Origin of the sequence: Pseudomonas furukawaii, assembly GCF_002355475.1 — a bacterium.
Classification (GTDB): domain Bacteria; phylum Pseudomonadota; class Gammaproteobacteria; order Pseudomonadales; family Pseudomonadaceae; genus Metapseudomonas; species Metapseudomonas furukawaii.
Genome location: NZ_AP014862.1, coordinates 2491582 through 2944101, shown reverse-complemented (window position 1 = coordinate 2944101; position 452520 = coordinate 2491582). Strand labels below are relative to the sequence as shown.

At 65.8% G+C, this 452520-nt stretch carries 422 protein-coding genes, 6 tRNA genes and 2 pseudogenes (2 of these 430 cut by a window edge); 231 read left to right on the top strand and 199 right to left on the bottom strand.

The window, feature by feature from the left end; translation table 11 throughout:
• A protein-coding gene (locus KF707C_RS13765) for a terminase ATPase subunit family protein (RefSeq protein WP_004421772.1) crosses the window boundary here: on the bottom strand, positions 1-478 show its start. Its footprint begins 1283 nt before the window's first position; 478 of the gene's 1761 nt are visible here — the first part of the coding sequence; its start codon is at positions 476-478; its stop codon lies beyond the left edge, outside the window.
• Between the two features lie 143 nt (positions 479-621).
• Here KF707C_RS13765 and KF707C_RS13760 point away from each other — a divergent pair, with 143 nt between their 5' ends.
• The 29 genes from KF707C_RS13760 to KF707C_RS13630 all read left to right on the top strand — a co-directional run bounded on the left by KF707C_RS13760 (position 622) and on the right by KF707C_RS13630 (position 21248).
• Complete coding sequence (locus KF707C_RS13760; RefSeq protein WP_004421774.1) at positions 622-1461, top strand: GPO family capsid scaffolding protein; 840 nt, start codon at positions 622-624, stop codon at positions 1459-1461.
• Between the two features lie 24 nt (positions 1462-1485).
• Positions 1486-2496 (top strand): phage major capsid protein, P2 family, encoded by a 1011-nt coding sequence (locus KF707C_RS13755; RefSeq protein WP_004421775.1) that lies wholly within the window; start codon positions 1486-1488, stop codon positions 2494-2496.
• Positions 2497-2498: 2 nt separating this feature from the next.
• Complete coding sequence (locus tag KF707C_RS13750) at positions 2499-3197, top strand: phage terminase small subunit (protein WP_004421777.1); 699 nt, start codon at positions 2499-2501, stop codon at positions 3195-3197.
• A gap of 100 nt (positions 3198-3297) precedes the next feature.
• Positions 3298-3759 (top strand): head completion/stabilization protein, encoded by a 462-nt coding sequence (locus KF707C_RS13745; RefSeq protein WP_004421779.1) that lies wholly within the window; start codon positions 3298-3300, stop codon positions 3757-3759.
• The gene (locus tag KF707C_RS13740; RefSeq protein ID WP_004421781.1) at positions 3759-3965 is read left to right on the top strand and encodes a tail protein X; all 207 of its coding nucleotides are present in this window, start codon (positions 3759-3761) and stop codon (positions 3963-3965) included. The genes KF707C_RS13745 and KF707C_RS13740 overlap by 1 nt, the downstream gene beginning before the upstream one ends.
• 16 nt (positions 3966-3981) lie before the next feature.
• Complete coding sequence (locus KF707C_RS13735) at positions 3982-4296, top strand: phage holin, lambda family (RefSeq protein WP_004421783.1); 315 nt, start codon at positions 3982-3984, stop codon at positions 4294-4296.
• The gene (locus tag KF707C_RS13730) at positions 4293-5096 is read left to right on the top strand and encodes an N-acetylmuramidase domain-containing protein (protein ID WP_004421785.1); all 804 of its coding nucleotides are present in this window, start codon (positions 4293-4295) and stop codon (positions 5094-5096) included. The genes KF707C_RS13735 and KF707C_RS13730 overlap by 4 nt, the downstream gene beginning before the upstream one ends.
• A complete protein-coding gene (locus KF707C_RS13725) occupies positions 5093-5299 on the top strand; it encodes a hypothetical protein (protein ID WP_004421787.1) in 207 nt (68 codons plus the stop codon). Before KF707C_RS13730 ends, KF707C_RS13725 begins: the two co-directional genes overlap by 4 nt.
• Positions 5296-5826 carry a phage tail protein gene (locus KF707C_RS13720; protein WP_004421788.1) on the top strand — a complete coding sequence of 177 codons (531 nt, stop codon included), beginning with the start codon at positions 5296-5298 and terminating at the stop codon, positions 5824-5826. The genes KF707C_RS13725 and KF707C_RS13720 overlap by 4 nt, the downstream gene beginning before the upstream one ends.
• Entirely contained in the window at positions 5816-6271 is a 456-nt protein-coding gene (locus tag KF707C_RS13715) for a phage virion morphogenesis protein (protein ID WP_004421790.1), read from the top strand. The genes KF707C_RS13720 and KF707C_RS13715 overlap by 11 nt, the downstream gene beginning before the upstream one ends.
• 387 nt (positions 6272-6658) lie before the next feature.
• Positions 6659-6976, top strand: a complete 318-nt coding sequence (locus KF707C_RS13710) for a DUF1484 family protein (RefSeq protein ID WP_004421792.1) — start codon at positions 6659-6661, stop codon at positions 6974-6976.
• A 71-nt stretch (positions 6977-7047) separates the two neighbouring features.
• Positions 7048-7869 (top strand): phage antirepressor N-terminal domain-containing protein, encoded by an 822-nt coding sequence (locus KF707C_RS13705; protein WP_004421794.1) that lies wholly within the window; start codon positions 7048-7050, stop codon positions 7867-7869.
• Positions 7870-8285: 416 nt separating this feature from the next.
• A complete protein-coding gene (locus tag KF707C_RS29080; protein WP_131679680.1) occupies positions 8286-8804 on the top strand; it encodes a hypothetical protein in 519 nt (172 codons plus the stop codon).
• Positions 8805-8986: 182 nt separating this feature from the next.
• The gene (locus KF707C_RS13700) at positions 8987-9553 is read left to right on the top strand and encodes a phage baseplate assembly protein V (protein WP_004421795.1); all 567 of its coding nucleotides are present in this window, start codon (positions 8987-8989) and stop codon (positions 9551-9553) included.
• Entirely contained in the window at positions 9550-9894 is a 345-nt protein-coding gene (locus tag KF707C_RS13695) for a GPW/gp25 family protein (protein ID WP_004421798.1), read from the top strand. The genes KF707C_RS13700 and KF707C_RS13695 overlap by 4 nt, the downstream gene beginning before the upstream one ends.
• On the top strand, positions 9891-10811 hold the full coding sequence (locus tag KF707C_RS13690) for a baseplate assembly protein (RefSeq protein WP_004421799.1): 921 nt from the start codon (positions 9891-9893) through the stop codon (positions 10809-10811). The genes KF707C_RS13695 and KF707C_RS13690 overlap by 4 nt, the downstream gene beginning before the upstream one ends.
• Positions 10804-11367, top strand: coding sequence for a phage tail protein I (locus KF707C_RS13685; protein ID WP_004421800.1), 564 nt, complete (start codon positions 10804-10806; stop codon positions 11365-11367). The genes KF707C_RS13690 and KF707C_RS13685 overlap by 8 nt, the downstream gene beginning before the upstream one ends.
• Positions 11367-12947, top strand: a complete 1581-nt coding sequence (locus KF707C_RS29600; RefSeq protein WP_004421802.1) for a phage tail protein — start codon at positions 11367-11369, stop codon at positions 12945-12947. The genes KF707C_RS13685 and KF707C_RS29600 overlap by 1 nt, the downstream gene beginning before the upstream one ends.
• A 7-nt stretch (positions 12948-12954) precedes the next feature.
• On the top strand, positions 12955-13686 hold the full coding sequence (locus KF707C_RS13675) for a hypothetical protein (RefSeq protein WP_004421804.1): 732 nt from the start codon (positions 12955-12957) through the stop codon (positions 13684-13686).
• An 87-nt stretch (positions 13687-13773) separates the two neighbouring features.
• On the top strand, positions 13774-14943 hold the full coding sequence (locus tag KF707C_RS13670; RefSeq protein ID WP_004421806.1) for a phage tail sheath protein: 1170 nt from the start codon (positions 13774-13776) through the stop codon (positions 14941-14943).
• Between the two features lie 87 nt (positions 14944-15030).
• Positions 15031-15546 carry a phage major tail tube protein gene (locus KF707C_RS13665; protein WP_004421808.1) on the top strand — a complete coding sequence of 172 codons (516 nt, stop codon included), beginning with the start codon at positions 15031-15033 and terminating at the stop codon, positions 15544-15546.
• Positions 15547-15615: 69 nt separating this feature from the next.
• The gene (locus tag KF707C_RS29470; RefSeq protein WP_004421809.1) at positions 15616-15771 is read left to right on the top strand and encodes a hypothetical protein; all 156 of its coding nucleotides are present in this window, start codon (positions 15616-15618) and stop codon (positions 15769-15771) included.
• Positions 15772-15858: 87 nt separating this feature from the next.
• Positions 15859-16167, top strand: a complete 309-nt coding sequence (locus tag KF707C_RS13660; protein WP_004421811.1) for a phage tail assembly protein — start codon at positions 15859-15861, stop codon at positions 16165-16167.
• 8 nt (positions 16168-16175) lie between these two features.
• Positions 16176-16295: a GpE family phage tail protein gene (locus KF707C_RS13655; protein ID WP_004421814.1), complete on the top strand. Its 120-nt coding sequence runs from the start codon at positions 16176-16178 to the stop codon at positions 16293-16295.
• Complete coding sequence (locus KF707C_RS13650) at positions 16285-18966, top strand: phage tail tape measure protein (protein ID WP_004421815.1); 2682 nt, start codon at positions 16285-16287, stop codon at positions 18964-18966. Before KF707C_RS13655 ends, KF707C_RS13650 begins: the two co-directional genes overlap by 11 nt.
• Positions 18967-18971: 5 nt before the next feature.
• Entirely contained in the window at positions 18972-19403 is a 432-nt protein-coding gene (locus tag KF707C_RS13645) for a phage tail protein (protein ID WP_004421818.1), read from the top strand.
• Positions 19400-20398 carry a phage late control D family protein gene (locus KF707C_RS13640; protein WP_004421820.1) on the top strand — a complete coding sequence of 333 codons (999 nt, stop codon included), beginning with the start codon at positions 19400-19402 and terminating at the stop codon, positions 20396-20398. Before KF707C_RS13645 ends, KF707C_RS13640 begins: the two co-directional genes overlap by 4 nt.
• Positions 20399-20448: 50 nt before the next feature.
• A complete protein-coding gene (locus KF707C_RS13635) occupies positions 20449-20775 on the top strand; it encodes a type II toxin-antitoxin system HigB family toxin (protein WP_004421822.1) in 327 nt (108 codons plus the stop codon).
• The gene (locus tag KF707C_RS13630; RefSeq protein ID WP_004421826.1) at positions 20772-21248 is read left to right on the top strand and encodes a helix-turn-helix domain-containing protein; all 477 of its coding nucleotides are present in this window, start codon (positions 20772-20774) and stop codon (positions 21246-21248) included. Before KF707C_RS13635 ends, KF707C_RS13630 begins: the two co-directional genes overlap by 4 nt.
• Before the next feature lie 114 nt (positions 21249-21362).
• Here KF707C_RS13630 and KF707C_RS13625 read toward each other — a convergent pair whose 3' ends face one another.
• The gene (locus KF707C_RS13625; RefSeq protein WP_004421828.1) at positions 21363-22592 is read right to left on the bottom strand and encodes a hypothetical protein; all 1230 of its coding nucleotides are present in this window, start codon (positions 22590-22592) and stop codon (positions 21363-21365) included.
• Positions 22593-22796: 204 nt separating this feature from the next.
• On the opposite strand from KF707C_RS13625, the gene KF707C_RS13620 reads away from it, so the two are divergent.
• Entirely contained in the window at positions 22797-23948 is a 1152-nt protein-coding gene (locus tag KF707C_RS13620; protein ID WP_004421831.1) for a PDDEXK-like family protein, read from the top strand.
• A gap of 96 nt (positions 23949-24044) precedes the next feature.
• Here the strand turns inward: KF707C_RS13620 and KF707C_RS13615 are convergent, their stop codons facing one another.
• Both KF707C_RS13615 and KF707C_RS13610 read right to left on the bottom strand, forming a co-directional pair.
• Entirely contained in the window at positions 24045-24566 is a 522-nt protein-coding gene (locus KF707C_RS13615; RefSeq protein WP_036992983.1) for a hypothetical protein, read from the bottom strand.
• Positions 24567-24765: 199 nt separating this feature from the next.
• Positions 24766-25131: a helix-turn-helix domain-containing protein gene (locus tag KF707C_RS13610; protein WP_036992993.1), complete on the bottom strand. Its 366-nt coding sequence runs from the start codon at positions 25129-25131 to the stop codon at positions 24766-24768.
• Between the two features lie 64 nt (positions 25132-25195).
• On the opposite strand from KF707C_RS13610, the gene KF707C_RS13605 reads away from it, so the two are divergent.
• The 10 genes from KF707C_RS13605 (at position 25196) to KF707C_RS13560 (ending at position 31421) form a co-directional block, all read left to right on the top strand.
• A complete protein-coding gene (locus tag KF707C_RS13605) occupies positions 25196-25423 on the top strand; it encodes a DNA-binding protein (protein WP_004421833.1) in 228 nt (75 codons plus the stop codon).
• A 12-nt stretch (positions 25424-25435) separates the two neighbouring features.
• Positions 25436-25624, top strand: coding sequence for a hypothetical protein (locus KF707C_RS13600; protein WP_036992998.1), 189 nt, complete (start codon positions 25436-25438; stop codon positions 25622-25624).
• 28 nt (positions 25625-25652) lie between these two features.
• Entirely contained in the window at positions 25653-25835 is a 183-nt protein-coding gene (locus tag KF707C_RS13595; protein ID WP_004421837.1) for a hypothetical protein, read from the top strand.
• 33 nt (positions 25836-25868) lie between these two features.
• Positions 25869-26141, top strand: a complete 273-nt coding sequence (locus KF707C_RS13590; RefSeq protein WP_004421839.1) for a hypothetical protein — start codon at positions 25869-25871, stop codon at positions 26139-26141.
• 4 nt (positions 26142-26145) lie between these two features.
• Positions 26146-26433 carry an ogr/Delta-like zinc finger family protein gene (locus KF707C_RS13585; protein WP_004421841.1) on the top strand — a complete coding sequence of 96 codons (288 nt, stop codon included), beginning with the start codon at positions 26146-26148 and terminating at the stop codon, positions 26431-26433.
• A 2-nt stretch (positions 26434-26435) separates the two neighbouring features.
• On the top strand, positions 26436-26798 hold the full coding sequence (locus KF707C_RS13580; RefSeq protein ID WP_004421843.1) for a hypothetical protein: 363 nt from the start codon (positions 26436-26438) through the stop codon (positions 26796-26798).
• Positions 26799-26861: 63 nt separating this feature from the next.
• A complete protein-coding gene (locus KF707C_RS13575) occupies positions 26862-27101 on the top strand; it encodes a hypothetical protein (RefSeq protein WP_004421844.1) in 240 nt (79 codons plus the stop codon).
• Positions 27101-29911, top strand: coding sequence for a toprim domain-containing protein (locus KF707C_RS13570; RefSeq protein WP_004421845.1), 2811 nt, complete (start codon positions 27101-27103; stop codon positions 29909-29911). The genes KF707C_RS13575 and KF707C_RS13570 overlap by 1 nt, the downstream gene beginning before the upstream one ends.
• A gap of 19 nt (positions 29912-29930) precedes the next feature.
• Complete coding sequence (locus KF707C_RS13565) at positions 29931-30182, top strand: hypothetical protein (protein ID WP_036993001.1); 252 nt, start codon at positions 29931-29933, stop codon at positions 30180-30182.
• A 72-nt stretch (positions 30183-30254) separates the two neighbouring features.
• The gene (locus KF707C_RS13560) at positions 30255-31421 is read left to right on the top strand and encodes an Arm DNA-binding domain-containing protein (protein ID WP_004421846.1); all 1167 of its coding nucleotides are present in this window, start codon (positions 30255-30257) and stop codon (positions 31419-31421) included.
• Positions 31422-31543: 122 nt separating this feature from the next.
• Here the strand turns inward: KF707C_RS13560 and KF707C_RS13555 are convergent.
• Positions 31544-31631: transfer RNA gene (locus tag KF707C_RS13555), tRNA-Ser, on the bottom strand.
• Between the two features lie 164 nt (positions 31632-31795).
• Between KF707C_RS13555 and KF707C_RS13550 the strand changes: the two genes are divergently transcribed.
• The 6 genes from KF707C_RS13550 (at position 31796) to KF707C_RS13525 (ending at position 34946) form a co-directional block, all read left to right on the top strand.
• A complete protein-coding gene (locus tag KF707C_RS13550; protein WP_004421847.1) occupies positions 31796-32464 on the top strand; it encodes a Bax inhibitor-1/YccA family protein in 669 nt (222 codons plus the stop codon).
• A gap of 117 nt (positions 32465-32581) precedes the next feature.
• Entirely contained in the window at positions 32582-32974 is a 393-nt protein-coding gene (gene tusD, locus KF707C_RS13545) for a sulfurtransferase complex subunit TusD (protein ID WP_004421848.1), read from the top strand.
• Position 32975: 1 nt separating this feature from the next.
• Positions 32976-33332, top strand: coding sequence for a sulfurtransferase complex subunit TusC (gene tusC, locus KF707C_RS13540; RefSeq protein ID WP_004421849.1), 357 nt, complete (start codon positions 32976-32978; stop codon positions 33330-33332).
• Positions 33332-33634 carry a sulfurtransferase complex subunit TusB gene (gene tusB / locus KF707C_RS13535; RefSeq protein WP_004421850.1) on the top strand — a complete coding sequence of 101 codons (303 nt, stop codon included), beginning with the start codon at positions 33332-33334 and terminating at the stop codon, positions 33632-33634. Before tusC ends, tusB begins: the two co-directional genes overlap by 1 nt.
• Positions 33631-33966: a TusE/DsrC/DsvC family sulfur relay protein gene (locus KF707C_RS13530; protein WP_004421851.1), complete on the top strand. Its 336-nt coding sequence runs from the start codon at positions 33631-33633 to the stop codon at positions 33964-33966. The genes tusB and KF707C_RS13530 overlap by 4 nt, the downstream gene beginning before the upstream one ends.
• Positions 33963-34946, top strand: a complete 984-nt coding sequence (locus tag KF707C_RS13525) for a glycosyl transferase family protein (RefSeq protein ID WP_036993004.1) — start codon at positions 33963-33965, stop codon at positions 34944-34946. The genes KF707C_RS13530 and KF707C_RS13525 overlap by 4 nt, the downstream gene beginning before the upstream one ends.
• A gap of 79 nt (positions 34947-35025) precedes the next feature.
• On the opposite strand, the gene cysG is transcribed toward KF707C_RS13525, so the two are convergent.
• The 6 genes from cysG to ftsK all read right to left on the bottom strand — a co-directional run bounded on the left by cysG (position 35026) and on the right by ftsK (position 42619).
• Positions 35026-36420 (bottom strand): siroheme synthase CysG, encoded by a 1395-nt coding sequence (gene cysG, locus KF707C_RS13520; RefSeq protein WP_004421853.1) that lies wholly within the window; start codon positions 36418-36420, stop codon positions 35026-35028.
• 125 nt (positions 36421-36545) lie between these two features.
• On the bottom strand, positions 36546-37826 hold the full coding sequence (gene serS / locus KF707C_RS13515) for a serine--tRNA ligase (RefSeq protein WP_004421854.1): 1281 nt from the start codon (positions 37824-37826) through the stop codon (positions 36546-36548).
• A 16-nt stretch (positions 37827-37842) separates the two neighbouring features.
• Positions 37843-38217, bottom strand: a complete 375-nt coding sequence (crcB, locus tag KF707C_RS13510) for a fluoride efflux transporter CrcB (RefSeq protein WP_004421855.1) — start codon at positions 38215-38217, stop codon at positions 37843-37845.
• Complete coding sequence (locus KF707C_RS13505) at positions 38214-39539, bottom strand: replication-associated recombination protein A (protein WP_004421856.1); 1326 nt, start codon at positions 39537-39539, stop codon at positions 38214-38216. The genes crcB and KF707C_RS13505 overlap by 4 nt, the downstream gene beginning before the upstream one ends.
• Positions 39540-39550: 11 nt before the next feature.
• The gene (gene lolA, locus KF707C_RS13500) at positions 39551-40177 is read right to left on the bottom strand and encodes an outer membrane lipoprotein chaperone LolA (protein ID WP_004421857.1); all 627 of its coding nucleotides are present in this window, start codon (positions 40175-40177) and stop codon (positions 39551-39553) included.
• 33 nt (positions 40178-40210) lie between these two features.
• Positions 40211-42619, bottom strand: a complete 2409-nt coding sequence (gene ftsK / locus KF707C_RS13495; RefSeq protein ID WP_004421858.1) for a DNA translocase FtsK — start codon at positions 42617-42619, stop codon at positions 40211-40213.
• A 265-nt stretch (positions 42620-42884) separates the two neighbouring features.
• On the opposite strand from ftsK, the gene trxB reads away from it, so the two are divergent.
• From trxB to infA, 4 genes are all read left to right on the top strand, one after another.
• Complete coding sequence (gene trxB, locus KF707C_RS13490; RefSeq protein ID WP_004421860.1) at positions 42885-43835, top strand: thioredoxin-disulfide reductase; 951 nt, start codon at positions 42885-42887, stop codon at positions 43833-43835.
• Between the two features lie 39 nt (positions 43836-43874).
• A complete protein-coding gene (aat, locus tag KF707C_RS13485; protein ID WP_004421861.1) occupies positions 43875-44555 on the top strand; it encodes a leucyl/phenylalanyl-tRNA--protein transferase in 681 nt (226 codons plus the stop codon).
• Between the two features lie 54 nt (positions 44556-44609).
• Positions 44610-45317, top strand: coding sequence for an arginyltransferase (locus KF707C_RS13480; RefSeq protein WP_036993006.1), 708 nt, complete (start codon positions 44610-44612; stop codon positions 45315-45317).
• Between the two features lie 102 nt (positions 45318-45419).
• On the top strand, positions 45420-45638 hold the full coding sequence (gene infA / locus KF707C_RS13475; protein ID WP_002553999.1) for a translation initiation factor IF-1: 219 nt from the start codon (positions 45420-45422) through the stop codon (positions 45636-45638).
• A 54-nt stretch (positions 45639-45692) separates the two neighbouring features.
• Here infA and clpA read toward each other — a convergent pair whose 3' ends face one another.
• Both clpA and clpS read right to left on the bottom strand, forming a co-directional pair.
• Positions 45693-47963 (bottom strand): ATP-dependent Clp protease ATP-binding subunit ClpA, encoded by a 2271-nt coding sequence (clpA, locus tag KF707C_RS13470; protein ID WP_004421863.1) that lies wholly within the window; start codon positions 47961-47963, stop codon positions 45693-45695.
• A gap of 28 nt (positions 47964-47991) precedes the next feature.
• Entirely contained in the window at positions 47992-48354 is a 363-nt protein-coding gene (clpS, locus tag KF707C_RS13465) for an ATP-dependent Clp protease adapter ClpS (RefSeq protein ID WP_036993043.1), read from the bottom strand.
• 230 nt (positions 48355-48584) lie between these two features.
• Between clpS and cspD the strand changes: the two genes are divergently transcribed.
• A complete protein-coding gene (gene cspD, locus KF707C_RS13460; RefSeq protein ID WP_004421865.1) occupies positions 48585-48848 on the top strand; it encodes a cold shock domain-containing protein CspD in 264 nt (87 codons plus the stop codon).
• Between the two features lie 66 nt (positions 48849-48914).
• On the opposite strand, the gene icd is transcribed toward cspD, so the two are convergent.
• Positions 48915-50171, bottom strand: a complete 1257-nt coding sequence (gene icd, locus KF707C_RS13455; RefSeq protein WP_004421866.1) for an NADP-dependent isocitrate dehydrogenase — start codon at positions 50169-50171, stop codon at positions 48915-48917.
• 357 nt (positions 50172-50528) lie between these two features.
• On the opposite strand from icd, the gene KF707C_RS13450 reads away from it, so the two are divergent.
• The 25 genes from KF707C_RS13450 to nuoN all read left to right on the top strand — a co-directional run bounded on the left by KF707C_RS13450 (position 50529) and on the right by nuoN (position 79949).
• On the top strand, positions 50529-52757 hold the full coding sequence (locus tag KF707C_RS13450) for an NADP-dependent isocitrate dehydrogenase (protein WP_004421869.1): 2229 nt from the start codon (positions 50529-50531) through the stop codon (positions 52755-52757).
• 94 nt (positions 52758-52851) lie between these two features.
• On the top strand, positions 52852-53295 hold the full coding sequence (locus KF707C_RS13445; RefSeq protein ID WP_004421871.1) for an NUDIX hydrolase: 444 nt from the start codon (positions 52852-52854) through the stop codon (positions 53293-53295).
• Between the two features lie 70 nt (positions 53296-53365).
• Positions 53366-54484, top strand: coding sequence for a tRNA 2-thiouridine(34) synthase MnmA (mnmA, locus tag KF707C_RS13440; RefSeq protein ID WP_004421874.1), 1119 nt, complete (start codon positions 53366-53368; stop codon positions 54482-54484).
• Positions 54481-55101 (top strand): high frequency lysogenization protein HflD, encoded by a 621-nt coding sequence (hflD, locus tag KF707C_RS13435; protein WP_004421876.1) that lies wholly within the window; start codon positions 54481-54483, stop codon positions 55099-55101. The genes mnmA and hflD overlap by 4 nt, the downstream gene beginning before the upstream one ends.
• Positions 55102-55210: 109 nt before the next feature.
• Positions 55211-56581, top strand: coding sequence for an adenylosuccinate lyase (gene purB, locus KF707C_RS13430; RefSeq protein WP_004421877.1), 1371 nt, complete (start codon positions 55211-55213; stop codon positions 56579-56581).
• Between the two features lie 60 nt (positions 56582-56641).
• A complete protein-coding gene (locus tag KF707C_RS13425; protein WP_004421879.1) occupies positions 56642-57808 on the top strand; it encodes a ribosomal protein uL16 3-hydroxylase in 1167 nt (388 codons plus the stop codon).
• The gene (locus KF707C_RS13420; RefSeq protein ID WP_004421881.1) at positions 57801-58226 is read left to right on the top strand and encodes a GNAT family N-acetyltransferase; all 426 of its coding nucleotides are present in this window, start codon (positions 57801-57803) and stop codon (positions 58224-58226) included. The genes KF707C_RS13425 and KF707C_RS13420 overlap by 8 nt, the downstream gene beginning before the upstream one ends.
• Positions 58227-58234: 8 nt before the next feature.
• Positions 58235-58864, top strand: a complete 630-nt coding sequence (locus tag KF707C_RS13415; protein ID WP_004421882.1) for a DUF7931 domain-containing protein — start codon at positions 58235-58237, stop codon at positions 58862-58864.
• Complete coding sequence (locus tag KF707C_RS13410; RefSeq protein ID WP_004421884.1) at positions 58861-59670, top strand: secretin N-terminal domain-containing protein; 810 nt, start codon at positions 58861-58863, stop codon at positions 59668-59670. Before KF707C_RS13415 ends, KF707C_RS13410 begins: the two co-directional genes overlap by 4 nt.
• A gap of 506 nt (positions 59671-60176) precedes the next feature.
• Positions 60177-61772, top strand: coding sequence for an isocitrate lyase (locus tag KF707C_RS13405; protein WP_004421886.1), 1596 nt, complete (start codon positions 60177-60179; stop codon positions 61770-61772).
• 155 nt (positions 61773-61927) lie between these two features.
• Positions 61928-62527 carry a murein L,D-transpeptidase catalytic domain family protein gene (locus KF707C_RS13400; protein ID WP_004421887.1) on the top strand — a complete coding sequence of 200 codons (600 nt, stop codon included), beginning with the start codon at positions 61928-61930 and terminating at the stop codon, positions 62525-62527.
• Between the two features lie 109 nt (positions 62528-62636).
• The gene (locus tag KF707C_RS13395; protein ID WP_004421889.1) at positions 62637-64631 is read left to right on the top strand and encodes a PhoX family protein; all 1995 of its coding nucleotides are present in this window, start codon (positions 62637-62639) and stop codon (positions 64629-64631) included.
• Positions 64632-65115: 484 nt separating this feature from the next.
• Positions 65116-65529, top strand: coding sequence for an NADH-quinone oxidoreductase subunit A (locus KF707C_RS13390; RefSeq protein ID WP_004421890.1), 414 nt, complete (start codon positions 65116-65118; stop codon positions 65527-65529).
• A gap of 10 nt (positions 65530-65539) precedes the next feature.
• Positions 65540-66217, top strand: a complete 678-nt coding sequence (locus tag KF707C_RS13385) for a NuoB/complex I 20 kDa subunit family protein (RefSeq protein WP_004421892.1) — start codon at positions 65540-65542, stop codon at positions 66215-66217.
• A gap of 62 nt (positions 66218-66279) precedes the next feature.
• Positions 66280-68061, top strand: coding sequence for an NADH-quinone oxidoreductase subunit C/D (gene nuoC, locus KF707C_RS13380; protein WP_004421895.1), 1782 nt, complete (start codon positions 66280-66282; stop codon positions 68059-68061).
• A gap of 1 nt (position 68062) precedes the next feature.
• Complete coding sequence (gene nuoE, locus KF707C_RS13375) at positions 68063-68557, top strand: NADH-quinone oxidoreductase subunit NuoE (protein WP_004421898.1); 495 nt, start codon at positions 68063-68065, stop codon at positions 68555-68557.
• Positions 68554-69900: an NADH-quinone oxidoreductase subunit NuoF gene (gene nuoF / locus KF707C_RS13370; protein ID WP_004421900.1), complete on the top strand. Its 1347-nt coding sequence runs from the start codon at positions 68554-68556 to the stop codon at positions 69898-69900. The genes nuoE and nuoF overlap by 4 nt, the downstream gene beginning before the upstream one ends.
• A 99-nt stretch (positions 69901-69999) precedes the next feature.
• Positions 70000-72708, top strand: a complete 2709-nt coding sequence (nuoG, locus tag KF707C_RS13365; RefSeq protein ID WP_004421902.1) for an NADH-quinone oxidoreductase subunit NuoG — start codon at positions 70000-70002, stop codon at positions 72706-72708.
• Positions 72705-73697 (top strand): NADH-quinone oxidoreductase subunit NuoH, encoded by a 993-nt coding sequence (nuoH, locus tag KF707C_RS13360; RefSeq protein WP_004421903.1) that lies wholly within the window; start codon positions 72705-72707, stop codon positions 73695-73697. The genes nuoG and nuoH overlap by 4 nt, the downstream gene beginning before the upstream one ends.
• An 11-nt stretch (positions 73698-73708) precedes the next feature.
• A complete protein-coding gene (gene nuoI, locus KF707C_RS13355) occupies positions 73709-74257 on the top strand; it encodes an NADH-quinone oxidoreductase subunit NuoI (protein ID WP_004421904.1) in 549 nt (182 codons plus the stop codon).
• Between the two features lie 11 nt (positions 74258-74268).
• A complete protein-coding gene (gene nuoJ, locus KF707C_RS13350) occupies positions 74269-74769 on the top strand; it encodes an NADH-quinone oxidoreductase subunit J (RefSeq protein ID WP_004421906.1) in 501 nt (166 codons plus the stop codon).
• Between the two features lie 4 nt (positions 74770-74773).
• Positions 74774-75082 carry an NADH-quinone oxidoreductase subunit NuoK gene (nuoK, locus tag KF707C_RS13345; protein ID WP_004421908.1) on the top strand — a complete coding sequence of 103 codons (309 nt, stop codon included), beginning with the start codon at positions 74774-74776 and terminating at the stop codon, positions 75080-75082.
• Positions 75079-76926: an NADH-quinone oxidoreductase subunit L gene (gene nuoL / locus KF707C_RS13340; RefSeq protein WP_004421910.1), complete on the top strand. Its 1848-nt coding sequence runs from the start codon at positions 75079-75081 to the stop codon at positions 76924-76926. The genes nuoK and nuoL overlap by 4 nt, the downstream gene beginning before the upstream one ends.
• A 25-nt stretch (positions 76927-76951) precedes the next feature.
• Entirely contained in the window at positions 76952-78478 is a 1527-nt protein-coding gene (gene nuoM / locus KF707C_RS13335) for an NADH-quinone oxidoreductase subunit M (protein WP_004421911.1), read from the top strand.
• A gap of 7 nt (positions 78479-78485) precedes the next feature.
• Positions 78486-79949, top strand: coding sequence for an NADH-quinone oxidoreductase subunit NuoN (gene nuoN, locus KF707C_RS13330; protein ID WP_004421912.1), 1464 nt, complete (start codon positions 78486-78488; stop codon positions 79947-79949).
• A gap of 90 nt (positions 79950-80039) precedes the next feature.
• Here nuoN and KF707C_RS13325 read toward each other — a convergent pair whose 3' ends face one another.
• Complete coding sequence (locus KF707C_RS13325) at positions 80040-81722, bottom strand: methyl-accepting chemotaxis protein (RefSeq protein ID WP_004421914.1); 1683 nt, start codon at positions 81720-81722, stop codon at positions 80040-80042.
• Positions 81723-81847: 125 nt separating this feature from the next.
• The gene (locus tag KF707C_RS13320) at positions 81848-83167 is read right to left on the bottom strand and encodes a Na+/H+ antiporter family protein (protein ID WP_036993010.1); all 1320 of its coding nucleotides are present in this window, start codon (positions 83165-83167) and stop codon (positions 81848-81850) included.
• Between the two features lie 242 nt (positions 83168-83409).
• Here KF707C_RS13320 and KF707C_RS13315 point away from each other — a divergent pair, with 242 nt between their 5' ends.
• Both KF707C_RS13315 and KF707C_RS13310 read left to right on the top strand, forming a co-directional pair.
• A complete protein-coding gene (locus tag KF707C_RS13315; RefSeq protein ID WP_096368030.1) occupies positions 83410-85554 on the top strand; it encodes a methyl-accepting chemotaxis protein in 2145 nt (714 codons plus the stop codon).
• A gap of 272 nt (positions 85555-85826) precedes the next feature.
• Positions 85827-86423 carry an NADPH-dependent FMN reductase gene (locus tag KF707C_RS13310; RefSeq protein ID WP_003448619.1) on the top strand — a complete coding sequence of 199 codons (597 nt, stop codon included), beginning with the start codon at positions 85827-85829 and terminating at the stop codon, positions 86421-86423.
• A gap of 22 nt (positions 86424-86445) precedes the next feature.
• Here KF707C_RS13310 and KF707C_RS13305 read toward each other — a convergent pair whose 3' ends face one another.
• Positions 86446-87729, bottom strand: coding sequence for a sigma-54-dependent transcriptional regulator (locus KF707C_RS13305; RefSeq protein WP_003448620.1), 1284 nt, complete (start codon positions 87727-87729; stop codon positions 86446-86448).
• A 367-nt stretch (positions 87730-88096) separates the two neighbouring features.
• Between KF707C_RS13305 and KF707C_RS13300 the strand changes: the two genes are divergently transcribed.
• The 6 genes from KF707C_RS13300 to ald all read left to right on the top strand — a co-directional run bounded on the left by KF707C_RS13300 (position 88097) and on the right by ald (position 95867).
• A complete protein-coding gene (locus KF707C_RS13300; protein WP_003448622.1) occupies positions 88097-89971 on the top strand; it encodes a di-heme-cytochrome C peroxidase in 1875 nt (624 codons plus the stop codon).
• A gap of 40 nt (positions 89972-90011) precedes the next feature.
• A complete protein-coding gene (locus KF707C_RS13295; RefSeq protein ID WP_003448624.1) occupies positions 90012-91163 on the top strand; it encodes a catalase family protein in 1152 nt (383 codons plus the stop codon).
• Positions 91164-91403: 240 nt separating this feature from the next.
• Complete coding sequence (locus tag KF707C_RS13290) at positions 91404-92363, top strand: homocysteine S-methyltransferase family protein (protein ID WP_003448626.1); 960 nt, start codon at positions 91404-91406, stop codon at positions 92361-92363.
• A gap of 111 nt (positions 92364-92474) precedes the next feature.
• Positions 92475-93839 (top strand): NfeD family protein, encoded by a 1365-nt coding sequence (locus KF707C_RS13285; RefSeq protein WP_003448627.1) that lies wholly within the window; start codon positions 92475-92477, stop codon positions 93837-93839.
• 2 nt (positions 93840-93841) lie between these two features.
• The gene (locus tag KF707C_RS13280) at positions 93842-94609 is read left to right on the top strand and encodes a slipin family protein (protein ID WP_003448629.1); all 768 of its coding nucleotides are present in this window, start codon (positions 93842-93844) and stop codon (positions 94607-94609) included.
• A 136-nt stretch (positions 94610-94745) separates the two neighbouring features.
• Positions 94746-95867: an alanine dehydrogenase gene (gene ald / locus KF707C_RS13275; protein ID WP_003448630.1), complete on the top strand. Its 1122-nt coding sequence runs from the start codon at positions 94746-94748 to the stop codon at positions 95865-95867.
• 98 nt (positions 95868-95965) lie between these two features.
• On the opposite strand, the gene KF707C_RS13270 is transcribed toward ald, so the two are convergent.
• Complete coding sequence (locus KF707C_RS13270) at positions 95966-96313, bottom strand: I78 family peptidase inhibitor (protein ID WP_003448631.1); 348 nt, start codon at positions 96311-96313, stop codon at positions 95966-95968.
• Positions 96314-96484: 171 nt separating this feature from the next.
• On the opposite strand from KF707C_RS13270, the gene KF707C_RS13265 reads away from it, so the two are divergent.
• Positions 96485-97366, top strand: coding sequence for a pseudouridine synthase (locus tag KF707C_RS13265; protein ID WP_003448632.1), 882 nt, complete (start codon positions 96485-96487; stop codon positions 97364-97366).
• Between the two features lie 6 nt (positions 97367-97372).
• Here the strand turns inward: KF707C_RS13265 and KF707C_RS13260 are convergent, their stop codons facing one another.
• Both KF707C_RS13260 and KF707C_RS13255 read right to left on the bottom strand, forming a co-directional pair.
• Positions 97373-98116, bottom strand: coding sequence for an anti-sigma factor family protein (locus KF707C_RS13260; RefSeq protein ID WP_003448633.1), 744 nt, complete (start codon positions 98114-98116; stop codon positions 97373-97375).
• Positions 98113-98619: a sigma-70 family RNA polymerase sigma factor gene (locus tag KF707C_RS13255; protein WP_003448634.1), complete on the bottom strand. Its 507-nt coding sequence runs from the start codon at positions 98617-98619 to the stop codon at positions 98113-98115. Before KF707C_RS13255 ends, KF707C_RS13260 begins: the two co-directional genes overlap by 4 nt.
• A gap of 138 nt (positions 98620-98757) precedes the next feature.
• Here KF707C_RS13255 and KF707C_RS13250 point away from each other — a divergent pair, with 138 nt between their 5' ends.
• The 6 genes from KF707C_RS13250 to KF707C_RS13225 all read left to right on the top strand — a co-directional run bounded on the left by KF707C_RS13250 (position 98758) and on the right by KF707C_RS13225 (position 102934).
• Positions 98758-99819: a catalase family peroxidase gene (locus KF707C_RS13250; RefSeq protein ID WP_003448637.1), complete on the top strand. Its 1062-nt coding sequence runs from the start codon at positions 98758-98760 to the stop codon at positions 99817-99819.
• Entirely contained in the window at positions 99812-100372 is a 561-nt protein-coding gene (locus KF707C_RS13245) for a cytochrome b (RefSeq protein ID WP_003448641.1), read from the top strand. Before KF707C_RS13250 ends, KF707C_RS13245 begins: the two co-directional genes overlap by 8 nt.
• 46 nt (positions 100373-100418) lie before the next feature.
• Entirely contained in the window at positions 100419-100676 is a 258-nt protein-coding gene (locus KF707C_RS13240) for a DUF2790 domain-containing protein (protein WP_003448642.1), read from the top strand.
• 165 nt (positions 100677-100841) lie between these two features.
• Entirely contained in the window at positions 100842-101942 is a 1101-nt protein-coding gene (locus tag KF707C_RS13235; RefSeq protein WP_003448643.1) for a 2OG-Fe(II) oxygenase, read from the top strand.
• 52 nt (positions 101943-101994) lie between these two features.
• Complete coding sequence (locus KF707C_RS13230) at positions 101995-102333, top strand: DUF5629 family protein (RefSeq protein WP_003448644.1); 339 nt, start codon at positions 101995-101997, stop codon at positions 102331-102333.
• A 142-nt stretch (positions 102334-102475) separates the two neighbouring features.
• Entirely contained in the window at positions 102476-102934 is a 459-nt protein-coding gene (locus KF707C_RS13225; protein ID WP_003448645.1) for a hypothetical protein, read from the top strand.
• A gap of 3 nt (positions 102935-102937) precedes the next feature.
• Here KF707C_RS13225 and KF707C_RS13220 read toward each other — a convergent pair whose 3' ends face one another.
• Entirely contained in the window at positions 102938-103510 is a 573-nt protein-coding gene (locus KF707C_RS13220) for an XRE family transcriptional regulator (protein WP_100244167.1), read from the bottom strand.
• 77 nt (positions 103511-103587) lie between these two features.
• Between KF707C_RS13220 and rhtA the strand changes: the two genes are divergently transcribed.
• The gene (gene rhtA, locus KF707C_RS13215; RefSeq protein ID WP_003448647.1) at positions 103588-104481 is read left to right on the top strand and encodes a threonine/homoserine exporter RhtA; all 894 of its coding nucleotides are present in this window, start codon (positions 103588-103590) and stop codon (positions 104479-104481) included.
• A 72-nt stretch (positions 104482-104553) separates the two neighbouring features.
• Positions 104554-105495 (top strand): serine O-acetyltransferase EpsC, encoded by a 942-nt coding sequence (gene epsC / locus KF707C_RS13210; RefSeq protein WP_003448649.1) that lies wholly within the window; start codon positions 104554-104556, stop codon positions 105493-105495.
• A 47-nt stretch (positions 105496-105542) separates the two neighbouring features.
• On the opposite strand, the gene KF707C_RS13205 is transcribed toward epsC, so the two are convergent.
• The 10 genes from KF707C_RS13205 to KF707C_RS13160 form a co-directional block, all read right to left on the bottom strand.
• Positions 105543-106673, bottom strand: a complete 1131-nt coding sequence (locus KF707C_RS13205) for a M14 family metallopeptidase (protein WP_003448651.1) — start codon at positions 106671-106673, stop codon at positions 105543-105545.
• 107 nt (positions 106674-106780) lie between these two features.
• A complete protein-coding gene (locus KF707C_RS13200; RefSeq protein WP_003448653.1) occupies positions 106781-107440 on the bottom strand; it encodes a YceH family protein in 660 nt (219 codons plus the stop codon).
• Positions 107441-107514: 74 nt separating this feature from the next.
• On the bottom strand, positions 107515-108399 hold the full coding sequence (locus tag KF707C_RS13195; RefSeq protein WP_003448656.1) for a LysR family transcriptional regulator: 885 nt from the start codon (positions 108397-108399) through the stop codon (positions 107515-107517).
• A gap of 114 nt (positions 108400-108513) precedes the next feature.
• Positions 108514-108840, bottom strand: coding sequence for a Rieske (2Fe-2S) protein (locus KF707C_RS13190; protein ID WP_003448659.1), 327 nt, complete (start codon positions 108838-108840; stop codon positions 108514-108516).
• Positions 108837-109148, bottom strand: coding sequence for a YciI family protein (locus KF707C_RS13185; RefSeq protein WP_003448661.1), 312 nt, complete (start codon positions 109146-109148; stop codon positions 108837-108839). Before KF707C_RS13185 ends, KF707C_RS13190 begins: the two co-directional genes overlap by 4 nt.
• The gene (locus tag KF707C_RS13180; protein ID WP_036991061.1) at positions 109145-110014 is read right to left on the bottom strand and encodes an intradiol ring-cleavage dioxygenase; all 870 of its coding nucleotides are present in this window, start codon (positions 110012-110014) and stop codon (positions 109145-109147) included. Before KF707C_RS13180 ends, KF707C_RS13185 begins: the two co-directional genes overlap by 4 nt.
• 65 nt (positions 110015-110079) lie before the next feature.
• Positions 110080-111147 (bottom strand): maleylacetate reductase, encoded by a 1068-nt coding sequence (locus KF707C_RS13175; RefSeq protein WP_003448666.1) that lies wholly within the window; start codon positions 111145-111147, stop codon positions 110080-110082.
• A gap of 8 nt (positions 111148-111155) precedes the next feature.
• Positions 111156-112619, bottom strand: coding sequence for an aldehyde dehydrogenase family protein (locus KF707C_RS13170; protein WP_003448668.1), 1464 nt, complete (start codon positions 112617-112619; stop codon positions 111156-111158).
• A gap of 81 nt (positions 112620-112700) precedes the next feature.
• Positions 112701-113720, bottom strand: a complete 1020-nt coding sequence (locus KF707C_RS13165) for a hypothetical protein (protein ID WP_003448669.1) — start codon at positions 113718-113720, stop codon at positions 112701-112703.
• 38 nt (positions 113721-113758) lie between these two features.
• Positions 113759-114253: a cupin domain-containing protein gene (locus tag KF707C_RS13160; RefSeq protein WP_036991063.1), complete on the bottom strand. Its 495-nt coding sequence runs from the start codon at positions 114251-114253 to the stop codon at positions 113759-113761.
• A gap of 429 nt (positions 114254-114682) precedes the next feature.
• Between KF707C_RS13160 and KF707C_RS13155 the strand changes: the two genes are divergently transcribed.
• Complete coding sequence (locus KF707C_RS13155) at positions 114683-115234, top strand: hypothetical protein (RefSeq protein ID WP_096368029.1); 552 nt, start codon at positions 114683-114685, stop codon at positions 115232-115234.
• Positions 115235-115479: 245 nt separating this feature from the next.
• Here the strand turns inward: KF707C_RS13155 and KF707C_RS13150 are convergent, their stop codons facing one another.
• Together KF707C_RS13150 and KF707C_RS29330 are read right to left on the bottom strand one after the other, a co-directional pair.
• Positions 115480-115770, bottom strand: coding sequence for a hypothetical protein (locus KF707C_RS13150; RefSeq protein ID WP_003449337.1), 291 nt, complete (start codon positions 115768-115770; stop codon positions 115480-115482).
• A gap of 85 nt (positions 115771-115855) precedes the next feature.
• Positions 115856-116017 carry a hypothetical protein gene (locus KF707C_RS29330; protein WP_158526756.1) on the bottom strand — a complete coding sequence of 54 codons (162 nt, stop codon included), beginning with the start codon at positions 116015-116017 and terminating at the stop codon, positions 115856-115858.
• Positions 116018-116175: 158 nt separating this feature from the next.
• Between KF707C_RS29330 and KF707C_RS13145 the strand changes: the two genes are divergently transcribed.
• Both KF707C_RS13145 and ptrC read left to right on the top strand, forming a co-directional pair.
• Complete coding sequence (locus tag KF707C_RS13145) at positions 116176-116406, top strand: DUF2789 domain-containing protein (protein WP_003449340.1); 231 nt, start codon at positions 116176-116178, stop codon at positions 116404-116406.
• Positions 116407-116533: 127 nt separating this feature from the next.
• Positions 116534-116728 carry a type III secretion system co-regulatory protein PtrC gene (ptrC, locus tag KF707C_RS13140; protein WP_003449342.1) on the top strand — a complete coding sequence of 65 codons (195 nt, stop codon included), beginning with the start codon at positions 116534-116536 and terminating at the stop codon, positions 116726-116728.
• Between the two features lies 1 nt (position 116729).
• On the opposite strand, the gene KF707C_RS13135 is transcribed toward ptrC, so the two are convergent.
• The 4 genes from KF707C_RS13135 to KF707C_RS13120 form a co-directional block, all read right to left on the bottom strand.
• Complete coding sequence (locus KF707C_RS13135) at positions 116730-118973, bottom strand: xanthine dehydrogenase family protein molybdopterin-binding subunit (RefSeq protein WP_003449346.1); 2244 nt, start codon at positions 118971-118973, stop codon at positions 116730-116732.
• Positions 118974-118984: 11 nt separating this feature from the next.
• Positions 118985-119443: a (2Fe-2S)-binding protein gene (locus KF707C_RS13130; RefSeq protein ID WP_003449349.1), complete on the bottom strand. Its 459-nt coding sequence runs from the start codon at positions 119441-119443 to the stop codon at positions 118985-118987.
• Positions 119444-119556: 113 nt separating this feature from the next.
• Complete coding sequence (locus KF707C_RS13125) at positions 119557-120486, bottom strand: AraC family transcriptional regulator (RefSeq protein ID WP_003449351.1); 930 nt, start codon at positions 120484-120486, stop codon at positions 119557-119559.
• A gap of 194 nt (positions 120487-120680) precedes the next feature.
• Positions 120681-121703: a zinc-dependent alcohol dehydrogenase family protein gene (locus KF707C_RS13120; protein ID WP_003449352.1), complete on the bottom strand. Its 1023-nt coding sequence runs from the start codon at positions 121701-121703 to the stop codon at positions 120681-120683.
• Positions 121704-121865: 162 nt separating this feature from the next.
• Between KF707C_RS13120 and KF707C_RS13115 the strand changes: the two genes are divergently transcribed.
• The 4 genes from KF707C_RS13115 to KF707C_RS13100 all read left to right on the top strand — a co-directional run bounded on the left by KF707C_RS13115 (position 121866) and on the right by KF707C_RS13100 (position 128970).
• Positions 121866-122783 (top strand): LysR family transcriptional regulator, encoded by a 918-nt coding sequence (locus KF707C_RS13115; RefSeq protein WP_088193237.1) that lies wholly within the window; start codon positions 121866-121868, stop codon positions 122781-122783.
• Between the two features lie 210 nt (positions 122784-122993).
• Entirely contained in the window at positions 122994-124232 is a 1239-nt protein-coding gene (gene mexE, locus KF707C_RS13110) for a multidrug efflux RND transporter periplasmic adaptor subunit MexE (RefSeq protein WP_003449356.1), read from the top strand.
• A gap of 77 nt (positions 124233-124309) precedes the next feature.
• Positions 124310-127492, top strand: coding sequence for an efflux RND transporter permease subunit (locus tag KF707C_RS13105; RefSeq protein ID WP_003449357.1), 3183 nt, complete (start codon positions 124310-124312; stop codon positions 127490-127492).
• Complete coding sequence (locus KF707C_RS13100; protein WP_231992317.1) at positions 127489-128970, top strand: efflux transporter outer membrane subunit; 1482 nt, start codon at positions 127489-127491, stop codon at positions 128968-128970. Before KF707C_RS13105 ends, KF707C_RS13100 begins: the two co-directional genes overlap by 4 nt.
• Before the next feature lie 410 nt (positions 128971-129380).
• On the opposite strand, the gene KF707C_RS13095 is transcribed toward KF707C_RS13100, so the two are convergent.
• The gene (locus tag KF707C_RS13095; RefSeq protein ID WP_003452178.1) at positions 129381-129737 is read right to left on the bottom strand and encodes a DUF3509 domain-containing protein; all 357 of its coding nucleotides are present in this window, start codon (positions 129735-129737) and stop codon (positions 129381-129383) included.
• Between the two features lie 268 nt (positions 129738-130005).
• Between KF707C_RS13095 and KF707C_RS13090 the strand changes: the two genes are divergently transcribed.
• The 14 genes from KF707C_RS13090 (at position 130006) to KF707C_RS13025 (ending at position 145555) form a co-directional block, all read left to right on the top strand.
• On the top strand, positions 130006-130347 hold the full coding sequence (locus KF707C_RS13090; protein WP_003452176.1) for an FKBP-type peptidyl-prolyl cis-trans isomerase: 342 nt from the start codon (positions 130006-130008) through the stop codon (positions 130345-130347).
• 273 nt (positions 130348-130620) lie between these two features.
• A complete protein-coding gene (locus KF707C_RS13085) occupies positions 130621-131280 on the top strand; it encodes a glutathione S-transferase family protein (protein ID WP_003452174.1) in 660 nt (219 codons plus the stop codon).
• 137 nt (positions 131281-131417) lie between these two features.
• Entirely contained in the window at positions 131418-132047 is a 630-nt protein-coding gene (locus tag KF707C_RS13080) for a hypothetical protein (protein WP_003452173.1), read from the top strand.
• A 22-nt stretch (positions 132048-132069) separates the two neighbouring features.
• Positions 132070-132684, top strand: coding sequence for a helix-turn-helix transcriptional regulator (locus tag KF707C_RS13075; RefSeq protein ID WP_003452171.1), 615 nt, complete (start codon positions 132070-132072; stop codon positions 132682-132684).
• Positions 132685-132858: 174 nt separating this feature from the next.
• Positions 132859-134436 carry a malate:quinone oxidoreductase gene (locus KF707C_RS13070; RefSeq protein ID WP_003452169.1) on the top strand — a complete coding sequence of 526 codons (1578 nt, stop codon included), beginning with the start codon at positions 132859-132861 and terminating at the stop codon, positions 134434-134436.
• Between the two features lie 284 nt (positions 134437-134720).
• Positions 134721-136364, top strand: a complete 1644-nt coding sequence (locus KF707C_RS13065; protein WP_003452168.1) for a phosphoethanolamine transferase — start codon at positions 134721-134723, stop codon at positions 136362-136364.
• Between the two features lie 9 nt (positions 136365-136373).
• Entirely contained in the window at positions 136374-137648 is a 1275-nt protein-coding gene (locus tag KF707C_RS13060; RefSeq protein ID WP_003452166.1) for a sensor histidine kinase, read from the top strand.
• 184 nt (positions 137649-137832) lie between these two features.
• A complete protein-coding gene (locus KF707C_RS13055; RefSeq protein ID WP_003452164.1) occupies positions 137833-138777 on the top strand; it encodes an NHL repeat-containing protein in 945 nt (314 codons plus the stop codon).
• A 188-nt stretch (positions 138778-138965) separates the two neighbouring features.
• Positions 138966-140309, top strand: coding sequence for a UDP-glucose dehydrogenase family protein (locus KF707C_RS13050; protein ID WP_003452163.1), 1344 nt, complete (start codon positions 138966-138968; stop codon positions 140307-140309).
• A complete protein-coding gene (locus KF707C_RS13045) occupies positions 140306-141298 on the top strand; it encodes an NAD-dependent epimerase (protein WP_003452161.1) in 993 nt (330 codons plus the stop codon). The genes KF707C_RS13050 and KF707C_RS13045 overlap by 4 nt, the downstream gene beginning before the upstream one ends.
• Positions 141295-142086: a TVP38/TMEM64 family protein gene (locus KF707C_RS13040; protein ID WP_197704981.1), complete on the top strand. Its 792-nt coding sequence runs from the start codon at positions 141295-141297 to the stop codon at positions 142084-142086. The genes KF707C_RS13045 and KF707C_RS13040 overlap by 4 nt, the downstream gene beginning before the upstream one ends.
• Before the next feature lie 124 nt (positions 142087-142210).
• Positions 142211-142951, top strand: a complete 741-nt coding sequence (locus tag KF707C_RS13035; protein ID WP_003452158.1) for a glycosyltransferase family 2 protein — start codon at positions 142211-142213, stop codon at positions 142949-142951.
• Positions 142952-142953: 2 nt separating this feature from the next.
• Positions 142954-144522 carry an ArnT family glycosyltransferase gene (locus KF707C_RS13030; RefSeq protein WP_003452157.1) on the top strand — a complete coding sequence of 523 codons (1569 nt, stop codon included), beginning with the start codon at positions 142954-142956 and terminating at the stop codon, positions 144520-144522.
• 73 nt (positions 144523-144595) lie between these two features.
• Entirely contained in the window at positions 144596-145555 is a 960-nt protein-coding gene (locus tag KF707C_RS13025) for an SdiA-regulated domain-containing protein (protein ID WP_069776287.1), read from the top strand.
• Here KF707C_RS13025 and KF707C_RS13020 read toward each other — a convergent pair.
• Entirely contained in the window at positions 145542-146273 is a 732-nt protein-coding gene (locus KF707C_RS13020) for a phosphatase PAP2 family protein (RefSeq protein ID WP_003452155.1), read from the bottom strand. The genes KF707C_RS13025 and KF707C_RS13020 overlap by 14 nt on opposite strands.
• Before the next feature lie 317 nt (positions 146274-146590).
• Between KF707C_RS13020 and KF707C_RS13015 the strand changes: the two genes are divergently transcribed.
• Entirely contained in the window at positions 146591-147769 is a 1179-nt protein-coding gene (locus KF707C_RS13015) for an MFS transporter (protein ID WP_003452153.1), read from the top strand.
• Positions 147770-147906: 137 nt separating this feature from the next.
• Here KF707C_RS13015 and KF707C_RS13010 read toward each other — a convergent pair whose 3' ends face one another.
• The 12 genes from KF707C_RS13010 to KF707C_RS29750 form a co-directional block, all read right to left on the bottom strand.
• Complete coding sequence (locus KF707C_RS13010) at positions 147907-148836, bottom strand: LysR family transcriptional regulator (protein WP_003452152.1); 930 nt, start codon at positions 148834-148836, stop codon at positions 147907-147909.
• 117 nt (positions 148837-148953) lie between these two features.
• Positions 148954-149970, bottom strand: coding sequence for a branched-chain amino acid ABC transporter permease (locus tag KF707C_RS13005; protein ID WP_003452151.1), 1017 nt, complete (start codon positions 149968-149970; stop codon positions 148954-148956).
• A complete protein-coding gene (locus tag KF707C_RS13000; RefSeq protein ID WP_036992836.1) occupies positions 149970-150833 on the bottom strand; it encodes a branched-chain amino acid ABC transporter permease in 864 nt (287 codons plus the stop codon). The genes KF707C_RS13005 and KF707C_RS13000 overlap by 1 nt, the downstream gene beginning before the upstream one ends.
• A gap of 2 nt (positions 150834-150835) precedes the next feature.
• Entirely contained in the window at positions 150836-151537 is a 702-nt protein-coding gene (locus KF707C_RS12995) for an ABC transporter ATP-binding protein (protein ID WP_003452149.1), read from the bottom strand.
• Between the two features lie 4 nt (positions 151538-151541).
• Positions 151542-152264 carry an ABC transporter ATP-binding protein gene (locus KF707C_RS12990; protein ID WP_003452148.1) on the bottom strand — a complete coding sequence of 241 codons (723 nt, stop codon included), beginning with the start codon at positions 152262-152264 and terminating at the stop codon, positions 151542-151544.
• 89 nt (positions 152265-152353) lie between these two features.
• Positions 152354-153667: an ABC transporter substrate-binding protein gene (locus KF707C_RS12985; RefSeq protein WP_003452147.1), complete on the bottom strand. Its 1314-nt coding sequence runs from the start codon at positions 153665-153667 to the stop codon at positions 152354-152356.
• A 66-nt stretch (positions 153668-153733) separates the two neighbouring features.
• Positions 153734-155083, bottom strand: coding sequence for an outer membrane beta-barrel protein (locus KF707C_RS12980; RefSeq protein ID WP_003452146.1), 1350 nt, complete (start codon positions 155081-155083; stop codon positions 153734-153736).
• Positions 155084-155391: 308 nt separating this feature from the next.
• On the bottom strand, positions 155392-155607 hold the full coding sequence (locus KF707C_RS12975; RefSeq protein WP_003452144.1) for a DUF3820 family protein: 216 nt from the start codon (positions 155605-155607) through the stop codon (positions 155392-155394).
• Positions 155608-155658: 51 nt separating this feature from the next.
• Positions 155659-155985 (bottom strand): DUF190 domain-containing protein, encoded by a 327-nt coding sequence (locus KF707C_RS12970; RefSeq protein ID WP_003452143.1) that lies wholly within the window; start codon positions 155983-155985, stop codon positions 155659-155661.
• Positions 155986-156022: 37 nt separating this feature from the next.
• Positions 156023-156766: an SDR family oxidoreductase gene (locus tag KF707C_RS12965; protein WP_003452140.1), complete on the bottom strand. Its 744-nt coding sequence runs from the start codon at positions 156764-156766 to the stop codon at positions 156023-156025.
• Positions 156767-156925: 159 nt separating this feature from the next.
• Complete coding sequence (locus tag KF707C_RS12960; protein ID WP_096368019.1) at positions 156926-157870, bottom strand: IS110 family RNA-guided transposase; 945 nt, start codon at positions 157868-157870, stop codon at positions 156926-156928.
• A 935-nt stretch (positions 157871-158805) separates the two neighbouring features.
• Entirely contained in the window at positions 158806-159705 is a 900-nt protein-coding gene (locus KF707C_RS29750; RefSeq protein ID WP_158526755.1) for a helix-turn-helix transcriptional regulator, read from the bottom strand.
• Positions 159706-160108: 403 nt separating this feature from the next.
• Between KF707C_RS29750 and KF707C_RS12945 the strand changes: the two genes are divergently transcribed.
• The 7 genes and pseudogenes from KF707C_RS12945 to tnpC all read left to right on the top strand — a co-directional run bounded on the left by KF707C_RS12945 (position 160109) and on the right by tnpC (position 166742).
• Complete coding sequence (locus KF707C_RS12945) at positions 160109-160960, top strand: McbB family protein (RefSeq protein ID WP_158526754.1); 852 nt, start codon at positions 160109-160111, stop codon at positions 160958-160960.
• Complete coding sequence (locus tag KF707C_RS12940; protein WP_051050690.1) at positions 160960-161754, top strand: SagB/ThcOx family dehydrogenase; 795 nt, start codon at positions 160960-160962, stop codon at positions 161752-161754. The genes KF707C_RS12945 and KF707C_RS12940 overlap by 1 nt, the downstream gene beginning before the upstream one ends.
• Entirely contained in the window at positions 161751-162944 is a 1194-nt protein-coding gene (locus tag KF707C_RS12935) for a YcaO-like family protein (RefSeq protein ID WP_069776281.1), read from the top strand. The genes KF707C_RS12940 and KF707C_RS12935 overlap by 4 nt, the downstream gene beginning before the upstream one ends.
• A gap of 742 nt (positions 162945-163686) precedes the next feature.
• On the top strand, positions 163687-164409 hold the full coding sequence (locus KF707C_RS12925; protein WP_051050688.1) for an ATP-binding cassette domain-containing protein: 723 nt from the start codon (positions 163687-163689) through the stop codon (positions 164407-164409).
• Positions 164410-164471: 62 nt separating this feature from the next.
• Positions 164472-164706, top strand: a pseudogene (locus KF707C_RS29745) (transposase); the annotation flags it as partial.
• 133 nt (positions 164707-164839) lie between these two features.
• Positions 164840-165196 (top strand): IS66 family insertion sequence element accessory protein TnpB, encoded by a 357-nt coding sequence (gene tnpB, locus KF707C_RS12920; RefSeq protein WP_003449170.1) that lies wholly within the window; start codon positions 164840-164842, stop codon positions 165194-165196.
• 19 nt (positions 165197-165215) lie between these two features.
• The gene (gene tnpC, locus KF707C_RS12915; RefSeq protein ID WP_003449169.1) at positions 165216-166742 is read left to right on the top strand and encodes an IS66 family transposase; all 1527 of its coding nucleotides are present in this window, start codon (positions 165216-165218) and stop codon (positions 166740-166742) included.
• Positions 166743-166866: 124 nt separating this feature from the next.
• Here tnpC and KF707C_RS12910 read toward each other — a convergent pair whose 3' ends face one another.
• The 4 genes from KF707C_RS12910 to KF707C_RS12895 all read right to left on the bottom strand — a co-directional run bounded on the left by KF707C_RS12910 (position 166867) and on the right by KF707C_RS12895 (position 175958).
• On the bottom strand, positions 166867-168366 hold the full coding sequence (locus KF707C_RS12910) for an efflux transporter outer membrane subunit (protein WP_003449184.1): 1500 nt from the start codon (positions 168364-168366) through the stop codon (positions 166867-166869).
• Positions 168363-171470 (bottom strand): efflux RND transporter permease subunit, encoded by a 3108-nt coding sequence (locus tag KF707C_RS12905; RefSeq protein WP_003449185.1) that lies wholly within the window; start codon positions 171468-171470, stop codon positions 168363-168365. The genes KF707C_RS12910 and KF707C_RS12905 overlap by 4 nt, the downstream gene beginning before the upstream one ends.
• A 115-nt stretch (positions 171471-171585) precedes the next feature.
• Entirely contained in the window at positions 171586-174678 is a 3093-nt protein-coding gene (locus tag KF707C_RS12900) for an MdtB/MuxB family multidrug efflux RND transporter permease subunit (protein WP_003449189.1), read from the bottom strand.
• Positions 174675-175958: an MdtA/MuxA family multidrug efflux RND transporter periplasmic adaptor subunit gene (locus KF707C_RS12895; protein ID WP_003449192.1), complete on the bottom strand. Its 1284-nt coding sequence runs from the start codon at positions 175956-175958 to the stop codon at positions 174675-174677. Before KF707C_RS12895 ends, KF707C_RS12900 begins: the two co-directional genes overlap by 4 nt.
• A gap of 168 nt (positions 175959-176126) precedes the next feature.
• Between KF707C_RS12895 and KF707C_RS12890 the strand changes: the two genes are divergently transcribed.
• Positions 176127-177560: a TldD/PmbA family protein gene (locus KF707C_RS12890; protein WP_003449193.1), complete on the top strand. Its 1434-nt coding sequence runs from the start codon at positions 176127-176129 to the stop codon at positions 177558-177560.
• Positions 177560-178888: a TldD/PmbA family protein gene (locus tag KF707C_RS12885; protein WP_003449196.1), complete on the top strand. Its 1329-nt coding sequence runs from the start codon at positions 177560-177562 to the stop codon at positions 178886-178888. The genes KF707C_RS12890 and KF707C_RS12885 overlap by 1 nt, the downstream gene beginning before the upstream one ends.
• A gap of 173 nt (positions 178889-179061) precedes the next feature.
• On the opposite strand, the gene tpx is transcribed toward KF707C_RS12885, so the two are convergent.
• The 5 genes from tpx to KF707C_RS12860 form a co-directional block, all read right to left on the bottom strand.
• Positions 179062-179559, bottom strand: coding sequence for a thiol peroxidase (gene tpx, locus KF707C_RS12880; protein ID WP_003449197.1), 498 nt, complete (start codon positions 179557-179559; stop codon positions 179062-179064).
• A gap of 81 nt (positions 179560-179640) precedes the next feature.
• Positions 179641-181005 carry an alanine/glycine:cation symporter family protein gene (locus KF707C_RS12875; protein ID WP_003449200.1) on the bottom strand — a complete coding sequence of 455 codons (1365 nt, stop codon included), beginning with the start codon at positions 181003-181005 and terminating at the stop codon, positions 179641-179643.
• A gap of 234 nt (positions 181006-181239) precedes the next feature.
• Positions 181240-184884, bottom strand: a complete 3645-nt coding sequence (locus KF707C_RS12870; protein ID WP_003449201.1) for a translocation/assembly module TamB domain-containing protein — start codon at positions 184882-184884, stop codon at positions 181240-181242.
• The gene (locus tag KF707C_RS12865; protein ID WP_036991610.1) at positions 184881-186611 is read right to left on the bottom strand and encodes an autotransporter assembly complex protein TamA; all 1731 of its coding nucleotides are present in this window, start codon (positions 186609-186611) and stop codon (positions 184881-184883) included. Before KF707C_RS12865 ends, KF707C_RS12870 begins: the two co-directional genes overlap by 4 nt.
• A 36-nt stretch (positions 186612-186647) precedes the next feature.
• Complete coding sequence (locus tag KF707C_RS12860) at positions 186648-187301, bottom strand: GNAT family N-acetyltransferase (protein ID WP_003449203.1); 654 nt, start codon at positions 187299-187301, stop codon at positions 186648-186650.
• A 153-nt stretch (positions 187302-187454) separates the two neighbouring features.
• On the opposite strand from KF707C_RS12860, the gene xthA reads away from it, so the two are divergent.
• Entirely contained in the window at positions 187455-188267 is an 813-nt protein-coding gene (gene xthA, locus KF707C_RS12855; protein WP_003449205.1) for an exodeoxyribonuclease III, read from the top strand.
• Positions 188268-188891: 624 nt separating this feature from the next.
• On the opposite strand, the gene KF707C_RS12850 is transcribed toward xthA, so the two are convergent.
• Complete coding sequence (locus KF707C_RS12850; protein ID WP_003449086.1) at positions 188892-189221, bottom strand: YegP family protein; 330 nt, start codon at positions 189219-189221, stop codon at positions 188892-188894.
• A gap of 277 nt (positions 189222-189498) precedes the next feature.
• On the opposite strand from KF707C_RS12850, the gene KF707C_RS12845 reads away from it, so the two are divergent.
• Complete coding sequence (locus KF707C_RS12845) at positions 189499-190866, top strand: substrate-binding domain-containing protein (RefSeq protein ID WP_003449083.1); 1368 nt, start codon at positions 189499-189501, stop codon at positions 190864-190866.
• A gap of 123 nt (positions 190867-190989) precedes the next feature.
• Here KF707C_RS12845 and KF707C_RS12840 read toward each other — a convergent pair whose 3' ends face one another.
• Entirely contained in the window at positions 190990-193164 is a 2175-nt protein-coding gene (locus tag KF707C_RS12840; protein WP_003449080.1) for a TonB-dependent siderophore receptor, read from the bottom strand.
• Between the two features lie 389 nt (positions 193165-193553).
• Here KF707C_RS12840 and KF707C_RS12835 point away from each other — a divergent pair, with 389 nt between their 5' ends.
• Together KF707C_RS12835 and KF707C_RS12830 are read left to right on the top strand one after the other, a co-directional pair.
• Positions 193554-194564 (top strand): TerC family protein, encoded by a 1011-nt coding sequence (locus KF707C_RS12835; protein WP_003449076.1) that lies wholly within the window; start codon positions 193554-193556, stop codon positions 194562-194564.
• The gene (locus tag KF707C_RS12830; protein WP_003449074.1) at positions 194557-194736 is read left to right on the top strand and encodes a hypothetical protein; all 180 of its coding nucleotides are present in this window, start codon (positions 194557-194559) and stop codon (positions 194734-194736) included. Before KF707C_RS12835 ends, KF707C_RS12830 begins: the two co-directional genes overlap by 8 nt.
• Before the next feature lie 331 nt (positions 194737-195067).
• On the opposite strand, the gene KF707C_RS12825 is transcribed toward KF707C_RS12830, so the two are convergent.
• A complete protein-coding gene (locus KF707C_RS12825) occupies positions 195068-196297 on the bottom strand; it encodes an acyl-CoA dehydrogenase (protein WP_003449072.1) in 1230 nt (409 codons plus the stop codon).
• Between the two features lie 149 nt (positions 196298-196446).
• Between KF707C_RS12825 and KF707C_RS12820 the strand changes: the two genes are divergently transcribed.
• Positions 196447-197397, top strand: coding sequence for a LysR family transcriptional regulator (locus tag KF707C_RS12820; RefSeq protein ID WP_003449070.1), 951 nt, complete (start codon positions 196447-196449; stop codon positions 197395-197397).
• A gap of 47 nt (positions 197398-197444) precedes the next feature.
• Here the strand turns inward: KF707C_RS12820 and KF707C_RS12815 are convergent, their stop codons facing one another.
• The 12 genes from KF707C_RS12815 to peaA all read right to left on the bottom strand — a co-directional run bounded on the left by KF707C_RS12815 (position 197445) and on the right by peaA (position 213362).
• On the bottom strand, positions 197445-198215 hold the full coding sequence (locus KF707C_RS12815; RefSeq protein ID WP_003449068.1) for an enoyl-CoA hydratase-related protein: 771 nt from the start codon (positions 198213-198215) through the stop codon (positions 197445-197447).
• A 129-nt stretch (positions 198216-198344) separates the two neighbouring features.
• Entirely contained in the window at positions 198345-199472 is a 1128-nt protein-coding gene (locus KF707C_RS12810; protein ID WP_003449067.1) for an acyl-CoA dehydrogenase family protein, read from the bottom strand.
• 11 nt (positions 199473-199483) lie between these two features.
• A complete protein-coding gene (locus KF707C_RS12805) occupies positions 199484-200674 on the bottom strand; it encodes an acetyl-CoA C-acyltransferase (RefSeq protein ID WP_003449066.1) in 1191 nt (396 codons plus the stop codon).
• Positions 200675-200749: 75 nt separating this feature from the next.
• Complete coding sequence (locus KF707C_RS12800) at positions 200750-201517, bottom strand: 3-hydroxyacyl-CoA dehydrogenase (protein ID WP_003449064.1); 768 nt, start codon at positions 201515-201517, stop codon at positions 200750-200752.
• A gap of 18 nt (positions 201518-201535) precedes the next feature.
• Positions 201536-203155, bottom strand: coding sequence for an acyl-CoA synthetase (locus KF707C_RS12795; RefSeq protein WP_003449063.1), 1620 nt, complete (start codon positions 203153-203155; stop codon positions 201536-201538).
• 362 nt (positions 203156-203517) lie between these two features.
• Entirely contained in the window at positions 203518-205659 is a 2142-nt protein-coding gene (locus KF707C_RS12790) for a methyl-accepting chemotaxis protein (protein WP_096368028.1), read from the bottom strand.
• 77 nt (positions 205660-205736) lie between these two features.
• Positions 205737-206765, bottom strand: coding sequence for an AraC family transcriptional regulator (locus KF707C_RS12785; protein ID WP_003448224.1), 1029 nt, complete (start codon positions 206763-206765; stop codon positions 205737-205739).
• Positions 206766-206888: 123 nt separating this feature from the next.
• A complete protein-coding gene (locus KF707C_RS12780; RefSeq protein ID WP_003448222.1) occupies positions 206889-208589 on the bottom strand; it encodes an AMP-binding protein in 1701 nt (566 codons plus the stop codon).
• Positions 208590-208813: 224 nt separating this feature from the next.
• The gene (gene peaD / locus KF707C_RS12775) at positions 208814-209938 is read right to left on the bottom strand and encodes a quinohemoprotein amine dehydrogenase subunit beta (RefSeq protein WP_036990854.1); all 1125 of its coding nucleotides are present in this window, start codon (positions 209936-209938) and stop codon (positions 208814-208816) included.
• A gap of 29 nt (positions 209939-209967) precedes the next feature.
• Positions 209968-210291 carry a quinohemoprotein amine dehydrogenase subunit gamma gene (gene qhpC, locus KF707C_RS12770; RefSeq protein WP_003448219.1) on the bottom strand — a complete coding sequence of 108 codons (324 nt, stop codon included), beginning with the start codon at positions 210289-210291 and terminating at the stop codon, positions 209968-209970.
• Position 210292: 1 nt separating this feature from the next.
• Entirely contained in the window at positions 210293-211723 is a 1431-nt protein-coding gene (gene peaB, locus KF707C_RS12765) for a quinohemoprotein amine dehydrogenase maturation protein (RefSeq protein ID WP_003448218.1), read from the bottom strand.
• 73 nt (positions 211724-211796) lie between these two features.
• Entirely contained in the window at positions 211797-213362 is a 1566-nt protein-coding gene (peaA, locus tag KF707C_RS12760) for a quinohemoprotein amine dehydrogenase subunit alpha (RefSeq protein WP_036990849.1), read from the bottom strand.
• Between the two features lie 409 nt (positions 213363-213771).
• On the opposite strand from peaA, the gene KF707C_RS12755 reads away from it, so the two are divergent.
• The gene (locus tag KF707C_RS12755; protein WP_003448216.1) at positions 213772-215265 is read left to right on the top strand and encodes an aldehyde dehydrogenase family protein; all 1494 of its coding nucleotides are present in this window, start codon (positions 213772-213774) and stop codon (positions 215263-215265) included.
• A gap of 112 nt (positions 215266-215377) precedes the next feature.
• Positions 215378-216508 (top strand): IS110 family RNA-guided transposase, encoded by a 1131-nt coding sequence (locus tag KF707C_RS12750; protein ID WP_096368012.1) that lies wholly within the window; start codon positions 215378-215380, stop codon positions 216506-216508.
• A 733-nt stretch (positions 216509-217241) separates the two neighbouring features.
• Here KF707C_RS12750 and KF707C_RS12745 read toward each other — a convergent pair.
• From KF707C_RS12745 to KF707C_RS12735, 3 genes are all read right to left on the bottom strand, one after another.
• Positions 217242-218102, bottom strand: coding sequence for a LysR family transcriptional regulator (locus KF707C_RS12745; protein WP_003447997.1), 861 nt, complete (start codon positions 218100-218102; stop codon positions 217242-217244).
• Between the two features lie 70 nt (positions 218103-218172).
• The gene (locus KF707C_RS12740; RefSeq protein WP_003447986.1) at positions 218173-219309 is read right to left on the bottom strand and encodes an HPP family protein; all 1137 of its coding nucleotides are present in this window, start codon (positions 219307-219309) and stop codon (positions 218173-218175) included.
• 444 nt (positions 219310-219753) lie between these two features.
• Positions 219754-221214 carry a GGDEF domain-containing protein gene (locus KF707C_RS12735; protein WP_003447985.1) on the bottom strand — a complete coding sequence of 487 codons (1461 nt, stop codon included), beginning with the start codon at positions 221212-221214 and terminating at the stop codon, positions 219754-219756.
• A gap of 298 nt (positions 221215-221512) precedes the next feature.
• Here KF707C_RS12735 and KF707C_RS12730 point away from each other — a divergent pair, with 298 nt between their 5' ends.
• From KF707C_RS12730 to KF707C_RS12720, 3 genes are all read left to right on the top strand, one after another.
• Positions 221513-223060, top strand: a complete 1548-nt coding sequence (locus tag KF707C_RS12730) for an AMP-binding protein (RefSeq protein WP_003447984.1) — start codon at positions 221513-221515, stop codon at positions 223058-223060.
• A 13-nt stretch (positions 223061-223073) separates the two neighbouring features.
• Complete coding sequence (locus tag KF707C_RS12725; RefSeq protein WP_003447983.1) at positions 223074-224237, top strand: acyl-CoA dehydrogenase family protein; 1164 nt, start codon at positions 223074-223076, stop codon at positions 224235-224237.
• A 77-nt stretch (positions 224238-224314) separates the two neighbouring features.
• A complete protein-coding gene (locus tag KF707C_RS12720) occupies positions 224315-225613 on the top strand; it encodes an MFS transporter (protein ID WP_003447982.1) in 1299 nt (432 codons plus the stop codon).
• Here the strand turns inward: KF707C_RS12720 and KF707C_RS12715 are convergent.
• Positions 225577-226548 carry a LysR family transcriptional regulator gene (locus KF707C_RS12715; RefSeq protein ID WP_003447981.1) on the bottom strand — a complete coding sequence of 324 codons (972 nt, stop codon included), beginning with the start codon at positions 226546-226548 and terminating at the stop codon, positions 225577-225579. The genes KF707C_RS12720 and KF707C_RS12715 overlap by 37 nt on opposite strands.
• Before the next feature lie 307 nt (positions 226549-226855).
• Between KF707C_RS12715 and KF707C_RS12710 the strand changes: the two genes are divergently transcribed.
• From KF707C_RS12710 to KF707C_RS12695, 4 genes are read left to right on the top strand one after another with little or no spacing between them, the layout of a single operon-like run.
• The gene (locus KF707C_RS12710) at positions 226856-228706 is read left to right on the top strand and encodes a DUF1302 domain-containing protein (protein ID WP_003447979.1); all 1851 of its coding nucleotides are present in this window, start codon (positions 226856-226858) and stop codon (positions 228704-228706) included.
• Between the two features lie 12 nt (positions 228707-228718).
• Entirely contained in the window at positions 228719-230089 is a 1371-nt protein-coding gene (locus KF707C_RS12705; RefSeq protein WP_003447977.1) for a DUF1329 domain-containing protein, read from the top strand.
• Positions 230090-230146: 57 nt separating this feature from the next.
• Positions 230147-230521 carry a YidH family protein gene (locus KF707C_RS12700; protein ID WP_003447976.1) on the top strand — a complete coding sequence of 125 codons (375 nt, stop codon included), beginning with the start codon at positions 230147-230149 and terminating at the stop codon, positions 230519-230521.
• Between the two features lies 1 nt (position 230522).
• Complete coding sequence (locus tag KF707C_RS12695) at positions 230523-230828, top strand: DUF202 domain-containing protein (protein WP_003447975.1); 306 nt, start codon at positions 230523-230525, stop codon at positions 230826-230828.
• A gap of 124 nt (positions 230829-230952) precedes the next feature.
• On the opposite strand, the gene KF707C_RS12690 is transcribed toward KF707C_RS12695, so the two are convergent.
• From KF707C_RS12690 to KF707C_RS12635, 12 genes and pseudogenes are all read right to left on the bottom strand, one after another.
• Positions 230953-233274: a T6SS phospholipase effector Tle1-like catalytic domain-containing protein gene (locus tag KF707C_RS12690; protein ID WP_096368027.1), complete on the bottom strand. Its 2322-nt coding sequence runs from the start codon at positions 233272-233274 to the stop codon at positions 230953-230955.
• Positions 233262-233783: a DUF3304 domain-containing protein gene (locus KF707C_RS12685; protein ID WP_096368026.1), complete on the bottom strand. Its 522-nt coding sequence runs from the start codon at positions 233781-233783 to the stop codon at positions 233262-233264. Before KF707C_RS12685 ends, KF707C_RS12690 begins: the two co-directional genes overlap by 13 nt.
• Before the next feature lie 94 nt (positions 233784-233877).
• Positions 233878-234396, bottom strand: a complete 519-nt coding sequence (locus tag KF707C_RS12680; protein WP_096368025.1) for a DUF3304 domain-containing protein — start codon at positions 234394-234396, stop codon at positions 233878-233880.
• Positions 234393-234914, bottom strand: a pseudogene (locus KF707C_RS12675) (contractile injection system protein, VgrG/Pvc8 family); the annotation flags it as partial. The gene KF707C_RS12680 and the pseudogene KF707C_RS12675, both read right to left, overlap by 4 nt.
• Positions 234915-235417: 503 nt before the next feature.
• Positions 235418-237385 carry an alkyl/aryl-sulfatase gene (locus KF707C_RS12670; RefSeq protein ID WP_003452080.1) on the bottom strand — a complete coding sequence of 656 codons (1968 nt, stop codon included), beginning with the start codon at positions 237383-237385 and terminating at the stop codon, positions 235418-235420.
• A 275-nt stretch (positions 237386-237660) separates the two neighbouring features.
• Positions 237661-238629, bottom strand: coding sequence for a fimbrial protein (locus KF707C_RS12665; RefSeq protein WP_003452084.1), 969 nt, complete (start codon positions 238627-238629; stop codon positions 237661-237663).
• 232 nt (positions 238630-238861) lie between these two features.
• Positions 238862-240133: an NAD(P)/FAD-dependent oxidoreductase gene (locus KF707C_RS12660; protein ID WP_003452086.1), complete on the bottom strand. Its 1272-nt coding sequence runs from the start codon at positions 240131-240133 to the stop codon at positions 238862-238864.
• A gap of 3 nt (positions 240134-240136) precedes the next feature.
• Positions 240137-241714 (bottom strand): aldehyde dehydrogenase (NADP(+)), encoded by a 1578-nt coding sequence (locus KF707C_RS12655; RefSeq protein WP_003452088.1) that lies wholly within the window; start codon positions 241712-241714, stop codon positions 240137-240139.
• 69 nt (positions 241715-241783) lie between these two features.
• Positions 241784-242731 carry a dihydrodipicolinate synthase family protein gene (locus tag KF707C_RS12650; protein ID WP_003452091.1) on the bottom strand — a complete coding sequence of 316 codons (948 nt, stop codon included), beginning with the start codon at positions 242729-242731 and terminating at the stop codon, positions 241784-241786.
• A gap of 45 nt (positions 242732-242776) precedes the next feature.
• Complete coding sequence (locus KF707C_RS12645; RefSeq protein WP_003452093.1) at positions 242777-243703, bottom strand: 4-hydroxyproline epimerase; 927 nt, start codon at positions 243701-243703, stop codon at positions 242777-242779.
• Positions 243704-243715: 12 nt separating this feature from the next.
• Positions 243716-244747: an Ldh family oxidoreductase gene (locus tag KF707C_RS12640; RefSeq protein ID WP_003452095.1), complete on the bottom strand. Its 1032-nt coding sequence runs from the start codon at positions 244745-244747 to the stop codon at positions 243716-243718.
• 27 nt (positions 244748-244774) lie between these two features.
• Positions 244775-246397: an APC family permease gene (locus KF707C_RS12635; RefSeq protein WP_003452097.1), complete on the bottom strand. Its 1623-nt coding sequence runs from the start codon at positions 246395-246397 to the stop codon at positions 244775-244777.
• 279 nt (positions 246398-246676) lie between these two features.
• Between KF707C_RS12635 and KF707C_RS12630 the strand changes: the two genes are divergently transcribed.
• Entirely contained in the window at positions 246677-247450 is a 774-nt protein-coding gene (locus tag KF707C_RS12630; RefSeq protein WP_051050735.1) for an AraC family transcriptional regulator, read from the top strand.
• A gap of 75 nt (positions 247451-247525) precedes the next feature.
• Here the strand turns inward: KF707C_RS12630 and KF707C_RS12625 are convergent, their stop codons facing one another.
• Together KF707C_RS12625 and KF707C_RS12620 are read right to left on the bottom strand one after the other, a co-directional pair.
• Positions 247526-247831, bottom strand: coding sequence for a DUF6482 family protein (locus KF707C_RS12625; protein WP_003452101.1), 306 nt, complete (start codon positions 247829-247831; stop codon positions 247526-247528).
• Between the two features lie 62 nt (positions 247832-247893).
• On the bottom strand, positions 247894-248424 hold the full coding sequence (locus KF707C_RS12620) for a DUF3833 domain-containing protein (protein ID WP_003452103.1): 531 nt from the start codon (positions 248422-248424) through the stop codon (positions 247894-247896).
• Between the two features lie 239 nt (positions 248425-248663).
• Between KF707C_RS12620 and KF707C_RS12615 the strand changes: the two genes are divergently transcribed.
• Positions 248664-249353 (top strand): GNAT family N-acetyltransferase, encoded by a 690-nt coding sequence (locus tag KF707C_RS12615; RefSeq protein WP_003452105.1) that lies wholly within the window; start codon positions 248664-248666, stop codon positions 249351-249353.
• Between the two features lie 192 nt (positions 249354-249545).
• Here the strand turns inward: KF707C_RS12615 and KF707C_RS12610 are convergent, their stop codons facing one another.
• Positions 249546-250028 (bottom strand): hypothetical protein, encoded by a 483-nt coding sequence (locus KF707C_RS12610; RefSeq protein WP_003452108.1) that lies wholly within the window; start codon positions 250026-250028, stop codon positions 249546-249548.
• A gap of 314 nt (positions 250029-250342) precedes the next feature.
• On the opposite strand from KF707C_RS12610, the gene KF707C_RS12605 reads away from it, so the two are divergent.
• Positions 250343-250843, top strand: a complete 501-nt coding sequence (locus KF707C_RS12605) for a ProQ/FinO family protein (RefSeq protein WP_036992811.1) — start codon at positions 250343-250345, stop codon at positions 250841-250843.
• Positions 250844-251044: 201 nt separating this feature from the next.
• Here the strand turns inward: KF707C_RS12605 and KF707C_RS12600 are convergent, their stop codons facing one another.
• From KF707C_RS12600 to KF707C_RS12590, 3 genes are all read right to left on the bottom strand, one after another.
• Positions 251045-252847, bottom strand: a complete 1803-nt coding sequence (locus tag KF707C_RS12600; RefSeq protein ID WP_003452111.1) for a hypothetical protein — start codon at positions 252845-252847, stop codon at positions 251045-251047.
• Between the two features lie 222 nt (positions 252848-253069).
• A complete protein-coding gene (locus tag KF707C_RS12595; protein WP_036992813.1) occupies positions 253070-253540 on the bottom strand; it encodes a hypothetical protein in 471 nt (156 codons plus the stop codon).
• A gap of 355 nt (positions 253541-253895) precedes the next feature.
• Positions 253896-254387 carry a winged helix-turn-helix transcriptional regulator gene (locus KF707C_RS12590; protein WP_003452113.1) on the bottom strand — a complete coding sequence of 164 codons (492 nt, stop codon included), beginning with the start codon at positions 254385-254387 and terminating at the stop codon, positions 253896-253898.
• Between the two features lie 109 nt (positions 254388-254496).
• Here KF707C_RS12590 and fabF point away from each other — a divergent pair, with 109 nt between their 5' ends.
• Together fabF and KF707C_RS12580 are read left to right on the top strand one after the other, a co-directional pair.
• Positions 254497-255765, top strand: coding sequence for a beta-ketoacyl-ACP synthase II (gene fabF, locus KF707C_RS12585; RefSeq protein WP_003452115.1), 1269 nt, complete (start codon positions 254497-254499; stop codon positions 255763-255765).
• Positions 255766-256245: 480 nt separating this feature from the next.
• Entirely contained in the window at positions 256246-256713 is a 468-nt protein-coding gene (locus tag KF707C_RS12580; RefSeq protein WP_096368024.1) for a BRO-N domain-containing protein, read from the top strand.
• A 136-nt stretch (positions 256714-256849) separates the two neighbouring features.
• Here the strand turns inward: KF707C_RS12580 and KF707C_RS12575 are convergent, their stop codons facing one another.
• Positions 256850-258241, bottom strand: coding sequence for an FAD-dependent oxidoreductase (locus tag KF707C_RS12575; RefSeq protein ID WP_003454976.1), 1392 nt, complete (start codon positions 258239-258241; stop codon positions 256850-256852).
• A gap of 53 nt (positions 258242-258294) precedes the next feature.
• Entirely contained in the window at positions 258295-259617 is a 1323-nt protein-coding gene (locus tag KF707C_RS12570; protein WP_003454979.1) for an MFS transporter, read from the bottom strand.
• Positions 259618-259822: 205 nt separating this feature from the next.
• Between KF707C_RS12570 and KF707C_RS12565 the strand changes: the two genes are divergently transcribed.
• Entirely contained in the window at positions 259823-260689 is an 867-nt protein-coding gene (locus KF707C_RS12565; RefSeq protein ID WP_003454981.1) for a LysR substrate-binding domain-containing protein, read from the top strand.
• A 221-nt stretch (positions 260690-260910) separates the two neighbouring features.
• Here KF707C_RS12565 and KF707C_RS12560 read toward each other — a convergent pair whose 3' ends face one another.
• The 4 genes from KF707C_RS12560 to KF707C_RS12545 form a co-directional block, all read right to left on the bottom strand.
• Positions 260911-262437 carry a P-loop ATPase, Sll1717 family gene (locus tag KF707C_RS12560; RefSeq protein ID WP_003454983.1) on the bottom strand — a complete coding sequence of 509 codons (1527 nt, stop codon included), beginning with the start codon at positions 262435-262437 and terminating at the stop codon, positions 260911-260913.
• 229 nt (positions 262438-262666) lie between these two features.
• Positions 262667-265093, bottom strand: a complete 2427-nt coding sequence (locus tag KF707C_RS12555) for a TonB-dependent siderophore receptor (RefSeq protein WP_003454984.1) — start codon at positions 265091-265093, stop codon at positions 262667-262669.
• Positions 265094-265172: 79 nt separating this feature from the next.
• Positions 265173-265994, bottom strand: a complete 822-nt coding sequence (locus tag KF707C_RS12550; RefSeq protein ID WP_036993639.1) for a FecR family protein — start codon at positions 265992-265994, stop codon at positions 265173-265175.
• Positions 265991-266515: an RNA polymerase sigma factor gene (locus tag KF707C_RS12545; protein ID WP_036993641.1), complete on the bottom strand. Its 525-nt coding sequence runs from the start codon at positions 266513-266515 to the stop codon at positions 265991-265993. Before KF707C_RS12545 ends, KF707C_RS12550 begins: the two co-directional genes overlap by 4 nt.
• A 347-nt stretch (positions 266516-266862) precedes the next feature.
• Here KF707C_RS12545 and KF707C_RS12540 point away from each other — a divergent pair, with 347 nt between their 5' ends.
• The 4 genes from KF707C_RS12540 to KF707C_RS12525 all read left to right on the top strand — a co-directional run bounded on the left by KF707C_RS12540 (position 266863) and on the right by KF707C_RS12525 (position 270114).
• On the top strand, positions 266863-268191 hold the full coding sequence (locus KF707C_RS12540) for a TrkH family potassium uptake protein (RefSeq protein WP_036993643.1): 1329 nt from the start codon (positions 266863-266865) through the stop codon (positions 268189-268191).
• Positions 268181-268873 (top strand): potassium channel family protein, encoded by a 693-nt coding sequence (locus tag KF707C_RS12535; RefSeq protein ID WP_003454992.1) that lies wholly within the window; start codon positions 268181-268183, stop codon positions 268871-268873. Before KF707C_RS12540 ends, KF707C_RS12535 begins: the two co-directional genes overlap by 11 nt.
• Before the next feature lie 516 nt (positions 268874-269389).
• Positions 269390-269857, top strand: coding sequence for a BRO-N domain-containing protein (locus KF707C_RS12530; protein ID WP_096368023.1), 468 nt, complete (start codon positions 269390-269392; stop codon positions 269855-269857).
• The gene (locus KF707C_RS12525; protein WP_096368022.1) at positions 269854-270114 is read left to right on the top strand and encodes a hypothetical protein; all 261 of its coding nucleotides are present in this window, start codon (positions 269854-269856) and stop codon (positions 270112-270114) included. The genes KF707C_RS12530 and KF707C_RS12525 overlap by 4 nt, the downstream gene beginning before the upstream one ends.
• Positions 270115-270255: 141 nt before the next feature.
• On the opposite strand, the gene KF707C_RS12520 is transcribed toward KF707C_RS12525, so the two are convergent.
• Complete coding sequence (locus KF707C_RS12520) at positions 270256-271119, bottom strand: LysR family transcriptional regulator (protein ID WP_003452126.1); 864 nt, start codon at positions 271117-271119, stop codon at positions 270256-270258.
• Between the two features lie 120 nt (positions 271120-271239).
• On the opposite strand from KF707C_RS12520, the gene KF707C_RS12515 reads away from it, so the two are divergent.
• The 3 genes from KF707C_RS12515 to KF707C_RS12505 all read left to right on the top strand — a co-directional run bounded on the left by KF707C_RS12515 (position 271240) and on the right by KF707C_RS12505 (position 272975).
• Positions 271240-271848 carry a LysE family translocator gene (locus tag KF707C_RS12515; protein WP_003452124.1) on the top strand — a complete coding sequence of 203 codons (609 nt, stop codon included), beginning with the start codon at positions 271240-271242 and terminating at the stop codon, positions 271846-271848.
• 402 nt (positions 271849-272250) lie between these two features.
• Complete coding sequence (locus tag KF707C_RS12510; protein ID WP_096368021.1) at positions 272251-272718, top strand: BRO-N domain-containing protein; 468 nt, start codon at positions 272251-272253, stop codon at positions 272716-272718.
• A complete protein-coding gene (locus KF707C_RS12505; RefSeq protein ID WP_003453962.1) occupies positions 272715-272975 on the top strand; it encodes a hypothetical protein in 261 nt (86 codons plus the stop codon). Before KF707C_RS12510 ends, KF707C_RS12505 begins: the two co-directional genes overlap by 4 nt.
• Positions 272976-273181: 206 nt before the next feature.
• Here the strand turns inward: KF707C_RS12505 and KF707C_RS12500 are convergent, their stop codons facing one another.
• The 4 genes from KF707C_RS12500 to KF707C_RS12485 form a co-directional block, all read right to left on the bottom strand.
• Positions 273182-273610 (bottom strand): nuclear transport factor 2 family protein, encoded by a 429-nt coding sequence (locus KF707C_RS12500; RefSeq protein WP_003453966.1) that lies wholly within the window; start codon positions 273608-273610, stop codon positions 273182-273184.
• A gap of 137 nt (positions 273611-273747) precedes the next feature.
• Positions 273748-274251 (bottom strand): GNAT family N-acetyltransferase, encoded by a 504-nt coding sequence (locus KF707C_RS12495; protein ID WP_003453968.1) that lies wholly within the window; start codon positions 274249-274251, stop codon positions 273748-273750.
• 70 nt (positions 274252-274321) lie between these two features.
• Positions 274322-274825, bottom strand: a complete 504-nt coding sequence (locus tag KF707C_RS12490) for an anthrone oxygenase family protein (RefSeq protein WP_003453970.1) — start codon at positions 274823-274825, stop codon at positions 274322-274324.
• Between the two features lie 5 nt (positions 274826-274830).
• On the bottom strand, positions 274831-275964 hold the full coding sequence (locus KF707C_RS12485; RefSeq protein ID WP_003453971.1) for an AI-2E family transporter: 1134 nt from the start codon (positions 275962-275964) through the stop codon (positions 274831-274833).
• A gap of 85 nt (positions 275965-276049) precedes the next feature.
• Here KF707C_RS12485 and KF707C_RS12480 point away from each other — a divergent pair, with 85 nt between their 5' ends.
• The 4 genes from KF707C_RS12480 (at position 276050) to KF707C_RS12465 (ending at position 279380) form a co-directional block, all read left to right on the top strand.
• Entirely contained in the window at positions 276050-276283 is a 234-nt protein-coding gene (locus KF707C_RS12480) for a hypothetical protein (RefSeq protein WP_003453977.1), read from the top strand.
• Between the two features lie 131 nt (positions 276284-276414).
• A complete protein-coding gene (locus KF707C_RS12475) occupies positions 276415-277278 on the top strand; it encodes an MBL fold metallo-hydrolase (RefSeq protein ID WP_003453987.1) in 864 nt (287 codons plus the stop codon).
• 90 nt (positions 277279-277368) lie between these two features.
• Complete coding sequence (locus tag KF707C_RS12470; protein WP_003453989.1) at positions 277369-279174, top strand: SulP family inorganic anion transporter; 1806 nt, start codon at positions 277369-277371, stop codon at positions 279172-279174.
• A 14-nt stretch (positions 279175-279188) separates the two neighbouring features.
• Positions 279189-279380, top strand: coding sequence for a YgaP family membrane protein (locus tag KF707C_RS12465; RefSeq protein ID WP_003453993.1), 192 nt, complete (start codon positions 279189-279191; stop codon positions 279378-279380).
• A gap of 39 nt (positions 279381-279419) precedes the next feature.
• Here the strand turns inward: KF707C_RS12465 and KF707C_RS12460 are convergent, their stop codons facing one another.
• A complete protein-coding gene (locus KF707C_RS12460; RefSeq protein WP_003453995.1) occupies positions 279420-279689 on the bottom strand; it encodes a metal-sensing transcriptional repressor in 270 nt (89 codons plus the stop codon).
• Positions 279690-279869: 180 nt separating this feature from the next.
• Positions 279870-280451, bottom strand: a complete 582-nt coding sequence (locus KF707C_RS12455) for an MliC family protein (RefSeq protein ID WP_003453996.1) — start codon at positions 280449-280451, stop codon at positions 279870-279872.
• A 181-nt stretch (positions 280452-280632) separates the two neighbouring features.
• Here KF707C_RS12455 and KF707C_RS12450 point away from each other — a divergent pair, with 181 nt between their 5' ends.
• Both KF707C_RS12450 and KF707C_RS12445 read left to right on the top strand, forming a co-directional pair.
• Positions 280633-281151: a chalcone isomerase family protein gene (locus KF707C_RS12450; protein ID WP_003453999.1), complete on the top strand. Its 519-nt coding sequence runs from the start codon at positions 280633-280635 to the stop codon at positions 281149-281151.
• Positions 281152-281233: 82 nt separating this feature from the next.
• On the top strand, positions 281234-281944 hold the full coding sequence (locus tag KF707C_RS12445; RefSeq protein WP_003454001.1) for an rRNA pseudouridine synthase: 711 nt from the start codon (positions 281234-281236) through the stop codon (positions 281942-281944).
• A 50-nt stretch (positions 281945-281994) separates the two neighbouring features.
• Here KF707C_RS12445 and KF707C_RS12440 read toward each other — a convergent pair whose 3' ends face one another.
• From KF707C_RS12440 to KF707C_RS12375, 14 genes are all read right to left on the bottom strand, one after another.
• Complete coding sequence (locus tag KF707C_RS12440; RefSeq protein ID WP_003454003.1) at positions 281995-282996, bottom strand: SUMF1/EgtB/PvdO family nonheme iron enzyme; 1002 nt, start codon at positions 282994-282996, stop codon at positions 281995-281997.
• Complete coding sequence (locus tag KF707C_RS12435) at positions 282993-284633, bottom strand: arylsulfatase (RefSeq protein ID WP_003454004.1); 1641 nt, start codon at positions 284631-284633, stop codon at positions 282993-282995. Before KF707C_RS12435 ends, KF707C_RS12440 begins: the two co-directional genes overlap by 4 nt.
• Before the next feature lie 15 nt (positions 284634-284648).
• Positions 284649-285431 carry a cyclase family protein gene (locus KF707C_RS12430; protein WP_003454006.1) on the bottom strand — a complete coding sequence of 261 codons (783 nt, stop codon included), beginning with the start codon at positions 285429-285431 and terminating at the stop codon, positions 284649-284651.
• Between the two features lie 10 nt (positions 285432-285441).
• Positions 285442-286422, bottom strand: coding sequence for an NAD-dependent epimerase/dehydratase family protein (locus KF707C_RS12425; protein WP_003454008.1), 981 nt, complete (start codon positions 286420-286422; stop codon positions 285442-285444).
• Complete coding sequence (locus tag KF707C_RS12420) at positions 286413-287405, bottom strand: fumarylacetoacetate hydrolase family protein (protein WP_003454011.1); 993 nt, start codon at positions 287403-287405, stop codon at positions 286413-286415. The genes KF707C_RS12425 and KF707C_RS12420 overlap by 10 nt, the downstream gene beginning before the upstream one ends.
• Positions 287402-287974, bottom strand: coding sequence for a cupin domain-containing protein (locus KF707C_RS12415; RefSeq protein ID WP_003454012.1), 573 nt, complete (start codon positions 287972-287974; stop codon positions 287402-287404). The genes KF707C_RS12420 and KF707C_RS12415 overlap by 4 nt, the downstream gene beginning before the upstream one ends.
• A gap of 76 nt (positions 287975-288050) precedes the next feature.
• The gene (locus tag KF707C_RS12410; RefSeq protein WP_003454014.1) at positions 288051-289250 is read right to left on the bottom strand and encodes an MFS transporter; all 1200 of its coding nucleotides are present in this window, start codon (positions 289248-289250) and stop codon (positions 288051-288053) included.
• A gap of 103 nt (positions 289251-289353) precedes the next feature.
• Positions 289354-291804, bottom strand: a complete 2451-nt coding sequence (locus KF707C_RS12405; protein ID WP_003454017.1) for an efflux RND transporter permease subunit — start codon at positions 291802-291804, stop codon at positions 289354-289356.
• A gap of 4 nt (positions 291805-291808) precedes the next feature.
• The gene (locus KF707C_RS12400) at positions 291809-292897 is read right to left on the bottom strand and encodes a WD40/YVTN/BNR-like repeat-containing protein (protein ID WP_003454018.1); all 1089 of its coding nucleotides are present in this window, start codon (positions 292895-292897) and stop codon (positions 291809-291811) included.
• Between the two features lie 57 nt (positions 292898-292954).
• Positions 292955-294319: a DUF1329 domain-containing protein gene (locus tag KF707C_RS12395; RefSeq protein WP_003454019.1), complete on the bottom strand. Its 1365-nt coding sequence runs from the start codon at positions 294317-294319 to the stop codon at positions 292955-292957.
• 11 nt (positions 294320-294330) lie between these two features.
• Positions 294331-296010 (bottom strand): DUF1302 domain-containing protein, encoded by a 1680-nt coding sequence (locus KF707C_RS12390; RefSeq protein ID WP_036993368.1) that lies wholly within the window; start codon positions 296008-296010, stop codon positions 294331-294333.
• A gap of 275 nt (positions 296011-296285) precedes the next feature.
• On the bottom strand, positions 296286-297266 hold the full coding sequence (locus KF707C_RS12385; protein ID WP_003454021.1) for an SCO family protein: 981 nt from the start codon (positions 297264-297266) through the stop codon (positions 296286-296288).
• 18 nt (positions 297267-297284) lie between these two features.
• Positions 297285-300116 (bottom strand): multicopper oxidase domain-containing protein, encoded by a 2832-nt coding sequence (locus KF707C_RS12380; protein WP_036993356.1) that lies wholly within the window; start codon positions 300114-300116, stop codon positions 297285-297287.
• A 423-nt stretch (positions 300117-300539) separates the two neighbouring features.
• The gene (locus KF707C_RS12375; RefSeq protein WP_003454024.1) at positions 300540-301577 is read right to left on the bottom strand and encodes a GlxA family transcriptional regulator; all 1038 of its coding nucleotides are present in this window, start codon (positions 301575-301577) and stop codon (positions 300540-300542) included.
• 219 nt (positions 301578-301796) lie between these two features.
• Here KF707C_RS12375 and KF707C_RS12370 point away from each other — a divergent pair, with 219 nt between their 5' ends.
• From KF707C_RS12370 to KF707C_RS12355, 4 genes are all read left to right on the top strand, one after another.
• Positions 301797-302594 carry an alpha/beta fold hydrolase gene (locus KF707C_RS12370; RefSeq protein WP_003454034.1) on the top strand — a complete coding sequence of 266 codons (798 nt, stop codon included), beginning with the start codon at positions 301797-301799 and terminating at the stop codon, positions 302592-302594.
• 34 nt (positions 302595-302628) lie between these two features.
• Positions 302629-303027, top strand: coding sequence for a hypothetical protein (locus KF707C_RS12365; RefSeq protein ID WP_003454036.1), 399 nt, complete (start codon positions 302629-302631; stop codon positions 303025-303027).
• Between the two features lie 75 nt (positions 303028-303102).
• Positions 303103-303960, top strand: coding sequence for a GNAT family N-acetyltransferase (locus KF707C_RS12360; protein ID WP_003454038.1), 858 nt, complete (start codon positions 303103-303105; stop codon positions 303958-303960).
• A complete protein-coding gene (locus KF707C_RS12355) occupies positions 303960-304856 on the top strand; it encodes a polysaccharide deacetylase family protein (RefSeq protein ID WP_003454039.1) in 897 nt (298 codons plus the stop codon). Before KF707C_RS12360 ends, KF707C_RS12355 begins: the two co-directional genes overlap by 1 nt.
• 7 nt (positions 304857-304863) lie before the next feature.
• Here KF707C_RS12355 and KF707C_RS12350 read toward each other — a convergent pair whose 3' ends face one another.
• From KF707C_RS12350 to KF707C_RS12320, 7 genes are all read right to left on the bottom strand, one after another.
• A complete protein-coding gene (locus KF707C_RS12350) occupies positions 304864-305823 on the bottom strand; it encodes an HlyD family secretion protein (RefSeq protein WP_003454041.1) in 960 nt (319 codons plus the stop codon).
• 3 nt (positions 305824-305826) lie between these two features.
• Positions 305827-306180, bottom strand: a complete 354-nt coding sequence (locus KF707C_RS12345) for a DUF3302 domain-containing protein (RefSeq protein ID WP_003454043.1) — start codon at positions 306178-306180, stop codon at positions 305827-305829.
• 146 nt (positions 306181-306326) lie between these two features.
• Entirely contained in the window at positions 306327-308774 is a 2448-nt protein-coding gene (locus KF707C_RS12340; RefSeq protein ID WP_003454045.1) for an efflux RND transporter permease subunit, read from the bottom strand.
• A gap of 17 nt (positions 308775-308791) precedes the next feature.
• Positions 308792-309844, bottom strand: coding sequence for a WD40/YVTN/BNR-like repeat-containing protein (locus KF707C_RS12335; RefSeq protein ID WP_003454046.1), 1053 nt, complete (start codon positions 309842-309844; stop codon positions 308792-308794).
• A 66-nt stretch (positions 309845-309910) separates the two neighbouring features.
• Positions 309911-311269, bottom strand: a complete 1359-nt coding sequence (locus KF707C_RS12330; protein ID WP_088191634.1) for a DUF1329 domain-containing protein — start codon at positions 311267-311269, stop codon at positions 309911-309913.
• 40 nt (positions 311270-311309) lie between these two features.
• Positions 311310-313226 (bottom strand): DUF1302 domain-containing protein, encoded by a 1917-nt coding sequence (locus tag KF707C_RS12325; RefSeq protein WP_003454048.1) that lies wholly within the window; start codon positions 313224-313226, stop codon positions 311310-311312.
• Positions 313227-313353: 127 nt separating this feature from the next.
• Positions 313354-313914, bottom strand: a complete 561-nt coding sequence (locus tag KF707C_RS12320; protein WP_003454050.1) for an RBBP9/YdeN family alpha/beta hydrolase — start codon at positions 313912-313914, stop codon at positions 313354-313356.
• Between the two features lie 375 nt (positions 313915-314289).
• On the opposite strand from KF707C_RS12320, the gene KF707C_RS12315 reads away from it, so the two are divergent.
• On the top strand, positions 314290-315294 hold the full coding sequence (locus KF707C_RS12315; protein ID WP_003454053.1) for an AraC family transcriptional regulator: 1005 nt from the start codon (positions 314290-314292) through the stop codon (positions 315292-315294).
• Positions 315295-315499: 205 nt separating this feature from the next.
• Here the strand turns inward: KF707C_RS12315 and KF707C_RS12310 are convergent, their stop codons facing one another.
• The 8 genes from KF707C_RS12310 to KF707C_RS12275 form a co-directional block, all read right to left on the bottom strand.
• The gene (locus tag KF707C_RS12310) at positions 315500-316510 is read right to left on the bottom strand and encodes a YeiH family protein (RefSeq protein ID WP_003454055.1); all 1011 of its coding nucleotides are present in this window, start codon (positions 316508-316510) and stop codon (positions 315500-315502) included.
• Positions 316507-316842 (bottom strand): Rieske (2Fe-2S) protein, encoded by a 336-nt coding sequence (locus KF707C_RS12305; protein ID WP_003454056.1) that lies wholly within the window; start codon positions 316840-316842, stop codon positions 316507-316509. The genes KF707C_RS12310 and KF707C_RS12305 overlap by 4 nt, the downstream gene beginning before the upstream one ends.
• Entirely contained in the window at positions 316839-317507 is a 669-nt protein-coding gene (locus KF707C_RS12300) for a DsbA family oxidoreductase (RefSeq protein WP_003454057.1), read from the bottom strand. The genes KF707C_RS12305 and KF707C_RS12300 overlap by 4 nt, the downstream gene beginning before the upstream one ends.
• Positions 317504-318805, bottom strand: a complete 1302-nt coding sequence (locus KF707C_RS12295) for an MFS transporter (RefSeq protein WP_003454058.1) — start codon at positions 318803-318805, stop codon at positions 317504-317506. Before KF707C_RS12295 ends, KF707C_RS12300 begins: the two co-directional genes overlap by 4 nt.
• A gap of 122 nt (positions 318806-318927) precedes the next feature.
• A complete protein-coding gene (locus tag KF707C_RS12290) occupies positions 318928-319980 on the bottom strand; it encodes a BKACE family enzyme (protein WP_003454059.1) in 1053 nt (350 codons plus the stop codon).
• Between the two features lie 68 nt (positions 319981-320048).
• Positions 320049-320897, bottom strand: a complete 849-nt coding sequence (locus KF707C_RS12285) for a TauD/TfdA dioxygenase family protein (protein WP_003454060.1) — start codon at positions 320895-320897, stop codon at positions 320049-320051.
• A gap of 10 nt (positions 320898-320907) precedes the next feature.
• The gene (locus tag KF707C_RS12280) at positions 320908-321888 is read right to left on the bottom strand and encodes a quinone oxidoreductase family protein (protein WP_003454071.1); all 981 of its coding nucleotides are present in this window, start codon (positions 321886-321888) and stop codon (positions 320908-320910) included.
• Positions 321889-322016: 128 nt separating this feature from the next.
• Positions 322017-323075 carry a hypothetical protein gene (locus KF707C_RS12275; RefSeq protein ID WP_003454074.1) on the bottom strand — a complete coding sequence of 353 codons (1059 nt, stop codon included), beginning with the start codon at positions 323073-323075 and terminating at the stop codon, positions 322017-322019.
• A 169-nt stretch (positions 323076-323244) separates the two neighbouring features.
• On the opposite strand from KF707C_RS12275, the gene KF707C_RS12270 reads away from it, so the two are divergent.
• Complete coding sequence (locus tag KF707C_RS12270; protein WP_036993360.1) at positions 323245-323571, top strand: hypothetical protein; 327 nt, start codon at positions 323245-323247, stop codon at positions 323569-323571.
• Positions 323572-323612: 41 nt separating this feature from the next.
• On the opposite strand, the gene prpD is transcribed toward KF707C_RS12270, so the two are convergent.
• On the bottom strand, positions 323613-325097 hold the full coding sequence (gene prpD / locus KF707C_RS12265) for a 2-methylcitrate dehydratase (protein ID WP_003454078.1): 1485 nt from the start codon (positions 325095-325097) through the stop codon (positions 323613-323615).
• Between the two features lie 145 nt (positions 325098-325242).
• Between prpD and KF707C_RS29465 the strand changes: the two genes are divergently transcribed.
• Together KF707C_RS29465 and KF707C_RS12260 are read left to right on the top strand one after the other, a co-directional pair.
• Positions 325243-325386, top strand: a complete 144-nt coding sequence (locus KF707C_RS29465) for a hypothetical protein (RefSeq protein ID WP_003454081.1) — start codon at positions 325243-325245, stop codon at positions 325384-325386.
• A 157-nt stretch (positions 325387-325543) separates the two neighbouring features.
• The gene (locus KF707C_RS12260; protein ID WP_003454083.1) at positions 325544-326110 is read left to right on the top strand and encodes a COG3904 family protein; all 567 of its coding nucleotides are present in this window, start codon (positions 325544-325546) and stop codon (positions 326108-326110) included.
• A 9-nt stretch (positions 326111-326119) separates the two neighbouring features.
• Here the strand turns inward: KF707C_RS12260 and KF707C_RS12255 are convergent, their stop codons facing one another.
• The 3 genes from KF707C_RS12255 to KF707C_RS12245 are packed head-to-tail and all read right to left on the bottom strand — an operon-like array spanning position 326120 to position 327461.
• Complete coding sequence (locus tag KF707C_RS12255) at positions 326120-326347, bottom strand: DUF2798 domain-containing protein (RefSeq protein ID WP_003454085.1); 228 nt, start codon at positions 326345-326347, stop codon at positions 326120-326122.
• A gap of 15 nt (positions 326348-326362) precedes the next feature.
• Positions 326363-326929 (bottom strand): flavodoxin family protein, encoded by a 567-nt coding sequence (locus KF707C_RS12250; protein ID WP_003454087.1) that lies wholly within the window; start codon positions 326927-326929, stop codon positions 326363-326365.
• A 43-nt stretch (positions 326930-326972) separates the two neighbouring features.
• Entirely contained in the window at positions 326973-327461 is a 489-nt protein-coding gene (locus KF707C_RS12245; RefSeq protein WP_003454089.1) for a DUF2938 domain-containing protein, read from the bottom strand.
• Between the two features lie 81 nt (positions 327462-327542).
• On the opposite strand from KF707C_RS12245, the gene KF707C_RS12240 reads away from it, so the two are divergent.
• Positions 327543-328016 (top strand): helix-turn-helix domain-containing protein, encoded by a 474-nt coding sequence (locus tag KF707C_RS12240; RefSeq protein WP_003454091.1) that lies wholly within the window; start codon positions 327543-327545, stop codon positions 328014-328016.
• Between the two features lie 66 nt (positions 328017-328082).
• Here the strand turns inward: KF707C_RS12240 and KF707C_RS12235 are convergent, their stop codons facing one another.
• Complete coding sequence (locus tag KF707C_RS12235) at positions 328083-328835, bottom strand: SDR family NAD(P)-dependent oxidoreductase (protein WP_003454093.1); 753 nt, start codon at positions 328833-328835, stop codon at positions 328083-328085.
• Positions 328836-328846: 11 nt separating this feature from the next.
• Positions 328847-329614 (bottom strand): SDR family NAD(P)-dependent oxidoreductase, encoded by a 768-nt coding sequence (locus KF707C_RS12230; protein ID WP_003454096.1) that lies wholly within the window; start codon positions 329612-329614, stop codon positions 328847-328849.
• 212 nt (positions 329615-329826) lie between these two features.
• On the opposite strand from KF707C_RS12230, the gene KF707C_RS12225 reads away from it, so the two are divergent.
• Complete coding sequence (locus KF707C_RS12225; RefSeq protein ID WP_003454098.1) at positions 329827-330780, top strand: LysR substrate-binding domain-containing protein; 954 nt, start codon at positions 329827-329829, stop codon at positions 330778-330780.
• Between the two features lie 53 nt (positions 330781-330833).
• Here the strand turns inward: KF707C_RS12225 and KF707C_RS12220 are convergent, their stop codons facing one another.
• The 7 genes from KF707C_RS12220 to KF707C_RS12190 all read right to left on the bottom strand — a co-directional run bounded on the left by KF707C_RS12220 (position 330834) and on the right by KF707C_RS12190 (position 339130).
• Positions 330834-331940: a GlxA family transcriptional regulator gene (locus tag KF707C_RS12220; protein ID WP_003454101.1), complete on the bottom strand. Its 1107-nt coding sequence runs from the start codon at positions 331938-331940 to the stop codon at positions 330834-330836.
• A gap of 25 nt (positions 331941-331965) precedes the next feature.
• On the bottom strand, positions 331966-333315 hold the full coding sequence (locus tag KF707C_RS12215; RefSeq protein ID WP_003454103.1) for an MmgE/PrpD family protein: 1350 nt from the start codon (positions 333313-333315) through the stop codon (positions 331966-331968).
• A gap of 68 nt (positions 333316-333383) precedes the next feature.
• Positions 333384-334415 carry a glycine betaine/L-proline ABC transporter substrate-binding protein ProX gene (gene proX / locus KF707C_RS12210; protein WP_003454104.1) on the bottom strand — a complete coding sequence of 344 codons (1032 nt, stop codon included), beginning with the start codon at positions 334413-334415 and terminating at the stop codon, positions 333384-333386.
• Positions 334416-334471: 56 nt separating this feature from the next.
• On the bottom strand, positions 334472-335425 hold the full coding sequence (gene proW / locus KF707C_RS12205; protein WP_003454105.1) for a glycine betaine/L-proline ABC transporter permease ProW: 954 nt from the start codon (positions 335423-335425) through the stop codon (positions 334472-334474).
• A 52-nt stretch (positions 335426-335477) separates the two neighbouring features.
• Positions 335478-336650, bottom strand: coding sequence for a quaternary amine ABC transporter ATP-binding protein (locus KF707C_RS12200; protein WP_003454106.1), 1173 nt, complete (start codon positions 336648-336650; stop codon positions 335478-335480).
• A 249-nt stretch (positions 336651-336899) separates the two neighbouring features.
• On the bottom strand, positions 336900-337820 hold the full coding sequence (locus tag KF707C_RS12195; RefSeq protein WP_100244203.1) for a DMT family transporter: 921 nt from the start codon (positions 337818-337820) through the stop codon (positions 336900-336902).
• A gap of 98 nt (positions 337821-337918) precedes the next feature.
• Positions 337919-339130: an aromatic ring-hydroxylating oxygenase subunit alpha gene (locus KF707C_RS12190; RefSeq protein ID WP_003454108.1), complete on the bottom strand. Its 1212-nt coding sequence runs from the start codon at positions 339128-339130 to the stop codon at positions 337919-337921.
• Positions 339131-339375: 245 nt separating this feature from the next.
• Between KF707C_RS12190 and KF707C_RS12185 the strand changes: the two genes are divergently transcribed.
• From KF707C_RS12185 to KF707C_RS12160, 6 genes are all read left to right on the top strand, one after another.
• Positions 339376-340326 carry a LysR family transcriptional regulator gene (locus KF707C_RS12185; protein WP_003454109.1) on the top strand — a complete coding sequence of 317 codons (951 nt, stop codon included), beginning with the start codon at positions 339376-339378 and terminating at the stop codon, positions 340324-340326.
• A 388-nt stretch (positions 340327-340714) separates the two neighbouring features.
• Complete coding sequence (locus KF707C_RS12180) at positions 340715-342034, top strand: NAD(P)/FAD-dependent oxidoreductase (protein WP_003454110.1); 1320 nt, start codon at positions 340715-340717, stop codon at positions 342032-342034.
• A 132-nt stretch (positions 342035-342166) separates the two neighbouring features.
• Positions 342167-343495 carry an MFS transporter gene (locus tag KF707C_RS12175; RefSeq protein WP_003454111.1) on the top strand — a complete coding sequence of 443 codons (1329 nt, stop codon included), beginning with the start codon at positions 342167-342169 and terminating at the stop codon, positions 343493-343495.
• Positions 343496-343567: 72 nt separating this feature from the next.
• The gene (locus tag KF707C_RS12170; protein WP_003454112.1) at positions 343568-344479 is read left to right on the top strand and encodes a dihydrodipicolinate synthase family protein; all 912 of its coding nucleotides are present in this window, start codon (positions 343568-343570) and stop codon (positions 344477-344479) included.
• Entirely contained in the window at positions 344472-345965 is a 1494-nt protein-coding gene (locus KF707C_RS12165) for an aldehyde dehydrogenase (protein ID WP_003454113.1), read from the top strand. Before KF707C_RS12170 ends, KF707C_RS12165 begins: the two co-directional genes overlap by 8 nt.
• A gap of 245 nt (positions 345966-346210) precedes the next feature.
• A complete protein-coding gene (locus KF707C_RS12160) occupies positions 346211-347656 on the top strand; it encodes a SulP family inorganic anion transporter (protein ID WP_003454114.1) in 1446 nt (481 codons plus the stop codon).
• A gap of 22 nt (positions 347657-347678) precedes the next feature.
• On the opposite strand, the gene KF707C_RS12155 is transcribed toward KF707C_RS12160, so the two are convergent.
• Positions 347679-347987 carry a hypothetical protein gene (locus tag KF707C_RS12155; protein WP_003454115.1) on the bottom strand — a complete coding sequence of 103 codons (309 nt, stop codon included), beginning with the start codon at positions 347985-347987 and terminating at the stop codon, positions 347679-347681.
• Between the two features lie 197 nt (positions 347988-348184).
• On the opposite strand from KF707C_RS12155, the gene thpR reads away from it, so the two are divergent.
• The 3 genes from thpR to KF707C_RS12140 all read left to right on the top strand — a co-directional run bounded on the left by thpR (position 348185) and on the right by KF707C_RS12140 (position 350965).
• Complete coding sequence (thpR, locus tag KF707C_RS12150) at positions 348185-348715, top strand: RNA 2',3'-cyclic phosphodiesterase (protein ID WP_003454116.1); 531 nt, start codon at positions 348185-348187, stop codon at positions 348713-348715.
• A 212-nt stretch (positions 348716-348927) separates the two neighbouring features.
• Positions 348928-349872, top strand: a complete 945-nt coding sequence (locus KF707C_RS12145; protein ID WP_003454117.1) for a triacylglycerol lipase — start codon at positions 348928-348930, stop codon at positions 349870-349872.
• A gap of 55 nt (positions 349873-349927) precedes the next feature.
• Entirely contained in the window at positions 349928-350965 is a 1038-nt protein-coding gene (locus KF707C_RS12140) for a lipase secretion chaperone (protein ID WP_003454118.1), read from the top strand.
• Between the two features lie 49 nt (positions 350966-351014).
• On the opposite strand, the gene KF707C_RS12135 is transcribed toward KF707C_RS12140, so the two are convergent.
• Both KF707C_RS12135 and KF707C_RS12130 read right to left on the bottom strand, forming a co-directional pair.
• Positions 351015-351449 carry a DoxX family protein gene (locus KF707C_RS12135; protein ID WP_003454119.1) on the bottom strand — a complete coding sequence of 145 codons (435 nt, stop codon included), beginning with the start codon at positions 351447-351449 and terminating at the stop codon, positions 351015-351017.
• A gap of 101 nt (positions 351450-351550) precedes the next feature.
• The gene (locus KF707C_RS12130; RefSeq protein WP_003454120.1) at positions 351551-352969 is read right to left on the bottom strand and encodes an MltF family protein; all 1419 of its coding nucleotides are present in this window, start codon (positions 352967-352969) and stop codon (positions 351551-351553) included.
• Between the two features lie 214 nt (positions 352970-353183).
• On the opposite strand from KF707C_RS12130, the gene KF707C_RS12125 reads away from it, so the two are divergent.
• The 3 genes from KF707C_RS12125 (at position 353184) to KF707C_RS12115 (ending at position 356043) form a co-directional block, all read left to right on the top strand.
• Positions 353184-353990, top strand: coding sequence for a TatD family hydrolase (locus KF707C_RS12125; RefSeq protein ID WP_003454121.1), 807 nt, complete (start codon positions 353184-353186; stop codon positions 353988-353990).
• 106 nt (positions 353991-354096) lie between these two features.
• Positions 354097-355578: a methyl-accepting chemotaxis protein gene (locus tag KF707C_RS12120; protein WP_003454123.1), complete on the top strand. Its 1482-nt coding sequence runs from the start codon at positions 354097-354099 to the stop codon at positions 355576-355578.
• A 108-nt stretch (positions 355579-355686) separates the two neighbouring features.
• Entirely contained in the window at positions 355687-356043 is a 357-nt protein-coding gene (locus KF707C_RS12115) for an Mpo1-like protein (protein ID WP_003454125.1), read from the top strand.
• 22 nt (positions 356044-356065) lie between these two features.
• Here the strand turns inward: KF707C_RS12115 and KF707C_RS12110 are convergent, their stop codons facing one another.
• From KF707C_RS12110 to KF707C_RS29325, 6 genes are all read right to left on the bottom strand, one after another.
• A complete protein-coding gene (locus tag KF707C_RS12110) occupies positions 356066-356863 on the bottom strand; it encodes an acyl-CoA thioesterase (RefSeq protein ID WP_003454127.1) in 798 nt (265 codons plus the stop codon).
• A gap of 118 nt (positions 356864-356981) precedes the next feature.
• On the bottom strand, positions 356982-357743 hold the full coding sequence (locus KF707C_RS12105; protein WP_003454129.1) for a CHAD domain-containing protein: 762 nt from the start codon (positions 357741-357743) through the stop codon (positions 356982-356984).
• A 56-nt stretch (positions 357744-357799) separates the two neighbouring features.
• On the bottom strand, positions 357800-359785 hold the full coding sequence (locus KF707C_RS12100) for a transglutaminase TgpA family protein (protein WP_003454131.1): 1986 nt from the start codon (positions 359783-359785) through the stop codon (positions 357800-357802).
• On the bottom strand, positions 359782-360729 hold the full coding sequence (locus tag KF707C_RS12095) for a DUF58 domain-containing protein (RefSeq protein WP_003454133.1): 948 nt from the start codon (positions 360727-360729) through the stop codon (positions 359782-359784). The genes KF707C_RS12100 and KF707C_RS12095 overlap by 4 nt, the downstream gene beginning before the upstream one ends.
• The gene (locus tag KF707C_RS12090; protein WP_003454135.1) at positions 360729-361646 is read right to left on the bottom strand and encodes an AAA family ATPase; all 918 of its coding nucleotides are present in this window, start codon (positions 361644-361646) and stop codon (positions 360729-360731) included. Before KF707C_RS12090 ends, KF707C_RS12095 begins: the two co-directional genes overlap by 1 nt.
• Positions 361647-361733: 87 nt before the next feature.
• Complete coding sequence (locus tag KF707C_RS29325; protein ID WP_003454137.1) at positions 361734-361904, bottom strand: hypothetical protein; 171 nt, start codon at positions 361902-361904, stop codon at positions 361734-361736.
• A gap of 102 nt (positions 361905-362006) precedes the next feature.
• Between KF707C_RS29325 and KF707C_RS12085 the strand changes: the two genes are divergently transcribed.
• The 7 genes from KF707C_RS12085 (at position 362007) to KF707C_RS29460 (ending at position 370536) form a co-directional block, all read left to right on the top strand.
• A complete protein-coding gene (locus KF707C_RS12085) occupies positions 362007-364454 on the top strand; it encodes an acyl-CoA dehydrogenase (protein ID WP_003454139.1) in 2448 nt (815 codons plus the stop codon).
• Positions 364455-364525: 71 nt separating this feature from the next.
• Positions 364526-364936 (top strand): PA2817 family protein, encoded by a 411-nt coding sequence (locus tag KF707C_RS12080; RefSeq protein WP_003454140.1) that lies wholly within the window; start codon positions 364526-364528, stop codon positions 364934-364936.
• A gap of 149 nt (positions 364937-365085) precedes the next feature.
• Positions 365086-365604 carry an RNA polymerase sigma factor gene (locus tag KF707C_RS12075; RefSeq protein ID WP_003454141.1) on the top strand — a complete coding sequence of 173 codons (519 nt, stop codon included), beginning with the start codon at positions 365086-365088 and terminating at the stop codon, positions 365602-365604.
• Complete coding sequence (locus KF707C_RS12070) at positions 365601-366560, top strand: FecR domain-containing protein (RefSeq protein WP_003454142.1); 960 nt, start codon at positions 365601-365603, stop codon at positions 366558-366560. Before KF707C_RS12075 ends, KF707C_RS12070 begins: the two co-directional genes overlap by 4 nt.
• A gap of 190 nt (positions 366561-366750) precedes the next feature.
• Positions 366751-369165 (top strand): TonB-dependent siderophore receptor, encoded by a 2415-nt coding sequence (locus KF707C_RS12065; protein ID WP_003454143.1) that lies wholly within the window; start codon positions 366751-366753, stop codon positions 369163-369165.
• Between the two features lie 67 nt (positions 369166-369232).
• A complete protein-coding gene (locus tag KF707C_RS12060; protein ID WP_003454144.1) occupies positions 369233-370363 on the top strand; it encodes a PepSY-associated TM helix domain-containing protein in 1131 nt (376 codons plus the stop codon).
• The gene (locus tag KF707C_RS29460; protein WP_003454145.1) at positions 370360-370536 is read left to right on the top strand and encodes a hypothetical protein; all 177 of its coding nucleotides are present in this window, start codon (positions 370360-370362) and stop codon (positions 370534-370536) included. Before KF707C_RS12060 ends, KF707C_RS29460 begins: the two co-directional genes overlap by 4 nt.
• Here the strand turns inward: KF707C_RS29460 and KF707C_RS12055 are convergent.
• From KF707C_RS12055 to KF707C_RS12045, 3 genes are read right to left on the bottom strand one after another with little or no spacing between them, the layout of a single operon-like run.
• Positions 370533-372866, bottom strand: a complete 2334-nt coding sequence (locus KF707C_RS12055; RefSeq protein ID WP_003454146.1) for a beta-glucosidase — start codon at positions 372864-372866, stop codon at positions 370533-370535. The two genes, KF707C_RS29460 and KF707C_RS12055, sit on opposite strands and share 4 nt — an antisense overlap.
• A 6-nt stretch (positions 372867-372872) precedes the next feature.
• Complete coding sequence (locus KF707C_RS12050; RefSeq protein ID WP_036993362.1) at positions 372873-374222, bottom strand: MFS transporter; 1350 nt, start codon at positions 374220-374222, stop codon at positions 372873-372875.
• Between the two features lie 37 nt (positions 374223-374259).
• Positions 374260-375939, bottom strand: a complete 1680-nt coding sequence (locus KF707C_RS12045) for a methyl-accepting chemotaxis protein (protein WP_003454148.1) — start codon at positions 375937-375939, stop codon at positions 374260-374262.
• A gap of 366 nt (positions 375940-376305) precedes the next feature.
• Here KF707C_RS12045 and KF707C_RS12040 point away from each other — a divergent pair, with 366 nt between their 5' ends.
• Entirely contained in the window at positions 376306-377445 is a 1140-nt protein-coding gene (locus tag KF707C_RS12040) for a sterol desaturase/SRPBCC family protein (protein WP_003454149.1), read from the top strand.
• A gap of 53 nt (positions 377446-377498) precedes the next feature.
• On the opposite strand, the gene KF707C_RS12035 is transcribed toward KF707C_RS12040, so the two are convergent.
• The 5 genes from KF707C_RS12035 to KF707C_RS12015 form a co-directional block, all read right to left on the bottom strand.
• Positions 377499-377574: transfer RNA gene (locus KF707C_RS12035), tRNA-Gly, on the bottom strand.
• Positions 377575-377589: 15 nt separating this feature from the next.
• Positions 377590-377665: transfer RNA gene (locus KF707C_RS12030), tRNA-Glu, on the bottom strand.
• 6 nt (positions 377666-377671) lie between these two features.
• Positions 377672-377747, bottom strand: a tRNA-Gly gene (locus tag KF707C_RS12025).
• Positions 377748-377836: 89 nt separating this feature from the next.
• Positions 377837-377912, bottom strand: a tRNA-Gly gene (locus KF707C_RS12020).
• Positions 377913-377923: 11 nt separating this feature from the next.
• Positions 377924-377999 (bottom strand) — tRNA-Glu (locus tag KF707C_RS12015).
• 230 nt (positions 378000-378229) lie between these two features.
• Between KF707C_RS12015 and KF707C_RS12010 the strand changes: the two genes are divergently transcribed.
• Both KF707C_RS12010 and KF707C_RS12005 read left to right on the top strand, forming a co-directional pair.
• Positions 378230-379000 (top strand): hypothetical protein, encoded by a 771-nt coding sequence (locus KF707C_RS12010; RefSeq protein WP_003447999.1) that lies wholly within the window; start codon positions 378230-378232, stop codon positions 378998-379000.
• Between the two features lie 23 nt (positions 379001-379023).
• The gene (locus KF707C_RS12005) at positions 379024-379686 is read left to right on the top strand and encodes a glutathione S-transferase family protein (RefSeq protein ID WP_003448000.1); all 663 of its coding nucleotides are present in this window, start codon (positions 379024-379026) and stop codon (positions 379684-379686) included.
• Positions 379687-379762: 76 nt separating this feature from the next.
• On the opposite strand, the gene KF707C_RS12000 is transcribed toward KF707C_RS12005, so the two are convergent.
• Together KF707C_RS12000 and KF707C_RS11995 are read right to left on the bottom strand one after the other, a co-directional pair.
• On the bottom strand, positions 379763-380245 hold the full coding sequence (locus KF707C_RS12000) for a GAF domain-containing protein (RefSeq protein ID WP_003448003.1): 483 nt from the start codon (positions 380243-380245) through the stop codon (positions 379763-379765).
• Positions 380242-381132: an ATP-binding protein gene (locus KF707C_RS11995; protein WP_003448005.1), complete on the bottom strand. Its 891-nt coding sequence runs from the start codon at positions 381130-381132 to the stop codon at positions 380242-380244. Before KF707C_RS11995 ends, KF707C_RS12000 begins: the two co-directional genes overlap by 4 nt.
• A 55-nt stretch (positions 381133-381187) precedes the next feature.
• Here KF707C_RS11995 and KF707C_RS11990 point away from each other — a divergent pair, with 55 nt between their 5' ends.
• Positions 381188-383557 carry a response regulator gene (locus tag KF707C_RS11990; RefSeq protein ID WP_231992316.1) on the top strand — a complete coding sequence of 790 codons (2370 nt, stop codon included), beginning with the start codon at positions 381188-381190 and terminating at the stop codon, positions 383555-383557.
• On the opposite strand, the gene KF707C_RS11985 is transcribed toward KF707C_RS11990, so the two are convergent.
• The 3 genes from KF707C_RS11985 to msrB all read right to left on the bottom strand — a co-directional run bounded on the left by KF707C_RS11985 (position 383538) and on the right by msrB (position 384991).
• The gene (locus tag KF707C_RS11985; protein WP_003448016.1) at positions 383538-384005 is read right to left on the bottom strand and encodes a MarR family winged helix-turn-helix transcriptional regulator; all 468 of its coding nucleotides are present in this window, start codon (positions 384003-384005) and stop codon (positions 383538-383540) included. The two genes, KF707C_RS11990 and KF707C_RS11985, sit on opposite strands and share 20 nt — an antisense overlap.
• Entirely contained in the window at positions 384002-384487 is a 486-nt protein-coding gene (locus KF707C_RS11980) for a glutathione peroxidase (RefSeq protein WP_003448017.1), read from the bottom strand. Before KF707C_RS11980 ends, KF707C_RS11985 begins: the two co-directional genes overlap by 4 nt.
• A 111-nt stretch (positions 384488-384598) precedes the next feature.
• Complete coding sequence (gene msrB, locus KF707C_RS11975; protein ID WP_003448018.1) at positions 384599-384991, bottom strand: peptide-methionine (R)-S-oxide reductase MsrB; 393 nt, start codon at positions 384989-384991, stop codon at positions 384599-384601.
• A gap of 173 nt (positions 384992-385164) precedes the next feature.
• On the opposite strand from msrB, the gene KF707C_RS11970 reads away from it, so the two are divergent.
• From KF707C_RS11970 to htpX, 3 genes are all read left to right on the top strand, one after another.
• A complete protein-coding gene (locus tag KF707C_RS11970) occupies positions 385165-386376 on the top strand; it encodes a pyridoxal phosphate-dependent aminotransferase (RefSeq protein ID WP_003448020.1) in 1212 nt (403 codons plus the stop codon).
• A gap of 7 nt (positions 386377-386383) precedes the next feature.
• The gene (locus tag KF707C_RS11965) at positions 386384-386836 is read left to right on the top strand and encodes a hypothetical protein (RefSeq protein ID WP_003448021.1); all 453 of its coding nucleotides are present in this window, start codon (positions 386384-386386) and stop codon (positions 386834-386836) included.
• A gap of 87 nt (positions 386837-386923) precedes the next feature.
• Positions 386924-387796 (top strand): protease HtpX, encoded by an 873-nt coding sequence (gene htpX, locus KF707C_RS11960; RefSeq protein WP_003448022.1) that lies wholly within the window; start codon positions 386924-386926, stop codon positions 387794-387796.
• Positions 387797-388428: 632 nt separating this feature from the next.
• Here the strand turns inward: htpX and KF707C_RS11955 are convergent.
• A complete protein-coding gene (locus KF707C_RS11955; protein ID WP_003454362.1) occupies positions 388429-389085 on the bottom strand; it encodes a thiopurine S-methyltransferase in 657 nt (218 codons plus the stop codon).
• A gap of 99 nt (positions 389086-389184) precedes the next feature.
• Here KF707C_RS11955 and KF707C_RS11950 point away from each other — a divergent pair, with 99 nt between their 5' ends.
• Positions 389185-389952, top strand: coding sequence for a DODA-type extradiol aromatic ring-opening family dioxygenase (locus KF707C_RS11950; RefSeq protein ID WP_003454361.1), 768 nt, complete (start codon positions 389185-389187; stop codon positions 389950-389952).
• 71 nt (positions 389953-390023) lie between these two features.
• On the opposite strand, the gene KF707C_RS11945 is transcribed toward KF707C_RS11950, so the two are convergent.
• Entirely contained in the window at positions 390024-391700 is a 1677-nt protein-coding gene (locus KF707C_RS11945) for a DEAD/DEAH box helicase (RefSeq protein WP_003454360.1), read from the bottom strand.
• 514 nt (positions 391701-392214) lie between these two features.
• On the opposite strand from KF707C_RS11945, the gene KF707C_RS11940 reads away from it, so the two are divergent.
• Positions 392215-393006 (top strand): crotonase/enoyl-CoA hydratase family protein, encoded by a 792-nt coding sequence (locus tag KF707C_RS11940; protein WP_003454357.1) that lies wholly within the window; start codon positions 392215-392217, stop codon positions 393004-393006.
• A gap of 42 nt (positions 393007-393048) precedes the next feature.
• Here the strand turns inward: KF707C_RS11940 and KF707C_RS11935 are convergent, their stop codons facing one another.
• Positions 393049-393795 carry a spermidine synthase gene (locus tag KF707C_RS11935; protein WP_003454356.1) on the bottom strand — a complete coding sequence of 249 codons (747 nt, stop codon included), beginning with the start codon at positions 393793-393795 and terminating at the stop codon, positions 393049-393051.
• Between the two features lie 270 nt (positions 393796-394065).
• Between KF707C_RS11935 and KF707C_RS11930 the strand changes: the two genes are divergently transcribed.
• Complete coding sequence (locus KF707C_RS11930) at positions 394066-395415, top strand: class II 3-deoxy-7-phosphoheptulonate synthase (RefSeq protein WP_003454355.1); 1350 nt, start codon at positions 394066-394068, stop codon at positions 395413-395415.
• Between the two features lie 93 nt (positions 395416-395508).
• Here the strand turns inward: KF707C_RS11930 and KF707C_RS11925 are convergent, their stop codons facing one another.
• From KF707C_RS11925 to KF707C_RS11915, 3 genes are all read right to left on the bottom strand, one after another.
• Entirely contained in the window at positions 395509-396720 is a 1212-nt protein-coding gene (locus KF707C_RS11925; RefSeq protein WP_003454354.1) for a winged helix-turn-helix domain-containing protein, read from the bottom strand.
• A gap of 42 nt (positions 396721-396762) precedes the next feature.
• A complete protein-coding gene (locus KF707C_RS11920; protein ID WP_003454353.1) occupies positions 396763-397254 on the bottom strand; it encodes a DUF3291 domain-containing protein in 492 nt (163 codons plus the stop codon).
• A 73-nt stretch (positions 397255-397327) separates the two neighbouring features.
• Entirely contained in the window at positions 397328-397567 is a 240-nt protein-coding gene (locus KF707C_RS11915) for a DUF1127 domain-containing protein (RefSeq protein ID WP_036993448.1), read from the bottom strand.
• Positions 397568-397664: 97 nt separating this feature from the next.
• Here KF707C_RS11915 and KF707C_RS11910 point away from each other — a divergent pair, with 97 nt between their 5' ends.
• Entirely contained in the window at positions 397665-398516 is an 852-nt protein-coding gene (locus tag KF707C_RS11910) for a LysR substrate-binding domain-containing protein (RefSeq protein ID WP_003454351.1), read from the top strand.
• A gap of 62 nt (positions 398517-398578) precedes the next feature.
• On the opposite strand, the gene KF707C_RS11905 is transcribed toward KF707C_RS11910, so the two are convergent.
• Positions 398579-399331 (bottom strand): sulfite exporter TauE/SafE family protein, encoded by a 753-nt coding sequence (locus KF707C_RS11905; protein ID WP_003454350.1) that lies wholly within the window; start codon positions 399329-399331, stop codon positions 398579-398581.
• A 100-nt stretch (positions 399332-399431) separates the two neighbouring features.
• On the opposite strand from KF707C_RS11905, the gene KF707C_RS11900 reads away from it, so the two are divergent.
• From KF707C_RS11900 to KF707C_RS11890, 3 genes are all read left to right on the top strand, one after another.
• Positions 399432-400385, top strand: a complete 954-nt coding sequence (locus KF707C_RS11900) for a LysR family transcriptional regulator (RefSeq protein WP_003454349.1) — start codon at positions 399432-399434, stop codon at positions 400383-400385.
• A gap of 96 nt (positions 400386-400481) precedes the next feature.
• Positions 400482-400928, top strand: coding sequence for a MarR family winged helix-turn-helix transcriptional regulator (locus KF707C_RS11895; RefSeq protein ID WP_003454347.1), 447 nt, complete (start codon positions 400482-400484; stop codon positions 400926-400928).
• 146 nt (positions 400929-401074) lie between these two features.
• On the top strand, positions 401075-402094 hold the full coding sequence (locus KF707C_RS11890; protein ID WP_003454345.1) for an alpha/beta hydrolase: 1020 nt from the start codon (positions 401075-401077) through the stop codon (positions 402092-402094).
• A gap of 63 nt (positions 402095-402157) precedes the next feature.
• Here KF707C_RS11890 and efp read toward each other — a convergent pair whose 3' ends face one another.
• From efp to KF707C_RS11865, 5 genes are all read right to left on the bottom strand, one after another.
• Complete coding sequence (efp, locus tag KF707C_RS11885; RefSeq protein ID WP_003454343.1) at positions 402158-402724, bottom strand: elongation factor P; 567 nt, start codon at positions 402722-402724, stop codon at positions 402158-402160.
• 43 nt (positions 402725-402767) lie between these two features.
• The gene (gene earP, locus KF707C_RS11880) at positions 402768-403895 is read right to left on the bottom strand and encodes an elongation factor P maturation arginine rhamnosyltransferase EarP (RefSeq protein ID WP_003454340.1); all 1128 of its coding nucleotides are present in this window, start codon (positions 403893-403895) and stop codon (positions 402768-402770) included.
• Between the two features lie 111 nt (positions 403896-404006).
• Positions 404007-405131 (bottom strand): ABC transporter permease, encoded by a 1125-nt coding sequence (locus KF707C_RS11875; protein WP_003454339.1) that lies wholly within the window; start codon positions 405129-405131, stop codon positions 404007-404009.
• Between the two features lie 3 nt (positions 405132-405134).
• Positions 405135-407876, bottom strand: a complete 2742-nt coding sequence (gene rbbA / locus KF707C_RS11870; protein ID WP_003454335.1) for a ribosome-associated ATPase/putative transporter RbbA — start codon at positions 407874-407876, stop codon at positions 405135-405137.
• Positions 407873-408940 (bottom strand): HlyD family secretion protein, encoded by a 1068-nt coding sequence (locus KF707C_RS11865; protein ID WP_003454333.1) that lies wholly within the window; start codon positions 408938-408940, stop codon positions 407873-407875. Before KF707C_RS11865 ends, rbbA begins: the two co-directional genes overlap by 4 nt.
• 260 nt (positions 408941-409200) lie before the next feature.
• Between KF707C_RS11865 and KF707C_RS11860 the strand changes: the two genes are divergently transcribed.
• The 8 genes from KF707C_RS11860 to KF707C_RS11825 all read left to right on the top strand — a co-directional run bounded on the left by KF707C_RS11860 (position 409201) and on the right by KF707C_RS11825 (position 414329).
• The gene (locus KF707C_RS11860) at positions 409201-410355 is read left to right on the top strand and encodes an amine dehydrogenase large subunit (protein WP_003454329.1); all 1155 of its coding nucleotides are present in this window, start codon (positions 409201-409203) and stop codon (positions 410353-410355) included.
• Positions 410356-410367: 12 nt separating this feature from the next.
• Entirely contained in the window at positions 410368-410907 is a 540-nt protein-coding gene (locus KF707C_RS11855) for a MauE/DoxX family redox-associated membrane protein (RefSeq protein WP_003454324.1), read from the top strand.
• 3 nt (positions 410908-410910) lie between these two features.
• Positions 410911-411522, top strand: a complete 612-nt coding sequence (mauD, locus tag KF707C_RS11850) for a methylamine dehydrogenase accessory protein MauD (protein WP_003454322.1) — start codon at positions 410911-410913, stop codon at positions 411520-411522.
• 15 nt (positions 411523-411537) lie between these two features.
• Positions 411538-412059 carry a methylamine dehydrogenase light chain gene (locus KF707C_RS11845; RefSeq protein WP_088190820.1) on the top strand — a complete coding sequence of 174 codons (522 nt, stop codon included), beginning with the start codon at positions 411538-411540 and terminating at the stop codon, positions 412057-412059.
• Positions 412060-412074: 15 nt separating this feature from the next.
• Entirely contained in the window at positions 412075-412602 is a 528-nt protein-coding gene (locus tag KF707C_RS11840) for a hypothetical protein (protein WP_003451340.1), read from the top strand.
• Positions 412603-412849: 247 nt separating this feature from the next.
• Positions 412850-413230, top strand: coding sequence for a hypothetical protein (locus KF707C_RS11835; RefSeq protein ID WP_100244191.1), 381 nt, complete (start codon positions 412850-412852; stop codon positions 413228-413230).
• Between the two features lie 11 nt (positions 413231-413241).
• Positions 413242-413466: a YMGG-like glycine zipper-containing protein gene (locus tag KF707C_RS11830; protein ID WP_003451349.1), complete on the top strand. Its 225-nt coding sequence runs from the start codon at positions 413242-413244 to the stop codon at positions 413464-413466.
• 242 nt (positions 413467-413708) lie between these two features.
• Complete coding sequence (locus tag KF707C_RS11825) at positions 413709-414329, top strand: HAD hydrolase-like protein (protein ID WP_003451351.1); 621 nt, start codon at positions 413709-413711, stop codon at positions 414327-414329.
• A gap of 97 nt (positions 414330-414426) precedes the next feature.
• Here the strand turns inward: KF707C_RS11825 and KF707C_RS11820 are convergent, their stop codons facing one another.
• Positions 414427-415347 (bottom strand): LysR substrate-binding domain-containing protein, encoded by a 921-nt coding sequence (locus KF707C_RS11820; RefSeq protein WP_003451352.1) that lies wholly within the window; start codon positions 415345-415347, stop codon positions 414427-414429.
• A 196-nt stretch (positions 415348-415543) separates the two neighbouring features.
• On the opposite strand from KF707C_RS11820, the gene KF707C_RS11815 reads away from it, so the two are divergent.
• From KF707C_RS11815 to KF707C_RS11770, 10 genes are all read left to right on the top strand, one after another.
• Positions 415544-416293, top strand: a complete 750-nt coding sequence (locus tag KF707C_RS11815) for an SDR family NAD(P)-dependent oxidoreductase (protein WP_003451354.1) — start codon at positions 415544-415546, stop codon at positions 416291-416293.
• Between the two features lie 95 nt (positions 416294-416388).
• A complete protein-coding gene (locus KF707C_RS11810) occupies positions 416389-417687 on the top strand; it encodes an MFS transporter (protein WP_003451358.1) in 1299 nt (432 codons plus the stop codon).
• Positions 417688-417706: 19 nt separating this feature from the next.
• Positions 417707-418555 carry a transketolase gene (locus KF707C_RS11805; protein WP_003451361.1) on the top strand — a complete coding sequence of 283 codons (849 nt, stop codon included), beginning with the start codon at positions 417707-417709 and terminating at the stop codon, positions 418553-418555.
• A complete protein-coding gene (locus KF707C_RS11800; protein WP_003451364.1) occupies positions 418552-419550 on the top strand; it encodes a transketolase family protein in 999 nt (332 codons plus the stop codon). Before KF707C_RS11805 ends, KF707C_RS11800 begins: the two co-directional genes overlap by 4 nt.
• 491 nt (positions 419551-420041) lie before the next feature.
• Complete coding sequence (locus KF707C_RS11795; RefSeq protein ID WP_096368020.1) at positions 420042-420539, top strand: BRO-N domain-containing protein; 498 nt, start codon at positions 420042-420044, stop codon at positions 420537-420539.
• Positions 420540-420808: 269 nt separating this feature from the next.
• Positions 420809-421753 carry an IS110 family RNA-guided transposase gene (locus tag KF707C_RS11790; protein ID WP_096368019.1) on the top strand — a complete coding sequence of 315 codons (945 nt, stop codon included), beginning with the start codon at positions 420809-420811 and terminating at the stop codon, positions 421751-421753.
• Positions 421754-422138: 385 nt separating this feature from the next.
• Complete coding sequence (locus KF707C_RS11785) at positions 422139-422702, top strand: hypothetical protein (protein WP_036990957.1); 564 nt, start codon at positions 422139-422141, stop codon at positions 422700-422702.
• Positions 422703-423125: 423 nt separating this feature from the next.
• Positions 423126-423410, top strand: coding sequence for a hypothetical protein (locus KF707C_RS11780; protein ID WP_131679660.1), 285 nt, complete (start codon positions 423126-423128; stop codon positions 423408-423410).
• A 414-nt stretch (positions 423411-423824) separates the two neighbouring features.
• Positions 423825-424322, top strand: coding sequence for a BRO-N domain-containing protein (locus tag KF707C_RS11775; protein WP_096368018.1), 498 nt, complete (start codon positions 423825-423827; stop codon positions 424320-424322).
• A gap of 130 nt (positions 424323-424452) precedes the next feature.
• Entirely contained in the window at positions 424453-424971 is a 519-nt protein-coding gene (locus KF707C_RS11770; protein ID WP_003450004.1) for a GNAT family N-acetyltransferase, read from the top strand.
• A 263-nt stretch (positions 424972-425234) separates the two neighbouring features.
• Here the strand turns inward: KF707C_RS11770 and KF707C_RS11765 are convergent, their stop codons facing one another.
• The 5 genes from KF707C_RS11765 to KF707C_RS11745 all read right to left on the bottom strand — a co-directional run bounded on the left by KF707C_RS11765 (position 425235) and on the right by KF707C_RS11745 (position 431760).
• Positions 425235-426053: a protein phosphatase 2C domain-containing protein gene (locus KF707C_RS11765; RefSeq protein ID WP_003450003.1), complete on the bottom strand. Its 819-nt coding sequence runs from the start codon at positions 426051-426053 to the stop codon at positions 425235-425237.
• 79 nt (positions 426054-426132) lie between these two features.
• A complete protein-coding gene (gene qhpG / locus KF707C_RS11760; protein ID WP_003450002.1) occupies positions 426133-427428 on the bottom strand; it encodes a flavin-dependent monooxygenase QhpG in 1296 nt (431 codons plus the stop codon).
• The gene (gene qhpE / locus KF707C_RS11755; RefSeq protein ID WP_003450001.1) at positions 427421-428095 is read right to left on the bottom strand and encodes a subtilisin-like serine protease QhpE; all 675 of its coding nucleotides are present in this window, start codon (positions 428093-428095) and stop codon (positions 427421-427423) included. Before qhpE ends, qhpG begins: the two co-directional genes overlap by 8 nt.
• Complete coding sequence (locus tag KF707C_RS11750) at positions 428085-429818, bottom strand: ABC transporter ATP-binding protein (protein ID WP_003450000.1); 1734 nt, start codon at positions 429816-429818, stop codon at positions 428085-428087. Before KF707C_RS11750 ends, qhpE begins: the two co-directional genes overlap by 11 nt.
• A 40-nt stretch (positions 429819-429858) precedes the next feature.
• Positions 429859-431760, bottom strand: coding sequence for a sigma-54-dependent Fis family transcriptional regulator (locus KF707C_RS11745; protein WP_003449999.1), 1902 nt, complete (start codon positions 431758-431760; stop codon positions 429859-429861).
• Positions 431761-431981: 221 nt separating this feature from the next.
• On the opposite strand from KF707C_RS11745, the gene KF707C_RS11740 reads away from it, so the two are divergent.
• From KF707C_RS11740 to KF707C_RS29940, 8 genes are all read left to right on the top strand, one after another.
• Positions 431982-432380, top strand: coding sequence for a MerR family transcriptional regulator (locus KF707C_RS11740; protein WP_003449988.1), 399 nt, complete (start codon positions 431982-431984; stop codon positions 432378-432380).
• 37 nt (positions 432381-432417) lie between these two features.
• The gene (locus tag KF707C_RS11735; protein ID WP_003449985.1) at positions 432418-433581 is read left to right on the top strand and encodes an isovaleryl-CoA dehydrogenase; all 1164 of its coding nucleotides are present in this window, start codon (positions 432418-432420) and stop codon (positions 433579-433581) included.
• Between the two features lie 104 nt (positions 433582-433685).
• Entirely contained in the window at positions 433686-435293 is a 1608-nt protein-coding gene (locus tag KF707C_RS11730) for a carboxyl transferase domain-containing protein (RefSeq protein ID WP_003449982.1), read from the top strand.
• Between the two features lie 111 nt (positions 435294-435404).
• Positions 435405-436199, top strand: a complete 795-nt coding sequence (locus KF707C_RS11725) for a gamma-carboxygeranoyl-CoA hydratase (protein WP_003449980.1) — start codon at positions 435405-435407, stop codon at positions 436197-436199.
• The gene (locus tag KF707C_RS11720; RefSeq protein ID WP_231992315.1) at positions 436196-438145 is read left to right on the top strand and encodes an acetyl-CoA carboxylase biotin carboxylase subunit; all 1950 of its coding nucleotides are present in this window, start codon (positions 436196-436198) and stop codon (positions 438143-438145) included. The genes KF707C_RS11725 and KF707C_RS11720 overlap by 4 nt, the downstream gene beginning before the upstream one ends.
• A gap of 211 nt (positions 438146-438356) precedes the next feature.
• Positions 438357-439262 carry a hydroxymethylglutaryl-CoA lyase gene (locus tag KF707C_RS11715; protein WP_036992079.1) on the top strand — a complete coding sequence of 302 codons (906 nt, stop codon included), beginning with the start codon at positions 438357-438359 and terminating at the stop codon, positions 439260-439262.
• A gap of 342 nt (positions 439263-439604) precedes the next feature.
• Entirely contained in the window at positions 439605-440903 is a 1299-nt protein-coding gene (locus tag KF707C_RS11710; protein WP_003449975.1) for an ABC transporter transmembrane domain-containing protein, read from the top strand.
• Positions 440815-441246: an ATP-binding cassette domain-containing protein gene (locus KF707C_RS29940; RefSeq protein ID WP_036992077.1), complete on the top strand. Its 432-nt coding sequence runs from the start codon at positions 440815-440817 to the stop codon at positions 441244-441246. Before KF707C_RS11710 ends, KF707C_RS29940 begins: the two co-directional genes overlap by 89 nt.
• A gap of 105 nt (positions 441247-441351) precedes the next feature.
• Here the strand turns inward: KF707C_RS29940 and KF707C_RS11700 are convergent, their stop codons facing one another.
• From KF707C_RS11700 to KF707C_RS11690, 3 genes are all read right to left on the bottom strand, one after another.
• A complete protein-coding gene (locus KF707C_RS11700; RefSeq protein WP_096368017.1) occupies positions 441352-442530 on the bottom strand; it encodes an acetyl-CoA C-acetyltransferase in 1179 nt (392 codons plus the stop codon).
• A gap of 179 nt (positions 442531-442709) precedes the next feature.
• Positions 442710-443366, bottom strand: a complete 657-nt coding sequence (locus KF707C_RS11695; RefSeq protein ID WP_003449762.1) for a CoA transferase subunit B — start codon at positions 443364-443366, stop codon at positions 442710-442712.
• Positions 443367-443396: 30 nt separating this feature from the next.
• Positions 443397-444095, bottom strand: coding sequence for a CoA transferase subunit A (locus KF707C_RS11690; protein ID WP_003449763.1), 699 nt, complete (start codon positions 444093-444095; stop codon positions 443397-443399).
• Positions 444096-444219: 124 nt separating this feature from the next.
• On the opposite strand from KF707C_RS11690, the gene KF707C_RS11685 reads away from it, so the two are divergent.
• Both KF707C_RS11685 and KF707C_RS11680 read left to right on the top strand, forming a co-directional pair.
• Positions 444220-445137, top strand: coding sequence for a LysR family transcriptional regulator (locus KF707C_RS11685; protein ID WP_003449765.1), 918 nt, complete (start codon positions 444220-444222; stop codon positions 445135-445137).
• Positions 445138-445175: 38 nt separating this feature from the next.
• Positions 445176-447131, top strand: coding sequence for an acetoacetate--CoA ligase (locus tag KF707C_RS11680; protein WP_003449767.1), 1956 nt, complete (start codon positions 445176-445178; stop codon positions 447129-447131).
• A gap of 29 nt (positions 447132-447160) precedes the next feature.
• On the opposite strand, the gene KF707C_RS11675 is transcribed toward KF707C_RS11680, so the two are convergent.
• Positions 447161-447757, bottom strand: a complete 597-nt coding sequence (locus KF707C_RS11675; protein ID WP_003449768.1) for a DJ-1/PfpI family protein — start codon at positions 447755-447757, stop codon at positions 447161-447163.
• A gap of 216 nt (positions 447758-447973) precedes the next feature.
• Between KF707C_RS11675 and KF707C_RS11670 the strand changes: the two genes are divergently transcribed.
• Entirely contained in the window at positions 447974-449506 is a 1533-nt protein-coding gene (locus tag KF707C_RS11670) for a nucleobase:cation symporter-2 family protein (RefSeq protein ID WP_003449769.1), read from the top strand.
• Between the two features lie 53 nt (positions 449507-449559).
• On the opposite strand, the gene KF707C_RS11665 is transcribed toward KF707C_RS11670, so the two are convergent.
• Complete coding sequence (locus KF707C_RS11665; RefSeq protein ID WP_003449770.1) at positions 449560-450771, bottom strand: PilT/PilU family type 4a pilus ATPase; 1212 nt, start codon at positions 450769-450771, stop codon at positions 449560-449562.
• Positions 450772-450890: 119 nt separating this feature from the next.
• Here KF707C_RS11665 and KF707C_RS11660 point away from each other — a divergent pair, with 119 nt between their 5' ends.
• Positions 450891-451169 (top strand): peptidylprolyl isomerase, encoded by a 279-nt coding sequence (locus tag KF707C_RS11660; protein ID WP_003449771.1) that lies wholly within the window; start codon positions 450891-450893, stop codon positions 451167-451169.
• A gap of 66 nt (positions 451170-451235) precedes the next feature.
• Here the strand turns inward: KF707C_RS11660 and KF707C_RS11655 are convergent, their stop codons facing one another.
• Positions 451236-451535: a hypothetical protein gene (locus tag KF707C_RS11655; RefSeq protein ID WP_003449772.1), complete on the bottom strand. Its 300-nt coding sequence runs from the start codon at positions 451533-451535 to the stop codon at positions 451236-451238.
• 92 nt (positions 451536-451627) lie between these two features.
• The gene (locus tag KF707C_RS11650) at positions 451628-451819 is read right to left on the bottom strand and encodes a hypothetical protein (RefSeq protein WP_003449773.1); all 192 of its coding nucleotides are present in this window, start codon (positions 451817-451819) and stop codon (positions 451628-451630) included.
• 334 nt (positions 451820-452153) lie between these two features.
• Here KF707C_RS11650 and KF707C_RS11645 point away from each other — a divergent pair, with 334 nt between their 5' ends.
• Positions 452154-452520, top strand: partial view of an ABC-F family ATPase gene (locus KF707C_RS11645; RefSeq protein ID WP_003449774.1) — the 5' end (the start) only. The gene runs 1223 nt beyond the window's last position; only the first 367 of its 1590 coding nucleotides appear in the window; the start codon lies at positions 452154-452156; its stop codon lies off the right edge, out of view.

Sequence of the window (452520 nt, the reverse complement as noted above, 5' to 3'; positions counted from 1 at the left end):
GGGTTCTCTGGTCGCTGGCCCGGTACCAGTCGCGCTGGTAGTCGAAACAGCCATCGAGGAAGGCCTCGACCAGCTTCTCGGTCAGCGACTCGTCGATGTCATTGCGCTTGGGCTTGCGCTTCGGCGCCTCGTTGCGCGCCGCCAGCTTCGGGTTCAGCTCCGTTTCGGTGCCGCCATCCTGGAAGCGCTGGATGCGCGCCTGCCGCTCCAACTGGCGGTGCAGCAGATCGATCTCCTTGAAGTCGCCGCCGCTCTTGCCGTCCTTCAGGATCAGCTGCACCAGCCGCGCCTCCAGGGCGCCACCAATGCGCTCCACATTGTCGGCGCGGTCCCAGCCATCGCGAGTCTTCCAGGCGTGCAGCGTCTTCTCGTTCAGCACCAGGTGCTGGGCGATCTCGCACACCCGCCAGCCCATCCAGTACAGGAACTTGGCCTGGCGGCGATCATCTCGGGGCGGGATATCAACGGCGGCATTCATGGCCCGGATGCTGCCGCCGCGCGCGCGACCTTCAGTAGTCGGCCGGCCTGTAACCTCGCCCGCTACAAGTCCGCCTCGTTGCCGCTCCCCGCACCAGTTCCCACCATGCCCCCACGCCAACCGCGCCGTGAGGGCACCCCAGCATGAAGAAATACCGCTCCAAATGGTTCCGAGTCGCCGTGGAAGGCGCCACCACCGACAAGCGCACCATCAAGCGCAACTGGCTGGAGCAAGCCGCCCGCAACTTCAACCGCAGCACCTACGGCGCCCGCGTCTGGCTGGAACACCTGCGCAGCCTGCTGCCGGACGGCCCCTTCCGCGCCTACGGCGACGTCCTGGCCGTCAAGGCCGAAGAGGTCGAAGTCAACGGCGAACGCAAGCTCGCCCTCTTCGCCCAGATCGAGCCCACCGCCGACCTCATCGCCCTCAACAAGGCCAGGCAGAAGATCTACGCCTCCATCGAACTGGACGAGAACTTCGCCGACACCGGCGAGGCCTACCTGGTCGGCATGGCCGTCACCGACTCCCCGGCCAGCCTCGGCACCGACGTGCTCGCCTTCTCCGCCGAAAAGCCCGAAGCCAGCCCCTTCCGCGACCGGCACTACTCCGCCACCGCCATGTTCAGCGAAGCCATCGAGGCCGAACTGGAGTTCGAGGAAGTCAGCGAAGCCCCCGGTCGCTTCAAGGAACTGCTCGACCTGGTCAACGGCCTGGTCGGCCGCAACAAAGCCAAGGCCAGCCAGGACGACACCCAGTTCGCCGAACTGGGCGAGGCCCTCACCGGCCTGCTCAGCTTCGCCGACGAACAGAGCCAGGCCGCCGCCGGCACCGCCCAGGAAGTCAGCGTGCTCAAGCAGCAGCTGACCCAGCTCGCCCAGGACTTCGCCGCCCTCAAACAGCAACTCGGCGAAAGCGACGACCCCGGCCAGCCCAAGCGACCGCCGGCCACAGGCGAGAACGGCCAGATCCTCACCGACTGCTGACCCGGAGCCCCATCGGAGAACCCCATGCGCAACGAAACCCGCGTCCTCTACAACGCCTTCACCCAGCAACTGGGCCAGCTCAACGGCGTGCCCGACGTCAGCAAGAAATTCAACGTCGAGCCCACCATCGAGCAGAAGCTCGAAACCCGCATCCAGGAATCCAGCTCCTTCCTCTCGCGGATCAACGTCTACGGCGTGCGCGAGCAGGAAGGCGAGAAGGTCGGCCTGGACATCGACAGCCCCACCGCCAGCACCACCGACACCGAAAAACAGGCGCGCCAGACCCACGACCCGACCGGCCTGGACCAGCGTCGCTACCGTTGCGAACAGACCAACTTCGACACCCACATCCGCTACCAGAAGCTCGACGCCTGGGCCAAGTTCCCCGACTTCCAGACGCGCATCCGCAACCTCATCGTCCACAACCAGGCCCTGGCGCGGATCATGATCGGCTGGAACGGCGTCAGCCGCGCCGCCACCTCCAACAAGGCCAAGAACCCCCTCCTGCAGGACGTGAACATCGGCTGGCTGCAGAAAATGCGCGTCGAGAACGCCGCGCGCGTGATGACGGAAGGAAAGAAAGGCAGCGGCAAGATCGTCATCGGCGCCGACGGCGACTACAAGAACCTCGACGCCCTGGTGTTCGACATGGTCGAGGAGTTCATCCACCCCGTCTTCCAGGAAGACACCCGCCTGGTCGCCATCTGCGGCCGCAAGCTGCTGGCCGACAAATACTTCCCCATCATCAACCAGCAACACGCGCCCAGCGAAATGCTCGCCTCCGACATCGTCACCAGCCAGAAACGCCTGGGCAACCTGCCCGCCGTGCGCGTGCCCTACTTCCCTGCCGACGGGCTGATGATCACCCCGCTGGAAAACCTCTCCATCTACTGGCAACTGGAGACTCGCCGCCGCACCCTGGTCGATCACGCCGCCCGCGACCGCATCGAGAACTACGAGTCAGTCAACGAGAGCTACGTGATCGAAGAACTGGCCGCAGCCAGCCTGGCGGAAAACATCCTGGTCGGGCCCTGACCATGAGCAGCCCTGCCCGCCAGCACTTCCAGCGCGTCACCGCCGCCCTCGAGGCGGCCCAGGCCGGCCGCGACGACAGCATGGAAGGCGCCAACGCCTACGAGCTGCAGCTCGCCCAGCTCCTGCAGCACCGCCTGCGCCTGCGGCAGATCCAGTCCAACCAGGGCAAGGCCGAGCTCAAGCGCCAGCTGTTGCCCGAATACGCCCCCTACCTCCAGGGCGTACTCGCGGAAGGCCGCGGCGCCCAGGACGAAGTGCTCACCACCCTCATGGTCTGGCACATCGACGCCGGCGACTACAAAGGCGCCCTGGACATCGCCGCCTACGTGCTGGAGCACCAACTGGTCATGCCCGACCGCTTCCAGCGCACCACCGGCTGCCTGGTGGCCGAGGAGATCGCCGAAGCCGCACTCAAGGCGCAGAAGACCGGCGAGCACTTCGACCTCGCCACCCTGCACCGCACCGCCCTGCTCACCGTCGACCAGGACATGCCCGACGAAGTGCGCGCCAAACTCCACCTCGCCATGGGCCGGGCCACCCTCGCCGGCCTCACCGAGGAAGAGCCCGGCCGCCCCGGGCAAGTCGCCGCCGGCATCGAGCTGCTCAAGCGCGCCATCGAACTGCACAGCGCCTGCGGCGGCAAAAAGGACCTGGAGCAGGCCGAACGCCTGCAAAAACGAATCGCTGCCACCGGCAGCTGACCGAGCGGACCCCCGCAACCCCGGCGGCTCGGGGCCCAACCGACTTGCGTTAGCGAAGTGAGACGGAACGGCCCCGACCACCGCCGACCCAGGAGCAGCCATGAGCGGATTCATCGCCGGCGGCCACAGCGCCCCCCTCACCCTCGCCAACGACGGATGGTGGCCCGACATCCAGGCGGAGTCCCTGCGCGCCGAACTGCGCCTCGACGCCTCCATCACCAACGCCCGGCTCAAGGCCGCCGCCCTCAGCGCCATGCTTCACACCAACCGTGAACTGGCCCCCTACAAAGCCCATCACCAGGCCGCCGGCCACCCCCACCTGGACGCCGTCCCGACCCAACGCCTGGGCGACCGGAGCCCGCTCGTCCTGCTCTACCTGCGCGCCATCGCCTGCGGTACCGGAGCCGAACTCGCCGAACGCTACCGCAGCCTCGACAGCAGCGGCGAAGGCCAGGCCAACGCCGATGCCCTCACCCCCAGCATCGACGAACTGCGCCGCGACCAGCGCTGGGCCATCCGCGACCTGCTCGGCCGCCCACGCACCACCGTGGAACTCATCTGATGGACATCGCCATCGCCCACCAGGACGAAACCCTCGATGCCCTCTGCTGGCGAATCTACGGACGCACCGCCGGCATCACCGAGGCCGTGCTCCAGGCCAACCCCGGCCTCGCCGAACAGGGCCCCGTCCTGCACCAGGGCACCGCCGTCCGCCTGCCCCCACAACCACCCGAGCCCGAGCGGACGCCCATCCGACTCTGGGACTGACCCAAAGGAGCCCCCCATGCCCGAAAAGCCCGAACACTGGGCCTGGTTCGCCACCTGGCTGGAAGAACACTGGCCCGCCGTCTACGCCGCCCTGCTCGGCACCGTCATCGCCGGCCTGCGGGTTCTCTACGGCGGCGGAGGCCTGCGCCAGGTCGGTCTCGAAGCCCCCCTGTGCGGCGCCATCACCCTCTCCGCCAGCGCCGGCCTCCAGCTCATCGCCATCCCGGCCAGCGCCGCCCCCTTCTTCGGCGGCGTCATCGGCCTGCTCGGCGTCGAGGGTGTCCGTGCCATCGCCCGGCGCCACCTCCACCAGAACGGAGGCCCGCAATGACCCTCCTTCGCCACGGGCAACGCGGCCAGGCTGTCCGTCAACTGCAACAACAACTCAACCTGGCCGGCGCAGAGCTCTATGTCGACGGCCACTTCGGCGATGCCACCGAAGCCGCCGTGCGCACCTACCAGCGCCAGACCGGCCTCGTCCCCGACGGCATCGCCGGGCCCAAGACCCAGGCCGCCCTCGCCAACCAGGACGACCCGCGCCTGCTCCGCAACCGCACCCTCACCGCCATCGCCGAGCGGCTCCGGGTCGAACCCGCCGCCCTCTACGCCATCAACGAAGTGGAAAGCCGCGGCCAGGGCTTCCTGCCCAACGGCAAGCCCGTCATCCTCTTCGAGCGCCACATCATGTACCGGCAACTCAGCGCCACCCGCCCGCAGCAGGCCGACCCGCTCGCAGCCCTTCACCCCAACCTCATCAACCCCCGCCCGGGTGGCTACGTCGGCGGCACGGCCGAACACCAGCGCCTGGCCAACGCCCGTCTTCTGGACGACAGCTGCGCCCTCCAGTCCACCAGTTGGGGAGCGTTCCAGATCATGGGCTTCCACTGGCAACGCCTCGGCTACCCCAGCGTCCAGGCATTCGCCACCGCCATGGAAGAAAGCGAAGACCAGCAGTTCGAAGCCTTCGCCCGCTTCATCGAAACCGACCCCCAGCTCCTGAGCGCCCTCCAGGGCAAACGCTGGGCCGCCTTCGCCAGGCTCTACAACGGCCCCGCCTACGCCCGGAACCTCTACGACGTGAAGCTGGCCCGCGCCTACAAGCGCCACGCCAACGCGGAGAACGCGGCATGATCACCCTCAAGCAGATTCGTCAGCTCAGCCCCCAGAACGGCGACATCTTCGCCCTGCCGGAAGGCACCCCCAGCGAAGCGGTCCGCCGGTTCGTCGCCCACCTCGCCCGCATCCACCCCCACATCCGCTGCGCCGTGGTCATCGGCGACCTGCGCAAACTGGAAGTCAGTGAAATGAACGCCCTCGGCTGGTACCGCGCATGAACAAGCCCGACTCCCTGCGCCGCCACCTCCTCGCCAGCATCCCCGAGCTCAGCCACAACCCCGAGCGCCTGCTGCTGTTCATCGACAACGGCAGGATCCGCAGCACCGCCGCGGCCGGCCTCTCCTTCGAGTACAGCTACAGCCTCAACCTCATCTTCACCGACTACGCCGGCCACGCCGACGCCATCGCCGTGCCCCTCCTCGCCTGGCTGCGCGAACACCAGCCGGAACTGCTGGCCAACCACGACAGGGGCAAGGACGCCATCACCTTCGAAGCCGACCGCCTCGACAACAGCAAGGTCGACCTCGCCATCACCCTTCCCCTCACCGAGCGCGTCATCGTCCAGCGCCACCGCGAGGGCCGCCTGGAACTGCAACACCCGGACGAACCCCCACTCACCCCACACCAGCCCGCCGCGCGCTACGCCCTCTATTCGGGCAATACCCTGCTCGCCGCCTGGGACAGCGCGCCGCCCAGGGGCGTGGACCTCGAAACCCCGCATCCGGGCCCCACCCGTGTCGAATGACCTGCGCGCCCTGGAGGACTGGGCCGGCGCGCTCCTGGTCAAACTCGGCCCCACCGAGCGCCGGCGCCTCACCCAATCCATCGCCCGCGACCTGCGCCGCAGCCAGCAGCAACGCATCGCCAGCCAGCGCAACCCGGACGGCAGCGCCTACGCCCCGCGCAAACCCCGCAAGCTGCGCAGCAAGGCCGGGCGCATCCGCCGCAAAATGTTCGCCAAGCTGCGCACCGCCCGGCACCTCAAGCTGCAGAGCAGCGCCGAGCGCATCGCCATCGGCTTCCTCGGCCGCACCGCGCGCCTGGCCCGCATCCACCAGTACGGTCTGAGAGACCGGGCAGGACGGAATGCGCCGCAGGTGCAGTACAGCCAGCGGGAGTTGTTGGGGTTCAGTGATGCGGAGCTACAGCACATTCGGGATCAGTTGTTGGCGCACCTGGTGGGGCCTTGAAGCGAAGGCGTTGTGATGATCGCAACCCCTTGTAGTTGAGGTTGGACTTCGGCTTGAAGTAGCAGTGTCCTACACGCGGCTCAGCTTCTCGGAAATTTCAACAAGGAACTCAGGTTGCTAGCCTTCGCGTGCCGCTCGTAGGGTGCTGCCGATGCTGCATCGGCAGCAGTAAGGGCTTGGCGGCCCTTAGCATCTCTGGCGGACACAACCGCCGCTTCGGCGGTTTTTTGTGCTCGCTGCATTGCTTTGTCCCAAATGGACGAGCCGTGCGTGGGGGGCTTCACCGCCCCGCCAGCCCAGAGACTGGTCCGCCAACCCGCACGGCTCCGTCCACCACTCGTGGCAGAGGTGGTGGACGGTGAAGGACAAACTCTCTGGAGAACCACCATGGCAGTGAACGCCCTAGACGAACTCCGCGACCTTCACACTCACTTCAACCTGCTCCGTGGTGCCGACAGCGCCCTGCTCAAAGCCAACAACTTCGACACCAAGCTCAACCACCTCGGGCACCTGGTGGATGAGCTGGAGCGGCAGCGGGAAACTTACTTCAACCTGACCAGCATTGATGGCGCCCTGGAGATGCTCCTGGAGCTTCTACACGCGGCCCACGCCGAAAAACTCTACAGCGACCACCTGCACTGCTTGATGGAACCGCTGCGCGGGAAGCTGTACCGGGCGCTGAATGAGATGGAAGCGATTATCTAGTTCTCGGCCGCCAACCCAACCGTCACCATTTTGGTGACGGTTGGGACAAGTCCTCTGCAAGGAGTGCTGCAATGAACACCGCACAACAGCTGATCGCCGTCCCCTTCTATGAAGACACTGTTGTCCTGGTCGGTCAGGACAACGAACCGTTCGTAGCGATGAGACCCATCGTTAACAACATGGGCCTGGTTTGGGCGGCTCAGTACGTGAAGATCATGGAGCGGTTCAGTTCAACCGTTTCGGAAATCGAAACGGTTGCCGATGATGGCAAGATGCGCAGCATGACGTGCATGCCCTTGCGCAAACTCCCGGCCTGGCTCTACTCCATCAGCCCTAACAAGGTGAAACCCGAGCTCCGGGACAAGGTCATCCGCTACCAGGAAGAATGCGACGACGCACTCTGGGCCTACTGGACCCAAGGCAGCGCCCAACGCCCCGGCTCCACCGGCATCACCCAGCGCATCGCCCTCTCCCGTCACCGCCTCGCCCTGGCCAAGGAACTCCACCGCACCCGCGATCACGACTTGCGCGTGGTCATCCACCAGCAGCTCGACGAAGTCTCCCGCGCCATGGGCCTGCCAACGCCAGAACTGGACAGCCTTGGCCGCGCCGCCCCCGAAGCGCCCGACCTGCTCACCCGCTTCTGGGAACAGCTCGCCTTCCTGGACGGAAAGGGAGTCGACTACAACCACGCGATCGATCCCGGTCTGTTGGCAATCAACCTCGTCCACCTCGCCGAGCTACTAAAGGAACACGGACAGCCGTTCCGACCCACCCGGCCTTTGCATGAAGCGCTGCGGCAGAGCCATTCGCCACAGTTCCTGGAGCACAAACCAGTGTTCAGCCGGCTTATCCGCAAGAGTGTCAGGTGCTGGGTATTCAAACGCGCTTGAGGTCTTCCACCAGAGTTTCCCTCAGTAGTGGTGAACATCACCACAACTGCCAACAGTGCCTGATCCCTCGCCTGGGCTCTTGTCAGCTATACCTCCCCAACCGTGGTGATGATCACCATGGTTGTCGGCACTGAGGTAATTCCGCGTTCCGCAACCGTTGTGGAAATCACCACAGCGCACCAACCAGCCATCAGGATTTCCCTGACGATTGAGTAGTGGCATATTGCATTCGCTGCCCAAGGAGTAACACCACATGGAGAGACAATGATCAAGCGCACCCTGTCCATTTCCCTCGTTCGCGTGTCCGCCTTCGATAGGCGGGGCGGCCAGGACTGACTTCTTCTGGCTTCATCCTTTATAACGCTGAATGTCGGCGCAATATTTTTTAGGAACTGATTATCAAACAAGGACAGGAAATGAGAAAATCTTTAATAAAACCAACACTCTCAATCATGGCGGCATCAATATTTTTCAACTCAGCAATGGCCGACAATGAAAAAGAACAAACCCATGAGTATTGGGAGGACAAAGTCCTCCTTTGCAGTCATGACTTGCTAAGTGCAAAACTGATAATCGTCAACGAAAGCGAGCAAGAATACAGGCTCGCCAATCTTTTGCTTTCCAGGGCGTCTGAGTGCGAGACTAACGGCGAGGTAGAATTTTACTCAGCACTTTTAGGGGTTAGGCGAAATGAGATCGTCTATGGCTCGATGCAGTTTATAAGCCTCCTTGACAACTCCGCTGAGCAAGGCAATCCATTTGCGTTAGCACAGCTATATAGAATCAGCACTGAAGAGCCAAGCAAGACAAATCAAAAGCCGGGCCATTATAAAGAAAAATTTGAACAGGAAAGATCAAGAAGAGCTGATGGGGAATATCCAGACTTTGCAACTACGCTAGAGATAACAAGAAAGATGTTTGGCTTGGCTGAATAACAACTAAAATTTTTGTTTTTGGCTGAGTTGCAGTTCGCCAATATCAATGCGCGCCGAGTGTTGCCAGCATTCGAACGACTGCTGCCGGTGGTGATAATTGAAGGCCCAAGCCTACCTTGTAGTCGCCTCCTCTACAAAGCCACCGCCATGCACCCCACACGCCCCTCCCCCACCATCGGCGCATGGACAGCCTTGCCGAACTCGCCCGCCGCCTCGATAACCTGATCCGCCTTGGCACCATCGCCGAGGTGGACCACGCCGCCGCCCGCTGCCGGGTCAAAAGCGGCCGCCTGCTCACCACCTGGTTGCCCTGGATCGCCCTGCGCGCGGGCGGCACCCTTGACTGGAACCCGCCCACGGTCGGCGAGCAGTGCCTGCTGTTCAGTCCCAGCGGGGAGACCGCCCAGGCCCTGGTGCTGACCGGGCTGTACAGCGACGCACACCGCGCTCCCGAGAAGAGCCCCGACCTTCACCGCCGCCAATACCCGGACGGCGCCATCATCGACTACGACCACGCCACCCATGCGCTCGACGCCACCCTGCCCGGAGGTGCCACCGTCATGCTGCAGGCCACCGGCGGCGTCACCATCGAGGGCGACGTCACGGTGGACGGCAAACTCAAGGTCACCGGCGACGCCGAGATCGAAGGCACGGCCCGCGCGGCCATCGATGTGCTCGGGGCCGACAAGAGCCTGGTCAAGCACCTCCACCTGGGAAACCTGGGCGTGCCCACGAGTCCGCCGCAATGAACCGCCACACCGGCTTCCGCCTGGATGACGTGGCGCACCTGCGCCAGTCCATTGCCGACATCCTCACCACGCCCCTGGGCTCACGCCTGATGCGCCGGGACTATGGCAGCCGCCTGTTCCAACTCCTGGACCACCCCCTCAACCCGCAAACCCGCCTGCGCGCCTACGCCGCCACCGCCCTGGCGCTCATGCGCTGGGAACCCCGGCTGCACATTGGCCGCATTCAACTGGAAGCCGGCAGCGAGCCGGGCCGGGTAGTCCTGACCCTGGAAGGCGCCCGCGTGGACAGCAACGAGCGCCTCAACCTGCAGGTGCCGCTGCGCTTCGGGGGCAGCCCATGAGCGGCACCTTCAACCCCATCGACCTTTCGCGCCTGCCGGCCCCCGACGTCATCGAGGCCCTGGACTACGAAATCCTCCTCGCGGAGCGCAAGGCACACCTGCTCAGCCTCTGGCCCGAGCCGGAACGGGCCGCCATAGGCGAGCGCCTGGCCCTGGAGTCCGACCCGCTGCACAAGCTCCTCCAGGAGAACACCTACCGCGAACTGCTGCTGCGCCAGCGCATCAACGATGCCTGTCGCGCGGTGATGCTCGCCTTTGCCACCGGCCACGACCTCGAGCACCTGGGCGCCCTGTTCGACGTCAGCCGGCAACTCGTCAGCCCCGGCAACCCTGACGCCCTGCCACCGCAACCACCCCAGTACGAAACCGATGAGCGCCTGCGCCAGCGCATCCAGCTCTCCCTCGAAGGCTTCAGCACCGCCGGTCCCAAGGCCGCCTACAGCTACCACGCCCTCAGCGCCTCCCCCCGGGTCAAGGACGTGGCCATCCTCACCCCCGAGCCCGGTGTCGTGCGCGTCGTGCTGCTGGAAACACGGGGCAAGGGCGTGCCCGACGCCGAATTGCGGGCCCAGGTCTACGCCGCGCTGTCCGACGAAGACGTGCGCCCCCTGTGCGACACCGTGGAAGTAAGGCCCGCCGACGTCCTGGAGTACCAGGTCATCGCCCGCCTCAGCTTCTACCGCGGGCCGGACCAGGCCCTGGCCATGGCCGCCGCCGAAGCCGCCACCCGTGCCTACGTGGATGAACACCATCGCCTCGGCCACGACATCACCCGCTCCGGGCTGTTCGCCGCCCTGCATCAACCCGGTGTCCACAACGTCACCCTGCTGGCCCCTGCCGCTGATATCCCCGTCGCGGACCACCAGGCGGCCTATTGCACCGGCATCCAGCTGGAATCAGGAGGTCTCGATGCCTGAGCTGCTCCCCCCCAACAGCACCCCGCTGGAGCGCCGCCTGGCCCGGACGGCGTCCGGGCTTTCCGAGTTGCCAGTGGCCATCCGACACCTGCGCGACCCCGACCGGTGCCCGGCGGGCTTGCTCCCCTACCTCGCCTGGGAGCTGTCGGTGGACGAGTGGAACCCCCACTGGGGCGACGACCGCAAGCGCCGCAGCGTGGCCGAAAGCGTTGCGGTTCACCGCCGCAAGGGCACTCGCGGCGCCGTACGCCGCGCCCTGGAAACCCTCTTCGGCACCGATGGCTTCACCCTGGTGGAAGGCGCCGTCGCCGGTCTCTACGACGGCCGCGCGCACTACAACGGCCTGCACTTCCATGGCCGCGAGGGCAACTGGGCCCGCTACAGCGTCCTCATCCGCCAGCCCATCACCTTCCAGCAGGCGGCCGAGGCCCGTCGCGTGCTCGCCGCCGTCGCACCGGCCCGCTGCCAGCTGCTGGTCCTGGACTACACCCGCGCCGCCCATGCCCATGACGGCGCCATCCGACATGACAACCGCTACCCCCATGGAGTCGCGTAATGGCAAACCTGCCCGAACGGCCCGAATACGCAGAGGGCATCTACCAGATCGAACTCACCGACCCAGTGGTGGGCGGCGTCGAGGGCATCTCCAATCGCCAGGCCCGTCAACTGGCGGGCCGCACCGGCTGGCTCAGACAGGCCATCGAGCGCATCCTCAGCGGCGCCCAGGTCGTCGCCAGGGCATCGCAACTGGAAAGCGCCCGTCGCTTCATCTTCAGGGGCGCCGCCACTGGCGAAGCCAGCTTCGATGGCAGCAGCAACGCCGTGGTGGAACTCACCCTGGCCAACAGCGGCGCCAAGGCCGGCACCTACCCGGTGGTCAGCATCGATGCCAAGGGCCTGGTCACCGCCGGCCGGGCGCTGCGCCCCGACGACATTCCAGCGCTACCCTGGAGCCGCATCACCAGCGGCAAACCCACCTCGCTGGCCGGCTATGGCATCACCGATGCCCTGCCCGCGAGCGCCTTCAACTGGCTCAACCTGCCTGGCAAGCCCACCACCTTCCTCCCCGAACGCCACGGCCATGCCTGGAGTGAAATCGCTGCCACGCCCACCACACTGGCCGGCTACGGCATCACCGACGCGCTGCGCGCCAACGCCCTCACCTGGGCGAACCTCACCGGCAAACCCGGCGCATTCCCACCCTCCAGCCACACTCACCCCTGGAGCGCCATCAGCGGCACCCCCGGCACCTTGGCGGGCTATGGCATTACCGAGGTTCCTGAACTGGTGCGTACCCTGGGCTGGAGAACTCGCTCGGCGGCCACCGCCAACGAGGCCGGCGGCGACTTCAACCTCATCACCCGCCCCGGCTGCCACGACATCCTCATGCACGGCGCCAACCGCAACGGGCCGGGAGGCGGGTACTACTACGTCCTGGTATTCGAGTACGCCGGCACCAACCTGACCCAGCTCCTGGTGCCGTACAGCACCGGTGGCCTGATCTACCGGCACCGCTACAACAACGTCTGGGGCAACTACAGCTACCTCCTCGACAGCAACAACCAGCACCTGCACGCCGGCGCACCGGGCCAGGTGGCCGCCTTCGCCGGAGCGGCACCGCCCCCCGGCTGGCTCAAGGCCAATGGCGCGGCGGTCAGCCGTACCCACTACGCCCGCCTGTTCGCGGCCATTGGCACCCGCTATGGCGCGGGCGACGGTAAAACCACCTTCAACCTGCCGGACCTGCGCGGCGAGTTCATCCGGGGTTGGGACGATGCACGGGGACTGGATGCAAGCCGTACCCTGGGCAGCGTCCAGGGCCACCTGCTGGGCACACATAGCCACGCGGCCACCTCCGCAGCAGCCGGACAACACAACCACGTGGCGACCGCCGGAGCGGCAGGGGCGCACAGCCACACCCTCAGCCGCGCGGCCAACGGTGGAACCTTCACCAACGTCCCATTCCCCGGACACAACCCCAGCGGCACATTCACCACCTCCACCGACGGCACCCACGTCCACCCCATCAACGTCGCCGCCAATGGCTCCCACAACCACGCCATCAGCGTCACCGCGACCGGCGGCCACGAAACCCGCCCGCGAAATCTCGCCCTGCTCTACTGCATCAAGTACTGAGGTGCCCATGGTCAATCTGCTCGTGATCCACCACGCCCACCCGCTTACCGGGGAGTACCTCGGCCCGGGCCAGGCCGACCCTGACCCCATGGCCGAAGGCGCTTGGCTGATCCCCGCCCACGCCTACATCGACGCCCCTCCGCCAGCCGGACGAGGCGAAGCCATAGTCCGCACCGAACAGGGCTGGCAGGCCGTGCCCGACCTACGCGGCACCGTCTACGAAACCGCCACGGGCGCGCCGGTGCAGCACCACGAATTGGGACCGTTGCCCGAGCACCTTACCCATCGTCCACGTACCAGCCCCGACCACCGCTGGGCCGGCAGCCGCTGGCAACTCGACCGTGCGCTCCAGGAAGAGAACCGGCGCCAGCTCACCCGCCAACTCTGGGAGCACCTGGACACCGCCTTGGCGGAGGCCCTGTCAGCCCTCGATGACGACAGCCTCGCGCTGCAAACGCGGCAGCTCGCCATACTGGCCGCCAGCAGCTACCGCGCGGCCGGCTACCCGGAGGACGACATCCCCGCCCCACTCAGCACACTGGGGGCCCCCGGCGAGACTGCCCAGGCCACGGCCGAGCGCATACTTCAGGAAGACGAAGCCCGGCATGACCGGCAAGCTCACCTGCACGCCCTCGTGGTGAACGCCAAGGAAGCACTGCGCGACGCCGTGGCCGAAGGCAACACCGTCAAGGCTGAACAGATCCTCAGCACCACCCTCAAACAACTCCCCAGCCTGTAGGCACACCGCCTACAGGATCCGCCCCTCGCACTCGCCGCACGCGCGGGGCAGCCTGCTGCTGTCACCCAACAGCGCCGCAGGCATGCCATGTCCGACTACCACCACGGCCTCCGTGTCGTCGAAATCAACGACGGCATCCGCCCCATCCGCACCGTCTCCACCGCCGTCGTCGGCCTGGCCTGCACCAGTGCCGATGCCGACGACCAACTCTTCCCCTTCAACACGCCCGTCCTGCTCACCGACGTCCTCTCAGCCAGTGGCAAGGCCGGCGACAAGGGCACCCTGGCGCCGAGCCTTTCCGCCATCGCCGACAACGCCAGCCCCATCACCGTCGTAGTCCGGGTGCCGGAAGGCGAGTCCCCGGAAGAAACCACCAGCAACCTCATCGGCCAGGTCACCCCCTCCGGCCAGTTCACCGGCCTCAAGGCCCTGCTGGCCGCCAGGGGCCGCCTGGGCGTCACCCCGCGCATTCTCGGCTGCCCGGGGCTGGACGACCTGCAGGTCACCACCGAGCTGGCCGCCATCGCCGCCAAGCTTCGCGCCTTCGCCTACGCCAGCGCATGGGGCTGCGAAACCCGCGAAGACGCCGTCGCCTACCGGCAGAACTTCGGCGCCCGGGAGCTCATGCTCATCTGGCCCGACTTCCTCACCTGGAACAGCGCCACCCGCACCCCCGACAGGGCGGCGGCCAGCGCCCGGGCCCTGGGCCTGCGCGCCCGCCTCGACCAGGAAACCGGCTGGCACAAGACCCTCTCCAACATCCCCGTGCGCGGCGTCAGCGGCATCAGCCAGGACCTCTACTGGGACCTGCAGAACCCCGCCAGCGATGCCGGCTACCTCAACGCCAACGAAGTCACCACCCTCATCCGCCAGGAAGGCTTCCGCTTCTGGGGCTCGCGCACCTGCAGCTCAGACCCCCTCTTCGCCTTCGAGAACTACACCCGCACCGCCCAGGTGCTGGCCGACACCATGGCCGAAGCCCACTTCTGGGCCATCGACAAACCCATGCACCCGAGCCTGGTGCGCGACATCGTCGAAGGCATCAACGCCAAGCTGCGCGACCTCACCGGCCAGGGCTACCTGATCGACGGCCAGTGCTGGTACGACCCCGCCCTCAACCAGGCCGACAGCCTAAAGGCCGGGCGCCTCTTCCTGGACTACGACTACACCCCGGTGCCACCGCTGGAAGACCTCAGCCTGCGCCAGCGCATCACCGACCGCTACCTGCTCGACTTCGCCACCCGCGTAACCGCCTGAACCCACTCTCCCCGCTTTGCTCCCTTCTCCCTCCGGGAGAGGGGCTGGGGGTGAGGGAGCCCCAACACCGAACCCAGGAGTCTCCCCATGGCCCTGCCCCGCAAGCTCAAGCACATGAACCTCTTCAACGACGGCAACAGCTACATCGGCGTGGCCAAGACCGTCACCCTGCCCAAACTCGCCCGCAAGCTCGAAGCCTGGCGCGGCGCCGGCATGGACGGCCCGGTCAAGGCCGACCTCGGCATGAGCGACGACGGCATCCAGATCGAATGGAGCCTCGGCGGCTGGGACCTCCTGCCCCTGCGCCAGTTCGGCATGGTCGGCGCCAGCGGCGTGCAACTGCGCTGGGCCGGCTCCGTGCAACGGGACGACACCGGCCAGGTCAGCGCCGTGGAAATCGTCGTGCGCGGCCGCCACGAAGAAATCGACCTCGGTGATGCCGAACCCGGGGAAGACACCGAACACAAGATCACCACCACCTGCAGCTACTACAAACTGCTGGTGGACGGCCGCGTCGAAATCGAAATCGACCTGCTCAACTTCATCCTCATCGTCGACGGCCGCGACCTGCTCGCCGAGCACCGTCGGGCCATTGGCCTGTAGGCCCTCCCGCCCCTTGCCGCGCCCAGGGTGTACACTGGGCGCGACTTACTTGCACCCTCCGAGGTCTGCATGTCCCGTGAACCCCTCAACCTGCCGGATGACTATCGTCGCGAGAGCTGGCAGATCGCCGAAACGCATCGCGCCATCGCCGAAGCCGATGAAGGCGACTTCGCCACTGCCGAAGAAGTGAATGCCACCTTGGATAGGTGGACCGACAGCTTGTAACCGCACGAGCTACACACCTCGCTGCTAGGCCGCACCAGGCACCTCCGCCATCTTGCTCGGGACCAACCAATCCCGCCGAGGTGCCCCATGGCCAAAAAAACCGACGCCGACAACACCATCACCCTCGACCAGCCGATCAAACGCGGCGACAGCGAGATCCGCGAACTCACCCTGCGCAAGCCCAGCGCCGGCGAACTACGCGGCCTGCACCTGGCCGAGCTGCTGCAGCTCGATGTCGGCGCGCTGATCAAGGTGCTGCCACGCATCAGCAGCCCCACCCTCACCGAACCGGAAGCCGCGACCATGGACCCGGCCGACCTGCTCGCCTGCGGCACCAGGATCGCCGGTTTTTTGCTGCAGAAGCAGGACCGGGCGGCCGCCTCCCTGCTCGCGTAGAAGACGCCATGGCGGATCTCGCCGTGGTCTTCCACTGGGCGCCCGCCCACATGGACGACCTCGGCCTCGGCGAACTGATGGACTGGCGCGAGCGCGCGCGGGTGAGAGTGGAAAGCGATGGCAAATAATGTGCTGCAGCTCCGCGTGCTGCTCTCGGCGCTCGACAAGGTCAGCGGCCCCCTGAAGAAGATCCGCGACGGCAGCGGCAATACTGCGAAGGCGCTCAAGGCCACCTATGACCAGCTGAAAGCCCTGAATAATCAGCAGTCAGACATCGCCGCCTATCGCAAACACCAGGCCGCCATCAGCGCAACAGCCACCAAGTTGGAAGCGGCCCACGGCAAGGTGCGCCAACTGAAGGCTGAATTGAAGAAAGGCCCCGTACCCGCAACATTCAGGACGGACATGCGAAAGGCCTTGGATGCTGTCAAAGGCCTCACCGACAAGATCCAGGAGCAGCGCAAGGGGCTTGGCCCCTACGCCACAAGCCTGCGGGAAGCAGGCATCTCGGCGAACAAGTTCCGCGAACACGAAACTCGCCTGAAGAGCGAGATTGACGCCACCAACCGCTCCCTCAAGACCCAGAAGGACCGCCTCGCGGCCGTCAGCAAAATCCAAGCCGGGATTCGCACTGCCCGCCGCACCTATGACCAGCGCCGGGCCTTCGGTCGCAGTGCCGCCATGTCCGGCGCCGGCAGCATGGCCGCAGCCTACGGCATCGGACGTGGCCTGTACGCCCCGATCCGGGAAGGTAAGCACTTCGCCCTGGAAGAAAACCGCATCGCCGCCTTCGGCCTGGGAGACGCGGCCAGCGCAGACGCGATCAAGTTCGCCAAGGCCATGAAAACCTACGGCACCAGCGCCACCGACAACATCGCCTTGGTGCGCGATGCCATGGCGGTGTTCGCCGACGTCCACCATGCCGAGTTGGTCGCCCCGACTCTTGCCCGAATGAAGTTCGCCAACGAGGCGATGTTCGGCGAGGAGCAAGGCGCCGACTACGAACGCAAGTTCATGGACATGCTCAAGGTCATCGAGCTGCGCGGTGGTCTTGCCAGCGCCGACGCGTTCAAGCGCCAGGCCAACATCGTGCAGCAGGTGCTCACCGCCACCGGCGGGCGCGTCGGCCCGGAGGAATGGCTGAACGTCATCAAGACCGGAGGTATCGCCGCCAAGGGCCTCAAAGACGAAGCCTTCTACTACCAGATGGAGCCGCTGGTGCAGGAAATGGGTGGCTTCCGCGTCGGTACCGCGATGATGAGTGCCTACTCCAACCTCTACCAGGGCCGCACCACCAAACGCGCTGCTCGGAACCTGGAACGGCTCGGCCTCATCGACCCGGCCAAGATCAAGCATGACAAGGCAGGCCAGATCTCCTTCCTCGATGTCGGCGCGATCAAGGGCAGCGAGCTGTTCCGCAGCAACCAATTCGAGTGGCTGGAGAAGGTTCTGCTGCCCCAACTTGCGGCCCAGGGCATCACCGAGAAGAACCAGGTGCTGGACACCCTCGGCAGCATCTTCTCGAACCGCACCGCCTCCAACCTGTTCGCGCAGATGTACCTGCAACGCGAGCAGATCCACAAGAACGCCGGCCTCAACGCCGGCGCCGATGGCATCGACCAGCTCTATGGCAAGGGGCTGCAGACCGCCCAGGGCAAAGAGCTGGAAATGCTCGCCAAGCGCGCCAATGCCTACAAGCAAATGAGCGACACCCTGCTGCCCGCCTACCTGGAGCTGCTAGAGACGATCACCGAGGCCATCGATGGCATCACTGGTTGGATGAAGGAGAACCCCAGGGCCACGGCCTTGATGCTCAAAGGTCTTTTGGTCGTCGGCGCACTAGCCGCCGCCTTCGGCGCACTGGCACTCACCCTCGCCTCTCTGATCGCGCCATTCGCCGTGGTCAGCTACGGCATGGCCCTGTTCAGGTTCAGGGGGCTCGGTCTTCTGCAATTGCTTGGTGCCCTCTTCCCCAGCCTCGCCGGCTTGGCCACTGCCCTCGCCGGTCCGCTGATAACTGCACTGCGCACCGTCAGCATTGCCCTCTGGGGGCTGGCAGCGAATCCCGTGGTCCTGGTCATCGCCGCAATCGTGGCCTTGCTGGTTGGCGCCGCCTACCTCATCTACCGCAACTGGGACCGCCTCGCGCCTTACTTCCAAGGCCTGTGGGCCGAGGTGAAGGCAGGGTTCCAGGATGGCATTGGCGGCATCCTCAACGTTCTGGGCAACTTCAACCCCTTGGGCCTGCTTTATCGCGCCATGGCCGAAGCGGTGAACTACCTGGGCGCCAACCTGCCGGTGCAGTTCGCCGAGTTGGGCAACATGATCGTGCGCGGATTGGTGAGCGGCCTGCTCAATGGCCTGAGCCAGATCAAATCCGCGATCGGCACGCTGGGCGAAACCACCATCAACTGGTTCAAGACCAAGCTCGGCATCCACAGCCCCTCCCGCGTCTTCGCCGCCCTGGGCAGCGACACCATGGCCGGCCTTGCCCAGGGCCTGGCCGCTGGCGAGCAAGGCCCCCTCGCTCAACTCGGCGACCTGGCCAAGCGCATGACCGGCATCGGCGCCCTCACCCTCGGCATGGCCGGCAGCGCCGTGGCCATCGACAACCGGCCACCGCTCGCCCACAGCCTGCGACCGGTCCAGATCGACAGCCACGACAGCATCCAGATCATCATCCAGCCCCACCAGGGCATGGATGCCCAGGCCATCGCCCGCGCCGTGGCCCAGGAGCTGGACAAGCGCGAGCGCGCCAGGCTCATCCGCGCCCGCAGCGCGCTCTTCGACAGGGAGTAACCGCCATGATGATGGCCCTGGGAATGTTCATCTTCGGCCTGCCCACCCTCGCCTATCAGGAACTCCAGCGGCAAACCGACTGGCGCCACCCCGGCACCTCCCGCGTGGGCGCCCCGCCGGCGCGGCAGTTCCTCGGCCGGGGCGACGACCAGATCACCCTGCCCGGCGTGCTGGTACCGGAACTCTGCGGCAGCCTGCTCAGCCTCGACACCCTGCGCGCCATGGCCGACACCGGCCACGCCTGGCCCCTGGTGGAAGGCACCGGGCGCATCCACGGCCTCTGGGTGATCGAACACCTGTCGGAAACCCGCACCCTCTTCTTCCAGGACGGCGCCGCCCGCCGCATCGAATTCAGCCTGCGCCTGCAGCGCGTGGACGACAGCCGCATCGACCTCCTCGGCAGCGTGCTGGAACCCCTCGGGAACCTCCAGCCATGAACAACCGATACCCCGCGCCCCGCTACCGCCTCACCGTCAATGGCCGCGACATCACCCTCGAGGTCAGCCCCCGCCTTATCAGCCTCACCCTCACCGACCACCGCGGCCCCGAGGCCGACACCCTCGACATCGAACTCAGCGACCACGACGGCCTGCTCGCCATCCCCCCGCGCGGCGCCACCCTGCAGCTGTGGCTCGGCTGGAGCGACACCGGCCTCATCGACAAAGGCACCTTCACCGTCGACGAAACCGAACACAGCGGCCCACCCGACATCCTCAGCATCCGCGCCCGCAGCGCCGACCTTCGCGGTCCCCTCGTCAAAAAGCGCGAACGCAGCTGGCACGACACCACCCTCGGCGACATCCTCCGCACCCTCGGCCAGGAGCACGACCTCGAGCCCGCCATCAGCCCCCAGTTCGACCAGGTGGAAATTCCCCACCTGGACCAGACCGACGAAAGCGACCTCAACCTCATCACCCGCCTCGGCCAGGACTTTGATGCCGTGGCCACCATCAAGCATGGCCGCCTGCTCTTCATGCCCATCGGCCAGGGCGAAACTGCCAGCGGAAAGGATCTACCCGTCGTCACCCTCACCCGCGCCGACGGCGACCAGCACCGCTTTCTGCAGGCGGATCGAGACGCCTACAGCGGCGTGAAGGCGCACTACTACGACCTGGATGGCTCGGAGCGGTTGGAGGCCATTGTGGGCGATGAGGACAACGCCAAGACGTTGCGGCACACCTATGCGGACAGATCGAGTGCGTTGCGCGCGGCGAAGGCGGAGTGGAAGAAGATCCAACGCGGCAGCGCAACGCTCAGCTTCACCCTGGCGCGCGGACGACCAGACCTGAGCCCGGAGTGGCGTTATCGGGTGGAGGGGATCAAGACCGGGATTGGCGCCATCGAGTGGCTTGGGGAGCGGGTGACGCACGAGCTGGCAGATGGGGGAATGACGACGGGTTTGGAGCTCGAACAGCGCACGGGCCAAAGTTGACAATTTAGCAACCACCCCCTAAGGTTGCTAAAACATCAACAAGGACGGACATGCACGTTTTCAAGAAGAAGGCCTTCACTGATGCATGTGCTCAGTACCCCGTGAAGGCCTCCAGCATCATGGAAATCTACAAGGTCCTGGACAAGTCCACCGCTCAGACCCCGCTGGAGCTGAAGGAGACCTTGTCATCGCTGGACAACTTCACCCACCGCCACGGCTGGTGGGTAATCGACATAGGCGGCAATGAACTGCGCCTGATCGCCGCGATCGATTTCGAGAAGCAGCGGATTTTCGTCAAACACATCTTCAACCACGCCGAGTACGACAAGGCAAACAAGTGGTACCGAAGCCCCAAGAACACAGGAGTCATGCCATGAGCGCCGTAGCCATCGATTACGCCCCGACTGCCGGCATCCATGAACTGGCAGAACGCCTGAAGAAAATCCAGCACACCCTTGAGCGCGCCGGCGGCACCATCATCCAGACCATCACCAGCGAAGCCGAGTACGACCGCGCCTTGGCCCTCCTGGACGAACTCACCGAGCAGGCCGAGCAATCCCCACAAACCGAGCGCCTGGTGGACCAGCTCTGCGTCGCCATCAAACGCTACGAAGACAGCGCGCCCCAGTTCGCCGAGTTCAACGCCGGCGTAGCGGCCATCACCGGCGTGCAAATGCTCAGGTTCCTGATGGAACAGAACCACCTCACCGGCTCCGACCTGCCCGAGATCGGCGACAAGTCCGTGGTCTCACGCACCCTCAACGGCAAGCGCACACTGAGCAGTGCGGACATCCAGGCGCTGTCGAAGCGCTTTCATGTGGAGCCGAGCGTGTTCTTCCCAGTGGCCTGAGCCGCCGTCTTTGGCACCGGCCCCACGGGACCGGCGCCAGAGATTCAATGCAAGCAGGCCACGCAATCTCCGCCTGCGCAGGGCGGACTCAGCAAAGTACCCGGCCCACAGGTATCACCCTCGGCACTGGTACTCGCGACCGCCCCTCCAGGACGTCCCACCGGGGCCGACCGGCGAGCCCGGGTACTCACAGGCAACGAAATTCACCGGCGGCCTGACTGGCGTTATCGTCACACTCATACCCGGACGCACCGAGTCACCGCAGACATCCCTGCAATAACCAGGATCTGCCCAGCGCGCGAATATCTCGAAGTTGCAGAGGTTCACAATCCGGTCGTACCTGCCATCTCCACGGGTGCTGTCAAAGCGCACACATTCATGGGCGGCCCGATAGTTGCCGCCACTGCTGACGGGCGTGGCAGCCTGAACCGGCGCCGGAGCGTCACTGATTGTGTTCTGCCCCATCCCCTGGACCTGCGGCATCCCCATGGCGGTACCGGTAGACATCGTGCTCTGGGCAGTGGCTACAACCGGCATCGCAGACACTGCCGTGCCGCCACCCACCGAGCCTGAGTTCTGGGCGGCCTGAATAGCCTGCAGCGCCACCAAGGTGGCCATCGTGTTATCCATCATCTGCTGATTCCCCTTGGAGGTATCAGTGAAGGCCGAAGTGCTGCTACGCGCGCTATTGATGGATGCGAGAAACACGGCCTGTTCAGCCTCGTTGCGCGGGGCAAGTTGCCCCTGGGCAGGAAGCTGGGCACCGGCAAGCTTCTCCACCAGCCTGGCCATGCCGAAAGCGATCGACCGGTTGGCCGCCCCCGTCGCCGTCACGGTCGCATCATGGCAGCCCTGGTGCCAGCGATCGAGCGACGAACTCCCCATGATGTAGGCGCTGTCGGTGGCGGTTTTACCGCCGCTGACTGCAGTCCACTGCACCTCCACGGCTGCAGCATTGGTAGTCGGGCCCGCAGAGCTCCACTTGAAACTCTGGACGCTGGGCACCAGCACCACCGAATAGCCGGGAACGAGCTTGTCAGGCGTGGTCAGATCCACCCGGGCAAACACACGCTCCAGAAACTGCTGTGCCTGCGCATACACCTCCGGGTACGGCCTGAACGCAACGATGCAGGCACTGCCCATGAAGCCTTCAGCGCCCTTCGGCATCGTCAGTTGCAACAGGTTGGGGTCTACCACCAGCTGAACGGCAGCGGGATTCTTCGAACTGACCTGGACGGCGGGATCGGACGGCGGCTCAGCCTCAGCACCGCTGGGCCTCCAGCCCGCGCATCCCGCCAGGCTTGCTCCAAGAACGATCGCCAATGTCATCCTGCTCCAGCTCATCATGCCTCCAAGGCCAACTTTTTGAGCGGAGAATATGGCAAAAAGCCATAGCCCGCGTCATCCAACTGAATGACGTCCAATCACTCCGGTACGAATCACGCGCTTTGCAGCCAGGTGGGCAATGCATCATCAGAAAATCGTTACCTGGCTGAATCTTATGCACGATACTGCGAAGCCCGTTCCACACCACAAGGACGTTCCCGCATGGACGACTTTCTGCAAACCGTGGCCCTGCTGCGCGCAAAGCACCACCGCCCGCCAGGCTTCAATCTCTTCTCCGTGCTCCGCAGTTCAAGCGACGAGGTGCGTCTCCACTCACGCTTCCTGGCATTCCTGCTAGATCCCAAGGCATCCCACAATCAGGGCACCGCGCTGCTCAGGCGCCTGCTGGATCGGCTGGACATCAAGCAGTTCGATGTGGAAAACGCCAGCGTGCTGACTGAATACCAGAACATCGACATCCTCATCCGCAACCCTTCCGGGCAGGCCGTGATCATTGAGAACAAGATTTACGCTGGCGACCAAAAGGATCAACTCTGGAACTATCACCAGCGAATGCAGGCGGAAGGCTACCGCGAGATTTGGACCACCTACCTCACCTTGGATGGCGCCGAGCCCAGCGAGCAGAGCCGCAAGTCCCTGCCTGTGATGCTACTCAGCTACGAAGCCGAGATTATCGCCTGGCTGAAGGATTGCATCCCACTCGTAGCCCGCGAGCCGGGTGTACGGGAAAGCGTTTTCCAATACATCGAGCTACTCCAAAAACTGACATCCAGTGAACAGGGCGAGATCTACATGAGCAAACTCAAAGAGCAGATCCTGCAGGGCGAGAATCTCTTCTTGATCGCCGACATCAATCATGCTTTCAAGGCTGTCCTGGCCGACCTACAGTTCGACATTTGGGAGCGCATGGAGGCCTACCAAGCAAGCCACTACGAGCAGTTGGGTAACCCCGAAATCACAGCCACCAAGGACGCGGTTTCTGCCTATTACAAGAAGGCCAAGAACAGCAAATTCTTCGGCATGACGTTCCCCTTTGGCTTCATGAAAGGCGGGGTGTACATCGAGCTCGACCATCGGCTCTACAGCGGCTACTACTGCGATGGCGAGCAGTTCCCCGAAGACCGAGAGCGCCTAATGGAGCTCAGCCGGGAAATCGCGTCCACGACTCGGAGTACCGGCAACCTGCACTGGCAGTACCCGAAAGTGAATGTGAACTTCCACGCCCCTTCCAATGACGACCTGGCCCTGCTTCGCGATCCAGAAGTACGACAGTCGATCGCCGTAGGCCTGGTCGATGATGCGTACCACTTGTGGGAACGCGCCAAGAAGCACGTAGAGTCAACGACCAAATAGCTTTCAAAGGAGTGGAATGGCTAGTGCTGCACTGAACAAAATGCTAAGGGGACAAGAGAATAAATCTGCCCCCTTTTCCGGCCAAATAGCGGGACGTCACAGCTGACCTGGACGCGCCCGGACGGAAAGTACCTGATCGCCCGCAGGGTTGAAGTCGCATTCGTAGATATGCTTCTGGTATGCACCGAAGCCGTTTTGAAATTCGATCTTGTCACCAATGAAAGTAAGCGTGCCTTGCGCTTGATTCAACCAGCGGAAATGACTGAACTTCGTGTCGAGGACGCCGTCAGTCCAGCGGGCACTGTAATTGGCGAGTTTCACTACCGGGTCTTTGCAGGATGCCCCAGCTCTGATGCTGTACTTGTCCCCCCAGCACTGTAGGTCCTTACGGCATGTTGCATCATCGACCTGCGCTTTCGCTTGCTCCGCCTCAGCCTTTTCGTCGTCCTTACCGCCGGTACACATCGAAATGCCCACACCGATCACCACTATCAGAAACACGAGCCCAATCAACGTTTGACCGGTGGTGATGCCTGGCTCGGCAACGCCGCAGTTGGGGCAGGTTTTCGCGGAGGTATCAACCTGATGCTTGCAGGACTTGCAAGGTTTCAACGCCATTCGTACTACTCCCTTCGCTTCCTTAGAAGAAGCCAGTCATTGTGGCCGACGCATGCCAGTTCGACGCCGAGCTAGCTGATCCTTCTACTCTTCTCATACCACCCGACCGCCTCAGCCCGCATGGCAGCAGTGCGTCCAGCACGCCCTTGTTGGCCTCACGTATGGATCCACTCATCGGCCGTGAGGCTGATCAGCAGGTTCAGCCTGCTCGTTCCTCGATCCGACTCACCGATTGCGCAAGCGCATCAGTAAGCCGCCGCACCGAAGCTTTGTCCTCTTCTGGCAATGATCGGTAGTTCGCCAGGACAGTTGATTCGGCCGGGGTAAGTCCGTCTGCCGTGCTGATATTCCGGCTGCCTGTGAGCACATACATGATGTCCACGCCGATTGCGGCAACTGCCATCAGGTACACAGCGTCCGGGCTCCGTTCCCCCTTCTCATAGTTACGCTGTGTATTGCGGTTTACCCCACCGATTTTCGCCAGTTCTTCCTGCGTCAATGTAAGACGAGTCCTCTCTTCGAATAGCCGATTTCCCAAAGCGCTCGTTTGCAAGCAACCACCCATTCAATTGCGCACTTTTTTATGCGTTCATTCGGCTGGTGAACACGAATAAACACGGTTTCTGACTATGCCCACGCTGCTTTCACCCGAGCAAGCCCGAGCGGTCCTGGACCGCAAGGGCATGAGCCTTGCCCAGTTCTCCCGCCTGCACGGCCTGAACAAGAACCTGGTCAGCGACCTGCTGAACGGCCGCAAGAAAGGTCACCGCGGCGAATCCCACCGCGCCGCCGTGCTGCTGGGCATCAAGGAAGGCGAAGCCGCCTCCCCCTCCGCCACTCCACCGGCCAACCAGTAAGGGACAACCGCCATGTACCCAGACCCTCGCCGCGTTCGTGACAACCGCGTTGTGCTGCGCTTCGACGACTACGAGCACGACCTGATCAAGGCGCTGGCCAACTACAAGGGCGAGCAGCTCGCCACCCTGCTGCGCGAGATGGTGATGCGCGAAGCGACAGCGGTGCTGGGCAGCGCCAGCATCCCCCAGGCCCGCGCCTGAGTGCAGGCCCACACGAGCAGCCGAACAGATGCCAGACCAAACCCTCACCTTCACGCCCGAGCAACTGGAACTGCTGGAGCAGGTCCGCCGGCAGCAGGGGCTGGAGAGCATTCAGCAGGTGGCCGAGTGGCTGGCCAAGCAGGCGTTGCGCAAGCACGCCGACCGGGTCCCCGGGCGAAGCCGGGCCCTGGTGTTGGTGAAGCGGGAATAGCCCTTTCAGCAACCGACCCCAAGGGGGTGTCTCATGAACCTCGATCACCCATCGCCGCAAACCCGCCAGGGCGGCGGCCTCCGAATCCAGATCAGCGGCGGCAGGGGCATGGAGCAGGACGCGGCGCTGCTGCTCATCGCCCACTGCCTGAATCAGGCCGGGTTTCGCACCCACTGCCTGGAAGACGGCCTTCCGATGGACCTGCCGCCCGAGTTCGTCAAACGCTGGGGGGAAGACCTGCTGGCCCGGAGCGCCACCAACACGCTGGTGACCTTGTCCATCCACGACAACGGCGCCGCCCGCTAGCTCCATGAGCACCTACAAGCTCGTCTGCCCCCACTGCCACAGTCGCATGCGTATCCGCACCAGCGAGGGCACGCACATTTTCCTGCGCATCGCCTACCTGCAGTGCTGCAACGAAGCCTGCGGCTGGAGCGTGCGCGCCGAGTTCGAGATGACCCACGAACTCAGCCCCAGCGGCATGGCCAACCCGGCCGTGCAGCTGCCCCTGGCGGACAGGGCCCTGCGACGGGCCGCGATGATGTCCGCCACCCCCACCTCTCAACTGGATCTGCTGGATTCACTGATGGAGGCCTGACCATGACCCCGGAATCCCTCGACTACCGCAGCAGCATGCAGCACGCCGCCCTGGCGTACCTGCGTCGCCACCGCGAGCAGTACCTGGGCGACGCCGATCTGCTGTTCGACAACTGTGTGCGCCACCTCACCACCGGGCTGGAGGTGCCGCTGTTTCTGGCGCAGCGCGTCAGCCAGCTGGCCTGGAACGAGCTTCACGGCCGGCCGGAGCCCCTGTGGCTGGGCATCGACTGGTGTGCGGACCCGCACGCCACCATCGCCTACCTGGTGGATGCCCGCGCCAACCTGCGCTTCCCCATACCGCTCCGCCTGTTGCCCCAGCGCCTGCTGGACCAGCGCCCGGCCACCCCCGCCGGCCACTCCTGAACCCGTCCCGCCCTCACCCACGCCGTGGGTTTGGGCGAGCTACGCCCGCACGAGGACCTTGGCATGTCTCACACCATCAAGCTGGACCTGGAGCTGACACCGCGGCAGGTAAGGGCCTATCACCGCTTCCTGGTGGCGCAGTACGAGCACTCGATGCAACTGCAGTGGTTCGACGATCGCTACCGCTATGTGCCGGCGCCCCTGCGCACCCGGCGCATCCTCGATGACCACCCGGCACTGCTGGCCCTGTTCCGCACCCTGCAGGCGGCACGCCACGCGGTCAGGGAACTGGAGCTGCACTGATGAGAGAGGTTCTGCGCGAGGAGTTGCTGCGCCGGCTGCAGGCGGACTACGGCCTGCAGCCGGTGAAAGGCACGCTGTACATGCGCAAGGGTGCCTGTCCGGCCTGTGGCCATCGGGAACTGTACAGCCGCATGGACTCGCCCTGGACGGTTCACTGCGGGCGCGAGAGCAAGTGCGGCCAGCAGTGGCACGTCAAGGAGCTCTATGAAGACCTGTTCGACGACTGGAGCGCCCGCGCTCCGGCAACCGAGCAGCAGCCCAGCGCCACCGCACGGGCCTATCTGGAGTTTGCCCGGGGTTTTCGGCTGGAGCTGATCGAGGGCTGGTTCAGCCAGGAGAACTACTGGTCACGGGAGCTGGGTGAAGGGTCGGCCACGGTGCGCTTCGCCCTGGAGAAAGGCGGCTACTGGGAACGGCTGATCGACCGCCCTCACCGTTTCGGCAAGCAGAAAGCGCGCTTCAAGCCCGGGGACAGCTACAAGGGCGCGTGGTGGTGTCCGCCCTGCGTGGACCTGTTCGAGGTCCAGGAGCTGTGGATCGTCGAAGGCATCTTCGATGCCATCGCCCTGGTGCATCACGGCATTTCGGCGGTGGCAGCGCTTTCGTCCAACGCCTTTCCCGAGGAATCCCTCAAGGCCCTGGCGCGCAACCGGGGCGGCAAGCTGCCCAGGCTCGTCTGGGCCCTGGACAACGAACCCGGCGCGCACCGCTACACCCGCCGCTGGGTGAAGCAGGCGCGGGAGCTGGGATACAGCTGCGAGGCGGCGCAGATACCCCAGCCCGACAGCCGCAAGCTGGACTGGAACGACCTGCACCAGCGCTGGTGCTTCGAGGGAGACGAGAGCAGGCGCGCCGAGCTGCGGGAGCGCGCCATCAGGGAGGCTCGCCATCACGGGGCGTTGCTGCTGGCTGAAAGCGCCTCGGAGAAGGCGCTGCTGATGTACGAATGGCGGGAGCGCCAGGAGTTCCACTTCGGCTTCGAGCGGCGCCTGTACTGGTTCAAGCTGGACCTGGACAAGTACAACAAGGCCGTTCAGGCGCTGGAGAACAGCGACCACCAGGACGACCAGTTGCTGAATGATCGACAGGTGCGCGAGAAGGCCCTGCGCCAATCCGGCTGCGTGACGGAAATCGCCAACTGCTACCCGCAGGCCCTGTACTTCCAGCGCAACGAGATCACGGACGAGTCCTGGTACTACTTCCGCGTGGACTTTCCCCACGACGGGCCAAGCGTGAAGAACACCTTCACCGGTGCCCAGGTGGCAGCAGCCAGCGAGTTCAAGAAGCGCCTGCTGAGCATGGCCGCCGGCGCGGTGTTCACCGGCAGCGGCCAGCAGCTCGACAAGATCATGAAAGACCAGCTCTACAGCCTGAAAACCGTAGAGACCATCGACTACGTGGGCTACAGCAAGGAGCACGGCTGCTACCTGTTCGGCGACGTGGCCGTGCGCAATGGCGTGGTGAACCAGGTGAACGCGGAGGACTTCTTCGAGTTCGGAAAGCTGCGCCTGAAATCCCTGCAGAAATCCATCGTCATCCGCCCGCAGCGGGATTCGAAACGCTACGACGAGGCGTGGCTGCCCCTGCTCTGGACCTGCTTCGGCGCCCAGGGGCTGGTCGGGCTGACCTTCTTCTTCACCTCGCTGTTCGCCGAGCAGATCCGCGCCCGCTGGCAGTCCTTCCCCTTCCTGGAAATGACGGGCGAGGCCGGCGCGGGGAAATCCACCTTGCTCATGTTCCTCTGGAAGCTGCTCGGCCGACCCGGTTACGAGGGCTTCGACCCGTCGAAATCCTCTGTCGCGGGCCGCTCCCGCCTGATGGGTCAGGTCGCCGGCATGCCGGTGGTACTGATCGAGGCCGACCGCAGCGAGCCGGACCGGCTGCACCTGAAGTCGTTCGACTGGGACGAACTGAAGGACTTCTACGGGGGTGGCACGCTGCGTACCCGGGGCATGAAGACGGCTGGCAACGAAACCTACGAGCCGCCCTTTCGCGGCACCATCGTCATCAGCCAGAACGCTCCGGTAAGCGCCTCGGAGGCGATCCTCACGCGTATCTGCAAACTGCACTTCGTTCGCCCCAGGGTGACCGACGAGAGCAAGACGGCAGCGGAAAACCTCAGCGCACTGGACGGCGAGAAGCTCAGCCACTTCCTGCTGCGTGCCGTGAAGCACGAGGCGCAGGTGCTGGAACGCTTCGCCGAGTGCCTGCAGGCGCACGACGCGCGCCTGCGGCGCATGCACAGCCATTGCTTCGCCTGCGGGCAGGCGTTCGACCCCCGCGACGAGAAGGCCGCCTGCAGCCACTGCGGCAACCGGGTGCGGGGGCAGATCCGCGTAGAGCGCATCATCAAGAACCACGCTCAGCTCCTGGCCGGACTGGATTGCCTGCGGCTGGTGGTGAAACTCAGCGAGCACCAGGTCAACGAAACCCGCCTCTACCTCGCCGCCATGGCCCTGGAGCGCCAGTCCGCCATCAGCGCCGATCACCCGGCCGTAGCGGAGTTCTGGGAGGTGTTCGAGTACCTGGAGAGCCTGGACGACGGCCCGGTGGTGAACCACAGCAAGAACCCGGAACTCATCGCCATCAACCTCAACGAGTTCATCCAGCGCGCCAGCGAGCACCGCCAGCAACTGGCCGACGTGGCCACCCTGCGCGAGGTGCTGCGCAACAGCCGCTCCCGCAAGTTCCTGACCCCCAGCAAGGCCGTGGACAGCGCCGTGCGCAGCTATCAGGCGCAGCGCAACCCGATGCTGGGCAGGCCGGGGACGGTGAAGTGCTGGATGTTCCGCAACTCGGGAGTTGCCTAGCCCTCAAGGAGGGAGAACCATGAGCGAACTGGCGCATCTCTGCGGTCGCCGCTGCGGCAAGGCGTTGCAGCAACTGGCGCAATACGCCAACCGGGAGCACTGGAGCATTTCCCGGACTCGAGGGGGTCACCTGTGTTTCAGGAAGCCCGGCCGGCCACCGGTGTTCAGTAGCAGCACGCCCAGTGATTGGCGATCATCACGCAATGCTCTGGCGCAACTCATCCGCGCCGACAAGCACGCGCAACCGCAGCGAAGCCGACCAGGCCACTAGCGCCGGGCACAATCTCGGACGCGCATTCCCCCGGTGCTACGGGCACTTCCACGGAAGAGGATTGAGAAGGCCATGCCAGAAGGCGTCGAGGTTCGCGGCAACAGCGTCCGAATCTACTTCCGGTACCAGGGCGAGCTGTGCCGGGAGGCTATCCCCGGCCCCGCGACACCGGAGAACATCGCCAACGCCGAACGCATAGTCGGCGTCATCAACTACGAGATCGAGGCCGGCACCTTCAGCTATGCCCGGCACTTCCCCAACTCCCCGAAGATCCAGACCAACACCTTCGGCCACTACATCGACCTCTGGCTGGGCATCAAGCGCAACCAGATGTCGGCCTCCGGCATTCGCAGCCACGAGAGCCGCATCGAGCACCACATCCGTCCGCGCTGGGGGCCTGTGCATGCCGACCAGATCGACCACCTGGACCTGCAGGAATGGCTGCAAGGCACCCTGATGCCAAAGCTCCATAACAAGACCGTGCGGGAGATTCTGAGCATCGTGCGGCAGATCTTTCGCCTGTACCGCACACGCAACCGATCCGCCCATGATCCAACCGACGGCATCGTCGTGACCCTGCCGGACTCGGACGACCCCGACCCGTTTACGCGGGAAGAAATCGACCTGATCCTGGGCACCGAGACCCATAGGCCCCAGGAACTGAACCTGATCCAGTTCATGATCTGGAGCGGCCCCCGGGTTTCGGAGGCGATTTCCCTGGCCTGGGAAGACGTCGACCTCAAGGCCGGCACGGTGCTGTTCCGCAGGGCGAGAGTACGCAGCCGCTACAAGGTCACCAAAACCCGTCGCTCGACCCGCGAAGTGAAGCTGCTGGCACCGGCCCTGCGCGCCCTCGAGGCCCAAGCCATGCTGACCAGGGACCTGGCACCGGTGCAGATTGAAGTGACCGACCGCGACAACCGCACTGTCCGCCGCCAAAGCGTACGATTCGTGTTCCACAACGGCGGGACCGGCCAGCCCTATTCGACCTCGGACAACCTGCGTAACGGCTGGTGGAAGACTCACCTGAACAAGGCCAAGGTCCGCTACCGCGGCCCCAACCAGTGCCGCCACACCTTCGCCAGCCAGATCCTCAGCAGCGGCGTCGCCTCGCCTGAGTGGATCGCCGACCAGCTGGGCCACACGTCCACGGCCATGGTGTTCAGGCACTACGCAAAATTCATCAGCCAGGACGGCCCCGACATCGTGGGCATGCTGAACCGCGCACTGGACCTCTAAAACGACACTGGGGGCCCCTCTTTCGAGAAGGCCCCCAGCACCCGCTTGTTCCCAAAATGTTCCCAAATCGCTCCCATTTGGCGATTTTTGAGAACTTTTTCCTTTAAAAACAAGCACTTATATGGCGGAAGCGGTGAGATTCGAACTCACGGAACCTTTCGATTCGGCGGTTTTCAAGACCGCTGCCTTAAACCACTCGGCCACACTTCCGAATGCAATGCGCGAGGACACTCAAAGAAGTACCAGCGCTTGCGCGGGGCGCCATAGTACCGGAACGCAACACGCTGTCAAACTCTTGCAATTGGCCGCCAGGAAGCCTCTGTTAATATCCATCACTGACCAAGGTCACGGAGACCATTCTCGGGAGTGTCGCGATGAACGAACAGAACTACGCCATCAATACAACGCAGGCCGAACAGCTGGAAGTCAGCCGGGTCCTGCGCAACACCTATGGACTGCTGGCGCTGACCCTCGCCTTCAGCGGGCTGGTTGCCTATTTCGCACAGCAGTTGCGCGTACCCTATCCCAGCATCTTCGTGGTACTGATCGGCTTTTACGGACTGTTCTTCCTCACCGTCAAATTGCGTGATTCAGGCTGGGGCCTGGTCTCCACCTTTGCCTTGACCGGCTTCATGGGTTACACGCTCGGCCCGATCCTCAACCGTTATCTCGACCTTCCAAACGGTGGCGAGGTTGTGAGTTCAGCCTTTGCCATGACCGCGCTGGTGTTCTTTGGCCTCTCCGCCTACGTACTGACCACGCGCAAGGACATGAGCTTTCTGGGTGGATTCATCACCGCCGGATTCTTCGTCCTGATTGGCGCCATGCTGGCCAGTTTCTTTTTCAACATCAGCGGTCTGCAATTGGCCATCAGCGCCGGCTTCGTGGTGTTCTCCTCGGTCTGCATTCTCTATCAGACCAGTGCGATCATCCACGGCGGTGAGCGCAACTACATCATGGCCACGATCAGCCTGTACGTGTCGATCTACAACCTGTTCATCAGCCTGCTGCAACTGATTGGCGTTATGGGCAGCGACGATTGATCAACCGCCAATCACGCCTCGAATGAGCCCGCTTCGGCGGGCTTTTTTCTGCCTGGACGGACAAACCGGAGCTTCTGGCCTTATCATTCCCGGTGTTTTCCATTCGCCCGAGCGACCATGAAATTCGCCATCGCCCTCTTCGCTCCGCCCCACGCCCCTGCGTCCCGGCGCGCCCTCCGCTTTGCCGAGGCGTGCCTTGCCGGTGGGCATGAAATCGTCAGGCTGTTCTTCTACCAGGACGGCGTATACAGCGCCTCGGCCAATGTCGTCCCGCCCCAGGACGAACCGAATATCTCCGCCGAGTGGAGTAACTTCGTCCGCCAGCACCAGCTCGACGGGGTCGTCTGCATCGCCGCCGCCTTGCGGCGTGGTGTCCTGAACCAGGAAGAAGCCCAGCGCTATGGTCGGCCGTCCGCCAATCTGGCGCTGGATTGGGAGCTATCCGGCCTTGGCCAATTGCACGAAGCGGCTCAAATGGCCGATCGCCTGGTCAGTTTTGGAGGCAACTGACATGAAATCCATGCTGATCATCAGCCGCCAGGCTCCCTGGTCCGGCCCTGCCGCCCGTGAAGCTCTGGATATCGCCCTGGCCGGCGGGGCTTTCGACCTGCCATTGGCCATGCTTTTTCTCGACGACGGCGTCTTCCAATTGCTTCCTACGCAGCGACCGGGGTCGCTCCAGCAGAAGGACCTCACCGCTAACCTCCAGGCCCTGCCGCTCTTTGGCGTCGAATCGCTCTATGCGTCCTCGCGCAGCTTGCAGGAACGCGGCCTGGACTCCAGCACACTCAACCTACCCGTAGATGTGCTGGACGACAGCGCCCTTACAGCCCTTATCGACCGCTATGACCAAGTGATCACCCTCTGATGGCCACCCTGCATATCCTTTCCCACTCGCCCTTCGCCGACAGCCGCCTGAGCAGTTGTCTGCGCCTGCTCGGCCCTCAGGATGGACTGCTGCTTACCGGCGACGCGACCTATGCGTTGCAAGCGGGTAACGTCGCGCGCCAGGCCCTGGAGCTCACACCAGACACTGTCGTCATGTTCGCGCTGACAGAGGATGTCGATGCTCGCAACCTGACGGACATACCGCAGCGCGTCCAGCCGCTGGACTACCCCGCCTTCGTTGAGCTCTGCTGCCACTTCGACAAGGTGAACAGCTGGCTATGAGCGAGATTCTGATCGAAGGCCGCAGCATCCCCTTGGACGAGGACGGTTACCTGCAACAACTGACTGACTGGAGTCCTGTCGTGGCCGAGGCGCTGGCCGCCCGCGAACAATTGGAGCTGCTGCCCGAACACTGGGAAATCCTCGAATTGCTCCGAGATTTCTACACCGAATTCCAGCTGTCGCCGGCAAACCGTCCGCTGGTGAAGTACGTCGCACAGAAACTGGGCCCGGACAAGGGCAACAGCCTGCATCTCAATCGCCTGTTCAAGGGCGCGCCGGCAAAGCTGGCCGCCAAGCTGGCGGGCCTGCCGAAGCCGACCAATTGCCTATGAACCTCGTGACTCCCTCGGAACACCCCTTCGCCCAATTCGTCCGAATTCTCGGCAAGGGCAAGCGTGGCGCACGCAACCTGACCCGCGAGGAGGCACGCCAAGCCATGGGCATGCTTCTCGATGGGCAGGTCGAAGAGACCCAGCTCGGGGCGTTCCTCATGCTGCTACGGCACAAGGAGGAAAACGCCGAAGAACTGGCCGGATTCACGGAGGCGTTCCGCGAACGCAATCAGGCCCCCGCGATCACCGTCGATCTGGACTGGCCGACTTATGCAGGCAAGAAACGCCATCTACCCTGGTACCTGCTGGCCGCGAAGGCCCTGGCAAACAGCGGCGTGCGCATCCTGCTTCACGGAGGCGGCGCCCACACTGCGGGCCGCCTCTACACTGAGCAGATGCTGGACCTGTTGGATATCCCACTCTGCCAGGACTGGGAGCGGGTTGCCGCTTCGCTCGACGCTCGCCAGCTGGCGTTCATTCCACTCGGTGCCTGGGCGCCCCAACTACAGCGCATGATCGACCTGCGCAATACCTTGGGTCTGCGCTCGCCCATTCACTCGCTGGCCCGCATCCTCAATCCCCTGGGCGCCCGCTGCGGGCTTCAGAGCATCTTTCACCCGGGTTACCAGTCGGTGCATCGGGAAGCCAGTCAGTTGCTGGGGGACCACACCATCGTCATCAAGGGAGAAGGCGGCGAAATCGAGGTGAACCCCGATGCCACGAGCCACCTCTATGGCACCACAGCGGGCGAAGCCTGGGATGAAGAGTGGCCGGCCCTTTCGGCACTCCGGCACGTTAAGCCGGAAAGCCTCGACGCGGGCCAGCTGGTCAGGGTCTGGCGCGGCGAGGCTCAGGACGACTATGGCCAACTTGCCATCGTCGCCACCATGGCCCTTGCCTTGCGTGGGCTCGGGATCGAGCGCGAGGAGGCCTTCGCTGAGGCTCGTCGGCGCTGGGACGCGCGCCAGGCATCGAACTGATCGGCAGCGGCTACCACGTGCATGCACAGCGCCATCGATCAGCGGGCCGAGACTGGCCGACAACGCCAACTAAAGCGACTCAAACGCTCGCTTGAGCCCCTTCGAACCAGGCCAGTTTGTCACGCAGAGTCACCACCTCGCCCACTATCACCAGGGTGGGCGCATGGACCTCATGCTCCGCCACCATTTGCGACAGGTTGGCCAGGGTCCCGGTGAATACCCGCTGGCTGCTGGTGGTGCCCTGCTGAACCAGTGCCGCAGGCGTATCGGCCGCACGTCCATGCCGGATCAGTTGCTCGCATATGAACGGGAGCCCTACCAATCCCATGTAGAACACGAGTGTCTGTCCGGGGGCGGTCAGGTCCCCCCAGGGCAGCTCACAGCTGCCATCCTTCAGATGTCCGGTGACGAAGCGCACCGACTGGGCATAGTCCCGATGCGTCAATGGAATACCGGCATAGGCGGAGCAGCCGGATGCGGCCGTGATGCCTGGGACCACCTGGAAGGGAATGCCATGGGCGGCCAGCTCTTCGATCTCCTCGCCACCGCGACCGAAGATGAAGGGGTCCCCGCCCTTCAGGCGCAGAACCCGCTTGCCGCCCTTGGCCAGCTCGATGAGCAGGCGATTGATCTCGTGCTGCGGCAAGGCATGATCCGCCCGGCGCTTACCCACATAGATGCGCTCAGCATCCCGGCGGCACAGTTCGATGATGGCGGGAGCCACCAGGCGGTCATAGAGCACCACATCGGCCTGCTGCATCAGGCGCAGGGCCCTGAAGGTCAGGAGATCGGGGTCGCCGGGCCCCGCTCCCACGAGGTACACCTCGCCCAGGGCCTTGGGGGCGCCACCCGCCACCCGCTCAGCCAGCAGCCGTTCGGCTTCACCCGCCTGCCCAGCAAGCATTCGCTCCGCGACCGGCCCCTGAAAGACCTCCTCCCAGAACACCCGGCGCTGTTGAACGTCCGGCAGCAGCGCCTTTACCTGGTGGCGGAACTTCTTCGCCAAACCGGCCAACTGGCCATAGGCCGCGGGTATCCAGGTCTCGATCTTGGCGCGGATCAGCCGTGCCAGCACGGGAGCCTCACCCGCGCTGGACACCGCGACGATCAACGGCGAGCGGTCGACGATGGCAGGGAAAATCACACTACAAAGCTTCGGCGCATCGACAACATTGACAGGAAGCCCCCTGGCTTGGGCATCGACCGATACTTGAGCATTCACAACTTCGTCATCACAGGCCGCGATCACCAGTTGGCAACCTTGCAGATCCTCCCCAGCATACCCACGCAGATGGGACTCTCCCCCGCTACGCTTGACCATCTCGAGCAACTGGGCATCGATCTCGGGCGCCACCACCCGTAGCCGGGCACCGGCGTCAGCCAGCAACCGAGACTTGCGCAACGCCACCTCGCCTCCGCCCACCACAAGCACCAGGCGCCCTTGAAGATTGTGGAACAGCGGGAGGAAATCCATAGCAGCGCCTTCTAGCAATTACGAAGTGAGATTGACAGCGTCAACGGCCACCGCCCGCGTGCAGCTGAACTGCGTCGCGGGCGGTGGACCTTCCCGAGCCCGGTCTGTGCGGGGCTCCAGCTCAATCAGCCGATGACGTCGAGGCCGCCCATATAGGGCTTCAGCACCTCGGGCACACGGATGCTGCCATCGGCCTGCTGGTAGTTTTCCAGCACCGCCACCAGGGTACGGCCCACGGCCAGACCGGAGCCGTTCAGGGTGTGAACCAGCTCGGGCTTGCCGGTTTCCGGATTACGGTAGCGAGCCTGCATGCGACGGGCCTGGAAATCGCCGCAGTTGGAGCAGGAGGAAATCTCGCGGAACTTGTCCTGGCTGGGCACCCAGACCTCGAGGTCGTAGGTCTTGGTAGCGGAAAAACCCATGTCGCCAGTGCACAGCGCCAGGACGCGATACGGCAGCTCCAGCAACTGGAGGACACGCTCAGCGTTGCCGGTCATGGCTTCGAGGGCCTCGAAGGATTTGGATGGCTCGACAATCTGCACCATCTCCACCTTGTCGAACTGGTGCTGGCGAATCATGCCGCGGGTATCGCGGCCGGATGCCCCGGCTTCGCTGCGGAAGCAGGGCGTGTGGGCGACGAACTTGATGGGCAGCTGCTTGGCGTCGACGATCTCGCCCGCCACGATGTTGGTCAGCGACACCTCGGCGGTGGGGATCAGGTAGAAATCCGCCTCGTTCTCACGGGAGATCTTGAACAGGTCTTCCTCGAACTTGGGTAGCTGGCCGGTGCCCTGCAGGGCCGGCGCCTGGACCAGATAGGGCGTGTAGGCCTCTTCGTAGCCGTGGTCGGTCACATGCAGGTTGATCATGAACTGGGCCAGTGCTCGGTGTAGCCTGGCGATGGGGCCGCGCAGCAGCGCGAAGCGCGCGCCGGAAAGCTTGGCGGCGGTCTCGAAGTCCAGCCAGCCGTGCTGTTCACCCAGCGCCACATGATCCTTGACCTCGAAGTCGAAGCGACGCGGAGTGCCCCAGCGGCGAACTTCCACATTGCCCTCTTCGTCCGCGCCCACCGGAACGGACTCGTGTGGCAGGTTCGGGATATTGAGCAGCAGGTTGTCCAACTCGGCCTGGATGCTTTCCAGTTCGCGCTTGCCCTCTTCCAGTTCAGTGCCCATGCGGTCGACGTCGGCCAGCAGCGGTGAAATGTCCTCACCACGCTGCTTGGCCTGGCCGATGGACTTGGAACGGGCGTTGCGTTCGGCCTGCAACTGTTCGGTGCGGGTCTGCACGGACTTGCGCTGGTTTTCCAGCGACTCCAGGCGCGCCACGTCCAATTCGAAGCCACGAGTGGCAAGGCGTTCCGCTATTTCCCGAGGTTGGGTGCGGACCAGTTTGGCGTCGAGCATGTCAGGTTCTCGTCTCTCAGATTTTCGTCAGTATCAGTCCTGCCCAGGTGGCGAGCAGGCCACCCAGCACGCTCAGCGACGCATAGCCAAGAGCCAGTGGCAATTGACCGCTTTCCAGCAGGCGCAGCGTGTCGAGGGAAAAGGATGAAAAGGTCGTCAGCCCGCCAAGGAAACCTACCACCAGGCCTGATCGCACCTCCACCGGAATATCGGGCCGAAGCAGGAACAAGCCATAGAGGTAGCCAATCAACAGGCAGCCAACGATGTTCACTGCAAGGGTACCGGCGTAGAAATGGCGTGGCCAGTAGGTGGCCACCAGATTGCCGGTGCCGAATCGCAACAGGGTTCCTGCTGCGCCTCCGATGGAAACGGAGAGAATCAATCCGATCATGACTTTCTCCGCTGCCAAGCGCTGTTGCGGTCCAGGTTGTCCAGGTGCTGCAACTTGTCACGGATCTTCAGTTCGAGACCGCGAGGTACGGGATCGTAGTAGCGTCGCGGCTCCATACCTTCGGGGAAGTAGTCCTCCCCAGCCGCATAGGCATCCGGCTCGTCGTGGGCATAGCGATACTCCTCGCCATAGCCCAGTTGCTTCATCAGTTTGGTCGGAGCATTGCGCAAGTGCAGTGGCACCTCGAGGGAGCCATTGGCGGCGGCATCGGCCATGGCCGCTTTGAAGGCCATGTATACGGCGTTGCTCTTGGGCGCACAGGCCAGATAAGTGATCGCCTGGGCCACGGCCAACTCACCCTCAGGACTACCCAGGCGCTCCTGCACATCCCAGGCTGCCAGGCACAAGCTCAACGCCCGGGGATCCGCGTTGCCGATATCCTCGCTGGCCATGCGCACCACACGGCGCGCCAGGTAGAGCGGGTCGCAGCCACCGTCCAGCATTCGCGCGAACCAGTAGAGCGCGGCGTCGGGGTCCGAGCCGCGCACCGATTTGTGCAAGGCGGAGATCTGGTCGTAGAAGGCCTCCCCCCCTTTATCGAATCGACGACGGCTGTCCCCCAGGAGGTTCTGCAGCAGGCCGGCACTGAGTTCGCCACCGTCTTCGGCGAGGTCCGCAGCGTTCTCCAGCAGGTTCAGCAGCCGTCGGCCGTCGCCATCGGCCGCCGACATCAGGATCGAGAAGCTCTCTTCCGGAAGGCTCAGGTTGCGTCTCCCCAACCCCTTGTCTTCGGTAAGCGCACGGTTTACCAACTTGCGCAGTGCGGACTCGTCCAGGCTTTTCAGAACGTAGACCCGAGCCCGGGAGAGCAGTGCGTTGTTCAGCTCGAACGACGGATTCTCGGTAGTAGCACCGATGAAGATCAGGGTCCCGTCCTCCACATAGGGGAGGAAGGCATCCTGCTGGGACTTGTTGAAGCGATGAACCTCATCGACGAAGAGGATGGTGCGCCGACCGTACTGCCCTGCCTGCTGCTTGGCCACTTCCACCGACTGGCGGATTTCCTTCACCCCGGACAACACGGCGGAAATGGTCTCGAAATGGGCGTCGGTCACCTGGGCCAGCAGCTTGGCCAGGGTGGTCTTGCCCACTCCCGGGGGCCCCCAGAAGATCATGGAGTGCAGTGCGCCCTGCTCCAGGGCTTCTCGCAGCGGCTTGCCAGGCGCCAGCAGGTGATCCTGCCCGACGTACTCATCGAGGCTGGCGGCACGAAGGCGCGCCGCCAGGGGCTGGGCGATGGGCTCGGAGCGGAAGAGGTCCATGGAAAGCGGGTTTATTCCTGGATGACGTCGGCGCCTTCAGGGATCTTGAAGCTGAACTGGGCGGCATCGATGGCCTGGTTCATCTTCACCCCGAGGAACAGGATATTAGTGCGCTGGCCAACACTGTCGATCAGCTGCATGTCATTGATCACGCCATTGCGGAAGGACAGGCGCAGCGTGTCGAACAGCGTGTCCTTGGCCTTCGGCTTGAGGATGAAGTCCACGACGTCCCCACCCTCCTTGTGAGTGATCTCGAAGTTCTCGGCGATCTTCGACACATCACCCGACAACAGGAGCGCAGGGGTATGGGTGAGGCGCTGATCCAAGGTTTGGATAGTGACCTGCTCCAGGTCCGGGTCATACAGCCAGACTTTCTGGCCATCGGACACCAGCAACTGCTCCATGGGGGCGTCAGTGTGCCAGCGGAAAAGTCCGGGACGCTTCAGGGAAAGCTCACCTGAAGTCTCCTGCAATTGAGTGCCGGATCCATCCAGGGTCAGCTGGGAGAAGCGTCCCGTGATGGTTTGGGCCTTGTTCAGCATTTCAGTCAGGCGGCCGACTGCCGCCTTGTCATCAGCCTGGGCCTGCAGGGCGGAGATGCCGAGCACCGCCACCAGAAGCATGCGGATCAGTCGCATGGAAATCCTCTTCAAGAATCCGTTTGGGATCAGTCAATCGCGTATCGGCGCGGGCGCGATCACCTCGCGCGAACCGTTACCGTTCATAGGGCTTACCACGCCGGCTATCTCCATCGCCTCGATCATGCGCGCGGCGCGGTTATAACCGATCTTCAGCTTGCGCTGCACCGCGGAGATAGAAGCACGACGACTCTCGGTGACAAAGCGGACAGCCTCGTCGTAAAGCGGATCGTCCTCGCTGCCTTCACTGCCACCCTCGCCACCGTCGAAACTGCCAGCCCCGCCTCCACCTTCTTCGACACCCGCGAGGATGTCTTCGATGTAATCCGGAGCGCCCCGCAGCTTCCAGGCTTCCACCACGCGATGCACCTCGTCGTCGGAGACGAAGGCGCCATGCACACGAATCGGCAGACCGGTGCCCGGAGGCAGGTAAAGCATGTCGCCGTGGCCCAACAGCTGCTCGGCGCCACCTTGATCGAGAATGGTACGCGAGTCGATCTTGCTGGAGACCTGGAAGGCCATTCGCGTCGGGATGTTGGCCTTGATCAGGCCGGTGATGACGTCCACCGAGGGCCGCTGGGTGGCCAGGATCAGGTGGATGCCGGCGGCCCGGGCCTTCTGGGCGATACGGGCGATCAGTTCTTCCACCTTCTTGCCGACGATCATCATCATGTCGGCGAACTCGTCCACCACCACCACGATCGTTGGCAGGCTCTTCAGCAAGGGTGCCTCGTCCTCCATGCTTTCGCGCCGGTAGAGCGGGTCGGTCAGCGGCGTACCAGCCTCCTCGGCATCCTTCACCTTGCGATTGAATCCCGCCAGGTTGCGCACACCCATGGCCGCCATCAGCTTGTAGCGTCGCTCCATCTCGGCAACGCTCCAGCGGAGGGCGTTGGCCGCCTCCTTCATATCGGTGACCACAGGGCAAAGTAGGTGCGGAATACCCTCGTAGATCGAAAGTTCCAGCATCTTCGGGTCGATCATGATCATCCGCGCCTGTTCCGGCGTGGACTTGAAGAGAATCGACAGGATCATCGCGTTCACGCCCACCGACTTACCAGAGCCCGTGGTACCCGCCACCAGCAGGTGGGGCATCTTCGCCAGGTCGGCGATGACGGGCCGTCCGCCGATGTCGTGGCCGAGCGCCAGAGTCACCGGAGACTTCGCATCGTCGTACTCGGAGGACGACAGCACCTCGGAGAAGCGCACGATCTGCCGGTCTTCGTTGGGAATCTCGATGCCCACGGTAGTCTTGCCGGGAATCACCTCGACCACACGCACACTGATTACCGCCAGGGAACGCGCCAAGTCCTTCGCCAGGTTGGAAATGCGACTAACCTTCACGCCTGCCGCAGGCTGAATCTCGAAGCGCGTGATGACGGGACCCGGGTGCACGGACTCCACCAGGACTTCGACGCCAAACTCTTTCAGTTTGATCTCAAGGAGGCGGGACATCGCCTCAAGCGACTCGGGAGAGAAGCTCTTCTGCTTCTTTTCGGCGGCATCCAGCAGGGAGATCGGCGGCAGCGTGCCTTCCACCGCGGTATCGATAAACAGAGGGGCCTGCTTCTCCTTCTGAACCCGTTTGCTCGGTTCGGCGGGCTTGGGCGGAGGCGGCGGCGCGATGGTGGGGGCCTGGCGCTTCTCGCGCTCGGTCATGTGCCGAGCCAGGGACTCTTCGCGTTCGATCAGGCGCTCCTTGGCCTTGGCCTGCTCGCGACGATCGGCCACGGCAGGCGCCACCACCTCGCTGACCCGGTCATCAACCTCGCGAAGCTTGGCGACCAGTTGCTTGCGTTCGACGCGGGCGGACCACCAACGATTGACGAGGCTTTGGATCAGCTCGAACAGGTCCAGCGTGATCTTGCCGGTCAGGTCCATGACCTTGAACCAGGACAGGTCGGTGAACACGGTGAGACCGAACAGGAACAGCGCGAAAAACAGCAGTGTGCTGCCTTGTACGTTCAGAGCGTTGACCGCCAGGTGGCTGAGGCTTTCCCCCAGGGCGCCACCGGCGGAGGCAGGCAATCCGGAGTGATCCTGAAAATGGATATCCGCGAGCGCGGCACCGGAGAGCACCAGGAAGACCAGGCCGATCAGGCGCCAGGAAAACAGCCAGCCGCTCCAGTCGATAGGCTCATGGCGATGACGAAAGACCTGCAAGGTCTTGATCGCCAGCAGCAAGGGGAAGACATAGGCGAAGTAACCCAGCGCCATGAACAGTATGTCGGCGAACCAGGCGCCCAGCCGACCCGCCGCGTTCTGCACCTGCTCGACGTCGCTATTGTGGGTCCAGCCGGGGTCCGAGGAGTCATAGGTGAGCAGCGCCATCCACAGATAGAGACAGACGGCGCCCAGCGCGATCAACGCACCTTCCTTGAGGCGATAATGCAATTGCTGGCGCCAGACAGGTGTCTGGGCTCTGGTCGTGGAATTCTTCAAAACGCGTCTATTCCTGCGCCCCGGGGCGCGTTCAAGAGTCGGTCACGGGTCAATCGCCGCAAGGCGTTGTGCCATCACGGCTACAGCCCATTCTGAACGCTGCCATTGTACGGATTTGGCTGCGCGATGCACGCGGGAACAGTTTGTCACCGCAGCGTTTTGGCGACGTCTTGCGCTTCGTGTAGCATAGCCGCCAATCAATTTGCGTCATGCTCAATTGGAGCATGCATTTTCTTTTGTGACAAAGACTTATGGAGCCTTTTTTATGAACGAAGTCAAGCATTCCCAATTGATCGTCCTGGGCTCCGGCCCAGCGGGTTACACCGCCGCCGTCTATGCCGCACGCGCCAACCTCAAACCTGTGGTCATCACTGGTATCCAGCCCGGCGGCCAGCTCACGACCACCACCGAAGTCGACAACTGGCCTGGCGACGTCGAGGGCCTCACCGGCCCCGCCTTGATGGAGCGCATGCAGAAACACGCCGAGCGTTTCGACACCGAGATCGTCTACGACCACATCCACACTGCGGAACTGAACCAGCGCCCCTTCATCCTGAAGGGTGACAGCGGCACCTACAGCTGCGACGCCCTGATCATCGCCACCGGCGCATCGGCCCAATACCTGGGCCTGCCCTCCGAGGAAGCCTTCGCCGGCAAGGGCGTCTCAGCCTGCGCCACCTGCGATGGCTTCTTCTATCGCAACCAGGTGGTTTGCGTGGTGGGCGGCGGCAACACTGCCGTGGAAGAGGCGCTCTACCTGGCCAACATCGCCAAGGAAGTGCACCTGATCCACCGCCGCGACAAGCTGCGCTCCGAGAAGATCCTGCAGGACAAGCTGTTCGACAAGGCCGAGAACGGCAATATTCGCCTGCACTGGAATCACACCCTGGACGAGGTCCTGGGCGACAATACCGGCGTGACAGGCGTACGCCTGAAGAACACCCAGGACGGCAGTACCCGTGAACTGCCACTGGCGGGCGTCTTCATCGCCATCGGCCACAAGCCCAACACCGACCTGTTCCAGGGGCAACTGGAAATGCGCGACGGTTACCTGATCGTGAAAGGCGGCCTCGACGGCAACGCCACCGCCACCAGCATTCCGGGGGTATTTGCCGCCGGCGACGTGGCCGACCACGTCTATCGGCAGGCCATCACGTCGGCCGGCTCCGGCTGCATGGCCGCGCTGGACGCCGAAAAATTCCTCGACGACAACTGACAGGTCCGGGCGGCCCCGCGGGTCCGCCCTCCCCTCCCCATGCTCAGCTGGCTGCAACGCGACTCCCTGGATTTTCCGCCTCTCGGGCGCGCCCTTCGCGAGCCCAACGGATTGCTAGCCGCTGGAGGCGACCTTTCCCCTGAGCGGCTTATCCGGGCCTATCGTCACGGCTGCTTTCCCTGGTACCAGGATGGCCAGCCGATCCTGTGGTGGTCACCTGACCCCCGCACCGTACTCCCGCCCCAGGAAATCCACATTTCCCGCAGCCTCGCCAAACTCCTGCGTCAGGCACGCTTCCGCGTGACCTTCGACCAAGCGTTCGCGGACGTGATTCAAGGCTGCGCCGGCCCGCGCAACTACACCGATGGCACTTGGATCACCTCACCGATGCAGGCCGCGTACATCGAGTTGCACGAGCGCGGCGTCGCTCACTCCGTGGAAGTCTGGAAAGATGACGAACTGGTCGGCGGCCTCTATGGCCTGGCCATCGGCCGGATATTCTTCGGCGAGTCCATGTTCAGTCGTGCAGACAATGCGTCCAAGGTAGGCTTCGCCACGCTGGTCAGGCACCTGCATGACTGGGGCTTCGTCCTGATCGACTGCCAGATGCCCACCCAGCACCTGCAGAGTTTTGGGGCCCGCCCCATCAGCCGGGAAAAATTCGCCCGCTACCTGCAGCTTTATCTCGACCAGCCGACTGTCGCTGACTGGATCGCCTAGGCGAGTCTCGCAGCCTGACATACACTTGCCGAAGGGTTGTCCCGGGGGTTGATCATGACCGAGCTGGCTCGTCTCAAGTTTTATGCCACTCAGCCGCATCCATGCAGCTACCTGCCCGAGGAGCAGGCCACCACCCTGTTCCTCGACCCCAGCCAGCCCATGGACGTGGATGTCTATGCCGAACTGTCGGAGATGGGCTTTCGGCGCAGCGGAGACCATCTCTATCGACCCCATTGCCAACGTTGCAACGCCTGCGTTCCAGCACGAATCCCTGCCGACCAGTTCATCCCGAACCGCCAGCAGAAACGCATCCTGAAGCGCAACGCAGACTTGACGGTATTCCCTGTTCGCCCCGCATTCACCGAAGAGTACTACGCACTCTATGTACGCTACATCGAGCAACGGCACTCAGACGGCGATATGTACCCACCCAGCCGAGACCAGTTCTCGACCTTCCTGGTGCGCGACCTGCCGTTCTCCCGCTTCTACGAGTTCCGCCTCCATGGCGCACTCAAGGCAGTGGCCGTGACCGACCTCCTCCCCAACGGCCTGTCGGCCGTCTACACCTTCTACGACCCGGACGAGGAGCGGCGCAGCCTGGGTCGCTATGCGATTCTCTGGCAGATAGGCGAAACGGCGCGCCTCGGCCTCGGCGCCGTCTACCTCGGTTACTGGATCAAGAACTGCAGAAAGATGAACTACAAGACCCAGTACCGCCCGATCGAGCTGTTCGTCAACCAGCGCTGGGTGACGCTCAGTTGACAGCCCCTTGGCGAGAAGGGCTGTTTTCGGGCACAATGCACGCCGTTTTTGCCCGCCGCGCACTGCGGCAGGCCCACCTTTGAATACCGAGGGCTTTACTGCATGTCGAAAGAAGACAGCTTCGAAATGGAAGGCACTGTCGTCGACACCCTGCCCAACACCATGTTCCGTGTGGAGTTGGAAAATGGGCACGTCGTCACCGCGCACATTTCCGGCAAGATGCGCAAGAACTACATCCGCATCCTCACCGGCGACAAGGTACGCGTTGAGCTGACCCCCTACGATCTGAGCAAGGGCCGCATCACCTACCGCGCCCGCTGATCGAAAAGGTCATTAAAAAGCCCGGCATTTGCCGGGCTTTTTCGTGGGCGATCGTCAAGCCATTTCCGCAGTGGTCTCGAAGTCGAACACCAGTTCTCCATCCCTGACATCCACGTGCACCACCCCCCCATGCTCGGCCAATTCGCCGAAGAGAATCTCTTCCGCCAGGGGACGCTTGATCTTGTCCTGGATCAGGCGTGCCATCGGGCGAGCCCCCATCTGCATGTCGTAACCACGCTCCGCCAACCAGCCACGCGCCTCGTCACCAACCACCAACTGCACACGCTTGTCTTCCAGCTGCGCCTGCAACTCGGTGAGGAACTTGTCCACGACATTCTTGATGACCTCGTGGGACAGCCGACCGAACTGGATGATGGTATCCAGCCGGTTACGGAATTCCGGCGTGAAGCTCTTGCGAATCACCTCCATGGCATCCGAAGAGTGGTCCTGCTGGGTGAAGCCGATGGAAGCCCGCGCAGCCGTCTCGGCACCCGCGTTGGTGGTCATGATGAGGATGACATTGCGGAAGTCCGCCTTGCGGCCGTTGTTGTCGGTCAAGGTCCCGTGGTCCATTACCTGCAAAAGCAGGTTGAATACCTCCGGATGCGCTTTCTCGATCTCGTCCAGCAGGAGCACACAGTGCGGCATCTTGGTGATCGCCTCGGTGAGCAGACCACCCTGGTCGAATCCAACGTAGCCGGGCGGTGCACCGATCAGGCGCGACACGGTGTGACGCTCCATGTACTCGGACATGTCGAAACGTACCAACTCGATACCCAGCGCCTTGGCCAACTGGCGCGCCACCTCGGTCTTGCCTACGCCCGTAGGGCCGGCAAAGAGGAAGGAGCCCACAGGCTTGTCCGGCGCCTTCAGACCGGCACGGGACAGCTTGATGGCAGTGGACAGTGAATCGATGGCTGCATCCTGGCCGAACACGGTCAACTTGAGATCGCGCTCCAGATTGCGCAGCAACTCCTTGTCGGAGCTGGAGACATGCTTGGGAGGAATGCGGGCGATCTTGGCAACGATATCCTCGACCTGGGCCACCTCGATGCGCTTGGCGCGCTTCTCCTCGGGCTGCAGGCGCTGATAGGCACCAGCCTCATCGATCACGTCGATCGCCTTGTCAGGCATGTGCCGGTCATTGATGTAGCGCGCCGCCAACTCGGCTGCCGCCCGAAGGGCCTCATCACTGTATTCGATGTGATGGTGCTGCTCGAAGCGCGCCTTGAGGCCCTTGAGGATGCCCACGGTATCCTCCACGGAAGGCTCCGTGACATCCACCTTCTGGAATCGACGAGCCAGTGCCCGATCCTTCTCGAAGATGCCACGGAACTCCTGGAAGGTCGTGGAGCCGATGCAGCGGATCTCGCCAGACGACAACAGCGGCTTGAGCAGGTTCGAGGCATCCATCACGCCGCCGGATGCAGCACCTGCACCGATGATGGTGTGGATCTCATCGATGAAGAGGATGGCATGGGGACGCTTGCGCAATTCATTGAGCAGCGCCTTGAAGCGCTTCTCGAAGTCGCCCCGGTACTTGGTGCCCGCCAGTAACGCACCCAGATCCAGGGAGTACACGACGCTGTCAGCCAGCAAGTCCGGCACCTGATTATCGACGATACGCTTTGCCAGACCCTCGGCGATGGCGGTCTTGCCGACGCCGGCCTCACCGACCAGCAAGGGGTTGTTCTTGCGTCGACGGGCCAGGATCTGGGCAACGCGCTCCACCTCACCCTCACGTCCTACCAGCGGATCGATACGACCCAGGCGCGCCAGTTCATTGAGGTTGCTGGCGTAGGCATCCAGCGGATGGCCCGAGGCAGCCGCCTCGCCCCCCTCCTCGTCCTGCATCTCCTGCTCGTGGTCAGGCTGCTCGCCATGACCCGGCACCTTGGAAATGCCATGGGCGATGTAGTTGACGACATCGATGCGGGCGACGCTCTGCTGCTTGAGCAGGAACACCGCCTGACTTTCCTGCTCGCTGAAGATGGCCACCAGCACATTGGCGCCGGTGACCTCGCGCTTGCCGGAACTCTGCACATGGAAAACCGCACGCTGCAACACGCGCTGAAAACCGAGCGTGGGCTGGGTCTCGCGATCTTCGTCATGCTGAGGAATCAGCGGCGTGGTGGAGTCGATGAACTCCTGCAGATCATGCCGCAGCTTGTCCATGTTGGCGCCGCAGGCGCGCAGGACGGTAGCCGCGGCTTCGTTGTCCAGAAGGGCGAGCAGCAGATGCTCGACCGTCATGAATTCGTGGCGCTTGGCACGGGCCTCCTTGAAGGCAAGATTGAGGGTGACTTCGAGCTCGCGGTTCAACATGGCTTCACCTCATACCCAAGCGGCGGCGTTAACCGTCCTTCTCGATCTCACAGAGCAGCGGATGCTGGCTCTCTCTCGCATATTGATTGACCTGCATGGACTTGGTTTCGGCGATGTCACGCGTAAACACGCCACATACCGCACGGCCCTCCGTATGCACGGTCAGCATGATCTTGGTGGCCAGTTCCCGGTTCATGCCGAAGAACGTTTCGAGCACCTCGACCACAAAATCCATAGGGGTGTAGTCATCGTTAAACATCACCACCTTATACATGGGTGGCGCCTGCAAGGCCGGCTTGGCCTCCTGAACAGCCAGGCCAGTGGAGTCGTCCTCATGATGCTGCGGACCGTCCTGATTGAATGTTAGTCGAATCTGGCTGCTTGCATGCATGCTGGAAATAAAGGTCATGGATATTCGAAGAGCGCCCGTAGGAAAGACTTTGATCCGCTTCTCAGGCGATGCGGGCAGCGCCTTGACTAACGGCGAATCAGTGTTACAACCAAAAGATACCCGTCTTCGGGTATCAGGGGTTCCACGTGCGTGGCCATGGTGGCCTGAAGGGCGTGGAGTCGAGGTGGATGATACTCCAGTGATGGAGTCCTTTGCAGAGGGATATCAGCATGCTTAGCGGTAAGGTCAAGTGGTTCAACAACGCCAAAGGCTATGGATTCATCCTTGCCGAAGGCCGAGATGAGGACCTGTTCGCCCACTACTCCGCCATCCAGATGGATGGTTACAAGACGCTAAAGGCTGGACAGCCGGTAAGCTTCGATATCATCCAGGGCCCGAAAGGGCTGCATGCCGTGAATATCCGTCCGGTCACGGCGACCAGCGAAGCACCCGCCCCCATCAGCCAACATCAGGGCAGCACGGTTGAAGTTTGAGCCCTGAAACATTTGGGCATGAAAAGGCCGGTCAGATGACCGGCCTTTTTGTATCCACTTCCAGCATTACATGTGGGCGATGATCGCGTCGCCGAACTCCGAGCAGGACAACAGCCTCGCACCTTCCATCAGGCGTTCGAAGTCGTAGGTCACGGTCTTCGCGGCGATGGCCCCATTGGTGCCCTTGATGATCAGGTCGGCCGCTTCGCCCCAACCCATGTGGCGCAGCATCATCTCGGCGGAGAGGATGACCGACCCCGGGTTCACCTTGTCCTGCCCCGCATACTTGGGCGCCGTACCATGGGTGGCTTCGAACATGGCAACCGTATCGGAGAGGTTGGCACCGGGCGCGATACCGATACCGCCCACCTCGGCCGCCAGCGCGTCGGACAGGTAGTCACCGTTGAGGTTCAGGGTTGCGATCACATCGTACTCGGCCGGTCGCAGCAGGATTTGCTGCAGCATGGCGTCGGCGATCACATCCTTCACCACGATGTCCTTGCCGGTGCGGGGGTTCTTGAACCGCATCCAGGGACCACCGTCCAGCAGTTCGGCACCGAACTCGTCACGCGCCACCTCGTAGCCCCATTCCTTGAAGGCACCTTCGGTGAACTTCATGATGTTGCCCTTGTGCACCAGGGTCACGGAGCCGCGATCATTGTCCACGGCATATTGCAGAGCCTTTCGCACCAGGCGCTTGGTGCCTTCCTGGGAAACCGGCTTGATGCCGATGCCGCAATTTTCAGTGAAGCGAATCTTCTTGACACCCATTTCCTCGGTGAGGAACTTGATGACCTTTTCAGCTTCCGGGCTGCCGGCCTTCCATTCGACGCCCGCGTAGATGTCCTCGGAGTTCTCGCGAAAGATCACCATGTCCACGTCGCCGGGCTTCTTCACCGGACTCGGGACACCCTCGAACCAGCGCACCGGGCGCAGGCAGACGTACAGGTCCAGTTCCTGGCGCAGGGCGACGTTGAGAGAGCGGATGCCACCACCGACCGGAGTGGTCAGGGGGCCTTTGATGGAGACGACGTAATCACGTACCGCCTCCAGGGTTTCCTTCGGCAGCCAGGTATCCTGGTCATAGACCTGGGTGGCTTTCTCGCCCGCGTAGACCTCCATCCAGGAAATCTTGCGATCGCCGCCATAGGCCTTGGCAACGGCGGCATCCACGACTTTGATCATGACCGGGCTGATATCGACGCCAATACCATCGCCCTCGATAAAGGGAATGATGGGGTTGTTCGGTACATTCAGGGACATGTCCGCATTGACGGTGATTTTGTCACCGACCGCCGGGACCTGGATCTTTTGGTATCCCATGCTGAGCTCCGTGTTGTGGTTGAGAACGCTCTTGCAACGCCTGAGCCTACTCCAGTTGGCCGGTCATCGACCATATCTTCCTTAGTCGAAACAAAGCGCCCGCATCAGCCCGGCAAAAGGAGTGATATAATGCGCGCCGTGACTTCACAGTCATCGAGGTCGAGCAGTCTGGAACCAGGCTCACTGCCCTCGCAACGGCTTGGCCACCACCATGGCGGGGCCGTACAACGCTCTACTGGCGCTCCATTACCCCCGCGGCAATTCTCGGCCGAGCTCAACGTCGACATTGAGCGAATGCGTCTACCAATGCGCTTCGAGAGTCTGTGCGCGCCCAGAAAAGAAGAGAGTTAAACGTTGATGTCCAACCGTCCGAAGATCACCTACACCTTCACCGACGAAGCCCCCGCGCTCGCCACCTACTCCCTCCTCCCCATCGTCAAGGCCTTCTCCGCCTCCGCCGGCATCGATGTCGAAACCCGCGACATCTCCCTCTCCGGCCGTATCCTCGCCGCCTTCGCTGACAAGCTCGACGCCGACAAGCGCATCGAAGACGACCTGGCCTACCTGGCGACGCTGGCCACTTCCCCCGAAGCCAACATCATCAAGCTGCCGAACATCTCCGCATCGGTGCCGCAGCTGAAGGGTGCGATCGCCGAGCTGCAGGCCCTGGGCTACAGCGTCCCGAACTTCCCGGAAGACCCCCAGAGCGACGAAGAGAACGAGATCCGCGCGCGCTACGCCAAGGTCCTGGGCAGTGCCGTGAACCCGGTACTGCGTGAAGGCAACTCCGACCGTCGCGCACCGGCCGCCGTTAAGGCCTATGCCCGCAAGCATCCGCACTCCATGGGCAAGTGGAGCATGGCCTCCCGCTCCCACGCCGACTACATGCGCGGTGGCGACTTCTTCTCCAGCGAACAGTCCATCACCATGGACAAGGCTGGCGAAGTACGCATTGAATTCGTTGGCAAGGACGGCCAGGTCGAGCTCAAGAAGAAACTCGCACTCCAGGAAGGTGAAGTCCTGGACAGCATGTTCATGAGCTGCAACAAGCTTCGTGCCTTCTTCGAGCAAACCCTGCAGGACTGCAAGGAAACCGGCGTGATGTGGTCCCTGCACGTCAAGGCCACCATGATGAAGGTCTCCCACCCCATCGTCTTCGGCCATGCGGTGAGCGTTTACTACAAGGACGTCTTCGACAAGTACGGCGAGCTGTTCAAGGAACTGGGCGTCAACCCGAACAACGGCATCAGCAGCGTCTACGACAAGATCAAGACCCTGCCCGCCTCCCAGCAGGAAGAAATCCTGCACGACATCCACGAGGTCTACAGCCACCGCCCCGAGATGGCGATGGTCGACTCCGTGAAGGGCATCACCAACCTGCACATCCCCAGCGACGTGATCGTTGACGCCTCCATGCCGGCGATGATCCGCAATTCCGGCCAGATGTGGGGCAAGGACGGCAAGCAGAAAGACACCAAGGCCGTGATGCCGGAGAGCACCTACGCCCGCATCTACCAGGAAATGATCAACTTCTGCAAAACCAACGGCGCGTTCGACCCCACCACCATGGGCACCGTACCGAACGTCGGCCTGATGGCGCAGAAAGCCGAGGAATACGGCTCCCACGACAAGACCTTCGAGATGACCGCTGACGGCACCATGCGCGTCGTGGCCGCCGACGGCACCGTGCTGATGCAGCACGAAGTGGAAGCCGGCGACATCTGGCGCGCCTGCCAGACCAAGGACGCCCCGATCCGCGACTGGGTCAAGCTGGCCGTCACCCGTGCCCGCCTGTCCAACACCCCGGCCATCTTCTGGCTGGACCCCGAGCGCGCCCATGATCGCGAACTGCGCAAGAAGGTCGAGCTGTACCTGCAGGACCACGACCTGACCGGCCTGGACATCAGCATCAAGGGCTACAACGAAGCCATCCGCACCAGCATGGAGCGCCAGATGCGCGGCCTGGACACCATCTCGGTGACCGGCAACGTCCTGCGCGACTACCTGACCGACCTCTTCCCCATCATGGAACTGGGCACCTCCGCCAAGATGCTGTCCATCGTTCCGCTGATGGCTGGCGGCGGCATGTACGAAACCGGCGCCGGCGGCTCGGCTCCCAAGCACGTGCAGCAGCTGGTGGAAGAGAACTACCTGCGCTGGGATTCCCTGGGCGAATTCCTAGCCCTGGCCGTCTCCCTGGAAGAGACCGGAATCAAGACCGGCAACGCCAAGGCCAAGCTGCTGGGCAAGACCCTCGACGAAGCCACCGGCAAACTGCTGGACAACAACAAGTCCCCGTCCCGCAAGGTCGGCGAGATCGACAACCGCGGCAGCCACTTCTACCTGGCGCTCTACTGGGCCCAGGCCCTTGCCGCCCAGGACGAAGACGCCGAGCTGAAGGCACACTTCGCACCGGTGGCCAAGGCACTGACAGAGCGGGAAGCGACCATCGTCGCCGAACTGAACAGTGTTCAGGGCAAGCCGGCGGAAATCGGCGGCTACTACCGTTCCAATCCGGAGCTGACCAGCAAGGTGATGCGCCCCAGCGCCACCTTCAACGCCGTGATCGACGGCCTGGTCGCCTAAGCGCCCGATGCGAACGAGAAACCCCGGGCTTGCCCGGGGTTTCTTCTTTTCGACTGCGCCAACCTGTGATGCCCCTTTTCCCGGAGACCTGCCGATGACCTGGCAACCCCATATCACCGTCGCCACCGTGGTCGAGGACCAGGGCCGCTTCCTTCTGGTGGAGGAAGAAGCCGGCGGCCGCGCCGTGCTCAACCAGCCCGCCGGCCATCTGGAAGCCAACGAGACACTGCTCCAGGCCGCCCTTCGCGAAACCCTTGAGGAAACCGGCTGGGAGGTCGAACTGACCGCAGTGACCGGCCTCTACCTCTACACCGCGCCCAGCAACGGCGTGACCTACCAGCGCGTCTGCTTCGCCGCCCGACCCGTTCGCCACCACGTGGAGCGTCCCCTGGATGACGGCATCATCGGTCCTCGCTGGCTCACCCGCGACGAACTGCTGGCCGAGAAGGACCGCTGGCGCAGCCACCTGGTGCTGCGTTGCATCGACGACTACCTGACAGGCGAGCGCTTCCCCCTCAGCCTGATCCGCCCCGCCTGATCCGCGTCGCCCGATTACCGCCGAGCCTGATAGAATTCCGCTTTTGCCTAACGACCAGTGCAGATTTCCCATGCGTGATCCAGCCAATACCCGCGTCATAGTCGGCATGTCCGGCGGCGTCGACTCCTCGGTTTCCGCCCTCCTCCTGCTCGAACAGGGCTATCAGGTGGAAGGCCTGTTCATGAAGAACTGGGACGAGGACGACGGCACCGAATACTGCACCGCCAAGGTGGACCTGGCCGATGCCCAGGCCGTCTGCGACCGCATCGGCATCAAGCTGCACACCGCCAATTTCGCTGCCGAGTACTGGGACCACGTGTTCGAGCATTTCCTGGCCGAGTACAAGGCCGGCCGCACGCCGAACCCGGACATCCTCTGCAACCGCGAGATCAAGTTCAAAGCCTTCCTCGACTATGCCCTGTCGCTGGGCGCCGACCTCATCGCCACCGGCCACTATGTGCGCCGCCGCGATATCGACGACCGCACAGAACTGCTCAAGGGCCTGGACCCGAACAAGGACCAGAGCTACTTCCTCCACGCCGTAGGCGGCAAGGAGATCGCCCGCACCCTGTTCCCTGTGGGTGAACTGGAGAAGCCCGAAGTCCGCGCCATCGCCGAGAAACATGGCCTGGCCACTGCCCGCAAGAAGGACTCCACCGGCATCTGCTTCATCGGCGAGCGCCGCTTCACCGACTTTCTCAAGCAGTATCTGCCGGCCCAGCCGGGCGATATCGAAACCACCGAAGGCGAAGTCATCGGCCGCCACCACGGCCTCATGTACCACACCATCGGCCAACGCCAAGGCCTGGGCATCGGCGGCATGAAGGACGCGTCCGACGAACCCTGGTACGTCCTGGCCAAGGACCTTGCGCGCAACGTGCTGATCGTCGGCCAGGGCAACGAAAACCCCTGGCTCTACTCCCGCACCCTCAAGGCCTCCGAGATCTACTGGGTCAACCCCATCGAACTGGCCCAGCCACGACGCATCAAGGCCAAGGTGCGTTATCGCCAGAGCGATCAGGCTTGCACCCTGGAAAGAACCGCCGATGGCTACCTCGCGACCTTCGACGAGCCCCAGCGTGCCGTCACCCCGGGACAGTCCGTGGTGTTCTACGACGGTGAAATCTGCCTCGGTGGCGGCGTGATCGAAAGCGCCCAACCCTGGGACGCCGGAGTACAACGCCCATGAACCAGACCCGCGAACAACTGATCGCCCTGGGCGCCGTCTTCGAAGCCGCCGCCCTGGTGGACCGCATCGCCAAGACTGGCCAGATCAGCGAGCCACCACTGGGCTGCATGCTCGGCAGCCTCCTGGTGCGCGACCCCAAGGACACCCTGGACGTCTATGGGGGCGACGACCTCAATCTGCGCGAAGGCTACAAGGCCCTCGTCAGCGCATTGGAGCGCGAGCCCACCAGCCTGCAGCGCGAACCGCTGCGCTATGCCCTGGCCCTGCTTACCCTGGAGCGGCAGTTGGCCAAGCGCGGCGACATGCTCGACCTGATCGGCACCCGCCTCGACCAGATCCAGCAGCAGGTGCAGCATTTCGGCCTGGTCCACGACAACGTCATCGCCGCCTGCGCCAGCCTCTACCAGGACACGTTGAGCACCTTCCGCCAACGCATCCAGGTCCATGGCGACATGCGCCACCTGCAGCAATCCAGCAATGCCGCGAAGATCCGCGCCCTGCTCCTCTGCGGCATCCGCGCCGCACGCCTGTGGCGCCAGCTCGGCGGCAACCGCTGGCAACTGCTGTTCAGCCGCCGCAAGCTGCTGGGCGAGCTCTACCCACTGCTGCGCGGCTGAGCCCGACGCGCCACGCGTCGAGCGACCGTGGCGCGAAAGCGGCGAGCGGCTCGAAAACCATGTATGATGTGCGCCCCTTTTCGTTGACCGACTGTCCGAGAACGCCCTCATGCAGCTCTCCTCGCTCACCGCGGTTTCCCCCGTCGATGGCCGCTACGCCGGCAAAACCAGCGCCCTGCGCCCGATCTTCAGCGAATACGGCCTGATCCGTTTCCGCGTCCAGGTAGAAGTCCGCTGGCTGCAGCGCCTCGCCGCCCACGCCGGCATTCCGGAAGTCGCGCCCTTCTCCGCCGAAGCCAATGCCCTGCTCGACAAGCTGGCCGAAGACTTCCAGCTGGAGCACGCCGAGCGCATCAAGGAAATCGAACGCACCACCAACCACGACGTGAAGGCCGTGGAATACCTGCTCAAGGAACAGGCCGCCCAACTGCCCGAGCTGGCCAAGGTCAGCGAATTCATACATTTCGCCTGCACCAGCGAGGACATCAACAACCTGTCCCACGCCCTCATGCTGCGTGAAGGCCGCGACCAGGTCATCCTGCCCCTGATGCGCCAACTGGCCGACGCCATTCGCGATCTGGCCGTGCGCTTCGCCGACGTCCCCATGCTGTCCCGCACCCACGGCCAGCCGGCTTCGCCCACCACCCTGGGCAAGGAAATGGCCAACGTCGTCTACCGCCTGGAGCGCCAGATCGCCCAGGTGGCCGCCGTGCCGCTGCTGGGCAAGATCAACGGCGCCGTGGGCAACTACAACGCCCACCTGTCCGCCTACCCGGACGTGGACTGGGAAGCCAACGCCCGCGAATTCATCGAAGGCGATCTGGGCCTGGCCTGGAACCCCTACACGACCCAGATCGAGCCCCACGACTACATCGCGGAGCTGTTCGACGCCGTCGCGCGCTTCAACACCATCCTCATCGACTTCGACCGCGACGTCTGGGGCTACATCTCCCTCGGCTACTTCAAGCAGAAGACCGTCGCCGGCGAGATCGGCTCGTCCACCATGCCGCACAAGGTCAACCCCATCGACTTCGAGAACTCCGAAGGCAACCTGGGGATCGCCAACGCGCTGATGCAGCACCTGGCCAGCAAGCTGCCGATCTCCCGCTGGCAGCGCGACCTGACCGACTCCACCGTCCTGCGCAACCTGGGCGTGGGCTTCGCCCACAGCGTCATCGCCTACGAGGCCAGCCTCAAGGGCATCGGCAAGCTGGAGCTGAACGCCCAGCGCATCGCCGAAGACCTGGACGCCTGCTGGGAAGTCCTGGCCGAGCCTATCCAGACCGTGATGCGCCGCTACGCCATCGAAAACCCCTACGAAAAGCTCAAGGAACTGACCCGCGGCAAGGGCATCAGCCCTGAAGCGCTGCAAGCTTTCATCGACGGCCTGGATATCCCGGCCGAGGCCAAGGCCGAACTGCGCAAGCTGACTCCCGCCACCTACATCGGCAATGCCGTGGCCCAGGCCAAGCGCATCTGATCGGTTTGCATTCTGCACACGCCCGGCTGTGCCGGGCGTTTTTATTTCAAAGGCTTAGACATGAATCCTGATACTCCTCTTCAACTGCTGGGCGGCCTCACCGCACGCGAATTCCTCCGCGACTACTGGCAACGCAAGCCCCTGTTGATCCGCCAGGCCATGCCCGGATTCGAGAGCCCGATCTCCCCGGACGAGCTGGCCGGCCTGTCCCTGGAGGAGGACGTCGAGTCACGTATTGTGCTGGAACACGGCGAGCGCCCCTGGGAGCTGCGCCGCGGCCCCTTCGCCGACGACACCTACCAGAACCTCCCCGAGCGCGACTGGACCCTGCTGGTCCAGGCCGTCGACCAGTTCGTACCCGACGTGGCCGAACTGCTCGAGCAGTTCCGCTTCCTGCCCAGCTGGCGCATCGATGACGTCATGATCAGCTACGCCGCACCCGGCGGCGGCGTGGGACCGCACTTCGACAACTACGACGTGTTCCTCCTGCAGGGCCACGGCCGCCGTCGCTGGAAGATCGGCCAGATGTGCGACGCCGAGAGCGGGCTCCTGCCCCACGCCGACCTGCGCATCCTGGCGGACTTCGAGCAGGTCGACGAGTGGGTCCTGGAGCCGGGCGACATGCTCTACCTGCCGCCGCGCCTGGCCCACTTCGGCATCGCCGAAGACGAGTGCATGACCTACTCCGTGGGCTTCCGCGCTCCGAGCGCAGCCGAGGTGCTCACCCACTTCACCGACTTCCTCGCCCAGTTCCTCCCGGACGAGGAGCGCTACAGCGATGCCGGCACCGCGCCCGTCAGCGACCCACACCAGATCCAGCAGGACGCCCTGGATCGCCTCAAGGCCCTGCTGGCCGAGCACATGAGCGACGAGCGCCTGCTGCTCACCTGGTTCGGCCAGTTCATGACCGAGCCGCGCTATCCCGAACTGGTGGCCGGTGCCGAGGTCGAGGAGGACGAGTTCCTCGCGGCCCTCGAAGACGGCGCCATCCTGGTGCGCAACCTCAGCGCCCGCATGGCCTGGTCCGAGGTGGACATCGGCCTGATGCTCTTCGCCAGCGGCCAGAGCAGGCTGCTGCCCGCACACCTGCGCGATCTGCTGAAGCTCATCTGCGCCGCCGACGCGCTACATCTGGAAAACCTCGGCCAATGGCTGGCCGACGAGGAGGCGCGTAAGCTTCTCCACGAACTGGTCAAGCAAGGAAGTCTGGAGTTTGCCGATGAGTGAGATACATGTCCGAGTTGCCGACTGGCAGAAGGACAATGCCGACCTGCGCCGCATCCGTGAAGCCGTCTTCATCGCCGAGCAGAACGTGGCCCCGGAACTGGAGTGGGATACCGAGGATGCGGACGCCGTGCATTTCCTCGCCTTCGAGCGGGACTATGCTATCGGCACGGCCCGACTGCTTCCCGATGGCCATATCGGACGCGTCTCGGTCCTCAAGGACTGGCGCGGACTGAAGGTCGGCGATCGCCTGCTGCAGGCGGCCATCACCGAGGCCGAACGCCAGGGCCTGCGGCGCCAGATGCTCTCCGCCCAGGTTCACGCCACGGCGTTCTACGAGCGTCACGGCTTCAAGGTTGTCAGCGACGAGTTCCTCGAAGCGGGCATTCCCCACGTGGACATGGTGCGCGAAAGCCAATAGAGGCAGAAATGAACGAGAACACCCCGGAACCCGCTGAGAACGACGCCGAACTGCCGGACATCGAATTCCAGTCGCCGGGGCGTTTCAGCGTTCACAACCCGGCTCCCGCCCAGGCCCAGTCACCGGGCTGGGAGCCCGCACCCTTCAGGCTCGGCGAGCATGAGCGCATGGAACGGTTCAGCGCGCCGGACGGCGCCCGCGCCCATGCCCTCGCACTGATGCAGCAGGCGCGACGCCTGCTCTGCATCTACAGCCCCGACCTGGAACCCTGGCTCTACCACAACAGCGCTATCCAGGAAGCCTGCACCCGCCTGCTCATCAGCGACCCGAAGTGCCAGATGCGCATTCTCGTGCGCGACCTCAGCCGCGCCGTGAAGGATGGCCACCGTCTGCTCGCCCTGAGTCGGCGTCTCTCCAGCAACTTCCAGATTCGCCGGATCAACCCCGACCATCCCTCGGAAGACCTGGCCTACCTGATCGCCGACGATCGCGGCTTGCTGGTTCGCCCTGAAACCGGACAGTTCGCCGGATACACGCTGTACAACGACCCCGGAAGGACCCGGCTGCAGCAGACCCGCTTCGACCAGGCCTGGGACCTGAGCATCACCGACCCCGACCTGCGGAGCTTCCTGCTATGACCGTGCGTGCGCTCTTCGCCGCCCTCCTGCTGCTGACCTGCCTGCCGCTGCGGGCCGCCACCGAACTGATCCAGCTGCAGTACCGCACGGCCGAGGAACTGCTGCCCATGGCCCAGTCGGTGATCGGCAACGAGGGGCGGGTCAACGCCTATGGCAACCAACTGATCGTCAATGCGGAGCCGGCGAAGATCGCCGAGCTGCGCAACCTGCTGAACCAACTGGATACCCGTCCCCGGCGGCTGCTGATCAGCGTCGACACCCACGACAGCAACTTTCAGGAAGACCACGGCTACCGCGTCGACGGCAGTGCCAGCGTTGGAAGCGTCGATGTCCAGGCCGGACGCGGTGAAGTCCATGGCCGCGACCAGGTGCGCATCATCCGCCGCAGCACCGACAGCCGAGGGGCCGGCGTCCAGCAGGTGCAGACCACCGAGGGCTACCCCGCCCTGATCCAGATTGGCCAGAGCGTCCCCATCACCACCACCAGCACCGGTCCCTACGGGCAGGTCTACAGCAACACCGAGTACCGCAATGTCACCCGCGGCTTCTATGTCACCGCCACCCTCAGCGGCGAGCTCGTGCACGTCAGCATCAGCACCAACCGCGATCGCCTGAACCAGACCCAGCCCGGCGTCATCGACGTCCAGAGCACCGACACCCGTGTCAGCGGGCACCTGGGCGAATGGATCACCATCGGCGCCATCAACGAAGACAACCAGTCCGACCAGAGCGGCTTCCTTCGTCGCCGCACCACCCAGGGCCGGGACGACATGACCCTCCGCCTGAAGGTCGACGCGGTCGACTGAACGCACATTTTTCGACCACCCGGTCTCAGCCGAAAGTCGTATGTAGTAGTCCTAAAAAAACACTACAAAACGATTGACGAACACTTGTTTGAAAGAGCATGATGGCCTCGCTCCCGCTAGCCAGGGGCTCTGAAAAGGGCCTCCGGACTGCGCTCCCAACCAGCCGAGCCGGTCCGTGTTGTAACAGCCCACAAGGCAGTGCGACGAGGTTGCGACTGGAACGAAGTTGTCCTGAGGGACGGGGAAGCGCCGCAATAACCGCAAGATCGGAGGCAGTGCCCGACGAGTCGCCCATCGGTTACCACGAACCAGCAAGCGATCCGAGAGCGCAAAACCATCCGACGATCCTGTGGGACGTGCAAATCGTCACCCCTCCTCCCTGACTCCAACTTCTTCCGGTCCATCTTTCGACGCGCTGCGGTGAGCAACCCGCAATAACCTTCAGAACGCAGGTTGTTGAGTGGGAAAGTCGGTGCTCAACCAATACATACTTTGAAGGATTGACCATGTCCGCATATCAAAACGACATCAAGGCAGTTGCCGCTCTGAAAGAGAAGTACGGCACCAGCTGGAGCGCTATCAACCCGGAATCCGTCGCTCGTATGCGCGCCCAGAACCGCTTCAAGACCGGCCTGGATATCGCCAAGTACACCGCGGCCATCATGCGCAAGGACATGGCCGAGTACGACGCCGACGCCTCCCTCTACACCCAGTCCCTGGGCTGCTGGCACGGCTTCATCGGTCAGCAGAAGCTGATTTCCATCAAGAAGCACCTGAAGACCACCAACAAGCGCTACCTCTACCTGTCCGGCTGGATGGTCGCTGCCCTGCGCTCCGACTTCGGCCCGCTGCCCGACCAGTCGATGCACGAGAAGACAGCCGTTTCCAGCCTGATCGAAGAGCTCTACACCTTCCTGCGCCAGGCTGACGCCCGCGAACTGGACCTGCTCTTCACCGCCCTGGACGCCGCCCGCGCTGCCGGCGACAAGACCAAGCAGGACGAGATCCAGGCCCAGATCGACGGCTACGAAACCCACGTGGTACCGATCATCGCCGACATCGACGCTGGTTTCGGCAACCCGGAAGCCACCTACCTGCTGGCCAAGAAAATGATCGAAGCCGGTGCCTGCTGCATCCAGATCGAGAACCAGGTGTCCGACGAGAAGCAGTGCGGCCACCAGGACGGCAAGGTGACCGTTCCCCACGAAGACTTCCTCGCCAAGATCAACGCCGTTCGCTACGCCTTCCTCGAACTGGGTGTTGATGACGGCGTGATCGTCGCGCGTACCGACTCCCTGGGCGCCGGCCTGACCAAGCAGATCGCCGTGACCAAGCAACCGGGCGACCTGGGCGACCAGTACAACTCCTTCCTGGACTGCGACGAAATCAGCGCGGCCGACCTGCAGAACGGCGACGTGGTGATCAACCGCGGCGGCAAGCTGCTGCGTCCGAAGCGCCTGCCGTCCAACCTGTTCCAGTTCCGCAAGGGCACCGGCGAAGACCGCTGCGTCCTGGACTGCATCACCAGCCTGCAGAACGGCGCCGACCTGCTGTGGATCGAAACCGAGAAGCCGCACGTTGGCCAGATCAAGGGCATGGTTGACCGCATCCGCCAGGTCATTCCGAACGCCAAGCTGGTGTACAACAACAGCCCGTCCTTCAACTGGACCCTGAACTTCCGCCAGCAGGTGTTCGACGCCTGGGTTGCCGAAGGCAAGGACGTTTCCGCCTACGACCGCGCCAAGCTGATGAGCGTCGATTACGACGAAACCGAACTGGCCCAGGTTGCAGACGAGAAGATCCGCACCTTCCAGCGTGACGGTTCCGCCCACGCCGGCATCTTCCACCACCTGATCACCCTGCCGACCTACCACACCGCGGCCCTGTCCACCGACAACCTGGCCAAGGGCTACTTCGCCGACCAGGGCATGCTGGCCTACGTGAAGGGCGTTCAGCGTCAGGAACTGCGCCAGGGCATCGCCTGCGTCAAGCACCAGAACATGGCTGGCTCCGACATCGGCGACAACCACAAGGAGTACTTCGCTGGCGAAGCGGCTCTGAAGGCAAGCGGTAAAGACAACACCATGAACCAGTTCCACTGACAGGAACCGCTCCGGCCGACCACGCATCGGCCGGATCATGGCGAGTCTGAAGAACCCCGGTGTCCGCACCGGGGTTTTTCTTTTCCGATCGTCCCCTGCGACTTGCCAGTCCGTCCTGCCTTCCTAGAATCAGCGGGAAACCCCGGAGTCCGGCCATGCCGAGAGCCTTGCTGCTGATCCTTTTGCTGATCGCCCCCACCCTGCGCGCGAGCGACCTCGAACTGCTGGTCCAGCCGCCACAACTGGGCGACATACTCGCCAGGTTGCCGGACAGCCAGCACCCCCGCTTTGCCGTCGTGGACTATGGCCGGCCCTCCACCCTGCCCCGCCTCTACCTCTTCGACCGCCGCAGCCACGCCCTGTTGGGCAGCTACCGCGTCGCCCACGGCAAGGGTTCGGACATCGACCACGACGGCATCGCCGAACGATTCTCCAACGCCCCCGGCAGCCGAGCCTCATCCCTCGGCCTGTTCCGCACCGCCGAGGTGTTCGACAGCGAGGAGCCCGGCCACGGTCGCTCCATGCGCCTCATGGGCCTGAGCCCGGGCAACAGCAATGCCGAAGCGCGCGCCATCGTCATCCACGCCAACTCCTACATGGAGGATGACTTCATCCTTCGCCATGGCGTGCCCGGCCGCAGCCACGGCTGCCTGGTGCTGTCGCGCAGAGATCGCGACCAGGTGATACCACAGCTCGCGGGAGGCGCCCTGATCTTCGCCATCCAGCAACCGGAGCAGCTCGCGACCCACCCGTGAAATGCGCGCCCTGTCCCGCGCAACAGCATCTCCACGACACTGTCACCGTCCCGTCGCATTCAGGCTTTAGCGTCAGGTCTCCGTCGATTCGCCCTTAGGGAGACCCGCCTTGAACGATCACAACGACAACGCCGTGCTCTTCGGCAACGGCGATGAACGCCCCAGCAACACCAGCGACAATCCCCACATCAACGACCTGATTGGCGGCCTCAACCGCCGCCAGGTGCTGGTCGGCGGCGCCGCCGCCAGCGCCCTGGCCTTCCTGGGAGCCACGCTGCCCGGCGAAGCCATGGCCGCCGACGCCCAGGCCAAGGGTTTTTCCTTCAAGCCTCGTTCACGCCTGCCCTTCGACGCCGTCGCCACCACCCGTGCCGACACCATCACAGTACCCGCCGGCTACCAGGCGACGCCGTTCATCCCCTGGGGCACCCCGATCACCGGTCGCTACCCGGCGTTTCTCGACGACGCCAGCAACAGCGCCCAGGACCAGGCCGAGCAGGTCGGCATGCACCATGACGGGATGCATTTCTTCCCCATCGACGCTCGACATGGCGCCGGCAAACGCTCCGATCACGGACTGCTGGTACTGAACCATGAGTACATCGACGCGCCGCTGCTGCACCCCAACGGCCCGACCCTGGTGGACGGCAAGCGTGCCAGCGCCGAGGAAGTGCGAAAGGAAATAAACGCCCATGGCGTGTCCGTGGTGGAGATCCGCCGCAATGTGCGCGGCGAATGGGAGGTCGTCCCCAGCCGTCGCAACCGGCGCATCACCGCCGCCACGCCAATGCGGATCGAAGGCCCCGCCCGAGGCCATGCACTGCTGCAGACCCGCTACAGCCCCAATGGAACCGCGACCCGAGGCACCCAGAACAACTGCGCCAATGGCTTCACGCCCTGGGGCACCTACCTGACGTGCGAGGAAAACTGGGCCGGCTACTTCGCCACCCGCGACACCGGCCTGCCCCGGGAGCTCCAGCGCTACGGCCTGCGCAGCACCAGCCGCTTCGGCTGGGACACGCTGCCCGGCGACGAATTCGAACGATTCGACGCGACCCGAAAAGCCGCCGACGCCCGAGGCGACTACCGCAACGAGCCGAACCACTTCGGCTGGATCGTCGAGATCGACCCCTTCGATCCCGATTCCGTGCCGATCAAGCGCACCGCCCTGGGTCGCTTCGCCCACGAAGGCCTGATCTTCGCCCCCGTGAAACCCGGCCGGCCGGTGGTCTGCTACTCCGGCGACGACTCGCAGAACGAATACATCTACAAGTACGTCAGCCGCGACAAATACCGCCCCGGCCAAGCCAATGGCCGCCTGCTGGACGAAGGCACCCTCTATGTCGCCCGCTTCAACGCCGACGGCAGCGGTGACTGGCTGGCCCTGGACATCAACGATCGACACTTCCTCAAGGCCTGCCTCGCCGCCGGCGTCACCTTCGCCGACCAGGGAGAGGTACTGATCAACACCCGACTGGCCGCAGATATCGTCGGCGCGACCCGCATGGACCGCCCGGAGTGGGGCGCCGTGAATCCGGACAATGGCGAGGTCTACTTCACCCTCACCAACAACACCGCGCGCACCAGCGCCGACGCCGCCAACCCCCGTACCGCGAACGCCTACGGCCACATCATTCGCTGGCGCGAGAACAGCCGCGACCACGCAGGGCGCCGCTTCGACTGGAACATTTTCCTGTTGGCAGGCCCCGAGGGCGACAGTCGCGATCCCAAGGGGCGCCCCCTGGGCGCCCAGAACATCCTGGCCAGCCCGGACGGGCTCTGGTTCGATGAGGAAGGCCGCCTGTGGATCCAGACCGACATGAGCGGCAGTCAGCTCAGCGCCGGTCCCTTCGGCAACAACCAGATGCTGGTGGCCGACCCGCGAAGCGGCGAGCTCAAGCGCTTCCTGGTAGGCCCACTGGGCGCCGAGGTCACCGGCATCGCGGCGACGCCCGATTTCCGTACCCTGTTCATCAACATCCAGCATCCGGGCGAAGGCTCCACCCCGACCAACCTGACCAGCACCTGGCCCGACGGCCCGGGCAAGAGGCCCCGTTCCTCGACCGTGATCATCACCCGAGAGGACGGCCGTCGCCTGCTCTGAATTTAAAGCCAGACCACCCCGAAAAGGGGTGGTCATTTTTCCCAACTAGCTGAAGGACAATGAACAAAAACAAAGGGATTTGTCGCAATTATGAAAGGCCTCGAACAGCAACTTTCCAACGACCAAAAGATAGTTAGCTACAGACTTTCCAAGTTGCCGGGATATTTTTCTCTGTAGTGACCGATTAATCACCAATCAAACGCTAATGCTTCGCATTCCACGCACTGCAACACCCCGCCCTGCGTCATAAGGACGCAATCCGACCAAGGCCTAAGAAAATCACCAAAGCCCCGCCGCTTCTGATCTACAGCCTATTCGCCGGCTCAAAACCCGGCTGCTCGGGCAAATTTTTGGCCTGAAAAATTTACTTGCACACCCGCTCAGGCATAAAATTGTCGGAATCGATTGCCGGGGCATCATCGATACCCGGCACTAAACCTTTTCAACGCAAGTGAACGCCGTTCCTTGACTAAGGAGTTCCGGCATGTCGGAAGCTACTGCCCTCATCTCCCACAACTGGGGTTTCGCTGTTTTTCTTCTGGGTGTCGTCGGCCTCTGCGCCTTCATGATCGGTGTCTCGAGCCTGCTGGGCAGCAAGTCCATTGGCCGCAGCAAGAACGACCCCTTCGAATCCGGCATGCTCCCCACCGGCAGTGCCCGCCTCCGTCTCTCCGCCAAGTTCTATCTGGTCGCGATGCTCTTCGTGATCTTCGACGTCGAAGCCCTCTTTCTCTTTGCCTGGTCCGTATCCGTCCGCGAAAGCGGCTGGGCCGGATTCATCGAAGCAACCATTTTCATAGCAATTCTGTTGGCAGGTCTTGTCTACCTATGGCGCATCGGGGCCCTTGACTGGGCTCCCGAAGGTCGTCGCAAGCGGCAGGCGAAGCTAAAACAATGAGGCTTTGGCGATGCAATACAAACTTACTCGGATCGATCCGGATGCGACTTACGAGCAGTATCCGATCGGCGAGCGGGAGACCGTTTCCGACCCGCTGCTAGAAGATCAGGTCCACAAGAACATCTTCCTCGGCAAGCTCGAGGACGTGCTGAGCAATGCGGTGAACTGGGGACGCAAGAATTCCCTTTGGCCGTATAACTTCGGCCTGTCCTGCTGCTACGTGGAAATGACCACCGCCTTCACCGCGCCGCACGATATCGCGCGATTCGGTGCGGAGGTGATCCGCGCGTCACCGCGCCAGGCGGACTTCATGGTCATCGCCGGCACCTGCTTCGTGAAGATGGCCCCGGTCATCCAGCGCCTCTACGAGCAGATGCTCGAACCCAAGTGGGTGATTTCCATGGGTTCGTGCGCGAACTCCGGTGGCATGTACGACATTTACTCGGTCGTCCAGGGCGTGGACAAGTTCCTGCCTGTAGACGTCTACATTCCCGGCTGCCCGCCCCGACCCGAGGCGTTCCTGCAAGGCCTGATGCTGCTGCAGGAATCCATCGGCAAGGAGCGTCGCCCGCTATCCTGGGTCGTGGGGGACCAAGGCATCTACCGTGCCGACATGCCCTCGCAGCGGGAAGAGCGCCGCGAACAGCGTATTCAGGTCACCAACCTGCGCAGCCCCGACGAAGTCTGATCCTGTCCTTCCCCGGAAGACCCCAGGCTCATTCTTTACGTTGACGAATAGCGACCGAGACCATGACTGCAGACACCGTTCTGTCCATCCCGCCGTACAAGGCAGACGACCAAGACGTCGTCGTAGAACTGAATTCCCGCTTCGGCGCCGAAAGCTTCACCCTCCAGTCGACCCGCACCGGCATGCCGGTGATCTGGGTCGGCCGTGACAAGCTGATCGACGTCCTGAAGTTCCTCCGCAACGTCCCGCGCCCCTACGCCATGCTCTATGACCTGCATGGTGTCGACGAACGCCTGCGGACCCAGCGCCGTGGCCTGCCGAACGCCGAATTCACGGTGTTCTACCACCTCATGTCGCTGGAACGTAATAGTGACGTGATGATCAAGGTCGCCTTGTCCGAGAGCGACCTCAACCTGCCCACCGCGACCGGGATCTGGCCCAACGCCAACTGGTACGAGCGCGAGGTCTGGGACCTCTACGGCATCACCTTCAACGGCCATCCGCACCTGTCGCGGATCATGATGCCCAACACCTGGGAAGGTCACCCGCTGCGCAAGGACTATCCGGCGCGCGCCACCGAATTCGACCCCTACAGCCTCACCCTGGCCAAGCACCAGCTTGAAGAAGAAGCCGCGCGCTTCCGCCCGGAAGACTGGGGCATGAAACGCCACGGCGAGAACGAGGACTACATGTTCCTCAACCTCGGTCCGAACCACCCGTCCGCCCACGGCGCCTTCCGCATCATCCTGCAACTGGATGGCGAAGAGATCGTCGACTGCGTACCGGAGATCGGCTACCACCACCGTGGTGCCGAGAAAATGGCCGAACGCCAATCCTGGCACAGCTTCATCCCCTACACCGACCGCATCGACTACCTCGGCGGCGTGATGAACAACCTGCCCTACGTCCTCGCGGTGGAGAAGCTCGCCGGCATCAAGGTGCCGCAGAAGGTCGACACCATCCGCGTGATGCTGGCCGAGTTCTTCCGCATCACCAGCCACCTGCTGTTCCTGGGCACCTACATCCAGGACGTGGGCGCCATGACCCCGGTGTTCTTCACCTTCACGGACCGCCAGCGCGCCTACAAGGTCATCGAGGCCATCACCGGCTTCCGCCTGCACCCGGCCTGGTACCGCATCGGTGGCGTCGCCCATGACCTGCCGCGCGGCTGGGATGGCCTGGTCAAGGAGTTCGTCGAGTGGCTGCCCAAGCGCCTCGACGAATACGAGAAGGCCGCCCTGAAGAACAGCATCCTGCGGGGCCGAACCATCGGCGTCGCCCAGTACAACACCAAGGAAGCCCTCGAGTGGGGCGTGACCGGCGCCGGCCTGCGTTCCACCGGCTGCGACTTCGACCTGCGCAAGGCCCGTCCCTACTCCGGTTACGAGAACTTCGAGTTCGAAGTTCCGCTGGCCCACAACGGCGACGCCTACGACCGCTGCATGGTCCGCGTGGAAGAAATGCGCCAGAGCATCCGCATCATCGACCAGTGCCTGAAGAACATGCCGGAAGGCCCGTACAAGGCCGACCACCCGCTGACCACGCCGCCACCGAAAGAGCGCACGCTGCAGCACATCGAAACCCTGATTACCCACTTCCTGCAGGTTTCCTGGGGCCCTGTCATGCCGGCCAACGAAGCCTTCCAGATGATCGAGGCGACCAAGGGCATCAACAGCTACTACCTCACCAGCGACGGCAGCACCATGAGCTACCGCACCCGGATCCGGACGCCCAGCTTCGCCCACCTGCAGCAGATCCCCTCGGTGATCCGCGGCAGCATGGTGGCCGACCTGATCGCCTACCTGGGCAGTATCGACTTCGTTATGGCTGACGTGGACCGCTGACATGAGCACCCTTATCAAGACCGACCGTTTCGTCCTGAGCGAAACCGAGCGCTCGGCCATCGAGCACGAGATGCACCACTACGAGGACCCCCGCGCGGCGTCCATCGAAGCCCTGAAGATCGTCCAGAAGGAGCGTGGCTGGGTGCCTGACGGCGCCGCCGACGCCATTGGCGAGATACTCGGCATCCCCGCCTCCGACGTCGAAGGCGTCGCCACCTTCTACAGCCAGATCTTCCGGCAGCCCGTGGGCCGCCACGTGATCCGCGTGTGCGACAGCATGACCTGCTACATCGGCGGGCACGAATCCGTCGTCGCCGAAATGCAGAAGCAGCTGGGCATCGGCCTCGGCCAGACCACGGCCGACAACCGCTTCACCCTGCTCCCGGTCTGCTGCCTGGGCAACTGCGACAAGGCCCCGGCCGTGATGATCGACGATGACACCTTCGGCGACGTGCAAGCCGAGGGCGTCGCCCAGTTGCTGGAGGCCTATCAATGAAGACCCTTACCTCCATCGGCCCGGCCAACCGCATCGCCCGCAGCGAAGAAACCCATCCGCTGACCTGGCGCCTGCGCGACGACGCGCAACCCGTCTGGCTCGAGGAATACCAGCAGAAGAACGGCTACGCGGCCGCGCGCAAGGCCCTGGGCGAGATGGCCCAGGCCGACATCGTGCAGACCGTCAAGGACTCCGGCCTCAAGGGCCGCGGCGGTGCTGGCTTCCCCACCGGCGTGAAGTGGGGCCTGATGCCCGCCGACGAATCCATGAACATCCGCTACCTGCTGTGCAACGCGGACGAAATGGAACCCAACACCTGGAAGGACCGCATGCTGATGGAACAGCTGCCCCACCTGCTGGTGGAAGGCATGCTGATCTCCGCGCGTGCGCTCAAGGCCTACCGCGGCTACATCTTCCTGCGCGGCGAATACGTCGACGCGGCGCGCAATCTCAACCGCGCCATCGACGAAGCCAAGGCCGCCGGCCTGCTGGGCAAGAACATCCTGGGCTCGGGCTTCGACTTCGAGCTCTTCGTGCACACCGGTGCCGGCCGCTACATCTGCGGTGAAGAGACCGCCCTGATCAACTCCCTGGAAGGCCGCCGCGCCAACCCGCGCTCCAAGCCGCCCTTCCCCGCCGCCGTCGGCGTCTGGGGCAAGCCCACCTGCGTCAACAACGTCGAGACCCTGTGCAACGTTCCGGCGATCGTGGCCAACGGCGTGGACTGGTACAAGACCCTCGCCCGCCCGGGCAGCGAAGACATGGGCACCAAGCTCATGGGCTTCTCCGGCAAGGTGAAGAACCCCGGCCTCTGGGAGCTGCCCTTCGGCGTTCCGGCCCGCGAGCTGTTCGAGGATTACGCCGGCGGCATGCGCGACGGCTTCAAGCTGAAATGCTGGCAGCCCGGCGGGGCCGGCACCGGCTTCCTGCTCCCCGAGCACCTGGATGCCCCCATGTACGCCGCAGGCATCGCCAAGGTAGGCACCCGCATGGGTACCGGCCTGGCGCTGGCCGTGGACGACAGCATCAACATGGTCTCCCTGCTGCGCAACATGGAAGAGTTCTTCGCCCGCGAATCCTGCGGCTGGTGCACTCCCTGCCGTGATGGCCTGCCCTGGAGCGTCAAGCTCCTGCGCGCCCTGGAGCGCGGCGAAGGCCGCCCCGGCGACCTGGAGACCCTGGAACAGCTCGTCAACTTCCTCGGCCCAGGCAAGACCTTCTGCGCCCACGCACCGGGTGCCGTCGAGCCGCTGGGCAGTGCGATGAAGTATTTCCGTCCGGAATTCGAGGCCGGCATCACCAGCCAGATTCCGCAAGCGCGTCCGATCCCCATCGGCGCCTGAGAAGAAGCATTCGTGGCGCGGCGGCCGCTCACCCGGCCCCGCGCACAGACTGATTCCATTAGCCAAAGCCCGGTCACACGGGCAGATGAAGACTGAACCATGGCCACTATCCACGTAGACGGCAAGACGCTCGAAGTCGATGGTGCAGACAACCTCCTGCAGGCCTGTCTGTCCCTCGGACTCGACATCCCCTACTTCTGTTGGCACCCGGCGCTCGGTAGCGTCGGCGCCTGCCGCCAGTGCGCGGTCAAGCAATACACCGACGAGAACGACAAGCGTGGTCGCCTCGTCATGTCCTGCATGACCCCCGCCACCGACAACACCTGGATTTCCATCGACGACGAAGAGGCCAAGCAGTTCCGTGCCAGCGTCGTCGAATGGCTGATGACCAACCACCCGCACGACTGCCCGGTCTGCGAGGAAGGCGGTCACTGCCACCTGCAGGACATGACGGTGATGACCGGCCACAACGCCCGTCGCTACCGTTTCACCAAGCGCACCCACCAGAACCAGGAGCTCGGCCCGTTCATCGCCCACGAGATGAACCGCTGCATCGCCTGCTACCGCTGCGTGCGCTACTACAAGGACTACGCGGGCGGCACCGACCTCGGCGTCTACGGTGCCCACGACAACGTCTACTTCGGACGTGTCGAGGACGGGGTGCTGGAGAGCGAGTTCTCCGGCAACCTGGTGGAGGTCTGCCCCACCGGCGTATTCACCGACAAGACCCACTCCGAGCGCTACAACCGCAAGTGGGACATGCAGTTCGCCCCGAGCATCTGCCATGGCTGCTCCAGCGGCTGCAACATCAGCCCCGGCGAGCGCTACGGCGAGATCCGCCGCATCGAGAACCGTTTCAACGGCTCGGTGAACCAGTATTTCCTCTGCGACCGCGGCCGCTTCGGCTACGGCTACGTCAACCGCGAGGACCGTCCGCGCCAGCCCCTGCTGGGCAACCAGCACCTGGGCCTGGACGCCGCCCTGGACAAGGCCGCCGAGCTGCTCAAGGGCAAGCGCGTGATCGGCATCGGCTCGCCGCGCGCCAGCCTCGAAAGCAACTTCGCACTTCGCGAACTGGTGGGTGAGGCGAACTACTACTCCGGCATCGCCGCCGGTGAGCTGGAAAATATCCGCCTGATCCGCGACATCCTGCAGAACGGCCCGCTACCGGTGCCCACCCTGCGCGACGTGGAGAACCACGACGCCATCTTCGTCCTCGGCGAAGACCTGACCCAGACCGCCGCCCGCATGGCCCTCGCCCTGCGCCAGGCCGTCAAGGGCAAGGCCACCGAAATCGCCGCCTCGATGAAGATCCAGGACTGGCACATGGCGGCCGTGCAGAACGTCGCCCAGCACGCCCTGAACCCGCTGTTCATCGCCAGCGTCACCGAGACCCGTCTGGATGACGTCGCCGCCGAAAGCGTCCACGCCGCCCCGGCCGACCTCGCCCGCATCGGCTTCGCCGTGGCCCATGCCATCGATCCGAGCGCACCGGCCGTCGAGGGTCTGGAAACCGAGGCCCGTGAGCTGGTGCAACGCATCGCCGACGCCCTGCTGGCCGCCAAGCGCCCGCTGGTGATCTCCGGCGCCTCCCTGGGCGAAAAGGCCCTGATCGAGGCCGCCGCCAACATCGCCAGCGCCCTGAAGAACCGCGAGAAGAGCGGCTCCATCAGCCTGGTGGTACCGGAAGCCAACAGCCTGGGCCTGGCCCTGTTCGGCGGCGAGTCCGTCGATGCCGCCCTGGAGGCCCTGACCACCGGCCGCGCCGACGCCGTCGTGGTGCTGGAGAACGACCTGTACCGCCGCGCCGACGCCGCCAAGGTGGATGCCGCCCTGGCCGCAGCCAAGGTGGTCATAGTCGCCGACCACCAGCGGACCGCCACCCTGGAGCGCGCGCACCTCGTGCTGCCGGCGGCCTCCTTCGCCGAAGGCGACGGTACCCTGGTGAGCCTGGAAGGCCGCGCCCAGCGCTTCTTCCAGGTCTTCGACCCGACCTACTACGACGCCAACATCCTGGTCCGTGAAGGCTGGCGCTGGCTGCACGCGCTGCACAGCACCCTGCTGGGCAAGGCCGTCGACTGGACCCAGCTGGACCAGGTCACCGCCGCCTGCGCCGAGAGCAACCCGCTGCTCGCCGGCATCCGCGACGCCGCACCCACCGCCTCCTTCCGCATCAAGGGCCTGAAGCTCGCCCGCGAGCCGCACCGTTACAGCGGCCGGACCGCCATGCGCGCCAACATCAGCGTGCACGAGCCGCGCCAGCCCCAGGACAAGGACTCCGCCTTCGCCTTCTCCATGGAAGGCTATGCCGGCAGCGCCGAGCCCCGTCAGCAGATCCCCTTCGCCTGGTCGCCGGGCTGGAACTCCCCGCAGGCCTGGAACAAGTTCCAGGACGAAGTGGGCGGTCACCTGCGCGCCGGCGACCCCGGTGTGCGCCTGATCGAGGCCTCCGGCCAGTCCCTGCCCTGGTTCGCGGTGAACGCCGCCTTCAATCCGGCCCAGGGCACCTGGCAGGCCGTGCCGCTGCACCACCTGTTCGGCAGCGAGGAGAACAGCGCCCGTGCCGCCCCGGTACAGGAACGCATCCCGCAGCCCTACGTGGCACTGGCCAAGGACGAAGCCGACCGCCTCGGCGTCAACGACGGCGCCCTGCTCGCCCTGACCCTCGGTGGCCAGACCCTGCATCTGCCGCTGACCATCAAGGAAGAACTGGGCGTCGGCCTGGTGGGCCTGCCCACCGGCCTGCCAGGCATCCCGGCCGCCTTCGCCGGCGCCGTCGTCACTGCCGTACAGGAGTCCGCGCAATGAGCTGGCTGACGCCCGAACTGATCGACATCGTCGTCACCGTCCTCAAGGCCATCGTCATTCTCCTGGCGGTGGTGGTGACCGGCGCCCTGCTCTCCTGGGTGGAGCGTCGCCTGCTGGGCCTCTGGCAGGACCGTTATGGTCCGAACCGCGTGGGCCCCTTCGGCGCCTTCCAGCTGGGCGCGGACATGATCAAGATGTTCTTCAAGGAAGACTGGACCCCGCCGTTCGCCGACAAGCTGATCTTCACCCTGGCGCCCATCATCGCCATGAGTGCCCTGCTGATCGCCTTCGCCGTGGTGCCGGTCACCCCCACCTGGGGCGTGGCCGACCTGAACATCGGCGTGCTGTTCTTCTTCGCCATGGCCGGCATCGCGGTGTACGCGGTGCTCTTCGCCGGCTGGTCGAGCAACAACAAGTTCGCCCTGCTGGGCAGCCTGCGCGCCTCGGCCCAGACCATCTCCTACGAGGTGTTCCTGGCGCTGTCGCTGATGGGTATCGTGGCCCAGGTCGGCTCCTTCAACATGCGCGACATCGTCGAGTACCAGGCCCAGAACCTGTGGTTCATCATTCCGCAGTTCTTCGGCTTCTGTACCTTCTTCATCGCCGGCGTCGCGGTGACCCACCGTCACCCCTTCGACCAGCCGGAAGCGGAGCAGGAACTGGCCGACGGCTATCACATCGAATACGCCGGCATGAAATGGGGCATGTTCTTCGTCGGCGAGTACATCGGCATCGTGCTGATCTCCGCCCTGCTGGTGACCCTGTTCTTCGGCGGCTGGCACGGCCCCTTCGGCATCCTGCCGCAGATCCCCTTCATCTGGTTCGCCCTGAAGACCGCCTTCTTCATCATGCTGTTCATCCTGCTGCGCGCGTCCATCCCACGCCCGCGCTATGACCAGGTGATGGCCTTCAGCTGGAAGGTGTGCCTGCCGCTGACCCTGATCAACCTGCTGGTGACCGGCGCCCTGGTGCTGGCCTCGGCCCAGTAAGGAGAAATGCCATGATCAAAGAAATCATCCATGTCGTGCATGGCACCTACACCCAGCTTCGCAGCCTGGTGATGGTGTTCAGCCATGCCTTCCGCAAGCGTGACACCCTGCAATACCCCGAAGAGCCCGTGTACCTGCCGCCGCGTTACCGCGGTCGTATCGTGCTCACCCGCGACCCCGACGGCGAGGAGCGCTGCGTTGCCTGCAACCTGTGCGCCGTGGCCTGCCCGGTCGGCTGCATCTCCCTGCAGAAGGCCGAGACCGAGGATGGACGCTGGTACCCCGAGTTCTTCCGCATCAACTTCTCCCGCTGCATCTTCTGCGGCCTGTGCGAGGAAGCCTGCCCCACCACCGCGATCCAGCTGACCCCGGATTTCGAGATGGGCGAGTTCAAGCGCCAGGACCTGGTGTACGAGAAGGAAGACCTGCTGATCTCCGGCCCCGGCAAGAACCCGGACTACAACTTCTACCGCGTTGCGGGCATGGCCATCGCCGGCAAGCCGAAAGGCGCCGCGCAGGACGAGGCCGAGCCGATCAACGTGAAGAGCCTGCTGCCCTAAGGAGACGTCGCGTGGAATTCGCTTTCTATTTCGCTTCCGGCGTCGCCGTGGTGTCCACCCTGCGGGTGATCACCAACACCAACCCGGTGCATGCCCTGCTCTACCTCATCGTCTCGCTGCTGGCGGTGTCGATGTGCTTCTTCGCCCTGGGCGCGCCCTTCGCCGGCGCCCTGGAAATCATCGTCTACGCCGGCGCCATCATGGTGCTGTTCGTCTTCGTGGTCATGATGCTGAACCTCGGACCGGCGATTGCCGAGCAGGAGAAGAAGTGGCTCAAACCCGGCATCTGGACCGGGCCCGCGCTGCTGTCCCTGATCCTGCTGGCGGAACTGCTGTACGTGCTGTTCGGCAATGCCAGCGGCGCCACCATCGGTCACACCACCGTGGATTCCAAGGCAGTGGGCATCGCCCTGTTCGGCCCCTACCTGCTCGCCGTGGAACTGGCCTCCATGCTGCTGCTGGCAGCCCTGGTCGCCGCCTTCCACCTCGGCCGCCACGAAGCCAAGGAGTAACGCCATGAATGCAATCCCACTGGAACATGGCCTTGCGGTCGCCGGCGTCCTTTTCTGCCTGGGCCTCGTCGGCCTGATGGTGCGCCGCAACATCCTGTTCGTGCTCATGAGCCTGGAAGTCATGATGAACGCCGCCGCCCTGGCCTTCGTGGTCGCCGGCGCCCGCTGGGCCCAGCCTGACGGCCAGATCATGTTCATTCTGGTGATCAGCCTCGCAGCCGCCGAAGCCTCCATCGGACTGGCGATCCTGCTGCAGCTGTACCGCCGCTTCCATACCCTCGATATCGACGCTGCCAGCGAGATGCGCGGATGAACCTTCTATTCCTCACTTGCCTGTTCCCGCTGCTCGGCTGGCTCATCCTGGCCTTCTCCCGCGGGCGTCTCTCCGAAAACGCCTCCGCCGTCATCGGCGTGGGCTCCGTCGGCCTGTCGGCCCTGGTGGCCGCCTCGATCATCTGGCAGTTCAACGTGGCCCCGCCGGAAGGCGGCGTCTACACCCAGGTGCTCTGGCAATGGATGAGCGTGGCGGGCTTCGCCCCCAGCTTCACCCTCTATCTGGACGGCCTGTCCCTGACCATGCTCGGCGTGGTCACCGGCGTCGGCTTCCTGATCCACCTGTTCGCGTCCTGGTACATGCGCGGCGAGGAGGGTTACTCCCGCTTCTTCGCCTACACCAACCTGTTCATCGCCAGCATGCTGTTCCTGGTGCTGGGCGATAACCTGCTCTTCCTCTACTTCGGCTGGGAAGGCGTGGGGCTGTGCTCGTACCTGCTGATCGGCTTCTACTTCAAGCACACCGCCAACGGCAACGCGGCGCTCAAGGCGTTCATCGTCACCCGCGTGGGCGACGTGTTCATGGCCATCGGCCTGTTCATCCTCTTCATGCACCTGGGCACCCTGAACATCCAGGAGCTGATGAAGCTGGCCCCCGAGAAGTACGTGGCCGGTGACGCCTGGCTCTGGGTCGCCACCCTGATGCTGCTGGGCGGCGCCGTGGGCAAGTCCGCCCAGCTGCCGCTGCAGACCTGGCTGGCCGACGCGATGGCGGGCCCGACCCCGGTGTCCGCGCTGATCCACGCGGCCACCATGGTGACCGCGGGCGTCTACCTCATCGCCCGTACCCACGGCCTGTTCCTTCTGACCCCCGAGATCCTCGAACTGGTGGGCATCGTCGGTGGCGTCACCCTGGTCCTGGCCGGCTTCGCCGCGCTGGTGCAGACGGACATCAAGCGGATCCTCGCCTACTCCACCATGAGCCAGATCGGCTACATGTTCCTGGCGCTCGGCGTCGGCGCCTGGGATGCGGCGATCTTCCACCTGATGACCCACGCCTTCTTCAAGGCCCTGCTGTTCCTCGCCTCCGGTGCGGTGATCAACGCCTGCCACCACGAGCAGAACATCTTCAAGATGGGCGGCCTGTGGAAGAAGCTGCCGCTGGCCTACGCCAGCTTCATCGTCGGCGGCGCGGCCCTGGCGGCATTGCCCCTGGTCACCGCCGGTTTCTACTCCAAGGACGAGATCCTCTGGGAAGCCTTCGCCAGTGGTCACTCCGGGCTGCTCTACGCGGGCCTGGCCGGTGCCTTCCTGACTTCGATCTACACCTTCCGCCTGATCTTCATCGCCTTCCACGGCGAAGCGAAGACCGAAGCCCACGCCGGCCATGGCATCGCCCACTGGTTGCCGCTCTGCGTGCTGATCGTGCTGTCTACCTTCGTCGGCGCGCTGATCACCCCGCCGCTGGCCGGCGTGCTGCCGGAGAGCGTCGGCCATGCCGGAGGCGAAGCCAAGCACAGCCTGGAGATCGCCTCGGGCGCCATCGCCCTGGCGGGCATCCTACTGGCGGCGCTGCTCTTCCTCGGCAAGCGCCGCTTCGTCAGCGCCCTCGCCCAGAGCGCGCCAGGCCGCTTCCTCGGGGCCTGGTGGTACGCCGCCTGGGGCTTCGACTGGCTCTACGACCTGCTCTTCGTCAAGCCGTACCTGCTGATCTGCCGCCTGCTCCGTCGCGACCCCATCGACGGCACCATCGGCCTGGTCCCGCGCCTGGTACGGGGTGGCAACTTTGCCCTGAGTCGTAGCCAGACGGGCCAGCTGCGCTGGTACGCCGTGTCCATCGTCGGCGGAGCCGTGCTCGTGCTCGGCGCCGTGCTGCTGACCTGAATCTTCTTAAGGAACTCCGCCCGTCATGATTCTGCCCTGGCTAATCCTGATTCCCTTCATCGGCGGCCTGCTCTGCTGGCAGGGTGAGCGCTTCAGCTCCACCCTGCCCCGCTGGATCGCACTGCTGACCATGTCCCTGCTGTTCGTCCTCGGCCTCTGGCTGTGGCTGACCGGCGACTTCACCCTGGCGCCGTCGCCAGGCACCGCCCCGGAGTGGGCCCACGAGTTCCAGGTGCAGTGGATCGAGCGCTTCGGCGTCACCATCCACCTGGCGATGGACGGCCTGTCGGTGCTGATGGTGGTCCTCACCGGCCTGCTCGGCGTCCTCTCCGTGCTCTGCTCCTGGCGCGAGATCCAGAACCGCGTCGGCTTCTTCCACCTCAACCTGATGTGGATCCTGGGCGGCGTCGTCGGCGTGTTCCTGGCCATCGACCTGTTCCTGTTCTTCTTCTTCTGGGAAATGATGCTGGTGCCGATGTACTTCCTCATCGCGCTCTGGGGTCACAGCGGCAGCAAGGGCAAGACCCGCATCACCGCCGCCACCAAGTTCTTCATCTACACCCAGGCCAGTGGCCTGGTGATGCTGGTGGCCATCCTCGGCCTGGTCCTGGTGAACTACAGCAACACCGGCGTGCTGACCTTCAACTACGCCGACCTGCTGAAGGCCCAACTGGCGCCCGGCACCGAATACCTGCTGATGCTGGGCTTCTTCATCGCCTTCGCGGTGAAGTTCCCGGTGGTGCCCTTCCACTCCTGGCTGCCCGACGCCCACGCCCAGGCCCCGACCGCTGGCTCCGTGGACCTGGCCGGCATCCTGCTGAAGACCGCCGCCTACGGCATGATCCGCTTCGCCCTGCCGCTGTTCCCCAACGCCTCGGCCGAGTTCGCGCCGATCGCCCAGTGGCTCGGCGTGTTCGCCATCGTCTACGGCGCCCTGCTGTCGTTCGCCCAGACCGACATCAAGCGCCTGGTGGCCTACTCCAGCGTGTCCCACATGGGCTTCGTGCTGATCGCCATCTACTCCGGCAGCCAGATCGCCCTGCAGGGCGCCGTGGTGCAGATGATCGCCCACGGCCTTTCCGCCGCGGCGCTCTTCATCCTCTGCGGCCAGCTGTACGAGCGCCTGCACACCCGTGACATGCGCGAGATGGGCGGAATCTGGAACCGCATGCCCTACCTGCCGGCCATCAGCCTGTTCTTCGCCGCCGCCGCCCTGGGCCTTCCGGGCACCGGCAACTTCGTCGGCGAGTTCCTGATCCTCGTGGGGGCCTTCCAGCAGGTGCCCTGGATCGCCGTCCTGGCATCCACCGGCCTGGTCTTCGGCTCCGTCTACTCGCTGATCATGATCCACCGCGCCTACTTCGGCCCGGGCAAGAACGAGAACGCCTACGAAGGCCTGCGCTCCCGCGAGCTCATCATGGTGCTCGGCCTCGCCGTGCTCCTGATCCTTCTCGGCGTCTACCCGCAACCGGTGCTGGATACTTCCGCTGCGAGCATGCATGGCGTGCACCAGTGGCTGGAATCCGCCGTCAACCAACTCGTAGCCCGGTAAGCAGACCATGGAATTCACGACACAACACTTCATCGCCCTGCTACCGCTGCTGGTCACCTGCGCCACCATAGTCGTGGTGATGCTGGCCATCGCCTGGAAGCGGCACCACTCCTGGACCTTCGGCCTCTCGGTCATCGGCCTGAACCTGGCCCTGCTGTCCCTCCTCCCCACCCTCAAGGTCGCGCCCCTGGAAGTGACGCCGCTGATGATGGTGGATCACTTCGGCGCCTTCTACATGGCGCTGGTGCTGGCCGGAACCCTGGCCTGCGTCACCCTGATCCACGCCTACCTGGGCGGCGAATCCGGCAAGGGTTACCCGGGCAACCGCGAGGAAATGTACCTGCTGATCCTCCTGTCCGCCGCCGGTGGCCTGGTGCTGGTCACGGCGCAGCACCTGGCCGGCCTGTTCATCGGCCTGGAACTGCTTTCGGTGCCGGTCTATGGCCTGGTGGCCTATGCCTTCTTCAACAAGCGCTCCCTGGAAGCCGGCATCAAGTACATGGTGCTGTCCGCCGCCGGTTCCGCCTTCCTGCTGTTCGGCATGGCCCTGCTCTACGCCGACGCCGGCAGCCTGAGCTTCAGCCAGTTGGCCGCCGCCGGCACGTCCAGTGTCCTGTCCCAGCTCGGCATCGGCATGATGCTCATCGGCCTGGCGTTCAAGCTGTCCCTGGTCCCCTTCCACCTCTGGACCCCGGACGTGTACGAAGGCGCCCCTGCACCGGTGGCCGCGTTCCTGGCCACCGCCAGCAAGGTGGCCGTGTTCGCCGTGCTGCTGCGCCTGTACCAGCTCTCCCCGGCCACCGCCGGCGGCTGGCTGAACGACCTGCTGACCCTGATCGCCATCGCCTCCATCCTCTTCGGCAACCTGCTGGCCCTGGTGCAGAACAACATCAAGCGCCTGCTCGGCTACTCCTCCATCGCCCACTTCGGCTACCTGCTGGTGGCGCTGATCGCCAGCAAGGGCCTGGCGGTGGAAGCCATCGGCGTCTACCTGGCCACCTACGTGCTCACCAGCCTCGGCGCCTTCGGTGTGGTCACCCTGATGTCGACGCCCTACAGCGGCCGTGACTGCGACGCCCTGTACGAGTACCGCGGCCTGTTCTGGCGCCGTCCGTACCTGACCGCGGTGCTCACCGTGATGATGCTGTCGCTGGCCGGTATCCCGCTGACCGCCGGCTTCATCGGCAAGTTCTTCGTGATCGCGGCCGGCGTGGAATCCGGCTTGTGGTGGCTGCTGGGCGCCATGGTGCTGGGTAGCGCCATCGGGGTCTTCTACTACCTGCGCGTCATGGTCACCCTGTTCCTGGTGGAGCCGAACCTGCGCCGCCACGACGCCGACATGCACTGGGCCCAGCGCGCCGGCGGCATCATGCTGCTGTTCGTGGCCATCCTCGCGTTCTTCCTCGGCGTCTACCCGCAGCCGCTGCTGGAGCTGGTCCAGCATTCCGGTCTGGTGGCCCTGGCCCAGTAAGACGTCACCCGCACAAAGAAAAACCCGGCCTGGTGCCGGGTTTTTCTTTGCCTGCCCGCTGTCGGCGCGCGAAGGCGCCGCAGCCTGGGTTCAGATCCTGAACTGCTTCACCAGTCCGCCCAGGCCGTCGCCCAGCCGGGCCAGGTTGCGCGCGGTATCGGCACCATGACGGGTTTCCTCGGCGACGCTGTCCACCGCCACGGCGATCTGGTGAACGCTGCGGTTGATCTCCTCGGCCACCGCCGTCTGTTCCTCGGCGGCGCTGGCGATCTGGGCGTTCATGGCGTTGATGGTGCCGATCAGGCCCGCGATGGCGTCGAGGGAGGCGCCAGCCTGGTTGGCCTGCTGGCTGGTGGTGTCCCCGGCATCGCTGGAGCGACGCATCGCGGTTACCGCATCCTGGGTGCCCTGCTGCAAGCGATCAATCATGCCCTGGATTTCCTGCGTGCTCTGCTGGGTGCGGCTGGCCAGGGCGCGCACTTCGTCCGCCACCACGGCAAACCCCCGTCCGGCCTCGCCCGCGCGCGCGGCCTCGATGGCGGCGTTAAGGGCCAGCAGGTTGGTCTGCTCGGCGATGGAGCGAATCACCCCCAACACGCTGACGATGGACTGCACGTCCTGCTGCAGGCTGTCGAGGGAAACGCCGCTGCTGCGAATATCGCCGACCAGGGCATGGATGCGACTGATGCTTCCGTCCACCACCTGCTTGGCGGCCTGGCCCTCGTGATCGGTCTTCTGCGCCGCCTCGGCGGCGCCCTGGGCACTGCGAGCCACCTCATGGGCGGCGGCGGACATCTCGTTGATGGCCGTGGCCACCTGATCGGTCTCCTGGCGCTGCCGCTCCATGGCCTGCTCGGAACGCTGGGCCTGGGCCGCCACTTCTCCCACCAGGCCAGTGAGCTGCTCGGTCATCTCGACGATCTGCCGCACCAGACCGTGGATCTTCTCGACGAAGCGGTTGAAGGAGCCGGCCAGTTCGCCCAGTTCGTCGCGGCTGTCCACCGTCAGCCGGCGGGTCAGATCGCCTTCGCCGGCGGCGATGTCATCGAGATTCGCCTTGATCCGCTGCAACGGGCGGACCAGGGCATTGGCCAGGCCCAGGCCCGCCAACCCGACCACCGCCAGCAACAGGGCGGCGATGACCACCACGCTGGTGACTATGGTGCTCACTCGTTCGTCGATCTCCGCCTCCACCTCGGCGACCTGGGCGGCGACGCCATCCAGGTTGACCGCGGTGCCCAGGGCCAGGTCCCACTTGGGCAGGTAGTAGCTGTAGGCCAACTTCGGCACCAGCACACTCTCGTTCCCCGGCAACGCCGAGCTGTACTCGACATAGTTGGACCCGTCCTTCGCCACCGCCACCAGGCGATCGTTCACCGCCACGCCGTTCGGGTCCTTGCGGCCGGCGAAGCTCTTGCCCACATCAACGGGGCTGTCCCCCCGGAACAGGCGGATCACCTGGGAGTCGTAGCCGAAGAAGTAACCGTCCTTGCCGTACTTGATCTTCGCCAGGATGGCGATGGCCTGGTCGCGGCTGGCCTGGTCCCCCTGCGCCGAGGCGTCGTACAGCGCCTGCACCGAGCCCAGGGCGATCTGCATGTAGTTGCGCAGCTCCTGGCGGCTCTCTTCCATCAGCCGCTCACGGGTGTTCTTCACTTCATCCGCAGCCAGGCTATGGATCACCTGGGTCACGGCACCGGACAACACCAGGGCGAACAGGATCACCGGCACCAGGGCCAGCAGCAGGACTTTGGTCTTCAGGGTCAATCGCATCGGGCGGTCCTCGGCAGGCAGGTCCGGAAATGGAACGGGGTCGCCGTTGTATCGGCAACCCCGTGACGTTCTAAAGTGACCGGTCGGTCGTATGGATCAAGCAGTTCCCCCCGGAGGGGAAAGGCTCAGAGCACCATCGCCGCCACCCAGCCAAAGGCCAGCAGCGGCAGGTTGTAGTGCAGAAAGGTGGGCACCACGGTGTCCCAGATATGATTGTGCTGGCCATCCACGTTCAGGCCCGAGGTGGGGCCCAGGGTGGAGTCGGAAGCCGGCGAACCGGCATCGCCCAGGGCACCGGCGGTACCGACGATGCTGACGATCGCCAGCGGGCTGAAGCCCAGTTGCACGCACAGCGGCACGAAGATCGCCGCGATGATCGGCACCGTCGAGAAGGACGAGCCGATGCCCATGGTCACCAGCAGCCCCACCAGCAGCATCAGCAATGCACCCACCGCCTTGCTGTTGCCGATCCAGGCCGCGGAAGCGTCCACCAGCGTCTGCACATGCCCGGTTTCCCGCAGCACCTCGGCGAAACCGGCTGCGGCGATCATGATGAAGCCGATCATCGCCATCATCTTCATGCCCTCGGTGAACAGGCTGTCCGCTTCCCGCCAACGAACCACGCCGGACAGCGAGAAGATCACGAACCCCAGCAGCGCGCCGATGATCATGGAGTCCAGCCAGAGCTGGACCACGAAGGCCACCAGGATGGCCACGCCCGCCACCACCAGGCTCATGGGGTTGTAGGAGACGCTCACCTGCTCCGCCTGGGCGATGCGATCCAGGTCATAGACCCGCTTGCGGCGGTAGCTGAAGAGCACCGCGACGAGCAACCCGGCCACCATGCCCAGCGCCGGTATCGACATGGCCTCGGTAACCTTCACACCGGTAACGTCGACGCCACTTTTCACCACATTCGCCAGCAGGATCTCGTTCAGGAAGATGTTGCCGAAGCCCACCGGCAGGAACATGTAGGGCGTGATGAGGCCGAAGGTGATCACGCAGGCGACCAGTCGGCGATCGATGGCCAGCCGCGTCATCACATAGAGCAGCGGCGGCACCAGCAGCGGAATGAAGGCGATGTGGATGGGCAGGACGTTCTGCGACGCGATCGCCACGCACAGCAGCAGGGCCAGCAGCAACCATTTCAGTGCACTCCCGCCACTCGCGTCCTGCCGTCCCACCAGGGTCAGCGCCTTGTCCGCCAGCGCATGGGCCAGGCCGGAACGGGCAATCGCCACGGCGAACGCGCCCAGCAGCGCGTAGGACAGGGCCACGGTTGCGCCACCCCCCAGGCCCTTGTTGAAGGCCGCCAGGGAGCCTTCGATCCCCAGTCCGCCCACCAGTCCGCCCGCCAGGGCCCCCACGATCAGGGCCACCACCACATGCACCCGGCACAGGCTGAGGACCAGCATTATCCCTACCGCCGCCACTACCGCATTCATCATTCCTCCTCGGGATATCCCGGCCACGCAAGACGCGGCTTCGCCGCGAAAAAAAGCGCGCACTCTGCCGAACGCGGCACCTCCTGTCAAAAGCGTTCGGAATATCGTTCGGAGTGTGCATAATTCTTGCCTGCAAATTGCGCCCTCGTGCATTTCGCACGGCTATTCGTCGTCCTGGCGTCAAGCAACCGGCACCGGCGCCGATAACGAATGCAGTTCCGACGAGACAGAAGGAAATCCCAATGCCGTTCAATCGACTGTCCATCCAGTGGAAGATCACCCTGCTCGCCGGCCTCTGCCTGCTGGCCATCGTGAGCCTGCTGGTCGGTTCGTCCCTGTACCAATCCCAACGCAGCGCCAGCCTGGTCCAGGCCGACAGCCGCCAGATGCTCGAGCAGAGCGCCCGCCTGCGCCTGCAGGCCCGCGCCGAGCTCCAGGCGATCCGCATCCAGCGCTACTTCATGGACAACTACCAGTACGGCAAGGGTTTCTCCCGGCAGGTGCTGTTCCTCAAGGAGCAGGCCGAGAAACGCTTCCTCGACGCCTTCGACCTGCGCGAGGACCTGACGCGCCAGGTGCGCACCAGCCTGGAAGCCAATCCCGAGATCCTCGGCCTCTACCTGGTGTTCGAGCCCAACGCCCTCGACGGCAAGGACGAACTCTTCGTCGACCAGCCGGAGCTGGGCAGCAACGACAAGGGCCGCTTCTCCCTCTACTGGGCACAGCCCACCCCCGGCACGCTGGAATCGGAATCCATGACCGAGGAACTGCTGGCCGACAGCAGCACCGGCCCCAGCGGCGCTCCCTATAACGCCTGGTACACCTGCCCGATGAAAACCGGACAGTCCTGCGTGCTGGACCCCTACTTCGATAACGTCGGGGACCGCCAGATCCTCATGACCAGCATCGCCTTCCCGCTGCAACTGGACGGCAAGACCGTCGGCGTCATGGGTCTCGACATCAGCCTGGAGCGGCTCCAGCAACTCAGCGTCGCCGGTAACCGCGAGCTGTACGAAGGCAACGGCCACGTCAGCATCCTCAGCCCGGCCGGCCTGCTCGCGGGACACAGCCGGGACGCCAGCCTGCTCAGCGCCAAGCTGGACAAGGCCTTCGGCGCCAACGCCGGGGAACTGGCCGGCAACCTCCAGGCCGGCAAGGCCTTGGAAATGCAGCACGACGGCCTGCTGCGGGTGATGGAACCCTTCAAGCCGATCCCCACCGCCGCGCCCTGGAGCGTCCTGCTGGAGGTTCCCGAACAGGTGCTGTTGGCGCCCGCACTGGAGCTCGACGCCAAGCTGAGTGCCCAGAACCAGGCCGCCAACCTCACCGGCCTGCTGATCGGCATCCTGGCCGCCATCGCCGGCCTGCTGCTGGTCTGGCTCACCGCGCGCGGCGTGACCCGGCCGATCCAGGGCGTCGCCGGCATGCTCAGGGATATCGCCAGCGGCGAAGGCGACCTCACCCGTCGCCTCGATTACGCCCGCCAGGACGAACTCGGCGAGCTGGCCGGCTGGTTCAACCGCTTCCTCGACAAGCTCCAGCCCACCATCGCCGACGTCAAACGCTCGGTGCAGGACGCCCGGGGCACCGCCGACCAGTCCGCCGCCATCGCCAGCCAGACCAGCGCCGGCATGCAGCAGCAGTTCCGCGAAGTGGACCAGGTCGCCACCGCCTCCCACGAAATGAGCGCCACCGCCCAGGACGTCGCCCGCAGCGCCGCCCAGGCCGCCGAAGCCGCACGGGGCGCCGACCAGGCCACCCGCGAAGGCCTCGGCGTGATCGGCCGCACCACCAGCGCCATCGAACAGCTGGCCAGCGAGATGAGCGCGGCCATGGAAGAAGTGCAGGCCCTGGCCAACAGCAGCGAGCAGATCGGCTCGGTGCTGGAGGTGATCCGCGCCATCGCCGAGCAGACCAACCTGCTGGCCCTCAACGCCGCCATCGAGGCCGCCCGCGCCGGCGAGGCGGGCCGGGGCTTCGCCGTGGTGGCCGACGAGGTGCGCAACCTGGCCAGGCGCACCCAGGACTCGGTGGAGGAAATCCGCCAGGTGATCGAAGGCCTGCAGCACGGTACCCGCGAAGTGGTGGGTTCGATGCACAGCAGCCACCGCCAGGCCCAGGGCAGCGTGGAGCAGGTGGAGCAGGCCGTGGCCGCCCTGCAACGGATCGGCAACGCGGTGACCGTGATCACCGACATGAACCTGCAGATCGCCAGCGCCGCCGAGGAACAGAGCGCCGTGGCCGAGGAGATCAACCGCAACGTGGCGGCCATCCGCGACGTGACCGAATCCCTCTCCGGCCAGGCCGAGGAATCCGCCCAGGTCAGCCAGGCCCTGAACCGCCTGGCCAACCACCAGCAGGGCCTGATGGACCAGTTCCGCGCCTGAGGCGGCCTGAAGCACGCGCAGCCGGTGTAGCCTGCTTCAAGGGTTGATTACGTAGCGAAGCGAAACCCATCAGCCGGCCTCGATGGGTTTCGCAGGCTCTACCCATCCTACCGGGCTTCGCCACACGCCTCCGCCCCGTAGCTGGGTAGAGCGAACACGAAGCGAAACCCATCAGCCCTGGCGTAATCCGCAGGCAGAACTGTCGTGCGCTCGCTTGCCGCGGGTCTTCGCCCCGGCTAGCCTGCGCCACGGTCTCAACAAGGAACCCCCAGATGCTCAACATCGTCCTGATCGCCGGCTCCAGCCGCGCCAACAGCCAGTCGGGCAAGGTCGCCCGCTTCCTCCGCCAGCGCCTGATCGACCTGGACAAGGCCAGTCCCGACGGCTGCTCCATCATCGACCTCGGCCAGGGCCCGCTGCCCCTCTGGCCCGCCGAGGACACCGGCCCCTGGAGCCAGTACCAGCAGCAGCTGCGCGCAGCGGATGCCGTGGTGGTGATCGCCCCCGAGTGGAACGGCATGGCCTGTCCGGCCATCAAGAACTTCTTCATCTATGCCAGCAAGGCCGAACTGGCCCACAAGCCGGGCCTGCTGGTAGGCGTCTCCTCGGGGATCGGCGGCAGCTACCCCATCAGCGAACTGCGGGCCTCCAGCTACAAGAACTGCCGCCTCTGCTACCTGCCGGAGCACCTGATCGTCCGTGGCGTCGAAAAAGTGCTGAACGAGACCGATGCGGCCAGCGAGGACGACCAGCGCATCCGCGACCGGATCGACTACGACCTGGATATCCTCGCCCGCTACGCCGTGGCCCTGAAACCGGTGCGCGCCGCCATCGACCTGGGCATCCCCGCTTTCGCCAACGGCATGTGAGCCGGAGCCGATCACCCGGCCCCTAGAGCAACTGGTGCTTGTGCAGCAACCGGTAGAAGGTCGGCCGCGACACCCCCAGCACCTTGGCCGCATGGCTGAGGTTGCTGCTGTAGTGCGCCAGGGCGTCGCACAGGGCCTGGTACTCCGCCCGGCGCTTGTAGTCCTCCAGCGTACCCAGCGGGACCGCGTCCGCCGGGGCGCTGTGCAATCCCAGGTCATCGGCCTCGATAGGCCCCCCTTCCGCCAGCGCGTAGCCCCGACGGACCCGGCTGGCCAACTCCCGCACATTGCCCGGCCAACGGTGGCGCACCATGGCCGCCAGGGCTTCCTCGCTGAAATGGGTGGAACGTCGCCCGGCCTCCAGGCTGTAGAGCTCGACGAAGTAGCTGGCCAGCAGGGCGATGTCGCCCTGGCGCTTGCGCAGCGGCGTGATGGTGAGCCGGTTCTGCTCCAGCCACTGACGCAGGCCGGGATGGAAGGTCCCCTGTTCCACCCGCTCCTCCAGGTCCTCGCGGCTGGAGGCCAGCACCCGCAGGTCCAGGGCCTGGGACTCACCATCGGCACGGCGCAGCACCTTGTTTCGAAGGCAGTTCAGCAACCGCTCGTGCTGCCCCTGCGGAAGGTCATGAATGGCGTCGAGAAACAAGGTCCCGCCGTTGGCCGCGACCAGCTTTCCCTGGTGGGAGAACAGCAGGTTGGCGGTCTCCGCTTCGGGCAGCATGCCGCAGTTGAAACTCACGAACGGCTGGCCCACGCGCCGCGACATCCGATGCAAGGTCCTCGCCACCAGCTCCTTGCCGCTGCCGCTTTCCCCGAGGATCAGCACCGGCCTGTCGCTGGGGCCCAGCCGCGCCAGCTGCTTGCGCAACTCCCGCAAGGGCCGGCTCTGGCCCAGGAGTTCATGCTGATCCCCCCGGCGGGTGCCGATGCCGCGCAAGCGGGCGATGCCGAAGGCCCGTCCCAGGAGGCCCTGCAGGCGAGGCAGGTCCACCGGCAGGGCGAGGGCGTCGAAGAACCACTCGCCAATGAACTCGTCCAGCCCCTGTACGTCCTCGGCCAACGGGTCAACCAGGGCGATCCACTCGGTGCCGCTGCGACTGATCAGGTGCTTGACCCCTTCGGGTCTAAGCAGGTGCTCCGTCCTCAAGCGCAGCAAGCCGATGTCGTAGCTGGCCGCCTGGGCCTGGTCCAGGCTCTGGCTTGACACCAGCCAGCCCGCCTCCTCCAGGTGCGGCTGCAGGCGCCGGCACTGGTCGCAGGGATCCACCAGAAGCAGACGTCGCGGTGCGAGGGAGAGGGCTTCCAAGGTGAATCCTCCTTGACGTCAAAAATTTGATTTGCCAATGAAAACAAGGCTTTGAGATACACAGCTGTAACGCTAGCAAGAACTTTGACGCGCTATGGAACGATTCACTATAGGGCTGATTCCGGGCGGGGATTAACTCGACAGAAGCGTCATGAATGTCTCGAAAATCTTCCAACTAGAGGGCCTTTGCGGGGGTCCATGAGGCCTTCCCCGCCTCTTGAGCCGAGTTGGCCGACAACGAACGCCGACTCGGTGAGCCCGTGAAGTACGTCGCGTCGACTAGGACAAATCTGTAATAGCACCTTGCCAATACCCAGGTTCGTTGGCATAAGCTGGGAAATTCCAACAATCAACAAGGAAGTGTCTGATGCGTGTCCTGCGCCGGATTCTCTGGGCCCTGCTCTTCCTCCTGCTGGCGGGCCTGGCGGTCGTCCTCTACTACATCGCCAACCCCAACCTGCCCGGCTACCAGCCTGCGAGCCAGCTCCACTACCTCGAACAGTGGAGCGAAGAGGACCGCCAGACCTACTACTACACGCCCCAGGGCACCACGGTTAAGGGGCTGCGCTATGCGTGGTTCACCGCCCTGGAACTGCCTTTCTCCCGGGAACGCTTCGCCCGCCCCGAGTACCTGGCCCGTTTCGGCTTCCTGGTGGACCCTAAGCAACAGGCCACCCCGCAGAATCCGGGCAACCTGCCCGTCGGCATGACCCGTCACGAGGACACCGACACCGGCGAGCACTACCTGGACATCAGCTGCGCCGCCTGCCACACCGGCGAGCTGCGCTTCAAGGGCCAGGCCGTGCGTATCGACGGGGGCGCCGCCCTGCATTCCCTGGCCTCCACCGTGCCCACCCTGAAAGGCGGTGCCTTTGGCCAGGCCCTGGGCATGAGCATGGCCTTCACCTACTACAACCCGCTGAAGTTCGATCGCTTTGCCGAAGCGGTGCTCGGCGAGCGCTATCCGGAAGGCAAGGATGCGTTGCGCCGCGACTTCAAGGCTGTCCTCGACCGCCTGATGGCCACCGCCTGGAACGACACCCACCGCGGGCTCTACCCCACCGAGGAAGGCTTCGGTCGCACCGACGCCTTCGGCCGCATCGCCAACAGCGTCTACGGCGACGCCATCGACCCGGCCAACTACCGCGTGGCGGACGCACCGGTGAGCTACCCGCACCTCTGGGACATCTGGAAGTTCGACTGGGTGCAATGGAACGCCTCCGCCATGCAGCCCATGGCCCGCAACATCGGGGAAGCCCTGGGTGTGGGTGCCACCCTGCACCTGTTCCAGGAGGACGGCAGCGCCGTAGCGGAAGACGAGCGTTACGCCTCCGGCGTCCGCGTGCGCGATCTGCACACCCTGGAAGAAACCCTGAAGAAGCTCGGCCCGCCACGCTGGCCGGAAGAGGTCTTCGGCAAGGTCGACCTGGCCCGCGCCAGCCAGGGACGCGCCCTGTTCACCGAGAACTGCGCCTACTGCCACGCCCCCAGGGTGGTGCCGCCGGAGCAACGCATGGCCCCGGCCCGTGATCCCGAATGGCACATGCGCGTGATCCCCATCGAGGAAATCGGCACGGACTCCACCACCGCTGACAACATCGCCGACCACCGTTTCGATATCAGCAAGCTGGGCTGGACCCGCGAACAACTGGCCCGGCTCGACGTGAAACTGTTCGAGGGCAGCCTGGACCGGATCGACTTCAAGAGCATTTCCAGCGCCCAGGGCCTGGCCTACATCACCGCCTTCGTCGAGAACCAGGCCTACCGCCAGGCGGGCATCACCGGCGAGGAGCGCGCCCGGATGGACGGCTTTGGCCTGCCCATCGGCGTCCAGGAAAAGCGCGGCTACAAGCCACGCCCCCTGGACGGCATCTGGGCCACGCCGCCCTTCCTGCATAACGGTTCCGTGCCGACCCTGTTCCAGCTGCTCTCGCCGGTCAACGAACGCGCCACCCAGTTCCACGTGGGCAGCTTCGAGTTCGATCCGACGTTCGTCGGCTTCCAGACCGCCGAATTCCCCGGCGCCTTCCTGCTGGATACCCGCATCAAGGGCAACGGCAACGGCGGCCACGAATTCCGCGACGGCTGTCGCCAGGACGGCGTGATCGGCCGCTTCCTCGAACCCGAGGAGCGGCTGGCACTGATCGAGTACCTCAAGGTGCTGGGCAACCCCGAACTCGAAGCCGGGCTTACCCCGGTCGAACCCCGCCCCTGGACCCCGGGACCCAAGTGCGAGGGCTGAGTCCTCGCCGTCCCTGAAGCAGACAAAGGACCCCAGCCCCATGCTCAAGCGCCTCTGGCTCTGGCTCGGCCGATTGCTAGGCAAGCTCCTTCTCATCCTTGTGGTCGTCGGCCTCGGCGGCTGGCTGATCGGCAAGGCCTACTACGGCTGGAAGTTCTCCGGCCCGGTGCCCAGCGAGGAGGTCATCCCCCCCGACGAGGCGGCCCACACCCGCGCCATCATCGAAGACGCGGTGCGCATCGTCGAACAGCACCGCGACAACACCCGCGTGCTGCGCGACGCTCACGCCAAGGCCCACGGCTGCGTGAAGGCGGAGGTCAGGGTCCTGCCGGACATCGCCAGCGACCTGCGTGCCGGCGTCTTCGCCGAACCGGGCCGGACCTGGCAAGCGGTGATGCGCCTGTCCAACGGCAACGCCTACCCGCAGTTCGACAGCGCCCGCGACGCCCGTGGCATGGCCATCAAGCTGCTGGACGTGCCCGGCGAGAAGCTGATGAAGAGTCCGGCGCACCAGTCCGAGCAGGACTTCGTGATGTTCAACCACCCGGTCTTCTTCGTCCGCGACGTGGCCCAGTACCGACAGAACTTCAACGCCCAGGCCAACGGCCAGAAGGTCGGCGCCTTCTTCCCCGGCTGGGACCCGCGCACCTGGGAGATCCGCCACCTGTTCATCGCCCTGCAGACCCTGGCTCCCGCGCCGGACAGCCCGGTGGACGCCACCTACAGCTCCATCTCCCCCTACAAGCTGGGCGAGGCCAACATCAAGTACAGGGTCATCCCCGATCCGCAGAGCTGCCCGCCCTACACCCTGCCGGAACAGAACACCGCGCTGCCCAACTTCCTCCGCGGCGCGCTCTACCAGCAGCTCTCCCTGGACCGTGTGCCGGCCTGCTTCGCCTTCCAGGTGCAGAAGCAGAATCCCCAGCACTACATGCCCATCGAGGACACCAGCGTCCAATGGGACGAGTCCGTCTCCCCCTTCGTGACCGTCGCGCGGATCACGCTGCCGCCCCAGGACTTCGACAGCCGGGAGCAGAACCTCGCCTGTGACAACCTGTCCTTCAACCCCTGGCACGCCCTCCCCGAGCACCGCCCCATCGGCGGCATCAACCGCCTGCGCAAGGCGGTGTACGAGGCCGTGAGCGCCTACCGTCACGAACGCAACGACGCCACCGACGCCACGCGGCCCTGACGGGCCGCCCGCAGGAGCGTGCGCACGGACTCCCACCCATCCGGCCACGCGATTCCCGCTCCGCGCGGGTGCTAGCCTTCCTTGATGAGCGTCGGGCCCGGGAACCGCCCGGCGCCCGGCCTGCGGGCCACGCCAGGGATCGAATAACCCGCCCGAGGCCGAACCGGCTGCCCGCCCCCTTTGCGCCAGAACCCGCCGGGGCGGGAATCGATCCCCCTACAGGTCCTGGAGTCCCCGGCCATGACCCACTTCCGCAACGCCCTGCCACAACTGGAGGGTGAACTGTTCCTCACCGACGGCGGCATCGAAACCACCCTGGTCTTCCACGAGGGCATCGCCCTTCCCGACTTCGCCGCCTTCGTCCTGCTCAACTATCCCGACGGGCAGGAAGCCCTGCGCCGGTACTTCCGTGCCTACTGCGCCATCGCCAGCCACCACGACACCGGGCTGATCCTGGAAAGCCCCACCTGGCGCGCCAATCCCGACTGGGCGAGGCAACTCGGCTTCACGCCCCAGGGCCTGGCGACGGCCAACCGCCAGGCCATCGCCCTGCTGCAGGGTCTGCGCGACGAACGGGCCGGCGGGCGCGCGCCCATGGTCATAAGCGGCTGTGTAGGCCCCCGGGGCGACGGCTATGTCGCCGATGAGGCGATGGACGAGGAGCAGGCCCGGCACTACCACAGCGAACAGGTGGAGCTCTTCGCCGAAACCTCCGCCGACCTGGTCAGCGCCCTCACCATGAACTACGTGGAAGAGGCCGTCGGCATCGCCCTGGCGGCCCGGGATGCGCGGATGCCCGTGGTCATCTCCTTCACCGTGGAGACCGATGGGCGCCTGCCCACCGGCCAGTCCCTGCAGGCGGCCATCGAACAGGTGGATGCGGCGACCGCCGGCTACCCGGCCTACTACATGATCAACTGCGCCCACCCGGACCACTTCGAATCCGTGCTCACGCCCGGCAGTGGCTGGGTCCAGCGCATCCGGGGCCTTCGCGCCAATGCCTCGCGGCGCAGCCACGCCGAACTCAACGAGGCCACGACCCTGGACAGCGGCGACCCCGAGGAACTGGGCGCCCTGTACGCGCGGTTGCGCCAGCGCCTGCCGCAGATCAACGTCATGGGCGGTTGCTGCGGTACCGACCCGCGCCATGTCGAGGAGATCGCCAGGGCCTGCAAGCCGCTGTTCCACGCAGCCTCTTAAGGGCGAACGAGCGGACGTGAAGATCCGCTCGCCCCCGGCGCCCGCCAGCCGAATACCCGACGAACGGCCTCAACTATGCTGTAACTGAACACGGCATGGCGGGAGGCCCCCATGGTCCGCTGGCTGATCTACCTGCTCCTGCTCTGGCCCGGCGCCCTGTTGGCGGCCGGTAGCGTCACCGTGCTGACGGTGGATGGCCCCATCGGCCCGGCCACCGCCGATTACCTGACCCGGGGCATCGCCCACGCCGAGACGGATGGCTCGCAATTGGTGGTGATCCGCATCGACACGCCCGGCGGCCTCGACACCTCCATGCGCAGCATCATCAAGGCGATCCTCGCCAGCCCGGTGCCCGTGGCCAGTTTCGTCGCGCCCAGCGGCGCCCGGGCCGCCAGTGCCGGCACCTACATCCTCTACGCGAGCCACATCGCCGCCATGGCCCCCGGCACCAACCTGGGCGCCGCCACCCCGGTGCAGATCGGCGGCATGCCGGGCCAGCCGGAGCGGGACAAGCCAACGGGCGACGGCAAGGAGAAGAAACCGCAGGAACAGGCACCGGACAACGCCGAAACCCTCACGCGCAAGCAGGTCAACGACGCGGCCGCCTACATTCGCGGATTGGCCCAGTTGCGCGGACGCAACGCCACCTGGGCCGAGCGGGCCGTGCGCGAGTCCGTGAGCCTGGCGGCCGAGGACGCGCAACGGCAGAAGGTGGTGGATCTCCTCGCCCATGATGTCCCGGACCTGCTCGCCAAGCTGGATGGCCGGGTGCTGGAAATGGGCGGGCGGAAGCTGACCCTGGCGACCCAGGGCGCGCCCCTGGTGGAACGCGCACCCGACTGGCGGGCGCAGATCCTCGCGGTGATCACCAACCCCAGCGTCGCCCTGATCCTGATGATGATCGGCGTCTACGGACTCATCTTCGAATTCTCGAACCCCGGCAGCGGAGTCGGCGGGGTGATCGGCGGCATCTGCCTGATCCTCGCCCTCTACGCCCTGCAACTGCTGCCCGTGAACTTCGCGGGGATCGCACTGATCCTCCTGGGCATCCTGTTCATGGCGGCCGAGGCCTTCATGCCCAGCTTCGGCATCATCGGCTTCGGTGGCATCGCCGCGTTCGTGGTGGGCGCCGTGATCCTCATCGACACCGACGTCCCCGGCCTTGGCATCCCCCTGGCGCTGATCGTCACCGTGGCGGTGTCCAGCGCCCTGTTCATCTTCGCCATCGTCGCCATGGCCCTGCGCGCCCGCCGACGCGTCCTCGTCAGCGGCGATGCCGGCCTGGTGGGCAGCGAAGCGACGTTGCTGGATCTGTCGCCAGGCGACGATCGCAGTGGCTGGGTGCAATTGCAGGGCGAGCGCTGGCAGGTACGCAGCGACACGCCCCTCACGCGAGGCCAGCGGATACGGGTGCGGGCCCGCAACGGTGTGCTGCTGGATGTGACCGCGGACGACGAGCCGCCCAAAGGAGTCTGACCATGGCCTTTCCCCTGAGCTTCGCCACCCTCATCTTCCTGCTGGTCCTCCTGGCGGCCTCGGCGATCCGCATCCTGCGCGAGTACGAACGGGGCGTAGTGTTCCAGCTGGGCCGGTTCTGGAAGGTCAAGGGGCCGGGGCTGGTGCTGATCATCCCCGCCATCCAGCAGATGGTGCGGGTCGACCTGAGGACCGTGGTGCTGGATGTGCCGCCCCAGGACGTGATCTCCCGGGACAACGTCTCGGTGAAGGTGAACGCGGTGCTCTACTTCCGCGTGCTGGACCCGCAGCGGGCCATCATCCAGGTCGAGAACTTCCTCACGGCCACCAGCCAGCTGGCCCAGACCACCCTGCGTGCCGTACTGGGCAAGCACGAGCTGGATGAAATGCTGGCCGAGCGCGAACGGCTCAACGTGGATATCCAGCAGGCCCTCGACGCCCAGACCGACGCCTGGGGCATCAAGGTGGCCAACGTGGAGATCAAGCACGTGGACATCAATGAATCCATGGTCCGCGCCATCGCCCGCCAGGCCGAAGCGGAACGGGAGCGGCGGGCCAAGGTGATCCACGCGGAGGGCGAGTTGCAGGCCTCGGAAAAACTCATGCAGGCGGCGGAAATGCTCAGCCGCCAGCCCGGCGCCATGCAACTGCGCTACATGCAGACCCTGGGCTCCATCGCCACCGACAAGAGCCACACCATCGTCTTCCCCCTGCCGGTGGACCTGCTGGGCGGCCTGGTGAAGAACACGCAAAAGGACCGCGACAGGTGACAGTCGCCGGGGGCATTCAGGTCCTGCGACGAATTTTCAGGGAATTTCCCTGAAATCCAGCCGCTATTCGGCGGGGGCGCCCCCGAGGGATTCCTACACTTGTTCAGGAAGGCAACGGGAACCCCTGGAGGTCGCCATGCGTATCGGAGTGCCGAAGGAGATCAAGAACCACGAGTACCGCGTCGGGCTCACCCCGCAGTCGGTGGCCGAGCTCACCCGCCTGGGGCATGACGTCTGGGTGGAGACCCGCGCCGGCGCCGCCATCGGCTTCAGCGACGAGGACTACCAGGCCGCCGGTGCCCGCCTGGCGGGCGATGCCGCGGAAGTGTTCGACCAGGCGCAACTGGTGGTCAAGGTCAAGGAACCGCTGAGCCAGGAACGCGCGCGGCTGCGCCCCGACCAGACACTCTTCACCTACCTGCATCTGGCGCCCGATCGCCCCCAGACCGACGAGCTCATGGCCTCGGGCGCCACCTGCATCGCCTACGAGACCGTGACCGACAGCCACGGCCGGCTGCCGCTGCTGGCCCCCATGTCGGAGGTGGCCGGCCGCATGTCCATCCAGGCGGGAGCCAGCTGCCTGGAGAAGGCCCGGGGCGGTCGCGGGGTGCTGCTGGGCGGCGTGCCGGGCGTTGCCCCCGGCAAGGTCGTGATCCTCGGTGGCGGCGTGGTGGGCACCCATGCCCTGGCGATGGCGGTCGGCCTGGGCGCCCAGGTCACGGTGCTGGACAAGAGCGTCGACGCCCTGCGCCGACTGGATGCGTTCTACGGCAATCGCATCACCACGCTCTATTCGACCCACGCGGCCGTTCGCGAGCAGGTCCTGGCGGCGGACCTGGTGATAGGCGGCGTGCTGATTCCCGGCGCTGCGGCGCCCAAGCTGGTCAGCGCCGAGATGGTGACGCGCATGCAGGAAGGCGCGGTGCTGGTGGATGTGGCCATCGACCAGGGCGGTTGCGCCGAGACCTCCCGGGCCACCACCCATGCCGACCCCACCTACGTGGTGGATGGCGTGGTGCATTACTGCGTCGCCAACATGCCCGGCGCCGTGGCGCGTACTTCGACCCTGGCACTGAACAACGCCACCCTGCCGTTCGTCATCACCCTGGCCCAGAAGGGAACGCGCAAGGCCCTCGAAGACGACCTGCACCTGCGTCATGGCCTCAACGTCGCCAAGGGCCGCCTGACCAACGCCGGCGTCGCGGCGGCGCATCAACTGGAGTTCGTGCATCTGGAGGACATGCTCAGGCAGCTCTGAGCCCCTTGCCTGTCCTCGCCCGAGGGCTGGGACTCCAATGGTGGACCGGCGACGCCGGGTCCACCCGAAGGCGGGCATCCCCTGATGCCCGGGGTTCACTAGCCGCAGCTGAGCTGCTTGACCACACCGGCGTCGTCGACATCGATGTTCAGGCGGCGGGAGTTGTATTCCATGGTGACCGGCTGGTGCGGGCGCAGGACACGGGCGGTTTCCGCGCCGGACTGGCGCTGGGCCTGTTCCACCAGCGCACCGTCGGCTTTCTTGCCGACGAAGGAGGCGACCGCGGAGGAATCGCAGCTGCCGGTGAACGACGGGGCGGCGGCGCTGGAGGACGACTCGGTGGCAGGCGCGGCGGCCTTGGGCTCAGTCGCCTTGTCGGTAGAGCTGCAACCGGCCAGGAGCAGGCCGGCCAGGGCGAGACTGAGGGAAACGGGCTTGAAATGCATACATCGGTCCTCTTCTGATCGAATATCCTGGCGCGCGCCTGCAACGACGCATTCGTCGTGGCGGGGCTCCTGCCCGCCCGGCGCGCGACGGTGCATTCTATCCTCTGCCTTTGACTCCGGTCAGGTCGCTGCGGCCTAATGCCCCGCCCGAGAAACGCGCCGAAACACTCCATGTCCCAGTCCCCCAGCATCCGCCCCAGCATCCTGCACCTTCCCCAGGGTCCGTGGCGCACCGTCCTCGACTGCCTGTGCGAGCGGTTCCCGGCCATCTCCCGCGAGACCTGGCTGGAGCGCATGGAGAACGGCAAGGTGACCGATGGCCAGGGCAACCGGCTGGGCCCCGGGCACCCTTACCAGGTGGCGCTGCGGGTCCACTATTACCGGGAAGTGAAGGGTGAGAAGGCGATTCCCTTCGTCGAGACGGTGCTCCATGCGGACGAACACCTGGTGGTGGCCGACAAGCCCCACTTCCTGCCGGTGATGCCCGCCGGCGAGTACGTGGAGGAGACGCTCCAGGCGCGCCTCACCCGTCGCCTGGGCAACCCCCACCTGGTGCCCCTGCACCGCATCGACCGCCACACCGCCGGGCTGGTGCTGTTCTCCGCCAATCCCGCCAGCCGCAACGCCTACCACGAACTGTTCCGCGACCGCCGCATCCACAAGCGCTACGAAGCCATCGCCCCGGCCCTGCCGGACCTGCGGTTCCCCCTGCTGCGGGAAACCCGGATCGCCAAGGGCGAACCCTTCTTCCGCATGCAGGAAGTGCCTGGCGAACCCAACTCCCGCACCCGCCTGGAGGTGCTGGAGCGGAACGGCGAGTTCTGGCGCTACGACCTCTACCCCATCACCGGCAAGCAGCATCAGCTCCGGGTCCATCTGGCAGCCCTGGGCGCGCCCATCTGCAATGACGGCTTCTACCCCGAACTGACCGACAAGGGCGGCGCCGACGACTATCGGCGCCCACTCAAGCTGCTGGCCCGCAGCCTCGCCTTCGACGACCCCCTCAGCGGCTTGCCCCGCGCCTTCGAAAGCGCGCTCAGGCTGGACTGGTAGCCCGGGCTAGAACGCCAGCGCCCGTCCCAGCTCGTCGGCGCGGGGATCGCCCTCGCGGCTGACCAGCGCGTAGTTGTAGCCGTCGCGGGACCAGTAGCGCGCCTCCAGCTCGCCCTCCCGGCGCTTGCCGTTGCGCATGTTCGGATAGAGCGAGCCCGGCGCCCGCAGGTAGAGGCTGACCCGCTGGCCCTGGCCATCCTCGAACAGCAACAGCGCGGCGGCACCCTGCTCCGTCACCAGCCAGCGCCCGCCCACCGGCACGAAGCCATAGGGGCTGAGATCGGGAATCCGTGCCGCATGGCTGAAGCGCTGGTCGAGCCAGGCCTGGAGCTCCGCCGGCTGGCGCGCCGCCACATCCACCACCGGATTCGACGCGAACAGGCGATGGGCCTGGAGGGCATCCTGCATGGGCGGATTGGCCGCCAGCAGGCTGATGTCACGGGCCTGCCAGCCCCCCAGGCCGCCCACGCCAAGGGCGATCACGAAGGACGCGGCCAGGGCCAGGCGCCGGTTCCTGCGCGCCCGAAGCGAGGCCCGGATCGCGGCCGGGTCCAGGCGCGGATTGGGCGCCAGGCCCGGGTTGGCCAGCGCCGCGCGCAGCGACTGGGCGTCGCGCCGCCAGGCTTCCACCTGGGCGGCCACCTCCGGATTGGCGGCCAGGTAGGCCTCCACCGCCTGGCACTGCTCGGCGCTCAACTGGCCATCGAGGTAGGCGTGCAGGTCGTCTTCGCTGGGATCGAATGCGTTCATTTCAGTACCCGTAAACGGGGGTTGGACATCTCGCCCTCGGCCAGCTCCCGCAGCGCCTTGCGCGCCCGGGAGAGCCTGGACATCACGGTGCCGATGGGAATGTCGAGGGCCTCGGCGGCCTCCTTGTAACTGAGCCCCTCCACGCTGACCAGCACCAGCAAGGCGCGCTGCTCCGCCGACAACCGGGAAAAGGCCTCGAGGGTCGACTGGTTCATCACCCGCTCCTCGGTCGAGGGGACTTCCTCCTCCCGCCCACCGAAGAACGCCAGAAAGCGCGCATGACGCCGCGCCTTGCGCTCCCCATCGAGGAATTGCCGATAGAGGATGGAAAACAGCCAGGCGCGCAGATCGCCCTCACGTTTCCCGCTCCAGCGACTCAGCGCGCGCTCCAGGGTCGACTGCACCAGGTCATCGGCGGTGGCGGAATTGCGGGTCAGCCAGAGCGCGAATCGTCGCAGCCGCTGTAACAAGGCGCGCAGTTCCGCGTCATCGATCATGTTCATGGTCCGTTCGTGTGTCTCGTCAGTCCGGGATGCAGAGGGAGACGCACCAGGAAGGATTTTATTCCCGGTCGGGAATAAATCCCCTCGGGCCCCGTCACACCGGCTCATGAACAAGGGCACGACGCCCGGGAGTATCCCATGAACGAGGCAACACCCAGGGGGCTGGATCGCGCGGTACGGCTCGCGATCATCGGCCTGACCATCGGCGGACTGGCCGCGGCCTTCGCCTATGCCGGCGGCTGGATCGGCCCGCAACGCCTGACGCCGCAGCACATCATCGATGCCTTCGAGGCCAATGCGGGCACCTTCCCCGGTTATCGCAAGAACCACGCCAAGGGCATCTGCATCGCCGGCTATTTCGAGAGCAACGGGCAGGCCCAGGGCTTGTCGCGTGCCGGCGTCTTCGCGCCGGGACGGACGGCCGTGATCGGCCGGCTGGCCATTGGCGGCAGCAATCCCCACGCGCCGGACGCCGCCGTCGCCACCCGCAGCATGGCCCTGCAGTTCCAGTTGCCGAACGGCGAACAGTGGCGGACGGCGATGAACACGCCGCCGGTACTGGCGGTGGCGACACCGGAGGCGTTCTACGAGCAGGTGCTGGCGGCCCGCCCCGACCCGGCCACCGGCAAGCCGGACCCGGCGAAGATGCAGGCCTTCTTCGCCGCCCACCCGGAAACCGCCGCCTTCCGCGCCTGGTCGGCCAAGGCCGTGCCCAGCGACAGCTTCGCCAACATTCCCTATCACGGCATCAACGCGTTCCGCCTGGTCAATGCGGCGGGCGAGCAGCGCTACGTGCGCTGGAGCATCCAACCTGAAGCGCCCTTCGCGCCGCTGGGCGAGGCGGGACAGGACCCGGATTTCCTCTCCCGGGACCTCCAGCGCCGGCTGGCCGAAGGCCCGCTTCGCTGGCACCTGATGCTGACCCTGGCCGAAGCCGGCGACCCCACCGACGACGCGACCCGCCAGTGGCCCGCCGAGCGCCGCCAGGTGGACGCCGGCACCCTCGTGGTGGAGCGCGCCGAGGCTCAGGACCAGGGCGCCTGCCGTGACATCAACTTCGACCCGCTGGTGCTGCCGGACGGCATCGAGGCCTCCGACGACCCGCTGCTGGCCGCCCGCTCCGCCGCCTATGCGGTTTCCTACAACCGGCGTACCCATGAGGGCGCCCCTGCTCCGGCCAAGGAGTCCCGCCATGAGTAAAGCGACCCACTTCTCCCCCTTGTTGCGGGCGATCCATTGGCTGATGGCGGCGGGCCTGCTGGCCATGCTGTTCATCGGCGTCAGCATGGTGACGGACCTGTCGCCCCGCCACAGCGTCCTGGTCGCCCTGCACAAGCCCCTGGGCCTGATCCTGCTGGCCCTGGCGGTGCTGCGGCTCATCGTTCGCCTGGCCCGCCCGGTGCCGGCGCTGCCGGCCAGCATGCCGCGCTGGCAACGCCGCCTCGCCGGCCTTTCCCACCTGCTGCTCTACGGCCTGATGATCGCCCTGCCCCTGGTGGGCTGGGCCATGCAGTCGGCGGCCGGCAACCCCGTGGTACTCAACGGCAGCCTGGTGATGCCGCCCATCGCCCCACGGGACGCCGACCTCCATGGGTGGCTGCGCCTGGCCCACACTGTACTGGCGTACCTGCTTTTCGCCGGCATCCTGGCGCACCTGGCGGCGGCCCTCCATCACGCACTCATCCTCCGGGATGGCGTGCTATCGAGCATGACCACCGGCCGGGGCATCCGCCCGGCACCGGACGGTCAGTAGGCGCGGGATGTCCCGCAACCTCACCTCTCCAGCAGGAGAAAGCACCATGAAGACCCTTGTCGTCGCCTTGAGCATGAGCCTCGCCTCCAGCGCCGCCCTGGCCGCCAGTACCGACCAGGCGACACAACCCGTCACCGAGTACCAGTACGGCGTCCACCTGGACATCGCCCGCGTGGTGCAGATGACCGACCTGTCCACCTTCTGTGGCGTCGGACCCGCGCGCATGACCTACGAGGACAGCCAGATGCAGGAGCGCACCATCGAGTACCTGGTCTGGGGCACCGGCTGCAAGAACGACTACTGAGGCATACCCCCGAAGCGCTCCGTCCCAAGGTGGGACGGGGCCGCTTCAGCGAAGGTCCCGGGCCTTCACGGGGACCGTTCGGACGCCCGAAAGCGGCATCCGGCGCCTGGCGAGGCAAGCTCCCGCCGCCTGGTCTAGGTTGAGACCAAGGCAAAGGAGGCAACCATGACCCAGCCCATCTCACCGCTGGAGCCGGGAGTGGCGGTGCCCTGGTTCACCAGCAGCACCCCCAGCCGCGACCGCTTCACCTTCGATACCGCAGCGGGGCGCTACATCGTCCTGACCTTCCTCGGCTCATCCTCCGACCCTTCCGCCGCGCGGGTCCTCGACGACCTGCTCGCCCGCCGCGATGCCTTCGACGACGACCGCGCCAGCTTCTTCGGCGTCAGCGTCGACCCGCGCGACCGGGAACGGCAACGGCTTGTGGACCTGCTACCGGGGCTGCGCTTCTTCTGGGACTTCGACCGCAGCATCTGCACCCTCTACGGCGCACAGCAGCCCAATGGCGCCATCCGGCAGATGAGCTACCTGCTGGACCTGCGGCTGCGGGTCATCTCGGTGGTGCCCATCGCGCCCGGCGGTGAGGGGCACGTGGCTCGCCTGATCGAGCTGCTGGATGCCCAGGAGCCCATGCCGCAGCCCAACTACGCCCAGCCCCAGGCTCCGGTGCTGGTGGTGCCACGCATCTTCGAGCCGGGCCTGTGCAAGGCCCTGATCGACTACTACGAGCGCCAGGGCGGCACCGAGTCGGGCTACATGGTCGAAAAGGACGGCAAGACGGTGCAGGTCATCCATCACGATCACAAGCAACGCCGCGACTGCGCCCTCGACGACCCCGAGCTGCGCCGGCATTGCATGCACCGCATCACCACGCGGCTGGTGCCGGAGTTGCGCAAGGCCTTCCAGTTCCAGGCCACGCGAATGGAACGCTACCTGGTGGCCTGCTACGACGCCGAGGAAGGTGGGCATTTCCGCCCCCATCGCGACAACACCACCAAGGGCACCGCCCACCGCCGCTTCGCCGTGTCGCTGTTCCTCAACAGTGGCGAGTACGAGGGCGGGTACCTGCGCTTCCCCGAGTTCGGCCGCAGCCACTACAGCGCGCCCACCGGCGGCGCGGTGGTGTTCTCCTGCTCGCTGCTGCACGAGGCCACGCCCGTCACCGGAGGGCGTCGCTACATGTTCCTGCCCTTCCTCTACGATGAGGAGGGCAAGCGCATCCGCGACGAGAACCAGCAGTACCTCGAAAGACCGGAAGAGCAATGAGGGGCAGCCCTCGCGTATCATGCCGCGCCCCACACCAACGGACGGAAAACCCATGACCCACGAATCCCTGCTGGACGCGCTCCAGGCCACCGACATGCTGGAAATCGACGACCTGCATGCCTGGCATTTCGGCCTGGACCTGCCGCTGGTCAAGGCCCTCGCCGCCGGCGAACCGGGTAACCCCGACGCCCTGCTGCTGCGGGTGGAATGCATGGACGGCCGGACCCGTCGCGAGTGGCGCTTCACCCAGGCGGCGGTACAGGGCGCGCGCTTCGACGCCGAGAGCGGCACCTGGACGCTGGCAGGCGCTGATGGCGAGCATCGCCTGCGCTGCCTGGATGCCTTTGGCGGCGATGCTGGCGAAGACGAGGACGAGCCTGCCAACGACTGAGTGCGCTGCCCCCTGCCGGGGATGCTCGGCAGGCCGACGAAGGGCTCAATCGGTTCAGCAAACTGACAGTCGCCGTTCAGGTTCCTAGGAGGAAAATCCTAAGCATCGTAGGAAACAGCCTACCTATCTGAGCGCCGGAACCATGAAAGTCGTCCTATCGCTGATCCTTGCCCTGGTCGCAGTGACGTCAACCCTCGCCCAGGCCGACGATGCCTGGTACCTGCAGACCAGCGTCTATACCCGCCACTTCCATCCGGACCCGATCCACAACAACAACCAGGACCTGCTCGGCCTCGAGTACCAGGCCGGGGATGGCCGGGTGGCGGGCGGAGCGACCTTCCGCAACTCGTTCCGCCAACGCAGCCAGTACGCCTATGTCGGCAAGCGCTACGACAGCGACTCAAACCCCTTCTACCTCAAGGTCACGGGTGGCCTGATCCAGGGCTACAGGGGGGAGTACCGGGACAAGATCCCGCTCAACCGCTTCGGCGTAGCGCCGGCCATCATTCCCTCGGCAGGCCTCCAGGTCGGCAGGCTGGGGGGTGAAATGGTGCTGCTGGGCAACTCCGCGATGATGGTGAACCTCGGCCTCCACCTCTGAGGCTCAGGTCAGGACATTGCGAACGAACCGCAGCAGCGCCTCGCCTTCATTGGCGTAGGTGTAGGGCTGGTCGCTGCCGAAAACGAGGAAATCCCCCGCCTCCACCGCCTGCATCAGGTCACCCCGGTAGACGCTGAGCCGCCCCTCGATCACGTAGATCATCTCCCGCCAGCCTTCGGCGTCCGGCTCGGCGGTGTAGCGCTCGCCCGGCGCCAGGGACCAGCTCCAGAGCTCCACTTCGTGACGGGTGGCCGAACTGGCCAGCAAGGTCGCGCGGCTGCCGGGCCGCTCGCCCACCCAGGCCACCACGTCGATCCGCGAGCGGTCGGGCCGATCGGGCCGCTGCACCAGGTCGGGGAAAAGCACCCCCAGGGCGGCGGCGATGCGGTCCAGGGTCGCCAGGCTGACGTTCACGTCGCCCCCCTCGATCCCCACCAGCATCCGCCGGCTCACGCCCGCCGCGCTGGCCAGGGCTTCCTGACTGAGCCCCGCCGCACGCCGCAACCGGCGGACGTTCTCCGAGACGTGTTCGAGGACATTGGGACGCTCATCCGACTTGGGCAACATATTGCTCATTTCCGGCCATTTGAGCATTATGTTGCACATAACCAGACCAACATTCCAGCCCCGCCCGACCTGCCGGAACCGCCCCGATGCCTGCCCTTTCGCAACGCCTTGCCTCCACCCTGCTGCCTGTTTCCGTCTTGATGGTGGCCATGGCCTCGATCCAGAGCGGTGCGTCCCTGGCCAAGAGCCTGTTCCCGGAAATCGGCGCACAGGGCACCACCACACTGCGCCTGGTGTTCGCGGCCATCATCCTGGCGCTGATCCTGAGGCCCTGGCGGGCCCGCCTCACCCGGTCATCCATAGTCCCGCTGATCCTCTACGGCGTGGCGCTGGGCGGCATGAACCTGCTGTTCTACATGTCCCTGCGCAGCATCCCCCTGGGCATCGCCGTGGCCCTGGAGTTCACCGGCCCCCTGGCGGTGGCGCTGTTCAATTCGCGCAAACCCATCGACTTCGTCTGGATCGCGCTCGCGGTGCTGGGACTCTGGCTGCTCCTGCCCCTGGGCAAGACCGACGCCCACCTCGACCTCGTCGGCATCGGCTACGCGCTGGGGGCCGGAGTCTGCTGGGCGCTCTACATCCTCTATGGCCAACGCACCGGCAGCGACCACGGCATGCAGGGGGCCGCCCTCGGGGTGCTGGTGGCGGCGCTGGTCATCGCGCCGGTGGGTATCGTCCATGCCGGCACCGACCTGCTCCGGCCGGAACTGTTGCCGGTCGCCCTCGGCGTGGCCCTGCTGTCCACGGCGATCCCCTACAGCCTGGAAATGATCGCCCTGACGCGCCTGCCCGCGCAGACATTCGGCACGCTGATGAGCATCGAACCGGCCTTCGGCGCCCTCTCGGGCCTGCTGTTCCTCGGCGAGCAACTGTCCCTGCTTCAATGGCTGGCGATCCTCTGCATCATCCTCGCGTCCGTGGGCTGCACGGCCACCGCGTCGCCACGCCAGCAGGGCCAGCCCTTGGTGCCGGCGGATTGAAAATCCGCTTGCGAAAATCCGCTGATTTTCCGCAGGCTATAGCGATTCGGACCGCGTATTACAGGTACCCCCATGAATCGACTCCCCTACGTCGCCACCGGCTGCCGGCCGGTCAACTGGCAGCTGGACCAGATCGTCAGCGAACTGCGTGACGCCCGCGCCCAATGGCGCAGCCAGCATGGCCGGCTGCAGGACAGAGGCGGCCGCGAGCTGCCTTCGCGCATCACCGTCGGGCACATCATCGAGGCCCTTTCCGGCGCCCTCTTCCCCATGCGCCTGGGCCCGGCGGACCTTCGGGAGGAAAGCGAGGACTTCTACGTCGGCCACACCCTGGACGTGGCGCTCAACGCCCTGGCCGGCGAAGTGCGCCGGGAGCTGTCATACGCCGCCCGGCACAATGGCGCCAGCGGCGATGACATCGCCTGCCAGGCCATCGAGATCGTCAAGGGTTTCGCCGCCACCCTCCCCAGGTTGCGGGTGCTGCTGGATACCGACGTTCTGGCCGCCTTCCAGGGCGACCCGGCGGCGCGCAGCGTCGATGAGGTGCTGATCTGCTACCCCGGCGTCCACGCGGTGATCCACCACCGCCTGGCCCACTACTTCTACCAGGCCGGCCTGCCGCTGCTGGCGCGGATGATCGCCGAGATCGCCCACTCCGCCACCGGCATCGACATCCACCCCGGCGCGCAGATCGGCAAGAGCTTCTTCATCGACCACGGCACCGGCGTGGTCATCGGCGAGACCGCCATCATCGGTGAGCGTGTGCGCATCTACCAGGCGGTGACCCTGGGCGCCAAGCGCTTCCCCGCCGACGAGGAGGGCAACCTGCAGAAGGGGCAGCCGCGCCACCCCATCGTCGAAGACGACGTGGTGATCTACGCCGGCGCCACCATCCTCGGCCGCATCACCATCGGCAAGGGCTCGACCATCGGTGGCAACGTCTGGCTGACCCGCAGCGTGCCGCCGCAAAGCAACGTCACCCAGGCCAACCTGCAGAACGAATGCGGGATCTGACGTGACGCCCTGCGGTGCGTCGCCCGAAGGGCAACGCACCGCCCCGGTCAGCGCAGCCGCTCGACCATCGCCGCGATCACCGACAGCACATCCTTGCCCAGGCGCTTGGAACGCTCGCCGTTCCAGGCCGTGCGCGGGTGCGGGTTGTCGTCGTGGTCCTTGAAGGGCATCTCGATCGTGAAAGACAGGCAGTCGAACGCCATGCCCACCGCGTTGCAGGCCAGGGTGGTATTGGCCTGGCCCGGCTCGTCGCGGGGATAGCCGAAGGTCGTCTGGAACTCCGCACCCATGTCCACCAGGCGCTGGCGAAACTCGTTTTCCAGGGACGCCAGGCGCGGCGTATAGCCCGGATTGCCCTCGCAGCCGGCGGTGAACACGTGGGGAATCTCCTCATCGCCATGGATGTCGAGGAACAGGTCCACCCCCACCTTGCGCATCTGTTGCTGGACGAAGAACACCTCGGGCGTTTCGCTGTCGTTGGCCGACTGCCACGCGCGGTTCAGGTCCTTGCCGGCGGCATTGGTGCGCAGGTGGCCGCGAAAGGCGCCGTCCGGGTTCATGTTCGGCACCAGGTAGAGGTCGGCCTTGTCCAGCAGCGCGGCCATTTCGGCATCGCCGGACTTCGACAGTCGCTCGATCACCCCCTCCATGTACCACTCGGCCATGTGCTCGCCGGGATGTTGCTGGGCGATGATCCAGACCTTGCGCTGGGCGGCGGGATTACGGCTGACCCTCAACAGCGGGATGTCCCGGCCCTCGACGCTTTTGCCCACGGCCAGCACTTCGGCCCCGGCGTTGTCCAGGGCTTCGCTGATGAGCCAGTCGTGGCGGGCGCGGCTGTAGGGCTCGAAATAGGCGAACCAGATCTGCTCGTGGGTGGGCTCCAGGGCGAAATGCAGGCCCTTGTCGTCGAACTGGCTGGGGACGCGGAACCAGTTCACCTGGTCGTAGGACGCCGCCGCGTTGTAGCCGGCCCAGGCGTGGCTGTAGGCGGACTGGCCGGCGTTGGTCAGGCTGAAGCCGTGACGCTGGCCGGGCACCATGTCCTCGACCTTGAAGTGGAACCACTGGAAGTGGTGGCTTTTCAGGTCCGGCCGGATGGCCAGCAACACCTGCTCGGGATTGCTGGCGTCCAGCACTTCGATATTGCCGCTGTCGAAGTCAGATCTGATTTTCATGAGTACCTCAAGGCGGTGTTGCACGGTGTCGACAGCATCTCAGGTCCACCGTGACGGGGAAATCAGCGGGGCGACATCGACGGACAGCCGGGGCGCCCCGCACGAAGTCAGGCGTCGCGATCCTCGAGACGCGCCAGGCGCGCCTCCAGGTCGGCGACGCGGGCTTCCAGCTCCTCGATGCGAGCGTCGGCCGCCGCGCGGGACTCGCCCCGCTCGGGCTGGCTGGCGCGGGCTTCCAGCAGCGCCTCCAGGTCGCCCGGATCACCCATCAGGTGCATGTAGCGGTCTTCCCGCTGGCCGCCCTGGCGCGGCATCAACACCGCCAACCCTCGCCCAATGAGGCGCTCCAGCTGGTGACGAACGTCTTCGGTGTCGTCGAAGTCGGTCATGCGGTTGCTCCGGGTCAACAACTCGCCCAGGGTCTGCGGCCCGCGCAGCAACAGCAGGCCGATCAGGATCAACTGCGGCTGGACGATCTCCAGCGCCTTGTCGGTCCGCTGCTCCCAACGATCCGCCCGGCTGCCCATCACCAGCTTCACCAGCCCGCGCGCCTCCAGGCTGCGCAGGGCCTGGCCGGCCTGGCCCGGCGTGACGTTCATCACCGGCTCGCGGCTGGTCTTCTGGTTGCAGGCCAGCACCAGGGCGTTGAGGGTGAGGGGATAGGACTCCGGCGTGGTGGCCTGCTTCTCGATCAGGCTGCCGAGCAGGCGGGCCTCGATGGCGTTCAGGGGCGCATCGGCGAACTGGGCGTGAATCTCGGTGGACATGGCACGATCCATCTGCTGAAAAGTGCCCTTATCCTAGCAGGCCGATGAAGCCGCCGACGCCTCCCGGCGGGCCCTCAGCTCGAAAATCGCACCACCAGGAAGTCGATGAAGGCCCGCACCTTCGCAGGCAATCGCCGCCCCGGCGGACAGACCGCATAGATCTGCGAGGCGGGCAGCGGATAGTCCGGCAACACCTCGATCAGCCGCCCCGCGGCCAGGTTTTCCTCCAGCAGGAAACGCGGCAGCGACACCAGCCCCAAGCCGTCCACCGCCGCCTGGACCAGCGCCTCGCCGTTGTTGACGATGAGCCGTGGGCGCACCACCACGGAGCGCCACTCGCCCTCCACCTTGAATTGCCACTGGCTGCCGCTGGCGCGGTTCTTGTACCCCAGGACCTGATGCTCCCGCAGGTCCTCAGGCACCCGGGGCGTGCCGTGGTCCGCGAGATACCCCGGACTGGCACAGACCGCGTGGGGACAGGGACCCAGCTCCCGCGCCACCAGGGTGGAGTCAGGCAGGCGACCGATGCGCAGGGTGAGGTCATAGCCTTCGTTCACCAGGTCCACGTAGCGGTCATTGAGGTCCAGCTCCACCTCGAGCCCCGGGTGCGCCTGCATGAACGCATTGAGGGCCGGGGTCAGGTACTTGAGGCCGAAGGACATGGGCGCCGCCAGCCGCAACCGGCCCCGCAGCTCGGTCTGCAGGCTGCGGGTGGCCTCCTCGGCCTCCGCCAGGTCGCCAAGAATGCGCTGGGCACGCTCGAAGTAGTCCAGCCCGGATTCGGTCAGGCTGAGGCGTCGGGTGGTGCGGTTGAACAGCCGGCACTCCAGGTGCCGCTCCAGGCCCCCCATGCGCCGGCTGACCACCGACTTGGCGATGTTGAGCCGCTGCGCCGCGGCGGAGAAGCCCCCGGCCTCCACCACCACTACGAACACCCGCATATCTTCGAACAGGTTCATCGGTTCCCGCCTCTGCACACTGATGCGCCCTTATCGCAGGTTAGGCGGGAACGGGCATTGGCATCCGTGAAGGCAGGGGTGCCGGGAGCACATGACACCTGCGGTCCCGGCGCGTCACAGCAGCATGACCCGCCCCTCCAGCACGCGCACCGGCACGGCCTCCAGCCGGCTCCCCTCGCAGGGGCCCTCGATGCACTGGCCATCCTCGAAGCGGAACAGTGCGCTGTGGTGGGCGCACATCAGTACCTGGCCCCGGTAGGTGCTGAACTCGCCCGGGCGATAGTCCAGGCCCACCGAGAAATGCGGGCAACGGTTGCGATAGGCCCAGACCTGATCCCCCCGGCGCACCAGCACCAGGGGTTCAGGCCGCCCCCCGACCTCGGCCTGGAGCGCCAGGGCGCCCCCGTCGGCGATGGCATGCAGGTCGCAGAGCCGGCTCATCCCCGCAACTCCGGATTGCCCAGGCCCCAGTTCCAGGGACGGATCTCGATTCGCTCGAACAAGCCCTCCCGTACATAGGGATCGTCCCCGAGGAACGCCTGCACATCCGCCAGGCTCATGGCCTCGACCACCAGCAGGGTGCCATTCATGCGGCCATCGCAGCCGTCCAGGGTGGGGCCGCCGAGGCGCACCACCACCCGATGGGGATAGGGATTGCGCAGGTGCTCGCGATGGGCTGGACGGATGCGATCGCGCAAGGCCAGCCGGTCGGGCTTATCGGTGGCGAACACCGCGAAGTACCGGCTCATGGATGCTCCAGCACGAAATCATAGGTGGCCAGGTGGAAGTCCCCTTCGAACCCGTAGCGCGTCGCCAGGGGATGATTCGCCCGGCACGGCTGGTAGACCACCTTGAGGGAATCCTTCACGCCGAACACCACATCCGACTCCAGGTAGGGATCGTCATGGTTGAACAGGTGGGTGACCAGGGTGCGATGCCCCTCGGCCGTGACCATGAAATGCAGGTGGGCCGGTCGCCACGGATGGCGGTCGCTGGCCTGCAGCAGGCGTCCCACCGGCCCATCGGTGGGAATCGGGTAGCTCACCGGGATGATGGTGCGGATGGCGAAGCGTCCCTCCCCATCGGTGCGGTAGCGCCCCCGCAGGTTCGCCAGGGGCTGTTCCGGGTCCTGGCCGGAATACATGCCGTTGTCGGCGGTCTGCCAGACATCCAGCACGGCACCGGCCACCGGCTCGCCCGCCGGGTCCAGCACCCGCCCCTGCACCAGGGCGGGCTGGCCCGGGGTGAAGGCCATGCTCTCCCCCGCCTGGCGCTCCGGCATCCCTGCGATGTAGAAGGGGCCGAACACCGTGGACTCGGTGGCGGTTTCGCCGGCGCGGTGGTTGATGGCATCCACCAGCATGGACAGGCCGAGCACATCCGACAGCAGGATGAACTCCTGGCGCACCACGCCATCGCAGAGCTTCCCGGTGTCGGTGAGGAAACGGACACCCTCCAGCCACTCGTCCTCGGTCAGTTCGACCTCGCTGGCAAACGCGTGCAGGTGACTCACCAGGCTCTGCAGCACCTGCCGCAGGCGGGGGTTGGGGGTGTTGCCGAAGGCCGCGACGGCCTGGGCGGAAATCTTCGCTTCGTTGGGCGGGATCCTGTGCATCTTCTGTTCCCGTTGAGGGTCATGGAGCGGTGTCCGCAGGGGCGCCATGCGCCTCCTGCGAGTCGTCAGCCGGGGGGCAGGCCCTGCCAGGCGCGGGTCAGCAGGGCCTCGATGGGTTGGCGCTCGAAGGGGCGCGGGTTGTAGTAGGGGCTGGCACAGGCGATCTCGGCGGTTTCCGCCGGCCCTTCCTCGGGCAGGCCGAGCTCCGCCAGGGACGCCGGAATACCCAGTCGCCGGTTCAGGGCGAACAACAGCGCCCCCACGTCCTCCGCCGATCGCCCACCCAGGGCTCGGGCGGCGCGGGCCAGCGGCCCTGCGGCGGCTTCGCGGTTGTAGTGGACCGCGTGGGGCAGCACCACCGAATGCGCCTGGGCATGGGGCAGGTTGAAGGTGCCGCCCAGGGTGTGGCAGAGCTTATGGTGGATGGCCATGCCCACCGAACCCAGGCAGATGCCCGCCAGCCAGGCGCCGTAGAGGGCGCGGCTGCGGGCCTCCAGATCCTGCGGATCGGCCACCACACCCGGCAGGGACTCCGCCAGGGCGCGGATGGATTCTTCCGCCATCAGGCTGACGATGGGGTTCGCATCCTGGGCGTAGAGGGCCTCGACCGCGTGGGCCATGGCGTTCATGCCGGAGCAGGCGGAGATCCCGGCCGGCAGGCTCAGGGTCAGCTCGGGGTCGTAGATCACCGTCCTCGGCAATACCCGGGCGTCACGCCCGGTCTTCTTCAGGCGGTTCTCGGTCATGCCGTAGATGGGCGTCATTTCCGAGCCGGCGTAGGTGGTGGGCACCGCCAGGATCGGCAGGCCCGACTCCAGGGCGATGGCCTTGCCCAGGCCGATGGTGGAACCACCGCCGATGGCCAGGCAGCAGTCGGCGGCGCGGCGCTCGGCTTCGACGCGGGCGGCCCGGGCCACTTCCACCGGCACATGCATCACCGCGTGGGGATAGAGGCCGGCGGCGCGGTCGCCGAGGATCGCCGCCACCCGCTCGCCCAGGTGGGCCTGCTCCGGCGTGGTGAGGACCAGCGCCCGACGGACGCCCAGCCGGTCCATTTCCTCGGCCAGGTGTTCCAGCTTGCCCGGCCCGAATACCACGCGGGATGCCAGGCCCTGATAGATGAAGGGAGTCATGGGCGACCTCAGCGCTTGAAGTGGGGGGGAATCTTCGCGTCCACGTTGACCCACACGGAGCGGGCCTCGGTGTAGTCGTGGATGGCCTCGAAGCCCATTTCACGACCATAGCCCGACTGGCCGACACCGCCGAAGGGGCTGCCCGGGCTCACCCGCTTGTAGCAGTTGATCCAGCACATGCCGGCCTGGATGCCAGCCGCCATGCGGTGGGCGCGCTGCAGGTCGCGGGTCCAGAGGCCGCTGCCAAGCCCGTACTGCGTGCCGTTGGCGATGGCCAGGGCCTCCTCGTCGCTGGAGAATCGCAGCACGGTGACAAAGGGTCCGAAGACCTCTTCCTGGGCCACCCTGTGGTGGGGCTGGGCCTCCACCACCGTGGGTTCGATGTAGCAGCCGCCGGCCAGGGCCGGGTCGCTGGGGGCCTTGCCACCGGTGAGGACGCGACCGCCCTGGGCCCGGGCGATGTCGACATAGGCCAGCACGCGGTCACGGTGCTGGGCGGAAGTCAGCGGCCCCATCTCGGTGTCCGGGTCCATGGGGTCCCCCAGGCGTATGGAACGCGCCAGGCCGACGAAGCGCTCGAGGAATTCATCGGCGATGCGCTCGTGCAGCATCAGGCGCGCACCGGCGATGCAGGCCTGGCCCTGGTTGTGGAAGATGGCCCAGGCGGCGCCGTTGACCGCAGCGTCCAGGTCGGCGTCCTCGAAGACGATATTGGCGCCCTTCCCGCCCAGTTCCAGCTGCACGCGCTTGAGGTTGCCCTGGGAGGCCTCGACGATGCGGCGGCCGGTGGCGGTGGACCCGGTGAAGGCGATCTTGCCCACGTCCTCGTGTTCCGCCAGGCGCTGGCCGGCGGTGTGACCATAGCCCGGCACCACGTTGACCACGCCGTCCGGGAACCCCACGTCCTTCATCAGCTCGGCGATGCGCAGGGTGGACAGCGGCGTGATCTCCGAAGGCTTGATCACCACGGTATTGCCCGCCGCCAGGGCCGGTCCCATCTTCCAGCTGGTGAACATCAGCGGGAAGTTCCAGGGCACGATCTGCCCCACCACGCCGATGGGCTTGCGCTGCACATAGTTGAGGAAGCCGGTTTCCACCGGGATCACCGACCCTTCGATCTTGTCGGCGATACCGCCGAAGTAGCGGAAGCAGGCTGCGGTGCGCGGCACGTCGAGGCTGCGGGAGTCGCGGAGCGGATGGCCGGTATCCAGGGACTCCAGCTGCGCCAGCTCCTCGGCATGGGCCTCGATGCTGTCCGCCAGCTTCAGCAGCAGGCGGCCACGCTCGGCGCCGGACAACGCCGCCCAGGCTGGAAAGGCCCGCTTGGCGGCGGCGACGGCCAGGTCCACGTCCTCGGCCTCGGCAGCGGCGATGCGGGTGATCAGCGAGCCGTCATGGGGCGACAGGACCTCGAGTGTCCCGCCCTTCAGGGCCGGGACGAAACGGCCATCGATGAAGAGTTGGTTCTGCATGGGTAAAGCTCTCCGGGCGCCGTGGCGAACCACGGCGTCTGTGGATGACGAGATGGTGTTCCCTTCTGGGGCGAATCGACCTCAGAACTCCACCGGGTACGGCTTCAGTTCGCCGCTTTCGTAGCGCTGGGGCAGGTTCGGCGTGGCGTTCTCCCAGACCAGCAGCATGGAACGCTTGGTGGAGTAGCCCTGGTGACGGATGTCCGCCGGCATGGCGCAGATGTCGCCGGCACGCATGGTGATGCGGGCGCGGGGGCTGCCGTCGTCCTTGTCCGCGACGTCCCAGATGATTTCGTCGGACAGCTGCAGGAACCACTCGACCCGGTCGTTGCCGTGGAACACCGGGAGAATGAACTCCTCGGTGGTCGGGCAGAACAGGCTCGCCTTGCACACCGAACTCACCGAGGGGTTCCAGGTGACGTCGGAACGGGACAGGTACTTGTAGAGGTTGAAGGCGTGCAATTCGCCCTCGAAGCCTTCGGCGGCATGAATCTCCGGCTCGTCCTGGGGCACGTCGGCGAACTGGCGGTTCACCGGCAGGTCATCCCGCAGGGGCGAATCGTCCGGCAGGCCCGGCATGCATCGGGTGGCCACGCGGAAGCGCTCGATGGCCTCCAGGTTGTCGCCCTTCTTGCGGCCGAAGGCGCTGCCGGTCTCCTCCGGCGCGGCGAAGGGGTCGAAGCCGGCGTTGGTCCAGTCCCGCAGGATGGCCTTGAAGGTGGCCATGATCTTCGGCGTCTCGAACCGCTCGGTGTAGTCGACGCCCGCTTCCCGCAGCACGCCATTGAAGGTGCCGGCGTAGAGATCGACCTTGCCGTAGTGGTTGCGGGTGCCGATGACGTCGTCGAAATTCACCCAGCCGTAGAAGAAGCCCCAGGCCACGTCTCGCATGGTGGCGCGGAGGAAGGCGTCCGCCGGGATCAGGTGGGAGCGCTGCTGGCCCTTGGCGGGCCACTGGATGCGCACGAAGTACTCGTCGCGGGACAGGGTGAAGGCGCCGAGCCTGAAGCTGCGGTAGCCGGTCACGCTGTCGGGGAGACTGGCTTCGACCTCGTCGGCGGCGAAGCTGGGGGAGGTATCGAGGGATTCGAGCATGGCCATGGGCATTGTCCTCTTGTTCGGGTTGGCGGGCGCGGCAGTCACTTCAGGCAGATATCCGCCCATTTCTCCACCGACAGGGGCCCCTGGATGGTCTGCACCAGCAGGACGCCGGGGCGGGGGCTGTCGAAGCGATAGGCGCAACCGGCCGGCAGCAGCGCCTGGTGACCGCGCTTGAGCAGGACGTAGCCCATGGGACGGCCCTTGGGCTGCGGGCCGGCCAGGCGGGTGCCATCACCCTCCACCAGGGGTTCGTCCAGTTTGAGGAAATCGACCCGCACCTCGCCGTCGACGGAGATGGCGAATTCATCGTGGGCGGCGGTGTACCAGGGGGATTGGCCGTCGGCGCGCAGGGTCTCGATCACGTAGCCGAGGTTCAGGCCGACCACCACCTTCTCATAGGGCGCGGACTGGTCGGCGACCTCGAAGATGTTGGAGAAGGCGTAGTGGCGGGCTTCGCCCTGGATGATCTCGATCGACCCCTTGCGGTAATCGTCGAGCGAGCCGAAGACGGTGCGGAATGCGGCAGTGCTCATCTCATTCACCATTTGTTGTTGTAGTGGGTGAATGAACCTTACGGGCGGTGCCGGACGGCAACAATTCCAGGCAGGACGACAACAGTGTTTGCAAAACGCGAACAGTGACGGAAGGCCTCTGGATCGGGGCTTGCCGCGCAAGCTCCCATGCTGCGGCGCCCATGATTGCCACGACACCCCCGCCCATTGCCGCAGCCTATCAGGCTTATATATCGATCCTATCGATTATAAATATCCATGCAAAAGCCTCTTGAGCTCAGCGCGATAATGACCCTGACTTATTCATAAGCCGTTGTTTTATCTTGATTAAAACAACTATCACCGACATCGATGGCAACCATCAGCGAGGATCACTTCTTCATCGAAATCTCATCAGTAACATGGGCCCCGTAGACGAATTCCAACCCCTTCCTCACCGAGGTGCCCGTCATGAAAAAGCAAATCCTTGCCAGCCTGTTCATCGCCAGCCTGTCCGCCACTGCTTTCGCCCTGCCCCAGGGCACCGTCGCTGAAGGTGGTTCCGACCGCACCTCGATCCACCGCGTAGCCGAAGGCGGTTCCGACCGCACCAAGGGCTTCGATATCGCCGAAGGTGGCTCCGACCGCACCAAGGGCTTCGATGTCGCTGAAGGTGGCTCCGACCGCACCAAGGGCTTCGATGTCGCTGAAGGTGGCTCCGACCGCACCAAGGGCTTCGATGTCGCTGAAGGCGGTTCCGACCGCACCAAGGGCTTCGATGTCGCTGAAGGTGGTTCCGACCGCACCAAGGGCTTCGATGTCGCCGAAGGTGGCTCCGATCGCACCAAGGCCTTCGATGTCGCCGAAGGTGGTTCCGACCGCACCAAGGGCTTCGATGTCGCTGAAGGTGGCTCCGACCGCACCAAGGGCTTCGATGTTGCCGAAGGCGGTTCCGACCGCACCAAAGGCTTCGATATCGCTGAAGGTGGCTCCGACCGCGTAGGCGCCAACCGCATCAGCTGATTCCGCAACCGTTCAGAGGCAGGCAATCACGATGTATGCACCCCTCGAAAGGCAGAAGGCGCCCCTAGTGGCGCCTTCTTCTTTTTTGTAGGAGCGAGCTCGCTCGCGAAATAGTCCGCACCCTTCGCCGGCAAGCCGGCTCCTACGACACCAGCCCCGCACACGCCCGCGAAGCCGCTCGCACCCTTCGCCGGCAAGCCGGCTCCTACGACGACAGGTCCGCGCGTGCCCCGCCCGCGCAGCCCCTACTTCACCAGGCTCAGGCGCTTGTCGGTGAAGACGCAGATCACGCCCGCCTCGTTGTGCATGACCGGATGGTTGAAGTCGCAGTAAGCCGCCGCCACGCTCAGGGGCAACGCCTGGCTGATCGCCTTGCCCGCCTTGAACCAGGACATCTGGCCCGGCTTGCAGAGCTTGGCCTCGGCATCGGTGCTGTAGGTACAGAGCACCGACTGGTCGATGGGTTCTTCCTTGGTGCAGCCAACCAGGGGCAATGCCACCAGGCCGACGAGGGCGAGTTTCTTCAATGGGGACATGGGTAGCTCCGTTAGAGGTCGGTCCGCCAGACATGCGGACCCGCTGCCTTTGATCCGTGGCCCCTCATCGGGTTCCACAGTCCGATCAGGTATGGCCGGTGTACAGCAACATGCCCCAGGCCATCAGGAAGAGGGTCGCCAGCCCTGCCAGCCAGTACCCCGCCGCGAGCATCAGGGGGCTGTGCGCGGAATGCCTTGTCTCGCTCCTGGCGCCCATTTCGCCCCCAATGGCGGGGAGTTGCCGCACGATCACCACCGGTTTTCCAGAGGCTAGCCAAGGGCGGGGCAGGCGCAACCCGGCCGATCGAACAGCCGACGCGCTGCCATCCAAGGGCCCTGGCCAGCGCAGGGTCTATAGTCGATGGAGATCTTTTTTCATCCACCCCCACTCGCGGAGGCCACACCATGGATACCAGCCAGCACAGCCTGGGCGCCCTGTTCGACCAGCTCGGCCTGCCCTCCGGCAAGACGGAGATCGACCGTTTCGTCGCCGGCCATCGCCTGGCCCTGGGCCAGGCCCTGCCTGACGCGCCCTTCTGGAACGCCGCCCAGTCCGCCTTCCTGCGGGATGCCCTGCAGCAGGACTCCGACTGGACCGAGGAAGCCGATGAACTGGCGGTGCTGCTGAGCAAGTGACAGGAGTGCGGCGGAGCGCCATCGACGGGAATGATGTCGACCATCAGCCCCTTTCAATTCCGCGCTGGATGCCCCGGCGGCACTATCGCTCCATCGGCCCTGTGGCCAACGGAACGAGACCGCCGCCATGTCCGCCCATCCCCAGATCGACGACAGCCTCTACCAGGTCACCCACGTGACCCTCGATGACCTGCGCCTGCACTTCGAAACCGAGGTGGCGGTCAGCCTGGAGGACGGCAGCCTCGCCGTACGCCGGGCCCCGACGCCCGCTTCCGAGCGCAAGGCCTTGCGTGAGCTGATCTGCGCCGCCCAGGCCGCCTGACTCAGGCCAGCTTCAGCTGACGGGGCAACGGCAGGCTGTAGAAACGCTGCCCCACGGCTGCATGCAGCGCATTGCCCAGCGCAGGCGCGAGCGGTGGCACGCCAGGCTCGCCAACGCCGGTAGGCGCCTCCGCCGACGGCAGGATATGCACCTCCACCACGGGCATTTCGTTGATCCGCAGCACCTGGAAGTCGTGGAAGTTGGACTGCTCCACCACACCGTCCTTGAGGGTGATGGCCCCATGCAGGGCCGCGGCCAGCCCGAAACCTATCCCCCCTTCCATCTGCGCCCGGATCACATCCGGATTGATGGCCACGCCGCAATCCACGGCGCACACCACGCGATCCACCCGATAGCTGCCATCCGCCTTCACCGTGACCTCCGCCACCTGGGCGACGTAGGAGCCGAAGGACTCATGCACGGCAATGCCCCGTCCACGCTTCTCGCCCTCCGCGCCCGCCTTGAGCGGCTGGCTCCAGCCGGCCTTCTCGGCCGCCAGCTGCAACACGCCGAGGTGGCGAGGATGCTTGCCCAGCAGCGCCCTGCGGTACTCATAGGGGTCCTTTCCGGCGGTGGTGGCCGCCTGGTCGATCAGGGTCTCCACCGAGTAGGCGGTGTGGGTATGGCCCACCGAGCGCCACCACTGCACGGGCACGCCGATGTCATCCGGGCTGTGCAGCTCCACCAGCAGGTTCGGCACCGCGTAGGACAGGTTGGCCACGCCCTCGACCGAGGTGGGGTCAATGCCCTCCTTGGCCATCACGCCCTCGAAGGGCGAGCCCTTGAGGATGGATTGGCCGACGAGGCGCTGGTGCCAGCCCTGGAGGTTGCCCTCGGCGTCCAGCGCCAGCTTCGCGCGATGCAGGAACAACGGCCGGAAGAAGCCCGCATGGGTATCGTCCTCGCGGGTCCAGACCAGCTTCACCGGCACGTCATGCCCCTTGGCGCGCGCCGCCTTGGTGATGGCCACCGCCTCCAGCAGGTAGTCGGAACGGGGATTGGCGCGGCGCCCGAAGCTGCCGCCGGCATAGAGCTGGGTCAGGCTGACCTTCTCCACCGGAATGCCGAGGTACTTGGCGATCGACAGCTGGTCCACGGTCTGGAACTGCTCGCCGTTCCAGATATCGCATTGCCCGGCGGAGATCTTCACCAGGCAGTTCATGGGCTCCATCGCCGCGTGGGCGAGATAGGGGAACTCGAAGTCCGCCTCGATCAGGGTCGCCGGCTGGGCCATCGCCGTGCTGATGTCGCCCTGCTTGCCCGCGACAGCACCCGCCTTGCCCGCCGCCTCGCGGTAGCGCGCGAAGATCTCCGCACTGCCCAGCTTGAAGGCACGGCTCTCGTCCCACTCCACCACCAGTGCGTCGCGTCCCTGGCGCGCCGCCCAGGTATTGGTCGCCAGCACCGCGACACCCGCGCGGCCGTGGGGCGTATCGGTGAACTCCACCACCTCCACCACCCCGGCGACCGCCTTGGCCTTGCTCGAATCGACCTTGGCCGGCACCGCCCCGAAACGCTTCGGGTAGGCCACCACGGCCACCAGCATCCCGGGCAGCTTGAAGTCCTGGGTAAAGACGGCGGTGCCATCGGTCTTGTCCTGGCTGTCGCGGCGAGACAGGCGCTCCCTGCCGATCAGCACGAACTGATCCGGCGTCTTCAGCTTCACCTCGGCGGGCACCGCCTGCCGCGATGCGGCCTCCGCCAGCTCACCGAAACCGGCCTTGCGACCGGAGGCGGCATGGCTCACGACGCCCTGGCTGACGCCGATCTCCGACGCCGGCACCTTCCAGCGCTCGGCGGCGGCGCTCACCAGCATGGCGCGGGCGCTGGCTCCGGCCTTGCGCATCTGTTCCCAGGAGTTGGCCATGGCGTTGCTGCCGCCCGTGCCCTGGATGGGGCCGAAGGCCAGGTTGTTGTACAGGGCCGCGTTGGCCGGCGCGCCTTCCACCCGCACCTGGTTCCAGTCGGCGTCCAGCTCCTCGGCCAACAGGGTGGCGAGCCCGGTGTAGGTGCCCTGCCCCATTTCCACATGCTTGGCGAGCACGGTGACGCTGCCATCGGTCCCCAGGCGCACGAAGGCGTTGGGGACGAAGGCATCGCCTGCAGCCGCCAGCGCCTCGCCACCCTTGAGCAGGGGCGCGAAGACCACCCCGAGGGCCAGGCCGCCGGTGCCTTTGAGGAAGCCTCGGCGGCTGAGGTTGAGAATGCCGCCCTCAGGGCGGAATCGGGATTCGAACTTGCCCATGTCGAGTCTCCTCAGGCCAGGTTGCCGGCGGCTTCGTGGATGGCGGCGCGGATCCGCACGTAGGTGGCGCAGCGGCAGATATTGCCGCTCATGGCCGCATCGATGTCCGCATCGCTGGGCCTGGGATTGCCCTTGAGCAGCGCCGTGGCCGACATGATCTGCCCGGACTGGCAATAACCGCACTGCACCACATCCAGCCGGCGCCAGGCGGCCTGCACCGCCTCGCCCACCGGGTCCTGGCCCACCGCCTCGACGGTGGTGATCTTCTTGCCCGCCACGACGGACACCGGGGTGACGCAGGAGCGCGTGGGCTGGCCGTCCACATGCACGGTGCAGGCGCCGCACAGCGCCATGCCACAGCCATACTTGGTACCGGTCAGGTTGGCGACGTCGCGCAACGCCCACAGCAGCGGCATGTCGGCCGGCACGTCGAGTTCGTGGTCCTTGCCATTCAGGTTCAGGGTAATCATCAGTCACACCACCTCTGTCGGGATGGTTCAGGGAGAGCCGGGCGGCCAGGCCGATCGGCACGTGGAAAAAGCGGAACTGCAATGATGGACCGGTGCGCCCCGATCGGGACGCTTCACGCCGACTGGCGCAGCCGGGCGATGTCCCGCAGCGGCGGTGCGCCGAACAGTCGGCTGTACTCGCGGCTGAACTGCGAGGGGCTCTCGTAGCCCACCCTGCCCCCGGCGCTGGCGGCGTCCAGCGACTCCACCAGCATCAGCCGGCGCGCTTCCTGCAGCCGCAGTTGCTTCTGGAACTGCAGGGGGCTCATGGCCGTGACCGCCTTGAAATGGTGGTGCAGCGCCGAGGTGCTCATGTTCACCTCACGCGCCAGCCGCTCGATCTGCAGCGGCTGGTGGAAGTTCTGCCGCAGCCAGTTCACCGCGCGACCGATGCGGTGTCCCTGGCTGCCGGTGCTGGCCATCTGTCGCAACTGCGCGCCGTAGCTGCCCCGCAGCAGGCGGTAGAGGATCTCCCGCCGGATCAGCGGCAACAGCACCGGGATGTCTTCCGGGGTGTCGAGCAGCCGCAGCAGCCGCAACACGGCATCTCGAAGGGGCGCCTCCAGGTCGTTGACCATCACGCAGCGGGGACAGGGCCTGGCCGTCTGCGACGGCGCGTCCAGGTCCATCAGCAAGGCGCTGATCTCCTTGGGGTCCAGGTCAAGGCGCAGGCTGAGGTAAGGCACGTCGACGCTGGCCTCGATCACCTGGCCGATCACCGGCACATCCACCGACACCATGAGGAACTGGGAGGGCCCGTAGTAGTAGGTTTCCTCGCCCAGCAGGACCTTCTTGCGCCCCTGCACCACCAGCCCCAGGGCCGGCTCGTAGAGGCAGTGCAACGGTTCGCTGGGCCGGGAGGTGCGAAAGAGCATCAGGCCCGGAACCGCGGTCTCGGAAGAACCGTCTTCCCTGGCGAATCGTTCAATGGTCTGCACCAGCTCCTGCTGCTGGCGCGCGGCGAGATCAGGCTCCACGGGAGCGATGGGAGCTTCTGCATTCATGGTTACAACCTTTGCAACGGATGAGGCAACTCTACCCGTGGCTTGCCCAGTCGTCTCGCCTGCGGGGCGAGCCGAAGAGGATCAGGCAACAATCCAGCAGAAATCGACTATCGACGCGATGCGCCGGGGGCGCACACTGCCTCCCATCGACAATCGAACGAAAAAGGCCGGGACAAGTCCCGGCCCTTTCCTCGTCAATCAGTCACCTTGATGACGACGCGACCCCCTGGCGGACAGGTCTCCATATGGCGGTTGGCCTCGACGAAGTCCTCGAAGGCGAACACGCGATCCACCGGCGGTTTCAGCAACCGGTCACGGGTCAACTGGTTGATATGGTCCAGCGCCCGTTTCACCGAAGCCTCATTGGCCTCGATGCCGATCTCCGGCGAACCGGTGAAGTCGAGCACGCAATGACGGAAGAACTGCAGATGCTTCTTGAACGCGGCGCACGCCGGGAACGCGGCATCGTTGCCACCGTTGACCCCATAGAGGATCAGCTTGCCGCGTGGCGCGGCGACGTCGCCCAGCAGCTTCATCTGCTGGCCGGCGCACTGGTCGAGGACCACCTCGACCCCCTTGCCCTGGGTGAAGCGCTCCACCTCCAGGACCAGGTCCTGCTCCTCGGTGACGATGATCTTGTCGGCGCCCAGTTCCTTGAGGAAAGCGCGGCTCTCCGGGTAGGTGGTGGACGCGATCACCTTGGCGCCCAGGGCCTTGGCCAGTTGAACCGTCTGGGGCGCCAGGCAATGGCCGGCCTCGGTGACCAGCACGTGCTGGCCCGGCTTCAGGTTGCCCAGGTCCACCAGCGCGAAGTACGCCAGCAGCGTCGGCGTGTAGTGAATCGCCGCCTCGACCGGCGTCAGGCTGTCGGGGTAGGCCACCAGGCCATTGCGCGGCATCAGCACCCGATCGCCCCAGGCCGGGTAACGGTTCGGCGTGCTGGCCGGGAAGCTGGCCACGGGGGTGCCCACGGCAAGGTCGTCGACGCCCGCGCCAACGGCTTCCACCACGCCGGCCATCTCGAAACCGAGGCCGGACGGTAGCTGGGTCGGCTGCTCGGCCGCCAGGTTCTGCCGCCAGAGCACGTCCTTCCAGCCCACGCCCAGCGCCTGGGTGCGCACCAGCACTTCGCCCGGACCGGGTACGGGGGTCGGTACCTCTTCCAGTTGGAGGACTTCGGGGCCGCCGAACTGGTGAAAACGGATCATGCGGGACATCACATACCTCGCCTGTGACTCTTTCATAGCCACGGACTCTATCCGGGCTTTATCCACAAAACCACCCGTGGCCGTTGATAGTTGTCATAAATGGCGATGATGCGAGCCTTGACGATCGGACACGGGAACTGCACCTTTCACACGTTAATTACGGAAGATTCCATGAACCGAAACGACCTGCGAAGAGTTGACCTCAACCTGCTGATCGTCTTCGAAACGCTGATGCATGAGCGTAGCGTGACGCGCGCGGCGGAAAAGCTGTTCCTCGGCCAACCCGCCATCAGCGCCGCCCTGGCTCGCCTGCGGAACCTCTTCGACGACCCGCTTTTCGTCCGCACCGGCCGGAGCATGGAGCCCACCGCCCGCGCCGTGGAGATCTTCGCCCTGCTTTCGCCGGCGCTGGATTCCATCTCCACCGCCGTGAGCCGGGCGGCGGACTTCGACCCGGCCACCAGCACCGCGGTGTTCCGCATCGGCCTGTCCGATGACGTGGAGTTCGCCCTGCTGCCCGCCCTGCTCCGCCGGCTGCGGGCCGAAGCGCCCGGGGTGGTGCTGGTGGTGCGCCGCACCAACTACCTGCTGATGCCCAACCTGCTGGCCTCCGGCGAAATCTCCGTGGGCGTCAGCTACACCGACGAACTGCCGGCCAATGCCAAGCGCAAGACCCTGCGCCGCTCCAAGCCCAGGCTGCTGCGGGCCGACGCGATTCCCGGGGCCCTGAGCCTGGACGACTATTGCGCACGGCCCCACGCCCTGGTGTCCTTCGCCGGCGACCTGCAGGGTTTCGTCGACGAGGAACTGGCCAAGCAGGGCCGCCAGCGCCGGGTGGTACTGGCGGTGCCCCAGTTCAACGGCCTCGGCACGCTGCTCGCCGGCACCGACCTGGTGGCCATGGTGCCGGACTACACGGCCGCCGCCCTGACCGCCGCCGGCGGCCTGCGGGCGGAAGATCCCCCCCTGCCCACCCAGTCCTTCGAGCTGTCCATGGCCTGGCGCGGCGCCCAGGACAACGACCCCGCCGAGCGTTGGCTGCGTTCCCGCATCCAGATGTACTGCGGCGACCCGGACAGCCTCGAGTAACGCCACAGGCCCCCAACCCGTGCCCTGCGGCGCGTTCGTTCGCCAGGGCGGCGGCTTTTCCCGGAATCCTTCCGGGCTACGAAAGCCGCGTAGTGACTACCCGTCTCAATCACTTCCAGTGATAGTCATTTTCAGGGTGTTCGATTCGTCTGATCGAACTCGCGCACGCAGACTCCGCCCATTCATGAAACCAATTGGCGGAGCTGTCCCATGGAAGCACTTCACAAGAATCTCTGGCGTTACCCCCTGGCCCTTGCGGCGGCGGTGGTGCTGGCGGCCTGCGGCAAGGCACCGGAGGCAGGACTCAACCAGGCAGCACCCAAGGTCAGCGTTGCCGAGGTGATCGAGCAGCCCCTCAACGAGTGGGACGAATTCACCGGCCGCCTGGAAGCCCCCGAATCCGTCGAGATCCGCCCGCGCGTATCCGGCTACATCGACCAGGTGGCCTTCCACGAGGGCAGCCTGGTGAAGAAGGGTGACCTGCTCTTCCAGATCGACCCGCGCCCCTTCCAGGCGGAAGTGAAACGCCTGGAGGCGCAGTTGCAGCAAGCCCGCGCCAGCCAGACCCGCGCGGTCAACGAGGCCCGCCGTGGCGAGCGCCTGCGCCAGAGCAACGCCATCTCCGCCGAACTGGCCGACGCCCGCACCAGCGCCGCCGCCGAGGCCCAGGCCGCCGTCGCCGCCACCCAGGCGGAGCTGGACAATGCCCGCCTCAACCTCAGCTTCACCCGTGTCACCGCGCCCATCGACGGCCGCGTCAGCCGCGCCGAGATCACCGAGGGCAACCTGGTGAACGCCGGCCAGTCGCTGCTCACCTCGGTGGTCTCCACCGACAAGGTCTACGCCTACTTCGACGCCGACGAGCGCGCCTTCCTCAAGTACGTGGAACTGGCGCGCAAGGCCGGCACCGACACCCGTGCCGCCAGCCCGGTGTACATGGGCCTGTCCAGCGAAGAAGGCAATCCGCACCTGGGCCAGCTGGACTTCCTCGACAACCAGGTCAATCCGCGCACCGGCACCATCCGGGGCCGCGCGGTGTTCGACAACACCGACGGCCGCTTCACCCCCGGCCTCTACGCCCGCATCAAGCTGGTGGGCAGCGAGACCTACCCGGCCGCGCTGATCAAGGACGAAGCCATAGGTACTGACCTGGGCAAGAAGTTCGTCCTGGTCCTCGGTGAGGACAACAAGGTCAACTACCGCCCCATCGAGCTGGGGCCGAAGCTGGAAGGGCTGCGCATCGTCCGCAGCGGCCTGGCCAAGGGCGAGAAGATCGTGGTCAACGGCCTGCAGCGCGCCATGCCCGGCGCCCTGGTAGACCCGCAGGCCGTGCCCATGGCCAGCGACGACACCCTCGCCCAGCTGGACCGGCTGCGCCGCTCCGTGGAAGGCCGCGACGCCCCGCGCGTCGCCCGGCAAGACATCAACAACGGCAAGCCACGCGGCTGACAAGACGCCTGGTGCGCGCGGCGCACCCTACCCCAACGTGGGGTGCGCCCTGCGCACCGGAGCCCGAGGACCATCCGATGAACTTTTCGCAATTCTTCATCTCGCGGCCGATCTTCGCCGCCGTGCTGTCGCTGCTGGTCCTGATCGGCGGCGCCATCTCCCTGTTCCAGCTGCCCATCAGCGAATACCCGGAAGTGGTCCCGCCCACCGTGGTCGTGCGCGCCAACTTCCCCGGCGCCAACCCCAAGGTGATCGGCGAGACCGTGGCCTCGCCGCTGGAGCAGGCCATCGTCGGCGTGGAAGGCATGCTCTACATGTCCTCCCAGGCTACCAACGACGGCAAGCTGACCCTGACCATCACCTTCGCCCTGGGTACCGACCTGGACAACGCCCAGGTGCAGGTGCAGAACCGCGTCACCCGCACCATGCCGACCCTGCCCACCGAGGTGCAGCGGCTCGGCGTGACCGTGGACAAGGCCTCCCCGGACCTGACCATGGTGGTGCACCTGACCTCGCCGGATAACCGCTACGACATGCTCTACCTGTCCAACTACGCCGCGCTCAACGTCAAGGACGAGTTGGCGCGCCTGGACGGCGTGGGCGACGTGCAGCTGTTCGGCATGGGCAACTATTCCCTGCGCGTCTGGCTCGACCCGAACAAGGTGGCCTCGCGCAACCTCACCGCCACCGACGTGGTCAACGCCATCCGCGAGCAGAACCGCCAGGTCGCCGCCGGCGCCCTCGGCGCGCCGCCGTCGGATGCTGGCAACAGCTTCCAGCTCTCCATCAACACACAGGGCCGCCTGGTCACCGAGGAAGAGTTCGAGAACATCATCATCCGTGCCGGCTACGACGGCGAGATCACCCGCCTGAAGGACATCGCCCGGGTCGAACTGGGTTCCAACCAGTACGCCCTGCGCTCGCTGCTGAACAACCAGCCGGCCGTGGCCATCCCGGTGTTCCAGCGCCCCGGTTCCAACGCCATCGAGATCTCCGACGCCGTCCGCGAGCGCATGGCCGAGCTGAAGCAGAACTTCCCCCAGGGCATGGACTACGAAATCGTCTATGACCCCACCATCTTCGTCCGTGGCTCCATCGAGGCGGTGGTGCACACCCTGCTCGAAGCGATCGTGCTGGTGGTGCTGGTGGTGATCCTGTTCCTGCAGACCTGGCGCGCGTCCATCATCCCGCTGGCGGCCGTGCCGGTGTCGCTGATCGGCACCTTCGCGGTGATGCACCTGTTCGGCTTCTCCCTCAACGCCCTGTCGCTGTTCGGCCTGGTGCTGGCCATCGGCATCGTGGTGGACGACGCCATCGTGGTGGTGGAGAACGTCGAGCGGAACATCGGCCTCGGCAAGTCGCCGGTTGAGGCCACCCGCCAGGCCATGAAGGAAGTGACCGGCCCCATCGTCGCCACCGCCCTGGTGCTCTGCGCCGTGTTCGTGCCCACCGCCTTCATCTCCGGCCTCACCGGCCAGTTCTACCAGCAGTTCGCGCTGACCATCGCCATCTCCACGGTGATCTCGGCCTTCAACTCCCTGACCCTGTCGCCGGCGCTGGCCGCCGTGCTGCTGAAGGACCACCACGCGCCCAAGGACCGTTTCTCCCGCGTGCTCGACAGGCTGTTCGGCGGCTGGCTGTTCGGTCCCTTCAACCGCTTCTTCGACCGCGCCGGCAAGGGCTATGTCGGCACCGTGCGCCGCGTGCTGCGCGGCAGCAGCATCGCCATGCTGGTCTACGGCGGCTTGCTGGTGCTGGGCTACCTGGGCTTCTCCAGCACCCCCACCGGCTTCGTGCCGCAGCAGGACAAGCAGTACCTGGTGGCCTTCGCCCAACTGCCGGACGCCGCCACCCTCGACCGCACCGAGGCCGTGATCAAGCGCATGTCCGAGATCGCCGCCAAGCACCCGGGCGTGGAGAACACCGTGGCCTTCCCCGGCCTGTCCATCAACGGCTTCACCAACAGCCCCAACAGCGGCATCGTGTTCACCCCGCTCAAGCCCTTCGATGAACGCAAGGACCCGAGCATGTCCGCCGGCGCCATCGCCGCCGAGCTGAACAAGCAGTTCGCGGAAATCCAGGACGCCTACATCGCCATCTTCCCGCCGCCGCCCGTCCAGGGCCTCGGCACCATCGGCGGCTTCCGCCTGCAGGTGGAGGATCGCGGCAACCTGGGTTACGAGGAGCTGTACAAGCAGACCCAGAACGTCATCGCCAAGGCGCGCCAGTTGCCGGAGCTGAACCCCATGTCGGTGTTCACCAGCTACCAGGTCAACGTGCCCCAGGTGGATGCCGCCATCGACCGCGAGAAGGCCAAGACCCACGGCGTGGCCATCAGCGACATCTTCGACACCATGCAGGTGTACCTGGGCTCGCTGTATGCCAACGACTTCAACCGCTTCGGCCGCACCTACCAGGTCAACGTCCAGGCCGACCAGCAGTTCCGCCTGGAGCCCGAGCAGATCGGCCAGCTGAAGGTGCGCAACAACCGTGGCGAAATGATCCCGCTGTCCACCTTCGTCAAGGTGGAGAACAGCTCCGGCCCCGACCGCGTGATGCACTACAACGGCTTCATCACCGCCGAGATCAACGGCGCCGCGGCACCGGGCTACAGCTCGGGCCAGGCCGAAGCGGCGATCGCCAGGCTGCTGAAGGAAGAACTGCCCAACGGCATGACCTATGAATGGACGGACCTGACCTACCAGCAGATCCTCGCCGGCAACACCGCCGTGTTCATCTTCCCGCTCTGCGTGCTGCTGGCCTTCCTGGTGCTGGCCGCCCAGTACGAGAGCTGGAGCCTGCCGCTGGCGGTGATCCTGATCGTGCCGACCGTGCTGTTCTCGGCCATCGTCGGGGTGATCCTCGCCGGCAGCGACAACAACATCTTCACCCAGATCGGCCTGATCGTACTGGTAGGCCTGGCGTGCAAGAACGCCATCCTCATCGTCGAGTTCGCCAAGGAGAAACAGGAAGAAGGCCTGGACCGCGTCGCCGCCGTCCTCGAAGCCTGCCGCCTGCGTCTGCGCCCGATCCTGATGACCTCCATCGCCTTCATCATGGGCGTGGTGCCCCTGGTGCTGTCCTCCGGCGCCGGCGCCGAGATGCGCCATGCCATGGGCGTCGCGGTGTTCAGCGGGATGATCGGCGTGACCTTCTTCGGCCTGCTGCTGACCCCGGTGTTCTATGTCCTGATCCGTGGCTTCGTGGAAAAGCGCGAAGCCCGCAAGGCCCAAGCCAACCAGATTGAGGTACATGCATGAACCCGCTGCGCACCCTTCGTGGGAGCGAGCTCTGCTCGCGAAGCTCCTCGGGCGTTCAGTTCGCGAGCAGAGCTCGCTCCTACAGCCTCGCCAAGGCTTTCGCCCCTGCCCTGCTGGCCCTTGCTTTGAGCGCCTGCGCCGTGGGTCCCGACTACAAGGCCCCCGAGAGCGCGCCAGCCAGGCTCGCCTCGGCCGAGGCCGCGAAGGTCGATCGCGCCCGTTTCGAGAGCCTCTGGTGGCAGCAGTTCGAGGACCCGACCCTTAACCAGCTGGTGGAGGCGTCGCTGCGGGAGAACCGCGAACTGCGCATCGCCTTCTCGCGCCTCCAGGCCGCTCGCGCCATCCGCGACGATGTCGGCAACGACCAGTTGCCGGTGATCACCGCCGGCGCCAGCGCCGAGATCGGCAAGGGCCAGCAGCCGGGCATCACGGAGCAGCGGGTCAACAGCGAGCGCTACGACCTGGGCCTGGACATGGCCTGGGAACTGGACCTGTTCGGCCGCATCCAGCGGCAGATCGAAGCCAGCGACGCGCAAGCCGAGGCCGCCGAAGCCGACCTGCAACAGTTGCAGGTCAGCCTGATCGCCGAGCTGGTGGACGCCTACGGCACCCTGCGCGGCGCCCAACTGCGCGAAGGCATCGCCCGGGAGAACCTGAAGAACCAGCAGGAATCCCGTGCGCTCACCGAGCAACTGCGTGATGCCGGCGTCGGCAGCGAGCTGGACGTGCTGCGCGCCGACGGCCGCCTGGCCGCCACCGAAGCCAGCCTGCCGCAACTGCAGGCCATCGAGGCCCGCGCCCGGAACCGCATCGCCACCCTGCTCGGCCAGCGCCCGGAGCAACTGACCCTGGACCTCTCGCCCAAGCCGCTTCCGGTGATCGCCAAGGCCCTGCCCATCGGCGACCCCGCCGAACTGCTGCGACGCCGCCCGGACGTGCGCTCCGCCGAGCGCCAGCTGGCGGCCGCCACCGCCAATGTCGGCGTCGCCACGGTCGACCTCTTCCCCCGCGTCAGCCTCTCCGGCTTCCTCGGCTTCACCGCCGGGCGCGGCTCGCAGATCGGCTCCTCCGCCGCCCGCGCCTGGGGCGTGGCGCCCACCATCAGCTGGGCCGCCTTCGACCTGGGCAGCGTCCGCGCCCGCCTGCGCGGCGCCGAAGCCGACGCCGAAGGCGCCCTGGCCGGCTATGAGCAGCAGGTGCTGCTCGCCCTGGAGGAATCCGAGAACGCCTTCAGCGACTACGCCAAGCGCCAGCAACGCCTGGTGTCCCTGGTACGCCAGTCGGAAGCCACCCGCGCCGCCGCCGAACAGGCCGCCGTGCGCTACCGCGAAGGCACCGTGGACTTCCTCGTGCTGCTGGACGCCGAACGCGAGCGCCTGGCCGCCGAAGACGCCCAGGCCCAGGCCGAAGTGGAGCTCTACAGCGGCATCGTCGCCATCTACAAGGCCCTGGGCGGCGGCTGGCAGCCCCGGGCCTGAGTGTTTCCCTTGCCCGACCGCCCCCCGGTCGGCTCCTCGCCCCGCGGTCGGGTCCCTCGCCGCGGGGCTTTTTTTGGTCCAGCGCAGATTAACGACGCTAGGGGCCATCCATGGCCCTGCACGACGACTCCGCTCGGCCTCCTGACGGGGCACTTCGCGCGGCGTCATCTTCTTCGCCTGGTTTCAGATCGGTTTGCGCTGCAGGATGACTGGTCCCCTGCCGGCGCGAGTCACCCCTCTCCTCTTCTGGGAGAGGGGCGGGGGAGAGGGCGGTATCCGCAGACTGGGAGTTGGTGAGGGCGCCACGCAAAATCGCCAATCCAGTGTGAACAGGATTTCCCCGATAATCCGCGATGAACCCTTTTTTTGCTTCAGCGCGAACCCGCAGGCGGTCGTTACCCGAGGGGCAACTAGGCCGAAGCCCGCGCGCGGCGCTTGAGCTCGGCCTTGCGCCGCGCCACCAGCGTCTTGGCGGCGGTTTCCTGCAAGGGTCCCCCACCATAGGTCGGCAGCTCGCGACTGACCCAGTCGACACCCGGGTCACGCCAGTGCACCTCTCCCGCATCCAGCTTGAGATCCCGTTGCACCTCGCGGATCGCCTGGCTGACCCGTGCCTCGCTGTACAGGGCCTCGCGGTCGATCGCCTTGCTGAAGCACAGGCCGTCCGGGCCCTCCAGGGTCAGCAGCAGCGAACCGTCCGGTCGCGGGGCGACGGTTACCCGGTGTTGCGGGAAGGCCTCGAAGAAGGCGGTAAAGGGAAGCTTCATCCGGGACACTCCATTCAAGAGGATGGGACCTGATTCCCAGCAGGCCGCGTGCCAGCCTTCCGAAAATAAAAAAATCATGACGATCAATCACTTGGAATGATCAGCGGCAGCAGGCGACCGGCAAGCTGCACGATCTCCGGCAAAATCGCCGTGCAGGTTGCACGATGACGGCAGGCAATCGACCCGACGGCGGCTTGCCATCGCACCCGAATCCTGCGAAAAGGCTGCCCGCGACAGGCCGTCCCGGCCAATCAACCCAGGAGCCTCCATGAGCGACGAATTGCAGATCACCGACATCCAACTGGGCACCGGCAAGGAGGTGGTCAAGGGCGCCCTGATCACCACCCAGTACCGGGGCACCCTGGAAGATGGCACCGAGTTCGACTCGTCCTACAGCCGTGGCAAGCCGTTCCAGTGCGTCATCGGCACCCGTCGCGTGATCAAGGGGTGGGACATCGGTCTCATGGGGATGAGGGTGGGCGGCAAGCGCCGGCTGTACGTCCCCGCCCACCTGGCCTACGGCGAACGCCAGATCGGCGAGCACATCAAGCCCAACTCCAACCTGCTGTTCGAGATCGAGTTGCTGGAAGTGCTGACCCGGGACGATTGATCCGGGCCGAAGGACGGCCGGCCCCGGGCTCGTGACCCGGGGCCTCCGTGGAACCGCGCAAGAGGGAGAACATCGCCAGGCACGGGTAGCGCCGGACGGCACGAGGATAACGAGCGATCCTTGCAACCAGCTGTCAGTCAGCCACTTGCGACCTGAGCCGTCTCTACGACACTCCTCTCAGGACAGCGACCCGGCGTCGCGGCCGACGCTGCGCCGTCGGTCCCGCCGAGGTCGAACGCCCCGCCCACGAATTCCCTGATCCCGGAGCCGTCCATGTCCCTGCAACTCTTCGCCCACCCCTTCTCGTCCTACTGCCAGAAGGTGCTGATCGCCCTCTATGAGAACGACACGCCCTTCCGGTTGCGCCTGCTGTCCGCGGAGAACGCCGAAGCCCTTGCCGAGTTCCAGCGGCTCTGGCCACTCCAGCGATTTCCACTGCTGCTGGACGGCGAGCGCACGGTCATGGAGTCCAGCATCATCATCGAGTACCTGCAGCGGCATCATGCCGGTCCGGTGCGGCTGATCCCCGATGCCCCGGATGCCGCCCTGGAGGTGCGGATGCTGGACCGCTTCTTCGACCTCTACGTGATGACGCCCGCCCAGAAACCGGTACTCGACCGGCTGAGGCCGGAGGACCAGCGCGACCGCTTCGGCGTGGAGGAAGCCAGGGCGCTGCTGCAACGCAGCTACGCCTGGCTCGACGACCGGCTCGCCGGCCACACCTGGGCGGCGGGCGACGAATTCAGCCTGGCGGACTGCGCCGCTGCACCGGCCCTGTTCTATGCCGACTGGGTGCATCCGATCGACGGCACCTTCGGCCATCTCCGCAGCTACCGCAGCCGCTTGCTGGACCGCCCCTCCTTCGCTCGCGCGGTGGACGAGGCCCGCCCCTATCGGCCGCTGTTCCCCCTGGGCGCGCCGGATCGCGATTGACCAGGTCGGCCCCTGCTGCAACGCGCGGAGGGCCTATCGGAAGGACCGTTCGGCGGAATCTTCCACAAGACCAATAAAGACATATTTTTATGCTTTAATTGACCTTGTAGGGCAATCCACTCCAAGAGGGTTCCGCCATGAAACTCAAGGCACTGGTCTTGACGCTGCTGCTCGTACTCCTCCAACCCATCGCCTGGCCGGCCCTGGTTCAGGCGGCGACCGCCCAGGACGGCAGCGCCCTCTCCACCCGCCTGGCGCAGCGTGATCTCTGGGTAGAGCACATCTTCTGGGTCCGGAACTATGTCATCGCCAACCAATCGGGCCGCCCCGAACAGGCCCGGGCGGCGGCCGATGGCGTGGTCGCCAACGCCACGGCCATCGCCAACAGCATCGCTCCGCTCTACGGCCAGCCGGCAGCGGACCAGTTGCTGAAGCTGCTGGCCGGCCACTGGGGCGCGGTGAAGCAATACAGCAACGCGACCCTGGCGAAGGACGCCGCCGCCAGGACAACCGCCGTGGACGACTTGACCCGCAATGCCGGGGCCATCGCCGATTTTCTCGCCGGCGCCAACCCCTACCTGCCGAAGGACGCGCTGGTCGGCATGCTCCAGGCCCACGGCGGCCACCATGTGGCACAGATCGATCAACTGGCCAAGGCTGACTTCAGCGGCGAAGCCGTCACCTGGGGCGCCATGCGCTCGCATATGCTGGTACTGGCCGACACCCTGACGGCAGCGCTGGTCAAGCAGTTCCCCGACACGTTCTGACCGGGTCTTTCGAGGTAGCCGAATGCTTCAAGGAATGGGACGCACCCAACAGGACCTGCTTGGCGCCCTGCTCTACCAGGCGGGGGGCATGAGCATCGACGAGCTGGCCAATCACCTCTCGGTGACGCGCACGGCGATCCGCCAGCACCTGGCCACGCTGGAACGCGACGGGCTGATCCTGCGGGGCGAAACGCGGCCCACCGGCCGCCGGCCCGAGCAACTCTATGTGCTCAGTCCGCGCGGCCGGGAGCTGTTCCCCCGGCAGTACCAGCTACTGGCCGACCTGCTGATCGGCGAGGTCGCCGCCCTCATCGGCCGCGAAGCGCTGCTGCACATGATGCGAGGACTTGGCCGTCGCCTGGCGGCGGAAATGGAGCGCCAGGTGGTGGACGAGACACGCATCGCCAGCCATATGAACCAGGCGGGTTACGAGGCCGAGGTGTTCTTCCGCTCCAGCGGGACGCCGGAAATCGTCGCCCACAACTGCGTCTTTCACCATCTGGCGGCGACCCACCCAGAGGTCTGTGAACTGGACCTGGCACTGATCGGGACCCTTGGCGGCGGCGAGGTGGAACACCTGGAGTGCATGGTGCGCCAGGGACAGGTGTGTCGTTTTCGCCTGAAGCGCTCCGAGTGAGGGTGGCGAAATTCCGCCCCCGATCGCGCCGATAAGGGTCGCCGGGGGCGGAAATCCGCCCGTCCAATCGCATCAAAGCCCCGTAACACGCCAGATCAATCGTTTCACCCGTTTCGGCACGCCCTTTGCCTACGCACCGCCCTTTCAAGAAAAAAGCAAAGGGACTCCCCCCACATGAAGAAACTCCTCCTAGGGTTCATCTGCCTTGCCATGCTGGGCTGCGCCAAGCAGCCGGAACCGGAGAAAACCGTCGACGTCGTGCTGATCGGCGCCGGCATCATGAGCGCCAGCCTCGGCACCTACCTCCATGAGCTGGAGCCGGGCTGGACCCTCGACATCTACGAACGACTGGACCAGGTCGCGGCGGAAAGCTCCAACCCCTGGAACAACGCCGGCACCGGTCACTCGGCCTTCTGCGAGCTGAACTACACGCCGGAAACCGCCGATGGCGGCATCGACATCAGCAAGGCCATCGGCATTGCCGAATCCTTCGAGATCTCCAAGCAGTTCTGGGCCTACCAGGTCGAGCGCGGCGTGCTCAGCGAGCCAAGGTCCTTCATCAACGCCGTGCCCCACATGAGCTTCGTCTGGGGTGACGACAACGTCGCCTTCCTGAAGAAACGCCACGCCGCGCTGCAGCACAGCGCCCTGTTCCGTGGCATGGAGTACTCCGAGGACCACGCCCGGATCGCCCAGTGGGTGCCCCTGGCGATGAACGGCCGCGCCGCCGACCAGAAGGTCGCCGCCACCCGCATGTCCATCGGCACAGACGTCAACTTCGGCGAGATCACCCGCCAGTTGATCGACTCCCTGTCCAGGAGCGACAAGGTGCGCCTGAAGCTCAAGCACGAAGTGCGTGATCTCCAGCGCAACGACGACGGCACCTGGACCGTCACCCTCGCCGACCTGGGCAACAATGAGGCGGAGTCCCGCGTGAAGGCCCGCTTCGTCTTCATCGGCGCCGGCGGTGGCGCCCTCAAGCTGCTGCAGAAGTCCGGCATTCCGGAGGCGGAGGGTTACGCCGGCTTCCCGGTGGGCGGCCAGTTCCTGGTGACCCGCAACCCCGACGTCGTCGCGCAACACCAGGCCAAGCTCTACGGAAAGGCCTCGGTGGGCTCGCCGCCGATGTCCGTGCCGCACCTGGACACCCGTGTGATCGACGGCCAGAAGGTGCTGTTGTTCGGACCCTTCGCCACCTTTTCCACCAAATCCCTGAAGAACGGCTCGCTGCTGGACATGTTCAGCGCCCTGACCACCGACAACATCGGCCCCATGACCCACGCCGGACTCGACAACCTGCCGCTGAGCACCTACCTCATGGGCCAGCTGATGCTGAGCCAGGCCGACCGCATGCACGAGCTGCGTGAGTACTTCCCGGACGCGAAGGACGAGGACTGGGAACTGCTGACCGCCGGCCAGCGCGTGCAGGTGATCAAGAAGGACGCCGACAAGGGCGGCATCCTGCAGTTCGGCACCGAAGTGGTGGCCTCCGCCGACGGCAGCATCGCCGCCCTGCTGGGCGCCTCGCCGGGTGCCTCCACCGCCGCGCCCATCATGCTCAACGTGCTGGAGAAGACCTTCGGGGACAAGGTCCGAAGCCCCGAGTGGCAGGCCCGCCTGAAGGCAATCATTCCCTCCTACGGCCGCAAGCTGAACGACGACCTGGCCCTGACCAATGAAATCCGCGCCTGGAGCAGCGCGCGCCTGCAACTGGAGTACGTGAAGGTCGAACCTGAACTCGCCAGGCAGTAGGCCCGCGCCCCGCAGGTGTGACCTGTGCAGCGAAACCTCGCCCTTGCCGCCCTGCGGGGCCGTCCTGCCGTCCACGCCTGCGTTCGTGCCGACAGGTCCAGGTTCGTAGAGCCTGGACCTGTCGCTGGCTCCCGCGCCTGCAGCGCCGCGAAGCGATGTCCGCGCTGACGGTCCTTTCACACACCCAACAATTTCCCGAGGCTTTTTTCACGAATCCTTGATTCCGCCGTTCCTATCCTCGGCGCCCTATCCATGAGGGATACGTCGTCCAAGTGAGCGGCCCGATGTTCAAACGCATTTCCTTACGCCCCGAAAGTCTCGCCTTCCTCAGCGGCCTCCTGCTGCTGTCCCTCTACAACCTGCCACTCTGGCAGCACCTCTTCTCCATCGTCCCGGCGGATGCCGGAGGCCTTGGCATGGGCATGGCGTTCGGTGCCCTGGTGCTGGCCGTATTCACGTTCGTGCTGGCCCTGGTGTCGTTCCGCTGGGTGTTCAAGCCGGTGCTGATCCTCCTCTTCCTCGTCAGCTCCGGTGTCACCTACTTCATGAGCCAGTACGGCGTGATGATCGACGCCAACATGCTGCGCAACGTCGCGGAGACCGACGTCAACGAAGTGCGGGACCTGCTCTCGTTCAAGCTGCTGCTGTTCATCCTGATCCTCGGTGTGCTGCCCAGCTGGTTGCTGTGGAAGCTCCCGGTCCGCCACCAGCCGCTGCGTCGCGAACTGCTGGGCAAACTGGCCCTGGCGGCCGGCTCGGTAGCGCTGCTCGGGGTCGTGGCCCTGACCAACTACCAGGGGCTTGCCTCGTTGTTCCGCAATCACCACGAGCTGCGTCTGCTGGTCGTTCCCAGCAACTACCTGAACGCGTCCTATGGCTACCTGCGCGAGCAACTGGCGGTCGCCAAGGAGCCCCTGCACCAGATCGGCACCGACGCCCGGAAGGCGGCGGCCTGGAAGGATCACCAGCGCAAGTCGCTGACCGTGCTGGTGATCGGTGAAAGCGCACGGGCCGAGAACTTCGGCATCCTGGGCTATGGCCGCGATACCACGCCGCTGCTCAAAGGCCAACAAGGCGTCACCGCTTTCAGGAACGTGCGCTCCTGCGGCACCGAAACCGCCGTTTCCGTACCCTGCATGTTCTCCAACATGGGGCGCGGCACCTACGACGCCGCCCAGGCGCGCAGCCAGGAAGGCTTGCTCGATGTGCTCAAGCACGCCGGCCTCGCCGTGACCTGGCGCGACAACCAGTCCGGCTGCAAAGGCACCTGTGACCGAGTCGGGCAGGAAAACCTCAGCCACCAGAAAGACCCGGTGCTCTGCAGCGGCGGCGAATGCCACGACGAAATCCTGTTGAAGGACTTGCAGGCCTACATCGACAACCTCAAGGACGACGCCGTGCTGGTCCTGCACCAGATGGGCAGCCACGGCCCGGACTATGCCAAGCGCTATCCCAAGCGCTTCGAGAAGTTCACCCCGGTGTGCGACAGCGCCGCCCTGAACGATTGCAGCCAGCAAAGCATCATCAACGCCTACGACAACACCCTGGTCTACACCGACTACGTGCTGTCGAAGCTGGTGGACCTGCTGCGCAAGAACCAGGACAAGGTCGACACCGCCATGCTCTATATCGCCGACCACGGCGAGTCCCTGGGCGAATACAACCTGTTCCTGCATGGCACGCCGTACATGCTGGCCCCCGACCAGCAGAAGCACGTGGCCATGCTCACCTGGTTCTCCGACAGCTACCGCAAGGATTTCGCCCTGGACACCGGCTGCCTGGGCAAGGAGCGCGACAAGCCGCTGAGCCAGGACAACTTCTTCCACTCGGTACTCGGCCTGCTGCAAGTGCAGACCGACGAATACAAGGAAGGCCTGGACCTGTTCGCCCCCTGCCGCGCCGACGGCGCCGCCGTCGCCGGGATCTAGGGCCCCGTCATGGGCGGCAAGCAACCGCTGGAGCGGCGGATCACCTTAGCCTTCGTGCTGATGACCCTGATCGTCAGCGGCACCTTTTCCCTGGGGATCGTCGCCATCGTGCACTTCATCGAGGAGCACCTGGTCTCCGAGGAGCTGGGCCGCGAGCTGGATTTCGCAATCGACGAAGAGCTCAGGCACGGCGAGGCAGCACGCATCGATGCCAGTACCCGTTTCTTCAGCTCCCATGCCGGACGGGACGCATTGCCGCCGCGCTTCGCCGGACTGCCCGAAGGTTTCTCGGAGGTGATCGATGGCGACGAGGCCTATTACGTCTTCAAGCGCAGCCACGACAGACACGAAGACGTGCTGGTCAAGGAACAGCATGAGTTCGAGGCCCGTGAGCGGGCGCTGTTCGACGTGGTCCTGGCCGGCTTTCTGCTCAGCGTTTTCGGTGCCTGGGGACTCGGGCGCCTGCTGGCCCATCGAGTGATGACACCCCTTCGGCGCCTGGCCCAGCAGGTACGACATCGCGATCAGCTGCTGCCCATGGCGCCAAGGCTCGCCCCCGACTACCCGGACGACGAAGTGGGTTGGCTGGCGGCGGCCTTCGACGAAACCCTGGGCCAGCTCCGCCATTCGCTGGAGCGCGAGCGGCTGTTCACCAGCGACGTCAGTCACGAACTGCGTACGCCGCTGATGGTGATCGCCACCTCCTGCGAGCTCCTGCTGGGTTCACCCGGCCTGTCCGGCAGCGAGCGTGCCCAGCTGGACCGCATCGCCCGAGCCAGCGCCGACATGCACGACCTGGTACAGACCTTCCTGCGGCTGGCCAGGGCCGGCCAGGAAAACGAGGGATTGGCGGACAGCGTCTCCCTGAACAAACTGGCGGCCGAGCAATACCGCCAGTGGGCGCCCCATTTCCAGGCCAAGGGCCTGGCCTTCGCACTCATCGACGAAGGCAGCTCCCTGGGTCGCTACGAAGCCCCGCAGTTGAGAACGGTGATGTCGAACCTCTTGCGCAATGCTCTGCATTACACCGACCAGGGCGCGGTGCGGCTGATACTCGGGACGGACGGCTTCCGTGTCGAGGACAGCGGCCAGGGCGTCCCCGAGGAGGAACAGGAACGCATCTTCCACAGCTTCGTCCGAGGCCATCGGACCCGCGGCGAGGGCCTGGGCTTGGGACTGTCGCTGGTGCGACGCATCTGCCAGCAACAGGGTTGGGCGGTTCGCGTGGAATCCATACCGGACTCGGGCAGTTGCTTCTCCGTGGACCTCGGCAAGGGACGATGACATTTTTTTCACGGGCTTTTGACTTCGCCAATACAGGGCGGGCGACAGATTGTTCAGCTACTTTCTAAAGCCGGTGCAAGGCTGCCTCGCCTTCCGGCAAGACCTATCCGCCTGGAAAGCCGCGATGACCGCTCGCGCGGCGGAGGCCCGTCGCAGCCTGGCATCCTGATCGAAGGAGTCCACCATGTCCGCAGAAACTGCCCCGCTACCTCGGCGCCGCTCCCCTTTTCCGAAGAGCCGCCGTATACGAGGGCAAGCGCTTTCGCTGCTGCTCGATCGCGCCGCCGCACGCTGGCTGCTGACCGCATTCGCCCTGCTCCTGTTGCTGGGCGCCGGTATTCCCGCCTGGCATCACCTGTATCCGGCCAGCGCGTCCGAAGGCTGGCGCTACAAGCTGTTCCTGGACGATATCGAACGCGTCAGCGCGCTCCTGCCCGATGGCCGGGGCGGACTCTACATCAGCCAGGAACTGCAGGATGGCAAAGGCCGCATACTCCATGCCGGACCTGGCGACCGGCGCCATGCGGTGGAGTCCGGCCTGTCCAAACCCGACGGCATGGTGCGCTATCGCGGTGGCGTGGCCTTCAGCCAGGAACAGGGTGAACACCCTGTCCTCTGGATGAACGACCTGGGCACCCGGCAGCTTTTCAGTGCCGACAGCGTCGAGGGCCTGGCCAGCGACGGGCACTTCCTCTATGCCATCGAAGACCGCCACGGAGACGGCCGACTGCTGCGCTACGACCCGGAAACGGACAGCATCACCACGCTGCGCAGCGGCCTGGATGAGGCCGAGGCCATAGCGTCCTGCCCCGATGGCCGCATGTACTACAGCGAAAAGACCTTCGGCCATGTGCGCGAACTGCACGCGGATGGCCGCGACCCGGTCGTACTCGACGGCCTGCGCGAACCCGGCTTCCTGCTCTGCAACCAGGACGGCCTGTGGGTCACCGAAGATGCCACCCACATGGCCCGCGTACTGCTACTCAGCCCTCAGGGCAGGCTCAGCACCGTGCTCTCTCACCTCCGCTCGCCGCAGACCATCGTCGAGATTTCTCCGGGCCGTTACCTGGTCGCCGAACAGGGACGCAACCGGGTGCTGGAGCTTCAGCGGCAGGACGACGCTCCATGACAGTCGGAACACTGCCCCCACCGATTTAGTATCCCCGAGCCGTCCTGTCGCTGGACACAAGAACACACAATTTTCACATTTACATCGTTAATTTGACTCTGCTCCAAGCCGGCATGCCCGAAAAAAACGCGACCGGCGTATCACCAAGTCGCCAGACGGGCCATGGATAACAAACAAACAGGCACTGAATGAAGATCACCATTTTCGGAACCGGCTACGTCGGTCTGACACAGGCAGCCTGCCTGGCGGAAGTTGGTCACTCGGTGTGCTGCGTCGATACCGACGAGCACCGTATCTCCCAGCTCAATCAGGGCCTTTCCCCCCTCTACGAACCCGGCCTGGAAGCCCTGCTCAGGGGCAATCTGGCCGCCGGACGGCTCCACTTCACCACTGACGCCGGTGAGGGCGTGGCCTTCGCCAAGGTGATCTTCATTGCGGTAGGCACGCCCCCGGACGAAGACGGCAGCGCGGACATGCGCTACGTGTTCGCCGTGACCGACACCATCGCCGAGCATGCCGTCGACGCCAAGGTGGTGATCAATAAGTCCACTTCCCCCGTCGGCACCGCACAACGCATCAAGGCTCATCTGGACGCCGTGCTGGCTCGCCAGCGTCGCCAGCTGGATATGCAGGTGGTGTCCAACCCCGAATTTCTCAAGGAAGGCTCCGCGGTCGACGACTGCATGCGCCCCGAGCGCATCATCATCGGTATCGACGGCGAACCGGATACCGAGCTCTTCCGCGAACTCTACAAGCCCTTCAGCCGCAACCACGAAAAGCTCATCGTGATGGACAGTCGCAGCGCCGAACTGACCAAGTACGCCGCCAACAGCATGCTGGCCACCAGGATTTCCTTCATCAACGAGATGGCCAATCTCGCGGAGCGTCTGGGCGCGGACATCGAGATGGTGCGCAAAGGTATCGGCTCCGACTCGCGCATCGGCTACGACTTCATCTACGCAGGCTGCGGCTACGGCGGTTCCTGCTTCCCGAAAGACATCCAGGCGCTGCAACGCACCGCCGCTGAAGCGGGCTACCACCCGCAATTGCTGGAGGCGGTGGAATCGGTCAACCACCGGCAGAAGCACAAGGTCTTCGAGAACATAAAACGCCATTATAACGGCGACCTAAACGGCAAGACCTTCGCCGTCTGGGGCCTGTCCTTCAAACCGAACACCGACGACATGCGCGAAGCCCCTAGTCGGGTATTGCTCGAAGCCCTCTGGGCTGAGGGTGCGCGCGTTCGCGCGTTCGATCCGGAAGCGATGCAGGAAGCCAGCCGGCTCTATGGTGCCCGCCTCGACCTGCATCTGGTCGACTCCAAGGAAGAGGCCCTGGACAATGCCCATGCCCTGGTCATCCTCACGGAATGGCTGAACTTCCGCATCGCCGACTTCGGCCTGGTCCGCCAGTGCCTGCACGACAAGGTCGTGTTCGACGGTCGCAATATCTTCGAGCCGTTGCACCTGGCACGCGAGGGTCTGGCGTATTACTCCATCGGCCGTGCCCCAGTAGGGCTGGCGCAGCCATGAAATTCCTGGTCACCGGTGCCGCCGGCTTCATCGGTTTTCACACTGCCATGCGCCTGTGCCGCCTCGGGCACGAGGTGCTGGGCATCGACAACCTCAACGACTACTACAGCGTCGACCTCAAGCTAGCCCGTCTGGCCCGGTTGCAAGACGCTCCCGGCTTTTCCTTCCGCAAGCTGGACATCGCCGATCGCGACGCCATGCGGGCGCTGTTCGACGAGCAGCGTTTCGAGCGCGTCATCCACCTCGCTGCGCAGGCCGGTGTGCGCTATTCGCTGGACAACCCTCACGTCTATGCAGACTCCAACCTCAGCGGATTCGTCAACGTGCTGGAAGGCTGCCGCCAGACCAATGTGGGCCACCTAGCGTATGCCTCCAGTAGCTCGGTCTACGGCACCAACGCCAAGGTGCCCTTCGCCGTGGAGGATGCCGTCGACAACCCGATTTCGCTCTATGCCGCGACCAAGCGTGCCAACGAGCTGATGGCGCACACCTATGCCCATCTTTACCGACTTCCCACCACCGGGCTGCGCTTCTTCACCGTCTATGGCCCCTGGGGACGGCCGGACATGGCGCCGTTCAAGTTCACCAAGGCGATCCTCGAAGGCCAGCCGATCGACATTTACAACGGCGGCGAAATGTCGCGGGACTTCACCTACATCGACGATGTCGTCGAGGGCATTGTGCGTATCCAGGATTGCCCGCCACCCTACGCCAACGAGCCGGAAGAACTCCGCCGTGGCGCCACGGACCGGCTATTCAACATCGGCCTAGGCTCGCCTGTCCGGCTGCTGGATTTCGTCGCCTGCATCGAATCCGCCACGGGCGTCGAAGCCATCAAGCAGATGAAGCCCATGCAACCCGGCGACGTCCTGCAGACCTGGGCCGATGTCGGAGCACTGGCCAGCCGTACCGGTTTCCGCCCCGCCACGCCCCTCCACGAAGGCGTAGCGCGGTTCGTCGACTGGTACCGGACCTTCTACGGCGTGTGAAGGACATAGAAAATGAGCCGATCCAGTGGGCCCAGATCCAGCACAGTGCGCTCAAGCCGGAAAAGCGGCGGCCACACCGGCGCGCCGCGATGATGACCCCGCGCATGATGCTCAAGGGCCTGGGGCTGATCCTCAGCCTGGCGCTCATAGGCTACCTGTTCGACAGCAGCGACCTGGGCAATGCCGTCAACGAAGCCTGGATCGACGCCCACGTCCGGGGGCGCGGCATGCAGGGCACCCTGCTCTTTCTGGCCATGGGAACATTGTTCACGGCAGCCGGCCTGCCCCGGCAGATAATCGCCTTTCTTGCCGGCTACGCCTTCGGCCTGATTCCCGGGACCCTGCTCGGCGCCCTGGCGGCGTTGCTCGGCTGCGTCGCCACGTTCCTCTTTGCCCGGTTGTTCGGCAGGAGCCTGCTGCGCGACCGCCTGAGTGCACGCGCCGTCCGCTACGATCGATTCATCCACGCGCACCCGTTCTCGATGACGCTGCTGATCCGCCTGTTACCGGTCGGCAGCAACATACTAACCAACCTCGTCGCCGGACTCTCCAGCGCAAGCCTGGCGCCCTTCCTGGCTGCCAGCTTCATCGGTTTCCTGCCGCAAACCCTGGTCTTCGCCCTGGTCGGTAGCGGCATCAACGTCGCGCCGACCCTGCGCATCGGTCTGGCGGCGGCGTTGCTCCTGGGGTCCGGGATGCTCGGCACCTGGCTCTATCACCGCCACAGCCACGGCCTGGGCATCGACGACAGGGTCGATGCCGCGCTGGGTGAGATGGAACGGCCGTGAAAAACCCATGCAAACAGGTGGTTAGCGCATCCCTGCTAAATGGAATGACGACAGAGGCTCGCTCCCAACAACGGCTGAACTTTTGTGAACGAATCGAATGCCCCTTTCAAGTGACGAATCCCGCATGTCTAAACCGCCCTTTCTCTCCGTACTGATCCCTGCCAAGAACGAAGCCGAGAACCTGCCCACGCTGCTGGAAGAGGTTCGCCAGGCCCTCCAGGGTGAGTCCTTCGAGGTGATAGTGGTCGACGATGGCAGCACGGATAACACCACCGCGCAGCTGCTGGCCCTGAAACGTAGCGGCTACACGCAACTTCGCGTGCTGATCCATGACCGTTCACTGGGACAGAGCACCTCGATCTACCACGCCGCGCAGGTCGCCGAAGGCACCTGGCTGGCCACGCTGGATGGCGACGGACAGAACGACCCGGCGGACATTCCCGGCATGCTGGACATCGTCCGCGCCCCGGAAGCCCCCCTCAACCTCAAGCTGATTGCCGGGCACCGGGTGAACCGCCGCGACACCACCAGCAAACGCTGGGCCTCGCGCTTCGCCAACCGCCTGCGCGGTCGGCTGCTGAAAGACAACACCCCCGACACCGGCTGCGGGCTCAAGTTGATCGAACGCGACGCCTTCCTCCGTCTGCCCTACTTCGACCACATGCACCGCTTCATTCCGGCGCTTATCCAGCGCCATCAGGGCGGCATGCTGGTCTATCCGGTCAATCACCGCCCGCGCAGCGCCGGCGTATCCAAGTACGGCAACCTCGACCGGGCGCTGGTGGGCATCCTCGATCTGTTTGGTGTCTGGTGGCTGATTCGCCGCACCCGCTTCAACACCTCAGCTCGCGAACTGGAGGCCTGAGCATGAGGCGCACCTCGCATGTTCTGGAAAGGTACGCCAACCCCATTGGGCTGATCCGCTCCCAGCGCCTCTCGCTGCTGCTCCTGCTGTTGCTCGCGGCAGCCATGATCAGCGCCGGGCTGGGCATGCGCCATCCTTCCAACGTCGACGAGGAACGCTTCCTCGGCGTGGCCCTGGAGATGCTTCAAGGCGGCGACTGGCTGATCCCGCACCGTGCTGCCGAGATCTACCCCGACAAGCCGCCGCTGTTCATGTGGACGATCGCCGCCCTGAGCCGGCTCGGAGCGTCACCGACCATCGCGCTGTTCCTCCCGGCGCTGCTAGCCGGCCTAGTGACCACCGCCTGCCTGCACGACCTCGGCAGCCGCTTGTGGAACCGCCGCATCGGCATGATCGCCGGCTTGCTGTTCCTGGCCACCTATCAGACCTACAGCATCCAGCGCGCAGGCCAGATCGACGGTTTCCTGCTGCTCTGGATCGCCCTGGGGCTGTACGGCATGGTCCGCCACCTGCTGCTCGGCCCGTCCTGGGGCTGGTTCTATGCAGCCTGCGCGGCCATGGGCTTCGGCATCATCAGCAAGGGCGTCGGCTTCCTCCCCGCGATGATGCTCCTACCCTATGCTTACGCTGTGCGTCGCGGCTGGAGTGGCGTGGCCCGCATGCCCGGCCAAGGCCGAGCCTGGGCGCTCGGCCTGCTGGTTACACTGGCGGCCATCGCTACCTGGTTACTGCCGATGTTGATCAAGGTGGCGCTGTATGGCGACGAGGCCAGTCGCGCCTATCTCAGCGAAATTCTCCTGAAACAGACCGCCAAGCGTTATGCCGATGCCTGGCATCACCGCGAGCCGTTCTGGTTCTTCTTCACCAATGTGATCCCCAAGTACTGGCTGCCGCTTCTGCTGGCCCTGCCCTGGATGGTCCCGGCATGGCGTCGCCAACTGGCCAGGAATGATGGCCGCTATCTAGTACTGCTGGGCTGGGTAGCGCTGGTACTGATCTTCTTCAGCCTCAGCAGCGGCAAGCGCAAGCTTTACATCTACCCGGCGCTACCCGCCCTGGTGCTGGCCATGGCGCCGCTGGTGCCCTGGCTGTTGAAGCGATGGTTCGCCCAACGGCCGCGTGGCCGGAAAATTTTCATTGGCCTTGCCATCGTCTGGTTCTTCGCCTGGTTCGCGCGGGGCTTCATCGAACCGATCAAGGAGGGTGTCAATCCGCGCCAGACCCTGATGCAGGAAGTCACGGAGCTGACCGGCGGGGATGAACTGGTCCTGACCAACTGGCGCGAGGGCCACTGGCTGTTCGCCCGCCAGCCGCTGGTGCACTTCGGCATCGGCGCACCGGGCCAGACTGACAAGGCGGTCGAATGGCTACGCACCAACCCCGCCAGCCACGCCCTGATCCGTGCGTCCGAACTGACGCGCTGCTTCAAGCCCGAGAAGGCCAGCCGCGTCGGCGATGGTGACGACGAAGACTGGTACCTGGTGCAGGCCGATGCCGATAACGGCCAGTGCCACGACCCAACTGCCACCCAGCGAGCCTACCGATTCGCCTGGAAGCGACCACTCGACTGATGGACCTTGAACGGACTGCGCCCCTTCTCATGGGGCACGCGGCCAGCGCTCGCCCGTCGTACAGGAAAAGACCATGAACAGTGCGGTAGATCTCGACAAGTGCAAGACCAACCCCGGAAAACGACTACGCACACTCGGTGCCTGCAGCCTGGGCTTGCTAGTCCTGCTCCTCGCCACTGTCGCCTCGACCAAATTCCATTGGCACGAGCGCGGATGGTTCTATTTGGCCAGCCGAATTCACGCTGGTGACTGGGCAGGCCATAGTGTCTGGCTACCGGATTACAAGGTGGAGATCGAGGCGCGCCCCGTAGCCGGCATCAACGACGACCTGTCGGCCATCGACTTCGCCAGCGACCGTGGACGTTTACTGACGGTGACCAACGCGCCGCCGATCAAACTGGTGGAAATGGACCGTGAAGGCAACATCACCGCGCAGTACCCGCTCACGGGCTTCGAAGATGTTGAAGGACTGGCCTACATGGGTGACGGCCTGATGGCAGTGGCCGAAGAGGTCCGACAGCAGTTGGTGTTCTTCCGCCTGCCCACACAATCCGGGCAGGCCATTGACAAGCAAGCGGCCCAGACCCTGGCGCTGCCGCTCAGATCCAGTGCCCACAACAAGGGCTTCGAGGGGCTGGCATACGACGAAGCGCACGACCGCATTTTCGTCGCCAAGGAACGCGACCCACGTCAGCTCTACGCGGTCAGCGGGGTGAAGGCGAGCCTTGGCGGCAAGTTGCAGCTCAAGGTTGAGGACCTCTCCGACTGGATAGATCGCAGCGTCTTCGCCAAGGACATTTCCGATCTGCACTTCGACGCGAGGACCGGCCACTTGCTGGTGCTCAGCCATGAATCGAAGCTGGTGATCGAATTGAGCGGAAACGGCGAGGTGGTCAGCTTCCGCACCCTGCTCGGAAGCTTCAGTGACTTGGAGAAAAGCGTGGGCCAGGCCGAAGGCCTGACCCTGGATGATGAAAGCACGCTCTATGTCGTGAGCGAACCGAACCTGCTCTACCGCTTCAGGAAGAACTGATATCGAGAGCCGCGTCAGGCCTGAGGGTCGACTCCGCCGGTGCCGGACGGTAGAGCACCAGGCGGTAGCAGACAAGGCTGATCATCCAGTCGAACAGCAGGGTCCAGACGTTATGGGAGAGGAAGTGCGCGCCCTGCATCATTCGCCCCAGCGAGAAGACGCTGCCGAGTATCAGTGCGCCCACCAGGGCAACCCGGGCCAGGCGCGGGCGCCGGTCACGCAGGGCGAAGAACAGCGCCAGCAGGCTGAAACCGGCGGAGGCATGACCGCCCGGCCAGCAGCGTCCGGGTTTGTCGACATAGGCGTGATGGCCGAGCAGCGGCGAGTACGGCTCCACGCCGCCGAACTCTTCCAGGCTCCAGGGACACTGCACGGCGGTGACCGCCTTGAGCGGTGTGACGATGGCCGTGGAGATGCCCAGCGCCAGGACCAGATAGCCCAGTGGACGACGCCACTGGCGCAGGCGGGTCGGCAACAGGCTGGCGATGAAACCGGCAATGGCGAAAACGCCGAGAAGGATGACCGCCTGCTTGGCGCGGTCGTGGAGGACGTCTTCGAGGAAGGCGCTGTGACGGCCGATGAACCCGCTCTGCGGATCGTAGAAGAGGTGGGCCAGGGCGAAATCGACGCGGGGTACATCGACCAGCAGCAGGAGCGCCATGGCCAACAGCGGCAGGCCGCTCCACAGCAGGAAGTTGAAGGGTCGCGAGTAAGGCATCCTGGGGTCCTGGAACATAAGGGGCGGCGGCAGTCTGCACCGGCAGGCGTGAGCAACTGGTAAAGGGCTTGTGAAAAAAACATCAACGATGCCGTGGCGCCGAACGGTCCTGGAATCTCGAACCCATCGGCCGCCCCCTGCTGCACAGCATCCACGGCATGGGTGAAAGAATCGCGGAGCTGGATGGCGAGCGACGGCACGCCTGATCAACGCCCCGGTATCGGCATCCTGCGGGAGCGCCCCCTGCCGGAGTGGGCCCTGCAGTTCTCCCGGTAGCTTGCCTAACCTGATATCAACTTCCCGAAAAGGACAGGGACATGCCCGCCACCGCGATCACTCACCGCATCCCTCGTACGGTCTGGGCGCTGGGCTTCGTCAGCCTGTTCATGGACCTGTCCTCCGAACTGGTGCACAGCCTGCTACCGCTGTACCTGGTCGGCAGCCTCGGCGTGAGCATGCTTGCCCTGGGGCTGATCGAAGGCCTGGCCGAGGCCACCGCGCTGATCGTCAAGGTCTTCTCCGGCGCGGTCAGTGACTACCTCGGCAAACGCAAGGGGCTGGTGCTGTTCGGCTATGGCCTGGCGGCGCTGACCAAGCCACTGTTCCCGTTGGCCAGCTCCGCCGACCAGGTGCTTTTCGCCCGCCTGCTGGACCGCGTCGGCAAGGGAGTTCGTGGCGCACCGCGCGATGCCCTGGTGGCCGACGTCGCCTCAGCGGAGAACCGGGGTGCGTGCTTCGGCCTGCGCCAGTCGATGGACACCATCGGGGCATTCCTGGGGCCCTTGCTGGCCATCCTGCTGATGACGCTGCTGGCCGGCGAGATCAGCCTGGTGCTCTGGTTCGCGGTGCTTCCAGCGGTGGTATCGGTCGTCCTGATCGTGGTCGGCGTGCAGGAGCCCGACCACCCTCGCCCACCCCGGCACCTGCGATCCCCTATCGACCTGCACGCCTGGCGCCGTTTCCCGCCCCGCTATTGGTGGGTGGTTGGCCTTGGCGGGTTGTTCAGCCTGGCCCGCTTCAGCGAGGCCTTTCTGGTACTGCGTGCACAGGACGTCGGTTTCGAGGCGACCTGGGTGCCGCTGGTGATGGTGGTCATGTCCGCGTTCTACATGCTCTCGGCCTATCCGGCGGGCCGATTGTCCGACCTCATCGGCCCAACCGGGCTGCTGGTGTTCTCGCTGGTGCTGCTGCTTGTGGCCGACCTGCTGCTGGCCTGGGCCGAGTCCCCGGCCTTGCTGCTGGCAGGGGTAACGCTATGGGGCCTGCACATGGGGTTCAGCCAGGGCATCCTTGCGGCGCTGGTGGCCGAAACCACGCCGGCCGAACTAAAGGGTACCGCCTTCGGCCTGTTCAACCTCTCCTGCGGCGGCGCCCTGTTGCTCGCCAGCGTGCTTGCGGGCTGGCTCTGGCAAAGCCAGGGTCCTGCCAGCGCCTTCCTGGCTGGCGCCGCCTTCTGCGTGGTGACGCTCCTGCTGTTGGCGCTGCGTCGCCGCTGATCGAAGGTCGGGCAGCCCTACCCGACCACCGGCGTGAATCCGTTGCCGACTATTTCAGGATCTCCCTGCCGTCCCGGGCCTGTAGGGTCGAGCGCGGCGTGTTCGGATTGCGGCCTGGCACCGCCGGTAAGGAGCCCCTAGGACCGTATCCAGCCCCGCTCCAGCAAACGCCGGTCCCAGGCCGGCTCCTCGGCGATGCGCTCCACCAGGAAGTCGATCAGGGTGCGGACCTTCAACGCCCGCCGCTGGGTGGCGGGGTAGACGGCGGAAAAGCTGAAGGAGGTCAGCGCATAGTCGGTGAGCACCGGCACCAGGCGTCCCGCCAGCAGGTCGGCGCTGGCCACCAGGGTGGGCAGGCAGACCACGCAGGTCCCGGTGATGGCGTAGTCCCGCAACAGGTGAACGGAATTCGAACGCACCTGCCCGGCCAGGTTGAGTTCCACCTCCTCCTCGCCGCTGAACAGCCAGCGGTTGCGCGAGGGATAGCCTTCGTAGAGCGCCACCTTGTGACTTTGCAGGTCGAGGGGCCCGGCGGGGGCACCGCAGCGCTCCAGGTACTCCGGCGAGGCACAGAACAGCCGTCGCACCGAGAACAGCTTGCGCTCGATCAGGCTCTCGGCGAGCGGCGGGAACATCTGGAAGGCCACGTCGAAACCTTCCTCGATGGGGTCCACCACCCGGTCGTTGACGATGACGTCCACCTCGATGTCCGGGTAGAGCCCGGTGAACTCCGCCAGCAGTTGCCCGAAGTGGCCGATGGCGAAACCCGGCAGCATCTGGATGCGCAGCTTGCCGGTGGGCTTGGCGCGCAGGTCGCGCATCTGCTCGGTCAGGCTGTTGAAGCTGGCCACCATGTCCGCGCATTCCTTGTAGTAGGTCTCCCCCACATCGGAGAGCCGCACGTGGCGGGTGCTGCGGTGGAACAGCGGCGCGCTGATGTAGTCCTCCAACTGCTGGATGCGGTTGGTGATGACCGAACGGGTCACCCCCAACTGCTGGGCGGCCCGGGCGAAATTCCCGGTTTCCGCGACGCGGACGAAGGCTTCGATGCTGAGCAGGCGGTCCATGGGTCTATCCGGTGTGCGTTGTTCTTGTAAGAGCGAATCTATTCGCGAACGGGCCGCAACGCAGCCCTTCTTCTCTTGTCACCCGTGAATTCGCTCCCTCAAGGGAAGGTTTCAGCCTCAGCCAGCGACCAACCTTCGTTGCATCGGGAACAGCTGCCAGCCGAAGCGCTCGCTCACCAGTCCCCAGACACCCTGGGGCGCCCTGAGCATCATCAGCACCGCAACCGCCCCGAGGATGATCATGTAGAGCGCGCCGAAGTCGGCGAAGGCGCCGCGCAGGGCGAAGTAGATCAGGGTGCCGATCAGCGGCCCCTCCAGGGTACCGATGCCGCCGATGATGACGATGAAGATCACCGCCGCCGTCCAGTCCTGCACGCTGAAGGCGGCATCCGGGGATATACGCAGCTTCTGCAGGAAGATCAGCGCTCCGATCACCCCGGTGCAGCCGGCGGCCATGACGTAGACCAGCAGCCGGGTGCGAAACACATTGATGCCCAGGCTGCCCGAGGCCGGCTCGGAATCGCGGATCGCGGTCAGGGCCAGTCCCTGGCGGGAGCGCAGCAGCAGGTAGACCACCAGCACCGCCGCCACGGCGATACCCAGGGCGCTGAAATACAGCAGCAGCTCGCGGCTGTCCCGGCTACCGCCGATCTGCCGGACGATGGCCGCCGGCAGGCTCTGCCCGGAGCCGCCGCCGAGGCTGCCCACCTGGGCCAGCCCGAGGCGGAACACCTCCGCCACCACCCAGGTGCCAATGGCGAAGTAGGCGCCGCGCAAGCGGAACAGCACCAGCGCCGTCGGCACCGCCAGCGCCGCGACCAGGACGCCGGAGAGCAGCACCGCCACCAATGGCGGCACCCCGAGCGAGGACGCCAGCACGAAGAGCAGGTAGCCGCCCAGGCCGACGAAGGCCTGCTGGCCCACGGAAACCATGCCGGCGTAGCCCGCCAGCAGGTTCCACATCTGCGCCAGGGCCAGGTAATAGGCGAACTCCATCACCAGGCGCAGCAGCGCACGGTCGGCCCAGAACGGCAGGGAGGCCAGGACCAGCACCAGCAGCCCCAGCAGCGCCAGGCCCACCTGGCTGCTGCGGGTGGCACGCTGGACGAGGTAGACATCGTTCATTGCATTCATCAGTCGACACTCCGGGGGAACAGGCCACGGGGGCGGAAAACCAGGATCAGGAGGAACACCAGGTGACCCGCGAGGATCTGCCAGCCGGGGTCGATCCGGGCGCCGACGGCCTGGGCGACCCCGAGGATCACGCCGCCGGCCAGGGTGCCCCAGAGGCTGCCGAGCCCGCCGATGATCACGGCCTCGAAGCCATAGAGCAGGCGCGCCGGCCCCACACTGGGGTCGAAGCTGGTGCGCACCGCCAGGAACACCCCGGCGATGGACACCACCGCCATCGCCAGGGCCATGGCCAGGCCGAAGATATGGCGGTTGTCGATGCCCATCAGCTGGGCCGTGTGCTGGTCGTCCGACGTGGCGCGGAACGCGCGGCCAAGACGGGTCTTGTAGAACAGCAGCTGCAGGCCACCGATCACCGCCAGGGCGCTGCCGAACACCAGCAACGGCATCACCCCGAGGCTGAGGCCGCCAAGGGAGACGCTGGCCACCTCCAGCTCGCCCTGGGACAGCTTGCGGCTGTCGGCGCTGAAGAACTCCAGCAGCAGGTTCTGCAGGATGATGGACAGGCCGAAGGTCACCAGCAGCGGCGGCAGTATGTCCTGGCCGAGGGTGCGGTTGAGCAGGCCACGCTGCAGGCCGTAGCCCACCGCGAACATCAGCGGCACCACCAGCGCCAGGCTGGCCAGCGGCGAGAGGCCCAGGGCCTCCACCACCACCAGGGCGAGGTAGGACGCCAGCACGATGAAGTCGCCGTGGGCGATGTTCACCAGGCGCATGATGCCGAACATCAGCGACAGTCCCACCGCGAACATGGCGTAGAGGCCGCCGAGCAGCACGCCCTGCACCAGGGTATTGAGCCATTCCATCATCACGCCTCCGCCAGGCCGAAATAGGCCGCCTTGATCTCGTCCTTGCCCACCTCGCCCGGCTTGCCGGAGAGGGAAATGCGTCCTTCCTGGAAGCAGTAGAAACGGTCCGCCACGGCGAGCGCCTGGTTAATGTCCTGTTCCACCAGGATCACCGCCGTGCCGTCGGCCTTGATGGAGGGCAGCGCCGCATAGATGTCCTTGATGGTGGTGGGCGCGAGGCCCAGGCTGATTTCGTCGCAGAGCAGCAGGCTCGGGCTCGACATCAGCGCGCGGCCGATGGCGACCATCTGTTGCTGGCCGCCGGACAGCGCGGTGCCGGGTCGCTTGCGCAGGCCGGCCAGCACCGGGAAGAGCCCGTAGACCCGTTCCAGGTTCCAGGGCCCCGGTCGTTTGCTGTAGGCGCCGATGAGCAGGTTTTCCTCCACGGTGAGGGATGGGAACAGCTTGCGGCCCTCGGGCACCAGGGCGATGCCCCGCTCCAGCACCCGGTTCGCCGGCAGGCTGCCGATGGCCTCGCCCTGGAAGCGGATGGCCCCGGGGTCGTTGCGGATCAGCCCGGCCAGGGAGCGCAGGAAGGTGGACTTGCCGGCGCCATTGGAGCCGATGATGGCCAGGGTCTCCCCTTCGGCCAGATCCAGGTCGATACCGAACAGGGCCTGGAAGTCGCCGTAGCCGGCGTGCAGTTCGCGGATACTCAGCATGACCTCAGCTCCCGATGCCCATGTAGATTTCCTGAACCTTCGGGTTGGCCATCACGGCAGTGGGCTCGCCTTCGTCCAGCTTGCGGCCGAAGTTGATCACCGCCAGGCGCCCCACCACCGCCAGCAACGCATGGACGATGTGCTCGATCCAGATGATCGCGGTGCCGGAGCGGTGGATCCCCTGGATGGTGCCTACCAGTTCGAGGCACTCCGGCTCGGTGAGGCCACCGGCGATCTCGTCCAGCAGCAGCAGGTGCGGCCGCGTGGCCAGGGCGCGGGCCATTTCCAGGCGCTTGCGCTCCAGCAGGGTCAGGGAGCCGGCCAGGGCGTTGGCCTTCTTCATCAGCCCGGTCAGTTCGAGGATATGGGCGCACCAGGCCTGGCCATCCCGCTCCGCCTGGCCGGCGCCGAAGGTGGCGCCCACCAGCAGGTTCTCGAACACCGTCATCTTCACGAAGGGGTGGGGAATCTGGTGGGAGCGGCCGATGCCGCGTCGGCAGCGCGTGTACACCGGCTCGCGGGTGACGTCGTCGCCCCGGAAACGGATACGCCCGCTGTCCGGGGCGACGCCGCCGGCGATCAGGTTGAACAGGGTGCTCTTGCCCGCGCCATTGGGCCCGATGATGCCCAGCGCCTCACCCGGCGCCAGCGCCAGGCTGAGATCGTCGGTCACCTTCACCGAGCCGTAGCGCTTGTTCACCTGCTCCAGTACGAGGAGTTGTTGCATGTGTCGTTACCTATTCGAATGGAGCACGGACGAGCCCCTCTCCCCCGGGGAGAGGGGTTGGGGTGAGGGACGCCCGCCCGCGCTCGGACTCAACCGCCGTATGCGATCGCCTGCATCTCCCCGCCCAGGGGGATCTGCGGCGCGGTCTGGTTGCTGGTGATCACCAGGTCGTAGGTGAAGGGCCCGCCGAGGCGCCACTGGCCGGACACCAGCGGCGTCTTGGCGACGTTCTTCACCGGCCCCTTCTTCCAGCTCACCGGGCCGACCACGGTGTTCAGCTCGGTTTTCAGCAAGGCATCGCGGGTGGCTTCGGGGTTACCCACTTCCTCGGTGCGCTGGAGGATGTCCACCGCCAGCTCGAACAGCGCGTGGACGAACCCCAGGGGCTGGGTCCACTGCTTGCCGGTGCTCCTGGTGTAACGCTCGGCCAGTTGCCCGGCGGTCAGGCCGTTGAGCGAGGACGCGAAGGGATGGCTCGGGCTCCACCAGATTTCCGTGGAGAGGTTGTGCCCGGCCTTGCCCAGGGCCTCCACTGCCGAGGGGAACAGCAACGCCTTGCCCACGGACATGGCCTTGGGCTGGAAGCCCTGCTGGCGCGCCTGGGTCCAGAAGGTGGTGAGGTCCGGCGGGATGACCACCCCGGTGACTATCTCCGCCTCGGCCTTCCTGAAGGCGGAGATCTGTGCCGAGAAGTCGTCGGTCAGGCTCTGGAAACGACCCGGATCCACCAGTTGGAAGCCCTTCTGCGCCAACACTGGCGGGAAGCCCAGCTGGCTGTCGCCCCAGGCATTGCCGTCGCCGTCGTTGGGGAAGAGACCGCCGATCACCTTGTTGCTGCCCATGTCGCCCCACATGGCGGTGTAGGTGGCGATCACGTCCTCCAGGCCCCAGAAGAAGTGGTAGGTCCACTCAAAGCCCTGGTCCGGCTTGCCGCCACGGGTGAAGAACCAGGGCTGCCAGGGCGCGACGGTGGAGATGCAGGGAATCTCGTTGATCTCGCACTGGTCCGACACCGGGTTGGTGGTCTCCGGCGTGGACGACACCAGCATCAGGTCGATGCCGTCGGACAGGATCAGCTCGTTGGCCACTTCGGCGGCGCGGTTGGGGTTGGACTGGCTGTCCTTGACTATCACCTCCAGGCGGCAGCGCTGGCCGCCCACGGTGATGCTGTTCTTCAGCACCGAGGCGAGGCTGTCGAGGATGTAGCCATCGGCGGCGGCGAACGGCGCCAGGGGACCGGTCCTGGGACTGACGTAGCCGATGCGGATGACCTTCTCCGCCGCCAGGGCGGGGCCCGAGGGAGAAAGGCCTGCGAGCAGCGCGCCGCCAGCCACGACGCCGCTGGCCCGCAGGAAATCACGCCGGGAAAGCCCGGCAGCGTGGGGTTTCTTGTTGTTGTCCATGGGGAATCCTCTCGCCGGGCCGGGCGCGCGAGCGTCCGGCGGGCTTGGCAGTGGGATGGAGTTGGATCAGAAGAAGACGGTGACGTCGAAGGAGCCGATCAGTTGGCTGTCCTCGCGGCCGCCGCCGTAGGCGTCGCGGCCATGGCCGCTGTGGATGTCGTAGCGCAACTCGGGGCGCAGGCGGACATGGGGCACCGGCGTCCAGGCCAGGTTGGTGGTGACCCCGTAGAAGCTGCCCCAGCTGGGATCGGGGATACCGGTCTGCGGGTCGATGTTGGCCATCACAACATGCACCGGGGCATCGGTATGGAACCACTCGGCGCGGCTGTTCCATGTCAGGTCATCCGCCAGGCGGTGGTACCAGTTCACGTCGGCGCCATACCAGTGGGCGTTGCCCTTGTCGGCGAACGCGGCGAAGGCGGCGTCTTCCTGCTGGCCGTATTTGAACTCCACCGCGACCCGGTTGCGCTCGTCCAGCACATGGGAAACCGTGAGGTAGCTGGCGTAGCGGGTCAGGTCATCGTCCTGGGTGCCGGCGGGAATCGGCGAGCCGCAGGCGCACTCGGCGAAGCTGTCGCCGGCGCCGTTGCCGTAGATGTTCTCCCAGTCGACCCAGGTGCGGAAATCCGCCGAGCGCCAGCGCAGGTTGGCGATGACATCGGGGTCGCCATTGGGGTCCTGCATGTTGTTCCAGCCCTGCACCAGGCCCAGCTCGAAGCCGAGCATGCTGCCGCCCTCCTCCTGGGGCAGCTTGAAGGAATACAGCGCGCCGGTGTGCTTGGCCGGACCATGCATGAAGGAGTAGGTGTGGCTGTAGAAGTCCGCCGGCGCCGGGCTGCCCAGGGCGAAACCGATCTCGTTCTCCAGCGGCGTATGGAACACGCCGAGCATCAGGTTGGAGCCGCCCAGTACCGGGATGTAGAACTCCAGGTAGGCCTGGGCGATGTTGAAGTTCTCGTCGTTGGCGTCGGCGCTGCGGTTCACGCCCAGGTCGTCGTCGAAGCCGTAGGTCTTGAAGAAGCGAGCGTCCTTGCCGTACAGCGCGGTGACATTGAAGCCCCAATCGGCTTGCTCCGGCATCGGCCCCGGGAAGGGGCCGACCCGACCGACCACGTTGCCCTTGGGTTCCTTCTGGATGGACAAGGCAACCTGGTTGAGGTTGAAGCCTTCATCGTTGTTGAAGAAGGCCTGCTTGCTCAGGTCGTCGCTGCCGTTGTCGTTGTAGGTCCAGCCGGCCTGGGCCCAGCCATTGACCTTGATGCCGTAGTCCGCCTCCAGACCGTCACCGAACGCACTGCGAAACAGCGAACCGGAGGGGTCCGGCGCGGCGGCCTGGACGAAAGCGGGACAGAGCGCGGCGGCCGCCAGGACCGGCGCGCACAGGGAGGACGCGGAAAGATGCTTGCGAGGGATCATGGCAGCTACCTTGTTGTTATTAGTCGGCCTGATGCCGTGACGGTCCTCGCTGGCAATGCGGGCCGTCCGACTGGATCGCAAGCTACAAGCGGCCCTACGACGCAACAATTCCGGTTTCGGCGATATGAGTGTTCGTGCTTCGCGAACAATGCCCCGCACCCCTGCGCCAGAGCGGCCGGGACGGGAAATGGGGGGCGACGGGATGGGCGGTTATCGGACGGAACAGGTGCCCGCAATCGGGCATTCGGGTGTGGAGGCTCGTGAACAGGTCCCTGGGCCCCGGCTGCACGGAACCCGAGAAATCAGGCTCAGCGCTTCCTGCGCAACGGCTCCAGCAACGGCTTCAACCCGTTGTGGTCGATCTCCTGCATCAGCATCAACAGGCGTCCGATCTCGCCCTTGGGGAAGCCTTCGCGGGCGAACCAGTTGAGGTAGTGGCCCGGCAGGTCGGCGAGCAGGCGGCCCTTGTACTTGCCGTAGGGCATTTCACGGGTGACCAGGAGCAGCAGGTCTTCGGGGTTCATCGACGGCGGTCTCCTCCGGTGTAAAGCCGTGGATTGTCGCAGAAGCGCCGATCAGCCATCCAGCGGCGAGCCCATCAGGCCGAATTCGGCGGGCACCTTCACGTAGAACAGTGGCACGCCTTCCCGCTCCAGACGCTGCAACAGCGCGTCGCACTCGGCTTCGGTCAGGGCGAGGAGGATCAGCATGGGCTGGTCGGCCATCTCGAAGAAGTGATGGGAATGGAACTGCCGGTTGTGGCCGAACCCCTCGATCCCGGACACCAGGGTCGCCCCGCGCAGGCCCATCTCCATGGCCAGGGCGACGATCCAGTCCGCCAGCATCTTGCCCTCGTGGCGACGGTTCTGCTGGGTGTAGAGCGTGAGCTGGTAACCCTTCATGACAGGCTCCTCGTCCCGTGGTTCGCACGGGACCCGATCAGATGATGCCGCCATTCGCCCGCAAGGTCTGGCCATTCACCCAGCCGCCCTCCGGACCGACCAGGAAGGCCACCAGGTTGGCGATGTCCTCCGGGGTGCCCAGGCGCTCCAGGGGCGCCTGGCGGGTCAGGCGCTCCACCAGTTCCGGCGGCTTGCCGTCGAGGAACAGGCTGGTGGCGGTGGGCCCCGGGGACACGCAATTGACCGAGATATCGCGGCCACGCAGCTCGCGGGCGAAGATGGCGCTCATGGTTTCCACCGCCGCCTTGGAGGCCGCGTAGATGGCGTAGCCCGGCAGGCAGAGCCCCACCACGCTGCTGGACAGGTTGACGATGCGCCCCCCGCTGCGCAGCCGGGTGGCCGCCAGCTTCAGGGTGTTGAAGGTGCCCCGGGTGTTGATGGCGAACAGCCGGTCGTAGAGCGCCAGCTCGGTGTTGGCCAGGGGCACCAGGCCCGGCTGGATCACGCCGGCGTTGTTGACCAGGATATCGACGCCGCCGAACTCCACCTCGGTCTGGTCGAAAAGCACGGCGACCGCCACCGGATCGCTGACATCCGCCAGCACCGGATAGGCTCGCCCCCCGGCGCGGCGGATGTCCTCCACCACCTGCTCGGCAGCTTCCGGCCGAGTGCTGTAGTTCACCACCACCTGGATCCCCTCGGCGGCCAGGCGACGGGCAATGGCGGCGCCTATCCCCCGGGAAGCCCCGGTGACTATTGCGGTTCTGGCAGGTTCTGGCATGGCGGCTCCCAAGCACCCCGCGACACTGCGGCCATCGAAGGCTGTGGGGGCTTTCCTGTGGTATAGCCGCTGCCACCCGACTCGGGGGCGCCGGCCATCAGCGAGCGCATCGCCGACGCCTCTTCGCCGGCAAGCCGGCTCCTGTAGGAGATTCTATGTCTACCCCGCCGTACAGGTTGGTGACCGATACGGCTGCTGGGTCTTCATGAGGGCGAAGGCAATTCGAGCCAGTTTCCGTGCCAGGATGGTCAGGGCTTCGGTCTTTTTCAGACCACGCTCCAGGTAGCCCAGATAGAGCTTCTGCCAAGCTTTGGTGCGACTGGCGGCCATGGCGGCATTGTGTAGCAGCCGCCGGACCTCCGGATCGCCCTGTTTGCTCAACTTGCGGCGTCCGCTGTAGCGCCCCGATTCCTTCGCGCGCACATCCAGGCCCAGGAAGGCGATGAAGGCGTCGCTGTTGCGGAAGGGGCCACGCTGAAAGGCCATGTTCAGGGCTGCTGCGGTTAGCGGGCCGATGCCTTCAATGGCCCGGCAACGCTTGGCCTGCTCGGCCAGGCCAGCGTCCTTCAGGGCCTGGGCAATGTCCTGATCGAGGCGCTGCTCCAGGCGCTTGAGGGAGCTGAGCGCCGCTTTCATCGACACCTTGAACTGGGTGTCATGGCCAAAGCTCTGGCGCAGCGCCGTGGCACTGCGGATCAGCGTCGCCCGGCGTCGCAGCAGGCTTTGCAGCAGCCGGTAAGCCTTGCCGGCGGGTTGCCAGACCCGCAGTTGGGCCTGTTCGTGGGCCAGATAACGGGCCAGTAGACGGGCATCGCTGGCGTCGGTCTTGATGCGGCCACCGATGCCCTTGCGGTAATTGCTCAGGCGATAGCCATCAATGACATAGAGGCGATGACCACGCGCATGGGCCAGGTCGACGAGCTGCACGTGATAGGTGCTGGTGGCTTCCACTGCCAAGGCACAGTCGCCGGGGAGCGTCTTCAGCCAGGCGCGGATGCTGCGGGCGTCATTGTCCAGGGTGCAGTACTGGTCCAGGTCGGCGCGATACAGGCTCAGGCTGTCCTTGGCCACGTCGATGCCGATGATGGGGGGTTGGGTTGTCATGTGCGATTCCGGCCGACAAGATGAATGAGTCTGTCGGGGGGCTCACCTGTGCGCAGGCTTGCAGATATGGTCGATCTCGAGCGGCTACTCGAGTCGATGGATTCCTTATCGGCGCTTGTCGTGAGCCAGGAGTGGGGGAGTTCTCCTACCGTCTGTCTTGCAGAAGCGAGCTCAGTCCCTCCACCCCCGACAGACTCACCTTACGACATACAAGCGAGCTCGCTCGCGAATCATTCCGCGCCATTCGCCGGCAAGCCGGCTCCTACAGGGCAAGGCCCGCGCCGGTTGTCTGTAGGAGCGAGCTCGCGATCTAGCCTGGAACCATGCCCGCGAGCCCTGTGGAGTTCGGCTGGTCAAGCTCACGGAGGATGCCGGCGACAACCTGACGTCCTAGCCGGAGTGGCTGAGTTGAGGCCCGGCCAATGGTCGTGAGCCTCTACGATTGGTGGCGTTCCCTGCCCGCAGACTGTACCGCAACGAGATCCTCGACGACCTCGATGTACAAGACTGGTACACGCTATTCCAGCACCAGCCTGACCGGCCTTCGCGCGGCATTGGCGATAATCCTAGGCGTCAGCCTACTCTCACTGCGAGTGCCGGGGACGAGCACTAACGTCTGGGAGCGCCGAAAGAATGCAGGAGATCCAGGGCTTTCGTCTCGCGCTCTCTGGGCAGGTAGGATTGGGAGTGGTGAGGGAGAGGCTCGTAAATAAGCTGAGAACGCGATGTGCTGTTACAGAGAAGGAAAAACTAATAGCAAATTGAGAACGACTTCATGTGCTCTCTAACGTAAGCAGGAGTTATCACCGAATACGCGAAAAGATAACCAGAAAAACATTTATCATCCACGCCCACCATAAAGCGAGCACAATACGCCAACGCTCCAAAAAAATTCTTTTTACATAGTGCAATCACGCAAAACACACCTGAGACACCTACATTTCAATAAGCCCAGACTTTATCGCTACAGCGACAGCTGCGGACCTGCTAGACACCCTCAACTTTTTCTTTGCCGAAGCCACGTGAAAATTCACATTTGCCTCAGAGCATGACAATATTCTTGATATTTCCCATGCAGTCTTTCCGTGAGCACACCAGAGCAAAACCTCCAACTCTCGCTTAGAAACACCTATTGACCTTCGCCTCAATGAATATCTTATTCTCAGGAGTGCCTCTAGCACATGATCTCTCACGAAGCTAAATTCTTGAATTCGTTCTGCAAATCCACACTCTGTTGAAAAGGAAAATCCCAAGACACCACGCTCCCCGCCGGTACCGATCAAAGGGAAAACCATACCAACTTTGCACCCCACATTGACACTGAAAGGAAGATCAACTCTCTCGATCCCTTCCACTTTCGCACCCCAAGTCTTCGGCAAGATTGATCCATAAAAAAATCTATCAAAAAGCGAAGACTTCTCATACTCCTCCCCACCAATATCGCCCAGCCTAATAGATCCAAACTCAAACACCAAAGGCTCATCAACAAAAATATCAGAGCCGCACCTCGTCTCCATAAAAAAACCGCTAACACCCAACTTTGAGGAAACCTCCTCCACCCGCACTCTCAAATCATAACTCGTCAACGCTCTTGATATCAGCCCAACTTCAGAAAGAGAAGGCATAATTCCCCCGTCGTCTGCTCTGGAAAACTTTAATTGAATACAAACCCTAGCCAAATACAACTTTTCGCGAACACAACCCCATAGAAAGCGCCAACAACAAAAATCAACAAAATATAAAATAAACCGAAAAACCCAAAGCGGCGCTTGTTTTCCCGAAGAAACATCCCAACCAAACAGAGAACTTTCATACAGAGCGAGGCCAACCAACATAGGAAAAACCTTGAAAACTATCATTTTTGATAGATGAAAAATAAAAAATTAAAAATAAACTAATTCCTGCAATACCTAAAAAACAGAAACTAGAAAACAAGACAAGAGGTACAACTAATGAACAACAACCATTTCATAGAGATCATTTTTGAGTACCAGTTCGACCATGGCCCCGCCGACGTTCCCCTTGCATTCGGTGGTTCAGGAGGCGCCGGAGGCTGTGGTGGCAGTGGTGGATGCGGAGGTGGGGGCGGATGTAGTGGCGGCAGTGGTGGGTGTGGTGGTTGCGGCGGAAACCATATAACTGAGGATGAGTAAAACGTTAAATCAGCCTTCCCGACTTAATGTCGGGAAGGCTTTCAATCAAGCGCCGCACACAACAGACAGAATGAGACATAAAACAATGACAATAAACTCAACCGACTTCGACCTAGCCATCACAAAAAAAGCAGCGCTAATAACAACGCAGAAAGGGATATTCAGAATTACCTCTCCAGAAATAATAAAAGCACTCGAATGGATAAAAAACCAAACAGCCGAAACCAACATAGAAGAAATTGACCTATCAGAAAAATACAACCTAACAAAAAATGACTGGGAAGATTTTCTAATAGCAACATTTCCTCACTCAATAAGAAAACCAAGTTATTTCAGCGGAGCGACATTCATCACCGAAGAAAAAAGCTCATTATTCTATTGCAAGGAAATAATAACTTCGGAAACCCGATGCAAGATCACGTATCTCACAGCAGCTCAAGACACATCACAACAAAAATGTGAGAAACGATATTTTGTAATATCAGCACTCAACTACAACTATTCCGACCTGAAGAAAAAATTCTTCAGCCTCGCATCTTCAAACCCCGACAGTGCCATATCAGTAATATATTCTAACGGAGAGTCAATTTACATCAGCGCACCATTCATACCTAGCATTGGAAACCCATGTCACTTTTGCCTCATAGACAAAATAATCGCATTCGAAAAAAACTCACCGAGAGGCGGTTGGAGCAAGCTACTCAATCACTTTATAAAGCAGCATGAACCCATACCTCTTAGGAGATTTACTGCATACCAAAGAGCCTTAACATCCGGAGCCATTGCAAAAAAAATAAATCTACACACGCAAGGCTCATTAACTTTCAGAACTCAAGACTGCAACCTACCAAATTTAGCGATAAACCTCCACTCAGGTGAATCAAGCGAAGAAACAATACCTCACTGGACAATGTGTGATTGTCTAAGGACACCATAATGAGCACAATCCCCCACGACTATTATCTAAAGTTCTGTGAAGGAAAAGTTCTAGAAAACATCCATGAATTTCACTATCAAGGAAACTATTTAATACACCAAGCCCTTTCCGACTATTCGTATCTACACAACATACAGGAAAAGGATTTGGAAAAACTCACCGGAAACGAACTTAGCCTTTACCCTGGACTAGATGTATCCTGCGGCCAATACTCGCGAAACGAAGAAGAATTAATTGAACAACTGAAAAGGGAAAGATCCTGCGCTAATTTCATCAGGAAAGACTTGAGCTTTGAGACCATCAAGCGACTTTGCAGCCCCCTCTTAACAGTTGACGAGAATTATTACCGTGGCTATCCAAGTGGTGGAGCCCTTTATCCGGTGGAAACCTTTATATTTTCACTAGGCAGTCCGCAAGATTGGCCATGTGATGAGAGAGTACTTCACCTCTTGAACAGGAAGAAAACATTTGAGCCAATCCAAGAAACCTCCAATACAGAGAGATTGACTGAAGCAATTCTTCCCCATGGATCGAATATAGGAACGCCAAGTGCCGCAATAATATTCGTTGCGTACATCCCCAAAACATCTTTCAAATATAGATATAGAGGATACAGACTAGCACTAATGGAGGCAGGCTCGATGTACATGCTCCTCGACTTGAACTCTAAGGCTCTCGGACTAAAAAACAGAGTCTGGTCTGGGTACTCCGATGTCATGATATGTAAACACCTAGGACTAAATCCAACTCTATTTTTCCCAATGGCAGTCCAATTCTTTGGGTACCAAGCATGAACATTGCAAATCAGTCTATTTTTTTAACCTCTCCTAACATCCTTCAACTCCAACCTTCTGCAGTTAAAGAATTACCCCCTTCTCTTGAGGTGTACGATTCATGGAGAAATATTGGTGCAGGTATAGGTCGCTCCGGTTCATGGTATTCAACGGCTATCGGTGAGTACTTCGAGCGACGGCACTTTAACGCTGAAGTACCCTACACCAAAAAAGCACTACTTGGCGAATACCTCGACCAAGACGAGACAAACAGCTTCGCATCCGCCTTCATACAAACAAGCAAAGAGGGAATTACATCAATACTGAGCCATAGATTTCATATAACAGAAGTATTTCGACTAAAGGACTTTTCAAAATGCGGAATCCCATCCATCACTCTATCCCTTGGCGCAAGAAACTATTTTGAAGACAATAGGTTTTATCCGCGCAGAGACACCTGCGGATCAAGCTTTCACTTAGGACTGGAAAGTTCGCTACTAGGAGCAATAAAGGAGATCCTGGAGAGAAATTTTCTATTGAGATTCTGGCTAACAAACAAATGCTCAGAAATCTACTCAAAAGAACACATAGAAAAAGTACTCTCAAACCAAGAAACTTATAGCCTCTTCAATTTGCTTTCAAAGCATGGAAACCTGAAAGCATTCAACATATCCGACCCAATCTTTCCTGGCGAGTGCGCACTAGTTATATATGGCGCACACTCCAACTCCTCCACGGTCAGATACTGCGCAGGAATGTCATACGCTTCCTCTTCCGGCGACGCCCTGAATAAATCACTTCTAGAACTATGGCAAACTTTTCGATTCTTGAACTTATTTGAAACAGGCTTTCAAGACACGTCAACCATCAAGGATCCCTACCAGAGACACTTCATAAAATGCAACTCCATCTCTACTTACGAAGAAATATCAAATCCACATGTCGATCAACCACGACCAAAAAATCACAAACATAAAATCACCCTCCAGAACCTTGTAGAATCCATTGAGAGTTTAGGCGCCAGTGGCTTCTTGTATGTAAAAGAGGAGACAAACTCAGAAGGCAGAATGCACTACTCTCGCTTTGTATCACCGGACTTTTTTATGCACATGAACAACGCGGAGGCATTCAACCTGGAGAATTTGTACTCCAGGCGATTTTTGACTGACATCTTGAAAAGACGCCTTGGAAAAATGGTTCCATTTCCTTGAGAGGAATCTCCATGTACCGGACTATAAAACTAGTGAAAATATTGATCACCGAGCAACTCAGAGAGCCAATCTCCATACTATGGACTACCATTTCCCCTATCTCCATCTTTTATTACAACTTGCTCAACAAAAGCAGAAACCAAGAGCTAACACGAGAAAGCTACACCGAAATCAGTTCCTTGTATTTCTCATACATATCTGCAAGCGTGGCCTTTTTCGGGCTATCCCTTTACATAATAGGCCGAAGGGAAAGTGGCTTCATCAGGTCATTCATATACACAAAACAATCTAGAAACACCTTCCTTGCAGCCCAGATCCTGGCCTACTGCACAGTATCTCTTATATATTTCTCTACCTTCTACATAATCACATCAATATCTATCACGGACTACTCCATTATCCATTACGCTTCACTTGGTGCAAGGTTCATATCTTGCTTCTTCCTATTCTCAATTTTCGGATTACTAATAACATTAGCCCCACTAAGCTTTCAGAACTCAAGCACGACCATGTCGATAATAATTTTTACAGCCGTAGGCTCCGCCATTTACTCAACACACTCCAACAACCATTTTCTTCAGTATATTAACCTTATCAATCCGGTGCATTACGCAACAGATATCATGAAAAATGGGTTATCGCACAACATCATGGCAGTGCTATTTACAGCAATATTCTTCCCAGCAACCGCACTCTTGGCGTCAAAAAAAATGATAGTCAACCCCGTTTGGAGTAGATACTAATGACCTCTTTCTCAAAGAAATTCCTTGAAGTCAAACTTATAGATTTCGCCCACAAGAAAAATAAAATATTTAATGCAGCCTCAATGAAAATCTCAGAGAGGGAGATCATCGGAATACTAGGCCCTAATGGCTCCGGAAAAACCACGCTTTTCGACCTAATATGCAACATTTCAAAACCAAACTCAGGACTCATCTACAACACGTTCGAGAGACAGTCTTACCTTTCCCAAACAATAACAACACCGCCACTTCTTAAAATGCATGAAATTTTTACAATGGCTTCCTCCCTTACTTGCGAGGATCGCTATCCAGAAACACAAACCTTGAATAAATTAAAGAAATTAGCTCCCGAAATAGTCGGCAGATACAATGAACTTCTAAAAAAGAAATCAGCAATCTGCAGCTACGGTGAAAAGAGATGGTTTTTCGCGTTGCTCGCCCTTACAAATGGATCTGATCTTGTGATTCTTGACGAACCAACAGCAGGTGTTGACCCTGAGTTCAGACATTACATTTGGAAGTGCATAAAAGGGTTCTCAATGGACGGCGGTGCAGTTTTGGTATCATCACATAACACGGAAGAAATTATTCAAAACTGCACATGCTTCTACATGATAAGTAACAAGAAACTCAAAAAATACATGAGCAAAGATTCATTTCTTAGTGCATACCATACGAAAACATTGGATGAAGCCTTTATAGCGGCTGCGTCTGCTCATTGAAGAGCTTTAATCGTCGGCTCGCAGTTTTTATGCGAAATATTGGTACTGGTAGAATTGCCGTCATGGTTGGCCGGGGGACCCGCATCGAATGGCGCTACAAAATCCCTGATGCTGCATGGGAGTTGTTCAAGGATCTTGTTTGCCTGGAACAGAGAAGCGGTCGCCGTGAGTGATGATCGGCAGGTACTCAACAACATCTTCTGGGTCCGCTGCTCCGGAGTCACCTAGCGCGATCTGCCGGAACGGTTCCGCCCGTCGTCAAAAGTCTACCAATGGTTCCGTGGCTGGCGAGATGATCGCATCCGTGTAGGAGCGCGCTTGCGAACACCGCCCATTGGCGAACGAAGTGTAAGCGCTCCACAAACCCCACCTTCATTTGAACTGACCGCTTGCGGATGCTGGGCTCCCGTTTTTCCAGTGGAGCCCCGTCATGATGCGTCCGGACGCCAAGGTCAAAGCCGTCTACCTCTATCCAAAGCCGGTCGACTTCCGGAAATCCATTGATGGTCTGGCGGCCTTGGTGGAGTTGGATATCAAGGTGGCCGTGTTCGATCCGGTGTTGTTCGTCTTCCTCAACAAGACGCGCAATCGGGTGAAGATCCTCTACTGGGAACGCAACGGTTTCTGCCTGTGGCTCAAGCGTTTGCAGGCTGAGCGCTTCAAGACCAAGCCCGATGCGGAGGAACCCATCGTGTTGACGGTGCGGGAACTGAATCAGTTGTTGGCAGGTTTCGACCTCTGGGGGAACCAGCCACACAAAGTGCTGACCCCACGTTTTGTAAGCTGAGCCGGTATAATCCGGCGCCATGAAATCCGGCGCTGACTCCCTTCCCGACGACCCCGTTCTGCTCAAGCAGATGCTGCTGTTGGCGCACGGAAAGGTGGCGCAACTCCAAGAGCAGGTTGCTCTGCTGCGCCACAAACTGTTCTCGCCAAAGTCCGAGCGCAGTCCCGAGGATGCCGACTCCCCGCAGCTGGCCATGTTCAACGAGGCTGAGGAGTTGCTCGAAGAGCCTGCTGGCGGATCGAGTGAAGCCGAGGCCGAAGAAGTCGTCGCCCCCGTGAAGCGACGTGGCAAGCGCAAGCCTCTTCCGGCTAACTTGCCGCGCGTGGATGTCATCCACGAGCTGCCTGAGTACGAGCGCACCTGTACCTGCGGCGCCTGCAAACAGGTGATCGGCGAGGAAACCAGCGAGCAGCTGGAAATCATCCCGATGCAGGTGCGGGTCATTCGCCATATCCGCAAGACCTATGCCTGCAAGGCCTGCGAAACCGCCCCGGTCACCGCTGACAAACCGGCGCAACTGATTGAGAAAAGCCTGGCCAGTCCCAGCGTGCTGGCCATGCTGCTGACCACCAAGTACGCCGATGGCATCCCGCTGTATCGTTTCGAGAAGATGCTCAGCCGCCACGGCATCGACATCCCCCGCCAGACCCTGGCGCGCTGGGTGATCCAGTCCGGCGAACAGCTACAACCCTTGCTCAACCTGATGCGCGACCAGTTGCTGGGCTACCCGGTGCTGCACTGCGACGAAACCCGGCTCCAGGTACTGCATGAGCCCGGGCGCGATCCCACGGCGCAGTCCTGGATGTGGGTGCAGAGCGGCGGCCCGCCGGAGAAACCTGTCGTCCTGTTCGACTACAGCACCAGCCGTGCGCAGGACGTGCCGTTGCACCTGCTCGAAGGCTTCAGCGGCTACCTGATGACCGACGACTATGCCGGCTACAACGCCGTGGCCGCGCAAACGGGGATCGAGCGTCTGGCCTGCTGGGCCCATGCCCGGCGCAAGTTCATCGACGCGCAGAAGGTGCAGCCCAAGGGCAAGATCGGGCGTGCCGACATGGCCTTGAACCTGATCAACAAGCTCTACGGCATCGAGCGCGACCTGAAGGAGGCTAACGACAGCGAACGCCTCGTAGCTCGTCAGCAACGTAGTCAGCCACTGCTCGATCAACTCAAGGCCTGGCTGGACAAGACTCAGCCGCAGGTCGCCGCGCAGAACGCCCTGGGCAAGGCGGTGAACTACCTGGCCAGCAACTGGAGCCGGCTCGTGCGCTATGTCGAAGGCGGACATCTGCCCATCGACAACAACCGCGCGGAGAACGCCATCCGCCCGTTCGTCATCGGGCGCAAGAACTGGCTGTTCAGCGACACGCCCAAAGGCGCTACGGCCAGCGCGCAGATCTACAGCCTGATCGAAACCGCCAAGGCCAACGGGCAGGAGCCCTATGCCTGGCTGCGCTACATCCTCGAACGCCTGCCGTTGGCCAATAGCATCGAAGACTTCGAAGCCCTGCTGCCGTGGAACTGCCCACCGACAAACGCATCCTGATCACGGCAACTCGTCAAAGGAAGACGGGGTTTATGGAGCGGATACAACGAAGTTGCCCACAGCTTTGGCTTCAACCTGTTCAAATACCCTGCGCCGGCCCTGTTCATGGGGGCCGCCCCATCCGTCAGGGCCGTTCCTCGGACTCCGGATCCACCTGTTCCAGCCGCTCCGGGTCCCAGCCTCCGCCCAGGGCGGCGATGAGCTGGACGCTGGCGGTCAGGCGGGTGCCCATCAGGGTGAGCAGGGTGCGTTCGTTGCTGAGGGCGGTGGCCTGGCTGGTGACCACGCTGGTGTAGTCGACGGTACCGGCGCGGTACTGGTTGGTGACCAGGCGCAGGGCTTCGCGGGCGGCGTCCAGGGCCTCCTGCTGCACCCCACTCTCCTCCTCCAGCACGTCCAGCTGGACCATGTAGTCCTCCGCTTCGCGGAAGCTGTCGAGGACGGTCTGGCGGTAGGTCGCCACGGTCTGGTCGTAGGCGGCTTCCGCCTGGTCCACCTGGGAGCGGATCAGGCCCGCGTCGAACAGGGTCATGGCGAACTCAGGCCCGATGGACCAGAAGCGGTTCGGGGTGGTGATCCAGTCCTGGAGGCTGCCGCTGCGATAGCCGCCGGCGGCGCTCAGGCTGAGGCTGGGGAACCAGGCGGCCTTGGCGACGCCGATCCGGGCGTTGGCGGCCATCACGTTGCGCTCGGCCGAGGCCACGTCCGGGCGCCGCTCCAGCAGTTGCGAGGGCAGCAACGCGGGGACGTTCGGCAGCCTGGGGAGGCCGTCCACCTCGGCCAGGCTGAACTCCGCCGGGGGAACGCCCACCAGCACGGCAATGGCGTTCTCCAGCTGCGCCCGCTGGTACCTGAGGTCGATGGCCTGGGCCTGGGTGCTCTTCAGCTGGGTGGTGGCCTGGGCCACGTCGGCGCGGGTGACGATACCGGCCCTGTACTGGTTCTCGGTCAGGGTCAGGGCCCGCTGGTAGGCCGCGATGGTGGCGTCCAGCAGGCGCTTCTGGGCGTCCAGCACACGCAGTTGCAGGTAGTTCTGCGCCAGCTCCGACTGCAGGCTGAGGCGGGCGGCGGCCAGGTCGGCGGCGCTGGCTTCCATGCTGGCGGTGTCGGATTCCAGCTGGCGACGCAGCTTGCCCCAGAGGTCGATCTCCCAGTTCACGCCGAGGCTGGCGTCGTAGCTCTTGGAGATGCCGCCGCTGCCCGAACTGGTGACGGTGGAGCCGTCGGACAGGCGCACCGTGCTGCTGCCGCCGCCCTGCCCCGAGCGGGTCTTGCTGGTGTTGAGGTTGACCGAGGGAAAGAAGGACGAGCGGGCGCCACGGGCCAGCGCCTGGGCCTGACGGTACTGCGCCACGGACTGGGCCAGCGTCTGGTTGGAAACGTCCAGGCGCTGCTGCAAATCGCTCAGCGTGGCGTCGCCGTACAACGTCCACCAGTCGCCGCGCTGGGCCAGGTCCGCCGGGCTGGCCAGGGTCCAGCCCTCGGCATGCTTGAACTGGGCGGGCACCGACTGTTCGGGCCGCTGGTAGTCCGGACCGATGGCGCAACCGCCGAGCAGCAGGCCGGCCAGGGCCAGGGCGACGGCGTGGCGCAGGGGTTTCACGGAAGTGGCGAAGGCAGTCATAGCGGTGTTTCCAGGGCGGCGTCGGACCGCACGCCGCGCCAGCGATTGAACCGATGGCGCAGGCGGTCGAGGTAGAGGTAGACCACGGGGGTGGTGTAGAGGGTCAGCAACTGGCTCAGCACCAGGCCACCGATGATGGCGATGCCCAGCGGCTGGCGCATCTCGGCGCCCTCGGAGCCGCCGATGAGCAGCGGCACGGCACCGAGGATGGCGGCGATGGTGGTCATCAGGATCGGTCTCAGGCGCAGCAGGCAGGCCTGGCGGATCGACTCGTCCGGGGACAATCCGTCCTGGCGCTCCAGTTGCAGCGCCAGGTCGATCATCATGATGGCGTTCTTCTTCACCACGCCGATGAGCAGGAACAGCCCGAGCAGGGAGATGAGGCTGAACTCGCCACCGGTGAGCAGGATGGCCAGCAGCGCGCCGACGCCCGCCGACGGCAGCGTGGAGAGGATGGTCAGCGGGTGGATGTAGCTCTCGTAGAGGATGCCGAGCACCAGGTACACCAGCACCAGGGCGGCGAGGATCATCCAGGGCTGGTTCTGCTGGGTTTTGGCGAAGGCATCGGCGCTGCCGCCCAGCCGCGCGATCACCGAGCTGGGCATGCCGATGGCCGCCACCGCGCGCTCGATGGCCACGGTGGCCTGCTCCAGGTTGACGCCAGGGGCGAGGTCGAAGGAAATGCCCTCGGCGGCGAACTGCCCTTCGTGGGTCACCCGGTCCTCCTCCAGGCTGCGCTCATAGCGGGCGAAGGTGGACAGCGGCACCCGCTGGCCATCGGCGGTGATCAGTTGCACCTGCTGCAGGGTCGCCGGGTCCTGGGCGTATTTCGGGTTGACCTCCATCACCACCTGGTACTGGTTCAGGCTGTCGTAGATGGTGGAGATCTGCCGCTGGCTGTAGGCGTTGTTCAGTGCGGAGCTGACCATGGCCATGTCGATGCCCAGGCGCTTGGCGGCGTCGCGGTCCACCTGCAGGGTGATCTGCTGGGCGCCCTCGCCTTCGTTGGCGTCGATGGCGGTGAGTTCGGGCAGCGACTTCAACGCCGCGGTCACCTTCGGCATCCAGGTGCGCAGATCCGAGAGCTCGCCGGCCTGCAGCACGTACTCGTACTGGGAGCTGCGCTGTTCGCGACCGCCGCCGAACTGCAGGTCCTGGTCGGCCATCAGCATCAGCCGCCCGCCGGGAACCTTGGGCAGGTTGGCGCGCAGCCGCTCGATGACCTTCTGGGCGGAGATGTTGCGTTCCTTGATGGGCTTGAGCCGCACGATCATGAAGGCGTTGTTGATGCCGCCACTGCCGCCGATGAACCCGGCGACGCTTTCCACCGCCGGGTCGGCGAGGACCGCGCGGCGGAAGGTTTCCATCTTCGGCTGCATCACGGTGAAGGACAGGCCGTCGTCGCCCCGGATGAAGCCGATCAGCTGGCCCGTGTCCTGCTGGGGCAGGAAGGTCTTGGGCACCAGCACGTAGAGGGCGACGTTGCAGGCGATGGTCAGCAAGAGGCTGGCCAGGGTCAGGCGCGGGTGGCGCAGGGCGACCCCCAGGGTGCGGTCGTAGGCGGCCACCATGCGGACGTGGATCACCTCGCTCCAGCGCTGCAGCCGGCTGTCACGATCCGGCACGTGGGGCTTCAGCCAGCGGGCGCAGAGCATCGGCGTCAGGGTCAGGGACACCAGCAGCGAGACCAGGATGGCCACCGCCAGGGTGAGGGCGAACTCGCGGAACAGCCGGTCGATGATGCCGCCCATGAAGAGGATGGAGACGAACACCGCCACCAGCGACAGGTTCATCGACAAGAGGGTGAAACCCACTTCGCGGGTGCCCTGCAGCGCCGCCTTGAAGGGCGCCATGCCGTTGTTGATGTGCCGCGAGATGTTCTCCAGCACCACGATGGCGTCGTCCACCACCAGGCCGGCGGCCAGGATCAGCGCCATCAGGGACAGCACGTTGAGGGAGAAACCCATCAGGTACATGGCGGCGAAGGTGCCCACCAGGGACACCGGCACCGCCAGCGCGGGGATCAGCGAAGCCCGCAGGTTGCCGAGGAACAGGTAGACCACCAGGATCACCAGGGACACGGCGATCACCAGGGTGAGCTCCGCCTCGTGGAGGGTGGCGCGGATCACCGGCGAGCGGTCCATGGCCAGGTTCAGGTTGACGCTGGCCGGCAGCACCGCCTGCAGGGCCGGCAACTGCGCCTTGATGCGCTCGATGGTCTCGATGATGTTGGCGCCGGCCTGGCGGTTGATCACCAGCAGCACCGCCGAGTCGTCGTTGTAGAAGCCGCTGTTGTAGCGGTCTTCCACGGCATCGCGGACCTTGGCCACGTCCTTCAGTCGCAGGGCCGCGCCGTCCTGGTAGCGGAGGATCAGCGGCTCGTAGTCGGCGGCCTTCTCCAGCTGGTCGCTGGCGCCCACCTGCCAGTGCCGCCCGGCGTCCTCCACCGCCCCCTTCGGGCGGCGCTGGTTGGCGGCGGCGATGGCGCTGCGCACATCGTCCAGGGCCAGGCCGTACTGGTTGAGCAGCTGCGGCTCCAGCTCCACGCGCACCGCCGGCAGGGAACTGCCGCCGATCTGCACCTCGCCGACGCCGGGCACCTGGGACAGGCTCTGGGCGAGGATGGTGGAGGCCAGGTCGTAGAGCTGGCCCTTCTCCAGCACGTCGGAGGTGAGGGAAAGCACCATGATGGGCGCCTGGGACGGGTTCACCTTCCTGTAGGTGGGCATGCTGCGCATGCCGCTGGGCAGCAGGTTGCGCGAGGCGTTGATGGCCGCCTGCACGTCGCGGGCGGCGCCGTTGATGTCCCGGTCCAGGTCGAACTCGATGATGATCCGCGTGGAGCCCTGGCTGGTGCGGCTGGTCATCTGGTTGATGCCGGCGATGGAGCCCAGGGAGCGTTCAAGGGGCGTGGTGACGCTGGAGGCCATGATCTCCGGACTGGCGCCCGCCAGGCTGGCCTGCACGGTGATGACCGGGAAGTCCATCTGCGGCAGCGGTGAGACCGGCAACAGGCCGAAGCTCACGCTGCCCAGCAGGAAGATCGCCAGGCTCAGCAGCATGGTGGCGACAGGACGACGGATGAAGGGGGCGGAAAGGTTCATAGCCCTTCTCCCTCAGGGAGAAGGTGGCCCGAAGGGCCGGATGAGGGATGGAGGCCATGGCTGAATGCCAGGCGGGGCACGGGAAAGCCGGTCCGTGCGGAATCCAGTCTGCGCATCAGGCTTCCACCCCCGCCGCGCTGCGACCGGTGAGGCGACGCGACAGACGATCGAAGGCGAGGTAGATCACCGGCGTGGTGAACAGCGTCAGCACCTGCGACAGGAGCAGGCCGCCCACCATTACCAGGCCCAGGGGCTGGCGCAGCTCGGCGCCGGAACCGCTGGCGAGCATCAGCGGGATGGTGCCGAACAGGGCCGCCAGGGTGGTCATCAGGATCGGCCGGAAGCGCAGCAGCGCCGCCTGGTAGATGGCCGCCTCGGGGCTCATGCCCTGGTGCCGCTCCGCCTCCAGGGCGAAGTCGATCATCATGATGGCGTTCTTCTTGACGATGCCGATGAGCAGGATGATGCCGATGATGGCGATCAGGCCCAGGTCGTTGCCGGTGAGCAGCAGCGCCAGCAGCGCGCCGACACCCGCCGAGGGCAACGTGGAAAGGATGGTCACCGGGTGGATGTAGCTCTCGTAGAGCACGCCCAGCACGATGTACATGGTCACCACCGCCGCCAGGATCAGCAGCAGGGTGCTGGACAGGGACGCCTGGAAGGCCGCCGCCGCCCCCTGGAAACGGGTCTGCACGCCTTCGGGCATGCCGATCTCCCGCTGCACCCGCTCGATCACCGCCACCGCCTCGCCCAGGGCGACGCCCGGCGCCAGGTTGAACGACAGGGTCACCGCCGGGAACTGGCCGATGTGGTTGATGGCCAACTGCGCCTGGCGTTCTTCCACGCGGGACAGGCTCGACAGTGGCACCTGCACGCCGTCGCGGTTGGCGACGTGGATCTGCTGCAGGGCGGCCGGGCCGATGCTGCCGCCGTTGCTGGACTCCAGCACCACGCGATACTGGCTCGCCTGGGTGAAGATGGTGGAGATCTGCCGCTGGCCGAAGGCGTCGTAGAGCGCGTCGGTGATGGCGGAGATCTCCACGCCGAGGCGGCCGGCCACGTCGCGGTCGATGTTCAGGAAGACCTGCAGCCCCTTGTCCTGCAGGTCGCTGGCGACATCGGAGAGTTCCGGCTGCTGGCGCAGGGCGTCCACCAGCTTCACCGTCCAGGCGTGGAGCAGGTCGGCGTCCGGCGACTCCAGGCTGAACTGGAACTGGGTGCGGCTGACCCGGTCCTCGATGGTCAGGTCCTGGACCGGCTGCAGGTAGAGGCGGATGTCGCTGAGGCGGTCCAGTTCCGGCTGCAGCCGCTGGATCACCTCGGTGGCGGTGACGTCGCGCTCGCCGTGGGGCTTGAGGTTGATCAGCATGCGCCCGCTGTTGAGGGTGGCGTTGTCGCCGTCCACGCCGATGTAGGAGCTCAGGCTTTCCACCGCCGGGTCCTTCAGCACCCGCGCGGCCACCTGCTGCTGCCGCTCGCTCATGGCGCGGAAGGAAACCGACTGCGGCGCCTCGGTGATGCCCTGGATCACCCCGGTGTCCTGCACGGGGAAGAAGCCCTTGGGCACGGCGAGGTAGAGCACCACGGTCAGCGCCAGGGTGCCGAGGGCCACCAGCAGCGTCAGGCCCTGGTGTTTCAGCACCCAGGTCAGGCCGCGCCCGTAGCGCTCGATCATGCCGTCGATGACCGCGCCGCTGGCCTTGTAGAAGCCGCCCTGCTCCTCCCGGGTCTCACGCTTGAGCAGGCGCGCGCACATCATCGGCGTCAGGGTCAGGGACACCACCAGGGAGATCAGGATGGCGACAGCGAGGGTGATGGCGAACTCGCGGAACAGCCGGCCGACCACGTCCGCCATGAACAGCAGCGGGATCAGTACGGCGATCAGCGAGAAGGTCAGGGAAATCAGGGTGAAGCCGATCTGCTTCGCGCCCTTGAGTGCGGCGTTCAGCGGCGTCTCGCCCTCCTCCAGATGCCGGGCGATGTTCTCCAGCATGACGATGGCGTCGTCCACCACGAAGCCGGTGGCGATGGTCAGCGCCATCAGGGTCAGGTTGTTGATGGAGAAGCCGGCCAGGTACATCACCGCGAAGGTGCCCACCAGGGACAGCGGAACGGCGATGGACGGGATGACGGTGGCGCTGACGCGACGCAGGAACAGGAAGGTGACCATCACCACCAGGGCGATGGCGATGAAGAGCTCGTGCTTCACATCGGTGATGGCGGCACGGATGGTCTGGGTGCGGTCGGTGAGCACCACCACGTCCAGGCCCGCCGGCAGGTTGGCGGTGATGGAAGGCAGCAGCGTGCGGATGCGGTCCACCACCTCGATGACGTTGGCGCCGGGCTGGCGCTGGATGTTCAGCAGGACCGCCTCGTTCCGGTTGGCCCAGGCGGCCAGGCGCTCGTTCTCGGCGCCGTCGATGATGCTGGCGACATCCTTCAGCCGCAGGGCCGCGCCATTGTTGTAGGCCAGGATGAGGTTGGCGTATTCCTCGGCGGACTTGAGCTGGTCGTTGGCGTCCAGCATGGACACCCGGGTCGGGCCGTCGAAGTTGCCCTTGGGCTGGTTGACGTTGGAGGCGCTGACCAGGCTGCGCACGTCCGACAGGTTCAGTCCGTTCGCCGCCAATGCCTCGGGGTTCACCCGGATACGCACCGCCTGGCGCTGGCCGCCGGCGATGCTGACCATGCCGACGCCGCTGATCTGGGCGAGCTTCTGCGCCATGCGCGTGTCCACCAGGTTATGCAACTGGGGCAAGGGCAGGGTCTTCGAGCTGATGGCCAGCGACAGCACCGGCGTGTCGGCCGGGTTGACCTTGTTGTAGACCGGCGGCGCCGGCAGGTCGCTGGGCAGGAGGTTGGTGGCCGCGTTGATCGCCGCCTGCACTTCCTGTTCGGCGACGTCGAGCTGCACCTCCAGGCTGAAGCGCAGGGTGATCACCGAAGCACCACCGGAGCTGGTGGAGGACATCTGGGTCAGGCCGGGCATCTGGCCGAACTGGCGTTCCAGCGGCGCGGTCACGGCGCTGGTCATCACATCCGGGCTGGCGCCGGGGTACAGGGTCATCACCCGGATGGTGGGATAGTCCACCTCCGGCAGCGCCGAGACCGGTAGCAGGCGATAGGCGATCAGGCCGGCCAGCAGGATCGCCAGCATGCTCAGCGTGGTGGCGACCGGCCGCAGGATGAACAGGCGGGAGAGGTTCATACGCCGCCTTTCTTCTCGCCCGCGTTCCGCTCACGGCCCTCGGGACGCTGGCCCTGCAACTGCTCGGCGGGCGCGGTGGGAATCTGTTCGGCGTCGTGAACCACTTCCACCTCAGCGCCGTCGCGCAGGCGGTCGGTGCCTTCCAGCACCACGCGATCGCCGGGTTCGAGGCCGCTGCGGACCACGGTGCGCTGCCCGTCGTCGGGGCCGGTCTCCAGCTTGCGCACCCTGACTTTCTTCTCGCCATCCATCACGTAGGCGAAGGTGCCCTCGCTGCCGAACTGCACGGCGGCGGAGGGAATGAGCACGGCGTTGGACAGCAACTCGGCCCGCAAGCGCACGTTGACGAACTGGTTGGGGAACAGGGTCTCGTCCTGGTTGGCGAACCGGGCCTTGAGCTTGAGGGTGCCGGTGGTGGTGTCGATCTGGTTGTCCAGGCTCTGCAGCACGCCTTCCGCCTGCTTGACCTTCTCGTCACGGTCCCAGGCCTCCACCACGAGGGTCTCGCCGGCCCGATAACGACTGACCACGGCGGGCAGCTGGCCCTCCGGCAGGGTGAAGGCGACGCTGATGGGCCGGGTCTGGGTGATCACCACCAGCGGCGTGGTGTCGCCACTGCTGACCAGGTTGCCCAGGTCCACCTGGCGCAGGCCCAGGCGCCCGGAAATGGGCGCTCGCACCTGGGTGAAGCCGAGGTTCAGCCGGGCCTCGGCCACCGCCGCCTCGTTGGTCTTGATCGTGCCTCGGTACTGGGCCACCAGGGCTTCCTGGGTGTCCAGGGTCTGCTTGGCGATGCTGTCCTCGGCATAGAGGCCGCGGTAGCGCGCCAGGTCGATCTCGGCGTTCTTCAACTGGGCGCGATTCTGCGCCAGGGTGCCCTCGGCCTGTTGCAGGGCGACCTGATAGGGACGCGGATCGATCACCGCCAGGAGGTCACCGGCCTTCACCTGCTGACCTTCCTCGAACTCGAGCTTCACCAGTTCGCCGTCTACGCGGCCGCGCACGTTCACGGTGTTCAGCGCGGTGACGGTGCCCAGGGCCTTGAGGTAGACGGGGAAGTCGCCCTGGGTGATGGGGGCCACGCGCACCGGCACCGGTCCGGAGAAGGCGCCGAAACCGGGACGCCCCGGCCCTCCCCTGCCCGCCTGCTGGGCGGATTTACCAGCCGCCTCGGGCCAGAGCCACCAGATCAGCGCGATCAGGGCGGCGAGCGCCACGGCCAGCAGCAGCCAGTTGCGCAGGGAACGGGATTTCGGATTCTGCAGAGTGTTCGGGGACATGGATTCTGGTCGATGAAAGCGAGAGCGTGAACGATAAGCAGTTGAAAGCAGAAGGCAAAGTCAATTTACCGGGTATTTACCTAGGGCTGACGCGGCCAACTATCCTTACCGATCGTCCGCGTCTTCCGTGGGCGCCCACAACGACTCCACCGGACCAGGGAGAGTTCCGTGTTCGATTCCATCCGGCAGCGTTTCGCCGCCCTTGGCACCTGTGCCGAGTTCCATAGCCTCCGCGTCGTCCGCCAGCGCACGGAACGGGCCCTGCTGCGCCGTGGCGTAGCGGAACCCCCTGCGCTGGAGCTGGACCAGGGCGCCATGCTCAGCGTGCGCCTGAACGGCATCGAGGCTTACGCGGCCACCGCCGACCTGAGCGTGGCCGGGCTCCAGCGAGCCCTGGCCAGGGCCGAGGCGATGGCGGCCCGAATCGCCGCCTACACACTGCTGGACCAGGCGCAGCTGCAGCCGCCCAAGGAAAGATCCCGATACGAATCTCCCCAGGCATCCAGCGCCTTTCCCGGCCTGGCCGAGCGCTTCGAACTGCTGGCGGAGGAATCCGCCAGCGTCCCCGCCGATCCGCGCCTGGTGAACTGGACCCTCTACCTGGACAGCCAGCGCGTCGAGCAGCTCTACCTCAGCAGCACGGGTGCCGAGCAATGGCAAGACCTGCGCTTCACCTATCCCGGCATCAGCGTCACGGCCTTCGACGACCATGACAGCCAGACCCGCAGCTTCGGCGGCTACGGCAGCGGCCAGCAGGGCGGCATGGAGGTGCTCGGCCGCCTGGGATTTCGCGGCGCCGCCCCACGCATCGCCGAGGAGGCGCTGCGGTTGCTGGCGGCCCCCAACACCCCCTGCGACACCCGTGACCTGCTGCTGATGCCGGACCAGATGATGCTGCAGATCCACGAGTCCATCGGCCACCCGCTGGAACTGGACCGCATCCTCGGCGATGAGCGCAACTACGCCGGCACCAGCTTTATCGGCCTGGAAGATTTCGGCCGCTACCAGTACGGCTCGCCCCTGCTGAATGTCAGCTTCGACCCCGGCATTCCCGAGGAACTGGCCAGCTACAGCCACGACGATGACGGGCAGCCGGCACGCAAGGAGATGCTGATCCAGGCGGGTCGCCTGCTGCGGCCCCTGGGCGGCGCCCTGTCCCAGTGGCGCAGCGGGCTCCCCGGAGTGGCCAACAGCCGCGCCAGCGGTTGGAACCGCGCGCCCATCGACCGCATGGCGAACCTCAACCTGGAACCCGGCAACCAGACCCTGGACCAGTTGATCGGCGGTATCGAGCGGGGCGTGCTGATGAGCACCAACCGCTCCTGGTCCATCGACGACGCCCGCAACAAGTTCCAGTTCGGCTGCGAATGGGGCCGGCTGATCGAGAACGGCGAACTCAAGGCGGTGGTGAAGAATCCGAACTACCGGGGTGTTTCCGCGCAGTTCTGGCGCAACCTCGTCGCCGTGGGCGATGCCAGCACCGTCGAAGTCCATGGCACGCCCTACTGCGGCAAGGGTGAGCCCAACCAGGTGGTCCGCGTGGGACACGCCTCGCCGGCCTGCGTATTCAGACAGGTGGAAGTCTTTGGAGGAGAGCCGTGATGGCAGACGCAGAATCCCGCTTCACCGCCCTGGCCGAAGGCCTGGGTGCCAGCCTGCAGGCCGGCGAGGACTTCAGCCTCTGGTTCAGCGCCGAAGAGTCCGAGTTCATCCGTTTCAACCGCGCCCAGGTACGCCAGGCGGGCCATGTGGTCCAGGCCACCGGGCGCCTCCGGCTGATTCGTCATGATCGCAGCGCGGAGACCGCCGTGAGCCTCTCGGGCGACGCGGACACCGACCACCAGCGGCTGGCCGAGGGCCTGATGCAATTGCGCCTGGTGATCGACCAGTTGCCCGTCGATCCCTACCTGCACCTGGAGCGCGCGCCCTGGCGGCGCCACGCGACGGATGAGAACAACCTCCCCGACATCAGCCAGGTGCTCGCGGAGATCGACGCCGAGGCACGCGGGCTCGACCTCGTCGGCATCTATGCCGCAGGACCGCTGCACCGGGGCTTCGCCAACAGCTTCGGCGCCTTCGGCTGGCATACGGCCCACTGCTTCAACTTCGACTGGAGCCTGTTCCACGCCAACCACCAGGCGGTGAAGGCCGACTACGCCGGGTCTCGCTGGGACTCCGCCGAATTCGCCAGCCGCCTCGCCGACGCCCGCCAGCAACTGGAGTACCTGGGCCGCCCGGCGCACCCCCTGCAACCCGGCGACTACCGCGCCTACCTCGCGCCCGCGGCCCTGGACGAGGTGCTGGGCATGCTCTCCTGGACCGGCTTCTCGGCGCGGGCACTGGCCAACAAGGAAAGCCCGTTGCAACGCCTGCAGGACGGCAGCGCCCGGTTCAGTCCGCTGGTGGATCTGGACGAACGGGTGGCGGGCGCCCTGGCCCCGGCCTTCGGCCCGGAAGGCGCGCCCCGCAGCGACGTGCCACTGGTGCGCGCCGGCCGCTTCGCCGGCCAACTGGTCTATCCCCGCAGCGCCCGTGAATACGGCCTCGCCGCCAATTGCGCGGACGCCAACGAAGCCACTCAATCGCTGCTGATGGCCGCCGGCACCCTGCCCCTGGACCAGGTGCTGGAGCGCCTGGGAACCGGCCTCTACATCGGCAACCTCTGGTACCTCAACTGGTCGGACCTGCCCGCCGCCCGCATGACCGGGATGACCCGCTTCGCCACCTTCTGGGTGGAAGACGGCCGCATCCGGGCGCCGGTGGACACCATGCGCTTCGACGACAGCCTCTACAGCCTGCTGGGGGATCGACTGGAAGCCCTGACCGTCGAGCGCCAGTTGCGCCTCTCCAACAGCACCTACGGCGAGCGCCAGACCTGGTCGGCATTGGTGCCTGGGGCCCTGGTGGGCCGCCTGAAGCTGACACTGTAGGAGCCGGCTCGCCGGCGAATGTCAGGACCCCGTTCGCGAGCGAGCTCGCTCCTACAATCGTGCCGGTTTCGTAGGAGCCGGCTTGCCGGCGAATGGCGAGCTCGCTCCTGCAGCCGGGGTGCTAAACGAAGAAGGGAGGCCATTGGCCTCCCTTCTTCGATGACAACCGCTGTTTACAGGGCAGCGATGGCGGCCGCGTAATCCGGCTCGTCGGCGATCTCGCCCACCAGCTCGCTGTGCAGCACCTTGTCGTTTTCGTCCAGCACCACCACGGCGCGGGCGGCGACGCCCACCAGCGGGCCGCTGGCGATGGCCACACCGTAGTCCTTGAGGAAGCTGGCGCCACGCATGGTGGACAGGTTCACCACGTTGTCCAGGCCTTCAGCGCCACAGAAGCGCTTCTGGGCGAACGGCAGGTCGGCGGAAATGCACAGCACCACGGTGTTCGGCAGCTTGCTGGCTTCGACGTTGAACTTGCGCACCGAGGTGGCGCAGGTCGGGGTGTCGATGCTCGGGAAGATGTTCAGCACCTTGCGCTTGCCGCTCAGGCTGGCCAGGGTCACGTCGGACAGGTCACCGCCGACCAGGCTGAACGCCGGGGCCTGCTGGCCCTTCTGCGGCAGCTGGCCGTCGACGTTGATCGGATTGCCCTTGAGGGTTACTTGAGCCATTGCATGGGTCCTTGTTTCAGGTGGGGTTGTACGAAGACGCCAAGTTAAGCACGGTCGCAGGCAAAAGTCCTGACCCGAAGGTCAGGACGCTTCCACCGCGCTGGACTGCCTGGCGAAGTACTCGCGGGTCAGCTTCACCACGACGGGGCTCAGCAGCAGCAGCGAGAGCAGGTTCGGCAGCGCCATCAGGCCATTCAGGGTGTCGGCCACCAGCCAGGCGAAGTCCAGCTGGGCGACGGCACCGAAGGGAATCGCCAGCACCCAGACGATACGGAACGGCAGGATGGCCTTGGTGCCCACCAGGAACTCCCAGCAACGCTCGCCGTAGTAGCTCCAGCCGAGGATGGTGGTGTAAGCGAAGATCACCAGGGCCAGGCTGAGGATGATGGCGCCGAAGCCCGGCAGGGCGGATTCGAAGGCCGCCGCGGACAGGGCCGCACCGCTCTGCCCACTGGTCCAGACGCCGGAGCAGATGATCACCAGTCCGGTCATGGTGCAGATGATCAGGGTGTCGATGAAGGTCCCGAGCATGCCGATCAGGCCCGAACGCACCGGGCTGTTGGTGGTGCCGGCGGCCTGGGCGATACCGGCGGTGCCCAGGCCCGCCTCGTTGGAGAAGATGCCACGGGCCACGCCGAAGCGGATGGCCGCCATCACCGCCGCGCCGGCGAAACCACCAGTGGCCGCAGCCGGGCTGAAGGCGTGGGTGAAGATCAGCTCGAAGGCGCCGGGAATGGCGTCGACGTTGATGATGAGCACGGCGATGGACGCGATGATGTAGGCCACGCACATGAAGGGCACCAGGGCCTCGGCCACCTTGCCGATGCGACGGATGCCGCCGAGGATCACCAGGCCGGTGACCACCATGGTGACGACGCCGGTCACCCAGAACGGGACATTGAAGGTGGACTCCAGGGCATGGGCCATGCTGTTCACCTGGACCATGTTGCCGATACCGAAGCCCGCCAGGCCGCCGAAGATGGCGAAGGCGGTACCGAGCCACAGCCACTTCTTGCCCAGGCCGTTCTTGATGGCGTACATCGGTCCGCCGACGTGTTCCTTGCGCGCGTCCTTCTCGCGGTAGTGAACCGCCAGGACCACTTCGGAGTACTTGGTGGCCATGCCCACCAGCGCGGTGCACCACATCCAGAACAGCGCGCCCGGGCCGCCGAGGAAGATGGCGGTGGCGACGCCCGCGATGTTGCCGGTGCCGACGGTGGCGGCAAGGCAGGTCATCAGGGCCTGGAAGGGGCTGATCTCACCGCTCTCTTCATCGCCCTTGGCGCGCCCCTGCCAGAGCAGGCGGAAGCCGGTGCCGATGCGCAGCAGCGGCATGAAGCGCAGGAAGACCATGAGGAACAGGCCGGTGCCGAGGATGGCTACCAGCATCGGCGGGCCCCAGACGAGGCCGTTGATCTGGTTCACCAGGGTATTGATGGATTCCATGGAAGGCTCCTTTCTTCTTGTTCGAGGGAGCCAGTGGTAGCCGGCTCCGATTTGGGAATCCCGACACGGGTAGGCGACGGGATTGTTCCATGTCCGGGGACGACGGGTGACGACGACCATCGGGGTGCATGGGCGTACTGACGGGGGCTGCGCAAGAGCCCGCGGCAGTCAGCGGCGCGGATGCTAGCACGATCGACGAAAAAATCCGCCAGGGTGACGAGCACCTTTCCCACGTCAGAAGTCGCGCTTGTAGAAGAGATCGAGCGAGCTCGCCAGGCCGCTGGCGGCCTCCAGGTAGAGCCGTTTGGTCAGCTCATAGCGCAGGGCCACGACGCTGGTGGAGTCCACCACGCCCAGGCCGTAGCGGAAACTCAGGCGCTCGGATAGCTGCCCCAGGGCGCCGTCCTCATCCAGCTGCAGGTCCTTCAGGCCAAGGCGCTGGGCCAGGTCGCTGGTCATCGAGGCGGTGCCCGACAGGCCCATCGCCAGGGCGGCCTGCCCCACGGCATTGCCATCGCCACCGCTGTTCAGGGGACGGCCGAGGATCAGGTAGGAAAGCGCCTGCTCCTGGCTCATGGCCGGGGTGGAGAAGACTTCCGTGGTCGGCTCGTCGGCCCGTCCGTTGAGGCGCAGCCCGGCGGTGACATCGCCGACGTTGCGCACCGCTTCGACGTCCAGGTAGGGCTGGTCCAGCGGCCCGGCGAAGAGCAACCGCGCCCGACGCAGGTCCAGTCGCTGGCCGTAGGCCCGGTAACGGCCGTTCCGAAGGACCAGTTCGCCATTGCCGGTGAGGTTGTCGCCTACCTGCAGGTGGCCCTGGAGGTCCGCCGTCAGGCCGAACCCGGCGAAGCGCAGGCGATCCTGCCCCACCTCGACGCTGACATCCATGGCCATCTGCAGGGCCTGCCGCTGTTCTTCCGGCTGGCCCAGGATGCGGGCGTCGGGCGAAACCTTGACCGCCTGGGGCGGCAGTTCGCGAATCCTGATCCGGCCACGGGGCACCTGCACCTTGCCGGTCACCGCCAGGCGTTCCCCGGCCAGGCCGATGCGCAGGTCGGGTTCCACCTCGAGGTTGGCGTAGGGCTCCACCACCAGCGGCAGTCGGCTGCCTCGCACGGCCAGGTCCACGTCCAGGCCCTGGGCCCAGGCGAGGTTGCCGGACAGGCTGCCCCGGCCTTGCTCGCCACCGCGCCATTGGCCGGAAAGCTCGAGGCTCTCCCCGGCAATTCGGGCGTCGAGGCCGAGGTCCTCGAACGGGGTGGGCAGGTCGCCACCCGCGATACGCCCCTCGCGCAGGCGCAGGTTGCCCAGCACGTAAGGCGCCTGGAGCGTGCCGCTGAGGGTCCCGCTCCCGTCCAGGCGTCCCGCCAACTCCTCCACCACAGGCAGGAACGGCCTCAGCACCGCCAGCTCGACGCCGCTCAGGCTGAACTGGCCGGACAGCGGCTTGCTGGCCGGGCGGGGGTCGATGCGGGCATCCAGTTGCAGCTGGCCGAGCCCCTGGCCCTCGAAGATGAGCTGGGTATCGATCCGCTGGGGCCGCAGGGTGCTGTCGAGCAGCAGGCGCTGGTAGGGGAAATCGAGCCAGCGGTCGTCTTCCTTCAGGCGCAAGGTGCCACTGCCGGCATCCAGGGTGATACGGCCATCGGGGCCGCTGGCCGGCAGGTCCAGCCTGAGGTCGCCGTTGAGGGTGCCCTGCCAGGCAAAGTCGGCCGGCAGCGCGTGCGCCAGGCTCGCCAGGGGGAAGTCCCGCAGCCGATAGTCCAGCCTCGGCTCCGGCATCAACCGCTGCTCACCGCCACAGAGGCTGGCAGGACCGGAGCGCCAGCAGTGGCTGCCGAAGTTGATGCGGCCGTCCGCCAGGCGCTCCAGGCGCGCGGGCGCCGCCAGTTTCCAGTCCTGCCCCTGGGACTGGACCTCGCCCCGGGCCAGTCGCCCGCGCCAGTTGCCCTTGTCGAGCTGACCGTCCAGCCCCAGTGACAGCGCCAGGACCCCGCCCTCGAGGCTGAGTTCGAGCTGCTGCCTGGCCTGGGTCCCGGATCCCTCCAGCAGCAGGGTGCCGAAGCGGGTATCGCCGGACGCCAGACCATCGGCCTGGAGGCGCAGGCCGCCGCGCTGGGCGCCATCCAGCTGCGCCTGGAGCGCCAGCGTCCTGATACGGGTGTCGCCCTGCCCCAGCCGCCTGCCATCCAGGCGCAAGGTGCCCTGGGGCGCCTGGAGGGTGCCGGCGAGGTCCAGACGCCCGCCAAGCCGGCCGAACACTCCGGGCCAGAGCTGGCCGACGCGGTTGAGGGCGAGATCGAGATGGCCGCTGAGGCGTTGTTCCAGTCGCCCCTGTCCCTCGATGCGGTTGTCCCCCAGGCGAACCTGCAGCATCCCCAGGTTCCAGCGCTCGCCTGCCCCGTCGGCCCTGGCCAGGAGCTGCGCCGGCTGGCCACGCAAGGTGCCCTTGAGGTCGAGGTCGGCATTCAGTTCCAGGCGCTCGTCGCGCCAGGTGCCACGGGAGTGCAACCGGCCCGCCAGGCGGCCGGGCAGTTCGGCCACCCAGTAGGCCGGGTCCAGGTCGCTCAGGGCCAGTTGGCTGTCCCAGCCGAGGCCTTCGGCGAAGTCGATGCGTACCTTGCCCTGGGCCTTGCCCTGCCCGGCCTTGAGCAACAGGTCCGGCAGGCTGACGCTGCCCAGGTCGCCCTCGACCGGGCTGGCCAGGGTGAAATCGCCCGCCGGCCCGCTGAAGTGTCCGTCGAATCGGCCCTGGTAGCGTTCGCGGCCATAGCGGAACTCGGCCTCGAGGCTGTGCAGCGCCACCGGCGGAGGCGATTCCTGGGGAAACAGTCGCTGCCAGGGGAAGTCACGCCATTGCAGACGGCTGTCCACCGCCAGGGCGTCCTGCCAGTCCACCCGGCCTTGCACCGCCAGCAGTTGCTGAGGCTCGCCATCGAGTTGCAGTTGGCGGATATCGGCACCGCGCGCGTCCACCTGGCCGTCGAGCCGCAAGGCCAGGGCGCCGCCCTCACCCGGCAGGTTGGCCTGGCCCTGCACGGCGTAGCCCTGCTGGAGATCGCCACGGGCGGTCAGTTGCAGCTGGTTAAGGGTCAGGGTGTCGGGCAGGTCGGGGCTGGCCTTGAAGCCGTCGGCCCGCAGGGTGGCGCTGGCCGGCAGCTGTGGGGCGAGGGGGCGCACCTCGCCGTCCAGGTGACCGTCGAGATAACCCTGGCTGTCGGCGTCGAGGCGCACCAGCCCCTGGAGATCGCCCGCCGCCTTCAGCGTGAGCGCCCAGGGCGTGTCACCCGGCGCCGGCAGTTTCAGCGTCCCCTGTACTGCCAGGGGCCAGTCGCCCTCGGGCCGCAGGTGGCCGCTGAGGTCCAGGGCCAGGTCGTCGCGGCGCAGGCTGAGGCGCTCCACATGCAGGCCGTCGGCCTGCCAGCGCGCCACCAGGTCGAGTTCCTGCAGTTGGTCGTCACCCTGCAGCAGGAAACGGCCGACCCGCACCTGGCCGATCTGTAACGCCAGGGGCAACCGGAGTTCCGGCAGGCGGAAAGGGGCACCCTCCTCGTCCGAGGTGGACGGAGGCAGGTCGAGGCGAATGCGTTCGCTGGCAAGCTCGTCGATGCACAGGGTCCGTCGCAGCAGGCAGGCGGGCGACCAGTCCAGCAGTGGCGCCTCCAGTTCGAGGCGGGTGCCATCCTGCCGCCAGGCCAGCCGCTCGGCACGCCAACGCCCACCCAGATGGCCGCTGAAGCCTTCCAGTTGCAGACCGGGAACCTGCCGCAACGCCCAACGCCCACCCGCTTCGGTGAACAGCAGGACGGCAGGCACCGCCAGCAGGGCGGCCAGGACGACCGCCAGGCCCGACAGGCCGATCTTCAGTGAGCGCCTCACAGTTCCGGCCCCATGGAGAAGTGGATGCGGAAGCCTCCCGGATCATCGAGGGCCTTGGCCAGGTCGAGGCGGATCGGCCCCACCGGCGACACCCAGCGAACCCCCAGGCCCGCACCGGTCTTCATCGCGGCGCTGAGGGAGTCCATGGCGTTGCCCCGATCGACGAAGGCGGCCAGGCGCCACTTCTCGGCGATGGGGTACTGGTACTCGGCGCTGCCCACCAGCAGGTAGCGACCGCCCACTTTCTTGCCGTTGTTGTCCTCCGGCGAAAGGGTCTGGTAGTCGTAGCCGCGCACGCTCTGGTCACCCCCGGCGAAGAAACGCAGGGAGGGCGGAATCGCCTCGAAGTCGGTGGTGGCGATGCCGCCGGTCTGCACCCGGCCCAGCAACCGATGGCCACCGGGAAGCGTGTAGAGCCCCTTGGCCATGACGCTGGCATAGGTGAAGTCGGTATCGGACAGGATGCCCTCCTTGGCGCCGCGCACATCGAACTGCAGGGAATAGCCCTGGCTGGGGTCCAGCTTGTGGTCGCTGCGGGTCACGCCATAACTGATGCCGGGAATGAGGAAACTGCTGCGGCCATCGTCACTGCCATCGCCGTAGTCGAAGGTTTCCTGCTCCCAGCGCAGGGAGATCACCCGTTGCCAGTCGTCGGGCAGCTTCGATTGCCACTGCCCACCCAGGGTGACGCGACGGCTGTCGACGTCCACCAGGTTTTCCCGCTGCACGCCGGAGGTGAAGCGCAGGGTGTCGGTCAGCGGCGGGTCCAGGGGAATCTCGTACCAGGTGCCAAGGCTCTGCCGCACCGGTGATACCTCGGTCTCGGCCCCGAGACGATGACCCTGGGCGTTGATCCAGTGCCGGGTCCAGTTGGCCCGGGCGCGCGGACCGACGTCGGTGGAGAAGCCGACGCCAAGGCCCAGGGTGCGCGGTTTGGCGGGTGTCAGTCGAACCTTCACGGGGATCAGTCGGCCCTGTCCCTTCACCGGGCTGGCGTCCACCCGCACTTCCTCGAAGTAGCCGCTGGCCTGGAGGTTCTGGCTCAGCTTGGCCACCTCGTCCGAGTCGTAGGGGGTGTTGGCCGGGAAAGGCACCAAGCGCGACAGGAGGTCGGCGTCGAACGGGGTCTCGCCCTCGAAGCTGACGCCGCCGAGGCTGTAGCGCGGCCCGCTGTCGTAGACCAGCTCGATGTCGGCAACGCCGGCGCGGGGATCGATGTCCAGGCGCTGCCGGGTGAAGCGGCCGTCGAAGAAGCCGTAGCGCAGCCCCTGGTTCTGGATCAGCTTCTTGGCGTCCTCGTAGGCACCGTGATTGAGTTGCGCCCCCGGGCTGAGCGCCTTGCTCTGTGGCACCCGGAACGCCCCCAGGCTACTGGCCTCCCCCTCGATCCGCACCGCCACGTTGCGCAGGCGCACCGGCTCACCGGGCACCACCCGCACCAGCAATACGGGGTCCTTGCCGCCCTTCACCCGGCTGCGGATCTCCGCCTGGTAGTAGCCCAGGGCCTGGGCGGCCTGGCTTGCCTGCTCCTGGGCGGAGCGGCGAAAGCGTCGCAATGCTTCTTCGTCGCGATCGGAGATGGAGCCGATGAAGGCCTCGATATTGGCCTTCAACGCGCCATTGGCGGGTTCGATCTTCACATCCAGCGTGGCCTTGGCCAGGGCCGGATTCATCGTGCAGAGCAGGCCCAGCAACAGCGGGCCGCGCAATCCTTGGCAGAAATTCATGCGCGGCATGCTACCACGAAGCTTCGGAAATACCTGTCAGCCGCTGGCCCGGATCAGGGGGCGCGGGTTGGGGTGGAAGAACACGTGCTCCACCACCGACCCCAGGGCCACCTCGCCCACTTCCTCGTAACCCTGCCGCTTGTAGAACTCCAGGTAGCGGGCGTTGCCGGTGTCCAGTACCACGCCCTGGGAGCTGTCATCGGCGGCGCACCACTCGTGCAGCGCCTCCAGCAGTTTCTCCCCCAGGTGGCGCCCCTGGAACTGGGGATGGATGCCCAGCAGCGGCAGCACGTGGTAGGGGCCGGGCGGCAGGCAGGCGAGCACCGCTTCGTGGTAGTCCAGGTAGCGGCGGGTGCAGGCGAAACCGGTGCTCAGCAGCATGCGCAGGCGCCATGCCCAGCTTTCGGTGATGTCCAGGCGCCGCTGGGGAGGGGCGATCAGGGCGATGCCTACCAGGCGGTCCTCGATCAGCAGGCCGATGGCCGGCAACTCCTGGAGAAAATGCTGCTGCACCAGTTCCCGCACCGTGGCGCGTACCCGCTGGTCATAGCCGGGGCGCTCGGATTCGAACAGGTAGGCGAAGGTGGGTTCATGGCGATAGGCGTGATAGAGCAGCGAACGCGCTTCTCGGGCATAGCCGCCATCGAGCATGCGCACCTCCACCGGCGCGTTGGGAACGTAGCCAGGCATTCACGGCACCTCGTTTGTTATGGGTTTGTCGGGCCATGAGGGAAATTAGCACCAGTTCTTCCGGGCGGCCACGCGAGTCAGCGGCCGCACGCGGCGGTTTTTCAACGCCCCGAGCTTGGGCTAGCATCCACCCTTTTCCCAGGATGCCTCGTGATGAAGATCGTTTCTTTCAATATCAACGGCCTGCGCGCCCGGCCCCATCAGTTGGAGGCGCTGATCGCCAAGCACCAGCCGGACGTGATCGGCCTGCAGGAAACCAAGGTGGCCGACGACCAGTTCCCGGAGGCGGAAATCCGCCAGCTCGGCTACCACGTCCACTACCACGGCCAGAAGGGCCACTACGGCGTCGCCCTGCTCTCCCGCCAGGAGCCGCTGTCGCTGTCCAAGGGCTTTCCCGGGGATACCGAGGATGCGCAACGCCGCTTCATCTACGGCACCTTCGCCGATGCCCAGGGCAACCCGGTCACGGTGATGAACGGCTACTTCCCCCAGGGTGAAAGCCGTGACCACCCCGTCAAGTTTCCCGCCAAGGAGCGTTTCTACGCGGACCTGCAAGGCCTGCTGGAAAACCAGTTCCAGCCCAGCCAGCCACTGGTGGTGATGGGGGACATCAACATCTCGCCGGAAGACTGCGACATCGGCATCGGCGAAGTGAACCGCAAGCGCTGGCTGAAGACCGGCAAATGCAGCTTCCTGCCGGAGGAGCGCGAATGGCTGGAGCGCCTGAAGGGCTGGGGCCTGGTGGACAGTTTCCGCCACCTCAATCCCGAGGTGAACGACCGCTTCAGCTGGTTCGACTACCGCAGCCGGGGCTTCGAGGATGAACCCAAGCGCGGACTGCGCATCGACGTGATCCTGGCCAGCCAGCCGCTCCAGGCGCGCTTTCGGGACGCCGGTATCGACTACGACCTGCGCGGCATGGACAAACCCTCGGATCATGCGCCGATCTGGCTGGAACTGGCCTGATCCGAAGGGGCCCCGTGTTCCCCTGCGTCCAGGCCCACGAACAAAGGTTCTTCGCTGATTATCGGGGAATGGACTTGCTCAAGCCGGATTGTCGAACCGCTGTCAGGTTTTGTGGGGGCTCGGCTCATTTCCGTGCAGATTGCGAGTCTCTGTTTCGCCCTCCCGGTCGAGTCCCTTTCTCAATCGCCGAAAGGAACCAAATGGCTTGCCCCTGCATCCGGCCCGGCTTCGCCGGGTCCCCTCGCTGCATCGTCGCTCCGGGGGCACGGCGCGAGGGGCCATCCATGGCCCCACACGCCTCTCGCGGCATCCATGCCGCTCGTCACCCTGCACGACGACTCCGCTCGGCCTCCTGACGGGGCACTTCGCGCGGCGTCATCGTCTTCGCCGGGTTTCAGATCGGTTTGGGCAGCAGGATGACTTGTCCCCTGCCGGCGCGAGTCACCCCTCTCCTCTTCTGGGAGAGGGGCGGGGGAGAGGGCGGTATCCGCAGACTGGGAGTTGGTCAGGGCACCACGCAAAATCGCCAATCCAGTGTGAACAGGATTTCCCCGATAATCCGCGATGAATACGAAAAAAGGCCCATCATCCGATGGGCCTTTTCAGTTTCCGCCGCCTGCCGCCTCAGGCTTCCTTCACCACCTGGGTCTGGCCGACCCGCATGATGGTCTCGATGGCCTGCTGCAGGGTCGACTCGGAATCGTAGAGGTGGCTGCGGGCGATGATTTCCTTCCTGACGCAGCGCAGCTTGAAATAGTTCTTGCCACTGGAATCGATGCGCCGCACGTAGCGCTCCTCATGGGCACAGTTCTCACGGAAGCTGGCGATGGCGCTCTCCGCAGCGCCACGGTCCGGGTACACCCCGGTGTCCAGCAGGGTCTGGGCATCGGCCGCCTTCAAACGCAGGCGCCAGGTGCCACCGCTGTTCTTGCGCAGCTCGAACCAACCACTCATCACAACACTCCTTCAGTACTTTCAGGGAATGCGCCTAAGCGCTGGACCGGACGCCCCTTTCCAGGTGCATTCCGGCAGCCGGCTACGCTACCCCTTCGCCCTGGGAGGGGCTGCCGGCCCCAGGCTTACTTGGCTGTAGGAACGCCCTACCCCATCCATACGATATTTCGACGGATTCGCCGGAAGCCCGATTCCAGGGCCTTTTCTGTCATCTCTCCGTCACCCGACTGACTTAATCTCGCGGCTCCTTCACCCCCTTCCTACAAGGTGTCTGCCCATGCCGCGCGCCACGACCGCCAGCGACAAGGAGCTCTGGGGCCAGGCCCTCAGCCTGCTGCTGCTCGGTTTCATCTGCTATGCCTTCCCCTGGTCGGTGCTTGCCGCCGAGGTGGCGCCCTCGCTGCGCATCCAGGGCTCCAACACCATCGGCGCCAAACTGGGGCCGGCGCTGGTCAGGGGCATGCTGGAAGAGGAAGGCATCCGGGGGATTCGCCAGGTTCCGGGCGAGCGTGAAAACGAAGTGCATATCGAGGGCCAGGACGCCCAGGGCCGTGCCGTGCGCATCGAGCTGGCCGCCCACGGCTCCTCCACGGGGTTCAGTGCCCTCGGTGACGGCAGCGCCGACCTGGCGGCCTCCTCGCGCCCCATCAAGGACGCCGAGGCACAGGCCCTCAGCGCCTTCGGCGACCTGCGCAGCCCCTACTCGGAGCAGGTGATCGCCATCGACGGGCTGGCCATTATCCTGCACCCCGGCAACCCGCTGCGGGCGCTGAGCACTGCCCAGCTGGCGGCGGTATTCGCCGGCGAGGTGAGCACCTGGGAAGAACTGGGAAGCCAGGGAGGCGCCATCCGCCTCTATGCCCGGGATGACCAGTCCGGTACCTACGACACCTTCAAGGAGCTGGTGCTGGCCCGCCAGGGCAAGTCGCTGGCGGCCGGCGCCCAACGCTTCGAATCCAGCGACCGGTTGTCCGCCGCGGTCAGCGCCGATCCCCAGGGCATCGGCTTCGTCGGCCTGGCGTCCATCGGCCAGGCCAGGGCGCTGGCCATCGTCGACGGCGAGTCCCAGCCCATGGCCCCCAGCACCGACCTGATCGCCACCGAGGACTATCCCCTGTCGCGCCGGCTCTACCTCTACATGAAGCCCGGCGAGCAGAACCCCTGGGCCGATGCGCTGCTGCGCTTCGCGCAGAGCCCCCCTGGCCAGGCGATCGTGGAACGGAGCGGGTTCATCGCCCAGCAGGTGGGCGCCGTCCGCATGGCGCCGCGCGCCGACATGCCGGAGGACTACCGCACCCTGGCCACCGAAGCCGAGCGCCTGTCGGTGAACTTCCGCTTCCAGGAAGGCAGTGCCAGCCTCGACAACAAGGCCCTTCGGGATGTGCAACGGCTGGTGGACTACCTGAAGCAGCGCGGCAAGCTGCAACGCAAGGTGGTGCTGGTGGGCTTCGGCGATGCCAAGGCGGATCCGCAGCGGGCCGAACTGCTGTCCCGCCTCCGGGCGATGGCGGTACGCCGGGAACTGGCCAAGGGCGGCGTGGCACTCAAGGACGTGAAGGGATTCGGCGACGTGCTGCCAGTGGCGGCCAACTCGGCCGAGGATGGGCGGAATCGTAATCGCCGGGTCGAGGTCTGGGTGTACTGAGCGGACGGTCAGCAGGATGGGTAGAGCGACGCGAACCCATCAACCCCGAGCGATGGGTTTCGCACCTCAACCCATCCTGCGCAGGCAAGGCCCCACCCCACTCGGGAGCGGGGCCCAACGCCGTCAGAAATCGAGGCGGGCGCTGAGGGTGTAGTTGCGCGGATCGCCGTAGATGGCGCCGCCGAAGTTGCCGATGCTGCTGAAGTACTTCTCGTCGGTCAGGTTGTTGCCGTTGACGGCCAGGGATACCTGCTCGGTGAGCTGGTACCTGGCCATGGCATCCAGCAGCCAGTAGCTGCCCTGGGTGTAGCGCGGGGTGATGTCGTCGGTCCAGATCCTGCTCTGGTAGCTGGCGGAACCGCCAAGGGTCAGCTTGTCGAAGCGGCCCGGCAGGCGGTAGGCGGTGGACAGGCGGAACAGGTCCTCCGGCTCGGTGGTGGAGACCTTGTCATCGTCCCCGTCGCGGGTCACGCGGTGGGTGTAGCCACCCTGCACCTGCCAGTTCCGGGCCAGCTCACCGGCCACCTCGAACTCGATGCCCCTGGTCTCCGCACCGCTGATGGCGCGGTAGATGCCTGCGTTGGTGGCCGGGTCCGTGCCGACCAGGTCCGCCAGGTTGTCCTGCTTGACATGGAACAGCGCGGCGCTGGCGTTGAGGCGGCCATCGAAGAATTCGCCTTTCAGGCCGAGTTCGTAGGCATCCCCTTCTTCCGGCTCGATCAAGGCGCCGCTGGCATCCTTCTCGGATTCGTGGGGTTTGAAGATGCGGGTGTAGCTGGCATAGACCGAGTAGGTCCGGTCCAGGTCGTAGACCACGCCCGCATAGGGCACCACCACGCCGCTCTCCTGGGCGTCCTGCACCCGGGTGCGGCTGCCGGTGGCGAAGAGGTTGCGCGTGGTGTCCAGCTGCCAGTCGGAGACCCGGGCGCCCAGGATGATCGACAGGTCGTCGGAAGGCTTGAGGCGGCTCGCCAGGTAAGCCGCCGTTTCCTTCAACTCGGTTTCGTCCCTGTAGATCGGGTTGCCCCAATCCGGTTTGGGGAAGTTGCCGTTCCAGTTGAAGATGTTGTCGGCCATGCCGAACAGGAAAGGCCAGTTGGTCGCATCGTGGTCGATATCCCGATGGGAAACCCCCGCCATCAACTCATGCTCGCGCCCCATCAACTGGAAGGGACCGCTGGCATGGAGGTCGTAGGCGTTCTGCACCGCCTCGTAGCGGTACTTGCCGAGCCAGATGCCCATGCCGCTGCCATCCACCGGATTCGGGTTGCCGCTGCCGGCGGAACCCAGGGTGATGGGCGAATCGGTCCTGGTGTGAGCGATCGAACCCTTCACCACCCAGTCATTGGCCAGGCGCTGTTCCAGGGTCACGAAGGCGTTGTCCGTGGTGTTGTCCCATTGGCTCCATCGGGTGCCGGGGTTGAAGGAGCGTGGAAGGGCGAACTCATCGCCGTTGCTGTCGTACACCGGGGTGGAATCGCCCCAGGACGAGCCTTCCGGCCGATTGGTCTGGCGGCTCAGGCCCGCGCTCAGCAGCAGGTCGTCGGTGATATCGGTCTCGAGGATGCCGTAGAACACCTGCTTCTTCTCGGACAGGTGGTCCATGAAGGACTGGCGGTCCTCGTAGGCGGAAACGAAGCGGCCGCGCACATTGCCCTCGGAGGTCAGGGCGCCGCCGATGTCGAACTCGCCCCGGTAGGTGTCCCAGCTTCCGGCGCTGGTGGACGCGTATCCGGACAGTTCCCTGGTGGGACGCTTGCGCACCAGGTTGACGGTGGCGGAGGGGCTGCCGAAGCCGCTGAGCAGGCCGTTGGAACCACGCAGCACCTCGACGCGGTCGTAGATCACCATGTCCGCCTGGTCGATGCCGTTGCCGAAGCGGAAGGCGGCCGGAATGCCGTCGATCTGGAAGTTGTCGATCTCGAAGCCACGGGCCGAGAAGGTCGCACGGCTGCTGTCGAACCCGCTCACCGTCACGCCCGGTGTCTTCGCCAGGACGTCCGACAGGCTGGTGAGGTTCTGGTCATCCATCTGCTGCCGCGTGATGACGCTGATCGATTGGGGGGTCTCGCGAGGCGACAGCGCCAGCCGGGTGGCGCTCCGGGTCGTTCCCGTGGTGTAGGAGCCCGTGCCCTCGGTGGTTTCGCCCAGGCGCTCGTCGGTGATCGCCGTGGCGCCCAGTTCCAGCGCCCCCTCAGTCTTCGATCGATCCTGCGCAAACCCCGCCCCGGCCTGCAGGGCGAGGGTCACGCCCAGCACCGCGATGGACAGTGGATGACGGGTGTGGCGGGTGAACACGGACTCCCCAGCCGTGTCTACCCCGTTGAACGCATATCGCTGTTGCACTCTCAAAACCCCTTGAATGGTGTGTCCATGTGTTGGCGGCTAACCACGGGGTTGGTTGGATCACGGCGCTCTTTGTCGGCGCCTGGTGTCGCGCTGGCGTCGATGCCTGGCGACCGGGGCAGAATCCTACCCGCTATTAGGATTAATTCACAGATAGGAATACATGCTATTTAGGCGCAGCTATGAAAACACCTACGACGGGCAAAGAATTGTTACAGCACCCTCGCTGCCCTTTCTGACGACGAACGGCTAGCCTTTTTAATGTGACGCCGGGCCCCTCTGACGGCTTGCCAACCGCCATGTCGGAGTCACGTTTCATCAACGACACTCAGGAGGGGCTCATGGCAGCTCTACAGGCTTTTCTAACGGCCGACTTCCTCGGCACCGCCATCTGGTTGTGGCTCGCCTTCCTCGCCATCGTCCTCGCCCTGCTGGTCTTCGACCTCGGGGTGCTGCACCGCGACCAGCATGAAATCGAGATGCGCGAGAGCCTTCTGCTCTACGGCGGCTACTTCGGCGTCGGCGTGCTGTTCGGTGTCTGGGTCTGGTTCGAACTGGGCGCCCAGAGCGCCATCGAGTTCTACACCGGCTTCCTGGTGGAACAGTCGCTGTCCATGGACAACGTCTTCGTCATGGCGATGATCTTCGGCTTCTTCGCCATCCCCCGCCGCTATCAGCACCGCGTGCTGTTCTGGGGCATCCTCGGCGTGGTGGTGCTGCGGGCCATCATGATCGGCCTGGGCAGTGCCCTGGTGAAGGAGTTCGACTGGATCCTCTACGTCTTCGGTGCCTTCCTGCTGTTCACCGGCGTGAAGATGCTGTTCTCCCGGGAGGAGTCCCACCCGGACCTGGCCAACAACCCGGTGCTCAAGTTCGTTCGCCGCCATATCCGTGTCACCGACGACCTCCACGGCTCGCACTTCTTCGTGCGCCTGAAGCAGCCCGGCCAGAGCAAGGCCCTGCTCTACGCCACCCCGCTGTTCCTGGCCCTGGTGCTGATCGAACTGGCCGACCTGGTGTTCGCGGTGGACAGCGTCCCGGCGATCTTCGCCATCACCCAGGACCCCTTCATCGTCTACACCTCGAACATCTTCGCCATCCTCGGCCTCCGCGCCCTCTACTTCGCCCTGGCGGCCCTGATGCACCGCTTCGTCTACCTGAAGTACGCCCTGGCCCTGGTGCTGATCTTCATCGGCGGCAAGATTTTCCTGCACGGGCTCATCGGCAAGATTCCCCCGCTGCTGTCCCTTGGCGTAACCTTCGGGCTGCTGGCCGGTGGTGTGGTCCTGTCTCTGCTGAAGACACGTGATCGTCCGGTCGAGAAATCCGGAGATTTGGAAAAGCATGGCTGAGGTACGGATCGAATCGTTCGACAAGGCGGGCAAGACCTTCTGGCGTGTCCGCCTGGGGCAGCGCAGCCTGACCTTCCATGAGGAACTGGCGGCCCGCGCCTTCGCCGCCCAGCTGCACCTGCGCATGGGCTGGCTGAAGGCCAGAAACCCCGCGCCGGAGAACGACCTGTAGGAGCGAGCTTGCTCGCGAACAGCCGCAGCCACGCCATTCGCCGGCAAGCCGGCTCCTACGAATCCGGGGCCTTGATGGGTTTCGCTTCGCTCTACGCCATCCTACGAACCAGCTTGTAGGAGCGAGCTTGCTCGCGAACCTTCGCCGGCAAGCCGGCTCCTACGAATCCGAGGCCTTGATGGGTTTCGCTTCGCTCTACGCCATCCTACGAACCAGCCCGTGGGAACGAGCTTGCTCGCGCCCCCCCTCCGCGCCATTCGCCGGCAAGCCGGCTCCTACATAGAGAAAGGCCCGCATCGCGCGGGCCTTCTTCATCTCGGGGCGATCGGACTCAATGGTCGCCGCGCAGCGCGTCCCTGGGTACGTACTTGCCGATCTCGATCTTGCCGATGGCCGCGCGGTGCACTTCGTCGGGGCCGTCCGCCAGGCGCAGGGTGCGCTGCATGGCGTACATGTAGGCCAGCGGGAAGTCGCTGGAGACGCCGGCGCCACCGTGCATCTGGATGGCACGGTCGATCACCCGCAGGGCGACGTTGGGCGCCACCACCTTGATCTGGGCGATCTCGCTCTTGGCCACCTTGTTGCCCACGGTGTCCATCATGTACGCCGCCTTCAGGGTCAGCAGGCGGGCCATGTCGATCTCCATCCGCGAATCGGCGATCTTGTCCACGTTGCCACCCAGTCGCGCGAGCGGGCGACCGAAGGCGGTGCGGCTCACGGCGCGCTTGCACATCAGTTCCAGCGCGCGCTCGGCCATGCCGATGGAGCGCATGCAGTGGTGGATCCGGCCCGGGCCAAGGCGACCCTGGGCGATCTCGAAGCCGCGCCCCTCGCCGAGCAGCACGTTCTCGTAAGGTACCCGCACGTTCTCGAACACCACCTCGGCGTGGCCGTGGGGGGCGTCGTCGTAGCCGAACACCGGCAGCGGGCGGAGGATCTTCACGCCGGGGGTGTCGGTGGGCACCAGGATCATCGAGTGCTGCTGGTGGCGCGGCGCGTCCGGGTTGGTCAGGCCCATGAAGATCATGATCTTGCAGCGCGGGTCGCAGGCCCCGGAGGTCCACCACTTGCGGCCATTGATGACCCACTCGTCACCCTGGCGCTCGGCGCGGGCTTCCATATTGGTGGCGTCGGACGAGGCCACGCCCGGCTCGGTCATGGCGAAGGCGGAACGAATCTCGCCACGCAGCAGCGGCTCCAGCCACTGGCGCTTCTGCTCCTCGTTGGCGTAGCGCACCAGCACTTCCATGTTGCCGGTATCCGGCGCGGAGCAGTTGAAGGGTTCCGGGCCCAGCAGGGAGCGCCCCATGATCTCGGCCAGCGGTGCGTATTCCATGTTGGTGAGGCCTGCGCCGTACTCGGACTCGGGCAGGAACAGGTTCCACAGGCCTTCCGCCTTCGCCTTGGCCTTCAGCTCTTCCATGATGGCGGTGGGCTGCCAGCGATCGCCCTCGGCGACCTGCTGCTCGAATACGGGCTCGGCGGAATAGACATAGGCATCCATGAATGCGGTGACACGTTCACGCAGTTCCTGGACCTTCGGGGAGTAGGCGAAATCCATGCGGGGCTACCTTCTGGGGCTGTGAGGTGGGACTGGTAAGGATGCTAGTTCAGGGCGTAAGATTTCCCTAGCCTATTTTCTCCATGTATGAACATTCATCACCGATATATAGCCCACTGATAAGAACAACGTAGAGGAGCACGCACGGCATGAATCTGAACAAGGTAGACCTCAACCTATTCATCGTCTTCGACGCCATCTACACCGAGGCCAACCTGACGCGCGCCGGCCAGATCGTCGGCATCACCCAGCCCGCCGTTTCCAACGCCCTCGCCCGCCTCCGGGAGACCTTCAACGACCCGCTCTTCGTCCGTACCGCCCAGGGCATGGTGCCCACGCCCATGGCGCAGAACATCATCGGCCCGGTGCGCAACGCCCTGCAGCTGTTGCGGGTGTCGGTCCAGGAAAGCCGTACCTTCAATCCGGCCCAGGCCAACAAGACCTACCGCATCAGCATGACCGACCTCACCGAAACGGTGATCCTGCCACCGTTGTTCCAGCGCCTGCGCCGCCTGGCGCCGACGGTGCAGATCGAAAGCTTCCTGGCCAAGCGCCGGGAAACCACCAAGGAGCTGGCGGCCGGCCGTCTGGACTTCGCCGTGGACGCGCCGCTGAACACCGACCCCCAGGTCCGCCACGTCAAGCTGATCGAGGATCGCTACGTCTGCGCCATGCGCCGTGGCCACCCGCTGGCCAAGGACAAGATCACCCTGGACGAGTACCTGTCGCTCTCCCACATCCATATTTCCAGCCGCCGCAGCGGCCTCGGCTACATCGACCTGTCGCTGGGCAAGATGGGCATCCAGCGCAAGGTCACCCTGCGCTCCCAGCACTACCTGATGGCCTCCACCGTGCTCCACGGTACCGACCTCGCCATCACCGTGCCCGAGCGCTTCGCCCGCCGCCAGGACCTGCACTACGTGGACCTGCCGGTGAACGACGTGCCCTCCCTGGAAACCCACCTCTACTGGCACGAAAGCACCGACCAGGACCCGGCCAACCGCTGGATGCGCGAGCAGATCATCGAGATCTGCCAGCAGGTCACCGCGCAGGAGCAGAAAGAGCAGAAAGAGCTGAAAGAGCTGAAAGAACGGACCTGATCGCCGCCACCGGGGCAGCCTGGCTGCCCCTGGTCAATGGCCCGGCCCTAGCGACCGAACTGCGGCGGGCGCTTCTCGACGAAGGCGCCCATGCCTTCCTTCTGGTCCGGGGTGGCGAACACCGCCTGGAACATCCGCCGCTCGAAGCGCAGCCCCTCCGCCATCGATCCCTCGTCCACCCGGTTGACGCATTCCTTGAGCATCATCACCGCCGTACGTGACTGCGCGGCGATGGCCTGGGCGCTCGCCAGGGCCTGATCCAGCAGCTCCGCCAGCGGCACCACCCGCGCCACCACGCCGGCCCGCTCGGCCTCGGCAGCGTCCATGCTGCGACCGCTGAGCACCATCTCCATGGCCTTGGCCCGGCCCACCAGCCGGGTCAGGCGCTGCACACCACCGGCACCGGGGATCACCCCCAGTTTCACCTCCGGCAGGCCGAAGCGGGCGTTGTCGGCGGCGATGATGAAGTCGCACATCAGCGCCAACTCGAAGCCGCCCCCCAGGGCGTGACCGGCGACCGCGGCGATGATCGGCTTGCGGCGCTGCGCCACCCGGTCCCAGCGGCCGAGGAAATCGTCCAGGTAGGTTCCCGGGAAGCACAGGGGGGCCATTTCCTTCACATCGGCGCCGGCGGCGAAGGCCTTGCGGGAGCCGGTGATCAGGATGCTACCGATGCTGGCATCGCGCTCGAAGCCGTCCAGCACCTGGTTCAGCTCGTCGATGAGTCGCGTGTTGATGGCGTTCAGGGCATCGGGTCGGTTGAGGGTGACCAGGCCGACAGCGCCGGCCTGCTCCACCAACAGGGTTTCGTAGGTCATGGGGAATCCCGAGCAGGTTGGAATTGGGGATGGTTCAGGGAGGATGCCGCGCTTCGCATCCACCACGGGCGGGCGAGTTGGCGCCGCCCGGTGGACGGGAAAGGCGATGCCCGCCGTGCGGACCGGGACTCAGAGGCTGCGCGCGATCACCATCCGCTGAACGTCCGAGGTGCCTTCGTAGATCTGGCACACGCGCACGTCGCGGTAGATGCGCTCCACCGGGAAGTCCTTCAGGTAGCCGTAGCCGCCCAGGGTCTGGATCGCCGCCGAGCAGACTTCCTCGGCCATTTCCGAGGCGAACAGCTTGGCCATGGAAGCCTCGGTCAGGCAGGGCAGGCCCGCCTCGCGCAGGCTGGCGGCGTGATGGACCATCTGCCGCGCGACGGCAATCTTCGTGGCCATGTCCGCCAGGCGGAAGGCCACGGCCTGGTGCTCGATGATCGGCTTGCCGAAGGTCTTGCGCTCGTGGGCGTAGTCCCGCGCCGCCTCGAAGGCCGCCCGCGCCATGCCCACCGACTGCGCGGCGATGCCGATGCGCCCGCCTTCGAGGTTGGACAGGGCGATGCGGTAGCCCTCGCCCTCCTCGCCCAGGCGCAGGGACGCGGGGATGCGCACGTCATCCAGCTGGATCTGGCAGGTGTCGGACGCATGCTGGCCGAGCTTCTCCTCCACGCGCACCACCTGATAGCCGGGGGTGTCGGTGGGCACGATGAAGGCGCTGATGCCCTTCTTGCCGGCCTGCGGGTCGGTGACGGCGAAGACAATCACCATCCCGGCGTGGCTGCCGGAAGTGATGAACTGCTTGGCGCCGTTCAGCACGTAGTGATCGCCGTCGCGCCGGGCGCGGGTGCGCAGGTCGCTGGCGTCCGAGCCGGCCTGGGGTTCGGTGAGGGCGAAGGCGCCGATCATCCGGCCTTCGGCCAGCGGGCGGAGGAAGCGGGTTTTCTGCTCCTCGCTGCCGTACTTGAGGATGGGCATGCAGCCCACCGAGTTGTGCACGCTCATGATGGTGGAGCAGGCGCCATCACCGGCGGCGATCTCCTCCAGGGCCATGGCGTAGGCCAGGTGGCCGGTGGCGGCGCCGCCCCACTCCTCCGGCACCAGCATGCCGAGGAAGCCCAGCTCGGCCATCTCGCGGATGGCCTCGGCAGGAAAGCGGTGCTCACGGTCCCAGTCGGCGGCGAAGGGTTTCAGCCGCTCCTGGGCGAACTGGCGGGCCATGTCGCGGATCTGGATGTCGTCTTCGGAGGGAATCATGGTCAGCTCCTTCAGCGAATTCGTTCGATGGCGACGGCGGTGGCTTCGCCGCCACCGATGCACACCGAGGCCACGCCCCGGTCGAGGTCGTACTGGGTCAGCGCATTGAGCAGGGTCACCAGCACCCGCGCCCCCGAAGCGCCGATGGGATGGCCGAGGGCACAGGCACCGCCGTGGACGTTGATGCGCTCATGGGCGATGTCCAGGTCACGCATGGCCACCATGGGCACCACCGCGAAGGCTTCGTTCACCTCGAACAGGTCCACGTCCGCCAGGCTCCAGCCGGTGCGGGCCAGCAGGCGCTGGATGGAACCCACCGGCGCGGTGGTGAAGAGGTTCGGCGCATGGGCGAAGGACGCGTGGCCGGCGATCCGGGCCAGCGGCGTGAGGCCGCGCTTCTCCGCCTCGGACAGGCGCATCAGCAGCAGCGACGCGGCGCCATCGGAGATGGAACTGGCGTTGGCGGCGGTCACGGTGCCGCCTTCGCGGAAGGCCGGCTTCAGGGTGGGGATCTTGTCCAGGCGTGCCTTGGGCGGCTGCTCATCCTGGTCGATGGTGCGGGTCTCGCGGCCGGCCCTGGCCTCGACGGCGACGATCTCGGCGGCGAAGCGCCCCTCGCTCATGGCCTTCTGCGCACGGGTCAGGGAAGCGATAGCGAAAGCGTCCTGCTGCTCGCGGGTGAAGCCGTAGGCCTGGGCGCAGTCCTCGGCGAAGGTGCCCATCAGGCGGCCCTTGTCGTAGGCGTCTTCCAGACCGTCGAGGAACATGTGGTCCAGCACCTTGCCGTGGCCCATGCGGTAGCCGGAACGGGCCCTCTCCAGCAGGTAGGGCGCGTTGGACATGCTCTCCATGCCCCCGGCCAGCACCACCTCGACGCTGCCGGCGGCCAGCAGGTCGTGGCCCAGCATCACGGCCTTCATGCCGGAGCCGCACATCTTGTTGACCGTGGAACAGACCACGCCCTGGGGCAGTCCGGCACCGAGGGCGGCCTGGCGCGCCGGCGCCTGACCCTGGCCGGCCTGCAGCACGCAGCCGGTGATGACCTCGTCCACGGCGTCGGCCGCGAGCCCGGCCCGTTCCAGGGCGGCGCGGTTGGCGACGGCGCCCAGTTGCGCGGCGGTCATGTCCTTGAAGTCGCCGAGGAAGCCGCCCATGGGAGTACGGACGGCGCTGACGATGACGATGGGATCGGAAACATTCATTGCAGGGTTCCTCATTAGGTAGCCCGGATGAAATCCGGGGGCCTGACGTTGGGCTTCGCTACGCTCAACTCCAACCTACTTGGCGGCCATGCGGATGGCGCCGTCGAGGCGGATCACCTCGCCGTTGAGCATGACGTTCTCGATGATGTGACGGACCAGCGCGGCGTACTCGGCCGGACGCCCCAGGCGCGGCGGGAAAGGCACCGAGGCGCCCAGGGAGTCGCGGACTTCCTGGGGCATGGCGGCCATCATCGGCGTTTCGAAGATGCCGGGGGCGATGCACATCACGCGGATGCCGGAGCGCGCCAGGTCACGGGCGATGGGCAGGGTCATGGCGGCCACGCCGCCCTTGGAGGCGGAGTACGCCGCCTGGCCCATCTGCCCGTCGAAGGCCGCCACCGAGGCGGTGTTGATGATGACTCCGCGCTCGCCTTCGGCATTGGGTTCCGCGCCGGCCATGGCCTCGGCGGCCAGGCGCAGCATGTTGAAGCTGCCGATCAGGTTCACCTCGACGACCCGGCGGAAGCTCTCCAGGCCATGGGGGCCGTTGCGGCCCACCACCTTCTCCGCCGGCGCGATCCCCGCGCAGTTGACCAGCCCGTGCAGGCCACCGAAGGCCTCCCGGGCCGCAGCCACGGCCTGGCGGGCGTCGTCCTCGCGGGTGATGTCGGCACGGACGAAACGGGCCTGGGCACCCAGTTCCTCGACGGCGGCGGCGCCGGCTTCGGCATTGATGTCCACCAGCACCACCCGGCCGCCCTGCCCCACCAGCTCACGGGCGGTGGCCAGGCCAAGACCGGAGCTGCCGCCGGTCACCAGGAATACGGATTGTTCGATACGCACGTTGCAAACTCCTCGGGATCAGTGAGCGGCGGCCGCCTGGGCCTTGGCGATTTCCTGGTTGCGCAGGAGGAAGCGCTGGATCTTGCCGCTCGGGGTCTTGGGCAGTTCCGCGACGAATTCGATCTCGCGCGGGTAGGCATGGGCGGAGAGGCGCTTGCGCACGTACTGCTGCAGCGTCTCCGCCAGGGTTTCGTCCGGCGCGTGACCGGCGTGCAGCACCACGAAGGCCTTCACCAGTTCGGTGCGCTCCGGGTCGGGCTTGCCGATCACCGCCGCTTCGATCACGGCCGGGTGCTCGATCAGCGCGCTCTCCACGTCGAAGGGGCCGACCCGGTAGCCGGAAGTGGTGATCACGTCGTCGGCACGGCCAACGAAGCTGATGCTGCCGTCCTCGTTCAGCTCCACGGTGTCGCCACTGAGATAGTAGTCGCCGACGAAGGCGCGGGTTTCCATTCCCCGGTAGCCGGGGAACCAGAACAGCGGCGAGCGCGCACGGTCCAGCGCCAGGATGCCCGGCTGGCCGGCGGACAGTTCACGGTGCTGCTCGTCCAGCACCACCACCCGGTGTCCAGGCATGGCGAAGCCGGCGGCGCCCAGGCGCACCGGGTGCTCCAGGGCGTGATGGTTGCACAGCACCATGCCCAGTTCGGTCTGCCCGTAATGGTCATGGATGGTGCAGCCCAGGCCCTCGGAGAACCAGCGAATCACTTCCGGCGTCAGCGGCTCGCCGGCGCTGCTGACCGCGCGGAGCTGGCCTTTCAGGGCCGCTTCCACCTCGTCGCGGGCGGCCAGCAGCAGGCGGTACGCGGTGGGCGAGCCGGCCAGGTTGGTGATGCCGTACTCGCGGATCACCCGGCAGGTGCTCTCCACGGTGAAACCGCCTTCGAAGAAGGTGGTGGCATGCCCCATGGCGAGCGGGCCGGTCACCGCGTAGTAGAGGCCATAGGCCCAGCCCGGATCGGCGAGGTTCCAGAACCGGTCCTCGGGGCGCAGGTCCACCGCATCGCGCATGTAGCTGACGAAGGCGACCATCGCTTTCAGCGGCACTTCCAGGGGTTTGGCGAGGCCGGTGGTGCCTGAGGTGAACATCAGCAGGAAGGGATCGTCGCCACGGCGCATCACCGGCGCGAATTCCGCCGGCTGGCGGTCCAGTTCGGCCCAGAAGTCCGCGCCGAGGGTGAGCGCCGGCGGCGCGTCCGTCACCTCGTCGAGTTTCGGTCGGTTGGCCAGGTCGGTGACCACCAGCTTCGACCCGGCGCCCTGCACACGGTGCTCGATGGCCTTGGGCCCGAAGGCGGTGAACAGCGGCTGGTAGATCGCCCCCGCACGCCAGGTGCCGAGGATGGTGATCAGCAGTTCCGGCGTGCGCGGCAACATCCCCGACACGCAGTCGCCGGCACCGATACCGCGGCTGGCGAGCAGATTCGCGAAGCGCGCGGAGGCTTCCTTGAGCTGGTCGAAGGTCCAGTTGGCCCGCTCGCCGTTGCGCCCTTCCCAGACCAGGGCGACGCGGTCGGACCCTGCATGGCGGTCGCAGCATTCCACGCAGGCGTTGAGGGCATCGAGCCGGCCCGCCAGGGTGCCGGAGACGGCACGGGCGTAATCGAACTCGCGGGCAGCGGTGAAGTAATCGCGCATCGGGGTGGCCTCCCGGATTGTTCTTGTTGGATAGCCGGATGGTCGCGCCGAGGGCGGGTGGCGGCAATGTCGAAAGACATCAACCTGGGTGAGCGGATTTGACAGGGAGGGGCGCTGAATCCGCGCCGGTCAGGGCGCGGACAGTCGTAGGGTGGACCACGCGTCACCGGTCCACCATCGGAGGCCGGCATGGCGCCGCTGGTGGATGAAAACAGCGTCATCCACCCTACGCGTGGGAGCGGATCAGTAGGTCACCGACCAAACGTTGGGCTTCGCTGCGCTCTGCACCAACCTACAAGTCTCCACCTAGGATGGGTTGAGCGAAGCGATACCCATCAGCCGGAGTCGATGGGTTCCGCGCGTCAGGCGCGGAACTGGTCCATCAGGCCCTGCTGGTGGTTGGCCAGGCGGTTCAGGGCCTGGCTGACCTGGGCGGATTCCTCGGCCTGGCCGGAGAGGGATTCGGTCACGTCGCGGATGGCCGCCACGTTGCGGTTGATCTCCTCGGCCACGGCGCTCTGTTCCTCGGCGGCGCTGGCGATCTGCAGGTTCATGTCGGTGATCACGGTCACCGCGTTGCCGATCCGTTGCAGGGCGGCCACGGCCTGCTCCACCTGCTCCACGCTGCCCTGGGCCTGGCGGTGGCTGCTGTGCATCGAACCCACCACTTCGCGGGTACCGTGCTGCAGACCTTCGATCACCTGGCGGATTTCCTCCACCGAGTCCTGGGTGCGCCTGGCCAGGTTGCGCACCTCGTCGGCCACCACGGCGAAGCCCCGGCCCGCCTCACCGGCGCGGGCGGCCTCGATGGCGGCGTTGAGGGCCAGCAGGTTGGTCTGCTCGGCGATGGCGCGGATCACCTCCAGCACCGAGCCGATCTGCTCGCTGCTGTTGGCCAGGGCCTGCACTTCTTCCATGGCCGCGCTCATTTCGCTGGCCAGCTGCTCGATGGCGCTGGTGGTGCGGCCGATCACGCCGAGGCCTTCGCGGGTGGCCTGGTCGGCGCCCCGTGCGGCTTCGGCGGCCTGGGCGGCGCTGCGGGCGACGTCCTGGGCGGTGGCGCTCATTTCGTGGGAGGCGGTGGCGACCTGGTCCACTTCGCGGAACTGCTGCTGCATGCCGGCGCTGGTCTGGCTGGCGATGGCGGCGGACTGGTCGGCGGTGCCCCGGGCGTCCTGCACCGAGCGTTTGACGTCGGCGATGGTGGGCTGGAGCTTGTCGAGGAAGCGGTTGAACCAGCCGGCCAGCTCGCCGAGTTCATCCTGGCGGGCGTAGTCGAGGCGACGGGTGAGGTCGCCTTCGCCGCTGGCGATATCCCTGAGCATGCCGGCGACGCCCTGGATCGGCCGGGTCACGCCGCGCGCGGTGAGCCAGACCAGCAGCAGGCCGGCGATGGCCGCGGCGATACCGACCAGCAATTCCAGCCAGGTGCCCTGGGTGCTGCGGGCATCGAGGTCACGCTGCAGATCGAGGGCCGGCTTGAGCAAGGTCTGCATCGGCACGTCCAATAGCACCGCCCAGGGCTGAGCATCGGGAATCGGCTGTACTGGTGCCAGCACCTGTATGACCCCGTCGCTGCGCTGCTCATGGGGGAGGCCCTGGCGCTGCAGGTCGAGCAACGCCCTGGCCTGCGCCGGATAGACCTTGTCCAGCGGCTGGCCAAGTTCCCCTGCATCGCGACTGTGCCCGGCCAGGAGCCCAGCCGGGCTGAGGATGCTGATGGCCCCCTGCCCTTCGTACAGGTCTGCGTTGCCGGAAGCGGCCAGCTCCTGAAGATTGCTCAGGCTGATGTCCATGCCGACCACGGCAAGCATGCGACCCTTCTCGATCACCGGGAAGGCAAGCGTGGTGATCAGGGTCCTGGTCCCCGACGCATCGTCGAAGTATGGGTTCAGCAGGCAGGGTTTGAGGGTCTGTTTCGGGCAGTTGAACCAGGTATTGAACGGGCTGCCATCGAGCATGGGCGTAGTGTCCCGGATCATCGCCTCGGTAGGTGCCAGGCTGCTGAGTTCTCCGTCACGCTGGGCCCAGTAGGTGGAGTAGCGCCCGGCCTCATTGCTGCCCAGGTCGGCGCGGTTGGCGAACAGGGCATCCTGCCCATCGAGGGCATCCGGCTCGAACACCAGGTAGAGGCTGAGCAATTGCGGGTTGGCCTGCAGCGCGGCCTTGACCTGCTGATGCAAGTCCTGCCTCAGCAACTGGCCGTCCAGTTGCAGGTTTCGCGCCTGCTGGCGTTGCCGCAAGACCTGACGAGAGAAGTTGAGCCCGTCCTGGTAAGCCGAAAGGAAGTAGCGCTGGATGGTCAGGGCCTGCACCTTGCCCTCCCCCTCCATGCGTTCACGGGCCGAGGCTTCCAGCATCTGCGCGCTGTTGGCCTTGACCAGTTCGGTCGAAGCGCTCATGCGATAGAGGGACATGCCGATCAGCACCGCAACGATGGCCAGCAGGCAAAGGCCGGCCAGCAGAGTGATCTTCCACTGGATGGACAGTCGATCGAGAAACATGCAAAGGGTCCTGTGTACGTCGTGTCGGCGGTTGGGCGCATGCGTTGCGCGCCTTTGCGTAGCGTTGGAAAGCGCGTTCAACTGGAATCGGGATGGATCAGCGCGCGGTACTGCCCCGGTGTAGAACCGGTCCACTTCTTGAACGCCTTGTAGAAGGCGCTGGTGTCGGCGAATCCCAGCTCGAAGGCCAGTTCGCTGAAGTTGCCCTCGCCGCTGTCCAGGCGCGCGATGGCCAGGTCGCGGCGCACCTGGTCCTTGAGTCCCTGGTAGGACTGCCCTTCCAGGGACAGCTTGCGCCGCAGGGTGGAAGGCGCCATGTAGAAGTGCCCGGACAGCGCCTCCACATCGGGCCAGCGCTCCGGCTTGACGCTGCGCAGGTAGGCGCGGATGCGCACCGCGAGGCTCTGGGGATCGCGGTAGCGCACCAGGATGTTGGCCGGCAGGCCCAGCAGGAATCGCTTGAGGTCGCGGGGGCTGCGGCGGATCGGCTGGTCGAGGCAGTCGGCGTTGAACAGCAGGCGGGTCTGGGGTCGCGAGAAGCGCAGGTTGGTGCTGAACATCACCCGGTAATCCTCGATGTAGTCTGGCGCCGGGCAACGCAGGTCGACGCCGAGGATGGGCACGCGACGCCCCGCCAGCCAGCACATCAGGCCGTGGATCATCAGCCACAGGGTGAAGTAGCCGAAGGCCCGTCCAGGCGGCAGCGCCCCTTCATCGAGGACGATGTCGGCGAGTCCCTCGCGACGCTCCAGCCTGGGACTGAGGCCGTCGAACACCAGATGCAGAAAGCGCAGCGCCACCTCCAGGCCGGCGCCCACGGTGGGCTCCTTCACCGCCGCCCGGGTCATGTAGCCGAAGCTGCCGAACTTCATGCGCCGGGGGTTCATGCCGAAGAACTCGTCGTCCATGGCCTGGGCGATGCCCAGCCAGAGCTGGCCGTAGCGCTCGGAAGACACCCGGCCATAGGGTCGGGCCAGCAGGTCCAGGGGGATTCCGGCGTCCCGCAGCAGGCCGGAATCGTCGAAGCCCCGCTGGCGCAGTTCCAGCAGGGCTTCGAGGACCAGGCGGACGGAGATGGTGCCTTTTTCGGCGGACGTGCCTGTCATGGTTTCCCTGGGGCTCCGATGCGAAGAAGCGAACGGCGAAGGTCCGTAGGATAGGTTGAGCTTGCGATACCCATGCGGACGGGTCTGTTGGATATCGCTCCGCTCGGCCCGTCCTGCAGAAACCTACCGAATCGCCGTCACCTTGCCGTCCTTGGGCGGAGTCAGTTCCTCGATGCTGATCTCGCGCATGCGGAACTTCTGGATCTTGCCCGTGACCGTCATCGGGAAGGCATCCACGAAGCGGAAGTGGCGCGGCACCTTGAAGTGGGCGATGCGCTCCTTGGCCCAGGCCTTCAGCTCCTCCTCGGTGGCACTGTGACCGGGGTGGAACTTGACCCAGGCGACGATCTCCTCGCCGTACTTGCTGCAGGGAATGCCGATGACCTGCACATCCGCCACCGCCGGGTGGGTGAAGAAGAACTCCTCAAGCTCGCGCGGATAAATGTTCTCGCCGCCGCGGATGATCATGTCCTTGCTGCGGCCGACGATGCAGACATAGCCGTTCTCGTCCATGGAGGCGAGGTCGCCGGTGTGCATCCAGCGGCCGGCATCGATGGCCTCGGCCGTGGCCTGGGGGTTGTTCCAGTAGCCCAGCATCACGCTGTAGCCACGGGTGCAGAGCTCGCCGATGGTGCCACGGGGCACGATGCGGCCCTCGGCGTCGACGATCTTGCTCTCCAGGTGCGGCTGGGTCCGGCCGACGGTGGTGACCCGCAGCTCCAGCTCGTCCTCGGGGCCGGTCTGCAATGACACCGGGCTGGTCTCGGTCATGCCGTAGGCGATCTGCACCTCGCTCATGTGCATTTCCTTGATGACCCGGCGCATCACCTCGATCGGGCAGGTGGCGCCGGCCATGATGCCGGTGCGCAGGCTGGAGAGGTCGAACTCGCCACGCTGCGGATGATCCAGCTCGGCGATGAACATGGTCGGCACGCCGTAGAGCGCGGTGGCCTTTTCCTCGGCCACCGCGCGCAGGGTGGTCAGCGGGTCGAAGGCATCGCCGGGATAGATCATGGTGGACCCGTGGGTCATGCAACCCAGGTTGCCCATGACCATGCCGAAGCAGTGGTAGAGCGGCACCGGGATCACCAGCCGGTCGTGCTCGGTCAGGCCCAGGCTCTCGCCCACCATGTAGCCGTTGTTGAGGATGTTGTAGTGGCTGAGGGTCGCGCCCTTGGGGAAACCGGTGGTGCCGGAGGTGTACTGGATATTGATGGGGTCGTCGAACTGCAGCAGGGCCTGGCGCTCGGCCAGTTGCTCGGCGCTCACCTCGGCGGCGCGGCCCTGCAGCGCGCTCCAGGCGAGAAAGCCCGCCGGCGGGTTGTCCGCCAGGCTCACCACCCCGCGCAGCTCCGGCAGTTTCTCCGAGGCCAGGGTGCCGGGCTCGGCGTTCGCCAGCTCGGGCACCAGCCCTTGCAGCATGGCGTGGTAGTCGGAGGTCTTGAAGGCGTCCGCGCAGATCACCCAGCGGCAGCCGGACTGCTTCAGGGCGTACTCCAGTTCGCTGCTGCGGTAGGCCGGGTTGATGTTCACCAGGACGGCGCCGATCTTGGCGCTGGCGAACTGGGTGATGCACCACTCGGCGCAGTTGGGCGCCCAGATGCCCAGGCGATCGCCGCTTTGCAGTCCCAGGGCCAGCAGTGCGCGGGCCTGGCGGTCCACGGCTTCGGCCAGCTCCCGCCAGCTGTAGCGCAGGTTCTGGTGACGCACCACCAGCGCCTCGCGCTCGGAGAACTTGGCGACGGTGGCATCGAACGCCGCGCCGATGGTCATGGCGAGCAGGGCCTTGTCCTGTCGCCCCCGGGTGTAGCTCTGGTGATTCATGGCTGTCCCTTCTTGTCGTTGTACTGGGATCGAGTCTGGTCGGCTGGCCTCCGGGTCGGCAGGGAGGCCGGGTACGCTCGGGTCATTACCTTTACGTAAACGTAAAGCTAAATAAAGCCTGGTGTCCTGTCCAGTGACCCGTTGGTCGAATGTGGGAGCGAAATCATTGGTGAATGATTTCGCTCCCACCGGGTTTCCCGCAAGGCCTCCTGGCGCTTGCGCACTTACCTCACGAATACCTGGGTGGTGGTGATGGACATGTCACCGCCCGGCAGCTTGATGTTCTTGATCTTCTCAAGGCTGTCCGGATCGAACACCGCGATGTCGTTGAAGGTGCCGGCCAGGTACAGCTTGCTGCCCTGGGTATTGAAGGCCACGCAGTAGTAGGAGTGATCGAGGTTGGCCGCCTTGATCAGCTTCTGCTCCTTGATGTCGTACTTGGCCAGCCGATTGAGCACGCCGAACATCAGGTTCGGGTCCTTCGGCGAACGCAGGCCGGTGAAGTACAGCTCGGTGAGCGGGGCGAAGTCCTGCACGGTGCTCTTGCCGGTCTTCAGGTCGATGCTGACGTAGCCGTAGACGAAGTCGGCGGTGGCGATGTCCTGCTTTTCGTCCTTGAACTTGGCCGCGGTGTAGAGCATGGAGAACTCGTGGTACGGCGTCTGGTGCGGCCAGAAGTACAGCACGTCCGGCGGGCTGTAGTTGGGACGCTGCCAGTTGCGGCCGGCGACCGCCACCTCGTACTTGCCGGTCTGCACGTCCATCTTGTAGATGTCCGGCCCGGCGACGAACAGCGAGCCATCGTCGGCGGCGCGCATCAGGTAGACCTGGCGCGGCATCGGGAAGCTGCGTACCGGCTTGGCGTCGAGGCCGTCGCCGGTGCGGAACACCTCCAGGCGCGGCTGCTTGACCACGTAGTGATCGCTCATCATCTGGGTCGGGTTGACCGTGGTGTACAGCTCCTTGCCATCCGGGCTGAGGGCGAAGGAGAACATCGAACGCACCTTCTCCCCCGGCTTTTGCGACAGCTTGGCGTGGAAGACCGTCTTGCAGTCGTCCAGGTCGATCCCGTAGAGGTCGCCGAAGTGGTTGTTCAGCAGGTAGGCGGTCTTGTTGTCCGGCGCCATCATGGCGGTACCGGGACCGAAAGCATCCGGCAGCTTGCAGGTCTTGTAGAGGCTGTCGGTGGCCAGGTCCACCACGTGCAGGTTGTTCGGATAGTTGGTGGCGATCAGGTATTCGCTACCGGATTTCAGCGCCGGACCGGCGGTGTCGGCGGACCAGGCGGAGCTGCCCAGGGCGAGGCCGGCGACGGCGGTCGCCAGGCTGGCGATGGCTTTGAGTTTCATGCGGTTATCCCTCTTGTTCTGGTCGCCGGTCATTTGTCTTTCGGGAATACGGTGCCGAGGTTGCGCCAGTCCTGCGAGGAGTCCTGGGCATTGGCGTTCCAGTCCTGGTAGGTGCTCATCATGTCCGGCACCTGGGCGGGCCACCAGCAGGGGTCGGAGCAACCGTAGAGGTCGGCCTCCATGGGCTGGCAGAGCGAAGTCACGCCACCGAAGGCGTCCACTTCCCAACCCGGGTCGGTGGTGGCGGTGCAACCGGCCACCGCGCTCATGGCCATGACGTCCTCGATACGATCTTCGGCTGCGGCTTGTTCGAGCAGTTGCGCCTTATTGTTGAGCGGCTTCAGATGTTTCATGTCAGTGCGCCTTCCGCGGAGTGATGTAGCGGCTGATGAAGGCCGGGTTGACGGCCATGATGCGGCTGTAGACCTCGATGCCGAAGTCCACCCAGTCGCGCATCAGCTCGCAGTAGTGATAAGTGGGGTGAGTCGGGTCGCCATAGCGGGCGTAGCTCTCGTGGTAGCAGCCACCGGAGCACAGGTTGCGGATGCGGCAGCTGTCGCAGCCGGTGCCGGTCCGGTCCAGGCGCTGGGAGAGGAAGTCGTTCAGCTCGACCTGTTTCACCGCCCCATGGACATTGCCGAAGGTCGGCAGGCTGGAGCCGGTGAAGCGATGGCAGAGGTTCAGCTCGCCCTTGTGGTCCACCGCCAGCATCTTCAGCCCCGCGCCGCAGGGCAGTGCCTTCTTGTGCCCCTCGTGGATATCGGTGATCAGCTGGTGCAGGTTGGAGAAACCGATGTTCCGGTGTTCCAGCGCCGCCTCCAGGTAACGCCGCCCGAGGGCCTTCATGTTGGCGAAGACCTGTACCAGCTCCTCGCTGGTGAGGTTGAAGCTGCTGATGTCGCCGGACGTCACCGGCGCGAAGCCCACCTCGGCGAACCCCAGTTCGTTGAACAGGTGGTCCCAGATGGTTTCCACGTCGGTAACCCCGGTGGTCAGGGTCACCCGCGCGCCCACCGGGCGGCTGGTGTAGCGCGACAGCAGCATCTCGGCCTTGCGACGTACCACGTCATAGGTGCCCTGCCCGCCCACGGTGATGCGGTTGCGGTCATGCACCGTCTTCGGCCCGTCGATGCTGACCGAGAGGCCGAAGCGATGGGCGTTGAGCCAGTCGACGATCTCCTCGGTGAGCAGGGTGGCGTTGGTGGTCATGATGAACTCCACCTGCTTGCCCGCCTCGGCGAAACGCCGCTCGCAGTAAGCCACCATGTGCTCGATCAGCGGCCGGTTGGACAGCGGCTCGCCGCCGAAGAACACCACGCTGTAGCGTTCTTCATCGGGGGATTCGCGCAGCAGCATCTCCACCGAGGCCTCGGCGGTCTCGGCGCCCATCTTCTTGCCCGCCGACGGCTTGTCGAGGTCTTCCTTGTAGCAATAGGTGCAGCTCAGGTTGCAGCCGGTGTTGACGTTCAGCACCACGGTGTTGAGCGCGGTGCGCTCCACCTTCTTCAGGCCGATCTCCGGCGTCAGTGGCGAGCCATCGCTCACCACCTCCAGGGCGATCAGCTCCCGCAGGGTTTCCTGGACCTCCTGGCCGGCGAAACGCCCGCCCAGGCGGTGAACCAGCTCCTCGGGCGAGCAGCCCTGCTCACGCAGGGCGTCGATGATGCCGCCGGTCACCGCGTCGGTGGCGAACAGCGAACTGCTGGGGATGTGGAACAGCATGCGGTCGGCATCCACCCGCACTTCGTGCAGGTTGCGTTCGACCAGATTCAAGATTGCGCCCATGGCGACCTCCTGGAATTCGTCCCGATTCGTTAGGAATCCGGGCGAGGCACCCGCCCCGCCCGGGCCACGCCCATTACGGCAGCGGCGGGTTGTTCCAGCGCTGGACGGTCACGATCAGATGGCCTTCGCCCTTCTGGCCGCCCTCCTCCAGCTCGGCGATCACCTTCAGGTTGCCGGCGTTGTTGGTCATCATCTTGCGCTCCGGATTCGGGCCGGCACCGCCGGGCACGAAGACGCCGTCCTTCTGCATCACGCCTGCGAACTTCACGTCCTCGTCTTCCCTGGCGCGCTCATCGAAGGGCTCGACGGACCATTTCGCCGGCAGGTAGCCGATGCGATAGGCCTTGCCGGCCGCATCCTTGCCCCAGGCCTCGGCCTCGAAGCGGCCCTGCACCTTGGGCGTGGAGCCACCGTTGTCACCGACACGGGCGATGGAGAACGCGGGCACCACCTTCACCTCGCTGATGTCCTTGTAGACGGCGAGGTCGACGCCACCGAGCTTGCCAAGCGCCACGCCGCGCAGGCCCGGTGCGGCGTTCGCGGCCGCCTTGACCTTGACGCGGACCTGCTTCGGGGTGACTTCCAGCACCTTCACCACCTCGACGCCGGCGCCAAAGTCAGGCGTGCCGGACAGGCCGCTGCCCACCAGGGTCAGTTCGGTCTCGGCGCCCGCCTTGATAAAGGCCGGCTGCACCGCCAGGAGACGGGCATTGCCTTCCTTCGCGGCACTGAAGTCCAGGCCGCGCTCATCATGCTCGGATTCGAACATGCGACCTTTCATCTCGCCGTTCAGGGCGGCGAAGACCTGACGCAGGTTCTGCTCGCCGACCTTGACGTTGCCGCGCCACTCGTAGCCGTTGTAGAGGATGGCCGAGCCGCTGCCATTGAACGGCGTACCGTCGGCGTACTGACCCTTCACATCCACCTTGAAGGTGTCGGCGCCATCGGCGGTGACCGTCATCACACCGCGCACATCACCCTTGGCCAGCATGTGGCCGCTGAAGCTCCACTGGCCCGGCAGTGCGTCGGCCTTGGGCTTGTCCTTCTGCCAGTCCTTCCAGGCCTGGCTGTCCAGGGGGAAGCGCTTGGCCAGATCCGGCACCGTCTCCTTGAGGGCGATCTCCAGCCAGTCGCGGTCGCGGGACTGGGCCTGATATTCGAGTGAGGGCCACTGGCCGAGGTGGAAGTTGACCAGGTGTTCCCATTCCTTGGCGGGACGGCGCTGCAGGGCGACCCGGGCGCCGGAGTGGCAGCGGCCGCACATCTGGCTCAGGTGATCGTCGAACTGCTCCACCGTGTTCAGGCGGCGCTCCATGGCGTAGCGCACACCCTCGGTCTCGCTGGGGGCCAGGCCCTGCTTGTCGGCCAAGTACTTGACCAGGGTGCGGCGGTCTTCGTCGCTGATCTGGAGGCCATGCATCACCTGCATGCGGGCAATGCTCATCAGCCAGCCCTCGGGGGTCTTGCGCTGGTGACTGATGCGGCTGAAAGAATCGTTGCCCTCGGGAATATGGCAACCCACGCACTTGGACTTGAGGAGGGCTTCGCCGCCCTCCGCTGCCTGGGCCTGGCCGAACATCAGGGACGCCATGGCCAGTGCCAGGGTACCTGCGTGCTGCCGGAGTCGAGTCGTCTTCAAGGTCAGACCTCCACGGTGTTGTTCTTATGGTTTGCACCCCGTTGCAAGGCGGGTGCAGCTGTCACGGCAAATACATAATGCGTGCCATGCCGATAAAATTCCTTCTACAACAATGCTTTAGCCATAAATAACGGCGCTGGCAAGGAGGCTGGCAGTCTGCCCGGGTGTCTTGTTTCGCGACAGCCTGTTCCAGCCTGAGACGAGGTCGCACCGCCCCCCGTCAGCCTAGTCCCTGGCAGTGTTCCACGGCCGTCTCAGGCCGTCTCAAAGTGCAACAGCGGCCAACACGGCCTTTCTCCAGAAAGACCCGCAAACTTCATTGATATCAACGACTTGAACCGATTTTCCGGCATTGGCATGGCGGTTGCGAAAGGCTCGGCACAACATCAATGAACAGAGGTCCACTTCCATGTCCGCCGACCTGCCCACCCTTCCCCAGACCCGCGCCTTTCTCGACCGCAAGCTGAAGATGCTGATCGGCGCCGAATGGCAGGACGCCGCCAGCGGCGCCACCATGAGCTTCCGCAATCCGGCCAGCGGCGAGGTGCTGGGCGAGGTGCCCTCCGCTGCCGCCGAGGATGTGGACCGCGCCGTACGCGCCGCGCGCCAGGCGTTCGACGACTCAGCCTGGAGCCGCATGCGCCCCCGCGAACGACAGAACCTCTTGTGGCGCCTGGCCGACCTGATGGAGCGCGATGCCCGCGAACTGGCCGAGCTCGAGTGCCTGAACAATGGCAAGAGCGCCGCCGTGGCCCAGGTGATGGACGTGCAGCTGGCCATCGACTTCCTCCGCTACATGGCGGGCTGGGCCACCAAGATCGAAGGTTCCAGCGTCGACGTCTCCATGCCACTCATGCCCAATGACGAGTTTCACGGCTACATCCGCCGTGAAGCGGTGGGCGTCGTCGGTGCCATCGTCGCCTGGAACTTCCCCCTGCTGCTGGCCTGCTGGAAGCTCGGCCCGGCGCTCGCCACCGGCTGTACCGTGGTGCTCAAGCCCGCCGACGAAACCCCGCTGACCGCCCTGAAACTGGCGGAGCTGGTTCTGGAGGCAGGCTACCCGGCGGGCGTGTTCAACCTGGTCACCGGCACCGGGCTCAACGCCGGCGTCGCCCTCACCCGCCATCCGGGTGTCGACAAGCTGACCTTCACCGGCTCCACCGAGGTGGGCAAGCAGATCGGCAAGGCCGCCATGGACAACATGACCCGCGTGACCCTGGAGCTGGGCGGCAAGTCGCCCACCATCGTCATGGCCGATGCCGACCTGCAGGAGGCCGCCGCCGGCGCCGCCACCGCCATCTTCTTCAACCAGGGCCAGGTCTGCTGCGCCGGCTCGCGGCTCTACGTCCATCGCAAGCACTTCGACAAGGTGGTGGCCGACATCGCCGGCATCGCCAACGGCATGAAACTCGGCAACGGCCTGGACCCCAGCGTGCAGATGGGCCCGCTGATCTCCGCCAAGCAGCAGGACCGCGTCACCGGCTACATCAACCTCGGCCGCGAACTGGGCGCCACCATCGCCTGTGGCGGCGAAGGCTTCGGCCCCGGCTACTTCGTCAAGCCCACGGTGATCGTCGACGTGGACCAGAAACACCGCCTGGTTCAGGAGGAGATCTTCGGCCCGGTGCTGGTGGCGATGCCCTTCGACGACATCGACGACGCCGTGCGCATGGCCAACGACAACCCCTACGGCCTGGGCGCCAGCATCTGGTCCAACGACCTTTCGGCCGTCCACCGCATGGTGCCGCGCATCAAGTCCGGCTCCGTCTGGGTCAACTGCCACAGCGCCCTCGACCCGGCCCTGCCCTTCGGTGGCTACAAGCTCTCCGGCGTCGGCCGCGAGATGGGTGCCGCTGCCATCGAGCACTACACCGAGCTGAAGTCGGTGTTGATCAGGCTCTGAGCGTCGTTCGCCTGTAGACATCATGGATTGACCTGCCCCACCTCGAAAGCGCGGGTTATGTTTTCGGGGTGGAAACACCTCCAACACAGAGCCGCATCGAGGGGGACAGGTCATGAACGAGTTTAACCAGGTCTATGTAGGTTTGGACGTTCACCAGGCGACGATTGCTGTCGCGGTGGCACGGCCGGGGCGCGGTGAGCCGGACTATCACGGCACCATCGAGAACCGCGACAGCGCGCTGCGCAAACTGCTCAAGCAGCTGAGCCGGCAGGGCGAGGCGTTGAGCTTCTGCTACGAGGCCGGCCCCTGCGGCTACGGCCTTTACCGTGAGCTGACAGCGCTGGGCCATGGTTGCGTGGTGGTGGCGCCCTCGCTGATTCCGCGCAAGGCGGGCGAGCGGTTGAAAACCGACCGTCGGGACGCCCTGATGTTGGCGCGCCTGCATCGGGCGGGCGAGCTGACGGCGGTGTGGGTGCCGGATCAGGAGCAGGAAGCGATCCGCGACTTGACGCGCGCCCGGGAGGACATGAAGTCCCTGGAACTGAAGTGCCGGCAACGCCTGGGCGCGTTCTTGCTGCGTCATGGGCACGTCTATGCCGGTAAAAGTCGCTGGACCCAGGCCCATTTCCACTGGTTGGCGAGCGTGAAACTTGACTCGCCGGTGCAGCAGATCGTCCTGCAGGAGTACCTCGACACCGTTAAATCGATGCAACGGCGGGTGGCCGATCTGGAAGCGCAAATGCACGAAGCGCTGGCCGGCTGGTCGCTGGGTACGGTGGCGCAAGCCCTGATGGCGTTGCGCGGGGTGAGCCTGATCACGGCGATGACGGTGTTGGCGGAGTTGGGCGACCTCAGTCGCTTCGACTCGCCGCGCGAGCTGATGGCCTACCTGGGACTGGTTCCCAGCGAGCACTCCAGCGGTGGCTCACGCCGCCAGGGCCGCATTACCCGCACGGGCAATGGCCATGTCCGGCGGGTGCTGGTGGAAGCGGGGTGGAACTACCGTTTCCCGGCACGCAAGACACGCGTCATCGAGGCGCGCGCGGCGAAGACCTCGGCGGTGGTTCAGGCCATCGCCTGGCACGCGCAGATGCGCTTGTGTGGTCGTTATCGAGCGCTGCTGGCGGCGGGCAAGCTCAAGCAGCAGGTCACCACCGCCATCGCCCGGGAGCTGGCGGGATTCATCTGGGCCATCGCCTGCGCGGTGGCGGGCAAGGCACACGGCAGTAAGGCCGTGGCATGAACCCGCAGCAGTGGCTTCGGTTCAGGGGGTGGAGGGCCGGTGAGGAGAACCCCTGGCGCTCCTATGTGGCGTCCTCTGCGAGGAGGACAGACCCACGACCGTAGAGAAGGGCAGCTCCGCGACGAAGTGAAGTCAGGTCGGTAACCAACCCACGTATATCAGAGTGATCCACCGTCGCCTAATCGCCCTCCACCCCCTGAACCGAAGCCACTGGCGGAGAAGAACAAAACGAAAGAATAGACCCAGAGTTGACAGGTCAATCCATATCAGGAGCGAGCTCGCTCGCGAACCGCCCAGCCCGCGTCATTCGCCGGCAAGCCGGCTCCTACAGGCCTCCCGCCCCTGTAGGAGCGAGCTCGCTCGCGAACCGCCAGCCCCCCGTCATTCGCCGGCAAGCCGGCTCCTACAGGCCTCCCGTTCCTGTAGGAGCGAGCTCGCTCGCGAACCGCCCAGCCCCCGTCATTCGCCGGCGAGCCGGCTCCTACAGGCCTCCCGTTCCTGTAGGAGCGAGCTCGCTCGCGAACCGCCCAGCCCGCGTCGTTCGCCGGCAAGCCGGCTCCTACAGGCCTCCCGCCCTGTAGGAGCGAGCTCGCTCGCGAACCGCCCAGCTCGCGTCATTCGCTGGCGAGCCGGCTCCTACGGGCCTCCCGTTCCTGTAGGAGCGAGCTCGCTAGCGAACCGCCCAGCCCGCATCGTTCGCCGGCAAGCCGGCTCCTGCGCGCGGGTGGCCGGACTAGATCGCCGGGTCCCAACGCTGGGACCAGTCGGTGTCCTGCTCGACGATCTCCCGCAGCAGCGCGAAGGCTTGCTGCAGGGCCGGGACGTCCCGCTCGCGGGAGTAGATGAGGTAGGTGGGGTAACTGAACTCCGGGGCCTTGGGCACCCGTCGGAGCACCTTGCGGTCCAGGTAGTGCTGGACCACCCGGGTGCGGAAGTAGCCGGAGCCGCCGTACTCCAGGATGTACTGCAGCGCCAGCGGCCCCAGGTTGAACGCGACCGGTGCCTTGGCGTGCTCCGGCAGCGCGCGGTCGTGCTGGCGGCGGAAGGTCTCGCCCCAGTCGATGTAGACGTAGGGCTCCGCCTTGCGGGCGCGCACCAGGATCAGCTTCTCCTCCAGCAACTGCTCCACCTGCATCCCAGGCCAGTAGTTCGGTTGGTACACCAGCGCCGCGTCCAGGGTCCCCTGCTCCAGCTTGCGCAACAAGGTCTGGCCGTCGGCGACCTCCGCGCGCACGGCGTGGTCGCCGATGACCTCGCGGATGCGCCCGACCCAGCGCAGCATCAACGGATTGCACAGGCTCACCTCGCCACCGATGTGCAACACGTTGTGGTAGCCGTCCGGCATGGGCAGTTCACGCTGGGCCGCCTCCCAGGTCTGCAGGATCTGGTTGGCGAAAGGCACGAAGGCCTCGCCGTCGGGCGTCAGCCGGGCGCCGGCGCGGTTGCGCACGAAGAGCGTCGCGTTGAGGTGGCTCTCCAGCTTCTGGATACGGGCGGTGACCGCGGTCTGGGTCAGGTGCAGCCGCTCGGCGGCGGAGACGAAACTGCCGTGGCGAACGACTTCGAGAAAGGTGCGGGTCAGGTCGATGTCCATGGGGGCCTGCGTTCAGGGGGCGCGGCGTCCAGCCGGTGCCGCGTCCATCGTAAAGGAGTCGATGAGAGGATCAGCCCAGGTGCGCCAGCAGGTCGCGGTGCAGCGCCACGATCAGGTCCGTCTGGGTGATGACGCCCACCAGTGCGCCATTCTCCATCACCGGGAGACAGTGTAGGCCCCGGTCCGATAGCAGCGGAATCAGGTCCACCGCGTGGGTGTCCGCCTCCACGGTGCGCACCGGCCGGCTCATCAGTTGCCCGAGCAGGCGTTCCCGGCGAGGGCCGAAGCCGAATCCCAGGCGCCGCGCCCGGGCGATGCGCACCGGTCCCACCAGGTCGCTGAGGCTGACGATGCCCACCAGCCGCCCCGCGGCATCGAGGATCGGCAGGGCCTTGAGGTGATGCCGGCGCAACAGCCGCAGCCCACTGGCCACCGGCATCTCCGGCGTGCCACAGACCAGGTCGCGGGCCATCATGTCGCGGGCGCGGATGTCCGCCATGCCGCGCCGCAAGGCGTGACGTTCGGTGCTGCGGACGATCACCTCCAGGTCCTCGCGGGTGATGTCGACGAACTCGCCGACCTCCTCCAGCGCCCGATCCAGGTCCTGCGCCACGATGCCAAGCCGTTCGCTGGGCGGCGCGTCGCGCGTCAGGTGGTCGTCCGCCTCGCGGTTGTGGACGCGGGGATAACGCACCCGGGTCAGGTTGTTGTAGAGCAGCGCCGTCGCCAGCAGGCTGCCGGCGCCGGCCAGGGCCAGCCCGATGGGATACCAGACCGGAGCCTTCAGCGCCGGCGCGGCCAGCACCATGCAGAAGGCCACCGCCCCGCCCGGTGGATGCAGGCAGCGCAACGGGCACATCAGCAGCAGGCTCAGCGCCAGCGCCAGGCTGGCCTGGGCCAGCCCCGCACCGAGGGTATGACTGACCAGCACCGCCACGGCCGAGGCGCAGAGGTAGCTGCCGACCAGGGACCAGGGTTGCGCCAGCGCCCCGGAGGACACGGCGAACACCAGGACCGCCGAGGCCGCCAGCGGGCCGGCGAAGGACAGCACCGCCTCCCCGCCGAAGAGCAGGCCGCACAACCAGGTGCTGATGAAGTAGCCGAGCCCCGTGCCGAAGGCGGCGCGCAGCCATTCGCGGGGACGGGTATGGGGGGCTTCGGGCAGGAAAGCGGCGAACCAATGCCGCAGGTAGTGCTTGAAAGTCATGATGTTCCGGCAGTCAGGAAGGGCCCCTCGACCTGCGAGGAACCCGGCAAGGCGCCCATGGGCACCCGGGAGCATTTATTTTTTTGTAGGGATCAGGCGTCGAAACGGCGGACGATCCCGCAGTTGCAGGAGTCGGCCGCGTCGAAGGGAATCGCGGTGGTCATTGGGGTTCCATCTCGGTTCGGATTGCAGGACGCTCCCCCTGCCGCCCCGGGAGGACGGATGACGGCAGTCGTGGCCGAAGGCCGTGGGGTCACGGGGACTTCGAGGGGAGCCGCACTAGTGTGAAGAACCCGGATAAATGCAACAAACTAATAATAATGAGGTTTGACCTCACGAATTTTTATATTAAATCGTCAGGCGTCGCGCCGTGCTTCCAGGCCACGGATCCGGCGCGGGTGCCCCCGCCCGATCGGTCTCAGTGAGGCGAGCCCACAGCAGCGCTCATCGAACCGCCCCCTGCCCGAACTCCGCGTCGGCCGACCAGTCCGGTAACAGCGACGTCACCACCACCCGGTTACGCCCTTCGTTCTTCGCCCGGTAGAGTGCGGCATCGGATGCCGCCAGCAGTTGCTCGATGCTCAATCGACCGTCGCTCTCGGCCACAGCCACGCCAATGCTCATGGTCACCGGCAAAGCGACCCCTTCCGGGATCCGCACCGCCGCCTGGACCACCGTCAGGCGAATTCGCTCGGCGATCGCGGCCAGCTCCTCGGCGGAGTGACCGTCGATCAGGATGGCGAACTCCTCACCGCCGAGGCGACCCAGCAGGTCGCCCGTCCGCAGGCAGTGCTGGATACGACTGGCCACCGACACCAGTACCGCGTCGCCGGCCGCATGGCCATGGGTGTCGTTGATCGCCTTGAAATGGTCCAGGTCGATCATCATCACCCCCACGGGCGAACCGCCACTGCGCAGCTGCTGCCGCGCCCGTTCCATGAAGTCAAGACGGTTGCTCACACCGGTCAGGCCGTCACGCGCGGCCATGTGCTTGAGGGTGGCGAGCAGGCTGTTGTTGCTCTGCATCAGCAAGGACAACATGATCGGCCCCGGCACGATCAGGAACACGCCGAGGCGCAGGGAAATCATCGCCTCGGCGTTGAAAGGCAGGGAGTTCGAATAGCTCACCAGCATCCAGGCGCTGGTCAGCAGGGTCAGGGTCGCGGTGGCGAAGGTGGAGTAGCTCACGGCGCACCACAGCAGGGCCGGCACCGGGAAGGCGATGGCCCCGGGCCCACCGATGAGCTGCGCCCCGACACAGGACACCATCAGGAGCAGGACCGGCAGCAGGTTGGCGCGATAGGCGGGGGTGGTCATGTAGCGCACCACACGCCGACACAGGTCCGGCAAGGCCGGAGCCGTGAGCAGCACCGGCAGGATGCCGATGTAGTTGGCGAACTCGGTCACGAACCAGAAGAGGTAGCCAATCAGCACACCGTCATCGAACAGCACCGGATTGATCAGCCCTCCGACCATGCCGGAAGCCGCCGCGCCACAGGCGCAAGCGCAGGCCAGATGGAGCACCGCCAGGGGTTGGTGAATGCCGATGAGCCCCCGGGTAAGCCGAAGGTACGCCGCGCGAATGGCCGCCACCCCGACCAGGTTGGCGAGCGTCAGTAAGCCGGCCTTCAGCGGATAGGAGCCGGTGATCAGGTCGGCGGAAAGAAAGCCGAGCGTCGCCACCAGCCAGCCAAACAGGGTCGAGGACGCCGGGATCCGCAGCAGGACACCCGCCATGATGGCGTTGGCCAGCCAGAACGACGCCAGATGGTTCTCCATCCGGGTCAGGATGCCCAGCAGGCTGCCCATGAACACCAGCGCCCCCAGCGTCAGCCCCGCCCCGAGCGGCCCCTGGATGGGATGCCAGATACTGCTTGAATCGTTGTTCTTCTTGTTCTCACTCATTGACTTACCGGGAAACCGCTCCGTGTTCCGACACCCTGGCGTGCCGGCTGATTCAACAACAAAACCCGCGCCCTCAACCACCTCGAGGCCCCTCCGGCGGCGTCGAGCGCCGGAAAAAGCCGATGAGCGGACACGGCCAAGGCCCCTCATGCCCTTGGACAAGGGCTGCTTGCTGCGTCTGCCCCGAGGGATTGCGGCTATTCCATATCGCTATGGCCTGCATCGTACTGTTGTATTAGTTGCCGCGAAGTTCGCTTGGCTAGCATCGGCGCAGTTGTCCTGCCGATGAGAACAATAAATGAACCTAGGAAAGATCATCAGTCGGAGCGCGCTCTACTGGCCCGACCATGAAGCCGTTGTCGACAGCCGCCAGCGGATCACCTTCGCGCAATTGGAGGCCCGCACCAACCGCCTGGCATCCGGCCTCCAGGCCCTCGGCCTGGCGCGCGGCGCCCATGTGGCGATACTCGCCTTCAACCGCGTCGAACTGGTGGAGGCCGAAGTCGCCTTCTACAAGGCCGGCATGGTCAAGGTGCCGATCAACGCCCGCCTCTCCCTGGACGAGGTCGTCCAGGTGCTGGAAGACTCACGGAGCCAGGCGGTGGTGACCGATGGCCGCTTCGCCGCCGCCCTCCAGGCCCGCCGGGGCGAGGTCCCGCAGCTGCGCTGGATCATCTCCCTCGACGAGGAAAGCGCCGACATCCGCTACCCCGAGGTGCTGGCACGAGGCAGCGAGGCACCGGTGAACTGCGACCCCGACGACGACGAGCTGGCGGTGCTGCACTACACCTCCGGCAGCTCCGGCGTGCTCAAGGCCGCCATGCTCAGCTTCGGCAACCGCAAGGCGCTGATCCGCAAGAGCATCGCCAGCCCCACCCGCCGGGCGGCACCCGGCGACATCATGGCCCACGTCGGCCCCATCACCCATGCCAGCGGCATGCAGATCATGCCGCTGCTGGCGGTGGGCGCCTGCAACCTGCTGCTGGACCGCTACGACGACCGCCTGCTGCTGGAAACCATCCAGCGCGAGCGGGTCACTCGCCTGTTCCTGGTGCCGGCCATGATCAACCGCCTGGTCAACGTGCCGGAGGTCGAGCGCTACGACCTCTCCAGCCTGCGCCTGGTGATGTACGGCGCCGCGCCCATGGCGCCGGCCCTGGTCAAGCGCGCCATCGAGGTGTTCGGCCCCATCCTCGCCCAGGGCTACGGCGCCGGGGAAACCTGCTCCCTGGTGACGGTGCTCACCGAGCAGGACCACCTGATCGAAGGCGACGACCACAGCCGCCTGGCCTCCTGCGGCCGCTGCTACTTCGAGACCGACCTGCGGGTGGTGAACGAGGACTTCGAGGACGTGCGCCCCGGCGAAGTCGGCGAGATCGTGGTCAAGGGCCCGGACATCATGAAGGGCTACTGGCAGGCCCCGGAGCTGACCGCCGAGGTGATGCGCGACGGCTACTACCTCACCGGCGACCTGGCCAGGGTGGACGAACGCGGGTACCTGTTCATCGTCGACCGCAAGAAGGAAATGATCATTTCCGGTGGCTTCAACATCTACCCCACCGAGGTGGAGCAGGTGCTCTACAGCCTGCCCCAGGTCTTCGAGGCCGCTGTGGTGGGCGTGCCGGACGAGCAATGGGGCGAAGCGGTGCGCGCCGTGGTGGTGCTCAAGCCGGGTGAAAGCCTCAGCGCCGACGCCATCATCGAACACTGCGGGCGTTCCCTCGCGGGCTTCAAGAAGCCCCGCGCAGTGGACTTCGTCAAGGAACTGCCGAAGAACCCCAACGGCAAGGTCGTGCGCCGCCTGATCCGCGAAGCGTACTGGCAGAACAGCGAACGACGGATCTGAGGGAGACAGGCACATGCTCAAGCCAAGCGACAAGGCCCGCACCATCATCGACGGCATCAACGCATTCGTCCGCGACGAACTCGACCCGCTGGTGCAGCGCGAAGGCATCGTCTGGGGCCAGCCGATCGCCCGTCCCCTGCTGCGGGACATCTGGAAGCGCTCCTGCGAGCTGGGCTTCTACAACGCCCTGCTGCCGGAGCACCTGGGTGGCGCCGGACTCAGCGTCGCCGAGCTCTGCGCGGTGAAGGAAGCGGCCGTGCTGACCGGCTCGCCGCTGGCGCCCCACGTGCTGGGCGAGCTCTCCGGCCCGCCCCGCATCGGCCACCTGTTCCGCGTGGCCAGCGAGCATCAGGTGGAGGCCTTCCTGCGTCCGGTGTGCCAGGCGGAAAAATCCGTCTGTTTCGCCCTGACCGAGGCGGAAGCCGGCTCCGACGCCACCGCCATCCGCACCGAGGCCCGCCGCGACGGCGACCACTATCTGCTGAACGGAGCCAAACGCTACATTTCCGGCGCGCCCTACGCCGACCTGGCCATTCTGCTGGCGGTGACCGGTCCGGGTCGCGGTCCGCAGGGCATCTCGGCGTTCTTCATTGACCTGCACAGCGAAGGCGTGCGGGTGGAAAGCGACTACTCGGTGATGTCCGGCGGCGGCGCCCACGGCAACATCATCCTGGACGACGTCCGGGTGCCGGTGGAGAACCGCCTCGGCGACGAGGGCGCCGGCTTCAAGCTGGCCATGGGTCGCATCACCCTCAACCGCCTGCTGCACTGTCCCACCATGCTCGGCATGGCGGGCCTGGCGCTGAACCTGTCGATCGAACATGCCCGCACGCGCAAGCAGTTCGGCCAGCCCATCGCGATGTTCCAGTCCATCAACCACATGCTCGCGGACATGGCCACCGAGCTCCACGCCGCGCGCAGCATGATGTTCGCCACGGCGCTCAGCAACGATGCGGGCGGCGACATCAAGGTGCAGGCGTCCATGTGCAAGCTCTACGCCTCGGAAACCGCCTTCCGCATCGCGGATCGGGCCGTGCAGATCCACGGCGGGTCCGGCCTGGTGGCGGGGCATCCCGTCGAATGGCTGTTCCGCGCCACCCGCATGATGCGCATCCTGACCGGCACCAGCGAGATCCAGCGCAACACCATCGCCAAAGGCATCCTGATGCCGGACTGAGGGGCTCCCGACGCCCCAGTGCCCGTCCGGCGAGGGAAGCCGGACGGGTCTTCGATAACGACAACAAGAGCATTCCCATGACCCAAGACGACACTGCCTTCCGCCCGGCCAGCGCCTGGACCATCGCGGTCCTGCTGGCCTTCATGATGCTGGTCAACTTCCTCGACAAGGTGGTGATCGGCCTGGTCGCCGTTCCCATGACCCAGGAACTGGACCTCACCCCCACCGAATTCGGCCTGATCGGCGGCGCGCTGCACTGGCTGTTCGCCGTGTCCGCCGTGGTCGGCGGCTTCCTCGCCAACCGCCGACCCACCCGCAGCCTGCTGCTGGGCATGGGCCTGTTCTGGGCGCTGATCCAGTTGCCCATGCTGTTCGCCAGCTCGCTGTGGATGATCGTCGCCTGCCGCGTGCTGCTGGGCATCGGCGAGGGTCCCGCGTCGCCGGTGGCCACCCACGCCCTCTACAAGTGGTTCCCCGACAACCGCCGCAGCCTGCCGGTGGCCCTGCTGCATTCCGGCAGCGCCATGGGCCTGCTGGTGGCCGGCGCCATGATTCCCTGGATCAGCCTGCATTACGGCTGGCGCACCAACTTCGTCGTGCTGGCGGCCATCGGCCTGGTCTGGTGCGTGCTCTGGTGGTTGCTGGGCCGCGAAGGCACCCTCGACAACCTGCGATCCGGCCAGGTCGCCCCGGACGCCCACCGCGTGCCCTACCGTCGCCTGCTCACCGATGGCAGCGTGCTGGGCAACTACGCCTGCCATTTCGCCGCCAACTGGTCCCTGGCACTGACCCTGACCTGGGTGCCCAGCTACCTGGAAATCGGCCTGGGCATCGACCCGCTGAACACCGGCCGGATGTTCGTCCTCTTCGTCCTGGTGACCACGCCCCTCAGCCTGTTCATGGCCTGGCTGTCCCAGCGCCTGTTGCGCCGGGGCCTGCCATCGCGCCTGGCCCGGGGCGCCTTCGTGTCGGTGTGCCTGATGGCCGGCGGGCTGTTCTCCGCCTCGCTGATGCTCACCGAGCTGTCGGTCGTCACCCGCATCATCGCCCTCACCCTGAGCGGCGGCCTGGCCCTGGTGATGTACTCGGTGGGGCCGGCGATGCTGGCCGAGTTCACCCCCAGCAGCCAGCGTGGCGGCATCCTCGCCATCGGCAACGCGGTGGCGTCCCTGGCCGGGCTCTCGGCGCCGGTGGTCACCGGACTGCTGGTCCACGGCGCTGGCGCGGGGCACCCCGAGGGTTATGCCCAGGGCTTCCTGGCTTGCGGCATCGTGATGGTGGTGGCCGGACTGCTCGGACTGGTGACCATGGATCCGCAACGCTCCCGCCAACGCCTGGCTCAGGACGAAACGCCGGCGCTCGCCTCCAGGGCCTGAGCCCCCTCCTCCACACTCCGCTCGATCAGGCTGCCGCGCCAGCGGTCCTCCCGCACCGCGTCCAGCAGGATCGAGCGCACCAGGTCATGCATGCAGGAGGCCGCGAACGACAGCGGCTTGTGGACCGAGTGGGCGATGGACACCGTGCGGGTAATGCGTGGCTCCACCACCAGCCGGGCGGCGGTGGGCTCGAACAGTTCCATCAGTGGCGGCCAGTTGCAGATGGTCGCCGCCAGCCCGCTGCGCACCAGGCTGGCGATCCCCGGCGCTGACTGCTGCTCATAGGCCACATTCAGCGTGACCCCCGCCTCCATCGCCGCCTGCTCGATGCGACGCCGCAGGTGCAGCGCCCGTGGCGCCACCACCAGGCGCGTGGCGGCGGCCTCCGCCAGGGTGATGGGCGCGTCCTTCTCCGCCTCGCTGGCCGCCCCCACCCAATAGAGGTCCTCGGTGAAGATGGGCTCGGCCGCCACGTGCTCCAGTTCCTCGGCATTGGGCACCACGCCGAAATCCACCTTGCCCAGTTCGATGGCCTGTCCCCCTTCGCGGGTCAGGCCGTCGCACACCGTCAGGGTGATGCCGGGGAACTTCTCCGTGGCCCGCGAGATGATTTCCGGCAGCAGCAGCGCCGAGGCGCTGGCCGGAATCGAGATGGACACATGCCCGCGCGGGTCGCCCCGCGTGGAGGTCAGCTCGTCCTTCACCGAGTCCAGCTTCTGCACCACCGAACGCGCCACTTCGTAGAGCCGTCGTCCCGCGTCGGTCAACGCTACGCCATCGTGCTGGCGCTCCAGCAACTGAATCTCCAGCTCGCTTTCCAGCAGGCCGATCTGTCGGCTCAGCGCCGGTTGCGCAATGAAGGAGCGGCGCGCGGCGGCGGAGAAGCTTCCCGCTTCGGCGATGGCGATCAGGTAGCGGAGCTGCTTGAGGGTCATGGGGATCTCGCTGGCTATGCCGAAGTGATATGGCAACTATCGGAAGACACTATTTGTGGGCATTCCGGGGCGCCCCTAGTATCGCTGAAACAGCAGTTAGAAGGGAGTATCCGCAACTTCACCCCATTACGCAGAACAATAAGTAACGGGCATCCAGCACCCTGTTTCCGGGTCGACTTCCATTCTGCCGAATAGTGTCGATATGTCGCTCAAGCGGCCGGGATTGCTATTGCCTGGATATACCTGAACTTATTGTGCCTGCGCCTTGAACCTGGTTCTCACTCAAAAACAAAGAGGATAACGAGTGATGAGATTCAATATGCGCGGCATTATTCGCCCGCCATTTCTACTATTGCCCCTGAGTTGCCTGGCAAGTCATGCACTGGCGGTCAATTTCCAACTTGGCGGAATCGAGGGCCAGCTGGATTCGTCGCTATCCATCGGCACCAGCCTCTCCACCGCCAACCCCGATCCCAAGCAGCTGAACAGCGCGACCAGCGATGATGGCCGGCGCAACTTCCGTTCAGGCGACGCCTTCTCCGGCCTCTTCAAGGGCACCCATGACCTGCAACTGAGCCAGGGCGATATCGGTATCTTCCTGCGGGGCAGCTACTGGTACGACTATGTCCTGCGCGACCGCGATCAGCGCTTCAAGGATGTGGAGGACAACAACCGCAAGCGCTCGGCGAAGTCCGCCGGCACCGAATTGCTGGATGCCTTCGTCTATTACAACTACGCCATTGCCGACCAGCCGGGCTCCGTGCGCCTGGGCAAGCAGGTGGTGAACTGGGGCGAGAGCACCTTCATCCAGGGCGGCCTCAACGTGGTCAACCCCTTCAACCTCTCGGCGCTGCGCCGTCCGGGTTCCGAGGTGAAGGAAGGGCTGGTGCCGGTGAACATGTTCTACGTCTCGCAGAACCTCAGCGAGTCCCTCTCCGGCGACTTCTTCTACCAACTGGATTGGGAACAGACGCAGTTGGACAACTGCGGCACCTTCTTCTCCAGCAACGACTTCCTCGCCGACGGCTGCGATGGCCTGGACGTGGGCAGCGTGCTGACCGGCAATCCCGCGGCGGTCGCAGGCCTGACGCCCTTCGGCGTCAACCTCACCGACGAAGGCATCCGCATCCCCCGGACCGGCGACGCGGACGCCCGAAACGGTGGCCAGTGGGGCCTGTCCCTGCGCTGGTTCGCCGCCAGCCTGGATACCGAATTCGGCGCCTACGTGGCCAACTACCACAGCCGCCTGCCCTACCTGGGCACCGTCAGCAGCCCCTACTACGGCAACACCGACTTCGCGCCGTCGCTCTGCGCGAACCTGGGCGTGCCCCTGGCCAACTGCCGCGCCTTCCTCGGCAGCGCCAACGGCCAGAGCCTGGCTGGCGCCTTGCGCCTGGGTACCTCCCAGTACCTGGCCCAGTACCCGGAAGACATCCGCCTCTACGGCCTGTCCTTCTCCACCAACCTGGCCACCGGCACCGCCCTGCAGGGCGAGATCAGCTACCGGCCGAACCTGCCGATCCAGCTCAATGGGACCGACATCATCCAGTCGCTGCTGAACAGTCCGGCGCGTTCACCGCTGGTGGCCGGGGACATCCGCCCCGACACCGACAGCACCCTGTTCAACGGCTACCGGCGCAAGGAAGTCACCCAGGCCCAGGTCACCGCCACCCATTCCTTCGCCCAGGTGCTGGGCGCGGACCAGCTGGTGGTCGTGGGCGAGGTGGGCGGCACCTGGGTCGGCGGCCTGGAAGGCACCTTCGGTCCGCGCTACGGCCGCAGCGGCACCTATGGCAGCGGCATCCTCGCCAGCGGCGCCTGTGCCACCCTGTCCAGGACGCCGGAGCACTGCAATGACAAGGGCTTTCTCACACGCTTCTCCTGGGGCTACCGGATGCGCGCCAACCTGAGCTACCCCAACGCCATCGCAGGCATCGACCTGCGCCCCAACCTCTCGTGGCAGCACGACGTGGACGGCAACGGCCCCGGCGAGGGCTCGGCCTTCAGCGAAGGCTCGAAGGCCATCAGCGTCGGCCTCGACGCCTCCTTCAACAACACCTACAACGCCAGCCTGGCGTACACCGACTACATCGACGGCGACTATGGCACGCGCGGCGACCGCGACTACCTGTCCATCAGCCTGGGCGTCACCTTCTAAGCGGAGTTCCTCATGAACAACACCCCTAGCCTGCTGCGTGGCGGCGCGCTCTTCTGCACCCTGTTGCTGTCCGGCCAGTGCCTGGCGGCGGTATCCCCGGAAGAAGCCGCAGCGCTCAACGCCGGCCTCACCCCCATCGGCGCCGAACGTGCCGGCAGCCCCGACGGCCGCATTCCCGCCTGGGATGGCGGCCTCAAACCGGCCGCGCCCAAGCTGTCGGCCAATGGCACGCCGGTGGACCCCTTCGCCGGCGAGAAGCCCCTGTTCACCATCGATGCCAGCAACTACACGCAGTATCAGGAGCAGTTGAGCCCCGGGCAGATCGCCCTGCTTGAACGCTTCCCCGCCAGCTTCCGCCTGCCCGTCTACCCCAGCCATCGCCCGGTAGCGGTGCCCGACGCGGTGCGCGAATCCGCCGCACGCAACGCCGTCAGCGCCCACCTGGTGAACGATGGCAACGGCGTGGAAGGCTTCGCCGGCACCCTCGCCTTCCCGATTTCCCGGAACGGCCTGGAAGTGCTGTGGAATCACCTGACCCGCAATCGCAATCCCAGCTTCCGACTGACCACCGACAGCGCCGCCCCCCAGAAGGACGGCGCCTACACCGTCATGACCACCCAGCAGTACTTCACCCGGCGCGACGCCGTGAAGGGCATGGCACCGGACCAGGCGCGCAACATCCTCTACTACTACAGCCACCTGCTCACCGCGCCGTCGCGCATGGTGGGTGAAGTGGTGCTGGTGCACGAGACCCTGGACCAGGTCGCCGAGCCGCGCCTGTCCTGGGTCTACAGCGCCGGCCAGCGCCGGGTGAGACGCGCGCCGACCCTCGCCTACGACACCGCCGGCCCCACCACCGCCGGCCTGCGCACCGCCGACAGTCGCGACATGTTCAACGGCGCACCCGACCGCTATGACTGGAAGCTGGTGGGCAAGAGGACCCTCTACGTGCCCTACAACAGCTACCGCCTGGCCTCACCGGACCTGAGCTACGACAGCCTGCTGCTGCCTGGCCATATCAACCCGGACGCCACCCGCTACGAACTGCATCGCGTCTGGGAGGTGGTCGCCACCCTCAAGCCCGGCATGCGCCACATCTACAGCAAGCGCCACTACTTCGTCGACGAAGACACCTGGGCCATCCTCGAGGCCGATCACTACGACAACCGTGGCGAGCTCTGGCGCGTCGGCGAGGCCCACAGCTTCTACCACTTCACCGGCCAGGCGGCGGTCAACGCCATGGAGATCACCTACGACCTGAACAACGGCCGATACCTGGCCTCCGGCCTGACCAGCGAGCAGCGCAATCCCTTCGACTTCAGCTACCAGGCCAGCGCCTCCGACTATTCGCCCGGAGCCCTGCGCAGCAAGGGCCTGCGCTGATACACTGCCTCACCGCCGCGCCGTCCGGCCGGCGGTTTCCCCAATCGTCGAGTCACCATGGATACGCCTACCCCCCGCAAAACGCTGGGCCAGCGCCTGCTTGGCGGCAACGAGCCCGACCCCCGTTTCACCCTGGCCAACGAACGCACCTTCCTGGCCTGGATACGCACCTCGCTGGCCCTGCTGGGCGGCGGCATCGCCGTGGAGACCTTCGCCGGCGATGCGTTCGAACCCTCCATGCGCCTGGGCATCACCCTCAGCCTGCTCAGCCTGAGCCTGCTGGTCAGCGCGGGCGCGGGGTTGCGCTGGCTGTCGGTGGAGCGTGCCCTGCGTCACGGCCGCGCCCTGCCCCTGCCGACGCTGGTCCCGCTGCTGGCGATGGGCTGCTGCCTGGCCGCCTTCATCCTCGCCGGCCTGTTCTGGCCCAACTGAAATGCCCCAGCCCCTCACCGACCCCGGCCTGCAGGCCGAGCGCACGGAACTGGCCTGGCGCCGTACCCAGATTGCCCTGGTGGTGATCGCCTGCCTGGCGCTGCGCGGCCAATCGCCGGTACTGATGGGCCTCGCACTGCTCACCGCCGGCCTGCTGTGGATCAGCCAGGGAGGACGCTACCGCTTGAGCCTGGCCATGCTGCGAAACGAAAGCGGCGACTCGCGGCCGCTGCAGATCCTCGGCACCAGCGTCGCCCTGGTGGTGATGGCGCTGATCGGCATGGCCAAGGCGCTGGCGACCCTCTAGAGACGTAATCCCAGCCGGATGTCGCCGCTCAGTGGGAGATCCTGGCCAACCGCCCCCTGCTCCGGCTGAGCGTCCCAGCCCGCAGCCTACTGCTGGTCCAGGGCTAGAGGACGCACCAGGGGTTTCATGGCAGCACCGCCTTGGCCTGCTCGACCAGCCCACCGGTCTTGCGCAGGTAGTCCAGCATGGTCTGCATGCGCTGCTCTTCTTCTGCGGCAAGCAGGGCCTGTCGCTGCTCCGCCACCACCTGGCCGATGGCGCGGGTCGGCTGGAGAATCTTCTCCGCTCCCGGTAGGAAAGGCACCGGCTTGCCGCTGACGGTGTTGATCACCTGGTAGCCGATGCTCCCCGCCGCCAGGGTGCCGGCCAGTCCCGTCCAGCCATGCTTGCGAATGGCGTAGGCGCCGCCCAGCAACACCGCGACGCCGACGACACGCCCGGCGATCACGACCGGTGTGACGCGCTTGTTGGTCTGTGTGCCGAAATACACCATGCGATAGCGGAAATAGTCGCCCCACATCTCCCGCGCACCGATCGTGCTGTGCAGGAACCAGGCACGCGAGTCATGCACCTGATCGTCGAACAGCGCCACCAGCGCCGCCCGTGCGGGGTGGTCGGTGAGCTCGAAACGGCCTTTGAAGGGCTCCGCGAACAGCTCCCGCGCCCGCGCCTCGCCCTCCGCCTTGAGCCGTTGGAACTCGGCGAGCTCATCGTCGTCATTGAGCAGCAACACCGTATCGCCCACCAACACATCGAGCAGGAAGCCGCCGAGGCCGGTCTGCTCGCGCCAGCGCTCCGTATAGTCATGCTCGAACTCGGTGGCGGCCTCGCGGATCTGCTGCCGGTCCAGCACCGGCTCGTAGTCCGGCTCGTCTACGAGCCTCACATCGGGATTGCCACGGGCAGCCTGGCGTTTCTTTCGAAGCTCATCCCTGCGCGCCGCGAGGGCCTCCCGCTCCTGCACCTGCTCCTCCGCACTGGTTTGCCTGGCCTCGCCGTAGAAAGGCCGGCTGGCATAGCTGCCCCGGGCGAAGCGCTCGATACGCCAGCCGGTGAGCCAGGCCAACTGCTCGGCCATCAGGGTGTCCAGGTCCTGCCCGGCCTGCTGCGGTTCGTGGCTAGAGGACTCGGCGGGCGTCGCCTCCGACAGGCCCAGGGTGGCGCTACGCCAGGCGTTGAAGCGGTGGACTAGACCCGGTGTGATATCGAACTCTTCTTTAGTTTCGAGCGACATCTGTCGTGCCGGCTTTATCTGCCTCAGCTCCTCCGGCACCACCGCTTCCGGCACCGCCAAGGGGGCTCCCGCAGCGAAGGCCGCGGCATAGAGATCATGCAGGGCAATCTGCGAGAGCAGCTCGGCCTGCCCATCCCGGGCCTTGCCCTGGGCGCCCGGCGGGTAGCCGCCCCCCACGTCCGAGTGCACGCCGGGGTAGAGCACTTCACGGGCATAGGGTGGGTAGTGCCCCGCTTCGGTGCGGATCGAGTCCAGCGGGAAGCACAGGCGCTGCTCGTGGGCGGCGACGAAATGCCGGCAGTCCTTGATCCACCCTGGAAAGCGCTCGGCGCAGGGCAAGGGCAAGTTGCCGTCGGCCCAGTCCATATGCCCGGAGGCGAAGGGCGCGGCATGGGCACTGCCCACCGAAGCCACGGTGTCCATCAGGCCGAGGAACTCGATGCGCAGCGGAATGCCCAGCAGGCTCCGCTCCGGCTGGTCCGCCCCCTCGGGCGTATCGAACAGCTCGCTGAGCCAGGTGACGAAGGTGCGCGCCTCCGCCGCCCCACGGGAAAAACCGTAGACGAACAGCTTGATCGCCACCACCGTCGGCTGGGCCTTGCCCACCCGCTGGCGCAGCGGCTCGAGCAACTCCATCATCGCCGCACGCCGGCAGGCGCGACCCAGGCCGGTCAATGGCCAGGCAGTGGCCATCTTCTTCAGTTGGGCCTGGGCTTGCGGCAGCTTGAGCCCCTTCTTGTCGTTCAGTGCAAACATCAAGGCATCGGCCAATCGCAGCAGGCCCCAGTTGATGCGGTCCTCCCCACGAAAGCCGAACGCCATTCCTCTTGTGCCGAACTCCAGCTCGCCGATTTCCGGAAAAGGCGTGCCCACGCCAGGGATGTAGTAACGGAAGTAGCCGCAGTCCTGCTCCAGCAACGAGGCATGGTAAAGACAGGCGATATTGGTGGGGTGCGGAGGCTTCGCCTTGCGGGTGTCATATTCCTCGTTGTTGTTGGTGCCATCGAAGAACAGGCTGATATGCAGGCTATGGGCGCAGGTGGAGGCCCCCGGCCCTCCCTGGGCGGCATTCAGGCACCGGCGATGGGCCAGCTCCTCGGCCACCTGCTTGCGGTGGTTGGCGCGTACTGCGCTTGGATTACCGGGCAAACGCCCCGCCAAGGGGAAAACCGCCGGGACATGTGCCCAGGCATGAGTGTTCACTTCGGACATTCGGCAGGCTCCTTCATTTCCAGAGGTTCCTTGATCGGGCTATTGGGCGAGGGGTAGCGCCAACATGAAGTCGTGACCTTGACCTGATGGCAGGGAAAAAAATGCACCTCCAGCGCACACAGGCCCTCTTCTTCATAGGGTGGCAAGGGAACGCTGGCGGTGTGATGCTCGTAGTTAGCCTTGTGCTTGACCATAAACTTACGAAACTCATCAGTACCTAATGGCGGTGACTTGGCATAAGGATCAGGATCGGTTTCCCACTCAACCTTCATCATCAAACCCGGTCGCCATTCGCGGGGCAGCATCACGCAGCAGGCGCCGCCTCCGTATCCGTAAGGGCTCGCATTACCTCCGCCATAACCGTTTACCGAAAAGTGATTGATAGCGGCAGAGGTATGGTTGACCGCCCACAAGTCCCCTCCCAGATATTCAGACTCCCCTAGCGAACAACCCGCCAAACTTAAGAACAACACCCCCCATAACCACTTGAGCTCACACGCAGCCCTCATCTCCAATCCCTCGCAGGGATATTCCAGTGACAAATGAAAACCGCCTGATGCCAGGGGACTTCATTTATTTCCGGAACAACCACCTTATGAACTATTACTCCGGACATACCGCAGGCTCCTTCATTTCCAGAGGTTCCTTGATTGGATTTTTAGGCGAACCGTAACCCCAGCAAGCCGTGGTGAGCTTGACTTGGTGGCAAGGCAAGAAATGCACTTCCAGAGCGCATAGGCCTTGTTCATAGGGTGGCAAGGGAACGCTGGTGATGTGTTGTTGATAATTAGCAGCGTGCTTGGCGTAGGCCGCGGAGTACTCATCAGTACCCAATGGTGGTAGCCGCGCATCAGGATTCGGATCGGTTTCCCACTCAACCTTCATCATCAAACCCGGCCGCCATTCGCGGGGCAGCATCACGCAGCAGGCGCCGCCTCCGTATCCGTAAGGGCTCGCATTACCTCCGCCATAACCGTTTACCGAAAAGTGATTGATAGCGGCAGAGGTATGGTTGACCGCCCACAAGTCCCCTCCCAGATATTCAGACTCCCCTAGCGAACAACCCGCCAAACTTAAGAAAAACACCCCCAGCAACCACTTTGGTTCACACGCAGCCCTCATTTCCAATCCCTTGCATAGATATTCCAGTTGCAAATGAAAGCTGCCTTCTGAAAAAGGCTTCCATTCTCAAAATCAATAAACCCACGCCTATATTCATCCTTGGCCAAGTAACTTGAATCCCTGACTTGAATTAGCTTCCAAGCCTCCGAAATAGCCTTCCTGTTCTGCTTAGCGAGCCAGGTGGGAGCAGGCGTCGAACCATTGCACCTGCGTGTTTTCCGGCATTCGCTCTCTTGCCAGTCCAAGCAATTGCTGGGCATCGCTGAGGCTGCCCAGGCGGAATTACTGTTCATTGGTCGGGGCGATTGCTGACAGTGGCTCTGCTCGACGATCTCGGGCACCGAGAGGTGCTGGTAGATGCGGTACTGGCGGCCCCGTCCGAGCAGGGCCAGGCGCGGCTCCAGGGTGAGTGGGTAACGGGCTTCGTCGTTGGAGCCGGAGAGGCGGCGATAGCCGGTCTTCATGCCGTGCGGGGTGCGCAGGGGTTGCGCGGGGGGCAGGTTCAGGCCGAAGAAGGGGCGGATTTCAGCGAGCATGTTCAGGCCTCGCCAGGGGGGAATCGCACTGGAAGCTGTTGGATGCCATGACCACTCCAGATGGCTCCCGGACGGGAGCGCGGATGGGTTCGATCGAGCTGGAATTCATGGTCACAAGCGGCTTGAGCGCCGAACGGCAGCGGTGAATTCCACTTCGTGCCTTGGGTGTGCCGTGGGGACGGCAACAGCAACCGCCGGCTTCGGCGCTGGGAGCGAGATGCCGGCGGGACGGCGGTTATCTAGGCCGATAACGCTTGGGTGGGGAAATCAGAGGAATCTGGAAAGGCGCTCGAAACGTCTGAGTGCTGGACGATTTTTACCGACCGCTTACCTTGTCGTGGCCTGTCATGCGCCTCTCTGACGTTTTTTGGGGCCGTTTGGAAGAATGTGGGGCTCGACAGGAGCCCCAGACAAACTGATGAGTCGGTACGCCTATTCTCGGGCAGTGGTGCCCTGGGGCACGACAGGTTGGAGGGCGCCGCGCCTTATGGCTCGACGAGGTTGAACTGCGGATTGGCCTCGTCCAGGCCGCCCAGGAGCTTGAGCAGGCTGATCCGCCCCGACTCGAACTCGATGCCGCCCAGGGTGGCTTCCTTGAGGAATCCGGTTTCCTTCAGGGCGATCCGATCCAGCAGGGCCTTGGTCATGCTCAGGTCCACCTCGGCCTCGGGGTGGCGCATGCCCTTGCGGTAGGTGAGCACGCCGTTGCGCACCGTCAGGGCGTAGTCCTCGCCCAGGTCGCTGAAGCGCCAGTTGATGCGCAGGTCCTCCCCGGCGGCCTTCATGGCATCGATGCGCACCGCCAGGTAGTCGAAGAACATGCTGGGCGTCAGCGCACGGACCAGGTCCGGGGCGCCGTTGCGGCCACCCGCCCGGGTCACGCCCTGGCGCAGTTCCTGGGCGCCGCTCAAGTAGATGTTGCGCCAGGTGGCGTTCTCGCTCTGGTAACCCAGCTGCTCCAGGGTGTCGGCCTGCAGCTGGCGCGCCGCCTGGTTGGCGGGTTCGGCGAAGACCAGGTGGTTGAGCAGTTGCGCCGCCCAGCGGTACTCCCCGGTGGCGAAGGCCTTGCGCGCGCTGGCCAGCACGGCCTCGGCGCCGCCCATGGCCTCGACGTAGCGTTTGCCGGCCGCTTCCGGCGGCAGCGGGTCGAGGTTGGCCGGATTGCCGTCGTAGAAGCCCATGTAGCGCTGGTAGACGGCCCGCACGTTATGGCTGAGGGAGCCGTAGTAGTCGCGGCTGTACCACTTGCCCGCCAGGCGCGGCGGCAAGGACGTCAGTTGCGCGGCGATCTCGGTGGGGCCGAGGCCCTGGTTGATCAGCCGCAGGGTCTGGCTGTCGAGGAAGGCGTACATATCGCGCTGGTCCGCCAGGTACTCGCGGATTTCCGCGCCGCCCCAGGTCGGCCAGTGGTGCTGGGCGAAGAGCACCTCGGCCTGGTCGCCGTAGCGCACCAGCGCCTCGTCCAGGTAGTGGGCCCAGACCTTGGCATCGCGCACCAGCGCGCCACGCAGGGTGAGCACGTTGTGCTGGGTGTGGGTCGCGTTCTCGGCCATGCACAGGGTCTTGAACTGCGGGAAGTACAGGTTCATCTCCGCCGGCGCCTCGGTGCCGGGGGTGAGCTGGAACTCGATCTCCACGCCATCGAGGCTGTGCCTCTCCAGCGGCTTGGCGATCAGTTGGGTCGGCGCGATCAGGGTCACCGTGGCGTTGACCGGGGTGCTCTTGCCCAGCCCGGCGTCCACCTGGCCCCGCTCGCCCCGGGGCAGCAACGAGCCGTACATGTACTGGGCGCGGCGCATCATCGCCGGCCCCGCCAGCACGTTTTCGCTGACGGCGTGCTCGTAGAAGCCTTCCGGGGCGATCACCCGGACCTTGCCGGCCTTCACGTCCGCCTCGTCGATCACCCCCCGCACGCCCCCGAAATGGTCCACGTGGGAATGGCTGTAGATCACCGCCAGCACTGGCTTGCGCGGGCGGTGGCGGTAGTAGCTCTCCAGTCCGGCACGGGCCGTTTCGGTGCTGATCAGCGGGTCGATCAGGATCAGTCCGCTGTCGCCCTCGATGATGGTCATGTTCGACAGGTCCAGCCCGCGCACCTGGTAGATCCGCTCGCGCACCTGGAACAGGCCGGCGATGTTGTTCAACTGGCCGATGCGCCAGAGGCTGGGATTCACGCTGGCCGGTGCCTGGTTGCCGTCGAGGAAGTTGTAGGCGGTGCGGTCCCACACCGGCTTGCCCTCGGCATTGTGGATCACCCCGTCGAAGGGCTCGATCAGGCCACGGCGGGCATGCTCGAAGTCCGCCTGGTCGGCGAACGGCAGGCGCGTGAGCCAGGACTGGTTGAGGGACTGGGTGAACTCGGTAGCCGGTTTAGGCGCGGCGGGCTGGTCGGCATGGGCGCCGCCGGAAAGCAGGAGCGCCAGGGCGATGGCGCTTAGGCGGAAACTGGGCATAAGGAGGCTCGTTCTGGTCTTGTTGGAATAGTCGGACACGCGGTCCCACAACGACTCTAGGGATGCCCGCCCCCCAAGGCCAATACCAGAGCCGCATGCCGGCCATAGCGGACCGTGATGCCCCGCCTCAGTGCGCCGAAGGCCACCAGCCCGCCGGTCCAGCGCCCGCTGGCATGAACTGCGGCAGGAAGGTGATGCAGAACACGCCGACCCTGGGGGTGAGCTGGTTGGCCAGGACGCCCTGCAAGCAGGCGCTTGCCGGCCCGCAGTCCGGATTACTCGTAGTAGAGGGTGAGATAGCCCAGGATATTGATCTCGCCGGGCGTCACCTCCGGTTCTATCTGGTAGTAGCGGGCGACCAGGGGGATCGGCATGCTGCCGCCCACCGCTCCCGTGTTGCCGAATGCCGTCTTCCGCCCCAGCACGACAGCGCCATCATCGCCATAGGCCTTGAGTAACTGCACCCCGATGCCCCTGGCCATCCCCGCGCCCTGGGTGTTCTTCAGCACGGCGCCCTCTCCCTCATAAAGGCCGCTGATCGTGTAGGAGACACGCACCTCGGGATCGCAGTTCAGCGGGATCCTGAACGCTTTCGGTGTGCTGGTAGAACCCACTCCCGTGAAGTCGCGGATCGGCGCCGGATCCAGCTTGACGTTGATGTTGCCGACACCCCCATCGCCACCCAGACGGCAACTGCGGGCATTCACCACCACCATGCTGGGCGTGAAGATCAGCTCGTTGGTCAGCTCGTTGTCGTAGTAGATCCTCGCGGGGGCGGCGGTAAGCACGCCGCTTTCCGGGCTGGGCTTGGTCTTGATCAACTGTATCCACCAGCGCTGGGCCGGGGTGTAGTGATTCACGCCAATCGCACGGCGGTTGCGTGGGTACTGCATGATTTCCGCCGCATTGGGGCTCGAGGGGAGATCTTTGAGGCTATTGGCCCAGGCAACCTTGATGCCGATGCCATCCAGGCTGGTGGTGTAGACCCCGCTCATGCCGGGCACCTTGGTGGTCGATGTGAATCCGGTCCCCATGTAATGCTGGAACAGTCCCCCACAGTTCACGTAGGCCTCCCCCGTGCCGACCCACCCCTGGGTGTCGTAGATCACGCCACCCACCGGCAAGTCGCGGGGCACACTGAGCGTGGCGGGAAAGACATGGCGGGTCTCGCCCTTGGTCCGCAGCTGGCATGCAAAGGTCTGGTAGCTCGAGACCAGGAACACCGTGCAGAGGATATAACGCATGCACCTGAACACCTTGTGCGCCCTTTAGTGACTGTCGAGGTAGAGCATGCTAGACGCGCACCAGGCCAAGGCGAGCTGGCATACGCCCCCTTTCCTGTAGTCACATGCTTACCGGCACGTGGGCCGTCACCCCACAGGGGACGACTGGAAACTTGCTACCCGTATTTGTGCGGGCCACAGCCCACGACTTTCCGGAAAGCGTCCTGTGCTCTGGACGGTTCTCCGATCGACGTCATGTCCAGCAGAAACGATCCAGCCGATAGGCGTCCAACCCGTCCACCGCCTGTCCCCGGGCCAGTCGGCCGATGTGCTCGGCGGTAATGGCCGCCTGGGTCAGCCCCAGGTGCTGGTGGCCGAAGGCAAGCAGGACGCGGCCTCCGCACGCCCGGTCGATGACGGGCAGCGAGTCCGGCAAGGAGGGTCGAAAGCCCATCCAGGGGCTGGCAGCTTCGGCATCCAGGTCGTGCCTGAAAAGGCCCTGGCTGAGTCGATGGAGCTGCCAGGCGCGCGCCATGTTCGCCGGCTTCTCCAGCCCGGCGAACTCGACGGTGCCGGCCAGGCGCAGGCCGCCCTCCATGGGCGTCATGATGAACTTGCGCTCGAAGGAGGTGACGGCAAAGGGCAGCCGCCCATGCTCCCGGGGCAGCATCAGGTGATAGCCGCGCTCGGTGTCCAGTGGCGTCCGCGTGCCGGTGAGCCGTTCGGTCATCGCCGCGGAGTGGGCACCGCAGGCAATCAGCACCTGGCGCGCCCGCACGCTGCCGCTGCCCAGGCGCAGTGCGACGCCGTCCGGCAGCAGCTGTCCATCGATGACCCGCTGCCGGTGGAACGCCACCCCCAGCGCCTCGGCGGCGTCCAGCAATGCGCACACCACCCGGTGGGGGTCGATGAAGTGCCCGGTGGCGGGAAAGAACAACCCACCGAGTATCCGCTCGCTCAACTGCGGCGCGGCGGCCTGCACGGCGCCGGCTTCCCAGTACTCCACCGGCACGCCCTGCCCGCCCATCCGCGCCTGCAGGGCCAGCAGCGCCTCGCGCGACTCGGGGCGTTCGAAGGCCAGCAGGGAGCCGTCCTCCTTCAACAGGCCGGCATGCCCGATGGACTGCAGCAGCCGCTGCCAGGCCGCCAGGCTTGCATCGTTGAGCGCGCGAAGCCCGGCGACGGTGCGCTGAAACGGCGCCGGCCGCAGGTTGAGCAGCAGGCGGATGAACCAGGGCATCGCACGCGGCAGGTAGGTCCAGTCCAGCCGCAGCGGGCCCATGGGATCGAGGAGCATGGCGGGCAGGCGCTTGAGGATCGACAGGTCGGCGATGGGGAAGACCTGCTCGGTGGCCAGGTGCCCGGCGTTGCCGAAGGAAGCGCCCTGCCCCGGTCCTTCCGGGTCGAACACCTGCACCCGCTTGCCCTGTCGCGCCAGGTCCAGCGCACAGGCCATGCCGATGACACCGGCGCCCACCACGGCCACGTCGATCTCGGCCGTTCGTTCAGACTGGGAACGGCTCATGGCTCAGGCCTCCCGCTCGCCGTCGATCAACCGCTTGAGGCCCAGGGGATTGGCCTGCCGCAGCGCGGCGGGCAGCAGCCCATCGGGGAAACCCTGGTAGCAGACCGGCCGCAGGAAGCGGTGGATGGCAGCGGTGCCGACCGAGGTGGCGCGCGTGTCCGAAGTGGCCGGGAACGGGCCGCCGTGAACCATGGCGTCGCACACTTCGACGCCCGTGGGCCAGCCATTGACCAGCACGCGGCCAGCCTTGAGCTCCAGGGTCGGCAGCAGGGCTCGGGCGCTGTCGAGGTCGCCATCCTCCAGGTGCAGGGTCGCGGTGAGCTGGCCTTCGAGCCGCTCGGCGAGCTGGCGGAACTGACCCTCATCGCGGCACCGCACCACCAGTCCGGCCGCGCCGAAGATTTCGCCGTGCAGCGCCGGGTCGGCCAGGAAGGATTCGGCATCGGTGACGAACAACCGGGCCTGGCAGCGGTTGGGGCCGTCGCCCGGCAGCCCGGCGGCCAGGAGCCGCACCTGGGGATGCTGGGCCAGCGCGTCCACGCCCACCGCGAATGCCTGGAAGATGCCGGGCGTGAGCATGGTCTGCGCGGGGCACTGCCGCAGGTGCCCGGCCGCCGCCGCGAGAAAGGCGTCGAGCGCCTCGCCCTCGCGGGCGATCAGCAGGCCCGGGTTGGTGCAGAACTGGCCGGCACCCTGGGTCAGGGACGCGACGTAGCCCTCGGCGAGGACCTCTAACCGCGCCTGCAAGGCGTTGGAGAAAAGGAATACCGGATTGATCGAGCTCATCTCCGCGTACACCGGAATGGGTTCGGGACGCGCCTGGGCCGCGCGACACAGGGCCAGGCCGCCGCTGCGCGAGCCGGTGAAACCCACGGCCTTGATGCGCGGATCGATGACCAGGGCGAGGCCCACCTCCCGACCGGCGCCGAACAGGAGCGAGAACACCCCCTCGGGCATCCGGCAGCGCGTGGCCGCGCGCACCACGGCGCGGCCCACCCATTCGCTGGTACCGGGATGAGCGCTGTGGGCCTTGACCACCACGGGGCAACCCGCTGCGAGCGCGGACGCGGTATCACCGCCGGCCACGGAGAAAGCCAGGGGAAAGTTGCTGGCGCCGAACACCGCCACCGGCCCCAGTGGGATCCGCCGCTGGCGCAGGTCGGGTCGTGCCTGGGGCTGGCGTTCGGGCAGCGCCGGATCGATACGCACGTCCAGCCACTCACCGGCCCGCAGGGTGCGGGCGAAGGTCCGGAGCTGCTGGCAGGTACGGCCCCGCTCGCCCTGGATACGGGGCTGCGGAAGGCCGGTTTCGGCCATGGCGCGTTCGATCAGGGCATCCCCCAGGGCCTCGATCTCCTCGGCGATGGCCTCGAGGAAGCCTGCCCGGGTTTCCGGGGCGGTTTCGCGGTAGGCGTCGAAGGCGGCCCAGGCCAGCGCGCAGGCCTGGGCGACCTGGGCCTCGCTGCCGCCGGGATAGGCGGGTTCGAGGAGATTGCCAGTGGCGGGATGTACGGCGCGGATCGCGTCGCGATCACCGGTAACGGCCTGCCGGCCGATCAGCATGTTGCCTGTCAGGTTCATGGTGCGTCCTGCGTCGAGGGAAAGGTGACTGCGGAGCGGGACGGCTCCGCAGCGGGGCGAGGCCGGCGGTCAGGCCAGGTTGTGCTCGGCCGACCAGTTGGCATACCACTGGCGGAACAGCCCGTACTGCTGCTCGGCATAGCGGCGCTGGGAGTCGCTGAGGGCGTCGCTCTCGTTGAAGTGCAGGCGGTACTCGCGGTCGCCGTTGAGCACCATCAGGTACTTGTAGAAGAGCACCAGGTCGCAGCCCTCGTCGAAGGACGAGAGCACGTCCAGCGCCGCGCTCAGCTCCAGGGCCAGGCGGCGTGCGCGGGCATCGCCGGTGGCGGCCTGGCGGCTCAGCGCCACCAGTTGCAGCACCTCGCGGGGCAGCACGTTGCCGATGCCGGTGATGGTGCCGGTGGCGTTGCAGTTGACGTAGCCGTGGAACACCTGGGTGTCGACCCCGGCCATCAGGATCACCTCGTCATCGTGGGAGGTGATGTGCTCGGCGGCGTAGCGCATGGCGTCGGCGCCGCCGAACTCCTTGAAGCCGATCAGGTTGCGGTGTTGCCCGCGCAGTTCGAAGAACAGGTCGGCGCGGGTGGAGAAGCTGTAGTAGGGGCTGTTGTAGATGACCGAGGGCAGCTCCGCCGCCGCCTGGAGCACGGCGGAGAAATGCGCCTTCTGCGCTGCCGGAGAGGCCGCGCGGGACAGCAGGCGCGGAATCACCATCAGGCCATGGGCGCCGACCTTGGCGGCATGGGCGGCGTGGGACACCGCCTCGCGGGTGTTCACCGCGCCGGTGCCGACGATGGTGGGCACGCCGGCCTTCACCAGGCGCGCCACGCCCTCCTGGCGCTGGGCCTCGCTGAGCAACGGCCAGTCGCCCATGGAACCGCAGTAGACCACGGCGCTCATGCCGGCCTGGATCAGTTCACGCCCCTTGGCCACCAGGGCGTCGTAGTCCGGCTGGCGCGCGTCGGTGCAGGGGGTCATGAGGGCGGGGATGCAGCCACGGAAGATGTCGATGTTCATGTTGTCGCTCCTTGAGCAGGGATTCAGGGTTCGGGAAAACGGGGCTCAGATGCCCCAGGCGAAGGGGTCCTGCTCGTCGATGAGCAGGGTGCTGTCGGCGGTGAGGTGGGCACGGCCGGTGATGAAGGGGCGGATGCGCTCGCCTTCCCACTGGTAGTGCCCCTCGAAGCGGCTGCCGGTGATGCTGGCCTGGACCCAGCGCTGGCCGGGGGCGAGCTTGCCGTCCGCCGCCAGGCAGGCCAGCTTGGCGCTGGTGCCGGTGCCGCAGGGGGAGCGGTCGTAGGCCTTGCCGGGGCACATGACGAAGTTGCGGCTGTCGGCCTCGGGGTCCTCGGCGAACAGCTCAACGTGGTCGATCAGCGCCCCGCCCTCGCCGTGGATGCCCTGGGCCTCCAGGGCCCGCAGCATGGCCCAGGTGTACGCGGTGAGGGCTTCGACGTTGTCCAGGTCCAGGCGCTGGCCATGGTCGTTCACCAGGAAGAACCAGTTGCCGCCCCAGGCGATGTCGCCGTGGACCACGCCATGCCCGGGCACCTCCACCGGTACCTGGCGGCGGTAGCGGTAGGCCGGCACGTTGCCCAGGGTGACGCGGCCGTCCTCATGGAGAGTGGCGCTGACGGTGCCCACCGGCGTGTCGATGCGGTGCTCGCCGGGGGCCATCAGCCCCAGGTGCTGGAGGGACGCCACCAGGCCGAGGGTGCCGTGGCCGCACATGCCGAGGTAGCCGGCGTTGTTGAAGAAGATCACCCCGCAGGTGGCGCCGGGCGACACCGGCGGGCGGTACAGCGCGCCCACCAGCACGTCGTTGCCACGCGGTTCCAGCAGGCAGGCGCGGCGCCAGTGGTCGTGCCGCTCGCGCAGGCTGTCGCGCTGCTCGGCCAGGGTGCTGCCTTCCAGTTCGGGAAAGCCGTCCATCACCAGGCGCGTGGGTTCGCCGCCGGTGTGGGAATCGATGACATGGATGCGCTTCATGGGGCTGCTCCGTCAGGTCGGGGAATGGGGGTCGTCGATCAGGCGCTGGATGTCGTCCAGCAGCGTCCGGCCGACCCAGACGCCCTCCCGCTCGCTGCGCTGGCGGGCGGCGAAGCGGCGTTGCGACGGCAGCCGCGCGCCCTGCCCGGTGATGGCGGCGAACAGCGCCTCGGCCCGTTGTCGTCCGGCGTCCAGTTCGTTGCCGAGGAAGCGCGCCGGGTCGAAGGCCAGCACCAGTTCGCCATGGCAGGGCGTGGCGCCGGCCCCGCCGTCGAAGGCCAGGGACTCGGCGCTGGTCAGGTCGCCGATCAGCGCGCCGGCCATGAGTTCGATCATCGCCGCCAGGGCCGAGCCCTTGTGGCCGCCGAAGGTCTGCATGGCGCCCTCCAGCACGGCCCGGGCATCGGTGCTGGGCCGGCCTTCGGCGTCCAGGCCCCAACCCAGTGGAATCGGCTTGCCCTGGCGCGCGTGCAGCTCGATGTCGCCCCGGGCGATGGCGCTGGTGGCGAAGTCGAAGACGAAGGGCTCCTGGCCCTCTCGCGGCCAGGAAAACGCCAGCGGGTTGGTGCCGAACACGCCCCTGCGGCCGCCCTCCGGCGCCACCCAGGCGTGGCTGGGGGTCATGGCCATCCCCACCAGACCCTGGGCGGCTATGGCTTCCACCTCCGGCCACAGCGCGGAGAAGTGGAAGCAATTGCGGATCACCAGGGCGGCCATGCCCAGCTCGCGGGCCTGCTCCACCAGCAGCGGGAGCCCGGTCTGGAAGGCCAGCAGCGAGTAGCCTCGCTGCGCATCGACGCGGACGATGGCCGGCGCCGGGCGGCTCACGCTGGGCCGCGCCACGGGGTCCACCTTGCCGGAGCGCAGCGAATGCACGCACACCAGCACCCGGTACAGGCCGTGGGAATGGCATTCGTCGCGCTGCCCCTGGGTGATGGTGTCGGCGATGGCACGGGCGTGGTCCTCGCCCATGCCGTTGACGGTCAGGGCACGCAGTGCGAGGGCATGCACCTGCTCGAGGCTGAGGTTGATGAGATCGTTCATGGCCGTACTCCTTTCGGTCGGTCAGGACTAAGCCTGGTCAGGGAGCGCCACCGGGGACGGCGCTGCTTCCGCCTCGGTGCCCTCCTCGCTTTCATCCTCGCCGCCGAGGCGGATCAGCTCGGCCGGCACGCCGGTCGCCGCGCCCCAGTGGTAGATGCCCAGGGCGCAAACCGCCACGGCGAGGGTGTCGTAGGGATGGCCGAGCACGCCCAGGCCGCCGAAGCTGCCGAGCCAGGAGAGCAGCAGGGTCAGGGCGTAGAAGCCGATCAGCCAGGCGGACGAGCGCACCTGCTGGGCCAGGCTCAGGTGCTCGGTGGGCACGAAGCGGCGGCACAGGAGGTAGATCACGAACATCAGGATCTGCAGGCCCAGCAGCCAGGACACCGTGCCCCAGCCGGACCAGTAGACGATCAGCGCGGCGATGACGAAGGACAGCGGCCCCATCAGCCCCAGCCCCCGCACCCGGAACGGACGCGGCAGGTCCGGTGCGTTGCGGCGCAGGGCGGCGACCGTTACCGGCGCCACGGCGTAGCTCAGCACCAGGGCGGCGGAAACCACGTTGATCAGCGCTTCCCAGGAGGGAAACGGCAGCGTCCAGAACACCGACAGGGCGAAGGTCAGCCAGAGGGCCGGGCGCGGAATGCCGGACTGTTCGTCGATGCGTGTGAAGATCCGGAAGAAGGTGCCGGTCTTCGCCCAGCCATAGATCACCCGAGGGGTGGCGTTCATGTAGATGTTGCCGCAGCCGCTGGGCGAGACCACCGCGTCGGCCACCACCAGGTAGGCCAGCCAGCCCACCCCGAGCACCAGGGCGATGTCGCGGTACGGCAGGGCGAACTCCCTGGAGATGCCGGCCCAGCCGTTGGCCAGCAGCTCCGTAGGCACCGCCCCGAGGAAAGCGATCTGCAGCAGCACGTAGATGGCGGTGGAAAGCAGCACAGAAAGAATCAGCGCGATGGGGATGGTGCGCTGCGGATTCTTCACCTCGCTGGCCACCGAGATGATCGGCGTGAGCCCCAGGTAGGCGAAGATGATGCCGCCGGCCGACACCGCCATCTCGATACCCGAAAGGCCGAAGGGCGCGAAGCCCTGGACCTCGAAGTTAGCCGGCTTGAAGAAGGTGAAGAGCACGCCGATGACCAGCAGCGGCACGATGAACTTGAACACGCTGACCAGGTTGTTGGCCCGGGCGAAGGTCTTCACGCTGCGGTAGTTGAGCCAGAAGAACAGGCACAGCAGGCCGAACTGCACCAGCCAGCCGAGTACCGTCGGGTCGCTGGAGCCCGCCTCGGTCAGCCCCGGGAACCAGGCCGCCGCGTACTGGCGGGAAGCGACCACTTCGATCGCCACCAGGCTGGAAAAGGCGATCAGCGTGATGAAGCCCATCAGGTACCCCAGCAGCGGCCCGTGGGAGAACACCGGGTAGCGCACCACGCCACCGGCGCGCGGCAAGGCCGCTCCCAGCTCGCAGTAGATGATGCCCAGCAGCAGGACGGCGAAGCCGCCGAGGAACCAGGAGACGATTCCGGCCGGGCCGGCGATGGCGGAGACGTGGCTGGCCGCGAACAGCCAGCCGGAGCCGAAGATGGCCCCCAGGCCGATGAAGGTGAGGTCCGTCAATGAGAGCTGTTTCTTGAACTTTCCAGACATGGCGTAGCCTTCTTGTGCGTTATTGGTTGGGGCTGGAGAGGTCCCGCTGCCGCGCTGTGACCGAGGACGATCGGGACATCCGCTGCCTCGTCATCCCTGAGCGCCACGCCGCATGCGATGGCCATAGAGTGGACGTTCCGGGTCATCCGGGGCTTGATGCTTTTCCCCATGACGAATGACGAAATCAGCACAATTGAGGCGGCCTGTACGCCATCGCTCGACAGCCCCTGCGGGCTGCGGCACTCTCCTGGCGATCAGGCTTCGAGGGAGGGAGGAACCATGGTGCGGAGCACACTGGCGGCACTGGGATCGGCGGAGCCCGGACGGGGTCCGGCGTCCCTGGACGACCTGCTCGCCAGCGCCGAACTGCTGCTGCCGATGCTGGATGCGATCCCCAACGCGGCGATCTTCATCAAGGACCTCCAGGCCCGCTATGTGCTGGCCAACCGCACCCTGGTGCAGCGTTGCGGCCTCAAGGACCTGCGCCCGCTGCTGGGCAGGACCAGCGCCGAGGTCTTCCCGGCCCAGCTCGGCCCCGGCTATACCGAACAGGACCGCCGCGTGCTGGAACAGGGCGAGGTGCTGGAGGACCAGCTGGAACTGCACCTGTACGGCAGCCGCGAACCCGGCTGGTGCCTGACCCACAAACACCCGCTGCTGGATCGCGGCGGCGCCATCATCGGCCTGGCGGGCATCTCCGTGGACCTGCAATCAGCCGGCACCGCACACCCGGCCTACGCGCGGCTCGCCGCCGTGGACGAGCACATCCGCAACCACTTCCACGAAGCCATTACCCTGGACACCCTGACCCGCATCGCCGGGCTCTCGGTCGCCCAGTTGGAGCGCTATTGCACGCGGGTGTTCCAGCTCACGCCCCGGCAGATGATCACCAAGGCGCGCCTCGAACACGCCCACCGCCTGCTGCAGACCGACCTGCCCATCACGGACATCGCCCTGCAGTGCGGCTACACCGACCACAGCGCCTTCAGCCGCCAGTTCAAGCAGCTCACGGGTTTCACGCCCCGGCAGTACCGGCAGGCGATGGGGGGCTGAGCGGCCAGGTCAAGATAACGGCAAGGCGCGCTGTTCGCGGGTACTCGCAGACGCGCCAGCTTCAGCGGCCGTGGCTCACCACGCCGAGCGGGAGGAGAACGGCAGGCGCAGCGGTTCGATCTCGCCGTCGCGCAAGCCGCACATTTCATCGTGGACCACCTGCTGCACCAGGTGGCAGGTGAGTGGCGGCAGGTGCTCCAGCACCTCCCGGGCGTGGGTGGTGGACCGCAGGCGCAGGCTTTCGCCGTGCTCGTCCTGCAGGGTCATCAGCTTGCCGTCCAGGCGTGCCTGGAGCAGGTAGATGCCGCCTTCCAGCGACACCAGGTCCAGTTCGCGGATGTGCCCGGCGCCCACTTCACTCGCCAGTTCCTGAAGATTCATGACTCACCCTCCCGGGGCGCTGCCCCTGTGCGTGCCAGGGCCCGCGAACGCGGGCCGGATCATCACTGCCCAGCCGGCTGGCGGCGGAAGAACAGGGTCACCTGGCCCAGCTCCACGCCGAACTTGCTCATGAAGGAACGGTTGATCAGGGTGTCCTCGTCCATGAGGTACATCCAGTCGTCGAACTGGACGTGGTAGCGGGTGTCATCCACCGGCAGGTCCAGGGTGTAGCGCCAGCGCAGGGCGTTGCCCGCCACCTCGCCATCGGCCTCCCCCACCACGTCGCCGGCGGTGCCACGCCAGCGCCCGTCGCCCAGCGGCGTGAGCGTCCAGACCCGCTGCTGGCGGGTGCCGTCGCTGTAGACGAAGCGCTCGTCGAGGATCAGCTTGTCTCCATCACGCCGGCTGGTGATATCGACATGGAAGCGCTTGACCACCTCCCCGGAACGCTTCTGGAACATGCCCCAGGCTTCCACCGGGCGGGAAAAATACTCGACCAGGTCCAGCTTCGGCTGCTCCTGCCGGTAATGGTCGACGTCGATCCCCCCACAACTGGCCAGCAGCAGGGTCATTGCCAGTAGTACCAAGCGCATCGAACAGCCCTCCGAAATTCGAGCCAGGCGCGGGGAAAGACGCTGTGCCCTCACGACCATGAAGGCAAATAATTGTACATAAATACTATTTGTACAACTATTGTCGACCAAGGCAACAGACCGGAGCGGTCCATGGGGATGTCGAGAAGGCGGCGCCAGCGCGACCCGCGCCACGCGCTGACGCTACAATGGCGCCCGCCCCGATTCCCCGGATCGGCCACGCCCGGAGCCCGCTTCAGATGTTCACCCTTGTACACCTCGACACCCCGCCGCCCGAATCCCTGAAGAACCAGGTCCTGCAGATGGTGGTGGACTACTTCAGCGATATCAGCCCGGTGCCGCTGACGCCCAGCAATCCGCTCTATCAGCTGTACCAGTACGTGATCGGCTACGAAGTGCACCTGTATCTGCAGGCCATGGACGCCGCCACGAACAGCAGCGCGCGGCTGATCCTGGCGCTGGATGACGAAGACCCTTCGCAGGTGCTGGGCTTCGCCCTCTACCTGCCGAGCCAGGATGACGCCGAGGCCTGCACCCTGACCTACCTGGCCGTCAGGGCCAGCCACCGCCGGCGCGGCATCGCCCGGGCCATGGTGCAGCGCATGCTCGAACACCGCCCCCACGCCGAACTGGCCTGCGCGGCGAGCAAGGCGCCGACCTTCGAATCGATGGGGTTTCAGCTACTGGCCGCCCAGGGCCCGCAGGCGCTGCTGAACACCCGTGACCACCGCTCGGACGGCATGGTGGCGGTGCAGGACCTGGCCCCGATCTTCCAATCCAAGGAAGTGCGGCAGATCCACGCCTACCTGGTGAAGCAACACGGTCGGAAGGCCATGAGCGAGGCCGAGCACAAGCGTGACCGCTTGCTGGACCAGATGGCCTATCAGGCCCAGGCATTGGTGAAAGAGCGTTTTCCCACGATTCACTGACGACCGAAGGGACGCAAGCCGTCGCTCGTCGATAGCGACAAAGCCGGAGCCGCTTCAAAAGCGCCGCTGACCGCGAGCCTTGGCAGTGCCGGCTAGATCCGGAAATACCCCTCTCCCCGGGGTTCGTGCTGACTCCGCTCGACCGAACGTACCGGCCCCCAGCCGCTCGGCACGCATCCAGACTCGGGCGCTTCAGGCGCCGCGAGCGTACTTCTTCTGCAGGATCATCGACGCCTCGTTGTAGGCAGTCTGGAAGGCATCGCTGCTGACCCAGCTCACTGCCGTGTCTTCGTCTTCATCGTGGAAGATTCCGCGATAGGTAATCAGCAGGCCCATCATGAAGTCGATGGCTGACTCGTGCTCCTCCTCAGCGACCACCAGCTCCAGCACCGGGTACTGCAGGAACACCAGGCACATCGCCAGCAGGCTGATGCTTTCTCCAACCCTCATCGCCTGGAACAGATCGTCGAACTCCGCCGGGTCGAAACCGTTCTCTTCAATATCTTTGAAGTCGAAGGTGCTCAGGTCGATATCGACATCATCGAATGGCTCGTTGACCAGTGGATTGGCCAGAAGCGGGTGCACGGCATGGGTCTTGGCTTTGCCCACACGGTTCTGCTTGGCCTTGGCTTTGGCTCGCCGGGCGCGCTTTTGCTGTTTATCAGGGGAGGCCATGGAGGTGAGTTCCTTGTTCGACGCAGCCATGTTCATGGCTTTGAGTAATCGGGCACAAAGTGTATCGATTCCGGGCCAGGTTCGTCGGCCAAGGGACAGATTTTTCGTGCGCCAAGGCTTTGCTTTCGGCCAGACGCAACCCCTTGCCCTCGATCAGCCCAAATCCATAGCCCGCCGCTCCAGGGCTCGCTGGCGCTCGACCGGGATGTCGCCTGTGCTCGCATTGATCGGGCCGACGCTCAATCAGGCTGTTTCAAAAGGCTGCATGAGATAACCTTGCACCACGAATCAACCATGAAGCTGCGAACTGAACGATGGGTTTTGAACAACTAGCTGAACTACGCGATCGCCTGCGGGCCGAAAAAGTGCAGGCAAAGACTGAGAATACGAAGCAGCGTACGCGGAAGCCTTCTCCGCAGACTAAGCCTCGCGAGCAAGATCCCGCGGTGGAAGCGATCTGGAGATTGCAGAAGCACTTCCCATTGGCCTTCCCGGTCAATCCGGCCCCCAAGGTTCCGCTCAAGGAAGGCATTCTCAAGGATGCCGAGCAGCACCTGGAACTGCTCGGAATCACCAGCGAACAGCTCAAGCAGGGCATCGCTACCTGGTGCCGCGGAAGTCGATACTGGGCAAGCATGACGGAGAATGCGCCGCGCCTGGACTTGAACGGCCAGGCAGTCGGCATCGTGACAGCGGCTCAGGCGCTGCATGCGAAGCAACAGGCCAAGCGGCAGCGCGGACAAGCACGACGCAATCAGCCCAAGCCTAAACAGGACAAGGCCGTCGATACCGCTGCGGAACAGATCGCGGATTGAAATCACTCGCCCTCGGCACCGAGTCGTCCAGTCACGGACAAGGTGCGCGAGGCGATGATGAGCCAGTTCGAAACGGGGCACCTGGCCCAGCACCGCGAGACTGCCCCGCCCCGGAGGGCGGGACAGTCTCGCGGACGCCTTCATTCGGTGGATTGATCGCGATCGCGCACCCTCCACCTCATCGACACAAGGCGGCACCAATCACGAGGTCAGTGGAGCCAGGTAGTTGATGATGACCGGTTGCGAGAAGCCGCACTTTTCGTTCACGAAGATTACCGTGGCGTTGGACGAATTGAGGCTCAGATTGCCGTAGTTGTCCGTAGAACCCGCGATCACGCTCTCTATCTCCTCGCCGCTCACCTGGGCCTCGACGATCATGTCCGACTGGTCGTACACCCAGACCTGGTTATAGGTACCGTCGAGACCCATTTGGGTTTGTTGCACGAAGAACTGGGTATAGAACTGCTCCTTGGTGAAAGGCCCGGTCCAGTTGGTCGTCACGCCAAAGCCATCGTTAGAGAACAGGTCATACACCAGGGTGGCCGGCGGGTACTCGGGGAAGCTGCTCGCGATAGCCTGCATCCACCACTCGTTGAGCTCGACGTAGTCACTCACCTGAAGCGCACCGTTGAACCAGACCGACAGATCGCTCTCGCTGCTGATGACGTACTGCGAGCAATCGCCGCCCGGGCCGGTCACCGACGCGATAGTGCCGTACCACCATTGCTTGTCCGGAGCCCGGTTCTGATAGGTGCGCGACTGGATTTCGTACAACTGTGCGGTGATCTGGATCTTCAGGTTCTCCAGATAGCTCGCCTCCATCTGCTGCGACAACTGTGCCCAGAAGGCGTCACCGTCGACGACCTCCGGCGGCGTACAGGCCAGTAACCCGAGCGCGATGCTGCGCCCCGTGAGCGGGTCGTTGTAGGGCGATAGCCACAGCTTCTGCAGATCGTCGCCGGTGGCCTGTTGCAGCGAGTCGTGCAACTGGGCGACGTAATTGATGGTGGCATTGGACGCGTCGACCAGCATGCCCTGGTACTCCTCGAGGGAGAACGTACCGCCGCTGCTGTTGGTCGCGTCGATGGCGACCTGTACTCCCGAGGAGACAATCGCAGCCAAGGCCCCGCCCACGCCAGGAATGGCGTTGAGGCACACCTGCACGGCGCCGAACAGGCAGTCGGTGAGAATCTGCAGGGTCGGATCGGCGATCGGTGCGGCGGTAAAGTCGACGAAAACCCCGGACGTCAACGATGAGGACACGCTTTCGCAATTCTGTAGCGCCAGAGAAGTCCGGTGCAGCACCTTGATCGCGGTGGCCACGTTGGCAGGGCTCGCGTCGGGCACCGGCCCGAGGTCGTAGGCCGGGATGCCGATCAGCCCCCTGTTCGTCGTGTATTCCCAAGTGGGCCAGCCGGCCGCAAAGCCGAGGTTATTGGCCACGCGCATCGCCGCATTGGCCCAGACGGCCGGGTCCTGCAGATTGATGAGCTTGGCCGGCTGCTGAAGCGAGAAGTACAGCTGGGTATTCGGCGCATCGTAGAACGTCAGCGCCGGATAGCTTGGAGTGAACACGAGGGCACTGAAGGTCTCGTCGTCACTCACGTACATCGGGATGGCGAGCTGGTTCGAACCGTTCTCCTCGGCTTGCGCCCAGCGCATGACGCCCTGTCCGCAACTTTGAGGATTGGACAGATCGTATCCGGCCAGGTCGGAGATCGGGATCTCCACCACTTGCAGCCCTGGATGGGGGAAGAAGCAAATGACACCCCAGGTGCCACTGCCGATCTCCCACGTCGGAATCGCGCCGGAAAAGCCTTGTTGCGTCGCCCAATTCATGACGGTGGACACCGCGTACTGGCCCATGGGCAGCGTGCTATCGAGCGGCGCATAGGGTGCCAACTCGCTGACGCTGACGTCTTGCCATTGGGTCAGCGGCGTGGCCAAGGGTAAGAGCGGAATCTTCTTCGATTCGGGAAGTGCGGCTTGCAGTACGGTATTCACGATAGTTCTCCTACGCAAAGAGTGGACAGCAATAGCCACCACGGTCTTTCATGGCGACCGGGAGATGCGCCAGATGGCGCGAAACCGTGCATCTGGACGGCATGCACGTGCTGCGTCGTTGCGGCCTTCCATTGCCCCCACTCAGCGATTTGAACGCTATGGCCGTAACTTCCCGCATTCGATGGCAGTGCCTTGCACACAGGCTTGCCTACGAGCGGACTATCAAAGGAACCGGTGTTTTCCTGCTCTGGACATTCGGAATTGGACGTCAGCCGGCTGCGGCTTCAGCCATGCACGAGCGGTCGTGCCTGTCATCGACGTGCGAGCGGATGCGAGGCTGAGCCCGGCCTTCCGGGACGCATCCTCGGGTCGCAGATCGAACCAGCCTGTCCAATCGCTTCGCCCATTCGCGGTCACCGAAACCCTGCCATGGGCTCGTGGGAACACATCACCACGAACCTTGTTCAGGGTCACCGGTGCATTCGCGGGGGAATCGAGGGCAGAGGATGGGAACTGGCGGTCAAGGTCCAACAGCGTCTGCTCGCCGCTCTCGCTGTAGACCCGCCTGACGACAATCGCGCTGGCCAAGGCATGATCGCCCAGGGCGCGCGGGCCTTCGGCTCCATCCATCATCATTGCGGATGGACGGGTGAAGTCGTTTTGAAGATTGAACGACGCGATCCGGATAGTCACGGCTCTAGCTCTCCCTGCTAGCGAAGCTCAACGGAAACAGCTTAGCCGCACCTTGGAAGATGAATGAGCCGGCACGTGCCGCTTTTCATGAAATTTTATGATGATTCATCCGAGATTGATCAGGTACACCACGGTCTTTGCCTTTACCTACGCACTTTGCATAAGCCATTCACGGCTTGCTCCCAGAACCGGCAGGCGCCAATCGAAAAGCCGAACGGCGCTTCGGCAAGGCGGGCTTGGTGTAACTGACTGGGTGGCCGAGGTCTGGCGGCGGTTGTAGCCAGACAGTCGATATCGGCCAGATGCGGGCGTTACCACTACCGGGCTCCGCAGTTTGAACCACCAAAACTGTAAGCTAGCTCGGCTTCGGTATGGCTCCCAGACGCAGACGCATTTCTGCGCTGGCATTGGGTCCTGCTTGCACAGTGCACTGGTCCAACGGTATGGAATGGCCATCGGAGATGTCTGCCATGAGCTGGCGTACCGGCCGCCCGGTTGCTCGCTCGACGAGCTGCACACTTTCCCCTTCCTGGGCGTAATGGCGATTCCCCCAGGCCACAAAAGCCATCAGTACCACGCGGAAGTCTTCGCCTTTGGCAGTCGGCACATATTGATAGCGCAGAGGGCGCTGACTGTATGCCTGGCGTTCGAGCAGCCCCGCCTCCACGAGTGAATTCAAACGCCGAGTGAGCATGTTCGGAGCGATCTCCAGACTGCGGGCGAACTCATCGAAGCGTCGCAAGCCCTGCAAGGCATCACGCATGATCAGGATGCTCCACCACTCACCAACCCGTTCCAGGCTGCGCGCGATGGGGCATTCGGCATCGGCAAGAGTCTTGCGCTGCATAGCAGGTCCTTTCTAGGGCTAATGAATGTTCGCTAGGCATGTTACTTTCATGATGATAGTAACGTCCATGCACTGCTATCCATCAAGAAGCAGAAGGAGTTGGACCAGCATGAGCAAGCGTATCGTCATTACCGGAATGGGCGCGGTTAGCCCACTCGGCTGCGGAGTCGAACAGATATGGAAGCGCCTTCTGGATGGCCAGTCGGGCATCCGCCGCTTGCCGCCTGAACTAGTGGGTGACCTACCAATCACCATTGGCGGCCAGGTACCGGATCGCGTCCAAGATCCGGAAGTCGGATTCGATCCGGATCAACTGCTGGCGGCTAAAGAGCAGCGGAAGATGGACCGTTTCATTCTCTTCGCCTTGGCTGCCGCCCACGAGGCCTTGGCCCAAGCCAGTTGGTCTCCGACCACACCTGAAGAGCAAGAACGCACGGCAACCATCATCGCCTCGGGCGTTGGCGGGTTTCATTCGATTGCTGAGGCCGTACGGATCACCGACAGCAAGGGGCCGCGTCGCTTGTCCCCCTTCACCATTCCGTCCTTCCTAAGCAACATGGCCGCCGGGCATGTTTCCATCGCCCATGGTTTCAAGGGGCCGCTGGGCACGCCGGTCACGGCATGTGCAGCCGGGGTCCAGGCGATTGGTGATGCTGCACGGATGATTCGCGCGGGCGAGGTGGACGTGGCGGTGTGTGGCGGGGCGGAGGCGACCATCCACCGGGTCAGCCTGGCCGGATTCGCCGCTGCACGAGCACTTTCAAGTAACTACAACGATACCCCGGAGTACGCCTCTCGCCCCTTCGATGAGGGGCGCGACGGATTCGTCATGGGTGAAGGCGCAGGTCTCCTGGTCATCGAAGAGCTGCAGCATGCTCTTTCGCGAGGCGCCACGCCGATTGCCGAACTGGTGGGCTACGGCACCAGTTCCGACGCTTATCACATGACGGCTGGCCCGGAGGACGGAGATGGCGCCCGCAGGGCGATGCAGCAAGCGCTGCGACAGGCAGGTGTCGAAGCCTCCCAGGTCCAACATCTCAATGCACACGCCACCTCGACTCAAGTAGGCGATAAGGGTGAGTTGGCCGCGATCAAAACCGTATTTGGCAACGGCAGCCGTGTTGCCATTAGCTCGACAAAATCCGCCACGGGACACCTCTTGGGCGCCGCGGGAGGCATTGAGGCCATTTTCACGATCCTTGCGCTGCGCGATCAAGTCGTTCCCGCCACGCTGAATCTGGAGATGCCAGATGCCGCCGCTGAAGGCTTGAATCTGATTAGCGGCGGCGCCCGGCATATGCCTCTGGAATACGCGCTATCCAATGGCTTTGGCTTCGGCGGGGTGAATGCGAGCGTCCTGTTCCGGAGATGGAGTTGAGGCCATCAATGGGAACTGGAAGTCGCGAGGCGCACTAGGGAGGCGTCGCTACTCGCTCCACTACCCCATGGTAGTGGGGCTTCTGCCTTGGCCGATAGCAGACGTTCGCGAGAGGCAGCTCCTGGCCGCTTTCCGCCAATCCCGAAACGCACCACACGACCGACGCCAACCCTCCCCTTGCCCTCCCCCTCCGCTATCCCTATCCTGCCCCGGCCACGGTCAATCCCGTGGCCGGGTTTGACAGCCTGAATGCGAGAGGCGCGATTGCGCCCTTCAAGGTGCATGCGAGAAACGGCGAATGTTTCTTGCAGGCCCTTGCTCGCATGTAGCGTTTAGCTGCTGCGCTTTATGGCAGATCGCGTGGGGAGATCCTCGCGATCTGCCGGGTCCTCTTGCCTCGGTCTGTCAACCCCACGTGGTCTGCCACCCTCGATTGACAGCGCGGGTGGTGGAGTCTTCCAACGCAAGAGGAGATCCACCATGCAAGATGCATATTCCCCCATCGTTTTCTATAACCACGGCCAACGCCTGCGCTGCCTGATGGCCGATAACCAGCCCTGGTTCGTCGCCCGGGATTACGCCCGGCTGATTGGCGTCGATGACGCCCGCGAGATGCTCCAGGCGCTGGAGCCCTTCGAGAAGCGCCAGGTCCTGCTCCGCTACACCGACAGCTTCCACGAAGAGGTGGATGCCATCAGCGATGCCGGGGCCTACAAGGCGCTGTTCCGCTTCGGCCTCGTGGAGCACGACGCCATCGGCCGCTGGCTGGCGGAGGTGCTGGTGCCGACCCTGCACGACTACCACCGCGACCCCGGCGCCGAGCCGCGCCGGGCCTTTCTCCATTGGGATGACCATCCGATCAACGTGGTGAAGTGGCAGCGGGAAGTCTGGGTGGCCTGGCGGGATCTGCCGGTGTTGATGCAGGAATCCGCAGACCTGTCGTCATGACCCGCGCCGGGGCGACCACCCTGCCCTTCACGCTGGCAAGGTTGCCAGCCAGGATTGACGCGCGGCCATAAGCGCTGACGGGGCGGGACAGCCCACGCTGCCCCGCCCCGCCGCGACGGCGCCGCTCGCCGGCTAACTAGCCCTTATCCGCCTTGCCCGCAGCCGCTGCGAACTTGGCCAAGTGAACGTCGATCCGACGCGGGCGGCGGCCATGGTCTTCGGCGCGCTCCTTGCGGCGGATGGCGTTGCGCACCATCAGCGATCCCAGATAGCGAATCGGCTCTGGCGGGAAGTAGCCGAGCGGCCCCTGGACCAGCGGCGAGCGAGTCCAGGCGTTGTCCAGTCCCAGTACCAGCGACGACAGGATCTGCCCACCCATGTGGCAGGGACCGACGCCGCTTCCCGAATAACCGAAACCATAGAAAACGTTGTCGCTTCGCCCCAGTCGGCCGAAGAAAGGCAGCCCGGTGACCGAGCGATCCGAAGGGCCGTTCCAGCTCGCAGCGATGCCCACCTCGGCGAAGTCCGGGAAGAACTCCTCCAGGGTGCTGCGCAAAAGCGGTTGGTAAGGGGAAGGCTGGTCGAACACCGGCAGGATGCGCCCGCCAAAGGCGAAGGTGTTGCCACCTTTGCCCAGCATGATCCGGCCGTCCGGGGTGTTGCGGTAGTAGTGCACGAAGATGCGCGAATCGAGCACCGTCACGCCACTGGTGAGGCCGATGCGCTGCAGCAGGTCCGGGCGTGGTTCAGTGATGACCATGTCGCTGGAGACGATCGCCACGGTGCGTTCGAACTGCGGGAAGGCCCGTGCCATCCAGGCGTTGATGGCCAACACCACCCGATCGGCGACTACCCGCCCGAACGCCGTCGTGACCACGGCAGGTCTGCCCTCCTCCAGCCCGGTCATCGGTGTGCCCTCATACAGGCGAACCCCCAGCTCCAGTGCCACACGGCGCAAGCCGCGCACCAGCTTGCCCGGTTGTACGCTCGCAGCCGCCGGCGAGAACCAGCCCTCGATGTGTCGGGTCGAACCCGCCCTGCGCTGCAACTCGGGCAGGGGGCAACGGACGAAAGAGTTGATGCCGTTGCGCTCCAATGCCGCGATCACGCTGTCGGTGGAGCCCTGCTGCGCCCGGTTCGTCGCGGTGTAGAGCGTGCCATCGAGGCGGTACTCGGCATCGACGCCGTACTTTCTGCAGAAATCACCGATGGCGTAGAGGCTCTGCTCCGAAGCGCGGACCAGGCGCACAGCCTCTTCGCGTCCGAACAGCCGTTCCAGGGTGAAGTACTTGGCGGACCAGGACAGCGCACAACCGCCATTGCGGCCACTGGCGCCCGCGCCGCAGATATCGGCTTCGATAATGACGACGTCCAGCTCAGGGTTCCGCTCCTTGAGCATGATCGCCGTCCACAAGCCGGTGTAGCCGCCGCCCACGATGCAGACATCGGCGCGGGTCTCGTTCTGCAGCGACGCGCTGGGCTCCGAGGGCTGGGCCTTGAGGGCCTCGTCGAGCCAGAAGGGTCTCATCGATGTGATCTCCATGAAGTGGATCGGTCAGGTCAGTGACGCGCGGCGACGGATCAGGCACGCAGCGGCTTGTGCAGCACGCGGCGATTGGGAATCGGAAAACGTCCCGGCCCGAAGACGACGGGGCGACTGTTCCAATACGGCAGCAGGATCAGGCAGGACAGCAGGGAGCAGCCCACGAACACCGTGAACACGCTGTAGGTATCGAGATAACCCGGCAGCAGCCCGCCCAGGATGGCGCCAACCGAGCCACATCCATTGACGAAACCGGACGCCGTTCCCGCCGCTCGGCTGGTGCCGAAATCGATGGCCGCCGCGCCACAGATCATCGAGTCCGGCCCGTACAGGGTCAGGCCCATGACGAACAGCAGGGCCATCACGATCATTGCGCTGCCGGTCCGCAGTGCCGGGAGGAACAGTGCCAGGGCCACCGTCAGCACCAGCAGGCTGATGACGCAGGCGGGCATGCGTCGCGCACCGAACAGCTTGTCGGAGGCCAGGCCGATGAGAATCGGCCCGAGCAGCCCCGCCAGCTCGAAGGCGGTAGGAATGACCGCCGCCCCCACCTTGCCGACCGACGGCATGCGCTCATACACGATCACCGGTCCCCAGAAAAGAATGGCGTAGCGCGCCGGCTTGAGCAGGAAGTAGGCCGCTCCAAGGGCCAGCACCGTGCGATTGCGCAGTACATCGCGCAGCGGGGTTGCATTGGATCGCCCCTCATCGCCGTCATCCGGCTCGACCTCTACCGGAGGCAGGCCCACATCTTCCGGGCGGTTGCGCTGGAAAAGGAAGAACAGCAGCGCCACGCCGGCCACCACGCCCGCGCCGGAGTAGAACGCCGCCTGCCAGCTCTGAAAGACCGTATAGGCCCACCAGCCCGCGAAGGGCGAGGCCACCAAACCGCCGAAGGCATAGCAGGTGCTCCAGAAGCCCATCACCCGCCCGCGCATCTCACCGGGAAAGAAGCTGCCGAGGTTCTTGCACAGCCCCGACCAGCCGGTGGATTGCGCAAGTCCCTGGACCAGCATGCAGGTCGCGAAGATCGGCAAGGTGGCAAAGGTCCCCATCAGCATCGCAGCCAGCGCCGACACGACCATGCCGCCCAGCACGACGACGCGAGGTCCGAAACGGTCGGCCAGCACGCCGAAGGCAAACTGCCCCACCGCGTAGGCGGCCAGGTAGAGGGCATCGAGATTCGCCATATCCATCTTGTCGAGCATGAAGCCGGGGTCTTCGGCAATGCCGAGCTTGGCAACTGAAAAGGCCTTGCGAGTGAAGTAGAAGGCGGCGTAAGCCAGCCAGGTGACGGCGAATATCTGCAGGCGCCAGCGGCTCAGAGAACCTCCGGTACCCACGGCGGCATGTTCATTCATGGTGATTCTGACCTCAGGTGTGCTGGCGCCCTTGCCAGGCGCCTGTTTGTTGTTTTGGAAGGCACTCCAGCGCCGGTTTGAAACCTGGCGCCGGTCAGACTGCGGTGAATCAGGTTGCGGGGGTTATCAGACCAATTCGTCTTGAATAAACAAAATCGATTTATCGTATCCTCACATAAGTTCAACTTATTCAAACGGTATCGCCATGCAGATATCCCATTCGCAATTACGAGCCTTCCATGCCGTCGCCGAGGCCGGCAGCTTCACCCGCGCGGCGGAGCGGCTCTGCCTCTCGCAGCCAGCGGTTTCCGACCAGGTGCGCAAGCTCGAGGAGTACTACGGCGTGATGGTCTTTCACCGGGACAAGCGCGCGGTGCGGCTGACCGAAGTGGGCGAGCGGCTGCTGGGACTGACGCGGCGGCTCTTCGACATCAGTATCGATGCCCACGAACTGCTGATGGACTATCGCGATCTCACGACCGGCAGCCTGGTCCTCGCGGTCGACGCTCCGGTTCACGTGCTGCCCTATGTCGCACGTTTCTGCGCGCGCTACCCGGGCATCGATGTGAGGATCGAGTCAGCCAACACGGACGTGGTCCTGCAGCGGCTGTTCAGCCACAGCGCGGACCTTGCACTGCTGGGCCGCAGCATCGACGACGAGCGCCTGCATTCAGTGCCGCTGCGCCGCGATCCCATGATCGCCTTCGTCGCCAAGGACCACCCCTGGGCACGACGCAAGTCCATTCGCCTCGCGGACCTCGACGGCACGCCGCTGGTGCTGCGTGAGCAAGGCTCGGTCACACGCCAGACCCTGGAGGAAGAAATGGCGGCGGCCGGCTTCACCATCCGCAAGGCCATCGAGGTAGAGGGACGCGAGGGCGCGATGGAGGCCGTGGCATTCGGTATTGGCGTAGGGGTGATCTCCGCAGCCGAGCTGGGATTCGACTCTCGACTACGCGCCCTGCCCATCATCGACTGCCGGAGTCATTTCACCGAAACCCTGGCCTGCCTCCGGGCGCAGAGTTCTCGGCGGATTCTCATGGCATTCCTGCAATTGGTCAGCGAGGGCTGAGCCGCATGGCTGCGTGGATTGGGACGGTGCCGACTTCGCCCTTTGCGGAAAAGGGGACAGATTCTTTTTCTACGCTAATGTCCGCTCGTGGCGGGGTTCTGCTGACCTCTACTGGTAGAAGCCGGCCAGAAACGGACAGTCACGAATAAATAAATCTGTCCCATTTTCTGCGCGGGCCAAAGCTTCACCACCAGGGTGGATCAGCTCTGGACGGTGTAGGCTTAATCGTCGGAAGGCTCTTCAGCGAACTCATCAAACTCAATGCCTACAGAGGGATCAAGAGTGTTTTCAATGATTCTTATAACACGAGGATCAGATATCACGTACCGATAGACCTGTTTACCACCAGCGGAGCTAGGCAAAGTTCCGCTTTGTTTGACTAGGCCTGCATCTTCCCATGTCTTAATTTTAACTCTGGCTCCTTGATCACCGATTTTGAAGGTGGTTTGAACGTCCTGATTTATGAATGGTGTTTTGCCTAGCCGATAAATTTGCTGTAGGATTTTTGGAGCGTGCCAAGTGTCAATGGTTTCGATGCAGTACTTGTTGATGCCGGCATTGACGGAGTTGAGCGTTAGTGAGGTGTCTGGCTCGTTTATGTCGTGCTCGCGGATAATGATATCAATAATTTTGATAAGCTCGCGCGGGGAGTTTATCGAGTGAGTGAGAAGCAAGTTATAAACCTGCTCCATATCTGTTTCCGGTTCAAAAAGCTGTGAAAAATTGAGGGCGCCACTGGAGAAAAACTCTACTCTTTTATCGAGCATTTCTCGGAGCTGGATTTGACCCCAGACGATATTGGATGAAGGGATTTTGTCGAGCCTTACTTCATGCTTCCCGTTGAAGTGAGTGGTTACGTTTCTCCAGATGAAAAATATCCAGGAAAAACCTACTACTTCAAGAAGCTGAATGTGTGAAAGAAGCGGATGGATAAGCTTGGCTGTAGACTCGGCAGACTTCATGGTTGCAGCTGTTTCATCGAGTTTATCAACCAGCATGCATACGCCGGTGAATCCAAAAATTTGAGCAAGTTCCACAAGCTTATGCAAAATTGCTCGCGGTGCATTTGGAGAGTCACCAATCAAACTCTTCAGAAGTTTTTCCGCAGGCTCGGAAATCTCGAGGCTGTCGTCTTCAGTAACTCGTCGACTAAATAAGGCCACTGCTTCAGCTATGATTTTGCTTATGGTCTCGCCACGTTGAGTTGTCCAAACAACGGCCTTAGTCTGCCATGTACTATCTAGCAGACGAAACGTTTCGGCAGTTGAGTGCTCTCGGTCCATCTCCTCCTTAGACAGATAGAATCCTTGAACTAAGGCCATGATAAGCGATCGCTGCTCCTTAGTTAAGGAGCTAAGTTTGGCAGAGCGATCACTCTCATTCAGGGATGCTAGCCATGCAAGCATCTGCTCAATCGTATTGTATGCAGCGAGGAAGATAATTTCTTTTTCGGATAGCTTGTCTTTTTTAAATATCTCAATAATGCTACTGAAATCTGTAAGATTAACAATAAAGGGTTTGTCGCTGTCCTTGCTTCCCCAGATTTCCTTGAAGACAGTTAGGCGTGTTGCGCTTTTCCCCGCGCCACGATCTCCGAACAGGATGAACGAACTAAGCTTTCGGGCTCTGGCAGAAATCGACTCAAGATATGGTGGCCGAACCGCATATTCGCCGATGTCTGGTTCAGTCTCTGCGGTGTAATTTTCAAATGGATTTCCGCTGAGGCCTAGCTTGTAGATGAGGGACATTTTCGCTCCATGCTAACTGTGCAAATCGGCTCGTATGGTCTGGCACATAGTCGGGTTTTTCAAGAGCGTAAAGCGCGGAAAGGGGGCAGATTTATTTACTGGCCTACTGTCCGCATTTGGCCGCCTCCTGCCCGTTACGCCACACCCCCCGCCCAAAATCCGTCATTTCAATTTGATGAACTAAAGCTTCTCGCCGTGCCCCCTGCACACGTCCCTGTGCGCCTGAGACCTACCACTGGTGGCTATAGCCCAATGTCAGCGTGATGCCGGGAGCCGGCAGGTGGCTGGTGTTGCTGCTGCTGCGCATCAATTGGCTGTACAGCGGGTAATAGTCGCGGTTGAACAGGTTCTCGATACCCAGGCTGACCTTGTCTTTTTCGCTCAGGCGGTAGTCGCTGATCAGGTCAACCGTGGTGTAGCTGTCCACTTCGCGGCGTCCAAAGCTGGCCATGCCATCCAGACGGTAGTCCTCGCTGCCGACGTAGGTGGCCTGCAGGCGGTTGCTCCAGGCCTCATCCGGCTGGTACTGCAGGTAGGCGGTCAGTTTCAACGGCGGTACGCGAAAGCCGGTCATGTCCTGCCAGTCGCCGTCTTCTGGCTTCTCGCGCCCCTTCATCCAGGTGAAGGTACCGCCCACGCCCCAGACTTCGTCCGGAGTCAGCCAGTCGGCGCTGCCTTCGACGCCATAGATGCGTTCCTTGGTGCGCTTGAGGATCAGGCCGTTGTTGAAGCTCTGCACATCGCCCAGGTCCGAGGTGGTGTAGAACAGCGCCAGCGAGGCCAGGGTCTGCTCGCCGAGGGCGCCACGCCAACCCAGCTCGTAGTTGTCGGTCTTCACCGGTTCCAGGTCGGAGGAGTCGATATCGAAGCCGCGTCGGGCATTACGCACCTGCACGCCGATATCCGGCAGCTGGAAGCCCTGGCTGAAGGCTGCATATACCTCCTGGCCCTCGATCGGCGAGTAGACCGCGCCGACGTTGTAGAGCACATCGTCGTAGCGAACCTTGCCGCCCTGGACGGTCGCCGGGCTGGCGTTGTGGATTTCCGAGAGCGGGACGAAGTCATCGAACTCGGCAGTGGCGTATTCGTAGCGCAAGCCGCCATCGATTGACCATTGTTCATTGAAGCGATGCTGCAACTGGGCGAAGGCGCCGGTGCTGACGGTGGTCAGGTCCGGCATGTAGGTCATCTTGCCGATCTTCTCGAAGTCGGTGCCGCCACTGGCGTCGTAGAGGGCCGGATCGAAGATGTCGAGCGGCATGTCACTGCGCTCGTGGTTCAGATCGCCACCCCAGACCAGCTCCGTGCTCTCGCCCAGCGGCGTGCGCAGTGTCAGGCGGCTGCCGAAGACTTCGCTGTTCTGCATGACTTGATCGACGAAGCGACCGCGCGTGGCCACGCCACGGGCATCGAAGGGGGTGAAGCGGGTGAAGTAGTCGCGGTAGTAGAGCTGCGCCGACAGGCGACTGCCGAGCAGGTCTTCATGGCTGTATTCGAGATTGGCCATGGAGTTCTTGATCTGGTTCTGCTCGTCCAGGCTGAGGCCTTTGAGCGCCTGCGCCGGTACCGTGCCTGCGGGCAGGCTGGCCACGGACGGGTCGGACGTGTAGTCGCTGTCCTGCTGTGCATCGTAGTGGCTGAGGGCGAGCTGGATGCGCTGGCTCTCATCGATGCGCAGGCCGAGCTTGCCGCCGATATTGAAGGCGTTGGAGTCGAACAGGTCGCCCTGGCTGGGCTCTGGCGCAATGCGCTGGCCGTCGGCGTCGAACGAGCCGCCGATATGCCGTGCGCCGAAGTCGAGGGCATAGTCGAACCGGTCCCGGGAGCCGGACAGGTGATGTTGGAGCTGTCCGCCGAGGCCGTCGTTGTCGAACTGGGTCAGCGAAGACGTGCCGGTCAGCCTGGTCTCGGCGCGCATTTCACCGCCCGCGGGGCGTGTCGTGATGTTGACGATGCCGCCCGTAGCGCCAGCGCCATAGATCGCGCTGCTGCCGTGGATCACCTCGACGCGCTCGATCAGCGCCGGATCGATGTTGGCCAGGTTGCGCGAGGAGTCACGGTTGGTGTTCAGCGGCACGCCATCGACCAGGACCAGCATGGTGCGGCCGCGCAGGGTCTGGCCGTAGTCGGTGACCGTGCGGCTGGAGTCCGACATGCCGGGGATGCTCTTGGCCAGTACGGTAGCCAGGCTGTCGGAGGCCATGCGCAGCTTTTCCAACTGCTCCCGCTCGATGACGTCGACCTGACGCACCTGCGGCACCAGATCACTGGAAGTACGTGACGAAGTCACTTCCATGGGCGCCAGTTCGACGGCGGCCGCAGCGGTTTCCAGCGCGTCTGCGGCCGCTGCGCGCGGCACCACGATGAAGGTGTGTTCATCCTGCCGCTGCACGTCGAGACCGCTGTCGTTGAGCAGGCGTTGCAGGGCTTCACGGGTGGTCAGGCGGCCGCGCAGGGCTGGCGACCGCTTGCCCAGGGTGGCGTCGCTGGAGAACAGTATCTGGCTGTCAGACTGGGCTGCCAGGGCGTTCAGCGATTGTTCGAGAGGTGCAGCGGGCAGATCGAAGTCGATTTCGCCAGCGGCCTGGGCCATCGATGACAGGCCGAGCAGCAGGCTGCTGGCCAACAGGTTGAGGCGCCGTGTCGGGGTTCGCACTGGTAAGGCTCCGGGAAGATGTGAGGCGTTCCTGGAATAAGCCGCCAGAGCGGAGCGAAAACCCTACCTCGGGATGGAATTATTTTTTCGTAGCCCGTCGACTCAGGCTCAACGAGCCGTCCGCAGCGGTATGCAGCTCCAGTGGCAATATTTTCGGCAACAAGGCCAACAGGGCATCCAGGTTGGCGCTGTCGAAGGTGCCGGATACCGGCAGCCGTGCCAGATCCGGGTCGTCGAGGTGCACGACGATGTTCCGTTGGCGCCTGAGCGTATCCAGCACCTCGACCAGCGGAGTGCGATCAAATACCACGCGGCCTTTGATCCAACCGTTCAAAGCCTTGGCATCCACCTGAGCGGGATTGCCCAGCTGGCCGTCATGCACCAGAACCTGCTGACCGGGCGTTAGCAGCAGCTCATTCACCTGGCCGCGTACAGCGACCTTGCCTTCCTCGACGGTCACCCGCACCTGCTCTGCCACGCGGCTGACGTTGTAGCGGGTGCCGACCACGGTGATCTCGGTCGAGCCGGCCAGCGTGTAGAAAGGACGGAAGGTGGCAGGCGCGACATCGAACAGTGCCTGACCCGCCAGCAACTCGACGCGGCGGCTGCGCAGGTGCCAGCTGACGTTGACCTGGCTGCCACCATCGAGGATGAGGCTGCTGCCGTCAGCCAAGGCGATGTTCTGCACCTGGCCCGGTGCGCTGCCATAGCGCTCGCTGCGATAGCTTGGGTCGAGCCAGACCAGCCCCAGGGCCATCGCTCCGATCAGCAACCCGAGCAGGGCGGGAGGTTTACGGGATTTCTTGACAGGCGCCGGCAGGGGGAAGCGCCTCTTCAGCTCCTCGCGATGGCGCGCGAGCGGGTCGTCTGCAGGGTGTTGCTCGTCAGCGGGGCGACTCATGCGCAGGCCTCTTGATAGCCCAGGCGGGCCAAGCACTTGGCCATGCCGACCTTGAGGTGTTTCTCCACGGCCTTTACCGAAATCCCCAGTCGCTCGGCGACCTCCTGCTGCGGCAGCTCATGAATCTTGTGCATGACGAAAACCTGCTGGCAGCGTGGTGGCAGTTCGGTGATGGCAGCGCATAAGCGCTCCAGCTCTTCAGCGGCGTCATGCTGGCGCTCCGGGCTCGGGGCATTACAGAGCACCTCGGTCAGTTCGGCCTGGTCATCCACCCAGGCTTGCCGGCGGCGCTCACTGCGGTAATGGCTGATGGCGCGATCATGGGTGATCTTGTGAAGCAGCGCCAAGGGCACACGTACAGCTTCCTTTTCGGGCGACTCCAGCAACTGCACGCAGACATCGTGCACCACCTCGCGCGCCGCCTGACGGTCGCCGAAACGGCGACGTACAGAGTCCACCAGCTCGTCGTAGTGTCGGGCTAGGGTCGTGATCAGAGACGGTTTGGCCGGGGCGTGAGGCAAGATTGCGTGCGCGGTAGGTAGTGGAGAGCGCGCGAATATAAATGATAACGAGTAACGTTTGAAGATCGTTCGCACGATAGAGCGACGCCAACCCGCCCTCCCCGGAATCGACACCCCGTCCCCTTGCCCTCCCCCTTCGCTGTCCCTGTCCTTGTGGAACCTGCTCCACTTCCTTGGCGTTAAGAATTCGTAAATTTTCGCTGTTTGGGGACCTGATCTGCTGACTCCTTGCGGTATCGTGCAGCGCCGCATCCGATGGGCCGGCATGCCTTGCCAGACAAGCATTGAGTAATGGCCATGAGCGAAACCCCACATCCAGCCCCCCCGTTCAAGCCGACGACTCCCACATGAGAACGCTGCTTCACCCCAACAGGGCAGTGGCCCTGATTTTCCTCGCCGTGATACTGATGGGGACCGGCCTCCTGATGCTTCCGGTGTCGAATGCCGAGGGTATTTCCGCTCCCTGGATAACCGCCTTCTTCACTGCGGTTTCTGCCGTGTGCGTGACCGGTCTGGCGACAGTGGACACCGGCACCTATTGGTCGACCTTTGGCCAGGTGGTGATTCTGCTGCTGTTTCAGCTGGGCGGTTTCGGAATCATGACGGTCGCGACCCTGCTGGGTCTGCTGGTCAACAGCTCGCTACGACTTCGGACCCGGATGATCGCCCAGAGCGAGTCGCGCTCCCTGGGGATGGGTGATGTCGTCAGCGTGGCCAAGGTCGTGCTGTTGGTGACCTTTGTCATGGAGCTGCTGGTAGCTGGCTTGCTGACCCTCAGACTGCACTTCGCCTATGGCCAGCCTTGGGGCGAGGCAGCGTGGAGCGGTCTGTTCCATTCTGTCTCGGCCTTCAACAACGCCGGCTTCTCGATCTACCCCGATAACTTGATGGGTTACGCCACCGATGCGCTGATACTGCTTCCGGTCATGGCGGCGATCGTCATTGGAGGTATCGGCTTTCCCGTGCTGAACGACCTCCGGCGCAAGATCAGCGACCCCCGCCATTGGTCGCTGCACACCAAGCTCACCCTGTCGGGGACCGCGCTGTTGCTCTTTGGCGGCTTCGCCAGCCTGCTGGTATTCGAATGGTCCAACCCGGGCACGCTGGGAACCATGTCGCTGCCGGACAAGCTGCTCTCGGCGGCCTTCGCGTCGGTTTCCGCGCGTACGGCAGGATTCAACTCGATCGACATCGGCGCACTGACGCACGAGAGCTGGGCCCTGCACTACTTCCTGATGTTCGTTGGCGGAGGCAGCGCGGGAACAGCGGGCGGTGTGAAAGTAGGCACCATCGCCATCCTGGCCTTGCTGGTCATCGCGGAGATACGCGGACGCCAGGACAGCGAGGCGTTCGGGCGACGCGTTGGCGGTGCGGCGCAGCGCCAGGCCATTACCGTGCTCGTGCTGGGAAGCACGATGATCGTACTGGGCACTTTGGTGATTCTGCGCGACACGGATATCCCGACCGATCAGGTCATCTTCGAAGTGATCTCCGCGTTCGGCACCGTAGGGCTCTCCACCGGAATCACCGCCAGCCTGCCCGAATCGAGCCAGCTCATGTTGACGGTACTGATGTACGTCGGCCGAGTCGGGACCATTACGCTGGCCGCATCACTGGCGCTGGGCGAGCACCGCATGTCCTACCGCTATCCAGAGGAGCATCCAATTGTTGGCTAAATTGCTATTTTCGGAACAGTTCGCCTTCTCCAAAGGCGACAGCGTCGTCGTGATCGGCCTGGGGCGCTTTGGCAGTTCGGTGGCCCAATCGCTGATGCGTCTGGGGCATGACGTGATGGGTATCGACAAGGACGCCGAGTCGGTGCACGCCTGGGCCGATCTGCTGACCCACGCGGTGCAAGCCGACTCCACCAACACCATGGTGCTGCGCCAGCTGGGCGTTGCCGACTTCGCCCACGCAATCGTGGGAATAGGCACTGACCTGGCCGCGAGCCTGATGACCATCATGGCGCTGACCGAACTGGGCATAAAGGATATCTGGGTCAAGGCGTTGACCACCGAGCATGGGCATATCGCGCAGCGGATCGGCGCCCACCACGTCGTCCATCCGGAAGCGGACATGGGTGAGCGCGTGGCACACCTCATCTCCGGGCGAATGGTGGACTTCATCGAATTCGACGACGGATTCGGCATCGCGAAGATTCATGCCCCTACCGCCACCCACAATCACACACTGGCCGAGTCCAACGTGCGTGGAGAGTTCGGTGTAACGGTCGTTGGCCTCAAGCGTGCCAATGAAGACTTCCAACACGCCAAGCCCGAAACCTTGGTCCTGCCGGGCGATTTGCTCATCGTGTCCGGGTCGACTCACCGGATTCAGAAATTCGCTGGGCGTAAGTGATCGAGGATTCAGCAGCGTAAATTGCCGCGCAGGGTGACTGCTTTGGCCGATTCGGTTGACGTGGCTGGCGGGCACTCGGCCCCGAAGAGGATGGTTGCGAGAAAGACCGGGAATCGTCCGAAGCAACGCAATGGCATCTGTGTCCTGTTGCGGACGGTTTAACCGGCCCCCGCCAACCCTCCCCAGAATCGACGACCCGCACCCCCCGTCCCCTTGCCCTCCCCCTTCGCTGTCCCTATCCTGCCCCGGCCACGGTCAATCCCGTGGCCGGGTTTGACAGCCCGTAGCAAAGGCGCGATTGCGCCGCAAGGTGCATGCGAGAAGCGGCGAACGCTTCTTGCAGGCCTTTGTTCGCATGCAGTTTTTCAGGACTGCTCTGCTTTATGGCAGATCGCGTAGGGAGATCCTTGCGATCTGCCGGCTCCTTTGCCCGGTCTGTCAACCCTGCGCGGTCTGCCACCCTTCGATTGACAGCGGAATGTGGCAGTGGATGGACTTAGCAAAGGACTCTTAGCCATGCAAAACGCCTATTCCCCCATCGTTTTCTACAACCACGGCCAACGCCTGCGCTGCCTGATGGCCGACAACCAGCCCTGGTTCGTCGCCCGGGATTACGCCCGGCTGATTGGCGTCGATGACGCCCGCGAGATGCTCCAGGCGCTGGAGCCCTTCGAGAAGCGCCAGGTCCTGCTCCGCTACACCGACAGCTTCCACGAAGAGGTGGATGCCATCAGCGATGCCGGGGCCTACAAGGCGCTATTTCGCTTCGGCCTCGTGGAGCACGACGCCATCGGCCGCTGGCTGGCGGAGGTGCTGGTGCCGACCCTGCACGACTACCACCGCGACCCCGGCGCCGAGCCGCGCCGGGCCTTTCTCCATTGGGATGACCATCCGATCAACGTGCTGAAGTGGCAGCGGGAAGTCTGGGTGGCCTGGCGGGACTTGCCGCTGCTGATGAAGGAGAGTCAGGAGGCGCAGCCATGAGCGACGTCCACGAAGAGCGGCGGATCAGGCAGCTGGTGCGTCGCCTGGAAGACCGGCTCTACACCACGCAGGTGCTGGCCGAGCTGCTGCTGAAGAACGCCGACCGGCGCCCCAGCGACCTGGGACCCTACCTGAACGATCACCAGGAGGGCGCCCTGATGGATGCGGTGATCCACCTGTCACGCAGCAACCACGATGATTTCCTCAAGCTGGTGGACCTGACGCGGTTGCCCAGCGGGCTGTACGAGCAACGTTAGAGCGCGGTGGGTTTGGGGCAGCGCGCCTTGGGTGCGCTGCCCCGATTCGTGGAAAAGGTACAGATTGATTGGCTGCCAACCGACCGCGCTTCGCCACGAACAGCTACAGCCATCGGCCCGATATGAATGATCGGCAGGGAGCTATCTCAGGGCAGACGATCCAAGCTCGTTGATCAAGAACCTCCGCAGATGATCCACCGGCTTCGAGCCGATCGAGGCGCGGCTTCGGTACAGCACGACTTCTGCGGGAACCATGGGACTTAAACCCTGCTCCTTGCCCAGGATCTGCAAGTGCTGGGGCGTGCAGCACTGAGTGAGTGCGGCTATGGCCAAGCCGCTTTCGACGGCCGCAATCTGACCGGCAAGGCTGGAGCTGTGATAGACCACCTTGTACTCGCGGCCCTGCAGCGCCAGGGCATTCAATGCGATGCGCCTGGCGAGGTTCTGCGCGTCGTACACGGCAACTGGCAATGGGTCTTTGCGCCAAAGCTCGAATTGGGGCGAGCCTACCCACACCATCGGCTCCTGGAAAAGCAAGGTCCCTCGCCGCGCCTGGTCCCTGGATACCAGCGCAAGGTCCAACTCGCCCCGGGTAACAAGGGGGATGAGGTTCACGGACTGCTCACAGGTGAGCTCTATATCGACGCCACCATGGCGGGGCGTAAAGCGCTTGAGCGCCGGGGTCAGGTACTTCGCCGCGTAGTCTTCAGCCACACCCAGTCGAATCAGGCCGGTGAGTTCTTCACCGTCGAACGCCGCTTGTGTTTCGGCATAAAGGGCCAGCATCCGCCTCGCATAGCCGAGGAGAACCTGTCCATCGACGGTCAGCTGCATATGCCTCGGCCCACGGTCGAGCAATGACCGCCCGACAGCCGCTTCAAGCTTCTTCAGTTGCATGCTGACTGCGGACTGCGAGCGATGCACGTCCAGCGCGGCACTCGACAACGACCCGTTGTCGACTACCGCCACGAAGCATTTGAGCCAATCGAGCTGCAGCTCACCCATGTTCACAGTTCCCCCGGCCACCTATTCGACAATCGAATAGTTGCCTTCTGGATTATGTGCTTTTCGAGCAGAGATGCCAGCTTCATCATTCGTAGGAAATCCGCTCTTCAGGACTGTTTCATGCCCTTCGATACCTGGCTCCTTTATCTGCTGACCTGCCTAGGCATGGCAGTCGTTCCCGGACCCAATGCGCTGCTCGTGCTGACTCACGGCGCGATCTACGGACGCAAGGAAACGCTCTTCACCATCTCTGGAGGCGTTCTTGGGTTCATTGCAATGATCTCCCTCTGCGCAACCGGGTTGGCAGTCCTGATCAAGACGTCAGTCACCGTATTCACCGCATTGAAGGTGCTCGGCGGGCTGTATCTCATCTGGATCGGCATCAGCCTGTGGCGGTCGACGCCCCTGTCGCTTGATTCCGTGCAAACCGCCGCGTCGACGAAGTGGTCGTTGTTCAGGCAAGGGCTGCTATCGGCACTGTCAAATCCCAAGGCACTGCTGCTCTACACCGCGTTCATCCCACCCTTTCTCGATGCCGGCAGGAACCTCTTCATCCAGACGGTGGTGATCGCTCTGACCTACGCGGTGGTGGAGTTCCTCGTGGAGTACATCGTTGCCAGCGGGGCGCATCGGGTCAGGCCCTGGCTTGCGAAAACCGGTCGACGCTTCAATCAAACCTGCGGTGGTTTCTTCATGATCTTCGGGGCTCTGCTTCCAATTCGCTCCTAGGCCTGGCCTTCACTTCCGGTCGGTCATTGCAACCCGATCTGAAACATGCTGAAGCCATCTGCCGCCCTTGAAACAACAACCGAACGGGATCAACAACGCCCCCTTGCCCTCCCCCTTCGCTATCCCTATCCTGCCCCGGCCACGGTCAATCCCGTGGCCGGGTTTGACAGCCCGCAGACAAGGCGCGATTGCGCCGCTTGGTGCATGCGAGAAACGGCGGATGTTTCTTGCAGGCATTTGCACGCATGCAGCTTTTTGGCTGCACCGCTCTATGGCGGATCGCGCGGGGAGACCCCTGCGGTCTGCCGGTCCTTGTCCCGGTCTGTCAACCCCGTGCGATTCGCCACCCCTCGATTGACAGCGACGTGTGGCGAGGTGTCTTTCAGACAAGGAGCCATACCCATGCAAAACACTTTCACCCCCATCGTTTTCTACAACCACGGCCAACGCCTGCGCTGCCTGATGGCCGACAACCAGCCCTGGTTCGTCGCCCGGGATTACGCCCGGCTGATTGGCATCGATGACGCCCGCGAGATGCTCCAGGCACTGGAGCCCTTCGAGAAGCGCCAGGTCCTGCTCAGCTACACCGACAGCTTCCACGAAGAGGTGGATGCCATCAGCGATGCCGGGGCTTACAAGGCGCTGTTCCGCTTCGGCCTCGTCGAGCACGACGCCATCGGCCGTTGGCTGGCGGAGGTGCTGGTGCCGACCCTGCACGACTACCACCGCGACCCCGGCGCCGAGCCGCGCCGGGCCTTTCTCCATTGGGATGACCATCCGATCAACGTGCTGAAGTGGCAGCGGGAAGTCTGGGTGGCCTGGCGGGACTTGCCGCTGGTGATGAAGGAGAGTCAGGAGGCGCAGCCATGAGCGACGTCCACGAAGAGCGGCGGATCAGGCAGCTGGTGCGTCGCCTGGAAGACCGGCTCTACACCACGCAGGTGCTGGCCGAGCTGCTGCTGAAGAACGCCGACCGGCGCCCCAGCGATCTGGGGCCCTACCTGAACGATCACCAGGAGGGCGCCCTGATGGATGCCATGATCCACCTGTCACGCAGCAACCACGATGATTTCCTCAAGCTGGTGGACCTGGCGAGGTTGCCCAGCGGGCTGTACGAGCAACATTAGAGCGCGATGGGCTTGGGGCAGCGCGCCGTGGGTGCGCTGCCCCGATTCGTGGAAAAGGTACAGCGCCGTAGCCTGGATGAAATCCAGGGACAAACCCGAACTCCGCTCCCGGATTGCATCCGGGCTACCCATTCCCCGCGCATCGTCATTACCCGGGGCGCCGTAGCCTGGATGGAATCCAGGGACAAACCCGGCCCCCGCCGGGGTCAGCCCTTCAGCTTCGCCAGATAGGGCCCCACCCGCCGCCCCATTTCCTCGCCCAGCGCCTGAAGGCCGCTCAAGGGGCGGACCATCACTTCGAACTCGACGATCTTGCCCGCCTCGTCGAAGCGGATCATGTCGATGCCCTTGAGCTCGCGCCCGTTCACCGTGGCGCTGAACTCCAGCACCACGCTGAGGCCGTCGGCACTGGCGAGTTCGCGGTGGTAGGCGAAATCGGCGAAGACCTGCATCACGGTGTTGAGGATGGTGGAGACCACCTGGGGCCCCGGGTACGGCGTGTGGGCCATGGGCGAGCGGAACACCACGTCGTCCGCCAGCCACTCGGGCAGCGCGGACAGGTCGCGTCGGGCGACCATTTCGTGCCAGTGCCTGAGGGTGGTGGCGGCGTGGGCTTGCAGGGCGGGTGCGGACATGTCGGTTCTCCTCTCGATTCTTGTTGTGCTGGACGCCGGCTGGCGGCGTCAGGGGAATCGCGACGATACGAGCCTGCGCCCCGGGGCCTCAATGATCGAAAATGACAGCCTTATGATCCTCCCGCACAACCTGCACCTCAGTGGGTGGCGCGGGTCACCAGGAAGGTTTCCAGCTGCGGATCGTCACCCGGGTCGAGGCTGCGCACGGGGCGCGGCATATCGTCCAGCACCGCTTTCCAGAAGGCCTGGGCCACCTCGTCCTCGCCGAAGAAGCGCACCAGCCAGTCGCATTCGCCCTCCAGCAGCACCTGGGTCGCCACCGCGCGGCCTATCCCCAGCCGGCGGTACTTCTTCAGCACGAAGAGGTCGGCCAGCTCCAGCGCGTCGAGGCCCGGCAGCTCGCTGCGCTCCACCAGCAGGAAGCCGGCGATGAAGCCGTCCACCAGGATGAGCTCGGCCCGCCAGCCGGCCTCCTGCCAGTAGCGCTGGAAATGCGGCTCGTGGATGTAGAAGCGGCCGTCCACCTCCACGTCCTCATCCTCCCAATCGGAGGATTCGTAGGCGTAGTACTGGTAGAGGTTGCGGATCAGGTCGGCATGTTCCGGGCCGGTGAGGACCCGTTCGAGGGAGGCGCTGTGCATGGACTTGGGGCCAGGTGATGGGATGGCGGGCGATTCTACAGGCGGGTCGGCGCGCCGGGCGCGGTCCCGCTCAATCCAGGGTCAACATCAGGCACAGGCCCACGATCAGCATGGCCGACGCGGCCAGGGCGGTGGCGGTGCGCACATGGTTCCAGCGAGACCAGGTCTCCACGTACTCGCGCCAGGGCGCGACGGCGTCCGGGCTGCCGGCGTCGAGACGGGCCAGGGCGTTGTTGCGGGGCACGTTGCAGGCGAGGGTCACGACGAAATTGCCCGCCAGATAAAGCAGGCTGCCCAGCAGCAGGAAGAAGGTACCCGGGACCTCCCAGTTGGACAGGGCGTAGAGCACCAGCAACACGCAGGCCGCCGTTGTGCCCATGAAGAGGCAGAGGAAGGCGCGGTTGAGCACCACCTGGTTGATGGACTGCATGGCCGCGATGCCGGCCTCGGGGTGGATGCGCCCCAGGGCCTGCATCACGAAGTTGGAGAAGGCGAAGAACAGGCCGCCCATCAGCCCACAGGCGATGGCGGTCAGGAACGCCAGGATAAAGGCCAGGTCGTCGAGGAATGCCATGGTGCTCAGGGTTTCCGGGCAAGGTCGGTCACGGATTCGGGGGTGGGTTCCGGCCTGTCCTCCTCCAGCGGATGGCGCACCCAGGACATGAACAGCTGGTAGCCCACCCCGAGGATCACCGGGCCGATGAAGAGGCCGATGATGCCGTTGGTGACCATGCCCCCCAAGGCGCCGATGAGCACCACCGGCATCGGGACCGCCACCCCGCGCCCCAGCAACAGGGGCTTGAGGACGTTGTCGGACAGCCCGGCGACGAAGGTCCAGATGGCGAAGATCACGGTGGCGACGTTCACGCCCTCCTGGCCGAGCACGTAGATGATCACCGGGATGGTCACCAGGACCACCGGCAGCTGCATGATGCCGAGGATCAGCACGGCCAGGGCCAGCAGGCCGGCGCCGGGCACGCCCTTCATCACCAGGCCGACGCCCACCAGCAGCATCTGGATGAAGGCGATGCCCACCACGCCCTGGGCCACCGCGCGGATGGTGGCGGTGCAGAGCGTCGCCAGCTCGGGGCCCCGCTCGGGTCCGGAGATCCGGCTGGCGATGGCCACCGAATTGCGCGTGCCGCTTTCGCCGTGGGCCATGATCAGCCCGGCGATCACCAGGGCCATGACGAAGACCAGGATCCCGGCGCCCACCCCGGCGAGCTGGCCCAGCAGCGTCCTGCTCAGCCCCTTGAGGTGGGGCGCCACCTGCTGGAAGGCCCAGCTCAGGTCGGTGGAGGCATGCATCCAGATGCGGAACAGGGGCTCGCCGATCAGGGGCCACTCCTGCACCCGCGCGGGCGGTGGAGGAATCGCCAGCAGGTCGCCAAGCCCTTCGACGCTGTGTACGCCGCTCTGCACCGATTCGGCGATGGAGGCGCCAAGAAATCCCAGCGGCGTGATCAGGCAGGCCAGCCCCAGCACCACCAGCAAGGTGGCGGCGCGCCCGGAGCGATTGCCCAGCATCGGGGCCAGGCGCTGGTTCAGCGGATAGAGGGTGATGGCGAGGATCACCGCCCAGAGCATGATGTTCATGAAGGGGCGGAAGATGTCGAAGCAGGACACCACCAGCACGGCAATCAGGCCGGCGCGAATCAGCACATCCAGAAGCTCCCGAGCGTTGGCGAGCGTAATCGACCGTTTGTCGTTCATTGACCTGTCCTCCGGCACCTCCATGCATTCTGGACCAGATGGAAAAATCTGCAGGGACACCGCCTCGATTCGTGGAGGACTTCCCATGAACAACGCACACGCACCGCATCCCGGCCGTCGGGCACGCCCCTCGCCGCTGCCGGCCTGGGCGCAATCGGCACAGTGGTTCGGCCTGAGTTTGCTGCTGGTGGCGATCGGCCTCGGCGTCTTCACCCCGCTGGCCAGCGAATCCACCGGCGCCTGGCTGATCGGCGCCTTCGTCCTGTTCGGCCTGCTGACGCTGCTGTTCGAGCGCCTGATCCTCGCGCTCCATCGCTGACGTCGCGGCGGACCGGTGCCGAGGCAATAAGCCGCAAGCGCATATTCCAAATACATATATCGATATAACCATTTATCGACTATGCTCAGCACCATACCCCCAGGGGTATTTATTTCAGAGGCCTGAGCACCATGGTTCCCCACGTTGAAGCCTTCTTCGACCCCGACACCTTCACCTTCAGCTATGTCGTCTCCGACCCGGCCACGCACCGCTGCGCCATCATCGATTCGGTGCTGGACTACGATCCCGCCGCAGGCCGGACGTCCTGTGCCAACGCCGATCGCCTGGTGGACTACGTCAGGGACCAGGGGCTCAGGGTGGACTGGCTGCTGGAAACCCATGTCCACGCCGACCACCTGTCCGCCGCGCCCTACCTGAAGCAGAAGCTCGGCGGCCGCCTGGCCATCGGCGAGCTGATCACCCGGGTGCAGGACACCTTCGGCAAGCTGTTCAACGCCGGCACCGAGTTCGCCACCGACGGCAGCCAGTTCGACCACCTGTTCCACGACGGCGAGCGCTTCAAGGTCGGCAACATCGAGGCGCACGCCATTCACACCCCGGGCCATACGCCCGCCTGCATGACCTACCTGATCGGCGACGCCGCCTTCGTCGGTGACACGCTGTTCATGCCGGACTACGGCACCGCGCGCTGCGACTTCCCCGGCGGCGACGCCCGCGCCCTCTACCGCTCCATCGCCAGGCTGTTCGCCCTGCCCCCGGAAACCCGGCTGTTCATGTGCCACGACTACAAGGCACCGGGCCGTGAGGACTACCTGCACCAGACCACCGTCGCGGAGGAGCGCACCCACAACATCCATGTGCATGAAGGCATCAGCGAGGACGATTTCGTCACCATGCGCCGTGCCCGCGACGCCACCCTGGGAATGCCCAAGCTGATCCTGCCCTCGGTGCAGGTGAACATGCGCGCCGGCCATCTGCCGCCCGCCGAAGACAACGGCACCCGCTACCTGAAGATCCCACTCAACGCGCTCTGAGCCCGCCAGCATGGATACCCTCGACACAGGCGCCCTTCAGGCCGTCCCCCCGGTTGTAGCGACCCTCGCGCCCGGGGAGCGCAACCCGGCATGAGCCTCCAGCGCTGGCTGCCCTGCCTGGCCTGGGGCCGCGACTACAACCGCGAAACGGCCGCCCAGGATGGGCTGGCGGCGATGATCGTCACCCTCATGCTGATCCCCCAGAGCCTGGCCTACGCCATGCTCGCGGGGTTGCCGCCGGTCACCGGGCTCTACGCCAGCATGCTGCCGCTGCTCGCCTACGCGCTCTTCGGTTCCAGCCGCACCCTGGCCGTGGGGCCGGTGGCCGTCGCGTCGCTGATGACCGCGTCGGCACTGAGTCCGCTGTTTCCGGCGGGCAGCCCCGAGTACATCGGTGCCGCCATGCTGCTGGCGGCGCTCTCCGGCCTGGTCCTGGCGGGCATGGCCCTGCTGCGCCTGGGCTTCATCGCCAACTTTCTCAGCCACCCGGTGATTTCCGGCTTCATCAGCGCCTCCGCCCTGCTCATCGCCATCAGCCAGCTCAAGCACATCCTCGGCATCTCCGCCCAGGGCGATACCTTGCCGGAGCTGATCCCGGAACTGCTCCGCCACCTCCCTGATTTCAGCGCGCCCACCCTGCTGATCGGCGCACTCGCCATGGCCTGGCTGTGGTGGGCCCGTCGCCACGCCAAGGGCGCCCTGATGCAGCTCGGCGCGTCCCCGACCCTGGCCGCGAACCTGAGCAAGGCCGCACCGGCGCTGGCCATCATCGTCGCCATCCTCGCGGTGGCGGGGTTCGACCTGGGCGCCGCCGGGGTGAAGGTGGTGGGCGCCATTCCCCAGGGGCTGCCCGGACTGGCCCTGCCCACCCTGGACCTCGACCTGGCCGGACAGCTGCTGCCGGCGGCCGTGCTGATCAGCCTGGTGGGCTTCGTCGAATCGGTCTCCGTCGGCCAGACCCTGGCGGCCAAGCGGCGCCAGCCCATCGACCCGGACAACGAGCTGCTCGGCCTGGGCGCCGCCAACGTGGCGGCCGCGGTCAGCGGCGGCTTCCCGGTCACCGGCGGTTTCGCCCGCTCGGTGGTCAACCATGATGCCGGCGCCCAGACGCCCATGGCCGGAGTCTTCACCGCCGCCGGCATCGCCCTGGGCGTGCTGCTGCTCACTCCCCTGCTGCATGACCTGCCGCAGGCGGTGCTGGCCGCCACCATCATCGTCGCGGTGCTCAGCCTGGTAGACCTGGGCGCGGTGCTGCGCACCTGGCGCTACTCACGGCAGGACGGCCTGGCGCAGGTGGTGACCCTGGCCGGCGTGCTGCTCATCGGTGTCGAGACCGGCATCCTCCTGGGCGTCGGCCTGTCGCTGCTGCTGTTTCTCTGGCGCACCAGCCGGCCGCACATGGCCGTGGTGGGCCTGGTGCCCGGCAGCGAGCACTTCCGTAACGTCGAGCGCCACCGGGTCATCGAAAGCCCCCGGGTGCTGTCGATCCGCGTCGATGAAAGCCTGTACTTCCCCAATGCCCGCTTCCTCGAGGAACGGGTCAACGAACTGGTGGCCCAGCATCCCGAGGTCCGTCACCTGGTGTTGATGTGTTCCAGCGTCAACCTGATCGACGCCAGTGCCCTGGACTCCCTGGAGGCCATCGCCCATCGCCTCGGCGCGAGCGGTATCCAGTTGCACCTCTCGGAGGTGAAGGGGCCGGTGATGGACCAGTTGAATCGATCGGATTTCCTGCAGCGCTTCGGCGGGCAGGTCTTCCTCAGCCAGTTCCAGGCGCTCCACTGCCTGGACCCCGATTGCGTGTCGGCCCCGGGCGCCGGGTCGAAGGGAGAAGCCGGCCAGAACCGGCCCCAGGCCATGCAGGACAGGCGCCAGAACCAGGACACAGCCGTTTGAAACAGGAGAACACCATGCAATGCAATGTAGGCGGCATCGACAAGGGCGTGCGGATCGCGGCGGGTATCGCGCTGATCCTCTGGGCGGTGATGGGCGGTCCGGCCTGGGCCTGGATCGGGGTGATCCCCCTGGCGACCGGCCTGGTGGGGTTCTGCCCGGCCTATCGCCTGCTGGGGATCCAGACCTGCTCGGCGAAGAAACCCTAGCGAACCCGGGCGGGGCCCTCGCGGCCCCGCCCCTTCGCGTCAGCTGTACTTGGTGAAGATCGCCCGCACCTGGGACATGGTCTCGTCAGGCGCCTGGTTGGGGTTCATCACCGCCTCTTCCACCAGGCACACCAGCAATTGCTGATAGGCCCGATCCAGGGCCTTGCGTGACGCGCTGAACTGCTGGGCGATGGCCTCGCAGTCATCGCCGCGCCGGATCATCGCCTGGATTCCCCGGATCTGCCCTTCCAGGCGCGCCAACCGCCGCAGCATGGCGTTGCGCTGCTCCTCACCCACCTGCTCGCTCATCTGCTTCCACCCATCCACCTTGCGGTGGTCACCGTTCACATGCCGCCCTCGGGACGAGGGCGTGCCGAGGATATCGGACCGGATCGGCAACTGGCCACCGGCGAAGCCGCGTCCAGCTGGCGACCTGCACGGCACGGGGATGCGCTTGGGCGGAAAATCCCATGAACGCGCGGCGCTCGATCAACTCACCGCCTTGCAGGTCATCCGGGTGCCGTACCAGTTCACCCTGGCTTCCCCCTGGTGTTCCCAGAAGTCCATGCCCTCGCCACTGTAGCGCGCGCCGCTGGCGGTGCGCTGCCCGATGGCGATGGTCTGGTCGTCGCCGTAGGAGAACACCGCCGCCTTGGGCTCGACGTCGTTATAGAAGGTGGCCGTGAAGACCTTGCGATGTTCACCGCAGGAAAACTCCACCGCCTTGAGCAGCACGCCTTCCCCGGACTGGATCCGCAGCTCCACCAGGCGCCTCAGGTAACTGAGGGTGGCGCACCGGTTCGGGTCGCTGGCCTTCCCGCACTCGTCGCGCCCCCTGATCCAGCCCCGCTGCTCGGCGCGCATGCGCCTCTGGGTGGCGGCATCGGTGCCGGCCAGGGCCTTCTTGTAGACCTCCGCCAACTGCCGGTCCAGGGCGCTGAGCTCCGCGCTGGCGCAGACCTGCCGCTCGATGCCCTGGGCCTGGGCGCAATCGTAGGAAGGGCCGGCGTCGGCCATGGCCAGCGGGCTGGCTGCGCTGAGGGCGAGGATCAGTCCTTTTGCGTGAATCATGTCGGCCTCCGGCCTGGGTGGAAATTCGTTTCCAGTTAAGACCAAGGCTTCGCATAACGCTCGTCACGGCCCGCTGGCCTCCGCTGACTGACCGTCGGCTACCGAGGCCGGGGTCTGGTCACGACTTTCACAGCGATCTATTTTGTACAACTTGAGTAAAAGCCATTTCCGGTGCCCCACCATGAAACCACTCCTTGCCGTCCTGGCCTGGCTGCTGGCCGCCGACGTCAGCGCCAGTTGGCGTGAATCCCTCCCCGACGCCCGCGTGGTGGGCCAGGGGGACCTCCGTGTGTTCGGCTTCCGCATCTACACCGCCCGGCTCTGGAGCGGACAGGCCCCCTTCGACCCGAGCGCACCCTTCGCCCTGGAACTCACCTACCACCGCAGCATCAGTCGCGAGCAGTTCGTCAGCACCAGCCTGGAGGAAATCCGCCGCGTGAGCCGCCGTCCCATCAGCGACGAACAACTGCGCCGCTGGGAAGCCGAACTGAGCCTGGCCTTCATCGACGTCGAGCCGGGTGACCGCATCACCGGGCTCTACCTGCCCGGACGGGGCTGCCGCTTCTACGCCGGCGAGCGTCTCTTGCGGGAAATCGACGACCCGGCCCTGGCCAGCGCCTTCTTCGACATCTGGCTGGACCCGCGCAGCCGCGACCCGGACCTGCGCCGGCAGTTGCTGGGGATCGCGAGCACCCTGTAATCGCCAGGCCAGGTGCAAGGAGCAGCACAGCGGGGAGCCAAAGGGTTTACCATGGCGCCCTTCCCCCTACCTGGCCTGCCCCATGACCGAATCCATTCGTCTCTCCAAACGCATCATCGAACTGACCGGCTGCTCACGCCGGGAGGCCGAGCTCTACATCGAGGGTGGCTGGGTCACGGTGGATGGCGAGGTCGTGGAGCTGCCGCAGTTTCCGGTCACCGACCAGGCCGTCGCCCTGCTTCCCGGCGCGGCGCCCGAGCCGCTGGAGCCCTGCACCCTGCTGCTCAACCAGCCCGCCGGCCTTCGCCTCGAACAGGCCCAGCGCCTGCTGTCGCCGGAAAGCCGCTGGTCCGAGGACCGGGCCGAGGTTCGAGTGCGGCGTGGCCACTTCTTCCGCCTCGACACCGCCCTGCCCCTGCAACCCGGCGCCAGCGGCCTGCTGGTGCTGACCCAGGACTGGCGGACCCTGCGCAAGCTCAACGAGGACGCCCGCAAGCTGGAGCAGGAATATGTGGTGGAGGTCGGCGGAACCCTGGTGGACGGCGGCCTGGACAAGCTCAAGCGCGGCGTCCGGGTGAAGGGCGGCGAGCTGCCGCCGGTCAAGGCCAGCTGGCAGAACGAAACCCACCTGCGCTTCGCCCTGAAGAATCCCCGCGCCGGCCTCATCGCCGAGTACTGCCAGGCCGTCGGCCTCAAGGTGCTCGGCATGAAGCGCATCCGCATCGGCGGCGTTCCCATGGGCAAGCTGCCCGGCGGCCAATGGCGCTACCTGGGGCAGGCCGAGCGCTTCTGACACCGCCCACGCCATCTCGCTTCAATGGCCATGACGCGGCAAACACCGGGTCATGAGCCACCGGTGCCGCCCGTGGCGATTCGCCGAATGGTGCGAAAACCCACATGGGAGGTGGCCAGGTCGGCCTCCTGGCGCTCGCGGGCGGCGGCGCGATAACGGGCGCAGTAGGTGCTGGCGCAGAGCCAGGAACCACCCTTGATGACCTGGGGCCGGGAGCCTCCCGGGACTGCCCGGAGCTGGCCCGGATCGCCGTTGGCGTGGCTGATCAGGCGGCCCCACTGGGCATCGGCGGTCCACTCCCAGACATTGCCGATCATGTCGTACAGGCCATTGCCATTGGCGGCGAAGCAGCCGCTGGGCGCCAGGCCGGCGAAACCGTCCTCGCCCGCGTCCTGCACCGGGAATACGCCCTGCCAGTAATTGGCCGTCGGCCGGCCTTCGGCATCCAGCGGCGCCTCCCCCAGCCGTGCCGAGTCCCCGCCGGCACGGGCCGCGTATTCCCACTCGGCCTCGCTGGGCAGTTCGTTGCCGCGCCACCGGGCATAGGCCTGGGCGTCGGCCAGGGTGACCAGGGTCACCGGATGGGCATTCAGGGCGGCCGGGGCGGCATCCGGCCCCTCGGGGTGACGCCAGTCGGCGCCCTCGACATAGCGCCACCAGGGCAGCGCCGAGCCGTCGGCGGCGTTCTCCAGCGGCGCGCGGAACAGCGCCGCGCCACCCTGGCGCTCGGCCTCGGTGACGTAGCCGGTGGCGGCCACGAAGGCGGCGAACTGGGCGCGGGTCACTTCGGTGCGGTCGATCCAGAAATCACCGACCTCGACGGCACCCAGCGGACGCTCGTCCGGGTATCCGCCTTCGGTGCCGGGCACGAATCGACCACCCCGGATGAGCGCCATGCCGGCGAGCGGATCCTCACCCCAGCCCGGGGGCAGCCCTCCGTACGCCAGGCAGCCGGCGCGGGAACCCAGCTCCGGGATCGCGCGCGGCCAGGCCACCACCAGGGCGAGCAGGGCCAGGGCGAGGCCCCCGCCCGCAGCCAGGCGCCACCTCATGGCGTCTGGGCCGTCATCGGCGGAGCGACCACGCCGACGCGGCGGGCATAGTCCTGCCAGGCACGCTTGAGGCGCTCCAGGGTTTCCGGTTGCTGGGCGGACAGGTCCTGCCGCTCGCCCCGGTCCCGGGACAGGTCGAACAGCTGCCAGCGCAGCGGCGGCGGCGTCTCGCCCGGCTTCACCCAAGGCACCAGGCCCAGCAGCTTCAGGTCACCCTCGCGGTAATAGCGGCTGCCGAAGAGTTCCCCGGCCATGACCGGTTCGGCGTCTTGCCGGCCTTCCAGCATGGGCAGCATCGAACGGCCCGTGATGGGGTGCTTGGGCTGGCCCTTCCAGCTGTCGCCCGGGTCCGGCAACCCGGCCAGGGCCAGGAAGGTGGGCGCCAGGTCATCCACCCGCGCCACGCTGCGCTCCAGTCCCTGGCGACGCAGGCCGGTCGGCAGCTGGACGATGGCCGGGACGCTGATGCCGCCCTCGGCGGTGGTGCCCTTGAACAGCCGCAGCGGTGCGGCGCTGACTTCAGCCCAGCGCAGGCCGTAGTCGATCTGCGAGCCGCGCCGCCCGAGGTTTCTCAGGCTGTTGTCGGTGCCAGGGCCGGCCGGGTAGAACTGCTCATGCCGTTCCCCGGCGGCCCCGTTATCGGACATGAACACCACCAGGGTGTCGTCCAGTTGGCCGCTGTCCCTCAGGTAGTCCAGCAGACGGCCGATGTTGTGGTCGAGGTGGCTCACCATGGCCGCATAGATCTCCATCTTGCGCGCCTCGACGCGCTTCCGGTCGGCGTCCAGTTGCGCCCAGCCCGGCAGCTGCGGGGTCACCGGCAGGGGCGCCGCCGGCTGGAAGTCGGCGGGCAGCAGCCCCTTGGCCTTCATCCGCTCGATACGCGCCAGGCGCACGGCGTCGTAGCCGGCGTCGTAACGCCCCCGGTACTTGTCGATCCAGGGCTCCGGCGCCTGCAGCGGCCAGTGGGGCGCGGTGTAGGCGGCGTAGGCGAAGAAGGGCTTGCCACTGCCCTCCCCGGCCTTGAGGTAGGCCAGGAGCTTGTCGGTGTAGAAGTCGGTGGAATAGAAGTCCTCCGGCAGTTCCACCGACTGGCCGTTCTCCCGGTAGGTGACCTGCTCGATCCTCGCCATTGAGCCCGGCGCGGGCTTGAAGTGCACGCCACCGCCGTCCAGCAAAGTGAAGGACTGCTCGAAACCCCGCCGGTCCGGGCCTTGTTCCGGTGCCAGGCCCAGGTGCCACTTGCCCACCATGCTGGTGCGGTAGCCACCGTCCCGCAGCAGCTCGGCGATGGAGTGGGCCTGCGGGTTGAGGTAGCCCTCGTAGCCCGGTTTGCCGCGCTGGAACGGCTGGATGGCCTCGGCCATGGTGCCCAGCCCGGCCAGGTGATTGTCGGTGCCGGACATCAGCATGGCGCGGGTCGGCGAGCAGGTGGGCGCGGCGTACATGCTGGTCAGTTGCAGGCCGCTTTCGGCCAGGCGGTCGAGGTTCGGCGTCTCGATCTCGCCGCCGAAGGCGCCCAGGTCCGAGTAGCCCAGGTCGTCGGCGACGATCAGCAGGATGTTCGGGCGCTCGGCGGCAGCGGCGAAGGCCGGTGCGATGCAGGCCAGGGCTGCCAGCAGGAAGGGGAAACGCACGGCAATGCTCCTTTCTTATTCTTCGAAGATGGCCACGGCGCGGACGAAGCCGGCGGAGGCGTGTTTGATCTTGTAGGGAAAGCAGGACACGAGGAAGCCGTTGGCCGGCAGGCTGTCGAGGTTGGCGAGCTTTTCCATCTGACCGTAGCCGATGTCGCGCCCGGCCTTGTGGCCTTCCCAGATGATCGAGGCATCGCCTGATTCGGCGAAGCGCTCGCGGGTGTACTTGAACGGCGCGTCCCAGCTCCAGGCATCGGTGCCCACCACCCGCACGCCGCACTCCAGCAGGTAGAGGGTGGCCTCGCGGCCCATGCCGACGCCGGCTTCCAGGTAGCCCGGCTGGCCGAACAGGCTGCCGGCGCGGGTGTTCACCAGCACGATATCCAGCGGTTGCAGCGCGTGGCCGATGCGCGCCAGCTCGGCCTCCACTTCGGCGGCGGTCACCACGTGGCCGTCCGGCAGGTGGCGGAAGTCCAGCTTCACGCCGGGTTGCAGGCACCACTCCAGGGGCAATTCGTCGATGCCGAAGGCCGGCTGGCCGCCGTCGGTGGTGGAGGCGTAATGCCAGGGCGCGTCCATGTGGGTGCCGCTGTGGGTGGTGATGGACAGGCGCTCGGCGGCCCAGGCTTCCTGGCCCGGCATCTGGTCGAGGGACAGGCCGGGGAACATGGCGGCCATCTCCGGCCAGCCCTGCTGGTGGTCCATGTAGTCGATCTTCGGCAGCAGCGGCGGCGGATCGGTATAGGGGTTGTTGTCGAGGGTGACGGAAAGGTCGACGAGGCGACGAGTACGGGTCATGGCAGGGTTCTCAGGCAAGGGACGGAATGGCGCGCGGGCGACGGGGCCGGGGCGCCAGGTCGAGGGCGTTGCGCACCAGGGCCAGGGCGTTGCCGTCGTGACGGAAGCCCAGGGTCCGCGCAAGGGGCGTACGCAGCGGCGGGAAGCGGCCGAACAGGGCTTCCAGGGCGGCATCCGGCTGATAGCTGACCAGGTGCCGGCGGTCTTCGCCGAAGGTCTGCACCAGGGCGTCCACCACCTGGCCGACCGACAGGTGCAGCACCGGCAGCTGCCAGGTTCGCGGGTTGCCCGGGTTCTCCAGCTCGGCGGCGAGCAGCAGGTTGTCCACGCAGCAGCGCGCCGACATCCACCAGGCGGTGGCCAGGGGCGATACCGGGCAGCGGTAGGCTTCGCCCGCCGCCAGCGCGTGCATCAGGTCGCTCATGAAGGCCGAGCGCAGGCCGTTCGGCGCCGGCGGCCGGGCGACGATGCCGGGCAGCCGCAGCGCCCGGCCATCCACTTCGCCCCGCCGCGCCAGGTCCTCCAGCAGGGTTTCCAGCATGAGCTTGTGGCTGCCGTAGGACAGCGCCGGCCGGGGCGGCTGCTGCTCGTCCATGCGCGCCGGCAGGTCGCCGCCGTAGACCGCCACGCTGCTGGCGAAGACCACCACCGGCGGGCGGGCGCTGCGCCGCAACTGGTCCAGCAGCTCCAGGCTGCCCAGCAGGTTGACCTGGTAGCCCAGTCCATAGTCCTGCTCCGCCGTGCCCCCCGGAACGCTCACCAGGTGGAACACCACATCCATGCCATCGGCCAGTGCCCGGCGCAGCAGCGCCGGCTCGGTGATGCTGCCGGCCAGCAGGCGCAGCCGAGAGTCCTCGGGAAAGCCCTCCAGGCGCGTGTCCAGCAGCACCAGCGCCTCCAGGGCGCGCCCACGCAGGCTGCCCCGGGACAGGAGCCGCTCCACCAGTTGACGGCCGAGAAAACCACCGGCGCCCGTGACCATCACGCGCATGACAGGCCTCCCCGGACGACCCTCTGGTCGATGGCGCCGAACAGCGGCGTACCGTCGGCGAGACGGGCCTCCATGCGCACCCGATCACCGAAGCGCATGAACCCGGTGCGCGGCGCGCCGTGTTCGATCATCTCGATGGCGCGGCGTTCGGAGATGCAGGCCGAGCCCAGGCTGCGGTCGTGATTGGAGACGGTGCCGGAACCGATCAGGGTGCCGGCGCTGAGCCGCCGGGTCAGGGCCCCATGGGCGATGAGCTGGTGGAAGCCGAAGTGCATGGCGCCACCGTGGGGATGGCCGAACCACTCACCGTTCCATTCCACCTTCAGCGGCAGATGCACGCGGCCCTCCGTCCAGGCGTCGCCCAGCTCGTCCGGGGTCACCGCCACCGGCGCGAAGCTGGACGAGGGCTTGGCCTGGACGAAGCCGAAGCCGGTCTTCATCTCCCGGGGGGCCAGCGCCCGCAGGCTGACGTCGTTGAGCTGCAGGATCAGGCGCACATGGGCCAGGGCCTGTTCGGCCGGGCAGCCCATGGGCACCTCGTCCACCAGCACCGCGAACTCGCCCTCGAAATCGATGCCCTGGGCTTCGCTGGGCAGCGGGATGTCCTGGTGCGGGCCGAGGAAGTCGTCGCCCGCGCCCTGGTACATCAGCGGCGTCCGCTCCACGCCCTCGATGGGTTCCAGGTCGAAGGCGCGCTGCATCAGCTCGCCGTGGCTGAGGAAACAGGAGCCGTCGAGCCATTGCCAGGCCCTCGGCAGCGGCGCCATCACGCGCGCCGGGTCGAAGTCGAAGGCGCCGTCCGCCTCGCCGCGATTGAGGGCGTCATAGCGCGCCTGCAGGGCCGCCTCCACCTGCGGCCAGCGCTCCACCGCCGCCTGCAGCGTGGGCGCGATATCGGCCGCCTCGACGGCGCGGGCCAGATCGCGGGACACCAGCAACAGGCGCCCGTCGCGGCTGCCATCGGCCAGGGTCGCGAGCTTCATGGCAGCACCTCCGCCAGTTCCGGGGCGTAGCGCCCATCCAGCAGGATGAAGACCATGCGCGCCATGGCTTCGGTGCGGTTGCTCCAGGCGTGGTTGGTGCCGCGCTGGACCACGATATCGCCGCGCCTGAGGTGCACCTCCTCGCCGTCCAGCACCAGCCAGACCTCGCCCTCGGTGACGATGCCGTAGTCCAGGGTCTCGGTGCGGTGCATCAGCTTGTGCTTCGAATCAGCCGTGCCGGTGCCGGCGTGGGCCTCGCCGATTTCCGCGAAGGCGGCCGCCGCGTCCTCGGCGCTGACCTGGTTCTGCACGCTGTCCGGCGGGATGTCCACCACGCGGATCAGGCTGCCCAGGGGGCCGGGCGAGAGTTGCAGCGGCTTGGCGGTGGGGTCGTCGCCATTGTCCAGCGGCGCCGGGCTGCCGGTGCTGTTCCAGACCTCATGGAACAGGGTGCCGGGCACCGCCTTGAGCGGGAAGTTGTTGGGGGTCGGGCCGGCCAGGGCGACCACGGCCTGGCCGGCGGCATCGTGGCCGGTGACCACGCGCTTGAAGGGGGGAAGAGCGTGCATGGGGGGACTCCTTTCGATGGCCGTCGCCGAGGGCGACGGTGCGTGTCGTTCACGGGAAGCGGCGCCTGCGGCGACCTCAGGGCACCGAAGGCACCGGGGCGCCCAGCGGCCGGAACAGCCGGGGCAGCGCCAGGCAGGCGATGGCCAGGGCCAGCTGCGCCAATGCCACCAGCGCCAGGGCGGACGGCAGTTCGGCGACCTGGCCAGCGTTCAGGCCGAGCACCACCAGCGGGCTGACGAACTCGCCGGCGAACAGCGCGGCGGTGAAGCCGCCAGCGGCCCTGCCGCGCAGGCTGAAGCTGACCTGGCTCATGACCCAGGTGATCAGCGTCGGTAGCATCAGGCCGATGCCCAGGCCGTTCAGCAGCACCGCGACTATCACCAGCGCATGGCTCTGGGCCTGGGCCATGAGCAGTCCGCCCAGGCCGGCCAGGGCGAAGGCCAGGCACAGCAGCAGGGGCCGGCGCAGCCCCGCGAGGATGCGGAACGCCAGCGCACCGGCCAGCACGCCGAGCTGGTTCGCGCCCATGGTCATGCCGATCTGCTGGGGCGCATCGACGTGCAGCAGCGTGAGCAGGAAACCCGCCTGCACCGGCACGATGAACAGGCTGATTCCCGCCAGCACGGTCAACCCGTACAGCGGCAGCAGCGCGCCCCAGGGAAAGCGCTCCACCGCCAGGTTCTGCGGCTCGCCTTCCCGCGCGCGGGGCTCCCAGAGCAGCAGGGCCATCAGCGGCATGAACAGCAGGCCGGCGGCATAGAGCACGAAGGGGGTACGCCAGTCGTCCTGGCCCAGGGCCCCGCCCAGGGCGATGAACACGGCGGCGGAGAACGAGGTGGCGACCATCTGCAGGGCGAACAGACGCTCGCGGCGCGCGCCCTGGTAGTAGTCACCCATCAGGGTGGTGCAGCAGGTCATGATGCCCGCCTCGGCCAGGCCGAGACCGGCGCGGCTGGCGACTATCCCCACCAGCGAGTCCAGCCAGAGGGGCGACAGGCCGCAGGCCGCGTAGAGCACCATCGAGCCGAGCAACAGCGGCTTGCGACCGACGCGGTCGGCGATCAGGCCGGCGAAGGGCGCCAGCAGGGCGATCACCAGCGCCGGAACGGTCAGGGCGATGGGGGCCAGCACCTCGGCCCCCGGGGTGTCGGCGAAATGCGCCTGCATCCTCGGCAGCACCGGCGCCAGGAGCACCGCCCCCAACACCGGCAGGCAGCTGCCCAGCAACAGCAGGAGGGATTGCGGCAGGCCCGCCTGGCGGTCAGCGCGGCTCATGGCGCACCTCCCCGGGGTGGCCCTGGGCGTCGGTCGGACGGGCCTGGAACGGTCGCAAGGTGTCGAACAGTCGATTCATGCCGATGCTTCTCTTGTCGTTGTTTCAGCGGGTGGCGGCACGCAGCAGCGGCCGCTCGGTCATGGCGGGATCAGCGCAACGTTCGGTGGGACTCAGCGCCTGGCGCTCCAGGCGTCGGGCCGGCAGCAGGAAGTAGGCGAGCGCCGGCAGCAGCACCAGCGCACCGACCATGTTCCAGACGAACATGAAGGCCAGCAGCACGCCCATGTCGGCCTGGAACTTGATGGGCGAGAGCATCCAGGTGCCGACGCCGATGGCGAGCGTGATGCCGGTGAGCATCACCACCTTGCCGGTGGAGACCAGCGCGCGGTAATAGGCCTCGGACAGGCTCGCGCCCTGGCGCAGGTGGCCGAGCAGGATGCTCATCACGTAGAGCGCGTAGTCGACGCCGATGCCCACGCCCAGGGCGATCACCGGCAGCGTGGCGACCTTGACGCCGATCCCGAGCCCGACCATCAGCGCCTCGCAGAGGATGGAGGTGAGCATCAGCGGGATCACCGCGCAGAGCGTGGCGCGCCAGGAGCGGAAGGTGACCAGGCAGAGCAGGATCACCGCGCCGTAGACCCAGAACAGCATCTCCCGGTTGGCTTCGCGCACGACGATGTTGGTGGCGGCCTCGATCCCGGCGTTGCCGGCGGCCAGCTGGAACTTCACCTCGTCGGTGTCGTTGGCGGCGGCGAAGGCTTCGACGTGGTCCACCAGCCGGGTCAGGGTCTCGGCCTTGTGGTCGGTGAGGTAGACGTAGAGCGTCAGCAGGTTGCAGGACTCGTTGTAGAGGCCGCGCGGCGCGCTGGCGGTGATCATGTTGAGCATCGCCTGGTTGTTCTGCAGCTCGTACCACTTCGGGCTGCCCTCGGAGAGGCCCACCAGCATGCGGCGGTTGAGCAGCGCCAGCGAGTTGGTGGAATCCACCCCCGGCAGGCTGCGCAGCTGCCAGTCCAGTTCGTCCACCTTGCGCAGGATGTCGTAGCGCGCGCAGGCGCTGTCCGGCGTGCGCACCATGATCGCGAAGAGGTCGCTGCTGGCCCCATAGCTGCGGGTCATGAAGGCGTCGTCCAGGTTGTAGCGCGAGTCCGGGCGCAGCTCGGGGGCGCCGGCGTCCAGGTCGCCGATGGCCAGGTGCAGGCTGACCATGAAGCCGAGCACCGCCATCACCAGGCTGACGCCCACGCAGATCGCCGCCCAGGGCTTGCGGGTGAAGAGGTCGAGGAAGCGCCAGAACGGATGGCGCGCCTGGCCGCCCTCCTCCGCCCGCTCGCTCTTCAGGCTGAGTTCGGCGGCCCGGGGGCTGACGCCCACATAGGAGAGCAGCACCGGCAGCAGGATCAGGTTGGTGAAGATCAGCACCGCCACGCCGATGCTGGCGATGATGGCGAGGTCCTGGATCACCTCGATCTGGATGATCATCAGCACGGCGAAGCCCACCGCGTCGCAGAGCAGCGCGGTGAGGCCGGCGAGGAACAGCCGGCGGAAGGTGAAACGCGCCGCCACCACGCGGTGCATGCCACGGCCGATGTCCTGCATGATGCCGTTCATCTTCTGCGCGCCGTGGCTCATGCCGATGGCGAACACCAGGAAGGGCACCAGCACCGAATAGGGGTCCAACTGGTAGCCCAGCAGCGGCAGCAGGCCCAACTGCCAGACCACCGCCACCAGCGAGCAGAACACCACCAGCAGGGTGCTGCGCACGCATCGGGTGTAGCCGTAGAGCACGGCGGTGGTGATGAGGATGGCCACGGCGAAGAACAGCAGGATCTGCTCCAGGCCCTCGATCAGGTCGCCGACCTTCTTGGCGAAGCCGGTGATGTGGATGTCGAGGCTGTCGCTCTGGAACTCCGCCCGCAGCGCCTCCAGCTGGGCGGAAAGGGTCGCGTAGTCGAGCGGTTCGCCATCCGGGGTACGCGCCAGCAAGGGTACGTAGATGATGCTGGAGCGCTGGTCGAAGGCCACCAGTTGGCCGATCTCGTTGGACAGCTGCACGTTGCGCCGCAGCTCCGCCAGGGCGCGCGGGCTGCCGTCGTAGTCATCGGGGATCACCGGCCCGCCGTCGAGGCCTTCCTCGGTCACCGAGACCCAGCGGGTGGCCGGGGTCCACAGCGACTTCATGTAGGCGCGGTCAACGCCCGGCAGCAGGTAGATGCGGTCGCTCAGCGCCTGCAGGTTGCGCAGGTAATCGGCGTCGTAGATATCGCCCTTGGGGTTGGCCACGGCGATGCGCAGGGTGTTGCCCAGGCCGGACAGTTCCTTCTGGTTGGCCAGGTAGTTGGCGATGTAGGGATGCCCGGTGGGGATCATCTTCTCGAAGCTGGCGTTCAGTTCCAGGCGCGAGGATTGCCAGCCCAGCAGGACGGTGGTCACCAGGCACAGGAGCAGCACCCAGTGGCGGTGGTTGAACAGGGCCCGCTCCACCAGCGAACCGGAGCGGGGATCGAAGGGGCCCGAGTCGGGCAAGGGGGTTGGGCGAGTGGAATTCATGACCTCACTCCGAAGGGGAAACGGCGGGCAATGGCAGGCGCGACAACCCGGTGAAACCGGCCAGCACCAGGCTGCCATCGGCGGCCTGGACCGCGCCGGACAAGGGTTTGCCGGTGGGCGGCAGCGCCGGCACCAGGCGCCCCGGCAGGCTGGCGAACAGGCCGCCGGCCTGGTTCACCAACAGGGTGCGGCCATCCGCCAGGCGGACCGCGTCGCTGAAAGACACCGGCGCGGCGACCGGCAGGGCCTCGGCCAGGTCGGCGCCGGGGGCGAGCACGAAGGCGTGACCCTTGAGCCCGCCGATCAGCAGGGAACCGTCGGCGCGGCTGGCCAGGGTGAAGAAGGTGCCCTCATAGGGGCTCTGGAGCGCCTCGAAACGCTGCCCGTCCCGGGAGCGGGCCAGGTAGCCCTGCTCGCCGGCGAGCAACCAGTCGCGCCCTTGCCGCGCCACGGCGTAGAGGTGCAGCCCCATGGGGTTGTCGATGGCGCCGACGGCGGATTGCCAGGTGGCGCCGCCGTCCCCGGTGCGGAAGGCCAGGCCGTAGGCACCGACCACCAGGCCTTGGCGGGCGTCGCTGAAGTCCAGGGCGAGGAAAGGCTTGTCGGCTCCCTCCTCCACCAGGCGCTCGGCGACCTGCACCCGTGCTTCGGCGGCTTCGGCGTCGGTCGCCAGCGGCAGTTCGCGGCGCGCGGCCTCCAGCTCCAACCGTGCGGCGCGGCGGCCGTCGAGTTGCAGGGTCCAGGTCTCGCCCGCGTCGGTGGTCGCCAGGACCACGCCGGCATGGCCCACCGCCCAGCCTGTGCGGGCATCGACAAACTGCACGGCGGTCAGCCCCACCGACACCGGCACGCTGGCCTGGCGCCAATGCTGGCCGTTGTCATCGGACAGCAGCACCAGGCCACGCTCGCCTGCCGCCACAAGGCGCTCGCCGGCACGGGCGAGGTCGGTGAAGACCGCGCGCTCGGCATTGAGTATCCGCATGGCGGGGCTTTCCAGGACGTCGCCGACGGCCTTGGCATCGGCCAGACAAGGCGCGGCGATGGGCAGGGCGAGGGCCAGCAGCAGCCCGCTCAGCTGACGCAATCTGTTCATGTTCTACCTCGAAATTCAGCCAGAGCCGGGGAGGACCTGCGCCCTCCCCTCACCTCGTCAACGCACGCCACGTCCCGCCATGGCCGCCGGGGAGAACTCCGCCGGCTTGTAGCGATCCACCACCGCGTACTGCTGGTTCTTGCCGGCATAGAGGTTCTGGATGAACCAGGCACCTGAGACCAGGTCGTAGAAGCCCGCAGAGAGAGTCGCGTGGGCCGGCAGGTCCGGCATCACCGCAGGCAGAGACCAGAGGGTCTTGGCCAGTTGGCCATTGGCGTCCCAGCGATCGCCGAGCAGGGCCTGCCAGGTGTCCTCGTCGAGGTAGTAGCGGCCCTTGGGCAGCTGGTGGCGCTTGCCCGGCGCCAGGTCGGCCTCCACCACCCAGACGCGGTGCAGTTCCCAGCGCACGTAGTCGGGGTTGAGGTGATGTTTGCCTAACACGTCCTCGGGCCTGGCGGCGGCCTGCACCTTGTTGGTGTTGTAGGGGATGTACAGCTCCCGCTTGCCCACCAGCTTCCAGTCGAAGCGGTCCATGCGGCCCTGGAACACGCTCAGTTCGTCGAAGGACATGACCCCGGCGGTGGCCGGCGTCGGGGTGTCGCAGCAGGCGTTGGGCAGCTTGCGCACGCGGCGCTGGCCGGTCAGGTAGACATGGGCCTGGGACTTGTCGCCATTGACGTTGGTGCGCCCCATGATCTGCTCGCCGGCACGCAGCGGCGGCCCGACGTTGAGCAGGCGGAACAGCCAGTAGTCACCCTCGAAACTGGCGGCGCTGCCGTCCGGGTAGTAGTAGGGCATCTCCTGGATGGCCTTGCCGTCGGTGGTGAGCACCTGGGTGCCATCGGCGGTCATCAGGTAATGGCGGAAGTCCATGGCCACCGAGGTACCGCGCCAGTTCAGGATGTGGTTCCACATGGCCTCGGCGCCGTTCTTCGGTATCGGGAACGGGATGCCGCCATAGGCGCCCTCAGGCACCGGGCCGGCGCTGCTGTCCACCAGCCTGGCGCCCTGGGCGTTCTTCAGGGTGTTGTCGTAGACCCACTGGGGCGCGGCAGCGGTGCGACGGGTGGGGTAGACGTCGATCCGGTAGGTTTCGGGGTAGCGCTTGAACATCGCCTTGACCCCATCGCTGAGCTTGTCGGCGTACTGGTCGAGGTTCTTCGCGGTGATGCTGAACAGCGGCTTGTCGGCGGCGAAGGGATCGCCGCGCTTGCCGCCTTCCTTGAAGGCCGGGTCCACCTGGGTGAAGCCACCGTCCCAGGCCGGGATGCTGCCGTCGGCGTTGCCGGCGCGTTCGGCGCCCAGCGGGGTCAGGCTCTTGCCCAGGTCATCGGCGCTGGCGGCGAGCGCGGGTTGCAGGCCCAGGGCGGCGGCGCCCACCAGGGCCAGGCAGAAGGTCTTGAGAGTGAACGGGATGGTCATGCGCAAGTCCCTCAGAAGGTGGTTTTCACGGAGAAGGCCAGGTAGTCCCGGTCCTTCAGCGACTGCTTGAAGTTGAACCTCGTGGCCGAATTCAGGTTGGTGTCCTCCGCCCCGTAGTAGTGGGTGTAGGTGAGGCCGAAGGTGACCCGGTCGAGGTAGGTGGCGCTGACGCCGATGTTGAAGTCGCCGCCGCCGTCCGGCCCGAAGCTGCTGACCACGGCCGACTTGCCCAGGGGGAAGTAGCTGATGCCCACCGGCACGCTGAGGTCGATGCCGGGGAAGACCTGGCGGTAAGTCGGCGTGTAGACCAGCTTCATGCCGAGGCCATCGTCGGTGGCGCCGGGGTCCAGCGCGGCGCGGTTCCTGGTCACGCTGAGCAGGCGGTTCCAGGCGATCTCGCCCACCAGGCTGGCCTCGTTGGAAATGAACGACGGGCCGAGGGACGCAAGCATGTTCAGGTTGACGTGGGCGGTGCGGCCGACGGCATAGAGCGGGTCGTCGTCGTTGTCGGCGGCCACGCCCGGTAGCACGGTCTGTCCGTTGGAGACCAGGGGCATGTTCCAGCGCAGGGAGGCTTCGCCGGCGAAGCTGAACTCGTCAACGGTGGTGGCGAAGCTGGCGCCCAGGGCGCGGATCTCCTCCGGGTAGACCCAGTAGTACTCGCCCACCTGGCCGGTGGCGAAGTTGGGCCCGGTGGCATTGGGCTTCAGGTAAAGCTTCGGCGACTTGTCGTGGTACTGGATGGCGTAGAGACCGTACTCGGTGGTGTCGGCGGTGTAGCGCAGCTGCAGGCCGCCCTGCCCAGAGCTCTTGGCTTCCTTGTCATTGCCATGGAAGAAGGCCGCCGGGCTATTCGGGTTGCCGCCGAGGAAGGGCGGGAACGGCGCGCCGACGATGAGGCGCTCGTTGCCTTCGCCGATGGTGTCGCTCACCGAGAAGTAGCTGCCGGCCGCGGGCAGGCGCGTTTCCTCCCATTCGAACTGGTAGAAGGCGCCGAGGGACAGGTCGTCGGTCAGCTGGAAGGTGCCCGAGAGCTGGTTGACCGGACGGGTGATCTCCTTGAACTGGGTGTTGGGCACCGAGACGGCCTTGACCACGTCCACCGGCGCCATGCCGCCGGCGATGCCGTTGGCGCCGAAGAACAGGCTCTCGCCCCAGATCAGGCCATGACGACCCAGGCGCACCGAGGTGGCCTTGTCGGCCAGCGCGCCGTTCCAGTAGACGAAGGCATCGAGGATCTCGGCGTCGCCGCCATGCAGGTGACGGGTGTCGTCGGTGAACTGGTCGTAGGCCACCGAACGGGCATTGGCGCGGGCCGGATCGTCGTTGTCGTTGTCGTCCTGGTACACGGTATCGAACCAGCCGGCGGCGCTGACGCGGGCGCCGAAGTCGCGGTAGCTCATGTCCAGTTCGGAGAGGATGTCGAGCCGGTTGGAGATCAGTCCCTTGTCGAAGGCGCGGTCGCCGTCGTCCTGGTTCAGGGCGACCTGCCCTTCGCTGAGCGTGCTGCTTGGGTCCTGCAGGCGCCAGGCGGCGCTGTATTTGAGGGTGTTGTCCCAACGAAGACTCAGGTCCGGGTTGCCGGTCTGAATCTCGAAGGCCTGTGCGGAGGGGAAACCGGCCACCAGCGCTGCGGCGAGCGTCAGGGCGTGGGGCGCACGCCGGGTGAGGGCGCTATTGCGAATAGCCATCGAACGGATCCTCTTATTGTTCTTGTTGGCGAACTTCTTGTTGGCCACCGCCGGCCGGATCAAGGCAATCCGAGCCGGTAGGGCTGGAAACGCCGGGGTGACGTCGCCAGGCGGGATAGACCCGGCGATGGGCAAAGGTTGACCGCAGGCGCGGTGTCTGACTAATCGCTTGTTGGGATGCGACCTATCGGGGAACGCGATACCTGAGACCGAGGCGAGTCACGGGGTTGTCCGGCGGCGGGACGCGCAGGCGGGGATGGGCGAACGGGCGGGACTCAGGGCGCCGAAACCGGACGCGCGCCCTCCTCCGCACCCTCCAGGTAGGCCAGCAAGGCCTCCACATCCGCCTCGGCGAGGCGCAGGTTGGGCATGGCGACGCGGTCGTAGCGCTCGTAGAGGCTGATGGCGAGCGGGTCCTTTTCCGCCAGCAGGCGGTCAGGCTCGCGGATCCAGCGGGCCAGCCAGGCCCGGTCGCGCTGGCGGGTGACACCGGCGAGGTCGGGACCGAGGCTGCGCAGGCTGGCCAGCTCGCCGGGCTGGGCGCCGAGTGTGTGGCAGGCGCTGCAACGGGTGCGGAACAACTGCTCGCCGGAGGACGGCGGGCGGATGGCCGGAGCCTTGGCATAGTCCCGGCCCGGTTCGGCCGCGTCCTGCCAGTTGCGCAGGCTGTTGGCCAGCTTGTCGGCGAGGATCCAGGGGTTCTCGAAGGGCGACACCTTCATCCACTGGCCGGTGGCCTGGTTGCCGACGATCAGGCTCAGGTTGTGCTGTTTGAGCACAGCGGGGTCGTCTCCCTGGGCCAGCAGCCCCATGCGTTCGCGCAGTCCGTTGATCTGGTCCTGGTCGCCCGTGAGGAAGAGCCAGCCCGGCCCCACCTGGAAGCGCTCCGCATAGGCCCTGAGCACCTCCGGCGTGTCGTGCAGCGGGTCGATGCTGATGGAGTAGAAGTGGATGTCCCGCCCCACCCGCTGGCCGAGGATCTTCTGCACCTGCCGCAGCCGCGCGGTTTCCAGGGGACAGGTGTCGCCGCAGCTGGTGAAGATGAAGTTCACCAGCACCACCTTGCCGGCGATCAGGTCATCGTAGAAGCGCAGCTGGCGGCCGTCGTGGCTGGTCAGCGGGATATTGGGGAAGTAGCGCCCATCCCAGGCGGCGGCCGGCGCGGGCGCTTCGGCCGGTCTCCGGTAGCCGACCTGCGTCCCCAGCAGGACCAGGGCGATGATGCCGATGAGCGCGAACGCGGATCGCCTGGACATCCACCGCCCTCCCCGTGCTCAGTCCTCGAGATTAGCGGTGCCCTGGGGCCCCATGCCGTCGCCGTCGCGGAAGGTGGGCAGTGCCACCGACTTGACGTACTTCACGCCGTCCCAGGTGGGCAGGGGCGTCGGCATCAGCTGCACCTGGCCGGGATGCTCGGCATCCCAGCGCAGCAGCATGGACGTGTCCTCGTGCTGGGTGTTGTGGCAGTGCTCCATGTAGGTCCCGGCGAATTCGCGGATGCGGATGGCGAACTCCACTTCCTTCAGGCTGTCCTCCTCGCGGCCGATGCGGTAGACGTCCTTGCGCGCCCACTTCTCCCACTCGGGCGGGGGCTTGCCGCCCCGGCTGAGGATGATGCCCTCCTCGAAGTGGACATGGACCGGATGGCTCCAGCCGCCACCGGTGGCGATCTTCCAGATCTCGAGGGTCCCCGCTCCCGCATAGCCGGCCGGCGTGGCGCCCGTGGCCAACTGCGGCGCGGAGGCGATGCGGCGCGGGTCCATGCTGAAGCCCCGGGCGTTGTTGACCAGGGGAATCTCGTCGGTACGGATGGTCCAGGGCGCTTCGTCGGTGCCGTTGGAGCGGCCGAACTCGAAACGCCGGTGGCGGGCCTGGCTCAGCAGTTGCTGGTCGGCGGGATCATCCGGGTGGATGGACAGCGGGATCATCACCTTGCCCGCCGCCTTGCCGGGCTTGGCCGGCTCGTAGTCCGCCGGGTTCATCGCCAGGTCCTGGCCGCTGTAGGCCTGCACCCGCAGTTCGAGGAACCTGCCGACGCCAGGATCGCCCTTGTCCCAGGTGAGCCCCTGACTGGTCTGCCTGAGTACCGGCTTGTACTTCTCGGAAAGCACGTCGGCCAGGTCGATGGCTTTCTTGCTGCCCTGCCCGGTGTCGTGCTCCAGCAGGTTGACGAAGTAGAGCTTGTCGCCGGGCCTGATGCCGTGCTTGCCGAAGTTGACGACGATGTCGTAGCGCTCGGCGATGCCCTGGCTGGGCAGGATGCCGAAATGGTCCTTGAGGTTGCCGTCGTGGTCCAGGTCCAGGGTGCCGTCGAAGGGCACCGCGTGCTCCATGATGTTGCCGTCGTTGGCGATCATGTGGAACGGCACCCGCGCGTAGGAGTAGTTCGCCCCCTTGGGCCCCTTCAGCTCGCCCCCGGTGCCCTTCACCTGCCGCACCAGCGCCAGCTTCAGGTAGCGCGACACCGAGCCGTTGAGGATGCGGAAGCGGTAGCTGCGGGCGCGCACGTTGAACCAGGGCTTGTAGAGCCAGTTGGTGAGGATCTGGTCGCCGAGGAAGCCATCGGTGTTGAAGGGGTTGAACCAGAGCTGGCCCTGCTGATCCCAGGCCTTGTCCGCCACCATCAGGTTCACGTCGTAGTCGCGATTGCCCCAGGAAGCCGCCGAGCCACTGGGGAAGCGCAGGTTGATGCCGTCCTCCAAAGCCTCGTTGCCCCGGTCCACCGCGCTGTAGTAGTTCATCATCGCGGCGTTGCCCTTGTAGACGTTCTGGGCGGTGAAATCGAGCATGTGGTCGTGGAACCAGTGGGTGCTCATGGTCTCGCGCCAGTCGCCACGGATCTGGATCCGGCCGTTCTGGCAGGGCCGCATGCCGGGGCTTTCGTCGTTCACCCAGAGCATTTCCCCGGCGTCGCAGGGGAAGGCCGCGCGGGGGTCGCTGGCGGTGGTGTTGATGCTGTCGTAGCCGGCCAGCTGGATCGGCCAGCGGTAGTCGTAGAACTGTCCGGGGAAGTAGAAGGCGTTGGTATAGCCGTCGCTCTCCGCCGGGGTGTGGCCGTTGTGTTCATGGGTGGTGATGGTGTGCAGCCCGAAGCCGTGGTTGGCGGCGGGGTCGATGGGCAGTCCGTTGTAATGACGGAACAGCAGCGGCTGGCCGTAGCGCACCATCAGCAGCTTGGGCGGCAGGGTGCCATCGAAGGTCCACACCGAGTTGTGGTCCTGCACCGGCATGTTGGGGTGGAAACGCACCTGGATGCCCGCCGTGGTGCCTTCGGTGCCCGGGAGGCCGGCGGTGTTGTAGTAGAGCCCGCCGGGTGCGAACTCGCCACGGCCGTATCCGTGGCGCTGGTAGCCGTCACGCACGCCGCCGTTGGTACGGGCGCCCGCCTGCACGGTTTTGATGCTCTGCTGCGGGTAGAACTCGTTCCAGCGCTGGTGGGACCAGCCCATGCCCGGGGGCCGTCCCTCCGCCGGGCCGAGCACGGTGCGCTTGAGGAAGCCCTTCACCAGCGGATTCCAGGGGTTGGCATCCACCACGTTGGCGTACTGGCTGGGGAAGGGAAACAGCCCCGGCTCGCCCAGGAAGGCATCCAGGTCGGCGCCCGACGGTCCGCTGCGGAAGATGTCGCTCGGGTCCTGCTCGGGGGCGGCGCCCAGGCTGGGTTGCGGGAAAGGCGCGCTTGGCGGCGGCGCGGCCGGGTCCAGCGGCTCCAGGCCGAAGGCCTCGAACAGCAGCATCTGCTGGCTGAAGGGCTGGGCGTTGTACAGGGGGCTGGGCCGGCCGTTGGTGGGGATGTTGAACAGCGTCTGCTGGCCGGGCGGCAAGGCGTTCTCCTCCAGGACCCGTTCGCGGTCGCCGACCTTCCCGCCCTCCAGCTCGAAGGCGCCCTGGTTGGTGGGCGCCAGGCCCTGGAGGATCTTGCGGGTGTCCCCCGCTTTCTTCGGCTGGTCGGTGAAGGCGGAAGGATCGTCAGCCGGCGGCTGACCCGAGCCGGAGCCCTCGTCGGCGGTCACCAGGCCGAAGGCGCACAGGAGGCTGAGGGCGAGCCCGCCGTGGCGGACGAGGGGGCCACGGGGAGCCCGGGGTTGGCGCGTCGACATATCCATTTCCTCGGTTCGAGTCTGGATCGGTCACGGCCACGGCATCACATTCGAAAAATCACGGCACGACAGGGGTCCGGCAGCTGGAGTCCGCCTGATCGAAGAGGGTTCGGGTGGTGGTGGCACATTGGCCTTATGTCGATGTTTCGCCGTGTAACAGGATGTGTCAACGGACGAAACAGCTCGCATTCAGCGAGTGGTCAAAATGCAGGCATCAATGGTATCGGCCAAAAATGAACGTCAAATTTGTGCCTTCAGGGGCGACCTGTTCGCGGAACAGGCAATCAGCCGAAATCGCGGCGTGGCCGCAGGAGCCGGCTTGCCGGCGAAGGACCCCCACGTAGGAGCCGGCTTGCCGGCGAAATTCGCGAGTAGGCGACATTCGCGAGCGAGCTCGCTCCTACAGCGAAGGTTCGCGAGCGAGCGCGATCACCCCTTGAACTGCACCCGCGAACGGAACTGGCCGGGGGGGATGTCGAACAGGCCACGGAAGCAGCGGTGGAAGTGGGACAGGGTGGCGAAACCACAGGCCACGGCGATCTCCACCAGGGACTTGTTGGTGTTCTGCAGCAGCCGCCGCGCATGGGTCAGGCGCAGCTCCAGGTAGTAGCGCGGCGGCGTGGCATTGACGTAGCGGCGGAACAGGCGTTCGAGGTGACGACGGGAGATGCCGGCATAGCGGGCGATCTCGTCGATCTCGATGGGGTCCTCGATATTGCTGTGCATCAGCTCCAGGGCGATCTTCAGCGGGCTGGGCAGGGTCGGGTCGAAATCGATGGCGACCACGGACACGTCCACCACGTCCTTCATCTTGTCGCAGCTCAGCACCTCTTCCACCGCGCTCACCAGCTCGGGGTTGGCGCGGTCGCGCACCACGTCGAGCATCATGCCGAGGGAGCTGTTGGCGCCGGCGCAGCTGATGCGCGTGGCTTCCACCACATGGTTGCGGCTGCTGAGGCGGACCTTGGGGAAATGCTCGGCCATCATCACCCGGCCGTCCGGGTGGAAGGCGCACTCGTGGCCATCCAGCAGCCCGGCCTCGGCCAGGAAGTAGGCGCCGTTCCACAGGCCGCCCAGGGTCGCGCCAGCGCCATCGGCGGCGCGCAGCTTGGTCCGCAGCCGTGGGTCGGGCTCCAGCACCACGCGGAAGCCGCCGCAGACCACCAGGATGTCCTGGGTCTTCTCGTCGAGTTCCTCCAGGGTGCAGTCGGTGGAGATGGAGATGCCGATATCGCTCACCACCAGGCGCTGGGCGCCACCCACCACCTTGACTTCGAACAGCGGCAGCGAGCTCATCAGGTTGGCGGTGACCAGGGCATCCACGGCGCCGGTGAAGGCCATCATCGAGAAGTGCTCGCGCAGGACGAAGGCCACCCGCCGCACCGGGAGCGTCAGCCCGGCATTGCGGGCCTTGTCCAGGTGAACCAGGTTCTTGCTTTTGAGGACGCTTTCGAAGGAGGACTTCATCCGACCACCCGTTTCGACTCCACGCGGGATCCTAGCGGCAGCCTACCACCGATGCGCCACCCGACAGTGAGCCGCCACCCGCCCCGAAGATGTCTGGATGCGACTCGCCCGTCGACTGACCGGTCGAGGGCGCTTGAAGGCGACTCTTTCGACCGACTTCACCCCACGACCGGGGAATTTCTGGCAGCCTGTGCAACGTCGCCTCTCAAGGAGATCCCTGTGACCAGCACCAGCCACCACACCCAGGACCTGCGTGTCGAGAGCCTCCACGGCAAGCTTTTCGTGCGCATCTGGAGCCCCGATCACCAGAGCCCCTGCTTCGATCAGGCGCCCATCGTGCTCTTCCACGACTCCCTGGGTTGCGTCGAGCTCTGGCGGGATTTTCCGGCCCGGCTGGCGGCCGCCACCGGCAAGGCGGTGGTGGCCTATGACCGCCTGGGCTTCGGGCGCTCGGACCCGCACCCCGACGAGCTGACCTTCGGCTTCATCGCCGACGAGGCGGAGCGTGCCTTTCCGGCGGTGAAGGACCAGCTGGGCATCGACGATTTCATCGCCTTCGGCCACAGCGTCGGCGGCGCCATGGCCACGCTCTGCGCCGACCGCCACCGGATGCATTGCCATGCGCTGATCACCGTGGCCGCCCAGGCCTTCGTCGAGGAGCACACCCTGGAGGGCATTCGCGTCGCCAAGGAGAACTTCCGGCAGCCCGAACAGTTGCAGCGGCTGGTGAAATACCACGGCGACAAGGCCCGCTGGGTGCTGGACGCCTGGACCGAGACCTGGCTTTCCCCCGCCTACGCCCACTGGACCCTGGAGGAGGAAATCCAGTCCCTCGACTGCCCGCTGCTGGTCATCCACGGCGACCAGGACGAGTTCGGTTCCCGCCTCCACCCCCAGCGCATCGTCCAGCTCACCGAGGGTCCGTCCCGGTTGCTGCTGATGGACGACTGCGGCCACGTGCCCCATCGGGAGAAGCCCGAGGCGGTGCTGGCGGCGGTGGCGGACTTCCTGCGCTGATGCGGCGCGTCCCGCAGGCGGCTATGCTCGGCCCATGACCGCCTCTCCTCCCCTCCGCCAGCCCTGCCCGCCCGGCGCCTGCGATTGCGGGCGCGACGCGCTGCTGGAGAATCCCGGCGCCGACCTGCGCATCCTGCTGCTGACCCGGCAGGAAGAGAAGCGCCTGCTGGAGCGGCTGGAGCGCCTGCAGAGCCTGGAGGACCTGGAGCGTCTGCAGCAACGCATGTACGAGCAGCTGGGCCTGCGCCTGCACATCGCCCCCGGTATCAACGAGGTGCGCACCATGCGCGGTTTCGAGATCCGCATCGACCCGCTGCCCGGCCTCTGCCGCAAGACCCGCCAGTCCATCCCCGCCGCCATCCGTCGTGGACTGGAAAACCACCCCGAGATCGCCTACCGGCTCCTCGACGCCCACGACCTGCTGGGCGGCTGAACGGCGTCCCGACCTCGTGGCCCGGGTTCCGGGTTGGCGCTATACCCAAAGAAACGCCTCGCCGGAGTGGCCGCCATGACGTCCCTGCTGATCCGCAACATGACCCGCGCCGAACTGGACGAGCTGGTGGCCTGGGCGGCCCGCGAAGGCTGGAACCCCGGCCTGCACGACGCCGAGCTGTTCTGGGCCACCGACCCCGAGGCCTTCATCGCCGCCGAGCTGGATGGCGAGCTGATCGGCGGCGGCGCCATCACCGCCTACAACGGCGAGTTCGGTTTCATGGGCTTTTTCATCGTGCGCCCGGAGTTTCGCGGTCGAGGGCTCGGCGACACCCTCTGGAAGGTTCGCCGCGAGCGACTCATCGGCCGCCTGCGCCCCGGCGCCAGCATCGGCATGGACGGCGTCTTCGCCATGCAGGACTACTACGCCAAGGGCGGCTTCGTGTTTTCCCACCGTAACCTGCGCTACCGCCTGGACACCCCCGAGCCGGCGACGCCCAACGCGGCGGTGGAACCCCTGGCCGCCTTTCCCCTGGACGAGGTGCTGGCCTACGACCGCGCCTGCTTCTCCACCACCCGGGGCACCTTCCTGCCGGGCTGGATCGCCCAGCCGGACGCCCTGGCCCTGGGCTATCGACGCGAGGGCCGCCTGGCCGGGTTCGGCGTAGTGCGCCGCTGCATCGAGGGCTGCAAGATCGGGCCGCTGTTCGCCGACGACGCCGGCGTGGCCGAAGCCCTCTACCGGCAACTGGCCGGGTTCGCCGTCGGCGGGCCGCTGTTCCTCGACGCCCCGGAGAACAATGTCGAAGCCATGGCCCTGGTACGCCGCCACGGCATGGTGGAAATCTTCGGCTGCGCGCGCATGTACCTGGGCCCGCCGCCGCAGCAGGACCAGGCGCGGGTATTCGGCGTCACCACCTTCGAGCTGGGCTGATGCAACCCCGGGACCTGGTCGGCTACGCCGGCGCCCCGCCCCATCCCCACTGGCCGGGCGAGGCGCGGGTGGCGCTGCAGTTCGTCCTGAACATCGAGGAAGGCGCGGAATCCACGGTGCTCAACGACGATCCCCGCTCCGAGGCCTACCTCCACGAACTGTCGGGCCGACCGGCCCGCGAGGGCGAACGGGACCTCAGCGTCGAGGGCCTCTACGAGTACGGCTCCCGCGCGGGCGCCTGGCGGCTGCTGGCGCTGTTCGCCGAGCGTGGCCTGCCCCTCACCGCCTTCGCCGTGGGCCGCGCCCTGGAGCTGGTGCCGGAACTGGGCCGCGCCCTGGCCGCCGCCGGGCACGAAGTGGCCGGGCATGGCTGGCGCTGGCTGGACTACCGGACCATCGCCGAGGACGAGGAGCGCCGCCATATCCGCCAGACGGTCGAGGTGATCGAGCGCCTTTGCGGCCGGCGCCCGGTGGGCTGGTACACCGGCAGGGTCAGCGCCAACACCCGGCGCCTGCTGCGGGAGGAAGGGGGATTCCTCTACGACTCCGACGCCTACAACGACGACCTGCCGTGGTGGCTGCCAGGCGAACCGCCGCACCTGGTGATCCCCTACAGCCTGGTGAACAACGACGCCCGCTACCTGATGCCCCACGGCTTCGCCTCGGGCCAGGACTTCTACCAGTCCCTGAAGGACGCCTTCGACTGGCTGTGGCGGGAGGGCGAGCGCCACCCCAAGCTGATGAGCGTCGGCCTGCACGGGCGCATCAGCGGCCACCCCGCACGCACCCTGGCCCTGGCACGCTTTCTCGATCACGTGCAGGGCCATGGGGAGGTGTGGGTCTGCCGCCGGGAGGACGTGGCCCGGCACTGGATCGCCGGGCAGCCTCCCCGCTAGCTCGCGGTCAGTGGAAGGGGAAGATGTAGTTCATCCAGGCCGCCATCCGCAGGAGGATCTTGCGCATGATGGCCACATGGTGGAAATGCTCGCTGTAGAGCGCCGCCTGGCCGTAGGAGCCGCCGGGCATCAGCGCCGCGTACTGGGCGTAGTCGGGGTCGGTGATTTCGATGGAGACCGGCACGCGCCCCGGGGGCGGCGAACCGGTGAAGCTCAGCAGGGTCCCTGAGGGTTGCACCTGGCCCTCGCCGATCACCGAGATCACCTGCCTCACCCTGCCCGTGAAGACCTTGCCGGGAATACCGTCGAAGGCCACTTCCGCCTCGTCCCCGGGGGTCAGGCGCAGCTGGCTGTTCTGCCGCATCCAGGCCACGAAGTAGTGGCCCTCGTCGGGAATGAACACCATGGACGGACGCAGCGGCAGCTTCACCGCGCGAACTCCCGGGCGCAGGGAGACATGGGTGACGAAGCCCTTGCTGGGCGCCCGCACCACGGTGTTGTCCAGTTCGAACTGGGCGATGTTCAGCTGCGCCTGCAGGTCTTCCACCCGCGCCGTGGTCAGGTCCACGTCACGGCGGTTGCCGACGTTGCGTGCGGCCAGCTCACGGGCGCGGGACTGGTCGGCGCGGGCCGCGACCAGTTGGGCCTTGAACGACCTGACGCGGTTCTCGAAGGGGGTGGGATCGATGCGGAACAGCACATCGCCCGCCGCCAGGAGCTGGTTCGGCTTGACCGGCACTTCGATGACCTCGCCGGACACTTCGGGGACGATGGGCACCGAGACGAAGTAGGTCCGCGCCACCTCCGAATAGGGGTGGTTGTAGTTCATCAGGAAGATCAGCGCGCCGATCAGCACCACCCCGCCCAGCACGGCGGTGGGGACGGTCCACTTGTTCAGCGGGATATTGAAGATCTTGAAGATGGCGATGCAGATGGAGGCATAGGTGAGGATCAGCAACAGGTCCATGGCTCATTCCTCCCGGGGCGCTTCGGCGCCGGCGTTGCGCTGGCCTTCCAGCTGCTCGACGCGCTGGCGCAATGCCGCCAGCTCCTGGGCGAGGTCGGCGACGCCGGCCCCTCCCGGTTTGTCGGTGGAGAATCCCCAGCCCCGGTCCTCGCGGTACAACATCGCCCAGATCCAGAGGAAGGGCCACAAGGCGTGGAGGGTGAACAGGCTGACCCAGCCGGCCGCATGGATCGCGTCCTGGTGGGGATGGTTGCGGTGGACGGCGATCTCGTAGGGGATGTCGTGCAGGACGATGATTCCGTAGAACAACACGACAGCCGCGAAGCAGAGAATGCCGAGGGCGATGTAATCGAGCATGCTGGATCTTCCTGATGGAGGCCCTGACCACTGGGGGCGGGCCTGCAGACGCTTCGAGGGTCGGGGCGCGGCCCGGGTTTCCCACCCGGTTTTCGCGCCCCTCGCACTCCAGATTAGTCCAACTTGCCCAGGCTGCAGGGGCCGTTTCAGGCGGGCTCGACGGCCTTGTTGCGCAGGAGGAAATGGGACAGCGCCGGAATCAGGATCAGCGCCCCCACCATGTTCCAGAGGAACATGAAGGTCAGCAGGATGCCCATGTCGGCCTGGAACTTGATCGGCGACCAGGCCCAGGTGATGACGCCGGCCGCCAGGGTGATGCCCACCAGCCCCACCACGCGGCCGGTGAAGGCCACCGCACGCTTGTAGGCCAGCGCCAACGGCAGCCCCTGGCGCTGGAACTGCAGCTGCACGCTGAGCAGGTAGAGCGCGTAGTCCACACCGATGCCCACGCCCAGCGCGATCACCGGCAGGGTCGCTACCTTGACGCCGATTCCCATGGCCACCATCAGCGCCTCGCAGAGGATGGAGGTCAGCACCAGGGGCAGCAGCGCCACCAGGGTCGCCCGCCAGCTGCGGAAGGTGATCAGGCAGAACACCGTCACCGCCAGGTAGACGTAGAACAGCATGGTGCGGTTGGCCTCGCGGACCACGCTGTTGGTCACCGCCTCGATGCCCGCGCTGCCCGCCGCCAAAAGGAACTGCCGGTCCGGCCCGCTGTTCTCGGCGGCGAAGCCTTCGGCGATGGCGACCACCTCGTCCAGGGTCTGCGCCTTGTGGTCCTTGAGGAAGGCGATGACCGGCATCAGCGAGCAGTCGGTATTGAACAGCTCGGGGGTGTTCACCGAGGCCTGCTGGGCCGCGTAGTTGAGCACGTCCTGGTTGCGCTGCACGCTGAGGAACTTGGGGTTGCCCTCGTAGGTGCCGGCGGTGATCTGCCGCACGGCGTTGGCCAGGGAGCTGGTGGCCTGCACGTTCGGGTGCTGCTGCAGGGCCCAGGCCAGGCGGTCGGCCTGGATCAGGGTCTGGTAGTTCAGGCAGCCTTCCGGCGGCGTCTTCACCATCACCGCGAAAAGGTCGCTGGACAGCGCGTAATGGCTGGTGATGTAGGCGTTGTCACGGTTGTAGCGGGAGTCCGGGCGCAGCTCCGGGGCGCCGGCGTCCAGGTCGCCGATCTCGAGGTTCAGGCTCACCAGGAAACCGCCCACGCCCATGGCCAGGGCCAGCGCCACCGTGGGCAATGCCCAGCGCCGCTCGGTGAAGCGGTCGAGGAAGTCCCAGACATGACCGAAGCCCTTGTGCGCCTCGGCGTTGGAGTCGATGCGCAGGGCACGTTCGGCGGCGCGGGCACCGACCCCGGTATAGGACAGCGCCACCGGCATCATCAGCAGGGTGGTGAAGATCAGCACCGCCACGCCGATGCTGGCGGTGATGGCCAGGTCCTGGATCACCGGGATGTCGATCAGCATCAGCACGGCGAAGCCCACGGCGTCGGCCAGCAAGGCGGTGACCCCGGCGAGAAACAGGCGGCGGAAGGTGTTGCGCGCCGCCACCAGGCGATGGGTGCCCCGGCCGATGTCCTGCATGATGCCGTTCATCTTCTGGGTGGCGTGGGACACGCCGATGGCGAAGATCAGGAAAGGCACCAGGATGGAATAAGGGTCCAGCGCATAGCCCATCCAGGCGACTATCCCCAGCTGCCAGACCACCGCCAGCAAGGAGCAGAGGATCACCAGCAGGCTGCTGCGCAGGCAGCGGGTGTAGGCCAGGATGATGAAGAAGGCGGTGACCACGGCCAGGCCGAAGAACACCATGACCCGCATCAGGCCGTCGATCAGGTCCCCCACCAGCTTGGCGAAGCCGATGACCCGGACCTTGATGGCGCCCTGCCCCTCCTCGCCGGAGGCCTGGGCCGCCCGGTCGCCCTGGAACTCGAAGCGCAGGCGCAGCTGGTCTTCCAGGGTGCGGGAGAAGGCGTGGTAGTCCACGCCGTGGCTGCCGGCGCTGGCGCGATCCAGCAGGGGCACCACCAGCATGGTGGACTTGAAGTCGTTGGCCACCAGGCTGCCGACGATGCCGGCGCGGGCGATGTTCTGCCGCAGCTGCTCGATGCTGGCGGGCGAACCGTCGTAGCCGTCGGGCATCACCGGGCCACCCTGGAAACCCTCCTCGGTCACCTCGGTCCAGCGCACGCCAGGCGCCCAGAGGGACTTCATCCAGGCACGGTCGACGCCGTCGGTGAGGAAGAGCTCGTCGTGGATCTGTTTCAGGGCGTCGAGGTAGGCCGGATCGAAGATGTCGCCACGGGGATTCTCCACCACCACCCGCACGCTGTTGCCCAGGCCACGCAGGGCCTTGCGGTTCTCCAGGAAGTTCTGGATGTAGGGATGCCCCTGGGGAATCATCTTCTCGAAACTGGGACGCAGCTCCAATCGGGTCAGGGCCATGTAGCCCAGCACCAGGGTGACCAGCAGGATGCCGAGCATGAACGGCAGCCGGTTGTTGAACACCAGGCGCTCCAGCAGGTTGCCGCTCCGGGGATCGAAATCTTCGAGGTTCTGGATGATCGGCATCACGCCTTCTTTCATGGCACCCATGGGGAATCGCCTCTCTCTTATTCTTGTTGGGCCGGAGCCAGGGGACGTAGGACGACGCCACGCGCGCCCGCCAGCAGCAGTCCGGCATCGGCGGACACCAGCGCGCCATAGACCGGCACGGGCTGGCCGAGGTCCAGGGGCTGGAAGTGTGCGCCCTTATCCGCGCTGACCAGCGCCTGGCCGGTCTGGCTGAACAGGTACAGGCGCCCTGCCCCATCCTTCGCCGATGCGGTGATGCTGGCGTTGAGTCCGGTGTCCACCGGGCTCCAGCTGTCGCCGCCGTCGTGGCTGCGGTAGGCGTGGCCGCGCAGGCCGTGGACCAGCAGCACGCCGGGCTCGGCGACCAGGCCGAAGTAGCTGCCCGCGTAGGGCGAGGCCAGGGCGGTGAAACGTTCGCCGGCCGGGTCCAGGCGCAGCAGCAGGCCCTGTTCGCCGGCGATGTACAGCCCCTCGCCGTCGCTGGCGATGGCGCCGAGGTGGTAGGCCGAGGGGTTGTCGGTGCGGTCCAGCCAGGGCTCCCAGCTCTGTCCGCCATCGCGGGTGCGGAAGATCAGGTTGAAGGCGCCCACGACGAAACCATTGCGCTCGTCGCTGAACCAGAGGTCGAGGAAGGGCTTGTCGGCCCCGTCCTGCTCCAGCCGCCGGCCTTCGTCCAGCCATTGCGCCGCGTCCGCGCGGGATGCGTAGAAATCCTGCACCAGGCGGCCGATCTGGCGACCATCCAGTTGCCGGACCCAGCTGGCGCCGCCGTCGTCGCTGTGCAGCACCACGCCATCGTGGCCCACGGCCCAGCCCTGGGTGGGCGTGGGAAAGTGCACCGCGGTCAGGTCGGAACTGACGGGCACGCGGGCCTGGTTCCAGCTCCGGCCCTGGTCGTCGGAATAGAGGATGTGGCCGCGCTGGCCCACGGCGACCAGCCGCGACCCGGCCTGGGCCAGGTCCAGCAAGGGGCTGCGCACCGCCAGCTCGCTGCGGGCGGCCGGCAAGTCGAGCACATCCACCAGGGGCGCGGCGCCGCAGGTGCCCGCCGCCAGGGCCAGGCCCAGGGCGATGAACGTGAAGGGAATCATGGGGAGGTCCTCTGAAAGAAAAGTGGTTGCCGCCCCCACACTCGAAGGGGCGGCAACCCACCTGGCTCAGCGAATGCCGGCGCCGGCCAGGGACTCGGCGGCCCACTGGGACTTGGCCAGGGGCTCGATGTAACGGATGCCGCCGTAGGGGCCGACGATGCCGTTGATGTTGTAGGAGTTGCCCACCAGGTCGTAGATCACGAAGGGCGTGGTGTCGGGCACCTGCTTGTCGTAGCTCTGGCTGAGGAAGGCGAAGGAGCCACGGTAGATCTGCCCACGGGCGTCGTACTGGTCGGAGGCCAGGGCCACCCAGCTGTCTTCGTCCAGGTAGAAGCGGCGCTTGGCGTAGATGTGGCGCGCGCCCGACTTCAGGGTGCCTTCGACGACCCAGACCCGGTGCTTCTCCCAGCGCACCTGGTCGGGCGCGAGGTGGTTGGGCGTGGTCAGGGCCTTGGGATCCTGGGCGTAGGTCAGCTTGTAGGTGTTGTAGGGCACGATCATGTCCTGCTTGCCCACCAGCTTCCAGTCGTAGCGGTCCAGGGCACCGTTGAAGACGAACACGTCGTCGTAGGTGCCGGCGCCGGCGGTACCGGGGTTGGGGGTGTCGTAGGCCAGGTTCGGCGCCAGCTTCACCCGGCGCTGGCCGGGCAGGTACTGCCAGGCGCGGCGCGGCTGCTCCACGGCGTTGGCGGCGTCCTTGAGCATGATGGCCTCGCCGGCACGGCGGGCCGGGCCGGTGTAGTACAGCTTCATCTGGTAATACACGTCGGTATCGTTGATGGGCTGGGACAGGTCCTGGTAGATCGGGTAGTTGATGAAGGCCTGGCCGGTGGTGGCCAGGGTGGCGACGCCGGCGGCATCCACGTTCCAGGAGTCGTACTTGGAGTTGATGGTCACGCCCTGGTAGCGCAGCAGGTGGTTCCACATGGCCTCGGCGCCCGACTGGGGAATCGGGAAGGGCACGCCCGGCAGCACGTTCTCGATGGCCAGTCCGCCGTTGCTGGACTTGGCGCCGGTGGCGTTCTTCACCGCGTTGTCCAGCACCGCCTGGGGCATGGCGACGGTGCGGTGGGTCGGGTAGACGTCGACGCGGAAGCCCGGATAACGCTTGGCCAGCTCGACCGTGGTGGCGCTCAGCAGGTCCTTGTACTGGTCGACGTTCTTGCCGTCGATCACCAGCACCGGCTTCTCATCGGCGAAGGGGTCCGGGCGCATGCTGTCGCCGGCCTTGAAGCCTGCCGGGGCGGTGGTCAGGCCACCCTCGTAGGCGGGAATGGAGCCGTCCGCGCTGGCGGCCTTTTCGGCACCCACCAGGGTCAGGCTGGTGCCCAGCTTTGCGGCCTCCTCAGGGGAAACGGCGGCCTGGGCGGCACCTGCAATGGCCACCGCGAGGGAAGCCGCCATCAGACTTTTCACGAATTTCATCTCGTAGGTCTCCTGCTCGTTCTTCGAGCGATGGGGATTATCAGAAGGTGGTCTTGAAGGTCAGGTAAACCGCGCCACGGTCTTCCGTGGTAGCCCCGCCGCCGGAGAAGGAGGAGTACCCCCCCGCGTAGCAGGTGTAGCGCTGAGTGGCGTCCAGTGCGTTGGGTGTCGAGCCGTCGGTGGCGCCGTCCTGGCATTTCTCGGCATCACCGAAGGAATCCACGTACTTCAGGTCGACGAAGTACTGGTTGTAGATGGCCGCGCCGACGCCGACCGAGTAGTTGCCGGTGTCCTCGGCGCCGCCCCCCTGGACCGGGGAAACACCGTCCAGGCCGACGTTGACGGACATCGGGGCGGAAAGGTCGACGCCCGGGAAGACCTGGTACCAGGTGGGGGTGAAGTTCACCGCCAGGCCCCAGTTGTCGCGGGTGGGCTTGTCGATGCCGCGATAGCTGTCCTTGCCCTTGTAGAGCGCCTCGTTGTGGCTATCGAGCTTCAGCAGGTTGCTGTAGTAGAGCTCCCCCAGCAGGGACGCGGCATCGAACAGCGGCGTGTCGCCGATGGCCATCAGGCCATTGATCGTCCAGTGCAGGGTGTCGCCGGTGGCGCTCAGGCTGTCGCCGTCCTGGGGCACGTCGGTGATCACGCCGGTGCCGGGCACCCGCGCCGGCAGCAGGCCGAGGCCGGCGGCCAGGCCACCGGGGCCTGCGTCACTGAGGATGGCCGGGATGCTCGCCAGCGGCATGTTGTGGCGAACGTTCAGGTCGCTGGCCACGCTGACGCCGCCGATGTCCTTGGACAGGCTCAGGCCCAGGATCTTGATGTCGTCGGCGTAGGCGAACTGGTAGCTGGTGGTGCTGATGGAGTTGCGCACGTTGGCGATGGGGCCGCCGGCGCCCGCTGCGGTAAGCCCGGTGCCGTCCAGCACCGCCTGCGGCAGGATCTCCGAGGTCTCGCGGTAGTAGGCGCCGAGGGTGCCGTCCAGCCATTCGGGGGACCACTTGAGCATCAGGCCCCAGTCGCCGCGCTTGTCCGGCTCGTAGTCGTGGCCACGGCGGATGGTGGTGAGGGTGCCGCTGGGACCGGCCAGGCCGGGACCGCCGGTGTGGCCGAGGAGGAAGGACTGGGCACCGAAGCCCACCAGGTCCGAGCTGCCGTAGTAGGTGCCGGCCTCGGGCAGGCGCGCGGCGTCCCACTCCAGGAAGTACTGGGCGGCCACCGTCAGCTCGGGATTGAGGGTGAAGGAGGCGGAGATCTGGTTGCGCGGAACGAACAGCTCCTTGGCCTCGGTGCCGGGGGCGGCGGCCAGCTTGGCCAGGTCCAGGCCGGACTGGCCGTAGCTGATGGCATGAACCGGGTTGAGGAGGGTCTCGCCCCAGTAAACGTTGTGCTGGCCGGCCTTGATGCTGAACAGGGACTCCTCGCCGACTTCGGTGCTGTAGAACACGAAGGCGTCGAGGATCTCGCCGGACGGGCCGCTGTAGTAGCGCTGGGCGTAGTTGGACAGGTGCGGGCTGCCGAACCCGGCGCTGCCGGTTCCCGGCTGGCCGACGATGGCCGAGAAGGCATCGTTGCCGTTGACGAAGGGGTTGGAGTTGGAACCGGTGTTGTCGTAGGCCTTGTCGTACCAGCTGGCGGCGCTGACGCGGAAGCCCTTGTTGCCGCCGTGGATCACGTCCAATTCGGTCAGCAGGTCAACGCGGTTGGTGATGTTGGTGCCGGAGCGACGGAAGTTGTAATCGCCGTCATTGTTGTTCGGCGTCGCCAGCAGGGTCTTGTCGGCGCTTTCGGTCCGCACCCCGTAGTTGTACTTCAGGGTGTTGTCGAAGCGAATGCTCCAGTCCGGATTCCCGGTGTCGACCTCGAAGGCCTGCGCGGCGGGAATACCCAGTCCGGCGGCGATGGCCGAGGCGAGCAGGCACTTGCGCAGGTGGGCCTGCGGGTTGTTGTTCTTCATGCGTTGGCTCCGCTTCTTGTTGTAATGACGCAACCCTGGTCGAGCTCCCTGCCTGGTCCGCGTGCGGCTGGTTGCATCACCGCGCGCCCCTCTCGCCCGGCTCCCGGGCGTGGTTCGTCGTGCCGGATCAGTGATCCAGCACCTGGATCAGTTGCTGTGCCCGGGGCCATTCGCCGTAACCCGAGGCCGGGTTGAGGTGGCCGACGCTGCCCAGCTCCACCAGGGTGGAGCCCCAGTCCATGGCCATGCGGCGCACGGCCCCTGGGCTGGCGAGGTGGTCGTCGTCGCTGGCGGCCAGCAGGCTGGGGAAAGGCAGCGGCTGGCGCGGCAGCGGCGTCCAGCCGTTCTCCCGCAGGGTCGTGGGGCTGGGGTAGTTGTCCGGCCAGGTGGCGTCGAGGTCCGGCGGCGTGGCCAGCAGCGCGCCCTTGATCGGACGTTGGTAACGCGCCGCCCAGTGCACCACCATCAGTACGCCGGCGCTGTGGGCCACCAGGATGACCGGGCCGTCGATCCGCTCCAGCTCGTGCTGGATGGCCTCGACCCGTGCCGGCAGGCTCAGCTTGTCCCGCTCCAGCGGAGGAACGCTGCGTACCTTGGGCAGCTTCGCGGCAAGCAGGGTCTGCCAGTGCTCCGGCACGTGCTCGCGCAGGCCGGGGACGATAAGGATGGTTGTGCGGTCGTCTTTCACGTCATCACCTTGATGCGGTCGCTGGGCTGGCCAGCGCGTCCTCAGGTTCTTGGTGATGCCTACATTAGGGACGCCAGGGGTGGGTCGCTTTTCATAGGGCGTCAGGCACTTCGCATTTCATGACAGCCCGACCGCCCCTTCCCCCGGCCATCCCGAACTGTGGGCCTCGCCGCTCGCGGCCTGGGCCTGTTTCCGTGGATTGGCTTTACTCACTAGGGGTCCGTTCGGGGACATGGCCAGGCGTTGTCATGAAAGACAATTTCACTGACCATCCCCGACGCCTGAATCACTTCGCTTTAGACGACAAGAACGACCGGCAGTGGCCCCGATGGCCCGCTCCGGCACAACAAGAGTGCAGCGATAGACATGACCCCAATGGTTCGCGCCGCGTCCCTGACCAACTACATCGAGGTGGCCCAGCACCTGGGCCTCAACCCCGCGCAACTGCTGCGCCAGGTGGGCCTCAGCCAGGCCCTGATGGAGAATCCCGAACAGCGCCTGCCCACCTCGGCGGCGGTGACCCTGCTGGAGGAGTCGGCCCGCGCCAGCGGCTGCCCCACCTTCGGCCTGCGCATGGCCGAATCCCGCCAACTGTCGGATTTCGGCGCCATCAGCCTGCTGCTGTCCCATCAGCCCACCCTGCGGGACGCCCTGGACACCATCGTGCAATACCGCCACCTGCTCAACGAATCCCTGGCGCTGTTCGTGGATGAGGTGGGCAAGACCGTGGTGCTGCGGGAGGACATCATCACCGACCCGCCCATGTCCGTTCGCCAGGGCATCGAACTGGCCATCGGCGTGCTCTTCCGCATGTGCAGCGCCCTGCTCGGCTCGGGCTGGCGCCCCTTGTCGGTGAACTTCACCCATGACGCGCCGCCGGACCTGCAGCTGCACCGGCGGGTATTCGGCTGCAAGGTGGAGTTCGGCAGCGAGTTCAACGGCATCGTCTGCCAGGCGGCCGACCTGGACAAGGCCAACCCCCTCGCCGACCCGGCCATGGCCCGCCACGCCCGCCGCCTGGTGGAAACCCTGCCCGGCGCAGTCCCGCAATCCACCCTGAACGACGTGCGCAAGGCCATCTACCTGCTGCTGCCCATGGGCCGCGCCACCATCGAGCAGATCGCCCAGTCCCTGGGCATGAACGTGCGCACCCTGCAGCGTCGCCTGGAAGAGAGCGAAGTGACCTTCTCCGACCTGATCAACGACGTGCGCCGCGACCTGGTGCTGCGCTACATGGAGAACCCGCGCTACTCCCTGGCGCGCGTCGCCGACCTGCTCGGCTACTCGGCGCCCAGCTCCTTCACCCGCTGGTTCACCACCCAGTTCGGCATGGCCCCGGCGGCCTGGCGAAGGGAGCACCAGGTCAAACCCGAGGAATGACGCCGTTTCCGGCGAGTCATGCGCAGCGTTACTCCACGCGGGAGTGTTGGTGCGCACGGCGCACCCTAAGAAGCTTCACCGCGTGTTGTGGCCGCCGCTTGCAAAAAAAAACCGCGCCGGGAGCCCGATCCACGAGGCTCCGGTGCGGTGAAGGCCCGCTGTGGCAGGCGTCGATGACCCCCGTTGCCGGGAGCAGGAGTCAGGGTCAGAACCCCCAGTGCAGCATCGCCAGCACCAGGACGGCGAGGAAGGCGGTCTCCCCCACCATCAGCAGGATCGGCTTGATGCCCACCGAGGCCAGTTCCTTGAGTTGGGTTTTCATGCCCAGGGCGCTGATGGCGATCACCAGGCACCAGCGGGACAGCTCGTTGCCCGCCTGCTGCACCAGCTCCGGGATGAAGCCGGTGCTGTTGACGGCGGCCAGGATGAAGAAGCCCACTGCGAACCAGGGCAGCAACGGCGGCCGCTTGCTGCCCGGCTCGGCGCCTCGGGCGCGGGTGATCATGGCGGCGCAGAGGATCACCGGCAGCAGCATGGCCACCCGCATCAGCTTGACCACGGTGGCGCTGTCGCCGGTTTCGTGGCCCATGCTGTAGCCGGCGCCGACCACCTGGGCCACGTCGTGGATGGTGCCGCCGATGAAGAGCCCCGCGTGCAGCGGCGAGAGGCCCAGGGACTGGGCGATCATCGGGTAGAGGATCATCGCCAGGGTGGACAGGGCCGATACGCCGATCACGGTGAACAGCGTGGCGCGCTCCTTCTGCGGATGGGACGGCAGCGCCGCCGCCAGGGCCAGGGCGGCCGAAGCGCCGCAGATGGCGGTGGCGCCACCGGTGAGCAGGCCGAACAGGCTGTTGAACCCCAGCAGGCGCGCCACCGCCACCGACAGGAGGATGGTGATCGCCACCAGCGCCACCACCATGGCCACCGGCTGCCAGCCGAGGGAGGCGATCTGCTCCAGGGTGATGCGCAGGCCCAGCAGCGCCACCCCGACCCGCAGCACCTCGCGGGCGGTGAACTCGATGCCCGGCTTGCAGACGCCGTCGGCGGCGAGGAAATTCACCGACAATCCCAGCAGCAACGCGAAGAGCATCACCGGGGCGCCGTAGTGCTCGGAGAGGAAGGTGGCCGCGGCGGCGACCATGGCGCTGACGATGATGCCGGGCATCAGCACCCGGCTGCGCGACCCCAGCGCGCTGATGGACAGGGCGGTCATGGCAGGCACTCCTCGGCGCGGCGCCGGGACAGATCGATGAACAGGCGGCCCTGGCGCTCCTCCAGGGCGTAGGTGGTGGCGCCGAAACCGGTGACGCCGGGTACGCGGCCACTGGCCAGGTCGAAGCGCAGGCCGTGGGCCGGGCACTGCAGCAGCCGGCCCTGCAGGCGTCCGCAGAACAGCGAGGCGCCGTTGTGCGGGCAGGCATCGTCGAGGGCGTAGAGCGCGCCGTCCTGGTTGAACAGCACCACGCAGCCGCCTTCATGGTGGATCAGGCTGCGGCTCCCGGGCGCCGGGACCTTGTCCGTCGGGACTTCCAGCAGGCGGGTCATGCGCTTCGCGCCTCCGCGCCGCCACGGGCCTCGAGGGCGCGGTGCAACTGGGCCAGCATCAGCCAGGACGGCTGGGCGCCGGCCAGGGAGATGGCGCCGTCGAGGACGAAGGACGGCACCGCGCGGTTGTCGGGGACGGCCACGCGCCCGACATAGGGACGGCCCTCGTCGGACAGCACCGGGGCCAGGACCTCAGGGTCGAAACCGCAACGACGGGCGAGTTTCAGCAGCAGGTCGCGGTCGCCCAGGTCCTCGCCTTGCTGGAAGTAGGCGGCGAACAGCCCCTCCAGCAGAGCGTTCAACTGGGTCTGGCTGCCCCGCTCCGCCGCGCGCTCCAGCAGGCGATGGGCATTGGCGGTGTTGGGCATGCGCCGGATGCGCGCCAGGTCGATGTCCACGTCGGCGTGGTAGGCCGCCTCCTGCACCTGGGCCTGGCGGGCCTTCACCGCCGCCTCGCTGCCCAGGCGGCGCCGGTAGAACTCGGCGAAGGGCACGCCCTCGACGGGCAGGTCCGGCAGCAGTTGCACGCCACGCCACTGCACATGTACCGGCACCTCGGGGCGGCTCGCGGCCAGGGAGGCCAGGGCCTTTTCCAGGTTGCGCTTGCCGATGAGGCACCAGGGGCAGATGAAATCGAAGGACATCTCGATGGACAGGGCTTTCACGACGGGTCTCCTTGGGCCATCAGCGGTGCCAGCCGGGCGATGTCACGGTGGTAGTGACGCTTGGCGTAGAAGAACACCAGGGCGGCGGCGATGCTGATGAGGGGAATGAGCTGGAAGGCGTGGTCCAGGCCGAGGCGGTCGGCCAGCACGCCGGTCAGGTAGGGCCCGGGGGCCAGGCCCAGCAGGTTGTTGGCCAGGGTAAGGGTGGCGAAGGCGGTGCCGTGCACCGAGAAATGGGTGAGGTTGGCCACCATGGCACCGGCGGGGCCGGAGGTGCCGGTGGCCACCAGCATGCCCAGGGCGATGATCACCAGCTGGACCAGGCCCGGCTGCAGCTGGAAGGCCAGGAACAGCAGGACGCAGCTCAGCAGGCAATAGCCGATGGCCAGGGCGATCTTTCGGTCCGGGGCGTTGCGGCACAGGCGGTCGCTGAGGATGCCGCAGAGGATCATCCCGGTGCCGCCGGCCAGCACGATGATGGCCGAGACCACGCCGGCCTGGTCGGTGTCCATGAAGTAGTAGCGGTTCAGGTAGCTGGGGAACCAGACCATCACGGCGGCGCCGACGAACAGCTGCAGGCCGCTGCCGATATAGGCGCAGACCACCGAGCGGCTGGCGAACAGGCTTTTCAGCGGTTGCCTGCAGGCTCCGCCCTCGCCCGCCGTTTTCGGTGTGCAGCCAATGCGCGACGACTTCACCACCAGGGGGTAGACGCTGGCCAGCAGCAGGCCGAACAGGGCCATGCCGGCGAACGCCCAGCGCCAGCCCAGGTGCTCGGCGAGGACGCCGCCCAGGGCCATGCCCAGCACCGAGCCGAACATGCCGCCGGCCATGAAGGCCCCGGTCAGGGTGGCGCGCAGGTGCCGGGGGAAGACCGAGAGCACCACGGCGATGCCGACGCTGCCGTAGGCCGCCTCGCCCACGCCGACGAAGAAGCGCGCGATGAACATGTGCTGGAAGTTGTCCGCCAGGCTGCAGCCGAGGGTGGCCAGGCTCCAGAGGGTGGCCATCAGCACCAGGCTGCGCACCCGGCCCCAACGGTCGGCCAGCAGCGACAGGGGGAAGGTCAGCAACCCCACCATCAGGGCGACGATGCCGCTGAGCAGGCCGAGCTGGGAATCGCTCAGGGCCCATTCGTGCTTGAGCAGGGGAAACACCGCATTGAGCACCTGCCGGGACATGTAGTCGGAGATCAGCAGGCCGAAGGTCAGGGCGAAGACCACCCAGGCGTAGGTGCGGGGGACGTTGACGGTCGAGTCGTCGAACTCGGCCGAGGCGGCAGCGGGATGAAAAGCCATGACGTGGGTACCTGGGGTCTGTGCGTTTCTTGTTCTTGTGTCTTGATCACGCTAGTCGGCCGGGCGGCCGTTCGCCGCCCTGCCCCGGGCCAGCCTTGTGGGCCGGCCCGCGTGCGCACCGGTCAGGCGCGCAGGGGAACCTGCTTCTGGCCCGGCTGGCGGTTCGGCGCCATGCCGTTCATGCGCAGGGTTTCTTCCGCATCCTTGTACTGCACGCCGATCCGGTAGATTTCGCGCGCCTCCTTGCCCGTGGCGATCTCGCGGCCCAGTTCGTGGGCGATGCGCACGGTCTGCTGGATCTGCTGCACGGAGGTGAAGCGCTTGCCGTGCTGGTCGATGATGGTGTCCTCGATGCCGACGCGGGGATGCAGGCCCATGGCCAGGGCCATGGCGTTGAACGGCAGGACGTTCTTCAGCAGGGACTCGGCGGTCAGGGTGCAGCCATCCGGCGCACGGTGGATGAAGTTGAAGAAGTTGAAGGGGTTCGGGCCGTCGAAGCCGCCGCCGATGCCGATCCAGGTCAGGTTCAGCGGGCCCTTGTAGACGCCCTTGCGCACCAGGCGCTCGAGGGTTTCCAGGGCGTGCATGCCGGTGAGCTGGAAGTGCGGCTGGATGCCGTTGGCGGTGAGGCGCTTGAGGTGTTCCTCGACCCAGGCCGGGCCGGCCGGCACGGTCATTTCGCTGTAGGCGGCCTGGTAGGCCGGGTGGGCCAGGGAGGTGCCTTCCAGGTACTCCGGGTAGAGCAGCTCCATGATGTTCATCTGGGTGGTGTTGATGGCGACCGTCACCTGGTCCGGCTTGGGCGTCAGCTCCGCCAGCATGTGGCGGGTGTCGTCGGACAGCCACTTGGCCGCCTCGCCCTCGCCTTCCGGGGCGAAGGAGATGGAGCCGCCCACCTGGATGATCATGTCCGGCACCGCTTCGCGCACGCCGGCGATCAGTTCGTTGAACTTGGACAGGCGCTTGGAGCCGGTGCCGTCCAGTTCACGCACGTGCAGGTGGAGCACGGTGGCCCCCGCTTCGTAGCAGTCCACGGCTTTCTGGATCTGCTCGTCCATGGTCACCGGGATGTCCTCGGGGAAGTCGGCCGGCATCCACTCGGGGCCGTAGGGCGCCACGGTGATGACCACCTTCTGCATGTTTTCCGGGTGCAGGGAGTCGTCGAAGAATTGCATGGAAATGTCCTCGTTATGTTCTTGTTCGGCAGATGTGGCCGGCAGGCGCCGGCCGTTCGGATCGCAGGTCAGTAGGGTTTGTCGCCGATGATCCCCGCGCGCTCCATCTTGCGGACGCAGGGCGGGTAATCCATGACGGCGTAGTGCTGGGTGGAGCGGTTGTCCCAGATGGCCACGCTGTTGGGCTTCCAGCGCCAGCGCACCTGGTACTCGGGGATGTAGGCCTGGCTCACCAGGTAGCGCAGCAGGTCGCTGGCGCCCAGGCTGAAGTCCTGGCCGTACCGCACGCGCTCGGGGGTGTGGTAGTTGGTGAAATGGGTGGTGAAGGCGTTGACGAAGAGGATCTTCTCGCCGGTTTCCGGGTGAATACGCACCACCGGATGCTCGGCATCGGGGAACTGGGCCTTGAGGGCCAGGCGCTTCTCCATGGGCATGGCGGCGCCGAAGCTGGCTTCGATGCTGTGGCGGGCGCGCAGGCCCTCGATACGGACCTTCACCTCGTCCGGCAGCTTCTCGTAGGCCAGGGCCATGTTCGCCCACATGGTGTCACCGCCCACCGGCGGGCATTCCACGCAACGCAGCACGCAGCCCATCGGCGGGACCTCGCGCCAGGTGGCGTCGGTGTGCCAGGCGTTCTCGTAGCGGTCGTTGGGCTGGTCGGGGTTCTTGTAGATGCGCACCAGGCCCGGATGCTCCGGGTCGCTGCCGGCCACGGGGTGGTCCTCCAGTTCGCCGAAACGACGGGCGAAGGCCACGTGGTCGGCCCGGTCGATGTCCTGGTCCCGCAGGAACAGCACCTTGTGCTGCAGCAGCAGCGCCTTGATCTCGGCGAACAGGCCCTCGTCGCGGGCCGCGTCGCCCAGGTTCACGCCGCTGATCTCGGCGCCTATGGCGCAGGTGAGTGGTTCGACACGCATGGCCGGCTCCCTAGATGACGAAGATGGACGAACCGGTGGTCTTGCGGGATTCCAGGTCACGATGGGCCTGGACCGCGTCCGCCAGTGCGTAGTGCTGGTTGATGTCGATGCGAATGCGACCGGCACCCACGTGGTCGAACAGCTCGCCCACCAGATCGGCCTTTTCCGCCGGGTCGGCGATGTAGTCGGCGAGCGCCGGGCGGGTCATGTAGAGCGATCCCTTCATGGCCAGCAGCACCGGGTCGAAGGCCGGGATCGGGCCGGAGGCGGTGCCCACGCAGACCAGCAGTCCACGGCGCTTGAGGGAATCCAGGGAGGCCATGAAGGTGGCCTTGCCGACGCTGTCGAAGACCACGTCCACGCCGCGTCCGCCGGTGAGCTCGCGCACCCGCTTGGCGATGTCTTCCTCGCTGTAGTTGATGACGTGGTCGCAACCGTGGGCGCGGGCGACCTCGGCCTTGGCCTCGGTGGACACGGTGCCGATCACGGTCAGGCCCAGCAGCTTGGCCCACTGGGAGACGATCAGGCCGACGCCACCGGCGGCCGCGTGCAGCAGGATGCTGTCGCCCTCGCGGAAGGCATGGATGCGGCGCATCAGGTAGGCGGAGGTGAGCCCGCGCATGGTCATGGCGGCGGCGGTCTCGAAGGCGATGCTTTCCGGCAGGCGGATCAGCGGCGCGGCGGACACCAGGCGCTCGGTGCTGTAGGCGCCGAGGGTATTGAGGAAGCCGGTGTAGGTCACGCGGTCACCCAGGGCCACGTTGTCCACGCCCTCGCCCAGGGCGGTCACCACGCCCGAGGCTTCCACGCCGATGCCGTTGGGCAGCGGAATGGGGTAGGTGCCGTTGCGGAAATAGGTGTCGGCGTAGTTCAGGCCAACGGCCACGTGGCGGATACGCACTTCGCCCGGGCCCGGGTCGCCCACCTCCACGTCTTCGTAGCGGAGCACTTCCGGCCCCCCGGTCTCATAGAAACGAACGGCTTTGGCCATGCCTGGTCTCCCATCTGGATTCTTGTCTTCGGGAAAGGGTCCCGTGGATTGGACTCTAGGGAAGCGCCCCCCCACAGGCTTCTCATAGGGCGACAGGGGCTTTTCATTTCATGACACGCAGGCGGGCGTCAGTCCCAGGGCACCGGCACCACCCGGGGCTCGGGCTCGAAGCGGATGGGGTGGACGGCGGTGCGCCCGAGGCGGCCCTCCACCTGCCCGGCAAGGTGGAACACACCGGCCATGACGCCGGTGTCGGGGTTGCGCATCAGCTCCAGCCATTCCTCGTCGAAGGCCTCGTTCAGGCTCTTGCGCAGGCGCGCTTCGCGGTCCGGCCGCTCGTTCTCCTGGAGCATCGCGCTGATGCCGGTGAAGCCCAGGGAGAGCACCGAGCCGGCCACCCTGCCCACCAGGCTGGACACCACGCTGGCGGCACCGCTGGCGGTCATTTCCGAGGTGAGCTGCTGGCTGGTCTGGCGGGTGATGGAGGAGAGCCCCGCGTGGGTGGCCCAGGCGCCCGCGCCGCCGGGGGCTTCGCGCAGGCGGGTCATGAGCCCGGCGTAGGCCGGCAGTTTCTCCAGGGGATCGGCGCTCAGCACCTGGTAGAGGGAGGCGCCTTCGGCCGGGGGCACGCTTTCGATGGCGGGAATCTCCATCAGGTGCCGCTCGAACTGGTCCAGGGGCACGCCCAGGCGCTGGGGAATGCCGTCCAGGCGCTGGTCCAGTTGGAGGACATAGAGCCGGGTGGCCTTTTCCATGATGTCGTCGGGGCTCAGCTCGCGGGCCACCGGCTCCAGTACCTGCTCGTCGTATTCCTCCTGCAGGTAGCGGGCCAGGCGCTCCACGGTGTCGTCGTGCTGATCGTCGGCGCTGAGCCGGTACCAGGTGACTTTCATGCCCAGCCACTTGCGGGTCCAGAAGCTGGAGAACCAGGGAATGTAGTGGCTGTCGGTGCGCTGGTAGACCAGGTCCATCCAGCGCTCCATGGCGTCCTGGGCGTAGCCTCGCGCCTGCCCGGTGGCCGCCAGGGAGGCGGCGGCGATATCCCGGTCCACCTGGCGCCAGGTGCTGGCGGAAACCACCACGGGCGGCGGCTCCGGCCGCGACGCGCAGCCCGCCACCGTCAGCAGCGCGGCGACGGTCAGGAGCAGGAACACGCCGTGGCGGACGGCGCGGCTGGTGGTCGTCATGGAGGCACCCCGCAGGCCTTCCGGCCAGGGTGATTTGAGTATAGGAAGCCGCGCCGCCGGCAGCAGTCGCCATTGAGCAGAATCGCCCGGGACGCTGTCAGAGCATGGGCCGGACGGCTACCAAGGTCCTCCGGCCAACTTCAGCCGAATCGGAAATCGAGGTAATGAAATGAAGGCAGGCCCGTTCCTGGGTGTGTTTTTCCTGGTCGCCGCCATCGCCGGCATTCCGCAGGGTGCCCTGGCCGATCACAGATGGGACGACGACGGTGGCCGCGTCGAGCGCTATCGCGACGGTCCATGCCGGGTGAAGGAAATCACCGACCGGGGCTACTACCGCAAGGTGGTGCGCTGCCCCGACGGACGGGGCAAGACCTGGCGCCGGGGCGAATGGCATCGGGACTATCGGGAAGGCCGCTGCCGGGTGCGCATCGACGCCTCCCGGGAGGTCTTCAGCAAGGAGCGTATCTGCCGGGGCCGGGGTGACTACGACCACTGAGGCACCGCCACGATGGGGCCGGCCGGCCCCTTTTCCGGGGCTCAGGCCACGAACAACTCGACGAAGCGGTCCACCGGCATCGCCTCCAGCGCCGCCTGGTCCTGGCAGAGGGCGCTGATCCGCGCGCAACGGTCGGCGCCGAAGCGCGTCGCCAGGCTGGCCCTGAACTTCCGCTCCAGTAGCGGCATGCCCTCGCTGCGCCGCCGGCGATGGCCGATGGGGTACTCCACTTCAACCTTCTCCGTGCAGGCTCCATCCTTGAAGAACACCTGCACGGCGTTGGCGATGGAGCGCTTGCCAGGCTCCAGGTATTCACGGCTGTAACGCGGGTCCTCGACGACCTCCATGCGCTCGCGCAACCGGTCGATCACCGGATGGGCCTGGTGGAAGGCGTCCTCGTAGTGTTCGGCCACCAGGTCGCCGAACAGCAGGGCTACCGCCGTCATGTACTGGATGCAATGGTCGCGGTCGGCGGCATTGGCCAGCGGACCGGTCTTGTCGATGATGCGCATGGCCGATTCCTGGGTGGTGATCTGGATGCGGTCGATCTCGGTCACCCGGTTGCGCACCTGCGGGTGCAACTGCACCGCCGCCTCGCAGGCCGTCTGGCCGTGGAACTCGGCGGGGTAGCTGATCTTGAAGAGGATGTTCTCCATGACCTGGCAGGCGAATCCCTGGGGCAGGCTGAAGCGACGCTGCTCCTTTGGCTTGGTGGCCAGGTCCTTGCTGGTATGGCTGAAGGAGACCTCGTAGAACCCCCACTGCGGCGCACTGAGTACACCAGGCACGCCCATTTCGCCGCGCAGGGCGATATCCGCCAGGCGAACCCCACGACTGGTGGCATCCCCGGCCGCCCAGGACTTGCGCGAACCGGCATTGGGCGCGTGGCGATAGGTGCGCAGGGGCTGGCCATCCACCAGGGCATGGGAAATGGCCGAGAGCAGCTGCTCGCGATCGGCCCCCATCAGCCAGGCACAGACCGCGGTGGAGGCCAGCTTGACCAGAATCACGTGGTCCAGGCCCACGCGGTTGAACGCGTTCTCCAGCGCCAGCACGCCCTGTATCTCGTGGGCCTTGACCATGGCCTCCAGCACCCGGCGCATCGGCAGCGGCGCCTCGCCCCGGGCCAGGCACCGCTGGGACAGGTGATCGGCGACGGCGAGGATGCCGCCCAGGTTGTCGGACGGATGACCCCATTCAGCCGCCAGCCAGGTGTCGTTGAAGTCCAGCCAGCGGATCATGGCCCCCAGGTCCCAGGCCGCCTTGACCGGGTCCATCCGGTAGCTGGTGCCCGGCACTCGTGCGCCCTGGGGCACCTGCGTGCCCTCCACCAGGGGGCCGAGCAGCTTGGTGCACTCGGGGAAACGCAGGGCCAGCAGGGCGCAGCCGAGGCTGTCCAGGAGGCAGTGCCGCGCGGTATCCAGCGCCTCCCGGGATTCCACCCGATAATCCAGCACATAGTCGGCGATGTCCTGGATCACCGCGTCGTAGGGCGGCCGCTGGTTCGGGTCGACCTTGCTGCTCATGGCCGTGTCTCCGTGTCGCCAATGGATTCCAGTCTACGCCCTGTACCCGGAAACAAGGGCGGCGAACCCCGCAGGCGACCAGCGGCCAGCACGGGGCGTCCGGTTGTGCTGCGCTTGGGGAACGGCAGGCAACCGGAGACCGACCATGAGCAGCGACCCCAATGTGCGCACGCCCGCGCCCAGGCCCCAGGGCCCCAGCCAGCCGCCGGAACAGGTGCCGGCGGCGGACGTGAAACGCATCAGCGACAAGGCACCGAGCAAGGACAAGAAGCCGGATGACTGGGAATAGGCGGTGGACTGACTCGCGAATATTCGCCGGCAAGCCGGCTCCTACGGGGAGGGGGTCGGCCCCGGGGCCTTGAACCGGTGGTCCGGGTCTGGAAGCCCGGCCCGGGTTTTCGGTATCTTCTCCGCCATCCCCATCGCCCCCTGGAATGCCCCGCATCATGAGTCGTACCGCCGCTCGGGTCGCCCTGTTCTGCCTCGCCAGCCTCGCCGCCGCCCCCGCCCTGTCGAAGGTGGAGGTCCAGGGCGTCCAGCACGCCAAGGCCGGTCGCATCCTGGCGGTGCAGATTTCCGAGGAGATCGCCCCGGGGGACTACGAATCGCTGATGCAGGGCCTGCGGGCCAACCCCGGCAAGTTCGACCGCAAGATGGCCCTGCTGGACAGCATCGGTGGCAGCGTCGCCGAGGCCATCCGCATGGGCCGCCTGCTGCGGGAAACCGGCTTCGAAGTGATGGTGCCCAGTGATGGCCTGTGCCAGGGGAGCTGCGTCTACCTGCTGGCCGCCGGCCTGAAGAAGACCGTCAAAGGCTACGTCGGCCTGCACCGCCCCTACTTCCCGGAAGGCGACTCGGCCCGGGCCGCAGAGGCCAGCGGGCGCTACAGCCCCGCCGCCTACCTGAAGGAAATGAACATCCCCCTCAGCCTGCTGGACGCCATGCACAGCGCCGAACCCACCCGCATGCGCGTACTGACCCGGGACGAACTGGACCGCTACCGGCTGAACTGAGCCCCCTCCTCACTCCGACCTGAGCAAGCGCGTCACCAGGAACCGCGCCAGGGGCGAGACCAGCAGCACCGCCGGAAAGGCCACCAGCCAGGCGAGCCACCAGGCGCCCAGCCAGAGCGCCAGGAACCCCGGCGCCGGGCCCACCGCTCGCCAGGTGGAGATCCCGGACACCAGCAGCGACATCAGTCCCGAGAGGATCAGGCCGAACAGCAGCGGAGCGAAACGGCGGGGAATCATGGTCGCCCCTCCGTCTCAGGCGCCGGCCAGCCGACGCAGGGACTCGGCCACATGGCGGCCGAACAACCGGGCGGTCTTCACGTCCCCCGAGGCGAAGTGATCGGCCGGCGTGCCGTGGGTCGATTGCGCCATCAGGCCCGACCAGGAGCCCAGGCGGTTGGCGGCCTCCTCGTAGGGCACGCCGGCGTGCTGCTCCGGCAGGATCGGATTGCCCACCCAGAGCAGCCCGTGCTGCATGCAGAACACGAACAGCGCAATGAGGGTCGACTGCTTGTCGCCCGCCGCCAGTGAGGACACGGTGAAGCCGGCTGCCAGGCGTCCCTTCAGTTGCTGGTTGCGCCAGATCGGCCCGGTGGCGTCCATGAAGCTCTTGAAGGGACCGGACACACCGCCGAAGTAGGTGGGCGAACCGAGGATGAAACCGTCGAAGGCGAGCAACTGGCCCGGATCGGCGGCGACGGCTTCGGCGCGGAGCAGGTGGACCTGGGTATCGGCCACGGCGCGGGCGCCTTCGCCGATCTGCCAGGCGATGTGCTCGGTATGGCCGTGGGCGCTGTGATAGATGATGGCGAGCCTGTTCATGCAGGTGATCTCCTGAGTCGATGGATTGGACGTGACGATGGCCTCAGCCACCGATGTGCTGGTACAGGGCGGCGGCCAGGAACAGGCCGAAGCCGAATACGCCGTGGTTGACGAGGCTGCGCAGGCAGTTGCGAAGGGGTGTGGCGGTCTTGCGGGCCAGCACGCCGGCGCCCATGGCCGGCTGCATCACCAGCAGCGGTGCGGCGACGGTGCCCAGGCCCACCAGCACGGCGGGCAGCGCCGTCGGGTTTTCCGGCCACTGGCTGCCGGCGAGGATCACCAGCAGTGCGGCGAAGGCGATGCCGATGGCGTAGTGGGTGATCCAGCCCAGGGCGGTTTCACCCGGAACGGGCTGTGCCTTGGCGATGGCGTCGTGGAAGAAGCGCCCCCGGGGGAGGTGCCCGACCCAGCGGCCGATGAAGGCGAAATTGAGCGTCGGCACCCCCAGCCGGCGCAGGAGCACCAGCCAGGCATCCATGATGAGGGTGGCGCCGATGCCGATGCAGGCGATGCGAATGATGTCCTGAGTCATGTGAGCCCCTTGTGCGTTGACCGTTGGAGGTGATGGGCTCACTCTAGAAGTTGAAGTCAACTTCAAGTCAAGAGGTCGAGAATGGACATCGCGGAAGTCGCCCGACGCACGGGCCTGCCCTCCTCCACGCTGCGTTACTACGAGAAGAAAGGCCTGATCACCTCCCTCAGCCAGCAGGGCACGCGGCGCTGGTTCGGGCCCGGCATCCTCGACCAGCTGGCGCTGATCTCACTGGGCCAGGCCGCCGGCCTGTCCCTCGACGAAATCCGCTCGATGTTCGCACCCGATGGCCAGCCGGAGATCGACCGCCCGTTGCTCGAAGCCAAGGCGGACGAGATCGACGCCCTGGTCAAGCGCCTGCAGGCCATGAGCCGGGGGCTGCGTCACGCGGCAGCCTGCCCGGCGCCCAGCCACACGGAATGCCCGACCTTCAAGCGACTGCTGAAGGCGGCGTCTTCGGGAGCGATCGAGCGACGCTGGAGCAAAGGGGCGCCCAAGCGGGCGAAGCTCGCGGGCCGATCGCCGCGAGGTGCGGGAAGCGATGTCGAACCCTGACAGGAACCTCCTCCGCAGCCCTTGCGATGCGGAGGAGGTTCAGCCAGAGGCGCGCTGCGCCGGGCGTCAGAATGGCAATGGCAGCTTGGCTGTCCGACCGCCGTCGACGACCAGTACCTGGCCGGTGATGAAGGCCGCCGCCTCGCTGGCCAGGAAGACGACGACGTTGCCGATGTCCTGCGGCTCGCCGGTACGCCCGACGGGATGCAGTTTGAGCAGACCGGCGCGGGCCTGCGCGGGATCGGGCTGGGCGTCGATGTAGGCGTGGCTCAGGTCCGAATTGATCCACCCGGGGGCGATGGCATTGCAACGGATTCCATCGCGCCCCAGGTCGACGGCCATGGCCCGGGTAAAGCCATGGACACCCGCCTTGGAGGCGCAGTAGGCAGCGTGCCAGGGGTTGGCACCCAGGCCCTCGATGGAGCCGATGTTGACGATGCTGCCGCCATGCCTGCGCAGCAAGGGCAGCAGGGCCTTGGCCAGGAACACCGGGGCACGCAGGTTGACGGCCATCATCCGGTCCCAGTCGTCTTCCTCCATCTCTTCCAGCGAACGTTCGAACATGAAGCCGGCATTGTTGACCAGGACATCGGCGCCGCCGAACCGCTTTTCCACCTCCCGCGCGATGACAGCGGGCGCATCGGGCTCCGCCAGGTCGACTTCGACCCAGGCCACCTGCGGATTGGCGGCCAGGATTTCATCCAGGGGTTGGCGCTGCGCGACCAGCACCCGGGCGCCGGCTTCCAGGAGTTTTTCGGTGATCCCACGGCCGATTCCACGCCCGCCGCCGGTAACGACGGCGATCTTGTCGTTGAGCATCTGCATTCTCCTCAGCCCGAAACCGGTTTGGCGCCGGTGACTTCCACCGTCTCGCCGGCGATGTACCGGGCCTGGTCGGACGCCAGGAAGGCAATCACATCGGCGATGTCCTCCGGCTCGGCGATCCGGCCCAGCGGCACGGTCCTGTTCAGCTCCTCGATGGCCTTGTCGGGATCCAGCCCCCGGCGCTCGAAGCCGCTGCGGATCATGGGCGTGTTGATTTCATGGGGGCAGACGGCATTGACGCGGATACCCAAGGGCGCGCAATCGCGCCCCAGGTTCCTGGACAGTGCCGCCACCGCCCCCTTGCTGGTGCAGTAGGCGACATGGCCGGGGCCCGGATAGGTGCCCCAGACCGAGGAGGTATTGACGATGGCACCACCGCCGCGCCGCTTCATGTGGGGGATGGCGGCACGGCAGAGGAAGAACACCGCGTTCAGGTTGACGTCCATGGCGGTGAACCACATTTCGTCGGTGGTTTCCTCGATGGTTCCGCGGGGAATGATGCCGGCATTGTTGAGCAGGATATCGACGCCGCCGAAGCGTTCGGCGGTCCGGGCGATGACCGCTTCGCAGTACTCTTTCTCCCGCAGATTGCCTGCCAGGCCGTCAGCCTCGGCGCCGAGCCTGCGAGCTTCGTCGACCATCGCCTGGCAACCCTCGGCATTGATATCCGAGATCATCAGACGCGCACCTTCCGCTGCAAACAGCCTCACCAGTGCCTGACCGACGCCGCCGGCGCCTCCGGTAATCACTACAGTCTTGTTTTCGAACCTCATCGTTCATGTCCTCGGGTTGGGTGATCCGAGGTCGATCATCGACGGACCGCCAAAGGCTGACAAACGAGTTCTACGTAGCCTTCACTTAGCTTTTGGTTAAGTGAACATTGAACAACCTTGCACAGTGGCAGCCAGCTTGCTGGCGTGATCCTGTCATTTCCGATTGATCTTTGGTTAACTGCTGAAAGTGTCCGACTCATCACCCCTGGCCTATGAACAGCCTCAGGCAACTCCTTCCGCCACTGAACGCGCTGCGCACCTTCGAAGCGGCTGCCCGCCATGGCAGTTTCAAGATGGCGGCGGAGGAACTCTGTGTGACCCAGGCGGCGGTCAGTCGCCAGATCCAGACGCTGGAAGATTTCTACGGCTTGAAACTCTTCCTGCGCGGCAATCGCAAGGTCCAGCTGACCAGCGACGGGCACACCCTGTACCTGGCGGCCTCGTCGGCCTTGCAGAGCATCGCCACGGCATCCCGAGGGCTGCTGCGGCGCAATAGCCTGGACTATCTGGCGCTGATCAGCACGACCTCCTTCGCCCAGCTCTGGCTGATGCCAAGGCTGAAGCAACTGAGAGTCCAGCATCCCGAACTCCAGTTGCACATGATCAGTTCCGAGGAGAACCCCGACTATCAGGAGCGTTTCAGCGCTGCGGTGACCCTGGGGCTCGAAGAGCATCCGCACTATGTGGCCGAGTACCTCTTCTCCGAAGAGATATTCCCGGTCTGTACGCCCCGGTTTCTTGCGCAGAACCCCCGCATCACGACCCTGGAAGGAATGCTGGGCGTCACGCTGCTGAACCTCAGCGCCAGCCACTGGAAAGCCAGGCTCTGGGCACCTGTCGATTGGGCGTTCTGGCTGAAGGAGTTCGGCCTGGACTCCACCATGTGCACGGAACTAGTGGATTTCAGCCACTTTTCGATGCTGCTCAATGCCGCCCAGGAAGACGTGGGTGTCTGCCTGGCCTGGCGCCATCTGGTAGAGCCACAGCTGAACGCGGGCACGCTGGTAAGGCCGCTCGAGGAGACCCTCTTTGCCGACGATCGCAAGCACTACTTCGTTTGCCGCCGCGACCTGGCCGGTTCGAGTGAAATGCGGGTGCTTCGCGACTGGCTGATGAGCGAGACGCAGGCGCTGAGGGATCGACCAAGTCAGAAAGCGGATCAGTGACGCGGCAGCACGGGTGATCCCCCCCGAAGAATTGCCGGGCGCCCTCCTCGATCTTATCCGCCCGTTCCGGTACGGAGGCCGCCCGTCGTCCGGCGGGACTTCGCTGGCAGCTCCGTGCTCGTTCCGACCCGGAACTGGGAACGGGAGCGGAACTCGCCAGGCGCCACATCGAACTTCTCGCGAAAGCAGCGACTGAAATGAGGAAGCGTCGCAAAGCCGCTCGCGACCGATATTTCCGTCATGGACTTGTTGGTGTGCTGCAGCAGTTGACGGGCGTGGGTGAGCCTCAGCTCCATGTAGTAGCGTGGCGGGGTCGCCTTCACGTAGCGGCGGAACAGGCGCTCCAGGTGCCGTCTGGAGATGCGTGCATAGCGCGCGATCTCGACTATTTCGATGGGGTCCTCGATGTTGCTGTGCATGAGTTCCAGGGCGAGCTTGAGGGGGCGTGGCAAGGTTGGATCGAAGTCGATCGACACCACGGAAATATCAACGGTTTCCCGCATCTTGTCGCACCCCAGGACCTCCTCCACGGCATCCACCAGATCCTGGCCGGCACTGTGTCCCACCACTTCCAGCATCATGCCCAGCGAGCTGTTCGCGCCCGCACAGCTCAGGCGCTTGCGGTCGAGCACATGGGAGTGGGTGGTCACCCGCACCTTGGGAAAGAGCTCCGCCATCATCGCCCGACCGTCCGGATGGAACGCGCATTCATGGCCATCCAGCAACCCGGCCTCGGCCAGGAAGTAGGCTCCGTTCCACAAGCCGCCCAGCACAGCACCTGAGGTGTCGGCCTGACGCAGTTTCGCGCGCAGCTGCGGATCACCCTGCAGGCGGACGCGGTAGCCGCCGCACACCACCAGGATATCCAGGTGCCGCTCTTCCATTTCGGCCAAGGAGCAATCGGCGGAGATGGCGATGCCCAGATCGCTCACGACCAGATTGCTCTCGCCGCCGACGACCAGCACCTCGAACACCGGACTCGAGCTCATGAGGTTGGCCGTTACCAGGGCATCCACCGCCCCGGTGAAGGCCATCATCGAGAAATGCTCGCGCAGGATGAAGGCCACTCGCCGGACGGGCAGCCTCACCCCCACGCCGCTGGCCTTGTCCAGATGCGCCAGGTTCTTGCACTTCAACACACTCTCGAATGACGTTCTCATCGCTCACCTCACCGCTGAACAACTGTCACCAGGGCGAACCCGCCTGCTCGAACAGCAAGGCGAACAGCGTCTCGCAGCTGGCGCTGCCCGGCAGCGCCGCGATGGCCTGTTCGATGCCCAGCCGTTGCTCCGGGGCCAGGCTGATCCCGGCCAGCAGGCTGAACTTGGCGAGGAACTCCGCGCGGGTCATGGCCGTTTCGGGATCGCCCTTGGCGGCGGTGATCGGACTGGTGAGCGCCTGGCCATCCTTGAGCTGGACCACGACCCTGGACAGGATCTCATTGGGGAATCGCTCGGAAAGCTCCTCGCTCTCGACGATGTCGATGCGCTGGCTGACCGCGAGGATGTCGGGGGCATGGATTGCCTCCCCCGTCACCTCCAAGGGGCCGACCTGTCCGCGCACCACCAGGGCCGCCAGCGGAAAGGCCAGCGCGTACTGGGCCTCGTCGGCATTGGATGGGGTATGCCCTTGCAGGCGCATGGATTCGTGGAAGGTCTGCACCTGGATGCGCTCGATGTTCTCGCCACGGATCTGCGGATACTCGGCCATGAGGCGGGTCATGGCGGTCAGCGCCGGCTGGGCCCAGCGACAGACCGGCCAGGGTTTGAAGTACTGGGCGTCGATCTCCCAGCGCTGGCCGATGTCCCGCCAGTGAGCGGCCACCGCCTCGTCTTCCACCGTTTCGGCCGGCGCCCCGGTGACACCGGCCTGGGCCAGCAACAGGGCGTTGAGGCCGGCGTAGGCGCCGGCGCCATGGGCATCGCGCAGCATGGAGGGATGGTCGACCAGGCGCATCATCGGGCAGCGTGGGCCGAAGTACTCGGCGATCCCCAGGGCATGGCGGAAGCGCTGCTCGTCCAGGCCCAACAAGCGTGCGCCGCCACAGACGACGCCGACGCCCGAGAAGGCGCCGGAAGCATGGTATTCGGGGGCGGTCGCCATCAGCGCCGCGCCGGCACGCAGGGCGGTCTCATAGCCGATGCAGAGGGCGCTGAGGAGTTCCTCGCCACTGATGCTCCTGCCCTGCTCGCGGCATGCGTCGACGATCGCGAGCAAGGCCGGCACCACGGTGGCGCCGGCATGGCCCTTGGAGGTGAAGTGGCCCTCATGGGCATCGAGGCTGTCGACGCTGAAACCACCCGCCCAGGCCGCGCCCAGCGGATGCACCGGACGACCGTCGAAGAGCAGGCGGCTGGCCAGCTTTCCAGCCGGATAATGGCTCAGCGCGTACTGCTTGAGCGCCTGGCTGGTGGTGTTGTCACGGGCACCGGCCGCCACCCCGAGGATATCCAGCAAGCAGGTCTGCAACAGCTCGCGGGTATGGGACGGGGCATCGCGGAAGCGGAAATCGCGGACGAACGCATAAAGCGACATGTGGACACTCCACAGACGAGATCGAGTCGGAGGGGAAGAGGTGCCCGCAGAACGGGCACCTAAGAGCGTTACTGCTTGGCCTGGCTGGCCGCGGCGGCGCGGGATTCCTGGAGCCAGGCATCGAACTGCTGGCGATGGGCGGCGATCCACTCCTTGGCGTGACGCTCGATGTCGGCGGGCTTCTTCTCGCCCTGCTGCATCTTCAGGTTCTGCGCGCTCTCGTCACCGGTGCTGATCTGCACCAGCGAGAGGAACTTCACGGCCGCCGGGTTCTCGTCGGCGAAGTCCTTGTTCAGGACCGCCACGACCTTGTCCACGGCGAACCCGAGGTTCTTGCCCTTGTACAGGGTGTCGACATCGTTGTTGCCGTCCGGCAGGTCGGTCTTCGGCACTTCCAGCCATACCACGTCCGTGTTCTCCACCAGCACGCTGGCAATCCACTGGGGCACCCAGGTGAAGTAGAGGATCGGCTTGCCTTCCTTGTAGCGGGTGATGGTGTCGGCCATGAGGGCGAAATACGAGCCCTGGTTGACGTGCACGCTGTCGTCCAGGTCATAGGCCTTCATGTGGTGGGAAATGACCAGCTCGCAGCCCCAACCCGGGTTGCAGCCGGTCAGGTCGGCCTTGCCGTCGCCATCGGTGTCGAACAGCTTGGCGATCTCGGGCTTCTTCAGGTCGGTGATGTACTTGATGCCGTATTGGTCGGCGGTCTTCTTGTCGATCAGGTAACCCTGGCTGACGCCCGGCAGGATGTTGCCGGTCTTGACCATCACCTCATCGCCGCCCGCCTGCTGGTAGAACTTGTCATGCAGCTTTTCCCAGAGGTGCACGGTGAAATCGGCGTCGCCACTGGCCAGGGCCACCATCATCACGCCGTACTCGGTCTCCTTCGGCTCCTGGACGTCGTAGCCCAGTTCGCGCAGGCCTTCCATCGCCACTTCGCCACGGAAGCGCTCCTCGGCGATGGAGGGGAAGATCGGCGTGACCTCGACGCCCTCGCCGGGCTTGTCGGTCGAAGCGCCGGCACCGAGGGCGGCGACGGCCAGGGACAGCGCGGTGGCGCATTGCAGGAGGCTGCGGGAGAACTTGGATCGATGCATCGTCTCGTACCTTTCTTGTGGGTTCTTGTCGGGTTCGGCAGATCGAATCGCGAGGCTCAGGCGGTCTTGCGCCGCCCGGCGGGTTGTCCGGCACCGCACAGGCGCAGCAGAGCGCCGACGGGGCCGGTGTGGTACCAGCGCAGGCTCGGGTCGGCGCTGGTGCGCGCACCCATGGCCTGGGTCAGGCGGTCGAGGAAGATGGCCAGCAGCACCAGCCCTACCCCGCCGACGGTGGCCAGGCCCATGTCCAGGCGGCCAATGCCGCGCAGGACCATCTGCCCGAGGCCGCCGACGGAGATCATCGAGGCGATCACCACCATCGACAGCGAGAGCATCAGGGTCTGGTTCATGCCGGCCATGATGGTGGAGGTGGCCAGCGGCAACTGCACGCGGGTCAGCATCTGCCGCGGCGTGCAGCCGAAAGCGCGGGCCGCCTCGATCTTGTCTTCGGGCACCTGGCGAATCCCCAGGTTGGTCAGGCGCACCAGCGGCGGCAGGGCGAACACGATGGTCACCAGCACACCGGGCACGTTGCCGATGCCGAACAGCATCACCACGGGCACCAGGTAGACGAACGCCGGCAGGGTCTGCATGGCGTCGAGCACCGGACGCACCACCCGCTCCAGGTGGTCGCTGCGGGCGCAGAGAATGCCCAGCGGGATGCCGATCAGCGCGCAGAAGAACACCGAGGTCAGTACCAGCGCCAGGGTGGTCATGGACTCCGACCAGACGCCGATCAGGCCGAGCAGGGTCAGGGTGACGAAGCACAGCAGCGCCATGCGCCTGCCGGCCAGCTGCCAGCCCAGCAAGGAGGACAGGATGATGCCGATGGTCGGCGGGATGCTCTGCAGGCTGTATTCGATGCCATTGAGCACCTGGTCGATGGGCCAGCGGATGGCACGGAAGACATCGCGGAAGTTGTGCACCAACCATCTCAGGGTGGTTTCAACCCAGTCACCCAGCGGGATGACGGCGCTCTGGAACGGATCGAGAAAACTGAATTCAGACATGACGGCTACCTGCTCTCCGAAGTGGCGGCTGTTGCGTGGTCGAGGGATTCGCTCAATGGCGGCTCAAGGTGTGCAACAGCTGGTTCTTGGAAATGGTGCCCTTGAGAACACCACTGTGGTCCAGGACGGGCACGGGGTAAGGCAGTGCCGCGACGATATCCAGCACGTCATGCAGGGGCGTGTCGGTGTAGACGGGGTGCTGCCTGTGCAGGCTGAGCGCCTCGTCCGGCAACCCGGACAGCGCGCCGCCGGTTTCGTCGGCGCCCACCACGGCCAGCAGTTGGTCGCGCTCGTCGATCAGGTATCCGAACGGAACGCCCGCCTTGAAGCGCGGGGCCTTGCCGTTGACCCGGCAGACCATCGCCGGATCGAGCTGCGCGACATCGCCGGCCTTCAGTACCCGGGAGCTGTCGAAGCCCTTGAAGAAGGTCTCAACGTACTCGTTGGCGGGTTGGTTCAGGAGCTCCTGGGGCGTGCCGATCTGCACCACCCGGCCGCCCTCCATGATCGCGATGCGATGGCCGATCCGAATGGCCTCCTCGATGTCGTGGGAGATGAAGATGATGGTGCGCTGCTGCTCGGCCTGCAGGCGCATCAGCTCGCCCTGCATCTCGCTGCGAATCAGTGGGTCCAGCGCGGAGAAGGCTTCGTCCATCAGCAGGATGGTGGGGTCGTTGGCCAGCGCGCGGGCCAGCCCCACGCGCTGCTGCATGCCACCGGACAGCTGGTGCGGGTAGCTGTGCTCCTGGCCGGCCAGGCCGACCTGGCTCAGCGCCTCGGCGGCGCGGGCATGGCGCTCGCGCTCGCTCACACCGGATATCTCCAGGCCGAAAGCGGTGTTTTCCAGCACGCTCATGTGCGGCATCAGCGCGAACGACTGGAAGACCATGCCCATCTCCTTGCGACGGACGTCCAGCAGGTCCTTGTCCGACAGGCCGGTAATCTCGCGGCCATTCAGGTGGATACTGCCGGAGGTGGGCTCGATCAGGCGGTTGAACAAACGCACCATGGTCGACTTCCCGGAACCGGACAGCCCCATGATCACGAAGATTTCGCCACGCCTGACTGAAAAGCTGGCGTCGAACACACCGACGACATGCGCGGTCTTGCGGAATATTTCATCCTTGTCGGCGCCGTTGCGTAACATCTCCATGGCAACTTCCGGACGCGGCCCGAATACCTTGAAGATGTTCTTTACCGAAAGAATATCGTCGGCCTGATTCATACAACCCTCGTTCTTATGCTTATCAACCAGTCAGTCGGCTTCACGCTTTTCATGCATCAGTTGGCATCTGATCAGCGTCCAGCAATACCGGAGTTCCACTCGTTCTTTGACGTGGGCAAACCGGCGCGCAGAAATTCCTGCTCCATTAAAAGCGACAGCGTTTGATGACTGTCGCGTTGCAGCTTCAAATTAGGGTCTGGGCCTTACAGCGTCCAACGACATTTGTTCGCCCGTAACCATAACCCCATGTTATCGATCGCCTGCCGAAGAACCTTCCAGGGCGGCGAACTCCCGCTCGGAGGGTGCCGGACGTGCCAGCAGAACGGCCGCGAGCATCACCATCGCGCCGCCGGCCAGCATGGAGAAGGTGACCCGCTCGCCCATGAGCAATACCGCGATGGTCACGGCCACCACCGGCTCCAGGGTCGACAGGGTGGCGGCCGCCGACGGGCCGATGCGCGGCGAGCCGGCCAGGAATGCCGCCACCGGTACCAGCGTGGCGAACAGCGCCAGGCCCAGGGTCGACCACCAGGCAAAGGCGGTCGCGGGCAATGCGGCGCCCTGCAGGGCGGCCGCCACGGCGAAACTCAGCGCACAGCCCAGCAGCAGCATGGCCGCGGAAGCCACTGGGCTCTCATGGCTGATCCGATGGGTGCCGTAGATGATCGAGGCGCCGTAGCAGACGGCGGCCAGCAGCGCCCATAGTGCACCGATCGACGCGCCGGACAGGCTGAGCCCGGTGGCCATCGACACCCCACCCAGGGCCAGTGCCAGGCTGGCCAGCTTGAGCGCACTGGCGCGCTCCCCCAGGCAGGTGATGGAAACGACCGTGACGAACGCCGGGAAGCTGTACACCAGGATGATCGCCAGGCTGACCGAGGTGCTGCGGGCGGCACTGTAATAGCCCAGCGCGGCGAGCCCGTAACCGAGCCCGAGCAACAGGTTCTGTCGCGCCAGCCGGCCCCTGGGCAGGGCGATGCCACGGCAGCGCAGGAACACAAGGAGGACGCCCGTGGCGATGGCGAAACGCGCCAACAGAAGCCCTATCGGGTCGGCGCCGCCTTCGTAGGCGTATTGAGCGAACAACGGCTGCAGGCCGTAACAGAACGCCGCCAGCAGCACCAGGGCGAAGCCCCTGGCGTAACCCATTCGACGAGAATGCGAGTTCATGTGATGCAGCACCGGGTTCCTGGCCACTGGGGCCTTGCACAAAAAAGCCCCGCATCACCCGATGGGTGAGACGGGGCCACGCTGAAGGCGAGCGGGACTCAGTCGGCCAGCCGATCGGTCATGGTCGCGCAGTACCAGTCCACGAACTGGCAGACGCCGTTTTCCGCGATCGAGGAGTAAGGCCCGGGCTCGTAGGCGGGTGAACTCACCCCGGCCTGCGAGTTCTCGACCAGGCGCCGGTCCTGGTCGTTGGTGGCGATCCAGACCTTGGTCAGGCGCTCGATGTCGTAGTCGATGCCTTCCTTTGCATCCTTGGGCACCAGCCATTTGGTGGTCACCAGGGTTTCGTTGGGGCCCTGGGGCAACACGCGGAAACTCAGGGCATGGTCCCCCAGGAAATGGTTCCAGGTGGAGGGATAGTTGAAGTACAGCAGCGCGCCGATATCGGCCTCGCCGCTGCGGTCCAGGCGCCCGGCCACGGCGGGCTTGCCATCCATGGTGTAGCTCACGGCACCGGCCGACAGCGGAATGCGGGTCATGCGGAACTGCCCGGCCTCGTCCATCACCAGTCGACTGGGCAGGCCGGCGGCCTCGCAACGATTCCAGTGCGCGACCAGTTCCGGATCTTCTTCGCCACCGACGCCCGCGACCGAGAGGTTCTCGACGAAGGAGTTGAGGAGTTCCGGGTGGGTACCGTCGCAGTGGTAGCACTCGCGGTTGTTCTCGAAGACGAGTTTCCAGTTGCCCCGCTCCACCAGGTTGGACTCGAACGCCACCTTGCAGTCATCCAGGTTGTGCGGCGTGATGAAGGGCGAAACGGCGTCGCGGAAACGGGTGAAGTCCGGCGCCTGGTCGGCGACGCACACGTAGATGTAGCTGTTCACCACCTGGCAATGGGCCGGTTTCAGGCCATAGTCGGCCGCGTTGAATTCGGGCCCCATGTTGCCGGCGAAGAGCAGCTTGCCGTCCAGGTCGAAGGTCCACTTGTGATAGGGGCAGACCAGCTTGGCGACCTTGCCGCTGCTTTCGGTGCAGACCTTGGAGCCACGGTGCCGGCAGGCATTGTGGAAAGCCCGCACCTGGCCGTCGCCGCCGCGCACCACGGCGATGGGGTAGTCGCCGATCTGCAGGGTCAGATACTGGCCGGGCTTTTCCAATTCGAAAGTATGGCCGGCGAAGATCCACTCCTTGTGCCAGATCTGTTCGAGATCCTGGCGATAGACATCGGGGTCGCTGTAGAGCGCACGAGGCAGGGCATGACGCTCTTTGCGTTGGCGGATCAGGGCTAATACAGCGGTGTTTTTATCCATTGTTATGGGCACTCCAGAACAGGCGCATGAAGTTGTCGGTGCGTGCGTGATTCGGCGAAGAACGGAGTCATGGACTCATCAGCCCCTACTCTCCAGGGTGAGGGCTATCTGCATGGGCGCCCTTTCGGATAACCTCGAACCCGCAGCTGAGCCGCCCCGCCGCGATTGCAGCAGGTCGCAGTCTAGGGCGATGCCACCAATGGACAGAACCGACTTTTTATTCAGGATCTTGATTACTTCCCGTTATGGTTAAACACACCGAACCCGATCAGACCCTGGTCAAGATGCCGTCGCTTCGCGCCGTGAAATCCTTTGTCGCGGCAGCCAAGTACCAGAACTTCACCCGCGCGGCCGAAGCCCTCTGCGTGACCCAGGCGGCCATCAGCCGACAGATTCGCGAGCTGGAGGGTTACCTGGGGGCCGAGCTGTTCAAGCGCGAGGGCCGCGCAGTGGAACTCACGGCGGCCGGCTCGATTTTCTTCGATGCCGTGCAGCTGTCGTTCGTCAACATCTCCCAGGCGGCCGAGCGCATCCGCAACAAGACCACGACCCGGCGCGTGCTGACCCTGTGCTGCTCACCGGCGTTCTCGGCGCACTGGCTGGCCCCGAGATTGCCGGGCTTCTTCAGCGCGAACCCGGACGTCGACCTCAACCTGATCACCACGCAGAATTTCCTGTCCATGGAGCCCGGCGTGCGCCCCGATATCTTCGTCACCAAGATGGCCAGGATTCGCGAGGGCTACCGCAGCTACCCCCTGATGCACGACGTGATCTATCCGGTCTGTACGCCGAAATACCTCGAGGAGCACCCGGAGATCCGCACGCTGGAAGGCCTGCGCGACACCGTGCTGCTGAATCTCAGCCCCTACGGTCGTTCGCAGGTCGCCGAACATGTCGACTGGAAGGTCTGGCTGGCATTCAACGATATCGATCTGGAGGCACGCCCCTCCAACGGACCGCATTTCTTCAACGCCAACGACTACACCCTGCTCATCCAGATGGTCCGCAATGACCAGGGTGTCGCGCTCGGCTGGGACCACCTGGTGGGCCAACTCGTCGATCAGGGCGTGCTGGTTCGGCCGGTCGAGCAGGAACTGGTACTCAAGGACGCCCTGCACTACCTGACCTTCAACGAAGAGAAAGAAGATGACGAGGCCTGCTGCCGACTGCGTGACTGGCTGATTGCACAACTCTGATGACCTGCCGTTATCGTTTCCCCGCATTATTTGTCAATCAACTCGATTTGAATTCACTGATATATTCGACTGCCGATATTTATATTCTTCCCAACAAAAAACCCGCCCAGTGCGGGTTTTTTAGTTTCCGCCAGCGACTCGACAATCCATAACCTCCGATCATCGATTGCCTTCCCTAAATGTTGCTTGTTGGCGACCTCGGCCTGTCATTAATCTTCTTTCCGACCCTATCAAAAGGGTGCCGCCCATAGTCGATGACACTTATATCCCTGTCATCCAGGAAGTTTGCCCATGGCAACTCAACCGTACCAATGAAGTAACTGTACGGATGAGTCATCTCGCCAGCGAGATGCTGAATAAGCTGAAATAAGAAAGTTAGGTCGATGAAATGACAAAGATCACGTCTTTACCTGCCGACGACAAGACCTGTGGCTGGTATCACCTCAGCAAGCCCCGGCAACCAAGACCTGGCCATCAGGGCAAGAGCGCCGCACGCTGGGTCGTAGTCGGTGCGGGCTTCACCGGCCTGGCCGCCGCCCGGCAACTGGCGCTGAATTTTCCCAATGACGAAATCATTCTCGTCGAGGCCCAGGAAGTCGGCTTCGGCACCTCCGGCCGCAACGCCGGCTTCGCCATCGACCTGCCTCACGATATCGGCGCCGAGGATTACATCGGCGATATCGACACCGCGAAGATCAGCCTGAAACTCAATCTCACCGGACAGTCGTTGCTCAAGGATCTGGTGGAGCGCCACGACATCGATTGCCAGATGAAAGCCTGCGGCAAGTACCAGGCGGCCATCGAAGACCGGGGCATCGCCGTGCTGGAGGCCTATCGGCGCGGCCTGGACAAGCTGGGCCAGGCCTATGAAATGATCGAGGCCGACGAGTTGCCCGCGCACATCGGCACGCATTTCTACCGCAAGGCCCTGTTCACCCCCGGGACGGTGCTGATCCAACCCTCGGCGCTGGTCAAGGGGCTGGCCGACAGCCTCCCGAGCAATGTCAGCCTCTACGAGAACACGCCGATCACCGACGTCGAGTACGGCGAGAAGATCGTCCTCAGCCACGCCTTCGGGAGCATCACCGCCGACAAGCTGGTGCTCACCACCAACGCCTTCGGCATGAGCTTCGGCTTTCTCAAGGGCCGCATGCTCCCCATCTTCACCTACGCCAGCATCACCCGCCCGCTCGATGCCGAGGAGCAGGCCCGCCTGGGCGGCAAGCCGTTCTGGGGCGTGATCCCCGCCGACCCGTTCGGCACCACGGTGCGCCGCACGCCGGACAACCGCCTGCTGATCCGCAACAGCTTCAGCTTCAACCCCGATGGGCGCAGCAACCGGAAGTACCTCGAGCGTTTCGTCAATCGCCACCGCGCTTCGTTCGACAGCCGCTTCCCGATGCTGCCCGGCGTCGACTTCGAATACACCTGGGGAGGCGCCCTGGCGCTGTCGCGAAACCACATGGGCTACTTCGGCAAGCTGGCCGAGCATGTCTATGGCGCGCTCTGCTGCAACGGCCTCGGCGTGACCCGCGGAACCGTCACCGGAAAACTGCTGGCCGACTGGTTGGCCGGCGAAAGGAACGAGCTCATCGACTTCCTGCTGAACGCGCCCGGGCCGAACCTCAACCCGCCGGAACCCCTGCTTTCAGTTGGCGTGAACCTGAATCTCAAGTGGGGACAGTATCGGGCCGGAAAGGAAAGCTGATCACTCATAGACCGGTTAATACCGCCACATTCGATTCAGGCGTTTTTTCGAAACCTGGTGCTGAAGGATGTTCAGCGTACGGATCGGTTCGGCCTGAATTCATGCAGTTACCCAGTAAGCCAGGAGAAAATAATGACAATTCCTAGTACGTCGGTCGAAGACGTTCCCATCAACGGCTTTCACAAGCTGTTGACCCTTCGATCGGGCGGCGGGTCGTTCGTTGACGGTTATGTGCTGAGCATCATCGGCGTGGTCATGGTTCAGGTGACCGAGGCGATGAGCCTCAGCAGCTTCTGGCAGGGCCTGATCGCAGCCTCGGCATTGATCGGGATCTTCTTCGGCGGCTTCCTCGGTGGCTGGCTGAGCGACCGATTCGGGCGCAAGCGCGTGTTCTTCGTCGGACCGATCCTGTTCATGCTCGCCTCCCTCGCCCAGTACTGGGTCGAGTCCGCCCAGGGCCTGTTCGCGCTGCGGTTCATCATCGGTGTGGCCGTGGGCATCGAGTATCCGGTGGCCACGGCCCTGCTGGTGGAATTCCTCCCGAGGAAGTACCGCGGCCCCCGCCTGGCGACCCTGACCATCCTCTGGTTCGCCGGCGCGGCGGCCGCCTACGTGGTGGGCGAGATCATCCTGCGCAGCGGTGGCCAGGACGCCTGGCGCCTGGTGCTGGCCAGCGCCGTAGTGGTCGGCGCCGTGCTCTTCGCGCTGCGCCTGGGCACCCCCGAGTCGCCACGCTGGCTGCTGAGCAAGGGCCGCGAGGCGGAAGCCGAACGGGTCATCCGGCAGGTGTACGGCCCTGAATTCTCCCTCCGCAACCTGCCCGAGCAGCGGGAACGGAAAACGCTCTCCTTCTGGAGCCTGCTCCACTCCGGATACGGCAAGCGCATGCTGTTCGTCACCGCCTTCTGGACCTGCTCGGTGATCCCGGTGTTCGCGGTCTACGCCTTCGCCACCACGGTGCTGCAGGCCCTGAACCTCAAGGGGGACTGGGCGTCCTTCGGCTCGGTGGCGATCACCCTGCTGTTCGTGCTGGGCTGCGTCATCGCGACCCGCCTGATCAACACCGTCGGCCGTCGCAGCATGCTGATCCACAGCTTCCTCTGGTCGGGCCTGGCCCTGCTCGGACTGGGTGCGTACCACACCGCCTCGGAGTCGCTGATCCTGGTCCTGTTCGGCACCTACGCCCTCTTCATCGGCGGTGCGCAGGTGCTCACCCTGGTCTACCCGAACGAGCTCTTCCCCACCGAGATCCGCACTTTCGCGGTCGGTGTCGGCACTTCGCTGTCGCGGATCGGAGCGGCGGTGGGCACCTACCTCGTGCCCGTCTCCCTGCAGAGCTTCGGCATCGCCCCGACCATGTATGCCGCCGCGATCGTGACGTTGGTCGGCCTGCTGTTCGCGCTGGCCCTGGCCCCGGAAACCCGCTCGCTCAACCTGCAGCAGGCCGCTTCCCTGACCTGAAAACGATCCGCCGCCCCGGCACGAACCGGGGCCCGGCCTACATCCAACCTTCAACACCCTGGAGAATGCATCGTGAACTTTGACGGTATCTTCACCCCGGCCATCACCCCCCTGACCGCAGAGGGCGCCATCGACAAACCGGCGTTTGCGCAAGTCCTGGAACACCTGATCGAATCGAAGGTTCACGGCATCGTCATCGGCGGCTCCACGGGCGAGTACTACGCCCACACCGCCCAGGAGCGCTTCGACCTCGCCGCCCAGGCCAAGGACGTGATCAATGGCCGCCTGCCCCTGGTGGTCGGCACCGGCGCCGTCCGCACCGAGGAATCGGTGGCCTACGCCGAACATGCCAAGGCCATCAAGGCCGACGCCATCCTGGTCGGCTCGCCGCCCTACGCCCTGCCTACCCAGAAGGAAATCGCCACCCACGTCCTGGCCGTGGACCGCGCAGCCGGCCTGCCGATCATGCTCTACAACTACCCCGCCCGCATGGGCGTCGGCATGGGCGACGAGTTCTTCGCCGAGGTGGCTGGCTGCAAGAACATTGTGGCCATCAAGGAAAGCTCGGGCGACACCGCCCGCCTTCACCGCCTGGCCGTGCAGCACCCTGACATCGCCCTGTCCTGCGGCTGGGATGATCTGGCCCTGGAATTCTTCGCCTGGGGCGCCCGCAGCTGGGTGTGCGCCGGCTCCAACTTCATTCCCCGTGAGCATGTGGCCCTGTACGAGGCCTGCGTGCTCGAGAAGGACTTCGACAAAGGCCGCCGCATCATGGCCGAACTGATGCCGCTGATGGACTTCCTCGAAAGCGGCAAGTTCGTGCAGTCCATCAAGCAGGGCTGCGAGCTGGTCGGCCTGCGCGCCGGCGGCGTGCGCGCACCGATGCAGCCGCTGGAAAGCGAAGAGAAACAGGCGCTGCAGGAGGTCCTGTCCGTCCTCAAGCGCAACATCGCGAAGATCACCGAGGGTTCCCACCATGGCTGAGTTGCTGAGCAAGGCGCAGTACGCGGAAATCGCCGCGAAACTGGAATTCCGTACCCAGGCCTTCATCGACGGTGAATTCCGCGATGCGCTGTCGGGCCGTACCTTCGTCACCACCAACCCGGCCACCGGCGAGCGCCTGGCCGAGGTCGCCGCGTGCGACGCGGAGGATGTCGATGTGGCCGTGGCCGCCGCCAAGCGGGCGTTCGACGACGGCCGCTGGTCGAAGCTGCAGCCCGGCGAGCGCAAGCACATCCTGCTCCGCTTCGCCCAGCTGCTGGAAGACAACGCCCATGAACTGGCGGTGCTCGAATCCCTGGACAGCGGCAAGCCGGTCAGCGAATGCCAGAACGTCGACGTGCCGGAAACCATCCATACCCTGCGCTGGCACGCCGAGCTGATCGACAAGATCTACGACAGCACCGCCCCCACGGGCAATGCGGCCGTGACCATGGTGGTGCGCGAAGCCATCGGCGTGGTCGGCCTGGTGCTGCCGTGGAACTTCCCGCTGCTGATGCTGGCCTGGAAGATCGGCCCCTCGCTGGCGGCCGGTTGCTCCATCGTGGTCAAGCCGGCCAAGGAAACCACCCTCAGCGCCCTGCGCGTGGTGGAGCTGGCCCATGAAGCGGGCATTCCCGCCGGTGTGTTCAACCTCGTCCCGGGTGGCGGACGTGAGGTGGGCGAGGCCATCGGCCGCCACATGGACATCCCCATGGTCAGCTTCACCGGCTCCACCGATACCGGCCGGCTGTTCCTGAAGTACGCCGCCGAGTCCAACCTCAAGCGCATCGTGCTGGAACTGGGCGGCAAGAACCCCGCGGTGGTCATGAACGACTGCGAGAACCTGGACGAAGTCGCCCAGTTCGTCACCGCCGGCGCCTTCTGGAACATGGGCGAGAACTGCTCGGCGTCCTCGCGCCTGATCGTCCATGAGGACGTCAAGGACGAGTTGCTTGCGCTGATCGCCAAGCACCTCAAGGACTGGAAACTCGGCGACCCGCTGGACCCGGACAACCGTCTGGGGGCAATGGTCAGCAAATCGCACTTCGAGAAGGTCCGCTCCTACCTGACCTACGCCACCGAGCAGAAGCTCGACGTCGTGCTGGGCGGCGAGACCGATTCGGGCGTGTTCGTGCAGCCGACCATCGTCGACGGCGTGGCCCGTGACAGCCGCCTGTTCATCGAGGAGATCTTCGGCCCGGTGCTCAGCGTCACCAGCTTCTCGACTATCGACGAGGCGATCGAACTGGCCAACGACACCGTCTACGGCCTGGCCGCGTCGGCCTACACCGGCAGCCTGCGCAATGCCCTGCGCCTGTCGCGGGAGATCCGTGCCGGCGTGGTGACCGTCAACTGCTTCGGCGAAGGCGACGCCTCCACGCCCTTCGGTGGCTACAAGGAGTCCGGCTTCGGTGGGCGCGACAAGTCGATCTGGGCCCATGACCAGTACACCGAGCTGAAGACCATCTGGATCAACGCCTCCGCCTGACCGATGGATTGAGCGACCCGCCCCGGCCACCGCCCCACGTGCGGTGGTTGAGCCGGGTCGCTTTTCGTTTTACCGCCCCCGCGCCGCCCATCCCCGCCTGAGGGCCCCGGCGGACCCGACCCGGTCGCTGCCGCTGGCGAGCGTTACGGGCGCCGGACTGGCCGGATCCCCTCCACGTCCGTAGAATTCTCCCCCCGCTTTTCCGTCTCACCCGCCAGCGCCGCTGGCCCAGCCCTGGATCACCGATGAAACCAGCCCGCCTCCGTGCCGATGTCCTGGCCGGACTGACCACGTCCTTCGCCCTCGTGCCCGAGTGCATCGCCTTCGCCCTGGTCGCCCACCTCAACCCGCTGATGGGCCTCTACGGAGCCTTCATCATCTGCACCCTCACCGCGCTGTTCGGCGGACGTCCGGGGATGGTCTCCGGCGCCGCCGGTTCCATGGCGGTGGTGATAGTCGCCCTGGTGGTGCAGCACGGCGTGCAGTACCTCTTGGCCACGGTGCTGCTGGGTGGCCTGATCATGGTGGCCTTCGGGCTGTTGCGCCTCGGCAAGCTGGTGCGGATGGTGCCTTACCCGGTGATGCTCGGCTTCGTCAACGGCCTGGCGATCATCATCGCCCTGGCGCAGCTGGAGCACTTCAAGGAAGGGGAAACCTGGCTGAGCGGCACCCCGCTCTACCTGATGCTCGGCCTGGTGGCCCTGACCATGGGGGTGGTCTACCTGCTGCCGCGCCTGACCCGCGCCGTGCCGCCGGCGCTGGTGGCGATCCTCGGCGTGGGCCTGCTGGTCTACCTGCTGCAGCTGCCGACGCGGACCCTGGGTGACATGGCCCACATCGCCGGCGGCCTGCCGACGTTCGCCCTGCCGGACATTCCCTGGAACCTGGAGACCCTGGCCATCATCGCCCCCTACGCCATCCTCATGGCGCTGGTGGGCCTTTTGGAAACCCTGCTGACCCTGAACCTCACCGACGAAATCACCGAAAGCCGCGGCTACCCCGACCGCGAATGCGTGGCCCTGGGCGCGGCCAACATGGTCTCCGGCGCCTTCGGTGGCATGGGCGGCTGCGCCATGATCGGCCAGACCGTGATCAACCTCGGCTCCGGCGGCCGGGGACGCCTTTCCGGCATCGTCGCCGGGGTGATGGTCCTGCTCTTCGTGCTCTTTCTCTCGCCGCTGATCGAGCGCATTCCGCTGGCGGCGCTGGTGGGGGTGATGTTCGTGGTGGCCCAGCAGACCTTCGCCTGGGGTTCGCTGCGGGTGGCCGGCAAGGTGCCGATGAGCGATGTGCTGGTGATCGTCGCGGTGACGGTGATCACGGTGTTCACCGACCTGGCCACCGCCGTGCTCTGCGGCATCGTCATCGCCGCGCTGAACTTCGCCTGGCACCATGCCCGCGAACTCTACGCCGACACCCATGCCGAGCCCGATGGCAGCAAGCTGTACCGGGTCCACGGCACCCTGTTCTTCGCCTCCACCACGCCCTTCCTCAACCAGTTCGACCCGGCGGGCGACCCGGCCCAGGTGACGCTGGACTGCCAGCACCTGAGCTTCGTCGACTACTCCGCCATCGCCGCGCTGAAGACCCTGCGGGAGCGCTACACCAGGGCCGGCAAGCACCTGCGGGTGGTGCACCTGTCGGAGCGCTGCCGGACCCTGCTCAGGCGCGCCGGCGAACAGCAGGGCTGAGTCCTGGCCTGGGAACGGCCCCTCAACGGCGGGTGATCAGCCCCTGGCGGGCGACCCGCACCAGTTCCGCGATGGTCGCCGGCGCCGCCTCGGCGCTGGGGGCCTGGATCACCGCCATGTCGAAGCTGCCGGTGCCGAAACGGGACAGGGACTCGCCTTCGCGAACGAACTGGATCAGGAAATTGCGTGGCTGGTGCCAGCGCTTGGGCCAGCCTTCGAGGTAACGCAGCAGCGTCGGCTGGTGGGAACCGCCAAGGAGGATGCGGGGATTGCGCAGGACGAGCCCGGAGGTGATGGGCGCGAGTCTCAGCAGGGGTTGGGGACAGGTCATGGTGTCGTGTCTCCGCCTCATTGGATCCCGCTGGGCAGCGGTGAGAGGCGACACCGAACCAGCGCTTTAGCGGTAATTCGAAGCCTGTGAAGACTTCCGCGCCCCGCAAGTAGCTGACTAAATCGGCGCATGGGGCGGCATCCTAGAGAAGCCCGCGCAATACTGTCAAGGCGACCGTCGACACTCCGGGGCTCCCCATGACCACACCGCCGCTGCGCCTGTTCTTCGCCCTTCCCTGCCCCGCACAACTGACTGGCGACATCACCGCCTGGCGCGCCGGCGTGGCCCTGGAGGGCAAGCCCGTTGCGCCCGAGAACCTCCACCTCACCCTCGCTTTTCTCGGGGCCCAGCCCCGGGGCCAGATCGAACCCCTCGCCGCCCTGGCGGCCAGCCTCACCCCCGCGTCCTTCATCCTGCGCCTGGACCGCCTGGCCCGCTGGAAGAACGGCCTGCTGCACCTGGCACCCGGCACGCTGCCGCCCGAGCTGGTCGACCTGGAACGACAACTGCGGCAACGCCTGCTCGCCGCTGGATTCAGCCTGGAAAGCCGCGCCTTCAAACCTCACCTGACCCTCGCCCGGCACTGCACGAAACTGCCCGGGACGCCCAGCCCGACCTTTGATTGGCCGGTCAGCGAATTTGCCCTGTTCGTCTCGGAAAACACCGCGAAAGGCACTCGATATCGGGTTCTCGGACAGTGGCCATTGCGGCCCCAGGCCCCAACCTGACGTTTCGCCCCGTAACAGAAAACTGGCGACCATCTTCCGGTGAACGGTTGTAAACATCCGCGAAAACCCCATCCCAGAGCGATCATTTCCAACACATCGGCGCTGGCATGGTTCCTGCCTTCCGCCCTGCTTGAAGTGCACGCCCAGGACGGGCGTGGCCACGCCAGGGAATGCAGTCAGGCCCTCCCCATGCACACCATTCGAGAGCGCACATGAAGAACAACAAGACCCTGCTCGCCCTCTGTCTTGCCGCCGGCATCGCCACCTCGGAACAGGCCCACGCCCTGTGGTTCGGTTCCAGTGGCTACACCCAGACCCGCTACCCCATCGTCCTCACCCACGGCATGCTGGGCTTCGACAGCCTGCTCGGCGTCGACTACTGGTACGGCATCCCCTCCGCCCTGCGCCGCGATGGTGCCCGGGTCTATGTCACCGAAGTCAGCCAGCTCAACACCTCCGAGGCCCGTGGCGAGGAGTTGCTGGAGCAGGTGGAGGAGATAGTCGCCATCAGCGGCAGCCCCAAGGTCAACCTGGTGGGCCACAGCCACGGCGGCCCCACCATCCGCTACGTGGCTGCGGTGCGGCCGGACCTGGTGGCCTCGGTGACCAGTGTCGGCGCGCCCCACAAGGGCTCGGCGACCGCCGATTTCATCCGCCAGGTACCCCCGGGATCGGCGGGAGAAACCCTGCTGGCGGGGATAGTCAATGGCCTCGGCGCCCTGATCAATTTCCTCTCGGGCAGCAGCAGCACCGAGCCGCAGAATGCCCTGGGCACACTGGAATCCCTCAACAGCGAGGGCGCGGCGGCCTTCAACGCGCGCTTCCCCCAGGGCGTGCCGACCACCGCCTGCGGTGAAGGGGCCTATCAGGTGAACGGCGTTCGCTACTACTCCTGGAGCGGCACCAGCCCGCTGACCAACGCGCTGGACGTCAGCGACCTGCTACTCGGCGCCAGCTCCCTCACCTTCAACGGCGAAGCCAACGACGGCCTGGTGGGCCGCTGCAGCTCGCACCTGGGCAAGGTGATCCGCGACGACTACCGGATGAACCACCTGGACGAGGTGAACCAGACCCTGGGCCTGACCAGCCTGTTCGAGACCGACCCGGTGACGGTCTATCGTCAACAGGCCAACCGCCTGAAGAACGACGGCCTCTGAGTCCGCGCGGGGCCCGCCGGCCCCGCCCTCCGTCCCCCGCACCGGAACCCGTCCCGTGAAACGACTCCTGCTGCTCCTGCCCATCGCCTTCGCCGGCGCCCTGGCCATCCTCCTGCGCGGGGGCGGCGAGCCGGCGCCCGCCGCCGCCGCATTGTCGCAACCGGCGGACGCCTCGGTGGCGCAGGCTCCTCCGCCACAGACGCGGGCCCCGGCGGCGCCCGTCGCTGCCGCAGCGGCTCCCGCCCCCACTCGCACCCCGCTACCGGCCTCCCTCGCCGGCACCGAGGTGGATGGCCGATTCCACCTCGACGCGGCCGGCAACCTGCTGGTGACCGAGGACATCCGTCGCCTGTTCGACTACTTCCTCAGCACCCTGGGCGAGGAATCCCTGGCGGGCAGCGTGCAGCGCCTGCGGGACCATATCGCCGGGCGACTGGATGCCCCCGCCGAAGGACAGGCCCTGGCGCTGCTGGGGCAGTACCTGGACTACAAGCGTCAACTGGCGCAATTGGAACGTGACCTGCCGCTGCTGGCCGACCTGGACGCGCTTCGCCAGCGCGAAGTCGCGGTACAGGCGTTGCGGGCGCGCATCTTCAGCGCCGACGCCCATCAAGCCTTCTTCGCCAGCGAGGAGGCCTATAACGCCTTCACCCTGCAGCGCCTGGCGATCCAGCGGGACGCCCGCCTCGATCCGGCCGCCAAGGCCGCCGCCATCGACCAGCTGCGCGCCGCCCTGCCGGAGCCTCTTCAGGCCGCCGTGGCCAGCCAGTTGCAAGCCGAACTCCGCGCCCAGGTCGGCGCACTCCAGGCCGCCGGCGGCAGCCCGGAGCAGGTCAGGCAACTTCGCCGGCAACTGGTCGGGGCGGAAGCTGCGGCGCGGCTGGAAACCCTGGACCGGCAACGCCTGCAGTGGCAGCAAAGGCTTCAGGCCTACCTGAAGGAAAAAGGGCGCATCGAGGCCAGCGAGGGCCTCAGCGACAGCGACAAGGCCGCCGCCATCGCGCGATTGCAGGAGGACGGTTTCAGCCCCCAGGAGCGCTTGCGCCTGCGGGCCGCCGCCGAGCTGGTGCAGGCCAGGAAGGCCAACCCCTAGAACGCGAAAAGGCCTGCAGAGCAGGCCTTTTTCCTGGATGCGGAGCGCGTCACTTCGCCAGGTTGCTGTCCAGGGACAGCTTGCCGGCACCCTCGATCAGCAGGGTGGCGCTGATCAGGCCGAGAATCAGGGCGTACTCGTAGCCACCGTTGGTGATGAAGAAACCGCTGGCCCAGTGCACGCTGAAGATCGCCACCACCATGGCCACGACCAGCGACAGCGCGGCGGGACGCACCAGCAGGCCGATCACCAGGGCCAGGCCGCCGAAGAACTCGGCGCTGCCGGCCATCAGGGCCATCAGGTAGCCGGGGGCGAGGCCGATGCTTTCCATCCACTGCCCAGTGCCCGTCAGGCCATAACCGCCGAACATGCCGAACAACTTCTGCGCACCGTGGGCCATGAAGGTCAGGCCGGTGACGACCCGCAGCAGGGTGATGCCATAGCCGGCGTTGGTGGCGAGAACGGATTTGATCGGGGAGCTCATCGAGGTGTTCCTTGTGTTGTGGGAGTCGATGGACAGAAGCTTAGTAGAATTTTTAGATATTAAAATCGCAAAAATCTCAGCGAATATATCTATTTAATCGATTATTTACGGGCCTTACCGGCCTTTTTCGAAGGCTCCAGTAGATAACGCTCGCGGTCGAAGGCCAGGTAGTACTTGTTCACCGCATTGACATAGCTCACCACGCCCATACCCACCTGCTCGGCGGCGATGCGCTCCACCTGGAAGAACCACTGGTTGGGATCGAGGCCCCGCCGGCGCGCCTCGGCCCGCATGCCCTGGACCCGCTGCGGCCCGAGGTTGTACGCGGCCAGCACGAAGGCCATGCGCTCGCGCTCATCCAGTTGGCGGCTGGAGAAGAAACTGCGGCGCAGCATGGCCAGGTACCTGGCCGAAGCCTGCACGTTGTTGTCGAGCTTCTGGATATTGCCGACCCCCACGCTACGGGCCGCGCCCGGGGTGATCTGCATCAGTCCGGTGGCACCGCCCGAGCCCCGGGCATTGGGGTTGAAGCTGGATTCCTTGTAGGCCAGCGCGGCGAGGCTGAGCCAGTCGAAACGGTGCTCCTCGGCGTAGCGCTGCAGCACGGGACGGACACGCTCCAGGCGCTGCCGCTCGGCCCGGGCCAGGGGATTGTGGACCTTGTAGAGGCGGCGATAGACCCGCTGGAAGACCGCGTCCTGGTCGGCGGGAACCCGGTAGCCGGCGATGAAGCGATCGACACTGGCGCGCAAGGTGGGGGCGTCCCGGCGCACGAACCAGGTCATGTCGCCCTGCTTGTCCAGCACCAGGTGACGGTCCACCCGCAGCCGGGGCATGACCTTGGCCCAGCGGTCGGCGATGGGCTGCTCCACCACGGTCAGCGGGAAGATGCCGGCATGGACCATCTCCAGAACGTCCTCCACGGCCAGCGAGGGGTCGACCCACTCCACCAGGATGGGCGCCTTCTTCTTCGCCACCAGTCCCTGGTTGACCTTGCGCACCGCCTCGCCGGCGGCGCTGCCGGCCGGAAGGGCCACGCTGCGTCCCGACAGCTGTTCGAGGCCCTGGTAACGGCGCTGGCCCTGGCGACTCACCAGCACCAGGGGCACGTCCTTGCGCAAGGGGGCGCTGGCGCTCACCCGGGTGCCGCCCTGGCCCATCAGTTCACCGGGCGCCACCAGATCGCCCTCGCCCCGCTGCAGCGCGGCGAGCAACTGGTCCTTGGCCCGGGGAATGATCTTCAACTGGATTTCACGCCCGTCGCGGGCGTTGCGATTGAGGTACTGCTGGAAGGCGCGGATGCGGTGATACTCCACCCCAACCGACTCGCCCTTGACCTGCCCGGAACTGTTGCGGCTCTGGTTCACCAGCACCTTGAGCACGCCGCTGCGGCGGATCTGCGCCAGGTCGCGCGCCTCCACCGGCTGCTGCCAGACCTCCGGCGCCCCTCCCAGGCGCGCGCTGGCCGGCAAGGGCAGCAGCGCCAGGAGGCAGAGGAGGATCAGCAGCGGTCGCGTCATCGGTTATCCAGGAACATGGCCGGGTGGTAGCGCATCGTCAAAGGGCCGCCCCTGGTTGGCCGGGGGGCGCGGAGCGTGTCATAGCTTCGCCTGCGATGCCAGCCAAAGCGTGGTATCGACTTCAACATATGCCGCCAAGTTCCTGTAAATGTTGGATTTTTTTTAATCATTTCGGGCTTTGTTATGCTGCCCGTCCCCAACCCGAGGTAGCACGATGCAACTCATCGACATCGGCGTCAATCTGACCCACCCCAGTCTTGCCCGCGACGCACGCGCCCTGCTGGAACGCGCGGAAGCCGCCGGCGTCCGCCAGATGGTGCTGACCGGCACCAACCTCGAAGACAGCGAAAAAGCCCTGCTGGCGGCCGAAGAACTGGACGAAAGCGGCCTGCGATTGTTCAGCACCGCCGGCGTCCACCCCCATGAGGCCAGCAGTTGGAATGCCGACAGCCAGCAGCAGCTGCGCGCCCTGCTGACCGCATCCCGGGTCAGGGCCGTCGGTGAATGCGGCCTGGACTTCAATCGCGATTTCTCGCCGCGTCCCCTGCAGGAAAAGGCGCTGGAGGACCAACTGGCCCTGGCCGTGGAAACCGGCAAGCCGGTGTTCCTGCATGAGCGCGACGCCGACGAGCGGTTGCTGGCCATCGTCCGCGATTACCGCGACCAGTTGAGCGCGGCCGTGGTCCACTGCTTCACCGGCGAGAAACGCGCCCTCTACGCCTACCTGGACCTCGACCTGCACATCGGCATCACCGGCTGGATCTGCGACGAGCGCCGTGGCACCCACCTGCATCCGCTGGTGCGGGACATTCCCCGGGGCCGACTGATGCTGGAAAGCGACGCGCCCTATCTGCTGCCGCGCAGCCTGCGCCCCAAGCCCAGGCACGGCCACAACGAACCGGCCTTCCTCACCGAAGTGCTGCGGGAAGTGGCGCTGCACCGGGGCGAAAGCCCGGAGGTGCTGGCGGCTCATACCACCGCCTGCGCCCGGGCCTTCTTCGACCTTCCACCCCTCGACTGACGCTTCGGTCAAAGTTGCCTCTTGATTCGGATCAAAATCGGCAGGACATTTCTGTCAGAAAATAATGGCACCTTGCCAATACCGTATCGGACACAAGAAGAACGCCATGGGTAACTGGATCCGCGATATCTCCCTGAAATACAAGTTCTGGGCCGTCAACGCCGTGGCCTTTCTCACCACCTTGCTGCTGGTGCTCCATGCGCTCTCCCTGGAGCAGCAGGGCCGCGCCGACGACGCACGCAACGCCGCGCAGGCCCAGGCCCGGTTGCTCGAGGCCTGGCCCGCCGGCCAGGCCCTGCCGGCCTCGTCCCAGGTGCAGGTATTCGCCAGTGGCGGCGCCCCGCAGCTCGAGGCGGGCCAGACCCTGGCCCGCGCCAGCGGCTGGGTCGCGCTGGACCATGACAGGCTGTTCGGCCGCGACCCGGTGATTGGCGCCCAGGTGTTCGATCGCGCCGGGGGCCAGCGCGTCGCGGTGCTGGCCAGGGCGCCAAGCCTCAGCCAGGTGTTCAGCGAACGCTTCTTCGATTACGCGGCGTCCGTCTTCCTGCTGATGGTGGCCCTGCTGGCGGCCTCGCAACTGCTGATCCGCTTCCTGCTCAGCCACCTGAACACCCTCAAGGATGTGATGCTCCATGTGGAGCGCAGCGGCGACCTGGCGGCCCGCGTCCCCCTGGACAGCCGTGACGAGGTGGGCCAGATGGCCGGCGCCTTCAACGCCATGCAGGCAGGCTACGAGCGCGTGGTGAGCACCGTGGCCCAGGCCGTCGCCCGCCTTGACGAGGGCGCCGCGCGCCTCGCCAGCAGCATGGGCGAGGTGCGCCAGGGCATGCTCGGCCAGCAGAGCGAGACCGACCAGGCCGCCACCGCCATCAACGAAATGTCCGCCACCGTCCACCACATCGCCCAGCATGCGGCCGACACCCGCGACCAGTCGCAGAACGCCGACAAGCTGGCCGGCGAGGGCCAGGTGGTGGTGGAGCGGGTCGAGAGCTCCATCGCCGGCCTGTCGTCCGGCGTCCAGCAGACCGCCGAAATGATCCAGCGCCTGGCCGAGGACAGCCAGAAGATCAGCGGCGTGGTGAACGTCATCCACGGCATCGCCGAGCAGACCAACCTGCTGGCCCTCAACGCCGCCATCGAGGCCGCCCGCGCTGGCGAGATGGGCCGTGGCTTCGCCGTGGTGGCGGACGAAGTGCGCAACCTGGCCCGCCGGGTGCAGGATTCCACCGACGAGATCACCTCCATGATCAACACCCTGCAGGCCGGCACCCGCGACGCCGTGGAGTTCATGCGGGAAAGCTCCCTCAAGGCCGACGACTGCGTCCAGGCCGCCCATGACGCCGGCACCGCCCTGGCTGCCATCACCGGGGCCGTGGCGCAGATGCGCGAGAGCAATACCCAGATCGCCGTGGCCGCCGAGCAGCAGAGCCAGGTGGCCGAGGAAATGACCCGCGCCGTGGTGGGCATCCGCGACGTCACCGAGCTCACCGTCAGCCAGACCGTGGAATCCGCCAGCACCAGCACCCAGCTGGCGGAGCTGGCCAGCGAGTTGTCCCACGCCATCCGCCAGCTGAAACTGCGCGCCTGAGGGGGCCGGAGAACCCTCGCCAACGGCTATCCGCGCCATAGACAGATGCCATTCGCCGGCCCGCAAGGGCCGGACTAGACTTCGGGCATTTCTTCAAGGAGCGGTGTCATGGGCAAACGACTTCCCAACCTTCACGCCTGGCAGTGGCGGACCTACTCCGACAACCACCAGCATCCGACCAACCTCATCCTGCACATCATCGCGGTGCCGATCTTCATCGTCGCCGCGCTGACCCTGGTCAACGGACTCTTCACCTTCAGCTTCCGCCCCCTGGTACTGGGCGTCATCGGCCTCCTCGCCTCCCTGGCGCTGCAGGCCCAGGGCCACAAACTCGAAGCCGTGCAGCCGGAACCCTTCAGCGGCCGCAAGGACGCCATCGGCCGGCTGCTGGTGGAGCAGTTCGTGACCTTCCCGCGCTTCGTGCTCAGCGGACGCTGGTGGCGCAACTGGCGCCAGCGGAAGTAAGGCTTCCGGTGGCGCCGGTGCCCTAGCCGAACACCACCACCGTCTGCCGGCTGATGGCCACCAGCGCCCCGTCCGGGGTCCAGAGGGCGGCGGCGGCATGGCCATAGCCATCGCGGGCGTGCTCGATGCGGGCGCGGTAGCGGCACCAGTCGAAGCTGTCCAGGCGGGGCACCGGCTGGACGAACTCGATGGTCCAGGTCAGGGTGCTGCCCGGCGCCGGGGATGCCAGATGAGGCACGGTGGCCGGTGGCCAGGCATCCACCAGGGCCAGCAGGTGCGCCTCGGACAGGGGCTCGCGCTCGCTATCGCCGCGAAAACGCACCCAGCCGCCCAGCTCGCGCTCACGACTGTTGGAGTACGGCAGCCCGCCGACGGCCCAGCGCATGGCCAGGTGGCGGGTGAACTCCGGCATCACGCCGGGGACGAAGGGCAGTTCGACGCAATCCTCCACCGGCTTGAAGTCTGGGGCCGGCTCGGCATCCACCTGGATCGCGGACGCTCGCCCGCTACCGAAGCTGCCCTGAAGAATGGCCACCACCTGCCCCTTCTGCACCACGCGGCAGGCCATCTGGCACACCGCCTTGCCCTCTCGCAGCCGCTCCGCCTCGAAGCTCGCCGGCACCTCAGGCTCCAGGGGGCCGACGAAGGTGATGGCCAGGGAACGCACCGGCCGGCCGGGCTCCACCCTGGCCGCCATGGCCTCGTAGGCCAACGCCGCCACCAGGCCACCGAAGACGGCGCGCCCCTGCCCCCAACTGGCGGGGATCACTATGGCCTCGGCATTGCCACGCGCCGCCTGGATCAGTTCGGAAAAATTCATCGCATATCCCTGTCATCAAAGGCCCGAGGCGCGATCTTAGGGCATCGCGTCACCGCCTCGAAAGCGCCGTCGCAGGGCTGCCGCGCCAAGCAGAAGGGGATTTGCGCCAGGGGCCGAATCAGCCCAATCGCCGTTGCAGTTTCTCCAGCACCCGGTCCGCCCGGACCTCGCTGGCGTGCAGGGCCACCTGCCAGGCGCGCACGCGGGGTTGCAGGTCGGGCTCCTGTGCGGCGCGGGCCAGCCATTGGTAACGGTCGTGCCATTTGCCCAGGGCGGCCTGCGCCCCCAGGAGCAGGCGCCGGGTCTTGGGCGGCAGGTCGATGAAGTCCGGGTAGACCTCCTGGCCATAACGCAGGCGCTTGATCAGCAGGCGCAGGCGGTGGCGGTCATGGGCGGGGTCGCGCAGCGCCTCCATCAGGCGCTTGCGGGTCTTCGCCAGGGCCTTGCCGATCGCCTTCTCCATGCCCTTGAGCAGCCCTTCCCGCTGGGAGATCCGCATCAGCTGCGGCCAGGCGTCCAGGACCTGGAACAGCCGGGGCAGCTCGGGCCCTTCCAGCAACTGGCGATAACCCTGCTGCAAGGCGCGTTCGCGGCCGGCCGCCAGGCGCTCCAGGCCGTGGCGGCTCAGCTCCAGGTTCAGCACTTCCAGGTCACGCAAGGGGCCGCTGCGACGCGCCACCTCCGCCGCCGCCTCCCCCAGCACATCCGCCACGGGCAGCCCTCGGAAGGGTCGCAGCAGGCTGCGCAGGCGCCGGGTGGCGACCCGCAGGTCATGCAGGGCCTCTGCATCGGTGCGCGCATCCAGACGCAGGGTGCAAGCCCGCAGGCGTACTTCGAGGGCGATGACCTCGGCGATCAGGTCATCCAGCAATGCGGCCATCTTCAGGCTCTCCCGGCAACGGGCCCGCAGGGCGGGCCGAACTTACAAAGCATGGATTATCCGCGACTGGCGCGCAGACGCCAGGGCAAGGCACGGCGTAATTCACGCAACAGGGTCGCCGGGTCCGCCCCGCCATGGGCGGAATAGCGGCTGGCCTCGAAGGCGGCGAGGAAAGCACGGATCTGCGCCGCCTGGCGCGGCAGCTCGCGACTGGCGCGCTCGGCGAAGTCCCGTGGCCCCTCGCCCCGGCCCCGAGCCACGCCATGGCGTGCCAACAGGCGCTCGAAGTGCTGGAACTGGCGCAACTGGGGGTCGCGTTCCCGCCGCCAGGGCGCGAACAGGAACAGCGCCAGCACCGCCATGGACAACGCGCCCGCCGCCACCAGGCCGAGCCCCAGCATGCGGCCGTCCAGCTCGCCGAACCAGCGCCGGGCGAGTTGCGACTGCAGCTCACCCTGGTAGCCCAGGACCCAACGCTGCCAGCCGTAATTGACGTTGTCCCAGGCCAGGCGAACCTGGTTCAGCCAGGCCAGTTGCCGGTAGCGCAGCGGCGAGAGGGGTGAGCCTTCGAGGAAGCTGGCCTCGTTGGCCACCGCCTCCTCCAGGCCACGCTCGATGCGGTTGGGCGCGACCTGGAAGGTGGGGTCGACGCTGATCCAGCCCTTGCCCGGCAGCCAGTACTCCACCCAGGCATGGGCGTCGAACTGGTGGACCAGCACATAGTTGCCCGCCGGGTTGAGCTCGCCGCCCTGGTAGCCGGCCACCACCCGCGCGGGGATACCGGCCGCCCGTAGCAGGAAGGTCATTGCCCCGGCGTAGTGGGCGCAGAAACCACGCCGGCTGTCGAAGAGAAAGGCGTCGATGCTGTCGGCGCCCAGGGGCGGTGGCCGCAGGGTGTAGACATAGGGCTCGCGGTTGAAATGGCTCAGCAGGCTGTCCACCAGTCGCTGGGGATCGGCATGGCGCTGCCTGAGCTCGGCGGCCCAGGCGCGGCTGCGGGGATCGCCGCCCTCGGGCAACTGCAGGGCGCGGCGCAGGGCGGCGGGATCGCCCTGGGGCTCGCGGATCGCCTGGGGCCAGGAGGTCACCTCATAGAGCAGCGAGCGGTCCACCGGCCGGCGTCGCTCCAGGCGGAAATCGGCCCTGGGCCGCACGTCGCGCTCCGGGGTCTGCCCCACGTCGAGGGCGAAGAGCCAGGGTCGACCGCTGGGCTGCATGACGATGCTGTAGCGCAAGGGCTCGCCCTGCCTGACCCACTGGGCCGGAGCGCCGTGCTGGGCACCCAGGGACTGGGACCAGCGTCGTCCATCGAAGCGTTCCAGGGTCAGGGCGCGCCAGTAGAGCTGGGCCTGGGGCGGGATCGGGCCCTCGAAACTGGCGCGGAAGGCCAGTTCGCCGGACTGGCTGAGTTCGGCGATATCCGCCGGACTCATGGTGTCCGACAGTCCGGTGACGCCCTTGTCGTTGGGCAGCGGCAACGACCAGAGCGGACCCAGGCGCGGGAAGAACAGGAACAGCAGGATCATCAGCGGCACGGCCTGCAGCAGGAGTGCGGAGGCGGCCTTCAGCGGCACCAGCGGACGCGCGGCGAACCGGCTCTGTTGCAGGCCGACCAGGGCCGCCAGCAGCGCGCAGAGGGGCAACAGGCTGTAGAGGGCGGCCAGCATGCCGTCGTTGAACAGGTAGGCGGTGACCTGGGTGAAGAAGCCCAGGAGGATCAGCACCAGGGCGTCGCGCTGGCTGCGCAGTTCCACCAGCTTGAGGATGAACACCGCCACCAGCAGCACCACGGCGGCCTCCAGCCCCACCAGGGTGCCCCGGGAGAAGAACACGCCGAGGGCCACCGCCAGGATCAGGCCGGCCTTGACCAGGGCGCCGGGGAAACGCGCGCGCATGCGGTAGATCTGCACCCGCCAGGCGGCGCATCCCAGCCACATGGCGACTATCCAGTACGGCAGGTGCGGGATGTGCGGCAGGATCACCAGCACCTGGGCCACCAGCAGCCAGCCGAGGCCGATCCGGGTGATGGGCTGGGCAGTCATTGCCCGCCTCCGAACAGCGCCAGGGCGCGCAGGCAGGCCTCGCGGTGGACGTCACCGCTGTCCGGCGGCACCTCCTGCGCCCCCAGGCGCAGGCCGAAGGGCTGGCCACGGGCGGAGAACTGCAGCACCCAGTGGCAGAGCAGGCCCAGGCGGCGTTCCAGGTCGCCGTCCAGTTGCGCCAGGTCCAGCCAGACGTCGCGGCCAGCCAGCGCGGCGAACTCCTTGACGAACAATCCCTGCCCCCGGGAATAGGCCTTCCAGTGCAGGCGGCGCCGGGAATCGCCGGGCTGGTAGCTGCGCAGGCCCTGGTAATCGTCGGCGCCGGCGCCCAGGGCCAGCGCGCCCTCCTCGCCCTGATCGTCGCCGGAGCCGGGCTGCAGCGGCAGGTCGCCTTCCAGCGGTCGCGGATAGACCAGCAGCGCCTGGTCCAGGTCCACCCAGCTCCAGGCCACCAGCAGCCCCACGGGGAACCGGCTCTCCACCCGCAGGCGCCGGGGCCGCAGCCAGCCGCGCCGCTGGGTGGGCAGGTGCAGTTCCAGGTCGGCGGCGCCATTGGCGGGCACGTCGGCCAACTGCAACGGCTGCGGCGGCCAGCCGACGGCGATGGCCTGGTGCTCGCGTCCGCCGCTTTCCAGGGTGACCCGGAAATGCGCCTGCTCGCCGAGGAACACCGGCGCGCAGCCCCCGGCCTTGAGCCTGAGCCCGCCGAGGTTGCGGTAGGTATGGAGAATGGCCACCAGGAAGACCGAGAGCAGGAGGAAGGTCAGGGCGTAGGCCAGGCTGTTTTGGTAGTTGATGGCCACCAGCAGCATGGGAACCAGGGCGACGCCGAACGCCAGGCCGGCGCGGGTGGGCAGGATGAAGATGCGTCGCTGGTCCAGGCGCACCTGGCTGGCGGGCGGGATGCGACGGGCCAGCCAGCGGTCCCAACGGGCCTGGAGCATCAGACCGCCGGCACTTCGCGCAGCAGCCACTGCACCAGGGCGCCGCCGCCGTGGCCGGAGGGGTCGGCGCGCTCCCGCAGTCGGTGTCCCACCACCGCCGGCAGCACCGCCTGCACGTCCTCGGGAATGACGTAGTCACGCCCGGCCAGCAACGCCCAGGCCCGGGCGGCCGACAGCAGCGCCAGGCTGGCCCGGGGCGACAGCCCCCAGGCGAACTGCGGCTGGCTGCGCGTGGCGTCCACCAGCCGCAGCACGTAGTCCACCAGGGCATCGCGAGCGACCACCTTGGGCACCTCGGCCTGGATCAGGCCCAGCTCGGCATGGGTGAAGATGGGTTCCAGGCGCGGCAGCAATTCCCGCCGCGCCTCGCCCTGGAGCAGCGCCTTCTCCGCCGCTCGCGCCGGGTAGCCGAGGGACAGGCGCATGAGGAAGCGGTCCAGCTGGGATTCCGGCAGGGCGAAGGTGCCGCCCTGGCTCACGGGGTTCTGGGTGGCGATGACGAAGAAGGGCTCCGGCAGCGGCCGGGTGGCACCCTCGATGGTCACCTGCCCCTCCTCCATGGCCTCCAGCAGCGCACTCTGGCTCTTGGGGGTGGCGCGGTTGATCTCGTCCGCCAGCACCAGCTCGGCGAACACCGGACCCGGGTGGAAGACGAACTGGCCGCTGTCCTTGTCGAACACCGAGGTGCCGAGGATGTCCCCGGGCAGCAGGTCGGAGGTGAACTGGATGCGCTGAAAGCTCAGCCCCAGCACCTTGGCCAGGGCGTGCCCCAGGGTGGTCTTGCCCATGCCGGGCAGGTCTTCGATCAGCAGGTGTCCACGGGCCAGCAGGCAGGCCAGGGCCAGGCGGACCTGGGTTTCCTTGCCCAAAAGGACCTGGTTGACGGCGTTCAGGCAGGCATCCAGTTTGGTTCGCATTCGTCGCTCCCTGTGCAATGCGACGATGCTACCGGCGGGCCGGGCGTGGGCAAAGCGCCCGGCAAACTTTCCTCATGAAACTGTGCGTCAGCTCGCTGCCAGGGCCTCGGCATGCAGGTCACCACGCAGGTCTCCACGCATGAACGGCGAGCCTTCGGCGAACAGGTGCGGATAGACCCGTTGCAGATGACCGAAGAACAGCCCTTCGGGCAGGTCGGCGAATCGACCCTGGTCCGCCAGATGCTCCCTGTAGCGCACACCCTGGCGAACGAACGGACTGACCGCCTGCCGGACGGGGTCGGCGCTGGCGCCCCGGGGCGACTAAGCTCTGGGCGGTTTCACCTTCAAGGAGGATCGAGCATGACGTTCATCTGGTTGATCGCCCTGGTCCTGGCCGTCGCCTGCCTCGCCCACCGTCGTACCGCGCCCTGGCCCGCCCTGGGCCTCTGCGCCGGCTTCCTGGTGCTGATGGGCGCGTTCAGTCCGGCCCCTGGCGGGTTGCAATTGGCGCTCTGGGCGCTCTGGCTGCTGGTGGCGCTGCCCCTGGCCCTTCCCGACCTGCGCCGCAAGTACCTCACGGCGCCCCTGTTCGCCTGGTTCCGCAAGGTCCTGCCGCCCCTGTCGGACACCGAGCGGGACGCCATCGAGGCCGGCACCGTCTGGTGGGACGGCGAGCTGTTCAGCGGCCGGCCGGACTGGCGCCGGCTGCTGGACTCGCCGCGCCCGCAGCTGACCGAGGAGGAGCAGGCCTTTCTCGACGGCCCCACCGAGGAACTCTGCGCGCTGGTCCGCGACTGGGACATCGGCCAGCGCCTCGACCTGCCGCCGGAGGCCTGGGAGCACATCCGCCGCCACGGCTTCTTCGCCCTGATCATTCCCAAGGAGTTCGGCGGCAAGGGCTTTTCCGCCTACGCCCACTCCCAGGTGGCGATGAAGCTGGCGACCCGCAGCGGCGACCTGGCCTCCACCGTGATGGTGCCCAACTCCCTCGGTCCGGCCGAACTGCTGCTGCACTACGGCACCGACGAGCAGCGCCGGCACTACCTGCCGCGCCTGGCCAGCGGCGAGGAGATCCCCTGCTTCGCCCTCACCTCCCCCCTGGCGGGCTCCGACGCCGGCGCGATGCCCGATGTGGGCATCGTCTGCAAGGGCCAGTGGCAGGGCGAAGAGGTGCTTGGCCTGCGCCTCACCTGGGAGAAGCGCTACATCACCCTCAGCCCCATCGCCACGCTGCTGGGCCTGGCCTTCAAGGCCCATGACCCGGAGCACCTGCTGGGCGACGTGGACGACCTCGGCATCAGCCTGGCGCTGATTCCCACCGACACCCCCGGCGTGGAGATCGGCCGCCGGCACCTGCCCCTGGGCGCCGCCTTCATGAACGGCCCCAACGCCGGCCAGGACGTGTTCATCCCCCTGGACCAGGTGATCGGTGGCCGCGACATGCTCGGCAAGGGCTGGATGATGCTGATGAACTGCCTGTCCGTGGGCCGCTCCATCTCCCTGCCGGCGGCCGCCACCGGCGCGGCCAAGGCCAGCAGCCTGGTGAGCGGCCAGTACTGCCAGCTGCGCGAGCAGTTCAACGTCCCGCTGGCCGCCTTCGAGGGCATCCAGGAAGCCCTGGCGCGCATCGCAGGCAACGCCTGGCTCATGGACAGCGCGCGCATCCTCACCGCCAGTGCGGTGGACCAGGGCGAACGACCCTCGGTGCTCTCGGCCATCCTCAAGTACCACCTCACCGAGCGCGGCCGCGAATGCATCGGCCACGCCATGGATGTCCACGGCGGCAAGGGCATCATCCTCGGCCCGAACAACTACCTGGGCCGCGCCTGGCAATGCGCGCCCATCTCCATCACCGTGGAGGGGGCCAATATCCTCACGCGCAACCTGATGATCTTCGGCCAGGGCGCCATCCGCAGCCATCCCTTCGTCCTCCGGGAAATGACCCTGGCCAGCCGCGAGGACCAGGACCGCGCCCTGGCGGAGTTCGACGACCTGCTGCTCCAGCACCTCGGTTTCGCCGTCAGCAACGCCGCCAGCAGCCTGCTGCTGGGGCTCAGCCTCGGGCGGGTCGGCAACGCCCCCGGGGATAACCTCACCCGCCCCTGGTTCCGTGCCCTGGACCGCCTGAGCGCCGCCTTCGCACTGCTGGCGGACAGCAGCATGTTGCTGCTGGGCGGCGAACTGAAGCGCCGCGAGCGCCTGTCGGCGCGCCTTGGCGATGTCCTCAGCCATCTCTACCTGGCCTCGGCGGCCTTGAAGCGCTACCACGACCGCGACTACGCCGGGCACCTGCAACCCCTGGTGCGCTGGGCCCTGGAGGAGTCCCTCGGCAAGGCCGAGGAAGCACTGGACGACCTGCTGCGCAACTTCCCCAACCGCTGGCTGGGCGCCTTGCTGAACGCCCTGGTGTTCCCCCTGGGGCGCCGCCATTCCGGGCCCTCCGACGCGCTGGGCGCCGAGGTCGCCGCCATCATCGGCCGGGATTCCGGCGACCCGGCCCTGGAGGAACTGCTGAGCGGCTGCTACCGCCCGCAGGAGGCGAGCGACCCGGTGGGCGCGCTGCAGGTGGCGCGGCGCCTCGTCGATGCCAGCCAGCCGCTGCGCCAGCGCGTTCACCAGGCACTGAAATCCGGCCAGCTGACCGTGGCGGCGGGCGAACCCCTGGTGGACGCCGCCCTGGCCGCCGGCCTGCTGAGCGCCCAGGAAGCCGACCAGTGGCGGGACGCCGAAGCGGCGCGGCGGCGGGTCATCGATGTCGATGATTTCAGCCCCGAGGAGCTGGCCTATCGTCCGGGCCAGATCCGCTGAGCCCCCGGGCGGGACAGCGGGCGCGGGGGGCCTTATACTCCCGCGCCCCATCACGCTTCAGGACACCCGCCATGGCCAATGCCTACCTCGACCACCACCTCGCCCTGCTTGCCCACCTGCGTGGCATCCTGGTCGCCCTGGGCGAGGCCGAACAGGTGCCGGAGGAAAACCACGCGCTGTTCGTCGAACGCTTCGACGACCTGATGAACGAACTGCCCCGCGATCCGGAAAGCAGCCTGTACCTGGGCCAGGACCTGATCAGCCAGGTCTTCCACCGCTACCCGCAGATCGCCCACCTGGTGCCCCGCGACCTGCTCTGGTTCTTCGGTGGCGACTGCCTGCACTTCATGCCCGACGAAGAAATCGAACTCTTCCAGCGCCTCGACGAGCGCCGCTATGAAGCCGAGCAGAACGACGAACCCTTCGACTGGAACCAGGAAAAGCGACTGCTGGCCCTGCCGCAAGACGGCAGCAAGCACTGAGTCCTCGGGGCGGCCCCTCGCCGCCCCTCCCGCCGCGACCGCCGCCCATCGCCCTTCCCCCCGACGCTGATTGCGGCATCGGCATCGCCTCTGCCATCATTGCGAATCGTTCTTAATCACTCCTCACACATCATCTCGACGAGGTCAACGTGTCGGCCGGCGATCCCGCGAATCCGCATCGGGTAGGGCTGCTTTACCGCGATCACCGCGACTGGCTGTTCGGCTGGCTGCGCAAGACGGTGCAATGCCCCCAGCGCGCCGAGGATGTCAGCCAGGACACCTTTGTGCGCCTGCTGGCGCGTCCCGATCTACAGGCTCCCCGGGAGCCCCGCGCATTGCTGGCGACCATCGCCCGAGGCCTGCTGGTGGACCAGTTCCGCCGCAACGACCTGGAGCGGGCCTACCTGGAAGAACTGGCGCTGGCGCCGCGGGACCTGCACCCCAGCCCCGAGGACCAGGCCCTGATCCTGGAAAACCTGCGGGAGATCGACCGGCTGCTGGGCCAGTTGTCCAGCAAGGCTCGCGCCGCCTTCCTCTACAACCGCCTGGACGGCCTGGGCCACGCCGAGATCGCCGAGCGCCTGGGCGTCTCCCCCTCCCGGGTGCGCCAGTACCTGGCCCAGGGCATGCGCCAGTGCTACATCGCCCTCTATGGGGAGCCGACATGAACCCGGTGTCCGCACGCGCCCTGGACGAAGCCATCGCCTGGCAGCTGCGCCTCGATTCGGGAGACGCCACCGAGCAGGATCACCAGGACATCCAGCGCTGGCTGGCCGCCCACCCCGAGCACGCCCGCGTCTGGCAGCAACTGGGCGGTATCGACCGGCACCTCAGCGCCGCCGCCCATCCTTCCGCGCGCCGCGCCCTGCTGCGCAGCGGTGGCGTCCGTCGACGCAGCCTGCACCGCATCACCGGCAGCGCCCTGGCCCTGCTGCTGGCCTCCGGCCTGGGCCTCGGCCTGCTGGCCCAGCAACGCCCCCTGGGTGACTACCTGGCGGACGAGCGTACCGGCAGCGGCGAACATCGCGAACTGCGCCTCGCGGACCAGACCCGGGTGCAACTCAACAGCCGCACCGCGCTGGATGTCGACTTCGAAGGCCCGGAGCGTCGCCTGTACCTGCGAGGAGGCGAAATCCTGGTGGAAACCGGCCACGACGATCCACGCCCCTTCGTGGTGGAGACCGACCAGGGCCGTCTGCAGCCCCTGGGTACCCGATTCCTGGTGAGCCGCGAGGGCGATGCCACTCGCCTGGTGGTTCTGGAGTCAGCCGTGGCCGCGCGCTCCCATTACGAGTCGGCCGATCGGGTCATCCGCGCCGGGGAGCAGGTGTGGATCGCTGACCAGCGGCTGGGGCCGACCCGCAGCGCCCCGGTGGGCAGCGATGCCTGGAGCCGTGGGCTGCTGGTGGCGGATGAGATGCCCCTGGGCCAGCTGGTGGATCGCCTCGGCGAGTACCGACAGGGCTATCTCGGCCTCGACCCGGACCTGGCCACGCTGCGCATCAGCGGCGTTTTCCCGCTCCACGACAGCGACAAGGCCCTGGCCGCGCTGCCGCCGAGCCTGCCGGTGCGCATCGAGCGATTCAGCGACTGGTGGGTGCGGGTGGTGCCGGCGAAGGACTGAGCCGGGATATGTCATGGACATGCCACTTCTGTAGGAGCGAGCTTGCTCGCGAACCGGCCCGTGCCGTTCGCCGGCGAGCCGGCTCCTACGAGGCCACGCTCGGAAAATTTTCTCTACCACCCCTGTCACTTTTCCAATCTGCTTCGGCACTAGGGCATTGAGACGATTTCTCACTTAGGAGATGTTCGTAATGCACCTTGCCTCCACCCCGTTCCGGCGCACGCTTCTGGCCCTGGCCGTCACCTTCGGCGGCCTGTCCAACCCGGCCCTGGCCGAAAGCTACCGACTGCCTGCAGCCCCACTGGCCAGCACCTTGAATCGCATCGCCGCCGACGCGGGCATCGTGCTCAGCGTCGATCCGACCCTGACCAGTGGCAGGACCGCTCCGGCGATCCAGGGCGAAATGAGCCCGCTGCAGGCCCTCTCCCGCGCGCTGCAGGGCAGCGACCTGCGTCTGGTACAGATCGGCGCGGACAGCTACAGCCTGGCACCGGTGGCTGACGAGGCACTGAACCTGCCGGACGTGAACATCGAAGGCAGCCGCAGCTACGAGACGGCCTGGGGACCGACCACCGGCTACCTGGCCAAGCGCACCGCCGCCGGGAGCAAGACCGATACGGCGCTGGTCGAAGCCCCGCGTTCGATTTCCGTCGCCACCCGCGAGCAGATGCAGGACCGTGGCGTGCACAGCCTCGACGATGCGGTGAAGTACATGCCGGGGATCGTCTCCAGCAGCTACGGCAGCGACACCCGCTTCGACTGGATGCGCGTGCGCGGCTTCGAGCCGACCCAGTTCCTCGACGGCCTGCCGCTGCCCAAGGGCGTGTACGCCAACCCGAAACCGGAGACCTGGAACCTGGACCGCCTGGCCCTGCTGCGCGGCCCGGCGTCGTCGGTGTACGGCCAGACCCCGCCCGGCGGCCTGCTGGACATGGTCAGCCGCCGTCCGAGCGCCGAGTCGAGCCATGAGGTCGAACTCCAGTACGGCAGCGACAACCATCGCCAGATCAACTTCGCCAGCACCGGCAGGATCGACGAGCAAGGCCGGTTCCTCTACGGCGTCAGCGGCGTGGTACGCGACAGCGACACGCAGATCGACCATATCGAAGACAAGCGCTACAACGTCGCACCGAGCCTGACCTGGAACATCGACGCCGATACCACCCTGACCCTGTTGTCGCAGTTCACCCGCGACGATACCGGCGTCACCAGCCAGTTCCGCCCGATCCAGGGCACCAAGATCGACATGCCGTTCGGCACGATCTCCCACCACAAGAACCTGGGCGATCCGAACTACGAGTTCTACGACCGCACCTACTACGCGCTGGGCTATGCGTTCGAGCATCGCTTCAACGACGTCTGGCAGTTCCGCCAGAACCTGCGTTACACCAAGTCCGACCTGTCGTTCCAGGCCATCACCGTCAACTCCTACATTCCGGCCTTCGCCGCCTTCGGCTTCGTCGTCGACGACAACGGCAACACCGGCCGCAGCTCGACCAATGTGGACGAGGACATCAGCCAGTTCGCGGTGGACAACAACTTCCAGGCCGATTTCACCACCGGCGACATCAGCCACACCCTGCTGCTCGGCCTCGACCACCAGCGCAACAACACCAACTACCTGTCGATCTTCGGCCAGGTCCCGGACGTCAACGTGACCAACCCGATCTACGGCGTGCCGATTACCCGCCCGCCGCGTTCCGCCGCGTTCTACGACTACAACCAGAAGACCCGCCAGACCGGCTTGTACGTCCAGGACCAGATGGCCCTCGATCGCTGGCGCCTGACCCTTGGCGGGCGCGAGGACTGGGTACACACCGGCACCGAGTTCTTCAACCAGGGCGATGCGACCAACACCGAGCGCGACCAGGCGTTCAGCGGTAACGCGGCCCTCAGCTACGTCTTCGATTCAGGCGTCGTGCCCTACCTGTCCTACGCCGAGTCCTTCCAGCCGACCAGCAACGCCACGGCTTCGCCGACCGAGTCGTTCAAGCCGACCGAGGGCAAGCAGTGGGAGCTGGGCATCAAGTACCAGCCACCCGGCACCGACATCCTGCTCACCGCCGCGGTCTACGACCTGACCCAGCAGAACGTGTCGGCGACCAACCGCATCGGTGGCATCCCGGTCACCAGCCAGACCGGCGAAGTGAAGGTCAAGGGCCTGGAGCTGGAAGCCGTGGCCGACGTCAACGAGAACCTGAAGCTGACCGCCGCCTACACCCAGGCGAAATCCGAGGTGCAGGACGGTGAGTTCAAGGGCAAGCGCCTGCAGCTGATGCCCAATCGCCAGGCCTCGGTCTGGGCCGACTACACCTGGCACGAGGGGCTGCTCGATGGTTTCGGCATCGCCGCCGGTGCGCGCTACACCGGCAACACCTATGGCGACCAGGCCAACACCGAGCTCGGCCACGCGAACGCCTACACGGTGTTCGATGCGGCCGTGCACTACGACCTCGGTCGCCTGGACAGCAGCCTCAGCGGCGCCTCGCTGGCGCTCAACGCGACCAACCTGTTCGACAAGGACTACATCTCCACCTGCGACGGCTTCTACTGCTACTACGGCGACGAGCGCAGCGTCGTAGCCAGCGCCAGCTACAAGTGGTAAGGCGGCCGATCGCAACCCACGTAATACCGGGGCCGTCCGAGTGACGGCCTTCGCCACTGGAAAGCCAATGAAACCCTCCACCATCCGCCGCTGGTCCTTCGTCCACACCTGGACCAGCCTGGTCTGCACCCTGTTCCTGCTGATGCTGGCCATTACCGGCCTGCCCCTGATCTTCCATCACGAACTCGAGCACCTGCTGGGCGAGGCTCCCGAGCTGCGCGAGATGGCGCCGGACACGCCCCACCTGGGGCTGCAACAGCTGGTGGAAGCCGCCGAACGCCATCGCCCCGGCGAAGTGGTGCAGTACATCGGTTTCGAGAAGGACGAACCCAACGGCGTGGTGACCATCACCGCTGCCAGCGCCGGCACCGAGCCCAATTCATCCCACACCTTCATGCTCGACGCCCGCACTGGCGAGCCGGTCGCCATGCCGGCGGCCAATGGCGGTGTCCTGATGTTCATCCTGCGCCTGCACGTGGACCTGTTCGCCGGCTTGCCCGGCAAGCTGCTGCTGGCCTTCATGGGCCTGCTGTTCGTGGCCGCCATCCTGTCTGGCGTGGTGCTGTACTCACCCTTCATGCGTCGGCTGAAATTCGCCGAGGTGCGCCATGCGCGCTCCACCCGCACCCGCTGGCTGGACCTGCACAACCTGATCGGCATCGTCACCCTGACCTGGGCCATGGCAGTGGGCGTCACCGGCGTCATCAGCGCCTGCGCAGACCTCCTGATCAGCGCCTGGCGCCAGGACGCCCTGGCCGCACTGGTGGAGCCTTACCGGAACGCCCCACCGCTGACCGAACGCGCCCCCGCCGACAGGGTGCTGGCGATCGCCGCCGATGCCTTGCCGGGGATGCAGGCGGACTTCATCGCCTTCCCCGGCACGCGCTTCTCCAGCGAACACCATTACACGGTGTTCATGGTGGGCGGCTCTCACCTCACCGCCCACCTCTGGACGCCTGTACTGATCGACGCGCGTACCCTGGCGGTGACCGCCGTGGCCCAGCGCCCCTGGTACATGGACGCCCTGGCCATGTCACAACCGCTGCACTTCGGCGACTACGGCGGGAGGCCGATGCAGATCCTCTGGGCGGTACTCGACCTGCTCACCATCGTCCTGCTCGGCAGTGGGCTCTATCTCTGGTGGGCACGCCAGCGGCGCGGTGCCGACAAAGGGATCGAACGGGAGGCAACCGCATGAACTGGCGGCAATCCACCTTCGCCCTGCCCACCCTCATCGGTCTGCTGTCGGCCGCCGGCCTGTTCAGCGCCCTGCTCGGGGACGGCGGCTGGGATGCCGTCGCCTGGCTGGGGCTGGGCATTCCCGCCGTGCTGGGCACCTGGCCGATGTTGCGTCGCCCCCGCAACCGCTAATCCGGCTCCCGGCCCTGTCGCAGCGCCCGCTCCAGCTCCGCCTCGCTGACCTCCAGGCGGAGCAGTTCCACCAGGCTCACGTAGAGCCCCGCAAACAAGCTGGGGGCCAGCTCCGCCAGGCGCCGACGCACCCGCCCCACGGGAACCCCGCTCTTGCGGCTCACCAGCCGCGCCACCGCCGCAAAGGCCGGCGGGTTCCGCAGCAACTGGGCCAGGGAGGAGTCGGCGCTGAGGACCGGATAGCAGGGCGGCGCGCTGATCCGTACCTGCCCCACCAGTCGGACATCGCGGGACGAGCTGCCGATACGCAACTGATGGACGCCTCCGGCCAACACCCAGCGCCCGCGTTGCGGGTCGTAGTGGGCCAGGGCATCCGCCTCCAACGCCAGTTCGACCCGTCGGCGCTCTCCCACGGCCAGGGCCACCTTGGCGAAGGCCTTCAGCGCCTGGGGCTCCCGCAGCAGTTCCCCAGCCGGTGGCGCCACGTAGAGTTGCACCACCTCCTGCCCGGGACGGGGGCCGAGATTGGTCAGTTCCAGGCTGATCCACAGGGTCTGGCCCGGACCGATGCTGGGCTGAGACACGCGCAGGTCGCGATAATCGAAGCGGCTGTAGCCGAGGCCGAAACCGAAGGGAAAGCGGGGTTCGATGCGGCGCTTGTCGTAATACCGATACCCGACGAACAGCCCCTCGCCGTACAGGTGGCGCGACTGCTCTCCCGGGTAGCCCAGATGGGCGGGCGTTTCTTCGAGGCTGTTGGGGAAGGTGACGCTGAGGCGTCCACTGGGATTGGTCCGGCCGAACAGCACCTCGGCCACGGCATGGCCCATGCCCTGGCCGCCGAAGAAGGTGAGCAGCAGCGCCCGCACCTGCTCCAGCCAGGGCATCAGCACCGCATCGCCGCTGGACAGCACCACGACCAGCCGCGACTGGACACCGGCGACGGCGTCCAGGAGCCGCGCGTGGGCGGGCAGGATATCCAGGTCCCGGCGGTCGCCGTTCTCCCCATCCATGCCCACCGGGGTGCTGACGAAGAGCACCACCAGGTCGGCCCGGCGCGCCAGGGTCATCGCCTCGGCCTCCGCCAACGGGTCCATCGCCCCATCCGCCCCGGTGCCCATCGCGTATTCCACCTGCCGGGCGTCTCCGGCCAGGGCGCGGATTTCCTCCAGCGGGACGTCCAGGTGGCGGGCGCGAGTGGTGGCGCAACCCGATCCCTGGATCACCGGTTGAAGGGCCGGCGAGCCGATGACCGCGATGCGGCGGACCTCGTCACCGATGGGCAGTACATCGTCCTCGTTCTTGAGCAGCACCAGGGATTCCGCAGCGAGGCGGCGCGCCAGCCGATGGTGGGCCAGATGATCGGCGCGGGCATCCGGGCGCCGGCCGGCCTCGACCCGCGCCACCAGGCGCAACACCCGTTCGCAGGAACGGTCCAGGGTCTCCCGGGGAACGCTGCCGTCCAGCACCGCTTCCAGCAGCGCCTCATGCTGGCGGCGACTTTCCGGCATGGCGAGATCGTTGCCGGCCAGCAAGGCCGCCGGGCGGTCCTTGATCCCGTGCCAGTCGGATATCACAGGTCCCTGGTAACCCCATTCCTCCCGCAGCACCCGCGTCAGCAACCAGGGATGCTCGGCTGCCTGGGTGCCGTTGAGCCGGTTGTAGGCCGACATCAGCGCCCAGGGTTCGACCCGCTCCAGCACATGCTGGAAGCTGCGCAGGTAGAGTTCCCGCAGGGGGCGCTCGGCGACCACCGAATCCATCTCGGTGCGACGGTATTCCGAGTTGTTGCAGGCCAGGTGCTTGAGGCAGGCGCCGACGCCGCGCGCCTGCAGCCCCTCTATCAACGCCGCGGCCAGCTCGCCGGTGAGCAGCGGATCCTCCGCGTAGTACTCATAGCCCCGTCCCGCCAGGGGCGTGCGGCGCAGGTTGACACCGGGGCCCAGGAGCAGGCCAACGCCCATTTCCTGGCATTCCTCGGCCAGGGCATGGCCCATTTCCCGCAGCAGGGCCGGGTCCCAGCAACAACCCAGGCAGGAACCGCTGGGGAAACAGGTGGCCTGCCGGGCGAGGCCGAACAATGCCTCCACGCCCGCATCGGCCCTGCCCTCCAGGTCGTCGGCCCGCAGTGCCGCGTCCAGCCCCCAGCCCTCGCCCCCATCGATCTGGCCGATGCTGTAGCGCACACCCTGGGTGCCGTCGGTCATCAGCACCGCCGCGATCCCAAGACGCGGCAGCGCCTGGGTTCGCCAGAGCCCGTCACCTCCCAGCAGCCGCACCTTCTCCTCGAGATTCATGGCGCCGAGCCGCGCCCGGATGTCCTCGTCCATCGACCGCTACCTCCCCGGATCGCACTGGAGGAGCTGCCCCAGCAGTTGCCGGTAGCGCGACTCATCCAGGGCATAGAACGAAATGGCCAGCAGGCCCAGGGCGAAGCAGGACGCGGGGATCAGCGTCATGCCCCGCTCGATGCCCATCAGCGCCCTGGCGCTCACCTCTCCCGGCCGGTAGTCGTGCAGCTCCAGCAGCAGCCCCGCCAGGCCGCCGGCCGCGGCCATGGCCAGCTTGGTCACCAGGTTGTAGAAGCCGTAGACCGCCCCTTCCGCACGCTGAGCGCCGCGCCATTGGGCGTACTCGACGGTATCGGCCACCATCGCCCACATGCAGACGAAGAGCATGGCCAGAGCCGCGCTGTAGACCGAAACGCAGAGCATCACCCAGGCCCCGCCGCCCTCCACCGCCAGTTGGGCCGTGAGGGCGCTCCCTCCGGCCAGCAGCGCGGCCTGGCTCAGGCGTTTCTTGCCGATACGCCGGATCAGGGGGTCGGAGAGCAGGGTGCCGCCGATGTAGGCGCAGGACTGGATAAGGAAGAAGGCCCCGACGAACTCCGGGTCCCCCAGGACATGGTTGACGTAGTACACCGCCATCGCGCCCCACAGGCTGTAGGCGACATAGACCGCGGCGGTGTGGAGCGACAAGAGCAACAGCGGGGCATTGCCCAGGGTGGCCCGGAGCACGTCCCGTAGCGGCGGGCGGCCGACCGCGACGCTGCCGACGCGTTCCCGGGTCATGGCGAAGCAGGCGAGGAACAGCAGGGTCGCCAGTCCGGCGAAGCTGGCGGCCACCACGGCGTAGCCCAGCTGGGGGTCCCGGAAACGGGCGATCAGCCCCATTGCGCAGCCGGACACCAGCAGGTAACCGAGCATCGCCCCCAGCATGCGGTACATGGAGAGGGAGGCCCGCGCCCCTTCGTGCAGGGTCATGCGGTTGGTCAGGGCCGAATAGGGCGTGTTCACCAGTGAATAGGCGAGGCAGTAGCCGCTGTAGCCCAGCAGGGCGAAGAGGAACTTCAGTTCGACGGCCGGCGCCAGGAAGCACGACAGGGTCAGCACGCCCAGGGGCGCTGCACCGTACAGCAGGTAGGGACGCAGCTTGCCGTGGCGGGAACGGGTGCCATCGATGAAGTAGCCCACCAGGAGCGTGAAGACCGCATCCAAACAGCGTGCAATGACGAAGATCAGGCTCGCCTCCCCCGCCGAGAGGCCATAGATATCGGTATAGAAGTAGAGGAGGAACAACGAGACCATCCCGAAGGACAGGTTCGACGCGAGGTCGCCGAGACCGTAGCCCACGCGCTCTCGCATCCCCAGCCAGACATACCCCGCGACCCGTCGGTTTCCGTGCATGGTTCCCCCCGTGATGGCGAATGGAGGCGGTACCCGCCTAATCGGCCTTGTAGCGTCCCACCAGCCGATACAGGCTGCCGGCGATGGTCGCCAGTCGACTGGAAATGCTGCTGGCGCTCCGAGAACCCTGGGCTGTCCGCTCGGATATCGAGACGATCTGGTGGACGTTCGCATTGATCGACTCGCAGACACGGCTCTGTTCCTCGGCGGCACTGGCGATCTGGGCGTTCAGCTCGTTGATGGCCGACACCCGCTCGGTGACGGCCTCCAGCGCCTGGCGTACCCGAGCCACCTCGCTCACCGTTCGCCCACTGCCCTCGCGAATCCGATCGATGGACTGCACCGCCTCGCGGGCGCCGAGCTGCAGGCGATCGATCATTTCGCGGATCTCCGCCGTACTGCTCTGGGTACGCCCCGCCAGGGTACGCACCTCGTCAGCCACCACGGCGAAGCCACGCCCCTGGTCTCCTGCACGGGCCGCCTCGATGGCGGCGTTGAGCGCCAGCAGGTTGGTCTGTTCCGCCACATCGTGGATCACCGTGAGCACGCCGCCGATGCGCTCGGCCTCGCTGCCCAGGCGCTGGATGATGCCGACGCCCTCGTTCACCTGCCCCTCCAGGCCCTCGATCACGGCCTGCGTCCCATCCAGCAGTGCCCAGGCCGCCTCGACGCGTCGCTCGGCGGACGACGCCTCCTCGGCCGCGCGCTCGGCACCACAGGCCACCTGCTGGGCGGACGCCGACATCTGGTTCATGGCCGTGGCGACCTGGTCGCTCTCCTGGTGCTGAAGGCTGATCCCCTCCTCCGTCTGGCGCATGAAGTCCTGAAGCTGCTCGCTGGCCTGGTTGAGCGCCGAGGCGGACTCCCGGGTTTCCCGCACCAACCGCCGGACCTGCTCGGAAAAACGGTTGAAGGACCCGGCCAGGGAACCCAGTTCGTGCCCGACTCCCGGATCCAGCTGGCGGGTGAGGTCGCCCTCGCCACCGGCGATGTCCTCCATGGTGCCGACCGCATCCTGCAACGGGCGGAGGATGCTCCTCGCCAGCCACAATCCCAGGGCGCCGATCACCATCACCAGCAGCAGCGTCGACAGCCCACTGGTCAGCAGCGCCTGACGCAACGCGTTGTCGGATTCGGCGTCCTGGTATGCGAGCTGCCGGTCCAGGTCGTCCACGTAGAAACCGGTGCCCAGCACCCAGTCGGTCCCCGGCACCGGGGCGACGTAGGCCAGCTTGGGCGACAGCGCCTCCTCGCCCGGCCTGGCCCAGCTGTATTCCACGAAACCACCGCCCGAACGCCCCGCGTCTAGGTACTCGCGCACCAGGAAGCGACCTTCTGGACTCCGTGCGTCGAGGTACGCCTTGCCCTCGCGGTCCGGGTTGTCGGCACTCATGACCTGGATGCCCTGGTGGTCGTAGGCGAAGAAGTATCCGGTTCCCTGATCGAAACGCAGACGCCGCAGGAGCGCCCTTGCCCGTTCCAGGTTCGCGTCGTCTCCCGCCTCCAGCAGCGGCTGCACGGACGACAGCGCCACCTCCATGTATCCGGCCAGTTGCTGCTGCCGGCTGGCGAAAAGGGCCTGCTGCAGCACATCGCGGCCAAGGGAACGCAGTTCGAGATTCTGGTGGATCCCAACGCCGGTGCTGACTGCAGCCATCAACAGGATGGGCAGCAGCGCCAGCAGCAGGATCTTCTTCCTGATGGAAAGGGTGATCATCCGCGAGGCTCCGCGACAGTGGCGACGGCTGGAGGTTCTAGCACAGCCACCGGAAGCGGGATTGCGGCTGTCAGCCCGAGGCCGGTCGCGCCCCGCGTGCCCCCATCGACCCCGCAATCGGCACCGGAGCGGCGGTCGGCGCACGGAAAGGCCGTGGCCTACTCCGATTCCACCGTAAACCTCCGAAGGCTCCTTGAAGCCAAAGGATCAATGCCCAGGCTCTAACCAGCTGTTTCCCAGGGAGTTGCCAGCCAATTCTTGGGAGATCCCCTCGCTACGAGAGGTAAGCAAACCGAAAGAGCGACGTTGAACTTCAGAAAACGGCACTAGACTGCGAGGCAATCCAACAAGACTGCCGGAGCAGCCATGACCCAGGACACCGAGGCCTTTCGCAGCCGCTATCGAGCCGGCATCCACCCGCTCTACAACGCCTGGCTCCATGGCGGCTTCGTGTTGCTCTACGGCATCGCCTGCCTGGCCTTCCTCATCAGCACGCTGGAGTCGGTGACCGCCTGGGAATGGCTGGTGGTGCCGGTCACGCTGGTGTTCTTCAACTGGGGCGAGTACGCCATCCACAAGAACCTCGGGCACCACAAGAGCCGCATTGGAGCGCTGTTCTACAAGCGCCACACCGGGGATCACCACAGCTTCTTCGTCACCGGGCAGATGCACTGGGAATCAGCGAAGGACTGGCGGGTGATCCTGTTTCCGGCCTGGCTGATCCTGCTCTTCAGCGCGGCGCTGTTCCCGGCCTGGTGGCTGCTGTCCTTCCTCAACGCCAACCTGGCGGCATTGGTCGCCATCACCCTGCTCGCGGGCTATCTCGGCTACGAGCTGTTCCATGCCTGCGAACACCTGCCGGCCAGCCATCCCGTGTCGCGCCTGCCGTGGATCCGCCACATGCGTCGGCTTCACGAGCTGCACCACCGCCGCGACCTGATGCAAAGCAAGAATTTCAACCTGGTCTTCCCGTTGATGGACTGGCTGAAAGGCAGCCTTCACTGGGAACCACTGGAGGAGGAGCGTCCCGTGACCCGCATGCAACACCATGTCGACATCGCCCGCAGCCCCGAGCAGGTGCTCACCTACGCCGCCAGCGCCACCCGCTGGCCGGAGTGGCATCCCTCCTCCCTCAGGGTGGAGGGTGAACCCGGTCCGATGACCGCCGGCGGCCACTTCGAGGAAGACATCCATGCCGGTGGACGGGCGGGCCACCTGAGCTGGGACGTCCTGGAGTACAGCCCGGGCCGCCGCTGGCGCGCCAAGGCCAGCGGCACCCACGGCCTGTCGCTGGTGCTGACCTATGACTGCGAGGCGACGGCGGGCGGCACGCGCTTCGTCCGCACCCTGGACTACGGTTTCTCCGGGCTGGCGATGCAGGTGGCGAACTGGCTGGTGATGCGTCGCAGGATCGACCGGGAATCGGTGGAGTCCATGGGACGCCTGAAGGAGATGGCGGAACGCCTCCCGGACTTTACGCCGGCCACCGCGTCGAGCCCGGCGTAACAGGAAACGCAGAAACGAAAACGCCGCTCGATTGAGCGGCGTTTTCGTTTATCTGGAGCGGGAAACGAGACTCGAACTCGCGACCCCGACCTTGGCAAGGTCGTGCTCTACCAACTGAGCTATTCCCGCGTACAACATTGAAAGTGGCGTCCCCTAGGGGACTCGAACCCCTGTTACCGCCGTGAAAGGGCGGTGTCCTAGGCCACTAGACGAAGGGGACTGAAACTGGAGCGGGAAACGAGACTCGAACTCGCGACCCCGACCTTGGCAAGGTCGTGCTCTACCAACTGAGCTATTCCCGCATGCAACTTTTTCAGCCGGACTCTTTCGAGTCCCCTCCCGGACCTCTCGGTCCGGATCGAACAAGGCCGCCAAGCCTTGTTCTTGAATTTGGAGCGGGAAACGAGACTCGAACTCGCGACCCCGACCTTGGCAAGGTCGTGCTCTACCAACTGAGCTATTCCCGCATACAACTTAATGGCGTCCCCTAGGGGACTCGAACCCCTGTTACCGCCGTGAAAGGGCGGTGTCCTAGGCCACTAGACGAAGGGGACGCGGCCCGGAACTTACAACAGCTTTCATGCTTTCTTCCGGCTTCTCAGCTTTGCTTCAGGCATCGCGTCGAAGTGGCGCGCATTCTATGGAGGCTTTGAGCACCCGTCAACCCTCTATCAAAAACTTTTTAAAATCAAAGACTTCTGCTCAAAATTTGATCCACCTCTATGACCATTCCGACCAAGCCACTACACTCGCCCGCACACTACAAGAGCATCGGAGCCCGCAGATGTCGCCACTCGTGATCACCCTGCTGATCGTCGTAGGTATCGTCATCCTCGTCATCATTGGCTACATCAACCATATGCTGGAGACCAGCAAGCTGCAGAAGGCTCGCGAGGTGGCCGATCTCAGCGACCGCATGCGCCGTTGCGCCGACCTCTCCGAGACCCTGCCCGGCCAGATGGTGTCCCCCGGCCTCAAGCTCCTGCTCACTCGCCTGCAACTGCAGTTCGGCGAGCGCCTGCTGCAGCTGGACAAGCGCAACGCCGCCCTGAAGAGCAGCCTGGAGCCGCTCCGCGCCCTGGTCGGCCAGGGCGAGTCCATCCCGGTGAACAACCCGCCACAGAAAATCCTCACCGAGGCCAAGGCCAAGGAGATCCGCTTCCAGTTGGAAGGCCTCCACGGCCAGATCGCCCGCGCCGCGCAGGACGGCCATCTGCCGGCCGCCGAAGCCAAGAGCCGCATCAAGGACATTCGCGACATGCTGGTGCAGCTCCATGTGGAGTTCTTCACCAACCTGGGCCTCCAGGCCCTGCAGGAGAACCAGGCACGCCAGGCACGACTGGCCTTCGAGCGAGGCGTGCAGTACGTGCAGAAGCAGAACGACCCGGCGCGCTACCAGGAGTACCTGAAACAGCTCAAGGCGCAGCTCGAACGGGCCAACGCCCTGGTCCTGGAAAGCGCCCAGCCCCAGGCGGCCGAACCCAGCGAGCTCACCGAGGGAATGAAATCCCTGGAAGACGAAGACACCTGGAAGAAGAAGAACATCTACGACTGACCCGGCCAGACGAGGACCACCCGATGAGCCTGACCCTCTACGGAGCCCCGCTCTCCCCCTTCGTGCGCAAAGTGCGCCTCTACCTGCTGGAAAAGGGCCTGGAGTATCAACTTGAAGTCGTCTCGCCGTTCAGCCAGCCCGCCTGGTTCCGTGAGATCAGCCCCCTGGGCCGGATTCCCGCCCTGCGCGACGGCGACCTGACCCTGGCCGACTCCAGCGTGATCTGCCAGTACCTCGAGGAAAAGCACACCGAACTCACGCCGCTCTACGGCCGCACCGCCGAGGAGCGCGCCCGGGTGCGCTGGCTAGAGAAGTACGCGGACTATGAAGTCGCGCCCCTGACGACCTTCGGCGTGTTCCGCAACCGCACCCTGAAGCCCTCCATGGGCCAAGCCTGCGACGAAGCCACTGTCCAGGCCGCCCTCGTGGACCGGCTACCACCGCACTTCGATTACCTGGAGCGGACGCTGGGGGATGCGGAGTACTTCGTCGGTGGACAACCGAGCCTGGCCGACTTCGCCCTGGTCACCCAGCTGATCAACATGGAGCACGGTCGCGAGCGACTGGACCCGCAGCGCTGGCCAAACCTCGCCGCCCACTATGAGCGCATCTGTGCACGGGAGTCGGTGCAAACGGTGCTCCCCGGCGAACAGAAGATCCTCGCCAAGCTGGCCGGTCGCGCCTGATCGAGCGTCGCATCAGGTACAAGCGAAAAGGCCCCGGAATCGTCCGGGGCCTTTTTCGTCAGGGGGGGGGTGCGAATCAGCAATCGGTGAGGCGCAGGAAGATCGCCGCCAACTGCTCGATGCCGGCCTGGTCCTCCTCACTGAAACGCGCCAGTTTCGGACTGTCCAAGTCCAGCACGCCGATCAGGCGACCTTCTTTCACCAGTGGCACCACGAGCTCGCTGTTGGACGCGCTGTCACAGGCGATGTGCCCCGGGAAGGCATGCACGTCCTCGACGCGCTGGGTTTCCCGGGTGCGGGCGGCGGCACCGCACACGCCCCTGCCGAAGGGAATGCGCACACAGGCCACCTTGCCCTGAAAGGGACCGAGCACCAGTTCCTCGTTGCGGTTCAGGTAAAAGCCGGCCCAGTTCAGGTCCGGCAGCTCGCTGAACAGGAAGGCGGAAAACTGAGCGCTGTTGGCGATGAAATCCCGTTCATCGGCGAGCAGCGACTCCAACTGGGCGGCCAGCAGCGCGTAGCCCGAGTGGCCGGCGCCGGCCTGTTGCAGATCGATCATTTGGCGGACTCCAGCAGCGCGAGCCCGACCCAGTGGCGGGCGAACTGATAGGCGCAACGGCCATTGCGATTGCCACGTCCCAGGGCCCAGCGGATCGCCAGTTTTTCCAGCTCCTCGCTCCACTCCCAGTCCAGCCCGGCCGGCTCGGCGAGCACAGCGATCCAGTGGCGGACCACCGCGAGGAAGTGGTCCTGGGTAAAGGGATAGAAGGACAGCCACAGGCCAAAACGGTCCGACAGGGCGATCTTGTCCTCCACCGCCTCGTTGGGATGCAGCTCGCCATCCACCATCTGCCAGTGCTCGTTGTCGCTCTGCTTTTCCGGCACCAGGTGCCGGCGGTTCGAGGTGGCATAGAGCAGCACATTGTCCGGTGCGCGCTCGAGGGAACCGTCGAGCACGCTTTTCAGCACCCGGTAGTCACCCTCGCCGGCCTCGAAGGACAGGTCGTCGCAGAACAGCACGAAACGCTGGGGCAGTCCGGCGAGCTGCTCCACCACGCGCGGCAGGTCGGCCAGGTGGTCGCGCTCGATCTCGATCAGGCGCAGGCCCGCGCCCGCATGCTCGGACAACAGCGCGCGGACCAGGGAGGACTTGCCGGTGCCCCGGGCGCCCCAGAGGAGCGCATGGTTGGCCGGCAGGCCGTTGACGAACTGGCGGGTATTCGCGGCCAGCTGCTCACGCTGCTTGTCCACGCCGATGAGGTCGGCCAGGGACAGGTCCAGGCTCAGGTCCAGCGGTTGCAGGTAGCCACTTCGACCGTCACGGAGCCAGCGGGCGGCAAGGCTCCGCTGCCAGTCGATCGCCGGGCGAATGGCCGGCAGCAGGGGATCGAGGCGGGCCAATACGGCGTCGGCACGCTCAAGCATTTCAATCAGGCGGGAATCCACGTTCAACTCCTTGACTCAGCCGCAGTCGAGGCACTGCCGGCGGACCGGATAGGCTATGCTTGCGAAGCCCTCGGAACAAGGCCAAATCCTACGCCCCATGGATATTCCGCTGACACAACGGCTGTCGTTCAAGCAGGCCAGCCTGACGGTTCTGGTGGCCTTCATACTCGGCACCGTGCTCAGCGTCATTCAGGTCGCCACCGACTACTTCAGCGAAAACGAATCCATCGACCGCGAGATCAAGGCGCTGCTGGAAATCTCCCACAGCCCCGCCGCCCGCATCGCCTACAACATCGACGCCGAGCTGGCCCAGGAACTGGTGGTCGGACTGGTGCGCTCGCCCGCGGTGATCCGCGCCGAGATCGTCGACAACAATGGCGCGGTGCTCGCCGGCGTTGGCCGTCCGCGGACCGAAAGCGACTTTCGCATCTTCAGCGACTACCTGTTCGGCGAACGCCGGGAATTCACCGACCCCCTCTACATCGCCCACGCGCCGCGCGAGGCCCTGGGCGTCCTGCGCCTGGAAGTGGACACCTTCGCCTTCGGCAGCCACTTCCTCCGTCGCGCCATGTTCACCCTGGTCAGCGGCTTCGTGCGCAGCCTGGCGCTGTCACTGATTCTCCTGGTGCTCTTCTACAGCATGCTGACCAAACCCCTGGTGGGGTTGATACGCGCCCTCAGCGAACGGGATACCCGCACCGCGCCCGATGACCGGGTGCCCTGCCCGCCCGGCCACGAGCAGGATGAAATCGGCGTACTCGTCGGGGTGATCAACCGCCAACTGGCCAGCCTCGCCACCGAGATGCAACAGCGCCGCGAAGCGGACCAGCGCCTCAACCAGTACCTGGCCGAACTGGAAAACATCGTCTCGGCCCGTACCGCCGAGCTCAAGGCCGCCAATAGCCGCTTGAGCCGTTACAACCAGGAACTGGAGGTGGCCCGCAGTACCGCCCTGGAGATGGCCAAGGCCCGCGCAGCCTTTCTCGCCAACATGAGCCATGAGATCCGCACGCCGCTGAATGGCCTGCTGGGCATGCTCGACCTCGCGCTGGACGGCCCACTCGGCGCGGAACAGCGACGTCAGCTGCAGATCGCCCACGACTCCGGCAGCGTGCTGGTGGAACTGCTCAACGACATTCTCGACCTGTCCAAGTTCGAGGCCGGCCAACTGGAGCTGGAGCAGATCCCCTTCGACCTGGGCACCCTGCTGGAGGACACCGCCAACCTGCTCTCGCAGAACGCCGCACCGGGCGTCGAGCTGAGCTGCCTGATCGACCCCAGGCTGCCATCGCGGGTCATCGGCGACCCGACACGGGTGCGTCAGGTGGTGAGCAACCTGCTGTCCAACGCCCTCAAGTTCACCCGCTTCGGCCGCGTCGACCTGCGGGCCGCCCCCAGTCCAGGTGGCGTGCTGATCACCGTGCGCGACACCGGCATCGGCATCTCCGCCGATGCCCTGCCCAAGCTCTTCCAGCCGTTCTCCCAGGCCAGCGCCGGCATTACCCGGCAGTTCGGTGGCACCGGGCTGGGCCTGGCCCTCACCCGGCACCTCTGCGAGGCCATGCAGGGGCAACTAGACGTCAAGTCCCAGGAGGGTGTGGGCAGCCTGTTCAGTGCCGAGCTGCCGCTGGTGGAGCAGGCACCGCCGGAACCCCGTCCGCCACTGGCGGGCAAGGTGATCGCCCTGTGCAGCGCCAAGAGCGGACTGGCGGAGCTGCTGGGCACCTGGCTTCCGCTCTGGGGACTCGCCTTCGAGCGGCTCGACAAGGCTGGCGAGCTAGCCGGGCTCGAGGCAGACCTGCTGATCAGCGACAGCGCCGACTGCCTCGAAAACCTGCGCCGCCATGTCGACGCGCCCATCGTGCTGGTGACTGGCTACGGCAGCTTCCTGCCCGCGCCCCGCGCCGCCACCCTGACGCCACTGCACCAACTCGCCCGCCCGGTGTCGCGAGGCGCCCTGTACCAGGCCCTGCGCCGGGTCCTGCTGAAACTGCCCGAGGAAGCGCCGGCCTCGCCGGCGGCGACCACCGAGCCGGGGCAACGCCAGGGCCGCGTGCTGCTGGTGGAAGACAACGCCGTCAACCAGTTGGTGGCCCGGGGCATGCTGAGCAAACTCGGGTGCGAGGTGCTGCTGGCCAACCACGGCGCCGAGGCGTTGGCGCGCCTGGAGCAGACCGCCGTGGACCTGGTGCTGATGGACTGCAACATGCCGGTGATGGACGGCTACGAGGCGACCCGGCGTATCCGCCAGAGCGGACGCTGGCCTGACCTGCCGGTGATCGCACTGACCGCCAATGCCCTGCCGGACGAGCGCGAGCGCTGCCGCGCCGCCGGCATGAACGACTACCTGGCCAAGCCTTTCCGCCGCGAAGAGCTGGTAGCCCTGCTGGATACCTGGCTGCCCGCTACCCAGGCAACCCCGTGATCTGACCCAGCAACTCAGCCAGACGTGCCCGCAACTCGCCCATCTCATTGAGGTCCAGACCGCTGCGGCAGATCAGCTCGTTACGCAGCGGAATCACCTCTTCGCGCAGGGCGGCTCCCGCCTCCGTCAGCGCCAGGTGGACCTCGCGCTCGTCGTGGGCCGCGCGCTGACGCCGAACCAGCCCCAGGTGCTCCAGGCGCTTGAGCAAGGGCGTGAGGGTGCCCGAGTCCAGCTGCAGGCGCTCACCCAGGGCTTTCACCGAAGGCAGCTCCGGCGGCCGGGCGTGCCACTCCCAGAGCACCAGCATGACCAGATACTGCGGGTAGGTCAGTCCCAGGGACTCGAGAAGCGGCCGATAGCCACGGATCACCGCCCGGGAAGCGGCGTAGAGCTTGAAGCAGAGCTGGTTGTCCAGCAGCAGCTCGGGTTCGATCCTGGGCGTGCTCATTTCAGCAGGGCTTCGATCTCGGCGTTCAGGTCTTCCGGTTTGGTGGTGGGGGCGAATCGCTTGATGGACTTGCCGTCCTGGCTGATGAGGAACTTGGTGAAGTTCCACTTGATGCCCTGGCTGCCCAGCAGGCCCGGAGCGCGCTTCTTCAGCTGCACGTAGAGCGGGTGGGCGTCGGAACCGTTCACATCGATCTTCTTGAACAGCGGGAAGCTCACGCCGAAGTTCAGCTCGCAGAACTGGCTGATCTCGCCCTCATTACCCGGTTCCTGCTTGCCGAACTGGTTGCAGGGAAAGCCCAGCACCACCAGGCCGCGATCCCTGTAGCGCTGCCAGAGTCCCTCCAGCCCCTTGTACTGGGGCGTGAAGCCGCACTTGCTGGCGGTGTTCACCACCAGCAGCGCCTTGCCGCCGAAGTCCGCGAGGGTCTTCTGCTCGCCTGTGATGGTGGTGACGGGGATATCGAGAATCTTGTCGGTCATGGGAAAGGTCCGGTCAGGAGTGGGATGACCGGATAAAAATAGCTAGCAATTAAATTGCACGCAATTCATTTCCTCCGAAAAAGGGCCCGCCCTCGTGGCGAGCCCCTGCCTTCAGCGCGGCTGCAGCTTCAGCGACACCGAGTTGATGCAATAACGCAGCCCCGTGGGACGCGGCCCGTCGGGAAACACATGCCCCAGATGGGCGTCGCACCGGGCGCACCGCACCTCGATGCGGTGCATGCCGTGGCTGAAATCCTCCAGCTCGCGGATCACCTCGCCGTTCACCGGCTGGAAGTAGCTGGGCCAGCCACTGCCGGAGTCGTACTTGGCATCGGAATCGAACAGCGCCTCGCCGCAACAGGCGCAGTGGTAGATTCCGGGGGTCTTGGTGGCGTAGTACTCGCCGGTGAAGGCGCGCTCCGTCCCGCCCAGGCGGCAGACATGGAACTGGTCCTCGGAGAGTTCCTCGCGCCAGCTTTCCAGGGGTTTCTCAAGCTTGTCCATGACAGTCCTCGCAAGGGGTAAAAAAGCCCGGTCCCGACCTTTTCGGGTCATCAGGCCGCACGTATCATGCGCGCTTCATCAGACGCCAGTCTGGCAGCGGCGTTACAGGCTGCCAAGGCGCATCGATCCCCGTCGCCCCGCGCGACCTTTCCATCTCGGGACATCCACGCATCATGCAGGTCAGCAAATCGAACAAGCTCGCCAACGTCTGCTATGACATCCGCGGACCGGTGCTCAAGCACGCCAAACGCCTGGAAGAGGAAGGCCATCGCATCCTCAAGCTGAACATCGGCAACCCGGCGCCGTTCGGTTTCGAAGCCCCGGAGGAAATCCTCCAGGACGTGATCCGCAACCTGCCCACCGCCCAGGGCTACAGCGACTCCAAGGGCCTGTTCAGCGCCCGCAAGGCGGTGATGCAGTATTACCAGCAGAAGCAGGTGGAAGGCGTCGGCATCGAGGACATCTACCTCGGCAACGGCGTGTCCGAGCTGATCGTGATGGCCATGCAGGCCCTGCTCAACAATGGCGATGAAGTGCTGATCCCGGCCCCCGACTACCCGCTGTGGACCGCCTCGGTGGCCCTGGGCGGCGGCAAGCCGGTGCACTACCTGTGCGACGAGCAGGCCGGCTGGTTCCCGGACATCGCCGACATGAAGGCCAAGATCACCCCGAACACCAAGGCCCTGGTGCTGATCAACCCGAACAACCCCACCGGCGCGGTGTACTCCCGCGAGGTGCTGCTGGACATCGTCGAACTGGCGCGCCAGCACAACCTGGTGCTCTTCTCCGACGAGATCTACGACAAGATCCTCTACGACGAGGCCCAGCACATCTCCACCGCGTCCCTGGCGCCGGATGTCCTCTGCCTGACCTTCAACGGCCTCTCCAAGTCCTACCGCGTGGCCGGCTTCCGCTCCGGCTGGGTGGCCATCTCCGGTCCCAAGCACAAGGCCCAGAGCTACATCGAAGGCCTGGACATCCTCGCCAACATGCGCCTGTGCGCCAACGTGCCGAGCCAGCACGCCATCCAGACCGCCCTGGGCGGCTACCAGAGCATCAACGACCTGGTCCTGCCCAACGGTCGCCTGCTGGAACAGCGCAACCGCGCCTGGGAACTGCTCAACGACATTCCCGGCGTCAGCTGCGTGAAGCCCATGGGCGCGCTCTACGCCTTCCCGAAGATCGATCCCAAGGTCTGCCCGATCCACAACGACGAGAAGTTCGTCCTCGACCTGCTGCTCTCCGAGAAATTGCTGATCGTCCAGGGCACCGCCTTCAACTGGCCCTGGCCGGACCACTTCCGCGTGGTCACCCTGCCCCGCGTCGACGACCTGGAGCAGGCCATCGGCCGCATCGGCAACTTCCTCAAGTCGTACCGCCAGTAACGGCGCCATGGACCTCCAGATCGACGACTTCTATCGGGACTGCGCCACCGGCCTGCTGTTTCTCTACCAGGTCTTCCCCCGGCGCAGCGCCCTCTATGTGGAAGACCTGACAGGTCCATCCGAGCCGGATGAGTTCGGGCTGCCCAGCAAGCGCCATGAGAGCTGCCTGGCGGCCCTCCTCTGGCTCGCCGACGAAGGTTACCTGCGCTTCGACAGCACCTTCCACTTCGAGGGGCTGGACCAGGCCGTACTCACCGAGAAGGGCTTTCTGCGGCTGTCCCGGGCCTTCCCCGGCCTGCTCGCCGATGCCGAGACCCTGCCCCCCAGCATCCTGCGCGTACGTGCCAGCCTCGCGCAGCAACTGCGGGAGGCACTGGAGCAATCCGACAGCGAACGCCTGGTCCGACTGACTCGGCTAGTCTTCGAAAGCGAGTCGGACCGATCAGGCGACATAGATTGAAATAGTCCCAGGTTGAATACCTCTGGGCCGCCCCTTATATACCCCCGCATAGCAAACCGCATTCCCCGTGAGGAGACCGTTCCAATCATGATGCGCATCCTGTTGTTCCTGGCCACAAACCTCGCAGTCCTGGTGATTGCCAGCATCACCCTGAAACTGCTGGGGGTCGATCGCTTCACCGGCCAGAACTACGGCAGCCTGCTGGTGTTCTGCGCCGTCTTCGGCTTCGCCGGCTCCCTGGTCTCGCTGTTCATCTCCAAGTGGATGGCGAAGATGAGCACCGGCACCGAGATCATCACCCAGCCGCGCACCCGCCACGAACAGTGGCTGCTGCAGACCGTCGAGCAACTGTCCCGCGAAGCCGGCATCAAGATGCCGGAAGTGGGCATCTTCCCGGCCTACGAGGCCAACGCCTTCGCCACCGGCTGGAACAAGAACGATGCCCTCGTGGCCGTGAGCCAGGGCCTGCTGGAACGCTTCTCCCCGGATGAAGTGAAGGCCGTGCTGGCCCACGAAATCGGCCACGTGGCCAACGGCGACATGGTGACCCTGGCCCTGATACAGGGCGTGGTGAACACCTTCGTGATGTTCTTCGCCCGCATCTTCGGCAACTTCGTCGACAAGGTGATCCTCAAGAACGAAGAAGGCCCGGGTATCGGCTATTTCATCGCCACCATCTTCGCCGAACTGGTCCTGGGCATCCTGGCCAGCATCATCGTGATGTGGTTCTCCCGCCGCCGCGAGTATCGCGCTGACGAAGCCGGCGCCCAACTGGCCGGCACCGGCGCGATGATCGGTGCCCTGCAGCGCCTGCGCGCCGAGCAAGGCGTACCGGTGCAGATGCCCGACAGCCTGACCGCCTTCGGCATCAACGGCGGCCTGAAGCACGGCCTCGCCGGCCTGCTGATGAGCCACCCGCCGCTGGAAGACCGCATCGAAGCCCTGCGCCGTCGCGGCTGATACGACTCACACTGCTCGGGCGGCCCATTGGCCGCCCTTTTTTTGGGTTTTTCGCAGATTATCGGGGAAGGGACTTGCTCAAGCCGGATTGTCGAACCGGTGTCAGGTTTTGTGGGGGCTCGGCTCATTTCCGCGCAGGCTGCGAGTTGCTGTTTCGCCCTCCCGGGCGAGTCCCTTTCTCAATCGCCGAAAGGAACCAAATGGCTTGCCCCTGCATCCGGCCCGGCTTCGCCGGGTCCCCTCGCTGCATCGTCGCTCCGGGGGAACGGCGCGAGGGGCCATCCATGGCCCCACACGCCTCTCGCGGCATCCATGCCGCTCGTCCCCCTGCACGACGAATCCGCTCGGCCTCCTGACGGGGCACTTCGCGCGGCGTCATCTTCTTCGCCTGGTTTCAGATCGGTTTGGGCAGCAGGATGACTTGTCCCCTGCCGGCGCGAGTCACCCCTCTCCTCTTCTGGGAGAGGGGCGGGGGAGAGGGTGGTATCCGCAGACTGGGAGTTGGTCAGGGCGCCACGCACAATCGCCGATCCAGTGTGAACAGGAATTCCCCGATAATCCGCGATGAACCTTTTTTGTCCCGCAGGGGCCCTTATGCGCACGGCGCACCCTGCATCCCTACACCGATCCCCCTACTTCCGATGCAGGCGGAACGCCGGCTCATGCAGGCTGTCCAGCCCGCGGGAAGCGAACTTCCAGTTCTTCTCCAGCACATCGCAACGCTCCAGCAACTCCACCTCCCAGCTCCCCTCGAGGCGCTCGCGCACCTCCGCCTCGGGCACCGAGAACGGCGGGCCGTCCAGACGCGCCTGCTCGTAGTCCAGGGTCACCATCAGGCCATCGCAGGGGCGGGGCAGGATGCGCGCCAGGTGCGCCACGTAGTCCCGGCGCATGGCCGGCGGCAGCGCGATGATCGCGGCGCGGTCGTAGAGCGCACGGCAGTCCGCCACATCGGCGGGCTCCAGGGCGAAGAAGTCACCCTGGAGGATCTCGATCTCGCCGGCGCTGAAGCGACGCAGCGCCCCCTGTCCGGTCACGACGGGCTCCAGGCCCTGCTCGGCGAAGAAGTCCAGCACCGCCCGCTCCGCCAGCTCGACGCCCAGCACCCGATATCCCTGCCCCGCCAGCCAGAGCAGGTCCAGGCTCTTGCCGCACAAGGGGACCAGCACCTGGCACCCTGCCGGCAGGCCCAGCCGCGACCAGTAGCGCTCCAGATACGGATTGGTTTCCCGCTGATGGAAACCGATCTGGTTCTCCGCCCAGCGCGCCTGCCAGAAACTTTCCTCCATGATGCCTCCATCGATTCGATCAAATTGCCCAACTATTTATGCTGGAAACCGATAGTTCCAGCTCGGATGATGCCGGCATCCTACCGGAGGAATTCCAGAATGCTACCCAGCCTCTTCATCTCCCATGGCTCGCCGATGCTCGCCCTGGAACCCGGCGAAAGCGGCCCGGCGCTCAGGGCCCTGGCCGACGCCCTGCCGCGTCCCGACGCGATCCTGGTGGTCTCCGCCCACTGGGAAAGCGACCGACTGCTGCTCACGGGCAGCGCCCACCCTGAAACCTGGCATGACTTCCATGGCTTCCCGGCGCCGCTCTATGCGGTGCAGTACCCCGCGCCCGGCGCACCTGAACGGGCACGAAACATCGCCAGGCTGCTGACGGACGCCGGATTGCCCGCGGACGTCGACCCACATCGCCCCTTCGATCACGGCGCCTGGGTACCGCTGTCACTGATGTACCCGGCAGCGGACATCCCGGTCCTGCAACTGTCCCTGCCCAGCCGGCTCGGCCCGACCTACCAGACCCGCGTCGGCCGGGCGCTGGCCGACCTGCGCCGCCAAGGCATCCTGCTGATCGGCTCCGGCAGCATCACCCACAACCTGGGCGAGCTGGACTGGCGCGCCGGCCCTGAAGTCGTGGCGCCCTGGGCGAAGGCCTTCCGCGACTGGATGGTGGATCGCCTGGAAGCGGACGACGAAGCGGCGCTGCATGACTATCGCCGCCAGGCACCCGACGCCATCCGCAACCACCCCCGTGACGAGCACCTGCTGCCGCTTTATTTCGCCCGTGGCGCCGGCGAGCGCTTCCAGAGCGTGCACCAGGGCTTCACCCTCGGCGCGCTGGGCATGGACATCTATCGCTTCGACTGACCCCAGGCAGCTGGAACGCCGCCCACAAAAAAGCCCCGCGAGCGGGGCTTTCCTGTAGTGCTGCGGACCGATCAGTCCTCGCGGTAACGGCGCAGCTTGAGCTGCTTGCCGGCCACGCGGGTGTCCTTCAGCTTGCCGAGCAGGCGGTCGAGGCCCTCTTCCGGCAGCTCGATCAGACTGAAGGTCTCGCGGATCTGGATGCGGCCGATGGCCTCACGGGCGATACCGCCCTCATTGAGGATGGCGCCCAGCAGGTTCTTCGCGGCGATGCCGTCGCGGGTTCCCAGGGCGGTACGGCAGCGCACGCGACCTTCAGCCAGGGGCATGGGCGCGCGGCGCTCGCGGTATTCACCGCGCTCGGAACGCTCGCCACCCTCACGCTCGCGACGCTCGCGGGGCTGCGAGTTCGGCACCAGCGGTGTCTCGCGCTCCACGTCGGCCAGGTTCAGGGACTGGCCATTGGTGGCCTTCTGCAGCAGGGCGGCGGCCAGGGCACGGGGCTCGCAGCCGATATCGGCCACCAGGCGATCCAGCAGGTCGCCATAGACGGCCTCTGCACCCGCCACCAGCGGGGCGATGCTGGCGGTGAGCTTCTTGATGCGCGCATCCAGCACCTGCTGGGCGTTGGGCAGGCGCACCTCGGCCACCTTCTGGCCGGTCACACGCTCGATCACCTGCAGCATGCGGCGCTCGCGCGGGGTCACCAGCAGCAGCGCGCGACCATCGCGACCGGCACGGCCGGTACGGCCGATACGGTGGACATAGGATTCCGGATCGTAGGGCATGTCCACGTTGAACACGTGGGTGATGCGCGGTACGTCGATACCCCGGGCGGCCACGTCGGTGGCGACCACGATGTCCAGGCGACCGTCCTTCAGGGACTCGATCACGCGCTCGCGCTGGTTCTGGGCGATGTCGCCGTTCAGCGCAGCGGCCTTGTAGCCCTTGGCTTCCAGGGCACTCGCCAGGTCCAGCGTGGCCTGCTTGGTCCGCACGAAGGCGATCAGGGCGTCGAATTCCTCGACTTCCAGCAGGCGCAGGACGGCGGCGGTCTTCTGGTCGGCGTGGACCATCAGGTGAGCCTGTTCGATGCGCGCCACGGTCTGGGTCTTGGCGGCGATCTTGACGTGCTGCGGGCTCTTCAGGTGACGCTCGGCGATCGAACGGATCGACGGCGGCAGGGTGGCGGAGAACAGCACGCTCTGGCGGCTTTCCGGCAGGGCCTCGAAAATCACTTCGAGGTCTTCCATGAAGCCGAGCTTGAGCATCTCGTCCGCTTCGTCCAGGACAAGCTGCTGCACGGTGGTCAGCAGCCTCTCGTCACGGCGCAGGTGGTCGCACAGGCGGCCGGGAGTGGCCACGATCACCTGGGCGCCCTGGCGCAGGGCCTTGAGCTGCGGGCCCATGGGCGCGCCGCCGTAGACGGCGATCACGTTCAGGCCGGGCATCTGCTTGGCGTAGGTTTCGAAAGCGGTAGCGACTTGCAGTGCGAGCTCGCGGGTCGGTGCCAGGATCAGCGCCTGCGGCTCACGTTTGGCCGGATCGATGCGCGACAGGATCGGCAGCGCGAAGGCTGCAGTCTTGCCGGTACCGGTCTGGGCCTGGCCAATCATGTCGTGGCCGGCGAGGATCACCGGAATCGACTGGGATTGGATGGGGGACGGCTCTTCATAGCCGACCGCCGAGATGGCGGCCAGAACATTGGGATGAATGCCGAGCGCGGCGAATCCGCCGATTTCCTGGGTCATGGGTCTGCCTCGTGTGCATCCGCAAAGACCCTTGTTCCATGGCTGCACATGCCGTGAAGGACCTTTTGGGTCAACCCTGGCAGCCTGGTAGAGAATTTGCGTGAACGCTTTTTTGGGAATGGATGAAACGTCAAGGGTAGTCCGCAGCGCGGACTTGCAGCCGAAGGCGAAATGCCTCGGGAAAAACGCAGTACTTGAACGAGGCCGTCATTAGGCCGGCGCGCATAATACAGGAAAAATCTCTGGCGCGTGCAGGTTTTTCGGTGTGAGAACAGGCTCTCCGCCGGACGGAAGCGCGCCGATGCAGGCCCTGTGAAAACGCGGCGAGCGAGGGGCAGGCAAGGCAGGAACCGGTGAGAAAGCGCGGTTTACGGGCTGTAGATGAGCATTCTGAGCCGATTCCTGGCGCAGCATGGCCGCGCGCAGTGGTTTTCACACAGCCTGAATGGACAAGCCTCCATGAGGGGTCTATATCCCTCCTGCCATTCCGCTATTCCTACGCAGGAACGCCTCCATGTCCGCCACTTCCGTAGGTCGCGTCAGCCGCGAAAAGCATGGCCACATCATGCTCATCGGCCTGGACCGCACCGCCAAGCGCAATGCCTTCGACCTGGACATGCTGGAGGACCTGGTGCGGGCCCTGGGCGAGTATGAGCGGGATGACAACATGCGCTGCGCGCTGGTCTTCGCCCATGGCGAGCACTTCACCGCCGGGCTCGACCTCGGCAATGTAGGCGACACCTTCCGCCAGGGCTGGCGCGTGCCCAGCGGCGCCATCGACCCCTGGGGCACCTTCGGCGGTCCCCGTCTGACCAAGCCGCTGATGGTGGCGGCCCAGGGCTACTGCTTCACCATCGGCATCGAGCTGATGCTGGCGGCGGATATCAACCTCTGCGCCAGCAACACCCGTTTTGCCCAGATGGAAGTGCAACGCGGTGTATTTCCCTTCGCCGGTGCCACCTTGCGGCTGCACCAGATCGCCGGCTGGGGCAACGCCATGCGCTGGCTGCTCACGGGGGACGAGTTCGATGCACACGAAGCCTATCGCCTGGGCCTGGTGCAGGAAGTGATGGCCAGCGAGGACCTCCTGCCCCGCGCCATCTGGATGGCCGAACGGGTGGCGGCCCAGGCGCCACTGGGCGTCAGGGCGGTGCTCGCCTCGGCCCGCCAGACACTGGACGAAGGCGAAATGGCCGCCGCCGACAGCCTGCCGGCCACCGCCCAGCGCCTGCTGGGCACCGAAGATGCCGCCGAGGGACTGCGGGCGATGCTGGAAAGGCGCGACGGGCACTTCAAGGGCCGATGAGCCGTCCGGGCGAACCGGCGAGGCGAGTCGTGGTGCGAGCGGCTAGCTGGCCGGCCGCATCACATCCAGCAGGGACTGCAACGAGTAGCCCAGCGAGGGCGCCAGTCGCTCGGCGCGGGCCTTCAGGGCGTCGACATCCAGTTCCTGATCCAGGTCGGCCGGGACGAAAAGCACCACATTGCCCTCCTTCACCGGGCACTCCCAGTAATGGCGGTGGAAGAGCCCGCGCAACAGCGCCGCGCCCAGGGGCTTGCCATCGTTCGCCGCCCACTGGTTGATCACCAGCCAGCCGCCGGGGTTGAGGTGACTCTGGCAGGCCTCCAGGAAACGCCAGGCCAGGTGCCCAACGCCCGGCCCCTGGTCGGTGTAGAGGTCGACGAAGATCAGGTCCGCACGCTCGGCGCTTTCCAGCAGCTCCAGCGCATCGCCGATCCGCACGTACAGGCGCGGATCGTCCGTCAGCCCCATGTACTCCATGGCCAGGCGCGGCACATCGGGCCGCAGCTCGATCACCTCCACGTCATCCAGGGGCAGGAACTTCAGGCAGGCCTGGGTCAGGGTGCCGGCGCCCAACCCAAGGAAGAGCGCGCTTTCCGGCGCCTCGTGACAGAGGGCGCCCAGCAGCATCGCGCGGGTGTAGTCGTACTCCAGCCAGGCCGGGTCGGCGATGAAGACACAGCTCTGCTCCACCGCTTCGCCGAACTCCAGGATGCGGTAAGGCCCCACCTCGTAGACCCGGATCACCCCGAAATCATCATGCACTTCCGCGAGCAGGCGCTCCTCGGCCATCGCCACAACACTCCTTCCAGGCCGGCGCTGACATGTCGCACCGGCCCGGCGCCTGGTCGGCGCCTATTGCCATTGAAGCCGGAGCCGGGGCACCCGGCATATTCCGAACCACGCGCCGCGAGGCGCAAAAACCGCACAAGGATAACAGCGCCGAGGCCGAACCCGGCATACACGCGTCGGCGCGCCCCCCAGGTTCCCGCGCGGCCCTGATGCCACGCCCGGGCTTTCGGTTAACATGGCGATCTCCCCACCGATCCCACCGAGACACCAATGAGCAGCCAAGCATGGAGTCCTGACAGCTGGCGGGCGCGCCCCATCCAGCAACAGCCCGAGTACCCGGACGCCGCCCGACTGGAGCACGTCGAGCAGACCCTGGCGAGCTATCCGCCCCTGGTCTTTGCCGGCGAGGCCCGTGAACTGCGCCGCCAGTTCGCCGAAGTGACCGAAGGCCGCGCCTTCCTGCTCCAGGGCGGCGACTGCGCGGAAAGCTTTGCCGAATTCTCCGCCGCGAAGATCCGCGACACCTTCAAGGTGCTCCTGCAGATGGCCATCGTCATGACCTTCGCCGCCGGCTGTCCCGTGGTGAAGGTGGGTCGCATGGCCGGCCAGTTCGCCAAGCCGCGCTCCTCCGGCAACGAGACCCAGGGCGACATCACCCTGCCGGCGTACCGTGGCGACATCGTCAATGGCATCGGTTTCGACGCCGCCAGCCGCATCCCCGATCCGGAGCGCCTGCTGCAGGCCTACCACCAGGCCACGGCCACCCTCAACCTGCTACGTGCCTTCGCCCAGGGCGGCTTCGCCGACGTGCACCAGGTGCATCAGTGGAACCTGGACTTCATCGCCAACTCCGCCCTGGCCGAACGCTACAGCCAGTTGGCCGACCGCATCGACGAGACCCTCGCCTTCATGCGCGCCTGCGGCCTGGACAGCGCGCCGCAACTGCGTGAAGCCAGCTTCTTCACCGCCCACGAAGCCCTGCTGCTGAATTACGAAGAAGCCTTCGTCCGCCGCGACAGCCTCTCCGGCGGCTGGTACGACTGCTCCGCCCACATGCTCTGGATCGGCGACCGCACTCGCCAACTGGACGGCGCCCACGTGGAGTTCCTGCGCGGCGTCGGCAACCCCATCGGCGTCAAGGTGGGCCCGAGCATGGACAGCGACGAGCTGATCCGCCTGATCGACATCCTCAACCCGGACAACGACCCGGGGCGCCTCAACCTGATCGTGCGCATGGGCGCCGAGAAGGTGGGCGAGCACCTGCCCCGCCTCATCCGCACCGTCCAGAGTGAAGGCCGCAAGGTGCTGTGGAGTTCCGACCCCATGCACGGCAACACCATCAAGGCCTCCAGCGGCTACAAGACCCGCGATTTTGCCGCCATCCTCGGCGAGGTCCGGCAATTCTTCGACGTGCACCAGGCCGAAGGCAGCTATGCCGGCGGCATCCATATCGAGATGACCGGACAGAACGTCACCGAATGCATCGGCGGCGCCCGCCCCATCACCGAGGACGGCCTCTCGGACCGCTATCACACACACTGCGACCCGCGCCTGAACGCCGACCAGTCCCTGGAGCTGGCCTTCCTGATCGCCGAAACCCTGAAGCAGATCCGCCGCTGATCCCGCCTCGCCCCGCACCCTAGGGTGGCACCGAAGGATGCGGTTGAGCGCAGCGATACCCATCATTGAGCAGCCGCGACGTCGCAGCGGCCGTCAGCTCCCCGCCAGGCAGCCACGCAACCGCGCCGTGCCAGCGTTGCCGCAGGTCACCACCACCTCGCCCAGGCCAAGCCAGGCCGCCATGCTTTGCAGGTTGCCGGCCAGGGCCTGGATGCCGGCCTCGCTCAAGCCCTGCTGTTCCTCGTGCAGGGCATGCACCGCCAGGCGGTCCTGGGCGCGCTCGGCGCGCAGGTCGACCCGCGCCGCCAGGCGTTCGTCATGGAGGAACGGCAGCACGTAGTAGCCGTACTGGCGCTTGTGCCGGGGCGTGTAGATCTCCAGGCGATAACGGAAATCGAACAGCCGCTCGGTGCGCGCCCGCTCCCAGACCAGCGAATCGAAGGGCGACAGCAACGCGCTCGCCCGCACCTTGCGCGGCACCCGGACCTCGCCCGGGCAATAGGTCGCCTGCCGCCAGCCGTCCACCCGCACCGGCTGCAGGGCGCCCTCTTCCACCAGCTCCGCCAGGCGCGCACGGCAGTCGTCACTGTCCAGCCGGTAGTAGTCCCGCAGGTCGCGTTCGGTGGCAACGCCCAGCGCCTCGGCGGCACGCAGCAGCAGGCGGCGCTGGGCCTCGTCCTCGGGAAGGTCGGGCTGATCGAGAATCGCCGGGGGAATCACCCGCTCGGGCAGGTCGTAGAGCCGCTCGAAGCCGCGCCGCCCGGCCACGGTCACCTCGCCGGCGGCGAACAGCCATTCCAGCGCATGCTTCTCCGCGCTCCAGTCCCACCAGGGACCCGCGCGCTCCTCCCGGGTACTCAGGGCTCCAGCGCCCAGGGCGCCCTGTTCCCGAACCGCCCCCAGCACCCGCTGGATCACGTCCCGCCGTTCCTCGCCGAAGCGCGCCAACTGCTGGTAGATGCCCTGCCCCCTGGCGGCGCGGCGCATACGCCAGCGCATCAGTGGGTAGAGCTCCAGGGGCAGCAGCGAAGCCTCGTGCCCCCAGTACTCGAACAACGCCCGCCGCGCAGGACGCCCCCAGGCGAGATCGTCCAGCAGCTCACGGTCGTAATGCCCGAGCCGGGAGAACGCCGGCAGGTAGTGGGAACGCACCAGTGCATTCACGGAGTCGATCTGCACCACGCCAAGGGCCTGGACCTGGGCCAGCAACTGGCGATGGCGGATGGCCCCACGGGGCGCGCGGGCGAAGCCCTGGGCCGCCAGGGCCACGCGGCGGGCTTCGTTCAGCGAGAAGGTCAGCGTCATGGGCTCCGTGCCGTCGGTTGGGAAAGACGCTTCAAGGTAGCATCACTCGGCCCCGGTCTCCGCGAAGGTTGCAATGGGCCGCGCCTGGTCCGGGGCCAGGAAGCTCTGGCGAAAGGTAAAGGCCTCGGGGGTCGGCCCCCGCTCCCGCAGGTGCGCCAGTCGCCGCGCACCCTCCTCCATGCTCGGCCGGTGTCCCTCGGGCACCCACCAAAGCACCTGGTGCATGGCGGACAGGCGCTCGAACCACTCCCTGCGCCGGCGCAGCATCTGTGCATGATCGGAGCGGTAGGCGAAGTCGGTGAGACTGGCCACGTCGCGCCAGACCGAGAGGTTCACCAGCACTTCGGCGCCGAAGGGACGGATCGCGGTGGCATCGCCGGCCTCGTCCTGCAGGCGCCAGATGAAGCCCGGCGAGCGCTCGGCCAGGGCATTGATGGGTTCGAGGTTGGCCACGAAGTCGGCCATGACCGGCGACTCCAGGGGGGCCTTCATCGAAGCGATGTTCAGTTGGGCCAGTTCAAATCGGCTGGACATGGTTTCCTTCCTGTCAGTCCTGGATTGCAACGGCCCGCCCTGCGCTTCACCGGCGGCGGGCCGTGGTTCGGGGTCACTTCTTCAGCGGATCATCCCAGAAGGGGCGCTCGCTTTCCGTCACGGCATCGGCACGATTCAGGCCGATGTCCTTGAGCATGTCATCGCTCATGCTCGCCAGTTGATTGCGCTCACGCGCCAATTGCTCCCAACGGCGGATCTGCATCCAGATCCCGGTGAGCCAGCGTTCACGGCTCGAGGGGTTCTCGAAGCGGGGTTGTTGCAGAGTGCCGATAAAGCCACGTTGTCGTTTCATCATGTCGCCCTCCCAGTGGGGATGGCGCCAGTGTCCAACCAGGGCTAACATCAATCCAACGAATGTTTCTTATGCCATGCATCTCGGGATTTGATGAATGAACTACCCCGCCATCGACACCGAACTCCTGCGCACCTTCGTCGCCATCGCCGACTACGGCGGCTTCACCCGCGCGGCTGAAGTGGTCAACCGCACCCAGTCGGCGGTCAGCATGCAGATGAAGCGGCTGGAAGAGGACGTGCTGCAGCGCGCGGTGTTCGAGCGGGACGGCCGCCAGGTGCGACTGACGGCCGAAGGGCAGATCCTGCTGGGCTATGCGCGGCGCATCCTCAAGCTCCACGGCGAGGTGATGAACACCCTGCGCCAGCCGCACATGGTCGGCTCGGTGCGGATCGGCACCCCGGACGACTACGTGATGCGCTTCCTGCCGGGGATCCTCTCGCGCTTCGCCCAGGCCTATCCGCTGGTGCAGGTGGAGGTGCACTGCGAGTCCAGCGCGCAGTTGCTGCAGCGCCAGGACCTCGACCTGTCCATCGTCACCCGCAAGCCCGGGCACGACATCGGCGAACTGCTGCGACAGGAGCGCTTCGTCTGGGCCGAAGCCATCGGCTTCAGCCCCCACGAACAGACACCCCTGCCCCTGGCCATGTTCAACAGCGACTGTTTCTGCCGTGCCTGGGCCTGCAACGCCCTGGACGCCATGGGGCGCCAGTACCGCGTCGCCTACACCAGCCCCAGCCTCTCGGCCATCATGGCCGTGGTCAGCGCCGGGCTGGCGGTGACCGCGCAATTGCAGAGCCTGATCACCCCCGACATGCGGGTGCTGGGCGAAGAGGACGGACTGCCGCAACTGCCGCTGGCCAACATCATGCTGCTGCGCAACGAGCGGAGTAAGTCGCCGGTGACCGAGACCCTCGCCGAACACATCATCGAGGGTTTCCGCATCTGAGATCCTCGTGAGAATGGCCCCGAATCGTCACCCGCAGGGCCACACTCCGGCGGGCCAGTGGCTCACCTGAACGCCAGCATCACCGCGCACAGCAGCAGGAAGGCGCAGAACAGCCCGCGCAGCACCCGCTCCGGCAGGGCATGGGCCAGGCGCACACCCCAACTGATACTCAGCAGGCCGCCGATGGCGAGCGGCAGGCCCATGGCCCAGTCCACGTGCTGGTGCAGGCCGTAGGTGGCCAGGGTCACGGCGGTACTGGGCGCCGCCAACGCCAGGGACAGGCCCTGGGCCACCACCTGGGTGGTCCCGAAGACGCTGGTCAGCACCGGCGTCGCGATCACCGCACCGCCCACGCCGAACAGGCCGCCCGCCGCCCCCGCCACGCCGCCCAGTACGCCCAGCCAGGGCCAGGGATGGCGAAGTTCGCCGCTGGCCCGGGCAGCGGCCATGAACATCCGCGCCAGGTTGTAGGCCGCCAGCGCCAGCAGGAAGCCGACGAAGGCCAGGCGCATGCGCTCGGCATCCACCTGGACCGCGAACAACGAGGCCAGCCAGGCGCAGCCGAGGCTGGTGGTCGCCAGCAACAAGGCATGGCGGTGATCGATCCGGTTGCGCTGGTGGTAGCGCCACAGCGCCAGCAGCACGTTGGGCACCACCATCACCAGGGCGGTGCCCTGGGCCAACTGCTGGTCCAGGCCGAACAGCAGGCCCAATGCGGGAATCGCGATCAGGCCGCCACCGATGCCGAAGAGGCCGCCCAGGGTACCCAGAGCCGCCCCCAGCACGACGTTCAACGCAAAAGACAACGGATCCATAAGGCCTCCAGTGGGGATGAGCGCATGCTACGCGCCCGCGCTTGTCGCGGAAACGCACAGCGACGCACAATGGCTATGCGAAACTCGCATAGGCAGCGTCATGAATCCTGATGTCCTCACCCAGCAACTCGACCTCTTCCTCGACGTCCTCGACTCCGGCAGCTTCTCTGCCGCAGCGCGTCGCCATCCCCTCACCCCCTCCGCCGTGGCCCGACGCATCGACGCGCTGGAGAAGGCACTGGGCACCAACCTATTCGTGCGCAGCACCCATGCGGTAAAAGCCACGCCCGCCGGCCTGGCCTTTGCCGAACGGGCCAAACGGGTGCTCGCCGAGCTTCGCCTCGCCCGCGCCGAAGCGGTGTCCCTCAGCAGCGCACCGGAAGGCCTGATCCGCATCGATGCGCCCGCCCCCTTCGGTCGCCGCCATCTGGCCCCGGCCATAGCCGAATTCCTCAGCGCCTACCCGGGTGTGGACGTGCAACTGCGGCTCATCGACAGCTTCATCGACCTGGAAGGCGGCAACCTCGGCCAAGTGGACCTGGTGCTGCGCATCGGTCCGCTGGCCGACACACGCCTGGTGGCCACGCCCCTGGCGCCGATGGTACGGGTGCTCTGCGCCAGCCCGGACTACCTGCGACGCCGAGGCGTTCCGCGCCACCCCCGGGAACTGACCGACCACGAAGGCCTGGACTGGGACGCCCTGGCACCGCCCTATGCCTGGCGCTTCGAAGTGGACGGCAAGCTCCAGCACATCCGTCCCGGTCGTCTGCGCATGACCGCCAACAACGCGGAGGCGCTGCTCTTCAGCGCCCTGGGCGGGCTGGGCATCGCCCATCTGCCCACCTGGCTCATCAGCGAGTACCTGGTTCGGGGCGAACTGGTGCCATTGTTCTGCGAGGGGGGCCTGCCCGCACCCGAGCCCAGTGGCATCTATGCGTTGCGTCTGGAAGGCGAAGCCAGCTCACGCAGCCGGCTGCTGCTGGAGTTCCTCAGGAACCGCTTCGGTCCGGTACCACCCTGGGACCTGGCCCTGTCCGACCTGGGGCGTGCCTGATGGACGCGGGCTCTCAGCGCCCTTCGCGGGATTAATTTTGCCCGCGAAAGGCTTGCGCGCTAAATTAGACCCATCCAACGCCTCCGGAGATCCGCCATGTCCATCCAACCCTGCAAGGAGCTGATGCTGGACAACCAGCTCTGCTTCGCCCTCTATTCCACCTCCCTGCTGATGACCAAGGTCTACAAGCCGCTGCTCCAGGAGCTCGGCCTGACCTACCCGCAGTACCTGGCGATGATGGTGCTCTGGGAGGGCGACGGTATCACCGTGGGCGAGATCAGCAGCCGCCTGCTGACCGACCCCGGCTCGCTCACCCCGCTGCTCAAGCGCCTGGAAGCGGAAGGCCTGATCACCCGCACCCGCAGCGCCAAGGACGAACGCGTGGTGGAACTGCGCCTCACCGAGCAAGGGCGCGCCCTTCATGAGCGGGCCAAGACCGTCCCCGCCTGCATCCTCGCCGCCACCGAACTCGCCCCGGAGCAACTGGGCAGACTTCGCGACGAACTCGTCGCCCTGCGCGGGAACCTGGACAAGGCCGTCTGACGGCCTTATTCCAACGTCAGCGGGCCTTTATTCCAAAAACATCCAATAATTATCTTGCGCACAAAATAAAACACCGCTAATTTTCATCTCACGCACTTACTTAGCGCGCAAGTTTTTAGCCAGCAAACCAAGCCGAGGAATACGCCATGAAATCGATCAGCACCCTTGTCACCAGCAGCCTGCTCGCACTCTCCGTCGGCCACGCCTTCGCCGCCGGCAGCCCGGGCGTGGAACACAACACCCAGGCCTTCCTGGAAGCCCTCGCCGCTGGTGGTGGCAAGCCCCTGGAAACCCTGTCGCCGAAGGACGCCCGTGCGGTACTGAGCGGTGCCCAGGCCAGCGTGAAACTGGAACTGCCCAAGGCCGAGGTGAGCCAGAAACGCATCCAGGCCGACGGCCAGCCGATCGACCTGACCATCGTTCGCCCCGCCGGCGTCAAGGGCACCCTGCCGGTGTTCATGTTCTTCCACGGCGGCGGCTGGGTGCTGGGCGACTTCCCCACCCACGAGCGCCTGATCCGCGACCTGGTGGCCAACTCCGGAGCCGTGGCGGTCTACGTCGACTACACACCCTCCCCCGAAGCCCGGTACCCGACGGCCATCAACCAGGCCTACGCCGCCACCAAGTGGGTGGCCGAGCATGGCAAGGAGATCGGCGTCGACGGAACGCGCCTGGCGGTCGCGGGCAACAGCGTCGGCGGCAACATGGCCGCAGTGGTCAGCCTGATGGCCAAGGACAAGGGCACGCCGAAGATCCGCTTCCAGGCGCTGCTCTGGCCGGTGACCGACGCGAACTTCAACAACGCGTCCTACAACCAGTTCGAGGACGGCCACTTCCTGACCCGCAACATGATGAAGTGGTTCTGGGACAGCTACACCACCGACCCGCGCCAGCGCGCCGAGATCTACGCCGCGCCGCTGCAGGCCACCACCGAGCAGCTGAAGGGCCTGCCGCCGGCGCTGGTGCAGACCGCCGAGTTCGACGTGCTGCGTGACGAGGGCGAGTCCTACGCTCGCAAACTGGACGCCGCTGGCGTCGAGGTGACCGCCGTTCGTTACAACGGCATGATCCACGACTTCGGCCTGCTCAACGTCCTGGCCAAGGTCCCGGGCACCCGCGCCGCCATGCAACAGGCTGGCGAGGCGCTGAAAGATCACCTGAAGTAAGACGGCGGAAACAAAAAAGCCCCGGCATCTGCCGGGGCTTTTTCAGGTCTCGCGAAAGAAGGATCAGGCCTTCACGCGGGACTTGTACTCGCCGGTGCGGGTATCGATCTCGATGGAGTCGCCGATTTCGCAGAAGGCGGAAACCTGCAGCTCGGAGCCGTTGTGCAGACGAGCGGTCTTCATCACCTTGCCGGAAGTGTCGCCACGAACGGACGGCTCGGTGTAGGCGATTTCGCGAACGATGGTGGTCGGCAGTTCGACGGAGATCACGCGATCGTTGTAGAACACGGCTTCGCAGACGTCGGTCATGCCGTCTTCGATGAAGGCCATGACGCCTTCCAGGTCGGCCTTCTCGATCTCGTACTGGTTGAACTCGGTGTCCATGAACACGTACAGCGGATCGGCGAAGTAGGAGTAGGTCACTTCCTTGCGTTCAAGGATGATCGGCTCCAGCTTGTCGTCGGCCTTGAACACGGTCTCGGTGCCGGCGCCGGTCAGCAGGTTCTTCAGCTTCATCTTGACGACGGCGCTGTTACGGCCGGACTTGTTGAATTCGGCCTTTTGGATGACCCAGGGAGCGCCATTGATGTTGGCGACTTGGCCGGCGCGGAACTCTTGAGCGGTTTTCATACGAATATCCGATGTGGATGGGTGACAAAAAACAGGCCGCGTATCATAGCGGTTTTGTACAAAACTGCACCAGACCTGTCGCGAGATCGGTCAATCGGGCCTGCTCGCGGCACCAGGCTGACGCATGGGCCTGCAACTCGAGCCAACAGCCTAACAGGCCATTCCAGGCCTCGCCCATCCCGTCGCCCCGGTTCCAGGCCCGCCAGCCGAGCGCCAGCGCCTCCGCCGCCTCGGGGGACAACCCCCGGCAATAGAGCGCGAGGAAGGCTTCCAGCTTGTCCCAATGGGCGCCCTCCTCCTGCTGGTAGATGTGCCAGAGAAACGGCCGGCCGGCCCACTGGGCGCGAACGAAGGAGTCCTCGCCACGAATGGCGTTGAAGTCGCAGCACCAGAGCAGGCGGTCATAGTCCTCCTGGCTGACGAACGGCAGCACCTGGATCGCCAGGTTGCCCCGGCGGAATCCCTCACCCGCCGCCAGGTCTTCCCGCCCCAGCCAGCGCCCCACATCCCCCAGCACCCGCCCCACCGGCACCAGCAGGTGCACCGGCCTCGATCCGGCCTCCAGTGCATCGAGCCAGCCGGCCAGGGCGGCGTTCTCATAGGCGAACAGGGACACCAGCAGTGCATCCGGCTCCGGCATCACCCCGAGGCCCGCGAGGAAGGCGCGACGCGCCCCGGCATCGCCCTGAAAGGCGTCGCGACGCTCCATCAGGCCGCTCTCCCGCAACACACCGCCGGCCCCCGCGACGAAACCGGGGAAGTAGAACGCCTTCTGCAGGCCATTGGGCTGGAAGGATGGCAAGCCGTGGCAACCGGTGATCCAGTCCTCCGCGCTCAGGTACTCCAGGTTCAACCAGCGCGGCGCCGGCGAGCGGGTCGCCATCGCCTGCAGATAGAGGGCCGGCAACTGGCAGGCGAAGGCCTCCACCACCACGTCGGCGACCTCCACCGGCGGCCAGTCCCGACGCCAGTGGCGAACTTCCACGCCACGCTGCCACTGGCACTCGGCAAGTGGATCCGCCCCTGGGCAGAGCGGCGCGAACACCGCCGGCTCGTCCACCCAGAGACGCACGTCCTGGCCATGCTCGGCCACCAGTTGCCGAGCCAGGCGCCAGGTCACGCCGATATCGCCGTAGTTGTCGACGACGTTGCAGAAAATGTCCCACTTCACGAGGCGGCTTCCGGGAAAAAAACGAATTGTATCTGGCCCATCGCTGCACCAGATACGTTGGGCCGCGTTTCCCGCTGGCGGGCACCGGCGGGTCGCCGCCCCACTGCCACCCTACGCCATCTGCGCGATGGTCTTGCGGAACCGGGACAGCGCCGCCGCGAAAAAGGCCGCACCGATGGCGATGATGGCCAGCAGCTGCGGCCAGACGATCTCCAGCCCTGCGCCGCGATAGAGGATGGCCTGGGCCAGGGCGACGAAATGGGTGGTGGGAGCCACCAGCATGATCTGCTGCACCAGCTCCGGCATGCTCTCCCGGGGCGTGGTGCCGCCGGAGAGGATCTGCAGCGGTATCAGCACCAGGATGGTCAACAGCCCCAGCTGTGGCATGGAGCGCGCCAGGGTGCCAAGGAATATCCCCATGGACGTGGTGGCGAACAGGTGCAGCGCCGCCGCCAGCATGAACAGGCCGACGGACCCGCTGATGGGTACCGCCAGCCAGCCCTGCACCACCAGCCTCAGCGACAAGGCCGTCGCCACCAGCACCACCAGCCCCATGGACCAGACCTTGGCCAGCATGATCTCGAAGGCGGTGAGCGGCATCACCAGCAGGTGCTCCACGGTTCCGTGCTCGCGCTCGCGGATCAGCGCCGCGCCGGTGAGGATGATGGACAGCATGGTGATCTGGTTGATCACCTCCATCACCCCGCCGAACCAGGCCTGGGTCAGGTTCGGGTTGAACAGCATGCGCGGCGCCAGCTCCGCCGGCAGCGGCGTATCGCCCCGGTAGCGCTGGACGAACTGCTGCACCTCGGTGCCGACGATGCTCTGGATATAGCCCGCGCCGCTGAAGGCCTGGCCCACCTGGGTCGCGTCCACGTTCAGCTGCAGCGCCGGGCTGCGGCCGGCCAGCAGGTCGCGCTGGAACTCCGGCGGGATATTCAGGGTGAAGGTGTAGAGACCGGTGTCCATGCCACGGTCCATCGCGGCCTGGTCGATCAGCGCGGGCGTCCGGAAGTAAGGCGGCTGGAAGGCGTCGATCAACTGGCTGGACAGCTGCGAACGGTCCTCGTCCACCACCGCGATGGGGGCGTTGTGGAGGGTTTCCGGCAGGCCGGTGGCGGAGCTGTAGACCCCCAGGCTGAAGGCCCAGGCGATCAGCAGCAGCATGGCGTAATCCCGCTGCAGGCTGCGGAACTCCTTGAGCCCCAGGTGAAAGATATTGACCAGTGAGCGCATGGCTCAGTCCTCCTGCTTCTTCAGCGCCAGCACGCTCAGCACCGTGAGCACCGGAATGGCCGCCAGCAGCGCGAGGAAGTACGGCGCGAGATCGGCAAAGCCCAGGGCCTTGGAGAACACCCCACGGCTGATGACCAGAAAATGCGAGGTGGGATAGAGCTTGCCCATCAGCGCGGCGGCGCCCTCCAGGGACGACACCGGGTGCACCAGCCCGGAGAACTGGATGGCCGGCACCATGGTGGCGATGGCCACGCCGAACACCGCGGCGATCTGGCTGCGCATGAAGGTGGACATCAGCAGGCCGATGCCGGTGGCCACGCAGACATAGAGCAGCGCCCCCACCAGCAGGGCCGCCAGGCTGCCCTTGAGCGGCACGCCGAACACCAGCACCGCCAGGGCCGCCATCAGCACGAAGTTGAACATCCCCATGCCCACATAGGGCAACTGCTTGCCCAGCAGGAACTCCAGCCGCGTCACCGGTGTGACGTAGAGGTTGGTGATGGACCCCAGTTCCTTCTCCCGCACCACGCCCAGGGCGGTGAGCATGGCCGGGATCATGATCAACAGCAGCGGGATCACCGCCGGCACCATGGCCTGGATGCTCTCCACGTCCGGGTTGTAGCGGTAGCGCAACTCGATGGTGGCGGCCGTTGGCAGCGCGACGCCGGTGGAGGTACGCGCCAGCTCCTTCAGGTAGTCGCTGTGCAACCCCTGCACATAGCCCTGCACGGTGCTGGCCCGGGTGGGCATTGCGGCGTCGATCCAGACGCCGATCTGCGGACTGGCGCCGCGCTTGAGGTCGCGGCCGAAACCCGCCGGGATTTCGATGGCGAGGCTGAGTTCGCCGCGGCGCATGCGCCTGTCCAGCTCCTCGTAGTCCCGGAGCGGCGGCCGCTCGATGAAATAGCGGGAGCCGGCGATGTTCAGCGCGTAGGTCTCGCTGCTGGTGGTCTGGTCGCGGTCTAGCACCGCGTAGGACAGGTCCTCCACGTCCAGGCTGATGCCGTAGCCGATGATGAACATCAGCAGCACCGTGCCGAGCAGCGCCAGGGTCAGGCGGATGGGGTCGCGGCGCAGCTCCATGGCTTCGCGGCGGGCATAGCTGAACATCCGCTGCGGGCTGAACTCCCGGCGCGGTGCCTCCGCCCGCTCACCGAACGCGGGTGGCGGCTTGGCGGGCGGCGGTGCCTGCGGAGGTTGGCCACCCTGCCCCGCCGCCTCCTCCAGGTAGAGGATGAAGGTGGCTTCCAGGCTGTCCTGGCCACGCTTGGCCATCAGGCCGGCCGGCGTGTCGCTGTCCAGCACCTTGCCGGCGTGCATCAGCGAGATGCGGTCGCAGCGTTCCGCCTCGTTCATGAAGTGGGTGGAAATGAAGATGGTCACCCCATCCCGGCGCGACAGTTCCACCATCAGCGCCCAGAAGCCGTCCCGCGCCACCGGGTCCACCCCCGAGGTGGGTTCGTCGAGGATGAGGATTTCCGGCCGATGGATCACCGCCACCGCCAGGGACAGGCGCTGGCGGATGCCCAGGGGCAGGCCGCCCGGCAGCTCATGCTGGACCTTCTGCAACTGGAAACGCTCCAGCATCTCGGCCACGCGCGGGCCGATCTCCGCCTCCGGCAGGTGGAAGAGTCGGGCGTGCAGGTCGAGGTTCTGCCGCACCGTCAGTTCCGAATAGAGGGAAAAGGCCTGGGACATGTAGCCCACCCGGCGGCGGGTCTCCAGATCGTTGGCGTCCACCGGTTGGCCGAACAGCGCGCAACGGCCCTCGCTGGCCGGCAACAGGCCGGTGAGCATCTTCATGGTGGTGGACTTGCCGCAACCATTGGAGCCGAGGAAGCCGAAGATCTCCCCACGTTCGATGCGGAAGCTCACATGATCCACGGCGACGAAATCGCCGAAGCGGCAGGTGAGCCCTTCCGCCTCGATGGCCACCTCGCCCTGGCCCGACGTGCGCGGGGGGATTACCAGCGCCTGGTGCTCCCGTCGCCTCGCCTCCGGCAGCAGCGCGACGAACGCCTCCTCCAGGCTCTGGCAGCCGGTGCGCTGGCGGATCTCCGCCGGGCTGCCGGTGGCCAGTACACGGCCCTCGTCCATGGCCACCAGCCAATCGAAGCGCTCGGCCTCCTCCATGTAGGCGGTCGCCACCACCACGCTCATGCCCGGTCGGCCGTCGCGGATGCGCTGGATCAGTTGCCAGAACTGGTTGCGCGACAGCGGATCGACGCCGGTGGTGGGCTCGTCGAGGATCAGCAGGTCCGGGTCGTGGATCAGCGCACAGCACAGCCCCAGCTTCTGCTTCATGCCGCCGGAGAGCTTGCCCGCCGGACGCTCGCGGAAGGGCTCCAGGCCGGTGCTCTGCAAGAGGTCGGCGATGCGCCGCTCGCGCTCCTCCCGTTCATGGCCGAACAGGCGACCGAAGAAATCGACGTTCTCGAACACCGACAGCGTCCGGTAGAGGTTCTTGCCCAGTCCCTGGGGCATGTAGGCGATGCGCTGGCAGATGGCGCTGCGGTGCGACGCTTCGCGCATGTCGCCGCCCAGCACCTCCAGGCGCCCCGCCTGCACCTTGCGAGCGCCGGCCAGCAGCGCCAGCAGGCTGGACTTGCCAACGCCGTCGGGACCGATCAGGCCCACCATTCGGCCGGCGGGCAGGTCCAGGGTCACGTCGGCCAGGGCGTGGACCTCCCGGTAGCGGAGACCGATGCCGTCCAGCCGCGCGATACAGCCTTGAGGGGCGCTCATTGCGGGACCTTCACATCCAGGTGTTCAGGCCATTGCGCCTCCCGATCCAGCTTCAGGTAAGCCATCCCGGGCACGCCCGTCTTCACCGCGGTCACGTACTTCTTCAGCAGCTCGGGGTCGATGCGCGCCTTCACGCGGAACATCAGCTTTTCCCGCTCGCTGGCGGTCTCCACCGTCTTCGGCGTGAACTGGGCGACGCTGGCGACGTAAGTGACCCTGGCCGGAATCACATACTGGGGCGCGGCATCCAGCACCAGGCGCACGTCCTGGCCAAGCACCACCCGCCCCGCCTGGTTCGCCGGCAGGAAGAAGGTCATGTAGACGTCCACCAGGTCCACCATGTTCAGCACCCGGCCACCGGCACCCAGCACTTCGCCGGGCTGGGCGATGCGGTACTGCACCCGCCCGGCGCGCGGCGCACGAAGCACGCTGTCGTCGATATCCGCCTCCAGGCGCACGGTGCTGGCGGTGGCCGCCTCGATGGCGGACTGGGCCTCGATCACCTGGGACCTGGCGGCCTCCACCCCGGCCTGGGCCGACAGCACCTGGGCGCGGGCCGCCGCCAGTGCCGCCTCAGCGCTCTGCTGCACCGCGCGGTCATCATCCAGCTGCTGCTGGGGCATGGCATTGCGAGCCACCAGGGTTCGGGTACGGGCGAAGCGCTTCTCGGCGGCGGTCAGCTCCGCCTGACGCTGCCTGACCACCGCCGCGGCGGTGACCTTCTCGCTCTCCCGCTGGGCCACCAGGGCCTGGGCCGTGAGCTTGGCGTTCTCCGCCCGCCGCACCTCGGCGCGGGCCTGGGCCAATTCGGCTTCCAGCACCTGGGTATCCATGCGCGCCAGCACCTGGCCCTGGGTGACGAAATCCCCCTCGTCGACGACGATTTCCGCCACGCGGCCGGCCATCCTGGTGGCCACGTCCACCTCGGTGGCCTCGATGCGCCCGTTGCCACTGGCGAAGCCCTCCCCCAGCCCTGAGGGCCTCAGCCCGTACCAGGCAGCGGCGGCGGCCGCCAGCAGAACGGCAAGGGCCCAGGTCAAGGTGCGTCCGTTTGGAAATTTCATCCGTCCTCCCGCTCAGTCCGTTGGCTCGTATGAATCTTCCGTATTCAAGCAGGAAGTCGCCTTGATACAGGTCACTCCCTGCCAGGTCTATGCTTTCTGCGGCGCTTCCAGCGGTTTGGCAGCCAGCCACAACCCGTGGCACGGGCACACAAGGGATTGGCACGGACAGCAAGTTCCCCTGCACTCCACAGGGGCAGACTAGGACTGCAGATTTCTGCCCGCACCCGCGATCCATTCCAATAATTCAGGGAGCCGCCCCTATGCGAATAACCAGGATCCTCGCCCACACCACGCTGGCACTGGGCGTCGCGCTCGCCGGCCTGGGCAACGCCAGCGCCGAGCTGCCGGCCGACCCTGGCATCGGCCAGACCACCTTGCCCTTCCCCCCGGAACCCCATCGCGCCTACGTCATCGACGTGGAGTTCGACAACTTCGTGACCGGCCGCGTGGTCGTGGTCGACCCGGAGAAGAAGAAGGTGCTCGGCATGGTCAGCACCGGCTTCGCCGCGCCCTCCACCCTGAGCCGCGACGGCAAGTACCTCTACTCCGCCGACCTGTTCTATTCCCGTGGCACCCGTGGCACCCGCACCGACGTGCTCACCGCCTGGAACACCAGCACCCTGTCCCCGGACTGGGAAGTGGTGATCCCCAGCAAGCGCGCCGAAGCCCTGACCCAGCGCTACTCCCTGGGTACCAGCAGCGACGACCGCTTCGTCTACGTCTTCAACTTCACCCCGTCCACCTCGGTGACCGTGGTGGACATCAAGGCCAAGGCCGTCGCCACCGAGATCGCCATCCCCGGCTGCGTGCTGAGCTACCCGGTGGGCAAGCGCGCCTTCGCCTCGCTCTGCGGCGACGGCAACCTGCAACTGGTGACCCTGAACGACGAAGGCAAGGAAATCGCCCGCAGCCACACCGCCTTCTTCGACCCCAACGCCGAGAAGCTGGTGGAGCGCGCCTACGCCGTGGGCGACACCTACTACTTCGTCACCACCACCGGCACCGTGCGCGGCGTGGACTTCTCCGGCAAGCAGCCGAAGCTCCTCCCGGCCTGGGAACTGGTGACCGACGCGGCCGACAAGAAGGCCGGCTGGGCCCCGGGCGGCTGGCAGCTGATCACCGTGGCGCCGAAGCTGAATCGCCTCTACGTGCTGATGCACGACGCCCACGAGCCGATGAAGTGGGAAGACCCGAGCCCCATCGTCTGGGTCTTCGACCTCAAGACCCGGAAGCGCATCGCCACCCTGGAAGCGCCGAATCCGATCTGGAGCCTGAACGCCACCCGCGACGACAACCCGCTGCTGCTGGGCACCAACATCGCCGGCGGCCTGGAAGTCTTCGACCTGAAGAGCGGCAAGCACACCGGCACCATGGAAGGCGTCCACAAGACCGCGACCCAGGTCCTCAGCCACTGACGAGGTGCCGCCATGCAACCCGATCCCATCTTCGTCATAGCCGCCGCCCTCGCGGTGGCGGTGATCCTGGCCAGCGCCGCGACCCACAAGCTGCGCGCCCCGGCCCGGTTCGCCAATCAGTTGGAGGATTATCAGTTGCTGCCCCCTGGCCTGGTACGCCCGGTGTCCCGGGTCCTGCCCTGGATCGAGGCGGCCCTGGCCTTCGCCCTGCTGGTGCCCGCGAGCCGCCACCTGGCCGCCCTCGGCGCCGCCGCCCTGCTGGCCGGCTATGCCCTGGCCATCGGCATCAACCTGTGGCGCGGACGCCGCGACATCGACTGCGGTTGCGCGGGGCCGGAACAGGCCCAGCCGATCCGCCCGGTGCTGCTGGCCCGCAACGCCGCGCTGGTGGGCCTGGCGCTGGTCGCCAGCCTCGCCCCCCTGGGCCGCGACCTGGGCGTGTTCGACAGTTTCGTCGTCATCGCCGCCAGCACCGTCGCCCTGCTCCTCTACGTCGCCGCCGATGGCCTGCTGGCCAACGGTCCCCGTCTGCTCAAACTCATTGGAAGGTGAACCATGGAAGCCCTGATCGTTTCCAACATCCTGCTCTGGTGCCTGCTCATCGCCCTGGCCTTCGCCGTCATGGGCCTCGTCCGCCAGATCGGCGTACTCCACGGCCGCCTGGCCCCCGCCGGCGCCCTCATGGTCGACAAGGGCGTGGCCGTCAACGAGCCCGCCCCGCAAGTCACCGCCGCCGACCGTAACGGCCGCCCGGTGAACTTCGGCTACGCCGGCGAGAAGGCCCAGCTGCTGTTCTTCCTCTCGCCCACCTGCCCCATCTGCAAATCCCTGCTGCCGGCCATCAAGTCCATCGCCAGGGACCAGGCCGACCGTCTCGACGTGATCTACGTCAGTGACGGCGACATGGACGCGCAGAAGGCGCTGATCGCCGAGCACAAGCTGGAAGACGCCACCTACGTGGTCGGCCCGGAAGTCGGCATGACCTACCAGATCGGCAAGCTCCCCTACGCCGCGCTGATCGACAAGGCCGGCGTGCTGCGCGCCAAGGGCCTGGTGAACTCCCGCGAACACCTCGACAGCCTGTTCGAGACCGAGCACCTGGGCAGCGCCACCCTGCAGCAGTACCTGCACAACCACTCGCACGCCCACGGCGCGCACAACCACTAAGGAAGGGAGCCCCCGATGAAACTGCTAGACCGTCTGTTCGAACGCTCCTCGCGCCACGTGGCGGACACCACCTCGCGGCGCAACTTCCTCGGCCGCATCGGCTCGCTGATGGTGGCCGGCGCCGCCCTGCCGGTGCTGCTGCCCATCGACCGCACCAGCAAGGCCCTGGCCGCCGAAGCGCCCCAGGCCGGCGACCCGGGTGACCCCACCAGCTGCGACTACTGGCGCTACTGCTCGGTGGACGGCTTCCTCTGCGCCTGCTGCGGCGGCTCCGTCACCTCCTGCCCGCCTGGCACCGAAGCCTCCCAGGTGACCTGGATCGGCACCTGCCGCAACCCGGCCGACGGCAAGGACTACATCATTTCCTACAACGACTGCTGCGGTAAGCACAGCTGCGCCCAGTGCGCCTGCACCCGCAACGACAGCGAGGAACCCCTGTACCGTCCGTTCAACAACAACGACGTGAACTGGTGCCTCGCGGCCAAGTCGCACATCTACCACTGCACCGTGTCCATCATCCGCGGCGTCGCGGTCTGAGCCGAGGGGGCTGTCATGCGTTTGCCGTTGATCATCGCGCTGGCCTGCGCCATGGCCGCCCCCCAGGCCATGGCCCGCGCCATCCCCGACCCCAACCAGAAGCACGCACCGGGCAACGAGGAGCCGCAGAAACCCATCTCCCAGGCGGGCTACAGCACCCCGGTGAACTACCAGCTGCAATGCGCCGGCTGCCACCTGGGCGACGGCACCGGCTCCCGGGCCAACGACACCCCGAAGATGAAGGGTTTCGTCGGCAACTTCCTCAAGGTGGAGGGCGGCCGCGAATTCCTCGTGCGCGTGCCGGGCATGTCCCAGTCGGCGCTGAACAACGCCCAGCTGGCCGACCTGCTCAACTGGCTGCTGCGCAAGGACGGCATGGCCGGCGCCAGCATGCCGGAGCGCTACCAGCCCTATACCGAGGAGGAAGTGGCGAGGGTCCGCAAGGTCTCCCTGCTCAACCTCCCCGACGTTCGCGCCGGCCTGATCGAGCAGATGCGCGCGCAAGGCATCGAGATCGACGACGGCATGGACGCCGCCTACTGAGTTTCTTGCTGGACGGCTTGTGGCCCGCCTCATGGCGGGTCTTTTTTTGCTCATCGTAGGCACCGCTCAGGTCATCGTTGCCGCCTGTCCACCGTGCAATGCACGACGTCGGTTGACGACGGTGCGGGTGCATCACTTTCCCAGCATTCCCACCCCTGGCTCCTACACTTGATGGGGTGCGGCAACCCGTGATCGGCGCGGACCAGAGCGTCGAGTCTCGGGGAGAGGCCAGCGAGGAGAAGAAATGATGAGTGCATTACGAACGGGCGTGCTGACATGGGCGGCGTGCGCGGCCCTGGCAATGGCATCGAACATGGCCCGGGCCGACGAGGTCCCCATCATCACCGGCGAGCAATGGATGCAATCGTCGGAACAGCTGAAGAAGGCCTATCTCATCGGCATCGCCAATGCGTACCAGGTGGAGGCGGCCTACTACGGGGCGAAACCGCCGTCCGACGAACAGAGCCTGGTTCCGCGTTTCGGCCGAGGCCTGAAGGGACACACCCTCGACTCCGTGCGCGAAGGGCTCAACACCTGGTACGGCGCCAATCCCGACCGAGTCAAACGGCCCGTCATCGAGACCATCTGGTTCGAGATGGTCGTGCCTGGCCTCGATAAGAACAGGTAGCGGAGATGAAGATGAAACGCTTCCTAGCCTATGCAGCAATCCTCACGGCAGTGAGCGCGGCCGGCTGCACCTCGATGACGCCCCAGCAACAGGGAACCATGAGTGGCGCGGCCATCGGTGCCGCAGCCGGCGCCGGCATCGCCGCAATCGCCGGCGGCAGCGGGTGGACCGGTGCGGCGATTGGCGCCGTCGCTGGCGGAGTCGTCGGCAACATAAAAGGCAGCAAGCAGAAGTAGGCTGGCCATCCCAGGCTGAGGCAAGGAATTCCCTGCCTGGGGAAGGGCCGAGCGTTTCCTGCCGTCAGGTGCCGCCTCGAAGCCGATCCCATGTCGTCACCTCGCCCACGGCGGCAATGCCCTTTCTTCTTCCGAGCAGGCGCTGGAGTGACGATAATGCGGCCGTCAATCGGGTGGCCCCATCGCTCAACACGCCCACCCGCCAGGATCAGGCCTCAATCACTCCAGGAAGGAGCTTCCACGTGTCCTATCGCCTTGCCATTTTCGACTTCGACGGCACCCTCGCGGATTCCTTTCCGTTCTTCGTTGCCGTGTTCAACCAGGTCGCTGACAAACACGCATTCAGTCGAATTCATCCTGAAGAGCTGGACGTCCTGCGCCAGCAGGGGGCTCGGGAAATCATGGCCCATATCGGAATGCCCCGCTGGAAGTTGCCTCTGGTGGCGCGGACCTTCATGAGCCTGATGAAGCGACATCGAAGCTCGATCCCGCTGTTCAAGGACATTGCCACCGTGCTGAGCCACCTTGACGAGAAGGGACTGATTCTGGCGATCGTGTCCTCCAACTCCCGAGAGAACGTCACGCAGATCCTGGGCTCCAGCTGCCGCCACTTCCGTGCCTTCGAGTGCGGGGCTTCCATCTTTGGCAAGGCGTCCCGCCTGCGTCGTGTCATGCGCCAGTTCGGCGTTCGGCGCGAGGAGGTCATCTACATTGGCGATCAACCCATGGATGGTGAAGCCGCGGCGTCTGCCGGTGTCGCCTTTGGCGCGGTCGCCTGGGGATATGGGGCCGTCGATGCCTTTCGCGATCTCCCCTCCCTTGAGTGGTTCGCCGACGTGAACGAGTTGCGGCGGCTGGCTTGAGGGCCCTGCACGGCACATCCTGTGGCCGGGTTCGACATCGAAATACCCACCGCAAAAGGGGCGGCATTCTTGATGGAGCCCCCCTCAAAGGCCCTGGCTAGTAATGCAGATCGTGCCCCAGCTGCCGCTGCATCCATTCGAGGAAACGCCGCACCCTGGGCAGATCCGCATGAGTACGCGGGAACACCAGATGGTGGGCGCTGACCGGGCTGCGCAGCGCTTCGCCGAACACCGGCAGCAGGCGCCCCTGACGGATGTAGTCCTGTGACAGCAGCGAACTTTCCAGCGCAAAGCCATAGCCGTGGCTGGCCGCCTCCAGGCTCATGTAGGAGCGATCGAAGCTGAGTGCGAACGGGGCCTCCGGCAGCGACAGCCCCTGTTGTGCGAACCATTGCGGCCACTGCACCAGCGCGGCCTCGGAGAGGATGAGCTTCTGCGTCAACAACTCCTGTGGCTCGCGGATCGGGTTCCGCTCCAGCAAAGCGGGCGATGCCAGCACGGTCAGCTCTTCATGGCGAATGGTGCGAACTTCAAGGGCGGGCCAGTTGGGATACCCATGGCGAATGTCCAGGTCGATCTGGTTGCGCCCGAAGTGCAGCGACTCATAGGAGCAGGACAGGTTGATCTGGATGTCGGGGTGACTGGCGCGGAACTGTTCGAGTCGCGGCAGCAACCAGAGCAGCCCGAAGCTCGGCGCCGAATGCAGGCGCAGGTAATCGGAACTGACCTCGTTCCCGGCACGCTCGGTCGCGGTTGCCAGGGCCTGCAGCACGCCGGAAACATCTCGCAGGTACTGCTCGCCCGCCGGGGTGAGTGTTACGCCCTTGGCGGTACGCAGGAACAGCGGACGGCCGATCAGGGCCTCCAGGTTGGCGATCTGATGGCTGACGGCGGACGGGGTCAGGTTGAGCTGCTCGGCCGCCCGGGCGACGTTGCCGAACCGTGCCGCCTGCTCGAAGGCCTGAATCGCTTTGAACGGTGGCAGCTGAATGGGCTTTCTATCCGACTCGCGATGCATCTCGTCTCCTGCATTTTCCGTGGCCTCACGGCGCGACGCGAAATTTGCCTGCATCGCACTGCGCTGCCTAGTGCTGAATTTTTTTCAGCATAGGCTGAGGGGAGCTGCGTTGCCCGAAGCCTGTTGCGGACCGAATCTGTCGCCATCGGTTCTTCATGAACCGGCGTCCATAACAACAAGTGTCCGGAGCAGAAAAATGTTACTCGAAGGCAAGATCGCAATCGTCACTGGGGCTGCCTCTGCACGCGGTATCGGCCGCGCCACTGCCAAGGCGTTCGCCGAACAGGGTGCGCATGTCGCCATCCTCGACCTGGACCTGGAAGCCGCCCGCCAGGCCGCCACCGAGCTGGGCGAAGGTCATCTGGGCCTCGCCGCCAACGTCGCCGACGAGGCCCAGGTGCGCGATGCCGTCGCCCAGGTCCTGGCCCGCTACGGCCGTATCGACGTGCTGGTGAACAACGCCGGCATCACCCAGCCGGTGAAAACCCTGGAGATCACCGGGAAGGACTACGACCGCATTCTCGATGTGAACCTGCGTGGCACCCTGCTGATGTCCCAGGCGGTGATCCCGACCATGCGCGAGCAGAAATCCGGCAGCATCATCTGCATGTCCTCGGTCTCCGCCCAGCGTGGCGGCGGCATCTTCGGCGGCCCGCACTACAGCGCGGCCAAGGCCGGCGTGCTCGGCCTCTGCAAGGCCATGGCCCGGGAGTTCGGTGCCGACAATATCCGGGTGAACGCCATCACCCCGGGATTGATCCAGACTGATATCACCGGTGGCCTGATGCATGACGAGCGTCGCCACGCGATCATCGAGGGCATTCCCCTTGGCCGCCTCGGCGAGGCGCGCGATGTGGCCCATGCCGCACTGTTCCTGGCCAGCGACCTGTCCAGCTACCTGACCGGCGTCACCCTGGATGTCAACGGTGGAATGCTGATCCACTGACGAGCCCTGCCTGACGGCTCACGCTGTTCGAAATCTGAGGCCCGGCGCGCCCTGCGCCGCCGGGACCATCAATAAAAACAAGAGATCAGATCAACATGACGACGATAGCCCTCGATGCGGCTTCGGCCGCACGCAGCAACGCCTACCGCAAGACGGCCTGGCGGCTGATGCCCTTCCTGATGCTGTGCTACCTCTGTGCCTACCTCGACCGGGTCAACGTCGGCTTCGCCAAGCTGCAGATGATGGATGACCTGGCCCTGAGCGAAGCCGTGTACGGACTGGGTGCCGGCATGTTCTTCATCGGTTACTTCCTGTGCGAAGTACCCAGCAACATCATCCTGCACAAGGTCGGCGCGCGGCGCTGGATCGCCCGCATCATGATCACCTGGGGCATCATCTCCGGCCTTTTCGCCTTCGTGGAGACGGCCTGGCAGTTCTATGTCCTGCGTTTCCTGCTCGGTGTCGCCGAAGCGGGACTGGCCCCCGGCCTGCTGCTCTACCTCACTTACTGGTTCCCGTCCTACCGCCGCGCCAAGATGACCGCCCTCTGGTTCATCGCCATTCCCCTCTCGGGCATGGTCGGCGGGCCGCTGTCCGGCTGGATCATGGAGCGCTTCGCCGGCGTGCATGGCTGGGCCGGCTGGCAGTGGATGTTCGTGCTGGAGGCCATTCCCACCGTGGTGGTGGGCCTGCTGGTGCTGAGCTACCTGAAGGACGGCGTGAACCAGGCCACCTGGCTGAACGATGAAGAGAAGGCGCTGATCCGCAAGGAACTGGCCGAGGACGAGAAACACAAGGTGACCCATGCCTCGCCCGCCGCCTTCATCCGCGACCGCCGCCTGTGGCTGCTGGCCGGCATCTACTTCTGCGTGGTGATGGGGCAGTACGCGATCACCTTCTGGCTGCCGACCCTGGTGCGCAATGCCGGCGTATCCGAGCCACTGCACATCGGCCTGCTGACCAGCGTGCCCTACCTCTGCGCCATCGTGGCGATGCTGCTGGCCGGTCGCAGCGGCGACAAGCACCGCGAGCGGCGCTGGCACCTGGCGATCCCGATGCTGGCCGGAGCCCTGGGTCTCTCCCTGGCGGCTGCGCTGGGCAGCAGCCTGACCCTGTCGATCCTCAGCCTGTGCCTGGCGGCGGCCGGCATCCTCTCCGCGTCCTCCTTGTTCTGGATGCTGCCGACCACTCTGCTGGGCGGCGTTTCGGCGGCGGCGGGAATCGCGGCAGTCAACAGCTTCGCCAACCTCGCCGGCTTCTGCTCGCCCTACCTGATCGGTTGGGTGACCACCACCCTCGGCAGCAATGCCATCGGCATGTACCTCATTACCACCGTGCTGATATTCGGCGCCTTCCTGGTGTTCCGAGTACCGGCCAACCTGGTCAACCGTTGAGATCGAAGGAGTCCCGACGATGAGTTCCCCCACCGTTTCCACCGGCGCCCCCTCCCTGGCGGAGCGCGCCTACAACATCCGGCGAAATGCCCTGCGCATGGGCCAGGTCCAGGGCCAGGGCTACATCGGCCAGGCGCTGGGCGCCGCCGACCTGCTGGCCGTCTCCTACTTCCATGCGCTGCGCTACGACGCCGCCGACCCGGAATGGGAAGGCCGCGACCGCTTCTACCTCTCCATCGGGCACTACGCCATCGCGCTCTACGCGGCGCTGATCGAAGCCGGGATCGTGCCGGAGGACGAACTGGAGACCTACGGTAGCGATGACAGCCGCCTGCCCATGTCCGGCATGGCCGCGTACACACCGGGCATGGAAATCACCGGTGGCTCCCTCGGGCATGGGCTGGGAATCGCCGTTGGTGCCTGCCTGGGCCTGAAGCGCAAGGGTTCGGACCGTTTCGTCTACAACCTGCTGTCCGATGGCGAGCTGAACGAGGGCTCCACCTGGGAAGCCGCCATGTCCGCCTCCCACTGGAAGCTGGACAACCTGATCGCCATCGTCGACGTGAACAACCAGCAGGCCGATGGCTACTCCAGCGAGGTGCTCGCCTTCGAGCCCATCGTCGATCGCTGGCAGGCCTTCGGCTGGTTCGTCCAGCGGGTGGACGGCAACGACCTGGATCAGCTGGTGCGCGCCTTCGATGCCGCTCGCCGGCACGATGGCACCCAGCCCCGGGTGATCATCTGCGACACCCGCATGGGCAAGGGGGTGCCCTTCCTTGAAAACCGCGAGAAGACTCACTTCATCCGCGTCGACGAAAACGAATGGGACCTCGCCCTGGAAGTCCTCGAAGCCGGGAGCCGTCAATGAACACCGTCATCACCCCGAAGAAGCGCCTGACCACCTCGGCGATGATCGCCTCCATCGCCGCGGAGGGGCAGCCGACCCGGCCGGCCCCCTTCGGCCACGCACTGGCCGAGCTGGCCCGAGAGCGCGCGGACATCGTCGGCCTCTCGGCGGACCTGTCCAAGTACACCGACCTGCACATCTTCGCCAAGGAGCACCCCGAGCGCTTCTATCAGATGGGCATGGCCGAGCAGTTGCTGATGAGCGCCGCAGCCGGCATGGCGCGCGAGGGCTTCACCCCCTTCGCCACCACCTATGCGGTGTTCGCCTCGCGCCGGGCCTACGACTTCATCTGCATGGCCATCGCCGAGGAAAACCTCAACGTGAAGATCGTCTGCGGCCTGCCGGGGCTCACCACCGGCTACGGGCCCAGCCACCAGGCCACGGATGACCTGGCGATCTTCCGCGCCATGCCCAACCTGATGATCATCGACCCCTGCGACGCCCTGGAGATCGAGCAGGCCGTACCGGCCATCGCCGCCCACCAGGGCCCGGTCTACATGCGCCTGCTGCGAGGCAACGTGCCGCTGGTGCTGGACCGCTATGACTACAGGTTCCAGATCGGCAAGGCGCAGACCCTGCGCGGCGGCCGCGATGTGCTCATCATCTCCACCGGCCTCTTGACCATGCGCGCGCTCGAGGCAGCCGAGCAGCTCCAGGCCGACGGCGTGGATGTATCGGTGCTGCACGTCCCCACCATCAAGCCGCTGGACGAGGCCACCCTCCTCGCCGAGGCCCGCAAGCCGGGCCGGCTGGTGGTGACGGCGGAGAACCACTCCATCGTCGGTGGGCTGGGCGAAGCCGTGGCCGGGGTACTGATGCGCAACGGCGTGACGCCCACCTTCCGCCAGATCGCGCTGCCGGATGCGTTCCTGGACGCGGGAGCACTGCCCACGCTGCACGATCGCTATGGCATCTCGACGGCGGCCGTCGTCGAACAGGTCAAGGGCTGGCTGTAGCCCTTAGCGGAATGGCAGGCCCTTTCGTGACGGGAGGGCTTGTCCTGCGAACCGGGCGCAGCCCCTGGAGACTGAAGCAGGGACACCGCAACTCGCGCGGCGCGCAGACCGCCGGACGCCTCGGGATGCTCAGCCAAAGGGCAAGGACGCTGCCTCCCCCCTGGACGACTGGTTCCAGTGTCCTCCCCTTGCCCTGCCCCACCGCGATCCCTATCCTGCCCCGGCCACGGTCAATCCCGTGGCCGGGTTTGACAGCCCGAGTACGTTGGCGCGATTGCGCCGCAAGGTGCATGCGAGAAACGGCGAATGTTTCTTGCAGGCACTTGCACGCATGCAGCTTTTGTAGCTGCTCTGCTCTATGGCAGATCGCGCGGGGAGATCCTCGTGATCTGCCGGAGCCAACGTACCGGTCTGTCAACCCCGCGCGATTTGCCACCCTTCGATTGACAGCGAATGGCGGCAGCTTCCTAACCTTACGTTGGAGCTTCACCATGCATGACGCATACACCCCCATCGTTTTCCAACGCCACTGTCATCAACTGCGCGCCGTGATGATCGACAACCAGCCCTGGTTCGTCGCCTTCGATTTCGCCCTGATGATCGCCGCCACCCGCCCCTACCGCCTCACCAAGCGCATCTATCCCCACCAACGCCGCTTCGCCGTCCTCCAGCACCGCAATGGCACCTGCGAAGAGCTGGAGCTGGTGAACGAAGCCGGCCTCTACCGCGCCCTCTACCGCTTCGGGCACCCCGAGCATTGCGCCCTCAGCCAATGGATCAGCGACGAAGTCGTCCCCACCCTCCACGACTACTACCGCACCCCAACCGCCAGCCCGCGCCGCGTGCTGATGACCTGGGCCGACCAGCGCATCGCCGCCCTGAAGTGGCAAGGCGAGATCTGGATCGCCCGCCCCGACCTGCCACGCTTCATGGCGGCGAACGACGACCGGGCACTGGGGGATGGGCCGAGCTGGAGACGGTTGCCCTAGGCGGTAGGAGCCGGCTTGCCGGCGAACGCGGCGAGGGTTTTCGCGAGCAAGCTCGCTTGTATGTCGTAAGGTGAGTCTGTCGGGGGTGGAGGGACTGAGCTCGCTTCTGCAAGACAGACGGTAGGAGAACTCCCCCACTCCTGGCTCACGACAAGCGCCGATAAGGAATCCATCGACTCGAGTAGCCGCTCGAGATCGACCATATCTGCAAGCCTGCGCACAGGTGAGCCCCCCGACAGACTCATTCATCTTGTCGGCCGGAATCGCACATGACAACCCAACCCCCCATCATCGGCATCGACGTGGCCAAGGACAGCCTGAGCCTGTATCGCGCCGACCTGGACCAGTACTGCACCCTGGACAATGACGCCCGCAGCATCCGCGCCTGGCTGAAGACGCTCCCCGGCGACTGTGCCTTGGCAGTGGAAGCCACCAGCACCTATCACGTGCAGCTCGTCGACCTGGCCCATGCGCGTGGTCATCGCCTCTATGTCATTGATGGCTATCGCCTGAGCAATTACCGCAAGGGCATCGGTGGCCGCATCAAGACCGACGCCAGCGATGCCCGTCTACTGGCCCGTTATCTGGCCCACGAACAGGCCCAACTGCGGGTCTGGCAACCCGCCGGCAAGGCTTACCGGCTGCTGCAAAGCCTGCTGCGACGCCGGGCGACGCTGATCCGCAGTGCCACGGCGCTGCGCCAGAGCTTTGGCCATGACACCCAGTTCAAGGTGTCGATGAAAGCGGCGCTCAGCTCCCTCAAGCGCCTGGAGCAGCGCCTCGATCAGGACATTGCCCAGGCCCTGAAGGACGCTGGCCTGGCCGAGCAGGCCAAGCGTTGCCGGGCCATTGAAGGCATCGGCCCGCTAACCGCAGCAGCCCTGAACATGGCCTTTCAGCGTGGCCCCTTCCGCAACAGCGACGCCTTCATCGCCTTCCTGGGCCTGGATGTGCGCGCGAAGGAATCGGGGCGCTACAGCGGACGCCGCAAGTTGAGCAAACAGGGCGATCCGGAGGTCCGGCGGCTGCTACACAATGCCGCCATGGCCGCCAGTCGCACCAAAGCTTGGCAGAAGCTCTATCTGGGCTACCTGGAGCGTGGTCTGAAAAAGACCGAAGCCCTGACCATCCTGGCACGGAAACTGGCTCGAATTGCCTTCGCCCTCATGAAGACCCAGCAGCCGTATCGGTCACCAACCTGTACGGCGGGGTAGACATAGAATCTCCTACGCGAAGCGTTGGTACAGCCGCCCCGCCGCAACTCCGAGGAGGTCCTGCCAGCGGACGCTGTTGCCACTACATGTTCGCGAGCGAGCAGGCGCCGGGTTGTCCGGGTGGGATGTCGAGGGCCTGCCTAAGCTTACTTCGCAGCAGGCCCGCAATCGGGAAGGGATCGACGAGAACATGGCGGGGAAGGTGCCGTATATCGAAGGGGTGGTCGGTATCCGTTCTGGCAAGGCAGACGATGCTTTTGATCGAAACTGAGCAAGTGCAGCGGTCTTTTCATCCCGGATGGCGGGTTGGGCACTACTGTTCATGCTAGCTCTGCCCGCGTGTTGAACGTCGCAGCACACGTCGTACCAAGATCAGGGGAAGACCATGCCCTCTCAACATCAAACCCTTAAAAGCCTGTTCGAGGCAGTTTTCTGGCCAGCCGCGGCAGGCAACGTCTTCTGGTCCTTCTGCACGCTAATTCTCGACAGCAATGCCGCCCCACTCTTCCCCGACGTGATCTCGCGGCTCCTTGTTCTGGCGCTGCTTGCCTGCTACATGTCCATCGAGTGGGTTCGAAACTACCAAGAGTTCCCTCCGGTAGTCCCGTGGACGTTCTGGCTTTTTGACTGGCTGCATGTGCTCACCGTCGTTTTTGTGGCACTGGCCGCCTCAATCAGGCCCGAACTGCTATTTCCAACCGCATTCTTCTACTTCGCGATAACGGCGCTCGGCCACATCACCGATGCTTGGGAGGCAGCAGAAACCCGGCGCTGCGATCGAATTGTTCTTTGTTGCATCAACCTCATCGGCCTGGTCGTTTTGATCGTCGGCATCAGTCAAGACGCCGAGCACTGGCACTTGCCACTGAGTTTCATGGCGACATTCGGTTTATGGCTGTGTTTTCGTCACAAGCAGATAGCTCAGCACTTCAAACGCACTCCCTCATAACAGTGGTGCGTGGCTAGACAATCATGGACGAAGATTTATTTTTCATACTTGAAACGGCCGCCTTACGTTGATTCCGGGATGTCACGACTTACAGAAACTGGTCATGAAGGGTCGTTAGAGCAGGCGGCGGGTGGAAATAGACCCTTTTCTCCACATTCGACTGTATACAAGGTAAACAACACGCCAATACGGAATGGTTACGACCTGATTCTGCTGAAAAGTAAGCCGTAATGTGGCGCCCTTATTGGCCAAGGGTCAGTCTCGCCCTGGCCATTCGCTTGCATAACGCCTGCAAGACCGGCATCTCAACTGAGCGGTCCGGTTCTTGGTCGCTTCGCGCACAAGCATTACACCAGTACCGCGTTTCTGAGGGCGAACCTCCACAACCAATGGTTTGGCCCTTATGCAACAAAGCGCAAGTTGTTGAATAAAGAAATCACGAAGATCGTTCCGCTAGGCTCAGTCATTGATAGCGAGCAGGAAGCCTGGAAACTGGCAGGAAAAATCGCCCGCACTATCGTGTGGGAGGGCTACGAGCGACTGCTTAATCGAAGCAACATGACTGGCGAATGGATTATCTACTACATTCATAACGGCCAGAACTATTACCTAGATTTGGCTTCGCACTTTGAGCAAGAGGACGAGATTAGGCTTTACGGGCGTCTGAAGTGGGCATGTGCCTGGGAGTTCCCGCACGCATTTGAATAAATGAAAAGTAATCCGCGCAACACTGTATGAATAATCGTGACCGTCAGCCTTGGGGCGAAATCATCTCGGTGCTGGTACCCGCTTCCGACCCACTTGCCTTATCACCCTCCCCTTGCCCTGCCCCACCGCTATCCCTATCCTGCCCCGGCCACGGCCAATCCCGTGGCCGGGTTTGACAGCCCGACAGCTAGGCGCGATTGCGCCATAAGGTGCATGCGAAAAACGGCGGACGTTTTTTGCAGGCCTCTACGCGTATGCAGTTTTCAGAACTGCACCGCTTCATGGCGGATCGCGCGGGGAGGCCTTCATGGTCTGCCGGGTCCTAGCTCCGGTCTGTCAACCCCGCGTGATCCGCCACCCTTCGACTGACAGCGGATGGTGGCGACTCAAAGGACCTGAGCTAGGAGCTTCACCATGCATGACGCATACACCCCCATCGTTTTCCAACGCCACTGCCATCAACTGCGCGCCGTGATGATCGACAACCAGCCCTGGTTCGTCGCCTTCGACTTCGCCCTGATGATCGCCGCCACCCGCCCCTACCGCCTCACCAAGCGCATCTACCCCCACCAATGCCGCTTCGCCGTCCTCCAGCACCGCAATGGCACCTGCGAAGAGCTGGAGCTGGTGAACGAAGCCGGCCTCTACCGCGCGCTCTACCGCTTCGGGCACCCTGAGCATTGCGCCCTCAGCCAATGGATCAGCGACGAGGTCGTCCCCACCCTCCACGACTACTACCGCTCCCCGACCGCCAGCCCGCGCCGCGTGCTGATGACCTGGGCCGACCAGCGCATCGCCGCCCTGAAGTGGCAAGGCGAGATCTGGATCGCCCGCCCCGACCTGCCACGATTCATGGCGGCGAACGACGACCGGGCACTGAGGGATGGGCCGAGCTGGAGATGGTTGCCCTAGGCGGTAGGAGCCGGCTTGCCGGCGAATTCGTCGAGGGTTTCGCGAGTTACCCCACGGCCCCCGAGGTTGACACTTGCACCCTGTGCCTCAAGCTGTTGGCTTCCGGTTTCCATCGAAAGAGGATGACCCCATGACTGCCAATCCGAACAACATCGTCATCGAACGCTTCGGCGAAACCCATCTCGACGGCATCACCGCGCTCTACAACGACCCCGCCATCGCCCGCCAGGTGCTGCAGATGCCCTTTCAATCCCGCGAGGTCTGGCGCAAGCGGCTGGGCGCGGACGACGACCGCCTGGTTTCCCTGGTGGCCCTGCACCAGGGCACCGTGATCGGTCACTGCAGCCTGGAACAGCATCCGCGGCCCCGGCGCGCCCATTGCGGCGTCATCGGCATGGCGGTGGCCGTGGAGTGGCAAGGACAGGGTGTCGGCAGCAGGCTGCTGGAAACGGTACTGGAGGTGGCGGACAACTGGATGAACCTGCACCGCGTGGAGCTGACGGTGTACACGGACAATGAGGCCGCCCTGACGCTGTATGGCAGGTTCGGTTTCGAAAGCGAAGGCGTACTGCGGGACTATGCGTTACGCGACGGGCGCTTCGTGGATGCCCTGAGCATGGCACGCCTGCGCCGGGCCAGGAGTGCCTGACCCGGGCCGGCGCCCCACCCGGCGCAGGCGTACGCTGTGATGGCTTTCGCGAGCCAGCTCGCTACAAACCCTGGTCCGCCCCGTAGGAGCGGGCAGGCCCGCGAACCATTCCGAGAATTCGCCGGCAAGCCGGCTCCTATGGCGCCTGACCCCGCACCGCGTCCGCGAACCGGCCATGCCATTCGCCGGCAAGCTCGCTCCTGAAGCGGTGGTGTCGGCGGTGCGTCGCCGAAGAGGAAGGGCCTGACGGGCGCCTTCACCCGTTATCCGCCCACCCGCAGCCAGATCACCGATGCATCGTCGCTGGCCTTGAAGCGCGGGTAACGCAGGCAGGCGGCGTCTTCCCGCTCGATGCGGCGCAGTTCCTCGGCCAGCGGCAGCAGGCCGCTCTCCAGCACGCGGGCCATCAGGGTCGGCGCGTCGTAGTGGCGGTAGGTGTCGATCAGCGTGGCGAAGCCATCGCTCATCAGCAGCAGGTCGTCCCCCCGGGCCAGCGGCGCCTGGGCGTAGTTCATGACCGCCCTCGCCTGTTCCGCGTCGACGCTCAGCACCGCCTTCGGTCGCACGCGGGCGGCACGGCGGTCGGCCAGGACGTGCGGACTGCGTACGCTGTCGGCGCCGATGCCGGGGCCCAGCGCCGCCGCTTCGGCCTGCTCCTGCTGGCGGTCCGGCTCGGGCGTCAGGAAGGCCACGCCCCGTGCGCTGCGGTGGATCACGGTGCAATCCCCGAGGAAGCCGCAGGCGAGGCGATCGCCTTCGAGGGCGACGGCGGCGAAGGATGCGCGAGGCAGTTCCCAGGGCGCGATGGGCTCGCGCTGGCGATCGCGCCGGTAGTCGGCGGCGACGACGGCGAACACCTGCTCGCACACCGCCGCCAGGGCGCCCGACGCATCCATGAAGGCGCGATGGGCCGCATCGGCCAACCAGGCGGCGCCACCCCGCTCGCCCATGAGCCCCGGCTCGCCAAGATCGGTGGCGCCGTCTATGACCCAGGCATGGCGCCCGGCGCAGCCGATGCGGTCGTCATTGGGCACGGCGGTTTTCCCGGCGAGGCTGAGGGTCTGGATCAGGTCGAGGTGCATGGCGGTTCCTTCGTGTGCGGGCCAGGACGGCGCCGCACATTCTAGTCACCTTGTTCCGCCGGACAATGCGGGCTCCCGCTCAGGGACGATAACCCTGCGCCAGTAGCCAGCCCTGGACCTTGCGCCGCGCCTCGGGCGCCAGGCCCGCCAGCGCCTCGCCCAGCCGCCCGGCCTGCAGGGCGCGGACGATGGGAGCGAGTTCGGTGCCGTCCAGGTGCCAGACGCCCAGGGGCTGGTCGGCGGTGATGACCACCTCCCGTTCCTCGATCAGGTCGCCCTGGATCACCGGGGCGCGCTCCACCCGCAGTCGCCCGATATCCGCCTCGGCATGCAGCGGCTCGGCGTCGGGCCAGGTGCTGCGTTCACGCCAGAACGGCTGGTCGGGCCAGCGCTGTTCCAGGGCGTAGAAGTCGCGGCCGGTGCGGGCGAAGCGGTGGAACAGGTGTTCCACCCGGCGCTGGTGGAAGCGACGGGCGAGCTCGGCGCGTTCGGGGTTGCGCAGGAGCGTGTTGATCACCGCCGGGGCCTGGAGGGCCGAGGACAGGGACTGGAAGATGCCGTTGCCGGAGAGCGGGTCGACGGCCATGGCGGCGTCCCCCACCCGCAGCCAGTTGGGGCCGCTGGCTTCGTGGAAGAGGATCGCGGTGCTGCTGCGGGCATGGAGGCTGGCCGCCTGCAGGGCCGCGTCCCCGAAGAGTTCGCTTACCAGGGACGACTGGCGGCGGCGCTGGGCGCAGTAGTCGGCCAGCAGGTCCCGGGGCGGCAGGTCGCGGGCGGCGGCGTCGAGGGTGATCTGCCAGTAGCAGCGACCATCGTCCAGGCGCGCCATCCAGGCCCAGCCATCGGGCAGGCTTTCCACCGCCGAGCCGGGACGGCCCGGGGCGTCCCGCCACTGGTTGAGCAGGCTGAGGGTTTCCGGGCCGCGCAGGCGGCCGCCGGCCAGCGGAGCCGAGCGGCCACGGGCTTCGACGAGGAAGTCGGCACTGAGCACCTCACCCCCGTCCAGCTGGACGCGGTGACCGCTGTCGCCGCTTTCCACCTTCAGCACCCGCGCTTCCAGCACCTCGATGCCGGCCTGGCGCAGGTCGTCCCGCAAGGCGGCGTCGAAGCGCGGGCGGTCCAGAAGGCACTCCTGGTTGATGGACTGCCCCTCGCCATTCCACTGCACACGCCGGGGCGATGGCGCGGCGGCGCTGGCCAGTGCCTGGCTCAGACCGGCCTGGCGCAACCCCTCCAGCACCCGCTGGGATACGCCTTCAACGGCGGCGAAGCGGCGCCACTCGCTGACCAGGCGCACGCCAAACCCCAGCCGCTGGAGGCCCAGGGCGACGGCGGCACCGGCCGGGCCGGCGCCAAGGATGAGGACGTCAGTCATGGCCACGGCGCTCCGGCCCGCTGAAGGCGGCCCCCTGTTGCAACCAGTCCAGCATCTGTTCGCGGGTGGCGCCCGGCTGGTCGCGCAGGCGGGCGGCCAGGATGCCGGCCAGGGCGGCACAGGCGACGCTGGCACCGGCCACGCCATTGTGGGCGGTGACGTGGGCGCCCAGGTCCGCCTGGCGGGTTCCCAGCCAGGACCACTGCCCCGGCGCGCAGCGTGCATCGCCGGTGATGCGGATGACGCCCGGGTAGCTGGCCGGGTAGACCGGCTCGCCCTGGGCCGGGCTGGACGCGCAGAGCAGCACACCTGCGGCCTGGGCGACGGCGCAGGCTTCCCGCAGTACCGGCCGGTCGCTGCGCAGGCCAAGGCTCATGCTGATGAGGGCGACGTCCTGTTCCAGCAGCCAATAGAGGGCAGCGGCGATCTGCAGGGGGCTGGTCTGCCAGCGTTCGCCGAACACCTGGGCCACGCAGAGGCTGGCAGGTCCCGCATGGCGGCTGAGGGTGTCGAGTACGACGCTGCCGTGGCCGAGGGCGTCGGGCCGGGTATCGCCTTCCCGCAGCTCGCCCGCTTCCAGCCAGAAGCGTCGGGACAAGGCGACGCCAGCGCCCTGCTCCGGGGCGAAGCCGCTGTCGATCAGGCCGATGCGAGGCTCAGCGGCCATGGGCGGTCCCCTCGGTGCGCAGCTGAAACAACTGGCCCTGCTCCAGGCGGAAGCTGAGGTCGGCCTCGGCCAGGGTGGAGGGCCGGTGGCTGATCAGGATGCGGGTGCGCCCGGCAAAGAGCTGGTCGATGGCGGCGATCACCTCGCGCTCGGTGGCTTCGTCCACCGCCGAGGTGGCTTCGTCCAGCACCAGGATCAGCGGGTCCTGCAACAAGGCACGGGCGATGGCGATGCGCTGCTTCTGCCCGCCGGAGAGCTGCTGGCCGCGCTCGCCGAGGGGGCTGTCCAGGCCCAGTGGCAGGGATTCGATCAGGCTGTCCAGACGCGCCAGGCGAGCGACACGCTCAAGGGCTTCGCGGCCGGCGTCGGGGGCGCTGTAGGCGAGGTTTTCCGCCAGGGTGCCGCGAAACAGGACGATCTCCTGGCTGACCACGGCGATGCGCCGGCGCAGGGCCAGCAGGTCCAGTTCGCGCAGGTCGACGCCGTCCAGCAGGATGCGGCCCTGGTCGGGGTCGTAGAAGCGTTGCAGCAGGTCGATGAGGGTGGACTTGCCGACGCCCGAGGCGCCGCTGATGGCCACCTTGAGACCGGCGGGGATCAGGGCGTCGACCCCGCAGAGCACGGCGCCGGCCCGCTGTTCGTGGGCGAAGTGGACGCCCTCCAGGCGCAGCGCGCCCCGGCCTTCCGGCATGGGCACCGGCGCCTCCGGCTGGCGCACCGGCACCGGCTCCTGCTGCAGCTCCATCACCCGACCGAGGCTGACGGTCATGCGTTGCAGGGCGACGTAGAGGCCCAGCAGGCTCTGCACCGGTCCTACGGCCATGCCGAGGTAGGTGGAGAAGGCGATCAGCGAGCCCAGTTGCCAGGAGCCCTGGATGACCCAGTAACCGCCGATGAGGAAGGCGCAGGCGCGGGACAGGGAGGTCAGCGTGCCGGGCACCGCGTGGGTGAAGAATTCGGTGACCTGCACACGCAACAGCTGCCGCATGTAGCCCTGGCCCAGGCCTTCGAGGCGACGGGATTCACGCTGCTGGGCGCCGGCCGCCTGGATGAACTTCATCGCCGGCAGGGTTTCCACGAGGAAGGACGACACGTCCGCCGAGCGCTCCCGCAGGCTGCGCACCTCGCGCTCCACCTTGCGCCGCATCCAGCGCAGCCAGAGCACTTCGATGGGGATGAGCAGCGCCAGCAGCAGGGACAGTTGCCAGGACAGCAGGAGCATCAGCGTCACCGCGCCGACCAGGCCGATGACGCTGGAGACGGCGGAGAACAGCGAGTCCACGGCGAAGCGCTGGATCTCCGCCACGTCGCCGTCCAGCCGCGAGAGGATGTCGCCGATGCGCTTGCGCCCGTAGAAGGCCGGCGAGAGCTGTTGCAGGTGGCGGTAGAGGTCGTCCCGCAGGGCGAAGAGGATGCGCCCGGAAAGCCGGGTATGCAGGTAGCGGTTGATGCCCGAGAGGGCGGTGCCGAGGATGCCGACGGCGATCATCGCCACGGCCACCTGCACCAGCAGGCCGAAGTCCTTGGCCAGCAGGCCGTCGTCGATCAGGGTCTTGGTCAGCCAGGGCTGGGCCAGCACCAGCAGCGAGGCGCCCAGGGACAGCCCCAGCAACACGGCGATGGACCGCAGTTGCGGGCGGACGAAGCCGTAGAGCCAGCCGAGGGCGCGGCGCAGCAGGTCGGGGTCGCTGGTTTCCACCAGCTTGAGGAAGAGACGGGTCATTGAATCGTCGCCGGGAACTGCAGGTTCATCGTGGGACGGCTCATCCCCTCAACTGCTTCAGCTTGCGATACAGGGTCGCGCGGCTGATGCCCAGGGCGTCCGCGGCGGCGGAGACGTTGCCCTGGTGGCGGTCCAGGGCGGCGCGGATCAGTTCCAGTTCGTTCTCGCGGATGCTGCCGGGCTGGCGCGTGGTGGCGGTGAGGTCGTCCAGCAGACTGTCGGTGAGGTGGTCGAGGCCCAGCACGGTCTCGCCCGCCTCGCGCATGGCCAGGGCCGAGCGCAGGACCATTTCCAGCTGGCGGATATTGCCCGGCCAGTCGTAGCCGGCGAAGAGCTCGGTGAGGTCCTTGTCGAGGCTGACGTCGGTGGCGCCGAACTTGGCCAGCACGGCGCCGATCATGCCCGCCAGGTCGTCCCGCTCGCGCAGGGCGGGCAGGCGCAGGCTGACGCCGTTGATGCGGTAGTAGAGGTCCTCGCGGAAGTGCTTGTCCTGCACCAGACGGCGCAGGTCGCGGTGGGTCGCGCAGATCACCGCCACGTCGATCTCCTGCTCCTCGCCAGCGCCCAGCGGCGCCACCCGGCGCTCCTGCAGCACCCGCAGCAGGCGTGCCTGGAGCGCCAGGGGCATGTCGCCGATCTCGTCGAGGAACAGGGTGCCGCCGTGGGCCTGCATCAGCCGGCCGACCATGCCGCCACGCCGGGAGCCGGTGAAGGCGCCCTCGCGATAGCCGAACAGCTCGGACTCGATGAGCCCCTCGGGAATGGCGGCGCAGTTCACCGCCACGAAGGGCTTGTCCGCGCGCGGACTGGCCTGGTGCAGGGCGCGGGCCACCACTTCCTTGCCGGTGCCGGTCTCGCCCAGCAGCAGCACGGGCAGGTCATTGGCCAGGCCCTGGCGCGCCATGCGCAGGGCGCGGGCGAAGCGGCCGTCGCGGCCGGCCAGCTCTTCCAGTACCTGGGGCTTGCCGGGCGCGGGCGTCCTGGCTGCGGGGGCCGGTGCACCGAGGCTGGCGTGGCGCGGCACCTGCAAGGCACGGAAGAAGAACTCGCCCTTGGCGGTCTGGACGCTGCTGATCCCGCCTTGCAGCAATCGGGCGATGAACTGGGGCGAGCGCTCGCCGATCAGGTCGCTGCTGCGACGGCCCACCAGGGCGTCGCGACGCATCTGCAGCAGCTCGCAGGCCCGTTCGTTGGCGGCCAGCACCTCGCCATCCAGGCTCAGGGCCAGGAGGCCGTGCCAGGCGCTGCCGAGGTACTGCGGCCGGCTGTGGAAGGCCAGCAGCAGCTGGTCCGGGTAGCAGAGGCCGAACATGCGGCTCTCGATATTGCCGGCGGCCAGCATCAGGGTGGCGAGGTTGTCCTGGGGCTGGGCCATGACGCCTTCGCGGGTCAGGTCGATCACGCCCATCACGCGGCCCTGGGGATCACGCAAGGGGACCGAGGTGCAGGAGAAGGGACTGAGGCGGTCGAGGTAGTGCTCGCCGCAGTTGATCAGGGTCGGACGGCCTTCCACCACGGCGGTGCCGATGGCGTTGGTGCCGCGAATGGCCTCGCTCCAGCAGCTGCCGGGGCGCAGGTCGCGCAGGCCGGCGTCCTTGAGGTATTCGGTGCGGCCTTCAATGGCGAGGACGTTGGCCTGGGCATCGCCCAGGATGATCAGCCCGCCCTTGCCCTGCTGGCTGACCAGGTACTCGAGTTCGGGGGTGGCGGCGTCGATCAGCAACCGGTTGCGGTCCAGCAGCAGTTGCAGGTCATGGGTGAGGTCGACCCGCTCGCCTTCCAGGCAACTGAGGCCATGGCCCAGGCTGCGCCGCCAGGAGGCGTCGATCTCGTCCCGCAGCACGCCCTGGGGCAACTCGCCCTCGCTGACCAGCTTGAGGCGGGCCTGCCGCGACTCGTGAAGGGGATCGGTAGCCTTTGTTATTCGAATGTTCTGCGCCATCTCTCGCTCCCGCGTGGGCCCCGGCGGCGGCCGGTGGCCAAGCACCACGCCCTGAATGTCTACACCCCCGGCCCGCGTCCGTAAAGGGCGGGCCGATTCTCCCTGCGGGCAGCAAGTATCAGGCCATCCCGGCCGCCTCCCCACCCCCGCTCGACGTGGTTGACACTGAGGTTCGCACAGGTTTACGTTAACGTAAAGGTAAACACAGCGACGGCCCAACCATGTCCACGACCTACAGCATTTCCGATCTGGCCCGCGAACTGGATGTCACCACCCGCGCCATCCGCTTCTATGAAGAGCAAGGCATGCTCAGCCCGGAGCGCCGGGGCCAGGAACGCATCTACCGGCCCAAGGACCTGGTGGCCCTGAAGCTCATCCTGCGGGGCAAGCGCATCGGCTTCTCCCTGGCCGAGTGCAAGGAACTGATCGACCTCTACGACCCCAGCAGCGGCAACCGCAAGCAGCTCGATACCTTCCTCTCGAAGATCGCCGAGCGCCGCGCGCAGCTGGAGCAGCAGTTGCTGGATATCCAGCAGATGCAGCTGGAACTGGATACGGCCGAGGAACGCTGCCTGGCGGCCCTGGCCGAAACCGAACGCAAACAGGGCGTCAACGCCTGATCCCCCTCCTCCGACAATCACAAGCACAGGTGGAACCATGACTTACTCGAGCCTGAACTTCGCCCTCGGCGAGACCATCGACATGCTGCGCGAGCAGGTGCAAGCCTTCGTCGCCGCCGAACTGGCCCCCCGCGCCGCCGAGATCGACAGCGAGAACGCCTTCCCCATGGACATGTGGAAGAAGTTCGGCGACATGGGCCTCCTGGGCGTGACCGTGGGCGAGGAATACGGCGGCGCGGGCCTGGGCTACCTGGCCCACGTCATCGCCATGGAAGAGATCAGCCGCGCCTCGGCCTCGGTGGCCCTGTCCTATGGCGCCCACTCCAACCTGTGCGTCAACCAGATCAAGCGCAACGGCACCCATGAGCAGAAGCTGAAGTACCTGCCCAAGCTGATCAGCGGCGAACACGTCGGCGCCCTGGCCATGAGCGAGCCCAACGCCGGCTCCGACGTGGTGTCCATGAAGCTGCGCGCCGAAAGGAAGGGCGACCGCTTCGTCCTCAACGGCAGCAAGACCTGGATCACCAACGGCCCCGACGCCAATACCTACGTGATCTACGCCAAGACCGACCTGGACAAGGGCCCCCACGGCATCACCGCCTTCATCGTCGAGCGCGACTGGAAGGGCTTCAGCCGGGGCAACAAGTTCGACAAGCTCGGCATGCGCGGCTCCAACACCTGCGAACTGTTCTTCGATGACGTGGAAGTGCCGGAGGAGAACGTCCTCGGCGCGGTGAACGGCGGCGTGAAGGTGCTGATGAGCGGCCTGGACTACGAGCGCGTGGTGCTGGCCGGCGGCCCGGTGGGCATCATGCAGGCCTGCCTGGACGTGGTGGTGCCCTACATCCACGACCGCAAGCAGTTCGGCCAGAGCATCGGCGAGTTCCAGTTCATCCAGGGCAAGGTGGCCGACATGTACACCCAGCTGGCCGCCAGCCGCGCCTACCTCTACGCCGTGGCCCAGGCCTGCGACCGTGGCGAGACCACCCGCAAGGACGCCGCCGGGGTGATCCTCTACACCGCCGAGCGCGCCACCCAGATGGCCCTGGAAGCCATCCAGATCCTCGGCGGCAACGGCTACATCAACGAGTTCCCCACCGGCCGCCTGCTGCGCGACGCCAAGCTCTACGAGATCGGCGCCGGCACCAGCGAGATCCGCCGCATGCTGATCGGCCGCGAGCTGTTCAACGAAACCCGCTGATCGCCCTGCCCCACTTGTAGGAGCCAGCTTGCTGGCGAAGCTCTTTTCGCGGGCAAGCCCGCTCCTACGAAGAAGGCGCACAGACATTCGACGGAGCGCGCCAGATGGCCATCCTGCACACCCAGATCAACACCCGTTCCCCGGAGTTCGCCCGCAACCGCGACGCCATGCTGGCCCAGGTCGGCGACCTGCATCGCCTGCTGGGCCGCATCCATGAAGGCGGCGGCGCCAAGGCCCAGGAACGTCATACCTCGCGCGGCAAGCTGCTGCCCCGCGAACGCATCAACCGCCTGCTGGACCCGGGCTCGCCCTTCCTCGAAATCGGCCAGCTGGCCGCCTTCGAGGTCTACGGCGAAGACGTCCCCGCCGCCGGCGTGGTGGCCGGCATCGGCCGCGTCGAAGGCGTGGAATGCATGATCGTGGCCAACGACGCCACGGTGAAAGGCGGCTCCTACTACCCGCTGACGGTGAAGAAGCACCTGCGCGCCCAGGCCATCGCCCAGGAGAACCGCCTGCCCTGCATCTACCTGGTGGACTCGGGCGGCGCCAACCTGCCGCGCCAGGAGGACGTCTTCCCCGATCGCGAGCACTTCGGCCGCATCTTCTTCAACCAGGCCAACATGAGCGCCCAGGGCATCCCGCAGATCGCCGTGGTGATGGGCTCCTGCACCGCCGGCGGCGCCTACGTGCCGGCCATGAGCGACGAGACCATCATGGTGCGCAACCAGGCCACCATCTTCCTCGCCGGCCCGCCGCTGGTGAAGGCCGCCACCGGCGAGGTGGTGACCGCCGAGGAACTGGGCGGCGCCGACGTGCACTGCAAGACCTCCGGCGTGGCCGACCACTATGCCGAGAACGACGAGCACGCCCTCGCCCTCGCCCGCCGCAGCATCGCCAACCTCAACTGGCGCAAGGCCGGCGAGCTGAACCTGCGCGCGCCCATCGCCCCGCGCTATGCCGCCGACGAGCTGTACGGCGTGATCCCGGCAGACGCCAAGCAGCCCTTCGACGTGCGCGAGGTGATCGCCCGCCTGGTGGACGACTCCGAATTCGACGAGTTCAAGGCCCTGTTCGGGACCACCCTGGTGTGCGGCTTCGCCTTTCTTCACGGCTACCCCATCGCCATCCTCGCCAACAACGGCATCCTCTTCGCCGAAGCCGCGCAGAAAGGCGCGCACTTCATCGAACTGGCCTGCCAGCGCGGCATCCCGCTGCTGTTCCTGCAGAACATCACCGGCTTCATGGTGGGCAAGAAGTACGAGGAAGGCGGCATCGCCAAGCACGGCGCCAAGCTGGTGACCGCCGTGGCCTGCGCCAGGGTGCCGAAGTTCACCGTGATCATCGGCGGCAGCTTCGGTGCCGGTAACTACGGCATGTGCGGTCGCGCCTACGACCCGCGCTTCCTGTGGATGTGGCCCAACGCACGGATCGGCGTGATGGGCGCCGAGCAGGCCGCCGGCGTACTCACCCAGGTCAAGCGCGAGCAGAGCGAACGCGCCGGCCACAGCCTGAGCGCCGAGGACGAGGCCCGCATCAAGCAGCCGATCCTCGAGCAGTACGAGCGCCAGGCCCACGCCTACTACTCCAGTGCCCGGCTCTGGGACGATGGCGTGATCGACCCGGCACAGACCCGCGACGTGCTGGGCCTGGCCCTCTCGGCCAGCCTCAACGCCCCGATCGAGCGGACCCGTTTCGGCGTGTTCCGCATGTAACTCTCCTCTCCCCCTGGGAGAGGGGCTGGGGGTGAGGGATGCCTGGCGCCTCCCTCACTCCGACCCTGTCCCGAAGGAAGAGAGAGTCAAAACGTTTGCCCCGGAGCCGATATGACCGACTTCACAACGCTGCAACTGGACATCGCCACCAACGGCGTCGCCACCCTCTGGCTGAACCGTCCGGACAAGAACAACGCCTTCAACGCCGGCATGATCCGCGAGCTGATCCTCGCCCTGGACGCCGTCAAGGATCACGGCCAGGTGCGCTTCCTCATCCTCCGTGGCCGTGGCCGCCACTTCTCCGCCGGGGCCGACCTGGCCTGGATGCAGGAGTCCGCGCGCCTGGACTACAACGCCAACCTCGACGACGCCCGTGAGCTGGCCGAGCTGATGTACAACCTCTACCACCTCAAGGTGCCCACGCTGGCCGTGGTGCAGGGCGCGGCCTTCGGCGGCGCCCTGGGCCTGATCAGCTGCTGCGACATGGCCATCGGCGCCATCGACGCGCAGTTCTCCCTGTCGGAAGTGCGCATCGGCCTCGCGCCAGCGGTGATCAGCCCCTTCGTGGTCCAGGCCATCGGCGAGCGCGCCGCGCGCCGCTACGCACTCACCGCCGAGCGTTTCAACGGCGAGCGCGCCCGCGAACTGGGCCTCCTGGCCGAGTGCTACCCGGCCGAGGAACTGGACCAGGCGGTGGAAAGCTGGACCGCCAACCTGCTGCTGAACAGCCCCCAGGCCATGCGCACCAGCAAGGACCTGCTGCGGGAAGTGGGCAGCGGCGTGCTCAGCCCCAACCTGCGCCGCTACACGGAAAACGCCATCGCCCGCATCCGCGTGAGCCCCGAAGGCCAGGAAGGACTGAACGCCTTCCTGGAGAAACGCAAACCGTCCTGGCAGGAGCAATGACCATGATCACCACCTTGCTGATCGCCAACCGTGGCGAGATCGCCTGCCGGGTAATGCGCACCGCCAAGGCGCTGGGCATCCGCACCGTCGCCGTCCACAGCGAAATCGACCGTAACGCCCGCCACGTGCGCGAGGCGGACATGGCCATCAACCTCGGCGGCGCCAAGCCGGCGGAAAGCTACCTGCTGGTGGACAAGCTGATCGCCGCCGCCAAGGCCAGCGGCGCCCAGGCCATCCACCCCGGTTACGGCTTCCTCTCGGAGAATGCCGGCTTCGCCCGCGCCATCGCCGAGGCCGGGCTGGTCTTCCTCGGCCCGCCGGCCAGCGCCATCGACGCCATGGGCAGCAAGTCCGCCGCCAAGGCGCTGATGGAGGAAGCCGGCGTGCCGCTGGTGCCCGGCTACCACGGCGAGGACCAGGCCCTGGAGACCTTCCGTGCCGCCGCCGAGCGCATCGGCTACCCGGTGCTGCTGAAGGCCGCCGCCGGTGGCGGCGGCAAGGGCATGAAGGTGGTGGAACGCGAGGCCGACCTGGCCGAGGCGCTCTCCTCCGCCCAGCGCGAAGCCCAGGCCGCCTTCGGCGACGCGCGGATGCTGGTGGAAAAATACGTCCTCAAGCCGCGCCATGTGGAAATCCAGGTCTTCGCCGACCGCCACGGCAATTGCCTGTACCTGAACGAGCGCGACTGCTCCATCCAGCGCCGCCACCAGAAGGTGGTGGAGGAAGCCCCCGCCCCCGGCCTTTCGCCGGACCTGCGCCGGGCCATGGGCGAAGCCGCCGTGCGCGCGGCCCAGGCCATCGGCTACGTGGGCGCCGGCACCGTGGAGTTCCTGCTGGACGAGCGCGGCGACTTCTACTTCATGGAGATGAACACCCGCCTGCAGGTGGAACACCCGGTCACCGAGGCCATCACCGGCCTCGACCTGGTGGCCTGGCAAATCCGCGTCGCCCGTGGCGAGGCGCTGCCCATCACCCAGGAACAGGTGCCGCTCAATGGACACGCCATCGAAGTGCGCCTCTACGCCGAAGACCCCGAAGGCGGCTTCCTGCCCGCCAGCGGCCACCTGGACCTGTACCGCGAGGCCGCGCCGGGCGAAGGCCGCCGGGTGGACAGCGGCGTGGCCGAAGGGGACGACGTGTCGCCCTTCTACGACCCCATGCTGGCCAAGCTGATCGCCTGGGGCGAGAACCGCGAGGAAGCCCGCCAGCGCCTGCTGGCCATGCTGGCGGAGACCGCAGTGGGCGGTTTCCGCACCAACCTCGCCTTCCTCCGCCGCGTGCTGGCCCATCCGGCCTTCGCCGACGCCGAGCTGGACACCGGCTTCATCGAACGTCACCAGGCGCAGTTGCTCCCCGCCTCCGCCGCCCTGCCCGACGCTTTCTGGCAGGTGGCCGCCGAAGCCTTCCGCCAGGGCGATGCCGCCCGGGTGCGCAGCGACGACCCGCATTCCCCCTGGAGCGGCAACAGTGGCTGGCGCGCGGGCCTGCCCCGCGAGACCGACCTGCACCTGGCCTGCGGCGAGGAGCGCCAGGTCGTGCGCCTGCGCGGCCCGGCCAAGAGCCCGATCCACCTCGCCGGCGAACGCCTGACCCTGGAACTGGACGGCGTGCGTCGCCAGTTGCTGGCCACCCGCCGGGGCGAGACGCTCTACCTGGAATGGGACGGCTCGCTGCACACCGTCACCCGCGTCGACCCCATCGAGGACGTGGAAGCCAGCCACGCCCACCACGGCGGGCTGACGGCGCCCATGAACGGCAGTATCGTGCGCGTGCTGGTGGAAGCCGGCCAGAGCGTGGACGCCGGCACCGCCCTGGTGGTACTGGAGGCCATGAAGATGGAGCACAGCATCCGCGCGCCCCATGCCGGCGTGGTCAAGGCGCTGTATTGCAGCGAAGGCGAACTGGTCAACGAAGGCACCGCGCTGGTGGAGCTGGACGAGGCCTGAGTACAGCCGCAAGGGGACCGCTTTCGTAGGGTGGATGTCGCTCTGTACAGCCACCCACCTGGCCCGGCTCGGCACCGCTGGTGGACATGAAAAGCGATGCCCACCCTACGCCGGGACGAGGTCCGAAACCCGCAGGATGGGTCGGGCGGCGTTCCGCGAGCGAAGCGAATACCATCACGCCCTGACCCCCATGAATCCGAGAGATGACGCAATGACGATTCCCAAGAAGGTCCGCCTGGTCGAAGTCGGCCCCCGCGACGGCCTGCAGAACGAGAAGCAGCCCATCAGCGTCGCCGACAAGGTGCGCCTGGTGGACGACCTGACCGCCGCCGGCCTCGGCTACGTCGAGGTGGGCAGCTTCGTGTCGCCCAAATGGGTGCCGCAGATGGCCGGCTCCGCCGAGGTCTTCGCGCAGATCCAGCGCAAGCCGGGCGTCACCTACGCCGCCCTGGCACCGAACATGAAGGGTTTCGAAGCGGCCCTGGAAGCCGGCGTCAAGGAGGTCGCGGTGTTCGCCGCCGCCTCCGAGGCCTTCTCGCAGAAGAACATCAACTGCTCCATCGCCGAGAGCCTGGCGCGCTTCGTGCCCGTGGTGGAGGCCGCCAGGGCCCAGGGCATCAGCGTGCGGGGCTACGTTTCCTGCGTGCTGGGCTGCCCCTACGAGGGCGAGGTGCCGGCCGAACAGGTCGCCGCTGTCGCCGCCGAACTCTTCGCCATGGGCTGCTACGAGGTGTCCCTGGGCGACACCATCGGCACCGGCAACGCCGGCGCCACCCGCCACCTGTTCGAGGTGGTGGGCGCCCAGGTCCCCCGTGACAAGCTGGCCGGCCACTTCCACGACACCTACGGCCAGGCCGTGGCGAACATCTACGCCAGCCTGCTGGAAGGCATCAGCGTGTTCGACAGCTCGGTCGCCGGCCTCGGCGGTTGCCCCTACGCCAAGGGCGCCACCGGCAACGTCGCCACCGAGGATGTGCTCTACCTGATGAACGGCCTCGGCATCGAGACGGGCATCGACCTCGACAAACTCGCCGCCGCCGGCCAGCGCATCTGCGCTGTGCTCGGCAAGGACAACGGCTCCCGCGTGGCCCGTGCGATCCTGGCACGCGCTGGCTGACCTCCTGTAGGCGAACTCGCTCGCGAACGGAAACCGGTTCGCGAGCACGCTCGCTCCTACGATGAAGGTGGCACCTGGCGATTCGTTCCAGCTCGTCCCGCGAAGCGGAACGGCTCGGCGGAGCAGGCTCGCGGACCTGCCCTGTAGGAATCCCCCACCCCGATACTCCGAAGACTCGAAGTCTTAACCCTGACTGATCCGAATCGACGGCACACGCCTTTAACTGGTCCCAGCCCAAACCGACACTCTCCAGCCGCTGACCTGCCTTGCAGGTATCGCCGCTACCAAAGGCCCGCTCTGCGCGGCCGGTTTTCATCCTTTGAGTTCGGGACGGCCAATCCGATGAAAGCGCTCCGCGATGACTTCGCGATTCCCTATGCCAGGGCCCTGAGAATGGTACGAGAGGGATACTCGACCTTCGGGAGAGACTTCTGTCTGGTGTTCCTGGCCACGCTGCTGCTTTCCTTCCTCAGTGCGCTGGTTCCACTCCTCTTGCGGGAGGCCGCCGACCTGCTGAGCCGAACCGATGCCGAAGCGGTTACCGTCTTCCTGTTCGTGGCGGCTTATGCGTGCTCATGGACGGTCTGCAACGCTATGGAGTGGCTCAAGAGCATCGCGACATCCCATGTGATGGTTCGCTGCGACACTGCCTTCTATCGCACGCTGTTCAAGTGCCTGCTCAGCATTCCCTTTCACCAGCGCCAGGCCCTTTCCAAAGGTGAAGTCCTTTCGGACTTCGACCGGTCGATGAGCAGCTTCGGCCAGATCAACCAGACGGTTTTCTGGACATTGACGCCAATGCTGTTCGAGTTTGTCTTTGTGTTCCTGATTCTCTGGAATGCGACCAGCGCACTGTTCTCCGTGCTCTTTCTCCTCGCAATGGTCGGTCTGTTCTGTGTTGCACTCTGGGTATCTCAGCAAACACGGGATGTTTATCAGAGAACCTTCGAAGCGACGAACGAGCTATCGGCATTCCTGGTGGAGAAACTGGACGCCAACCTCGAGATCAGCATCAACCTGTCTGCGGAGAAGGAGTCGCGGAAGCTCAGGCCCATCATCAATCGATACGCCACCGCCCTGTTCGGCGCGAATACCAGGACGGCAGTCCTGCTGGGTACCCAGGTCGTCGCCATTGGCCTGGTACTGCTCAGTTTTACGCTGGCGTCTTCGCATATGACGATCCTAGGGATATTCGGAGTGGGCGACTTTGTCATGGTCGCCTCCTATGTGGTCCAGCTGACGACGCCGTTTGCGGTTGTCGCCAGCTCCCTGGTTGGCCTGAAACGCGACTATCTGGCCCTTGAGTCAGGCCTGAAGTATGTCGACCTCGCGAACACGGATACCGGGTCGGCACGTATCGAGGATGAAAGCATCCTGTTCGACGTCCGCTCCTACAGGACGAGCAAAGGCGCGTCGCTGAGCTTCAGGATTGAGATCGGAAAGACCTATGCGGTCTGCGGCCCCACCGGCAGCGGCAAGACGACCCTTATCAACGCCCTGCTCGGATTGAGTCGCGGCTACGACGGAATGATCAGCTTCACGGGGGGCGGAAGTGGCCCGGCTCTCGCCGACAACCATCCTGAATCGCGTCAGCGTCGTATCGCAGGATCCGTTCGTTTTCCTGGGGACCCTGCGAGATAACCTGCTCTACGGCACCGAGGAGCCGGCGGCTGATGGAGAGCTGCTGTCCATTCTCGATGCCCTGAGCCTCGATTTCACCTGCGAAGACGGCTCCAGTCCCCTGGACAGGGTCCTGGGGAGCGAGGCTCGGCAGCTCTCAGGTGGCGAGCGTCAGCGTATCGCCATCGCCAGGGCCCTGATCCGCAGGAAAGAGGTGATGATTCTGGATGAGCCGACTTCGGCACTGGATGGCGAAACCGAGTCCCGGGTACTGGCGCTCCTGAGATCCAGGGTGGGCACCCTGATCATGATCACGCACCGGGAGGCTCCCAGGGCCATAGCGGACGAGGTGATCGCGCTGTAGGAGCGAGCTCGCTCGCGAACGGAAGGCGGTTCGCGAGCAAGCTCGCTCCTACAATGAAGGTGGCCCCTGTCCGGCCCAGGGCCGGCGTTGTCGTTCAGAGCGGGATCAGCGTTCGATGGCCAGGGCCACGCCCTGTCCGCCGCCGATGCAGAGGGTGGCGAGGCCCTTCTTCGCGTCGCGCTTGATCATCTCGTGCAGCAGGGTCACCAGCACGCGGCAGCCGGAGGCGCCGATGGGGTGGCCGAGGGCGATGGCGCCGCCGTTGACGTTGACCTTGCCAGCGTCCCAGCCCAGCTCCTGGCCCACGGACAGGGCCTGGGCGGCGAAGGCTTCGTTGGCTTCGATCAGGTCCAGGTCCTGGAGGCTCCAGCCGGCCTTCTCCAGGCAGCGGCGGGTGGCGGAGACCGGAGCGATGCCCATGATCGCCGGGTCGACGCCGGCGTTTGCGTAGCCGGCGATGCGCGCCAGCACCGGCAGGCCCAGGGACTTGGCCTTCGCGGCACTCATCAGCAGCACGGCGGCGGCGCCGTCGTTGAGGCTGGAGGCGTTGCCGGCGGTGACGCTGCCGTCCTTCTTGAACGCCGGTTTGAGCTTGGCCAGGGCTTCTGCGGTGGTGCCGGCGCGGGGCTGCTCGTCGGTGGCGAAGGCGAGCGGCTCGCCCTTCTTCTGCGGGATCAGGATCGGGGTGATCTCGTCATTGAAGCGGCCGGCCTCGATGGCGGCGCAGGCCTTCTGCTGGGAGGCGGCGGCGAAGGCGTCCTGCTGCTCGCGGCCGATGCCGTACTTCTCCACCAGGTTCTCGGCGGTGATGCCCATGTGGTAGTCGTTGAAGGCGTCCCAGAGGCCGTCCTGGATCATGGTGTCCACCAGCTTGGCGTGGCCCATGCGCAGGCCGGTGCGGGCGCCGGGCATGACGTAGGGGGCGAGGCTCATGTTCTCCTGGCCACCGGCGATGATCACCTCGGCGTCGCCGCAGCGGATGGCCTGGGCGCCCAGGTGCAGGGCCTTGAGGCCGGAGCCGCAGACCTTGTTCAGGGTGAGGGCCGGCACGGCGTGGGGCAGGCCGGCGAGGATGGCGGCCTGGCGCGCCGGGTTCTGGCCGCTGCCCGCGGTGAGCACCTGGCCGAGGATGACTTCATCGACCTGCTCGCCGGCAAGGCCGGTCTGGGCCAGCAGCTGGCGGATCACCGCCGCGCCCAGCTCCGGTGCCGGGATGTTGGCCAGGCTGCCCTGGAAGCTGCCGATGGCTGTGCGGGTGGCGGCGACTATGACGACGTCTTGCATGTTGGAACTCCTGCGAGTTGCGTCGGCATCGCTACGGGATCGCCGACGGATGACGGGTATCGCTCCGCTCAACCCATCCTGCGGATCGGGCACACGCGAATATCCAGGCGGGCCCGACAACAAAAAACCGCGCAGGAGGAGCGCCATGCGTGGTGGCCTCCTCCGGCGCGGCAGAGCAATCAGAAGCGCATTTCGACCACGTCGTCCGGAACGATCAGCGGGCCGGCGGTCTTCTCGGCGATCTCGGCGATGCTCACGCCCGGAGCGGTTTCGCGAAGGATGAAGGTGCCGTTCTCGATCTCCAGGTACGCCAGGTCGGTGAGCACCTTGCGGATGCAGCCGGCGCCAGTCAGCGGCAGCGAGCAGCGCTCCAGCAGCTTGGACTCACCGTCCTTGGAGGCGTGGGTCATGGTGACGATGATGTTGTCGGCGCCAGCCACCAGGTCCATGGCGCCGCCCATGCCCTTGACCAGCTTGCCGGGGACCATCCAGGAGGCGATGTTGCCCTGCACGTCCACCTCGAAGGCACCCAGTACGGTGAGGTCGACGTGGCCGCCACGGATCATGGCGAAGGAGTCGGCGGAGGAGAAGATCGACGCGCCCTTGACGGCGGTGACGGTCTGCTTGCCGGCGTTGATCATGTCGGCGTCCACTTCCTCCTCGGTGGGGAAGGCGCCCATGCCCAGCAGGCCGTTCTCGGATTGCAGCATCACCTGCATGCCTTCGGGGACGTAGTTGGCCACCAGGGTGGGGATGCCGATCCCCAGGTTCACGTAGTAGCCATCCTTGAGTTCGCGGGCCACGCGTTGGGCCATCTGTTCGCGGGTCAGTGCCATGTCGGTTTCCTCGAATTCTTCTTGTGCGGGTCAGGAACGAACGGTGCGTTTCTCGATGCGTTTCTCGAAGGTCCCGCAGATGATGCGATCCACGTAGATGCCGGGGGTGTGGATCTGCGCCGGGTCCAGTTCGCCGGGCTCGACGATCTCTTCCACTTCCACCACGGTGATGCGGCCGGCGGTGGCCACCACGGGATTGAAGTTCTGCGCCGTGTGGCGGTAGATCACGTTGCCGAAATGGTCGGCCTTCCAGCCCTTGACGATGGCGAAATCGCCGGTGATGCCACGCTCCATGATGTAGTGGCGGCCGTCGAACTCACGGGCTTCCTTGCCTTCGGCCACCGGAGTGCCGTAGCCGGTGGCGGTGAAGAAGGCCGGGATGCCGGCGCCGCCCGCGCGCAGGCGCTCGGCGAGGGTGCCCTGGGGGGTGAGTTCCACTTCCAGTTCGCCGGACAGCAGCTGTTGCTCGAACAGGGCGTTTTCGCCGACGTAGGAGGCGATCATCTTGCGGATCTGGCGCTCTTCCAGCAGCACGCCGAGGCCGAAGCCGTCGACGCCGCAGTTGTTGGAGACCACGGTCAGGCCCTTGACGCCACGGCGGCGGATCTCGGCGATCAGGTTTTCCGGGATGCCGCAGAGGCCGAAGCCCCCGGCCAGGATGGTCATGTCGTCGGTCAGCCCGGCCAGGGCCTCTTCGTAGGAGCCTACGCGCTTGTCGAGTCCGCTCATGCTTTGCGCCTCTTGTCGTTATGGGGAGCGGCGGGGTACGCCGTTGGGGTGAGGCAGAGCTTCTCGCCCGGAGACTGATTTGTTAAGTTTGTTTTTCCTTTGCATTAATCCGGTTTACAAATAAATGACCATCAAGCAACTGCGCGCCTTCCTCGCCGTGGCCCAGAGCCTGAGCTTCGCCCAGGCCTGCGAGCGCCTGCACCTCTCGCAGCCCGCCCTCTCCCTGGCGATCAAGAACCTGGAGGAATCCCTCGGCGGCCAGTTGCTGGTGCGCACCACCCGCAGCGTGGCCCTGACGCCGGAAGGCGAGACGCTGCTGCCCATCGCCCGCCGCCTGCTGGCCGATTGGGACAACACCGAGGAGCTGCTGCGCCAGCACTTCACCCTGCAGCTGGGCAAGGTGTCCATCGCCGCCATGCCCTCCTTCGCCGGCAACCTGCTGCCGGTGGCGCTGAAGGCCTTCCGCGACCGGCACCCGAAGGTGAACGTGGCGGTGCATGACGTGATCAACGAGCAGGTGCTGGAGATGGTGCGCAACCGGCGCGTGGAGCTGGGCATCGCCTTCGAGCCGGAGAACCTCGAGGGGCTGGCCTTCACGCCTTTCTATACCGATCGTTTCGTCGCCGTGGTGCCGGCGGACTGCGCGCTCGCGCAACGTTCCGAACTGACCTGGGCGGAGCTGCTGGAGCAGCCCTTCATCACCCTGCAACGGCCGTCCACGGTGCGGCTGATGCTGGAGGAACTCGTCGCGGCGGACCACGGCAAGCTGCCGGTGGCCTTCGAGAGCCACCAGCTGTCCACCATCGGCCGCATGGTGGCCCAGGGACTGGGGGTCAGCGCGGTGCCCAGCCTGTGCATCCAGCAGATGCAGGAGCTCGGCGCGCACTGCGTCGCGCTGGGCAGCCCTCAGCTGGAACGCCGCGTGGGGCTGTTCCGGCTGGCCGACCACGAGCTTTCCAGCGCCGCCCAGGCCATGTGCGACGTGCTGCTGCACATCCGGGACTGGAAACGCGTCGGCCTGCCCACCGCCTATGCTGAATAACGACCGGACGCCCGAACAGTAATCAGGAGGACGCCCCGATGGACCAGCCCCTGTGGACCCCCAGCCCGGAGCGGGTCGCCGCCACCCGCCTGGATGCCTTCCGCCGCCGGGTGGCCCAGCGCCACGGCCTGGCGCTGCCGGACTACCCGGCCCTGCACGCCTGGAGCCTGGATCATCGCGAGGCCTTCTGGGAGGCCATGGTCGACACCTTCGATATCCGCTTCGACACCCCACCGCGCGCCGTGCTGGAGGAAGGCGCCGCCATGCCCAGCGCCCACTGGTTCCCCGGCGCCACCCTGAACTTCGCCGAACACCTGCTGCGCCGCCGCGACGACCAGATCGCCCTGGTGGCGGTCGCCGAGGATGGCAGCCGTATGCAGTTGACCTATCGCGACCTGGCGGCCCATGTCGCCGGGCTGCAGCACAGCTTGAAGGCCGCCGGCGTGGGCCTCGGCGACCGGGTTGCGGCCTTCATGCCCAATACCTGGGAGACGGTGGTGGGCATGCTGGCCGCCACCAGCCTGGGCGCCACCTGGTCGTCCTGTTCGCCGGACTTCGGCACCCAGGGGGTGATCGACCGCTTCGGGCAGATCGAGCCCAAGGTGCTGATCGCCGCCGCCGGCTACCGCTACGCCGGCAAGAACCTGGACCTGACCGCCAAGCTGAATGAAATCCTCGGCCGGATGCCCTCGCTGCAACACCTGCTGGTGGTGCCCTACTCCCGTCCCGAGGCGGAGCCGAAGGACTTCAGCACCCCGGCGCGAGTCACCCTGTGGAGCGCCTTCTACCAGCCCGGAGGCGACCCCGCCTTCACCCCGGTGCCCTTCGAGCACCCGCTCTACATCCTCTACTCCAGCGGCACCACCGGTGTGCCCAAGTGCATCGTCCACGGCACCGGCGGCACCCTGCTGCAACATGTGAAGGAACATGGCCTGCACTGTGACCTGACGGCCGGCGACACGCTGTTCTACTTCACCACCTGCGGCTGGATGATGTGGAACTGGCTGGTGTCGGGCCTGGCCCTGGGCGCCACCCTGGTGCTCTACGACGGCTCGCCCTTCCATCCCGGCCCGGAACGCCTGATGGACCTGGTGGACACCGAGGGCATCAGCCTCTTCGGCACCAGCGCCAAGTACCTGGCCGCCCTGGAGAAGGCCGGTATCAGACCCCGCCTGAGCCACCGCCTGGAGCGGCTCAAGGCGGTGCTGTCCACCGGCTCGCCGCTGTCCCACGAGAGCTTCGAGTACGTCTATCGCGACATCAAGGCAGAGCTCTGCCTGTCCTCCATCTCCGGCGGCACCGACATCATTTCCTGCTTCGCCCTGGGCAACCCGGTGCTGCCGGTCTGGCGCGGGGAGCTGCAGTGCAAGGGCCTGGGCATGGATGTGCAGGTCTGGGACGAGGACGGCCGGCGGCTGTTCGGCGAGAAAGGCGAACTGGTGTGCACGCGGCACTTCCCATCCATGCCGGTGGGTTTCTGGAACGACCCAGACGGCGAGAAATTCCGCGCCGCCTATTTCGAGACCTTTCCCGGCATCTGGGCCCACGGCGACTACGCCGAGGAAACGCCCCACGGCGGGCTGGTGATCCATGGCCGCTCCGATGCCGTGCTCAACCCCGGTGGCGTGCGCATCGGCACGGCGGAGATCTACCGGCAGGTGGAGAAGGTGGAGGATGTGCTGGAGTCCATCGCCATCGGCCAGGACTGGGAGGGCGACGTGCGGGTGGTGCTCTTCGTGCGGCTGCGCGAGGGCGTGACGCTGGACGACGGGCTGCGGGAACGCATCCGCCAGGTGATACGCGCCAACACCACGCCGCGCCATGTGCCGGCGAAGATCATTGCCGTGGCGGACATTCCCCGCACCCTCAGCGGAAAGATCGTCGAGCTGGCGGTGCGCAATGTGGTGCACGGTCGCCCGGTGAGGAACACCGATGCCCTGGCCAATCCGCAGGCGCTGGAGCTGTTCCGGGACCTTGCCGAGCTGAGAAGCTGACCTGCGCTGCCGGCTGCGGGAAGCCTGGCCTACAGATACGGTCTGATCACCCCCAGCGCCCGCTCCACGAAGAACGCCTTCTCCCCCACGGGCGCCACGTAATGCAGCGCCTCGGCGCAGGCCGCCTCCCCGGCCAGACGGGCGATGACCCAGGCCGCCAGGTACGGCGCCGACAGGCAACCACCGGCGGTGGCGAGGTTTCCGCGGGCGAAGAAGGGTTGGTCCAGCACCTCGACGCCCGCCTCGATCACCCAGGGTTTGGTGGTCAGGTCGGTGCAGGCCGGAATGCCGCCCAGCAAACCGAGCCGGGCCATCAGGAGTGCCCCCGAGCATTGCGAGCCCACCAGCTGGCGCGCCGGGTCCAGCCGCAGGCGGGCCAGCAGGGCGCTGTCGCGGGCGATATCGCGGGTCAGGATGCCGCTGCCGAACAGCACCACATCGGCTTCGTTGGCGAATTCCAGGGGCTGCTGGGCCTGGACGCGAACACCGTTCATCGAGGTAACGGAGGCCGTCGGCGCGGTGATTTCCGCGAGCCAGCCCTGCCCGCGCAACCGGTTCAGGACACCGGCGGCGACAAAGGAATCCAGTTCATTGAAACCCTCGAAGGTGAGTACCGCGATGCGCATGCAGGGTCTCCGGATCGGCTGCCAGGTGGACGTAACGTCAATCTAGGGTCAGCCTTGGGTACGGAGATAGGCACAGAAATGTACGAATCCACCCATACAGCGCAGTGAAAGTTCTGATCACGGAGTCATCGCCCATAAGTTGTATACAGTTTTGCGGCCGAACCGTGGCAAACCTGCCACGACCGGTACACAACAACAACGAGAGAGACTTCCGCCATGACTTCATCCTCCCAGCCCCAGGTCACCGGCCAGCGCCCCGAAGACGAGCGTCTCGGCGTCGGCGCCAACCTGGCCTACGGCCTGCAGCACGTGCTCACCATGTACGGGGGCATCGTCGCGGTGCCGCTGATCATCGGGCAGGCCGCTGGCCTGTCGCCCGAGGACATCGGCCTGCTGATCACGGCCTCCCTGTTCGTCGGCGGCCTGGCCACCCTGCTTCAGACCCTGGGCCTGCCTTTCTTCGGCTGCCAGCTGCCCCTGGTGCAAGGCGTGTCCTTCGCCGGCGTGTCCACCATGGTGGCGATCCTCGCGACCCATGGCGGTGGCGGCGGCCTGCCCACCATCCTCGGCGCGGTAATCGCCGCCTCCATGATCGGCCTGCTGATCACCCCGGTGTTCTCGCGGATCACCAAATTCTTCCCGCCGCTGGTCACCGGCATCGTCATCACCACCATCGGCCTGACCCTGATGCCTGTCGCGGCCCGTTGGGCCATGGGCGGCAACAGCCGCGCCGAGGACTTCGGCAGCATGGCCAACGTGGGCCTGGCCGCGCTGACCCTGGCGGTGGTGCTGCTGCTGAGCAAACTGGGCAGCGCCAGCATCTCGCGCCTGTCGATCCTGCTGGCCATGGTGATCGGCACCCTGATCGCCGCCTCCCTCGGCATGGCGGATTTCTCGCGGGTGTTCGACGGGCCCGTCTTCGCCTATCCGCAGCCGCTGCGCTTCGGCGTGCCGGTGTTCGAGGTGGCGGCCATCCTGTCCATGATCATCGTGATCCTGGTGACCATGGTGGAAACCTCGGCGGACATCCTGGCCGTGGGCGAGATCATCGGCACCAAGGTGGATTCGCAGCGCCTGTCCAATGGACTGCGCGCCGACATGATCTCCAGTTCCATCGCGCCGCTGCTCGGCTCCTTCACCCAGAGCGCCTTCGCCCAGAACGTCGGCCTGGTGGCGGTCACGGGGGTGAAGAGCCGCTACGTGGTGGCCACCGGCGGGCTGATCCTGGTCACCCTGGGCCTGCTGCCGCTGATGGGCCGGATCATCGCCGCCGTGCCTTCCTCGGTGCTGGGCGGCGCCGGCGTGGTGCTGTTCGGCACCGTGGCCGCCAGCGGCATCCGCACGCTGTCACGGGTGGACTACCGCAACAACATGAACCTGATCATCGTCGCCAGCTCCATCGGCTTCGGCATGATCCCGATCGCGGCACCGGCCTTCTACGAGCACTTCCCCAGCTGGTTCGCCACCATCTTCCACTCCGGCATCAGCTCGGCCGCCATCATGGCCATCGCGCTGAACCTGCTGTTCAACCACCTCAAGGTGGGCAACTCGGACCGGCAGTCGGTGTTCGTCGCGGGCACCGAGCGACGCTTCCTGCGGCAGAAGGACATCGCCAAACTGCGTGAAGGCGACTACTTCCTCGACGGCAAGCTCTACGACGCCAATGGCGAGGAAGTCTCGGTGCTCGAGGCGCCCGCCACGCCGCCTCGCCCGGAACGGGAAAGCGCCAGCAGCCCCGGCGGGGACTGAGCGAAAGACGAAGGCCGGCTCCAGTGAGCCGGCCTTCTCGTTTGCGGCACGGGTCAGAAGCGGCGCCCCGGGTCTTCCGGCGGCTCGTCTTCAGGGAGGTCTTCCAGGGTCAGCTCCATCCCCCAGTTGGCGGCCTCCTCGGAGCCGGCCGGAGCCGGTGCCGGGGTGGCGGTCGGTGTCGGGCTGGCCGGTGACGTGGCTGGGCCGTCGCGATAGAGCTTGAGCTTCAGGCGCAGGTTGTTGGCCGAATCGGCGTTCTTGATCGCCTCGTCCTCGGGGATGGCCCCTTCCACCACCAGGTCGAACAGCGCCTGGTCGAAGGTCTGCATGCCCAGGCCCCGGGACTTCTCCATGATCTCCTTGATGGAGTGGAATTCGCCGCGCTTGATCAGGTCGCTGATGGTGGAGGTGCCCAGCAGCACTTCCACCGCCGCGCGGCGCTTGCCGTCCTGGGTCCGCACCAGGCGCTGGGAGACGAAGGCCTTGAGGTTGTTCCCCAGGTCATTGAGCAACTGCGGCCGGCGCTCCTCGGGGAAGAAGTTGATGATGCGGTCGAGGGCCTGGTTGGCGTTGTTGGCGTGCAGCGTGGAAATGGCCAGGTGGCCGGTATCGGCGAAGGCCAGGGCATGCTCCATGGTCTCGCGGTCGCGGATCTCGCCGATGAGGATCACGTCCGGCGCCTGGCGCAGGGTGTTCTTCAGGGCCGCATGGAAACTGCGGGTGTCCACCCCCACCTCGCGCTGGTTGATGATGGACTTCTTGTGCCGGTGCACGTACTCCACCGGGTCCTCGATGGTGATGATGTGGCCGCCGCTGTTGCGGTTGCGGTAATCGATCAGCGCCGCCAGCGAGGTGGACTTGCCCGAGCCGGTACCGCCGACGAAGAGCACCAGGCCGCGCTTCTCCATGACCATCTTGAGCAGCACCTCCGGCAGCTTGAGGTCCTCGAAGCGCGGGATATCCAGCTTGATGTTGCGCGCGACGATGGAGACCTCGTTGCGCTGGCGGAAGATGTTGACGCGGAAGCGGCCGATATTGGGCAGGGAGATGGCGAGGTTCATCTCCAGCTCTTTGTCGAACTCGGCCCGCTGCTCCGCATCCATGATCGACTCGGCGATCCGGGCCACGTCACCGGCCTTCAAGGGCTCGGTGCTCAAGGGTCGCAACAGGCCGTTGAACTTGGCGCAGGGCGGGGCGCCGGTGGACAGGTAGAGGTCGGAACCATCCTGGCTGGCCAGGATTTTCAACATCGAGGAAAGGTCCATGGGACGAGTACATCCAATCTGGGGTGGGGGCCGCCGCGACGCGGATCGGCAGTGGCCAACTGTATGGCGGCGGCCGGTACTGGCACAATGAACCGCTCCACAGTCCAAGAGGAAATCCCATGGCCAAGGCCCTTGCCCGCCATATCCTGGTCAAGACCGAGGCGGAAGCCGAACAGCTGAAAAAGCGCCTGGAAAAAGGTGAGGACTTCGCCGTCCTGGCCCGGAAACACTCGATCTGCCCTTCCGCCAAACGCGGCGGCGACCTGGGCGAGGTTCGCCCCGGCCAGATGGTCCGGGTGATCGACCAGGTGATCTTCAAGAAGCCCGTGCGCGTCGTCCATGGCCCGGTGAAAAGCCAGTTCGGCTATCACCTGGTGCAGGTGTTCTTCCGCGACTGAAGGATGGGCGCCGTCCGTGGCGCTTCGCCCATCCTAAGGTCCGTTCATGAACATTCGATGGCGGGACTATTTCAGGGTTTCCCGGGCACAGGAACGAGAAATATCGGTGAGCACCGCCAGTTCCTCCTGGGTCGGTTTGCGCCCGTCGGTAACCCCCGCCAACTGCTCGGTGGTAAAGGCCTCCTGCATCATGCCGTTGGAGCAGTTGCAATAGGCCACCGCCTTCTCCTGGGGCACCTGCCCCGCCGCGCTGGCGATGCATTCCCGGGTGAACTTCTCCCCTCCGGCCGCCGGCCACTCGCCCGCCACGGCGGCGAGCGCGAAGGCCTGCAGGGCCAGGATGCCGAATACTCGTGCTGTCTTCACAATCCATCTCCGCTGGTTGCCAATCCTGAAAAGCATGCATGTGCCTTCCCGAACCTTAGCCGGTGATTGCAAACCGCGACGGCCCGATCGCCTCATTCCCGCGTAACGCCCCATCCCACCGGCCGGGATGCCGGCAACCGATGGGGCGCGTCCACCCGCTCCTGCAACCGAAGGGCAAAGGCCAGCGCCGACGCGCGATCGCGAAAAGGCACTCGCAGCCCCAGGGCCTCCACCAGCCACTCGTCCCGTCCGTCGCGACGGACCTGCTGGATGGCGATCTCCATGAATGGCTCCTGCTGCCTGGAAGCGCACCACGGCGAGGGGTCCGAAAAAAGAGGCCAACTGATCAGGCTGGCCTGCACCTTGAAGGTGGGTCGACGCGCGAAGGCGTCGAAAAGTGCCGTGGAAGCCGCCTCAGGCTAAGGCCGCAAGTTGACGGTTTTACGACAGGCCGCAAGTCGGCGCGCAACCTGGGCCGGCGTGGTGCACTGCGGCTGGAGGTCCTGCGGTTTCCGCCGAAAGGCCGCATCCAGTGGGTAACTTTTCCCCGGAGCCCAGGCGAAAACGCTACAATCCCGCCTTTTTTGCGCACATGCGCCCCACGCTCAGGATTCCACCGTGATCTCCACCGCAAATATCACCATGCAGTTCGGCGCCAAGCCGCTGTTCGAGAACGTTTCCGTCAAGTTCGGCAACGGCAACCGCTACGGCCTGATCGGCGCCAATGGCTGCGGAAAGTCGACCTTCATGAAGATCCTCGGCGGTGAGCTGGAGCCCTCCGCCGGCCAGGTGATGCTTGAGCCCAACACCCGCCTGGGCAAGCTGCGCCAGGACCAGTTCGCCTACGAAGACTTCAGCGTGATCGATACCGTGATCATGGGCCACGAGGAACTCTGGAAGGTGAAGGCCGAGCGTGACCGCATCTACTCGCTGCCGGAAATGAGCGAGGACGACGGCATGGCCGTGGCCGAACTGGAAGTGCAGT

Bases quoted from the DNA above. Each gene is read 5' to 3' on its own strand.
- KF707C_RS13760 (WP_004421774.1), top strand. From the start codon at position 622: ATGAAGAAATACCGCTCCAAATGGTTCCGAGTCGCCGTGGAAGGCGCC.
- KF707C_RS13755 (WP_004421775.1), top strand. From the start codon at position 1,486: ATGCGCAACGAAACCCGCGTCCTCTACAACGCCTTCACCCAGCAACTG.
- KF707C_RS13750 (WP_004421777.1), top strand. From the start codon at position 2,499: ATGAGCAGCCCTGCCCGCCAGCACTTCCAGCGCGTCACCGCCGCCCTC.
- KF707C_RS13745 (WP_004421779.1), top strand. From the start codon at position 3,298: ATGAGCGGATTCATCGCCGGCGGCCACAGCGCCCCCCTCACCCTCGCC.
- KF707C_RS13740 (WP_004421781.1), top strand. From the start codon at position 3,759: ATGGACATCGCCATCGCCCACCAGGACGAAACCCTCGATGCCCTCTGC.
- KF707C_RS13735 (WP_004421783.1), top strand. From the start codon at position 3,982: ATGCCCGAAAAGCCCGAACACTGGGCCTGGTTCGCCACCTGGCTGGAA.
- KF707C_RS13730 (WP_004421785.1), top strand. From the start codon at position 4,293: ATGACCCTCCTTCGCCACGGGCAACGCGGCCAGGCTGTCCGTCAACTG.
- KF707C_RS13725 (WP_004421787.1), top strand. From the start codon at position 5,093: ATGATCACCCTCAAGCAGATTCGTCAGCTCAGCCCCCAGAACGGCGAC.
- KF707C_RS13720 (WP_004421788.1), top strand. From the start codon at position 5,296: ATGAACAAGCCCGACTCCCTGCGCCGCCACCTCCTCGCCAGCATCCCC.
- KF707C_RS13710 (WP_004421792.1), top strand. From the start codon at position 6,659: ATGGCAGTGAACGCCCTAGACGAACTCCGCGACCTTCACACTCACTTC.
- KF707C_RS13705 (WP_004421794.1), top strand. From the start codon at position 7,048: ATGAACACCGCACAACAGCTGATCGCCGTCCCCTTCTATGAAGACACT.
- KF707C_RS29080 (WP_131679680.1), top strand. From the start codon at position 8,286: ATGAGAAAATCTTTAATAAAACCAACACTCTCAATCATGGCGGCATCA.
- KF707C_RS13700 (WP_004421795.1), top strand. From the start codon at position 8,987: ATGGACAGCCTTGCCGAACTCGCCCGCCGCCTCGATAACCTGATCCGC.
- KF707C_RS13695 (WP_004421798.1), top strand. From the start codon at position 9,550: ATGAACCGCCACACCGGCTTCCGCCTGGATGACGTGGCGCACCTGCGC.
- KF707C_RS13690 (WP_004421799.1), top strand. From the start codon at position 9,891: ATGAGCGGCACCTTCAACCCCATCGACCTTTCGCGCCTGCCGGCCCCC.
- KF707C_RS13685 (WP_004421800.1), top strand. From the start codon at position 10,804: ATGCCTGAGCTGCTCCCCCCCAACAGCACCCCGCTGGAGCGCCGCCTG.
- KF707C_RS29600 (WP_004421802.1), top strand. From the start codon at position 11,367: ATGGCAAACCTGCCCGAACGGCCCGAATACGCAGAGGGCATCTACCAG.
- KF707C_RS13675 (WP_004421804.1), top strand. From the start codon at position 12,955: ATGGTCAATCTGCTCGTGATCCACCACGCCCACCCGCTTACCGGGGAG.
- KF707C_RS13670 (WP_004421806.1), top strand. From the start codon at position 13,774: ATGTCCGACTACCACCACGGCCTCCGTGTCGTCGAAATCAACGACGGC.
- KF707C_RS13665 (WP_004421808.1), top strand. From the start codon at position 15,031: ATGGCCCTGCCCCGCAAGCTCAAGCACATGAACCTCTTCAACGACGGC.
- KF707C_RS29470 (WP_004421809.1), top strand. From the start codon at position 15,616: ATGTCCCGTGAACCCCTCAACCTGCCGGATGACTATCGTCGCGAGAGC.
- KF707C_RS13660 (WP_004421811.1), top strand. From the start codon at position 15,859: ATGGCCAAAAAAACCGACGCCGACAACACCATCACCCTCGACCAGCCG.
- KF707C_RS13655 (WP_004421814.1), top strand. From the start codon at position 16,176: ATGGCGGATCTCGCCGTGGTCTTCCACTGGGCGCCCGCCCACATGGAC.
- KF707C_RS13650 (WP_004421815.1), top strand. From the start codon at position 16,285: ATGGCAAATAATGTGCTGCAGCTCCGCGTGCTGCTCTCGGCGCTCGAC.
- KF707C_RS13645 (WP_004421818.1), top strand. From the start codon at position 18,972: ATGATGATGGCCCTGGGAATGTTCATCTTCGGCCTGCCCACCCTCGCC.
- KF707C_RS13640 (WP_004421820.1), top strand. From the start codon at position 19,400: ATGAACAACCGATACCCCGCGCCCCGCTACCGCCTCACCGTCAATGGC.
- KF707C_RS13635 (WP_004421822.1), top strand. From the start codon at position 20,449: ATGCACGTTTTCAAGAAGAAGGCCTTCACTGATGCATGTGCTCAGTAC.
- KF707C_RS13630 (WP_004421826.1), top strand. From the start codon at position 20,772: ATGAGCGCCGTAGCCATCGATTACGCCCCGACTGCCGGCATCCATGAA.
- KF707C_RS13625 (WP_004421828.1), bottom strand. From the start codon at position 22,592: ATGAGCTGGAGCAGGATGACATTGGCGATCGTTCTTGGAGCAAGCCTG.
- KF707C_RS13620 (WP_004421831.1), top strand. From the start codon at position 22,797: ATGGACGACTTTCTGCAAACCGTGGCCCTGCTGCGCGCAAAGCACCAC.
- KF707C_RS13615 (WP_036992983.1), bottom strand. From the start codon at position 24,566: ATGGCGTTGAAACCTTGCAAGTCCTGCAAGCATCAGGTTGATACCTCC.
- KF707C_RS13610 (WP_036992993.1), bottom strand. From the start codon at position 25,131: ATGGGTGGTTGCTTGCAAACGAGCGCTTTGGGAAATCGGCTATTCGAA.
- KF707C_RS13605 (WP_004421833.1), top strand. From the start codon at position 25,196: ATGCCCACGCTGCTTTCACCCGAGCAAGCCCGAGCGGTCCTGGACCGC.
- KF707C_RS13600 (WP_036992998.1), top strand. From the start codon at position 25,436: ATGTACCCAGACCCTCGCCGCGTTCGTGACAACCGCGTTGTGCTGCGC.
- KF707C_RS13595 (WP_004421837.1), top strand. From the start codon at position 25,653: ATGCCAGACCAAACCCTCACCTTCACGCCCGAGCAACTGGAACTGCTG.
- KF707C_RS13590 (WP_004421839.1), top strand. From the start codon at position 25,869: ATGAACCTCGATCACCCATCGCCGCAAACCCGCCAGGGCGGCGGCCTC.
- KF707C_RS13585 (WP_004421841.1), top strand. From the start codon at position 26,146: ATGAGCACCTACAAGCTCGTCTGCCCCCACTGCCACAGTCGCATGCGT.
- KF707C_RS13580 (WP_004421843.1), top strand. From the start codon at position 26,436: ATGACCCCGGAATCCCTCGACTACCGCAGCAGCATGCAGCACGCCGCC.
- KF707C_RS13575 (WP_004421844.1), top strand. From the start codon at position 26,862: ATGTCTCACACCATCAAGCTGGACCTGGAGCTGACACCGCGGCAGGTA.
- KF707C_RS13570 (WP_004421845.1), top strand. From the start codon at position 27,101: ATGAGAGAGGTTCTGCGCGAGGAGTTGCTGCGCCGGCTGCAGGCGGAC.
- KF707C_RS13565 (WP_036993001.1), top strand. From the start codon at position 29,931: ATGAGCGAACTGGCGCATCTCTGCGGTCGCCGCTGCGGCAAGGCGTTG.
- KF707C_RS13560 (WP_004421846.1), top strand. From the start codon at position 30,255: ATGCCAGAAGGCGTCGAGGTTCGCGGCAACAGCGTCCGAATCTACTTC.
- KF707C_RS13550 (WP_004421847.1), top strand. From the start codon at position 31,796: ATGAACGAACAGAACTACGCCATCAATACAACGCAGGCCGAACAGCTG.
- tusD (WP_004421848.1), top strand. From the start codon at position 32,582: ATGAAATTCGCCATCGCCCTCTTCGCTCCGCCCCACGCCCCTGCGTCC.
- tusC (WP_004421849.1), top strand. From the start codon at position 32,976: ATGAAATCCATGCTGATCATCAGCCGCCAGGCTCCCTGGTCCGGCCCT.
- tusB (WP_004421850.1), top strand. From the start codon at position 33,332: ATGGCCACCCTGCATATCCTTTCCCACTCGCCCTTCGCCGACAGCCGC.
- KF707C_RS13530 (WP_004421851.1), top strand. From the start codon at position 33,631: ATGAGCGAGATTCTGATCGAAGGCCGCAGCATCCCCTTGGACGAGGAC.
- KF707C_RS13525 (WP_036993004.1), top strand. From the start codon at position 33,963: ATGAACCTCGTGACTCCCTCGGAACACCCCTTCGCCCAATTCGTCCGA.
- cysG (WP_004421853.1), bottom strand. From the start codon at position 36,420: ATGGATTTCCTCCCGCTGTTCCACAATCTTCAAGGGCGCCTGGTGCTT.
- serS (WP_004421854.1), bottom strand. From the start codon at position 37,826: ATGCTCGACGCCAAACTGGTCCGCACCCAACCTCGGGAAATAGCGGAA.
- crcB (WP_004421855.1), bottom strand. From the start codon at position 38,217: ATGATCGGATTGATTCTCTCCGTTTCCATCGGAGGCGCAGCAGGAACC.
- KF707C_RS13505 (WP_004421856.1), bottom strand. From the start codon at position 39,539: ATGGACCTCTTCCGCTCCGAGCCCATCGCCCAGCCCCTGGCGGCGCGC.
- lolA (WP_004421857.1), bottom strand. From the start codon at position 40,177: ATGCGACTGATCCGCATGCTTCTGGTGGCGGTGCTCGGCATCTCCGCC.
- trxB (WP_004421860.1), top strand. From the start codon at position 42,885: ATGAACGAAGTCAAGCATTCCCAATTGATCGTCCTGGGCTCCGGCCCA.
- aat (WP_004421861.1), top strand. From the start codon at position 43,875: ATGCTCAGCTGGCTGCAACGCGACTCCCTGGATTTTCCGCCTCTCGGG.
- KF707C_RS13480 (WP_036993006.1), top strand. From the start codon at position 44,610: ATGACCGAGCTGGCTCGTCTCAAGTTTTATGCCACTCAGCCGCATCCA.
- infA (WP_002553999.1), top strand. From the start codon at position 45,420: ATGTCGAAAGAAGACAGCTTCGAAATGGAAGGCACTGTCGTCGACACC.
- clpA (WP_004421863.1), bottom strand. From the start codon at position 47,963: ATGTTGAACCGCGAGCTCGAAGTCACCCTCAATCTTGCCTTCAAGGAG.
- clpS (WP_036993043.1), bottom strand. From the start codon at position 48,354: ATGCATGCAAGCAGCCAGATTCGACTAACATTCAATCAGGACGGTCCG.
- cspD (WP_004421865.1), top strand. From the start codon at position 48,585: ATGCTTAGCGGTAAGGTCAAGTGGTTCAACAACGCCAAAGGCTATGGA.
- icd (WP_004421866.1), bottom strand. From the start codon at position 50,171: ATGGGATACCAAAAGATCCAGGTCCCGGCGGTCGGTGACAAAATCACC.
- KF707C_RS13450 (WP_004421869.1), top strand. From the start codon at position 50,529: ATGTCCAACCGTCCGAAGATCACCTACACCTTCACCGACGAAGCCCCC.
- KF707C_RS13445 (WP_004421871.1), top strand. From the start codon at position 52,852: ATGACCTGGCAACCCCATATCACCGTCGCCACCGTGGTCGAGGACCAG.
- mnmA (WP_004421874.1), top strand. From the start codon at position 53,366: ATGCGTGATCCAGCCAATACCCGCGTCATAGTCGGCATGTCCGGCGGC.
- hflD (WP_004421876.1), top strand. From the start codon at position 54,481: ATGAACCAGACCCGCGAACAACTGATCGCCCTGGGCGCCGTCTTCGAA.
- purB (WP_004421877.1), top strand. From the start codon at position 55,211: ATGCAGCTCTCCTCGCTCACCGCGGTTTCCCCCGTCGATGGCCGCTAC.
- KF707C_RS13425 (WP_004421879.1), top strand. From the start codon at position 56,642: ATGAATCCTGATACTCCTCTTCAACTGCTGGGCGGCCTCACCGCACGC.
- KF707C_RS13420 (WP_004421881.1), top strand. From the start codon at position 57,801: ATGAGTGAGATACATGTCCGAGTTGCCGACTGGCAGAAGGACAATGCC.
- KF707C_RS13415 (WP_004421882.1), top strand. From the start codon at position 58,235: ATGAACGAGAACACCCCGGAACCCGCTGAGAACGACGCCGAACTGCCG.
- KF707C_RS13410 (WP_004421884.1), top strand. From the start codon at position 58,861: ATGACCGTGCGTGCGCTCTTCGCCGCCCTCCTGCTGCTGACCTGCCTG.
- KF707C_RS13405 (WP_004421886.1), top strand. From the start codon at position 60,177: ATGTCCGCATATCAAAACGACATCAAGGCAGTTGCCGCTCTGAAAGAG.
- KF707C_RS13400 (WP_004421887.1), top strand. From the start codon at position 61,928: ATGCCGAGAGCCTTGCTGCTGATCCTTTTGCTGATCGCCCCCACCCTG.
- KF707C_RS13390 (WP_004421890.1), top strand. From the start codon at position 65,116: ATGTCGGAAGCTACTGCCCTCATCTCCCACAACTGGGGTTTCGCTGTT.
- KF707C_RS13385 (WP_004421892.1), top strand. From the start codon at position 65,540: ATGCAATACAAACTTACTCGGATCGATCCGGATGCGACTTACGAGCAG.
- nuoC (WP_004421895.1), top strand. From the start codon at position 66,280: ATGACTGCAGACACCGTTCTGTCCATCCCGCCGTACAAGGCAGACGAC.
- nuoE (WP_004421898.1), top strand. From the start codon at position 68,063: ATGAGCACCCTTATCAAGACCGACCGTTTCGTCCTGAGCGAAACCGAG.
- nuoF (WP_004421900.1), top strand. From the start codon at position 68,554: ATGAAGACCCTTACCTCCATCGGCCCGGCCAACCGCATCGCCCGCAGC.
- nuoG (WP_004421902.1), top strand. From the start codon at position 70,000: ATGGCCACTATCCACGTAGACGGCAAGACGCTCGAAGTCGATGGTGCA.
- nuoH (WP_004421903.1), top strand. From the start codon at position 72,705: ATGAGCTGGCTGACGCCCGAACTGATCGACATCGTCGTCACCGTCCTC.
- nuoI (WP_004421904.1), top strand. From the start codon at position 73,709: ATGATCAAAGAAATCATCCATGTCGTGCATGGCACCTACACCCAGCTT.
- nuoK (WP_004421908.1), top strand. From the start codon at position 74,774: ATGAATGCAATCCCACTGGAACATGGCCTTGCGGTCGCCGGCGTCCTT.
- nuoL (WP_004421910.1), top strand. From the start codon at position 75,079: ATGAACCTTCTATTCCTCACTTGCCTGTTCCCGCTGCTCGGCTGGCTC.
- nuoM (WP_004421911.1), top strand. From the start codon at position 76,952: ATGATTCTGCCCTGGCTAATCCTGATTCCCTTCATCGGCGGCCTGCTC.
- nuoN (WP_004421912.1), top strand. From the start codon at position 78,486: ATGGAATTCACGACACAACACTTCATCGCCCTGCTACCGCTGCTGGTC.
- KF707C_RS13325 (WP_004421914.1), bottom strand. From the start codon at position 81,722: ATGCGATTGACCCTGAAGACCAAAGTCCTGCTGCTGGCCCTGGTGCCG.
- KF707C_RS13320 (WP_036993010.1), bottom strand. From the start codon at position 83,167: ATGAATGCGGTAGTGGCGGCGGTAGGGATAATGCTGGTCCTCAGCCTG.
- KF707C_RS13315 (WP_096368030.1), top strand. From the start codon at position 83,410: ATGCCGTTCAATCGACTGTCCATCCAGTGGAAGATCACCCTGCTCGCC.
- KF707C_RS13310 (WP_003448619.1), top strand. From the start codon at position 85,827: ATGCTCAACATCGTCCTGATCGCCGGCTCCAGCCGCGCCAACAGCCAG.
- KF707C_RS13300 (WP_003448622.1), top strand. From the start codon at position 88,097: ATGCGTGTCCTGCGCCGGATTCTCTGGGCCCTGCTCTTCCTCCTGCTG.
- KF707C_RS13295 (WP_003448624.1), top strand. From the start codon at position 90,012: ATGCTCAAGCGCCTCTGGCTCTGGCTCGGCCGATTGCTAGGCAAGCTC.
- KF707C_RS13290 (WP_003448626.1), top strand. From the start codon at position 91,404: ATGACCCACTTCCGCAACGCCCTGCCACAACTGGAGGGTGAACTGTTC.
- KF707C_RS13285 (WP_003448627.1), top strand. From the start codon at position 92,475: ATGGTCCGCTGGCTGATCTACCTGCTCCTGCTCTGGCCCGGCGCCCTG.
- KF707C_RS13280 (WP_003448629.1), top strand. From the start codon at position 93,842: ATGGCCTTTCCCCTGAGCTTCGCCACCCTCATCTTCCTGCTGGTCCTC.
- ald (WP_003448630.1), top strand. From the start codon at position 94,746: ATGCGTATCGGAGTGCCGAAGGAGATCAAGAACCACGAGTACCGCGTC.
- KF707C_RS13270 (WP_003448631.1), bottom strand. From the start codon at position 96,313: ATGCATTTCAAGCCCGTTTCCCTCAGTCTCGCCCTGGCCGGCCTGCTC.
- KF707C_RS13265 (WP_003448632.1), top strand. From the start codon at position 96,485: ATGTCCCAGTCCCCCAGCATCCGCCCCAGCATCCTGCACCTTCCCCAG.
- KF707C_RS13260 (WP_003448633.1), bottom strand. From the start codon at position 98,116: ATGAACGCATTCGATCCCAGCGAAGACGACCTGCACGCCTACCTCGAT.
- KF707C_RS13255 (WP_003448634.1), bottom strand. From the start codon at position 98,619: ATGAACATGATCGATGACGCGGAACTGCGCGCCTTGTTACAGCGGCTG.
- KF707C_RS13250 (WP_003448637.1), top strand. From the start codon at position 98,758: ATGAACGAGGCAACACCCAGGGGGCTGGATCGCGCGGTACGGCTCGCG.
- KF707C_RS13245 (WP_003448641.1), top strand. From the start codon at position 99,812: ATGAGTAAAGCGACCCACTTCTCCCCCTTGTTGCGGGCGATCCATTGG.
- KF707C_RS13240 (WP_003448642.1), top strand. From the start codon at position 100,419: ATGAAGACCCTTGTCGTCGCCTTGAGCATGAGCCTCGCCTCCAGCGCC.
- KF707C_RS13235 (WP_003448643.1), top strand. From the start codon at position 100,842: ATGACCCAGCCCATCTCACCGCTGGAGCCGGGAGTGGCGGTGCCCTGG.
- KF707C_RS13230 (WP_003448644.1), top strand. From the start codon at position 101,995: ATGACCCACGAATCCCTGCTGGACGCGCTCCAGGCCACCGACATGCTG.
- KF707C_RS13225 (WP_003448645.1), top strand. From the start codon at position 102,476: ATGAAAGTCGTCCTATCGCTGATCCTTGCCCTGGTCGCAGTGACGTCA.
- KF707C_RS13220 (WP_100244167.1), bottom strand. From the start codon at position 103,510: ATGAGCAATATGTTGCCCAAGTCGGATGAGCGTCCCAATGTCCTCGAA.
- rhtA (WP_003448647.1), top strand. From the start codon at position 103,588: ATGCCTGCCCTTTCGCAACGCCTTGCCTCCACCCTGCTGCCTGTTTCC.
- epsC (WP_003448649.1), top strand. From the start codon at position 104,554: ATGAATCGACTCCCCTACGTCGCCACCGGCTGCCGGCCGGTCAACTGG.
- KF707C_RS13205 (WP_003448651.1), bottom strand. From the start codon at position 106,673: ATGAAAATCAGATCTGACTTCGACAGCGGCAATATCGAAGTGCTGGAC.
- KF707C_RS13200 (WP_003448653.1), bottom strand. From the start codon at position 107,440: ATGTCCACCGAGATTCACGCCCAGTTCGCCGATGCGCCCCTGAACGCC.
- KF707C_RS13195 (WP_003448656.1), bottom strand. From the start codon at position 108,399: ATGAACCTGTTCGAAGATATGCGGGTGTTCGTAGTGGTGGTGGAGGCC.
- KF707C_RS13190 (WP_003448659.1), bottom strand. From the start codon at position 108,840: ATGAGCCGGCTCTGCGACCTGCATGCCATCGCCGACGGGGGCGCCCTG.
- KF707C_RS13185 (WP_003448661.1), bottom strand. From the start codon at position 109,148: ATGAGCCGGTACTTCGCGGTGTTCGCCACCGATAAGCCCGACCGGCTG.
- KF707C_RS13180 (WP_036991061.1), bottom strand. From the start codon at position 110,014: ATGCACAGGATCCCGCCCAACGAAGCGAAGATTTCCGCCCAGGCCGTC.
- KF707C_RS13175 (WP_003448666.1), bottom strand. From the start codon at position 111,147: ATGACTCCCTTCATCTATCAGGGCCTGGCATCCCGCGTGGTATTCGGG.
- KF707C_RS13170 (WP_003448668.1), bottom strand. From the start codon at position 112,619: ATGCAGAACCAACTCTTCATCGATGGCCGTTTCGTCCCGGCCCTGAAG.
- KF707C_RS13165 (WP_003448669.1), bottom strand. From the start codon at position 113,720: ATGGCCATGCTCGAATCCCTCGATACCTCCCCCAGCTTCGCCGCCGAC.
- KF707C_RS13160 (WP_036991063.1), bottom strand. From the start codon at position 114,253: ATGAGCACTGCCGCATTCCGCACCGTCTTCGGCTCGCTCGACGATTAC.
- KF707C_RS13155 (WP_096368029.1), top strand. From the start codon at position 114,683: ATGAAAAAGCAAATCCTTGCCAGCCTGTTCATCGCCAGCCTGTCCGCC.
- KF707C_RS13150 (WP_003449337.1), bottom strand. From the start codon at position 115,770: ATGTCCCCATTGAAGAAACTCGCCCTCGTCGGCCTGGTGGCATTGCCC.
- KF707C_RS13145 (WP_003449340.1), top strand. From the start codon at position 116,176: ATGGATACCAGCCAGCACAGCCTGGGCGCCCTGTTCGACCAGCTCGGC.
- ptrC (WP_003449342.1), top strand. From the start codon at position 116,534: ATGTCCGCCCATCCCCAGATCGACGACAGCCTCTACCAGGTCACCCAC.
- KF707C_RS13135 (WP_003449346.1), bottom strand. From the start codon at position 118,973: ATGGGCAAGTTCGAATCCCGATTCCGCCCTGAGGGCGGCATTCTCAAC.
- KF707C_RS13130 (WP_003449349.1), bottom strand. From the start codon at position 119,443: ATGATTACCCTGAACCTGAATGGCAAGGACCACGAACTCGACGTGCCG.
- KF707C_RS13125 (WP_003449351.1), bottom strand. From the start codon at position 120,486: ATGAATGCAGAAGCTCCCATCGCTCCCGTGGAGCCTGATCTCGCCGCG.
- KF707C_RS13120 (WP_003449352.1), bottom strand. From the start codon at position 121,703: ATGTCCCGCATGATCCGTTTTCACCAGTTCGGCGGCCCCGAAGTCCTC.
- KF707C_RS13115 (WP_088193237.1), top strand. From the start codon at position 121,866: ATGAACCGAAACGACCTGCGAAGAGTTGACCTCAACCTGCTGATCGTC.
- mexE (WP_003449356.1), top strand. From the start codon at position 122,994: ATGGAAGCACTTCACAAGAATCTCTGGCGTTACCCCCTGGCCCTTGCG.
- KF707C_RS13105 (WP_003449357.1), top strand. From the start codon at position 124,310: ATGAACTTTTCGCAATTCTTCATCTCGCGGCCGATCTTCGCCGCCGTG.
- KF707C_RS13100 (WP_231992317.1), top strand. From the start codon at position 127,489: ATGAACCCGCTGCGCACCCTTCGTGGGAGCGAGCTCTGCTCGCGAAGC.
- KF707C_RS13095 (WP_003452178.1), bottom strand. From the start codon at position 129,737: ATGAAGCTTCCCTTTACCGCCTTCTTCGAGGCCTTCCCGCAACACCGG.
- KF707C_RS13090 (WP_003452176.1), top strand. From the start codon at position 130,006: ATGAGCGACGAATTGCAGATCACCGACATCCAACTGGGCACCGGCAAG.
- KF707C_RS13085 (WP_003452174.1), top strand. From the start codon at position 130,621: ATGTCCCTGCAACTCTTCGCCCACCCCTTCTCGTCCTACTGCCAGAAG.
- KF707C_RS13080 (WP_003452173.1), top strand. From the start codon at position 131,418: ATGAAACTCAAGGCACTGGTCTTGACGCTGCTGCTCGTACTCCTCCAA.
- KF707C_RS13075 (WP_003452171.1), top strand. From the start codon at position 132,070: ATGCTTCAAGGAATGGGACGCACCCAACAGGACCTGCTTGGCGCCCTG.
- KF707C_RS13070 (WP_003452169.1), top strand. From the start codon at position 132,859: ATGAAGAAACTCCTCCTAGGGTTCATCTGCCTTGCCATGCTGGGCTGC.
- KF707C_RS13065 (WP_003452168.1), top strand. From the start codon at position 134,721: ATGTTCAAACGCATTTCCTTACGCCCCGAAAGTCTCGCCTTCCTCAGC.
- KF707C_RS13060 (WP_003452166.1), top strand. From the start codon at position 136,374: ATGGGCGGCAAGCAACCGCTGGAGCGGCGGATCACCTTAGCCTTCGTG.
- KF707C_RS13055 (WP_003452164.1), top strand. From the start codon at position 137,833: ATGTCCGCAGAAACTGCCCCGCTACCTCGGCGCCGCTCCCCTTTTCCG.
- KF707C_RS13050 (WP_003452163.1), top strand. From the start codon at position 138,966: ATGAAGATCACCATTTTCGGAACCGGCTACGTCGGTCTGACACAGGCA.
- KF707C_RS13045 (WP_003452161.1), top strand. From the start codon at position 140,306: ATGAAATTCCTGGTCACCGGTGCCGCCGGCTTCATCGGTTTTCACACT.
- KF707C_RS13035 (WP_003452158.1), top strand. From the start codon at position 142,211: ATGTCTAAACCGCCCTTTCTCTCCGTACTGATCCCTGCCAAGAACGAA.
- KF707C_RS13030 (WP_003452157.1), top strand. From the start codon at position 142,954: ATGAGGCGCACCTCGCATGTTCTGGAAAGGTACGCCAACCCCATTGGG.
- KF707C_RS13025 (WP_069776287.1), top strand. From the start codon at position 144,596: ATGAACAGTGCGGTAGATCTCGACAAGTGCAAGACCAACCCCGGAAAA.
- KF707C_RS13020 (WP_003452155.1), bottom strand. From the start codon at position 146,273: ATGCCTTACTCGCGACCCTTCAACTTCCTGCTGTGGAGCGGCCTGCCG.
- KF707C_RS13015 (WP_003452153.1), top strand. From the start codon at position 146,591: ATGCCCGCCACCGCGATCACTCACCGCATCCCTCGTACGGTCTGGGCG.
- KF707C_RS13010 (WP_003452152.1), bottom strand. From the start codon at position 148,836: ATGGACCGCCTGCTCAGCATCGAAGCCTTCGTCCGCGTCGCGGAAACC.
- KF707C_RS13005 (WP_003452151.1), bottom strand. From the start codon at position 149,970: ATGAATGCAATGAACGATGTCTACCTCGTCCAGCGTGCCACCCGCAGC.
- KF707C_RS13000 (WP_036992836.1), bottom strand. From the start codon at position 150,833: ATGGAATGGCTCAATACCCTGGTGCAGGGCGTGCTGCTCGGCGGCCTC.
- KF707C_RS12995 (WP_003452149.1), bottom strand. From the start codon at position 151,537: ATGCTGAGTATCCGCGAACTGCACGCCGGCTACGGCGACTTCCAGGCC.
- KF707C_RS12990 (WP_003452148.1), bottom strand. From the start codon at position 152,264: ATGCAACAACTCCTCGTACTGGAGCAGGTGAACAAGCGCTACGGCTCG.
- KF707C_RS12985 (WP_003452147.1), bottom strand. From the start codon at position 153,667: ATGGACAACAACAAGAAACCCCACGCTGCCGGGCTTTCCCGGCGTGAT.
- KF707C_RS12980 (WP_003452146.1), bottom strand. From the start codon at position 155,083: ATGATCCCTCGCAAGCATCTTTCCGCGTCCTCCCTGTGCGCGCCGGTC.
- KF707C_RS12975 (WP_003452144.1), bottom strand. From the start codon at position 155,607: ATGAACCCCGAAGACCTGCTGCTCCTGGTCACCCGTGAAATGCCCTAC.
- KF707C_RS12970 (WP_003452143.1), bottom strand. From the start codon at position 155,985: ATGAAGGGTTACCAGCTCACGCTCTACACCCAGCAGAACCGTCGCCAC.
- KF707C_RS12965 (WP_003452140.1), bottom strand. From the start codon at position 156,766: ATGCCAGAACCTGCCAGAACCGCAATAGTCACCGGGGCTTCCCGGGGG.
- KF707C_RS12960 (WP_096368019.1), bottom strand. From the start codon at position 157,870: ATGACAACCCAACCCCCCATCATCGGCATCGACGTGGCCAAGGACAGC.
- KF707C_RS29750 (WP_158526755.1), bottom strand. From the start codon at position 159,705: ATGTTGGTTGGCCTCGCTCTGTATGAAAGTTCTCTGTTTGGTTGGGAT.
- KF707C_RS12945 (WP_158526754.1), top strand. From the start codon at position 160,109: ATGACAATAAACTCAACCGACTTCGACCTAGCCATCACAAAAAAAGCA.
- KF707C_RS12940 (WP_051050690.1), top strand. From the start codon at position 160,960: ATGAGCACAATCCCCCACGACTATTATCTAAAGTTCTGTGAAGGAAAA.
- KF707C_RS12935 (WP_069776281.1), top strand. From the start codon at position 161,751: ATGAACATTGCAAATCAGTCTATTTTTTTAACCTCTCCTAACATCCTT.
- KF707C_RS12925 (WP_051050688.1), top strand. From the start codon at position 163,687: ATGACCTCTTTCTCAAAGAAATTCCTTGAAGTCAAACTTATAGATTTC.
- tnpB (WP_003449170.1), top strand. From the start codon at position 164,840: ATGATGCGTCCGGACGCCAAGGTCAAAGCCGTCTACCTCTATCCAAAG.
- tnpC (WP_003449169.1), top strand. From the start codon at position 165,216: ATGAAATCCGGCGCTGACTCCCTTCCCGACGACCCCGTTCTGCTCAAG.
- KF707C_RS12910 (WP_003449184.1), bottom strand. From the start codon at position 168,366: ATGACTGCCTTCGCCACTTCCGTGAAACCCCTGCGCCACGCCGTCGCC.
- KF707C_RS12905 (WP_003449185.1), bottom strand. From the start codon at position 171,470: ATGAACCTTTCCGCCCCCTTCATCCGTCGTCCTGTCGCCACCATGCTG.
- KF707C_RS12900 (WP_003449189.1), bottom strand. From the start codon at position 174,678: ATGAACCTCTCCCGCCTGTTCATCCTGCGGCCGGTCGCCACCACGCTG.
- KF707C_RS12895 (WP_003449192.1), bottom strand. From the start codon at position 175,958: ATGTCCCCGAACACTCTGCAGAATCCGAAATCCCGTTCCCTGCGCAAC.
- KF707C_RS12885 (WP_003449196.1), top strand. From the start codon at position 177,560: ATGGCAGACGCAGAATCCCGCTTCACCGCCCTGGCCGAAGGCCTGGGT.
- tpx (WP_003449197.1), bottom strand. From the start codon at position 179,559: ATGGCTCAAGTAACCCTCAAGGGCAATCCGATCAACGTCGACGGCCAG.
- KF707C_RS12875 (WP_003449200.1), bottom strand. From the start codon at position 181,005: ATGGAATCCATCAATACCCTGGTGAACCAGATCAACGGCCTCGTCTGG.
- KF707C_RS12865 (WP_036991610.1), bottom strand. From the start codon at position 186,611: ATGAATTTCTGCCAAGGATTGCGCGGCCCGCTGTTGCTGGGCCTGCTC.
- KF707C_RS12860 (WP_003449203.1), bottom strand. From the start codon at position 187,301: ATGCCTGGCTACGTTCCCAACGCGCCGGTGGAGGTGCGCATGCTCGAT.
- xthA (WP_003449205.1), top strand. From the start codon at position 187,455: ATGAAGATCGTTTCTTTCAATATCAACGGCCTGCGCGCCCGGCCCCAT.
- KF707C_RS12850 (WP_003449086.1), bottom strand. From the start codon at position 189,221: ATGAGTGGTTGGTTCGAGCTGCGCAAGAACAGCGGTGGCACCTGGCGC.
- KF707C_RS12845 (WP_003449083.1), top strand. From the start codon at position 189,499: ATGCCGCGCGCCACGACCGCCAGCGACAAGGAGCTCTGGGGCCAGGCC.
- KF707C_RS12835 (WP_003449076.1), top strand. From the start codon at position 193,554: ATGGCAGCTCTACAGGCTTTTCTAACGGCCGACTTCCTCGGCACCGCC.
- KF707C_RS12830 (WP_003449074.1), top strand. From the start codon at position 194,557: ATGGCTGAGGTACGGATCGAATCGTTCGACAAGGCGGGCAAGACCTTC.
- KF707C_RS12825 (WP_003449072.1), bottom strand. From the start codon at position 196,297: ATGGATTTCGCCTACTCCCCGAAGGTCCAGGAACTGCGTGAACGTGTC.
- KF707C_RS12820 (WP_003449070.1), top strand. From the start codon at position 196,447: ATGAATCTGAACAAGGTAGACCTCAACCTATTCATCGTCTTCGACGCC.
- KF707C_RS12815 (WP_003449068.1), bottom strand. From the start codon at position 198,215: ATGACCTACGAAACCCTGTTGGTGGAGCAGGCCGGCGCTGTCGGCCTG.
- KF707C_RS12810 (WP_003449067.1), bottom strand. From the start codon at position 199,472: ATGATTCCCTCCGAAGACGACATCCAGATCCGCGACATGGCCCGCCAG.
- KF707C_RS12805 (WP_003449066.1), bottom strand. From the start codon at position 200,674: ATGAATGTTTCCGATCCCATCGTCATCGTCAGCGCCGTCCGTACTCCC.
- KF707C_RS12795 (WP_003449063.1), bottom strand. From the start codon at position 203,155: ATGCGCGATTACTTCACCGCTGCCCGCGAGTTCGATTACGCCCGTGCC.
- KF707C_RS12790 (WP_096368028.1), bottom strand. From the start codon at position 205,659: ATGTTTCTCGATCGACTGTCCATCCAGTGGAAGATCACTCTGCTGGCC.
- KF707C_RS12785 (WP_003448224.1), bottom strand. From the start codon at position 206,765: ATGACAGGCACGTCCGCCGAAAAAGGCACCATCTCCGTCCGCCTGGTC.
- KF707C_RS12780 (WP_003448222.1), bottom strand. From the start codon at position 208,589: ATGAATCACCAGAGCTACACCCGGGGGCGACAGGACAAGGCCCTGCTC.
- peaD (WP_036990854.1), bottom strand. From the start codon at position 209,938: ATGAAACTCAAAGCCATCGCCAGCCTGGCGACCGCCGTCGCCGGCCTC.
- qhpC (WP_003448219.1), bottom strand. From the start codon at position 210,291: ATGAAACATCTGAAGCCGCTCAACAATAAGGCGCAACTGCTCGAACAA.
- peaB (WP_003448218.1), bottom strand. From the start codon at position 211,723: ATGGGCGCAATCTTGAATCTGGTCGAACGCAACCTGCACGAAGTGCGG.
- KF707C_RS12755 (WP_003448216.1), top strand. From the start codon at position 213,772: ATGTCCGCCGACCTGCCCACCCTTCCCCAGACCCGCGCCTTTCTCGAC.
- KF707C_RS12750 (WP_096368012.1), top strand. From the start codon at position 215,378: ATGAACGAGTTTAACCAGGTCTATGTAGGTTTGGACGTTCACCAGGCG.
- KF707C_RS12745 (WP_003447997.1), bottom strand. From the start codon at position 218,102: ATGGACATCGACCTGACCCGCACCTTTCTCGAAGTCGTTCGCCACGGC.
- KF707C_RS12740 (WP_003447986.1), bottom strand. From the start codon at position 219,309: ATGACTTTCAAGCACTACCTGCGGCATTGGTTCGCCGCTTTCCTGCCC.
- KF707C_RS12735 (WP_003447985.1), bottom strand. From the start codon at position 221,214: ATGAGTGAGAACAAGAAGAACAACGATTCAAGCAGTATCTGGCATCCC.
- KF707C_RS12730 (WP_003447984.1), top strand. From the start codon at position 221,513: ATGAACCTAGGAAAGATCATCAGTCGGAGCGCGCTCTACTGGCCCGAC.
- KF707C_RS12725 (WP_003447983.1), top strand. From the start codon at position 223,074: ATGCTCAAGCCAAGCGACAAGGCCCGCACCATCATCGACGGCATCAAC.
- KF707C_RS12720 (WP_003447982.1), top strand. From the start codon at position 224,315: ATGACCCAAGACGACACTGCCTTCCGCCCGGCCAGCGCCTGGACCATC.
- KF707C_RS12715 (WP_003447981.1), bottom strand. From the start codon at position 226,548: ATGACCCTCAAGCAGCTCCGCTACCTGATCGCCATCGCCGAAGCGGGA.
- KF707C_RS12710 (WP_003447979.1), top strand. From the start codon at position 226,856: ATGAGATTCAATATGCGCGGCATTATTCGCCCGCCATTTCTACTATTG.
- KF707C_RS12705 (WP_003447977.1), top strand. From the start codon at position 228,719: ATGAACAACACCCCTAGCCTGCTGCGTGGCGGCGCGCTCTTCTGCACC.
- KF707C_RS12700 (WP_003447976.1), top strand. From the start codon at position 230,147: ATGGATACGCCTACCCCCCGCAAAACGCTGGGCCAGCGCCTGCTTGGC.
- KF707C_RS12695 (WP_003447975.1), top strand. From the start codon at position 230,523: ATGCCCCAGCCCCTCACCGACCCCGGCCTGCAGGCCGAGCGCACGGAA.
- KF707C_RS12690 (WP_096368027.1), bottom strand. From the start codon at position 233,274: ATGTCCGAAGTGAACACTCATGCCTGGGCACATGTCCCGGCGGTTTTC.
- KF707C_RS12685 (WP_096368026.1), bottom strand. From the start codon at position 233,783: ATGAGGGCTGCGTGTGAGCTCAAGTGGTTATGGGGGGTGTTGTTCTTA.
- KF707C_RS12680 (WP_096368025.1), bottom strand. From the start codon at position 234,396: ATGAGGGCTGCGTGTGAACCAAAGTGGTTGCTGGGGGTGTTTTTCTTA.
- KF707C_RS12670 (WP_003452080.1), bottom strand. From the start codon at position 237,385: ATGCCCAGTTTCCGCCTAAGCGCCATCGCCCTGGCGCTCCTGCTTTCC.
- KF707C_RS12665 (WP_003452084.1), bottom strand. From the start codon at position 238,629: ATGCGTTATATCCTCTGCACGGTGTTCCTGGTCTCGAGCTACCAGACC.
- KF707C_RS12660 (WP_003452086.1), bottom strand. From the start codon at position 240,133: ATGAGCCGTTCCCAGTCTGAACGAACGGCCGAGATCGACGTGGCCGTG.
- KF707C_RS12655 (WP_003452088.1), bottom strand. From the start codon at position 241,714: ATGAACCTGACAGGCAACATGCTGATCGGCCGGCAGGCCGTTACCGGT.
- KF707C_RS12650 (WP_003452091.1), bottom strand. From the start codon at position 242,731: ATGAACATCGACATCTTCCGTGGCTGCATCCCCGCCCTCATGACCCCC.
- KF707C_RS12645 (WP_003452093.1), bottom strand. From the start codon at position 243,703: ATGAAGCGCATCCATGTCATCGATTCCCACACCGGCGGCGAACCCACG.
- KF707C_RS12640 (WP_003452095.1), bottom strand. From the start codon at position 244,747: ATGAACGATCTCATCAACCTCAGCCTCGAGCAGGTGCATGCCCTCGCA.
- KF707C_RS12635 (WP_003452097.1), bottom strand. From the start codon at position 246,397: ATGTCTGGAAAGTTCAAGAAACAGCTCTCATTGACGGACCTCACCTTC.
- KF707C_RS12630 (WP_051050735.1), top strand. From the start codon at position 246,677: ATGGTGCGGAGCACACTGGCGGCACTGGGATCGGCGGAGCCCGGACGG.
- KF707C_RS12625 (WP_003452101.1), bottom strand. From the start codon at position 247,831: ATGAATCTTCAGGAACTGGCGAGTGAAGTGGGCGCCGGGCACATCCGC.
- KF707C_RS12620 (WP_003452103.1), bottom strand. From the start codon at position 248,424: ATGCGCTTGGTACTACTGGCAATGACCCTGCTGCTGGCCAGTTGTGGG.
- KF707C_RS12615 (WP_003452105.1), top strand. From the start codon at position 248,664: ATGTTCACCCTTGTACACCTCGACACCCCGCCGCCCGAATCCCTGAAG.
- KF707C_RS12610 (WP_003452108.1), bottom strand. From the start codon at position 250,028: ATGGCCTCCCCTGATAAACAGCAAAAGCGCGCCCGGCGAGCCAAAGCC.
- KF707C_RS12605 (WP_036992811.1), top strand. From the start codon at position 250,343: ATGGGTTTTGAACAACTAGCTGAACTACGCGATCGCCTGCGGGCCGAA.
- KF707C_RS12590 (WP_003452113.1), bottom strand. From the start codon at position 254,387: ATGCAGCGCAAGACTCTTGCCGATGCCGAATGCCCCATCGCGCGCAGC.
- fabF (WP_003452115.1), top strand. From the start codon at position 254,497: ATGAGCAAGCGTATCGTCATTACCGGAATGGGCGCGGTTAGCCCACTC.
- KF707C_RS12580 (WP_096368024.1), top strand. From the start codon at position 256,246: ATGCAAGATGCATATTCCCCCATCGTTTTCTATAACCACGGCCAACGC.
- KF707C_RS12575 (WP_003454976.1), bottom strand. From the start codon at position 258,241: ATGAGACCCTTCTGGCTCGACGAGGCCCTCAAGGCCCAGCCCTCGGAG.
- KF707C_RS12570 (WP_003454979.1), bottom strand. From the start codon at position 259,617: ATGAATGAACATGCCGCCGTGGGTACCGGAGGTTCTCTGAGCCGCTGG.
- KF707C_RS12565 (WP_003454981.1), top strand. From the start codon at position 259,823: ATGCAGATATCCCATTCGCAATTACGAGCCTTCCATGCCGTCGCCGAG.
- KF707C_RS12560 (WP_003454983.1), bottom strand. From the start codon at position 262,437: ATGTCCCTCATCTACAAGCTAGGCCTCAGCGGAAATCCATTTGAAAAT.
- KF707C_RS12550 (WP_036993639.1), bottom strand. From the start codon at position 265,994: ATGAGTCGCCCCGCTGACGAGCAACACCCTGCAGACGACCCGCTCGCG.
- KF707C_RS12540 (WP_036993643.1), top strand. From the start codon at position 266,863: ATGAGAACGCTGCTTCACCCCAACAGGGCAGTGGCCCTGATTTTCCTC.
- KF707C_RS12530 (WP_096368023.1), top strand. From the start codon at position 269,390: ATGCAAAACGCCTATTCCCCCATCGTTTTCTACAACCACGGCCAACGC.
- KF707C_RS12525 (WP_096368022.1), top strand. From the start codon at position 269,854: ATGAGCGACGTCCACGAAGAGCGGCGGATCAGGCAGCTGGTGCGTCGC.
- KF707C_RS12520 (WP_003452126.1), bottom strand. From the start codon at position 271,119: ATGGGTGAGCTGCAGCTCGATTGGCTCAAATGCTTCGTGGCGGTAGTC.
- KF707C_RS12515 (WP_003452124.1), top strand. From the start codon at position 271,240: ATGCCCTTCGATACCTGGCTCCTTTATCTGCTGACCTGCCTAGGCATG.
- KF707C_RS12510 (WP_096368021.1), top strand. From the start codon at position 272,251: ATGCAAAACACTTTCACCCCCATCGTTTTCTACAACCACGGCCAACGC.
- KF707C_RS12505 (WP_003453962.1), top strand. From the start codon at position 272,715: ATGAGCGACGTCCACGAAGAGCGGCGGATCAGGCAGCTGGTGCGTCGC.
- KF707C_RS12500 (WP_003453966.1), bottom strand. From the start codon at position 273,610: ATGTCCGCACCCGCCCTGCAAGCCCACGCCGCCACCACCCTCAGGCAC.
- KF707C_RS12495 (WP_003453968.1), bottom strand. From the start codon at position 274,251: ATGCACAGCGCCTCCCTCGAACGGGTCCTCACCGGCCCGGAACATGCC.
- KF707C_RS12490 (WP_003453970.1), bottom strand. From the start codon at position 274,825: ATGGCATTCCTCGACGACCTGGCCTTTATCCTGGCGTTCCTGACCGCC.
- KF707C_RS12485 (WP_003453971.1), bottom strand. From the start codon at position 275,964: ATGAACGACAAACGGTCGATTACGCTCGCCAACGCTCGGGAGCTTCTG.
- KF707C_RS12480 (WP_003453977.1), top strand. From the start codon at position 276,050: ATGAACAACGCACACGCACCGCATCCCGGCCGTCGGGCACGCCCCTCG.
- KF707C_RS12475 (WP_003453987.1), top strand. From the start codon at position 276,415: ATGGTTCCCCACGTTGAAGCCTTCTTCGACCCCGACACCTTCACCTTC.
- KF707C_RS12470 (WP_003453989.1), top strand. From the start codon at position 277,369: ATGAGCCTCCAGCGCTGGCTGCCCTGCCTGGCCTGGGGCCGCGACTAC.
- KF707C_RS12465 (WP_003453993.1), top strand. From the start codon at position 279,189: ATGCAATGCAATGTAGGCGGCATCGACAAGGGCGTGCGGATCGCGGCG.
- KF707C_RS12460 (WP_003453995.1), bottom strand. From the start codon at position 279,689: ATGAGCGAGCAGGTGGGTGAGGAGCAGCGCAACGCCATGCTGCGGCGG.
- KF707C_RS12455 (WP_003453996.1), bottom strand. From the start codon at position 280,451: ATGATTCACGCAAAAGGACTGATCCTCGCCCTCAGCGCAGCCAGCCCG.
- KF707C_RS12450 (WP_003453999.1), top strand. From the start codon at position 280,633: ATGAAACCACTCCTTGCCGTCCTGGCCTGGCTGCTGGCCGCCGACGTC.
- KF707C_RS12445 (WP_003454001.1), top strand. From the start codon at position 281,234: ATGACCGAATCCATTCGTCTCTCCAAACGCATCATCGAACTGACCGGC.
- KF707C_RS12440 (WP_003454003.1), bottom strand. From the start codon at position 282,996: ATGAGGTGGCGCCTGGCTGCGGGCGGGGGCCTCGCCCTGGCCCTGCTC.
- KF707C_RS12430 (WP_003454006.1), bottom strand. From the start codon at position 285,431: ATGACCCGTACTCGTCGCCTCGTCGACCTTTCCGTCACCCTCGACAAC.
- KF707C_RS12425 (WP_003454008.1), bottom strand. From the start codon at position 286,422: ATGCGCGTGATGGTCACGGGCGCCGGTGGTTTTCTCGGCCGTCAACTG.
- KF707C_RS12420 (WP_003454011.1), bottom strand. From the start codon at position 287,405: ATGAAGCTCGCGACCCTGGCCGATGGCAGCCGCGACGGGCGCCTGTTG.
- KF707C_RS12415 (WP_003454012.1), bottom strand. From the start codon at position 287,974: ATGCACGCTCTTCCCCCCTTCAAGCGCGTGGTCACCGGCCACGATGCC.
- KF707C_RS12410 (WP_003454014.1), bottom strand. From the start codon at position 289,250: ATGAGCCGCGCTGACCGCCAGGCGGGCCTGCCGCAATCCCTCCTGCTG.
- KF707C_RS12405 (WP_003454017.1), bottom strand. From the start codon at position 291,804: ATGAATTCCACTCGCCCAACCCCCTTGCCCGACTCGGGCCCCTTCGAT.
- KF707C_RS12400 (WP_003454018.1), bottom strand. From the start codon at position 292,897: ATGAACAGATTGCGTCAGCTGAGCGGGCTGCTGCTGGCCCTCGCCCTG.
- KF707C_RS12395 (WP_003454019.1), bottom strand. From the start codon at position 294,319: ATGACCATCCCGTTCACTCTCAAGACCTTCTGCCTGGCCCTGGTGGGC.
- KF707C_RS12390 (WP_036993368.1), bottom strand. From the start codon at position 296,010: ATGGCTATTCGCAATAGCGCCCTCACCCGGCGTGCGCCCCACGCCCTG.
- KF707C_RS12385 (WP_003454021.1), bottom strand. From the start codon at position 297,266: ATGTCCAGGCGATCCGCGTTCGCGCTCATCGGCATCATCGCCCTGGTC.
- KF707C_RS12380 (WP_036993356.1), bottom strand. From the start codon at position 300,116: ATGGATATGTCGACGCGCCAACCCCGGGCTCCCCGTGGCCCCCTCGTC.
- KF707C_RS12375 (WP_003454024.1), bottom strand. From the start codon at position 301,577: ATGAAGTCCTCCTTCGAAAGCGTCCTCAAAAGCAAGAACCTGGTTCAC.
- KF707C_RS12365 (WP_003454036.1), top strand. From the start codon at position 302,629: ATGACCGCCTCTCCTCCCCTCCGCCAGCCCTGCCCGCCCGGCGCCTGC.
- KF707C_RS12360 (WP_003454038.1), top strand. From the start codon at position 303,103: ATGACGTCCCTGCTGATCCGCAACATGACCCGCGCCGAACTGGACGAG.
- KF707C_RS12355 (WP_003454039.1), top strand. From the start codon at position 303,960: ATGCAACCCCGGGACCTGGTCGGCTACGCCGGCGCCCCGCCCCATCCC.
- KF707C_RS12350 (WP_003454041.1), bottom strand. From the start codon at position 305,823: ATGGACCTGTTGCTGATCCTCACCTATGCCTCCATCTGCATCGCCATC.
- KF707C_RS12345 (WP_003454043.1), bottom strand. From the start codon at position 306,180: ATGCTCGATTACATCGCCCTCGGCATTCTCTGCTTCGCGGCTGTCGTG.
- KF707C_RS12340 (WP_003454045.1), bottom strand. From the start codon at position 308,774: ATGGGTGCCATGAAAGAAGGCGTGATGCCGATCATCCAGAACCTCGAA.
- KF707C_RS12335 (WP_003454046.1), bottom strand. From the start codon at position 309,844: ATGATTCCCTTCACGTTCATCGCCCTGGGCCTGGCCCTGGCGGCGGGC.
- KF707C_RS12330 (WP_088191634.1), bottom strand. From the start codon at position 311,269: ATGAAATTCGTGAAAAGTCTGATGGCGGCTTCCCTCGCGGTGGCCATT.
- KF707C_RS12325 (WP_003454048.1), bottom strand. From the start codon at position 313,226: ATGAAGAACAACAACCCGCAGGCCCACCTGCGCAAGTGCCTGCTCGCC.
- KF707C_RS12315 (WP_003454053.1), top strand. From the start codon at position 314,290: ATGGTTCGCGCCGCGTCCCTGACCAACTACATCGAGGTGGCCCAGCAC.
- KF707C_RS12310 (WP_003454055.1), bottom strand. From the start codon at position 316,510: ATGACCGCCCTGTCCATCAGCGCGCTGGGGTCGCGCAGCCGGGTGCTG.
- KF707C_RS12305 (WP_003454056.1), bottom strand. From the start codon at position 316,842: ATGACCCGCCTGCTGGAAGTCCCGACGGACAAGGTCCCGGCGCCCGGG.
- KF707C_RS12295 (WP_003454058.1), bottom strand. From the start codon at position 318,805: ATGGCTTTTCATCCCGCTGCCGCCTCGGCCGAGTTCGACGACTCGACC.
- KF707C_RS12290 (WP_003454059.1), bottom strand. From the start codon at position 319,980: ATGCAATTCTTCGACGACTCCCTGCACCCGGAAAACATGCAGAAGGTG.
- KF707C_RS12285 (WP_003454060.1), bottom strand. From the start codon at position 320,897: ATGCGTGTCGAACCACTCACCTGCGCCATAGGCGCCGAGATCAGCGGC.
- KF707C_RS12280 (WP_003454071.1), bottom strand. From the start codon at position 321,888: ATGGCCAAAGCCGTTCGTTTCTATGAGACCGGGGGGCCGGAAGTGCTC.
- KF707C_RS12275 (WP_003454074.1), bottom strand. From the start codon at position 323,075: ATGACGACCACCAGCCGCGCCGTCCGCCACGGCGTGTTCCTGCTCCTG.
- KF707C_RS12270 (WP_036993360.1), top strand. From the start codon at position 323,245: ATGAAGGCAGGCCCGTTCCTGGGTGTGTTTTTCCTGGTCGCCGCCATC.
- prpD (WP_003454078.1), bottom strand. From the start codon at position 325,097: ATGAGCAGCAAGGTCGACCCGAACCAGCGGCCGCCCTACGACGCGGTG.
- KF707C_RS29465 (WP_003454081.1), top strand. From the start codon at position 325,243: ATGAGCAGCGACCCCAATGTGCGCACGCCCGCGCCCAGGCCCCAGGGC.
- KF707C_RS12260 (WP_003454083.1), top strand. From the start codon at position 325,544: ATGAGTCGTACCGCCGCTCGGGTCGCCCTGTTCTGCCTCGCCAGCCTC.
- KF707C_RS12255 (WP_003454085.1), bottom strand. From the start codon at position 326,347: ATGATTCCCCGCCGTTTCGCTCCGCTGCTGTTCGGCCTGATCCTCTCG.
- KF707C_RS12250 (WP_003454087.1), bottom strand. From the start codon at position 326,929: ATGAACAGGCTCGCCATCATCTATCACAGCGCCCACGGCCATACCGAG.
- KF707C_RS12245 (WP_003454089.1), bottom strand. From the start codon at position 327,461: ATGACTCAGGACATCATTCGCATCGCCTGCATCGGCATCGGCGCCACC.
- KF707C_RS12240 (WP_003454091.1), top strand. From the start codon at position 327,543: ATGGACATCGCGGAAGTCGCCCGACGCACGGGCCTGCCCTCCTCCACG.
- KF707C_RS12235 (WP_003454093.1), bottom strand. From the start codon at position 328,835: ATGCTCAACGACAAGATCGCCGTCGTTACCGGCGGCGGGCGTGGAATC.
- KF707C_RS12230 (WP_003454096.1), bottom strand. From the start codon at position 329,614: ATGAGGTTCGAAAACAAGACTGTAGTGATTACCGGAGGCGCCGGCGGC.
- KF707C_RS12225 (WP_003454098.1), top strand. From the start codon at position 329,827: ATGAACAGCCTCAGGCAACTCCTTCCGCCACTGAACGCGCTGCGCACC.
- KF707C_RS12220 (WP_003454101.1), bottom strand. From the start codon at position 331,940: ATGAGAACGTCATTCGAGAGTGTGTTGAAGTGCAAGAACCTGGCGCAT.
- KF707C_RS12215 (WP_003454103.1), bottom strand. From the start codon at position 333,315: ATGTCGCTTTATGCGTTCGTCCGCGATTTCCGCTTCCGCGATGCCCCG.
- proX (WP_003454104.1), bottom strand. From the start codon at position 334,415: ATGCATCGATCCAAGTTCTCCCGCAGCCTCCTGCAATGCGCCACCGCG.
- proW (WP_003454105.1), bottom strand. From the start codon at position 335,425: ATGTCTGAATTCAGTTTTCTCGATCCGTTCCAGAGCGCCGTCATCCCG.
- KF707C_RS12200 (WP_003454106.1), bottom strand. From the start codon at position 336,650: ATGAATCAGGCCGACGATATTCTTTCGGTAAAGAACATCTTCAAGGTA.
- KF707C_RS12195 (WP_100244203.1), bottom strand. From the start codon at position 337,820: ATGAACTCGCATTCTCGTCGAATGGGTTACGCCAGGGGCTTCGCCCTG.
- KF707C_RS12190 (WP_003454108.1), bottom strand. From the start codon at position 339,130: ATGGATAAAAACACCGCTGTATTAGCCCTGATCCGCCAACGCAAAGAG.
- KF707C_RS12185 (WP_003454109.1), top strand. From the start codon at position 339,376: ATGGTTAAACACACCGAACCCGATCAGACCCTGGTCAAGATGCCGTCG.
- KF707C_RS12180 (WP_003454110.1), top strand. From the start codon at position 340,715: ATGACAAAGATCACGTCTTTACCTGCCGACGACAAGACCTGTGGCTGG.
- KF707C_RS12175 (WP_003454111.1), top strand. From the start codon at position 342,167: ATGACAATTCCTAGTACGTCGGTCGAAGACGTTCCCATCAACGGCTTT.
- KF707C_RS12165 (WP_003454113.1), top strand. From the start codon at position 344,472: ATGGCTGAGTTGCTGAGCAAGGCGCAGTACGCGGAAATCGCCGCGAAA.
- KF707C_RS12160 (WP_003454114.1), top strand. From the start codon at position 346,211: ATGAAACCAGCCCGCCTCCGTGCCGATGTCCTGGCCGGACTGACCACG.
- KF707C_RS12155 (WP_003454115.1), bottom strand. From the start codon at position 347,987: ATGACCTGTCCCCAACCCCTGCTGAGACTCGCGCCCATCACCTCCGGG.
- thpR (WP_003454116.1), top strand. From the start codon at position 348,185: ATGACCACACCGCCGCTGCGCCTGTTCTTCGCCCTTCCCTGCCCCGCA.
- KF707C_RS12145 (WP_003454117.1), top strand. From the start codon at position 348,928: ATGAAGAACAACAAGACCCTGCTCGCCCTCTGTCTTGCCGCCGGCATC.
- KF707C_RS12135 (WP_003454119.1), bottom strand. From the start codon at position 351,449: ATGAGCTCCCCGATCAAATCCGTTCTCGCCACCAACGCCGGCTATGGC.
- KF707C_RS12130 (WP_003454120.1), bottom strand. From the start codon at position 352,969: ATGACGCGACCGCTGCTGATCCTCCTCTGCCTCCTGGCGCTGCTGCCC.
- KF707C_RS12125 (WP_003454121.1), top strand. From the start codon at position 353,184: ATGCAACTCATCGACATCGGCGTCAATCTGACCCACCCCAGTCTTGCC.
- KF707C_RS12120 (WP_003454123.1), top strand. From the start codon at position 354,097: ATGGGTAACTGGATCCGCGATATCTCCCTGAAATACAAGTTCTGGGCC.
- KF707C_RS12115 (WP_003454125.1), top strand. From the start codon at position 355,687: ATGGGCAAACGACTTCCCAACCTTCACGCCTGGCAGTGGCGGACCTAC.
- KF707C_RS12110 (WP_003454127.1), bottom strand. From the start codon at position 356,863: ATGAATTTTTCCGAACTGATCCAGGCGGCGCGTGGCAATGCCGAGGCC.
- KF707C_RS12105 (WP_003454129.1), bottom strand. From the start codon at position 357,743: ATGGCCGCATTGCTGGATGACCTGATCGCCGAGGTCATCGCCCTCGAA.
- KF707C_RS12100 (WP_003454131.1), bottom strand. From the start codon at position 359,785: ATGACTGCCCAGCCCATCACCCGGATCGGCCTCGGCTGGCTGCTGGTG.
- KF707C_RS12095 (WP_003454133.1), bottom strand. From the start codon at position 360,729: ATGCTCCAGGCCCGTTGGGACCGCTGGCTGGCCCGTCGCATCCCGCCC.
- KF707C_RS12090 (WP_003454135.1), bottom strand. From the start codon at position 361,646: ATGCGAACCAAACTGGATGCCTGCCTGAACGCCGTCAACCAGGTCCTT.
- KF707C_RS12085 (WP_003454139.1), top strand. From the start codon at position 362,007: ATGACGTTCATCTGGTTGATCGCCCTGGTCCTGGCCGTCGCCTGCCTC.
- KF707C_RS12080 (WP_003454140.1), top strand. From the start codon at position 364,526: ATGGCCAATGCCTACCTCGACCACCACCTCGCCCTGCTTGCCCACCTG.
- KF707C_RS12070 (WP_003454142.1), top strand. From the start codon at position 365,601: ATGAACCCGGTGTCCGCACGCGCCCTGGACGAAGCCATCGCCTGGCAG.
- KF707C_RS12065 (WP_003454143.1), top strand. From the start codon at position 366,751: ATGCACCTTGCCTCCACCCCGTTCCGGCGCACGCTTCTGGCCCTGGCC.
- KF707C_RS12060 (WP_003454144.1), top strand. From the start codon at position 369,233: ATGAAACCCTCCACCATCCGCCGCTGGTCCTTCGTCCACACCTGGACC.
- KF707C_RS29460 (WP_003454145.1), top strand. From the start codon at position 370,360: ATGAACTGGCGGCAATCCACCTTCGCCCTGCCCACCCTCATCGGTCTG.
- KF707C_RS12055 (WP_003454146.1), bottom strand. From the start codon at position 372,866: ATGGACGAGGACATCCGGGCGCGGCTCGGCGCCATGAATCTCGAGGAG.
- KF707C_RS12050 (WP_036993362.1), bottom strand. From the start codon at position 374,222: ATGCACGGAAACCGACGGGTCGCGGGGTATGTCTGGCTGGGGATGCGA.
- KF707C_RS12045 (WP_003454148.1), bottom strand. From the start codon at position 375,939: ATGATCACCCTTTCCATCAGGAAGAAGATCCTGCTGCTGGCGCTGCTG.
- KF707C_RS12040 (WP_003454149.1), top strand. From the start codon at position 376,306: ATGACCCAGGACACCGAGGCCTTTCGCAGCCGCTATCGAGCCGGCATC.
- KF707C_RS12010 (WP_003447999.1), top strand. From the start codon at position 378,230: ATGTCGCCACTCGTGATCACCCTGCTGATCGTCGTAGGTATCGTCATC.
- KF707C_RS12005 (WP_003448000.1), top strand. From the start codon at position 379,024: ATGAGCCTGACCCTCTACGGAGCCCCGCTCTCCCCCTTCGTGCGCAAA.
- KF707C_RS12000 (WP_003448003.1), bottom strand. From the start codon at position 380,245: ATGATCGATCTGCAACAGGCCGGCGCCGGCCACTCGGGCTACGCGCTG.
- KF707C_RS11990 (WP_231992316.1), top strand. From the start codon at position 381,188: ATGCTTGCGAAGCCCTCGGAACAAGGCCAAATCCTACGCCCCATGGAT.
- KF707C_RS11985 (WP_003448016.1), bottom strand. From the start codon at position 384,005: ATGAGCACGCCCAGGATCGAACCCGAGCTGCTGCTGGACAACCAGCTC.
- KF707C_RS11980 (WP_003448017.1), bottom strand. From the start codon at position 384,487: ATGACCGACAAGATTCTCGATATCCCCGTCACCACCATCACAGGCGAG.
- msrB (WP_003448018.1), bottom strand. From the start codon at position 384,991: ATGGACAAGCTTGAGAAACCCCTGGAAAGCTGGCGCGAGGAACTCTCC.
- KF707C_RS11970 (WP_003448020.1), top strand. From the start codon at position 385,165: ATGCAGGTCAGCAAATCGAACAAGCTCGCCAACGTCTGCTATGACATC.
- KF707C_RS11965 (WP_003448021.1), top strand. From the start codon at position 386,384: ATGGACCTCCAGATCGACGACTTCTATCGGGACTGCGCCACCGGCCTG.
- htpX (WP_003448022.1), top strand. From the start codon at position 386,924: ATGATGCGCATCCTGTTGTTCCTGGCCACAAACCTCGCAGTCCTGGTG.
- KF707C_RS11955 (WP_003454362.1), bottom strand. From the start codon at position 389,085: ATGGAGGAAAGTTTCTGGCAGGCGCGCTGGGCGGAGAACCAGATCGGT.
- KF707C_RS11950 (WP_003454361.1), top strand. From the start codon at position 389,185: ATGCTACCCAGCCTCTTCATCTCCCATGGCTCGCCGATGCTCGCCCTG.
- KF707C_RS11945 (WP_003454360.1), bottom strand. From the start codon at position 391,700: ATGACCCAGGAAATCGGCGGATTCGCCGCGCTCGGCATTCATCCCAAT.
- KF707C_RS11940 (WP_003454357.1), top strand. From the start codon at position 392,215: ATGTCCGCCACTTCCGTAGGTCGCGTCAGCCGCGAAAAGCATGGCCAC.
- KF707C_RS11935 (WP_003454356.1), bottom strand. From the start codon at position 393,795: ATGGCCGAGGAGCGCCTGCTCGCGGAAGTGCATGATGATTTCGGGGTG.
- KF707C_RS11930 (WP_003454355.1), top strand. From the start codon at position 394,066: ATGAGCAGCCAAGCATGGAGTCCTGACAGCTGGCGGGCGCGCCCCATC.
- KF707C_RS11925 (WP_003454354.1), bottom strand. From the start codon at position 396,720: ATGACGCTGACCTTCTCGCTGAACGAAGCCCGCCGCGTGGCCCTGGCG.
- KF707C_RS11920 (WP_003454353.1), bottom strand. From the start codon at position 397,254: ATGTCCAGCCGATTTGAACTGGCCCAACTGAACATCGCTTCGATGAAG.
- KF707C_RS11915 (WP_036993448.1), bottom strand. From the start codon at position 397,567: ATGAAACGACAACGTGGCTTTATCGGCACTCTGCAACAACCCCGCTTC.
- KF707C_RS11910 (WP_003454351.1), top strand. From the start codon at position 397,665: ATGAACTACCCCGCCATCGACACCGAACTCCTGCGCACCTTCGTCGCC.
- KF707C_RS11905 (WP_003454350.1), bottom strand. From the start codon at position 399,331: ATGGATCCGTTGTCTTTTGCGTTGAACGTCGTGCTGGGGGCGGCTCTG.
- KF707C_RS11900 (WP_003454349.1), top strand. From the start codon at position 399,432: ATGAATCCTGATGTCCTCACCCAGCAACTCGACCTCTTCCTCGACGTC.
- KF707C_RS11895 (WP_003454347.1), top strand. From the start codon at position 400,482: ATGTCCATCCAACCCTGCAAGGAGCTGATGCTGGACAACCAGCTCTGC.
- KF707C_RS11890 (WP_003454345.1), top strand. From the start codon at position 401,075: ATGAAATCGATCAGCACCCTTGTCACCAGCAGCCTGCTCGCACTCTCC.
- efp (WP_003454343.1), bottom strand. From the start codon at position 402,724: ATGAAAACCGCTCAAGAGTTCCGCGCCGGCCAAGTCGCCAACATCAAT.
- KF707C_RS11875 (WP_003454339.1), bottom strand. From the start codon at position 405,131: ATGCGCTCACTGGTCAATATCTTTCACCTGGGGCTCAAGGAGTTCCGC.
- rbbA (WP_003454335.1), bottom strand. From the start codon at position 407,876: ATGAGCGCCCCTCAAGGCTGTATCGCGCGGCTGGACGGCATCGGTCTC.
- KF707C_RS11865 (WP_003454333.1), bottom strand. From the start codon at position 408,940: ATGAAATTTCCAAACGGACGCACCTTGACCTGGGCCCTTGCCGTTCTG.
- KF707C_RS11860 (WP_003454329.1), top strand. From the start codon at position 409,201: ATGCGAATAACCAGGATCCTCGCCCACACCACGCTGGCACTGGGCGTC.
- KF707C_RS11855 (WP_003454324.1), top strand. From the start codon at position 410,368: ATGCAACCCGATCCCATCTTCGTCATAGCCGCCGCCCTCGCGGTGGCG.
- mauD (WP_003454322.1), top strand. From the start codon at position 410,911: ATGGAAGCCCTGATCGTTTCCAACATCCTGCTCTGGTGCCTGCTCATC.
- KF707C_RS11845 (WP_088190820.1), top strand. From the start codon at position 411,538: ATGAAACTGCTAGACCGTCTGTTCGAACGCTCCTCGCGCCACGTGGCG.
- KF707C_RS11840 (WP_003451340.1), top strand. From the start codon at position 412,075: ATGCGTTTGCCGTTGATCATCGCGCTGGCCTGCGCCATGGCCGCCCCC.
- KF707C_RS11835 (WP_100244191.1), top strand. From the start codon at position 412,850: ATGAGTGCATTACGAACGGGCGTGCTGACATGGGCGGCGTGCGCGGCC.
- KF707C_RS11830 (WP_003451349.1), top strand. From the start codon at position 413,242: ATGAAACGCTTCCTAGCCTATGCAGCAATCCTCACGGCAGTGAGCGCG.
- KF707C_RS11820 (WP_003451352.1), bottom strand. From the start codon at position 415,347: ATGCATCGCGAGTCGGATAGAAAGCCCATTCAGCTGCCACCGTTCAAA.
- KF707C_RS11815 (WP_003451354.1), top strand. From the start codon at position 415,544: ATGTTACTCGAAGGCAAGATCGCAATCGTCACTGGGGCTGCCTCTGCA.
- KF707C_RS11810 (WP_003451358.1), top strand. From the start codon at position 416,389: ATGACGACGATAGCCCTCGATGCGGCTTCGGCCGCACGCAGCAACGCC.
- KF707C_RS11805 (WP_003451361.1), top strand. From the start codon at position 417,707: ATGAGTTCCCCCACCGTTTCCACCGGCGCCCCCTCCCTGGCGGAGCGC.
- KF707C_RS11800 (WP_003451364.1), top strand. From the start codon at position 418,552: ATGAACACCGTCATCACCCCGAAGAAGCGCCTGACCACCTCGGCGATG.
- KF707C_RS11795 (WP_096368020.1), top strand. From the start codon at position 420,042: ATGCATGACGCATACACCCCCATCGTTTTCCAACGCCACTGTCATCAA.
- KF707C_RS11790 (WP_096368019.1), top strand. From the start codon at position 420,809: ATGACAACCCAACCCCCCATCATCGGCATCGACGTGGCCAAGGACAGC.
- KF707C_RS11785 (WP_036990957.1), top strand. From the start codon at position 422,139: ATGCCCTCTCAACATCAAACCCTTAAAAGCCTGTTCGAGGCAGTTTTC.
- KF707C_RS11775 (WP_096368018.1), top strand. From the start codon at position 423,825: ATGCATGACGCATACACCCCCATCGTTTTCCAACGCCACTGCCATCAA.
- KF707C_RS11770 (WP_003450004.1), top strand. From the start codon at position 424,453: ATGACTGCCAATCCGAACAACATCGTCATCGAACGCTTCGGCGAAACC.
- KF707C_RS11765 (WP_003450003.1), bottom strand. From the start codon at position 426,053: ATGCACCTCGACCTGATCCAGACCCTCAGCCTCGCCGGGAAAACCGCC.
- qhpG (WP_003450002.1), bottom strand. From the start codon at position 427,428: ATGACTGACGTCCTCATCCTTGGCGCCGGCCCGGCCGGTGCCGCCGTC.
- qhpE (WP_003450001.1), bottom strand. From the start codon at position 428,095: ATGGCCGCTGAGCCTCGCATCGGCCTGATCGACAGCGGCTTCGCCCCG.
- KF707C_RS11750 (WP_003450000.1), bottom strand. From the start codon at position 429,818: ATGACCCGTCTCTTCCTCAAGCTGGTGGAAACCAGCGACCCCGACCTG.
- KF707C_RS11745 (WP_003449999.1), bottom strand. From the start codon at position 431,760: ATGGCGCAGAACATTCGAATAACAAAGGCTACCGATCCCCTTCACGAG.
- KF707C_RS11740 (WP_003449988.1), top strand. From the start codon at position 431,982: ATGTCCACGACCTACAGCATTTCCGATCTGGCCCGCGAACTGGATGTC.
- KF707C_RS11735 (WP_003449985.1), top strand. From the start codon at position 432,418: ATGACTTACTCGAGCCTGAACTTCGCCCTCGGCGAGACCATCGACATG.
- KF707C_RS11730 (WP_003449982.1), top strand. From the start codon at position 433,686: ATGGCCATCCTGCACACCCAGATCAACACCCGTTCCCCGGAGTTCGCC.
- KF707C_RS11725 (WP_003449980.1), top strand. From the start codon at position 435,405: ATGACCGACTTCACAACGCTGCAACTGGACATCGCCACCAACGGCGTC.
- KF707C_RS11720 (WP_231992315.1), top strand. From the start codon at position 436,196: ATGACCATGATCACCACCTTGCTGATCGCCAACCGTGGCGAGATCGCC.
- KF707C_RS11715 (WP_036992079.1), top strand. From the start codon at position 438,357: ATGACGATTCCCAAGAAGGTCCGCCTGGTCGAAGTCGGCCCCCGCGAC.
- KF707C_RS11710 (WP_003449975.1), top strand. From the start codon at position 439,605: ATGAAAGCGCTCCGCGATGACTTCGCGATTCCCTATGCCAGGGCCCTG.
- KF707C_RS11700 (WP_096368017.1), bottom strand. From the start codon at position 442,530: ATGCAAGACGTCGTCATAGTCGCCGCCACCCGCACAGCCATCGGCAGC.
- KF707C_RS11695 (WP_003449762.1), bottom strand. From the start codon at position 443,366: ATGGCACTGACCCGCGAACAGATGGCCCAACGCGTGGCCCGCGAACTC.
- KF707C_RS11690 (WP_003449763.1), bottom strand. From the start codon at position 444,095: ATGAGCGGACTCGACAAGCGCGTAGGCTCCTACGAAGAGGCCCTGGCC.
- KF707C_RS11685 (WP_003449765.1), top strand. From the start codon at position 444,220: ATGACCATCAAGCAACTGCGCGCCTTCCTCGCCGTGGCCCAGAGCCTG.
- KF707C_RS11680 (WP_003449767.1), top strand. From the start codon at position 445,176: ATGGACCAGCCCCTGTGGACCCCCAGCCCGGAGCGGGTCGCCGCCACC.
- KF707C_RS11675 (WP_003449768.1), bottom strand. From the start codon at position 447,757: ATGCGCATCGCGGTACTCACCTTCGAGGGTTTCAATGAACTGGATTCC.
- KF707C_RS11670 (WP_003449769.1), top strand. From the start codon at position 447,974: ATGACTTCATCCTCCCAGCCCCAGGTCACCGGCCAGCGCCCCGAAGAC.
- KF707C_RS11665 (WP_003449770.1), bottom strand. From the start codon at position 450,771: ATGGACCTTTCCTCGATGTTGAAAATCCTGGCCAGCCAGGATGGTTCC.
- KF707C_RS11660 (WP_003449771.1), top strand. From the start codon at position 450,891: ATGGCCAAGGCCCTTGCCCGCCATATCCTGGTCAAGACCGAGGCGGAA.
- KF707C_RS11650 (WP_003449773.1), bottom strand. From the start codon at position 451,819: ATGGAGATCGCCATCCAGCAGGTCCGTCGCGACGGACGGGACGAGTGG.